407 protein-coding genes, 5 tRNA genes, 3 rRNA genes and 4 pseudogenes (2 of these 419 running past the window's edge) are annotated in these 461,373 nt (G+C 37.0%); 188 read left to right on the top strand and 231 right to left on the bottom strand.

Going from position 1 to position 461,373, the window contains the following annotated elements:
- The 4 genes in view from AAHH40_RS02360 to AAHH40_RS02345 are tightly spaced (at most 46 nt apart) and all read left to right on the top strand, a layout consistent with a single transcriptional unit that may run on beyond the window.
- Positions 1-269: the final stretch of a S24 family peptidase gene (locus AAHH40_RS02360; protein WP_342220525.1), read on the top strand. 394 nt of this gene lie to the left of the window's left edge; 269 of the gene's 663 nt are visible here — the last part of the coding sequence; the start codon falls outside the window, past its left edge; the stop codon is at positions 267-269.
- A gap of 17 nt (positions 270-286) precedes the next feature.
- A complete protein-coding gene (locus tag AAHH40_RS02355) occupies positions 287-589 on the top strand; it encodes a hypothetical protein (protein ID WP_342220524.1) in 303 nt (100 codons plus the stop codon).
- The gene (locus AAHH40_RS02350) at positions 567-1,304 is read left to right on the top strand and encodes a VUT family protein (RefSeq protein WP_342220523.1); all 738 of its coding nucleotides are present in this window, start codon (positions 567-569) and stop codon (positions 1,302-1,304) included. Before AAHH40_RS02355 ends, AAHH40_RS02350 begins: the two co-directional genes overlap by 23 nt.
- Positions 1,305-1,350: 46 nt before the next feature.
- Positions 1,351-2,100, top strand: a complete 750-nt coding sequence (locus AAHH40_RS02345; protein WP_342220522.1) for a queuosine precursor transporter — start codon at positions 1,351-1,353, stop codon at positions 2,098-2,100.
- Here the strand turns inward: AAHH40_RS02345 and AAHH40_RS02340 are convergent.
- The 5 genes from AAHH40_RS02340 to AAHH40_RS02325 all read right to left on the bottom strand — a co-directional run bounded on the left by AAHH40_RS02340 (position 2,097) and on the right by AAHH40_RS02325 (position 7,362).
- Entirely contained in the window at positions 2,097-3,107 is a 1,011-nt protein-coding gene (locus AAHH40_RS02340; RefSeq protein ID WP_342220521.1) for an FAD-dependent oxidoreductase, read from the bottom strand. The genes AAHH40_RS02345 and AAHH40_RS02340 overlap by 4 nt on opposite strands.
- Positions 3,108-3,288: 181 nt before the next feature.
- Positions 3,289-4,836, bottom strand: coding sequence for an ATP-binding protein (locus AAHH40_RS02335; protein ID WP_342220520.1), 1,548 nt, complete (start codon positions 4,834-4,836; stop codon positions 3,289-3,291).
- A gap of 25 nt (positions 4,837-4,861) precedes the next feature.
- Positions 4,862-6,163: an FAD-dependent oxidoreductase gene (locus AAHH40_RS02330; RefSeq protein WP_342220519.1), complete on the bottom strand. Its 1,302-nt coding sequence runs from the start codon at positions 6,161-6,163 to the stop codon at positions 4,862-4,864.
- Between the two features lie 396 nt (positions 6,164-6,559).
- Positions 6,560-6,802 carry a PAS domain S-box protein gene (locus AAHH40_RS07660; protein WP_425287968.1) on the bottom strand — a complete coding sequence of 81 codons (243 nt, stop codon included), beginning with the start codon at positions 6,800-6,802 and terminating at the stop codon, positions 6,560-6,562.
- The gene (locus tag AAHH40_RS02325) at positions 6,691-7,362 is read right to left on the bottom strand and encodes a helix-turn-helix transcriptional regulator (protein ID WP_342220518.1); all 672 of its coding nucleotides are present in this window, start codon (positions 7,360-7,362) and stop codon (positions 6,691-6,693) included. Before AAHH40_RS02325 ends, AAHH40_RS07660 begins: the two co-directional genes overlap by 112 nt.
- 211 nt (positions 7,363-7,573) lie before the next feature.
- Between AAHH40_RS02325 and AAHH40_RS02320 the strand changes: the two genes are divergently transcribed.
- Together AAHH40_RS02320 and AAHH40_RS02315 are read left to right on the top strand one after the other, a co-directional pair.
- On the top strand, positions 7,574-8,557 hold the full coding sequence (locus tag AAHH40_RS02320; RefSeq protein ID WP_342220517.1) for a hypothetical protein: 984 nt from the start codon (positions 7,574-7,576) through the stop codon (positions 8,555-8,557).
- A gap of 110 nt (positions 8,558-8,667) precedes the next feature.
- Positions 8,668-8,904, top strand: a complete 237-nt coding sequence (locus AAHH40_RS02315) for a hypothetical protein (RefSeq protein ID WP_342220516.1) — start codon at positions 8,668-8,670, stop codon at positions 8,902-8,904.
- 159 nt (positions 8,905-9,063) lie between these two features.
- Here the strand turns inward: AAHH40_RS02315 and AAHH40_RS02310 are convergent, their stop codons facing one another.
- Genes AAHH40_RS02310 through AAHH40_RS02300 form a run of 3 tightly spaced genes read right to left on the bottom strand, consistent with a single transcriptional unit; the run spans position 9,064 to position 11,971 of the window.
- Positions 9,064-9,504, bottom strand: a complete 441-nt coding sequence (locus AAHH40_RS02310) for a cytochrome c-type biogenesis protein (RefSeq protein WP_342220515.1) — start codon at positions 9,502-9,504, stop codon at positions 9,064-9,066.
- 8 nt (positions 9,505-9,512) lie between these two features.
- Complete coding sequence (locus AAHH40_RS02305) at positions 9,513-10,052, bottom strand: DsbE family thiol:disulfide interchange protein (RefSeq protein WP_342220514.1); 540 nt, start codon at positions 10,050-10,052, stop codon at positions 9,513-9,515.
- A 5-nt stretch (positions 10,053-10,057) separates the two neighbouring features.
- Positions 10,058-11,971, bottom strand: a complete 1,914-nt coding sequence (locus AAHH40_RS02300) for a heme lyase CcmF/NrfE family subunit (protein ID WP_342220513.1) — start codon at positions 11,969-11,971, stop codon at positions 10,058-10,060.
- 171 nt (positions 11,972-12,142) lie between these two features.
- Between AAHH40_RS02300 and udk the strand changes: the two genes are divergently transcribed.
- The 4 genes from udk (at position 12,143) to lolD (ending at position 15,657) form a co-directional block, all read left to right on the top strand.
- Positions 12,143-12,808 (top strand): uridine kinase, encoded by a 666-nt coding sequence (gene udk, locus AAHH40_RS02295; RefSeq protein ID WP_342220512.1) that lies wholly within the window; start codon positions 12,143-12,145, stop codon positions 12,806-12,808.
- A complete protein-coding gene (locus AAHH40_RS02290; protein WP_342220511.1) occupies positions 12,792-13,601 on the top strand; it encodes an enoyl-ACP reductase in 810 nt (269 codons plus the stop codon). Before udk ends, AAHH40_RS02290 begins: the two co-directional genes overlap by 17 nt.
- 111 nt (positions 13,602-13,712) lie before the next feature.
- Entirely contained in the window at positions 13,713-14,966 is a 1,254-nt protein-coding gene (locus tag AAHH40_RS02285; protein WP_342220510.1) for a lipoprotein-releasing ABC transporter permease subunit, read from the top strand.
- A complete protein-coding gene (gene lolD / locus AAHH40_RS02280) occupies positions 14,959-15,657 on the top strand; it encodes a lipoprotein-releasing ABC transporter ATP-binding protein LolD (protein ID WP_342220509.1) in 699 nt (232 codons plus the stop codon). Before AAHH40_RS02285 ends, lolD begins: the two co-directional genes overlap by 8 nt.
- 31 nt (positions 15,658-15,688) lie before the next feature.
- On the opposite strand, the gene AAHH40_RS02275 is transcribed toward lolD, so the two are convergent.
- Positions 15,689-16,189, bottom strand: a complete 501-nt coding sequence (locus AAHH40_RS02275; protein ID WP_342220508.1) for a response regulator — start codon at positions 16,187-16,189, stop codon at positions 15,689-15,691.
- Between the two features lie 842 nt (positions 16,190-17,031).
- On the opposite strand from AAHH40_RS02275, the gene AAHH40_RS02270 reads away from it, so the two are divergent.
- Entirely contained in the window at positions 17,032-17,760 is a 729-nt protein-coding gene (locus AAHH40_RS02270; RefSeq protein WP_342220507.1) for a hypothetical protein, read from the top strand.
- Here the strand turns inward: AAHH40_RS02270 and ftsB are convergent.
- The 3 genes from ftsB to kdsA are packed head-to-tail and all read right to left on the bottom strand — an operon-like array spanning position 17,757 to position 20,213.
- Positions 17,757-18,059: a cell division protein FtsB gene (ftsB, locus tag AAHH40_RS02265; protein WP_342220506.1), complete on the bottom strand. Its 303-nt coding sequence runs from the start codon at positions 18,057-18,059 to the stop codon at positions 17,757-17,759. The genes AAHH40_RS02270 and ftsB overlap by 4 nt on opposite strands.
- A 4-nt stretch (positions 18,060-18,063) precedes the next feature.
- Positions 18,064-19,371, bottom strand: coding sequence for a phosphopyruvate hydratase (eno, locus tag AAHH40_RS02260; protein WP_342220505.1), 1,308 nt, complete (start codon positions 19,369-19,371; stop codon positions 18,064-18,066).
- An 8-nt stretch (positions 19,372-19,379) separates the two neighbouring features.
- The gene (gene kdsA / locus AAHH40_RS02255; RefSeq protein ID WP_342220504.1) at positions 19,380-20,213 is read right to left on the bottom strand and encodes a 3-deoxy-8-phosphooctulonate synthase; all 834 of its coding nucleotides are present in this window, start codon (positions 20,211-20,213) and stop codon (positions 19,380-19,382) included.
- Between the two features lie 197 nt (positions 20,214-20,410).
- Here kdsA and AAHH40_RS02250 point away from each other — a divergent pair, with 197 nt between their 5' ends.
- Positions 20,411-21,451 (top strand): hypothetical protein, encoded by a 1,041-nt coding sequence (locus AAHH40_RS02250; protein ID WP_342220503.1) that lies wholly within the window; start codon positions 20,411-20,413, stop codon positions 21,449-21,451.
- On the opposite strand, the gene AAHH40_RS02245 is transcribed toward AAHH40_RS02250, so the two are convergent.
- The 3 genes from AAHH40_RS02245 to ccmA all read right to left on the bottom strand — a co-directional run bounded on the left by AAHH40_RS02245 (position 21,438) and on the right by ccmA (position 23,664).
- Positions 21,438-22,178: a heme ABC transporter permease gene (locus AAHH40_RS02245; protein WP_342220502.1), complete on the bottom strand. Its 741-nt coding sequence runs from the start codon at positions 22,176-22,178 to the stop codon at positions 21,438-21,440. The two genes, AAHH40_RS02250 and AAHH40_RS02245, sit on opposite strands and share 14 nt — an antisense overlap.
- Positions 22,179-22,337: 159 nt before the next feature.
- Entirely contained in the window at positions 22,338-23,027 is a 690-nt protein-coding gene (locus AAHH40_RS02240; protein WP_342220501.1) for a heme exporter protein CcmB, read from the bottom strand.
- On the bottom strand, positions 23,017-23,664 hold the full coding sequence (gene ccmA / locus AAHH40_RS02235) for a cytochrome c biogenesis heme-transporting ATPase CcmA (protein WP_342220500.1): 648 nt from the start codon (positions 23,662-23,664) through the stop codon (positions 23,017-23,019). Before ccmA ends, AAHH40_RS02240 begins: the two co-directional genes overlap by 11 nt.
- Positions 23,665-23,823: 159 nt before the next feature.
- Here ccmA and sohB point away from each other — a divergent pair, with 159 nt between their 5' ends.
- The 8 genes from sohB to rlmH all read left to right on the top strand — a co-directional run bounded on the left by sohB (position 23,824) and on the right by rlmH (position 32,148).
- Positions 23,824-24,831: a protease SohB gene (gene sohB / locus AAHH40_RS02230; protein ID WP_342220499.1), complete on the top strand. Its 1,008-nt coding sequence runs from the start codon at positions 23,824-23,826 to the stop codon at positions 24,829-24,831.
- Positions 24,832-25,058: 227 nt separating this feature from the next.
- Positions 25,059-26,573 carry an apolipoprotein N-acyltransferase gene (gene lnt / locus AAHH40_RS02225; RefSeq protein WP_342220498.1) on the top strand — a complete coding sequence of 505 codons (1,515 nt, stop codon included), beginning with the start codon at positions 25,059-25,061 and terminating at the stop codon, positions 26,571-26,573.
- An 81-nt stretch (positions 26,574-26,654) separates the two neighbouring features.
- Complete coding sequence (leuS, locus tag AAHH40_RS02220) at positions 26,655-29,156, top strand: leucine--tRNA ligase (protein WP_342220497.1); 2,502 nt, start codon at positions 26,655-26,657, stop codon at positions 29,154-29,156.
- 25 nt (positions 29,157-29,181) lie between these two features.
- On the top strand, positions 29,182-29,691 hold the full coding sequence (gene lptE, locus AAHH40_RS02215; RefSeq protein ID WP_342220496.1) for an LPS assembly lipoprotein LptE: 510 nt from the start codon (positions 29,182-29,184) through the stop codon (positions 29,689-29,691).
- 5 nt (positions 29,692-29,696) lie between these two features.
- On the top strand, positions 29,697-30,716 hold the full coding sequence (holA, locus tag AAHH40_RS02210) for a DNA polymerase III subunit delta (protein ID WP_342220495.1): 1,020 nt from the start codon (positions 29,697-29,699) through the stop codon (positions 30,714-30,716).
- The gene (gene nadD / locus AAHH40_RS02205) at positions 30,713-31,339 is read left to right on the top strand and encodes a nicotinate-nucleotide adenylyltransferase (protein WP_342220494.1); all 627 of its coding nucleotides are present in this window, start codon (positions 30,713-30,715) and stop codon (positions 31,337-31,339) included. The genes holA and nadD overlap by 4 nt, the downstream gene beginning before the upstream one ends.
- Entirely contained in the window at positions 31,336-31,671 is a 336-nt protein-coding gene (gene rsfS, locus AAHH40_RS02200) for a ribosome silencing factor (protein ID WP_342220493.1), read from the top strand. The genes nadD and rsfS overlap by 4 nt, the downstream gene beginning before the upstream one ends.
- Before the next feature lie 6 nt (positions 31,672-31,677).
- Positions 31,678-32,148: a 23S rRNA (pseudouridine(1915)-N(3))-methyltransferase RlmH gene (rlmH, locus tag AAHH40_RS02195; protein WP_342220492.1), complete on the top strand. Its 471-nt coding sequence runs from the start codon at positions 31,678-31,680 to the stop codon at positions 32,146-32,148.
- Here the strand turns inward: rlmH and AAHH40_RS02190 are convergent.
- The 5 genes from AAHH40_RS02190 to glyA all read right to left on the bottom strand — a co-directional run bounded on the left by AAHH40_RS02190 (position 32,145) and on the right by glyA (position 35,974).
- Positions 32,145-32,627, bottom strand: a complete 483-nt coding sequence (locus tag AAHH40_RS02190; protein ID WP_342220491.1) for a phosphatidylglycerophosphatase A — start codon at positions 32,625-32,627, stop codon at positions 32,145-32,147. The genes rlmH and AAHH40_RS02190 overlap by 4 nt on opposite strands.
- A gap of 78 nt (positions 32,628-32,705) precedes the next feature.
- A complete protein-coding gene (gene thiL / locus AAHH40_RS02185) occupies positions 32,706-33,677 on the bottom strand; it encodes a thiamine-phosphate kinase (RefSeq protein WP_342220490.1) in 972 nt (323 codons plus the stop codon).
- Between the two features lie 31 nt (positions 33,678-33,708).
- Complete coding sequence (gene nusB / locus AAHH40_RS02180; protein WP_342220489.1) at positions 33,709-34,152, bottom strand: transcription antitermination factor NusB; 444 nt, start codon at positions 34,150-34,152, stop codon at positions 33,709-33,711.
- Entirely contained in the window at positions 34,127-34,627 is a 501-nt protein-coding gene (gene nrdR / locus AAHH40_RS02175; RefSeq protein WP_342220784.1) for a transcriptional regulator NrdR, read from the bottom strand. Before nrdR ends, nusB begins: the two co-directional genes overlap by 26 nt.
- A 75-nt stretch (positions 34,628-34,702) precedes the next feature.
- Positions 34,703-35,974, bottom strand: coding sequence for a serine hydroxymethyltransferase (glyA, locus tag AAHH40_RS02170; protein ID WP_342220488.1), 1,272 nt, complete (start codon positions 35,972-35,974; stop codon positions 34,703-34,705).
- 158 nt (positions 35,975-36,132) lie between these two features.
- Here glyA and AAHH40_RS02165 point away from each other — a divergent pair, with 158 nt between their 5' ends.
- The 6 genes and pseudogenes from AAHH40_RS02165 to miaA all read left to right on the top strand — a co-directional run bounded on the left by AAHH40_RS02165 (position 36,133) and on the right by miaA (position 44,421).
- The gene (locus AAHH40_RS02165; RefSeq protein WP_342220487.1) at positions 36,133-38,103 is read left to right on the top strand and encodes a hypothetical protein; all 1,971 of its coding nucleotides are present in this window, start codon (positions 36,133-36,135) and stop codon (positions 38,101-38,103) included.
- Between the two features lie 114 nt (positions 38,104-38,217).
- Positions 38,218-39,898: pseudogene (gene ettA, locus AAHH40_RS02160) on the top strand (energy-dependent translational throttle protein EttA).
- 47 nt (positions 39,899-39,945) lie between these two features.
- Positions 39,946-40,410 (top strand): tRNA (adenosine(37)-N6)-threonylcarbamoyltransferase complex ATPase subunit type 1 TsaE, encoded by a 465-nt coding sequence (tsaE, locus tag AAHH40_RS02155; protein ID WP_342220486.1) that lies wholly within the window; start codon positions 39,946-39,948, stop codon positions 40,408-40,410.
- A 103-nt stretch (positions 40,411-40,513) separates the two neighbouring features.
- The gene (locus tag AAHH40_RS02150) at positions 40,514-41,572 is read left to right on the top strand and encodes a bifunctional glycosyltransferase family 2/GtrA family protein (protein WP_342220485.1); all 1,059 of its coding nucleotides are present in this window, start codon (positions 40,514-40,516) and stop codon (positions 41,570-41,572) included.
- 91 nt (positions 41,573-41,663) lie between these two features.
- A complete protein-coding gene (mutL, locus tag AAHH40_RS02145) occupies positions 41,664-43,502 on the top strand; it encodes a DNA mismatch repair endonuclease MutL (RefSeq protein ID WP_342220484.1) in 1,839 nt (612 codons plus the stop codon).
- Positions 43,503-43,518: 16 nt separating this feature from the next.
- Entirely contained in the window at positions 43,519-44,421 is a 903-nt protein-coding gene (gene miaA / locus AAHH40_RS02140; RefSeq protein WP_425287971.1) for a tRNA (adenosine(37)-N6)-dimethylallyltransferase MiaA, read from the top strand.
- Positions 44,422-44,576: 155 nt separating this feature from the next.
- Here miaA and AAHH40_RS02135 read toward each other — a convergent pair whose 3' ends face one another.
- The 3 genes from AAHH40_RS02135 to AAHH40_RS02125 are packed head-to-tail and all read right to left on the bottom strand — an operon-like array spanning position 44,577 to position 47,272.
- Complete coding sequence (locus AAHH40_RS02135) at positions 44,577-45,830, bottom strand: MFS transporter (protein ID WP_342220482.1); 1,254 nt, start codon at positions 45,828-45,830, stop codon at positions 44,577-44,579.
- A 14-nt stretch (positions 45,831-45,844) separates the two neighbouring features.
- Entirely contained in the window at positions 45,845-46,417 is a 573-nt protein-coding gene (locus AAHH40_RS02130; protein WP_342220481.1) for a non-canonical purine NTP pyrophosphatase, read from the bottom strand.
- Between the two features lie 9 nt (positions 46,418-46,426).
- The gene (locus AAHH40_RS02125) at positions 46,427-47,272 is read right to left on the bottom strand and encodes a 2-oxoadipate dioxygenase/decarboxylase family protein (RefSeq protein WP_342220480.1); all 846 of its coding nucleotides are present in this window, start codon (positions 47,270-47,272) and stop codon (positions 46,427-46,429) included.
- Between the two features lie 181 nt (positions 47,273-47,453).
- Here AAHH40_RS02125 and AAHH40_RS02120 point away from each other — a divergent pair, with 181 nt between their 5' ends.
- The 4 genes from AAHH40_RS02120 (at position 47,454) to AAHH40_RS02105 (ending at position 51,403) form a co-directional block, all read left to right on the top strand.
- The gene (locus AAHH40_RS02120; protein ID WP_342220479.1) at positions 47,454-49,133 is read left to right on the top strand and encodes an AsmA family protein; all 1,680 of its coding nucleotides are present in this window, start codon (positions 47,454-47,456) and stop codon (positions 49,131-49,133) included.
- Positions 49,134-49,214: 81 nt separating this feature from the next.
- On the top strand, positions 49,215-50,243 hold the full coding sequence (mutY, locus tag AAHH40_RS02115; protein WP_342220783.1) for an A/G-specific adenine glycosylase: 1,029 nt from the start codon (positions 49,215-49,217) through the stop codon (positions 50,241-50,243).
- Between the two features lie 12 nt (positions 50,244-50,255).
- Entirely contained in the window at positions 50,256-50,519 is a 264-nt protein-coding gene (locus tag AAHH40_RS02110) for an oxidative damage protection protein (protein ID WP_342220478.1), read from the top strand.
- Positions 50,520-50,575: 56 nt separating this feature from the next.
- Positions 50,576-51,403 (top strand): purine-nucleoside phosphorylase, encoded by an 828-nt coding sequence (locus AAHH40_RS02105; RefSeq protein WP_342220477.1) that lies wholly within the window; start codon positions 50,576-50,578, stop codon positions 51,401-51,403.
- Positions 51,404-51,591: 188 nt separating this feature from the next.
- Here the strand turns inward: AAHH40_RS02105 and AAHH40_RS02100 are convergent, their stop codons facing one another.
- The 3 genes from AAHH40_RS02100 to AAHH40_RS02090 are packed head-to-tail and all read right to left on the bottom strand — an operon-like array spanning position 51,592 to position 53,811.
- Complete coding sequence (locus AAHH40_RS02100; RefSeq protein WP_342220476.1) at positions 51,592-52,341, bottom strand: SDR family oxidoreductase; 750 nt, start codon at positions 52,339-52,341, stop codon at positions 51,592-51,594.
- A complete protein-coding gene (locus AAHH40_RS02095) occupies positions 52,341-53,156 on the bottom strand; it encodes a ScpA family protein (RefSeq protein ID WP_342220475.1) in 816 nt (271 codons plus the stop codon). Before AAHH40_RS02095 ends, AAHH40_RS02100 begins: the two co-directional genes overlap by 1 nt.
- A 16-nt stretch (positions 53,157-53,172) precedes the next feature.
- Entirely contained in the window at positions 53,173-53,811 is a 639-nt protein-coding gene (locus AAHH40_RS02090) for a site-2 protease family protein (RefSeq protein ID WP_342220474.1), read from the bottom strand.
- 265 nt (positions 53,812-54,076) lie between these two features.
- On the opposite strand from AAHH40_RS02090, the gene AAHH40_RS02085 reads away from it, so the two are divergent.
- The 3 genes from AAHH40_RS02085 (at position 54,077) to clpA (ending at position 60,066) form a co-directional block, all read left to right on the top strand.
- Positions 54,077-56,038, top strand: a complete 1,962-nt coding sequence (locus AAHH40_RS02085; RefSeq protein WP_342220473.1) for a hypothetical protein — start codon at positions 54,077-54,079, stop codon at positions 56,036-56,038.
- A 112-nt stretch (positions 56,039-56,150) separates the two neighbouring features.
- On the top strand, positions 56,151-57,443 hold the full coding sequence (gene icd / locus AAHH40_RS02080) for an NADP-dependent isocitrate dehydrogenase (protein ID WP_342220472.1): 1,293 nt from the start codon (positions 56,151-56,153) through the stop codon (positions 57,441-57,443).
- A gap of 310 nt (positions 57,444-57,753) precedes the next feature.
- On the top strand, positions 57,754-60,066 hold the full coding sequence (gene clpA, locus AAHH40_RS02075) for an ATP-dependent Clp protease ATP-binding subunit ClpA (protein ID WP_342220471.1): 2,313 nt from the start codon (positions 57,754-57,756) through the stop codon (positions 60,064-60,066).
- On the opposite strand, the gene infA is transcribed toward clpA, so the two are convergent.
- The gene (infA, locus tag AAHH40_RS02070; protein ID WP_342147058.1) at positions 60,063-60,326 is read right to left on the bottom strand and encodes a translation initiation factor IF-1; all 264 of its coding nucleotides are present in this window, start codon (positions 60,324-60,326) and stop codon (positions 60,063-60,065) included. The genes clpA and infA overlap by 4 nt on opposite strands.
- A gap of 136 nt (positions 60,327-60,462) precedes the next feature.
- Here infA and AAHH40_RS02065 point away from each other — a divergent pair, with 136 nt between their 5' ends.
- Both AAHH40_RS02065 and AAHH40_RS02060 read left to right on the top strand, forming a co-directional pair.
- Positions 60,463-60,957 (top strand): CinA family protein, encoded by a 495-nt coding sequence (locus tag AAHH40_RS02065; protein WP_342220470.1) that lies wholly within the window; start codon positions 60,463-60,465, stop codon positions 60,955-60,957.
- A gap of 56 nt (positions 60,958-61,013) precedes the next feature.
- The gene (locus AAHH40_RS02060) at positions 61,014-61,946 is read left to right on the top strand and encodes a hypothetical protein (protein ID WP_342220469.1); all 933 of its coding nucleotides are present in this window, start codon (positions 61,014-61,016) and stop codon (positions 61,944-61,946) included.
- On the opposite strand, the gene AAHH40_RS02055 is transcribed toward AAHH40_RS02060, so the two are convergent.
- Positions 61,927-62,691, bottom strand: coding sequence for an exodeoxyribonuclease III (locus AAHH40_RS02055; protein ID WP_342220468.1), 765 nt, complete (start codon positions 62,689-62,691; stop codon positions 61,927-61,929). The two genes, AAHH40_RS02060 and AAHH40_RS02055, sit on opposite strands and share 20 nt — an antisense overlap.
- 14 nt (positions 62,692-62,705) lie before the next feature.
- Complete coding sequence (locus AAHH40_RS02050; protein WP_342220467.1) at positions 62,706-64,097, bottom strand: phosphomannomutase/phosphoglucomutase; 1,392 nt, start codon at positions 64,095-64,097, stop codon at positions 62,706-62,708.
- A gap of 257 nt (positions 64,098-64,354) precedes the next feature.
- Between AAHH40_RS02050 and AAHH40_RS02045 the strand changes: the two genes are divergently transcribed.
- Together AAHH40_RS02045 and AAHH40_RS02040 are read left to right on the top strand one after the other, a co-directional pair.
- On the top strand, positions 64,355-67,201 hold the full coding sequence (locus AAHH40_RS02045; RefSeq protein ID WP_342220466.1) for a ribonucleoside-diphosphate reductase subunit alpha: 2,847 nt from the start codon (positions 64,355-64,357) through the stop codon (positions 67,199-67,201).
- Positions 67,202-67,246: 45 nt separating this feature from the next.
- Complete coding sequence (locus tag AAHH40_RS02040) at positions 67,247-68,329, top strand: ribonucleotide-diphosphate reductase subunit beta (protein WP_342220465.1); 1,083 nt, start codon at positions 67,247-67,249, stop codon at positions 68,327-68,329.
- Between the two features lie 92 nt (positions 68,330-68,421).
- Here AAHH40_RS02040 and AAHH40_RS02035 read toward each other — a convergent pair whose 3' ends face one another.
- The 4 genes from AAHH40_RS02035 to AAHH40_RS02020 all read right to left on the bottom strand — a co-directional run bounded on the left by AAHH40_RS02035 (position 68,422) and on the right by AAHH40_RS02020 (position 71,507).
- Positions 68,422-68,964 carry a hypothetical protein gene (locus AAHH40_RS02035; RefSeq protein ID WP_342220464.1) on the bottom strand — a complete coding sequence of 181 codons (543 nt, stop codon included), beginning with the start codon at positions 68,962-68,964 and terminating at the stop codon, positions 68,422-68,424.
- A 90-nt stretch (positions 68,965-69,054) separates the two neighbouring features.
- Entirely contained in the window at positions 69,055-69,882 is an 828-nt protein-coding gene (locus tag AAHH40_RS02030) for a metal ABC transporter permease (protein ID WP_342220463.1), read from the bottom strand.
- Complete coding sequence (locus AAHH40_RS02025) at positions 69,839-70,651, bottom strand: metal ABC transporter ATP-binding protein (protein ID WP_342220462.1); 813 nt, start codon at positions 70,649-70,651, stop codon at positions 69,839-69,841. Before AAHH40_RS02025 ends, AAHH40_RS02030 begins: the two co-directional genes overlap by 44 nt.
- A complete protein-coding gene (locus AAHH40_RS02020; RefSeq protein ID WP_342220461.1) occupies positions 70,632-71,507 on the bottom strand; it encodes a metal ABC transporter solute-binding protein, Zn/Mn family in 876 nt (291 codons plus the stop codon). The genes AAHH40_RS02025 and AAHH40_RS02020 overlap by 20 nt, the downstream gene beginning before the upstream one ends.
- A 142-nt stretch (positions 71,508-71,649) precedes the next feature.
- Here AAHH40_RS02020 and AAHH40_RS02015 point away from each other — a divergent pair, with 142 nt between their 5' ends.
- From AAHH40_RS02015 to gcvPB, 6 genes are all read left to right on the top strand, one after another.
- Positions 71,650-72,510: a ParA family protein gene (locus AAHH40_RS02015; protein ID WP_342220460.1), complete on the top strand. Its 861-nt coding sequence runs from the start codon at positions 71,650-71,652 to the stop codon at positions 72,508-72,510.
- Entirely contained in the window at positions 72,507-73,373 is an 867-nt protein-coding gene (locus AAHH40_RS02010; protein WP_425287967.1) for a ParB/RepB/Spo0J family partition protein, read from the top strand. The genes AAHH40_RS02015 and AAHH40_RS02010 overlap by 4 nt, the downstream gene beginning before the upstream one ends.
- Positions 73,374-73,485: 112 nt before the next feature.
- Entirely contained in the window at positions 73,486-74,574 is a 1,089-nt protein-coding gene (gene gcvT / locus AAHH40_RS02005) for a glycine cleavage system aminomethyltransferase GcvT (protein ID WP_342220459.1), read from the top strand.
- Positions 74,575-74,601: 27 nt separating this feature from the next.
- A complete protein-coding gene (gene gcvH / locus AAHH40_RS02000) occupies positions 74,602-74,994 on the top strand; it encodes a glycine cleavage system protein GcvH (RefSeq protein WP_342220458.1) in 393 nt (130 codons plus the stop codon).
- Position 74,995: 1 nt separating this feature from the next.
- Complete coding sequence (gcvPA, locus tag AAHH40_RS01995) at positions 74,996-76,363, top strand: aminomethyl-transferring glycine dehydrogenase subunit GcvPA (RefSeq protein ID WP_342220457.1); 1,368 nt, start codon at positions 74,996-74,998, stop codon at positions 76,361-76,363.
- A gap of 8 nt (positions 76,364-76,371) precedes the next feature.
- Complete coding sequence (gcvPB, locus tag AAHH40_RS01990) at positions 76,372-77,823, top strand: aminomethyl-transferring glycine dehydrogenase subunit GcvPB (protein ID WP_342220456.1); 1,452 nt, start codon at positions 76,372-76,374, stop codon at positions 77,821-77,823.
- Between the two features lie 189 nt (positions 77,824-78,012).
- Here gcvPB and folP read toward each other — a convergent pair whose 3' ends face one another.
- Entirely contained in the window at positions 78,013-79,356 is a 1,344-nt protein-coding gene (gene folP / locus AAHH40_RS01985) for a dihydropteroate synthase (protein WP_342220455.1), read from the bottom strand.
- Between the two features lie 106 nt (positions 79,357-79,462).
- On the opposite strand from folP, the gene rpoD reads away from it, so the two are divergent.
- Complete coding sequence (rpoD, locus tag AAHH40_RS01980; RefSeq protein ID WP_342220454.1) at positions 79,463-81,397, top strand: RNA polymerase sigma factor RpoD; 1,935 nt, start codon at positions 79,463-79,465, stop codon at positions 81,395-81,397.
- Positions 81,398-81,459: 62 nt separating this feature from the next.
- On the opposite strand, the gene AAHH40_RS01975 is transcribed toward rpoD, so the two are convergent.
- From AAHH40_RS01975 to AAHH40_RS01915, 13 genes are all read right to left on the bottom strand, one after another.
- Entirely contained in the window at positions 81,460-82,380 is a 921-nt protein-coding gene (locus AAHH40_RS01975; RefSeq protein WP_342220453.1) for a hypothetical protein, read from the bottom strand.
- A 212-nt stretch (positions 82,381-82,592) separates the two neighbouring features.
- A complete protein-coding gene (locus tag AAHH40_RS01970; RefSeq protein WP_342220452.1) occupies positions 82,593-83,819 on the bottom strand; it encodes a hypothetical protein in 1,227 nt (408 codons plus the stop codon).
- 363 nt (positions 83,820-84,182) lie between these two features.
- Positions 84,183-85,547 carry an AMP-binding protein gene (locus AAHH40_RS01965; RefSeq protein ID WP_342220451.1) on the bottom strand — a complete coding sequence of 455 codons (1,365 nt, stop codon included), beginning with the start codon at positions 85,545-85,547 and terminating at the stop codon, positions 84,183-84,185.
- Entirely contained in the window at positions 85,534-86,076 is a 543-nt protein-coding gene (locus tag AAHH40_RS01960; protein ID WP_342220450.1) for a hypothetical protein, read from the bottom strand. Before AAHH40_RS01960 ends, AAHH40_RS01965 begins: the two co-directional genes overlap by 14 nt.
- Complete coding sequence (locus tag AAHH40_RS01955) at positions 86,077-87,174, bottom strand: beta-ketoacyl synthase N-terminal-like domain-containing protein (protein ID WP_342220449.1); 1,098 nt, start codon at positions 87,172-87,174, stop codon at positions 86,077-86,079.
- The gene (locus AAHH40_RS01950; RefSeq protein WP_342220448.1) at positions 87,168-87,653 is read right to left on the bottom strand and encodes a hypothetical protein; all 486 of its coding nucleotides are present in this window, start codon (positions 87,651-87,653) and stop codon (positions 87,168-87,170) included. The genes AAHH40_RS01955 and AAHH40_RS01950 overlap by 7 nt, the downstream gene beginning before the upstream one ends.
- On the bottom strand, positions 87,637-88,047 hold the full coding sequence (locus AAHH40_RS01945) for an acyl-CoA thioesterase (protein ID WP_342220447.1): 411 nt from the start codon (positions 88,045-88,047) through the stop codon (positions 87,637-87,639). Before AAHH40_RS01945 ends, AAHH40_RS01950 begins: the two co-directional genes overlap by 17 nt.
- Positions 88,034-89,440, bottom strand: coding sequence for an aminotransferase class III-fold pyridoxal phosphate-dependent enzyme (locus tag AAHH40_RS01940; RefSeq protein ID WP_342220446.1), 1,407 nt, complete (start codon positions 89,438-89,440; stop codon positions 88,034-88,036). The genes AAHH40_RS01945 and AAHH40_RS01940 overlap by 14 nt, the downstream gene beginning before the upstream one ends.
- Positions 89,437-89,709 carry an acyl carrier protein gene (locus AAHH40_RS01935; RefSeq protein WP_342220445.1) on the bottom strand — a complete coding sequence of 91 codons (273 nt, stop codon included), beginning with the start codon at positions 89,707-89,709 and terminating at the stop codon, positions 89,437-89,439. Before AAHH40_RS01935 ends, AAHH40_RS01940 begins: the two co-directional genes overlap by 4 nt.
- A gap of 334 nt (positions 89,710-90,043) precedes the next feature.
- Positions 90,044-91,303 (bottom strand): ATP-grasp domain-containing protein, encoded by a 1,260-nt coding sequence (locus AAHH40_RS01930; RefSeq protein ID WP_342220444.1) that lies wholly within the window; start codon positions 91,301-91,303, stop codon positions 90,044-90,046.
- 133 nt (positions 91,304-91,436) lie between these two features.
- A complete protein-coding gene (locus tag AAHH40_RS01925) occupies positions 91,437-92,702 on the bottom strand; it encodes a Y-family DNA polymerase (RefSeq protein WP_342220443.1) in 1,266 nt (421 codons plus the stop codon).
- Positions 92,703-92,704: 2 nt separating this feature from the next.
- Positions 92,705-93,127, bottom strand: coding sequence for a translesion error-prone DNA polymerase V autoproteolytic subunit (locus AAHH40_RS01920; protein WP_342220442.1), 423 nt, complete (start codon positions 93,125-93,127; stop codon positions 92,705-92,707).
- Positions 93,128-93,311: 184 nt separating this feature from the next.
- Positions 93,312-93,788: a hypothetical protein gene (locus AAHH40_RS01915; RefSeq protein WP_342220441.1), complete on the bottom strand. Its 477-nt coding sequence runs from the start codon at positions 93,786-93,788 to the stop codon at positions 93,312-93,314.
- A gap of 156 nt (positions 93,789-93,944) precedes the next feature.
- On the opposite strand from AAHH40_RS01915, the gene AAHH40_RS01910 reads away from it, so the two are divergent.
- From AAHH40_RS01910 to AAHH40_RS01885, 6 genes are all read left to right on the top strand, one after another.
- Positions 93,945-94,868 carry an MBL fold metallo-hydrolase gene (locus AAHH40_RS01910; RefSeq protein ID WP_342220440.1) on the top strand — a complete coding sequence of 308 codons (924 nt, stop codon included), beginning with the start codon at positions 93,945-93,947 and terminating at the stop codon, positions 94,866-94,868.
- Positions 94,869-94,952: 84 nt separating this feature from the next.
- A complete protein-coding gene (gstA, locus tag AAHH40_RS01905; RefSeq protein ID WP_342220439.1) occupies positions 94,953-95,558 on the top strand; it encodes a glutathione transferase GstA in 606 nt (201 codons plus the stop codon).
- A gap of 293 nt (positions 95,559-95,851) precedes the next feature.
- On the top strand, positions 95,852-97,282 hold the full coding sequence (locus tag AAHH40_RS01900) for a hypothetical protein (RefSeq protein WP_342220438.1): 1,431 nt from the start codon (positions 95,852-95,854) through the stop codon (positions 97,280-97,282).
- Positions 97,283-97,749: 467 nt separating this feature from the next.
- Positions 97,750-98,079 (top strand): type II toxin-antitoxin system RelE/ParE family toxin, encoded by a 330-nt coding sequence (locus AAHH40_RS01895; RefSeq protein WP_342220437.1) that lies wholly within the window; start codon positions 97,750-97,752, stop codon positions 98,077-98,079.
- 3 nt (positions 98,080-98,082) lie between these two features.
- Complete coding sequence (locus AAHH40_RS01890; protein WP_342220436.1) at positions 98,083-98,400, top strand: addiction module antidote protein; 318 nt, start codon at positions 98,083-98,085, stop codon at positions 98,398-98,400.
- 114 nt (positions 98,401-98,514) lie between these two features.
- Positions 98,515-99,138 (top strand): NUDIX hydrolase, encoded by a 624-nt coding sequence (locus tag AAHH40_RS01885; protein ID WP_342220435.1) that lies wholly within the window; start codon positions 98,515-98,517, stop codon positions 99,136-99,138.
- Between the two features lie 155 nt (positions 99,139-99,293).
- Here the strand turns inward: AAHH40_RS01885 and nudC are convergent, their stop codons facing one another.
- Complete coding sequence (gene nudC, locus AAHH40_RS01880) at positions 99,294-100,064, bottom strand: NAD(+) diphosphatase (protein WP_342220434.1); 771 nt, start codon at positions 100,062-100,064, stop codon at positions 99,294-99,296.
- A 72-nt stretch (positions 100,065-100,136) separates the two neighbouring features.
- Here nudC and AAHH40_RS01875 point away from each other — a divergent pair, with 72 nt between their 5' ends.
- A complete protein-coding gene (locus AAHH40_RS01875) occupies positions 100,137-101,681 on the top strand; it encodes an MFS transporter (RefSeq protein ID WP_342220433.1) in 1,545 nt (514 codons plus the stop codon).
- A 5-nt stretch (positions 101,682-101,686) separates the two neighbouring features.
- Here AAHH40_RS01875 and AAHH40_RS01870 read toward each other — a convergent pair whose 3' ends face one another.
- Together AAHH40_RS01870 and AAHH40_RS01865 are read right to left on the bottom strand one after the other, a co-directional pair.
- Positions 101,687-103,114, bottom strand: a complete 1,428-nt coding sequence (locus AAHH40_RS01870) for a DHA2 family efflux MFS transporter permease subunit (RefSeq protein ID WP_342220432.1) — start codon at positions 103,112-103,114, stop codon at positions 101,687-101,689.
- Positions 103,115-104,164 carry a hypothetical protein gene (locus tag AAHH40_RS01865; RefSeq protein ID WP_342220431.1) on the bottom strand — a complete coding sequence of 350 codons (1,050 nt, stop codon included), beginning with the start codon at positions 104,162-104,164 and terminating at the stop codon, positions 103,115-103,117.
- 190 nt (positions 104,165-104,354) lie between these two features.
- Here AAHH40_RS01865 and AAHH40_RS01860 point away from each other — a divergent pair, with 190 nt between their 5' ends.
- Complete coding sequence (locus AAHH40_RS01860) at positions 104,355-105,266, top strand: aminoglycoside phosphotransferase family protein (protein WP_342220430.1); 912 nt, start codon at positions 104,355-104,357, stop codon at positions 105,264-105,266.
- Positions 105,267-105,322: 56 nt separating this feature from the next.
- The gene (locus AAHH40_RS01855) at positions 105,323-105,886 is read left to right on the top strand and encodes a GNAT family N-acetyltransferase (protein ID WP_342220429.1); all 564 of its coding nucleotides are present in this window, start codon (positions 105,323-105,325) and stop codon (positions 105,884-105,886) included.
- 28 nt (positions 105,887-105,914) lie between these two features.
- On the opposite strand, the gene AAHH40_RS01850 is transcribed toward AAHH40_RS01855, so the two are convergent.
- Positions 105,915-107,285, bottom strand: coding sequence for an amino acid permease (locus AAHH40_RS01850; RefSeq protein WP_342220428.1), 1,371 nt, complete (start codon positions 107,283-107,285; stop codon positions 105,915-105,917).
- A gap of 76 nt (positions 107,286-107,361) precedes the next feature.
- Between AAHH40_RS01850 and AAHH40_RS01845 the strand changes: the two genes are divergently transcribed.
- Positions 107,362-107,943 carry a GrpB family protein gene (locus AAHH40_RS01845; RefSeq protein WP_342220427.1) on the top strand — a complete coding sequence of 194 codons (582 nt, stop codon included), beginning with the start codon at positions 107,362-107,364 and terminating at the stop codon, positions 107,941-107,943.
- A 169-nt stretch (positions 107,944-108,112) separates the two neighbouring features.
- On the opposite strand, the gene AAHH40_RS01840 is transcribed toward AAHH40_RS01845, so the two are convergent.
- From AAHH40_RS01840 to AAHH40_RS01785, 12 genes are all read right to left on the bottom strand, one after another.
- Positions 108,113-109,534: a hypothetical protein gene (locus tag AAHH40_RS01840; RefSeq protein ID WP_342220426.1), complete on the bottom strand. Its 1,422-nt coding sequence runs from the start codon at positions 109,532-109,534 to the stop codon at positions 108,113-108,115.
- A gap of 21 nt (positions 109,535-109,555) precedes the next feature.
- Positions 109,556-111,151, bottom strand: a complete 1,596-nt coding sequence (locus tag AAHH40_RS01835) for a hypothetical protein (RefSeq protein WP_342220425.1) — start codon at positions 111,149-111,151, stop codon at positions 109,556-109,558.
- 218 nt (positions 111,152-111,369) lie between these two features.
- Complete coding sequence (locus AAHH40_RS01830; RefSeq protein ID WP_342220424.1) at positions 111,370-112,230, bottom strand: hypothetical protein; 861 nt, start codon at positions 112,228-112,230, stop codon at positions 111,370-111,372.
- Complete coding sequence (locus AAHH40_RS01825) at positions 112,220-112,765, bottom strand: DUF4304 domain-containing protein (RefSeq protein WP_342220423.1); 546 nt, start codon at positions 112,763-112,765, stop codon at positions 112,220-112,222. The genes AAHH40_RS01830 and AAHH40_RS01825 overlap by 11 nt, the downstream gene beginning before the upstream one ends.
- 12 nt (positions 112,766-112,777) lie before the next feature.
- Positions 112,778-116,800: a J domain-containing protein gene (locus AAHH40_RS01820; RefSeq protein WP_342220422.1), complete on the bottom strand. Its 4,023-nt coding sequence runs from the start codon at positions 116,798-116,800 to the stop codon at positions 112,778-112,780.
- A gap of 13 nt (positions 116,801-116,813) precedes the next feature.
- On the bottom strand, positions 116,814-119,108 hold the full coding sequence (locus AAHH40_RS01815; protein WP_342220421.1) for a tetratricopeptide repeat protein: 2,295 nt from the start codon (positions 119,106-119,108) through the stop codon (positions 116,814-116,816).
- Positions 119,109-119,445: 337 nt separating this feature from the next.
- Positions 119,446-122,529, bottom strand: coding sequence for a hypothetical protein (locus AAHH40_RS01810; protein ID WP_342220420.1), 3,084 nt, complete (start codon positions 122,527-122,529; stop codon positions 119,446-119,448).
- A gap of 235 nt (positions 122,530-122,764) precedes the next feature.
- Positions 122,765-123,670 (bottom strand): GTP-binding protein, encoded by a 906-nt coding sequence (locus AAHH40_RS01805; RefSeq protein WP_342220419.1) that lies wholly within the window; start codon positions 123,668-123,670, stop codon positions 122,765-122,767.
- 46 nt (positions 123,671-123,716) lie between these two features.
- Positions 123,717-126,110: a hypothetical protein gene (locus AAHH40_RS01800; protein ID WP_342220418.1), complete on the bottom strand. Its 2,394-nt coding sequence runs from the start codon at positions 126,108-126,110 to the stop codon at positions 123,717-123,719.
- Positions 126,100-128,799, bottom strand: a complete 2,700-nt coding sequence (locus AAHH40_RS01795; protein ID WP_342220417.1) for a hypothetical protein — start codon at positions 128,797-128,799, stop codon at positions 126,100-126,102. Before AAHH40_RS01795 ends, AAHH40_RS01800 begins: the two co-directional genes overlap by 11 nt.
- Before the next feature lie 132 nt (positions 128,800-128,931).
- Positions 128,932-129,768 carry a PhzF family phenazine biosynthesis isomerase gene (locus AAHH40_RS01790; protein ID WP_342220416.1) on the bottom strand — a complete coding sequence of 279 codons (837 nt, stop codon included), beginning with the start codon at positions 129,766-129,768 and terminating at the stop codon, positions 128,932-128,934.
- Between the two features lie 177 nt (positions 129,769-129,945).
- Positions 129,946-130,638, bottom strand: a complete 693-nt coding sequence (locus tag AAHH40_RS01785) for a hypothetical protein (protein ID WP_342220415.1) — start codon at positions 130,636-130,638, stop codon at positions 129,946-129,948.
- Between the two features lie 262 nt (positions 130,639-130,900).
- On the opposite strand from AAHH40_RS01785, the gene AAHH40_RS01780 reads away from it, so the two are divergent.
- Positions 130,901-131,551, top strand: coding sequence for a helix-turn-helix transcriptional regulator (locus AAHH40_RS01780; protein ID WP_342220414.1), 651 nt, complete (start codon positions 130,901-130,903; stop codon positions 131,549-131,551).
- Positions 131,552-131,600: 49 nt separating this feature from the next.
- Complete coding sequence (locus AAHH40_RS01775; protein WP_342220413.1) at positions 131,601-132,344, top strand: Dabb family protein; 744 nt, start codon at positions 131,601-131,603, stop codon at positions 132,342-132,344.
- A gap of 165 nt (positions 132,345-132,509) precedes the next feature.
- Here AAHH40_RS01775 and AAHH40_RS01770 read toward each other — a convergent pair whose 3' ends face one another.
- Positions 132,510-133,025, bottom strand: coding sequence for a PAS domain-containing protein (locus tag AAHH40_RS01770; protein WP_342220781.1), 516 nt, complete (start codon positions 133,023-133,025; stop codon positions 132,510-132,512).
- Between the two features lie 63 nt (positions 133,026-133,088).
- A complete protein-coding gene (locus tag AAHH40_RS01765) occupies positions 133,089-133,451 on the bottom strand; it encodes a helix-turn-helix transcriptional regulator (protein ID WP_342220412.1) in 363 nt (120 codons plus the stop codon).
- Positions 133,452-133,676: 225 nt separating this feature from the next.
- Here AAHH40_RS01765 and AAHH40_RS01760 point away from each other — a divergent pair, with 225 nt between their 5' ends.
- Positions 133,677-134,441, top strand: coding sequence for a hypothetical protein (locus AAHH40_RS01760; protein ID WP_342220411.1), 765 nt, complete (start codon positions 133,677-133,679; stop codon positions 134,439-134,441).
- A 207-nt stretch (positions 134,442-134,648) separates the two neighbouring features.
- Here the strand turns inward: AAHH40_RS01760 and AAHH40_RS01755 are convergent, their stop codons facing one another.
- From AAHH40_RS01755 to AAHH40_RS01745, 3 genes are all read right to left on the bottom strand, one after another.
- Positions 134,649-134,822, bottom strand: coding sequence for an ATP-binding protein (locus tag AAHH40_RS01755; RefSeq protein ID WP_342220410.1), 174 nt, complete (start codon positions 134,820-134,822; stop codon positions 134,649-134,651).
- A gap of 82 nt (positions 134,823-134,904) precedes the next feature.
- Positions 134,905-135,306 (bottom strand): response regulator, encoded by a 402-nt coding sequence (locus tag AAHH40_RS01750; protein WP_342220409.1) that lies wholly within the window; start codon positions 135,304-135,306, stop codon positions 134,905-134,907.
- 148 nt (positions 135,307-135,454) lie between these two features.
- A complete protein-coding gene (locus AAHH40_RS01745; RefSeq protein WP_342220408.1) occupies positions 135,455-136,102 on the bottom strand; it encodes a hypothetical protein in 648 nt (215 codons plus the stop codon).
- A gap of 297 nt (positions 136,103-136,399) precedes the next feature.
- Between AAHH40_RS01745 and AAHH40_RS01740 the strand changes: the two genes are divergently transcribed.
- The 4 genes from AAHH40_RS01740 to AAHH40_RS01725 all read left to right on the top strand — a co-directional run bounded on the left by AAHH40_RS01740 (position 136,400) and on the right by AAHH40_RS01725 (position 140,080).
- Positions 136,400-136,768: a helix-turn-helix transcriptional regulator gene (locus AAHH40_RS01740; protein ID WP_342220407.1), complete on the top strand. Its 369-nt coding sequence runs from the start codon at positions 136,400-136,402 to the stop codon at positions 136,766-136,768.
- 273 nt (positions 136,769-137,041) lie between these two features.
- Positions 137,042-137,800, top strand: coding sequence for an iron-containing redox enzyme family protein (locus AAHH40_RS01735; RefSeq protein ID WP_342220406.1), 759 nt, complete (start codon positions 137,042-137,044; stop codon positions 137,798-137,800).
- Positions 137,754-139,067, top strand: a complete 1,314-nt coding sequence (locus AAHH40_RS01730; protein ID WP_342220405.1) for a HAMP domain-containing sensor histidine kinase — start codon at positions 137,754-137,756, stop codon at positions 139,065-139,067. Before AAHH40_RS01735 ends, AAHH40_RS01730 begins: the two co-directional genes overlap by 47 nt.
- Before the next feature lie 17 nt (positions 139,068-139,084).
- Positions 139,085-140,080: a hypothetical protein gene (locus AAHH40_RS01725; RefSeq protein ID WP_342220404.1), complete on the top strand. Its 996-nt coding sequence runs from the start codon at positions 139,085-139,087 to the stop codon at positions 140,078-140,080.
- A 37-nt stretch (positions 140,081-140,117) separates the two neighbouring features.
- Here AAHH40_RS01725 and AAHH40_RS01720 read toward each other — a convergent pair whose 3' ends face one another.
- Positions 140,118-142,142, bottom strand: a complete 2,025-nt coding sequence (locus AAHH40_RS01720) for an ATP-binding protein (protein ID WP_342220403.1) — start codon at positions 142,140-142,142, stop codon at positions 140,118-140,120.
- Between the two features lie 279 nt (positions 142,143-142,421).
- Here AAHH40_RS01720 and AAHH40_RS01715 point away from each other — a divergent pair, with 279 nt between their 5' ends.
- Entirely contained in the window at positions 142,422-143,840 is a 1,419-nt protein-coding gene (locus AAHH40_RS01715) for an FAD-dependent oxidoreductase (protein ID WP_342220402.1), read from the top strand.
- Positions 143,841-144,097: 257 nt separating this feature from the next.
- Here AAHH40_RS01715 and AAHH40_RS01710 read toward each other — a convergent pair whose 3' ends face one another.
- The 3 genes from AAHH40_RS01710 to AAHH40_RS01700 all read right to left on the bottom strand — a co-directional run bounded on the left by AAHH40_RS01710 (position 144,098) and on the right by AAHH40_RS01700 (position 145,937).
- Positions 144,098-144,970, bottom strand: a complete 873-nt coding sequence (locus AAHH40_RS01710) for a hypothetical protein (RefSeq protein WP_342220401.1) — start codon at positions 144,968-144,970, stop codon at positions 144,098-144,100.
- A 2-nt stretch (positions 144,971-144,972) separates the two neighbouring features.
- Positions 144,973-145,533, bottom strand: coding sequence for a response regulator (locus AAHH40_RS01705; protein ID WP_342220400.1), 561 nt, complete (start codon positions 145,531-145,533; stop codon positions 144,973-144,975).
- Between the two features lie 327 nt (positions 145,534-145,860).
- Positions 145,861-145,937: transfer RNA gene (locus AAHH40_RS01700), tRNA-Ile, on the bottom strand.
- Positions 145,938-146,354: 417 nt separating this feature from the next.
- Here AAHH40_RS01700 and AAHH40_RS01695 point away from each other — a divergent pair.
- Positions 146,355-146,981, top strand: coding sequence for a M15 family metallopeptidase (locus AAHH40_RS01695; RefSeq protein WP_342220399.1), 627 nt, complete (start codon positions 146,355-146,357; stop codon positions 146,979-146,981).
- 20 nt (positions 146,982-147,001) lie between these two features.
- On the opposite strand, the gene AAHH40_RS01690 is transcribed toward AAHH40_RS01695, so the two are convergent.
- Genes AAHH40_RS01690 through acs form a run of 3 tightly spaced genes read right to left on the bottom strand, consistent with a single transcriptional unit; the run spans position 147,002 to position 150,458 of the window.
- Positions 147,002-147,658, bottom strand: coding sequence for a histidine phosphatase family protein (locus AAHH40_RS01690; RefSeq protein ID WP_342220398.1), 657 nt, complete (start codon positions 147,656-147,658; stop codon positions 147,002-147,004).
- A gap of 18 nt (positions 147,659-147,676) precedes the next feature.
- Positions 147,677-148,468, bottom strand: a complete 792-nt coding sequence (gene kdsB, locus AAHH40_RS01685; RefSeq protein WP_342220397.1) for a 3-deoxy-manno-octulosonate cytidylyltransferase — start codon at positions 148,466-148,468, stop codon at positions 147,677-147,679.
- Positions 148,458-150,458 carry an acetate--CoA ligase gene (acs, locus tag AAHH40_RS01680; RefSeq protein ID WP_342220396.1) on the bottom strand — a complete coding sequence of 667 codons (2,001 nt, stop codon included), beginning with the start codon at positions 150,456-150,458 and terminating at the stop codon, positions 148,458-148,460. Before acs ends, kdsB begins: the two co-directional genes overlap by 11 nt.
- A 132-nt stretch (positions 150,459-150,590) precedes the next feature.
- Here acs and AAHH40_RS01675 point away from each other — a divergent pair, with 132 nt between their 5' ends.
- Entirely contained in the window at positions 150,591-150,758 is a 168-nt protein-coding gene (locus tag AAHH40_RS01675) for a DUF1328 family protein (RefSeq protein WP_342220395.1), read from the top strand.
- A 42-nt stretch (positions 150,759-150,800) separates the two neighbouring features.
- Here AAHH40_RS01675 and tgt read toward each other — a convergent pair whose 3' ends face one another.
- Together tgt and AAHH40_RS01665 are read right to left on the bottom strand one after the other, a co-directional pair.
- Entirely contained in the window at positions 150,801-151,952 is a 1,152-nt protein-coding gene (gene tgt, locus AAHH40_RS01670; RefSeq protein ID WP_342220394.1) for a tRNA guanosine(34) transglycosylase Tgt, read from the bottom strand.
- Positions 151,953-151,968: 16 nt separating this feature from the next.
- Positions 151,969-152,694: an RNA methyltransferase gene (locus AAHH40_RS01665; RefSeq protein ID WP_342220393.1), complete on the bottom strand. Its 726-nt coding sequence runs from the start codon at positions 152,692-152,694 to the stop codon at positions 151,969-151,971.
- Positions 152,695-152,860: 166 nt separating this feature from the next.
- On the opposite strand from AAHH40_RS01665, the gene AAHH40_RS01660 reads away from it, so the two are divergent.
- Positions 152,861-153,670, top strand: coding sequence for an inositol monophosphatase family protein (locus AAHH40_RS01660; RefSeq protein WP_342220392.1), 810 nt, complete (start codon positions 152,861-152,863; stop codon positions 153,668-153,670).
- Between the two features lie 16 nt (positions 153,671-153,686).
- On the opposite strand, the gene secF is transcribed toward AAHH40_RS01660, so the two are convergent.
- From secF to AAHH40_RS01615, 9 genes are all read right to left on the bottom strand, one after another.
- On the bottom strand, positions 153,687-154,601 hold the full coding sequence (secF, locus tag AAHH40_RS01655) for a protein translocase subunit SecF (RefSeq protein ID WP_342220391.1): 915 nt from the start codon (positions 154,599-154,601) through the stop codon (positions 153,687-153,689).
- 18 nt (positions 154,602-154,619) lie between these two features.
- Positions 154,620-156,482 carry a protein translocase subunit SecD gene (gene secD / locus AAHH40_RS01650; RefSeq protein WP_342220390.1) on the bottom strand — a complete coding sequence of 621 codons (1,863 nt, stop codon included), beginning with the start codon at positions 156,480-156,482 and terminating at the stop codon, positions 154,620-154,622.
- Between the two features lie 7 nt (positions 156,483-156,489).
- Positions 156,490-156,825, bottom strand: a complete 336-nt coding sequence (gene yajC / locus AAHH40_RS01645; protein ID WP_342220389.1) for a preprotein translocase subunit YajC — start codon at positions 156,823-156,825, stop codon at positions 156,490-156,492.
- A gap of 89 nt (positions 156,826-156,914) precedes the next feature.
- The gene (queA, locus tag AAHH40_RS01640) at positions 156,915-157,952 is read right to left on the bottom strand and encodes a tRNA preQ1(34) S-adenosylmethionine ribosyltransferase-isomerase QueA (RefSeq protein ID WP_342220388.1); all 1,038 of its coding nucleotides are present in this window, start codon (positions 157,950-157,952) and stop codon (positions 156,915-156,917) included.
- 80 nt (positions 157,953-158,032) lie between these two features.
- Positions 158,033-158,148 (bottom strand): 5S ribosomal RNA (rrf, locus tag AAHH40_RS01635).
- Positions 158,149-158,372: 224 nt separating this feature from the next.
- Positions 158,373-161,493: ribosomal RNA gene (locus tag AAHH40_RS01630) — 23S ribosomal RNA — on the bottom strand.
- Between the two features lie 312 nt (positions 161,494-161,805).
- Positions 161,806-161,881: transfer RNA gene (locus AAHH40_RS01625), tRNA-Ala, on the bottom strand.
- 18 nt (positions 161,882-161,899) lie between these two features.
- A tRNA-Ile gene (locus tag AAHH40_RS01620) sits at positions 161,900-161,976 on the bottom strand.
- Between the two features lie 345 nt (positions 161,977-162,321).
- Positions 162,322-163,882, bottom strand: a 16S ribosomal RNA gene (locus AAHH40_RS01615).
- The 16S, 23S and 5S rRNA genes sit together here with 2 tRNA genes alongside, the layout of an rRNA operon.
- Before the next feature lie 507 nt (positions 163,883-164,389).
- Between AAHH40_RS01615 and nagZ the strand changes: the two genes are divergently transcribed.
- The 4 genes from nagZ to rho all read left to right on the top strand — a co-directional run bounded on the left by nagZ (position 164,390) and on the right by rho (position 168,036).
- The gene (gene nagZ / locus AAHH40_RS01610; RefSeq protein ID WP_342220387.1) at positions 164,390-165,415 is read left to right on the top strand and encodes a beta-N-acetylhexosaminidase; all 1,026 of its coding nucleotides are present in this window, start codon (positions 164,390-164,392) and stop codon (positions 165,413-165,415) included.
- Between the two features lie 9 nt (positions 165,416-165,424).
- Positions 165,425-165,991, top strand: coding sequence for a hypoxanthine-guanine phosphoribosyltransferase (locus tag AAHH40_RS01605; protein ID WP_342220386.1), 567 nt, complete (start codon positions 165,425-165,427; stop codon positions 165,989-165,991).
- 162 nt (positions 165,992-166,153) lie between these two features.
- Positions 166,154-166,489, top strand: a complete 336-nt coding sequence (gene trxA, locus AAHH40_RS01600) for a thioredoxin TrxA (protein ID WP_342220385.1) — start codon at positions 166,154-166,156, stop codon at positions 166,487-166,489.
- Between the two features lie 290 nt (positions 166,490-166,779).
- On the top strand, positions 166,780-168,036 hold the full coding sequence (gene rho / locus AAHH40_RS01595; RefSeq protein ID WP_342220384.1) for a transcription termination factor Rho: 1,257 nt from the start codon (positions 166,780-166,782) through the stop codon (positions 168,034-168,036).
- A 171-nt stretch (positions 168,037-168,207) separates the two neighbouring features.
- Here rho and AAHH40_RS01590 read toward each other — a convergent pair whose 3' ends face one another.
- The 4 genes from AAHH40_RS01590 to AAHH40_RS01580 form a co-directional block, all read right to left on the bottom strand.
- Positions 168,208-169,140, bottom strand: a complete 933-nt coding sequence (locus tag AAHH40_RS01590; RefSeq protein ID WP_342220383.1) for a LysR substrate-binding domain-containing protein — start codon at positions 169,138-169,140, stop codon at positions 168,208-168,210.
- Positions 169,141-169,345: 205 nt separating this feature from the next.
- Positions 169,346-169,930 (bottom strand): disulfide bond formation protein B, encoded by a 585-nt coding sequence (locus tag AAHH40_RS01585; protein ID WP_342220382.1) that lies wholly within the window; start codon positions 169,928-169,930, stop codon positions 169,346-169,348.
- Between the two features lie 11 nt (positions 169,931-169,941).
- Positions 169,942-170,094 (bottom strand): DUF5993 family protein, encoded by a 153-nt coding sequence (locus AAHH40_RS07655; RefSeq protein ID WP_425287966.1) that lies wholly within the window; start codon positions 170,092-170,094, stop codon positions 169,942-169,944.
- Between the two features lie 224 nt (positions 170,095-170,318).
- Entirely contained in the window at positions 170,319-171,248 is a 930-nt protein-coding gene (locus AAHH40_RS01580; RefSeq protein WP_342220381.1) for an L-threonylcarbamoyladenylate synthase, read from the bottom strand.
- Between the two features lie 185 nt (positions 171,249-171,433).
- Here AAHH40_RS01580 and AAHH40_RS01575 point away from each other — a divergent pair, with 185 nt between their 5' ends.
- From AAHH40_RS01575 to AAHH40_RS01535, 9 genes and pseudogenes are all read left to right on the top strand, one after another.
- On the top strand, positions 171,434-172,981 hold the full coding sequence (locus AAHH40_RS01575; protein WP_342220380.1) for a c-type cytochrome: 1,548 nt from the start codon (positions 171,434-171,436) through the stop codon (positions 172,979-172,981).
- Positions 172,982-173,141: 160 nt separating this feature from the next.
- Positions 173,142-173,825, top strand: a pseudogene (coxB, locus tag AAHH40_RS01570) (cytochrome c oxidase subunit II); the annotation flags it as partial.
- Positions 173,826-173,838: 13 nt separating this feature from the next.
- Positions 173,839-175,422: a cytochrome c oxidase subunit I gene (gene ctaD / locus AAHH40_RS01565; RefSeq protein ID WP_342220379.1), complete on the top strand. Its 1,584-nt coding sequence runs from the start codon at positions 173,839-173,841 to the stop codon at positions 175,420-175,422.
- A gap of 44 nt (positions 175,423-175,466) precedes the next feature.
- Positions 175,467-176,051: a cytochrome c oxidase assembly protein gene (locus AAHH40_RS01560; RefSeq protein ID WP_342220378.1), complete on the top strand. Its 585-nt coding sequence runs from the start codon at positions 175,467-175,469 to the stop codon at positions 176,049-176,051.
- Positions 176,048-177,382, top strand: coding sequence for an N-acetylmuramoyl-L-alanine amidase (locus AAHH40_RS01555; RefSeq protein WP_342220377.1), 1,335 nt, complete (start codon positions 176,048-176,050; stop codon positions 177,380-177,382). The genes AAHH40_RS01560 and AAHH40_RS01555 overlap by 4 nt, the downstream gene beginning before the upstream one ends.
- Before the next feature lie 49 nt (positions 177,383-177,431).
- Positions 177,432-178,298, top strand: a complete 867-nt coding sequence (locus AAHH40_RS01550; RefSeq protein WP_342220376.1) for a cytochrome c oxidase subunit 3 — start codon at positions 177,432-177,434, stop codon at positions 178,296-178,298.
- Between the two features lie 4 nt (positions 178,299-178,302).
- Complete coding sequence (locus tag AAHH40_RS01545) at positions 178,303-179,025, top strand: SURF1 family protein (RefSeq protein ID WP_342220375.1); 723 nt, start codon at positions 178,303-178,305, stop codon at positions 179,023-179,025.
- 80 nt (positions 179,026-179,105) lie between these two features.
- Complete coding sequence (locus AAHH40_RS01540; RefSeq protein WP_342220374.1) at positions 179,106-179,609, top strand: hypothetical protein; 504 nt, start codon at positions 179,106-179,108, stop codon at positions 179,607-179,609.
- Positions 179,610-179,615: 6 nt separating this feature from the next.
- Complete coding sequence (locus tag AAHH40_RS01535; RefSeq protein ID WP_342220373.1) at positions 179,616-180,623, top strand: COX15/CtaA family protein; 1,008 nt, start codon at positions 179,616-179,618, stop codon at positions 180,621-180,623.
- A 24-nt stretch (positions 180,624-180,647) separates the two neighbouring features.
- On the opposite strand, the gene AAHH40_RS01530 is transcribed toward AAHH40_RS01535, so the two are convergent.
- From AAHH40_RS01530 to AAHH40_RS01515, 4 genes are all read right to left on the bottom strand, one after another.
- A complete protein-coding gene (locus AAHH40_RS01530; RefSeq protein WP_342220372.1) occupies positions 180,648-181,127 on the bottom strand; it encodes a hypothetical protein in 480 nt (159 codons plus the stop codon).
- A 40-nt stretch (positions 181,128-181,167) separates the two neighbouring features.
- Positions 181,168-182,520, bottom strand: a complete 1,353-nt coding sequence (locus tag AAHH40_RS01525) for a hypothetical protein (RefSeq protein ID WP_342220371.1) — start codon at positions 182,518-182,520, stop codon at positions 181,168-181,170.
- A gap of 65 nt (positions 182,521-182,585) precedes the next feature.
- Complete coding sequence (locus tag AAHH40_RS01520; RefSeq protein WP_342220370.1) at positions 182,586-183,845, bottom strand: hypothetical protein; 1,260 nt, start codon at positions 183,843-183,845, stop codon at positions 182,586-182,588.
- A 61-nt stretch (positions 183,846-183,906) separates the two neighbouring features.
- Complete coding sequence (locus AAHH40_RS01515) at positions 183,907-184,944, bottom strand: hypothetical protein (RefSeq protein WP_342220369.1); 1,038 nt, start codon at positions 184,942-184,944, stop codon at positions 183,907-183,909.
- A 314-nt stretch (positions 184,945-185,258) separates the two neighbouring features.
- Between AAHH40_RS01515 and cyoE the strand changes: the two genes are divergently transcribed.
- From cyoE to murB, 7 genes are all read left to right on the top strand, one after another.
- Positions 185,259-186,155 carry a heme o synthase gene (gene cyoE / locus AAHH40_RS01510; RefSeq protein ID WP_342220368.1) on the top strand — a complete coding sequence of 299 codons (897 nt, stop codon included), beginning with the start codon at positions 185,259-185,261 and terminating at the stop codon, positions 186,153-186,155.
- A complete protein-coding gene (locus AAHH40_RS01505) occupies positions 186,155-186,796 on the top strand; it encodes an SCO family protein (protein ID WP_342220367.1) in 642 nt (213 codons plus the stop codon). Before cyoE ends, AAHH40_RS01505 begins: the two co-directional genes overlap by 1 nt.
- A gap of 111 nt (positions 186,797-186,907) precedes the next feature.
- The gene (gene mnmA, locus AAHH40_RS01500; protein ID WP_342220366.1) at positions 186,908-187,993 is read left to right on the top strand and encodes a tRNA 2-thiouridine(34) synthase MnmA; all 1,086 of its coding nucleotides are present in this window, start codon (positions 186,908-186,910) and stop codon (positions 187,991-187,993) included.
- On the top strand, positions 187,980-189,335 hold the full coding sequence (murD, locus tag AAHH40_RS01495; RefSeq protein ID WP_342220365.1) for a UDP-N-acetylmuramoyl-L-alanine--D-glutamate ligase: 1,356 nt from the start codon (positions 187,980-187,982) through the stop codon (positions 189,333-189,335). Before mnmA ends, murD begins: the two co-directional genes overlap by 14 nt.
- A 1-nt stretch (position 189,336) precedes the next feature.
- Positions 189,337-190,485 carry a putative lipid II flippase FtsW gene (ftsW, locus tag AAHH40_RS01490; RefSeq protein WP_342220364.1) on the top strand — a complete coding sequence of 383 codons (1,149 nt, stop codon included), beginning with the start codon at positions 189,337-189,339 and terminating at the stop codon, positions 190,483-190,485.
- A 128-nt stretch (positions 190,486-190,613) separates the two neighbouring features.
- A complete protein-coding gene (gene murC, locus AAHH40_RS01485) occupies positions 190,614-192,029 on the top strand; it encodes a UDP-N-acetylmuramate--L-alanine ligase (RefSeq protein WP_342220363.1) in 1,416 nt (471 codons plus the stop codon).
- A 3-nt stretch (positions 192,030-192,032) separates the two neighbouring features.
- Positions 192,033-192,911, top strand: coding sequence for a UDP-N-acetylmuramate dehydrogenase (murB, locus tag AAHH40_RS01480; protein ID WP_342220362.1), 879 nt, complete (start codon positions 192,033-192,035; stop codon positions 192,909-192,911).
- 3 nt (positions 192,912-192,914) lie between these two features.
- Here murB and AAHH40_RS01475 read toward each other — a convergent pair whose 3' ends face one another.
- Together AAHH40_RS01475 and rph are read right to left on the bottom strand one after the other, a co-directional pair.
- Positions 192,915-194,480 (bottom strand): APC family permease, encoded by a 1,566-nt coding sequence (locus AAHH40_RS01475; protein ID WP_342220361.1) that lies wholly within the window; start codon positions 194,478-194,480, stop codon positions 192,915-192,917.
- Positions 194,481-194,629: 149 nt separating this feature from the next.
- Complete coding sequence (gene rph / locus AAHH40_RS01470) at positions 194,630-195,349, bottom strand: ribonuclease PH (RefSeq protein ID WP_342220360.1); 720 nt, start codon at positions 195,347-195,349, stop codon at positions 194,630-194,632.
- 96 nt (positions 195,350-195,445) lie between these two features.
- Here rph and AAHH40_RS01465 point away from each other — a divergent pair, with 96 nt between their 5' ends.
- The 3 genes from AAHH40_RS01465 to AAHH40_RS01455 all read left to right on the top strand — a co-directional run bounded on the left by AAHH40_RS01465 (position 195,446) and on the right by AAHH40_RS01455 (position 197,562).
- Entirely contained in the window at positions 195,446-196,312 is an 867-nt protein-coding gene (locus tag AAHH40_RS01465) for a YicC/YloC family endoribonuclease (protein ID WP_342220359.1), read from the top strand.
- 3 nt (positions 196,313-196,315) lie between these two features.
- A complete protein-coding gene (gene gmk, locus AAHH40_RS01460; RefSeq protein WP_342220358.1) occupies positions 196,316-196,933 on the top strand; it encodes a guanylate kinase in 618 nt (205 codons plus the stop codon).
- 65 nt (positions 196,934-196,998) lie between these two features.
- Entirely contained in the window at positions 196,999-197,562 is a 564-nt protein-coding gene (locus AAHH40_RS01455; protein WP_342220357.1) for a phospholipase D family protein, read from the top strand.
- A 29-nt stretch (positions 197,563-197,591) separates the two neighbouring features.
- Here AAHH40_RS01455 and AAHH40_RS01450 read toward each other — a convergent pair whose 3' ends face one another.
- The 4 genes from AAHH40_RS01450 to AAHH40_RS01435 form a co-directional block, all read right to left on the bottom strand.
- Positions 197,592-198,986, bottom strand: a complete 1,395-nt coding sequence (locus tag AAHH40_RS01450) for an LbtU family siderophore porin (RefSeq protein WP_342220356.1) — start codon at positions 198,984-198,986, stop codon at positions 197,592-197,594.
- A gap of 73 nt (positions 198,987-199,059) precedes the next feature.
- Positions 199,060-202,143 carry an efflux RND transporter permease subunit gene (locus tag AAHH40_RS01445; RefSeq protein ID WP_342220355.1) on the bottom strand — a complete coding sequence of 1,028 codons (3,084 nt, stop codon included), beginning with the start codon at positions 202,141-202,143 and terminating at the stop codon, positions 199,060-199,062.
- Between the two features lie 43 nt (positions 202,144-202,186).
- Positions 202,187-203,338: an efflux RND transporter periplasmic adaptor subunit gene (locus AAHH40_RS01440; protein ID WP_342220354.1), complete on the bottom strand. Its 1,152-nt coding sequence runs from the start codon at positions 203,336-203,338 to the stop codon at positions 202,187-202,189.
- Between the two features lie 12 nt (positions 203,339-203,350).
- Positions 203,351-204,862, bottom strand: coding sequence for an efflux transporter outer membrane subunit (locus tag AAHH40_RS01435; protein WP_342220353.1), 1,512 nt, complete (start codon positions 204,860-204,862; stop codon positions 203,351-203,353).
- A 219-nt stretch (positions 204,863-205,081) separates the two neighbouring features.
- Here AAHH40_RS01435 and AAHH40_RS01430 point away from each other — a divergent pair, with 219 nt between their 5' ends.
- Positions 205,082-205,984: a DMT family transporter gene (locus tag AAHH40_RS01430; protein ID WP_342220352.1), complete on the top strand. Its 903-nt coding sequence runs from the start codon at positions 205,082-205,084 to the stop codon at positions 205,982-205,984.
- 26 nt (positions 205,985-206,010) lie between these two features.
- On the opposite strand, the gene pepN is transcribed toward AAHH40_RS01430, so the two are convergent.
- Both pepN and AAHH40_RS01420 read right to left on the bottom strand, forming a co-directional pair.
- Complete coding sequence (pepN, locus tag AAHH40_RS01425) at positions 206,011-208,650, bottom strand: aminopeptidase N (protein WP_342220351.1); 2,640 nt, start codon at positions 208,648-208,650, stop codon at positions 206,011-206,013.
- Between the two features lie 11 nt (positions 208,651-208,661).
- A complete protein-coding gene (locus AAHH40_RS01420; RefSeq protein ID WP_342220350.1) occupies positions 208,662-209,540 on the bottom strand; it encodes a DMT family transporter in 879 nt (292 codons plus the stop codon).
- A gap of 91 nt (positions 209,541-209,631) precedes the next feature.
- Here AAHH40_RS01420 and dapB point away from each other — a divergent pair, with 91 nt between their 5' ends.
- From dapB to AAHH40_RS01390, 6 genes are all read left to right on the top strand, one after another.
- On the top strand, positions 209,632-210,324 hold the full coding sequence (gene dapB / locus AAHH40_RS01415) for a 4-hydroxy-tetrahydrodipicolinate reductase (RefSeq protein WP_425287987.1): 693 nt from the start codon (positions 209,632-209,634) through the stop codon (positions 210,322-210,324).
- A gap of 34 nt (positions 210,325-210,358) precedes the next feature.
- Entirely contained in the window at positions 210,359-210,997 is a 639-nt protein-coding gene (rsmG, locus tag AAHH40_RS01410) for a 16S rRNA (guanine(527)-N(7))-methyltransferase RsmG (protein ID WP_342220348.1), read from the top strand.
- 121 nt (positions 210,998-211,118) lie between these two features.
- A complete protein-coding gene (locus AAHH40_RS01405; protein ID WP_342220347.1) occupies positions 211,119-212,417 on the top strand; it encodes a hypothetical protein in 1,299 nt (432 codons plus the stop codon).
- A gap of 467 nt (positions 212,418-212,884) precedes the next feature.
- Positions 212,885-213,082, top strand: coding sequence for a hypothetical protein (locus AAHH40_RS01400; protein ID WP_342220346.1), 198 nt, complete (start codon positions 212,885-212,887; stop codon positions 213,080-213,082).
- A gap of 326 nt (positions 213,083-213,408) precedes the next feature.
- On the top strand, positions 213,409-221,568 hold the full coding sequence (locus AAHH40_RS01395) for an ankyrin repeat domain-containing protein (protein ID WP_342220345.1): 8,160 nt from the start codon (positions 213,409-213,411) through the stop codon (positions 221,566-221,568).
- A 1,293-nt stretch (positions 221,569-222,861) separates the two neighbouring features.
- Positions 222,862-222,938: transfer RNA gene (locus AAHH40_RS01390), tRNA-Arg, on the top strand.
- Positions 222,939-222,959: 21 nt separating this feature from the next.
- Here the strand turns inward: AAHH40_RS01390 and AAHH40_RS01385 are convergent.
- The 3 genes from AAHH40_RS01385 to AAHH40_RS01375 all read right to left on the bottom strand — a co-directional run bounded on the left by AAHH40_RS01385 (position 222,960) and on the right by AAHH40_RS01375 (position 227,597).
- Positions 222,960-223,703 (bottom strand): oxidative stress defense protein, encoded by a 744-nt coding sequence (locus tag AAHH40_RS01385; RefSeq protein ID WP_342220344.1) that lies wholly within the window; start codon positions 223,701-223,703, stop codon positions 222,960-222,962.
- Positions 223,704-223,809: 106 nt separating this feature from the next.
- Positions 223,810-224,931 (bottom strand): hypothetical protein, encoded by a 1,122-nt coding sequence (locus AAHH40_RS01380; protein ID WP_342220343.1) that lies wholly within the window; start codon positions 224,929-224,931, stop codon positions 223,810-223,812.
- 272 nt (positions 224,932-225,203) lie between these two features.
- Positions 225,204-227,597 (bottom strand): hypothetical protein, encoded by a 2,394-nt coding sequence (locus AAHH40_RS01375; RefSeq protein ID WP_342220342.1) that lies wholly within the window; start codon positions 227,595-227,597, stop codon positions 225,204-225,206.
- A 124-nt stretch (positions 227,598-227,721) separates the two neighbouring features.
- On the opposite strand from AAHH40_RS01375, the gene AAHH40_RS01370 reads away from it, so the two are divergent.
- Entirely contained in the window at positions 227,722-228,138 is a 417-nt protein-coding gene (locus tag AAHH40_RS01370) for a hypothetical protein (RefSeq protein ID WP_342220341.1), read from the top strand.
- Positions 228,139-228,142: 4 nt separating this feature from the next.
- On the opposite strand, the gene AAHH40_RS01365 is transcribed toward AAHH40_RS01370, so the two are convergent.
- Both AAHH40_RS01365 and phrB read right to left on the bottom strand, forming a co-directional pair.
- Positions 228,143-228,487 (bottom strand): hypothetical protein, encoded by a 345-nt coding sequence (locus tag AAHH40_RS01365; RefSeq protein ID WP_342220340.1) that lies wholly within the window; start codon positions 228,485-228,487, stop codon positions 228,143-228,145.
- Positions 228,488-228,551: 64 nt separating this feature from the next.
- Positions 228,552-229,967, bottom strand: coding sequence for a deoxyribodipyrimidine photo-lyase (phrB, locus tag AAHH40_RS01360; protein WP_342220339.1), 1,416 nt, complete (start codon positions 229,965-229,967; stop codon positions 228,552-228,554).
- 141 nt (positions 229,968-230,108) lie between these two features.
- On the opposite strand from phrB, the gene AAHH40_RS01355 reads away from it, so the two are divergent.
- Both AAHH40_RS01355 and AAHH40_RS01350 read left to right on the top strand, forming a co-directional pair.
- On the top strand, positions 230,109-231,077 hold the full coding sequence (locus AAHH40_RS01355) for a hypothetical protein (RefSeq protein ID WP_342220338.1): 969 nt from the start codon (positions 230,109-230,111) through the stop codon (positions 231,075-231,077).
- Positions 231,078-231,196: 119 nt separating this feature from the next.
- Positions 231,197-231,862 carry an HAD family hydrolase gene (locus AAHH40_RS01350; RefSeq protein ID WP_342220337.1) on the top strand — a complete coding sequence of 222 codons (666 nt, stop codon included), beginning with the start codon at positions 231,197-231,199 and terminating at the stop codon, positions 231,860-231,862.
- Between the two features lies 1 nt (position 231,863).
- Here AAHH40_RS01350 and AAHH40_RS01345 read toward each other — a convergent pair whose 3' ends face one another.
- Entirely contained in the window at positions 231,864-232,529 is a 666-nt protein-coding gene (locus tag AAHH40_RS01345) for a riboflavin synthase subunit alpha (RefSeq protein WP_342220336.1), read from the bottom strand.
- A gap of 6 nt (positions 232,530-232,535) precedes the next feature.
- Positions 232,536-233,804, bottom strand: coding sequence for a lipid IV(A) 3-deoxy-D-manno-octulosonic acid transferase (waaA, locus tag AAHH40_RS01340; protein WP_342220335.1), 1,269 nt, complete (start codon positions 233,802-233,804; stop codon positions 232,536-232,538).
- Positions 233,805-233,940: 136 nt separating this feature from the next.
- Between waaA and djlA the strand changes: the two genes are divergently transcribed.
- From djlA to AAHH40_RS01315, 5 genes are read left to right on the top strand one after another with little or no spacing between them, the layout of a single operon-like run.
- Complete coding sequence (gene djlA, locus AAHH40_RS01335; protein WP_342220334.1) at positions 233,941-234,765, top strand: co-chaperone DjlA; 825 nt, start codon at positions 233,941-233,943, stop codon at positions 234,763-234,765.
- Entirely contained in the window at positions 234,762-235,430 is a 669-nt protein-coding gene (rpe, locus tag AAHH40_RS01330; RefSeq protein ID WP_342220333.1) for a ribulose-phosphate 3-epimerase, read from the top strand. The genes djlA and rpe overlap by 4 nt, the downstream gene beginning before the upstream one ends.
- An 11-nt stretch (positions 235,431-235,441) precedes the next feature.
- Positions 235,442-235,834: a hypothetical protein gene (locus tag AAHH40_RS01325; protein WP_342220332.1), complete on the top strand. Its 393-nt coding sequence runs from the start codon at positions 235,442-235,444 to the stop codon at positions 235,832-235,834.
- Between the two features lie 41 nt (positions 235,835-235,875).
- A complete protein-coding gene (locus AAHH40_RS01320) occupies positions 235,876-238,446 on the top strand; it encodes an LPS-assembly protein LptD (protein WP_342220331.1) in 2,571 nt (856 codons plus the stop codon).
- A gap of 12 nt (positions 238,447-238,458) precedes the next feature.
- The gene (locus AAHH40_RS01315; protein WP_342220330.1) at positions 238,459-239,754 is read left to right on the top strand and encodes a peptidylprolyl isomerase; all 1,296 of its coding nucleotides are present in this window, start codon (positions 238,459-238,461) and stop codon (positions 239,752-239,754) included.
- Positions 239,755-239,871: 117 nt separating this feature from the next.
- Here the strand turns inward: AAHH40_RS01315 and AAHH40_RS01310 are convergent, their stop codons facing one another.
- From AAHH40_RS01310 to mnmG, 7 genes are all read right to left on the bottom strand, one after another.
- Positions 239,872-240,366, bottom strand: coding sequence for a hypothetical protein (locus AAHH40_RS01310; protein ID WP_342220329.1), 495 nt, complete (start codon positions 240,364-240,366; stop codon positions 239,872-239,874).
- A gap of 114 nt (positions 240,367-240,480) precedes the next feature.
- Positions 240,481-240,969, bottom strand: coding sequence for a hypothetical protein (locus tag AAHH40_RS01305; RefSeq protein ID WP_342220328.1), 489 nt, complete (start codon positions 240,967-240,969; stop codon positions 240,481-240,483).
- A gap of 124 nt (positions 240,970-241,093) precedes the next feature.
- On the bottom strand, positions 241,094-241,570 hold the full coding sequence (locus AAHH40_RS01300) for a hypothetical protein (protein ID WP_342220327.1): 477 nt from the start codon (positions 241,568-241,570) through the stop codon (positions 241,094-241,096).
- Between the two features lie 94 nt (positions 241,571-241,664).
- Positions 241,665-242,156, bottom strand: coding sequence for a hypothetical protein (locus AAHH40_RS01295; RefSeq protein ID WP_342220326.1), 492 nt, complete (start codon positions 242,154-242,156; stop codon positions 241,665-241,667).
- Positions 242,157-242,374: 218 nt separating this feature from the next.
- Positions 242,375-243,433, bottom strand: a complete 1,059-nt coding sequence (locus AAHH40_RS01290) for a hypothetical protein (protein ID WP_342220325.1) — start codon at positions 243,431-243,433, stop codon at positions 242,375-242,377.
- Between the two features lie 237 nt (positions 243,434-243,670).
- Complete coding sequence (mfd, locus tag AAHH40_RS01285) at positions 243,671-247,126, bottom strand: transcription-repair coupling factor (RefSeq protein ID WP_342220324.1); 3,456 nt, start codon at positions 247,124-247,126, stop codon at positions 243,671-243,673.
- Between the two features lie 15 nt (positions 247,127-247,141).
- Positions 247,142-249,007 (bottom strand): tRNA uridine-5-carboxymethylaminomethyl(34) synthesis enzyme MnmG, encoded by a 1,866-nt coding sequence (gene mnmG, locus AAHH40_RS01280; protein ID WP_342220323.1) that lies wholly within the window; start codon positions 249,005-249,007, stop codon positions 247,142-247,144.
- Between the two features lie 92 nt (positions 249,008-249,099).
- Here mnmG and AAHH40_RS01275 point away from each other — a divergent pair, with 92 nt between their 5' ends.
- Together AAHH40_RS01275 and AAHH40_RS01270 are read left to right on the top strand one after the other, a co-directional pair.
- Entirely contained in the window at positions 249,100-249,855 is a 756-nt protein-coding gene (locus tag AAHH40_RS01275; protein WP_342220322.1) for an FKBP-type peptidyl-prolyl cis-trans isomerase, read from the top strand.
- A gap of 177 nt (positions 249,856-250,032) precedes the next feature.
- The gene (locus AAHH40_RS01270; RefSeq protein ID WP_342220321.1) at positions 250,033-250,242 is read left to right on the top strand and encodes a CsbD family protein; all 210 of its coding nucleotides are present in this window, start codon (positions 250,033-250,035) and stop codon (positions 250,240-250,242) included.
- A 148-nt stretch (positions 250,243-250,390) separates the two neighbouring features.
- Here AAHH40_RS01270 and rsmA read toward each other — a convergent pair whose 3' ends face one another.
- From rsmA to AAHH40_RS01205, 13 genes are all read right to left on the bottom strand, one after another.
- On the bottom strand, positions 250,391-251,146 hold the full coding sequence (gene rsmA, locus AAHH40_RS01265; protein ID WP_342220320.1) for a 16S rRNA (adenine(1518)-N(6)/adenine(1519)-N(6))-dimethyltransferase RsmA: 756 nt from the start codon (positions 251,144-251,146) through the stop codon (positions 250,391-250,393).
- A gap of 69 nt (positions 251,147-251,215) precedes the next feature.
- Positions 251,216-252,382 carry a dihydrolipoamide acetyltransferase family protein gene (locus tag AAHH40_RS01260; protein ID WP_342220319.1) on the bottom strand — a complete coding sequence of 389 codons (1,167 nt, stop codon included), beginning with the start codon at positions 252,380-252,382 and terminating at the stop codon, positions 251,216-251,218.
- Positions 252,379-253,362, bottom strand: coding sequence for an alpha-ketoacid dehydrogenase subunit beta (locus AAHH40_RS01255; RefSeq protein ID WP_342220318.1), 984 nt, complete (start codon positions 253,360-253,362; stop codon positions 252,379-252,381). The genes AAHH40_RS01260 and AAHH40_RS01255 overlap by 4 nt, the downstream gene beginning before the upstream one ends.
- Positions 253,355-254,446 (bottom strand): pyruvate dehydrogenase (acetyl-transferring) E1 component subunit alpha, encoded by a 1,092-nt coding sequence (pdhA, locus tag AAHH40_RS01250; protein ID WP_342220317.1) that lies wholly within the window; start codon positions 254,444-254,446, stop codon positions 253,355-253,357. Before pdhA ends, AAHH40_RS01255 begins: the two co-directional genes overlap by 8 nt.
- A gap of 44 nt (positions 254,447-254,490) precedes the next feature.
- Positions 254,491-255,534: an amino acid dehydrogenase gene (locus AAHH40_RS01245; RefSeq protein WP_342220316.1), complete on the bottom strand. Its 1,044-nt coding sequence runs from the start codon at positions 255,532-255,534 to the stop codon at positions 254,491-254,493.
- Positions 255,535-255,786: 252 nt separating this feature from the next.
- Positions 255,787-256,062, bottom strand: a complete 276-nt coding sequence (gene trpR / locus AAHH40_RS01240; protein ID WP_342220315.1) for a trp operon repressor — start codon at positions 256,060-256,062, stop codon at positions 255,787-255,789.
- A gap of 57 nt (positions 256,063-256,119) precedes the next feature.
- A complete protein-coding gene (trpA, locus tag AAHH40_RS01235) occupies positions 256,120-256,902 on the bottom strand; it encodes a tryptophan synthase subunit alpha (protein WP_342220314.1) in 783 nt (260 codons plus the stop codon).
- A 1-nt stretch (position 256,903) separates the two neighbouring features.
- On the bottom strand, positions 256,904-258,100 hold the full coding sequence (gene trpB, locus AAHH40_RS01230) for a tryptophan synthase subunit beta (RefSeq protein ID WP_342220313.1): 1,197 nt from the start codon (positions 258,098-258,100) through the stop codon (positions 256,904-256,906).
- Complete coding sequence (locus AAHH40_RS01225) at positions 258,090-258,725, bottom strand: phosphoribosylanthranilate isomerase (RefSeq protein WP_342220312.1); 636 nt, start codon at positions 258,723-258,725, stop codon at positions 258,090-258,092. The genes trpB and AAHH40_RS01225 overlap by 11 nt, the downstream gene beginning before the upstream one ends.
- Positions 258,718-259,521, bottom strand: coding sequence for an indole-3-glycerol phosphate synthase TrpC (gene trpC, locus AAHH40_RS01220; protein ID WP_342220311.1), 804 nt, complete (start codon positions 259,519-259,521; stop codon positions 258,718-258,720). The genes AAHH40_RS01225 and trpC overlap by 8 nt, the downstream gene beginning before the upstream one ends.
- Positions 259,514-260,521, bottom strand: coding sequence for an anthranilate phosphoribosyltransferase (gene trpD, locus AAHH40_RS01215; protein WP_342220310.1), 1,008 nt, complete (start codon positions 260,519-260,521; stop codon positions 259,514-259,516). Before trpD ends, trpC begins: the two co-directional genes overlap by 8 nt.
- Entirely contained in the window at positions 260,511-261,122 is a 612-nt protein-coding gene (locus AAHH40_RS01210; protein ID WP_342220309.1) for an aminodeoxychorismate/anthranilate synthase component II, read from the bottom strand. The genes trpD and AAHH40_RS01210 overlap by 11 nt, the downstream gene beginning before the upstream one ends.
- Before the next feature lies 1 nt (position 261,123).
- Positions 261,124-262,557 carry an anthranilate synthase component I family protein gene (locus AAHH40_RS01205; RefSeq protein ID WP_342220308.1) on the bottom strand — a complete coding sequence of 478 codons (1,434 nt, stop codon included), beginning with the start codon at positions 262,555-262,557 and terminating at the stop codon, positions 261,124-261,126.
- Between the two features lie 76 nt (positions 262,558-262,633).
- Here AAHH40_RS01205 and aroA point away from each other — a divergent pair, with 76 nt between their 5' ends.
- From aroA to aroC, 6 genes are read left to right on the top strand one after another with little or no spacing between them, the layout of a single operon-like run.
- The gene (gene aroA, locus AAHH40_RS01200) at positions 262,634-264,481 is read left to right on the top strand and encodes a 3-phosphoshikimate 1-carboxyvinyltransferase (protein ID WP_342220307.1); all 1,848 of its coding nucleotides are present in this window, start codon (positions 262,634-262,636) and stop codon (positions 264,479-264,481) included.
- Positions 264,474-264,911 carry a type II 3-dehydroquinate dehydratase gene (locus tag AAHH40_RS01195; RefSeq protein WP_342220306.1) on the top strand — a complete coding sequence of 146 codons (438 nt, stop codon included), beginning with the start codon at positions 264,474-264,476 and terminating at the stop codon, positions 264,909-264,911. Before aroA ends, AAHH40_RS01195 begins: the two co-directional genes overlap by 8 nt.
- Complete coding sequence (gene aroE / locus AAHH40_RS01190; RefSeq protein WP_342220305.1) at positions 264,908-265,741, top strand: shikimate dehydrogenase; 834 nt, start codon at positions 264,908-264,910, stop codon at positions 265,739-265,741. The genes AAHH40_RS01195 and aroE overlap by 4 nt, the downstream gene beginning before the upstream one ends.
- Positions 265,738-266,784 carry a 3-deoxy-7-phosphoheptulonate synthase gene (locus tag AAHH40_RS01185; protein WP_342220304.1) on the top strand — a complete coding sequence of 349 codons (1,047 nt, stop codon included), beginning with the start codon at positions 265,738-265,740 and terminating at the stop codon, positions 266,782-266,784. The genes aroE and AAHH40_RS01185 overlap by 4 nt, the downstream gene beginning before the upstream one ends.
- Positions 266,778-267,887 (top strand): 3-dehydroquinate synthase, encoded by a 1,110-nt coding sequence (aroB, locus tag AAHH40_RS01180; RefSeq protein WP_342220303.1) that lies wholly within the window; start codon positions 266,778-266,780, stop codon positions 267,885-267,887. The genes AAHH40_RS01185 and aroB overlap by 7 nt, the downstream gene beginning before the upstream one ends.
- Before the next feature lies 1 nt (position 267,888).
- Positions 267,889-268,977, top strand: coding sequence for a chorismate synthase (aroC, locus tag AAHH40_RS01175; RefSeq protein ID WP_342220302.1), 1,089 nt, complete (start codon positions 267,889-267,891; stop codon positions 268,975-268,977).
- 2 nt (positions 268,978-268,979) lie between these two features.
- On the opposite strand, the gene AAHH40_RS01170 is transcribed toward aroC, so the two are convergent.
- The 7 genes from AAHH40_RS01170 to AAHH40_RS01140 all read right to left on the bottom strand — a co-directional run bounded on the left by AAHH40_RS01170 (position 268,980) and on the right by AAHH40_RS01140 (position 278,393).
- Complete coding sequence (locus AAHH40_RS01170; protein WP_342220301.1) at positions 268,980-270,188, bottom strand: multifunctional CCA addition/repair protein; 1,209 nt, start codon at positions 270,186-270,188, stop codon at positions 268,980-268,982.
- Positions 270,189-270,481: 293 nt separating this feature from the next.
- Complete coding sequence (locus AAHH40_RS01165) at positions 270,482-271,234, bottom strand: hypothetical protein (RefSeq protein ID WP_342220300.1); 753 nt, start codon at positions 271,232-271,234, stop codon at positions 270,482-270,484.
- On the bottom strand, positions 271,209-272,078 hold the full coding sequence (locus AAHH40_RS01160) for an SPFH domain-containing protein (RefSeq protein WP_342220299.1): 870 nt from the start codon (positions 272,076-272,078) through the stop codon (positions 271,209-271,211). Before AAHH40_RS01160 ends, AAHH40_RS01165 begins: the two co-directional genes overlap by 26 nt.
- A 360-nt stretch (positions 272,079-272,438) precedes the next feature.
- Positions 272,439-274,682: a hypothetical protein gene (locus AAHH40_RS01155; RefSeq protein WP_342220298.1), complete on the bottom strand. Its 2,244-nt coding sequence runs from the start codon at positions 274,680-274,682 to the stop codon at positions 272,439-272,441.
- Positions 274,683-274,763: 81 nt separating this feature from the next.
- Positions 274,764-276,680, bottom strand: a complete 1,917-nt coding sequence (locus AAHH40_RS01150) for a glycoside hydrolase (protein WP_342220297.1) — start codon at positions 276,678-276,680, stop codon at positions 274,764-274,766.
- Positions 276,681-276,808: 128 nt separating this feature from the next.
- Positions 276,809-277,987: an FAD-dependent monooxygenase gene (locus AAHH40_RS01145; protein WP_342220827.1), complete on the bottom strand. Its 1,179-nt coding sequence runs from the start codon at positions 277,985-277,987 to the stop codon at positions 276,809-276,811.
- Positions 277,988-278,021: 34 nt separating this feature from the next.
- Positions 278,022-278,393: an FAD-dependent monooxygenase gene (locus AAHH40_RS01140; RefSeq protein ID WP_342220296.1), complete on the bottom strand. Its 372-nt coding sequence runs from the start codon at positions 278,391-278,393 to the stop codon at positions 278,022-278,024.
- A gap of 91 nt (positions 278,394-278,484) precedes the next feature.
- Here AAHH40_RS01140 and asd point away from each other — a divergent pair, with 91 nt between their 5' ends.
- The 3 genes from asd to gloB all read left to right on the top strand — a co-directional run bounded on the left by asd (position 278,485) and on the right by gloB (position 280,747).
- Positions 278,485-279,321: an archaetidylserine decarboxylase gene (asd, locus tag AAHH40_RS01135; RefSeq protein ID WP_342220295.1), complete on the top strand. Its 837-nt coding sequence runs from the start codon at positions 278,485-278,487 to the stop codon at positions 279,319-279,321.
- Positions 279,322-279,381: 60 nt separating this feature from the next.
- Positions 279,382-279,867 (top strand): acyl-CoA thioesterase, encoded by a 486-nt coding sequence (locus AAHH40_RS01130; RefSeq protein WP_342220294.1) that lies wholly within the window; start codon positions 279,382-279,384, stop codon positions 279,865-279,867.
- Between the two features lie 106 nt (positions 279,868-279,973).
- Positions 279,974-280,747 carry a hydroxyacylglutathione hydrolase gene (gloB, locus tag AAHH40_RS01125; RefSeq protein ID WP_342220293.1) on the top strand — a complete coding sequence of 258 codons (774 nt, stop codon included), beginning with the start codon at positions 279,974-279,976 and terminating at the stop codon, positions 280,745-280,747.
- Between the two features lie 106 nt (positions 280,748-280,853).
- On the opposite strand, the gene AAHH40_RS01120 is transcribed toward gloB, so the two are convergent.
- Entirely contained in the window at positions 280,854-281,333 is a 480-nt protein-coding gene (locus AAHH40_RS01120) for a PH domain-containing protein (RefSeq protein WP_342220292.1), read from the bottom strand.
- Positions 281,334-281,423: 90 nt separating this feature from the next.
- Here AAHH40_RS01120 and AAHH40_RS01115 point away from each other — a divergent pair, with 90 nt between their 5' ends.
- From AAHH40_RS01115 to pssA, 3 genes are all read left to right on the top strand, one after another.
- Positions 281,424-281,789: a dihydroneopterin aldolase gene (locus AAHH40_RS01115; protein WP_342220291.1), complete on the top strand. Its 366-nt coding sequence runs from the start codon at positions 281,424-281,426 to the stop codon at positions 281,787-281,789.
- A gap of 186 nt (positions 281,790-281,975) precedes the next feature.
- A complete protein-coding gene (gene mutS / locus AAHH40_RS01110; protein ID WP_342220290.1) occupies positions 281,976-284,567 on the top strand; it encodes a DNA mismatch repair protein MutS in 2,592 nt (863 codons plus the stop codon).
- Complete coding sequence (pssA, locus tag AAHH40_RS01105; protein ID WP_342220289.1) at positions 284,564-285,394, top strand: CDP-diacylglycerol--serine O-phosphatidyltransferase; 831 nt, start codon at positions 284,564-284,566, stop codon at positions 285,392-285,394. The genes mutS and pssA overlap by 4 nt, the downstream gene beginning before the upstream one ends.
- A gap of 39 nt (positions 285,395-285,433) precedes the next feature.
- On the opposite strand, the gene AAHH40_RS01100 is transcribed toward pssA, so the two are convergent.
- The 10 genes from AAHH40_RS01100 to AAHH40_RS01055 form a co-directional block, all read right to left on the bottom strand.
- Complete coding sequence (locus AAHH40_RS01100; protein ID WP_342220288.1) at positions 285,434-286,477, bottom strand: hypothetical protein; 1,044 nt, start codon at positions 286,475-286,477, stop codon at positions 285,434-285,436.
- 214 nt (positions 286,478-286,691) lie between these two features.
- Positions 286,692-288,206 (bottom strand): L-serine ammonia-lyase, encoded by a 1,515-nt coding sequence (locus AAHH40_RS01095; RefSeq protein WP_342220287.1) that lies wholly within the window; start codon positions 288,204-288,206, stop codon positions 286,692-286,694.
- A 72-nt stretch (positions 288,207-288,278) separates the two neighbouring features.
- Positions 288,279-290,393, bottom strand: a complete 2,115-nt coding sequence (locus AAHH40_RS01090) for a primosomal protein N' (RefSeq protein ID WP_342220286.1) — start codon at positions 290,391-290,393, stop codon at positions 288,279-288,281.
- A gap of 135 nt (positions 290,394-290,528) precedes the next feature.
- Positions 290,529-291,509, bottom strand: coding sequence for a lipopolysaccharide heptosyltransferase I (gene waaC / locus AAHH40_RS01085; protein ID WP_342220285.1), 981 nt, complete (start codon positions 291,507-291,509; stop codon positions 290,529-290,531).
- Positions 291,510-291,591: 82 nt separating this feature from the next.
- Positions 291,592-292,944 (bottom strand): hypothetical protein, encoded by a 1,353-nt coding sequence (locus AAHH40_RS01080; RefSeq protein WP_342220284.1) that lies wholly within the window; start codon positions 292,942-292,944, stop codon positions 291,592-291,594.
- 33 nt (positions 292,945-292,977) lie between these two features.
- Positions 292,978-293,421 carry a lytic transglycosylase domain-containing protein gene (locus tag AAHH40_RS01075; RefSeq protein WP_342220283.1) on the bottom strand — a complete coding sequence of 148 codons (444 nt, stop codon included), beginning with the start codon at positions 293,419-293,421 and terminating at the stop codon, positions 292,978-292,980.
- A gap of 12 nt (positions 293,422-293,433) precedes the next feature.
- Complete coding sequence (locus AAHH40_RS01070) at positions 293,434-294,870, bottom strand: amino acid permease (RefSeq protein ID WP_342220282.1); 1,437 nt, start codon at positions 294,868-294,870, stop codon at positions 293,434-293,436.
- Positions 294,870-295,349, bottom strand: coding sequence for a signal peptidase II (gene lspA / locus AAHH40_RS01065; protein WP_425287986.1), 480 nt, complete (start codon positions 295,347-295,349; stop codon positions 294,870-294,872). Before lspA ends, AAHH40_RS01070 begins: the two co-directional genes overlap by 1 nt.
- A 146-nt stretch (positions 295,350-295,495) precedes the next feature.
- Positions 295,496-298,339: an isoleucine--tRNA ligase gene (gene ileS, locus AAHH40_RS01060; RefSeq protein WP_342220280.1), complete on the bottom strand. Its 2,844-nt coding sequence runs from the start codon at positions 298,337-298,339 to the stop codon at positions 295,496-295,498.
- A gap of 157 nt (positions 298,340-298,496) precedes the next feature.
- Positions 298,497-298,946: a pilin gene (locus AAHH40_RS01055; RefSeq protein ID WP_342220279.1), complete on the bottom strand. Its 450-nt coding sequence runs from the start codon at positions 298,944-298,946 to the stop codon at positions 298,497-298,499.
- A gap of 217 nt (positions 298,947-299,163) precedes the next feature.
- On the opposite strand from AAHH40_RS01055, the gene AAHH40_RS01050 reads away from it, so the two are divergent.
- From AAHH40_RS01050 to AAHH40_RS01040, 3 genes are all read left to right on the top strand, one after another.
- Positions 299,164-301,122 carry an ankyrin repeat domain-containing protein gene (locus tag AAHH40_RS01050; protein WP_342220278.1) on the top strand — a complete coding sequence of 653 codons (1,959 nt, stop codon included), beginning with the start codon at positions 299,164-299,166 and terminating at the stop codon, positions 301,120-301,122.
- 505 nt (positions 301,123-301,627) lie between these two features.
- Complete coding sequence (locus tag AAHH40_RS01045) at positions 301,628-303,670, top strand: hypothetical protein (RefSeq protein WP_342220277.1); 2,043 nt, start codon at positions 301,628-301,630, stop codon at positions 303,668-303,670.
- A gap of 27 nt (positions 303,671-303,697) precedes the next feature.
- Complete coding sequence (locus tag AAHH40_RS01040; protein WP_342220276.1) at positions 303,698-305,107, top strand: hypothetical protein; 1,410 nt, start codon at positions 303,698-303,700, stop codon at positions 305,105-305,107.
- An 18-nt stretch (positions 305,108-305,125) separates the two neighbouring features.
- Here AAHH40_RS01040 and AAHH40_RS01035 read toward each other — a convergent pair whose 3' ends face one another.
- The 4 genes from AAHH40_RS01035 to AAHH40_RS01020 all read right to left on the bottom strand — a co-directional run bounded on the left by AAHH40_RS01035 (position 305,126) and on the right by AAHH40_RS01020 (position 306,903).
- Entirely contained in the window at positions 305,126-305,314 is a 189-nt protein-coding gene (locus AAHH40_RS01035) for a hypothetical protein (RefSeq protein ID WP_342220275.1), read from the bottom strand.
- 12 nt (positions 305,315-305,326) lie between these two features.
- Complete coding sequence (locus AAHH40_RS01030; RefSeq protein WP_143549481.1) at positions 305,327-305,539, bottom strand: hypothetical protein; 213 nt, start codon at positions 305,537-305,539, stop codon at positions 305,327-305,329.
- A 69-nt stretch (positions 305,540-305,608) separates the two neighbouring features.
- The gene (locus tag AAHH40_RS01025) at positions 305,609-306,601 is read right to left on the bottom strand and encodes an Rpn family recombination-promoting nuclease/putative transposase (RefSeq protein WP_342220274.1); all 993 of its coding nucleotides are present in this window, start codon (positions 306,599-306,601) and stop codon (positions 305,609-305,611) included.
- A 128-nt stretch (positions 306,602-306,729) separates the two neighbouring features.
- The gene (locus AAHH40_RS01020; protein ID WP_342220273.1) at positions 306,730-306,903 is read right to left on the bottom strand and encodes a hypothetical protein; all 174 of its coding nucleotides are present in this window, start codon (positions 306,901-306,903) and stop codon (positions 306,730-306,732) included.
- A 191-nt stretch (positions 306,904-307,094) separates the two neighbouring features.
- Here AAHH40_RS01020 and AAHH40_RS01015 point away from each other — a divergent pair, with 191 nt between their 5' ends.
- The 9 genes from AAHH40_RS01015 (at position 307,095) to AAHH40_RS00975 (ending at position 312,956) form a co-directional block, all read left to right on the top strand.
- Entirely contained in the window at positions 307,095-307,439 is a 345-nt protein-coding gene (locus AAHH40_RS01015) for a hypothetical protein (protein WP_342220272.1), read from the top strand.
- Entirely contained in the window at positions 307,432-307,767 is a 336-nt protein-coding gene (locus AAHH40_RS01010; protein WP_342220271.1) for a hypothetical protein, read from the top strand. Before AAHH40_RS01015 ends, AAHH40_RS01010 begins: the two co-directional genes overlap by 8 nt.
- Positions 307,760-307,915: a hypothetical protein gene (locus AAHH40_RS01005; protein ID WP_342220270.1), complete on the top strand. Its 156-nt coding sequence runs from the start codon at positions 307,760-307,762 to the stop codon at positions 307,913-307,915. Before AAHH40_RS01010 ends, AAHH40_RS01005 begins: the two co-directional genes overlap by 8 nt.
- 666 nt (positions 307,916-308,581) lie before the next feature.
- On the top strand, positions 308,582-309,019 hold the full coding sequence (locus tag AAHH40_RS01000; RefSeq protein ID WP_342220269.1) for a hypothetical protein: 438 nt from the start codon (positions 308,582-308,584) through the stop codon (positions 309,017-309,019).
- A 24-nt stretch (positions 309,020-309,043) separates the two neighbouring features.
- A complete protein-coding gene (locus AAHH40_RS00995; RefSeq protein WP_342220268.1) occupies positions 309,044-309,508 on the top strand; it encodes a hypothetical protein in 465 nt (154 codons plus the stop codon).
- On the top strand, positions 309,498-310,235 hold the full coding sequence (locus AAHH40_RS00990; protein WP_342220267.1) for a hypothetical protein: 738 nt from the start codon (positions 309,498-309,500) through the stop codon (positions 310,233-310,235). The genes AAHH40_RS00995 and AAHH40_RS00990 overlap by 11 nt, the downstream gene beginning before the upstream one ends.
- Positions 310,236-310,269: 34 nt before the next feature.
- Positions 310,270-311,214 (top strand): hypothetical protein, encoded by a 945-nt coding sequence (locus AAHH40_RS00985; RefSeq protein WP_342220266.1) that lies wholly within the window; start codon positions 310,270-310,272, stop codon positions 311,212-311,214.
- Complete coding sequence (locus AAHH40_RS00980) at positions 311,211-312,248, top strand: HAMP domain-containing sensor histidine kinase (RefSeq protein ID WP_342220265.1); 1,038 nt, start codon at positions 311,211-311,213, stop codon at positions 312,246-312,248. Before AAHH40_RS00985 ends, AAHH40_RS00980 begins: the two co-directional genes overlap by 4 nt.
- Positions 312,249-312,413: 165 nt before the next feature.
- Positions 312,414-312,956: a winged helix DNA-binding protein gene (locus tag AAHH40_RS00975; protein WP_342220264.1), complete on the top strand. Its 543-nt coding sequence runs from the start codon at positions 312,414-312,416 to the stop codon at positions 312,954-312,956.
- An 86-nt stretch (positions 312,957-313,042) separates the two neighbouring features.
- On the opposite strand, the gene AAHH40_RS00970 is transcribed toward AAHH40_RS00975, so the two are convergent.
- Together AAHH40_RS00970 and AAHH40_RS00965 are read right to left on the bottom strand one after the other, a co-directional pair.
- The gene (locus tag AAHH40_RS00970; RefSeq protein WP_342220263.1) at positions 313,043-313,576 is read right to left on the bottom strand and encodes a GNAT family N-acetyltransferase; all 534 of its coding nucleotides are present in this window, start codon (positions 313,574-313,576) and stop codon (positions 313,043-313,045) included.
- A gap of 20 nt (positions 313,577-313,596) precedes the next feature.
- Complete coding sequence (locus tag AAHH40_RS00965) at positions 313,597-314,241, bottom strand: response regulator (protein ID WP_342220262.1); 645 nt, start codon at positions 314,239-314,241, stop codon at positions 313,597-313,599.
- Positions 314,242-314,459: 218 nt separating this feature from the next.
- On the opposite strand from AAHH40_RS00965, the gene AAHH40_RS00960 reads away from it, so the two are divergent.
- Together AAHH40_RS00960 and AAHH40_RS00955 are read left to right on the top strand one after the other, a co-directional pair.
- Positions 314,460-315,656, top strand: a complete 1,197-nt coding sequence (locus AAHH40_RS00960) for a styrene monooxygenase/indole monooxygenase family protein (RefSeq protein ID WP_342220261.1) — start codon at positions 314,460-314,462, stop codon at positions 315,654-315,656.
- A gap of 27 nt (positions 315,657-315,683) precedes the next feature.
- Complete coding sequence (locus AAHH40_RS00955) at positions 315,684-316,328, top strand: hypothetical protein (protein WP_342220260.1); 645 nt, start codon at positions 315,684-315,686, stop codon at positions 316,326-316,328.
- Here the strand turns inward: AAHH40_RS00955 and AAHH40_RS00950 are convergent.
- From AAHH40_RS00950 to AAHH40_RS00855, 21 genes and pseudogenes are all read right to left on the bottom strand, one after another.
- Positions 316,325-316,678: a hypothetical protein gene (locus tag AAHH40_RS00950; protein ID WP_342220259.1), complete on the bottom strand. Its 354-nt coding sequence runs from the start codon at positions 316,676-316,678 to the stop codon at positions 316,325-316,327. The genes AAHH40_RS00955 and AAHH40_RS00950 overlap by 4 nt on opposite strands.
- Before the next feature lies 1 nt (position 316,679).
- Positions 316,680-317,201 carry a winged helix DNA-binding protein gene (locus AAHH40_RS00945; RefSeq protein ID WP_342220258.1) on the bottom strand — a complete coding sequence of 174 codons (522 nt, stop codon included), beginning with the start codon at positions 317,199-317,201 and terminating at the stop codon, positions 316,680-316,682.
- Between the two features lie 124 nt (positions 317,202-317,325).
- Positions 317,326-317,475, bottom strand: coding sequence for a hypothetical protein (locus tag AAHH40_RS00940; protein ID WP_342220257.1), 150 nt, complete (start codon positions 317,473-317,475; stop codon positions 317,326-317,328).
- Positions 317,476-317,486: 11 nt separating this feature from the next.
- Positions 317,487-319,811 carry a hypothetical protein gene (locus AAHH40_RS00935; protein ID WP_342220256.1) on the bottom strand — a complete coding sequence of 775 codons (2,325 nt, stop codon included), beginning with the start codon at positions 319,809-319,811 and terminating at the stop codon, positions 317,487-317,489.
- A 13-nt stretch (positions 319,812-319,824) separates the two neighbouring features.
- Complete coding sequence (locus AAHH40_RS00930) at positions 319,825-321,192, bottom strand: hypothetical protein (protein WP_342220255.1); 1,368 nt, start codon at positions 321,190-321,192, stop codon at positions 319,825-319,827.
- Positions 321,189-322,352, bottom strand: a complete 1,164-nt coding sequence (locus AAHH40_RS00925) for a hypothetical protein (protein WP_342220254.1) — start codon at positions 322,350-322,352, stop codon at positions 321,189-321,191. The genes AAHH40_RS00930 and AAHH40_RS00925 overlap by 4 nt, the downstream gene beginning before the upstream one ends.
- 8 nt (positions 322,353-322,360) lie before the next feature.
- Positions 322,361-322,939, bottom strand: a complete 579-nt coding sequence (locus AAHH40_RS00920; RefSeq protein WP_342220253.1) for a hypothetical protein — start codon at positions 322,937-322,939, stop codon at positions 322,361-322,363.
- A 6-nt stretch (positions 322,940-322,945) separates the two neighbouring features.
- Positions 322,946-323,209, bottom strand: coding sequence for a hypothetical protein (locus AAHH40_RS00915; RefSeq protein WP_342220252.1), 264 nt, complete (start codon positions 323,207-323,209; stop codon positions 322,946-322,948).
- Positions 323,206-324,597, bottom strand: a complete 1,392-nt coding sequence (locus tag AAHH40_RS00910; protein WP_342220251.1) for a hypothetical protein — start codon at positions 324,595-324,597, stop codon at positions 323,206-323,208. The genes AAHH40_RS00915 and AAHH40_RS00910 overlap by 4 nt, the downstream gene beginning before the upstream one ends.
- Positions 324,594-325,256 carry a hypothetical protein gene (locus tag AAHH40_RS00905; RefSeq protein ID WP_342220250.1) on the bottom strand — a complete coding sequence of 221 codons (663 nt, stop codon included), beginning with the start codon at positions 325,254-325,256 and terminating at the stop codon, positions 324,594-324,596. The genes AAHH40_RS00910 and AAHH40_RS00905 overlap by 4 nt, the downstream gene beginning before the upstream one ends.
- 13 nt (positions 325,257-325,269) lie before the next feature.
- A complete protein-coding gene (locus tag AAHH40_RS00900) occupies positions 325,270-326,511 on the bottom strand; it encodes a hypothetical protein (RefSeq protein ID WP_342220249.1) in 1,242 nt (413 codons plus the stop codon).
- 73 nt (positions 326,512-326,584) lie between these two features.
- Complete coding sequence (locus tag AAHH40_RS00895; protein ID WP_342220248.1) at positions 326,585-327,262, bottom strand: hypothetical protein; 678 nt, start codon at positions 327,260-327,262, stop codon at positions 326,585-326,587.
- A gap of 201 nt (positions 327,263-327,463) precedes the next feature.
- Positions 327,464-327,790 carry a hypothetical protein gene (locus AAHH40_RS00890; protein WP_342220247.1) on the bottom strand — a complete coding sequence of 109 codons (327 nt, stop codon included), beginning with the start codon at positions 327,788-327,790 and terminating at the stop codon, positions 327,464-327,466.
- A 48-nt stretch (positions 327,791-327,838) separates the two neighbouring features.
- Positions 327,839-328,678 carry a hypothetical protein gene (locus AAHH40_RS00885; protein ID WP_342220246.1) on the bottom strand — a complete coding sequence of 280 codons (840 nt, stop codon included), beginning with the start codon at positions 328,676-328,678 and terminating at the stop codon, positions 327,839-327,841.
- A gap of 296 nt (positions 328,679-328,974) precedes the next feature.
- Positions 328,975-331,011 (bottom strand): hypothetical protein, encoded by a 2,037-nt coding sequence (locus AAHH40_RS00880; RefSeq protein WP_342220245.1) that lies wholly within the window; start codon positions 331,009-331,011, stop codon positions 328,975-328,977.
- The gene (locus tag AAHH40_RS00875; RefSeq protein ID WP_342220244.1) at positions 331,008-332,546 is read right to left on the bottom strand and encodes a hypothetical protein; all 1,539 of its coding nucleotides are present in this window, start codon (positions 332,544-332,546) and stop codon (positions 331,008-331,010) included. The genes AAHH40_RS00880 and AAHH40_RS00875 overlap by 4 nt, the downstream gene beginning before the upstream one ends.
- Positions 332,530-332,964: a terminase small subunit gene (locus AAHH40_RS00870; RefSeq protein WP_342220243.1), complete on the bottom strand. Its 435-nt coding sequence runs from the start codon at positions 332,962-332,964 to the stop codon at positions 332,530-332,532. Before AAHH40_RS00870 ends, AAHH40_RS00875 begins: the two co-directional genes overlap by 17 nt.
- A 269-nt stretch (positions 332,965-333,233) precedes the next feature.
- Positions 333,234-333,305 (bottom strand): annotated as a pseudogene (locus AAHH40_RS07650) (hypothetical protein); the annotation flags it as partial.
- Between the two features lie 154 nt (positions 333,306-333,459).
- On the bottom strand, positions 333,460-333,873 hold the full coding sequence (locus tag AAHH40_RS00865) for a hypothetical protein (protein WP_342220242.1): 414 nt from the start codon (positions 333,871-333,873) through the stop codon (positions 333,460-333,462).
- 82 nt (positions 333,874-333,955) lie between these two features.
- The gene (locus AAHH40_RS00860) at positions 333,956-335,308 is read right to left on the bottom strand and encodes an AAA family ATPase (protein WP_342220241.1); all 1,353 of its coding nucleotides are present in this window, start codon (positions 335,306-335,308) and stop codon (positions 333,956-333,958) included.
- Positions 335,309-335,336: 28 nt separating this feature from the next.
- Positions 335,337-336,212 (bottom strand): hypothetical protein, encoded by an 876-nt coding sequence (locus tag AAHH40_RS00855; RefSeq protein WP_342220240.1) that lies wholly within the window; start codon positions 336,210-336,212, stop codon positions 335,337-335,339.
- 116 nt (positions 336,213-336,328) lie between these two features.
- On the opposite strand from AAHH40_RS00855, the gene AAHH40_RS00850 reads away from it, so the two are divergent.
- The 3 genes from AAHH40_RS00850 to AAHH40_RS00840 all read left to right on the top strand — a co-directional run bounded on the left by AAHH40_RS00850 (position 336,329) and on the right by AAHH40_RS00840 (position 337,686).
- Positions 336,329-336,634, top strand: a complete 306-nt coding sequence (locus AAHH40_RS00850) for a helix-turn-helix domain-containing protein (protein WP_342220239.1) — start codon at positions 336,329-336,331, stop codon at positions 336,632-336,634.
- Positions 336,541-337,542, top strand: a complete 1,002-nt coding sequence (locus tag AAHH40_RS00845) for a site-specific integrase (protein ID WP_342220238.1) — start codon at positions 336,541-336,543, stop codon at positions 337,540-337,542. The genes AAHH40_RS00850 and AAHH40_RS00845 overlap by 94 nt, the downstream gene beginning before the upstream one ends.
- A gap of 68 nt (positions 337,543-337,610) precedes the next feature.
- A tRNA-Thr gene (locus AAHH40_RS00840) sits at positions 337,611-337,686 on the top strand.
- Positions 337,687-337,700: 14 nt separating this feature from the next.
- On the opposite strand, the gene AAHH40_RS00835 is transcribed toward AAHH40_RS00840, so the two are convergent.
- Positions 337,701-338,822, bottom strand: a complete 1,122-nt coding sequence (locus AAHH40_RS00835) for a site-specific integrase (protein ID WP_342220237.1) — start codon at positions 338,820-338,822, stop codon at positions 337,701-337,703.
- A 337-nt stretch (positions 338,823-339,159) separates the two neighbouring features.
- On the opposite strand from AAHH40_RS00835, the gene AAHH40_RS00830 reads away from it, so the two are divergent.
- From AAHH40_RS00830 to AAHH40_RS00805, 6 genes are all read left to right on the top strand, one after another.
- Positions 339,160-340,017 carry a hypothetical protein gene (locus AAHH40_RS00830; RefSeq protein ID WP_342220236.1) on the top strand — a complete coding sequence of 286 codons (858 nt, stop codon included), beginning with the start codon at positions 339,160-339,162 and terminating at the stop codon, positions 340,015-340,017.
- Positions 340,018-340,021: 4 nt separating this feature from the next.
- The gene (locus tag AAHH40_RS00825) at positions 340,022-340,951 is read left to right on the top strand and encodes a hypothetical protein (RefSeq protein ID WP_342220235.1); all 930 of its coding nucleotides are present in this window, start codon (positions 340,022-340,024) and stop codon (positions 340,949-340,951) included.
- Positions 340,952-340,971: 20 nt separating this feature from the next.
- Entirely contained in the window at positions 340,972-341,640 is a 669-nt protein-coding gene (locus AAHH40_RS00820) for a DUF6475 domain-containing protein (RefSeq protein WP_342220234.1), read from the top strand.
- A 9-nt stretch (positions 341,641-341,649) separates the two neighbouring features.
- On the top strand, positions 341,650-342,498 hold the full coding sequence (locus AAHH40_RS00815; protein WP_342220233.1) for a site-specific DNA-methyltransferase: 849 nt from the start codon (positions 341,650-341,652) through the stop codon (positions 342,496-342,498).
- A gap of 426 nt (positions 342,499-342,924) precedes the next feature.
- Positions 342,925-343,320, top strand: coding sequence for a LuxR C-terminal-related transcriptional regulator (locus tag AAHH40_RS00810; RefSeq protein ID WP_342220232.1), 396 nt, complete (start codon positions 342,925-342,927; stop codon positions 343,318-343,320).
- 195 nt (positions 343,321-343,515) lie between these two features.
- Positions 343,516-343,911 (top strand): response regulator, encoded by a 396-nt coding sequence (locus AAHH40_RS00805; protein WP_342220231.1) that lies wholly within the window; start codon positions 343,516-343,518, stop codon positions 343,909-343,911.
- A gap of 63 nt (positions 343,912-343,974) precedes the next feature.
- Here the strand turns inward: AAHH40_RS00805 and virB11 are convergent, their stop codons facing one another.
- From virB11 to AAHH40_RS00745, 12 genes are all read right to left on the bottom strand, one after another.
- Positions 343,975-344,946, bottom strand: a complete 972-nt coding sequence (gene virB11 / locus AAHH40_RS00800) for a P-type DNA transfer ATPase VirB11 (protein WP_342220230.1) — start codon at positions 344,944-344,946, stop codon at positions 343,975-343,977.
- 15 nt (positions 344,947-344,961) lie between these two features.
- The gene (locus AAHH40_RS00795) at positions 344,962-346,023 is read right to left on the bottom strand and encodes a TrbI/VirB10 family protein (protein WP_342220229.1); all 1,062 of its coding nucleotides are present in this window, start codon (positions 346,021-346,023) and stop codon (positions 344,962-344,964) included.
- A gap of 14 nt (positions 346,024-346,037) precedes the next feature.
- Positions 346,038-346,766, bottom strand: coding sequence for a TrbG/VirB9 family P-type conjugative transfer protein (locus AAHH40_RS00790; protein WP_342220228.1), 729 nt, complete (start codon positions 346,764-346,766; stop codon positions 346,038-346,040).
- Positions 346,759-347,451, bottom strand: coding sequence for a type IV secretion system protein (locus AAHH40_RS00785; RefSeq protein ID WP_342220227.1), 693 nt, complete (start codon positions 347,449-347,451; stop codon positions 346,759-346,761). The genes AAHH40_RS00790 and AAHH40_RS00785 overlap by 8 nt, the downstream gene beginning before the upstream one ends.
- Positions 347,448-348,446, bottom strand: coding sequence for a type IV secretion system protein (locus AAHH40_RS00780; RefSeq protein ID WP_342220226.1), 999 nt, complete (start codon positions 348,444-348,446; stop codon positions 347,448-347,450). The genes AAHH40_RS00785 and AAHH40_RS00780 overlap by 4 nt, the downstream gene beginning before the upstream one ends.
- 10 nt (positions 348,447-348,456) lie before the next feature.
- Complete coding sequence (locus AAHH40_RS00775; protein ID WP_342220225.1) at positions 348,457-348,798, bottom strand: hypothetical protein; 342 nt, start codon at positions 348,796-348,798, stop codon at positions 348,457-348,459.
- Between the two features lie 186 nt (positions 348,799-348,984).
- Positions 348,985-349,680: a type IV secretion system protein gene (locus AAHH40_RS00770; RefSeq protein WP_342220224.1), complete on the bottom strand. Its 696-nt coding sequence runs from the start codon at positions 349,678-349,680 to the stop codon at positions 348,985-348,987.
- On the bottom strand, positions 349,674-352,100 hold the full coding sequence (locus tag AAHH40_RS00765) for a VirB4 family type IV secretion/conjugal transfer ATPase (RefSeq protein WP_342220223.1): 2,427 nt from the start codon (positions 352,098-352,100) through the stop codon (positions 349,674-349,676). The genes AAHH40_RS00770 and AAHH40_RS00765 overlap by 7 nt, the downstream gene beginning before the upstream one ends.
- 5 nt (positions 352,101-352,105) lie before the next feature.
- Entirely contained in the window at positions 352,106-352,402 is a 297-nt protein-coding gene (locus AAHH40_RS00760; protein WP_342220222.1) for a type IV secretion system protein VirB3, read from the bottom strand.
- Positions 352,403-352,448: 46 nt separating this feature from the next.
- On the bottom strand, positions 352,449-352,775 hold the full coding sequence (locus AAHH40_RS00755; protein ID WP_342220221.1) for a TrbC/VirB2 family protein: 327 nt from the start codon (positions 352,773-352,775) through the stop codon (positions 352,449-352,451).
- A gap of 66 nt (positions 352,776-352,841) precedes the next feature.
- A complete protein-coding gene (locus AAHH40_RS00750) occupies positions 352,842-354,545 on the bottom strand; it encodes a type IV secretory system conjugative DNA transfer family protein (protein ID WP_342220220.1) in 1,704 nt (567 codons plus the stop codon).
- The gene (locus AAHH40_RS00745; protein ID WP_342220219.1) at positions 354,529-355,173 is read right to left on the bottom strand and encodes a hypothetical protein; all 645 of its coding nucleotides are present in this window, start codon (positions 355,171-355,173) and stop codon (positions 354,529-354,531) included. Before AAHH40_RS00745 ends, AAHH40_RS00750 begins: the two co-directional genes overlap by 17 nt.
- A gap of 578 nt (positions 355,174-355,751) precedes the next feature.
- On the opposite strand from AAHH40_RS00745, the gene AAHH40_RS00740 reads away from it, so the two are divergent.
- Positions 355,752-356,273 (top strand): hypothetical protein, encoded by a 522-nt coding sequence (locus tag AAHH40_RS00740; RefSeq protein WP_342220218.1) that lies wholly within the window; start codon positions 355,752-355,754, stop codon positions 356,271-356,273.
- Between the two features lie 400 nt (positions 356,274-356,673).
- A complete protein-coding gene (locus AAHH40_RS00735; RefSeq protein ID WP_342220217.1) occupies positions 356,674-357,768 on the top strand; it encodes an ankyrin repeat domain-containing protein in 1,095 nt (364 codons plus the stop codon).
- Between the two features lie 88 nt (positions 357,769-357,856).
- Here the strand turns inward: AAHH40_RS00735 and AAHH40_RS00730 are convergent, their stop codons facing one another.
- The 6 genes from AAHH40_RS00730 to AAHH40_RS00705 form a co-directional block, all read right to left on the bottom strand.
- Positions 357,857-359,284 carry a hypothetical protein gene (locus tag AAHH40_RS00730; RefSeq protein ID WP_342220216.1) on the bottom strand — a complete coding sequence of 476 codons (1,428 nt, stop codon included), beginning with the start codon at positions 359,282-359,284 and terminating at the stop codon, positions 357,857-357,859.
- Positions 359,285-359,306: 22 nt separating this feature from the next.
- Positions 359,307-360,899 carry a hypothetical protein gene (locus tag AAHH40_RS00725; RefSeq protein WP_342220215.1) on the bottom strand — a complete coding sequence of 531 codons (1,593 nt, stop codon included), beginning with the start codon at positions 360,897-360,899 and terminating at the stop codon, positions 359,307-359,309.
- 136 nt (positions 360,900-361,035) lie between these two features.
- On the bottom strand, positions 361,036-364,119 hold the full coding sequence (locus tag AAHH40_RS00720; protein ID WP_342220214.1) for a hypothetical protein: 3,084 nt from the start codon (positions 364,117-364,119) through the stop codon (positions 361,036-361,038).
- 212 nt (positions 364,120-364,331) lie between these two features.
- Positions 364,332-365,948 (bottom strand): hypothetical protein, encoded by a 1,617-nt coding sequence (locus tag AAHH40_RS00715; protein WP_342220213.1) that lies wholly within the window; start codon positions 365,946-365,948, stop codon positions 364,332-364,334.
- Between the two features lie 30 nt (positions 365,949-365,978).
- Entirely contained in the window at positions 365,979-368,060 is a 2,082-nt protein-coding gene (locus AAHH40_RS00710; protein ID WP_342220212.1) for a hypothetical protein, read from the bottom strand.
- A 102-nt stretch (positions 368,061-368,162) separates the two neighbouring features.
- Entirely contained in the window at positions 368,163-368,984 is an 822-nt protein-coding gene (locus AAHH40_RS00705) for a PhzF family phenazine biosynthesis protein (protein ID WP_342220211.1), read from the bottom strand.
- A gap of 14 nt (positions 368,985-368,998) precedes the next feature.
- Between AAHH40_RS00705 and AAHH40_RS00700 the strand changes: the two genes are divergently transcribed.
- Positions 368,999-369,559 carry a phospholipase D family protein gene (locus tag AAHH40_RS00700; protein ID WP_342220210.1) on the top strand — a complete coding sequence of 187 codons (561 nt, stop codon included), beginning with the start codon at positions 368,999-369,001 and terminating at the stop codon, positions 369,557-369,559.
- Between the two features lie 49 nt (positions 369,560-369,608).
- Here AAHH40_RS00700 and AAHH40_RS00695 read toward each other — a convergent pair whose 3' ends face one another.
- The gene (locus AAHH40_RS00695; protein ID WP_342220209.1) at positions 369,609-370,028 is read right to left on the bottom strand and encodes a response regulator; all 420 of its coding nucleotides are present in this window, start codon (positions 370,026-370,028) and stop codon (positions 369,609-369,611) included.
- A 148-nt stretch (positions 370,029-370,176) separates the two neighbouring features.
- Positions 370,177-370,890: a hypothetical protein gene (locus AAHH40_RS00690; protein WP_342220208.1), complete on the bottom strand. Its 714-nt coding sequence runs from the start codon at positions 370,888-370,890 to the stop codon at positions 370,177-370,179.
- Positions 370,891-371,115: 225 nt separating this feature from the next.
- Between AAHH40_RS00690 and AAHH40_RS00685 the strand changes: the two genes are divergently transcribed.
- The 4 genes from AAHH40_RS00685 (at position 371,116) to AAHH40_RS00670 (ending at position 374,788) form a co-directional block, all read left to right on the top strand.
- Positions 371,116-371,484 carry a LuxR C-terminal-related transcriptional regulator gene (locus tag AAHH40_RS00685; RefSeq protein ID WP_342220207.1) on the top strand — a complete coding sequence of 123 codons (369 nt, stop codon included), beginning with the start codon at positions 371,116-371,118 and terminating at the stop codon, positions 371,482-371,484.
- 265 nt (positions 371,485-371,749) lie between these two features.
- The gene (locus AAHH40_RS00680) at positions 371,750-372,508 is read left to right on the top strand and encodes an iron-containing redox enzyme family protein (RefSeq protein WP_342220206.1); all 759 of its coding nucleotides are present in this window, start codon (positions 371,750-371,752) and stop codon (positions 372,506-372,508) included.
- Complete coding sequence (locus AAHH40_RS00675) at positions 372,462-373,775, top strand: HAMP domain-containing sensor histidine kinase (RefSeq protein ID WP_342220205.1); 1,314 nt, start codon at positions 372,462-372,464, stop codon at positions 373,773-373,775. Before AAHH40_RS00680 ends, AAHH40_RS00675 begins: the two co-directional genes overlap by 47 nt.
- Before the next feature lie 17 nt (positions 373,776-373,792).
- Complete coding sequence (locus AAHH40_RS00670; protein WP_342220204.1) at positions 373,793-374,788, top strand: hypothetical protein; 996 nt, start codon at positions 373,793-373,795, stop codon at positions 374,786-374,788.
- A 37-nt stretch (positions 374,789-374,825) separates the two neighbouring features.
- Here AAHH40_RS00670 and AAHH40_RS00665 read toward each other — a convergent pair whose 3' ends face one another.
- Complete coding sequence (locus AAHH40_RS00665) at positions 374,826-376,850, bottom strand: ATP-binding protein (protein ID WP_342220203.1); 2,025 nt, start codon at positions 376,848-376,850, stop codon at positions 374,826-374,828.
- 279 nt (positions 376,851-377,129) lie between these two features.
- Between AAHH40_RS00665 and AAHH40_RS00660 the strand changes: the two genes are divergently transcribed.
- Positions 377,130-378,548: an FAD-dependent oxidoreductase gene (locus AAHH40_RS00660; protein WP_342220202.1), complete on the top strand. Its 1,419-nt coding sequence runs from the start codon at positions 377,130-377,132 to the stop codon at positions 378,546-378,548.
- 228 nt (positions 378,549-378,776) lie between these two features.
- Here the strand turns inward: AAHH40_RS00660 and AAHH40_RS00655 are convergent, their stop codons facing one another.
- Positions 378,777-379,385, bottom strand: a complete 609-nt coding sequence (locus tag AAHH40_RS00655) for a response regulator (RefSeq protein ID WP_342220201.1) — start codon at positions 379,383-379,385, stop codon at positions 378,777-378,779.
- Between the two features lie 221 nt (positions 379,386-379,606).
- Here AAHH40_RS00655 and AAHH40_RS00650 point away from each other — a divergent pair, with 221 nt between their 5' ends.
- Positions 379,607-380,062, top strand: coding sequence for a helix-turn-helix transcriptional regulator (locus tag AAHH40_RS00650; RefSeq protein ID WP_342220200.1), 456 nt, complete (start codon positions 379,607-379,609; stop codon positions 380,060-380,062).
- On the opposite strand, the gene AAHH40_RS00645 is transcribed toward AAHH40_RS00650, so the two are convergent.
- From AAHH40_RS00645 to AAHH40_RS00630, 4 genes are all read right to left on the bottom strand, one after another.
- Positions 380,050-380,451: a helix-turn-helix transcriptional regulator gene (locus AAHH40_RS00645; RefSeq protein WP_342220199.1), complete on the bottom strand. Its 402-nt coding sequence runs from the start codon at positions 380,449-380,451 to the stop codon at positions 380,050-380,052. The two genes, AAHH40_RS00650 and AAHH40_RS00645, sit on opposite strands and share 13 nt — an antisense overlap.
- 83 nt (positions 380,452-380,534) lie before the next feature.
- Positions 380,535-380,702 (bottom strand): hypothetical protein, encoded by a 168-nt coding sequence (locus AAHH40_RS00640; protein WP_342220198.1) that lies wholly within the window; start codon positions 380,700-380,702, stop codon positions 380,535-380,537.
- Between the two features lie 35 nt (positions 380,703-380,737).
- On the bottom strand, positions 380,738-381,094 hold the full coding sequence (locus AAHH40_RS00635; protein WP_342220197.1) for a hypothetical protein: 357 nt from the start codon (positions 381,092-381,094) through the stop codon (positions 380,738-380,740).
- A complete protein-coding gene (locus AAHH40_RS00630; protein WP_342220196.1) occupies positions 381,087-381,428 on the bottom strand; it encodes a hypothetical protein in 342 nt (113 codons plus the stop codon). The genes AAHH40_RS00635 and AAHH40_RS00630 overlap by 8 nt, the downstream gene beginning before the upstream one ends.
- Before the next feature lie 188 nt (positions 381,429-381,616).
- Between AAHH40_RS00630 and AAHH40_RS00625 the strand changes: the two genes are divergently transcribed.
- Together AAHH40_RS00625 and AAHH40_RS00620 are read left to right on the top strand one after the other, a co-directional pair.
- Entirely contained in the window at positions 381,617-381,787 is a 171-nt protein-coding gene (locus AAHH40_RS00625) for a plasmid partition protein ParG (protein WP_342220195.1), read from the top strand.
- Positions 381,788-381,915: 128 nt separating this feature from the next.
- Positions 381,916-382,875, top strand: a complete 960-nt coding sequence (locus AAHH40_RS00620; protein ID WP_342220194.1) for an Rpn family recombination-promoting nuclease/putative transposase — start codon at positions 381,916-381,918, stop codon at positions 382,873-382,875.
- A gap of 706 nt (positions 382,876-383,581) precedes the next feature.
- On the opposite strand, the pseudogene AAHH40_RS00615 reads toward AAHH40_RS00620, so the two are convergent.
- The 7 genes and pseudogenes from AAHH40_RS00615 to AAHH40_RS00585 form a co-directional block, all read right to left on the bottom strand.
- Positions 383,582-383,881: pseudogene (locus AAHH40_RS00615) on the bottom strand (transposase); the annotation flags it as partial.
- Positions 383,882-383,947: 66 nt separating this feature from the next.
- Complete coding sequence (locus AAHH40_RS00610; protein ID WP_342220193.1) at positions 383,948-387,358, bottom strand: U-box domain-containing protein; 3,411 nt, start codon at positions 387,356-387,358, stop codon at positions 383,948-383,950.
- Between the two features lie 424 nt (positions 387,359-387,782).
- On the bottom strand, positions 387,783-388,259 hold the full coding sequence (locus AAHH40_RS00605; RefSeq protein ID WP_342220192.1) for a DUF2269 domain-containing protein: 477 nt from the start codon (positions 388,257-388,259) through the stop codon (positions 387,783-387,785).
- Positions 388,259-389,545, bottom strand: a complete 1,287-nt coding sequence (locus AAHH40_RS00600; protein ID WP_342220191.1) for an NAD(P)H-binding protein — start codon at positions 389,543-389,545, stop codon at positions 388,259-388,261. The genes AAHH40_RS00605 and AAHH40_RS00600 overlap by 1 nt, the downstream gene beginning before the upstream one ends.
- 465 nt (positions 389,546-390,010) lie before the next feature.
- The gene (locus AAHH40_RS00595; protein WP_342220190.1) at positions 390,011-390,928 is read right to left on the bottom strand and encodes a hypothetical protein; all 918 of its coding nucleotides are present in this window, start codon (positions 390,926-390,928) and stop codon (positions 390,011-390,013) included.
- 140 nt (positions 390,929-391,068) lie between these two features.
- On the bottom strand, positions 391,069-391,842 hold the full coding sequence (locus tag AAHH40_RS00590) for an outer membrane protein (RefSeq protein WP_342220189.1): 774 nt from the start codon (positions 391,840-391,842) through the stop codon (positions 391,069-391,071).
- 83 nt (positions 391,843-391,925) lie between these two features.
- Complete coding sequence (locus AAHH40_RS00585) at positions 391,926-393,323, bottom strand: hypothetical protein (protein WP_342220188.1); 1,398 nt, start codon at positions 393,321-393,323, stop codon at positions 391,926-391,928.
- 253 nt (positions 393,324-393,576) lie between these two features.
- Between AAHH40_RS00585 and AAHH40_RS00580 the strand changes: the two genes are divergently transcribed.
- The gene (locus tag AAHH40_RS00580) at positions 393,577-394,212 is read left to right on the top strand and encodes a glycoside hydrolase family 25 protein (protein WP_342220187.1); all 636 of its coding nucleotides are present in this window, start codon (positions 393,577-393,579) and stop codon (positions 394,210-394,212) included.
- Positions 394,213-394,252: 40 nt separating this feature from the next.
- Here the strand turns inward: AAHH40_RS00580 and AAHH40_RS00575 are convergent, their stop codons facing one another.
- The 4 genes from AAHH40_RS00575 to AAHH40_RS00560 all read right to left on the bottom strand — a co-directional run bounded on the left by AAHH40_RS00575 (position 394,253) and on the right by AAHH40_RS00560 (position 397,130).
- Positions 394,253-395,134, bottom strand: coding sequence for a bifunctional methionine sulfoxide reductase B/A protein (locus AAHH40_RS00575; RefSeq protein ID WP_342220186.1), 882 nt, complete (start codon positions 395,132-395,134; stop codon positions 394,253-394,255).
- 148 nt (positions 395,135-395,282) lie between these two features.
- Positions 395,283-395,831 (bottom strand): peroxiredoxin, encoded by a 549-nt coding sequence (locus AAHH40_RS00570; protein ID WP_342220826.1) that lies wholly within the window; start codon positions 395,829-395,831, stop codon positions 395,283-395,285.
- Between the two features lie 169 nt (positions 395,832-396,000).
- The gene (locus AAHH40_RS00565; protein WP_342220185.1) at positions 396,001-396,873 is read right to left on the bottom strand and encodes a polyprenyl synthetase family protein; all 873 of its coding nucleotides are present in this window, start codon (positions 396,871-396,873) and stop codon (positions 396,001-396,003) included.
- A complete protein-coding gene (locus AAHH40_RS00560; RefSeq protein ID WP_342220184.1) occupies positions 396,873-397,130 on the bottom strand; it encodes an exodeoxyribonuclease VII small subunit in 258 nt (85 codons plus the stop codon). Before AAHH40_RS00560 ends, AAHH40_RS00565 begins: the two co-directional genes overlap by 1 nt.
- Positions 397,131-397,432: 302 nt before the next feature.
- Here AAHH40_RS00560 and AAHH40_RS00555 point away from each other — a divergent pair, with 302 nt between their 5' ends.
- Positions 397,433-398,812 (top strand): pitrilysin family protein, encoded by a 1,380-nt coding sequence (locus tag AAHH40_RS00555; protein ID WP_342220183.1) that lies wholly within the window; start codon positions 397,433-397,435, stop codon positions 398,810-398,812.
- Positions 398,802-400,124, top strand: coding sequence for a pitrilysin family protein (locus AAHH40_RS00550; protein WP_342220182.1), 1,323 nt, complete (start codon positions 398,802-398,804; stop codon positions 400,122-400,124). Before AAHH40_RS00555 ends, AAHH40_RS00550 begins: the two co-directional genes overlap by 11 nt.
- Here the strand turns inward: AAHH40_RS00550 and AAHH40_RS00545 are convergent, their stop codons facing one another.
- Together AAHH40_RS00545 and hemL are read right to left on the bottom strand one after the other, a co-directional pair.
- Positions 400,125-403,937: a hypothetical protein gene (locus tag AAHH40_RS00545; protein WP_342220181.1), complete on the bottom strand. Its 3,813-nt coding sequence runs from the start codon at positions 403,935-403,937 to the stop codon at positions 400,125-400,127.
- A 167-nt stretch (positions 403,938-404,104) separates the two neighbouring features.
- A complete protein-coding gene (gene hemL, locus AAHH40_RS00540) occupies positions 404,105-405,409 on the bottom strand; it encodes a glutamate-1-semialdehyde 2,1-aminomutase (RefSeq protein ID WP_342220180.1) in 1,305 nt (434 codons plus the stop codon).
- A gap of 338 nt (positions 405,410-405,747) precedes the next feature.
- Here hemL and mrdA point away from each other — a divergent pair, with 338 nt between their 5' ends.
- Entirely contained in the window at positions 405,748-407,847 is a 2,100-nt protein-coding gene (gene mrdA / locus AAHH40_RS00535; RefSeq protein ID WP_342220179.1) for a penicillin-binding protein 2, read from the top strand.
- A gap of 126 nt (positions 407,848-407,973) precedes the next feature.
- The gene (gene rpsT, locus AAHH40_RS00530; protein WP_342220178.1) at positions 407,974-408,252 is read left to right on the top strand and encodes a 30S ribosomal protein S20; all 279 of its coding nucleotides are present in this window, start codon (positions 407,974-407,976) and stop codon (positions 408,250-408,252) included.
- Positions 408,253-408,257: 5 nt separating this feature from the next.
- On the opposite strand, the gene AAHH40_RS00525 is transcribed toward rpsT, so the two are convergent.
- From AAHH40_RS00525 to coq7, 3 genes are all read right to left on the bottom strand, one after another.
- Positions 408,258-409,118, bottom strand: coding sequence for a Rossmann-like and DUF2520 domain-containing protein (locus tag AAHH40_RS00525; protein WP_342220177.1), 861 nt, complete (start codon positions 409,116-409,118; stop codon positions 408,258-408,260).
- On the bottom strand, positions 409,102-410,163 hold the full coding sequence (locus AAHH40_RS00520) for a mechanosensitive ion channel family protein (protein WP_342220176.1): 1,062 nt from the start codon (positions 410,161-410,163) through the stop codon (positions 409,102-409,104). The genes AAHH40_RS00525 and AAHH40_RS00520 overlap by 17 nt, the downstream gene beginning before the upstream one ends.
- Positions 410,164-410,227: 64 nt before the next feature.
- Positions 410,228-410,869 (bottom strand): 2-polyprenyl-3-methyl-6-methoxy-1,4-benzoquinone monooxygenase, encoded by a 642-nt coding sequence (gene coq7, locus AAHH40_RS00515; protein ID WP_342220175.1) that lies wholly within the window; start codon positions 410,867-410,869, stop codon positions 410,228-410,230.
- A gap of 93 nt (positions 410,870-410,962) precedes the next feature.
- On the opposite strand from coq7, the gene AAHH40_RS00510 reads away from it, so the two are divergent.
- Positions 410,963-412,315 (top strand): Do family serine endopeptidase, encoded by a 1,353-nt coding sequence (locus AAHH40_RS00510; protein WP_342220174.1) that lies wholly within the window; start codon positions 410,963-410,965, stop codon positions 412,313-412,315.
- Between the two features lie 322 nt (positions 412,316-412,637).
- Here AAHH40_RS00510 and tilS read toward each other — a convergent pair whose 3' ends face one another.
- The 4 genes from tilS to AAHH40_RS00490 all read right to left on the bottom strand — a co-directional run bounded on the left by tilS (position 412,638) and on the right by AAHH40_RS00490 (position 416,130).
- On the bottom strand, positions 412,638-413,963 hold the full coding sequence (gene tilS / locus AAHH40_RS00505) for a tRNA lysidine(34) synthetase TilS (RefSeq protein WP_342220173.1): 1,326 nt from the start codon (positions 413,961-413,963) through the stop codon (positions 412,638-412,640).
- 42 nt (positions 413,964-414,005) lie between these two features.
- On the bottom strand, positions 414,006-414,953 hold the full coding sequence (locus AAHH40_RS00500; protein WP_342220172.1) for an acetyl-CoA carboxylase carboxyltransferase subunit alpha: 948 nt from the start codon (positions 414,951-414,953) through the stop codon (positions 414,006-414,008).
- Between the two features lie 2 nt (positions 414,954-414,955).
- Positions 414,956-415,252, bottom strand: a complete 297-nt coding sequence (locus AAHH40_RS00495) for a PA3496 family putative envelope integrity protein (RefSeq protein WP_342220171.1) — start codon at positions 415,250-415,252, stop codon at positions 414,956-414,958.
- Between the two features lie 413 nt (positions 415,253-415,665).
- On the bottom strand, positions 415,666-416,130 hold the full coding sequence (locus tag AAHH40_RS00490; protein WP_342220170.1) for an Hsp20/alpha crystallin family protein: 465 nt from the start codon (positions 416,128-416,130) through the stop codon (positions 415,666-415,668).
- 187 nt (positions 416,131-416,317) lie between these two features.
- On the opposite strand from AAHH40_RS00490, the gene AAHH40_RS00485 reads away from it, so the two are divergent.
- From AAHH40_RS00485 to AAHH40_RS00450, 8 genes are all read left to right on the top strand, one after another.
- Positions 416,318-416,638 (top strand): (2Fe-2S) ferredoxin domain-containing protein, encoded by a 321-nt coding sequence (locus AAHH40_RS00485; protein ID WP_342220169.1) that lies wholly within the window; start codon positions 416,318-416,320, stop codon positions 416,636-416,638.
- Positions 416,628-417,536, top strand: coding sequence for an LpxL/LpxP family Kdo(2)-lipid IV(A) lauroyl/palmitoleoyl acyltransferase (gene lpxL / locus AAHH40_RS00480; protein ID WP_342220168.1), 909 nt, complete (start codon positions 416,628-416,630; stop codon positions 417,534-417,536). Before AAHH40_RS00485 ends, lpxL begins: the two co-directional genes overlap by 11 nt.
- Before the next feature lie 5 nt (positions 417,537-417,541).
- Positions 417,542-418,744, top strand: a complete 1,203-nt coding sequence (locus tag AAHH40_RS00475; protein ID WP_342220825.1) for an amino acid permease — start codon at positions 417,542-417,544, stop codon at positions 418,742-418,744.
- A gap of 9 nt (positions 418,745-418,753) precedes the next feature.
- Positions 418,754-419,941: an amino acid permease gene (locus tag AAHH40_RS00470; protein ID WP_342220167.1), complete on the top strand. Its 1,188-nt coding sequence runs from the start codon at positions 418,754-418,756 to the stop codon at positions 419,939-419,941.
- Between the two features lie 98 nt (positions 419,942-420,039).
- A complete protein-coding gene (gene tkt, locus AAHH40_RS00465) occupies positions 420,040-422,049 on the top strand; it encodes a transketolase (protein ID WP_342220166.1) in 2,010 nt (669 codons plus the stop codon).
- Positions 422,046-423,059 (top strand): type I glyceraldehyde-3-phosphate dehydrogenase, encoded by a 1,014-nt coding sequence (gene gap, locus AAHH40_RS00460; protein WP_342220165.1) that lies wholly within the window; start codon positions 422,046-422,048, stop codon positions 423,057-423,059. The genes tkt and gap overlap by 4 nt, the downstream gene beginning before the upstream one ends.
- A 184-nt stretch (positions 423,060-423,243) precedes the next feature.
- Positions 423,244-423,489 carry a DNA-directed RNA polymerase subunit omega gene (rpoZ, locus tag AAHH40_RS00455; RefSeq protein WP_342220164.1) on the top strand — a complete coding sequence of 82 codons (246 nt, stop codon included), beginning with the start codon at positions 423,244-423,246 and terminating at the stop codon, positions 423,487-423,489.
- A gap of 18 nt (positions 423,490-423,507) precedes the next feature.
- Entirely contained in the window at positions 423,508-425,625 is a 2,118-nt protein-coding gene (locus AAHH40_RS00450; RefSeq protein ID WP_342220163.1) for a bifunctional (p)ppGpp synthetase/guanosine-3',5'-bis(diphosphate) 3'-pyrophosphohydrolase, read from the top strand.
- Here the strand turns inward: AAHH40_RS00450 and panC are convergent.
- The 8 genes from panC to grxD all read right to left on the bottom strand — a co-directional run bounded on the left by panC (position 425,620) and on the right by grxD (position 435,380).
- On the bottom strand, positions 425,620-426,375 hold the full coding sequence (gene panC / locus AAHH40_RS00445) for a pantoate--beta-alanine ligase (protein ID WP_342220162.1): 756 nt from the start codon (positions 426,373-426,375) through the stop codon (positions 425,620-425,622). The two genes, AAHH40_RS00450 and panC, sit on opposite strands and share 6 nt — an antisense overlap.
- Positions 426,356-427,141, bottom strand: a complete 786-nt coding sequence (panB, locus tag AAHH40_RS00440; protein ID WP_342220161.1) for a 3-methyl-2-oxobutanoate hydroxymethyltransferase — start codon at positions 427,139-427,141, stop codon at positions 426,356-426,358. The genes panC and panB overlap by 20 nt, the downstream gene beginning before the upstream one ends.
- A 307-nt stretch (positions 427,142-427,448) precedes the next feature.
- Entirely contained in the window at positions 427,449-428,666 is a 1,218-nt protein-coding gene (gene coaBC / locus AAHH40_RS00435) for a bifunctional phosphopantothenoylcysteine decarboxylase/phosphopantothenate--cysteine ligase CoaBC (protein ID WP_342220160.1), read from the bottom strand.
- Positions 428,667-428,731: 65 nt separating this feature from the next.
- The gene (locus AAHH40_RS00430) at positions 428,732-430,243 is read right to left on the bottom strand and encodes an LbtU family siderophore porin (protein ID WP_342220159.1); all 1,512 of its coding nucleotides are present in this window, start codon (positions 430,241-430,243) and stop codon (positions 428,732-428,734) included.
- A gap of 144 nt (positions 430,244-430,387) precedes the next feature.
- Positions 430,388-431,116 carry a TerC family protein gene (locus tag AAHH40_RS00425; protein ID WP_342220158.1) on the bottom strand — a complete coding sequence of 243 codons (729 nt, stop codon included), beginning with the start codon at positions 431,114-431,116 and terminating at the stop codon, positions 430,388-430,390.
- A 214-nt stretch (positions 431,117-431,330) separates the two neighbouring features.
- Positions 431,331-432,764 (bottom strand): LbtU family siderophore porin, encoded by a 1,434-nt coding sequence (locus AAHH40_RS00420; RefSeq protein WP_342220157.1) that lies wholly within the window; start codon positions 432,762-432,764, stop codon positions 431,331-431,333.
- Positions 432,765-433,039: 275 nt separating this feature from the next.
- Positions 433,040-434,464: an LbtU family siderophore porin gene (locus tag AAHH40_RS00415; protein ID WP_342220156.1), complete on the bottom strand. Its 1,425-nt coding sequence runs from the start codon at positions 434,462-434,464 to the stop codon at positions 433,040-433,042.
- Between the two features lie 607 nt (positions 434,465-435,071).
- On the bottom strand, positions 435,072-435,380 hold the full coding sequence (grxD, locus tag AAHH40_RS00410) for a Grx4 family monothiol glutaredoxin (protein WP_342220824.1): 309 nt from the start codon (positions 435,378-435,380) through the stop codon (positions 435,072-435,074).
- A gap of 225 nt (positions 435,381-435,605) precedes the next feature.
- Here grxD and AAHH40_RS00405 point away from each other — a divergent pair, with 225 nt between their 5' ends.
- The 12 genes from AAHH40_RS00405 to AAHH40_RS00350 all read left to right on the top strand — a co-directional run bounded on the left by AAHH40_RS00405 (position 435,606) and on the right by AAHH40_RS00350 (position 446,607).
- Positions 435,606-436,190 (top strand): superoxide dismutase, encoded by a 585-nt coding sequence (locus AAHH40_RS00405; protein WP_342220155.1) that lies wholly within the window; start codon positions 435,606-435,608, stop codon positions 436,188-436,190.
- Between the two features lie 22 nt (positions 436,191-436,212).
- On the top strand, positions 436,213-437,409 hold the full coding sequence (locus tag AAHH40_RS00400; protein ID WP_425287985.1) for an aspartate aminotransferase family protein: 1,197 nt from the start codon (positions 436,213-436,215) through the stop codon (positions 437,407-437,409).
- Positions 437,410-437,538: 129 nt separating this feature from the next.
- Positions 437,539-438,699, top strand: a complete 1,161-nt coding sequence (locus AAHH40_RS00395; protein ID WP_342220823.1) for a PLP-dependent aspartate aminotransferase family protein — start codon at positions 437,539-437,541, stop codon at positions 438,697-438,699.
- Between the two features lie 89 nt (positions 438,700-438,788).
- Positions 438,789-439,070: a hypothetical protein gene (locus AAHH40_RS00390; protein ID WP_342220153.1), complete on the top strand. Its 282-nt coding sequence runs from the start codon at positions 438,789-438,791 to the stop codon at positions 439,068-439,070.
- Positions 439,071-439,081: 11 nt separating this feature from the next.
- A complete protein-coding gene (locus AAHH40_RS00385) occupies positions 439,082-440,122 on the top strand; it encodes a tRNA (5-methylaminomethyl-2-thiouridylate)-methyltransferase (RefSeq protein ID WP_342220152.1) in 1,041 nt (346 codons plus the stop codon).
- 80 nt (positions 440,123-440,202) lie between these two features.
- Positions 440,203-440,430, top strand: a complete 228-nt coding sequence (locus AAHH40_RS00380) for a sulfurtransferase TusA family protein (protein WP_342220151.1) — start codon at positions 440,203-440,205, stop codon at positions 440,428-440,430.
- On the top strand, positions 440,431-441,555 hold the full coding sequence (locus tag AAHH40_RS00375; RefSeq protein WP_342220150.1) for a cation diffusion facilitator family transporter: 1,125 nt from the start codon (positions 440,431-440,433) through the stop codon (positions 441,553-441,555). It abuts the gene before it with no gap.
- The gene (gene xth / locus AAHH40_RS00370) at positions 441,552-442,337 is read left to right on the top strand and encodes an exodeoxyribonuclease III (RefSeq protein ID WP_342220149.1); all 786 of its coding nucleotides are present in this window, start codon (positions 441,552-441,554) and stop codon (positions 442,335-442,337) included. Before AAHH40_RS00375 ends, xth begins: the two co-directional genes overlap by 4 nt.
- Positions 442,338-442,346: 9 nt before the next feature.
- Entirely contained in the window at positions 442,347-442,667 is a 321-nt protein-coding gene (gene hspQ / locus AAHH40_RS00365; protein ID WP_342220148.1) for a heat shock protein HspQ, read from the top strand.
- 37 nt (positions 442,668-442,704) lie between these two features.
- Positions 442,705-443,193 (top strand): SixA phosphatase family protein, encoded by a 489-nt coding sequence (locus AAHH40_RS00360; protein WP_342220147.1) that lies wholly within the window; start codon positions 442,705-442,707, stop codon positions 443,191-443,193.
- Positions 443,190-445,028 (top strand): tetratricopeptide repeat protein, encoded by a 1,839-nt coding sequence (locus AAHH40_RS00355; protein ID WP_342220146.1) that lies wholly within the window; start codon positions 443,190-443,192, stop codon positions 445,026-445,028. Before AAHH40_RS00360 ends, AAHH40_RS00355 begins: the two co-directional genes overlap by 4 nt.
- Before the next feature lie 49 nt (positions 445,029-445,077).
- Positions 445,078-446,607 (top strand): PhoPQ-activated protein PqaA family protein, encoded by a 1,530-nt coding sequence (locus AAHH40_RS00350; protein WP_342220145.1) that lies wholly within the window; start codon positions 445,078-445,080, stop codon positions 446,605-446,607.
- 2 nt (positions 446,608-446,609) lie between these two features.
- Here AAHH40_RS00350 and AAHH40_RS00345 read toward each other — a convergent pair whose 3' ends face one another.
- Positions 446,610-447,239 (bottom strand): c-type cytochrome, encoded by a 630-nt coding sequence (locus tag AAHH40_RS00345; RefSeq protein ID WP_342220144.1) that lies wholly within the window; start codon positions 447,237-447,239, stop codon positions 446,610-446,612.
- A 146-nt stretch (positions 447,240-447,385) separates the two neighbouring features.
- Here AAHH40_RS00345 and yihA point away from each other — a divergent pair, with 146 nt between their 5' ends.
- The 11 genes from yihA to AAHH40_RS00290 all read left to right on the top strand — a co-directional run bounded on the left by yihA (position 447,386) and on the right by AAHH40_RS00290 (position 459,154).
- Positions 447,386-447,988 carry a ribosome biogenesis GTP-binding protein YihA/YsxC gene (yihA, locus tag AAHH40_RS00340; protein WP_342220143.1) on the top strand — a complete coding sequence of 201 codons (603 nt, stop codon included), beginning with the start codon at positions 447,386-447,388 and terminating at the stop codon, positions 447,986-447,988.
- Positions 447,989-448,105: 117 nt separating this feature from the next.
- Positions 448,106-450,097 (top strand): OPT family oligopeptide transporter, encoded by a 1,992-nt coding sequence (locus AAHH40_RS00335; protein ID WP_342220142.1) that lies wholly within the window; start codon positions 448,106-448,108, stop codon positions 450,095-450,097.
- Positions 450,098-450,424: 327 nt separating this feature from the next.
- Positions 450,425-452,161 (top strand): ABC transporter permease, encoded by a 1,737-nt coding sequence (locus AAHH40_RS00330; protein ID WP_342220141.1) that lies wholly within the window; start codon positions 450,425-450,427, stop codon positions 452,159-452,161.
- Between the two features lie 11 nt (positions 452,162-452,172).
- A complete protein-coding gene (locus tag AAHH40_RS00325) occupies positions 452,173-453,486 on the top strand; it encodes a nitrate/sulfonate/bicarbonate ABC transporter ATP-binding protein (protein WP_342220140.1) in 1,314 nt (437 codons plus the stop codon).
- A 56-nt stretch (positions 453,487-453,542) separates the two neighbouring features.
- On the top strand, positions 453,543-454,511 hold the full coding sequence (locus AAHH40_RS00320) for a KpsF/GutQ family sugar-phosphate isomerase (RefSeq protein ID WP_342220139.1): 969 nt from the start codon (positions 453,543-453,545) through the stop codon (positions 454,509-454,511).
- 40 nt (positions 454,512-454,551) lie between these two features.
- The gene (gene lptC, locus AAHH40_RS00315) at positions 454,552-455,121 is read left to right on the top strand and encodes an LPS export ABC transporter periplasmic protein LptC (RefSeq protein ID WP_342220138.1); all 570 of its coding nucleotides are present in this window, start codon (positions 454,552-454,554) and stop codon (positions 455,119-455,121) included.
- Positions 455,122-455,150: 29 nt separating this feature from the next.
- On the top strand, positions 455,151-455,678 hold the full coding sequence (gene lptA / locus AAHH40_RS00310) for a lipopolysaccharide transport periplasmic protein LptA (RefSeq protein WP_342220137.1): 528 nt from the start codon (positions 455,151-455,153) through the stop codon (positions 455,676-455,678).
- A complete protein-coding gene (gene lptB / locus AAHH40_RS00305) occupies positions 455,675-456,400 on the top strand; it encodes an LPS export ABC transporter ATP-binding protein (RefSeq protein WP_342220136.1) in 726 nt (241 codons plus the stop codon). Before lptA ends, lptB begins: the two co-directional genes overlap by 4 nt.
- Before the next feature lie 222 nt (positions 456,401-456,622).
- Positions 456,623-456,958 carry a ribosome hibernation-promoting factor, HPF/YfiA family gene (gene hpf / locus AAHH40_RS00300; protein WP_342220135.1) on the top strand — a complete coding sequence of 112 codons (336 nt, stop codon included), beginning with the start codon at positions 456,623-456,625 and terminating at the stop codon, positions 456,956-456,958.
- A 20-nt stretch (positions 456,959-456,978) separates the two neighbouring features.
- A complete protein-coding gene (gene purB / locus AAHH40_RS00295; RefSeq protein ID WP_342220134.1) occupies positions 456,979-458,346 on the top strand; it encodes an adenylosuccinate lyase in 1,368 nt (455 codons plus the stop codon).
- A 61-nt stretch (positions 458,347-458,407) separates the two neighbouring features.
- Positions 458,408-459,154, top strand: coding sequence for a YiiX/YebB-like N1pC/P60 family cysteine hydrolase (locus AAHH40_RS00290; protein ID WP_342220133.1), 747 nt, complete (start codon positions 458,408-458,410; stop codon positions 459,152-459,154).
- Positions 459,155-459,202: 48 nt separating this feature from the next.
- Here AAHH40_RS00290 and clpB read toward each other — a convergent pair whose 3' ends face one another.
- Positions 459,203-461,373 carry the 3' portion of an ATP-dependent chaperone ClpB gene (gene clpB, locus AAHH40_RS00285; protein WP_342220132.1) on the bottom strand. Its footprint extends 433 nt past the window's final position, so 2,171 of the gene's 2,604 nt are visible here — the last part of the coding sequence; its start codon lies off the right edge, out of view — the gene reads right to left on this strand; it ends in the stop codon at positions 459,203-459,205.

The following is a 461,373-nucleotide window of genomic DNA, read 5'->3' as shown; positions in this document are numbered from 1 at the left end:
ACTTAATTGCGCTGTTATCCGAAGAAGAAATTAAACCTATCTTTAAAAAAGGATCCATTTTTATCATTGATCCGAATGCAGCGCTAGAAAACGAGAGCTTAATTGCCGTTAAAATAGAAAATAATCGTCAAATTTTGATTAGAAAAATTAATCTTGAGACCAATACAACATTGCTAATGGCTTATGATAATAGCACCCCTCCACTGATTTTAAACCCACAATTACATTCTATCCTTGGAGTGGTAGTACAAGTCAACGCTAAAACTTAACAGCCACATGGAGGTCTATGCTATTAAAAATGTTAGCAAAAAAACTCGATAGTTTATTTTGTCTTTATCTTGGTATAAATAGAGAAAAAATTAGACCGCATAGTCTATGCATGAAAAATAATTATCTCATTGTTACCTGTGCCCTTCCTTTTAAACGACATATCTTTAAAGAAACATGGAATGACTTTAATGCCGGTGATTTAAAAAAATCCCACCCAAAAATTAATGAAAAAGTGGGTTTAGCCGTTGGGAAAACCATTGCTAAGGGTTTAGTTATCACTTTCGAGGAAGTTAAGATTGATCAGCCAAAAACCGAATAATAATTTTTATCTTAATTTAGATGCTAAATGCTTATGGTATTTAACACTAACCTATGCCATGTTGAGCCTACTTAGCAGTTGGTTTGTTATATGCAGCATTTCTTTCCAACATATAACGGTTAATGCAGGAATACTTATTTGCCCTATTACTTTTCTATTATCTAACTTCATTGCCGAGGTTTATGGCTATAAAAACGCCAGACGCGCGGTATGGTGTGGATTTTTTTTCAATATGCTGTCAATTTTTTATGCGCTATTTATAATCAATTTACCTAGTCCCAGTTATGCCGTCCATAACCTAACGTTTAATTCGATCCTAACGACGTATTTAAAAAGCTCGTTTATCTTTATGCTAAGTTATTATGTTGCCGAACCATTTAATATATTTTTCCTTGCAAAATTAAAACTGAGATTGAATGGATATTATATAAAATTTCGACTGGCTATTTCGGTTTTATTTTCGATGGTTATCAGTGGAACAATTTTTAATCTTATTAACTATAATGAAGCTTTTATTGATCTAAAATTCATTTCAACTGCTTTTATTAGCGTGCTCACTTTGCTTATTAGCTTACCGTTCATCATTTTTTTAATTGAAAAAGTAAAAAAAATAGAAACAATAGACATATATGACCAAAACACACAGTTTAATTTTTTTAAATTTGAAGTAAATTACATTCCTGGAAATAATGGATTTAACAACTTAAGCCTTTAGATAGCTAGCATGTAATTAAAAAATAAATTTGAAGGAAAGCTAAGGTATGAGCTTAGAAGCGGCAAAGATCGATGGTGTGCAACCCAGCAGTATTAGACAAAAATATTTATGGCTATTCATCTTTGCCTATACGTTGATTTTTTTCGCTTCTAATTGGTTTGACCCAAGACAAATACATATCTTTGGACTCAATACGGGAGCTGGCTCGATAGTATTTCCTTTAACCTATCTCATTTCTGATATTATTACCGAAGTCTATGGATATAAGCATGCAAGAATGGCGGTATGGACAGCCCTATTATTTTTTTTAATCTTCATCCTCTATGGCCAACTAGTTATCGCTTTACTTGCTCCTGATTCTATCTCACGAGTCGCTATAACCACTTTTTTATATACCAACAATCGTATCATTTTAGCGGCGATATTAAGTTATTTAATCACCGAAAGCATTAATTCTTATATAGTGGCCAAACTAAAAATCAGCTTAAAAGGTAAGTATATGGGCCTACGATTTATAGGATCTACTTTAACGGCTTATACGTTTAATGAATTGATCTATGCGCCTATCGCCTTTTATGACTTGATTCCAAACATTAAACATTTCATACACCATATGTTAGCCTCATGGGCATTTATGGTCTCTATCGAGCTCTTGCTGTTACCCTTTTCAATACGTCTCGCTAAACATTTAAAAGTAATTGAAAATTTAGATATCTACGATACGCAAACTAATTTTAATCCGTTTAGTCTTAATACGGACTATCAGAATAGACATAACAAATCGAAGAAAGATTAAATTTTTGGTCTAGCTTGTTGAGTCTTAGCATTTACAAACTCATTACAATGCTCCAAAACTTTATGAGCACTTCCCCAAGAGGCGCTATAGCCGCTGCCACCGTGTCCATAGCAATGCACTATCATGGATTCACCGACTCTTTGTTCCTCGACGCGCACTTCATTACGGCCGCAACGGATCCCTACTTTTGAGTGAGTGTTAACATCTTTTATGATCGGAAAAAAAGTTGAGATTTTGCTAATAATATCTTGTTTATCGCTCGCTCTAATTTTTCTGTCCGTATCATTAATTTGATACGTTGTTCCAAGCACACAGTCTCCATCGCCCTTGGTTGCAGGACGAAAAACAACATAAGCATTTAAAGCTTCCACATTAAGCGAATAATCGTTTTTTATATCTCGGATTACACATATTTCAGTTTGACCACGTACGGGATAGACAGAATCATCTAGCGTTAACTGCTTAGCTTCCCAGCCCGGGCTATTGATAACAATAGGATAAGACTTAACCAGATCATTTAATGAAATTATTTCTTGTTCTATTAATTTACCGCCTAAACCCTTAAAGTGTTCTAACATATGTGGACGGTAAAAAATAGGATTGATGAGCGGTATTTTGACCAACACACTAAACGGAAAACCATCTATCTTTAATTGCGCAGCGGTATCTTCAGACAATTCAACCAATTTTCTTACTGATTCCTTTGCCCAAACACTATTTTTAAAATCACTTTCTGTTTTGAAATAAAGAAGCTCTGAAATCTTATCAACACCTGGGGTTTTATATTTTATTAACTCATCAAATTTTTCCAAACTTTTTAAACAATATTTTTGTAATAAAGCCTTATCATTATTTGGTGCAAACCAGGTTGCTACCGCTGCATCTGAATTAGTAGCTAAGGGATCATCTTTAGTAAAAACAGTCACATCAAATCCATTTTCTAAAAGAACAATCGCATTGGTCATTCCAATAATACCAGCACCAACCACAGCAACTTTATGTGTCAAACAATATACTCCTAATAACAATGTAAATATTTTTTTAATTTCGATTTACAAACGAAAAATAATTATGTTTGTAATTTATTAAGGAAGTATAACAAAAAAATAAATTTTTTAATTAATTTTTTAAAAAATATGTTTTTTAAAGCTTATAAAATAAGTCGATGAAAAAATACGACGATTTAATTTATTGTAAAAATTTTTGGATAATTTTGATATCCTTTTCAGTAAAAGGCTTAAGTAGAACCTGATCAAAACCTGCTGCTTTACAATGGTGCTCAACTTTATCCTCGGCATGGGCAGTCAAGGCAAAAATTGGTAACCGAGACTTATTGTTTAACTGCTCCCATTCGCGATATTGTTTTGTGACTTCTATCCCATCTGATCCCGGCAAACCTATATCTAATATTCCCCAATTAAACGCTTGCGTTTTTAAAGCCTGTAATGCTTCTTTGCCCGTTGATGCCGTTATAACTTGGCAACCTAAGCTTGTTAACATTTTTTTAACGACATATAAAACTAAAGTATTATCTTCAGCAACCAGAACTGCGCCCTTTAATTTGTCCGCAATACCTTGAAACTCAAACGTCGGTTCTGAAGTTGTAGGAGATTTAGCATTGGAATCTAGTTCAGCTAAACTAAAGTTAAACTCTAGACTAAAACAACTACCCTTTCCTTCTTCACTAGAAACGTTTATTTTACCACCTAATAATTCGGTAGCTTTTTTGACTAAGTATAAACCAAGACCATAACCAGTATATTCAGCAAGATACGAGGGATGAACACGATAAAAACGATCAAATACTTTTTCAAGTTTATCTTTACTAATACCAATACCGGTATCCATCACCGATATTTTTATTGCGGCTTTATCTTCTGTTAGGGTTAATAAATTGATTGTTAAACTTATAGCTCCTTGTTTTGTAAACTTTAAGGCATTTGATAAAAGATTAAGTATAATTCTTTTAAGTTTAATGCGGTCGCTAATAACCAGGGGCAAATGATTATCGAGTTTTATAAGAAAATCCAACCTCTTAGCTACTATAGCGGGCTGCATCAGCGCTTGTAGTTCCTCTACGAATTGCAGTAAATTAATATTTTCTTTTTTTATGTTTTCAATTTGATGCTCAGCAGTAGTTACCTCTATCACAGAATTAAGTAATTCTAAAAGCTGATTTCCAGCATTATGTATCCATTCACCATATTTTTGTTCCTGAGCACTGGTTGCTTCATTGATTTGTAAACTTGAAAGACCAATTATTCCTGCCAAAGGCGTACGGAGATCATGGCTCATATTCATGATAAATTCAGTTTTAGCTTGATTGGCAGCTTCAGCTTTTTCTTTAGCCCGCTTCAATGGCGTAATATCATTATAAACACCCAAAACTCCAATTATCTCCATGTCTTTACTAAAAAGAGGGACTTTACTTGTTAAGATAGTTAGCTTCCTACCATCAGGAAAATTTTGTTCTTCTTCAATATTCAATTTTGGAACACCCGACACAATAACTTCTTTATCATCTTTTCGATAATGTTCACTCAAATCTCTCGTTGCGAGATCATCATCTGTTTTACCTAAAATTTCTTCTATAGAATTAAAACCAAGCGCTAAAGCAAAATTGATATTGCATCCTAAATAAACACCGTTTCTATCTTTCCAAAAGACAGAAACGGGTAAAAGATCCACCAACTGCAAAATTAAATTATTATTTAACCAATTTTTTTCACTTTTCATAAAAATACCTTTTAAGCGATGTTTATTATTTTTTGCAAATAGAATTTTGTGCTATTTCAGATAAGGATAAAACTTCATTTGAAGCCTTATTTCTAAAAAAAGAAACCCTCGAAATAGAAGTTTGCTGGAAGGATGATTTTTTAGCACGATCAAATATTCCATCTTTAATATAAGAATAATTTTCTTCCGCGAGAATATTTTCTGAATTTATAAAAGAAAGCACTTCTCGAGATACTTGAAAAACGTTAGATATTTTTCCTGGAATAAAATAAATAACCCCTCCTGCTTTGAAGGTAATCGCGCCACGAAAATCTTCTGGCGTTTGAACTTTAGCTAAAACTACACCCATATAGGTGAGATAAGTAAATTCTTTCTCAAAATCTGGATAAAATCTCTTTATTTCATTTTCACATTTATTTTTTAATGAGCCCTCCATAGAAGCAGCCATTTGTGAAAATATATTTTCTGCATCTTTTAAAGTATGACATTTTTCAGAAAGCGTGATAGATGCATGTGTCAACATGTATTTTGAGACGGAACTATTTTTATCAATACGATCATCATAGGGCATTAATGAGGGAAATTTTCCATCCATTACGATAAAAGAAAACGGTTTAACTGATGGCATATTTTGTGTATAAACTAAAGCAAAGCAAGCTTGATAAAAAATATTTAATCCCAAAGGCTCTTTCGGTAGTAATGCTTGAAATCCTGTGGCATTGATAACGTAATCGAATGTAAGCTTTTCTCCATCGATGGTTTTGATAACCAGTTTAGTATCAACGCTTTTTATATTCACAATAGTCGCATTGCAACGTATATGTACTCCGATGTTCTTTAATTTTTTCTTAAAAAAATTGCGCAATTGAGTACCCATAACAAGGCTAGGTTCCTTAATGTCTGCAACATAATGCAGATTAGGATATTTACTAATTGGCAATTCCTTTGCATCTCCAAATTCGCGACAAACTGCTGCAAATTCATCTTTGCCAACCTTTGATGGATTGCCTTCAGCATCAGTAATACCTAATCCATAGATTGAGTGACTATGCTCGTTTATTAACTCGGGATAAGCTGCATAAAATTCTTTATACCCTTCATGACAAAATTCTCTTGTAACTGAAGAGCGAGGATAGTGCGTACCCACATGGAGTCTATTACCAAAAGTCCCAGAAACTCCATCAACTATCTCAGAATTTTTTTCAAAAATTGTAACGCAAAATTCTGGTTTTTCTGTTTTTATTGATTTAGCAACTTCACATCCGTACCATCCGCCGCCGATGATAGCAACTTCTAATTTAGTGAGAGGGTAATTTTCTATTTTCATGGGTATCTCTCTTTCTATAAAGAACATAGAATTAGAAAAGATAGCTTAGCAAGCTTAGAATATTTGTCTATTAAGATAATATTTTTTATGGACAAATCTTTATTAAAATTAACATTTTTATACATTTTTTTTCCTATGTTCTTATTATTTTTAAATATTTCAAAAAAGTCATGTTATCGATTGCGCTACTCATATACTCCTTAATTTGATTTCTTACAATAACATATTTAATGGCACTTTCTTGGCTAACCTCCGATACTAACTAAACGCTAATATAAATTTAAGTACGCGCCCATAAACTTGATTTTTTTTCTATAATATTGTTGTCCTAATTATGGTTCCTTCGTAAAAAAATTACGCTTTGATCTATATACGGTTTACATGTTTTATCCAAGTTTAAATTTCCTTACAATTTTTTCTATCAGTAATATCTATTGAAATTCCAACAATACTGGTCACTTTATTGTTGCGATCTAAAACAGGCATACGACTTGTTAAAAAATTGATCCGGTTACCATCCCGATTTGTTATAGCGGGCTCTTCAATATTAAGTTTTGCTTGCCCTGAATGTAAAACCTCCAAACTATCTCTCTTAAAAGAATAAACCGCCTCTTGGCTCCAGTTACAAATTTCTCCCATTTCTGCAAAGAATAACCTTTAAATTCATCAACTGATTTAAAACCAAACATATTGAGTACATTGTCATTGCATTCTGGCCCAAAACCTTGTTCATCTAACCAGTAAACATTCCCTGGGATTCTAGGTATAATGTTTTCAGCAAAAATTTGATTGGTTTGAATCCCAGATAAGCTCGAATATATAGTATCTATACAATCATTAATCTTATATTGGAGACTGGAATAAGTAGCAGCGGCTGTAATATTTGCAACTTCTAGTTTTTTAATTATATTCGCTCGATGATATTTAATCGTACGTTGAGATAAACATAATAGGCTGGCCATCTCTTTAATTTCTTTTCCTTGACTTGCTAAAAAAAGACATTTCTTTTCTTGTGGAGTTAAGCGTCGATCCAGTGTAGGTAGATTTCTTTCATAGAGTATAGCCTCCATTTGTTCGATACGTTTATTTGTTGGTAAGCTATCTAAATATTCTAGAAAAGTTTGCGCTAAATCTCTTTTAAAATGCTTTTCTTGTTCATGCAATTTATTTAGAACAGAAACAGTTTTTATATTATTCATGATAATTGAATATTAATCATTCAAAAAAATATTATATACTGAAAAATAAAAAATATAATATAAATTAATTTTATTGTATTGTTATAAAAATTTTTAGTTGACCGTTTATTTAAATTTCCTTAGACTATTTATCAGACAGTATGATATCTTTTTAGATATTCATCAAGTTAAAATCTTTTGCGGTTCATTATAAAAAAAAGGAAGAATAGCAATGTATGCAAATAAACAACGAGCCAATCAAGACTCCGCTTGGAAAGATATTTTAGATGCTTACTTTAAAGAGTTTATGGAGTTTTTCTATCCTGAAATCGCACAGAAAATCAATTGGATATTACCCTATGAAACTTTAGATAATGAACTACAGTCTATTACAACGGACGCAATGTTAGGTAAAACTTTTGTTGATAAGTTAGTTAAGGTTAAATCTTTAGATGGAAGAGAAGAAGTTGTCTTAATTCATATTGAAGTGCAAGCTCAAAAAGAAAAAGAATTTTCTAAACGACTATTTCAATATTACTGTAAACTTTTTACCAAGTATGATCAATCCATCTTAACTTTAGCTGTTTTGACGGATAGTAACCAAAGTTGGCGTCCTTATAATTATCAGAGGGATGTTTTTGGGTTTTCGGTACTAACTTTCAATTTCAAAACCCATAAGCTACTTGACTATCGTGACAAGAAACGAGAGTTAGAGATTTCAAGTAACCCTTTTGCAATAGTTGTTTTAGTTCACCTTATTTTCTTAGAGACTAAAAAAGACCCTAAAGCTCGATTTCTTATGAAGCTGCACTTGACTCGATTATTATATGATAGGGGTTGCGGCCGAGATTATGTAATAAATTTGCTCAAGGTGATAGACTGGGCGTTAGTGATACCCAAGGATTTAGAGTTAGAATTTAAAGAGAAACTTCATGCATTTGAAGAGGAGAAAAATATGAGTTATGTGACAAGTTTTGAACGTTTAAGCCGAGAAGAGGGTCTACAGCAAGGTCTACAGCAAGGTCTACAGCAAGGTCTACAGCAAGGTCTACAGCAAGGCCGTCAAGAAGGCGTTGTGCTAGGTCTAGAGCAAGGCCGTAAAAAAGAACGGTATGAAGTGGCGAAAACCCTTTTAGCCGGAGGTTATTCTTTAGATACAGTAAAACAAGTAGCCAAATTACTTGATTTGGATTTAACTGAATTAGAGAAAGCTTAACTTACCTCCAAGGAAAGTTGGGTGTTAATCATTAAAAAAAGAACATTCGGCTAATACCACTAAGAATTCTAGGCTACTCAATCCTAGCTGAAACCTTACCCGAGGACATTATGAACCAAATACAAAAATTAAAAGATGAAGCTTACCAAGATGCTTACCAAAAAGCCTACAAAGAAGCTTACCAAGAAGGGTTTGCGAAAGGTCAACATATTGCAGCTTTAGAGGTTGCCACAAATCTGTTTTCTATGAGAACTGATCCTTGTTTTATTAAACATACTATACGTTTTCTTATACGAGAAGTGACGGGACTTTCTAATCAAGAGATACTTGAACTTGAAAATTCCTAGCAGCTGACCTTTTTATTAAAGTTCTATGCTTACTATTGTCATCTTCTCTTATCCCTTATAGGTGCCTAATTAAATTTTTAAAATATGATTTTTTTCTAAAAAAATTATGCAAAAATAAAAAATAAAAGTTAAGCTGTCTAAAAGGACAGTAAAATTAAATTAATTACTAGAAGGCGGAATGCCAATTTTGTTTATTTTAAATAATAGTATGCACAGAATAACTAATAATAAAATAAATGGGCTTAGCCATAGGCAGTAGGTTAAAGATGAAAAATTGGGCTTAAATGAAATAAAATCACCGTAACGACTCACTAAGTAATTTCTTATCTGGCCTGTCGATTCTCCATGTTTGATACGCCGATATATCACTAAGCGTAAATCTTTGGCGAGTAGCGCATTCGAATCGGCTAAATTTTGATTTTGACAAACCAGACAGCGCATTTCATGAATGATTGTTTCAAATTGATTTTTTTTCGGCGTGGAATTAAAGACATACATTTCACTTGACTCAGAAAACGCTAACGAGGAAAACAACATGACCAAGCAAAAAATCCAGCTTAAACCAAACCGCGCTAAAAGTTTTCTACTATGTAATAGCATGCTTAATCCTAATAAGTATGATCGGGATTTCTATTGGATACCTTGATTAATCTCGCCATTTGTTGAGTCCAAACGCTTGCAGTGAGTGGACCGACGTGCTTATAACGTATGAAGCCCTGCGGATCGATTAAATAACTTTCCGGCACGCCATAAACACCGAGATCGATAGCCAACATACCGTCTGGATCAAAGATAATTTTTTGGAAGGGATTGCCTTGCTGTCTGAGCCATCGTCGTGCGCGCTGCAAATCATCACGGTAATTTAAGCCATAAATTGCAATGCCATGATTTTCTCGTAAATGTAATAAAAAAGACTGTTCTTCGGTACAGGTTAAACACCAGCTTGACCATACTACCAGCAGCGTCCAACGCTTTAAAAAAATTTTTTTTCTTAAAATTGTCGATTTTTTTAGCAAATCATTCGCTGAAAATTTTGGAATAGGTTGATTGATTAATGGTGATGGCAGTAGATTAGGATCCTTTGCTAACCCTTGCCATAAAAAAAAGACCATGATCAACAAAACAATAAGCGGAAGAATATAACGCATCGATATCAAGGTTTAAATTTTTTATAGCGTCTGGAAACTATGGCCCATACACCGCCGAGCATCATGCAGAGTCCACCCATCCAAATCCAACGCACAAAAGGCTTGTAATAAAAACGCAAGGCCCAGGTCTGTTTGCCAACCGGCTCAGCTAACGACACATATAAATCCCGCCAAAGTCCAACGGCTATCGCAGGTTTGCTGATCATGACATCGGTTATGGGATAATATCGTAATTGTGGACGTAGAAATTGATTGTGTTGATGGTTCACTTGAATATTGGCTACCGCACCCGTGTAGTTGGGTCCTTGTAGGGCATACACTTGTTGCAATTTAAAAGAATAGCCCGCTAAGGATACATTATCTCCGATACTCATTCGCACATTACGCTCAAGACTATAATAGCTGCTTAAAATTATGCCCATGCCTAGAATAGCGACGCCTAAATGTGCGATTAACATCGCGCCTTGTGTTTTAAGAATATTTTTTAAACTTAATTTTTTTTTGAACGATGTGACCAACAACTGCAAAGTATTTAATAGGATCCATAACGTCAAACCTAAACCTATTAGCACTTGCCATTGCATGTCTTTACTAAACAGAATAATTAAAATAAAGCTGAGACTGAACGAACTTAACAGAATACTGACTATTTTTTTTAAAACGTCGGCGCGTACGTTCTGTTTCCAGGGAATTAAATAGGATAGACCCATGAAAAATAATAATAAAATAGCAAATGGCGCAAACACAATATTAAAATAGGGTGCGCCTACGGATAGTTTACCCAAACCTAATACTTCAATGATTAAGGGATACAATGTTCCGAGTAATACGGTAAATATCACTACACTTAATAAAATATTATTCACAATTAACAGTGCGGTGCGCGAGAGTAAGCTAATCTGAGCGATGGGTTGTTTAACAGTGTGGATCTTGAAGGCATAAATGCACAATGCCGTTCCTATCAATACCACTAATAAACCTAACATGAAAACACCGCGCCAAGGATCAACGGCAAAGGCATGCACTGAAATTAAAATACCGGAACGTACTATAAAAGTGCCGATTAAACTTAACGCAAATGTTAATATGGCGAGTAATATCACCCAGGTTTTGAACAGTTCTTCTTTCTCTACCACCAATAAGGAATGAATTAATGCGGTGCCGGCTAACCAAGGTAATAGCGAGGCGTTTTCTACGGGATCCCAAAACCACCACCCTCCCCAACCCAATACGCGATATGCCCACCAACTGCCGGATACAATTCCCCAGGTCAAAAAACACCAGGCGGCTAATGTCCAAGGTCGCATCCGGTTTGCCCATTGCTTATCGAATCGACCGCTTAATAATGCAGCGATGGCAAACGCAAAACTGACCGAAAAACCTACATACCCCATATAGAGTAAAGGTGGATGAAATATTAAGCCGGGATCTTGTAATAAAGGATTCAGATCGCGCCCATCCATCAATCTTTGTGTTGCTAAACTAAATGGATTCGAAAGTGTTAGTAAAAATAATAAAAAACCAGCGCTGATGAATCCCAATACCGCCACTATCCGCGCTAGGTTGGCACGTTCCAAGAACGGATTGAGTACGATAACGGCGACTGTCCATAGATTTAAAATAAAAACCCATAATAGTACCGAACCTTCGTGTCCACCCCATAAAGCACACATTCGATAAAACCAAGGCAAATGAGTATTAGAATTCTGCGTCACATACACAAAAGAAAAATCATTCACTAAAAAAGCATACGCTAAACTTAGTATAGCCAACGCAATCAACGTAAATTGCGACCAACTTATTGGTTTAAACCATTTAAGCCAATTCGGATGTTGGTAATGTAGCCCTACTAAAGGAATACTGCATTGCATGATGGCGAGAAAAAAAGCGCCTAATAATAGCGCGTAAGAAAATGTCACAGAAAAAGTCCTTGATATTAATTTTTCTTAGTTATATTTTTACATATAATCGTTGCTTAATATAATAAAAATATTAAATAAGCATGTATCGATTCTCAATATTCTTTATGCCATTTACCTTTTTATAAAAAACTGCTAACTTACGGGCATTTATTCCATACTAAGGTTTGTATGACTCAGCGCTGTATCATCATCGGTATCGCCGGGGCCTCTGCTTCGGGCAAGAGTTTATTGGCCAATACCATCGTAAAAGAGCTAGGCTCGGAACAAGTCGCTGTCATTTCTGAAGACTCTTATTATAAAGACAATAGTAACATCCCCTTTGAGAATCGTTTAGAAACCAATTATGACCACCCGGATGCGTTTGATCATGATCTGCTCATCAGTCATCTTAAACAATTGCAGGCTGGTAAATCCGTAGAAATTCCGATTTATAATCACACGTTACATATTCGTGAACAACAAACCCGACGGCTGGGTCCACATACGATCATTGTCTTAGAAGGTATTTTGCTGTTTGCGGAAATTAGCTTAAGGGAATTGATGGATATCCGTATCTATATGGATACTCCATTAGACGTTTGTTTAACTCGTCGCATCAAACGCGATGTCATAGAACGTGGTAGAGAAATTGAAGCCGTGTTAACGCAATACCAACAAACTGTTCGCCCGATGTATTCCCAATTCATAGAGCCTTCGAAACATTATGCTGATATTATTGTCCCACGTGGCGGCGAAAACCGTATTGCTATCGAACTCATCAAAGCAAAAATTCGAGAATTATTAAATAATTTTAGTAACAGAAGCAAAGAGGAAAATCATGGGTCTGCTAGATAATAAACGTGCATTAATTGTTGGTTTAGCCAGCGATCGATCGATTGCTTACGGAATTGCTGAGGCCATGCATCGTGAAGGAGCAAAGCTAGCCTTTGCCTATCAAGGTGAAAAATTAAAAGAGCGTGTCACTAAAATGGCTAATCGGGATTTCAATTCGGACATCGTCATTCCTTGCGATGTCAGTCGCGATGAAGATATTACTGAGCTGTTTAAACAACTCAATGTCACTTGGGATGGATTAGATATATTGGTTCATTCAGTTGCTTTTGCGCCTGCCGACCAATTACAAGGTGACTATCTCGACAATGTGAATCGGGAAGGCTTTAGAATTGCACATGACATCAGTAGTTACAGTTTAGCGGCGTTAGCGAAAGCAGCCCTTCCGATGATGAAAGATCAAACCAACGGCGGAGCAATTCTGACTCTCACTTATCTTGGTTCAGAAAAGGCTTTGCAAAACTATAATATCATGGGCCTGGCTAAGGCGAGTTTAGAAGCCAATGTTCGTTATCTAGCGAATAGCCTAGGTCCAAAACATATCCGCGTTAATGCGATCTCCGCAGGCCCCATTCGCACACTCGCTGCATCAGGCATTTCTGGTTTTCGCAAGATTCTGGCTTACAATGCCGCCGTTACACCGTTACGCCAAAATACAACCACAGAACAAGTCGGAAATACCGCGGCTTTCCTCTGTTCTGATATGGCTTCCGGTATTACCGGTGAAATAGTCCATGTCGATGGTGGATTTCATGCCATCGTTGCTATGGGTGAACCTACCGAAACAAAGATATAGCGAGAAGAGTTTAATTCAACCCCTTTATGATTAAACATACCCCGCATTAAACATTCGCATTCTTTGCAGTGAGTGGTATATTACCTCCCTAACAACATTGAGGGGTTCTTAGTGTTCCGTCCTATCGCTCTATATATAGGTTTGCGTTATACCCGCGCAAAAAAACGCAATCATTTTATTTCGTTCATTTCGTTAACATCGATGATAGGTATCGCTCTCGGTGTGATGGTGTTGATTACGGTATTATCGGTGATGAATGGCTTTGATGACGCAATACGCGATCGTATCTTTAATATGGCAACTCAAGTCGCTATCACGGCGACAAATGGACATCCACTGACGCAAATTGCTCCGCTAACACAAAAAGTATCACAACAGGCTAACGTTATCGCCAGCGCCCCGTATGCGGCCGGACAAGGCATGTTAGTTGATCAAGGACAACCGCATCCGATTATGATCACCGGCGTACTGCCAGAATTAGAAAAAAATGTCTCTGAAATACCACATAAAATAGTGGAAGGTAATTTCAACTTAGCGCCTGGTCAGTATAATATTGTGCTGGGCGAAGAATTAGCCTTAGGTTTGGGAATTCAAATCGGTGATAAAGTCAATGTCATCACACCTAGTGTCAGCTTAACCCCTGTCGGTATTATTCCTCGCTTTAAAACTTTTACTGTCAGTGGAATTTTTCGTGTTGGACGAAGTTTCGGATTTGAAAGTAGCATGGCATACATCGCTCTTAAAGATGCACAAACGCTGTTTCAATTAGGTCAAGGCGTAAGTGGTTTACGTTTAAAGTTGAATGATTTATATGCCGCACCCAGTGTTTCGAGTGCGCTTAATAAAGCATTACCTCCCACTTATACTGTAACCGATTGGACCAGTACCTTTGGTAGTTTGATGTATGCTATTTCTCTAGAAAAAAGAATGATGTTTTTTATTTTATTATTATTAATTGCGATCTCGGCATTTAATTTAGTTTCATCGTTAATGATGGTGGTGACCGATAAACAATCGGATATTGCAATTTTGCGTACTTTGGGTGCGACTCCAGGTACGATTTTAAGTATTTTTATGGTTCAAGGTTGCGTGATTGGTTTTAGCGGGACTTTATTGGGCTTAATCGGTGGCATTGCATTGGCCTCTCAAGTTAGCAACATCTTAAGCTTTATCGAACATGCCTTTCATGTGCAAATTTTTGCTTCTAATGTTTACTTTTTCGTAGATAAATTACCTTCCAAGATTGAGACAACTGACGTTATCCATATCTGTTTAGCTGCTTTGGGTATGAGTTTATTAGCCACCATCTATCCGGCATTAAAAGCCGCACGCACACTTCCTGCGGAGGCTTTACGTTATGAATAGATCATCTAAACAGGATGCCGCTGTGCTGAGTTGTACTCGTTTGAGTAAAACCTTTCACGATGGCTCACTGTATGTAGAAGTACTCAAACCTATCAATTTTTCTGTGCAAGCTCGCGAACGTATTGCTATCGTTGGTCCTTCAGGTGCAGGAAAAAGTACCTTACTGCATTTATTAGGTGGATTGGATCGTCCTAGTTCAGGTGAAGTTTTTCTGGCCGGGCAAAATTTAGCGGAGTTGACCGAAAATCATCGTAGTCATCTACGTAATCGTTATCTCGGTTTTATTTATCAATTTCACCATCTATTACCCGAATTTAGCGTGTTAGAAAATACATGTATTCCATTATTATTGTCGGGTGTTAAGCCTGCATTGGCCGAGAAAAAAGCACTTACTTTATTAAAAAAAGTCGGTCTGTTACATCGGCAACATCATAAGCTGGGTGAGTTATCAGGTGGAGAACGTCAACGCACTGCCATCGTCAGAGCATTGGTCAACAATCCACTTTGTATATTAGCGGATGAACCCACTGGTAATCTGGATAGTCACACCGCAGAGCAAGTTTATCAAACTTTACTCGAACTCAACGAAGAATTTAATACCAGCTTAGTTATTGTCACGCATGATCAGGGTCTCGCAAGTCGATTAGATCGAATTTTACATATAGAAGATGGCCAGTTAATTGCTGCTTGAAAAAAACAATTTCTTGCTAGTCTTTTTATTCTTAAAATTTTATAACTCCACAGTTTTGTAAAATTTTTTTGAAATCCTTTTCTTGCATGGGCTTTACATATACTTCATCAACATCTAAAGCTAGATAATTTTTTTTACAAGATTCGTCAAGCCAACTACTTGCTAAGATGATGGGTACTTTTTGATTAACATTACCTTCGTCACTACGAATTAAGTTAATAAATACGTCAATACTACAATCCGGCAAGTGGACATCTAACAAAATAGCTTGGTAAGCTAAGGTCAATTTCTCTAGCGCACTGCGTGCAGAATTAACACAGTCTACCCTGCAACCAAATTTTTGAAGTTGATTGACATTGATTTTTTGACAAATCTTGTCATCGTCTATCGATAAAATTCTAGCCAAAGAATCAGTTCCGTGCTTGATGGATAAGCTTAATTCTTCTAAAGGTTTTTTTAATACTGGATGAAAACTATTTCCAAAATCTTTAATTCTTTCAACTAGGTTATTTCGTAATTTTAAAATTGACATTATTCTTCTCCATAAATTAGCAATCGTTTATTTCCCGTCAGATGCGTCACACTCTTCGCTCGGGGTGGGTGATCGACTCGTCATTGCAAACGAGTAGCGCCCCAATCCAGGAATTTAAATTGGACTCTATGTATTAATCCTTTTTAGCCTTTAACAATTTTAAGTAAGATCAGCATAGAAAAATCACTATAGTCTGATCTGCATACCCTATTTTAAATAAAAACATCTCTTACTATCCACTCTATCGAGGATATTCGTTATAATGGATATACTTAACGAGATGTTTCCTTTATTAAGGCTTAGGTTGTGTCTATAAAATAATGATAGATATCCTCTTCGCACTTGAATTTTTGGCTGTGTTGTCGCTCAACTCGCAATCCTCGTGTATCTTAATACACTCCGGTTGTTTCGTTTTCGCGTCGCCTTGCCAAAAAACCCAATTGCTGTGAGTATAGTGTCAAATGTCATGAAAACTCAGCTTAAATTTAAGCAAATAAACATCAACTATTAATTGGCTCATCATTTTAACCCAAGGATTTTTTTATAGACATCATTAAAAATTTTTCCACACTATTTTGGTTAAGCACGTCTGGAAAAAATTATTTATGCTAAGCAAATATACTAAAACAGTTAATTTGCAGAATAAATAATATCAAGCCAGTCAGCTAAGCCATTTTTAGTTACTTTTTTAACTCTATTTTTTAAATTATTAAATGCAGCCAAGAATTTACATAGACAAAGTACCTTCAATAAAAAATGTAACGATCAAGTTATTCAGTCTCTTATCAAGACTGAATATTATCTGAATAGATATTTTATGTCAAATTTAGTAAAGGAAGATAATGAAAAAGCATCTTAAGTCCAAAAAAGAAAAAAACGCCACGCCATCCATAGATATTCAAGAACGCGCCAATCGACTAAGATTTTTGCGTAGAATGTCGCATCTTTCGATGAAAGAGTTTGCGCAACATTGTAATCTAGGCTTGACCACGGTTAATTATTGGGAGCAAGGATACAGCAGTGTCACTGAACGCGGTGCTCAAAAAGTCTGCAAAGCTATGCGTGAAGAAGGCATCGAGTGTTCAGTGATCTGGTTAATGACAGGATATGGTGAGCCGCCGAAGGTAATCGATTCAAGTAAACTTTCCAAATTAAATTACAAAAATCTTGCATCAATAACCAGACCCTCTATTAATGAAAAGCAATCCGATTACCCGATGGAAACTACTGAAATTAAAGAGGAATTAGCACTTTTTAGAAAAAATTATCCTGAGCATCTGATTTACCTGATTGATAATGAAAGTATGAAACCACTTTACGGTCCAGGTGATCTCGTCGCCGGAAAAAAATTAACGGATAAAAATATGGAATTGGCTCACGGCGCAGATTGTATCGTTGAAGTTGAAGGCAGAGAGTTGTTGATTAGGCGCGTAAAAATCGGTCATGTTGCTAATTGTTATGATCTATATGTTATTAATTCGGATGCTTCCTTAGAATTTCCGCCTTTGCGCAATATCAAAGTATTATCCTTAGCGCCGATTATTCGCATCTGGAAACCGGTTAAATTTTAATGGGCGTTTGCTGAGTTTTTCTTTTCTGGCTTTTCCACTAGCATATAAAATAACTCGTTAGGTTTTACCATATTCAGATCATGACGTGCATGTGCTTCTAATGCGACTTTACCTGATTTAAGATCCCTAATTTCAGCCACCATCGCCGTATTACGCTGGCTCAGTTGAGAGTTTTCCTTTGTTTGCTGAGCAATTTGTTTTTTAAGTTGATGTACTCGCCATACACCATCTTGAACAAACCATAGTTTATATTGCAAACTTAAAAAAAGTACTGTCAAAATAGCTATGAGAAGTTTCATCGATTTAAGCATTTAAAAAACGTGAAAAAGCATGTTTACCGGCATAAATCACCTGATCTTTCTTTGCAAGCTCTGCCTCAATCCGTAATAACCGATTATATTTAGCAGTTCGATCGGTACGACACACAGAACCCGTTTTTATCTGCCCTACACCTGTCCCGACGGCTAAATCAGCTATGCTAGTATCTTCTGTTTCACCCGAACGATGAGATATAACCGCTGCATAATGGGCTTGTTTTGCCAATGTGATCACCTCTAAGGTTTCACTGACAGTACCAATCTGATTCAATTTAATAAGAATAGCATTCGCTAATTTTTTAGCTATTCCCTGCTTGAATAAGATGGGATTCGTCACAAATAAATCATCTCCGACCAGTTGAATTTTTTTACCTAGTCGGTGTGTGAGTTGTATCCAGCCTTGTTCATCGGACTCGGCCATACCATCTTCTATGCTAATAATAGGATATTGTTGCACTAAATGCTCTAAATAAGTAATCCATTGTTCGACATCTAATTTCTTATTTTCCAAACAATATTTACCTTGTTGATAAAATTCATTACTGGCTGCATCTAATCCTAAATAGATATCCTTACCGGGCTGATATCCCGCTTGTTCGATAGCTACTAAAATACTTTCTATCGCAGTTTGATGTGTCTGAAAATTAGGTGCGAAACCTCCTTCATCACCCACATTGGTATTGAAACCTTGTTTTTTTAGATAGGATTTTAAACAATGAAAAATCTCCACACCCCAACGTAAGGCTTCACTAAAAGTAGGCGCGCCCAACGGTAAGATCATAAATTCTTGTATAGCTAATGGATTATCTGCATGGACACCACCATTAATAATATTCATCTGTGGTACTGGCATCAGATATTTTTTATCCCGCTGGCCCATAAGCTCAGCAATATGTACATACAGCGCTTGTCCCCGCGCTAAAGCAGCGGCCTTCAATAAACTTAACGAAACTCCCAAAATAGCATTAGCGCCTAGTTTTTCCTTATTATCAGTTCCATCAAGTTTTTTCATTAAATGATCTAATGCTTTTTGATCGTCAATCTCTTTTCCAATTAAATTTTTCCGGATCGGTCCTAAAATATTTTGGATCGCTAATAAAACACCTTTACCTTGATAACGATCCGGCCTATTCGTATCTCTTAATTCTAAAGCTTCTTTTGAACCTGTCGATGCACCAGAAGGGACACTGGCGTCTGCCTTTAACCCTGAATCCAAGGTGACTTCGACAGCAATAGTAGGATTAGCACGCGAATCTAAAATTTCATACGCATTAATCTCAGCAATTTTTGGCATACGTTTACCTATAGCGTTGTTTCTATTAATCTGGTTTTTTTTACGGTTATATCTAGTTCTTGTAAGGTGGCTAACAGTTCAGCTATTTTTGCTAATGGCCAAGAATTGGGGCCATCGCTTAAGGCTTGCTCTGGGTTGGGGTGCGTCTCCATAAAAAGACCAGAAATACCAACCGCCACCGCAGCACGCGCTAATACAGGTATAAATTCACGCTGTCCTCCTGATGATCCACCCTGACCGCCTGGTAATTGTACAGAATGTGTCGCATCAAATACCACTGGACACTGTGTTGCACGCATGATGGCCAAGGAACGCATATCCGAGACAAGATTATTGTATCCGAAAGTCACTCCACGCTCACAAACCATAATTTGATTATTCCCAGCTTGGCGCGCTTTCTCGACGACGTATTGCATATCCCATGGAGAAAGAAACTGACCTTTTTTAATATTAACCGGTAACCCTTGCTGAGCAACTTTTTGAATAAAATTAGTCTGTCGGCATAAAAATGCCGGTGTTTGTAAAACATCGACGACGCTCGCTACCTCATTTAAAGGAGTATCTTCATGAACATCGGTGACTATCGCAACACCCAATGCCTTTTTTACTTTGGCTAAAATAGCTAAGCCTGCTTCTAAACCCAAACCACGAAAACTGTTAGCTGAAGAGCGATTTGCTTTATCAAAGGATGATTTATAAATAAAGGGAATGTTCAGTTTATCGGTCATTTCTTTCAGGCGTCCAGCCGTTTCCATCGCCAGTTGTTCGCTCTCCACGACACAAGGCCCTGCCATAACAAATAAAGGTTTATCAATACCGACTTCAAAATTTAACAATTTCATAATAATTAAGAGCAAAATTAAAGGGTCATAGTTTACTCTTAAACTTAATCAAGTCCTACCCCCCCTTTAGTAACGCTCAGATCCTTTAAAAACGGTCGAATAGTAAAATTTAAAAAAATGAATTTTCTAAAAAAAATATTTTCAAAAAAATTAAATTTGATGTTAATATAGGAAAAATAATAATAAGGCGAAACAAGATGTTTTTTAAAATTAATAGATTTTTTTCTCATTTTAAAAAAAAGAAAATAAGTCTATGGAAAAAAATTCCAAAAGAAAAAAGACAAAAAGTTAATTCGCTTTCGTATACTACGCTTAATAATCAAGAAAGTTCTAAAAGCACTCAGATTATAGAACAACCTAATAAACGCTTAGTTCCCTATCCATCGGAAACTTCTAACTATCACATTGAAAATCTTTTTAAGATAATTTATATTAATTTAATCTACCTTAATATAATTTATCTTCATCATGAAACAAATAAAGTTGATTTTTGTTTACAAGCTATCCAAAGAAATCCAATTTTAGCGCATGCATTTCAGCTTAGCTACAACGAGTTCCGGGCAAAATTTTATAACTTACTGGTTATTAGTGCAGACCAAGGTGAAAACTTTTCTCTTGCTTTAAGCAGACAGGCTGAATTTTTTTCTATATTAACCCATCTTTGCGAATTACTTCCTCCGCCGTTCTCAGCATTAGGAGGGGTTATACGACTTGGAATAAATGAAATAAACAAAAAAAGTAAAACCCATGAATCTAAAAACGCATTAAAATATTGCATCACCGATGAAAATTTTACCAAAATAGTCAGTCTTTTATTTAGCAGTATTCTTGTAAAAAATCTAACCGATAAAGAAGATTTAGACCTTTCTGTCAAAAAGAATTTTTCAATTTTTTGGGAAATTTTAAAAGAACAAGCAGAACAATTCATAAAAAAAGATAATTTCCCTCAGAATATAGAACAAATTTGGGCTTATTGTTTTTGTCTGTTCGAATCAAAACTAAACGCTTCAAATACATTACCCTCTACGCAAATAAAATCAATTGCAAATACTCATCAATTGTGCGGGACAAAATTTTTTGATGCTAAAAAATTGCCGTCTTTACCGATGCTACCACTGTCTACTATAAATAACATAAGTAAATTTTGGGAAAATAAAACTCATCATGGGATAGATACTATTCTGGCTTTACGAGAAATACACCCAAGAATTTTACCTGGGTTAGTCACAAGTGATTAGCTTCATTTAGCTTAATATATTGCTCTAATATTTCGCAACGGATGTGTAATAACAAAACAATAAGATAAAAACTTATAAAAGCCACCATCATTGATAATAAAGGATAAAGCATAGAAGGTTCGATTAATGAAGGACTCAAGAAATGAATAGTAGAACCTTGATGTAGAGTATTCCACCAATAGACTGAATAGTGAATAATGGGAATATTTGCTAAACCCAACATAAGCAATATCGATGTTGCTTGCGCTGCCATATGACGCTCAGGAATAGCAGAACGTAAAGCAATAACACCTAGATATAAAAATAATAAGATAAGCTCCGAAGTTAAACGTGCATCCCAAACCCACCAGGCTCCCCACATCGGTTTAGCCCAGACACTTCCGGTTAATAATGCTAGGAAAGTAAACCATGAACCTAAAAAAATACTACCTGAAACGATCAATTCTGCTAATTTAATACGAAAAATTAAACCGATGACAGAAAAAAATGCCATAATAAAATAAATAAGTAACGATAAAAAAGCACTAGGCACATGAACATAGATAATGCGAAAAGCATCTCCTTGTTGATAATCTGCAGGGGCTAAATATAAGCCCCCTACCGCACCATAAATTCCAAATACGAATAAAGATAAAGCAAAGATGGGGACTAAATAGTTCGATAATATATAAAAGTGATGTACCGATATATATCGGTAGATTTTATTTCTTTTTCTTACTCTAGTCATTTTATTATTCCCTTAAAAATTCAAGTAGGAAGAGTATATACTCACAGCAATGGGATTTTTGGCAAGGCGCCGTGTAAATGAGCAACCGGAGTGTATTCAACATACATGAGGATTGCGAATTGAACGGCAACACAGACAAAAATTCTAGTGCGAAGAGTATTATGCAAAAGCGATACCTAAACGCAAAATTTTACTTATAACCAACGGCGATAAACTCATACTTAGGATCATTATTACGCCTAACCAAGCTAATGGTCCATTGTCAGGTAATCCCATGCTTGCCAGAGTAACCGCACTGCTCGCAAAAATTAATACCGGAATATAAAAAGGAATTATTATTAATACTATTAATAAACCACTATGACGAAGACCTAAGGTCAAGGCCCGAGCTATACCACCCAGAAATATTAAGCTTGGCGTACCGAGGAGGATACTGAGATATAAGGTTTTTAAAGCCATGACAGGAATAAACAAGCTTAGACTCAAAATCGGCGTCACGAGAAATAAAGACACACTAATAACCAAACAAAAAACTATTAATTTAACAAATAACACTAAAGCAAGAGCATTTGGCAGTAAAATAAGCTGCTCCAAATCACCCTCCTTCCAATCATTTCGAAACAGTTGATCTAACATTAATAATACTAAAAATAAGACTATCACCCAAAAAATTCCAGGGGATATTTTTTCTAATAAAATAGGATCGGCGCTTATGCTTAAAGGAAATAAAATAACGGCTAAAATTAAAAATAATAACGGATAAATCAATTCTTGATAATAACGAAAAACGGCTAATAATTCGCAACGTAAGTTGATTGCTAGTTTTAAAAAAGAATTATTATCTAACATGGTTAGCGTCTAAAAAAATTGTTTTTATTTCCGCAGGTGATGAGTAAGCCATTTGATGACTAGCAAAAACAATGACTCCCCCTCTAGCACTTTGTTTTTCCATTATAGATGATAGAAACGCAATACCTTCCTTATCTAAAGCAGTAAAAGGCTCATCCAGGATCCAACAATCTGCTTTGATCAATAACAATTTCGCTAAATTCAAACGTCGTTGTTGTCCCACTGAAAGTTGCGTTAATAAAGTGTTTGCATAATTTTTTAGATTTAATTGTTCTAATATCTGGCGAATATCCTGAAGTGCTTTTTGTTTGGATTGCTTATCGATTAAATTACGTCTGGCCAAACATAAATACAGATTCTCAATCGGAGTCAGAGCTGATTTCATACCTAAGCGGTGGTTAACATAGAGTAAATTTTCGGTAAAATTTACTCTGTTTTTCTCAATTGAGATTCCATTCCACATAACAGATCCTGTTAAAGGAATGCGTAATCCAGTTAATATCTGCAACAACGTCGTTTTACCTGAACCATTCGCACCGACTATATGCAATATCTGTCCTGGCAAAAGTCTAAATGTGAGTTGTTTAAACAGAATTCTGCCATTACGTGCATAGGAAAGTTTTTCCACTTTTAACACTATTCAATCCTTGATAAATAACGATTTTCAGTCGCATTTTTATTCGCAGTTTCATTTTTTCATACCCGCTGTTTGGGTATTTTAATCTGCTCTGTTGTATACTGCGCTAAGCGTACGCTATATTATTCCTTTTCCAGATTACTTAAAAGGCCAAATACCATGTCATTTCTTCTTCAATACGTTGTATTTCTAGCGAAGCTATTTACATTGGTACTCGCTATTTTAATAGTCACCGCCGGCGTTTTTTCTGTTGCTCGCAAAGCAAAAGAACAAAACAAGAATAAACTTTGCGTTAAAAAACTTAATAAAAAATATCAAGAATTTGCTGAAACCTTAAACTCGGAAATTCTTAATAAAAAACAACTCAGAAAGTATGCTAAAGAACAAAAAATTAAATTAAAAAAGACAGCTAAATTAGTAAAAAAACGGGTATTTGTTTTAAATTTTCAAGGTGACATCAAGGCTACAGCGGTTAATAGTCTACGCGAAGAAATTACTGCGCTCCTCCAAGTAGCTACACCACAAGATGAAGTGGTATTACGATTAGAAAGTGGCGGAGGAATGGTTGCTCCTTATGGCTTAGCGGCTTCACAGTTACAACGTTTAAAAGATAAACGCATCCCTTTGACAGTGACCATAGATAAAATAGCCGCAAGTGGTGGATATTTAATGGCCTGCGTGGGAGATAAAATCTTAGCAGCGCCGTTTGCGATTATTGGCTCAATCGGTGTTGTGGCACAACTTCCTAACTTTCATCGTTTTTTGAAAAAAAGAGATATTGATTTCGAATTGTTAACCGCCGGAGAATATAAACGTACACTCACCATTTTTGGAGAAAACACACCTAAAGCACGCGAAAAAACCCTACAAGACTTAGAAGAAATCCATCATCTTTTTAAAGCCTTTATTCAGGCTAATCGTAAGCAAGTTGATATGACTGAGGTGGCTACTGGCGCTCATTGGCTGGCAAAAGATGCCCTTGCACTTAATCTAGTCGATGAACTCATCACCAGCGATGATTATTTAAGTCTGTTGGCAGGTAGTGATAAAGCAGAAATTTATGAATGCCAGTATCTGACTAAAAAATCGGTGACAGAGAAATTAAGCAGTAATGTACAATCAGCCCTTAGTAAATTAATGTGGTTTAAAACTAGCGCTCGATCCTGAAGACTAAGCTTTCGCTGCAGCAGCTAGTCTGTAAAAGATGTATCATTGAAATCGAGTTTCTTGACAGACCTCTTGCATATCCCAGTGATAGGCTTAAGTTCGAGACAAACGATAGTCGAGGACCGGAGTTTACATGAGTAAATGAGGACCGTAGACTAGCGTTTAACGATGAAATTAAGTCTAGCACGCCGGTTATGCAACTGGTCTACTCTTTTCTATGCAATTTTATGACCTATTATAAAGAAATCTGCGCGCTCATTGCCGGTGGCTTGCTAGCCTTTGCCTTTGCCCCGATGGGTATTTATCCTTTAGCTATTTTCTCTCCCGCTTTATTGTTATTACTCTGGTTAAATAGCTCTGCCAAACATGCGTTGGTTTTAGGATTACTTTTTGGTATTGGTTTTTATGGTATTGGCGTCTCATGGGTATTTATTAGTATTCATGAATTTGGCCATACTTCACTTTTTTTAGCCTCGTTAATTACCTGCCTATTTATTTTTATATTATCTTTATTTACAGGCATCCAAGGTTTTCTATTAAACCGTTTTTTTCCTACTAACACATTCATCAAGTTTTATTTAATCTTTCCTAGCTCTTGGGCATTAACGGAATGGGTTAGGAGCTGGATATTGACCGGTTTTCCTTGGGTATTATTAGGAACGAGCCAAGTAAACACTCCCCTCAGCGGCTTTGCTCCGATTTTTGGAATCTATGGACTGGCATTTTTAATTGCTTTGACAGCGAGTTTGTTGCTCACTTTATTTTGTCCTTTTTTAAATAAACGTTTTGATTGTCAGTTCGATCTAAAAAAATTTCATTATTACCGTCCCTTATTTGCACTGATAGGTTTATGGGCCATTGGTTATGCCTTAAGTTTTATCCCTTGGACACATATCCAAGGAAAACCTATTCAAATCAGTCTGATACAGGCTAATATTCCCCAAGAAATAAAATGGGAACCTGAATATCAAAAAGCATCATTAATACACTATCAACAATTAACACAATCGCATTGGAATAGTCGACTCATCATTTGGCCCGAAGCCGCCATTCCTCTGTTACAAAATCAAGCCAAACCTTTTTTAAAGCAGCTTGACCAGCAAGCCAAACTGCATAAAACCACGCTAATTACCGGGATTCCTATCCAAAAAGGCTTTAAATACTACAATAGCATGTTAGCGTTGGGCCTGGATCAGGCTACTTACTATAAACAACGATTGGTTATCTTTGGTGAATATCTCCCTTGGTGGATCATCTGGGCTCATGGCTTATTAAATTTATTAGATATCCCCATGTCTAGTTTTTCACCGGGACCCAATCATCAACCCACATTCAACGTAGCCAACGTTGATTTAGGCACATTTATTTGTTACGAAATTGCCTATTCCAACTTAGTGCGGCAATCACTGAAAGATCATGCTCAGATATTACTCACCATTAACGATGATGCTTGGTTCGGTCACTCTTTTGCCTTAGCTCAACATCTACAAATTGCTCAGTTTCAAGCCTTAGCCACCGGGCGCTATTTAGCTTTTTTAAGCAATACTGGGCTAACGGCTATCGTGACACCAAAGGGAAAAATTATAGCGGAACTTCCTGCCTTCGAGATCGGTGTATTAACCAGTTCGATTTATAAAAGTGTCGGTTTAACCCCCTGGGTGTATCTAGGCGATGGTCCCATTATTATCTTTTTAGTAGGATTATGTATCTTATGTTACGCTTATCGAAAAGGTTATACTTAGCCGTTTTATACTTCAGTAAACTGAGGCTCACAGACTTAAGCCTTATCCAAACGGCTATCATAAAACAAGGTATCTAGCCACATGCAAGAACAATATCAACCATTAGCACTTGAAGCTGCCATCCAAAAATTTTGGGAAGAACATCAATGTTTCAAGGTCACTGAGGATCTCAATAAAGAAAAATTTTATTGCCTCTCTATGTTTCCCTACCCCAGCGGTCATTTACATGTAGGTCATGTTCGTAATTATGTATTGGGTGATGTCATTGCCCGTTATCAGCGCATGTTAGGTAAAAATGTGCTGCATCCCATCGGTTGGGATGCTTTTGGCTTACCCGCTGAAAATGCCGCCATCGAAAAAGGAATACCTCCCGCAAAATGGACTTATGCCAACATTGAACATATGCGTAAACAATTTAAACAACTCGGCTTAAGTTTTGATTGGAGCCGAGAAATTACTACGTGTAAACCCGATTATTATCGATGGGAGCAATGGCTTTTTATTCAATTACTTAAGAATGGTCTAGTCTATAAAAAAAGCGCCGTAGTAAATTGGGACCCTATCGATAAAACCGTATTGGCGAATGAACAAGTTATTGATGGCCGTGGTTGGCGCTCCGGCGCACTCGTAGAGCGTAAAGAAATTCCGCAATGGTTTTTAAAAATCACCGATTATGCCGATGAGTTATTAAATGATCTGGATACTCTAGAAGCATGGCCTGATGAAGTCAAAACCATGCAACGCAATTGGATAGGTCGATCACAAGGCTTAACTATTCAATTTAAAGTCAATCATCCTGAATTAGACGCAATTGAAGTTTTTACTACACGTCCCGACACCTTATTTGGCGCTACTTTTATCGCGGTTTCACCTCAGCATCCGATTGCACACTATATCGCTGAACATGATCCGAAATTGCAAGCTATCATTGCCACTTATCAACAAATTCCCACATCCGAAGAAGCAACTGCACATTTAGAAAAGAAAGGTTTTATCACTCAACTCACTGCCTGTAATCCGCTGACCAAGGAAAATTTGCCGATATGGATTGCCAATTTTGTCAAAACTGACTATGGCTCGGGAGCGATTATGGGAGTGCCTGCTCACGATGAGCGCGATTTTGAATTCGCAAAGAAATATGATCTGCCAATACGCCCGGTCATACTATCCACTCCGTCACACGATTATCAGTCAGATCCGCTTATTTCGCATACCGGAACATTAATGAATTCGGGTCCTTATACAGGATTAAGTGTTGAATTAGCCTCTGTAACGATTGCAAAACAATTAATAAAAGAAAAAATAGCCGTACATACCACCAATTACCGACTTCGTGATTGGGGTGTTTCACGTCAACGTTATTGGGGAACACCTATTCCTATTATTTATTGTCCTAGTTGTGGTGTAGTTCCTGTTCCAGAAGAAGATTTACCTGTCGTACTTCCGGAAATCATAGAATTTAAGGGCGTTGGTTCCCCTTTAAAAAATATGCCTGAATTTTATCAAACCCACTGTCCTACTTGTAAACAACCGGCCACCAGAGAAACCGATACTTTAGATACATTCGTCGAATCTTCGTGGTATTACGCACGTTTTGCCTGCCCGACACAGAACAGAGCCATGTTAGATGACAGAGCAAAATACTGGACGCCCGTTGATCATTATATTGGCGGTATTGAGCATGCGGTATTACATTTACTCTATGCACGTTTTTTTCATAAAGTATTACGCGATTTAGATTTACTGAATTCTAATGAACCTTTTACACGTTTGCTGACACAGGGCATGGTGCTTAAAGACGGTGCAAAAATGTCTAAATCTAAGGGAAATACAGTCGATCCTGCCAAACTGATGTCACAATATGGAGCGGATACTTTACGATTATTTATTTTATTCGCTGCCCCTCCTGAGCAATCCTTAGAATGGTCCGATACAGGCGTTGAAGGTGCTTATCGATTTTTAAAACGTTTATGGACTTTAGCGTATAGCAATCCTTGGATAATAGAATTCAATGAAACGCATAAACATAGCCTCACACAGCCCATCGATTGGACAAAAATTCCTAATGAATATCGTAGTTTACGTCGACAAATCCATGAGATTTTACAACTTGCTCGCAATGATTATGAACGCCAACAATTTAATACCGTTATTGCCAGTTGCATGAAACTTTTGAATACACTGCAAACAGCCAGCCATTTATTACATTCTACTGATGATGATGATGCAGTGCTCACGCTCAAACATATAATCTGGCAAGGTTTGAGCATCCTATTGCGCTTGCTGGCCCCTATCGTTCCCCATATAGCCCATGCTTTATGGAAAGAACTCAAATTTTCCGGTTTAATTAGCAAAGCACATTGGCCAAAAGTAGCGGCTGATGCCTTAACCGTTGAAAAAATTGATTGGGTGATACAAGTAAATGGTAAATTACGTGCACAATTGTCACTCGATATACACTATAATGATGAAACACTGAAAGCGATTATTCTTAATGACCCCCAAATCAAACGCTATACTCAAAATCAAACGATTAAAAAAATTATTATAGTCCCAAAAAAATTAGTTAATATTGTTATATAAAATGACAACTCGTTGGTATCCACTATTGTTTAGTCTCTTTTTTAGCTTCATGCTAACTGCTTGTGGTTTTCAATTAAGAGGTCATTGTGAGTTTTCCTTACCTTTTCATACACTTTCTTTGGAATCTGATCAGCCCTATGGCAGTTTCACCAAAGAATTACAAAAAGCGTTAGCGGCGGCGGGAGTTCAAACTGCACTCGCGACTCCAGCATCACCCCGATTAAAAATTCTTGCACAAAACTTTACTCGCACGGCAACCAGTTTAGGAAATGCCGGACAAACAACCACCTATTTACTCGTTTATAGTATTTTATTTCAGGTAATAGATTGTAAAGGTCATGTTTTATTAGCCCCACAACAAATACTAGCCACACGAACCTTTTCGATTACGTCCAATCAACTTGCCGGTGATCTGAATACGGAAAATGATTTACAAGAAAATATGCAACAGGATGTTATCCAACAACTCCTAATTCGCTTAGGTTCCACAGAGTTACGCCAGCAACTTCGCTGCAGTACTTGCCCTCAGCAGTAATCATTATGCAATGTCGATATGAACAATTACACCAGCAATTAAATAAACCTGTTTTAGCACCGGTTTATTTTATCTCCGGTGAAGAAATAGTATTAATTCAAACGGCCTGCAATGCCATACGCCTAGCGGCAAAAAAAGCGGGATTTATCGATCGACAAGTATTTTATGCCGACACACATTTTAATGCTTCCTCGCTGATTGGCTGTATGAATAACTATGGATTATTTGCAGACAAACAACTACTAGAATTACATCTATCACAAGGTTACTCTGAAACCATCACACAAACGTTGACACTCTATACTAAAAACCCACCACCCAATAAACTTTTACTCATAATAGCTGGGAAGTTGGATCGTCGCTTACAGCAAACTACTTGGTTTAAAAGTATTGATAAGGTAGGTGTAGTCATTCCTATATGGCCTCTGCAGGCCGCACAATTATTTAGATGGGTAACAGAACGTTTTCACACCATGGGTCTAAAAGTAGAAAAAGCAGCTATTGAATGCCTTATTTTTGCCACCGAAGGAAATTTATTAGCGACTGCGCAAACGATAGAGAAACTCAATTTATATTTTAACGAAAAAGATCATGTCATTACAACTGGCATGTTGACACAAGCACTTAGCGACAGCGCCCGATTCGATCCGTTCAAACTAACCGATGCTGCATTAGAAGGAAGCTCCGAACGTTGTTTGCGCATCTTAGCGCATCTAAAAGAAGACGGTGTAGAACCTTTATTAATTTTATGGGCACTGAGCCGCGAATGTCGATTATTGGCCTCTTTTGCCTACAAACTTAAGCAGGGCCAAAATTTAATAACGCTTTTTAAAGAACAGCAGGTATGGGAAAAACGTCAACTATTATTTCAACAGGCCTTAACCCGTCATACGCTCACGCATTGGTATCGATTACTAAGTCTTGCCAGCCGGATTGACCAACTTATAAAAGGCATAGGTACAGGTCAAGTTTGGAATGCTTTACAAACACTTAGCCTCGAAATTGCAGAGCCCAGCAACACATGATAGGTATATTTGGGGGCAGCTTCGATCCCATCCATTATGGGCATTTACACGTTGCATTAACTCTATATCAACAGCTCCGTTTGAATGAGGTCCGTTTCATTCCTTGTAAGAATCCTGTTAATAACAAAAAAATAGTGGCTAGTGAACAACAGCGACTCACCATGCTGCAACTTGCTTTGCAGCCGTATTCGTATTTTTCAATTGACCAACGAGAATTACACCGCGGCACTCCTTCCTATATGATAGAAACCTTAGCATCTCTACGTATTGAATTGGGTAATACGCCTTTAGGACTTATTTTGGGATATGATAACTTAGCAACATTAGATCGCTGGCATCAATGGGCATCCCTAATTGATTACGCACATTTATTAATTGTGCCTAGACCCGATCATGCTGAATCTTATCCTAAGGAAGTCCACGCTTTTGTTGAACGATATCAAACCCAGAATCTTTTGTTATTATCACAACAACCCGCTGGATTATTATTCATGACTGATGTACAAGCTTTACCCATTTCGGCTACTTACATACGCAACACTATTGCGAGTGGTAATTACCCTGTTGGTTTATTACCTCCTGCCGTCCTTGATTACATTTTGGAACAAAAGTTATATTTATGACACAACCTACTTTAAATAAAGATCTGCAAACTGACCTAGTCAATTTATTAGAAGATCACAAAGCAAAAAATATTACTGTCCTGGATGTCAGTAAAATCACCGACATTACCGATCTGATGATCATTTGCACGGGAAATTCCAATCGGCATGTTAAAACCCTGGCACAATATCTAATCACAACTGCCAAGGCCAAAGGCATGACCATCTATGGTATAGAAGGTGAGAAGGAAGGTGAATGGATATTAATTGATTTAGTCGATGCTATTATCCATATCATGCTACCTCAAGAACGTGAATTTTATAATCTTGAAAAGTTATGGAGTCAGCCCTAAGTAAAAATGATCATTCATTTAATTGCTGTAGGAAGCCGCTGCGCGTCATGGGCGGAAGCGGGTTTTCTAGATTATCAGAAACGTTTGCCGGCGGAATGTAAACTTAATTTAATTACTATACCGCTCAGTAAACGTAACAAAAATTCTCAAATCTCTAAGCACATTGCCGAAGAAGAAAAAAAAATATTAGCCGCTATTCCAAAGCGCTCCCGTGTCATTGCTTTGGATGTCGAAGGACAAATGTGGAATACACAGCAACTTGCGCAATCTTTACGACAATGGCAGCTAGAAAGACAAGACGTCAGTTTACTAATTGGCGGGCCCGATGGTTTAGGTGACACTTGTATAAACCAAGCTGAGCGTGTTTGGTCTCTTTCGGCATTAACGCTCCCCCATGCGTTGGTTCGAATTGTCGTGGCAGAACAATTGTATCGTGCTTGGAGTCTATTAAGTGGACATCCCTATCATCGAGATTAGAATAAATGAAAATGATATATCAGCTGTAAAACTATCCACGCATACACACCCGCCATTAAATCATCTACCATGACACCTAATCCACCTGGCATTTTTCGATCTATCCATGCGATAGGCCAAGGTTTCACAATATCAAACAAACGAAATAAAACAAAACCAATCGCTATCCATAACCATCCTCTCGGAGCAGCAAACATAGTCAAACCGAATCCACATATTTCATCCCAAACTATTCCTGAATAATCATGCACGCCTATTCCTCGCTCCGTCACATCACAAATCCAGATACCTATTAGTGTGGCAAATAACAAAACCAGTCCGTAATTTACTAAAGAAAAAGACTGTATGAAATAATACAAGGGGATAGCAACTAATGTTCCACATGTGCCCGGCGCAAAGGGTGATAATCCTGCACCAAAACCAAAAGCAATTAAGTAGATAGGATGACTAAATACTTTACGTACTAAATCTTTTTGCATAGTTTCTCTCATATTCAATAAAGAAAAAATTATATACTGATTAGAAGCCACGGCGAACAGATAACAGCCCGCCAATCATTAGATAAAATGTTGAAATCCGGTTCTATCAATATTAAAAGTTGATCCATTTTTACCAAGCAATACTGATCCGGGTTCTTTTTTAATCGTTCCTATACAGGTATATGGCGTATTCAATGCGGCTAAATGTTGTTGCAATGCTCTTTCCTGCGATTCTGGCACAGTAAAACATAACTCGTAATCATCTCCTGAACTTAAAGCTAATTGCCATGCCCTTTCAGGAGGTAAAGTTCGCAGACTATCTGAAAGAGGAAGTTTTTCTAGTTGCAGTATCGCACCCACTTGATTGGAGGATAAGATATGACCCAAATCGGCCGCTAATCCATCTGAAACATCAATAGCACTGCTTGCAATTTTCCTTAGCGCTAAACCTATCTCGACGCGAGGTTCTGGTCGATTTAAACGCTGCATGACTGCAAGAGTTTGAGAGGATGTTAATCCTAAGCTATCCTCTCTATTTATTGTTTCTAGCGCCAAGCCCGCGTCACCCAAGGTTCCGGTGACATAAATGCGATCACCTGCGCGTGCTCCGATACGACATAAGGCTTTTCCCGGCGGAACAAACCCCAAGGCTTGAACAGTAATAGTTAGCGGCCCTTGCGTCATATCTCCCCCTACTAGTTGCAATTGGAAACGTTGCATTAAGGGGAAAAAACCCTCGCTAAATTTTCTAAGCCAGATTTCATTGGCATTAGGAAGCGTAAGTGCCAATAATATCCATGCCGGATCAGCACCCATTGCGGCGAGATCACTTAAACTAACTGCTAACGCTTTATATCCAATATCAGCGGGTGATGTATTTTCAGGAAAATGCCGACCTGATACTAATGTGTCAGTAGTCACTACCAGTTGTTGGCCAAGTGGCACTCGTAATAAAGCGGCGTCATCGCCTATACCTAAAATAACATCTTTACGATTGCTAGGTTCTTGATTAAAAAAATGTTGAATCAAATCAAATTCATTAACCGGCATTATTAATTAATAAGATTAGAAAATATATCCATTATTTACATTCCATAGGGCGATTTTTTTTTGCTAGTAAATGTAAAATACCATTAACGTATTTATAACTATCGGTAGCACCAAACATTTTGGCTAATTCGATAGATTCATTTAAAACCACTTTATAAGGAACTTCCATACATTGAAGCAATTCAAAAGCACCCAATCTCAAAATTGCCAGTTCTACCAAATCTAATTCTTTCAGTGGACGATCTAAGCATTCCTGTAAATGATTATCTAATGATGCATGATCCTGCAAGACTCCTTGAACTAACAAAAGAAAATAAGCGGTATCTACGCTCACCATTTCTTCTTGATCCAAAAATTTAGCTTGAATAACAGAAAATTTTTCCTGCGTTAAATGCCATTGATAAATGGCTTGCATAGCAAAACGACGTGCGCGTTGTTTTGACTTAAAATTATTTTTTTTCGATTTCAGTGTCATGAGATTGTTTTTTATTAGCAGAAATATCTTGTTTTAATTGCTCAATTGCTAGATTAAAGGCTTGTATATCCTGAAAGCTGCGGTACACCGAAGCAAATCTTACATAAGCGACTGGATCTAAATCGCACAGCTCTTCCATGACCCACTCACCAATTTGTCGCGAAGAAATTTCACGTTCCCCTAATGAGCGCAATTTTTTCATTAAGCGTAAAATGACCGCCTCCACTTGTTCGCTGGAAATAGGTCTTTTTTCCAGAGCTTTAAGCATGCCCGCTCTTAATTTTTCTTGATCAAATGCACTACGTGTATTATCACGTTTGACCACGCGCGGCAATCCCAGCTCAGCCGATTCAAAGCTGCTAAAACGTTCATTACATTGTAAACATTCACGTCGGCGCCTGACCTGCTGGCCATCGCTACTCAAACGTGAATCGATCACCTTAGTATCTGCTTCATTACAAAATGGACAAAACATCATTGTTTCTCTAGAAAAACATTTCTGAGCTCCGAGGGTATCTTAACGCAGAAAAATGGCGGTTTTTGGCCGTCATCATTCAGCCCTCGGAGGGGAGTATACTGGAAATTGATCACATAGTGCCACGACTTGTTTTCTGATCTTTTCTATCGTCGCAGGATTTTTTAGATCTTCGAGAATATCACACACCCAATTAGCCACGTCTTTAGCCTCTTTTTCTTTTAAACCTCGCGTGGTAATGGCAGGTGTACCTATCCGTAAACCACTGGTTACAAATGGTGAGCGCGGATCATTAGGCAGCATATTTTTATTTAAGGTGATATAAGCTTTTTCTAATACCTCTTCAGCATCTTTACCGGTGATTTTTTTAGCTATCATATCGATTAAGAAAAGGTGATTATCGGTTCCTCCTGAGACGATTTTATGGCCTCTTTGCAGCATCACCTCAACCATAGCTTTTGCATTAGCTATTACTTGTTGCTGATAGAGTTTAAAACTAGGATCTAAGGCCTCTTTAAAAGCAACAGCTTTACCGGCAATAACATGCATCAACGGTCCGCCTTGCTGCCCTGGAAATACGGCTGAATTTAATTTCTTTTCGATCTCAGGATTTGAGCGCGCTAAAATTAAGCCACCTCGAGGGCCACGTAAAGTTTTATGTGTGGTACTAGTCACCACATCGGCAAACGGAATCGGTGAAGGATACAAACCCGCTGCCACTAATCCAGCCACATGTGCCATATCCACCAAAAAATAGGCACCCACTTCATCGGCAATATCTCTAAAACGTTGCCAATCCACTACTCGCGAGTAAGCTGAAAACCCAGCAATAATTAATTTTGGTTTATGCTGCTTTGCCAATCGTTCTACTTCATCATAATCAATCAATTGCGTTTCAGGCGTTACACCATAAGCATAAGCTTGATACATCTTTCCTGAAAAACTAACTTTTGCTCCATGCGTTAAATGTCCACCATGGGCTAAACTCATGCCTAACAACGTATCACCGGGTTCAATCAAAGCCATATACGACGCCGCATTCGCTTGCGAACCAGAATGCGTTTGTACATTCGCATAATCGGCTTGAAATAATTCCTTTGCCCTATCGATAGCTAACTGTTCGACGATGTCAACATATTCACAGCCACCATAATAACGTTTACCCGGATAACCTTCGGCATATTTATTGGTTAATACGGAAGCCTGTGCTTGCATTACCAGTGGACTGGTATAGTTTTCTGAGGCGATTAATTCTAAATGGTCTTCCTGACGCTGGGCTTCTTTACTCATCGCAGACCATAAATCGGGATCAAAATCGCTAATAGTTTCTCGCAAAGAATAAGACATGATCAACCCTTCATTATTTTAAAACAAAAAATTTAATATCTAAAAAAATTCTGCTTATCTTACTTGCTTTTTAATCGCTAATCAAAAGCTAGTTTTTTTGACTTCGCACATGCTAGTATTGGGAAAAATCTAACAATATTAAGTTGAGCGGATAAAAAATGTCAAAAATAGAATTGCGTAATCGATTAAATTCGGTTAATAGCTCCTTTAATAAGTTATTAAAACTAAAGATTAATTCACCTGAATATGCAAGAATTGGGGTTGAATATGAGAACATAGTAGAATTAGCATTAGCAAATAACCCTCTCCACTCTAGTAATCAAATAAAACTCATTGAACTCGCAGCTCGTTTAGGGGTCATCCAATGTAAAATGAATTCCATGGAATTATCACCTACTAATGAATCGTCCATTCAGGACAATGATGCTCAACTTGAACTATTAAAAAATGAACTTGTTCAACTTAATAAAAAAAACACAGTCTTCCAAAAAGAATTTTCTTCGCGGAAAAGTAATACTTTTACGTCACAATTAAAGAAAGCTATAAATAGCTTTGAAAAAGATAAACGAAATATACAAGCTGCTTATTCCTATAACTTTGCCTGTCATATCTTAGAGGCAACAACCTCACCTCAGTTAGTAAAAAAATCTATTAATTACTTAGAAATATCATCTGATCTTTATGCAAAAAATGATATGCAAAAAGCAAAAAACGAGACCGCTATTAAAATAGCTAAGACTAAAGAAGCATTAATGCAGTTACAGTTAAAGTGCTCTAACGTTAGCTTGGAAAGAATAAAACCAAAAAATCAAGCGGTACAAATTCCGAGCGTAACCCTCCCAAGCCATAACCACCCAAAAACTGAGCATTTTTCTGTTACTATAGCAAATACGTCAGATCAATCTACCTCTACTTCACCATTGATTGCACCAATGGAAAAGGAAGTACACACTCCAATAATTCCCATTGAAAGTACATTAACAAGCACAGCAAAAAATACATCATACGAACAGGTCGTTATGAAACAATCAGCAATCCCCGAAAATATGAATAAAATTTTGGATACGCCATCGAATAAATTTGCCAAAACATCTAATAAACGTAGACGGCCGCCATTGACCAATTCATCAGGGTCCAGAATGGATTCTTTAATCTTGTTTACAAAATCCAATACCGAGTTATTAAACTTAGAAACAAGAATATTTAACGAAATAACAGCAAGCTTAGAAAGGGCAGAATTCCTATCTGATAATTATTTTTATCTGCAATTAATACACAATGTGACACGATGTATACAACCTCGTTCCAATCCTGATCAATTGGCTCAGCTACGACTAGCCGAAATAGTTTTATATTTTTCCAAATCATCTGAAATTTTAGAAAATAAACAACGGATATTAAACAATGAACATAGCATTAATTCTGTTTATAAAGATTATTTTCCCCTAGAGAAACGACTGAAACCAGAGACACTTAGAGAGAAATTTCAGGCCGAGGATGGACTTAAATCGCTATTTTTAGCAGAAATAAAAACCTATTATAACAATCAAAAAAAATCTGAACCAAATAACAAATCACTAAAAAAATTTCTTACCGAAATACAAGCTGTCATAGAAAACTCTATTAAATTGGCTCACACTGAAGTTTCCCATATTGAAGCAGCAATAACTGAAGGCACGATAGAAATTATTTCTAACCATATAAGCAATTTACCTATTGAGTCAGCGCATCACTGTCTTACAAATATATTACAAATACTTAAAAAATTTTATATGTCATCCGATCAGCAAGATTGGTTAGAAGAAAAAGGGATTCCTATTAAACCAGAAAACTCTCAATATATTGATTTTTTAAGTAAATTATTGGAATTAGTGCCTGCTCCAACATTAAAGGGAGAACGACTAAGAGAGGATCCTCCTTTAATTTTCTTTAAGCCTGCAAATAATATGCTTACTAAAGAAATATTCTTAGATAGGCTAAAAAATCATTTGCTCATGCTCAAAAGAGATTATGTAACCTCCAATAACAAATATTCTGCTATTTGCGATCGCTTAACTCAATTAATAACCACCCAAATTGATCAATCTGTGCTAGATCAGCAACCTATATGGAAGCCTTATCTACCCTAATATATCTATCTAAAAATAGCCGAATTTAGTACGATTAGAGCCATAAAAAATCTGGCTAGTTCAGGCTAATATTGTTAGTATTCTTCTTTTCTAATAATCAATTAAATGTCAGTTATGTCACAACAATATATCTATACCATGCAAGCAGTGAGCAAAATCGTTGCGCCTAAGCGAGAAATCCTAAAAGATATTTGGCTATCTTTTTATCCTGGCGCGAAAATTGGGGTCTTAGGGCTGAATGGTGCGGGCAAATCGACCCTACTGCGCATTTTGGCTGGTGTGGATAAGGATTTTGTGGGTGAAGCACGGGCATTACCAGGAATCAAAATTGGTTATTTACCCCAAGAACCACAATTAGACCCGCTTAAGGATGTGCGTGGAAATGTCGAAGAGGCCATTGCAGATACTAAAAAACTGTTGGACCGATTTAACGAAATTAGCATGAAATTTGCTGAGCCGATGAGCGAAACAGCAATGAATCAGCTATTTGAAGAACAAGGTGAATTACAAACTCAGATAGATGCACAAGGCGGATGGGAGTTAGATCGCAAGCTGAGCATTGCAGCGGATGCGCTCTGTTTACCTCCCTGGGAATGCCCAAGTGACTCAACTCTCAGGCGGTGAACGCCGACGTGTTGCTTTGTGTCGGCTTTTACTATCTAACCCGGATATGTTGCTACTAGACGAACCCACTAACCATCTAGATGCACAAAGTGTGGCATGGTTAGAGCGTTTTTTACATGATTATCCAGGCACCGTTATTGCTGTCACGCATGATCGTTATTTTTTAGACAATGTAGCCGGTTGGATTTTGGAACTCGATCGCGGCCATGGCATCCCCTATGAAGGAAATTATTCCTCTTGGTTAGAGCAAAAACAAAAGCGTCTCGCTCAAGAAGGCAGACAGCAAGCGGCGCATGAAAAAAGCTTAAAGGCTGAATTAGAATGGGTACGAACCAACCCGAAAGGCCGGCAAGCCAAAAGCAAAGCCCGTCTCGCACGTTTTGAAGAGCTTAGTTCGCAAGAGTTTCAAAAACGCGCAGAAACCCAAGAACTCTATATCCCACCTGGGATACGTTTAGGAGATTCAGTATTGGAATTTGATCATCTCACTAAAGGCTTCAACGGACGCGTATTAATCGATGATTTTAGCTTTACCGTACCAAAAGGAGCCATAGTTGGGATTATTGGGCCGAATGGTGCCGGAAAATCCACTTTATTTAAACTCATCATGCAACAAGAACAGCCCGATAGCGGCCATATCCATCAAGGGGCTTCCGTACAGCTCGCTTATATCGATCAAAGTCGCGATTCACTGAACCCTGATCATAGCGTATGGCAAGAAATCTCTGAAGGGCTGGATATTATGACGATTAATCAATTTCAAATGCCTTCTCGTTCCTATGTAGGACGCTTTAACTTTAAAGGTTCTGACCAACAGAAATTAGTAAAAAATCTATCTGGGGGCGAGCGTAATCGAGTCCATCTAGCCAAGTTATTGCGTGCCGGAGGCAACGTTTTACTTCTTGACGAGCCAACCAATGATTTGGATGTAGAAACTTTACGTGCCTTAGAAGAAGCATTGTTAAGTTTTCCCGGTTGTGCTTTGGTGATTTCTCATGATCGTTGGTTTTTAGATAGAATAGCGACACATATCTTAGCTTTTCAAGACAATAATCAAATAGAATGTTTTACCGGTAATTTTTCTGACTATGAAGCCGATCGTTTAAGCCGCCTAGGTGCTCAGGAGACTCAGTCAGAAAAAAGAATGAAATTTAAAAAATTAACGCATTAACGGATGCTGCTTATTTTTCATATTTCATCGAATGCTTAGTGTGATTTATGTCTTGCATTTTGATTAAAACAGAAAAAGAAACCATACAATTAGCCAAGGAATTTGCCGCATGCTGTCCTAAAAATAAACGCATAATCATCTTTTTAAATGGTGAATTAGGCGCAGGTAAAACATTCTTTGTACGTGCTCTAGTAAAAAGTTTAGGCTATCCAGGCTTAGTCAAAAGCCCTACCTACACGCTAATGGAAACTTATGAGCTAGCTGGCTACTGTATTTACCATCTCGATCTCTATCGTTTGCAATCCGCGAACGAAATACTCGACATGGGACTTTGTGATGAATTTGAGCATGCTGCCATTTGGTTAATAGAATGGCCTGAACGTGCTTTAAATTTTTTACCGAAACCGGATATTGTTTGTCATATCGATTTAATTAGCACGAACCGACAATTTCAATTCTTTGCCAAAACTCCTCAAGGTGAACAAGCCTTAGCCTTATTTAACCGAATATAAAGAGTCATTGACTTTAGATCTAATCTTTGCAACCGTTTGTTAAAAGTGATCTTATAAAGGACTAGTCTCCTTTATCCGTTTTACTTATACTCAAGCTATGCTAATGGACTGCTCTTATCCAACTATTCTTATTCCAGCTTACCAGCCTAATGATAATCTGGTAGCGCTGATAAAATCCTTACGTGAAAGCCAATCTAAACAACGGATTATTGTTGTAGATGATGGCTCTGACCTAGATAAACAAAACATTTTTTCAAAAATTCAAACCTTTAATATCGAACTTCTCCGTCATGCAAAAAATAAAGGCAAAGGTCAAGCGCTTAAAACTGGATTTCAACATTGGTTAGACACTAGTCATTCTAAGGAATTAGGCATCGTCACCGCGGATGCTGACGGTCAACATCTTCCTCAAGATATTCTGCATCTCTCCACCGTTTTTATGCAAAAACCCTCGGATCTGTATTTAGGAAAACGCACATTTAATAAAACACCCATACCTTGGCGTAGTCGATTCGGTAATAAATTGACCAAGTACATTTTACGTCTGTTTAGTAAAACAATTTTAGAAGATACACAAACCGGTTTACGCGTCATTCCCCGGGAGCTATTATTACCCTTATTGAATTCGAATGCGCGTGGCTATGAATTTGAGTTGGAAATGTTATTGATTGCCGAAGATCATCAAGTCAATATTCAGGAAGTTCCCATAAAAACAGTGTATTTGGATGATAATCGTTCGTCCCATTTTAATCCTTTGATTGACTCAATCAAAATTTATTTTGTATTTATCCGCTTCGCGGCTATTTCTTTAATTTCGGCCGCTATTGATTTTTCCTTATTTTTCTTAACTTACTGGCTTAAAAAAAATATATTTCTAGCAGTATTATTAGGGCGCATTTTATCTGCCACTTTTAATTTCAAGTTGAATCAACATCTCGCATTCAAAAGTAAAAATCACTGGTTACCCGCAGCACTGAAATATACTGCCTTAGCTAGTTTTTTAGGACTTATTGCCTACAGTTTAATCACATTAATCCATGATTTTGGAATCAACGTATATAGCAGCAAAATTATTGCGGAAATTGCCTTGTTTATACTTTCATTTACCATACAACGGTTTTTTATTTTTAATAAAGTTCCGTCATTGGAAATCAAGTCTTAACCATCCCAACGATCCCAAGGATAAAACCCGATCATTCTGCTAACGCTAAAAATTTGTTAGAATCATCGTCTTTTATTATTAAAATTTTATTATGTCAGGCCGTATCCACCGTTTAACATCGCATTTGGCCAATCAGATTGCAGCCGGAGAAGTCATTGAACGGCCTGCCTCCATAGTCAAAGAGTTGGTCGAAAATAGTTTGGATGCGAGGTGTCAGCAAATCGATATTGATATCGATAAAGGGGGCATGCAACGTATCCGTGTCCGCGATAATGGTCATGGCATACATAAAGATGATTTAATTTTAGCTTTAGATCGACATGCAACCAGCAAGATTCACACACTCAATGACTTAGAACGAATCAACACATTAGGATTTCGCGGCGAAGCCTTAGCCAGCATCAGTTCTATCGCTCGTCTTAACCTAAGCTCTTCAACAGAAACTACGCAACAAGGTTGGAAAATCACTTGCGATTATTACCAGGAACATCCGCTAACACCTGTCCCTATTGCTCATGCACGAGGAACGACAGTAGAAATTCATGATCTTTTCTTTAATACACCTGCTAGGCGTAAATTTTTAAAGTCAGAACAAACCGAATTCGCGCATATAGAAACCTTGATAAAACGTTTGAGCCTCAGTCATTTTGGTATAGGCTTTAGTTTACATCATAATAAACGACCCATTTACCAACTGCATCCTGCTTACGACGAAGCGTCAAAAGAGGAACGTATTGCCACATTATGTAGTCGCGCGTTTGTTGAAAATGCTATCTATATTGATATGCAAGGCATCGATCTGCGTTTATGGGGTTGGATTTCATTACCCACTTTTTCACGCAGCCAAAGCGATCACCAGTATTTTTATGTTAATCGACGCATGGTGAAGGATAAGTTAATCAATCACGCCGTTAAACAAGCTTATCAAGACGTTCTTTATAATGGCCGTCATCCAGCTTTTACGCTATTTATCGAGCTAGATCCGCAATCGGTCGATGTGAATGCTCATCCGGCGAAATATGAAGTTCGCTTTCGCGAGAGTCGCTTGGTCTACGATTTTGTCAAACAAAGTCTACAAAAAGCTTTGGCCAATACTTGTCCTCAGCCACAAACAGTTGAATCAATAGTCCCGGCAACTGAATTAAATGAGAATATTTCTCAGCCATCTGCTGATATTGCTAACCCTCGACAAAGTAGTTTTCCTTTACAGGTTGCAGTAGATCCACCCTCTTATAATACTGAAACTCATCATGAATATATTTCATCCCCAGAACAGAAAGAATTATTGACTGAAAAATCACCTACTATTCTAGTAGCGACAACGCCAATAGGAAATTTGCTCGCCGATCCACCTTTAGGTTTTGCCTTAGCACAACTGCATGGTATTTATATTTTGGCACAAAATACGCAGGGCTTAATTTTGGTGGATATTCATGCCGCACACGAACGTATCCTTTATGAACGTTTAAAACAGGACGTAGAAAATGCCGGCATAAAAACTCAAATTTTATTAATTCCTATTTGTTTAACACTCTCTCAATCGCAGATATTGTTATTAGAGGAATATGCTAGCCTATTTACACAATTCGGCTTTAAATTTGAAAATCTTGGTCCTGAAACCATCGTTGTCCGCCAAATTCCAGAACTTTTAACACAGCACAATATTGAACAATTAGTGCAGGATGTTTTAAGTGATTTAAATCAACATACTAGCAGCCAACATATCGCGGAAAAAATAAATGAATTACTTTCTAGCATAGCTTGCCATAGTGCCATACGTGCGCATCGCAACATGACATTGATTGAAATGAATCAACTACTCCGCGATATGGAACAGACTTCACGTAGTAATCAATGCAACCATGGTCGACCCACCTGGAAACAGTTGTCTTTACCCGATATTGACCGGTTGTTTCTACGTGGACGTTAAACCTGTTGTTTGTCTGATGGGTCCCACCGCCTCAGGAAAAACCGATCTAGCCATTGATTTGCTTTCCTATCTAGACTTTGAAATCATTAGTGTCGATTCAGCCATGATTTATCGCGGCATGGATATTGGCACAGCCAAACCTTCTTCGCTTATTTTAAAACAAGCTCCGCATCGATTGGTTGACACACATGATCCCAGCGAAGTTTATTCCGCCGCTGAATTTAGGGCAGATGCTATCAGTGCAATTGAAGAAATTATTAGTAAAGGACGTATTCCTTTACTGGTCGGTGGAACGATGCTTTACTTTCACGTCTTACAACAAGGCATTGCCAGTTTACCAGCGGCTAATCCTCTGATTCGCGAGCAACTAAAAAAAGATCTAAACGATTTGGGGTTAAATAAACTTCATGAACGTTTATCTGCTATTGACCCGATTGCCGCACAGCGCATTCATCCTAATGATCCGCAACGAATCTTACGCGCTTTAGAAGTTGCTCAGATTTCAGGTAAAACATTAACGGAATTACAGCTCACGCCTACTCTTTCGCCGTTACCGTATTTATTTATTAATATTGCATTGCTTCCTGATGATAGAAATCGGTTACATAAAGCTATCGCCACGCGTTTTCAAACGATGTTAGATTTTGGTTTTATAGAAGAAGTCGAAAAATTATTTAAACGTGGCGATCTAAACGCTAATTTACCCGCACTCCGTACGGTAGGCTACCGACAAATTTGGAATTATTTACTCAATAATATTTCCTATCCTGAGATGCAAGAGCTTGCCATTATTGCAACGCGTCAGCTCGCCAAACGTCAATTAACTTGGTTACGTTCTTGGCCAGAATTAAAACTATTGGCTAGTAAAGATAAAGAAAATGTAAAAAAAATAATGGAACTAGTTAAAATACACTTATAGGATAGGAATTTCGTGAATAGAGCTTAGCAGAAGATTTATTGCAAGCACGTAAAATATTACTCGTCATTACGAGCACCGTAGGTGCGTGGCAATCCATGGATGGCCGCGCTCATTTCATTCGCTCGCCATGACAATGAGTTTTTTCAGACTATTTATTACTGTAGAATTTTTTTAATTTTTATCAACATACCCACCGCCACAACAGCGCCCATAGCAAGGTACAGACCGGGTATGGCAACATTGGAAGTTTTTGTTATTAAATAAATAGCTAGCAATGGAGCTGTACCACCAAAAATGGAATAAGCGAGATTATAACTGAGCGAACCCAAAGTATAACGTACTGCAACCGGTATCAAATCCAGCGTCAGCGCCATCAACGGCCCTTGAAAGCTAGCGGCTAGAAGTGTCAAAACTATTTGCGCAATAATAACGGCAAAAAAAGAACCCTGCGCAATCATCACATAAAGCGGATAGCTAAAACATGTCAATCCACTTGCCCCTATTAACATTAAAGGTTTTCGTCCAACTTTATCAGAAAGCCAGCCGAAAAAAATATCTAGCATGATAAGTAAAATCAATATCATCGTATTCAACGCGTGCGCATGAACTCTCGAATGACCTAAAATATCAGTGAAATAAACCGGCATAAAAATAAAAACGAGATACGTTATCAACGCAGACAATAAATAAAGTCCCATTAATTGACCGATTAATAGTTTATGCGCTACAAAGATAGTTTTTAGAGGAAATTTTTCTATTAAACATTGCGCATATAAATGCTGAAATTCTGGGGTTTCCGCAGTTCGCGTGCGTATATAATAAGCAATTAAACCGCTTATAGCGGCTAAGAAAAAAGGCAAACGCCAGGCAAAACTATAAAGTGCAGGCCCTCGAAAACTAATGAATAAAAGAAAGACGATGAGGGATCCAAATAACAACCCAATCACGGAGCTCGCCCAAATTAACGATGAATAAAAACCTGTTTTATTGGATGGTATCGATTCAACGATAAAGCAAGCGGAACCAAACGCTTCGCCGCCTACAGCAATACCTTGCAGTAATCGAAAAAAAAGTAACAAAAATGCAGCACTTATTCCGATCGCAGCATAATCTGGAAGCAAGCCTATGCCACAAGTGGCTATTGCCATTAGTAAAACGCTGAGACTTAAGGCTTTTTTTCTACCTTGCGTATCACCTATGTAACCAAACAGTGCTGCGCCGAAAGGACGTGCTAAATAGCCCATAGCAAAAACACTATAACTCAGCAACAAACCCACGCTGGGTGAGCTACGAAAAAAAATCTGTGCAAAGATGCCTGCTAAATAGGCATAAAGACTAAAATCATACCATTCTAAAATAGTCCCTATACAAGCCGAAAAAATAAGCTTCTGTTGATCCCTGGTCAGCATTTTTTCCTTATGAGCTATTGAGTTTTATACCAATCAATAAATTTCTGCAACGCTTGTTGACGAAAAGAAAAGTGAAAAAAATCATCCGTATAACGCAATTGTGCCAAGGTTTTATCAGAACCATTGGGTTTAAAGATGGCTGTAAATGGTAATTTGGGATGAGAAGATAAATCTTCAGGCATAATGATTGTGCCGTGACAAACGCCTTCAAATAATTGTGTTTGCAGTCCGTCAGTATAAGCTAACTGTAAAATAAAAGAGGCACGATTGTCTTCCTCTACCAATTTAAATAAGCCCTTAAAGCCTAATCCTTGAAATACAAATTTTGATAATGTACCGGGAAATTGATTATAAGCAGCAAAAAATAAGCCTCCATCATCAAGTAATAAAGGTTGTTTGACCACGTTAAATGCTTTTTTTACTTTATCTGACACTACTATTTTTTGATCTAAACTCTGAATTTCATCAATTTCGATAGCATATTGTTCAACCTGGAAAGAGACAGCAGCCTTATCAAAAAAATCTCGGACTTCTTCGAATTTACCTGCATTATTAGTGACATAATAAATTTTTTTGTTCAATTTCATTTCCAACAGTTATTTTAAATATAGCGATTCAACCACACGATCAGCATTATCTGCAACAAATCCGGTAAAGTAATCATGCCATCGACTGTTTGCTCCTGCTTTTTTGGGATAACGCCATACAAATTCGATAAACCGATCCGATAAAGTTATGACACCATCGGCGAGTTTTATAGATTTAATAGCAGGTTGTGTAGAGCTTTGTTCTATACCTTTATGAATATTACCTTTTATCAAACCGCCTTTTTGATTCAAAGAAATATTTAAAGAACTTAAAAATTGATTAAATATTTTTAGCTCACTAAAACTTTTAGCTAAATGAATCCCCCAAGCAAAATGATTAACTTGACGACCCATGACTAATACCCAAGCTAACAATTCATTTTGATTTTTTACTATTTCATATTCTTGCACGGTAGGTAATGGCCAATCTCTGGATTGAAGATAATTCAAAATGCATCTCGACAGTTCCCTCGCCGCCTGCTCATCTTGTTGTAAAGTACGCTGGTGCAGATATTTTAATTGATCACTATCCAAAGCTGGTGCTAAGCCAGCATAATGATCAATGATTTTTCGCACTTGGGGCGCTAACTCCTCGCGCCGAAAATCTGCAACTACTATTTGCGGTGATGCATCAACGGCTAAGGTCTCAGGAGTTATATCTTCAGATAACCATCTAAAATTATTTTGTTTTTCGGCCAAATAATCCTGTCCGCGAATCTTATAGCCGAGATAAGAGAATAAACAAGAAAGAGTATCCATGCCGGTATAAGGTCCCGGCAAATCAATGATTGCAAAATGATCTAGAAATAATTCTTGCTGAAAATGCTTCTGGATATGATTTTGAATCGTAGACACCTCCATTAAATGAGAGCTGTAATTCTCCCATAACTGACTGAAAACAGAGTTTTTTAGCGTGATTTAACATAGACAACCCTCTTAACCCACTCGCAAATTTAATCTCAAATACTATATACTATTGTCGAACCTGCTTGCGCGATAGTCCGATTAGAAGATTTTTATGAGGAAATAAACCCCGATGTCTAAGATATTTCGTATTCTTATCACTTTTATCGGTGCCGTCATATTATTAGGCCTGGTTTCTTTAATTGGTTTAGTGGTGTTCGTCAATCCTAACGATCTTAAGCCACAGATTAGTCAAGCCGTCACCAAATTTACCGGGCGTCAGCTGCAATTAGGTGGAGACATTCAGTGGTCTATTTTCCCTTGGTTAGGATTACAATTAAATGATGCCAAACTGACTAATAGTCCTGGCTTTGGTAATAATCCTTTTGCACAAATTAAAAAGCTGGACATTCAAGTTCGTTTACTTCCTTTGTTACATAAGCAATTGGAAATTGGTAAGTTACAAGTAAATGGACTCACACTTTATTTGGTAAAAAATGCTAAAGGCCAGGTCAATTGGGAAGGTCCACTGACCTCTTCGCAAAAAACTTCCGGTAATTCAGAAAATAACCGTTTGGATAGTTTAAAACCGGTAGGATTTTTCGTAACAGGTTTAGGCATTCGAGACGGCCATATTATTTATGCTGACCAACAAAAAAATAAACAGGTTGAAATAACTGGACTACAACTTAAAAGCGCTAATCTTGCGATTAATAAAAGCTCACCTTTTGATATTCAGTTTAACTTAAATTCTAACCTACCTAATATTAATGCCGCAGTTAAGTTACGATCAGATATCTTGCTCAGTACCGACAGAAGCCATCTGGAATTCAATCATCTTAATTTAAATACTTTTTTAAAAGGACCTAATTATCCTAAAGGCGAACTTCCTCTTTCCTTAAAAGGTCATATTAATCTCGATTTAAATAAACAGGATATTATTGTTGATGAACTTATTGCCAGCATTAATCAAATTAAATTGACCGGGCAGATCACAGGACAACATATTTTAAACAATCCTAGCTTTAACGGGAGCCTGAACAGCCCGCAAATTAAAACGGGTAAATTAACTTTTCAGCAAATACGCCTCCGTTTTCAATTTTCAAATAATTTGCTTACGCTTAATCCTATCAATGCCCAATTTTATCAAGGCAATTATCAAGGCAAGGCCACTGTCAATCTTAATCCAAAAGTACCGCTCATCACCGCTCAAAATCAATTTAATCAAATTAATACCGCCTTATTATTTCAAGATCTCATTAATAAAAGTCAAATACAATTGGCCGGTCTAGCGACATTGAATCTCAATGTATCAACAGCTGGCGATGCCGCTGATGGTCTTATAAGAAATTTAAACGGGCAAGGTCGCTTTAATTTAGATCAAGGTGCTCTAAAAGGAATTAATTTATCCTATTGGATAGCATTAGGAAAAGCGCTACTTAAACACGAAGTCACACCTAAGAACACAGGTCCGGATACACCGTTCGATAAATTTAATGGTAGTTTTAATATTAATCAGGGTATCGTCACTAACAATGATTTAATCATCAGCAGCGGTCGTCTGCGTGTCAACGGTAAGGGATTGGTGAATCTACCACTACAGCAAATCAATTATGAATTACAAGCACAACCGATCTTAGCCGATGGCAGCCCTGAAGGAATTGCCATACCGATTCGAATCTCAGGTCCCTTAGAACATATTTCTATCAGTCCAATTCTGGATCAACTGAGTGTGGATATCATCAAAGAAAAACTCAGAGGAAAATTAGGTGATACATTGAAAAAATTAGATTTGAACAAACTATTTCACTAATTGCTACATTAAAGACTTCGAATTAGCAATTTTTATAAAAAACGACCAGTGACACTAACCACTAAACAATTCCAACAAAAAATGTTAGCCTGGTTTACCCGATCTGGTCGCAAACATCTACCCTGGCAGCAAAAAAAATCACCCTATCCTATTTGGCTTTCGGAAATCATGCTGCAACAGACACAAGTCGCAACAGTGGTTCCCTATTTTCAACGTTTTACTCAACGGTTTCCGACGCTTTCCTCACTCGCTCAAGCCGATATCGATGAGGTGATCATGCTTTGGTCGGGCTTAGGTTATTATGCTCGAGCACGTAATTTACATCGCTGTGCATTAACCATTGAAAAAGAATATTCAGGAAAATTTCCACAAGATTTATCGTTATTACAAAATTTGCCCGGCATCGGCCGATCGACAGCGGGCGCTATACTTGCCTTAGCATTCGGTCAGCCTGCTGCCATACTCGATGGGAATGTGAAACGTGTATTAGCCAGATTTCATGCCATCTCGGGCTGGTCTGGTTCAAACAAAGTAAGTAAACAATTGTGGGATTTAGCCGAGCATTATACGCCAAAAAATAAACACATCGCTCAATATACACAAGCGATGATGGATCTAGGCGCGCTCGTTTGCACACGCACGCAACCTAAATGTACCGAATGTCCGTTACAAAGTCATTGCAAAGCCTATGCTGAAAATAGCATTGCAAATTATCCTTCACCCAAACCGCGTAAAACCATTCCTTGCCGTGCAATCAAGATGCTGATCTTAGTCAATGCGCATCAAGAAATTTTGCTAGAGAAACGGCCGCCGACCGGAATTTGGGGAGGATTATGGAGTTTGCCAGAATGTTCTATAACGGAAAATATGAAAAATTTTTGTAAAAAACAATATCATTGTGAAATAGAAAACCCTAAAAAAAAATATCCTCTTTTAAAGCATACGTTTAGTCATTTCCAGCTGGAAATTAGGCCCGTTGTCATACCTGTTAAACACTGGTGTCCGCCACTGATGGAATCTGGCCGCATAGTCTGGTATAACAAGCAACAATTAGCATCAAAAGGTCTTGCGGCACCCGTCAAAAAATTATTAAGTCATATCATACTATGAGCTGAGACAACTATGAGTCGAAGTATTTATTGCATTAAGTTACACACTCAAGCAGAAGGGCTTGATTATCTCCCTTATCCTGGAGAATTAGGCCAACGCATCTATCAATCCATTAGTAAACCTGCTTGGCAACAATGGGTAAATCATCAAACTATGCTCATTAATGAATATCGCTTAAGCACATTCGAACCTCAAGCACGTGAATTTTTAAAAAAAGAAATGGAAAAATTTTTATTTGGTTCTGACGAAGTAGCGAGTGCACCTCCTCTAGCGTAGCGTGATCCTCATTAAAATCATATAAAAGACGATTTTATTTCACTAAAAGGTGATTCATGACAGCCCATTTTTCTCCCCAACAGCTTGCTCAATCTATTTTAAAACGTCACCCTGGCTTCCAACCTAAGCTTGGAATTATTTTAGGCTCTGGCTTAGCCGATATTGCCAATAAAATGACTGACAGCATCGCAATTCCCTACACTGAGCTCCCTGGTTTTCCGAAGAGCAGCGTATCGGGACATCCTGGTCAAATGATGCTCGGCTATTTCAACAAAATACCTATCGTATGCTGCCAAGGACGCGTTCATCCTTACGAAGGAATGCAAGGTAAAGACTTTAAAATATTTATCCGTACCTTAAAATGTTTGGGCTGCCATACTTTGTTAATGACGAATGCAGTGGGATCCTTAAATAAAAATGTGGAATTAGGCCAATTGGTTTTAATTTCAGATCATATCAATTTTCAACCGATAAATCCTCTTGCCGGACCTAATGATGAAGAATTTGGTCCACGTTTCTTCCCCATGGATGATGCTTATGATCCAGGTATCCGACATATCATTCAGCAAACGGCAAAAAAGTTGTCTATCCCTTTAAACGAAGGGGTGTATGTTAGTGTTTTAGGTCCTAATTTTGAAACCCCTGCAGAAATACGTGCTTTTAGACAGTTAGGCGCGGATGTAGTAGGAATGTCCACCGTTCCCGAGGTGATTGTTGCTAGACATTGTGGTTTAAAAGTAGCGGTCATTTCTGTAGTAACGAATCTAGCGGCTGGACTTAGTGATGAACCGATTACGCATGAAGGAACCGTACATTTTGCCGCGAAAGCAAGCGAAAATCTAGGCCGATTACTCGAATCCGCGATCGTACAGATCCCCCATTAATGTAATTAGCCCGTCATGGCGAGGCCGAAACGTTAGTGAGGAGCCGTGGGCCATCCAGGGATTGCCGCGCACCTACGGCGCTCGCAATGACGATTAATATTTTGTCTGCTCGCAATGACGAAAAATACTTATCTACCGGCTGAAACAAAAATTAGCTTTTTTTAATGGCTTTAGTTCATGCATAATATCTATTGAATAGTATAACCGCCATCGATATTGACCAATGCACCCGTCATGAAAGAAGCGGCATCACTACATAAAAAGCTGACCAGCTGAGCCACTTCCTCAGGTTTTCCAACACGCTTCAGCGGTAATTTTTCAGCAACCTGCGCTTGAATAGAAGAAAGCGTTAAACCCGTTTTTTGCTGAAATTGTTCTAAAACAGCTTGATACATCGGTGTATCAATAGTCCCGGGACATACACAATTAACGCGTATTCCATATTGGGCATAATCTAATGCAGTACTTTTAGCTAATTGTGCAATAGCCGCTTTACTAGCACCATAAATCGCGCATTGTTCTTTGGCGATAAACGCTTGATCCGAAGCCATCAAAACGATCGATCCGAATCCTTGTTGCTTCATGCTCGGCAATATCTGCTGCAAACAATAAATCGTACCCAACAAATTAGTTGCAAAGACTTTTTGCATAGCTTCATTGGAACTTTCTTCGATATTAGCAAATAAGTGTATGCCTGCATTACAAAAAAGAAAATCAATCATCGGATTTTTCTGAAGAATGGTATGCATAGCTGACTTAACCTCGTCCGCATTTGAAACATCACACTTTAAGTAATGAATCGACTCCGATAGGACATCTGCCAGTTTTTTTTTATCGAGTACGTAAACGGTTGCTCCTGCACCACTAAATAACGCGGCAGTTGCTGCGCCAATTCCTGATGATCCACCGGTTATTATAATTGTTTTATTTTGAAACATTAGATTCCTCGCACTTCAATCTCTCCAAAAGCGTCGGCTTGCGAAAGTTCAATTAAGGATTGGCGCCATAATTCTAACAAAGCCATAAAAGTCACTACGACACCCATACGACCTTCATCGAGTTTAAACAGCTCAGTAAATTTTAACTGAGATTGCGTGGTTATTTTATGCAAAATTTGCGACATACGATCCTTAATCGACAACGGTTCTTCGGCAATGGCATGATGCGTTCTTAAAGCAGCCCTAGATAAAACCGCTTGAAAAGCTTCCACTAACTCCTCTAAAGCCAAAGGCGGAAGTTGTCTGGGATTTTCTGCCGAAACAGACGGCATACCGGCTTCCGCCATCGCTAAAAAAACATCGCGTCCTAAACGCGGCAATTGCTCTAAAGTCTGCGCGGCTTGCTTAGTCCTTTCATACTCTTGTAAACGGCGGATTAATTCAGCCCGAGGATCGGTCTCATCATTAGTTTGCGCCTCGACGGGCTTAGGCAAAAGCAGGCGTGATTTAATTTCAGTGAGTATGGCCGCCATGACCAGATATTCGGCGGCTAATTCAATTTCCAATACCTGCATCAACTCAATATATTGCATATATTGGCGCGTTATTTCTGCAACCGGAATATCCAAAATATCAAAATTTTGCTTTTTTATCAGATAGAGCAGCAGATCTAAAGGTCCTGTAAAGGCTTCTAGCAGTACTTCTAAGGCCTGAGGAGGAATATACAGATCACTAGGCATTTGGGCCAAGGGTTGACCACGTATAGTGGCAATAGGCGTATCGGCTGGTGTCGTAACAATTAGGTTTTCAGTCATAGCGCCAGTGTAATGGTTATAAGCCAAAAAATCTAAAAAAAACCGATAATAGCCCCTGCAACAGCGGACCTAAAATTCTGGCCAGAACACCACTGGCTAATAACAACACTAAAATAAAAAACCCATACACCTCTAATTTATTAAACTGATAAGCCATCGCCGGCGACAAAAAACTAGCCACCACGCGACTCCCATCAAGGGGCGGAATCGGAATTAGGTTTAATAGCATTAGTACTAAATTAATCATGACTCCAGTCTCGGCCATATAAATAATCGGGGCGTTACTGAACCCCATCGCTATTTTTGCGATCCCCACCCACAAAAAAGCCATCGCGAGGTTCGCCATGGGACCTGCGGCTGCGACTAAAGCCATATCACGTCTAGGATTTTTAAGGTTTTGCCAAGTAACCGGTACCGGCTTTGCCCAGCCAAAAATAAAACCGCCTAGGAAAAAAAGGATAGCGGGTACAATAATGGTGCCAATAGGGTCAATATGCTTCAATGGGTTCAAGGTTAGGCGACCCAATAATTTAGCCGTTGGATCGCCGCATTTTGAGGCGACCCAGCCATGTGCCGTTTCATGGACGGTAATAGCAAATAATAAAGGTATCACCCAGAGTATTATTTTTTGGCCTAAGGAAAAATCACCTATCATCTTTTAACTCAATAATTAATTAAAATTAAAGTATATACTCTTGCAAGCTAATTAAGCGAATGGGTTTTTTGTGATTTTAGCGAAAATATATGTCTTTTACTGGGCTTTAGCCTGCTTAATCACTAAAAAATCAGTCATTTTTAAAAAATAACCATTTAATTCTACTAAAAATCTATGTTTAATGAGATTTATTAAATATTATTTAATAAATAGTTAAGTTTACTCAGTTACTATTTAAGTAATTAACAGTAAAAAACTTAATCTTATGCCACCAAAAATAAACCGCGCTAAAATAGAGTTACATCTCTTCACCTTACTAGAAAAAGCTAATCGTGAATTTTCAACTGCATGGAAAAACTGCCAGAATCCCAATAAAGAACAGGAAAGCTTTCAAAATTGTGCGCAGAGTTATGAAAAAATTATAGAATTAATTGAACATAATCGAGAAAAGAATAATATTAGCGATTTACTCCAGTCTTACTATTTAGAAGCTTGTCTCGGTAAAATTCAATCTCACTTGAATGATTTACCTCAAAATCCCTCCAATGAAGATGTTGTATTAAGCAATGATAAAAAGATTAAAAAACTTACAAAATCTTTAACTCGTTTAAATTCCCAGGTTAAAGCTTTAAACCTTCATGGTAAAAAAAATATTGCTCATGCTTTACGCAAAGACTATCGCGATCTATTCAATAAAATAAACGAATATTTTCTTTCTTGGGAGACAACTAGTAGTAGGCATAAAGCAACCTATTATTACAATTTTTCCGAAAAATTGTTTAAAGAATCAAAAAATTTATCTTCGATTACTAATTATTATGACTACAAACATAAAAAAAACCTGCTTTCCACAAGTATAATGTGTTTGGGGATTTCCCGAGATTTTTACAAAAAACTTAATCAACAACAAGATACGAACTTAACGACGCAGCGCATAAATTATATCCAACTTAAATTAGATAAATTTTTTAAAGAATTTAAGCCCTTAAAAGAGTCTTTTGCAAAGCAAAAATCTTCCGACACAAAGCGAAAATCTTCTGATCCTTCTGAAGCGCCTAATAGTAAAAAAAGCAAAGTTACTCCAATAATTGAAGAAAGTATTGGCAACCTATCCAAAAAATCTACAGAAATTGCCGAACCTGAAGCACCCAGTAATAAAAAATCATATATCTCACCTAGCCAAATAAATGTAACGACTAGCATTTTATTACAATCTGAAGAAGAAATGGTTCAGCAAAAAGAAGATCAATTTAAAAAAATGCTCACTCAAATACCTGCGAATGATTCTTTTAGATTTTATGGCGGGTTATTTTTTAGCCTAAGTCAGAAGCTGCAAATTTGTTCTAAAGAAAGTTCAAACCATACTTTATTAACTACACTTTCCTGGTTAACCTTGGCAAAGGAATTAATCGGCTTAACTTCAAATAAAAATGCTGCTGATAATACTGACATCCAAAAAATAGCGACGAAAATAACTTCTTTATCGACTGCTAACCAGAAAAATCTAAAAACCATTAGCTCGCAGAAACGAGCTGAAGCCTACCCCACTTACACTGATCTGCAAGATAGAGACTTACAAAATTTGTTTATCGAAGAAGTCACTGATTACTATTATGGTCTTGAGGCTTTTAACCTTAAATCTGTCGCGATGAATTTTTTAGATTCGATACCAAACCTTATTAAGGAGAAAAGCTTTGCAAGGCTAATTGAAGATACAATAAATAATGTTGGTAAGCCGACTGAAAATCTATTTTATGCCAACCTTTTGCGTGAACTTGTTAAGTTTCATACTTGTGATGAAAATGAGCATTGGCGAAACAATACTTTTTCACCAGAAAAAAAGGATCAACTTAACAATGAATATCTGAGAATATTAACTATTTCCGAAGGTTTTGCGAAAGGATTAAGCAGTGAGAATCAAGCTCTACAAAATAAAATTAAAATGCTTGTCAACCATATCCAGAAAAAGTGTAACACTGAACAAAAATCAAAGGCAGTAGCTCCAAAATTCCCATCCACCGCTTTCTTTCGAAATCCACAACAAAGTAAACCGCTTTCAATCGAATTATTAAATACTACACTCCAAGAACATATCCAATGCCTAATTAAATGTCGAGCACCTTCCATACATTCGGAAGTTATTTATAACGATTTATTGCAATTTATACAGACTCATTGCAAAAACGAGCAAGCAAGCAGCAGTTATTCTAGAATATGCCAGCCATAAAAATGTACTTTTAGAATTCGATTAAATTCCCCTTATAAACTCGCTCAAGTGAATAAAATCCTGTAAAATTGGATCGAAATTTTTCAATCCCAAAAAAAAGCGGAGAGCGCGCATGTCTTACCAGCATATTCAGATTCCAAGTGCCGGCGAAAAAATATCGGTTAATCCAGATTGTTCGCTAAATGTGCCGAATCACCCGATCATCCCTTTTATTGAAGGAGATGGTATCGGTGTTGATATCACGCCTGCGATGCGACTCGTCGTAGATGCAGCCATCCGCAAGTCTTATGGCGAAAAACGTCAAATTGCTTGGATGGAAATCTATGCTGGAGAAAAATCCACACAGGTTTACGGTTCTGATGTTTGGTTACCCGAAGAAACACTCGCTGCAGTGCGTGATTATGTGGTTTCGATCAAGGGGCCGCTCACCACGCCAGTAGGTGGAGGTATTCGTTCGTTAAATGTGGCGCTGCGCCAACAACTAGATTTATATGTTTGCCTACGCCCGGTCCGTTATTTTAAAGGCGTGCCTAGCCCAGTTCGTGAACCGGAAAAAACTAACATGGTCATCTTTCGGGAAAACTCTGAAGATATTTATGCCGGAATCGAATGGGAAGCCGACAGTAAAGAAGCCAAAAAATTGATCGCTTTCTTACAACATGACATGGGTGTTAAAAAAATTCGTTTCCCTGAACACTGCGGCATCGGTATTAAACCTGTATCAAAAGAAGGCACGCAACGTTTAGTCAAACGCGCGATTCAATACGCCATAGACCAAGATCTGCCTTCGGTAACTTTAGTGCATAAAGGCAATATCATGAAATTCACCGAAGGTGCTTTTAAAGATTGGGGTTATGCAGTAGCTAAAGAGCAATTTGGTGCAGAGTTGCTTGATGGAGGGCCATGGATGCGCTTAAAAAATCCGAAAACAGCTAAAGAAATCATTATTAATGATTTCATTGCCGATGCCTTTTTGCAACAAATTCTACTACGTCCCGCCGAATATAGCGTAATTGCGACATTAAATTTGAATGGCGATTATATTTCAGATGCTTTAGCCGCACAGGTCGGCGGCATCGGCATTGCCCCAGGCGCAAATCTGAGTGACAACGTGGCTATGTTTGAAGCAACACATGGTACAGCGCCTAAGTATGCTGGACAAAATAAAGTCAATCCTGGATCGTTAATCCTATCCGCGGAAATGATGTTACGGCATTTGGGTTGGAATGAAGCGGCTGATCACATCATAACCGGTATGGAAGGTGCCATACTAGCCAAAACCGTGACTTATGACTTTGCTCGTTTAATGAGCGATGCTAAAGAAGTCAGTTGCTCTGAATTTGCTCAATCTATCGTCGATCATATGTGCAATAAACAAACACTTACCTCAGCTACTGCATCCTAAAAATTATCATTTTATAATCCTTTGATAAGTTAAGAGGAAAATTTCAATTTTCCTCTTAAAATCGTCCATCTGAGTGTTCTTCCGCACTACAAAAGCGCTAGCAAAGTATCTAAAAAATACGCTCTTCCCTTCCCATGTATTTAGAAGGCTTAAAATTACGCAAACTCGCAAATCCTTAAATTTCGACTAGGCTTAAAAATAAAGGGAAATAATTTTTTCAACATGGACTACCCAGCTTGCACAACAACAGTGAAACTCGCCTTTATGCGAGAAGTCACGGACTTTATACGATTCGAAAAGGAGGGCTACCATGTTTAGCAAAGAGCTTGAAGTTAGTTTAAATTCGATATTTAAACAAGCCCGTGAAAAACGTTATGAATATTTAACGGTTGAACATCTATTGTTAGCACTTTTAGATGAACCTTCTGCCGTTTCCGCTTTGAAAGCATGCGGAGCGAATTTAAATCGACTTAAGAACGAGATTAGTAATTTTATTGCAGCAACCACACCTTTGTTTCCTTCTGCTGATCCTAATCTTGATATACAACCTACATTAGGTTTTCAACGGGTTTTGCAACGCGCTATTTTTCAAGTACAGTCCAGCGGAAAAACCCAAGTACATGGCGTTAATATTTTAGCTGCTATTTTCGGTGAACAAGATAGCCAAGCCATTTATTTTTTGCGTCGAGAAAATGTCACGCGCTCAGATGTATCGAATTACATATCTCAAGGGCTACCTAAATTGCAAGATAATTTGGAGCCTAAATTAAATCAGTTTGTGACTGAAGAAGAAGTCACTATAGAAGGTCCTGGAAATAGTCCATTAGAACTTTATGCGATTAATTTAAATAGCAAAGCGCGTCTTGGAAAAATTGATCCTTTAATTGGCCGAGAAGAAGAATTAGCGCGCGTGATTCAAATTCTTTGTCGCCGTCGTAAAAATAATCCTTTATTGGTCGGTGAAGCCGGCGTCGGTAAAACGGCGATTGTCGAAGGACTCGCTAAAGCAATTATTGAAAAAAGAGTTCCCTCTGTTCTCGCTAACAGCACCATATATTCTTTAGACCTCGGTAGTTTATTAGCCGGAACCAAATATCGAGGGGATTTTGAAAAAAGATTTAAGGCTTTATTAGCACAACTCAAACAAGAACCTCAATCAGTACTCTTTATTGATGAGATTCATGTTGTCATTGGTGCGGGTGCTGCTTCAGGCGGCGTGATGGACGCCTCTAATTTAATTAAGCCTTTACTCACAACCGGCGAATTAAAATGCATCGGTGCTACCACTTACCAAGAGTATCGTAGCATTTTTGAAAAAGACCGTGCTTTAGCCAGACGTTTCCAAAAAATCGATGTCCCTGAGCCTAATTTAGAAGAAACCATTGCAATTTTACGCGGATTACGCGATAGACTGGAAGAACATCATCACGTCAAATATCGCATGACCGCCTTACGTGCTAGCGTAGAACTTGCCGCGCGTTATTTACCGGATCGTTTCTTACCCGATAAAGCGATTGATATCGTTGACGAAGCCGGCGCTTATCAAGCCTTACGACCTAGTCATAAAAGAAAGCACATCATCGGTATCCATGAAATCGAAGCGATAGTCGCTAAGATGGTACGCATACCCACGCGCAATGTTTCTGCTTCAGATAAGAGTCGTTTACGTCACTTAGAAACAAAACTAAAAGCACGTGTATTCGGCCAAGATATAGCCATCGAAAATCTCTGTGCTGCGATGAAATTAACGCGTTCTGGTTTAAGAGAAACCAATAAAACCATAGGATCTTTTCTTTTCGCAGGACCAACGGGCGTGGGTAAAACGGAGGTTACACGTCAACTCGCAGAACTCATGGGCATCGAATTACTACGTTTTGATATGTCTGAATATATGGAAAGACATAGTGTGTCTCGCCTAATAGGGGCTCCTCCAGGGTATATTGGTTATGATCAAGGTGGCTTATTAACCGAAGCCGTGACTAAACATCCGCACGCTGTTTTATTGTTGGATGAAATTGAAAAAGCTCATCCCGACATCTTTAATCTTTTATTGCAAGTGATGGATAACGGTAACTTAACCGATACCAATGGTCGAAAAACTGACTTTAGTCATATTATTTTAGTAATGACCAGTAATGCGGGAGCAGAGCAGTTTAGCCGTCAAGAGATAGGTTTTACACCTAGCTTGAATCATGCTGAAAATTCAGAGGCTATCAAACGCGTATTTTCTCCTGAATTTCGCAATCGCCTGGATGCGACTATCTACTTTAATTATTTAAATGCTAACATCGTCTCTCAAGTAGTTGATAAGTACTTACTCGAGTTAGAAGCACAACTCGAAAAGAAACATGTTAGCATGCAAGTTGAGAAGCCCGCCCGTGTCTGGTTAGCTAAACATGGTTATGATAGAAGCATGGGAGCACGTCCCATGATGCGTCTCATACAAGAACGAATTAAAAAACCGATTGCTGACGAATTACTCTTTGGACGTTTAGTCCATGGCGGCCATTTAACATTAACGTGTAATAACGGCGAATTACAATTAATTATTTCTGAAAAAAGGGGAATTATTATCCCCCCTGAAGAACAAAATAAAAATCTCTCTCAAGCACCTATCAGCTAACCAGCAGCAGCAGGAGGCGGCTTAGACTTATCTGGCTCGGAGCCTTTGCCGCGAAATATGATACGACCCTTGCTCAGATCATAGGGTGTCATTTCAACTTTTACCTTATCGCCAGTAAGGACTCGGATATAACTTTTTCGCATACGTCCAGAAATATGGGCATTAATAACATGCCCATTTTCTAATTCCACCTTAAATAAGGTATTGGGTAAAGTCTCAATGACTGTACCTTCCATCACTATCTGATCTTCTTTGGCCATAATTTACCTAAGCTTAACTCTCGCGTGCATTAATTACCGCTATGTTGCCGTAAAAGCCATAGGTTTACAATAACATTTTTTTACACCAGCCGTTATACTCTTAAATAGGAAGCCATTATAGGAAGCTAAGCAACTAATGAGTCACCCATTATCCCAAGTGCATTACGATGCTAAAAAGTTAGGCGATAAACTCAAACAACAGGAGTTGCAACTAGTAACCGCTGAATCTTGTACAGGAGGACAATTAGCACAAACGATTACCAGCATCCCAGGTGCTTCAATGTGGTTTGAACGTGGATTCATTACTTACTCTAATTTGTCTAAACAACAGATGCTAGGGATAGACGAATCACTCTTAAAGCAATATGGACCTGTGAGCGAAGAAGTCGTACTCGCGATGGCTATGGGTGCCTTAAACAAAAGTCCTGCCAGCGTCAGCATAGCCATTACCGGCATCGCAGGGCCTGACGGTGGTACAGAACAATTGCCGGTAGGTACGATATGGACAGCTTGGGTGAGTAAAAATGCTTTCAGTAAAACTGAATGCCAGCATTATACCGATGATCGATTAATTATTCGTTATGCCGCAGTAGAATTTGCATTGCAAACATTGTTAAATTTAATAAAATAAAATATTATTCCAGCCCTAAGGATACAGAAACTATAATAAATTCTATTGGGTTTGCCATGTTGAGTCTTACGGATAACGACTATAAAAAAGAGCTTTATTGCGCTATCGATTATAAATTTTATTGGCTAATATCGCCCGTTGCCGATGGAAATTGCGGACTTTATGCCTTTGCTTGCGGCTTAATTGATGCGATTACTCGAGATCAACTAACTTTAGATAAACATTTATTCGAAGATTTTAGGAAAAAAGTATTAAAAAATCTAGTTTCCTGCCCTCTCAAAAAACTGTTAAAAAATCCTTCGTTCAATTTTAGTCAATTTAAAGTTTTTCTGCATCAACACCCTTCACGTCAAGGACTTATTAGCTTGACTGCATTACTTTCCAATTCCTTACGTAAAATCGGATATGAGGGTTATCTTGAGCTTTTAAGTCAAGAAACTCAATTAACTGATCTAGAAACGGAAGATAAAAAATTAAATCAAGACGGAAATTACGTAGGATTTGAAATTCTTATTGCTTTAGCCAATTATTTTAAAGTAGAAATAAACTTAATCGCCTATAATCCAAATCTTAAGAGTTATTATTGGGCACAAACTCCATTAGACAAATCTAAGTCCTTATTTACATTGCTCAACATTAGCTCTCATTGGCATTATTTATTACCCAAAGATCAAACCAATGGTTTAGCTTTTTTGCCAGAAGAAATAGATCCTCCGCAACCTTCTAAACCTTTATTGGAAAATGCAAACAAGCAACTGAAAAAAAATATCGCGAGATTACCTACTATCGTAAAAATGCTTACTCAAGAGCTAATAAAAACTTTTCACCTCAATGAAAACTTTAATAGCGACCAAGAAAAATTAATCAACGTCGATGAAAACTTATACTTAAAAAGCAAATCTTCATCCTGTATGCCTTGGTTTTTTGGCCGTCCAACACCTGAAATTCCAGACATTCTTTCAACCACCTCTAAAGTTTATAATCGATAGTTAAGGGGGCATGATCCGAAAAACGTTGATCTTTATAGATCGCAACCGATTTAATTTTATCCTTTAACCCAGGAGTAATTATTTGATAATCAATCCTCCATCCAACATTATTATCCCAAGCGCGACCCCGATTTGACCACCAGGTATATTGTTCCGGTTGTTGATCCACCTCTCGGAAAGCATCCACATAGCCGATAGGCCCTAATACCTGATCAAACCAAGCACGTTCTTCCGGTAAAAAACCAGAATTTTTTTGATTGTTACGCCAATTTTTTAAATCGATGGGTTTACGTGCAATATTCCAATCTCCACAAATAATAAAATCGTGTTTTTGCTGGCGTTGTTTTTTCAGAATAGCTAAATAATGATCTAAAAATTGAAATTTGAGCTGTTGGCGTAATTCACCACTACTACCGGATGGCATATACAACGAAGCAACACTCAATCCAGGAAAATTGAGTTGCAGATAACGACCCTCTCTATCTACGCATTCCCAACCTAACCCGGCAGTAATTGAATCCGGCTTAATACGGCTATAGATTGCCACGCCACTATAACCTTTTTTTTCAGCATCAAAAAAATACGCCTGATAGTCTTCAAGATAATGTGACGCATCCAATTGATCCTCTTGTGCTTTGGTTTCCTGCAAGCAAACAATATCTGCATTTTGTAGTTTCAACCATACAAAAAAGCCTTTGCGCGCGGCAGAGCGAATGCCATTCACATTTAAAGTAATAATACGCATATACTCTCAGTAATTTAGAAAGGTAATTTGAGATCGGGATCCATCGCCAACAAGGCATTCCCAAAGAGAGTTTGGATACGCTTTAAGGCAGGTAAATTATCTGCTTCAAAGCGCAGAATTAAATAAGGGCTGGTATTCGATGCGCGCACTAAACCCCAACCATCATTAAACTCGGCCCGGACACCATCTATTTTACTCAATTTCGCATCCGGAAAATCTACATGTGCTTGAAAGGCCTGAATAAATGCAAATTTTTTATCTTCAGCGATAGGTAATTTTAACTCAGGTGTATTAATGCTGTTCGGCAATTCAGCAAATAAATCACTCACATTTTTTTTACTTTTAGCGACAATTTCTAATAAACGAGCGGCGGTATATAAGCCATCATCAAAACCATACCAACGTTCTTTAAAAAAGATGTGGCCACTCATCTCGCCCGCCAATAATGCACCGGTTTCTTCTAATTTGGATTTCATAATCGAATGTCCTGTTTTCCACATTAAAGATTGACCGCCATTTTCTGCAATGAGCTTTGCCAAATGAGCCGTTGATTTGATGTCATAAATAATGAGCGCGCCTGAATTGCGTGATAAGACGTCCATCGCATACAACATTAATTGTCTATCAGGCCAAATAATTTCACCCCGATTGGTGACCACTCCCAGTCTATCGCCATCACCATCTAAGGCCAGTCCAATATCTGCCTTATGTTGTTTCACACTGGCAATTAAATCCTTTAAATTCTCTGGCACGCTGGGATCAGGGTGATGATTGGGGAAATGGCCATCCACATCACAAAATAACTCAATCACTTCACAACCTAAACGACGCAATAATTCGGGAGCAACTACACCGGCTACACCATTTCCACAATCCAGCACGACACGTAAAGGTCGCGCTAAAGAAATATCTTGAGTAATACGATTGAGATAAGCTTCGGTAACCGATATTTGCTGGAAACTACCTTTTCCTGAATTAAAACCACCGGCTTGGATGCGCAAATAAAGTTCCTCGATAGTGCCTTCGGATAAACTTTTTCCAGCTAAAACAATTTTTAGGCCATTATAATTCGACGGATTATGACTCGCCGTTAACATCACCCCTGAACGATAATCTAAATAACGGGTTGCGAAATAAAGCACTGGACTAGGCACTTGTCCAATATCTATCACGTCGCAGCCACTTTCACGCAATCCCTGCTGTAAGGCCTGCATCAAAACAGGTCCTGACAAGCGTCCGTCACGCGCAGTGATAATGGTTTTTTCGCCTTGCTCTTGGGCGGCACTAGCTATCGCTTTCCCCAATGTATAGACGAGCTCGGGCGTTATCGTCTCACCTACGATGCCTCGAATATCGTAGGCACGAAAAATACTTTTTGAAACCTCTGCAAAAGAAATTTGTTGCATATCACCTCTGTTACCTACAAAATCGACCAAATACGTCCATCACACAAAAAATTTAAGCACCGATGCATAAGACCAACTCCGACGGTCTGCCACATGAAAAACAAGTCATGCCGTTAACATGTTTTACCCAACTTATTCACAGCTTACTAAAGTCTTCTTCACTTCATATAGTGGTTGCATAGTATAGAAACCACATGATATTGTGTTATATCATTTCCATAGACATAATTCCTCACAACCTTTTTTAAGGAGCATCCATGAGCGGACTTTCATCCGAACTAATGACTTCTTCTCTTCTGCTTAACAGCGCCGAGATTCTACTACCTGAAGCGGAAGCAGAACAAGAGAATAAACCCATCTGCACATTACAAGTTATAAAACGTAATGGAAAACTTGTTAATTACGATCCAAGTAAAATTAGGATTGCCATTACTAAAGCTTTTCTCGCTGTAGAAGGTGGGCAAGCGGCATTGTCTACGCGTATTCATGAACGGGTATCGCAACTCACACAGCAAGTCACCAACATCATACAACAACGCCACCCCAACGGTGGAACATTGCCTATTGAAGCCATACAAGATCAAGTTGAGTTAGCTTTAATGCGTGTAGAAGCTCACCAAGTTGCGCGCACCTATGTGCTTTATCGTGAAGAACGACGAAAAATGCGTGCAGAAACGAAATCACAATCTGAGATTCAATTACAAATAACCTTAGCCGATGGTAGTCAACGTCCACTCGATCTCATACAACTGAGCCTGTTGATCACGGAGACCTGTAAAGATTTAGGCGAAGTAAAACACGAACTCATTTTACAAGAAACCTTACGTAATCTATATGACGGCATGCCTGTCGCAGAAATTGATAAAGCACTCATTATCAGTGCACGCTCTCTGGTTGAACAGGATCCTAATTATACTTACGCAACTGCGCGTTTCTTATTACGCACCTTATATACAGAAGCATTAAACTTTCTTGAATTGCCTACGACGACGCATACCAGTGATCATGGCGTATACCATCACTACTTCCAACACTATATCAAACGCGGTGTCGACTTAGAATTATTGGATCCACAATTACAAAGCTTTGATTTAGAAAAATTAAGTAAGGCCTTACTACCTGAACGCGATCAGAAATTTACTTATCTAAGTTTACAAACTTTATATGATCGCTACTTTTTACACGCCGATGATATCCGATTTGAATTGCCCCAAGCTTTCTTTATGCGTGTTGCCATGGGACTTGCACAACAAGAACCTAACAAAGAAGAACGAGCGATTGAGTTTTATCTTCTACTTTCATCTTTTGACTATATGGCATCCACGCCTACTCTATTTAACTCCGGAACTCTGCGGCCACAACTTTCAAGTTGTTTCTTAACCACGGTAGCGGATGATCTCGATCAAATTTATAGCGCCATAAAAGATAATGCCTTACTTTCAAAATTTGCCGGTGGCTTAGGCAATGATTGGACTTCAGTTCGAGCGATGGGTGCACGAATTAAAGGCACCAATGGAAAGTCACTGGGCGTCGTACCTTTTTTAAACGTAGCCAACGCTTCTGCTGTAGCCGTCAATCAAGGTGGTAAACGTAAAGGCGCTGTCTGCGCGTACTTAGAAACATGGCATTTAGATATCGAAGAATTTTTAGAATTACGAAAAAATACCGGTGACGACCGGCGTCGCACGCATGATATGAATACCGCAAATTGGGTACCTGATCTATTCATGAAACGACTCATGCAAGGAAAAAACTGGACTTTATTCTCACCCGATGAAACACCTGATTTACATGATGCGTTTGGTTTAGAATTTGAAGAAAAATATCAAGCCTATGAAGCCAAAGCTGCGCGCGGTGAAATTAAAAATTTCAAGACTATTCCAGCAGCCAATCTGTGGCGAAAAATGCTAAGTTTATTATTTGAAACTGGGCATCCTTGGATCACATTTAAGGATCCTTGCAATTTACGTTCGCCGCAACAACATGTGGGAACCATTCATAGCTCCAATTTATGCACTGAAATTACACTCAATACTTCCATTGATGAAATAGCCGTCTGTAATTTGGGAAGTATTAACTTGCCTCAGCATCTGACAGAATCAGGAGAAATCGATCAAGCGAAATTGCGTCGCACTATCCGCACTGCCATTCGCATGTTAGATAATGTCATTGATATTAATTATTACACCGTGCCGCAAGCACGCCGTTCGAACTTAAAGCATCGTCCTATTGGTTTAGGTCTGATGGGCTTCCAAGACGCTTTATATCAATTACGACTACCTTATGCTTCAGAAGCCGCAATCACCTTTGCCGATCATTCTATGGAGTCGATTAGTTATTACGCCATAGAAGCTTCCAGTGATTTAGCCAAAGAACGAGGTTCGTATGAAAGCTTTAACGGATCTTTATGGAGCCAAGGAATTTTACCCTTAGATTCCATTGCACTGTTACAAAAAACCCGTGGTGAATTCTTAAACCAAGATCAAACTGCTCATTTAGATTGGGACACATTACGAAAAAAAGTAATGAAAGAAGGTATGCGTAACTCGAATTGTATGGCCATTGCACCAACAGCTACTATTTCCAATATCTGTGGTGTTTCGCAATCAATTGAGCCGACCTATCAAAATCTTTTTGTAAAATCCAATATGTCCGGTGAATTCACCGTGATCAATCCCTATTTAGTCAAAGATTTAAAATTACTCGGATTATGGGATGCCGTGATGCTGAATGATCTTAAATATTATGACGGTAGTTTACAAAAAATTGAACGTGTTCCTGATAGTTTAAAACAGCTCTATGCGACTGCTTTTGAAGTTCCCACACATTGGCTGGTTGAAGCTGGATCGCGCCGTCAAAAATGGATAGATCAAAGTCAATCGTTAAATCTTTACATGGCGCAAGCTTCTGGTAAAAAATTAGACGAACTTTATAAACGAATTTGGCTGAAAGGATTAAAAACAAGTTACTATTTACGGACGATGGGCGCTACACATACTGAAAAGGCAACCTTAGAAAAAAGTCACTTAAATTCAGTACAAATGGATAGCGCAACCGGCCCTGCTTGCTCGATAATTGACCCAGGTTGCGAATCATGTCAATAGACTACTGGTTTCATAAACAAAGTTACTCCTATAGAGGATAAAACGATGAATACGACTGAACATGCCACCGGTGGTTTTACCGGTCTAGAAACACTCGAAATAGGTGCGGCACGCGTACAAGTAGATGACAAGAAGATCATCAACTGTCGCGCCGATCTCAATCAACTAGTCCCATTTAAATATAAATGGGCCTGGGAAAAATACTTAGCTGCCTGTGCTAATCATTGGATGCCACAAGAAGTAAACATGTCGGCAGACATTGCGCTATGGCGTGATCCAAAAGGATTAAGCGAAGATGAACGTTTAATCATAGAGCGCAGCTTGGGTTTCTTCTCAACTGCCGATTCCCTGGTTGCAAATAATCTGGTTTTAGCCGTCTATCGCCATATTACCAATCCAGAATGTCGACAATACTTACTAAGACAAGCCTTCGAAGAGGCTCTGCATACACATGCCTATCAATATGTCATAGAAAGTTTAGGTATGGATGAAGCACGCCTTTTTAATATGTATCGCGAATTACCTACGGTAGCTAAAAAAACAGAATGGGCGCTTCCTTTTACGCAAAGTTTAGCCGATCCGAATTTTCGTACCGGCACACCCGAAAATGATCAACGTCTATTGCGTGACTTAATTGCTTTTTATGTGGTATTCGAAGGCATATTTTTCTATGTTGGTTTTTCACAGATCCTAAGCATGGGTCGACAAAATAAAATGGCTGGAACCGCCGAACAATTTCAATATATCTTACGTGACGAATCGATGCATTTAAATTTTGGTATCGATGTGATCAATCAAATTAAATTAGAAAATCCACATTTATGGACATCGGAATTCAAACGCTATGTGATTGATCTCGTCAAAGAAGGCGTCGATCTAGAATATCAATATGCTTTAGATACCATGCCGCGCGGCATCCTTGGGTTAAATGCTGACATGATGTGGAATTATCTGCGCTTCATCGGCAATCGACGTCTTGCACAAATTGGCTTACCCGAACAATATCCTGGCGTTAGCAACCCTTTACCATGGATGAGTGAAATCATTGATCTCAAAAAAGAAAAGAATTTCTTTGAAACTCGCGTAACCGAGTATCAAACCGGCGGCAGTTTAAATTGGGATGATTGATAGCAGGAAAGTCCACAAAAAAATCCCACGCCTTAGCGTGGGATGTAGCTGGTCCGTTAAATTAATTTCCGAACAAAAACAAACTTTGCAAGTTACTTAAATCCTAGAACACTAACGCTAGTTAAATTATTAATATCAGTATTCTCTTCGTTTGCCCTAGCAGGTTGAAAAAAGCAAACATTACTTTTTTTACTTCCATCTAATTTTTCAGGACTAGAAGAGTTTTCCATCGTTTCTTCTGAAACTCGCTCTAATTCCTGCAGTTCAGCTTTTAATTCTCCGATCAATTGCTTTTTATCTAAACATATTTTTTTCTGTTTATTCAGCTCGTTCGGAAAATGACCTATTCCCTTTGTAGGGAGCATTTCTAAAAAAAAGCACAAAGCGATGAAAATGGGTACTGATACTATCGAATCAGCCACCAAAAAAGTAAAAACAAAATCCCAAGCAGCGGTCGCAGGCACTATAAAAAATGACAGGAGTAAAAGCTCTCGTATTAATTTGCCATCGTTAATATTCTGCTTCTCATCAAAAAAAACTATATTTTCCAGTAAACATTTTTGCTCGTTTTTTATTTTTTTTTCGATATTTTTTTTCTGCTCGATAACTTTGTTAGCTTTTTTACAATCTTCCAAACACTCTCTGTTATTTCAGGAAATCGATCAAGATCCATGTTTTGCATTGATTTCATAATCACACTCATAAAAAAAGGAAACGGATCACAATTAAAAATGTTTTGGCTTTGCTATACAACTCAAAAAATAGTTGCTTGCTGCTAAAGCACTAATCCAAAACGGAATAGGCCAATCCGTGACAAATGCTAAAATGATACCTACCCAGACGATTAAGACGCCAAACAATACCGTTAAAAACAAGCCGCTTAAAATATGATGCGTCCAATTTAAAGCCGCTGCGGAAGGTCCTATCAATAAAGTAAACACTAATAATACACCCACCACTTGACTCGCTTCAGTGACAGCAACGGCCACGATGATCATAAATAAAATAGAGATGAGTGATAAAGAAACTCCTTTCGCTTCGGCTAATTCAGGTTCTAAGCTAGCAAATAATAAAGGTCTTGCAATGACACTTAAGCCTAGCAAACTGAGAACAGAATAAATCAACATCATTTTTATCAAATGCGCGGAAACTCCTAAGAGGTTACCAAATAGTATCGTCATCGCTTGCGCGGCATAACTGGTATAAAAATGTAAAAATAAAACACCTAATCCTAGCGCCAATGCCAAAACGATGCCGATAGCCACATCGCTTTTACTAATTCGATGACCTAAGCTACCCATGCCGATGGCCGCTAATATCGTCAAGATCAACTGTCCTGTTACTGGCATTAAGCCCACTAATCCGGCACCAGTCGCTCCAGCAAAACCAATATGCCCTAAAGCATGACCAGCAAAAGCCAATTTACGAATAACCATAAAATATCCGACGCAACCCGCCAGTATCGCTGCAATCGTACCCGCTAGCAGTGCGTTACGTAGAAAATGATATTCAAACAGAGAAATGATCGAGGTCGGGTCGACAATGGTTGACATGATGATGGAATCCTAATTCTTTATTTATGACAAAAAGTTGCTGTTCATGCTGAATAACCTGTATATCCAAGCCATAAAGTTCACTTAATTTTTTGCTATTGATAATTTCATTGACTGAACCAATCACCGCTTTACCTTTCGCCAAATAGAGTACTCTATCGACACTGGTTAATAGCGGATTAATATCATGCGAAGTAAACAATATCGTAATACCATATTGCAAACGGATCTCATCAATTAAACTGACCAATGTGGCTTGATAATAAGGATCTAGATTCATTAACGGTTCATCTAACAATAAAATCTTCGGTTTATTCAATAAGGCTTGAGCCAATAATAAACGTTGACGTTCCCCACCTGACAAAAGACTATAAGGTCGATTGACAATCTTTTCGGCTTTGACCAACTGAATAACACGTTGCAATTCTTCGGTTTGTTGTGCATTTAAAACCGGTAACCCCCATTGATATCCATTTAAATTTGCGCCCAACCAAGCGTATGCACTCAAACTATTACCGATATTCTGGCGCAATTGTGGCATATAACCAATAAAAGCGGCACCTTTGTGTACAGCTTGTCCGAATAATGCAATGCTACCTTTGGTTGGAGCGATTAAACCTAATATGGATCGCAATAAAGTACTTTTTCCGGCGCCGTTAGCACCTAAAATGGCAATAAATTCACCGGCCTTGATGTTTGCAGTGAAATCTTGAAAAATATAGCGCTGCCCATAGGCAAGACTAAGTTGTTTAAATTCGATGGCGTTCATCTAATGCCTGCTCCACTCGTTTTAATTGATCCCGCATCCACTGATAATAAGTAGTATGCACAGGTTGAGTTTCCATCACTCCTACGATAGGAATCCCTAACAACTTAGCCTGTTGTAATAAATGCAACACTAAAGGACTACTCACTTGGCTATTGTAAAATACTAATTTGACTCGATGCTGTTGTAACTGACGTTGAAACTCTTGTACTTGTCTAGGACTAGGATCGACTCCATTCATCATACTGAGTTGAAACGGAATTCCTTGCATACGAAATCCTAAAGCCTGTGCCATGTATCCGAACACAGGTTCTGTCGCAATAACCGAACTGCCCTGATACTGAACCTTAATTTGTTTTATCAATCGCCATAAATTTTGTTGTTGCGCAATAAACTGCTGGTAGTGAACTTGATATTCTTTTTGATGCAATGGATCATGCTTGACCAAATAGTCACGCAATGCCTTAGCATAAACGGGCATAGTATCAGGATCATACCAAATATGCGGATTAACCCCTTCTTTTTTATGTACTAAATCAGCGACGCAAATAACGGTTCTTACTGAGCCTGAGCCCACATTCAATAAATTCTGCATCCAAGGATCATAGCCTAAGCCATTATAAATAATCAGATCTCCTCGCTCCAGAACCTTAGCGACACTAGGGGTTAAATTAAATAAATGCGGATCTTGATCGGGTTGATTAAGAATGCTGGTGACTTGGACAAAATCTCCACCGATTTGTTTTGCAACAGAACCATAAAAATTCTCGGCAGCGATAATGTGGATAGGCTTTGCTATACTAGGCGTTGTAAAGCTGATTGCCAATAGTAAGGCTAAGGCTAGTAAAAATTTCAACATGAAAAACCCTTTTTTTATACTCACAGCAATGGGATTTTTGGCAAGTGCCGCGAAGAGAGTTGCGAATTAATCGGCAACACAGACAAAAATTCAAGTTTGAAGAGTATACTATATCAAACCTGTCAAGCTATTATGGGACACTATGGGTAAAATTATCGCTATCGTAAATCAAAAAGGGGGCGTGGGGAAAACCACCACCTGTATTAATCTTGCTGCATCGATGGCTTTGTTAGAACAAAAAACACTGTTAATTGATCTCGACCCACAAGCCAATGCAACCACAGGTAGTCTTTTACAAAAAGACCTTGAGCCTCATATTGCCCAAGTACTTTTAGATGAAGTTCCAATAGAACAGAGTCTAGTGGTTACGCCAGCAAATTATACATTGATTCCTGGCTCAGGAAATTTAACCCAGACTGAAATCCAATTATTAAAAATCGAACAACGTGAATACACACTGAAAAAAAAGCTAAGCATATTAGCCGACGCTTATGATTATATTTTGCTCGATTGCCCTCCGTCATTGAATATACTAACTGTTAATGCTTTAGTGGCCGCTCATTTCGTCATCATCCCTGTTCAATGTGAATATTTTGCTTTAGAAGGCTTAAGTAACCTAATGAACACCTTACAAAGTTTACGTGCCACGGTTAATCCCCATTTACAGATCCATGGCATACTTCGTACATTATTTGATGGTCGAAATAGTCTAGCCAAACAAGTTTCAGATGAATTACTTACGCATTTTAAAGATAAAATGTATAGCACACTGATACCACGCAATATTCGACTCGCTGAAGCACCTAGTCATGGACAACCTGCTTTATTGTATGACCCGCAATCAAATGGGAGTCAAGCGTATTTAAGTTTAGCTAAGGAAGTATTAACACGGGATGGATGCGCTATCCCTTCAGTAGGATCTCCTACAGAGATACCCTCAAACGTTTTTTTAAAAAAGCGTTCCAACTTTGAAAAAACTCCATCTGTTGAACAGGTATTATGATGAAAAAATCACGTTTAGGTCGCAATCTTGACATGTTATTAAGTGGTCAACCCTTTGAAGATTTAGTGCAAACAGTCAAACCACACAAAGAAGAATTACGCCATTTACCGATTGAGTGGTTACAAGCCGGTCGTTATCAACCTAGAAGAGAATTTGCTCAAGAAGCATTAGAAGATTTAGCTAATTCAATTCGCACACAAGGCATCATCAACCCTATCGTCGTACGTCTTATTGGTGGAAATTGTTATGAGATTATTGCCGGCGAACGTCGTTGGCGCGCGGCTCAACTTGCTAACCTGAATGAAGTACCGGTATTAATCAAAGTAATCTCCGACGAAACGGCACTTGCCATCTCTCTGATTGAAAATATTCAGCGTCAAGATCTGAATCCATTGGAAGAAGCAGAAGGTATACAACGACTTATTACCGAATTCAAATTAACCCATCAAGAAATTGCCAAAACCTTAGGTCGCTCGCGAACCACCATTACTAATTTACTACGTTTGTTAGGTTTAGCCCCACAAATAAAACTTTTATTGCAGCAAGGTCAAATTGAAATGGGTCACGCCAGAGCTTTGTTAGGTCTTTCAGGTAACCTACAAATTCAAGCGGCTGAAAAAATTGTAAAAAATAAATTATCTGTTCGCGAAGCAGAACGCTTAGTACAAAACGCTTCCTTTATTAAGCCAGATGCAAACACTCCATTAAAAGTTGATACTGATGTACAACAACTTGAACGTAAACTATCCGAAACCTTAGGTGCCAAAGTCTATTTTAAGCAAACGACGAAAGGAAAAGGCCAGCTCATCATCCACTATAATAGTTTAGAAGAATTAGATGGCATTTTGTCGCATTTGAATTAATTTTTCCCAGCAACTTATCCAAGATTAACGCAAAATCTTCAAATATGAAGAGTAGTAATTTATCGCCCACAAGTTATAATTAGGTATTGAAAACTTATCAAGTGGCAGCGTAATGGAAAATAAAACAGTTCTGCATGGACAACATAAAAAAAATGGGGCAATACTCGTCAATTTTGCAGGCTGGCAAATGCCTCTGCATTATGGCTCGCAAATACAAGAGCATCACGTAGTCAGGCAAGACAGCGGTTTATTTGATGTTTCGCATATGTTAGCTGTAGATATTGCTGGGGAAAATGCGATTCATTACCTCAGTTTTTTATTGGCAAATAATCCACAGCGTCTCATCCCAGGAAAAGCTTTATATACCTGCATGCTAAATAATGCAGGTGGCATTTTGGATGATTTAATCGTTTATCAGCTTTCGCAACAACTTTATCGCGTAGTCATCAATGCAGGAAATCGCCTATCCGATCTAGACTGGATGAAAAACCAAGCCCAGCATTATTCCTCTCTCTCTATAGTCGAGCGTACCGATCTTGCGATTATCGCTATCCAAGGCCCTCATGCCATTTCAAAAGCAAGTAAAGCATTTAGCGCAAGTCAGCAATCCCTGATTAAAGATTTAAAACCTTTTTACTGTGTTCAGCAAGATAATTGGTGTATCGCCAGAACCGGTTATACCGGTGAAGATGGATTAGAAGTGATCTTACCCATACAAGAAGCTGAAGATTTCTGGCAGCGTTTAATTGCATGTGGTAACAAACCTTGTGGATTAGGTGCACGAGATACCTTGCGTCTAGAAGCCGGATTGAATTTGCATGGTTCTGATATGGATGTCACTACAACTCCTTTAGAATCCAATCTAGCATGGACAATTGCCTGGGATCCTATCGATCGAGATTTTATAGGACGACTAGCGTTAGTCAAACAGCAAGAAAATTTAACACGTAAATTAGTGGGTTTAGTACTAGAAGAAAAAGGTCGTATCTTACGTAACCATCAAAAGATTATTACTTCTGAAGGAGAAGGTGAAATTACCAGTGGCAGTTATTCTCCCACTTTAGGCAATTCTATCGCTTTTGCTAGAATACCTTACTCACATAACGAAGATTATTGTGATGTCATCATGGGCAGCAAACAATATCAAGCACGCATCATTAAACCTCCCTTTATACGAAAAGGAAAGAAAACTTTCATTTAAAATTGAATTTATTAAAGAGTAATTACCATGAAAAAACTACCCGAATTCCTAAAATATACGACTACGCATGAGTGGCTTCGACTCGAAGATAATAATATTGTTTGCGTTGGAATTACCGCACACGCCCAAGAATTGTTAGGCGATATTGTCTATGTTGAATTACCTGCCATTAAAAAGATTTTAAAGCAAAGCGAAGAAGCCTGTGTTTTAGAATCTGTAAAAGCTGCAGCGGATGTTTATGCACCTCTGTCAGGCATAGTCACTGAAATTAATACCTTACTGAGTGAGTCACCTGAACTCATCAACGCTGACTCGTACGGAGAGGGATGGTTATTTCGACTTCAATTTTCCGATGCAAATGAATTAGAAAATTTATTGGATTTTGCCACTTACGAGCAACAAATTTTGGTTGAGGCCTGACATGCCATTTATTCCTCATACCGATGTCGAAGTACAAGAGATGTTGGCTACATTAGGTGTACATAAGATCGACGATCTATTTGATGAAATTCCATTACATTTAAAAACCGCAGAATTAAATCATATTCCTGCAGGTTTAAATGAAATAGAAATGACACGTATAACAGAACAACGTGGCCAAGAAAATAAAAAAGGGCTTTGTTTTATTGGTGCCGGTGCATACGAGCATCATATCCCTGCTGCAGTTTGGGATATTACTAGCCGTGGCGAATTTATGACGGCTTATACGCCTTATCAAGCGGAAGCAAGTCAAGGAACGTTACAACTGATCTACGAATATCAAACCATGATGGCAAGTCTGACTGGCATGGACTACTCCAATGCTTCGCTTTACGATGGTGCCTCTGCTTTGGCAGAAGCAGTTTTGATGGCTGTTAGAGCCAATAAAAAAACGCAATCAGCGAAAATTCTAATCCCACGCAGCTTACATCCTCATTATCGACAAACCTTACAAGCTATTGTTACTCAACAAGCGATTGAACTCATAGAACTGGCTTATTGTCCAGAACAAGGTAAGACATTGCTGTCCACGCTTGAAAACTGGAAACAACAAGATATTTGCGCTTTAGTCATCCCACAACCTAATTTTTTTGGTTCTTTGGAAGAAGTTGATCAATTAACTGATTGGGCGCATGCGCAACAAGCTTTTGTTATTGCAGTCACCAATCCGATTAGTTTGGCTTTACTTAAAGAACCTGGAAGTTGGGGCAAGCAAGGCGCTGATATCGTCTGCGGGGAAGGACAAGCACTCGGTGTACCACTGGCAGGTGGTGGCCCTTATTTTGGTTTTATGTGTTGTAAAAAAGAATGGCTACGACAAATGCCAGGCCGCATTGTCGGTCGTACAGTAGATAAAAACGGAAAGCCGGGATTTACGTTAACCTTACAAGCTCGCGAACAACACATACGCCGTGCGAAAGCCACTTCAAATATATGCACTAATCAGGGTTTATTAGTTACCGCAGCAACGATTTATATGAGTCTATTAGGGCCCATGGGTTTACAGCAAGTTGCTTCGACGTCCCATCACCTTACTCAACTACTTGCCGATCGATTAACCCAAATACCTGATGTTGAATTAATTTTCAGTAGCCCATTTTTTCACGAGTTTGTTATTCGTTTACCTAAACCGGTTCCTGGGTTATTACACGATTTAGCAACCGTTGGAATACACGGAGGCTATGATCTATCAACATCCTATCCTGAATTAGGCCATGCTTTATTAATTTGTGTTACCGAAACCAAAAACTTAATTGATTTAAACTTTTATCAACAAGAATTATCGAAATTACTTCGACCATTACCGTAAAAATTTTTATGCTTATTTTTGAATTGAGTCAACCAGGTCGTACTGCAAAAGCGCAAATTCCTTCCAATTTACAATGTAATAAATTTTCTTCACTAACTGAAAATTTATTACGTAAAACAAAAATTTCTCTGCCGGAAGTTTCTGAATTACAAGTGGTACGACATTTTACTCGTCTGTCACAAAAAAACTTCTCCATCGATACAAATTTCTATCCATTAGGATCCTGTACCATGAAGTACAATCCACGTGGTGTACATCGTTTGGCATCATTGCCTGCCTTTCTTAATCAACACCCTTTATTAGCCGAAGAAAGTTGTCAAGGCACTTTACATTGCTTGTATGAATTTCAAGAGATTTTAAAAGATATAACCGGTATGTCCGGTGTTTCGCTGACACCCATGGCGGGTGCGCAAGGTGAATTTGCCGGTGTTGCCATGATCAAGGCCTACCATACTTCACGTAATGATCACACTAGAAACGAATTTCTGATTCCTGATGCCGCACATGGTACCAATCCTGCTTCTGCGGTCATGTGTGGTTATAAAGTCCGTGAAATTCCAACCAATCTTGAAGGTGATTTAGATTTAGCTGCATTGCAGGCTGCGGTTGGACCGCATACTGCGGGAATTATGTTAACTAACCCTTCGACTTTAGGAATATTTGAAAGACAAATTGAGCAGATTGCTAACATCATTCATCAAGCAGGCGGATTACTTTATTATGATGGAGCTAACCTGAATGCGATATTAGGAAAAGTTCGGCCTGGCGATATGGGCTTTGATGTCATGCATCTCAACTTACATAAAACCTTTGCCACTCCTCACGGTGGTGGTGGTCCGGGTGCCGGACCTGTTGCTGTTGGAGAACGTCTCCTACCCTTTCTACCTATTCCAATGGTCACTTATGAAAATAATCACTATCGTTGGCTCAACTTAAACGATCGGCCACAAAGCATTGGTCGCTTATCCACGTTTATGGGTAATACTGGTATTCTTTTACGCGCCTATATCTATGCCCGTTTATTAGGTCGCGATGGTCTAAAACGCGTGTCAGAATTTGCCACGCTCAATGCCAATTATTTACTTAAACGACTACAACTGATTGGATATATTCCCGCTTTTCCCCAACGTCGCGCCAGTCATGAGTTTATTTTGACATTAAAAACTTTAGCTAAACAATTTAATGTCACCGCGATGGACGTGGGTAAACGTTTACTTGATTTTGGTTTTCATGCCCCAACGACCTATTTTCCTCTACTCGTTCCAGAATGTTTATTGATAGAACCTAGCGAAACAGAGTCAAAACAAGAATTAGATCAATTTATAATGGCTATGGAAAAGATCCTTGCTGAAGCAAAAGAAAATCCAACTTTTTTAAAAAATGCACCGCATCATTTAAGTCATCAACGTTTAGATGATGTAAAAGCAGTACGAGAATTAGATCTGACCTGGGAAAGTTAATCATCATTATCTATAGAAATCTCTCGCATTGCGAGCGCGGAGCGCGCGACAATCTAGGAAACTACCGACTGGATGGCCACGCTCATTACATTCGCTCGCCATGACGGTAATTTTCTATATTATTTTTTATTATTGTTTAATTCAAGAAATTTTTGGATCTTTCTCGTAGCAATTGCTTTATTTCTCTGCTTATGCAGTGACTAACTCTTCTGCAGAAATAAGTTGTCTTGCCATGGCAATTGCCTCAGCATTTAAACCGACATTATGCACACGCAAGTAATCTACGCCCTGTGCTGCCAACTGATAGGACACCATCGCAGTCTCAAAATCTCGGTCTGGAAAAGGTTTTTCTGTTATCAAATTTAGAAAAGATTTTCGTGAATGCCCTACCAATAAAGGACAATTTAAACGACGAAATTGTTTGATATTTTTTAACAAAAAAATGGATTGTTGGGATGTTTTGCCAAAACCGATGCCAACATCGAAGATAAGTTGGCTAGCATCAACACCGACATCGAGCAATTCATCGAAACGTTGTTCAGTCCAATTCAATATTTGTTCAAAGATATTAGGATACGCAGCTAATACAACATTTTTCTGCGCTGGAACGCCAAGATTGTGCATCACCACACATTTCACCGAGCTACCTGCCGCTAACGCGCGCATGTTCGGATCGACAAACCCACTCACATCATTAATCCAGTCTATATCCAACTGCATGGCTTTTTCTGCAACGCTATGATGCCGTGTATCAATACTCAACTTGGGTTTAAACGCCCATTGTTTGCACTGCTCTTTTAATGCTATTAAAACGGGCTCTAATAATGCCCACTCGGTTTCTGGTAAAACAGGCGTAGCACCTGGACGCGTCGATTCGGCTCCTATATCCAAAACTTCAGCTCCTTCACGTACTAATTTTTCCGCTTGAGCCAATGCATTGGGTACAGTTATAAATTTACCGCCATCAGAAAACGAATCGGGCGTTATATTTAATATCCCAACTAAAGCACTTCCTTCTAAACGATGTGGGAGTTGTTTAGTTCCACAGGGCGCTAGCTCGCCGGTATAACGTGAACCCCAACGCTGTAATATGTCCGCAAATTCCGCGGTTGGATGCTGCCAATCTGGCCATAAATCTAGCAATGGCCATAAAGCAAAAGGCCTAGATAATAGTTCAGCATGGGGTATTTTTAGACCTATTTGATCAATCACGCAATTATCCCAGGCCAAAATATCAATATCGATAACTCGTGGCGCCCAACGCTGGCTTTCTTCCCTACCTAGCTGTCGTTCTATTTGTTTAATAAGCTTTAGTACCTCTAATGGAGACAGCTCTGTCTCACAAACAACCGCTAGATTTAAAAAAGGCTTATTCCACGCCACTGGCGCATAGGCAGGGAGTAGTGCTGATGAGCTATAAAGAGGAGAAATTTGTAAAGGTGCAATCTTCTGTGATTTTTGTAATAATTGCAGGCCTAAGCGTAGGTTATTTAAACTATCGCCTAAGTTTGTACCTAAACTGAGTATTAGCATATTTTTTGCCTTAAAGGGCTTGCCTTTTCGACGTTAAAGGTTTATAGGTTTATCTTAATTAGGTATATAATAAAATTATTACTTTCCCAAGAGGTCATGCGCAGCTATGGATTTCGAACAACAACAATCCCGTTTACGAGAGCTTATTGCACACGGTAAAAAGCAAGGATTTGTCACTTACGCTGAAATCAATGACCATCTGTTGGAAGATATTATCTCTGAAGCCGAGCAAGAGCAACTGCAGCTTGATGAAATTATCTTGATGCTGAATGATATCGGCATACCTGTTTATGAAGTTCCGCCCGACATGGAGACTTTACTCTCTTCGAGTATAGCCAGCAGCTCATCGGAAGAAGAAAGCAGCTCAGAAAATACTAATATGCTTGGCAATATCGCGGCCGAATTAGGACGGACAACGGATCCAGTGCGTATGTATATGCGTGAAATGGGCACCGTTGAATTACTCACGCGCGAAGGCGAAATTAAACTTGCCAAACGTATTGAAGAAGGTTTGCAAGCAATACTCACTGCACTCACTCAATATCCAGAAAATGTTTTCGATATACTGAGTGATTTCGTCCGTTATGAGCAACAAGAAATCCGCTTAAATGACATTATTAGTGGATTCCTCGACTTAGAAGAACTATCCATACCACTCGAATTACCACCCGGAAAAAATATCGCTCCTGAAACTGAAGCAGACGACGAAGGTTTTAGTGAAATTAAAAGTATTGATGATAAAGATACCGATGACGATAGCGATGAAATCAAAGCTAAAACCGGTGCAACAGATGATGATGAAGGATTTGGTGAACTGGAAGGCGGACCCGACCCAGAACTAGCACATACTCGTTTTGCCGAATTAAAAACGCTCTACGAAGCCTATATTGCTACGCAAAAAAAACACGGTCGCCACGATAAAAAAGCCTTAAAACAAGCCGCCTTATTAGCCGATGCGTTTACTAAATTTAAATTAATCCCACGTCAGCTTGATAAATTGACGCGCAAAATGCGTGATCTATTAGAAAAAGTTCGCATTCAAGAACGTGTCATCATGCGTTTATGTATTAATGAAGCTAAAATGCCACGCCAACTTTTCATTAGTACTTTTCCCAAAAACGAGACCAATGAAAATTTCCTCAAAAAACATATCAATGCTAAAAAAAGTTATTCACAAGCTTTAAAATCTTTGCACATCCCTGTCACCTCCGCGCAAAATAAGTTGCGTGAGTTAGAAAAGACCATAGGCATGACCATAGCTGAAATCAAAGAAATCAATCGCCAAATGTCAGCAGGAGAAGCTAAGGCTCGACGTGCAAAAAAAGAAATGGTCGAAGCCAATTTACGACTCGTTATTTCTATCGCCAAAAAATATACCAACCGTGGCTTGCAATTTCTTGATTTAATTCAAGAAGGTAATATAGGTTTAATGAAAGCCGTGGATAAATTTGAATATCGCCGCGGCTATAAATTTTCAACCTATGCCACTTGGTGGATACGGCAAGCCATCACCCGCTCTATTGCCGATCAAGCACGGACTATCCGTATTCCGGTGCATATGATCGAAACCATTAATAAGCTGAATCGTATTTCGCGCCAAATATTACAAGCAACAGGGAAAGAACCATCCCCGGAAGATCTCAGTAAAAAAATGGGCTTACCTGAAGATAAAATCCGTAAAATTCTTAAGATTGCTAAAGAACCCATTTCCATGGAAACACCCATTGGTGATGAAGATGGTGATTCCCATTTAGGTGATTTTATAGAAGACGCAACCGCCCTATCGCCTATCGATGCCGCTACCATCGAAGGTCTACGAGAAACCGCACAGCGAGTTCTTGCATCGCTCACACCGCGCGAAGCAAAAGTATTACGCATGCGCTTTGGTATCGACATGAATACCGATCACACGTTGGAAGAGGTAGGCAAACAATTTGACGTAACACGTGAACGTATTCGACAAATTGAAGCTAAGGCATTACGTAAACTACGCCATCCTACGCGTTCAGAACCCTTACGTAGTTTCCTCGATCAAGAATAGTAAATTAAAAAAGAGAAAGAGGTATAGATAATGTGTCCATACCTCTTTTTTCTTTTATAAACTCAAGGTTTAGCGACAGAGGATAAAAATGGTGTTTTTTGCTCAACTTGATCTGTAAGTTCAGGAGCTTTACTTGAGAAAAAACTTCCAACATATTTACCGGCTGTAACAAAATCTTTGGCAACATTACCAAATATTGCTCCCACCGGTGTATTTCTCGCTATTTGGAAAAGAGCCCAACCACCGATTAGCATATCTGAGTTACTAATGGAATTCACTGCGTTATGCGTTACAGCGGATCCGTTAATAAGCATAGGTCCGGTATCTGTAGCATTAACTTGCAAGGGAAGTTGTACCGGTTGATTAACTGCATTAATAGAACGACTAGATCTAACCTCTATTTCTGGACTGCCACCGACTTCAACTAAGGATATATTCCTCTGTCTAGCTCCTTCTCTTATTCTATTTAGAACTCCATTCGGTAATTCAACGGACGTATCATTGGCATAAAGTGCATAATTAAGTAAGCGTAAATTGCTAGCCCAAGGAACTACCCTATCTCCAACCCTTGCTGAATTTTCTAGTATTTCTTTTTTTATATTGTCTACATTATTGTCATTTAATGCTTTGCATAAATTAGGGCCTATTAAATTAGGATTGGAATAACACAAAATAACTAAACTAAGTAATTGATTCGGTTGAAATTCTCGATTTTCTAATTGATCATAACCACGCTGTCTAAATTTACGTGTTACGCTTTTGGTTCTACCCAACATTTCAGACGAATTCATGTTATTTATCGACGGTATCGCATTATATTGGCTCAATACTTCTAACCAATTCGTTGCTTGATTATTTTCTAGTTTTTCAATTAATTGATTAGCACTTAAATTAGTTAAATTCTTATTATCTATTGATTTAATAACTGTTTTAAGTTTATTTGCTTCATTGGTTGGCAAAGAACGCCATAATGTTTCAGGCATAAAATCACTCCTCTTTAATTTTTAATCTATTGTTTAAACAAAGTAACATGCATGATATTCATTTACAAACAAGAATAAAAAAAATTAATTAAAAAAATAATAAAAATAATTAATTTTAATATGATAAATTTACTCTAGAATATTAGGGCTGTAGACATTTCACGTAGGTAACAAAAAATAAGGGCATGCCAAAGCTACATGTCCAAAACTCATTAGTGAGCATACGCCGGGCTATTGCAAACTCGTTCGTCAACAGACAACTCAATAGAAGAAGAGTCTCTTACACGTCTACGCGGATTTTGAAAAAAGGGAGTTGCAGAAAGTTCAGGGAGTTTTTGCGGCTCTAATAATTTATTTAATGCCTCAATTTGACGATCCAACGTATTAAACTGTAATTGTCGACTCTCAGAATCGTTTATCCAATCGCTTAACCGACCTATTTGTTCGTTTAAAGACTTCTCTCGACGATGAAGATATGTATTCACATTCCCAGAGAACGTGAAAGTTATTGTGCCAGCAGCAGTGATAAGACCTATAAGCCCTAGAAGTAGCGCTAACATTATTCTCATCGTATCCAGCTGTGCTCCTAAACCCTCTGCTCGAGGCAAAGTAGAAATCCTATTCTCCGCGGCCGATAGGTAATAGTTAAACGGAACCGCCATCACTGGTAACATGAGTAAAATCATTCCCATATGCACAAGTACCGGTCCTCTACCAGAAGTAAGCATTGAAAATGTATCCCTTTTTTTTATTAATTTTTCTTTTTCCTGAACAACAGCCGCCTCCGTAGGTAATTCATCAGCTGACACAACTAATCCATCTAACTCATCCAAGATTTCTTTTTTCGCAACCTTCAGATAATCAATCCGTGCTTTTTGTGTATCAGTATTTGCGTACTGATACATGAGTTGTATTAACTGGTCTGCTGCTTTATTCGGTGTTAATTGGCTGGCAAAACACGGTTGGTGAGCTAGGGGATCCTCTAGTATACGTTTTAAATACGTAAGCTCATAAGTGTGCCCATGGGGTGTCAGCATAGGAAAGATATAGGGTGCATGTGAAATATTGCATGTTAACGCATCTTCCATTTTAGACAAATTCTCAACAGAGAGGTCTTTCCCTATTATTTCTAACGCCTGAGCAATGGCTCTATTAATCCTTAATTGATCCAATAAATCTAAATCGTTCTTATGATAAGCTTGTCTGATTTCAGATACGGTGAGCGAGGTAGAATCATTATTGATTGTGGTCTTTTCAAAGAACAACTTATGTTTTTGCGCCGTTTCTTCAGATAGTGCTGCAATATCTAACAAGAAATAAGTGTCTTTCTGTTTATCTATTAAGAACAGCGTAGCGAACCGAGGAGACTGGGGATTAGGTAATCTTTCTTGTAGACAATTTAGCTCCTCAACCTTAAGAAAGGACAAAGGTTTGAGCATTGTATCGATATTTTTTGTAGGCATAGCAGGCACTCGTTTTTTAACTGTATTATTATAATTAGCTCGATCTCAAACTTAATTATACATCCAAACAAACTGTAACTAAGAAAACACTTATGCGCGGCTTGATCTTACACTTTTCTAATACCTTTTGACAAACATAACGAATAAATTTGAGACTTTCATATTTGATTTAAAAATGTTAAACCCTTGAGTAAAAAAACATTTCAATATGACTGAATCACTTTAATGAGCGTGTTGAAAAATTGAATTGAATAGATAAAAAATTGTAAAGAAAAAACACTAAAAAATTAGGATCTAAAGATGTCAACACCCCTAATTGATTTAAAAAAAGTTAAAAAATTATTTATGTAAAAACAATTCTTCTGAATCGACCGATTCAATATGTATATTCAAAGGTTGCTCATAGCGATAGAGATATTGTTTTAAATAAGTCGAAAGCTGTGCGTGCGCGTATTGCTCATAATTCATAACCACATACAGTTCATAACCCAAAATATTATTATTTTCTTGAATTAATTTCGTGTTTACATTAATAACATTTGGAAAAGCTAAAACAACTTGTTTAACTGCAGCTAAATTTACTTTTTCACCATGAATAATAAAAAAATTAGCGCATCTGCCTTGAAAAAATAAATAACCATCATCATCGATCTGAAAGCAATCACCGGTTTGCAACCAACGTCCCGATGCTAAGTGATGAAAAGTTGGTTTTTCTGACGATCCAAGTCGCTGCTTAAGACAAGTGTCTGTTTTTAAATACAACTCAAAGCCCTCGGCTTTAAGTTGTAAATGGGTTTCTATCTGCGGAAGTACACGTCCCACTGAAGCAAACTTTGTAGATGATTCGGAATGCGCCGCTAACGTCGCGACACGTGGGCCTGCTTCTGTTAAACCATAGGTAACATAACATTCTTGATGAGGATTTAATCGAAGAAACTGGATAATTTCATCTTTAGTAAAACAATCTCCCCCTATGGTTACCGCTCTTAAAGAACTCGGTAAAGTATAGTTTGCTTTAAGTAATCGACGTGCTAACAAAGGTGTGATACTGATGACCGTAATCTGTTTTTCCTGCAGGATCTTAATAAAAAAGCTTTCATTAAATGGAGGGCCTGTAATCAACAATCTAGCGCCAACCGTTAATGCTGCTAATGCTTGTGCGACAAATGCATAGGAATAATACAGCGGTAAATTAACTAAAACAGTATCTCTAACAGTCAACTGAATCGCATCGACATGCTTCTTAGCATTACGCCAGAGTGATTCAACATCAAACACACACCCGCTAGTAAATCCAGAAGTGCCCGACGTGGTTAATATTATTTCTCCTGGATTTAAATGGGCTTTTTCTTGTTGCGAACATAAATAAAAAGCCTGACCACCGATATCAAAACGTTCCTGATAAGGTACAGCCGCGATTTGTAAGGCACCTTGTATAAAACCATGGAAACCAAACCTTATTTGTAAATCTAATAGGCGTAACTGCGGCAATCCCGGAGCTGCTAAAATAGGAACAAAACCCGCATCTAATATCGCTAAAACATGATAAAGTAAGTCCACTGAGTTAGCTAAAGAAACTAATATACCAGCTCCTTTAGGTATTATTTTTAGAGTAAACCAAAAATTATTAATTTCCTGTCGATGATTGGATTTTTGATGCGTGATGTTTTCTAAGTTACTAACATTCCGATCAGAAACTTTCATTATCGCTATTCCTATTCACATCGCTGAATGCATTTTCAATCCTTTCATCCTCAACAAAAATATGTTCGACTTCAGCATGACTTTCATAATCCTGTTTAATCACAAAAATTGTTTTTAAGTCTTGGCTAAGCCAATGCTGAATAATCACTTCTATGGTTGGTAAAACAGTTTGCACTGGCATACACAAATTGAGTGTGGGACCATGAAAATGAAAAGTGGCACAAATCATGGAAATGCTAGCTGCAGCATTCGCTGCAGTAAAATGAAACGGAGAAACACGCCTGCTGGTTAACAAACTTTTTAACACCTGCTCCGAGGCTTGTTTGGGATAGCTTTTACCGCAAAGAATAACAGCGACATCATCGCCATTAAATCTTTGATCCCTCAATTGCAGCAACTCATAGACACCCAATAAACTAGGCCAAATGACTGGATCAATATAACGAATATGTTGAATTAATGACGCGGGAAAATCTTCTCGAGTTGCTCGTTCTATAATAATCTTTCTTATTCGATAGGATTGCTGCATTCAAGCGGCCTTAATGATTATGCTAGTATCAAAGCCACCAAAACCTAGCGTTAAACTCATGCCATAACGCGCATTAATGCTGGTTTTTTGCTTCAATACCGGAGTAAAAAAATCTTTGATGGGATTATCTAAGCCCGTAATCGGTGGAACTTGTTGGCGTCGCAATGACTCGATCAGTGCAATTAATTCGATACTCCCGGTAGCGCCTAAACTATGTCCGAATGCACCTTTAGTCGCGAAAATAATCGGCTGATGTTGAAATACATGGCGATAAGCCTCTAATTCAATTTGATCATTCAGTCTTGTGCCAGAACCATGCGCATTAATAATTCCAATATCATCGGGTGAAATACCACTTTCACGACAGGCACGTTGCATGGCGTAGATCGCTCCTATCGCTTTAGCATCCGGTGCAGTGAGTCCGGCACCATCATTGGCGCTGCCGCCGCCACAATAATAGGCATAAATATTTCGCTGCTTAATATTTGCTTTTGCCAACACTAAAAAACCGGCGCCCTCTCCTAGCACTGTACCTGTACGAGCCTCATCAAAAGGTTTTAGATCTCCTGATGATAAAGTGCCTAATGCGGTGTGCGCTAAACGTTTTGCATCGGTTAAAATATCAACGCCACCACAAATACACAGATCATATTCACCCGCGGCAATCAGCATGCCCGCTAAATAGACGACATCCGAGCCGGAAGAACAAGCGGTAGAAAGTGTGATGACTTGTTTGATGTCAAATACTTCTGCCAGTTGTTGTCCCCAAGCATCTAAGTCAGCTTCTGCTACGCTTGGATCATCCAGACGCGCACCAAAACTAGTTCCCACAATTAGTGCAACGTGCTTATAAAGGCTTAGATCAATAGATTGTATGCTGGCAGCTAACGTTTTTTTCGCTAATTGAAAAAAACGTTCACTCAGCGATCGATTTAGATCCTGGATACTTGCCGCTAAATTATTTTTTAACGATACCGCTGTAGCGCATTCAGTGATTCCAGTTCGGCCAGCACAGAGCGCTTCCCAAACGTCATTAATATCATTACCTAATGCAGTTGACCAAGCTCGCCCAATAATAGGTATCGGCTCAGCTACCATGCAACCTCCGTAAATTGCGTCACAGCAACACGTTTAATATTTGCTTTCATTGCGGCAACTCGTTTTCCATGCACTAATGCTTCGCCGTTAAAGAAAATAATATCCTGATAGAGCTTTTCAACCGATAAATGTATGTTAACTTGATCACCCGGCACGATAGGCGCAAAAAAACGTCCATTAATCGCGCCTACTACGGTTACTTCATCCTCTTGTAATAATCGCGTACTCAACTGAAATAACAATATTCCAGCCTGACTAAAACTTTGTAGTAAATGCGTACCTGGAAATATTGCGCGTTCTGGAAAATGCCCAGCCATACAATCCATATTCCCGGAAATTGCGAGTATTGCCGTTAAATAAACACCTGGATTATAGTCAATGACACGATCTAAATAGATCATAGGATGTTTATGGCGCAGCCATTTTTTTATTTCACTAAAACCTAATCCTTTTTTTTGCTGTTCAAGCAGGACAGACATCCACTTCTCCCAATATTTTTAATATGAATTCAGGAATCCGCGCTGGTTTATTATTTTTATCCACATAACAAAATGTCATTTGGGCTTTATTGCGCTGCAATTCGGCATTACCCGCATATACTATGAAACCTAACTCAAACGTAACCTGTCGCATTTTTACTAACAACATATCTATTCGTAGCACTTCAGCAAATACAGACGGGGCTATAAAGTTCATTTGCAACTGCGCCACACGTAAACTATGAATAAGATTTTCATCCATCAATTGATGACTATGTTTACGAATAAAATTAAGAAAAATAGTTTCAAAAAAGATAGCATAACGAGAAAAATGAACCACACCTGATGCATCGGTATCGATATGTTCTATACATCGTGTATCAGTGTAAAGCATGCATTTCCCCTTTTTCGCTTTTTTTATTTTTTTGCATTAACAATCGAAATGCAACACTTGCCTTGATTAATCGCTCAAGCATTTCAGTTAACTGTGCGTCATCCATAATCAAAGCCGGCGCAATACGCATAGTCGGGAAAATATAACGTAGTCCATGCGATCTTTTTCCAGCACCGGCCATAAATTCTAGATAAATACCATGATGTATCATGTTTTCTCTGAACAATAATAATTTTTGTGCTGCATATTCGGTTAATTCCACACCAAATAAATGCGCTACACCCCGACATTCCTTGTAAATATCTGGAAAAGCTTCCACTAGTTGAATTTGCAATGTCTGTTGCAGTAATTGACCATGCGTTTTTGAATGTTGAATTAATTTTTGATCGTTAATGACTTGTAAACCCGCGCTCATCACAGCGCAAGAAAAATCACGCAAATCATTGGTAGCCACAGCACCACACGCCCGAACGTTTAATGATTTCTTAGCAATCACTAACGAAATCGGCATTAATCCCATACCTAAACTTTTACCGATGATAGTGATATCCGTACTAATAGGCCCCATTTCATCAACCATCGCAAAAAATTGACCGGTCTTAGCAAACGTCAGCACTTCATCAGCGATTAATAAAGCCTGATAATGTTGGCATAAATCAGCTAATCGCCGTAAATAATGTGCTGGGGGAACTAAAATCCCCGCATCGCCTTGAATCGGTTCAACCACAACACCCGCTAAGTCTTTACCAAATTCTTTAAAAAAACCTTCTAACAATGCCGGATCGCCAAAAGGTAAAAACTTCACTTCTATGCCAAAAGATCCTTGCGACTCTAAACTAGGAAAACCATGCGTATAATAACGCCGGTTTAACAATGGAATAATCCCCGCTGTCCAACCATGCCAAGCACCTTCAAAAGCCAGTATGATTTTTTTGTTTATTTTCTGCGGGTGTTTGGTTTGTCGTCTTTTATCCAGCAAACTTTCCAGTAACAATCTCAGCGCAAGCTCTATCCCTTCTGATCCAGAATTACGGCCGCTGACATGATATTCACCATACGGAAAATGATCAGTCCATAATCCATGCATTCCAAATTGCTGTTGCAAAAATTCTGCACGTTCTAGGCTTAACAATTCATCGGTAACCGCACTGCATTGTGATAACTTAGCTTGTAAATGCTGCCAAAAATGCGGATTATTCGCACCCAGACAAGCGCTCGCATAACCGCCACTAATATCCATCACCTCAAACTGTTGATGTGGATTTTTTAAGTGTACAAATGTTTTATAAATACCTTGGGCTTTAATACAGCCATAAGGTAAACGATGCCCGCCATAATGATCCATATGTAAAGCATTCGCTGCATTGAGCCGTTCTAGCATAATCGACATCATGACACTGTGCTAGTTTGTTCGACTTGCAATTTAACAATGAGAGAAACCAGATTTTTTAGATTGTTAAAATAATCCGGTACAAAATATTCATCCGCTATATCAATGTTAAAAAGCGATTCACATTGATAACGTAATTCAGCAAATGATAAGGAATCTAAACCTAATACCGATTGAAAACTATCCTCGTCATTAATCTTATCGACGGGCACATTGACCATCAATTCTTTGACCAGCACTTCCTTAATGACATGACTTATAGCATGAGACATTTTATCTTTCCTTAGATGCAATGTGAAAATTATAGGAGTTTCGCGAATAAAACCCAGAAACTCAACCTTTTCAGATAATGACTCACTCGTCATTGCGAGCGCGTAAAATATCAATCGTCATTGCGAGCACCGTAGGTGCGCGGCAATCCATGGATGGCCACGCTCATTACATTCGCTCGCCATGACAGTGATCTTTTTACATTATTCGCCTGTAATTTAATTTGCGAAACTTCTACATTTCCATGTTGTTTAAATATTTTCCATTAGAAAAATTTGGCCTAGGAGTATAATTGATAACATTACGCTTGACTAGAAGAATTTAAACCCACTTTTACTAAAGGCTAGCCACATTAACACGATAATTTTTAGCAATCTCCGCGCAATCCTTTTTTACTTGCGCAGAAGTTTCTGCTTTAACAAAAAATCGCCCCGCATACAGAAACGCACCCGCTGCTTGATTTAAACCTTGTCCGGGTCGCACCGTATCCGCCGAGACAATGCTGTCAGGCAATTGATCTAAACCTGTCACCTCTGTAACCTTACAAGGTCCTGCTTTCGGTACAGGAAAATACATCCAAGCCGAAGAAAAATTGCAATCTGACACATTAATAGGATTTTCTATTTCTGAAGGTTCTTGCATATCCGCTAATATGCTTTCTTTAATCAGATCCACGCCATACATTTGCTTCATCAATGGCGCCACCCCCGCACCACCATAACGATTCGCTATTTCCAGAAACACCCACTCATTATTCGGTAAAAGAAAAGCTTCGCAATTAAATGTCCCATTTTCCAAACCGACTTTTTCTAAGATAGCGCTAGTGAATTGACTCGCTGTACGGCTTAGTTGCACATCATCGGTAGTAATTGTAGCGATGGGTTTACGTTGATGGATGTACTCAAAACAAGTCGTCGTGTATTTTGATAAACTAAAAAACATCAATTTTTTATCGCGCACAATACCATCAAAAAGACATAACTGACCTTCAATAAACTCTTCAAGCTGATACCGATCCTGTAATCCATGCTCAGCAATATGTTGGAATAAGTCAGATTCATCATCAAAAATAAATATTCCTTCACTGGCGGCCTGCGCTCTTGGCTTTAATACCATTTTTCCTGGTACATGCCGCGTGAATTCTTTAATTTCTGCCCAGCTAGTTTGACTGTTAACGGCTCTAAATAACGGATAACGTATGCCCGAGTCCATTAAGCTTTGTTTCATTTTAACCTTATCGCGACATAACGTCGCTGTGGCCACCGACGTACCAGGAACAGAAAATTTTTCTCGACATAATGCAGCAGGCAACGTGGAGTGTTCATATAAAGCAATAAACGCCTTCGCTGGGCCGTGTTGCGCGATTAATTCTTCCGCGCACTTTTCAATTTCTGGCATAGCATCGGTATAGGCTTCTTCTAAATTATTGGAATGCGGAACCTTGAGCACACCAATACCGGCTAATTTAGCACGCATCGATTCATCAAGTTGATCGACGATGAACTCATGTACAATAATACTGACCTTATTTTTTTTCCAATCAACCGAGTCAATAATATCGGCGCGAAATCCAACAAAAATAATATGTGGTTTCATATTCTTATTCCTTTAAGAGAGATACTTCAGCCTTAGCTGACGACGATTAAAAAGTATAATTTATATTTTAAGCATTGACTAGATCTTTAAAAAAATAAAAAATAAATTAAGCGCAGAAAACCAGCGTTGCGCGTTATGCCATGACGTTAACAATTTCTTGCCAATGTGTGGTGTAACGTGGCGAACGATGTCCAGCACGCATCGTCCAAGAGGCTTGTGCACCACCTTCCGCAGCAAAAAAAAGTGTGTGCGAACCGAAGATCTGATTTGTCTCATCCAATATTTTCATTAATGTAACTGAGCGCTGTGAGATCGGTTGAATAAATAGATCATTGGTTTGTTGGTGACTCGGTATAATGTCCATTAATAAAATTCCGGCTTTTTTATAATTAAATCCGGTTTTATACAATTGTTTTAAAACCTGCTGTGCCGCGGTAATTAATACACGCGTATCATTCGTTGCCGTCACTAAAGAGCATGTTAAACCCTTCATATATTGTCGATCGCTGGCTTTATGTTTATTAGTAGTAATAAACACATAAATGGCTTGCGTTTTACAGTCTTGTTCCCTTAATTTATACGCGGCACGCGCGGTATAGCGACTCAGTGCACTGCTTAAATCGTGCAGCTCGGTCACAGGTCTGCCAAAAGAACGCGAGCACATAATCTGTTTTTTTGGCGCTACACTTTCTAAACTCAGACAAGAAATCCCATTTAATTCGAGAATAATACGTTCAACTACCACACTAAAACGTCGACGCATGATTTTCGGATTAGCTTGTTGTAAATCAAAAGCGGTTTTTATCGAATAATGCTGGAGTTTTTCAGTCAGTTTACGTCCAATTCCCCAAACTTCTTCTATAGGCAGCGTCTTTAATAACGAATCGCGTAATGGCGCGCTACGTAAATCACAAACACCCACTTTAATAACCCGCTTGGCATAAAAATTCGCTACTTTAGCTAAAGTTTTGCTAGGTGCCAAACCGATTGAAATCGGAATACCGGTCCACTGCTTTACTTTTTGGCGGATATCCATTAAATAAGCCGTTAAATCATAGTATGAAAAATGATCCAGCTTAAAAAAAGCCTCGTCAATTGAATACACTTCCATATCCGGACACAAGCGCCGTAATGAATTCATAACACGTTGTGACATATCGCCATAAAGCGCGTAATTTGAAGAAAAACATTTAATTTGCCCGCGTCGTATCAGATCGCGATACTTAAAAACCGGCGCGCCCATGGGAATACCTAATGCTTTGGCTTCATTAGAGCGAGAAATAATACAACCATCATTGTTCGATAAAATAATAATAGCTTGCTTTTCTAAGGCCGGATTAAACACACGTTCGCAAGAAACATAAAAATTATTACAATCCGCCAACGCAAAGTAAGACAACCTTACACCGCGTGAATAACATTGGTAACAATTCCCCAGATACTGACATTATTCTCTTCATTTACTGCTATCGCCGGAAAATCTGGATTTTCCGCTATCAAAACAAACTGTTGATTCTTTAATTTTTTAAGTCGTTTTACGGTTAACTGTCCATCGACTACCGCGATCACCACTTTATTATCACGCGGCTCCAAGCTACGGTCGACAATTAATAGATCACCGTCGTGAATACCGGCATTAATCATTGATTCGCCTTTAACCCGCACGTAGTAAGTGGCTGCAGGGTGATGAATAAGATACTCATTCAGATCGAGATGCCCCTCTAAAAAATCATCTGCCGGCGAAGGAAATCCCGCATGCACTGCCGATGATAGGTAGGGGATAAGATAAGTATGCGAAATAATACATCGATAAGCACTGGACATAGTTTTTTAAAGTGAAAGAAAAGTTGCGATGGATAGCTAAGCCATCCAGTGCTAAGGAATATCCATCGTCGTCAAGATGATTCTCTCACAGGAAATCTCCATATATCAAATTTATATGTATAAACGTTATATGTTATTTATTTATAAAATAAAGAACCAATTAAATTATCCAATATAAATATAATTATCTATTTTTTTTACCACTTGTTTGCTGCTCATGATCATTTGCAGGAGAAGCGGCATTAGCAGTGTCCGCATTGGAAGAACCCGCAGAAGGCTGAAAAAATGCAGCTGGGTTTTCCTGGACCTGAGCAGCTACGTTTTGTTGCGCAGGCGCAACAGGATCTTGAGGTCTGTTTTGTTCTTCAATGCGCACGACGGGTGCAACATGCCTGCCCATATTGAGTGCTCTAAAAAATAAGGCGGCTGAAACCATTAAAAGCGACATGGATATACACGTGTCAATGATAAACCACGGATTTCTTGTTATCCTGCTCCCGATAAATTCGCGATCGCGTTCCTTATTGTACATGGGCGATGTCATGATTCCAGCTAACTCATTCCTTAATTGAGGCTCAACATGTAAACAATTATTTACATAATATTTTCTCAACAAGGCACACAAAAATGATAGTAAATATAATGCATTTCGTTCGTTCATAGACACTCTCCTTTGTTATTAGATTAACTATTATACGCTAATTTTTTGTATCATTTTATATACTCGAGTATTTTTTATAGTAAAAAAATGGAACTTGGACTTTTTTTGTAATCCTTTGTAGACTGAAGCTATTCAGAAAATAGAGGGGTTGGTTCTATGAATTTGAAAATACTGAGTACTTTTTTTTCGCTTTTAATCCTATATTCCACATTAAGCTTTGCTGAACCAAGCAAACTAACGCTTGAAGTCTATAACCCAGGAAGCGCTTCTTTATTTCCAGTTTCTTCGACATTGATTTTAGGCAATAAAGAAGCCATCCTGGTTGACGCCCAGTTCCAAAAAAATGATGCCGAAAAACTAGTCGCATTAATAAAAAAATCGGGGAGAAAACTTAGCACGATCTATATCAGCCATAGTGATCCTGATTATTATTTTGGCTTAGAAACTTTAGCAGAAAATTTTCCTGACGCTAAAATTTTATCCACTCCACAAACCGCCTATTTAATTAATGCCAGCAAGAATGACAAACTAGCCGTATGGGCAAGCAAACTAAAAGAAAAACCAAAAAAACTAATAACCCCTGAACCTATCCAAGAAAATTATCTAGCACTTGAAGGCAATAAAATTTATATACAAGGATTAAAATACGATCCTGATCATACTTACCTTTGGATTCCATCGATAAAAACCATACTCGGTGGCGTGTTAGTATCTAACGGCATGCATGTTTGGTTAGCCGATAATCAAAGTGCACAATCGAGACAAGCCTGGATCAATAAACTCGAGGAGATGCAAAAATTATCACCTAAAAGCGTCATACCCGGTCATTTTTTAACGAAGAATCAACATCCTAATTTTTCACCGACATCGCTCAAGTTTACTCGAGACTATATCCAACATTTTAATCAATTTTTGCAGCAATCTCCGCATAGTAGTAAACCTATCATTGCATCGATGAATAAACTGTATCCCGGTCTTGCCGGTAAAGACAGTTTGGAGTTAAGCGCTAAAGTTTTGACCGGCGAAATGCCATGGAAAACCTTGAGTTCTCCCCCAACAATTATTAAGTTACAGCAATAAAAAAGAGATACTGGGTTTATTGATTGAGTACTTTGTCAATTTTTTTGTCAAGGCTATCTAATTCGTTATTTAAAGGAGCTAAAAATGAAGCTATTCTATAGTCCCGGCGCTTGTTCGCTATCCCCCCACATCGTGTTACGTGAAACAGGACAAGATTTTACGTTAGAAAAAGTCGATTTAGCGAAAAAGAAGACTGAATCCGGAAAAGATTATCTGACCATCAATCCGAAAGGACAAGTGCCTGCACTCTTATTGGACGATGGTAATTTGCTAACCGAAGGTGTAGCTATCGTATTATATCTAGCAGACAAAGCACCGAACTCCAATCTGATTGAACCTGTCGGTAACTTGTCACGCTATCAAACCATTACATGGCTTGCCTATATCACTTCCGAACTGCATAAAAGCTTCAGTCCGCTGTTCCACCCAAAAACGCCAGAGGAATATAAGACAATTCTACGAGAAAAACTGGAAGCACAATTCAAATATTTAGATGAAGCTCTAAAACAAGACGAATACCTACAAGGAAATCATTTCACGATCGCCGATGCTTATCTGTTCACTATTTTGCGTTGGGGATTTGTTATGAAGTTCGATATGAATAAATATAAACACTTAATGGCTTATTTCGAGCGCATTGCAAAACGCCCAGCTGTACAGGCCGCGCTGGCTGCAGAAGGTTTAAAATAATAACATCTCGTTTTAACTTAAAAGGAAAGCATATGGAATCAGGTGCCACAAGTGGATATCTTGACAAGATAATTTTTAGATATGAGAATCAAAAGAATATTATTCGTTCTCACGGACAGAGCTTTAAAACACTTAGGTATTACTCAATTCGCTTCAACAAGCTTCGTCTTTGTCAGAAGTTTCGGAAGGCCCGTAAAGCTTTGCGGATGATAAAAACGCTATGCACATTTATTCGAAGCTCATACGAGCAAAGCAGTGACGAATATGAATAAGAAGATATTTGGAGTAAGTTAATGCAATTAGAACTAAACTATACTTGGATTCAAGAGCTTTTAGAAAAAATTAGAATTAAAGTTTCAGTTTCTAATTTAGACAATTACCAAGAGTTGTTATTTCTAGAGTTTAAACACTACATCCACGATGCTTTACACAACAAGCTTGAATCTAAAGAAGGAAAAGAGCCGAAATGGAATTTGGATGAATTTTTAACTTTATGTGTAATTTTTCATATAGAAGAAGTATTATCTAAGCTAAAAATTCAAGAAATTAATGAAATTCAAGAAATTAATGAAGAAAAATATCACATAAGAAAATATAGAAATACTTATATATTGAATTTAAAGCCATCTGAAAATTTAAATAAATATAAAAATTGGCTACCAAATTTTAAAGATTTAAAAATAGAAGGAGTTGAATCTTATTATGAAGCAAACCAGAGACTTCTTAAATCACTCTTAAAGCAGAAGTCTATTAACCATTCTTTAACACCTTTTCAATGGATAGCTCTAGTTAGAAATGCTTTTTTTTGCGACTCAACAAAGAAATACATAATGGCAGAGAAATCCTTAAATGTTTCCTCAAAAATAAAAAGGCTTATTTTTTACCATCACTATAAACTTGATGCTCGAAAAGCAACCCGCGGTATTTTTCCTGTAGAGATATACTCTTTAAAAGAAGCCTTAAATTTCTTAAGATATAGCCAAAATAATCTATTAGCAAAATGCTTTACGAATAATATAGGTTTTTATTGCAAAACAAGTTCATTTGAAATAAAAAAAGATTCTAACGGTTCTTTTTCTTCACTTGATGATACTGAGCCCTCCTATATATATTTTTTTGAAGGCCTAGAACGACTGCATAAAAAAGAACCTATACGCAATTATTTTGAGGCCTCCATTTTCCCCCTTCGTGGTGATTCTCCAACTAAAATACTGTGTAAGTCAGAAATTATTCATGCTAAGCTTGGAAGTTCTTCTCTAGTTGTTCCGGTACAGCTTTCTTTAGCAGATATATGCCAGGGAATTACAGAAAAGAGTTTTATATTAAAACCAGGACAACAAATAACTCCTGATGATGTCTACTTTCTTAAATCAGATATCGAAGAATTAAAAGGTAAATCCTTTGCTAAGGATGATCAAGAGCAACTTATCAACCCAACACATCAGGATATTGAAATAGGTAGAAAAACACGTGAGAAAAACAAAAAATTTGCTCAAGTTGCAAGCAAACGAAAAAAAGAAAAAGCTAACCAAAGGTGGAAAGAATCACTAGATTGTGCTCTAAGCATCGCCAGAGATGACCCTAATCATTATTTTGCAACTGATTTAGCTAGATCGGTAGCAAAAAGAAAATCGATACCCGGAAAACTGGATACGCTCAGAAAAAAAATACTAAAAGATAAAGATATTGTAAAATATTTAAGACAAATGAAAGAAGTTGCTTAGTTTTTTTTTAATTCAAAATATTACAAATTGAGCATAATATATACGTATTAGACTTTTAGTTTTTCATTTAATTGTGCATATCATAATCTAAATGTATCTACCATAGCCTGATTTTTTAACATTGCTGGCACTATCACGAGGATAAGGCCAACTTTTTTAAATACCAACCTATTATTTCAGAGAGATTTTTAGCCCGTAAAATAAATATCTTTCCAATTTTAACTAGGATTGGTAAAAAATTGTCGGCATTACCTCACATTTATGCCAGAAAAAAGCGAGGTTATTTTGCTATAAAGTACCTAGCAATTTCGCTCACTGTTTCATTTTTGAGGCATTAATTATCAATGACTATCAAACGAGTAGACTGGAATATGATATATCTAAACTACATTTTTTATAATTGAAGCCACACTCATGTTCTGTTTTCGTAACTATTGCCAATAAGTCTCTTTAAGGATACAATAACAATGCAAATAGCTTTAAAAAAACAAATAGAAGTTTATGTTGAAAGCAATGGTCAAAGCCCGTTTATAAATTGGTTAGAAACCCTCGATCCACCCGTTAAGTTCCGTGTAAAAGAACGGTTAGATCGTGTTGCTTTAGGTAATTTGGGTGATTATAAACAAATTAATAAAGATATTTTCGAGCTAAGGTTAACATTCGGAGCTGGGTATAGAATATATTTTTATATGGAAGATAGTAAAATTATCCTTCTTCTATCAGGTGGTAATAAATCGACGCAAAAAAAAGATATAAATAAAGCGATGAGTTACTTAAATGATTACTTAACTGAGTAGCGTATGAAAAAAAAGATTGATTACCAAGAATATTTAATTGAGTCTCTCAAGAAGCCTGAAGAAGCCGCCGGTTATTTAAATGCTGCTTTGAGCGAAGGTGACATCAAAGTTTTTTTGTTAGCCTTGTCTAATGTTGTCAAGGCGCAAGGTGGCGTTAACACATTAGCAAATAAAGCGCACAAAAGCCGAACTAGCTTATATAAAACACTTTCTCCTAAAGGCAATCCTTACTTTAAAAATACTAGTGAAATTCTTTCCGCTATGGGAATGCATATTGTTATTGAACCTAAAAACATTTCCCATAATCATTTTTCAAAATAGAGAGATTAAAAGTCACGCACTAAACCATAATTAATTGAAAAAACAACATTATTAATGGTGGCGATCGTTACAATCGAAAGATTTTTTTATATAACCATAATAAGGATAATAACCATGAATCAGGAATATGACTGGTTACGGATAGCGGAACAGATTAAATCGATTTCACAGAACGGCTTAACATTTTGCAATAACCCTTATGATAAGGAACGATATCAGCAACTTCAAAACATTGCTGCAGACATCATAAGCAATCATTCAAATTTCTCACAAGAAAAAATTCTTGATATTTTTTCAAATGACCAAGGGTACCTAACTCCTAAACTGGATGTTAGAGCTGCAATTTTTAATAACGATAAAATTTTATTAGTTCGAGAAATTGCAGATGGATTATGGACACTGCCTGGGGGATGGGTTGATGTTAATGAATCTCCTGGTGAAGCTATTATAAGAGAAACGCTTGAGGAAACCGGTTATATAGTTAAAGTTTCAAAGTTAGCCGCCTTATGGGATAAACATAAACATGGTCATCCACCACAAATTCCTCATGCATACAAAGCGATGTTTATTTGCAATATCGTCGGAGGAATGGCTAAAACAAATCATGAAACAAGTGATATTGATTGGTATAGAATAGATTCCCTTCCCGATCTTTCCTTACATAGGGTAATACCAAACCAAATTTTGAGGTTGTATGAGCATTTTTTAAATCCTGATATTCACACAGATTTTGACTAAATAATTATCAGTAAAGTTAAATATTAGTATTAAAAAAATAAATATGGATTTTAATAGAAAAATCAAATAGTTATTTACAACTCAAGTCACTTGAGTTGAATCACAATTGTAAATTTTACCTACATTTTTTGATTAATTATTTATCAATAAAAATATCAGTATGCATTAATAAAACTATCAATTAATTTCGTTGCAATACTTACGGAAGTCTGCGGTCTACCGGGTAGATTATCATATTTGTACCAGCCCGCTTCTTCAATTTCATCAGGATTGATAGTAATATCTCCACTACAATAATCTGCCGTGAATGCTATCATTAACGAATCAGGAAAAGGCCATTGTTGTGACCCAAAATAGTTTAAGTTTTTAATTTTTATCCCAACCTCTTCTTTTACCTCCCGATGTACAGCTTCCTCGATACTTTCTCCTACATCAACAAATCCTGCAATCAAACCATAAACACCAGGTAAAAAATGTGGGCTTCTTGCCATAAGCAAATGATCTGCTTTTTTAATTAACACAATGATAGATGGGGATATACGTGGGAAGAAACTCAAGTGACAAAACATACATGAACGTTCAAATCCCGGACCTTTATGTACAATGCGGCCGCCACAACAGCTACAGAATTGGTGGTTTTTATCCCAACGAATGACGGAGTAAGCCTTAACTGCTATGCGATAAACACTATCATTTAATAATGATAATGCAGGACGTAACAATAAGCCCTTAAAGGCTTCTGGAATAACTATTCCTTGATCAATTTCGGCGCAGAAATAATCGAAGTTATTCAGCGCACCTAATTCAAAGCGCCTTAAAAAATGAGAAGCTAACGGTTTGATTTCTTCATCAAAAGGTAATTCATTATTTTTCCTCAACAAAAGTAATTCTTCGTTTTGGATAATAAACCCAATAGAATTTTTCATTATTTATTTTACCCCCTAAAGACGAGAATTTTAATTTCTACTTTAATTAACTATTTTATAGGTATTTACTCAATGAATGAAACCATAACACTTTCAAACCTTTCAAAATCAAATTTAAGGAAAAAATGGTTAATACTGTTCGGTACCGGGATGGCTGGAGTCACTATAGGGCTTGACTTAACGATAGTAAATTCATCGCTGCCAAATATTCAGCATAAGCTGAATGCTAGCTTAAACCAATTACAATGGATTATGGCAGGATTCGGCCTATGTTTCTGCGCATTCATAGTAGTGTTAGGCCGTTTTGGCGATATCTATGGAAGAAAGAAATTTTTAATTTTTAGTCTTATTCTTTTTAGCTTGGCATCTTTTGGCGCAGGCTCCGCTTCATCTGCAAATATATTAATTATAATGCGTATGCTACAGGGCTTATTTGGTGCGGCAATACTGCCTTGCGGAACTGCTTTAACAGCAAGTGCGTTCTCAAAAGAAGAGCAAGGTCGAGCCTTAGGTATTTATGGTAGCTTGGTTGGTATAGGAATTGGAATCGGCCCACTTTTAGGAGGAATTATTGATAGTACTTTAAATTGGCGCTGGATTTTTTATATTAATATTCCAATTATTTTCATAAGCTTATTGATTTGCATCCCTATACTCAGTGAATCAAAGCTTATAAAAAAATTTAAAGTTGATTGGAAAGGGGGTGTATTGCTAGCCTTAGTCTTAGGCTTACTGGTTTTTATTCTTAGTGAAGGCGAATTTTACGGATGGGTATCATGGATAATTATTAGTGCATTTACAATTGGTATAACAAGTTTTTTATTATTATATCGTCGCGAAAGGAAAGCTAACTTGCCAATTATACCATTGTACCTATTCCGCAATGCTGGTTTCCTATTAGCAACCTTAATTTATGTGGGATCGGTCGCATTCCATTGGCCAGTATTATTTCTAATGCCCATTTATCTCCACGATGTGGTGGGTTATGATCCCAAAATAGCAAGTCTAGTTTTGTCCAGTATGACATTAATGACAATTATTTCACCCATATTAGCCGGCTATTTTTACGATAAAAAAAGTAAATCTCTGGCTGTACATGTCATATTTGCGTTAAACATCATCAGCTTACTCATGTTTTTTGGTTTTAATAAAAATGGTCCGATATGGATTATACTTCCTTCTTTTATATTATTTGGATTAGCATGGGGTATTGGCAATGGAATTGCTACTCCAATTGCTCTATCCCAATTATCAAACTCTGAAGATGCAGGTGTAATTTCAGGTGCTATTACTACTATTCTAAATATATTTGCTGTTTTTTCATTGACAATCACATTAGCAGTTTTTCAAATTAGTAATAAATATTTTTTTATAAAAAAAGCCGGGAAGCTAATGAATATAAATACAGTAAAGTTACTTGATATTCACTCCCTGTCCGCAATAAGCAAGCAAATTAATAACTTATTTCCTATTCACGTTGTGAACAAGCTTATTTCGATTTATAAAGAATCGTTTTTACTTGGTATGAATAGTGCCTACTTCTTAATACTTATCGCAACACTAACTTGTTGGATAATTGCAGGCAAGTTGCTTAAATCGCTTTTCAATACATGGTAAATAACTTAATGCTTGTTACCCAGCCAAACTTTATTAGAACTTTCTCTACTTCTACTATTAAGTTTGGAACAAAATGTCATTCCAATAAGGGCGACGATAAAAATTAAAGTAAATGCATAATAAAATGGTGAAGAACCAACTTTGAGTGTAGTTTGATTTAAATGCAAATTATGTAAGTTAAACCCATATCCAATAAATAATGATGACAATGCTACACCTAAACTAATTGAAACTTGCCGTCCTACATTAAATAACGCGCTCACACGACTGACATCCTCTTTTTGAAACCCTATTACACTTATAGTTTGGATGGGAGTCCCACACAATCCACTAAAAATACCCCTTACAAAAAGCAGAATGCACCCAAATAAAGCCAAATCAACTGAATTTATGAGTAAAATGCAAATAGTGCACACCGCCACGCCCAAGCAGCCAATAGTAATGGGTAATTGCGGGCCATATGAGTTAAATAGTCTTACTGAATAACGGCTAGTACACATAGCCCCTAATGCTTGCATTTCCATAATGACACCGCTCATAAGAGCGGACATACCTATACCAATCTGAAAATACATTCCTATTAGAAAAATTGACCCAAAATGACAAATTTGAAAGGCTAATTGTATTAAATTTGCTTGCGCAAACAATTCGTTTTTAAAATATTTTATATCAAAAAGAGGATTTTTTATATTTTTCTCATACCGTAAAAAAGTATAAATAATGACTACTGATAGAAAAAATATTAATATGTTATTAAAATTAACCCCATATTTACCAAAGGAAGAAATAGAATAGAGTAATAAAGTCAGCGCGCATGAAGATAAAATAAAACCAATCCAATCTAAGCTATTAGGATTTACAATTTTTTGTTCTTTCAAAACATAAAAAGACATTATGACCGCAATAAAGCATATAGGAACAACAAAAATAAAAACCCATTGCCAATTTACAAAATGCACTATAGCTCCACCGAGAGCGGGCCCTAAAGCAGGAGCGATTAGTGTTGGTAAAAAAATAAAACTAGTAATGCTCGCATACTCTGAGTGATCAAAACCCCGATAAACCATGGTCATTCCTACGGGAATGATAATTCCTCCTCCAATTCCTTGAAAAAATCTAAACGCTATCATTGCATAAATATTTGGGGCATAGGCACACAATAATGAAGAGAGCGCAAACAAAATAGTAGCCAGTATAAAAACCTTTTTAATTCCAAATCTATCTCCCAACCAAGCACTTATAGGGATACTGATAGGTAGTGCTATTAAAAAACTATTGGTGATCCATTCAGTTTGAGTGATAGGTATATGAAAATATTCTGCCAAACTTGGCAAAATAATATTCACTATAGTGAGATCAAGTCTATCAAGGAATAAAACACAAGAATAAATTGCTGCAACAATATAACGATACTGAATTTTATTGATTAACATTTATTTATCTTTAAAAAATTTTTTTATAATTTTGCAATTATTACCATCTATTTTCGACTCTACTTCTTCTTGAACTGAAAAAAAACCCTTTGGCAAAGGAAACTTAGCAAATGGATTATGTATTAATAAAAAATCGTTTCTTGCTTCTCCCTTCCTACCTTCCCAATTAAAAAGCTGATAATTTTCAACATCAGGAAAAAAAGTACAGTCAGAATGTGATATTATTATTGCACTAATATAATTAAATTGTTTATTAAAAAAGTAATCGGTTTTTATTGTCGCGGCATTACTAGACTTAGTAAAACAGGATTGATAAATATAATGAGGCTCTTGCATACCTAGGCGGTTGTTTTTATCAGCGATAATTGAAACTTGAGGTATTTCTGAAATCGGGAATATACAACTCAATGCTGCCATTGCACAATCTACTGGACGCTCACTTAGAACAAATTTAGCCATTGAAATACATAAGATTAATCCACCCAGTCCATTTTGGCTAATATGTTTCTTATAACCTGAATTAAACTTTGTAATGCCTTTTAGCTTTATTGCTGAAGAAAGACTTTCTTTATAAGAAGCATTACTATCACTAAGTTTTTCTGAAACACTAATTTTAAAATTTAGACCATTAATATTTTTTATATTATAAAGTGGTTTTTTTGAGGGATTAACACATATATTTTCTACATAAAAAGGATTGTCATCAATTTTAAAGCAAAAATCAGTTTTACTTCCCTTCCCTGTTTGGACTATTAACTTGATCCCTTTGCTGTTATAGCGGTGTAAATATTTAAGTATAATCAGCTCCCAAATCCGGCTATAAAATGCTTCTGGAAATTCAGTAGAAAAGTTTTTATCCAGATAAACAGCGTTTTCGTCATATATCATTTGCCAATATTTTTTTGCTTCAAAAGCATAATTGACATTCTCATTTCTAAAATCCATGTATGTTTTTTTATCAAAACATTTAAAACAATATGGACTAATATGTTTTATAGTTGCATCAAGGCAATTATGACATTGTGTATTAACTGATAATTTTTTTTTCAAATAAATCTTTATTTTTATCTAACATAACTCTCTTCTAGATCAAGAAATTTACTAAAAATTTCAATTATATAGAAAAATGTCATCATAGTTAATACAAGCAATAAAGGTTCTAAACGAACAATATGGCACAATAAATAAAGAAAATATGATTGATGTTACTCTATTGAATTAATCTACAAGAAGTCCCTTCATGAGTCCAATTTATAAAATGAACTTACCAAAAGAACTGATTAAAAATCTCATCAATATTCACGGTGTACAAGGTAAAAAATGGTTAGATGCTTTACCCTCTTTTTTATCTTCTTATGAGAAAAAATGGCAATTTATATTAGAAGATTTTTTTAATAATGCCAGCTTTAATGTTGGTGCAGCGGTTACTTTAACTAATGGAAGCCCAGCTGTTTTAAAATGCAGCATTCCAAGTAAAGAATTTACTAATGAAATAGCCGCATTGCAGCATTTTAATGGGATAGGCGCCGTAAAAATACTTCGCTCAGATCATCATACCGGCATTATGTTATTGGAAAAGTTAACGCCTGGAACGTTCTTAGAAGAATCCTCTAATGAAATGCAAAATACGATCATTAGTGTGGATTTGATGAACAAGCTATATAAAACAATTCAAGCAGAAGAAATTTCTTTATTTCCTAGTTTAGCGAATTGGTTTCAAGGATTTGATCGTCTTTATCAGTACTTCCAAGGTGAAACAGGTCCTTTCCCCAAGGGGCTGATTGACCGAGCCCAAGCTATAAGCAAAGAATTATTAGCCTCTATGGGCCCGCTAGTCTTACTGCACGGAGATTTGCATTACGCTAATATATTATTGTCAGATAAACACGGTTGGTTAAGCATTGATCCTAAGGGCGTAATAGGCGAACGAGAATATGAAATTCCTTTTCCTCGTATTTCCGAAGCTGGAAACGTTAATAAAATTTCCATTAAACACCGACTCGACCAATTTATTGAAGTTTCTGGATTTGATAGGCAAAGAATCTTGGGTTGGGCTTTTTCTAAAGCAGCACTAGCCGCGTGGTGGTCATTTGAAGATAATGGAGAAGTTTGGCAACCCTTTCTCGATTGTGCAGAAATATTAAAAATTTGAAGAATAGACTTTATTTGTAATCTTACTCTGCTGAGTTAGACCCAATTAAAAAAGTTATGATTATCTTAAAAACAAAGCGTTTAATACTTAGAACTTGGAACGAACAAGATCTTGATCCCATGTCAGCAATTAATCAAGATCCTTTAGTCTGTGAATTTCTCCCTCAAGTTGGAAATCGAGCAGCGACAAAAACTTTAATTCAACTTTTTATTAATCATTATGAAAAATATGGTTTTACAGCGTACGCTGTGGAATTAAAATCAAATAGTAAATTTATTGGTTTTGTAGGGTTGTTGATTCCTTCATTTGAGGCGCATTTCACGCCTGCGGTTGAAATTGCCTGGCGATTAGATTCTCAACTCTGGGGGAAGGGTTATGCTACCGAGGCAGCAAAAGCCGTAGTCGATTTTGCTTTTACTACACTGAAGTTAGAAGAAGTTGTTTCATTTACCGCAGAAAATAATATACGATCGCGTCGGGTAATGGAAAAGATCGATATGCATCATTATCCCCATGACGATTTTGATCACCCAAAGCTACCAACAGACAGCCCTCTTTGTCGACATGTTTTATATCGACTAACCCCGATAGAAAATAAGCAGCAAGAAAATGACATATGATTTTAAAAATATTTTTTCACTGCTAACCTTAAAACTCCTCTATAACACTAAATTCAGTAGAGTTTATTGTTAAATTTACTGAATTTTTAGTTTTAGCATCTAGTTTTTTTACTGATTTAGACCACGTATAAAGTAAAGGACTAGCCGTTAGTAAGAGCATTAAATAATAAACAATTTCTTGGCCTGCGCTAAATATTGCCCATATCGTGTAGAGCGCACCCAAGGGAGCAATGGTTATATATAAACTACTGTTTTTAACCATTATTTTTGAGCGTTTTATGGTAATAATAGTAGCTAGGGCAGTGTATAAATAAGGTACAGCGGATAATATGGATGCTAACAAAATAGTAAAATTGAATTGATTAATAAGTCCTTTATTCGCAGTCATTAGTAATAATACAGAAATTAATGTTGACGTAAATATTTGACCCCAATGGTTACTATTAAAACGATTGATCTTGCCAAAAATAGCTGGGAATTGTCCTCTATCAGCGGCTGCTTTAGTAATTTGTCCCTGTAACAAAATCCATCCATTCAATGTTCCAAAGCAAGCAATGATGGCTCCAATGGCGACCAAGGACTTACCTAAAGGACCAAAGAGAATTTGTGCAGCATCAGCAAAAGGTGAGGTTGAATATTGTAATGTACTGGCTTTAATCATACCCATAATAGCAATTGAGCAAGATATATAAATGAAGATTGTTAGCAGTACGCCAACGATAGTTGCCAAAGGGATATTTCTTTTTGGATTTTCTACTTCACCAGCAGGGACTGTAGCTGACTCTAAACCGATAAATGCCCATAATGTTAATAGTGCCCCGCTTGAAATAACTGAGAAATTTGAGTGCTCGGTTAGATTTTTATAGTCTGTGAGATAAGAAGGATGGAAATAAAACCAGCCAAATAACCCAACAATTAATAGAGGCACTAGCTTTAAAATGGTAGTGATTAACTGTAAAACGCCAGCTTTGTGTGCGCCCAATAGGTTAAAGAAAGTAAGCCCCCATACTAAGGCAATAGCAGTAGTACAGCTATACAAAGAGGATTGCAGTATAGGAAAAAACACTTGAAGATAACCGACAAAGGCCACAGCAATAGCCGCATTGCCAATCCACAATGCTAACCAATAATTAAATGCAGTTTGGAACCCAATAAATTCCCCGAAAGCAGCGTATGCATAAGCAAAGGGCCCACCACTGTATGGTACTAAAATACTCATTTTAGCAAATAATAACGCCAAAATAAGTGCCCCAAATCCGGTTACTGCCCAAGACCATAAACTGATACTGCCTAATGCAGCCAGGCTAGAAGGTAATAAAAATACGCCTGAGCCAATCATATTGCCACAAACTAGGGCAATTAGCATAAATAAACCAAGCTTTTTGGGTTTGGATTTCATTGTATTTACCTTGTTGGTTTTAAATTTATCTTTGATTAGAATAGTACTAAACACAGAATTAAATAATAAGCGAAATATGATTGATCCTAACGAAAAAATTAAACTCGTCGAACTAACAAAATATAATCCCGAATGGGCAAATATATTTTCTGTTGCTGCAAATGAAATTAAATCAATTCTAAAAGAAAACTGTATCCAAATTCATCATATAGGTAGCACAGCCATACCCAATATTTATGCTAAGCCAATCGTTGATGTACTTCCTATTGTCAAAAACATTAGTTCAGTAGATTCATTAAATCATGAATTTGAAAAGCTAGGCTATGTTTGTATGGGAGAATACGGAATATCTGGACGTCGTTTTTATTGGAAATCTAAAACTAAAAGAACACTTAATATTCATTTATTTGAGGAAGGTGCGCCTGAACTCAAGCGCAATTTATTATTCAAAAACTTCATGCTTGAGCACGATGATTACGCCCAAGCCTATTCACTGGTAAAACAATCATTAGCACAAATATTTCCTCAAGATATTGAAAATTATGTTAGTGGAAAAAGCTCCTTCGTCCAGATGATCAATTATAAAACTGGATCGGCAAGATTTATGGACACCTACTTCTTTTGCTATCTCCGTTTGATTATGACCAGATTTCCATAAACCATAAATTTGACACCGCTTTCTGAAATCAAGTTGTTTATACTTCATCTAGCAACCTTTTTATTTTAATTAACAACTAAATTTTATATTAATTTAATTGTCTATTATTTGTACAAAAGTTGCACCTATTACTTGAATTCAGGAATCATTTCATTCTTAATCAAAGCAATTAAAATACGGGTGTGTAACGTTGTAAACGTCTGAAGCGCTGCTCATCCTTTTGTTGTATGTTATTTTCTTCCAGTATGAAGTCATTAGGTGGATTGTGAATCAGTTTTGAGCGGACTTGTGATTGAATACATTTATCCACGTTAGCTTTTGTCTCTTCTCGCTCTATACGAGTTTGCGCAAAATTAGTTTCTATTCCTTGTTCCAACTCGGGCATATTTCGATTAATTTCTTGCTCCATTTTTTGAACTTTTTGCCTTGTTGTCCGTTTTGGCAAATAATCCCATAATAACTGTAATTTTTTTTCCATCATCTCCTGAGATTCTTCAGCTAATTGTTGAAATTGTTGCAATAGTTCTGTCTGTATCTTTCCTAGCCTTTCATTTCCAAATGACTTATCGGGATGAAATAACACAATACTTTTTTTTAGCAAATGAACCAGCTCAGTTTGTAGAATTCTTGTCTGTCGAATCGCGTCTTTACAGCTCAATTTTCTCTTTCTCACCGCAACAATCAGCTTTACACCATTATTTAAATGCATATCGACTAATGTCTTTAATTTAGAGAAGCAAGATTCCAGTAAGTTTTTAATATTAAGAAATTGCTCAGGTGATTGCCCTTCCAATAGTGACTGTATCACCTGTTGTTTCATCCTCACCCAGTCTTTTATCGAGTGTATGGAATAGCTAATTTCTTTTCCGGCGAAAACATCAACCAATGTGCCACTGTTAATGGTTTCGTCATTATCCCTAGCTGGATTAAAAATATTTTCATGCCAAGTATACAAATAAGAAAATAAAATCATTCTAAGTCTTTCAGATTCCTTTTCTAATTGACTGTGTAGGCTATCTTTGTCTACTTCAGTGGATAATTGACTTAATTTTTTCTTCACCAACTTTGAGAAAAGCTGCCAATGTTTTCTAGCAAAAACACTTCGCAAATGACCTAAATTATTTTTTATCGTTAAGTTTCCAGCACGTTTTTCTATATAATTTTCAAACTGAATTCGACTTTTACGTAACCTATCCATAACTTCTTTTCCTACGTATTGTTCAAATACCAAGTCTATGGGTTCGCCATATCGATCTTTTTTACAAACTTTACGAAAAGACAAGCAACGGTGATAGTAAGACCATAGCTTGATCTTGCTATGAATGGAGGTAAATAAACTTAAGAGCCAACGTTTCCAGAAAGGCTGTTGCCAGTAGTCGATAATCTCTGCTTGTAACTCATTTGGAGATAAACCAAATAGTCGTATATTCTTCAGGCTACTTTTATCTCGCTGCCATAAAGGATTATCAACAGTGAGCGGCTGATCCACGCTAATAAAATCCACCCATCTTGGACCCCACCACCAAGATATTCTTTCAAAAGGTTTTTTAGCTAATCCATTTCCTATGTCTGCCAATAACCTATTTAGCATTCCCTGCAATCCTCCATTTTTTCAACGCCTAGGATAAAATCTCGTACTAGGACCTGGTTCATTTAATTGTGATTCTTCAGAGTCTGTATTCGCTGCCCCTTGTTCTGTCACTCTATCCTTTTCATCAAGAGGATTGGCTTGTTGCGCTACCAATTCTTTAATAGAATTCATAGCTTTCATTAATAAATCTATATGATCTGGTAAGCCATGATGTAGTTTTGATCCATGATCCCAACCCAAGTCTGCCTTCTTTGAAATAGCCATTATTTCATTCAGCATACTTTGTGCATTGGATATCGACTCGATAGTAACCCTTCCTTCTGCATCATGAAACAAAATAAGACACTTAAATAATCGCCAATAGATGTCTATAAACTCCTGATCTCTTTGTTTAGAAGGGCGCGATAATAGCGCCACTGTTTTAAGTAGATTAAGCAGCATCTCATAACCATCTAATAGGCCCCAGGCTCTTTGTCTTAAAATTTCAGCATAGGCTATAAGAGAACTTTCCATATTCTTCATTAGCTCTCTTGAGTCTGGATAATCCTGTAAGCTCTGCTTTATCTTATTTCCAAAGGTCTCATGATAAATAATATGATTGAGGATTATTAGTTTAAAATCTCTGTTTTTTTCAAAGATCTGAATTAAAAAGGGTTTTTCGTTACCTGGCTGTTCCAATAAATTAGCTCCTGCTTCTATCAAACATCCCACCGTAAAGGTGTCATTTCGTGCCAATGCATTTTCTAATAACCAATGACCTACCGTTCTTGTCCCCTCTTCTACTAATTGATTTAAATCATATTTAGCTAAAGGCCAACGTCCTTCGAAATATTGTTCTTGATCGAGATACAATAATTTTCTGGCATACTTTTTAACGATTGCACGTGATTCACGATCACTAGGCTCTTTTAATAGCACCTTTCTAATCCAATAGTTTTTATCTAATAACTGATTTAAAGCCAGAAATCCTCTCACAGTGATCTCCGTATTACCTAAATTCAAAACGTAAATTTGAGCGTACTGTAATGCAGCACAAAGATGTAAGAAATCCTCTTCTTGCTCTTCATGAGGTAACAATTCTAAAGTTAAACTATCAAACCTGGGTGGGTTGGTTAAAAATCTCATCCATGCCCATCGATGAAATTCGGCATTCGTTATAATCAAAGCATTCGTTATAGTTACCTTCGCTGGCTTATCTTCTTCCAACACTGCAAATCGTGCCAGAAATGCAAGTATAAAATACGAACTGAGTGGATAATAATTTTCATCTTGTACAATACTCACATTATCTAACGCAATAACACTCCATTTAGGTGAAAAGCTAAAGATTTCGTCCATGAATATGCGAACGGGCTTTATATCTGAAGAAAAGTTTTGAACCCCTAGGTCAAAAGCAACATTATCTAAATAAAATTTATAATCCAGTTTAGAGGAAGACCTAGATGGCTTATTTAAATTTAAATATTGGATAAAATAGGATAGCAACTCTATCGTTACTATTTCATTGGTTAATGTAAAATGACCTGTTTCTATAAAGCTGTCCAAAACGGTATCAAAGGACGAGTTTGGTCTATCTTGATGATTATAATGTGTGGTCTTAGTGGTAGCCTTGGGCATAGAACACTCCTTTTATTGTAGTTGTTTCCAATTTTTTTCTTATTTTTACAAGGATAATTTATATTTAAATTATTTAATAAATCGATCTTAAAAAATTAATAATTTTTTAAGAAAATAGGCTTCGCCCTGAATCTGTAGGTTATCTATTGTTACAGAAATATAGATTTTGCTGGGACTATCTACGCAGATAAAGTTTATCGGATTTAACTTACAGCGTTTTAGTATTCTGCAATTAATATCGATTCTGAATTGCAATCCCGGTGATTATTCCAAAATTCAAACCCTTTAGTATGATTATGAGCACCTGTTTTAAAATTATTTAAAAATCCACTTTTATCAGCATCCGAAGAATTTCTAGGTAGATAAATTTCAATTCGACCAATGACTAAACTTGTTGCATTATAGTCTCGAGCATACGGAATTATTATTGAGATTGATCCATCTTGCAAAGAATCTCTCCTTTCAAATGCTTGAATAAAAAGAGATTCACTCCGTTTATTATCTCGAGTTAAAAACCCATCATAGCCCAACAGCGCATAATCGACGTTAGATAGGAATATTGCCTCATAATGATCTTTAGCTTTTGCTGCGGCATCCTCGTAGAATGCACTTTCAAAACGTTCAAACCAGGCTTCATCCCCTTTTTGCACACAAAAAAAAGGGCCAACATATTCGGCTTCTTCTAACGACCAAATCATATGTACACCATAAAACCCAACAAACTCAGCAAAATTAGGAATAGTATATATCGCATCTTTATGGGTATTAACAGACATCAGAGTACGAATATAGCGTACTGTGCTACCGTCTGAGCACTCTTGTTCTAATTTCCCGTCTTCAGTAATTCGAAAATTTATTCGTTCTTCCCGTGGGGAAGATGGCTGATCGGTTATTAACACATTATTCTCAATACGGTAGGTAAGATATGCCTTTTGATCTTTCTCCTTGCCTAGGATAGTATATATAAGGTACCCATCTGCAGTGAAATGAAGCTTTACATTTCCAAATTGTTGAATTGATTTAACATCGCCTGAATCATGGATCCAGGTGCCTAACAAGAGTTCATTATTAGTTTTCATTATTTTTTTGGTCTATTAGTTTAGAAAGTCTATTTTTATAATCTGCTGAAAAAGGAACGCTTTGCCTATATAAAAGGCCGGTTCCCGGTAATTGATTCAGTACCCATAAATCTAACAAGTGATTATTGATAATACATTTATCAATTTCAGGTATAACCTTCTGTAAAAGACATTCTTGAATTTCCTTCTCTAAAAATTCCATTGAAGTTGCGTCATCAAGGACCCACCATTTATCATCATCGTAGGGTAATAAATAACCAATACGTTGTCCCCATTGAGAATCCCAGACAGCTGGCCTTGGCTTAATACGCGCAGGATCTAAGAGTTCAGCCACTGCTTCTGAATAAACACCGAGATTAATAGTAAATTTTATTCCAAACTCGTTACTACTACTTGTGCTTTTTTGAAAGCCAACAATGCCCCAGTTATCTTTATACTTTTTATAAAAAATGCCTGCCTTGCGAGAATATCCATGTTCTTTGAGAGTATGATGAATATTTTTAAGTAATTGCTTATATGCATCGACTAGGTTCATTTTTTTAGCCTTCTATGGATAGGGATAACGGACTGTATTTACCCGGTAATTACTTTCACGTAACAACCATGCATCTTTTGCCTGTTGGGCTGAATTAGGAGGCGGATTTCCCGATTTTACTTCGATACCGCCTAAACATACCCCGCTTCGCCAAACCTCTATATCTATACGTCGGGGACCTAAATCAGTAGGTTTGGTAACCTCAGTTCTCACGCTCAAACCATGTTGACGCAAACCATGAGCCAACATGTCTCTAAATGCATCCCCAACAAGCTTATTATGCCATAATTGACGTGCAGCAAATGTCGTTTGTCTAGAAAGGATAGCTTCAGTATTAGGATTAATAAATCTACCAATTCCTGAGACACGTACCCCCCCATAAATGGCTCGTGTATGGCCACTATCTACTTCATGTCGAATACTCGCAGGTACCCACAAACAGCTTTCTTTAAGATCTATATTAGATTTATTGGAACCAAATTTCAGTTCAACAAAAGAGTTTTCTAGCTTTTGCCCCTCCGTAATTTTTTCTTTTAAATGTTCCTTATGTTGTTCTAGGGCTTTTTTAGTTTCTTCCTCAACAATTGCATCAACATTGGATAGTGTATTATTGAGAGCACTATCTAAACTTTCTAGCGTATGTTCTGGATAAACTTCTTTGATTTTTTTTGCAACTTGCTGCCCATCATATTCGACGAGTACCTTAATTAACGGTTTATCATCTCCATCTAAAAATTTATTAAGTAATTGAGTTGGCTGCCAACTCGATAGTCTCGATAGTTCTGTTTTAAACAATTCTTTTAGCTGATTCAGACAAGCATCCCGCTTATCCGTGCTTAACTGTTTTATAAAAGTTGGAATTTCTAGATTTATTTTCGTCCATATTTCTTTTGAAACAGATTCATTCCATTTGCGTTGACCTTGTTTAGCAATAAAATCACAGCGCGTACTATCATGAATTTTTTGGCAAGCCTCTTTGATTTCTGGTGAATTAGCAGTAAAAGTTAATGAACCGATTTTTTGCTTTAATTCATTGAGTAATGTCTTTCGTTTTTGTTGAAGTTTCTCTTTGGAAAGCTTTTGTCGCCATTCATTAAAATTATCAATAATATTTTTTCTAACAAGAATTTTTAACTGTTGTTCCGTCTCTTTCCAATAACGATGCTCTTCTTTTCCCCAGAGTATTTTTTCCTTCAAGTAATTTCGATTGCTCTGCATGTTTTTTTCGTTCGTTTCACGCTGACTCGCCATGATATTGACTAAAACGGTAGCCTTGCTTAATTCACGTAAACGACCGAACTCAGGGAAATATATTGCAAACTCGTTATAATGGGCCGTAAATTCCTGAGCGAAAATAAATTCTGGAGAGAAACGATGCTGCATTCCAGTTTTTGATGCGGCCTTACGCGTAATACGATAAATCTGATGCAAGGATTCAGAATCATCAATTAGAACCTTTTCTTGTTCACCACGCTTACGTTTACTTATACGTACTAAATGATGTTTGTCTGCTTCCAAAACACAACGTTGCTCTACTTTTTGATCTTCCCAAAAAATGACTTCTGACGTCTCTTGAATGACAAGTAGTGCTGGATCAGCAATCACTCTTTTTCCAGTTTGCAATTCCCGTAATTGTTTAGGCGTTAAAACATAACAATCCCACCCTTCCCCCTCACCTTCTTTATCAACTAAATTACCATCTACATCTCTGACCATCCTATGATGCTTAACGATCATTTTTATATCGCCAAAAGCAAATAACACATTACCGTTGGTATTGAGTTCTTTATCATCTATCGCATAGGGAACTGCTTCCGATTCAATCCAAAAACGATGCACGGCTTCTTTATGATTACTCGCGTGAAAATCATCAATAATTTTTTTTAAGTAGGCAGGTAGCTTCTTAGTAATCTCATCTAGCGGTCTAAAATCATAAGGGTCTCGACGTTGTACTTCTTGACCTACCGTTAAAAACTTTAATACATAGTCGGTAAGCAACATCGTATGCAATAATTGCGAATGGTATAAAGTAGAAGGTGCAAAACGCATTTCATTAAAGGGATGATAAGGCATATCGGGATCTACTGGATCCAAACTGAAAAATGCAGAAGTCATCTGATTTTGAAAAAGTTCATCTAAATCGTATAGTGTTAACAGCCGATTAAAATCGGGCTCTTTGGCCTCACAATAATCCAGAATGAATCCGAGCTTCCCGGTTTTATAATTGATTTCAAGTCCGTGTACCGTACGATAGGTAGGAATGTTTGCTTTTTTACTAAGCGCCAGTGTTTGATGAGATTGAGTCCAGCCGTCTTCATCTAAGACCTCTTTCATGGCCCATGGTGCATTAAGATTATAATTAAGATCTAAGTTTTCCCATTTTTTGCTTTCTAGCAGCTCCTGCATTAACCGTGAACGAAATGCTTTTTCCACCTCGGGTTGATACTGCTTTTGATACCAATTTTTCAAACAAGCTTCATAGGCTTGATAAAATACCCGAACATAGGTGTGATCTATTTTTATTTCACTTCCCTCTTCTTTTGCTTTGTCAGCCATATCAATAAGAGCATGCAACAACTGACGCATTAGCAAAATGGTTTGATCTTCTTGTGATACAAACTCAATATTCGATTGCAGTGGTTGGAAAAAAGGGAACATATCGGCAACCAATAAACTGTGATGCTGAAATGCAGTAATAATTTCTTCTAATTCTGAATCTATATATTGACACGACAACAAAAACTTCAATCCTTGCACTTGAATATACAGTTCAACATCGGGTGTCGCCCGGCGTCCAATTTGCATAGCTAACAGATAAAGCTGTGTTGCTATTTTTTCATCAGCCATTTGCAAAACTAGATTGGTTTCTTGTAATGACGCTTTTTGAAAACTTATCGCCGCTTGCATTACCGTATTTACAATGATCATCTGTCCAGATAAACCAATTAAAGCAGGCATCCAATCTAATAAATGAAAAGCCTTGTTTCGATAGAATGCTGCCCGTTCGGTGTAAGTAACATAGGGGGACTTATGTAGATCTTTTTCTAGTTTGGATAATAAACGCGTATACTGGAGAAGCTTAGCCAACTGTTCGTTTGACTTACCTGTAGCTCTATTTTCGGATAGTTTTAATTTAAATCGTTCGATTAATTTTTCAGCGGCAGATTGACCATCGAGCATCTTCAAACGATCGGTATCTAGAGCAGACTCATCCTTAAGCCAGTAGAGGTGTAATGCTTGAGAAAACAAATTTCGAAAGTATTTACTTTGAAACAAAGGAGCAAAATAAACCATTGTTTGTTCTGCAGTTAATGCAGCATAATCAGTGATTTTTTGCAAGGAAAATAAAAGGGTATGATCGGGATCTGTCTCATTAACTGCTAGAGACAAAATTTCATAGATCCCATTAAACAAGCCTAAATCTTGAGAGTAATAAGAAGGATTGATTTCCATATTTATTATTTTACGAGCAAACTCTCCTTCCAATTCCTTAAGTGTATTTCCACTATAGTCCCCTTGTAAGAATTTAAGAAATAATTCTATGGCCTTTTCCGGAGTTAGAAATTTGATATTTAATTTAGTCTCTAAACATGATTCATTTTTTATAAATGAAAATATACTGCTATAAAAAAAACTTTCTTTATTACTGCTAGAATAGAGTTTAGAATGAAAAGGTTTGAAATAATCTACTGGGGAACCCTTACCAAGAGGGTTTTGTTGGTATTTATTAACTAACTCTGCATGATCTTTTCTAAAGTTCGCTGAAAATGAGATACCTGCGGTGGGTAAATGGCCACTGAGTAGTGAGGAGAATTCCTCATCATTTGAAACATTATAGATTTCCCATTCATTATCAAATTGTCGTCGTTGTACAGGATCAATCAAGGTTTGATAAGCCGTTGTTAACAACGCCATTTTTTCAGCATCGCCTCCTTTATCAGGATGCGCCAACAAAGCTTTATTTCGGTAGGCTTTTTTGATGATGGGTATCGGCGCGGCTTTATCAACCCCTAAAACTTGATATAAATTTTGCATATTTTTATAAACCTCAATTTCTAATACTTTGAAAAATGCTAGATGTGCTAGGTATTGAGCTTGCTAGAGTGCCGTAAATATCATCAATATCCATGGGTTCAGCCCTAAAAATGCTATGCTTTATCAATGAAAATCGATTTGATTCGGGCTGGGCTAGCTTGATGATTTCTTGAAATGAAAATTCAACACCAATAGAGTCCAACATCTTTGTCAGTGCTTTATCTAATTCCAATTTCGGATCCAGATTCTTACCTTCAATCGCTTGCTGATACCAATGCAATGCCTTTAATTGATTATTAAAAGGGGGATTACGAAACACATTTCCTAGTTTTAATTGCATCTCAGGATCTATTTCTGCTCCAAGTTGATTGAGTGTAATTTCTGCTTCCACACATCCCCATTGGGCTGCCTTAATAAAATATTCGCATGCTCTATTTGGATCCTTAATTAAACCTTCCGTTTCACTAGGCAGTTGGCATAATTGACCCATATGGAAAGCAAGTTCCTTATTTCCGACTTCACACCCTTTTTCATAAAAAAATAAAGCTAACTCTTTACTTTTCTCGATACCTTCTTTGCCATGTTCATACGTCTCAGCAATAAGTAAGTAATATTTATTTGTAAATGGTTGGTTTTTTAAAAATTCGATGGCGGGCGCATATTGTTGTTCAGCTGATTTCAAACCCCAATGGATAGCATTATCGAATTTTTTTTGCTGATAATAGGTATGGGCTAGAATGTATTGAACTTTCACCTCTCCAGACTTTGCTATAGATTCCAAATGTTCTTGAGATAGTTCATGATGATTGAGCATAGCTTTTGCATAATAACCATATGCTATATGCAAATGTTCTTTAATCTGAGTATTTTGTTCATATAACTTCGCTAGTTCAAAAGCACAATCTGCTTCTGAATGACCTAACTGATGGGCTTTAAGAAAATATTCACGGGCTTTTTTGAACTGAATGCGAACATCAGAATCACTATAAAGCTGACCTAAACGAAAAGCTGCCTCTTTACTCCCTTCCGCAAACGATTTTTTATAAAAAAATATCGCTAAGTCCGAATTTTTTAGCAAATTTTGGTTGCCATTTTCATAACTTTCTGCAATAAAGAAATAATGATCTTTGCTAAAAGATTTGTTTTTCAAAAAATCTATTGCAGGTTCATAAGATTGCCCCGTTAGCAGAAGAAAATAAATAATAGATTTATCTAAAAATTTAAGATCATAATAGGTACAAGCCAAAGTATATTGGGCTTCAATATCACCAGAACCTGCTAAAGTTTCTAGGTGTTTTTTTGCTCCATTATGGTAACCATGCATAGCCAATCCAAAATAGTAATATCTTGGCTTCGGATCTTCTAAAGTTAAATTATTTACTGTATTAAACTTTGCTAGTTCAAAAGCACAATCTGGATTTTTATCGGCAAGTTGCTGCATGTGTTTTAAAGCAGTTTTATCACCTTTATTGGCAAGAACTTGATAACATTTAAAGGCAGGTTGATTTTTTTTAAAATTTAGTTGATATATCTCAGCAAGTTTGTAGCTTAATAAATTGTCATCTAAAATTTTTACAATTCTATCTAAACCTGATAATGCTTCTGAGCCTAATTCACAATCCTGGTTCGCTGCTAGTAAGTAATAATCAAAAGCTTTTCGAAGATCTTTATTAACAGGCTCTTCTCCAAGTTCGTAAAACCGCCCCAATCGATATGCCGCTTCCCTATTATGTAGTTCATACGCTTTCTCATAATAACTTAAGGCAGCAGTTATAACTTTTTTATTGCCAATTTCACCTTCTTCATACATTTGCGCTAAATGTAAAGCTGCCTTAGATTCATACTCACTCATCTCTACCAAATCATTTAACGCATGAGCCGAATAACCTACTGCTGCTTTCCTATACCAACTTAACTCTTTTGTTATATCCTTTTTAAAAACAAGTTGGCCACGATTTGTTAATCGGTCATTTTTAAAAACTTTCCCAGCAAAATACATTGCTGGAACATAATTTTCTTTAGCCGCAGTCTCATAAGCAGTTAATGCCCTTTCCCATTCATGGATATATTCGTATTTCATACCTAGAAAATAAAAAGACTCTCCTTTATTACCTTCTTCATTAGCTAAAAGACTTAAATGATGTAATGCAGAAGATTTTTGTGTTTTAAGAGCGCGAACATAATACATTCTAGCTAATTTAAGATCTATTTCAGTATTTACTCCATAATGAAAGCAATTACCTAAACTAATATTCGAGCGATAGCCTAAAAGATTCAAATAAGTTTCAGTGGAAAATATTTTTGGCATTTTTATACCTTTTTTGTTATTTATTTTTAAAACTGTATAATTTTAATTAAATTTTCAAAATCTCTCCTATTAATAAAATTCTATTGTCTATAATAAAAAGTTAGTTAATAGCGATTGCTCAAGTTTCAGTAAGGAAAATAAAATATAGAAAGATATTAATTTAGAATTGAAGAATAAAAATCTTACATTTAAAGGATATAACGCTATCATTCCTTTTCCTTGTTATTTTTTTAACACTTATATTGAGTAAAAGTATAATTTATATTTTAGATATTTCATAGATGGAGCTTAAAAAATTAATTATTTTATTTTAAATCTAAAATACGCTAAATTTGTTCTATCTAGTTAAAAACCGTGCATTAGAAATATTTTCTTGGATAGGATCATTATAATTAACAACTTCATTTTGTTTATATGTAGAAAATAACCCATTTTGGTGTAACAAATAACTACAGTATCGATAGTAGCCTTTAGAGTTTTGTATTTTTTCTTGAAACACACTTAAAACTTTGTCGCTTAAAACAGTATATTGCCCTGCTTGAACTAAAGCTTTCAAATCCTTATTTTCTTTATCTTGATAAAAATCAGAAAATTCATTGAATAATTTGATTTTTACCGACTCTTTGATTTTAACCCAAATCACTCCAACTCCTTGTTGTTTGATTTGCTGCATCAAATGAGTAAATTTTATAAATTCCTCTGTATTAATGGGGCTTGCTAATGACGATAAATACTCCAAAGCGGCTTCCTTAACAATAATACGAAGCTTAAGTGCGGCTGTTTTATTTGTCATAAAACGAATTTCACAATCCGGATGGACACCTTGTAATTTTTCAATCAACTTATTGAAAGTACCTGAAGGGCAAATAGGATCATCTTCCCCTCCTAGATATTCTCCCTTTTCAGATAAATTACCGCCACATTGCATCTCATAAAGTCCTTCAATCAGTTGTTTTTCAGCATCTTGTAAAATTCCAGATCGATTTTTCTCATCCAACACAGCTAAATAAGTTGCGGCTAATAGCTGCCTCAAACTCACTCCTGAAGTTTTATCAGTAAATATATAATCCTTAGCCGTGATTCTTACGATACAACGCTTAGCGGCTCTATTTTTTTCAGAATTTTCGGACAAACCTTGAATAAAATTATTTAATCTCCCTATCGTATGATCTAAATTAGAATCTTGGAGTTGAGAGCCGTAATGTGACCATAATTGCGTGGCAGATTCAGAGGCAGACTGATGGACGCTCGTTGTATGAGTGCTTTGTTTATCATTTATAGAGGATAAATTATTAACATTAGCATCTTGATTTTCCTGGCGAAATCTTTGAAATACTCCAGTTAAAAGATCTAAGCTTAGATGTAAAAATAATGTTCCCACTATTTCGTCCATCAATATATTGCCGTATTCAACCAATAGTGAAAAGCTTGTCTGATTCTCTATCTCAGCAGCTTGAAAATCTTCTAAACTAGTTGCAACATCATTTGACTCCGAATGTAACCAAATTGTCTCAAATTTTTCTTGGTTAAGCACCTGTATGTCCCCCACATCTATATTTAGTTCTACGATTAAAGTTTGGGTCACAGCAAGATTCAGAAGCAACTTAACTATGTTTGGTTTTGGAGGAGATAAAATAACTTCAAAATTTTGTTGCGTGAGCAGCCCTACGCCTTCGATAAATATAATAGACACTCCAATATACATGGGCTCTGGATATGCAAGAACAGCTTCTAAGTTTTGCTGATTGAGGATTCCTACTACTTGCATAAGACCCAGCATCACGCAAACTGCTTTCGGCTCTGGGTGGGAGAGAACACTTGCCAAATTTTCTTGGGTGAGTATCTCCGCTTTTTGAAGGGAATTAAGAGATAGTATAATATAGTTTGGGTTTTTGCGTTGTCTAATATGTTCAAAGTTTTCTTGAGTAAGCATCCCTGCTTCTTGAATAAACTTCAGTATCATTCCGATACTTCTGATATTTTCATCTTGGCATGATAGAACATGTTCAAAATTTTCTTGGGTGAGAATTCCGGTTTTATAGAGAGAACTAAGCGACAGCCCAATATCTGATGGATTTTGACTCGACAGAATACTTTCGAAATTTTGCTGAGTCAGTAACGCCGCTTCTTGAATTAATTTCTGAATGCGGTTGACTGCTTCTAACTCTGGGTGTGATACAACACCTTCAAAATTTTCTTGAGTGAGCATCCCTGCTTCTTGGAGAAAATTAAGTGATTCTTTAATATATATTGGTTTTTCGTGCAATCGGACCCCTTCAAAACTTTCTTGGGTGAGGATCCCTGATTTTTGGAGAAAACTAAATGATACTGCAATATACACTGGCTCTTTGTGCGACAAAACATGTTCAAGGTTTTCTTGAGTGAGTATCTCTGCTTTTTGGAGAAAATTAAGGGCGTATGTAATAATCATTAACTCTTGTTGCGACAAAATAAAAATATGTTCAACATTTTTTTGAATCAGTATCCCCGCTAGATGGAAAAGCTGAAACGCCCATTCAATATCTGATAGCTCTTTGCATAGCAAAACACTTTCGAAGTTGTCTTGAGTGAGAATCCCTGTTTCTTGGATAAGTTTCAAAATGCGACTGATACTTTTTAGATCAGGGTGTGATCGAACATGTTCAAAATTCTTGTGCGTAAGCATTTCCACTTTATGAAGAGAACTAAGCAACTGTTCAATATCAGTTACATCTTGGCACAGAACACTTTCAAAGTTTTGTTGAGTAAGTATCCCGGCTTTTTGAAGAAGACTAAGCACTGCTTTAATACACATTGGTTCTTTGTGCAATCTGAGGCTTTCAAAGTTTTCTTGGGTAAGCATCCCTGTTTCTCGGAGATAACTAAGGGAGAATGCAATAGATATTGGCTCTCGGTGGCATAAAACATGTTCAAAATTTTCTTGCGTAGGAATCCCTGCTTCTTGAAGATATCCAAGAGATAATGCGATAGGCGTTATTTCTTGTTCCGATAGAACGCGTTCGAAATTTTCCTTAGTAAGGATCCCTGCTCCTTGGAGATAATCAAGGGATAATTTAATAGGCCCTAATTCTTGGTGCGACAAAGCCTGTTCGAAGCTTTCTTGAGTGAATATTCCCGCTTCTTGAAGAGTATTAAGCATTAGATTAACTATTTCTAGTTCTAGATGCGATAGAACAATTTTTAAGTTTTGTTGATTAATAATCCCTATTTTATGCAATAATATTAATGTTTCACTAAGTGCCATCGGCTTTGGATGCAATTGGAGTGCTTGAATATTCTCTTCGGTGAATATCTCTTTATCATTAAAAATCCATGCAATCTCTCTCAAGCCTGGATGTGATGGTTCAAGCTTGCGGTTTCCTTCCGTCAATAGTTCCTTCGTTTCCGGCAGATTATTTTCTAAATCAACTGAATCTTGCATAAGTTACTCCTTTTGTTGTAGTTGTTTCCAATTCTTTTCTTATTTTTACAAGGATAATTTATATTTAAATTATTTAATAGATCGATCTTAAAAAATTAATTATTTTTTAATAAAAATAAGCTTCGCCCTGAATCTGTATTTTATATATTGTTACTGAGATATATTTTGCTAGGACTATCTACGATAATAAAGTTTATCGGATTTTCAAGCAAAAAGTTAGAATACCTAACAATAATTAATGATTAGTTGGTCTAATCGATTCTAAATTATCCGTTGAATGCTTTAAGTAGACATCTAATTTATTCACTAATTCATTACTAGTAACACGGTGCTCTAAAAATGATGGATCAAGCAAATTAAAAAACCAGTTAAAAATAGACCAATGCCTATGTTGACCGACAATTCCCTTTTTTTCTCCAATGATTGCTTTAATTTTAGGAATCTTCTCTATAGATAAGCACCTTACATTAGTCTGGCTTCGATGCTGACCCATTCCTCCATCACGGCATGCTTTAGCAATTGCCTCAAGAGCCGTTGATTTATTTTTAGATAATTGAGAATGTTTTTTACTTAATGTTTTGCTGTGTCTCTCAATAGCAGATATCAATGATTCTTCTTCCATTTTTTTTATAGGTGAAAATTGACTAAAGTTGAACAATGTATCTTTTACCTCAGTAATACCTTTATTTTCTTTCGCAGAGCAAACAATAGTTGGAACATTAAAAGTGTCAAATTCCTTGAGATAATCTTGAGAAAGCTTAGAATCTTTATCATCGCTTTTAGTAAAAACGATCATTTGAAAACAATCAGAAATAGGAAGTATCGATGAAATTTCCTCCTTAAACTCCAAAAATATTCTTTTATTTTCCTCTGTGTTTTTAGTAGAGTCTAGTGCGTAAATAATGATTGATGCAGATTTATAATATAATTTTGATAGGGTTGTAAATTTTTCATCGCCTGAAAATTCCCATAAATAAAGTCTTATTGACTCTTTTTGAAGGAGAGCTAAATCATTAAATATCGTAGGCTCATAATTATAACTAAAGCCCAGACCGATTAAACGTCTTACTAAAGACGATTTACCTACCCTCAATTTACCTACCAAAATAATTTTACATTTATTATCGCTATGATTGGGCATGTTCAGTTATCTCCTAATGAATTTGTAATTTAACATCAGTTATTTTCTAGTAGAAGTGAGCCTTTGTTAAAACAGGATTAGGATCGGCAACCTCAGTTGGTGTTTTTTGGGATGGAGCTGAATCAGAAAATAGCGTCATTCCTGACTTTGTTATGTTGGCGGGAACTGGTTGAGTAGATCGTGCTTGTTCCGCTAATAAAGCTTCTAAACGCGCTACTTTCTCCAATGCGGCTTCTGTTTCTCTATCTATTTCTTCTCTTTCTATGCGCATTTTCTCTCTCTCTCGGCGTGCCTCTTTTTCACTTTTACGAGCCCTGGCTATCTCAGCATCGACTTCTTTGACTTTATTAACATAGTCACAGTTTTCCTGGGTATGCTCTCGTTGTAACTCCTCAGGTGGTAAAGAAAGCGCATTGATAATCCATTGCATACTCCTGAGATGAGAATGCATGCCATCGAATACGACTTGTTTCAGTTCCCATAATAAAGAATCGGCTGCTCTTTCCGCTTCATCGCTTTGTAATTCCTCAGAGTCTAATTCTCTGAATTTTTGTAAATCGTTTTTAACAGACTGAATCTGCGGAATGTAACATTGTGCCAAATTATTTAAGAGCGCGTTATCCCTACTCGCTTTAGATTTATGGTCTAAATGAAATATCAATAATAATTTTTTAATGATCGTGGCAATCTCAGCATGATGATGATGCACAAATTCTGCAAGATTCTCTGTATGTGCTGATAGCGCTTCTTGTAATGCAGACCAATGTTGTTGGAGGGGTGGGAAGAAATATAAACCAGCCCCTAAGTATTCAATCGCACGGTACAAAATATAGGCGAGATTAGGAATAGTGTCTTCCCATCGTGTGGATCGTGTTGATGGGGGTTCTTGTTTCTTATGATGTAACCAACGTCCTGGTTTTGATAAAATAGCAGTCAAATCTGTGTGGGAAACATTGATATCAATTTTTTTAAACCAAACACTTAGGATCATTTGTGTGATCAAATTTAGGTCCGCACAGAAATCTTTATAAGTAGCTTGAACAAAACGATACAGATTTCTTTTATCAAAATTTGAAATTTCATCTTCCTGAAAATCCCTCTCTTCGGTGTTTACATAAGCCTTGATAGTAGCCATTAGACGAGGTTCTTGTCGAGCAACCAACCAATGTAGTAAGGATGCCCTATTAGAATAACAATTATAAATAAACCATCCCCTAATAAATAAATCAGTGCCTAGTTTATTTAAGGCAATATCTAATAAGGGCTCCCAATGCTGAACTGGTGTGACTTGCTTTCGATTGAACTTGGCACTTCGATATGACATCAGAGGATTTTCACGTAAAATCCCTCTATTAAACGTAGATGGGCATTCAAAAGTACTCATAAAGCTCTCAAATAATGCTAGCGCAGTTGAATGATATTCCAGTGCATGCCTTTCTTCTTCATTACACCATTGATTGATAAGTTGCTCATGCAATGAAAAATATAACCAACAACGTTCTCGTATCACATTAAGTGACCTTAATTTTTTTTTCCTAATCGTCTTTTCAGTTGACTTTCGCAATTGCCGACTAATAGCCAGTAGCGATGAAGATGAAGTTTGTGCAGCGCTAGGTGTTGTTATATGCCATAATTTCAGTTTGTTAAAACACCACAATATCCAGTGCTTCAAGCGTTCCATCCATGAAGGCGATAAATCCAATGTACTCGTGAGTTTTATAAGTTGTGTTAATTGATCCAATAACAAACTTGGTAAGTGTTCCGTTTCTGTTCGGGGTAAAGCAGATAATTGAGTGGTATAAGCATGTAACATACAAATCACACGAATATAGGATTCATATTCACTCTCTTCTTCATCGCAAGGTGGATGGTCTTGAGCCGTATTACGCAAGCGATCCAATAATTGCTGAAAATGGACGATCAATGTATGTTGATAGATCTTAAATAAAGCACGGTCTACCATCTTGTTTATAGGTTGCTTTTCATATTTTTCACCGAAAGCTTCTTCGACTAATAGACTCAATCGATTTAAGTAAATCTTTTTAGGTGTAATAGTCATCACCTGGAAAACCTGCTCTACCCATCGGTTTGCTTGGATTAGAGAGGGATGGTATTTCACAGCAATCTCTATATAGACATGCATCATCAGTAACTGCCGCAATAGGACAGTTACCCAATCATTCTGGCTGTTCTCGTCAGTTGAGGTTGGCTGATTCATCATGCTGTTGAATTGATCAGTGAATTGTTGATACTCCCATTCAACGGCCCATGCATCAGCCTCTCCCACTCCTTTCTGCAAGGATTTGACCCAATCGGATGTCCAAACAACTTGGCCTTTAGTCACAGACATCGACAAACAATCGGTTATCCAGAGGGGTGGATTGAACTGCATCATCTGGTTTGTCGAGTCTGTAACTGGAATATCCGTGTTAGGAGCCATAATAAACCTTTGTTGCGACAGGGTTAGGACCTACTTCCTCTGTTGGCATCGTTTGGGATGAAGATGGCTTGGAAAATAGTGTTACCCGTGATGTTGAGAGGTTTACGGAAGTTGATAAAGTTTGTAATTCTTGTTCCGTTAAAGTTTCCAAGCGAGCTATTTTCTCTAATACTACTTCTTTTTCTTTACGTTTATTTTCTGTCTCTTTATGTTCATTTTCTTTTTCTTTATGTTCTTCATGTTCTCGAACTTGTGCAGTTTCCTTTCTTTTATCTTCTGTAACAACCGCCTGCTCTTTTGATTGTTGCTCAATCACTCGATCCGAGGAAGTTTCAGGAAGATGCTCGCTTATCTGGTGTCTGATGGATGAAAGAGGACCCTCAATCATCTTTTTTATTATAGAATAGAGAACGCTGTGTTCGACCTTTCTTTCTTCCTGACATCTTTTCTCATAATTTTTATCAAAATCCTTTAAAGCTCGTCCCATATCCTTTGCATCCTTCGCAGAAAATACAACACATAAATCACCGACAAATATTTCTACGCTCTTCAGTCGCTCTTTCCCTGTTTCCGGAGTCGATTTAAAGAAATTTTTAATTAAACATTCGAGTTGTTTTTTGATTGATAATTCTTTTTGATACTCTGGATGTGCTCTTACTAGGGCCAACACATAGTAATTTTTCAATTCCTGAAAAACAGCCTCGGTTTTTTCCATCGTTTCCGGTTTCAAACCACTCAATGCTTTACTCTGAGCAGTGATAGCGAGTTGCTTGTTGTCTTTTAAAATAGCTTGTACTGAAAGATTATTTTTAACCGCCTGTGATAAAATTAAATGGTCAGTAGACGAAAATAAGTCAGAAAATAGAGCTACCCTATTGACTTGGCACTCATCACGGGCGTAAAGCCAAGCCTTTGTTTTTGTATCACCTGGTTTTTCTGGCAAAAAATGATGCACGAGTTGGTTGGATCGGGAAAAGGACTGAGAATTGTCTTTCCAGAGACAAACTCCGTTCGGATCGACGCCTCTATAAATTACGTGTGATAAATCATCGAGGGTTGGCACTTGCAGTTTTTGTTCTTCTTCATTTATCCTTTTGGCCTGATAGAGATAAGGAAATAAGCTATTGGTAAAAGAAGAGATAGTAATAGTTCGGGTCTCGGCCTGCTTGATACGTTCCACGCCCGCATCATGTTCTTCACTTTTTTGTGTTTCGAAAGCTTTTTCTTTTTCTTTGCAAGCGCGAGCTTGCTCATTTGAATAAGAAAATTTATTGTTCATTAACTCAAGTTGTAACCGTTTAAGATCTACAATAAGCGCTGTAGCGAGTTTCCGCATCATTGCAGAGACGATGGTGGGTCTTTGTAATAGGCTATCTTCTTTTAGGCAATCTTCTTGAAGAATTTTCGTATTAAATGATTTTGGCAATTGGATCAGCGTATCATTTCTTTCCCAGATACTACCCCAAAAACTGTTCTGATGTTTTTTAATAAGTTCATCTAAATCTTGTTCAGGAAATAAGCTACTGAGTTTGGCATGTGCTGATTCTAAATTGCACTCGCTGAAAAGACACGGTGAAACTAAAATTTCTGTGAACAACTCGACCGGATTCTGCTCTCTTTTTTTCGTTTTAAGCCATGCTAGCAGTCCATCCATATCCTGGTTCGGCAATGGCTGTCTTCCCTCCAGTGTTATGAGAAATCGAATGAGCTGTTTGCATTTTATAATTTGCCAATTGCGTAAACTGCAGGCCATTTCATAAGCTAGCTCATCAACTTCCATTTGTTTCACCAAGTGATTAGAAACAGATTTACGTAAGAAAATTTGAGCGATCAGTAATTTTTCATCCTCGCAGCTTTCTTCAACGTTCATCCCATGTAGAAAAATACGTTGTCCGACTTCTATCTGTTCAGCTTCAGTTAGCAAGGGCAGCCAATTTGGATTGTTCTCCAATGGATTGCTCCGTTCTATTTTGAGTAAATCCAAATACTGTTTGATATCTTGCTGAAATTTTTCAAAGGGGTGAACTGAACTTGAGATTATTGCAGGTAACAATGTATGACCCGAATTGAAGCCTTGCTGAAACTGATTAGCAATCAGTTGTTCTGTCTTCTCCAGTAAATCAACGTTCTCCCTAATTCTTTTTAAATATTTATTGAACCGTTCAATAATTTTCGTTTCAGATAATAAATCGGCAATATACAACTTTTCACGAGATAGTGGCGGAGCAATTAAATCTAAAAATCCGTCTAATTTATCTAAAAAGAATTTAAAGTTAGTCTCGAGCGTTAATAATTGGAGTTGACACTGATGATTGTCATTCTTTTGCAAAGCTTTAACAAGTTCTATTAAAGTTGTATTGATCGCTAAAAAATATTTTTGTGCTTTCTCTAATTTCTTAATACTTTTCTGCAGCGTAATCAGATAATCTTCCGCTTGACTTTTAATCTCCTTCCTCGTGCCGGCGTCCTGGTAGTCGTAGAGAGTTATTGCTTCTCGTTTTAATTGTCGAGCTGGATTTTTTTGATCTAGCCATCTTTGATACTTCTGCTCTAGAGCGAGTATAAAAGAACTCCCCTTTTTATAACTGGCATGACCCGTTAGATGACCCACATGTAGCAAATGCAGAATTTCAAGTATCTCCTTTCCGGTTTTAACCACCGCAACCGCTGTTACCGTCTCAATAACCATCGCTATCTCCTTTTATTGAATTTATTTTTATGTCACTTTTTGAGTATAGAGGATCAATAAATTATTTCCTAGATCATTTTTCTTAAATTTTTTTAAAAAAATTTTAAATAATTTTAAAAATAAATTTTATTTTTATTGATTGAAATACGCTTCGCCTTTAATACTAATTTTTTCTGGATCGATAGAAACATCAATCCGACTCGGGCTAGTTAAGTTAGCGCCCTGCTCTATCGTAAAATTATTCTTTTCCTTATCATTTTTTAAATTCAACATAAACGCTAAAGCGGCAGCCGCAACGCCGGTTGCAATGTCCTCTTGATTGCTGAACAATGGGTTAAAGTTACGACCGACATAGTCAGAATGAGGTTGTTCGGTATCATTTGAATATACGTAAACTCCATTGACAGAGTATTTTTTGCACCATTGACTGATTAAATCTAAGTTAGGCTCCATATTAAATAGAATATTTCTATCGATAACAGGCGCTAATAGCTTAGGGCTCCCTATAGAGGCTACAGCGCAGGGTAAATGGGCGTTTATAGACGTTTTATCTATAGCTAGCAGTTTACTGATAATATCTAGATCTATGTTGTCATCTATTATTTTTCCATTATTTACCATAGACATTGAGATTAAATTATCATTACACGCTATATCAAGATCGGTTTTTGTTTGATAAGGTTTAATATTAAAAGATTTTCCATAATCTGATTTAAAAAGATAATATGCTGCGCCTAAAGCACCATGGCAACACAAAGGAAGCTCCCCTTTGGTAGCAAAAAATCGAAGCAAGTATTGGTTTTTATCTGGAATGATAAAAACTGTCTCGGGAAGATTGAAATGTGTAGCCATTGCTTGCATTTCATCTTTGCTAAGATGCGCAGCATTATCTACAATGGCACAGGGATTTCCCCAACATTTGCACCGCCATATACAAGCTGAACATTTCGCTCTGCTAAAGCCTTTCATAACGCCAACGTTGCTTGTAAAAATTTAGGGTTTTGAGGAATGGTTGCCCCAAGAAAAACACATACTCTTTTCATAATAGTTTCTGGTTCATTTTTTATAAATTTCGTTCCTTAAATTTTATAAAAATTGAGAATATATATCTATTTTATTATTTTCCAAAAATAATTTAATTAAATTTTATCTACTAGGAAGAAATTGATTAAGATGACAGCTATCAGATTTCTTACTGTTTAACCTACTAAGCGAACAATTATGTCCTCTATATTTTTTAAAACAGTTTATCTTAGCGTATCGAAAATCTTTTTTAGTAAGCCTTAACGGTAAATTTTTAACTTTACTATGCTTAATTGCTTTTTTGAGCTTTTTTTCATACTTTAAATTAATTCGATATATATTTAAAATTTTGCATAATAGCCATCCTATAATACTTCCAATGCTAGCGGCTAGAAAAATAATTCCTACTACACCTGCTAACAACCCCAATATACTACCCAAAACCATAACTAGCGATAAGTTAAGGCTCCCAATAAAAATTGCCATTAGTTTTGTCAAATATAATCCATTTATAAATCCATATACCCAACCTATATAAAAACCAATTTTAGAAAAATAAAAAGCATCTGATACAGGCTTATGATATTTGAGATAAAGACTTAATGCTTTGTATAATTTTAACTCATAAGGATTTATTTCTAGCTTTTCTAAAGCTGCATAAACAAAAAAAATATTGACCTCTTTAGGCAATTTTTCTTTATTTATTGTAACTCTCACACCTATATCTGATACAACTTTAACCGTAAGTCCAGGCACATATAAAAGGGGAAGTATGTGTTTAATAGTAAATAAATAGTAATTTGTATTCTTCTCCATGATTAAATTTTGTCCTCCATTTACCTATACTTTAAGCAGTTTTAAAAATTAAATAGATTCTGAGTGATCTTTTTAATAAAGAAATCCCTATAAATGTAGGGGATGTAAATCTTTAATCTTTATCTATTTGAGATTAATTGTTTTTCAATTTTTTAAATTGTAATTTTTTAAATTTATTTACCCCCTATCTTTGTAGGGGAGAATTGATATTTTATTCATATAATGATATTTATTATTTCAAGTTTCTAATAAAAATAATGTTATGTTAGAAAAAGTATTAACGGATTTATCGCTTTATATTTTTGCAAAAGATAATAATTTAAAATATCTTTTTTGTAATGAAAATCTGGCTGAAGCGGCAGGTTTAGATTCCCCCAGCCAGATAATAGGAAAAACTGATTATGATATTTTTTGGAAAAAACATGCTGACTTTTATCGTAGAGGAGATGCTAAAGCCATAACAGGAGAAACTAGAGTTAATATACCTGAAATTCAAACTCAACCTAAGGGAATAGCTAATATTTTAGTCACTAAAACACAACTTATGGATAACAATGAGAATTGTGTAGGAGTTATTGGTTCTTATGTTGACATAACAGGTTATTTACTTACCAAAAAAGAAGGGAATTTTGACCTAGAAAAACAGCGTTTTTATTTAGGAGAACCATTTTGTAATGAGTATCTAACACGACGTGAACTAGAAGTTTTTAGATGTATCCTTTATGGCTACACATTAAAGAAAATTGCTTCTCTTTTAAAAATTTCATTATTAACTGCTCGTTGGTATGTGCATAATTTAAAAATAAAATTACAATGTCATTCCAAAGCAGAAATTATGTCAGTCGCCATTAAACACGGACTGACCTGTGTATTAGAAGAATACAAAGTATGGAAAAACTTAACCGTCGATTAACTATCCCTCAAAACTGAAAATTATTTACCTTAAATAAATCGGAGAAAATATGAATTATCATTTTATTAAACTTTTTTCATTAAAAGAATGCTCAAAATCTGTTATTACCCAGTTTGATGATTTTTTAAAATCTAAAGAAATAGATAAGGTCACTTATCTAATTGAACATGGTCCTTACCAAAGTGCTGAAGGACGAAATAAAGGTTATAATTACATCTTGAAGATCACTGTGGATGGCAACCCCGCTAAATTCAAATCAGATACAGAGAAGGAATATCTCGAATTTTTAGAGAAATTAAAACCTTCATTCAACCAAGAAAAACAAGTTTTTTCAACAGAGTATGAACCCTCTACTCAGCTTACTAATCAATTAGTTCGGCCTCAATCTCCGATAAACCATGTAGTCTTCTTACCATTTAAAGAAACCTCCAAAACCGTAGAAATTAATAAGTCATTTGAATTGTTAACGAATCTGTTTAATGAGCTCCCTGGCATATCCTCTTTTACTTATGGAAAATGTCATGATTCTTCCAATAAAAATTATGTTTTCGAAATGAATTTTTCAGATGAATCAAAACGTGATAATTACTTAACGGATAAACAACATGTAGAAGTTGCCCATCGTATTATTCCTTTATTGGAAAATGGAGCAGAATCAATAATAGCCTTTGATTATCAAATTTTGATGCCCCCGAAGAAATTATCTACTTTATCTAATAGCTCATTTTTTACTCTTAACCCAGAAGATAATATAGTTCAGAACAATCCAGCACCAAAACCTGCGCTGAATTAATATATTAATCATTTATTAGCCAAAAAGTAAGCCAATTGTTTTAATAGTTGGCTTATTTCAAAAAAATCACATAAATACATAGAAGATGGAGGAATAGAAAACAGTAGTCTATTCTTTATAATAAGTAACTTAAGAACCATTTTAGTTTTAGGAAGGGTAAACGCTTCACTTTACCATTAAATTTATTAATTCTAAAAGCTTTCCGCTTGCGTCATGGATTAATTGTGATAGGGCTTGTTGGCTTGATCTATTTATTTGAGGTTGAATATTCAAAAAGTCCAACGGGTTTTTTAAATCATGAGCTATTTGCATTAAAGAATCATGTTTATCAATATAAGATAGTTTCCTATCTGTAATATCTAAAGAAGTACCAATAATGCCAATTATTTTTTTATTTTCAATATCATAAAGTGGAATTTTTCGGGATAAAAATATTTTTTCTATCCCTTCATGATTATTTCCAGTTTCTTCAATGCAATACTCCTTTTGTGTTTTCATGACTTGCATATCAATTTGTCGGATCGCCTCGGCTTGCTCCTCAGAAAAAAAATCAAAATCCGTTTTTCCAATAAGATCTTTTTCTGATTTATAACCCAAGAAAATAGCTTGAGCATTATTAGCTCCCTTATAAATACCGACTACATCTTTCCAATAAACGTGTCCTGGTAATTTAGAAACTATGTTTCTCCAATAAGCTTGTAAAGATCCTGTTTGTAAAAATTCCTTATCTTCTGTTACATAAGCTTAATTTTTTGAAACAACAGCAGCCATCAAATTAGGCACTTCAAGTTTTTTAACAATATTTGCCCTATGATATTTAACGGTGCGTTGAGATAAACCTAATATGCTTGCCATCTCTTTTATTTCTTTTCCTTTACTTGCCAAGAGAAGACATTTTTGCTCCTGTGAAGTTAAACGTCGATCAAGAGTAGGCAGATTTTTATGGTTTGTTTCATAAAGTACCGATTCAATTTGTTCAATACGCTTATTGATCGGTAATGAATTCAAATATTCAAGAAAAGTTTTAGCTAATTCTTTTTTAAGCTTACTTTCTTGTTCATGCAATTTATTTAGGACAGGAAAAGTCCTTATATTATTTTTAGCCATAATAATTAATGAAAAATAATATTATATTCAACATCGTTTAATGTAGTAAATATATAAAGAAAAAAATATGCACTTTATCTAATAGTTGATGTTTTACTTTTAAACCAAAAGATAATATATTGGAAAATTGTCCGGCACAAAAACTTGCGCAGGGTAACATTATAATCATTGACTGAAATGCACACCGAGAACTGAGCAGTAATTAAAAGAAGAAAGGTCCCTTTTATGCAGGAAGAAAGTGTTTGGAAATTTATTCGTCATTTTGGAAGCATTACCAAAGCAGCAAATATAATTGGCATTAGTCGAGCGACTATTTATAATTATCTTGAAGGACGTCCAATTCCTCTCGATATTGCTTTACGTATCGAAGCTAAAAGCAGGAAAAGAATTATTTATAAAGAGCTTATTTCTTGGAAAGTTAAATACAATTTGGAGTTAGAAACTTTTCCTGGTTCTTTAACTGAAATACCGCTAACTAAAATTATTATGCCTGTAATTGTGCCGCGCTTTTCTGATCACAAATATCTATCTAAGGAAAAGCAGCGGGCAATTTGTGTTGACGAAAACTATCAACTTATTTATGGACTTAAAGCCATCGAAATTACTAAAAAACAAGGTAAAAAATCAATAGTTGCATGGCGAATATCTCACGCTGATTTAATCCAAAGAAAATTTGAAATTTTTCATCTAACCAATACGTTTGATTTATTGGAGCGAACAGCTATAGGGATAAGCTTAGAAAAATTTATTGGGAATAGAAAAGGACAGCGAACAGATTTAAAAAAAACTATGGAGAATTCTCCTCACTTTTATCTAGAAAGAGGCATAAGAACAAGAGACTTCGTTACCGAACTTCTTGATCTAAATAGTAGTTATATCTACATACAGCTTAAAAAAATAATTCTACATGGTAGTGATGAAATAATTGAGAAAGTCAGAAACAAAAAGATAAGCGTATCTGCCGCGGCATCTCAAGTTGTATGTTTATAAATTAATAGGTACACAATTACCGGCCATTTTCAACTAACAAGAAAACTGGTTAGTTTGCTGGTAACTAGTAACAAGTGCGTTTGGTATTCTACCAGATGAACGCAACTGCCTTAGGAAGCTGATACTTTATCTGCAACAAATTCTATAAACTTCGGTTTAATAAGTTATGCAATAATTAAAGTTTCTAGATTAGTTAGCTTATTTTTTTTAAGTTCCGAAACTGTCCATGAGTAATGGTTCTTGAAAGGGTATTAAACAGGTAAAGCTTGAGCCTTGTTTAGATTGACTTTCCAAGTAGATCTCGGCTTGCAAATCGTCGAGAAATTGTTTGATAATGGGTAAACCTAACCCAACTCCTGAATAAATACCTTGACTTCTCATGAGAGTTATTACTTATTTTATATAAAATTTGCATCACAATTTTGTTTTATTGAAAAAAAATTAGACCTTTTAAAAAATATTTTTACCTGTCTAAGCTACGAGTATTTGGGTAAATAATTTCTTCTAAATTCTCCTTATATATGGGTTTCACAAGTACGGTATTTGCTCCAAAATGCAAACATCTCTGTTGATTTTTTTTATCCGCATGAGCAGATGTAACAATAATTAATGCATCTGAATTACGCGTACATTTTCGAACAGCATCAATAACTACTTCGCCAGGAAGATCAGGTAGTCCTAAATCTAAAACTACAAGATTAAATACTTTATCTTGCAATCGACAAATTCCATCTTTCGCGTTTCCAACAATATCAATTGTATAGCCTAATTGAGATAGCATAGTGCCAATTACCTTTTGCTGTATTGGATCATCTTCAACGAATAAAGCTTGATGATTTAATATTAGTTGTTTTTTAAACGACATATAAATTTCCTCGAAATAAAATTCTGGAAATATTATGTATAATGCATTAAAAAAAAACACTCCCTGAATAAAAGGATTAAAAATACAAATATAAGTTACTATTAATTAGTATCTATACTAAAAAAATGTAAAATTTATAGTTAAAACTTCATGATTTTAAATGATATAATTCATTCTTAACTTGCCTTCTAATCCAAATAATAGGAGCTACATTAAGTATTTTAACGCTATTCTTATTTTCTGTTTTGCATAATTTGTTAGTTTTCAAAACAAATAGTTCTTTTTTATCTGAAGGATATATTTTTCGAACTAAAATGGTATTTTCAATAGTTTGAATAATACAGGTCTTACGAAATAAAGTTTCTATATTATTTAAATCACATTTAATTCCCGCTACATAATCACCGCGATTATAATAAGGCTGCATTAGGGCATCTTCAATGATGGTATGGATAGCATTAGGGTGATGAATATAGAATAAGTTGATTTCTTTCTTTATTTTTTCATTCTCAGATTCTACGGATGGTTTTTTAGAAAGATTTTTTTCATGATTTAAATGCTGATATGAATACATCAAAGTGGGAGTTTCTCCAATTCCATGTAACAACCATTCAATTGTGCAATTAAGAATACCTTCCTCTTGAAATATCTCTTGTAATGCATATGCCCCTTTCATACTTAGCCCTCCATATCTGGCATATTCCCAATTAAGCAAAGTCCCTTCACCAATGATCGCATGACGTTGGCAGAATTTTTTACGATTTAATCTCAATAAGGTTTCACGAAGATAACGCACTCTTTCTCCGCGGGCCTCCTTATAATTATTGGAGTCCAATTTAGAAATATTATCAGTTGATTTTTTAGTCACAGTGAATAACTCATAAGAAATTACCTACACAAAATATGGCTTATATCTGATATATTTTATGCAAAATTTGCATAACAATTATGTTTCGGATTGCATACTAAATTATGCAATTTCTATTTGCAAAGGATAAATACTTTGCTATAGGAAACATCCCTAATTTAATGGATAGAACTAAATATATTTTATATCACTTATTCTATCAAAATAATTCAAAAGGAATAGCAAATGACAAAAATCCCATCAAGAAAAAACACTGATTTTGTTATAAAAAAATTGTTGGTAAAGTTAGGCAATAAGAACCCTAATTATAAACAACTAAAACTTGCTGAATCTCTACTTTTAAAAACCAACATAACCAAAGAATTAACCTTTAACCCTAAATTAACCAGTCGGGAGCTCTGCTGTTTGCTTTTAGCGTCCTTAGGTAAAAGAGTAAAAGAAACAGCAAATCTATTAGAAGTAATGCCTTCAACAGTTGAAACATGGCATAAAAACATAAAATACAAACTAGAAAGTGAAACAATGGCACAGGCGGTCTATAAGGGAATAACTCACGGCTATCTCCGAGAATATTCAGGCCAGGATTTTCTTTAAGCTAAAAGATAGAAATATCCAGTTGAGTTATCCGAAAACTGAGAGTTAAAACTCTATATATTTAGGCTTGAATTTTATCTAACCATATAGGGTTATCTTTATGTTAACAACCATTAAATTCATGGTAACATGTCCACAAAAATCAGGATGGGAAATAAATTTATTTTATTTTATTTTATAATATTCCCAAATTAATCACATTTATATTGAAATACATTCAATTGTGCTTATGAATATTTAATCCTGGTTATTAATATCTAATTAGGATTAACCATGAGCACTATAATAAAGAATAAAGCTGAATCTTCCGGTATTGATCAAAATGTCTTAGCAATCACTGATTTACAAAATTTTCTCGTTAATTGGGATGAGGATTACCAAAGAAAAATATCAAACATAGATATATTTAATTATTCTTTAACTAAGCATTGGAGCAAAGAACAATGTCAATTTTTTATAAAAGTTTTATATCATATACGTGGTCACTTCGATAGTTTCTTATGGTATATGGGAAATTTTGCACCAGATTACAAATCCAAACAAATGATCTTAAAAAATGTTCATGATGAGTTTGGTATGAATGGCTTATCTCATGAACAATTATATTTTCAATTTGCTCAAAGTTTTGATGTTGATTTAACTTACGAGTTATTAGAAGAAACTACCTACTTACATTTTGCAAAAGAATATATTAGAAACCAATTGCTTTGGCTTAGAAAAAACGATTGGGACCATAGGCTAGCTGCATTTGCTGCCATAGAACGACTAGATAATGTTGATTATTTAAATTTGCGCAACATTGCAGAAAGCATAGGCGCTACCGGAAAAGCGTTAACTTTTTTTAATGTGCACATAAAAGCAGATCATTTTGAAGGAATATTAATAGCAGCGTTTCAGGAACTTTGGCAAAAAAAACCACTTGTAGCACAAGAAGTATTTAATTTTATCAGTGACTTTCAAACTTCAATGTGGAAGAGCTTATCGGATGCGATTTTTAATTATAACAATAAAGAAACTAGGCTACCTAGCTAAAAAAATTAATGGACATATTAGTGTAAAAGTAGAAGATTTTGGTGCCCAATATGTGATTTTTGGTATATTTGGCCTTCTCAATTACCCTCTCTATTATATTATATGGAAATTTTTTTCCTCCCAATCCTATGAAAGCTTATCTTTACGCATAGTTGCAACTTTACTTTGCTTATTTTTAGTATTAAACAAATATTGGCCAAAAAAGCTGCAGCCATGGTTACCTACTTATTGGTATATAACATTATTGTTTTGCCTGCCTTTCTTTTTTTGTTTCATGCTATTGAAGAATCATGCCATTGATGTCTGGCTTATGAGCACCACTATCGTATTAGTATTACTTATGCTGCTGGTAGATTGGCTTAGCTTTATAATTTTGCTTACCTTAGGAGTTTTTCTTGCCTGGTTAAGCTATCACTTTACTTCAGCCATTCCTTTTAAAAATGATAACTTTGTTGGCTTAATGTCTCAATACTTGGGTTCCTTAGCTGTTGTATTGCTTTTTGCTCGTAATAAAGAAAAATCAGGTAAAGAACGGTTAAATGCTATGTCTTCGGTAGCAACAAGCATTGCTCATGAATTGCGTACTCCATTAGCTACGCTTAATATAGGCGCAAAAAATATTAAAAAATATTTTCCTTATTTTTCCCATGCCTATCTAATGGCTTCAGATGCCAATCTACCCGTAGAAACTATTAAAAAGAGTACGTTTAAACTCATAGAAAAAACTTCTTCGGATATGGAATTAGAGACTGAAGCTGCAGCTCTATTTATTGACATGCTACTTATGAATGTAAGCCCTCAATTCAGTATGGACTCATGCAAAACTTTTTCAATAGCCAAATGTGTCACCGAAACTCTATCTCGATATCCCTTTTCAGAAGAAGAAAGAGCATTGATTCATTGGTCAGAAAATCATGATTTTATAGTTAAGGGAGAGTATTTGTTAATTACACATGTATTATTCAATTTATTAAGAAATGCCTTATTTCATATTGCTAAAGCTAATAAGGGCGAAGTTTATATCTGGTTAGAGTCAAATAACGAAAACAAGCTTTGCTTCAAAGATACAGGAACGGGTATAGTTAAAGAGTTTATTGGACGTATATTTGACCGTTTTTATACTAAAACTCCTCATGGAACGGGTATTGGCCTTACCTTTTGCCGAGCTGCTATGGAATCCTTAGGAGGAGAAATACTGTGTGAATCTATTGAAAATGAATACACTTTATTTACACTGAAATTCCCTAAAATTAATTCTAAATTTTAATTTTTATAATAATTACTATGAAAAAAAATAGATTAAACATTTGCTATTATCCTACAAGTCTTATATTGGTAGATGACAATAAAAAGTTCCTTCAATCGCTCCGGTTAGGATTAAGCGATTATTCATGTTATTTTTATGAAAATCCTAAGAAAGCTTTAGATTTTCTAAATAATTCATACCAATATGAGCCTTTTATTAATCGAAGTTTATTATCTGAAGAAGATAGCTTTATTGAACAACCCGTCGCTGGCTTAAACATCAAAAAAATTCACCATGAAATCTATAATTCAAATCGTTATGAGGAAATCTCTGTTTTACTTGCCGATTATTCCATGCCTTACATGAATGGGACTGAATTTTGTAAAGAAATTAAATCTAAATATTTACAAAAAATTATGTTAACAGGCGAAGCAAGTAATGAATTAGCCATAGTCGCTTTTAATGAAGGCATCATTAACAAATTTATTTTAAAATCTTCCATAGGATTTTTAAATGTCATCATGGATAATATTCAAGAACTACAAGAAAATTATTTTATCGCATTAACAGACATTTCATTGAGTAAAATTAATAAAAATAATGTGTTGTCTATCATTGAAGATCCTGTATTTATCGAATTATTCAATAAACTTTGTAGAAAACATCAGATTGTCGAATACTATCTCTTAGATGAACAAGGTAGCTACCTTTTACTTGATAAAAATAAAAAAATGAAATGGCTTATTGTAAAAAAAGAGTCTGAATTGCAGAGCCTAATCAATTTTGCTGCTTTTGAAGAAGCCCCAGAACCTATTTTGAACGCTTTGCAAAACAGGGAAAAATTACCTTATTTTCATACTGAAGTTGAGCTTGCTGAACCACCTTCTGAATGGGAAAAATATTTATACCCGGCAGTAAAGCTACATGGCAAGGAATTATATTATTATTCTTTTATTGATAATTTAACCCCATTGAATACGGAAATGGAAAAAATCCTATCTTACAGTAAGTTTTTAGATAATCTTGTTATTTAAAGTAATTCTTTTGGAAGATTCATTCCTTTATTACTAATCAGGTGCCTATAACCTTTCTAGCTACTTCTTTAGTTGCTTCTGCGATTTGAAGTAACTGCTGGTAAAACACTTCAGCTTCTTCAAGCGACTCTGCTTTCAATGCAGTTATCATTTCTATGCAAATTTGCTCTAAGCGACTTGCAGAGCAATAACTTGCTCCACCTTTCCATTTATGGGCCAACACTTGTATACCCTGCCAATCATTGTCCTGATGGTATTGTTCTAGATTAGGTATTTCTTTTGTCAGACTATTTACTAGCAAGGCCAACATCTCATGAAGCTTTTCGTCACTACCCAGAAATTCTAATGCCTTCTCTTTGTCTAAAAGAGACAATGATTGTAATTGATTGGTGGATTTAGTCTGATGTTCTTTAAAAATAGAGGCTTGTGAAAGCGATAGAAACGCATTTAGGATTCCAGAAGCTTTCTCTGGTGTTAATGGTTTGATATAGATCGCATTCATCCCTTTTTCTAAACAACGTCGTTTATTTTCCTCATCTATATGTGCTGTTAATCCAACAATGGGAATCGATGAATTATTATTCCATTGTTTTGAACGAATAAGACGCGTTATATCACAACCATCTGCATCTGACAGGCCAATATCCATCAATATAAGACCATAATGATTTTTCTCTATGAGAGTCAATGCGGTTTTCCCATCCGGTGCAATATCAATTTGGCAATTAAAATTTGACAGAATACCCTGCGCGATTTTTGCCGCGATGAGATTATCTTCTACCACTAACACACGACTTTCTGTCGTCACAAGAGAATCTTGTAACGCAGGTATCATGGACACTTTTTTATCGATTAAGTAAGTATCACTTTCGAACGATTGTATTTCCTTTATCGCATTCCCATCTTTTGTTGATAATGACTCTTGTAAAGGAATTAAACAAATAAAAGTTGCACCTTTTCCTACATCACTCTCAATATGAATTTCACCGCCCAAGTCATCGATAAATTGTTTAACCACTGAAAGGCCTAAGCCTGTTCCTGGATAAATTCCTCGATAAGCAGGAACTAGACGTGTAAAGCGTGTATAGACTTCGGTTTGTTTATCACGAGGAATACCCATACCTGTATCTCTAACGCGGAGCTCAATAATTAATTGCCCCGTATGCGTTTTGTTTTTTATTAAACGTGCGCTGACTTTAATCTCGCCTTTATCAGTATACTTTATTGCATTCGTCACCAACTCTAGAACAATGCGTTGAAATCGTAGAGGATCACCCAACAAATAAGCTGGAATGCTTTTATCATAATCCAAATATAAATTGATGTGCTTTATGTCGGCTTGCGGCTTGTTTAAGCGTACGATCTGTTCCAACTCTTTATGCAAGTCAAACCTTTGCTTCAAGATCGGAATTTCACCTGTTGCGACCTTAATACTTTCTAATATTTTATTCAGAAATTCCAATAAAGCGTCACTGGATTGAGCTAGGTCTGTAGCATATTCAGCTACTTTTTTTGGATTGTTTGATTCCATTTGAATCAAATGCGCACAGCCCACAATTCCCGATAAGGGTGTCCGGATGTCATGGCGCATGTTTTCGAGAAACTCTGTTTTTGCTTGATTGGCTACTTCTGCTTTATCTTTAGCTAATTTTAAAGCTTCTTCTGATTTTTTTCTTTCAGTAATGTCACTATAAACACCTATAACACCGATAACTTCATTATTTTTATTAAACACGGGTACTTTATTAGTTAATAGATAACCTTTTCTACCATCAGGAAAGGTTTGCTCCTCTTCGATATTAAGCTTAGGAATGCGAGACTCCATTACTTCTTTATCATCCTTACGATAGATATCACTATCTTTTTTCCTTACAGGAAGATCATAATCGGTTTTTCCTATCACCGCTTCCGAAGAAGATAGGCCAAGACCACGCGCAAAAAGATCGTTACAGCCTAGATACTTTCCTTCCCTATCCTTCCAAAAAACATGGACAGGCAATTGTTTTAATAATTCAAGAACAAATGCACTATCAAACCCATCTTTTTTTTGGTTAAAATTCATAAAAAACTTCCAAGAAAACCAAATCAATCCGCGCAGAAAATATACATTAAAGATAAGGCTATGGCTAGTACTTATCATCTTACTGGATGATCAGGTGTTTAAGCTTTATGCAAAGTATTATTGAATTTATATAACCAATATACCTAGAAAAGGTAATGCTTATTCTTTCATTTTTATTTTATTTCATCAATTGGTTTATACTAATAAGGTGTTGCAGAGTTATATCTAATAACCCCATATGAATAATGCTAACCATTTTATAAAAAATAAATATTTAAGATGAATAATATAAAAAAAAACAAAATTGCCATTATAGGATCAGGGTGGTACGGAGTACATATTGCTTTAGTTTTAAAAAGCAAATGCCCGACATGCAAAATAACGCTGCTCGAAAAAAATCCTGACATATTTAGTGAAATTTCAGGAAAGTTTGGCATCAGAATACACAGTGGCCTTCACTATCCTCGATCCGAGGAAACAAGAATAGCTTGTCGCAAAGGCTTTCATCAGTTTTTCAATTATTATCCTGAATTGATCACACCGCATATGTATTCAGTTTATGGTGTGGGAATTATAGATGCAAATGGAGATCCATCTAAAATAGATAAGGAAAAATTTACCTCTATCTGTAAAGAGCTTGAAATTTATAGCGAGATCCTACCAGCTGACTGGGGATACGATAATTTAAGTTTTGCAGTTAATGTTGAAGAGCCAAGTCTAATATTAGGTGAACCTTTACGTAATTTTTTTAGTGCCGCTTTAACCAATGCGGGAGTAAAATTGTTATGCAATTTTCATGTTACAAGAGTTGAAAAACGTCTTAACAATCAGCTTGTTGTGAGAGGTAAGCAGGGCGAAATGCGTAAGAAGAAATCTTTCATTTTTAATCATGTTATTAACACAACAAGCTATCAAGCATTGATACCTGATCCTAAAGGATTGCCTTTAAAAATGGAAATTGTCTATCAACCTTGTCTAGCGCTAATATACGAACATACTGAAAAACCTCTTCCCAAGTTACCTTTTTCATTTATCGTAATGGATGGATGGTTCCCCTGTTTAATGCCTTATGATGATCGTATAAATAAAAATCAAGTTTTTTCAAAATATATAATGACCCATGGAAAATGGACAATTATGGGCTCTTATAAAACGGCTAAGGAAGCTAAAAATTGTCTTTCTTCTGTTACCGATAAGTTTATTGCTCAGCAAGTTGTACCCAATTGCGAAAAAGAAATGGAAAGATTTTGGCCGACATTCAAACAAAAGTTTACCTATACAACATGGATCGGGGCTGTTTTGGCTAAGATTAAAACGGAACGAGAGTTTCGCAGTGCCGTTACTTTTAAAAATAGAGAAAATGGGATGATTTACGTCATTCCAGGGAAAGTAAGTAATATCTTTGATGCCGGAAACGAAGTATTGTCACTCGTCGGGCTAAATCAAAAAAAGGTAATTAGGGAAGGTAATTATTGTTATGTAGAAGGCGGGACACTTTTTACGGCGAAACATGAAATTGCTGAAAAACCAAAAAATATTTTACAAAATACTTGTGAATTGCAGCCTTATGGAAAAATCGAGAGTGCTCCTGTTAAAAAATCCAAATCACTTTGCTTCTGGAAATCATCCGCGCAAAAGCATCATATTTCTAGACCAATAGCATCTCCGAATGTGAAGTTGAGAGGGAATAATAGCTAGAAAATGAAGTAAAAGTAATAAATAACTCCTCGAATAAAGTATCAAAGAAACTAAAAAAAAGATATTTTATCAAAGCTATTGATTACCTCCTATATCTAGATTAACAACGGAAGTAATACCTGAACTCATAGTAAAATACAGTAGCCCTATACTTCCGATACCAGCCCAGAGATAAAGACCAACTTTAGAAAACAAAGCTATCTAGACAGGATCTTTTCTGTGTTGAAGATAAGCATTCAATTTTTTAGTTAATTCGTTTAGCATACTTTTAATACTGTATTTTCACAGGTGTCACACAACAATTGCGTTAGATCATTGATGGGTTTAGCGGACGGTTTTTTGAAAAAATTAGAACATGGGGGTCTAGGAAATAGTAAATTCTGAATCGACCCAAGGAATTGGTACAATAAAAGCTTTATATTTTTCCATAATGATCCTTTTTCTTCTTCCCCATCAGATATTAGACCTAACTTAAATATCTCTTTTTGATAGTTTGAAAGGGCCACTTGGATCTGCTGTATAAGCTCTTCTCCTGCTTCTTTTTTGATTTGCTGATATTGCAAGGAAGTTCTAGAAGTAATTGGAGTTATTCCAGCTTCGCTACAAAAAACAAAATATCCATCTAAATAGTTTTGCAAATCATCAATAAGCTTTTCAGATTTATCTCTAAAAATACTAGGCGGCTCTAACCATAGGCAAATATGGAGTGCATTTATAACTGCTTGTAAACTATCGCGATCTTCTTCAGAAAGCATAAGCAAATATTTGATTCCGCTTGTGTCTTCCAAAATATGTTGGGTTATTTCTTCCACTAAGGGAGTTCTTGGCCATTCTCTCCAATAGTAACGCTCAAATAGCTTAAAATAGGTAGGGTTATAGTCTTTCCCTTTCAGAAGCTCACGGATAGCTTCGCGATAATCTTTCTTGCGCAGCCCTGGAGTATAAGCAGATAGATAATCACATAATTGGCGATAATGTAATACGGCTAACCTAGATGCTAAAGACGTAAATATGAGCTCTATTGGTTTTTCTGGCTCATCCATGTCCGTAACGGTAATACTAGGTGGTTTTAATGAATAAGCCGTATTAAATGCGTGAATAAATTTATTGATTAATATGCTTTTTATCATACTTATTTTTCACTCTTATTATGGAAGTTCGACCAGTACTGATATTCGACTACTAGCTGACGTAAATAGTTAATATTTTTTATTAATTCGATTGGGCAATTTTCCAGGAATTTTTTTTTAAATGCCTTAAATTTATAAAAAAAGTTTCTTTTATATCGCGGCGTTAAAAAACATTGTTGAATCGTATTTTCTAATAATTTATATGAACACCATTTAACTAAAGCGGCATCAGCACCCCAAGCCAAATACTGTTCCTCGTGATTTTTATTAACAAAGGCACTCCATACTATTAATGGTGTACCTGCATTCGATTCACTGTCACGCACACACTCAATAACCTCCCAACCCGATGCCCCTTTTAAGCGTATATCGGCTATTATCAAATCGTAGGGGGTACCCTGTATGAATTGAATAGCTTTGATACCATCATCGATCAAATCAACTTGATAGCTCAGTTTACATAGATAATTAATCATGATTTTCTGACAAAGAAAATCATCTTCCATCAACAAGACACGCTTAATGATATTAATCGCTAGTTTTTGTTCTTCCTTCCGTTCCATTTTGGCTCCTTGTTGTCCCCTTATTAATTTAAAATAATTTATAAAGCATTTAAATTTTTTTGTAACTGTCCAAAAGTACAGTATGATTAAGGCATGGTGATAACTGATTCTCAGAAGCCAGTGCGGGTGATCTCATCGGGTTATTTAGCAGTATCGGTTTTCTGGAACAAAATGAGGTGGCCATTAATCAACTGAGCCTATATCGAAATAACATTGATCGAGACAGTAAGAGGAATGGATCCAACCTATGTTTTTGTTTTTAAGAATAAACCGATAACTCGTATGTTAAATTCAGGCTGGGAAAGTAGTGTAAGTGTTTGATTATACTGGTGGGCCCACTAGGACTTGAACCTAGGACCAACGGATTATGAGTCCGCTGCTCTAACCAACTGAGCTATGGGCCCTTCGAAGGGAGGTAGATTGTAATCAATCTCGAGAAACTTAGCAATTTTATCTATTTTTCCCTTATTTTTCATTGACTTATTGGCTAACCTCGATCTTCAATACACTTCATTTTGTAAATAACATTAAGTACTTAAACTATCTTAACCTGATCCCATATTCAGGATGACTAATCATTCTTCACGGTTCTTTACTTGCTATTCAGGAATAAGGAATACTAAACCTTCAGGTATTTTTAATTTCCCATTCCCATTTTAATTAACTACCACCATGCTCGAAAATTTAATTGATGATTTTTTAGCTGAAATAAATTTCCTATTGTAAAATAAATATAGATCTTCTTATTATTCATTATTTTTATGTGTAAAATAATCTTCACAAAGTGTTTTATATTCCTTTATTTGATGATTTTTATCGTTATGGATGTTTTTGCAGAAGAAAAACCGGATAATTTTGTTTATGTAACTGAAATTATTCCTAACATTAAACAAGATATGCGTTATTTTGGTAGTAATAATTTTGTTGGTCGCCCAATTACCGGTTATAAGAAACCTGTCTGTATTTTAAGCAGTGCCGCTGCTCATGCCTTATTGAAAGTACAAACAGAACTGAATAAACAAAATTTGGGCCTATTGGTATACGATTGTTATCGACCACAGATGGCCGTTGATGATTTTATCCTATGGAGCCAAAATAGTGATGAAAAGACGAAAAGTTTGTTTTATCCACATTTTGATAAAAAAGAGCTGTTTAAACGCGGTTACATTGCACGTCGTTCAGGCCACACCCGAGGCAGCACAGTTGATCTAACTATTGTTGATCTTGCAAGCAATCAAGTTCTTGATATGGGCACGCCTTTCGATTATCTAGATCCATTGTCACATCCGGACAATCGGGATATTACTCCTGAACAATTTAAAAACCGAATGTTGTTACGATCATTAATGATCAAGCATGGCTTTATGCCAATAAGAACCGAATGGTGGCATTTTACTTTAAAAAATGAACCTTATAAAAATACTTATTTTAATTTTTTTGTAGAATAAATTAATTGATATAGCCTGCTTTAGCTTTCATTTTTATATTGCAAAAGATACTCTGGTTTTTTATTCCAAAATTTCATTTGCCATTTTCTATTTTCATGCGTTAATAAACAAATATTACCCGTTGCTACTTTAAATTCTTTATTTTGTACCTGTTGTTCAAATAGATCGGGAATCAGTTTTAGAAAATAACGTAGCCGACCATTACTGGTAATCACCAAAAGAGTATCTGCGGGATCATATTGAGCCACTAACTCTTTGCTAAACTCTTTAACTTCTTTAACCATATGTGCAGGGGATCCTGACCAGGCAGCAATTTTTGGCCAAATACTTAAATTTTCCCAAGCAGACAAATCGTCACCTTCTCCTATTTCTTGAATTTGTGTATTGCTAAGACCCGCCCAATTTCCATAATCGATCTCGTTTAAACGGGAATCCACAATAGGTTTTACAGAGGAATGTAACTGTTCTAACACAATAGCTGCGTAATCACGTGTTCTTTTTAAAGGACCACAATAAACAGCTTTAGGATGACTATCGGCTTTTTGCAAAGCTTGTGCCAGACATTTAGCTTGTAAGATACCTGAATCTACGAGAGGTAAATCTTGTGCCGCACCTACCCATACCACCGGATCGCTCGTAGAAAACGTATTACCATGTCGAGATAAAATAACTTTCATATTTATATCATTTATTGATTATAGGGGAACTAATTCGCCTTCTGTGTCTATTAACTTTTCAACGCGAAGAACATCTTCTGGGCTATCTATAGAAGCATGCGTGTGTCCTTTATAATCCACGATAACCACACGTATCGGTTTGCCATTTTCTAGTACTCGCAATTGTTCTAAGCCTTCCAATTTTTCTAAAGGAGTCGAGGGTAACGACACATAGGTTTTTAATGCTGAGTATCGATAAGCATATAGTCCAATATGTCGATAGAGCAGCGGCGATTTTATCTGATCATCTCTTAAATAGGGAATCATACTTTTAGAAAAATACATAGCATTTAAATCTTTATCACAAACGACCATGGTTCCACCAACTTCACCTTTTGATTTAAGCTTTTCCATTACAGAATATTGCTCTCTATTAATGAGCGTAGCCGGTGTAGTTATTTCTAACTGCGCATTAGCGATCATGGCATCGATTAAATCCTGAATAATCCAGGGCGGCGTTAACACCGCGTCTCCCTGTAAGTTCAAAATAATATCCGGTTTATTTTCTAATAAAGAAAGCGCGGCAAAACTACGTTCTGTGCCATTGCTATGTTCTCCCGTCATCAATACTTTAGCGCCAAAACCTAAAGCGTGAGTTTGAATATCGGCATGATCGGTTGCTATATAGACTTCATCAACATGCTTAATAGTCTTAGCAATAGACCAAACTCGATAGATTAAACTATGGCCTTTAACCAACTTTAATGGCTTTCCTGGAAAACGACCTGAATTATATCGCGCGGGAATAACTATAATATTTTTACTCTGCATAATGATTACTTGATTCTCCGTTTTGTTTTTCTTGTATTTGCTGTTCTTGTATTTGTTTAAGCACTGAGAAATCTTCTAATGTCGAGGTATCCTGTTCAATTTGACGGTTCACAGCAATATCTTGTAATAAGCGGCGCATAATTTTCCCAGAACGCGTTTTTGGTAAAGCCACTGTAAAAATTAAGCGTTTAGGCAGTGCTAGAGCGCCAATAGTGCTGCGAACTTGATTCATAATATTTGTTTTTAATATTGGCGATGGTTGTTCGGCATCATTGAGTACAACGAAAGCAACGATAGCCTGCCCGGTTGTTTTATCCGGAATAGGTACCACCGCAGATTCAGCAACTGCTGGATAACTATCTAAAGCGGCCTCAATTTCGGCTGATCCTAAACGATGTCCAGATACTTTAATGACGTCATCAGTACGTCCCATAATCCAAATATAATTTTGTTCATCATAATGAGCACTATCGCCAGAGAAATAAGCATGCGGAACTTTACTCCAATATTGTTCCTTATATCGTTTTGGATCATTCCAAATACCGCGTAACATACTCGGCCAGGGTCGACGAATGACCAACGCGCCTCCTTTGCCTTGCTCGACTCGAAGTCCGGTCGCGGGATCCACAATGTCCACTTCCACACCGGGTAAGGGTTTGGCAACGGAACCGGGTTTAGTCGGCGTTGCTCCAGGGAGTGGTGCAATCATTATGGATCCGGTCTCGGTTTGCCACCAGGTATCAACAATGGGACAGCGTTTGTTACCAATTTTTTCAAAATACCAAACCCAAGCTTCTGGATTTAATGGCTCACCGACACTGCCTAACAATCTTAAGCTGGATAAATCTTTTTTATCTATCCATTCATTACCCCATTTCATAAATGAACGTATCGCTGTCGGAGCCGTATAAAAAATGCTGACTCGGTAGGCTTCGATCAACTGCCAAAAACGATCCGGTTTAGGCCAGTCAGGCGCTCCTTCATAGATAAGTACGGTTGCCGCATTCAATAATGGTCCATAAACTACATAAGTGTGGCCGGTGATCCAACCCACATCGGCCGTACACCAGTAAACATCCTCTGGTTTTAAATCAAACACTATCTTGGAAGTATAATAAGCGCCTACCATATAGCCGCCAGTGGAATGAAAAATCCCTTTCGGTACACCAGTAGAACCCGAAGTATAAAGAATAAAAAGCGTATCTTCACTATCCATAGGCTCAGCAGGACAGTTTTCGTTAACTCCCGCTATCACGTCATGCCACCAAACATCACGATCGGCTTTTAAAGGAATTTCAGCATGCGTGCGTTGATAAATAATCACCTTTTCTACTAACGGGCAACTGAGTAAGGCTTCATCCATCACTTGTTTAAGTGGGATGATCTTACCGCGTCGATAGCCACCATCCGCAGTAATCACAAATTTAGATTTTGAATCTTGAATACGTGTGTCTAAAGCCTGTACCGAGTAACCACCAAATACGACATTATGTATGCACCCTAAGCGCGCAGAAGCTAAAACGGCAATGATGAGCTCAGGTATTAAAGGCATATACAGTGTGATGCAATCGCCTTTTTTTACGCCTAATTTTTTTAACCCGTTAGAAAATTGGCAAACCGCTTCATGTAATTCTTTATAAGTAAATTGACGTGCTTCTTCTGGTTCGCCCTGCCAGATCAACGCGGTTTTTTCTGCATATTGTTCCAGATGTCGATCCAGGCAATTATAAGACAGATTGGTTTTACCTGCTTCAAACCATTTTGCATACGGTTCCTGCCAAGTTAATACCTTTTTCCAAGCTTGCATCCAATGTAATTCGCCGGCGATGTTAGCCCAAAATTGTTCGGGTTGTTGCATAGAATAACGATAAATCTCGTCATATTGGGCCATAGATTTTATCGTCGCTTGATCGGAAAACTTTTTTGACGGAGGATAAACCTTGATTTCGTTTAAGACAGAATCTATTGTTTGCGATTCGTTTCTAGACATATTTTATACTCCTGTTGTCAAAACGACCAAAATATGACGACACTTTTCTAAGAATGACTATCGCCACTTGCGACTACTGGATTCATCAACTAACCTTAAAGCTTAAGCCAATTTAAATAGAGGAGAAGTATTATGTTAGCGTGGGCATTTATCTTTCTAGCTATTGCTATCATTGCCGCCATTATTGGATTTACCGGTGTTTTTGCCGTAGCGGCAGGCGTTGCAAAAATCATCTTTTTTATATTCATCATATTAGCCATCATTGCATTTGTAACGATGTTATTTCGAAGACATCGATAAAAAAATATCGCTGGCATTTTGCTAAAATAAAACTATTGTCACTTATTCATCAGAGATTAAACATCGAATTTGTTCACAAACATCGTGCATGATGTGTATGTTATGTATGCATGCCAGCTGATTATAAAGAGACGATCCTTGTTTAAATAAAAAATGTAAATAGGCGCGAGTAAAATGCCGACAAGTATAGCATAAACACCCTGCTAAAATAGGGTTTTCATCTTTCGCGTAAATGGATTTTTTAATCAATATTCTTGATTGATTTTTTTCACTGATAAATTCTAGCCAATTCCCTTTTTTGATAATATTTCCGTGATAAAGCGCACCATGTCGTGCATTGCGCGTCGGTGCGACACAATCAAATAAATCAATTCCCTTAGCGGCCACATCAATAAGATCTTGCGGATTCAGCCCTACACCCATGGTATAACGAACTTTATCGTCGGGTAACAAAGGCCGAACCCAATCGATGACTTCAGCGGTTTTTTGCATATCAAAACCAATCACTTCTCCACCGATGGCAATACCATCCAGTTGCGCTGCTAAAATAAATTGCGCACTCAATTCGCGAAGATCCCTAAAGCTTCCACCTTGAATTATTCCAAATAAAGCTTGTTGATGACCATAAACTGAATCTGAAGCGAGATAGGCTTCTTTGGATGCTAATAACCAACGATGCGTGCGATCCATCGCCGCTAATGCAGCATCTCTACCACCTTTTTCAGGTGTACATTCATCAAACGCCATGATGATATCCGCGCCAATAATTCTTTGCGCCTCGATAGAGCTTTTGGGTGTCAAATGGATCACTTTCCCAGTAATAGGATGTTTAAAATGTGCCCCATCCGCATCAATACGACAAATTTTGGCGTTTTTAGACAAGCTAAATACTTGGAAACCGCCGCTGTCGGTTAACATAGGTCCATCCCAAGCCATTAAACGATGCATTCCTCCGCTGGCTAAAATAACCTCCATGCCAGGGTTGAGTAACATATGGTAAGTATTACCACCTAAGATAATTTGCGAACCTGCATCTATCAGATCATGAGGTGTCATATGATTAACAAATGCTCGTGTTCCCACGGGCATAAAAGCAGGCGTTAACACATCTCCATGCGCTGTAGTTATTTTGGTGACTCGAGCATTACAATTTTTGCTCGATTTGATGAGTTGGCAGTGAAATTTATTATTCATGAAAAATAGACAAGATTTATGACTTGGAAGTTAATTTTTTTTCAATAGTGCTTAATATTCCTCGCAAAATTTTCACTTCGGTTTCATCTAATTCGGATCGGCTAAATAAGCGCCGTAATCTATCCATAATTTGTTGGCTACGCAGCGGCTTTAAAAATTCAATTTTATTCAGTATGCCCTGTAAATGTTGATAAAAATATTCCTGTTGTTGGACATCTGCGAGCAGGATAGCTTTTTCTTCAATCTTGTTTTCCTGCTGCAAAAAAGCCATGCGTAATTCATAACAGACAATTTGCACGGCAGCCGCTAAGTTTAGGGAACTATAATCAGGATTCGCTGGGATATTAATTTGAAAATGACATTGTTGTAACTCTTTATTGGTCAGACCGCATCGTTCACGCCCAAAAACTATGGCTACTTTCTGTTTGGATTTAATCGCTATTTTCTCGGCTGCCGCTCGGGCAGTTAGAGAAACCCAATTGAGTTCGCGAATACGCGTACTGGTACCAAATACTAAATGACAATCCTGGAGTGCTACCGCTAAATCATCCACGACTGTTGCTTCAGCCAACACGTCAATCGCATTACTCGCTCGTACCGATGCATTCACATGTGGAAAGGACTTAGGTTCAACCAGATAAAGCTGTTTTAGACCCATGGTTTTCATCGCACGGGCGGTAGCTCCAATATTGCCAGGATCGGTGGTATTAACGAGAACGATCCGAGTTTGAGAAAGTGGCATGGTTTTACCTATAAACCTTTCGACGCAGGTTTTTTATAATTTCTATCCTTTATTCGTTGCATATGAAGATGAGCTGCATCTAAAGATATTTTAGAGGCATAAGCTATGGTATCATTCTTACACTTTTAAAAATATAGTATTAGTTTTCACTCTATCATCAATATCCATGCACCCTTTCTTAAATATCGCCGATCGCGCTGCCCGTCTGGCAGGAAAAACTATTTTAGATGGTTTAAACCGCTTAGACCGACTGCGTATGCAACAAAAACAGGACAATCGCGGTGTTGTCACTGAAATTGATCTAAAAGCGGAAAAAATCATTATCGCTACTATCCAAGATGCCTACCCCAGTCACGGAATACTTGCTGAAGAAAGCGAACCCATTAACGGTGATAAATACACTTGGATTATTGATCCGCTCGATGGAACCTGTAATTATGTGCATGATTTTCCACATTTTGCCGTTTCGATTGCTATTAAAGATAATGAGAAAAATCGAATTGAACATGCCTTGATCTATGACCCATTACGCCAAGAAACCTTTACCGCAACACGAGGACAAGGTGCTTATTTAGATAATACACAACGCTACACACGTCGTTTACGTGTCAGTGCACGTTCCAGTATTCCAGAATCCTTAATAGGAATCTCGATTCCTAGCCGTGGCTTTAACACACTGACTGCATCTATTGATAAAGAGGCCTTACGCGCCATGATGTCACAAGCCAGTGGTATACGCAGAACGGGATCGGCGGCGTTAGATTTAGCCTATGTTGCCGCTGGGCGTTTAGATGCTGCTTTAGAGCTTGAGCTCGCTCCCTGGGATATGGCTGCGGGTGTTTTGCTGGTTCAAGAAGCCGGTGGAATAGCCTGTGATATAAAAGGCGGTGAAAATTATTTCACAACCGGCCATATTATGGTAGCAAATCCTAAACTCTGTCCTTTATTGCTTCAGGCAATTAGTCAAAAAAGCTAGTCATAGTTGCATTGAGTTAAGGTCTATCATCGACACTTTTTACTGGAGGTAAAAAATTACGTCGGTCGAGACCTAATGCCACTGCGATAGTTCCTGCCACATAAATCGACGAATAAGTTCCTACCACGATTCCTATTACCAATGCTAAAGCAAAACTATGTATCATCGTTCCACCAAAAATACACAGCGAAAGCACAACGAGTAACGTCGTTGCCGATGTCATGATAGTCCGCGACAAGGTTTGGTTAATAGATAGATTGACCACTTCGACTGCAGTGCCCTTACGTAGCTTACGAAAGTTTTCTCGAATTCGATCAAAGATAACAATCGTATCGTTCAATGAGTAACCAATCACCGCTAAAATAGCCGCTAATGCCGTCAAATTGAATTCAATACCAAATAAAGAAAAAATACCTAAAATAACGATAGGATCATGAATCAATGCTATAGCTGCTCCGACTGCAAAACGATACTCAAAACGCAGCGCGATATAAATCATGATACCTAATAATGCGATAAAAACAGCGAGCGCACCTTGCGTAGCTAGCTCTCGCCCTACTTGAGGACCTATATATTCGATTTGTTTTAATTGAGCACCTGGTAAAGCTTTTATAATTTGTGCACTTAAATCATGTTGCGTAGTCTGTTGATGAGATGCCAAACTTATCAATACATCACGTGAAGTTCCGTAACTTTGCACTAGGATATCTTTAAATCCAGATGCCATTAATTGTTTCCTTAACAAAGGTATATCTGCAGTGTGATTAAAAGAGACTTGTAATTGGCTACCACCGGTAAAATCTAAACCCCAACGTAAACCTTTAGTGATTAAGGATGCCGCAGAAATAATAATTAATAGTAAAGATAAACCCACCGCCCAGCGACGTAAGCCTAAAAAATTTATATGGGTTTGTTTTTTAAAAAATTCCACAGCTTTTACTCTTTAAAACTAAATACCAATCGGCAAACGTTTTAGAGGACGTCCCCCATAACATGCATTGATCAAGGCTCTAGTTATCATGATCCCGGTTAACATTGAGGTGAGTAACCCTATGGTTAAAGTTACTGCAAATCCTTTGATCGAGCCTGTACCAACACCAAATAATATTAATGCCACAATTAAGGTTGTCACGTTGGCATCAATAATAGTAATTAATGCACGATCATAACCTGCATGAATACTCGATTGTGGTGACACACCATTGCGTAATTCTTCACGAATACGTTCAAATATTAAGACATTAGCATCAACTGCCATACCAACGGTTAGCACGATCCCCGCCATACCGGGTAAGGTTAACGTCATACCCAATAGGGATAATAAGGCAACTAATAAAACCAAATTAAGCGCTAAGGCTATATCTGCAATGACACCAAATACTCCATAATAAATAGCCATAAACACAACAGCTAAAATAAATCCTACCACAATAGAGATAATTCCTTTGTGGATGTTCTCTGCACCTAATTGTGGGCCTATGGTGCGTTGTTCAACCACGTAAATGGGTGCCGGTAATGCACCCGCACGTAATAATAGGGATAAGTTTAAGGCTTCTTGTGGATTCGTTAATCCTGTTACTTGAAAATTAGGTGGAAGTGCGGTCTGAATTCTAGCAATACTAATAATTCGTTCCACTTTACGCGGAATATGAGTCATTTTTCCATTCACCACTTTTACACTGCTTTTAGTTTCCACATACACAATAGCCAGCGGCTTACCCACGTTTTCACCCGTCACCTGATGAAAATAACTTTCTCCGCCTCCTCCCAAGCTAATACTTACCGCGGATCGTCCCGATTCATCAAAGCTAGTTGAAGCATCGGTAATTGAATTGCCTGTTAAAATAACTTGCTTGTTCAATAATACCGGTTGATTTTCATATTGATATAATTGTGAACCTGCAGGTGCTGCATTATTTGTTTGCGCGAGCTGCGGATCATGGTGCGTATCCACTAAACGAAATTCTATGGTCGCTGTCCCACCTAAAATTTGCTGAGCCCTTGCAATATCCTGAACACCAGGTAAATCGACTAAAATTCTATTGCTCCCTTGTTGTTGAACGATCGGTTCAGCAACTCCCAACTCGTTAATTCGATTTCGTAACGTATTAATAGTTTGGTCGATAGCCAGTTGCCGTAAACTATTGAGTCCTTGATTTGACCAAACGACGACAAGCTGTTTGGGATTGTCAGTTGCCTCGGCAAAATCAAATGCCGGAAATTGTTGTTGCAATAAACTTTTGGCTTTAGTTAAGCTGCTTATATCTCTGAATAAAATAGATAATTGCTTTTCTTTGGGTGTTAATTCCAAATAACGAATACGCGCTTGTTGAAGATTTTCACTAATATTTTTTGCTAAGCCTTGCATGCGTTGCGCAATAAGATTATTAATATCGACTTCTAAAGCAAAATGTACACCACCGCGTAGATCCAGTCCAAGCTTCATCGGGGATGCGCCGATAGCCTGCATCCAGCGCGGTGTCGATGACAATAAATTAACCGCTACGGTATAATCATCACCCAATGCAGAGGATAAAATATCTTTGGCTTTAAGCTGGGTGTCGGTGTTATTGAATCGCAGTAAAAGCGTTTGCTGATTAAGCTCTTCACTAACCGGAGAAATCTGTACTGCTTTAATCAATGCATTGACTTTAGCTTGTAAATCTTCGAGATTCACATGCATTATCGCGGTAGCAGGAGAAATTTGTACCGCAGGCTGCTCTGGAAAAAGATTAGGTGCTGCATAAATAAAGCCAAGTATCAACAACACCAGTAATAAACTATTTTTCCAGAGAGGATATTTATTGAGCATAAATGATTTAAGACTTTATAGTCCCTTTAGGTAATACACTAGAAACAGCCGCTTTTTGTATATTAATTTCCACGTTTTCTGCAACTTTTAGGCTAATTAAATCATCATTGAGTCGAGTAATCTTACCCACTATTCCGCCGGTAGTCGTCACTTCATCGCCTATCGCCAAGCTAGCCATTAATTGGCGATGCTCCTTCGCGCGTTTCGCTTGTGGCCGCCATAATAACAAGTAAAAAATAACGACAAAGCCCAATAAAATTAAAATTTGAGAATATCCATTCGCTTGAGGGGCTACAGAAGTAGCGGATGATTGCGCCAACACATCAGTGATAAAAAAACTCATACTTTTCTCCTGAGGGAATCATGATATTAAGCCAAGCAATTTACCTGGTTCGTTGCCTATTCGCAAATTTTGTGCGTTGAAAATTCTCTTTAACTAATCCACATGGCATCGCCATAGCTAAAAAATCGATATCCACCCTGAATGGCTAGACGATAAGCATGCATAACCTTCTCATAGCCAGCAAAAGCACACACTAACATCAGTAAAGTGGATTGTGGCAAATGGAAATTGGTAATTAAGGCGTCGATACAGCGGAACTCAAAACCTGGATAAATAAAAAGACGTGTGTCTCCGGCAAATGGTTCTATTTGACCATGTAAAGCCGCGGTCTCTAAACTCCTGACCGTTGTTGTTCCTACTGCTATAACGCGCTTATTATTTTGTTTAGCTAAGCTTATTTGTTCACAAACTGCTTCCGATACGGTCACATGCTCATTATGCATATGATGATCTTCAAGACGGGCACTGCGAATAGGCTGAAAAGTTCCAGCGCCGACGTGTAACGTAATATAAGCAATATTCACTCCCTTAGCTTTTAGTTGCGCTAACAAGTCTTCATCAAAATGTAAACCGGCTGTTGGTGCGGCAATTGCACCCGGTGTGGATGCAAATACAGTTTGATAGCGCTCCCAATCAAATAACTCATCCGCTCTTTGTATATACGGGGGTAATGGGATATGGCCTATTTTATTTAATAGCTCTAAAACAGAAGGCACTTCCACCAGAAAAATCAATTCAAATATATTTTCCACTCTAGTGGATATTGCCAAGCTCACACCATTTTCTAATATTAGTTTCGTTCCTAGCTTCAGTGGCTTACTTGATTTTAATTGCGCTAAAAGTCGTTTTTTATCTAAAATTCGCTCAATCAAGATTTCCACCTTGCCACCCGTCGTTTTGTTTGCGAACAAGCGCGCAGGGATAACTTGCGTATTATTTAAAACTAGCAAATCACCTGGATGTATAACATTTAATATGTCTATAAATTTTTTATGTTCAAGATCGCCCTTGCTTTTATTCAAACAAAGTAAACGACTATCGGTCCGCTGCGTCGATGGATAGTGCGCTATTAGTTTTTCAGGAAGTTCATAAGAGAAATCTTCTAGTTTATATTGAGTTTGTAACATAAAGTACAAATAAAAAAATAAAAGACGCCGATTATAAAGAAAAAACCCGCGGAAAGCGGGTTTTTTGGTGCTATACAGTAGCCTGGCGATGCCCTACTTTCCCATGGGGGAACCCCAAAGTATCATTGGCGCAGAGTAGTTTCACGTCTGAGTTCGGAATGGGATCAGGTGGGACCTACTCGCTAAGGTCGCCAGGCATTCTTTTAATTTCCGTCATGGCGAGCTCACGTTAGTGAGCGTGGCCATCTAGTTGGATTGCCGCGCACCTTCGGTGCTCGCAATGACGAGGGTTTCTATACCCTCGCAATGACGAAAATAATTCTTAAATAATGCTTATTAAAACAAAAAATCTGTAAAAAGTGTTGGATATGCTGATTCAGTGTATCCAGTGTATTCACTAAGAATAACCAGTTGGATTCTCAAATCAAGCCTCACGGTCAATTAGTATGGGTTAGCTCAATACATTGCTGCACTTACACACCCCACCTATCTACGTCGTCGTCTTCAACGGACCTTTAGGAGGAATAAATCCTCGGGAGATCTTATCTTGAGGGAGGCTTCCCGCTTAGATGCTTTCAGCGGTTATCCTGTCGGTACGTAGCTACCCGGCTATGCTTCTGGCGAAACAACCGGACCACCAGCGGTACCTCCACGCCGGTCCTCTCGTACTAGGCGTAGCTCCTCTCAAATCTCCAGCGCCCACGGCAGATAGGGACCGAACTGTCTCACGACGTTCTGAACCCAGCTCGCGTACCACTTTAAATGGCGAACAGCCATACCCTTGGGACCTGCTTCAGCCCCAGGATGTGATGAGCCGACATCGAGGTGCCAAACACCGCCGTCGATATGAACTCTTGGGCGGTATCAGCCTGTTATCCCCGGCGTACCTTTTATTCGTTAAGCGATGGCCCTTCCATTCGGAACCACCGGATCACTATGACCTGCTTTCGCACCTGCTCGACGTGTTTGTCTCGCAGTCAAGCACCCTTGTGCCATTACACGCAATGCGCGATGTCCGACCGCGCTGAGGGTACCTTCGTGCTCCTCCGTTACTCTTTAGGAGGAGACCGCCCCAGTCAAACTACCCACCATACACTGTCCCCAAGCCCGTTCAGGGCCCTAGGTTAGAACTTCAACTTTAACAGGGTGGTATTTCACTTCTCGGCTCCACGAATTCTAGCGAACTCGCTTCAACGCCTCCCACCTATTCTACACAGTTAAATTCAAAGTCCAGTGTAAAGCTGTAGTAAAGGTGCACGGGGTCTTTCCGTCTTGCCGCGGGTACGCTGCATCTTCACAGCGATTTCAATTTCACTGAGCCTTGGGTGGAGACAGTGTGGCTGTCGTTACGCCATTCGTGCAGGTCGGAACTTACCCGACAAGGAATTTCGCTACCTTAGGACCGTTATAGTTACGGCCGCCGTTTACCGGGGCTTCGATCCGCAGCTTCACCTGCGCTGACATGACTTTTGATCTTTCTCTTCGAATTATTCTTCTCTCTAATTCAATTTCAAAAGCCATCTCAGCGCAAGTTAACCACTTCAATTAACCTTCCGGCACCGGGCAGGCGTCACACCCTATACTTCCTCTTTCGAGTTCGCAGAGTGCTGTGTTTTTGGTAAACAGTCGCAACCACCTGATTATTTCAACCTCCCTCAGCTTTTGGGGTAAACCCAATCACCAAAAAAGGTGCACCTTCTCCCGAAGTTACGGTGCCAATTTGCCTAGTTCCTTCACCCAAGTTATCTCATCGCCTTAGTATTCTCTACCTGTCCACCTGTGTCGGTTTGCGGTACGGTTCCTATAGACCTGAAGTTTAGAGAGTTTTCCTGGAAGCAGGGCATCAATTACTTCATCGTTAACCGAGGTTAACAACTCGTCATCACGCCTCGAGATTAATGAACCTCCGGATTTTCCTAGAGATTCTCTCTACACGCTTAAACCGGAACTACCAGTCTCCGGCTAATCTAGCCTTCTTCGTCCTCCCATCACAGTCTATAAAAGTACAGGAATTTTAACCTGTTTCCCATCGACTACGCGTTTCCGCCTCGCCTTAGGGGCCGACTCACCCTGCGTCGATTACCGTTGCGCAGGAATCCTGGGACTTTCGGCGTGCGGGGTTTTCACCCGCATTATCGTTACTCATGTCAGCATTCGCACTTCGGATACCTCCAGCAACCTTTACAGGTCACCTTCAACGGCTTACCGAACGCTCCTCTACCACATCATCGATTCGTAAATCAATGACATTCACTGCTTCAGTATTAGGTTTGAGCCCCGTTCATTCTTCCGCGCAGACCGATTCGACCAGTGAGCTATTACGCTTTCTTTAAAGGATGGCTGCTTCTAAGCCAACCTCCTGGCTGTTTAAACCTTTCCACTACGTTTCACACTTAACCTAACTTTTGGGACTTTAGCAGGTGATCTGGGTTGTTTCCCTTTTCACGACGGACGTTAGCACCCGCCGTGTGTCTCCCGTGCATCACGAACTAGGTATTCGAAGTTTGCATCGGCTCAGTAAGTCGGGATGACCCCCTTACCGAAACAGTGCTCTACCCCCTAGTCGTTAACACGAGGCGCTACCTCAATAGCTTTCGAGGAGAACCAGCTATCTCCGAGCTTGTTTAGCCTTTCACTCCTAGCCACACCTCATCCCCATCTTTTGCAACAGATGTGGGTTCGGGCCTCCACTTAGTGTTACCCAAGCTTCACCCTGGACATGGCTAGCTCGCTCGGTTTCGGGTCGACTCCTAGCGACTCAACGCCCTATTCAGACTCGGTTTCCCTTCGCCTACCCTATTCGGTTAAGCTTGCCACTAAAAGTCACTCGCTGACCCATTATACAAAAGGTACGCAGTCACTCCGCACTTTAATTACTCTGTGTACTATCTAAGACAATAATCTTCAATCTTATTTTTTATTATTACCCTAATAGTCTTCTTTATTTTTCAGTTTCATATCTCTATTAACTGGTCTACAAAGTAATTTAAGTGCGGAGCTCCTACTGCTTGTACGCAGACGGTTTCAGGTTCTATTTCACTCCCCTCACCGGGGTTCTTTTCGCCTTTCCCTCACGGTACTGGTTCACTATCGGTCAGTCGAGAGTATTTAGCCTTGGAGGATGGTCCCCCCATCTTCAAACAGGATTTCTCGTGTCCCGCCCTACTTGTTTTCACGCTTAGTCTCATTAACAGATTTTCGCCGACGGGGCTTTCACCCTCTATGGCAGGCCTTTCCAGACCTTTTGGCTAACCTATTAACTAGCTCGTGAAGGCTCTTCCACGTTCGCTCGCCGCTACTTGCAGAATCTCATTTGATTTCTTTTCCTCGAGGTACTTAGATGTTTCAGTTCCCTCGGTTCGCTTTGTTAACCTATGTATTCAGTTAACAATGACCTATATAAAATAGATCGGGTTTCCCCATTCAGATATCTCCGGATCAAAGCTTGTTTGCCAACTCCCCGAAGCTTTTCGCAGGCTTCCACGTCTTTCTTCGCCTTCGACTGCCAAGGCATTCACCTTCTGCGCTTCTTTACTTGATTTGAGAACCCAACTCGTTACTCTTAAAAGCTTGCAAGCTTTGACTCGTTGGATCCCTCTCTTTCTGGTTCTTTTCGCTGAATGCAACATACCCTGAAATTGTTTTACAACAACTTCATTATTTCATTCTTGGAAGATCATAAAAAAATTTTACTTCTTTTATATCTTCGCGCCTTCTTACAGATTTCTGTTTTGTTAATGAACTTCTCTATAGCCGCCAAAGACGACTACGATCTCCTTTTACCTTCCTGGCTTCTTATTATTTTTTCCTTCTCTTCCTTATATTCTCTAAATTCTTTCTGGGCCTGTATTCTTGGTGGAGCCAGTCGGGATCGAACCGACGACCCTCGGCTTGCAAAGCCGATGCTCTCCCAGCTGAGCTATGGCCCCTCGTTCTAGTTCTTAAGCTGGTGGGTCTGGGTGGACTTGAACCACCGACCCCACGCTTATCAAGCGTGTGCTCTAACCAACTGAGCTACAGACCCTTAATTTTGCACGAAGCTCGCCTTTTACTTGATTTCTTCGTTGGTTCGTCTTTTCCGATGCTCATGTACTTTCCAGTACATTCCGCTTCTCAAAGCCAAACCGCCTCGAACTCAAATAAAATTCTTCGCTTCTCTAATTCTGTTATGTTTTTTTCTCTACATTCAAGAATCGATAGTTTTGTTTTAGTTCAAGGCAGATTGGTTTTTACAAGCGGAGTGTACACGCTAGTACATGAGCATTGTAAAAACCAATCTAACGCAGAAATCAAACAAAACTATCGATTCCCCTGTTTGAGTAAGCAATGTGTGTGGGCGCTGGGCGTAGGGTTTATTATCTTATTTTCATAAGGAGGTGATCCAGCCGCAGGTTCCCCTACGGCTACCTTGTTACGACTTCACCCCAGTCATGAATCTTACCGTGGTCGGCGATCCCCTCTTGCGAGGTTAATCTACCGCCTTCTGGTAGAACCCACTCCCATGGTGTGACGGGCGGTGTGTACAAGGCCCGAGAACGTATTCACCGCGACTTGCTGATTCGCGATTACTAGCGATTCCAACTTCATGGAGTCGAGTTGCAGACTCCAATCCGGACTACGAGACGTTTTAAAGGATTGGCTCCCCCTCGCGGGTTGGCTTCCCTCTGTACGCCCCATTGTAGCACGTGTGTAGCCCTACCCATAAAGGCCATGATGACTTGACGTCGTCCCCACCTTCCTCCGGTTTATCACCGGCAGTCTCCCTTAAGTTCCCAGCATAACCTGTTGGCAATAAAGGATAAGGGTTGCGCTCGTTACGGGACTTAACCCAACATCTCACGACACGAGCTGACGACAGCCATGCAGCACCTGTCTCTTGGTTCCTTTCGGCACAAAGGCATCTCTGCCTTCTTCCAAGGATGTCAAGGGTAGGTAAGGTTCTTCGGGTTGCATCGAATTAAACCACATGCTCCACCGCTTGTGCGGGCCCCCGTCAATTCCTTTGAGTTTTAACCTTGCGGCCGTACTCCCCAGGCGGAGAACTTAACGCGTTAGCTTCGCTACGTCATGCAGAGATTGCTCCCTACACATCACAGCCAGTTCTCATCGTTTACTGCGTGGACTACCAGGGTATCTAATCCTGTTTGCTCCCCACGCCTTCGCGCCTCAGTGTCAGTTAAGATCCAGGTTGTCGCCTTCGCCACTGATGTTCTTTCCGATATCTACGCATTTCACCGCTACACCGGAAATTCCACAACCCTCTATCTCACTCAAGTCGACCCGTTTTCGACGCAATTCCCAGGTTAAGCCCGGGGATTTCACATCAAACCTAGTCAACCACCTACACGCCCTTTACGCCCAGTCATTCTGATTAACGCTTGCACCCTCTGTATTACCGCGGCTGCTGGCACAGAGTTAGCCGGTGCTTATTCTGCGGGTACCGTCATAGCAATGAGTTATTCGCTCACTACCTTTCTTCCCCACCTAAAGTGCTTTACAACCCGAAGGCCTTCTTCACACACGCGGTATCGCTGGATCAGGGTTTCCCCCATTGTCCAAGATTCCCCACTGCTGCCTCCCGTAGGAGTCTGGGCCGTGTCTCAGTCCCAGTGTGGCTGGTCATCCTCTCAGACCAGCTACGGATCGTCGCCTTGGTAGGCCTTTACCCCACCAACTAGCTAATCCGACGTAGGCTCACCCCAGAGCGCAAGGCCTTTCGGTCCCCTGCTTTTGATCTCTCGATATCATGTGGTATTAGCCCGAGTTTCCTCGGGTTATCCCACGCTCCAGGACAGATTCCTACGCGTTACTCACCCGTCCGCCACTCGCCACCCATAAAGACCGAAATCTTTACTGTGCTGCCGTTCGACTTGCATGTGTTAGGCATACCGCCAGCGTTCAATCTGAGCCAGGATCAAACTCTTCACTTTTTTGTTTAATCCCGTCTCACTCAAATTATGATCTCTCACAATCTCAGCGCTCGGTTTGCTAATACTTATAACTATCAAAATTTCTTCTAATAGCCCTCATATCGGCTCTTGCCAAGCGCCCACACACTTTGCTTACTGCATCTACTTTGTTAATGAACTTCTTTAAGATTTTTCTTAGTCGTTGTTTAGCTTTTAGCCTAAACCCTTCTAAGCTTTTATCCTTTCCCTCAAGCCGAAAACTCAAGAGCTCGCGAATTCTACATCATACATTTTTTCTGTCAAGCGGAATGTTAGTTAAAAATATTTCGCTGGCACACTTTTTCGTTTCAATCGTTTGTTTTCCTAGACTGGCATGGCCATTGGCACTATAAAAACCGAAAACTCTCGTATTTTAGGTAAAAATAGTTCATTAATTACTAATATAATCGGTGCTATAATTAATTCATTCTTACTTAAAAATGAGTATGTTTTTTTATTCCTATTTGCAAAATTTATTAAGCGAACTTTATGGGACCTATTATATTGGATTTAGCAGGCTTAGAACTAAGCTCTGAAGAACGTGAACTAATAAAACATCCTCAATTGGGTGGAATTATTTTTTTTCAACGTAATTTTGAATCGACTTCTCAACTCACAAACTTAATTTCTCAAATTCATCTACACAGTAAGCAACGACTTTTACTGACGGTTGATCAAGAAGGAGGAAGAGTTCAACGTTTTCAAGAAGGATTTACACGGCTACCCGCCTTAGGATTAATTGGCGCTCGTTACGATCAAAACGCTGACGAAGCTATTCAGCTCGCAGAAACCCACGGTTGGTTGTTAGCAAGTGAATTACTGGCAGTGGGCGTTGATCTTAGTTTTGCACCCGTTTTAGATTTAAATAATAATTTAAATCAAGTCATAGGTTTACGCGCATTACATAGTGACCCTACTATCGTGACTAAATTAGGACGAGCCGTTATCGCTGGAATGCACCATGCAGGCATGTGTTCCGTAGGTAAACATTTTCCTGGACATGGCTCTGTCAGTGCTGATACCCACACACACTTCACCGTAGATGACAGAGATTATCAAACTATTGAAGCTCAGGACTTGATTCCTTTTGCTCAATTAAGTCCCTATTTAGATGGCATAATGGCTTCACATATAGTCTACAGCCAGGTTGATCCGTTACCCTGCGGTTTTTCACCCTGTTGGTTGCAATCTATTTTACGTAAGCAATTGAACTTTACGGGTGCAATCTTCACAGATGATTTATCAATGAAAGCCGTACAACATATGGGAACTATCTCAGAACGTATACGACTTGCTTTGCAAGCAGGGTGCGATGGATTATTAGTTTGTAATTGCCGAAAAGATGCTATTTTAGCGCTGGAAAATTTAGAGCGCTCTCCAGAATTAATTAAACTTAGTAATTCCCAGTACTTGCAAAAATTATTTCCTCGTCGCACACTAACGCTCCCCGCCCTACAGCAAACCAACGCTTGGCGTAGTGCGGTCAATCTATTAAAACCTCTATTCGAACATTAGGATGCATTCATGTTAATTCCAAGTCACATACAAGAAGTCGAAAGAAAAGCGACTCGTCTTTTTACTAAAGAAGAAATCGAAAAAGGTTTGGATAACATGGCTAAGGCGATTAGCGATAAATTAAGTGAAAGTAACCCAGTAGTCTTATGTGTTATGATTGGGGGTCTTATCCCTGCGGGGAATTTACTCCCACGCCTGGATTTTCCTTTAGAACTCGACTATGTTCATGCTACTCGCTATTCACATGAAACCGTTGGGCAAGCGGAAATACTCTGGATTGCTAAACCGCGCGTGTCTCTCAAAGGTCGTAATATATTGATTATAGAAGACATTCTAGATGGTGGCTTGACATTAGCAGCCATCGTTGATTATTGTCATGAGCAGGGGGCACACGCGGTATATACCGCGGTCTTACTCGATAAGCAAAAAGCTGAACGTTTACCGGGAGGCACAACCTCCGCAGATTTTACGGCTATTACCATGGATCATGGTTTTGTTTTTGGGTATGGGATGGACTATAACGGATACTTACGGAATGCTCCGGGTATTTACGTTGTAGCTCCTGAGCATGAATAATATACTTTTGGAACTTGAACTTTTGTCTATTGCTGCTCAACTCGCAATTCTCAGCATCTTGTATGAACTAAGGTTGCTTTTTTTCGCGACGTCTTGCCAAAAATCCAATTGCTGAGAGTATAACTTGTCAAATACTTTTTTTTGAGGTCAAATAGGTTCACCATGAATAACTCATCCATTATTACTCTTAACGATGCTTCCTTTGAAAAAGAAGTATTACAAGCTGGTTCGCCACCTGTACTCGTTGATTTTTGGGCAGAATGGTGTGGCCCCTGCAAAATGATAGCCCCTATTTTAGAGGAACTTGCCCCAAAGTATCTTGGAAAAATAAAAATTGGTAAATTAAATGTTGACGAGAACGCCTCTACCCCGGCAAAATATGGCGTACGTGGAATTCCTACATTAATCCTCTTTAAAGATGGAAAGGCACTAGAAACCAAAGTCGGCGCCTTATCGAAATCACAGTTAGAAGCATTTTTAGATAAACATCTTGCTTAAAGACCAATGCATTCTATCCAATGCAATTATTTTTCTAAGTAGGTAAGCTTTAAGATAAATACTACTAGCACTAATGCTGCTTTTGGGATTTCAGGTGACTTTTTTCGCATCATTTACTTTAACCTATGCGTAGGAGCACTATTTGTATCTCTACTCGGACATAACATTATAAAATGAATTTACTTAACACTCTCTAAATTCTTGATACTCATTCTTTATACTAATATTCCAATTAAATATTTAATATTCACTCAATTTTTTACACTTCCTTTTATGAAAGAAACAATACTATGAATTTAACAGAACTCAAGAAAAACTCCCCAGCCGAATTGGTTGCCATTGCTGACGAATTAAAAATAGACGGCCTAGGGCGTCTGCACAAAAAAGATATGATCTTTTCTATCCTCAAAGCATTAGCAAAAAGAGGAGAAGATATTTCTGGAGACGGTGTATTAGAAATATTACCTGATGGCTTTGGCTTTCTACGTTCTGCAGAAGGATCTTATCTTGCCGGACCTGATGACATTTATGTCTCCCCTAGTCAAATTCGGCGCTTTAATCTCCATACTGGTGACACTGTTTCAGGAAAAATTCGCCCACCCAAAGAATCTGAACGCTATTTTGCTTTACTCAAAGTAAGCGAAATTAATTTTGATGCTCCTGAAAATGCTAAAAATCGAGTTCTATTTGAAAACTTAACCCCTTTATTTCCCGACGAACGAGTCACGCTGGAGCGTGGAAACGGGAGTACAGAAGATATCACCGCTAGAATTATTGATCTAGTTGCCCCAACCGGAAAAGGACAACGAGGTTTAATTGTATCTCCTCCGAAAGCCGGTAAAACAATGATGATGCAAAATATTGCGCAATCAATTTCGCACAATTGTCCAGAGTGTTATTTGATCGTTTTATTAATTGACGAGCGTCCTGAAGAAGTAACCGATATGCGGCGTTCTGTTCGTGGTGAAGTCATCGCAAGTACCTTTGATGAGCCTGCAACACGGCATGTACAAGTGGCAGAAATTGTTATCGAAAAAGCGAAGCGATTGGTCGAACACAAAAAAGATGTCGTTATTTTATTAGATTCTATCACCCGTTTAGCACGCGCTTATAATACCGTTATTCCTTCCTCTGGAAAGGTATTAACCGGTGGTGTAGATGCGAATGCACTACAACGACCGAAACGTTTTTTTGGAGCTGCACGTAATATTGAAGAAGGTGGTAGTTTAACCATCATCGCAACCGCACTAGTTGATACCGGTTCAAAAATGGATGATGTTATCTATGAAGAGTTTAAAGGAACCGGAAATATGGAAATTCATCTTGATCGAAGAATAGCTGAAAAACGTATTTATCCTGCTATCCATTTAAATCGATCCGGTACCCGACGTGAAGAATTACTGGCTAAACCTGATGTATTGCAAAAAATGTGGATATTACGGAAAATTTTACAGTCCATGGATGAAGTAACTGCCATGGAATTCTTGATTGAACGCTTAAAAAACACCAAAACCAATGATGAATTTTTTGATTCAATGAAGAAATAATCTTTTATTCAAATATAAACCTAGATTTACACCCATTGCACTTCAAGAGAAAAAAGTCACCGTCATGGCGAGCGAATGTAATGAGCGTGGCCATCCACAGTTTCGTATTTCGTAGAACTAGATTGCCGCGCGCTTCGCGCTCGCAATGACGAGCCAATTATTTGAACATTTTCAAGTGCGAAGAATATTAGCTGATTTAAGTTGTTTTTCTAAATCAGCTATAACACCAGGAAGCGTATTTTCAATGAGTGTCGCTAATTTTTTGCAACAAGGCTCCAAAGCACTATCTTTACGCCATAAAATCCCAATTTTTCGTTCTGGTATAGGAGTAGCAAAAGGTTTATTGACTATCAAAGGATGATCTTCTAAAGCTAATAAAGGAAGCAAAGTAATTCCCGCGCCACTCGCCACCATATTTCGCAAAGTTTCTAAACTCGTCGCACGATAATTCGTCTTTTCTTTAAGATTACTTTTTTTACTACAAACCTCTAATGCCTGTTCTCTCAGGCAATGCCCTTCTTCTAATAGCAGGAGATTATCGTGATTTAAATCTTTTAAATGCAATTCTTTAGTAGTATGTAATGAATGCGAGATAGGCATAACCAGAAAAAAAGGTTCTTTAAATAAAGTTTGTACACTCATCCCTTTATGCTGAACCGGTAATGCTACTATAACGGCATCTAAGTTCCCTTGATTCAATTGCGTTAAAAGGGTCTCCGTTTTATCTTCATATAAATATAACACTAGTTTTGGTAATTGCTGCTTGATGGCAGGTAAAATATGCGGGAGTAGATAAGGTCCCAAACTAGGAATCAGTCCTAAACGTAATTCAGCAGAGAATGGATCTCTAGCTAATTTGGCCAATCTCTCGAGTTCGTTCATCGCGCTCAATACATGCTTTGCTTGCTCAACAATACTCAAACCTGATGCAGTAATTAAAACTCTTTTTTGTCCGCGCTCGAACAATTGCACACCTAAAGCTTGCTCTAATTTTTTTAATTGTATACTTAAGGTCGGTTGACTCACCGAACACGCTTTGGCGGCCTTTCCAAAATGGCGATATTCAGCTAAAGCTAATAAATATTTAAGATCTTTCAGATTCATAATACCTCAAGAGTAAACAAGCTAGAGGGTGTTTACAATTGTGCTAGGCTGAGATAAAAAGCGCTGTTTTTTGAGTATCGTAACGGAGCATACACGTAGTATGTGAGTAACGAAACACAAAAAAACAGCGCTTTTTGGCCAGCAGTGCAATTGTAAACACCCTCTAATTTTTTATCGCTTTTTTAGCATTGTTAAGGACAGAAAATTAAGTATGATTAGAGTGAGATGCAACTAATTGAATCTCATATTTGACCGGATTTTCTGGACAAGCGTTTATTCCGCATTCTAAATAAGTAGAAATTCCATTAAGAATGGCTAAAATAAAAACTAAAGCAAAGGCAATATGGGCCAATACTTGCATTCCTTTGGTTTTGGATGGTTCGTTATATACGTATTGTGGAAAGATACTAAAAATAATAGATATATAAATGATAACACCCACACATAAAAGAAACAGCCAGGTATATAGGTGTAAACCAAGTAAAGGCAGACCATAACCAGGATCACCTGGGATTACATGAAGAAAAATTTGGCGAATACAAATAGCTGCTGTCAATATTGCCGATAAGAGAGATAAAGTATAATGGGCCGGACGGATCTTAAATTGCACATTTAGCAAAAATCCAAATGCTATTGCTAATACGCCAAGCCGTTGTAGCAGACATAAGGGGCAAGGTAACTCGTGATAACGTATCTGTAAAACAAAAGCCACTAACAACAAAAAAGCCAAGCCTAAAGCATCGATAGCGTTAAGGGCTTTAATAATGTTGGTTACTTTAGAGGGCTGCACAATAATCACCTTTAAAATTGCAGTGATAACTGGTTGCTTATATGATGAATAAACACAAACGTTGTTAATAATAAAAAGACGATAAATAAGCCTATAGCAAGCCTACGCTGTTCGCACCAGGCCAAGAGCACACAAAGACTATAGAAAAAGAATAGTGCTAGCATAACTGTCTACTATATAAGTGCTTCTAATCTAGCCTAGTTTTTAAAAAAAATCTATGCTGACTTGAACTACCTAGATAATTTACTCGAATGGTGAGCGCGTAAAAATTAAACGTCATTGCGTGCATCTTAGGTGTGTGGCAACCCATGGATAGTCCCGCTCATTACATTCGCTTGCCATGGGATGATTTGCTGACATCAAATAGTTTTATTTATGAATCTGTTCTTTAGGCAGAATGCTTATTTAATATCGATTGTATCCCTGTCCATGCCTTGAGCTTTGGCACAGACTCCACCAAAATTTCATCACTACTCTGGTGCTGAGCCTCATGCAAGAATTTATAGAGCACCTGGGCATATTGGCTAACATCATTAGGCATACAAATCCAAGTTAAGTTTTTATATTTTTTCTTTATTGGACTCAATCCAAACACCGTTAATGTTTTATGCTGATTTAAATAATCGTCGATGATGTACTCTAATTCTTGTTTAGAAACTTGCTTTAACAATGGCTTTTTAGATAAGCGATGAGATAATGTGGATTCCTCAATTTCGTAAGGAGTGATGGATTTAAGTTGCTCTAAAGAAATAGCACCTAATCTAAGTATTCGCGGAATATCAAAAGTGACATCAATAATCGTCGATTCAATACCAATGGAACAAGGTCCGCCATCAATAATAAGTTCGAGCTTATTATCAAACTCCTCTCGCACATGCTCGATTTGCGTAGGACTAAGATGAGCAGAGCGATTCGCAGAAGGCGCTGCCAATCCACTGCCAAAAGAATTTAAGATAGCTTGTGCAATAGGATGATCCGGCATTCGTAACCCTATTTTATCTTGACCGCCGGTTAAGGCAGTCAACACTGATTTTTCTTTATGTAAAATAAGCGTCAAGGGACCCGGCCAAAAATGTTGAGCTAATTTTTCAGCTATTGCAGGAATGTCGCGAGCCCATCTATCTAATGCATGCTCTTTGCCTAATAAAACACTTAAAGGTTGATTTAAAGGACGTTGTTTTAACGCAAAAATTTGCTGAATGGCCGCAAAATTTCTTGCATCTCCCGCCAAGGCATAGACCGTTTCAGTAGGAAAAACAATCAGTTTTCCCTCTTTTAAAAACTTAATAGCTTTAGAAAGTTCATCTGTAGTAATCATTTAATCATGCTCAATCATTAAGAGGCGTCTTCTAACACCCAATCAGTAGGAAAAAATTATCCGTCATACCGTTAAATAGATTATAATGTTTTACCTTAATTTGGACAAATTGCTTAAAATCAGCAGCAAAGCGCAACGCATTTAAGTTTTTAAACATCTAAAAAGATTGGATTCGTAAAGGATTTATGAATAAAGTATTCTTTGGATATATCTATAAATTTTTAAAAAATTTCTCTTTTATCTTTTTTATATGGATATCATGCTCATTTTTATCAAACTTAGCATTTGCCAGCTCAAATATTGATAAAACAAAAAAAAATCCAGAACTCAATATCCCCTACCCAGCTATTAATTATCCTAAAGACGCTGCATTACGCAAACTGATTAAGCGTGGTGAATATTTAAGTAAAGCCGGGGATTGTATCGCTTGTCATACTGATACCAAACATCAAGGTAAACCCTTTGCTGGGGGCCTGGGAATTTACACGCCTTTTGGGAGCATTTACTCTCCCAATATAACGCCAGATAAAACCACAGGGATAGGATCATGGAGTGATAAAGATTTTATCCGCGCCATGCATGAAGGGATCGCTCCAAATGGAAGCTATTATTTCCCTGTATTTCCTTTTTCTAGCTTCACAAAGATCAATAACAATGATTTATTAGCTATCAAAGCTTATCTCTTTAGTTTAACTCCCATTAAAAAAGCTAAGCTAGCCAATGAAATGATGTGGCCATTTAATTGGCGTTTTTTGCAATTAGGATGGCGAATTTTATTTTTTCGTTCAGGAGATTATGTAATAGATCACCAAGAAACAGAAGCATGGAATCGGGGTGCTTATTTGGTCCAAGGTTTAGGTCACTGCGGCATGTGCCATACTCCTCTGAATTTGTTAGGTGCAGAAAAAAAGAGAAACTATCTAACGGGGGGTTTTATCCAAGGTTATTACGCACCTAACATTAGTGCAAGTGGGTTAAAAGACGCCAGCATCAATAATATCCGCGCGGTGTTTATGCAAAACAAAATGTTAAGAAACTCCGGCATCGTCGCGGGGCCCATGGCAGAGGTTAATAGTAACAGTCTTAAGTATTTATCCACTGACGATTTAAATGCGATGGCCATTTATTTAAAAACTGTAAAAAGTAAAATGCCTTATTCAGCTTTCAGCGGACCTATTGCGCCAAAAACCGGTCACAAAGTTTATGAATCTTATTGCGCAGTTTGTCATGCCAGCGGAGCCGCAGGCGCCCCTAAGTTGGGTGATAGCGCTGAATGGAAAAAACGTCTGAAACAAGGAAAAAATATCGTATATGAAAGGGCTATTCACGGTTTTAACTCGATGCCACCTAAAGGTACTTGCACCGGCTGCTCAGATGATGCAGTAAAAGCTGCAGTTGATTATCTCATTCTGAATGATCAAGGTGGAACTACTGCAGTCATACCTTTACAAGAAATCCCGCTCAGTATAGAAATAGGAAAACAAATTTATCAACAACATTGTGCCGTCTGTCATGATAATGGGAAATTAGGCGCGCCGATATTAGGAGATAAGACCCGTTGGAAACCCATCATAGCAAAAAATATAGATGTATTATTTGCCCATACCATTTATGGGTATAAAAAAATGCCTGCAAAAGGTGATTGTAAAAATTGTAGTAATTCTGAATTGGAAGCGAGTGTTAAATATATGGTTGAAGAGAGCAAAATCACCGGAAATTATTCGCTATGGTAAAGTTTTAGGCTAAGCATTTTTAAATTAATTGTATTTTTTTATTAGAGTAATAAAAAAGGATAACGTTGACATGGATCATGTTAAAAGATTTTTTTTAGTTTTTATTAGTCTTAAATTTCTAGTTACTCCCGGATTGGTTTTCGCAGCATGGCAAACCAATATGCCGGTAGGCGTAACGCCTATCAGCCATGCCATTTATCATTTGCATATGTTGGTATTTTGGATCTGCGTAGGAATTGCTATCATAGTCTTTAGCATCATGATTTATTCATTAATTCGGCATAGAAAATCACGCGGCGTCAATGCCGCTCAATTTCATGAACATTTTGCTTTAGAAATTGCTTGGGCTATCGTGCCGTTTATTATCTTAATCGTCATTGCAATTCCTGCCACTAAAACCTTGATCAAAATGAATGACAATAGTGATCCTGAACTAACGATAAAAGTTACTGGATATCAATGGCGTTGGCGCTACGCCTATTTAGATCAAGGAATCGATTTTTTTAGCAATCTCTCTACGCCTGCCGAAGAATTACAAAATCAAGCGAAAAAAAATCAATGGTATTTATTAGAAGTTGATCATCCACTCGTCGTACCAATTCATAAAAAAATTAGATTTTTATTTACTTCGAATGACGTCATACATTCATGGTGGGTACCAACGTTAGGCATTAAACGCGATACTATTCCAGGATTTATTAATGAAGCCTGGGCAAAAATAGAATCTGAGGGTACTTATCGTGGCCAATGCGCTGAATTGTGCGGAACGAATCACGCCTTTATGCCTATCGTTGTAAAAGCGGTTAGCGCAACAGAATTTAATCTATGGACCAAACAACAATCAGGAGAACTTCTTCATGGAACACATACTTGATCTGGAACATGCGGCTCCTCGAAGTTTTTTAGCATTCATTAAGCGTTGGTTGTTCACAACCAATCATAAAGAAATTGGGACATTGTATCTTCTTTTTAGCTTACTCATGTTTTTTATCGGCGGAATTTTTGCTTTATTGATCCGTGCAGAGTTATTTCAACCGGGTGCGCGTTTACTTAATCCAGAATTTTTTAATCAAATGACGACATTACACGGATTAGTGATGTTATTTCTTGCCATCATGCCGGCCTTTTCTGGTTTTGCGAACTGGATGATCCCATTAATGGTGGGCGCGCCTGATATGGCCATGCCGCGTATGAATAATTGGGCATTTTGGATCTTACCCGTTGCTGCTATTTTACTTTTCAGTACTCTATTTATGGATGGTTCAGCACCAAATTTTGGTTGGACTATGTATGCCCCCTTATCAACTACCTACGGACCCGCCAGCACCGATTATTTAATTCTTGCGATTCATTTAATGGGACTTTCTTCGCTAATGGGAGCTATTAATATTATTGTTACGATATTGAATCTTCGTACTCCCGGTATGACTATGATGAAAATGCCGATATTTTGTTGGAGTTGGTTTGTGACGGCCTTTTTACTTATCGGTGTTATGCCCGTTTTAGCGGCTGCGGTGACCATGATGCTCATGGATAGACATTTTGCCACGAGTTTTTTTAGTGCCGCTGGCGGAGGTGATCCGTTACTCTATCAACATCTATTTTGGTTTTTCGGTCATCCTGAAGTTTATATTATTATTCTTCCCGCTTTTGGTATTATCTCGCAAATTATTCCCACGTTTAGCCGTAAAAAGCTTTTCGGTTATCGGTTTATGGTGTATGCATTGCTGGCTATTGCATTCCTATCTTTTATTGTTTGGGTACATCATATGTTTGTAACCGGTGTACCTTTAGCCGCTGAGTTATTTTTTATGTACACCACTATGCTGATTGCTGTTCCCACCGGAGTAAAAGTTTTTAACTGGGTAACCACCATGTATCGCGGCGCAATAAGCTTTGAAACGCCGATGTTATTTGCTTTGGCATTTGTTATTTTATTTACCATCGGTGGTTTTTCGGGTGTCATGTTATCCATGGTGCCCGCTGATTTTCAATATCAAGATACCTATTTTGTGGTTGCACACTTTCATTACGTTTTAGTGCCAGGTGCTTTATTTGGTGCTATTGCGGGGGCTTATTATTGGTTACCTAAAATGACTGGTGTTATGTACAACGAACGTTTAGGTCAATGTCATTTCTGGTTATCTGTCATCGGCGTCAATCTGACATTTTTCCCGATGCACTTTTTAGGTCTTGCGGGAATGCCAAGGCGAGTAGCCGATTATTCATTACAATTTGCAAATTTTAACGCGATTGCCAGTATAGGTGCTTTTATTTTTGGTTTTGCACAATTATTTTTCCTGTATATTATTATTCAAGCTATGCGCGGAAAAGGAAAAAAAGCGACTTCTCAAGTTTGGGAAGGAGCTGAAGGTTTAGAATGGACATTAAGTTCGCCTCCTCCTCTACATAGTTTTACCACACCGCCCAAATTTGAGTAATATACTCTTCGCATTTGAATTTTTGGCTGTGAGTATACAAAAGCATGACAGTTAGAATAGGGAAATTATCAAATAAAAAAATTTTAATTTTGCTCTGTTTTACAACGATAAGTATGTTTGGTTTTGGCTTTGCCATGATTCCGCTTTATAACGTACTTTGTAAAAATTTAGGCATTAATGGAAAAACTGATATAAATGCCTATGAAACTTCGAATGAAGTTGATTTGACACGTAGTATTCGTGTGGAATTTATGACCAATAACAACAACTATCTTCCCTGGGATTTTTACCCCAGGCTTCGGCATATACAATTACATCCCGGGGAAAATATTTTGATTTACTTTGCGGCTAAAAATAACTCGCATCGCCCCATGACGGTACAAGCCATCCCCAGCGTTTCTCCAGGATTAGCCGCACGTTTTTTAAAAAAAACCGAATGCTTTTGCTTTACTCAACAAACATTTAACCCAGGCCAACAACGAGACATGCCGGTTTTATTTCATATTGATCAGCATTTACCCAAAAATATTAATACGATTACTTTAGCTTATACCTTATTTGATACAAGTGGTTTAAAACATGCAAAAATAACACCACAAACTTTAGGACATATTCCAGCTAACCTATGAATTATTTTAACCTGGCAAAATTCAAATTTTTATTAATCTTTTTCTTTACATTACAAGCGTTCAATCCCGCTTTTTCCTCATCGTTAACCCATCAAGTGGGAAAAAATCGGCTGACTATTACGTTAGATCCAGCTGATCGTTGTAATTATAATCAACGTATAAAATCGATAGCTCTACATTACACGGTTTTAGGCGAAAATGATTCCCGAACTGTACTCAAACAGGGTGGCGTGAGCTCGCATTTTTTAATCCCCAAAGAAGCTAAATCCAAAGGCACTGATCTCTGGCAGTTAGTTGCAATAAAAGATCGTGCCTGGCATGCCGGGAAAAGTTATTGGCAAACACGAACTAATCTCGATGATACATCGGTAGGTATAGAAATTGTTAACTATGGTTATGGACTAGTCCAAGATTCTGGTAAAACCTTATGGCCTTATCAAGTTGAAAACCAGATTAAACAAATGCTTATTCAAGAAATAAAAAAAGATAAGAACTTTTATCATTTATTAGTAAATAACAATCTACTCAACGCATTTCTTCAAGATATGATGCGCGATTTAGTGCCTCCTCGCAATTGTTTAACTTATAAAAAATATATATTGCAAAGTTACATAAAAAAATATAGAGCAATAACCAATAATTTACGAGAAAAAAATGATCCATTTTTGAATATTAAACTCAACGATCTTTATGGCTTGGAACAGCAAGGTAAATTAGTTTGGGACGATTTCACGTCCCATCAACGCACCGCACTAGCAAGCTTACTTAAAAAATTAACTAAAGAACTAGAAGTAAAAGATAAAAATAATAACATTTGTGTACAAATTAAACCGACTGCCATCGTCGGTCATTCAGATATTGCTCCCAACCGAAAGTCCGATCCAGGTCCGCGATTTCCATGGAAATATTTAGCTGAGCAAGGTATAGGCGCCTGGCCTGACGAACAAGCTGTTAATTCTATTCTAAAGAAACTATCAAAAAATAAAAAAATCAACATCACTTGGTTGCAAGATAATTTACGCCTATATGGTTACGACATCCAAACCACCAAAATTTTAGACCAACAAAGTAAAGATGTCATTCGTGCCTTCCAATGGCATTTTGAGCCAGATAACGCTTCCGGAATTCCTAGTTTAAAAACAGTCGCTCTATTGGAAGCATTAATAAAAAAATACCCTCCAGAAGAAAACCAACAGATTATTCATCCTCGCCAGAATGATTTCTCTATCAAACTGAAAAGAGCCTTTAATGATGGATGGAAAGATCTTAAAACATATTTTTTAAATAAAGATCAACGAGATATCGAAAAAAAAGTCAGTTTACTTTTCTAACCCTTATGGAAGAAATTCAACATAAAATCGCATTAAAGGATAAACGCTGATGAAAAACAAAGACTCTTCATATTATGTGCCCGAGCAAAGTGTTTGGCCTATTATTGGTGCACTAGCACTGCTGTTTTTAGCATTCGGTTCACTTAACATAGAAAAACTCTGGGGGCTAATTGCATTTATAGTCGGCATAACTGGATTAGTGTTTATGCTGACCGGCTGGCTATGGAACGTAACACAAGAAAGTGATGCTGGATTATACAATCGACAAATGGATAAAACCTTTCGTTGGGGCATGTGTTGGTTTTTAATTTCTGAACTATTTTTATTTGGTTTATTAATCGGTTCCATTATTCACGTACGATTTTCCATTACACCATGGCTAGCAGGTCAAAGTGGCGATGCATCACAGTTAACCCATTATTTACTATGGCCAGATTTTGCTAAACATTGGCCCTTAATAAAACCTCCTGGTTCTACAGTTGCAGCCAGCATACCCAGTTTAGCTTCTATGCGTCAAATTCCACTTATTAATTTAATTATTTTACTGTCAAGTGCTTTACTTTTGACAGATTCACTCTATCACTTAAAAAAAATGCGCTATAAATTATGTCGTATTACCTTAAATATAGCCATATTTTTAGCGTGTATTTTTTTAATCTCACAAACCCTTTATTTTTTTCATCTTATTCATGCCCACATCATTGCTAAAAGTGGTGTTTATGGTAGTTTTTTAATCGCCTTTTTAGGATTACATTTAATAAATATCGTCGCTGCATTGTTATTTTTATGCATTTTATGTATTCGCATCTATAAAAATAAATTATTAGAAAATAACATGTTTTCATTTGATGCCGCCGTTTGGTGGTGGGATTTCCTTGCCGCAGTTTGGGCATTAGGATTTTTTTGGATCTTTTAAAGCAATGAAAAAAAATAGTGTTTATATAAAATTCAACAACTATTGTTTTGCGCCTACTTTGTTTCCCAGCTTGGTGGTAATATTTTTATTCCCTTTACTCGTTTATTTAGGCTTTTGGCAGATCCAACGTGGAGATATTAAAAATCATATTCAAAAAATATTTCATCAACGATCTTTATCAACTCCAATCGATTTAAATCAAGATAACCACATTGATTTAAAAAAAAATTATTTTCCAGCCGTTATGCGCGGCCATTTTGATAATCAACACACTTTCTTATTAGAGAACAAAATATATTTACATCAAGTCGGCTATGAAATATTAAGCCCTTTTATTTTAAATGATAGGCAAAAAACCATATTAGTGAATAGAGGATGGATACCACAAGGCATAGATAGAAAAAAAATCCCAAAAATACAGTCTTTTGATAAAGAAATAAATATAAATGGTTTAATAGTATTCCCTAACAAAACCTTTAGCTTCAATCAAGCAATGGAAAATGAATGGCCAAAAAGGATATTATCTATCAATCCAGATTTTTTAAAAAAAAATAAATTTCAGCCCTTTATACTTATTATTAATTCCAAACAAGATTATGGTTTTATACCATTTTGGAAACCTATATCTTTGCAAGCCAGCCGTCATTATGCCTACGCTTTTCAATGGTTTGCTTTAAGTTTAACCTTATTAATTGCCTTTTTTAGTACGCATATCCGTCGCTTATGAAAAACAAACCGCGCACAAATTATCTGATTATATTTTTTTTATTATTAATCGTTTTTTTAACCCCTTTAATAGTAGCTGTCATGCTTTATAATAAAAATCCACACTGGTTACATCACAATACCGTCAATAAAGGCACTCTCATCTCTTCTAGCTTAAATCTTCAGCAAGTAAAATTAATTTCTCATCGAGGGACGTCTCGCTCACTTAATGGTTCCTGGTTTTTATTTTATTTGGCAAAATCGGATTGTCACAAATTATGTCATAAAAATTTGCATACTATACGACAAATTACATTAGCGCTTGGCAAGAATCGTTATCGCGTAAAGTATGGCTTAATCCTAGCCATTGAAAAATCATTAACCTCTCAGGCATTTATTAATAAGGATTTGGATTTATTATACTTTACAACCTCAAAACTGGAATTAAAAAACTTTTTTTCGACGTTAAAAATTAAAAATCCAACCGAAGGCTATTACCTAGCTGATCCGTTTGGAAAAATTATTTTATATTATCCTAGCAAGACCTCTGGAGAGGATATATATCAAGATTTAACACGTTTATTGACAATTTCAACAACAGGATAAAAAAACATGTTATCGGAAAACAAATCTGCATTTTACTTTTTATGCATAGCATTTTTACTGGCCTTAATGGTTATATTACTCGGCGCATACACACGACTGAAAGATGCAGGTTTAGGTTGCCCCGATTGGCCGGGTTGTTACGGAAGATTAACTTTACCTAAGCAACCAAGCACATTGCATAATGCACCTTACATAGGCCAAACTCTAAACCCAACAAAGGCATGGCCGGAAATGCTTCATCGTTATGCGGCAGCTACATTAGCAATGTTAAGCTTTGGCGCAATAGTTTTAATTATTTACAAACATAAACTTTCTCAACAGCCGGTTTGGATTGCAACAATTTTATTGTTTTTATTATTTTTTCAAGGCTTACTAGGCAAATGGACTGTCACATTACGTTTGCACCCTTTGATTGTCATGTCGCATTTACTTGGGGGATTGGCATTATTGAGCCTGCTATGGATATTAATATTACGGTTAAGCCGACTCTCCATCAGGCAAACTTCTATATCAGAACAGAAATTAAAAAGATGGGCAGCATTCGGGTTACTATTAGTCATACTACAAATTAGTCTAGGTGGTTGGACCAGCGCTAATTACGCTGCGTTTGTTTGTCCCGATTTCCCGCTATGCCAGGGACAATGGTGGCCTGCTATGAATTTCACTGAAGGTTTTCACCTTTGGTTAAATACTAATATCAATTACGAAGGTGGCATCTTATCGCATGTTGCACGCACCGCTATACAAATGAGTCATCGGATAATGGCGGTAATTACTAGTATCTACCTAGGTTTACTGGTTTATAAACTATTTAATGTGACGAAAAGAAATTTTTTACGTGGCCTAGCTGTATTGTTAGTATGTTTATTAGGTTTGCAAATTAGTCTGGGTGCCTTAAATGTATTATGGATGTTACCCTTGCCTATCGCTATGGCACATAATGCAGTAGCTGCATTGTTATTGTTAACTATCATCACATTAAATATCAGCTTATCTAAAAATAATACTAAATAAAAAGAAGAAAAATACTTTTTTCTTTTACTTCATCTTAAAACTATTTGCATGGATAGACATTTTCAATTCGGATTCAAACTCTTGATTAACGATATCTTCCTGGTCTCTAGTGAAAAATTTACTAAATAGTTTTAAAATATTTTTCGATTTGATTTGCTTTTTCTCTTGTTTAAAATCTTCTCTTGGAAGCTGAGAAAGGCAGAACACTTTCATAAATTCGTCTTCACCTTTATCTAGTGCTTGATTAAGTTCCTGCAATAAGCTTAATCTTTGATCATACTTAACAGGTGATACCTGTGAAGGAAGCGTTGAGGCTGTAGAAACAGAAGTACTGGTTTTAAAAGATTGAAAACTCCATTCTGTTGAATAAGTTCCTGCGATTTCACTTGGGATTTTATTTAAGCTACTAAAAGATCGCTTACCACCTATTTCTTTATAAGATCCTTTGAGATCATAAGATACATTCGCATTCATTGCTTTAAGTAAATCATAACTTTTTTTCATACTAGACCCTTATTTTTATTTTAAAGTTTGTTAATAATAGTTAACCAGGCACTGAGTTTCTCAACGGATTATTCTCTAACGTAAAAAATATATTCTCTAACAACAATGTGCCCTCCGTTTTGTTATGGCATTTAAAAAATTGACCTATTTTTTGGATGACAAGTAAATCTCTGTGGGTTTCAAGAATTTTTTTACCCTTATTGCTTTCAAAAAAATCAGAAAAGCTTTTGTAAGTATCATACTGTAATTTTTCTAATAAGCTTTCCGTAATTGATAATTTTACATTCTGAATTTCATTATTACGAAAAAAAAACTTTTGAGATAAATGTTTTTGATACGCTACAAGTAAATCATTTATCCTATTTTTGGCGTCTGCATTCCAATCATCTGGTTTGGCTTGTATATGAGCAACCGGACTAGGAGTTGATTGTACAGGAGCTATTATTTCTTCTTCATCTTGCCGACTAGTGGTTAAATCTATGCTCTGTACGCATTCTTCTAGATCCGAATAAATACCACCAACGAGATCCTTATCAGTTTCCTCTGAAACCACGTCAAATAAATCATTGAACCCAACCTGAGTAGATTCAGATGATAAAGAAATATCACTAATATTGCCCCCATTTAGTACAATAGCTTCACTAGAATCATAACTTTCGGTTTCAGACTCGATTAATTCATGATTAGAATCATCTTCTAAACAAGTATGTTGTTGCAAAATGGAAATATTTTGCCTTGGGAGAGTATCGGATGGCCTGGTATCTTCTAAAAACAATATACCTTCTACTTTTCGTATAAAATAAGGATCAACAAATAAACCTACAATATTCACCCCTGAATGAGATATCTCTATATTCTCAAAAATATTTTTGGTAATTTTTGTAACTTCCATTTGATACTCATTATTTATCTCCATAATATCTTCTTTAGATATTGCTAGTTTTTTTAATTTTAAATTTTTCCCTTGGTGCAAACTAATAATTTTAGAAAAGAAAGGTTTTAAAATATCCGTTAATGCTTTCAACGCTTTTAAAGCTATAATTGGTTTAGTTTTTTTCTTCTTGTAAAACAAGAAAAATGGTAATGGTATATCTTCATTAGGAGATTGAAATTCCTTTTTGACTTTGTATTGCTCAGTTTTTTTTACACGAAATTTTACAGAACCTAACTCAATCTGATTTATATTCTTAGATTCAGTAGTCAAAACTCCTAAACATAAAACTTTCATGTTTTTTAAGTGATTTTTAAGTGTCCCAGTATCCGTTACATCGCAACCATTTTTACTATATCGATTAATATTTAAACAATAGCCTTGGCTATTCCGATTACGTTTTTTATTTCCATCAGGATAAAGGGCAAAACTTAATATTGTGTCAAGATTAAATATCCGCATCTTGTTATTAATCTCATTAAATAAAAAGGGACAGTTTAAAAGTCCCTTTTCAACTTAGCAAGTTCTTAGCTACTGGGTGATAGTCTGCTCATGTTTTTCTGTAAATCTGTTAACTGGCCTTCAAGCTTGTTAACTAACAACTCACTTGTCACCTTTCCTCCACCCCACAGAGCGGCAAAGCAACGTAGCAAAGATATGCCTCGATATTCAGATAAAATAGCTTTAGCTCCACTGATAGTTTGCTTTAATTCCAGAATATTATCATTCATCTTTTGATTCGAAGCATCATCTTCGATTTCAACCCTTAATAGTAAATCAATTTTTCCTTTAATAATTTCGATCGCTTGATATTTATCCTTAGCACATTTAGTACTAGAATGAGATAATTTTTCAGAATGTTCAATCAAGGTCTTCCTGGAATTTTTTACAAGAGAAATTAGCTCCATCTGCTGGTTTTGAAGTTCGCTGCGATTAAGCTGATCTAGCTGCCTTAATTTTTGATCAAAATCCTGAAAACCATAAGATAAAGTATCAAGTGAGTTTAATCTGGGATCAAATTCGGCAAATTCTTTACTTAGACTTTCAATTTGATGTTCTACCTCTGCTTTCGAGATATTAATATCTTCTGATTTAATTAACGTTTTATTTAACTCCTGATATTTTTCTATGTTTGATTTAAAAATTTTTTGCAATTTTTCAAATTCTTTATATGAAATTTCCAATTGTTTTATAAATTCGGTTGAAAAATGTAATTGATTGAACAGAAACGAAATCTTTTCTTTTTTGTCTTTAATTTCATTTTCCGATTGCGTTATTAACTCTAAGTGGCCAACTAGGTATGCCTGATATTTGGTATTGATAAATTTACTTAAGGTAAATTGTTTTATTTTTTCTAACAATTTATCAATTTTATTAAAAAATAACGAATCAATTGTCGCAATACACTTTGCAATTTCATTTTCATCTTGTGATTCATTGTTTATTAATTGTTGTAATTTGTTTTTTTGTATAGATAAGGAACTATTTATAGTTTGAATTTCACTTTGTTCAAAATAAATATCGACAAGAGGCATGAAGAAATTGACTTGATCAAGTTTTTCTTTTATTGAATAATTCAATTTAATAAAGTTATTAATTTTATTTTTGCATGTAATAATATTTTCAATTTGAATGTTTTCTTTATCATTTAACAAAAATTGAGCTTCTTGTTGTAGCTTATCTATACCGGAAAATTCTTGAAAAAAATCTAATTGGTTTTTTAATACAGTTAATTCTTCTAGTGATTCACTAATTTTAACTTCAAGCAATTGATTTATTGGATACATACTATCCCCTTATTATTTTTATTAAGGGCAGCGAAGTCTGCCCTTATTTTCTTAATTTTAATTAAACAGTAGGTCTTAACGCAGTAAGATCTTTAGATAAAGAACCTACTTGTTCTCGCAATTGTTCGACATATTCAATACTTTTAACTTTTCCACCACCCCAAAGTGTTGCAAAACATTTAAATGCCGAAAAACCTCGGTAGCGGGATAAAGTTTCAAGATTCTGTTTGTCATTAATAATTACGTTTAGTTTGGAAATATTTTGTTTTAATCCCAGTATTTGTTCGCTTGAGGATTCACTGCCTATTTCATTGGTACTATTTCTTATCTGTGCGGCCAGTTCTGTAATATTTAATAATATTTTTGATTTTCCATTACCATTAAAATAACTACCTTTAATATTGAGACCATGTCTTTCGATATTTGCTAAGTTATTATTATGTTCTTTCTCAGTAAAAAAGGAGTGGATTTTTTGTGCGCCTTCAATTAAATAAGCTCGTGCTGAAGTTTCTAATGAATCCTGACTATGAATGGAATGCTGTGAGCAAAATTGGTCAGGAGAGATTGCTGGCCTCGATATTTTAGGTGAATTTTCCTTTGGCAAATCATGAAAAGATGGTATTTTTCTTAAGGGAGTTTTTTCGGATACACTTTCATACCTTACTGAGTTTGGACGGAGCAATGTAGGGGTAGATGATGGAGAATTTAAAATAGCCTCTATTAGTAGCTTATCTTCGTTTTCAATTGGAGTAACAGCGTCAAAACCATAAGTCGAATCGTCTTCTAAATATTTAAGAAAGCTTTTGGTAGATTCTTTTTCTATACCATTATTTTCTATTAAAAAATCTGCTAGTTTTGTCTTCAAGTATTTTTGGAAATCCTTACTATTAGATGTCTCTATTTTAAAAAATAAAAAATCTTTTGTGGATTGTTCATAGTTGAGACCGTCTACTTCCTCTATAGTAATATTTTGGTTTTTGATAATTTTTTTTAATTTATAATTGTGTTCTTTTATTACTATAAATTTGTAATTTTGATTTTCAGAGTTATCTTTAGAACTTATTAGATCTTTTAGGGTGAATGAATAAATAGGACGCATATTGAACCTCTTTTTTTATTATTTTTAGTTTTATTAAATAAAAATATTTTCTATTTCATTTAATTTTTAATCGGAAACAATTTATCACTAATAAAATAATTTTGTCTAGTTATTTTTTTATTTATTTAAAATACAAAATTTTAAAATTTATTTAAATTTTAAAATAATTTTTTATCTTCAAGATATTGTTATGGCTTTATAAAATAGAAATAATTAATAATTTAATTTTTTTATTAAACTCTACCTTTAATGGAATTATTCTCGTATAATTTTTTTCGCTTCATGAGGGATAGTTAAAAACTATAAGGAACATCATGCTAAAGAATTTTGCCGTGTGCTTGGCTAATAGAACTCTAATCTATTTAGAATTAGGGAAATGGCGCGTCACTAGTTTAATGTTAATCACCGTTTGGGTGGGTATGTCGCTCGCTTCTTCAACACCGATTTCTTGGCGATTAAGTTTGTTTACATTATTAGGTATCGGTTTGATAGCTAGTTCTGCTGGAGCACTGAATCATTTATTAGAACATCATTTGGACACTCTAATGGCGCGTACCGAACGACGCCCCTTACCGCAGGGAAAAATTTCAACGAGGCATGTTCTAATATTTTCGTTAACCGCTAGTCTATTAGGGTTAGTCGTGGTGAGCCTATCGAGTAATTTATTAACTTGTTTTTTAAGCTTTTTCAGCCTAATCGCTTATGCATTTATTTATACTTTATATTTAAAAAGACACACCCCACAAAACATAGTCATCGGTGGCTTGGCGGGTGCAACACCGCCTCTATTAGGCTGGACTGCTGTCACAGGAAACATTGACCCGGGTGGCTTGATCCTGGTTTTAATTATTTTTATTTGGACTCCACCGCACTTCTGGTCATTAGCGATTGCTAGACATACTGACTATGCCAAAAGCAATCTCCCTATGTTGCCAGTGACGCATGGTATCGCTTATACCAAGCAACAAATTTTTCTTTATACGTTACTTTTAAGTGGAATTAGTTTGTTACCTTTCAGCTTAGGTATGAGTGGTTTCTTTTATTTAGCTGCCGCTTTATTGCTGAATATGGGATTTATAGTTGCTGCAGCTGATTTATTAAAGCAAACTAAAGCCGCAATGGCGATAAAAACCTTTCATTATTCGAATTTTTATTTACTTATGCTGTTTGCTTGTTTGTTCATGGACCATTCTTTAATGAGGAATATTTAATGACCTGCCCTGTCTCTAATAAACGATTTTTAGCCTTTATCATTTTTGCCATACTCGCTTTAGGCTTAGGTATAGGTGTCAATCTATGGCACTCGACAAAAACTCGCATCGTAACGCCACCCATTGCTGGCACTAGCATCGATCAACCACAATCAATACCCGAGTTTCATTTGGTTAATGGCCTAGGCAAACCATTTACTAATCATAATTTAGAAGGTCATTTCAGCTTACTGTTCTTCGGCTTTACTCATTGTCAAAGCATTTGCCCACTAACGATGGCTATGTTGACGCAGCTTTATACGGAATTAAAAACCGAAAAAATTCCCCTCCCGCAAGTTATCTTTATTACACTCGATCCTAGACGAGACACACCAAAAGTAGTCGGATCTTATGTTAAAGCGTTTAATCCTAATTTTATCGGCCTTACAGGGCCGCTAGCTGGAATACAACAATTGAGCAAACAGATGGGAGTCGTCTATATACAAGCTCAGCAAAGCAAACCTTCGGAAAATAACTACCAGATTGACCATAGCGGGACTCTATACTTGATCAATCCAGAGGGTAAGTTAACCGCCATTTTTTCACCTCCGCATGATGAGGCAGGCATAAAACAGGACTATAAGAACTTAGTTAGCCAATAATTATTTCTTCGATAGTTTACTAAACAACTAGAAAACTGGCCTGTATGAAGGTAAATTATGCTAGCTTCTCCACTATAATAAGCTTGTGCGTCCAGATGTAGAAAAAAATCAATGAAAAAACAACGTGTTATGGTCGGCCTATCGGGGGGTGTAGATTCCTCAGTGACTGCTTTATTGCTTAAAGAGCAAGGTTACCAAGTCGAAGGGCTGTTTATGAAAAACTGGGAAGAAGATGATACTGAAGATTATTGCTCAGCCAGTACCGACATTGCCGATGCCCAAGCTGTCTGTGATAAATTAGGGATTCCATTGCATACCATTAATTTTGCTGCTGAATATTGGAATCGCGTATTTACGCATTTTTTAGCAGAATATCAATTAGGCCGCACGCCCAACCCGGATATCCTCTGTAATAGAGAAATTAAATTTAAAACGTTTCTTGATTATGCTCTACAATATGGCGCTGATTTTATTGCTACCGGCCATTATGCAGGAAAATCCTATGTAAATAACTCGTATCAATTGCTCAAATGTGCCGATCAAAATAAAGACCAAACCTATTTCTTATATACTTTAGGCCAAGAACCTTTAGCCAAAACCTTATTTCCATTGACCAAGCTAACCAAACCCGAAGTACGGAAAATCGCTAAATCAGCAGGTTTTCTTAATGCGACTAAAAAAGATAGTACCGGTATCTGCTTTATTGGCGAACGCAAATTTAAACAGTTTTTACAAACTTACTTACCCGCGCAACCTGGCAACATAGAAACATTAGCAGGCGAAATACTTGGACAACATGATGGCCTAATGTTTTACACCATAGGTCAACGGCAAGGATTGCGTATTGGTGGTCGAAAAGAAAAATCCGCATCGCCTTGGTATGTTGCCGATAAGCAGCTTACGCGAAATACATTAATAGTGGTACAAGGGCACAATCATCCTAAGCTCTTTGCTCCCGCGCTAGTTTGCACGCAGCTGCATTGGATCAATGACCGCCCTCCCATAAAGCCATTATATTGCACAGCGAAAACGCGTTTCCGACAACTGGAGACCCCTTGCCTACTCAAACCTTCTAGCGATAATAAATACCAAGTGGAATTTGAAATACCACAGCGCGCGATCACACCAGGTCAATCGGTGGTTTTTTATCAGCAACAAACCTGCCTGGGAGGCGGAGTTATTGATGCCACACTCTAATCCTATGCATAAACGTTTGATTGTTGGCTTAGGTGAAACTGGACTTTCCTGCGCACGCTATTTTACTCGATTAAAATTGCCTTTCACATGCTTGGATAGTCGTTTAAATCCACCAAAATTATCAGAATTTCAAAAAGAATTTCCGCACGCTACCTCCCACTTAGGATCTTTTGATCCGAACCATTTCCAAGATTGTAAAGAATTAATTGTCAGTCCCGGCGTCGATCTAAACGGAGAGAACATCAGTACGGCGATAAAACAATATAAACTTAAACCTATAGGCGACATTGAATTATTTGCCCAGCATGCTCATGCACCTATCATTGCGATTACTGGTAGTAATGCCAAAGGGACAGTTACCAGCTTAGTAGGTGATATGATAAGGCAAGCAAAACTAAAGGTTGCAGTGGGAGGAAATATCGGTAAACCGGCATTAGATTTACTTGCACAACCAACACCGGATTTTTATGTATTAGAAATTTCAAGTTTCCAATTAGAAACTACTTACCATTTACGTCCTAAATTAGCCTGCATACTTAACATCAGTCCAGATCATTTAGATCGGCATAAAACTTTAGCCGCTTATATACAAGCTAAACAAAGGATTTACCAGGAGTGTGAGATCGCCTTATGGAATCGAGAAGATTTAAATACTTATCCTAACTTTAAAGCAAAAAAAATAATCAGTTTCGGTTTAGAGCCCCTAAAACCCGATACAAAAGAATTTGGCTTGCAAGTCGTCAACCAAAAAAACTATCTTGCGAAAGGTAATGAAGTTTTACTCCCTATTGAAAAAATGCCTATAAAAGGCCGGCACAATTGGGCCAATGCCTTAGCTGCTTTAACGATAGGGCATGCGATTGGATTACCAACAACAGCAATGTTAACTGCACTTTGTCAATTTAAAGGTTTACCTCATCGCTGCCAATGGATTAAAGAACATGCAGGCGTAACTTGGTATAACGACTCTAAAGCAACCAATGTTGGCGCAACACTTGCTGCATTAAATGGATTAGGCCCAGCTATTTCAGGTAAAATCATTTTAATTGCTGGCGGCTTAGCAAAAGGCGCGGATTTTTCATTACTACACGATCCAGTAAAACGTTATGTTAAAAAGATGATTTTAATCGGCCGAGATGCTCGCTTATTAAAAAATACTTTAGCCGATAGTACGGCCATCGATATGACCAATGATTTGGCTCAGGCGGTAAATTTAGCCCATCAAACCGCAACACAAGGAGATATTGTACTTCTTTCGCCAGCCTGTGCCAGTATGGATATGTTTAAAAATTATGAAGAGCGTGGTGATATTTTTAGCGATTTAGCTCGAGGAATCCATTGATATGCCTAAATCGGATGTTTCATCCATCGTTTTGTATGATCGTTGGTTACTTATCGTTATTGCTACTTTACTTGCTTTTGGCCTTTTGATGGTCGCTTCCACCTCTATTGTGATTTCTGAACATCAATATGGTCAACCTTTCCATTTTTTTTTCCATCAGCTTTTTTACTTAGTCTTAGGCATTGCAGCAGGAATTATTGTTGTACAAATAAAAACTTCCTACTGGCAACAAGTCAGTCTTGCATTGTTAGTATTGAGTATTGGTTTACTTTTTTTAGTTTTATTGCCAGGTATTGGCAGACAAGTTAACGGAAGTATGCGTTGGTTAGGTTTTGGTCCTTTTGGATTACAAGTTTCTGAATTCGTCAAATTAACGATGATTGTTTATCTGGCAGGTTATCTATTACGCCAAGAAAAACAGGTACAAAATCAAATTCGCGGTTTTCTTAAGCCGTTAATGGTTCTGGCTGTCATTACTTTTTTACTATTACGCGAACCCGATTTTGGAGCGGCTACAGTAATATTAGTGACTAGTTTAGGGATGTTATTTTTAGCCGGTGTACGAATTTGGCAATTTATTATTCTGTTAACCGGTGTATCGATTATTTTAGGCGTATTAGCGATTAGTTCACCCTATCGTTTAGCGCGTCTAACAACTTTTCTTAACCCTTGGGCTAACCAATTTGATTCGGGTTATCAATTAACCCAATCATTAATTGCTTTTGGTCGTGGTGGCTGGGTTGGTGTCGGACTGGGTGAAAGTATACAAAAGTTATTTTATCTCCCTGAAGCGCACACAGACTTTTTGTTTGCAGTGCTTACCGAAGAACTAGGCTTAATCGGCGGGTTATTTATGATCCTATTATTTTCACTACTAGTCTGGCGGGCATTAACTATAGGCTATTGTTGTTTTAATATTGGCCAGCGTTTCTCGGCTTATCTTGCTTATGGTATTGGCTTAAACATTGCCTTACAGGTCATGATTAATATTGGGGTCAATACCGGCGTATTACCAACCAAAGGTTTAACATTACCACTCATGAGCTATGGAGGAAGCAGCTTACTCATGACCTGCATTATGCTGGCATTATTGTTGCGTATTGACTATGAATATCGCCTAATCCAATTTGGCTTTAAAGTCGATCAATAGCAAGTTTCTCAACTGCTTCCTATAATGAAAACTGCTATATAACATCACTATCCACTCATCAAAAGTTGAAGGTACTAGCCAACTAATGCCACAATACGCCTCCTTACATACACTATAGGTTTTTAGTCATGAAAATCCCTTTTGTTGATCATCAAATGGGACGTATTCGACACCTCCATTTCGTCGGAATTGGTGGTGCTGGCATGGGTGGTATTGCTGAAATTTTATTAAATGAAGGCTATATTATTTCCGGCTCTGATCTTCAAGAAAATGCCATGACGCGACATCTGCGAAAATTAGGCACAGAGATCCAACTTGGTCACCACGAAAAACATATCCGTAATGCCGATGTGATTGTTTATTCTAGTGCAGTGTCCCCCGACAATGTTGAAATCGTGGCCGCACGTAACGCACTCATACCTGTTGTTCCAAGGGCCTTGATGCTCGCTGAATTAATGCGCTTTCGTTATAGTATTGCCGTCGCAGGAACACACGGAAAAACCACCACAACGAGTTTAGTCGCTAGCTTATTAGGAGAGGGCGGACTGGATCCAACGTTTGTTATTGGCGGTAAATTGAATAGCACCAGTACGCATGCGCGTCTAGGCGCCGGCCGCTATTTGGTCGCTGAAGCGGATGAAAGTGATGCTTCTTTCCTCTATTTAAAACCCATGATTGCTATTGTGACTAATATCGATATGGATCATATGGGAACTTATGATGGTAATTTTCAGCAACTAAAGAAAAGCTTTTTGGAATTTTTATGGCATTTACCTTTCTATGGTTTAGCCATTATGTGCTGTGATGATCCTTTTGTCCGATCAATCTTACCTGATATTATGCGCCCCATTATCACTTATGGATTTAGTGAGGATGCGGATATTCGCATCCTCACTTTTCAGCAAAAAGGCATTAAAAATTACTTTACCGTTACTCGACCGAAGAAAGAACCATTAGATATAACTTTAAATCTCCCCGGTGAACATAATGCGTTAAATTCACTCGCCGCTATTGCCGTTGCATCCGAACTTGGGATTAAAGATGATGTGATATGCGGGGCTTTATCGCATTTCAGTGGTGTCGATCGACGTTTTCAAATATTAGGGAAACTGAAATGTAAACAGGGACATGCTTTGTTGATTGACGATTATGGTCATCATCCACGTGAAATTGCAGCCACTTTAAAAGCCATTCGTAGTGCATGGCCTAACCGACGTTTAGTGATGACCTATCAACCTCATCGTTACACACGAACACGCGATCTCTTTGCAGATTTTGTAGAAATCTTATCTGAAGTCGATCGTTTACTACTATTAAATGTTTACTCCGCTGGAGAAACACCCATACCTGGCGCAGATAGTGCAGCCTTATTAAAATCGATACGTTTAAATACTCAAGCTAGTCCTATTCATATCGAAGATAAAGAAAACCTCTCCGAAACCTTACATGAGGTTTTACAAGACGGTGATGTACTGTTATTACAAGGTGCAGGAGATATTGGCAGTATTGCACAGAGTCTAGCGCTCTCAATTGAAAGCGAATAATTTATGCAAAATTTACATGGTCAACTTTTAGAAAATGCGACATTAGCGGAATATTCTTCATGGCAAGTCGGTGGCAGGGCAGATCGCCTATATAAACCTGCCGATATGAATGATTTAATTGGCTTTATTAAGCAGTTACCCCAACAAGAACCCTTGATTTTTTTAGGTTTAGGCAGCAATACACTGATACGCGATGGCGGCATCAAAGGAACAGTAGTAATCACACAGGAAACACTTAACAAAATAAAAAGTATCGACGATGTGACACTTTATGCAGAAGCAGGTGTTGCTTCGCCAGCCTTCGCTCGATTTTCGGCAAGAAAAAATTTAATCGGTGCTGAATTTTTAGCGGGTATTCCCGGTACCATTGGTGGTGCTTTAGTCATGAATGCCGGATGTGCTGGTAGCGAAACCTGGAATATAGTTAAATCAGTCCTTACCGTAAATCGACAAGGCGAAAAAAAAATTCGTTATCCTAGTGAATATAAAATTGCTTATCGTAGCGTCAGTGTATTTCCTGATGAATTTTATTTGGCTGCAGAGTTTCAATTAAAAACCGGCAACAAAGAAAAAGCCTTAACCAAAATCCGTGATTTACTTAAATATCGTGCTGACACTCAGCCTACTAATGAGCCGAATTGCGGTTCGGTGTTTCGCAATCCCCCTGGTGATTATGCCGCACGTTTGATCGAAGCGTGTGGGCTTAAGGGTTTAACCATAGGGAATGCGACGGTATCCATCAAGCATGCTAATTTTATTATTAATAACGGCCATGCTAGCGCTACTGACATCGAAGCCTTAATTGAAAAAATTGCTGATTGTGTATTCCACGAATTTCACATTCGCTTAGTACCTGAAGTGCGTATTATCGGCGAAGCTTAACTTTTATAAATCTTGTAATTGTTTATTCATCAATGCAAACGATTCTTCTTCGGCTTGATCTCTGACTAAGCAATATTGTGATAGATAAAGCATCAATACACTAAAAGGAAATATTACTAACATACCAAATGGAAATTTTAAACGCGCTATACCACCAAAAGGACCCAAATAAGAAAGTAACAATAAGATGGATAAATAAGAAAAAAACCAATATAAACTAAAATTATTGCTCCAAAATCGACGTTTTTGATAACAAAGATAGATAATAAAACCGACTAAAATAGCGGCATAAAGCTTCCATATCACTGAAAAACCACACCAATAAAGCATTAAATTAGCCACATAAAATGCAATATGACAAATAATTAAACTCGCCGATAACCTGAAGGGACGATGTTGCCCCGGTTGCATTTTGCGTAATGCTAATAAACAAATAGGGCCTATGCCATACGAAAGTATGCTCGCTGAAGATAAAAAAGCCACCATTTTTTGCCAACCCGGAAACGGCAAAAAAGCACAAATTCCCACTAAAAAATTAGCATAAAGTGTGACATACGGGATTTGATAGCGATTGAGTTTTAAAAAAAATGGCGGTAAATGTTTATTCAATGCCATGCCATAGAGAATTCGCGACGTAGCAGCGGTATAAACTAATGTTGTGCCTAAAGGAGAAAATGCTGCATCAAACAGCAATAATACCGCCACTACACTAAGACCCAACAACAAACTTAAACCGACCAAAGGTCCACTATCACCGGGGAAACTAAGGTGCTGCCAGCCTTGTTGCAGATAAGTTTTGGGGACCGCCATTAAAAAACTAAGTTGCAACATAAAATATAAAACGAAACCCACTAATACGGCACCTAAAATGGCAATAGGAATACTTTTTTGTGGGTTTTTTACTTCACCTGCTAGCATCAAACCATTTTGAAAGCCGGTAAACGCAAAGGCTATACCCCCTGCGGATAAAGCCGAAAATATGTTTATCCAACTGGTTTTATTAGTTAAATCAAGTGTGATGTTTTGTAGTGTCGGTGAAACATGTATAAGCGCAACAATGGCAATCGATGGTAAAAGAAATTTCACTATGCTAGCGTATTTGTTACATTCCGCTAAGAATTTAATGCCATAACTATTCAGAACCACGATAAAAAACATGATCACTACTGCGGCCAGATAACCTGTGTGTGATAATTTAAAATAAGTGGCTTCTTTAATTAACAATACGGGGAAAAAATGACTGCTATATTGCAAAATAGCTTGGATTTCTATCGGTGTCATCACCACATATGCGAGCCAAGTGATCCAGGAAAATAAAAATCCCACTTCTCTGCCGTGCGTATAGGTAGGATAATTCGATAAACCGCCAGAAATCGGCAGCATAGTCCCCAATTCGCATAACGGTAGGGCTATGAATAACATAAAAAATGCTGCGATGATCCAGCTGATGAGCGCATTCGGCCCCGCCATCTGCGCACCTATAAAGGGCGTAAATAGCCACGCAGAGCCTATCATGCCCCCCGCTGCAGCAATTAATATATTAGTCGTGGAAATATCACGCTTTAGCAATTTTTTAAATCCTTTTACAATTAATTAGACTCAAGGAATTTCTAAACGCAAATTGCTACTAGTGTAGCACTATACTCACAGCAATTGGATTTTTGTCAAGGCACCGCGGTAACACAGACAATGTCAAGTGTTAAGAGTATATTAAAAAATTAAACTTTCCCTATCTCAACTCGTTGTTTTTCAAACAACTGATTTATTCCTTTCTCTGCTACAGTTAACATTTGTTCCAGTTGCTGTTTAGAAAAAGCATTTTTTTCTGCAGTGGCTTGTACTTCCAATATGCCGCCCTGTTCGGTCATCACCACATTCATATCCGTTTCAGCTTGAGAATCTTCTGCATAATCTAAGTCCAAGAGCACTTGCCCTTGATAGATGCCTACCGATACAGCAGCAACCAAAAATCGCCAGGGATCTTGTGTCAATTCCCCCTTTTGCTTCATTACGCTTAAGGCATCACTCAATGCCACACTCGCACCGGTAATAGCTGCGGTTCGAGTTCCACCATCGGCTTGAATCACGTCGCAGTCTAAAAAAATTGTATTTTCACCTAATTGTTTCAGATCCACGCTCACACGTAAAACACGTCCAATTAAGCGTTGAATTTCTAAACTTCGACCGGTTTGCTTGCCTCTAGTCGCCTCTCGTTCGGAACGAGTATGTGTTGCTCGAGGTAACATACCATATTCTGCAGTAATCCAACCTTGACCTGAACCCTTTAAAAATTTTGGTACCCCGGGTACTACGCTTGCTGTGCAAAGCACTTTGGTATTGCCAAACGCTATTAGTACCGAACCTTCCGCATATTGCGTATAAGAACGAGTCATGTTGATTACGCGAAGCTCATCATTAACACGTTTTGTCGCACGCATGGTTACTTTCCTTTTATAAAACTAGATTTTATTTGCAGAGTGATTAAAATAGGGCCTGTAAAAACATGCATTATACTTTTTAACTTGAAAATTACCATGACCAATAGCATGACGGCTTTTGCCAGAAAAGAAAAACAAGCCGAATCGGGTCAGGCCGCATGGGAAATTCGTAGTGTCAACCATCGATATTTAGAAATCGTTCTTTCCTTACCTGATACCTTCAGCCATTTAGAACCCTTGATCCGAAAACAACTGCAAGCACGCTTGCAGCGCGGCAGAGTAGAAGCCAAGTTACGTTATAAGTCCTATCTCAATAAAGCGATGCCGATTGAGATCGATGAAGAGTTAACCCTCTCGCTTATCGGCGCTTATAAGAAAATTGGCCATCTTGCACATACCAACACACCCTTAAATCCAGGAGAACTATTGCGTTGGCCACAATTACTCAAATTTCCCGAATTAAGTATTGAAGTGATACAACCTGAATTAATGACTTTATTTTCTGAGACTTTAGAAGATTTTTGTCAGGTACGTAGTATTGAAGGTAAAGCCATTTTTGAATTATTAAATCTGCGCTTAACAAAACTTGCCGATCTGCTTCAGCATATTCAAATTCAATTACCGCACATTTTACATCTGCAACGCGAAAAAGTTCTAGCTCGATTACATGAAATTAAAACCAGCTTAGATCCTAACCGTTTAGAGCAGGAAATGTTATTATTTGCTCAGAAGACGGATGTAGCAGAAGAGCTGGATCGTTTACAGATCCATCTACATGAATTTAAGAATTTATTGGCAAAAAACCAAGCTCAAGGCAAGCAACTTGATTTTTTATTACAAGAATTGAATCGTGAAGCAAACACTTTGGCTTCTAAATCATTAAATGCCGAACTGACCTTATCAGCCGTTAACGTCAAGGTTTTGATAGAAGAAATGCGCGAACAAGTGCAAAATATCGAGTAAATTATGAACATACCCGGAACACTTTATATTATATCAGCACCTTCAGGTGGTGGAAAAACCAGTCTCGTTAACGCACTGTTAGAGTCGGTAGCTAACTTAGAAGTTTCTATTTCCTATACAACACGGCCACCGCGTCCGGGTGAAAAGGAAGGTATAGATTACCATTTTATTGACCAAACAGAATTTAAACAACTTATTCAAAAAAAATCTTTGTTAGAACATGCTATCGTTTTTGATCATTATTATGGTACTTCACTCGATTGGGTGACAAAAAAAATTGAAGCCGGTATCGATATCATACTTGAAATTGACTGGCAAGGGGCACAGCAAATTAGAGAAAAAATGCCCGAATCGATAGGAATTTTTATTATCCCTCCTTCCTGGGAGGTATTAGAAAAAAGACTGCATCTTAGAGCACAGGATAAAAAAGACATCATAAAAAAACGCATGGCCGACGCAAAAGCTGAATTAACCCATTATGATGAATATGATTATTTAATCGTAAATGAAAACTTCTCTAATGCACTCGCCGATTTAAACGCTATCTTAAGGGTAAGACGTCTACGTTGCAGTATACAAAAAAAAGAACTTGCACCTTTGTTAGAAACCTTATTAAGTTGACTTAATTAATTTTACTTATCTAGCAACGATAAACTTTAAACAACAATATTAAATAAAAGATACTTATGTTAAAAAAATTATTATTTGGTTTTCTCCTTTTCGGTATTTGTCCTATCTCCATGAGTTTGGCGATTAGCAAATCCAATGGTTGCCCAACTATTCAAGTTTGTTTTACGCCCGGTCAAAATTGTACTGAAGAAATTACCGATGTCATCGATGCCGCAAAAAAATCCATTTTTGTGCAAGCGTATAGCTTTACGTCTGCGCCCATCGCTGCTCATTTAGTTGCAGCAAAAAAACGCGGCGTAATGGTCAATGTAATACTGGATAAAAGTCAAAAAACACAAAGATATAGTGCTTCACGTTTTTTGGTCAACCAACATATTCCCTGCTGGATAGATTATAAACCCGCTATTGCGCACAATAAAATCATGATTATTGATGAAAAAGAAGTGATTACGGGATCATTTAATTTTACTAAGGCGGCGCAAAACAAAAATGCAGAAAATTTGTTAATTATTCACGATACGCAATTAGCTAATATCTATATGAAAAATTGGCAACGACGTAGAGCAGTCTCTCGCTATCTTAATCCACAAACTGAACCTCAACAACATAGATTTTTTTAAATTTAATTAGCTTTAAAAAATTTATTCAGCTAAGCGAATTTAATACTTGCGCGTATCTGACCGACTGTGGATTTATTGCCTGTAGCGCCATTATTCAGCACGACACCATTTATACCCACCAGTTGATCTTCGCCAAAGTTGTAATCTTTGTTTTGGAATATCGCGACTCCAACATCAAACCACTGACTTATATTCATCAGATAATCCACGTAAATACGCCTACTCGGTAAAATTCCTGCTAAATGTTTGGTTGCTTGATAACCTATCGCCAGCCTAGTTTGTTTGGCGATGGCTGGAAAAGTTAAACCTAATTCTAAACCCCATAACTTTGGTTTTTGAAAGGTAAGCGCAGATAATAAACCTGGCGTCAGCGGAGCAGGAAAAGCTAAAAATGTTGGTTTTCTAAAACTTCGAGTCGTTGCTAGATAATGACCATTAAAATCGAAAGGCCCCCATTGGAATTCAGCATTTATATTATAAGCCGGTGCTTTTTGATTCGGCAAACCAGGAACATTGTTAACCGCAAACTCTATATTGGTATTGGTATAATACGAGGATAAAAAATTAGTATCAGTAATACTACCTATATATCCACCATCAACATTAAAGCTACTTATACAATCACTATAGGTATAGCCTAAATTAACTCCGCCATTTTGAATGCGGCGCGTCGAGCCGCCATCCGCCAGCCTAGGGCGACCTGCAAACGTATAAATAGAGCCATAGAGCCCGCTAGGCATGGTAAAGCCAAGTTGTGCGGTGGTTGCATTTATTTCACTCAGCAATTGCGTTGGGTTTTCGCTCGTTACGAAACTGTAGGGATCATACTGACCAAAGGGTACATATTCTTTACCGACACGTAAATAGACTGGCGAAACATTAAAATGTTGTAGCGTTGCATAAGCAGTATCAAGATTAGTTCTGCTTATCGGTCGATAGAGTAAGAAAGAATTGGGTATTTCATAAACACCTTGTGCACCTGCCACACCCGATAAAGAAGTGTAAACCAATGACATATTTGCCTTCATCCAATTATTAACTCGAGTATCTATAAACAAATTGGCATTATTCAGTATGAGATCACTGGCTCTACCGCTGGTAGCGAGACGAAAAGGTACTGCTTGTGGGGGAAGATTCTCAAATGGGTAATTAAAAAAAGGATTGGTAACCGCAAAGACCGGGGGTGTATTAGTTATATAAGCATCGGTATTCATCCAACCACTCACATTAATTCGACAGACCCAACCACAAGGCTGGTCAAAACCTCCGGGTTGGTTTCTACTCAATAACCAATCCGCCTCATTGACTTGAGCGCGCAGAATTTCTTGTTCATAGGCTTTGTCGATGTCATAGATTCCTGCAGCCAAGGCATGACAACTGGCCCCTAAAGCTAACAAGGAGAAAATAACTACCTTGAGTCTCATACCTATATCCCTATAAAAGATTCACATTTGCTAAAGCTTAACAACTCTTAGTAAATATCTCAAATAAATAGACTTATCCATTCAATACCGGATCACCCGGCATATCACTTGCCGTGTGTGCTTGATGATCCTGAGCCAACAGTAAATACATGGCCGGCACGACAAATAAAGTAAATAAGGTACCAATAGAAATACCAGAAGCAATCACTAAACCGATATTAAAACGGCTAATAGCACCGGCTCCAGATGCGAAAATTAACGGAATAACGCCTAAAACCATCGAAGCAGTAGTCATTAAGATAGGTCGAAGCCGAATACCGGCAGCCATTTGTATAGCTTCACGTTTTTTATTTCCTTCTTGTTGTAAATCATTAGCAAATTGCACAATCAAAATTCCATGTTTGCTAATTAAGCCTATTAACGTCACCAAACCCACTTCAGTATATATATTTAAACTCGCTCCACCGACACCTAAGCTTATAAAAATAAGTGCACCACAAATTGACATAGACACGCTGATTAAAATAATTAATGGATCACGAAAACTTTCGAATTGCGCCGACAAACAAAGGAAAATAATAATTAATGCTAAGAAAAAAGTTAAAATCAAGGCGCTACTTTCCTGCTGGTATTGACGCGATTGAGCTGCGTAATCCATATTATAGTTTTCTGGAAATATTTTTTTAGCTATATTTTGCAAGCCTTGCAATGCATCGCCCATAGTCACACCAGGGAAAGGAACGGCTGAAATAGTGGCTGAATTTAGCTGCTGAAAATGGTTAATCGATTCTGGTACCACAATAGTTTTTAATTGTGCTATCGTTGATAAAGGAATCATCGAACCATTGGGGATTTTTAAATAATAATTAAGTAATTGATCGGCATTCAAACGATAACCTCGTATCACTTGCGGGATAACTTGATAAGAACGACCATCAAAATTAAAATAATTAATATAATTTTCACTCATCGCAGAGGTTAATAAATCTCCCACATCGGCCATCGTTAAACCGAGTTGTGATGCTTTATCGCGATCAAGTTGTATGGCTCCTTGAGGTTTATCTAATTTAAGATCAGTATCTAAATAAACAAATAAGCCACTCTTACGCGCTTCATCTAATAACGCTTGGGAAACATCATTTAATTTAACATAATCATCCGTAGTGGTAATGACAAACTGTACGGGTAATCCGCTTCCTCCACCCGGTAAAGAAGGTTTTTGAAATGCAGCTACGCGGGCTCCTGCTATGCCATCAAATAAATGTTGTATCTGCGGTTGTAATTGATTGGTGGTGCGCTTGCGTTCATTCCATGATTTAAAGACCATCCCACCAATACTAGTATTAAGTCCATTAACACCATCTAATTGAAAAACATGATCGGTTTCAGGATAAGTTTCAAAAATTTTGAACACCTGATTGGAATATAATTGCGTTTGCTGCAAAGTCGCATTAGGCGCCGCCGTTAATAAACTGATAATAAGCCCTTGGTCTTCTTGAGGTGCTAATTCATTCTTAGAAGTTACATATAAAAAATAAATACTACTTAAAATAATTAATGCAAATACAATGGTTACGGATACATTATTCAGTGAACCATGCAAAAGTCGCTCATAGAATTCACGTAATTTATCAAATTTAGCGTCAATAAAACCCACAAAACCTTTATGTTGATCCTTAACACTGGGTTTTAAAGAGAGTGAGCACATCATGGGAGAAAGCGTTAAGGCAATAATGGCAGAAATCCCAACCGCGCCCGCTAATGTAAAGGCAAATTCAGTAAACAGAGCACCAGTTAATCCTCCCATAAAACCTATCGGTACATAAACTGCAATTAAAACTACCGAGATTGAAATAATGGGAATAGCCAACTCTCTAGCACCTCTGATAGCGGCTTCAAAAGGTGACTGACCCAATTCTATATGTCGATAAATATTTTCTACAATAATAATTGCGTCGTCGACGACTAGACCTATAGCTAATACTAAGGCTAACAAGGTGAGTAAATTTATCGTATAGCCCAGTAAAAGCATAATAAAAAATGCCCCTATTAAGGATAAAGGCATAGCAATAACGGGAATAATCACCGAACGTATAGAGCCTAAAAATAAAAAAATAACCAACGTAACGATTACTAAAGCTTCTATCAAACTGGCCATCACTTCATGAATAGAACTATTTATATAGCGACTTTCATCATAAACAATTTTTCCATTTAGTCCTTGTGGTAACTGTGCTGTGATAGCAGGCATCGCTTTTCTTATATTTTTTATAACAGAAAGCACGTTAGCGGTCGGTGCCACTTTAATGCCGATATAAACGGCCGGTTTATTATCAAACTTTACGGAAGTGTTATAACTTTGTGAACCTAAAGTCACTTTGGCGACATCTTTTAAACGTATAATCGCGCCACTTTGTGCTTTGACAATTAAGTTTTGAAATTGTTCTACGTTGTTTAAACCCGTGTTTACAGTTAAATCAACAGTGACCATATCGCCCTTAGTACGCCCAACAGCAGCAATAAAATCATTATTAGCTAGTGCATTCGCCACATCATCGGCACCTAAACCATAAGAAGCTAATTTAGCGGGATCTAACCAAGCACGAAGTGAAAATGAATGTTGGCCGACAATTTCAGCTTGCTGAACACCACTTACAGCTTGTAATTTCGGCTGTACCACTCGGGTCAGATAATCAGTAATTTGATTGCTCGCTAACTTAGGACTATAAAAACCAATATACATCGAGTCTATGGTTTCACCGATAGCAATACTTAATGTCGGTTGTTGAGATTGCTTAGGTAATTGATTAAGAATGGCATTTACTTTGGTATTAATTTCGGTTAATGCTTTATTCGGATCATAATTCAGTAACAAATTAGCTTGTATCGAGCTGCTGCCTTGTGTACTACTTGATGTTAAATAATCAATTCCTTGCGCCTGGGCAATAGAATTTTCTAGAGGGGTGGTGATAAATCCTGCAATCAAAGCAGGATCGGCGCCGGTATATACCGTAGAAACGGTTATTACAGCATTTTCAGTATAAGGATACTGTCGAACCTGTAGCAAAGTTAACGAACGAATTCCTAGCACCAAGATTAATAAACTAATCACGGTCGCTAACACAGGCCGCTGAATGAAAATATCCGTAAAGCGCATAAAAATCGCTATCCCTAAACTAATCCGTTAGTTTATTCATCATTTACTCATCAATAGCTACCGGTGCAGGATTATTATTCGGTACTACTGAATTATTAATCACCACATGACTGCCATTTTTTAGTTTGAGCTGTCCGCTAGTAACAACCATTTCACCTGCTTTTAAACCCTCTAAAATTGCAATTTGATCACCGCGTTTTTCACCGGTGGTTACGAAGGTTTGTAGTACGCTCAATTGTGGTTTTCCATTTTTAGCTTTTCCTTTTTGTTGCACTATATAAGCTATCTCACCATAAGGGTTAAAACTAATCGCGGTCTGTGGCAAAGTTAAAAATTGCTTGACTGGGCTAGTAAGTACTTCGGCTGAAACAAACATACCAGGATATAGTTCAGACTGTGGATTAGCGATGGTCGCTTCAATTTGCACATTACGCGTATTAACATCCACAATTGGGTTGATAGTGGTCACTTTCCCAGTAAAAATTTTATCTGGATAGGTATCTGTTTTTATGTTAACTATAGATCCTATCTGTAATTGCGCTAACTTTTGCTGCGGAATAAAAAAATCAGCATACAATGGATCTAAAGCTTGCAAAGTGATGACTTGATCGCCTGGGTTAAGATATTGTCCAACATTTACGGTCGAAACACCTAAACGACCACTAAAGGGGGCCTTTAAAGTTTTTTTGGCGACTATAGCCGCTTGTTGCGCCACTTGTGCTTGCAGATTTTTTAAATTCTGCTCATCGGTATCAAGCACGGCTTTACTAATCGCTTTAACAGCAAATTGCGCACTATCACGATGATAGTTAATTTCGGCTAATTTCTCCTGCGCTTCTAGGGAATGCAGTAAAGCCACATCTGAATCAGCATTGAGTTGTACTAATACATCCCCTTCTTTAACTTCCGAGCCAGGTTTTAAATAAACCGTGCGCACTAATCCGGCTAATTCCGTGGTGACATAGACTCCGTTTACCGCACGCATACTGCCATAAGTCAAAATCTTGGGTTGCCACCACGAATATTCAACACGCATAGCCGAAACGGTGACAACAGGTGCAGTATTTTTTTGCATCGCATGTCGAATAAAAAGATGGTGGATAGCTTGATAACCAAATACCAGAATAAAAAGCACACCAACACTGATCAACATGATGATCATTGGCCTAGTAAAATGCTTTTTTAATTTATGCACGTTTGTGATCCTCTACTGACAATTCGAGTTCCACCATCCACCCCCTAAAGCTTGAAATAAGGCTGCAGTATCCGCGTATCGACTGGCTTCTGCTTGTACTAAACTAATGCGTGTTTGCTGATATTGTCGTTGTGCATCCAATAAAGAAAGATAACTGACACCGCCTAAAGAAAATTGTTGTTTCACCAAATATAAATTTGTATACGCCGCTGATTCGGCCTGTTTTTGTGCGCGCATTTCTCGAGCATCCGCTTCTATTGCTCTTAACGTATCCGCTACATTTTGAAAAGCTTTCAGTACGACTTCTCGATACTGGGCAGCAGCAGCATCGTAAGCAGCAATAGCCGCACGACGTTCAGCAATTAAAGCACCACCTCGAAATAGGGGTTGAAGTAATCCCCCACCAATATTCCATAAGTTACTTTGCGAGCTAAATACTTGACTTCCGACTGAATTAGATTTACCCCAAGAACCATTCAACGCAAATTGTGGGTATAAGTTAGCCGTAGCAACGCCTATTTGAGCATTAGCCGCCTCCCATAACGCTTCAGCGGCACGCACATCGGGCCTTTGTCGAACCAATGCAGAAGGCACACTCAATGGAAGTTCTGTCGGTAAGTGCAATTCATCCAAATCCAAAGACGGAATAATATGACATTCACTAGGGAAAGCGCCCACTAAAATAGCCAGCAAATGACGTGTTTGCGCCCAACTTTTTTCTAAAGGCGGTAAAGTTGCTCGCGTTTGCGCCAACTGCGTTTGTTGCGCGACCACCTCAATTTGCGAAACACCGCCGAGATCAAATTGTTTTTTTATAATCGCCAATTGTGCGGCTTGTTCCCGTATCAATTGTTTTGTCACACAAATTTGTCGATGCAACGAAGCAATGGTAATAGCTGTAGTCACAATATTGGATGTTAAACTCAGGTATGCCGCGCGAAGTTCAAAATATTGATATTCAACTTGGGATTGTAAACCTTGTATTTGCCTGCGTATTCCTCCAAAAAAATCAAGTACATAAGAAGCATTTAATGAGGCATTAAATAGATTAAATATTGCGGAAGGAATCCCACTTGAGGTTGTGGTTATCGAATTATTTGTAGCATTGCCCGAAAAAAATCCAGTGTTAGAACCACGCTGCGCTGTCAATTGAGCTGAGATATTTGGATACAAACCATTTCCTATGCCCGCACTTAAATTTTCCTGTGCTTCGCGTAAGGTAGCTTGTGCCGCTCTTAAATTAGGGCTGTTAGTAATACCTTGGCAAATGAGTTTATTTATTTTAGGTGAATGAAATAAACGCCACCACTCCGCGGAAATAGTTTTGGCTTGAATAAATTGCTGCGACGCTCCTCCATGCCCTGGCGCGCTGCCCGTTCTACAAGGCCACGGAGGTTTTGTGTAATGATTTACCTTCGGAGGTTCAGGTGATACAAAATCGGGCCCCACCAGGCAAGCACTTAGACTACCCAACATCATGGCAATCATGGCAAATTGATAACAGCTCCTATAAAAAGCCCACATTACATCTGTCCATTTTTACTCTGTTATATACGTATTTTTTTTAGTGTACTTTCATATCATAGACGATATTTTTAGAACTTAGTGAAAAACTGCGCTGATATAAAACTTATCGGTACGCTCAAGACAAACTATGCTTTAATTAAACAGTTGGAAACCTAATCTCTCCTGTTGATAACTTTAAAAAATAAGCACAAGGTTTCTTTTATTGGAGCTTAATTTATGGTCAAGCATTTAAAAAGGATTGGTTCAGCGAAAAAACGTAAACTTGCCCTATTATATTTAGTGATAGGTGCTATAGCGATAGGTTTTGCTCCTATTTTTGTCCGATTAAGCGAAGTAGGTCCAATTGCGACAGGATTTTGGCGAGTGGCTATCGCCTTTCCTATTTTAACCTTACTTTCCATAGGACAAGGCTATACTCGTCCCGATGATAGGCAGGCGCCGATTTTAAGAGATTATCTTTGGTTATTATTTTCAGGTGTTTTATTTGGCGGCGATCTAGCCACATGGCATCTTTCTATTCAATATACGACTATCGCTAATTCGACTTTAATTGCTAACTTTTCACCCATCATTATCGCTTTATGGGGATGGATTGTTTTACGTAAGCCACCACAAAAAAAATTAGTGATTGGTTTATTATTAGCCATTTTAGGTATAGCCGTCTTAATTCATCCTACCCTTCACATGGACAAAAATATCCGTATGGGTGATGGATTGGCCTTCATCACCGCTTTTTTCTATGCCGGTTATTTATTAGTACTGAATCGAGCGCGTAAAAAATTTACTGCTTTTTCAAGTATGGCGATATCAACTTTTGCCAGCATGCTCACTCTGCTTATCATCACCTGCCTGTCCAGCGAGCTGGCTATACCGCAAACGGAAATGGCTTGGATCATTTTATTTGCTCTAGCTTTGTTTGCGCATATTTTAGGACAAGGACTGATCGCTTATGCCTTACCCTATTTACCCGTTACCTTCTCGTCAACCGCCTTGCTTATCCAACCGATGGTGGCTGCGATGGCAGGTTGGTACTTTTTTTCAGAATATTTAGGCCTCAGTCAACTGATCGGTATGTTGATCGCCTTAGTGGGTATCTTTTTGGCTAAACAGACCATTTGACCATACAAAATTCAAGTGCAAAGAGTTTATAACAAACTTTTACTCACCATTTCATACACATCTGAAGAAAGTCCTGGTATTTTAATGAGCTTTTCTAATTGTTCACGCATCAAGGCTTGACGATTGGCATCAAAACGCTTCCATTGCGTGAAAGGTTTTACTAAACGCGCCGCTATTTGAGGATTGATCGGGTCAAGACGCTGTATTTGTTCACTTAAAAATACATAACCTGCACCTGAACGATCGTGAAATTGACTACGATTTTCTGAACAAAAAACACCAATCAAGGATCGAATTTTATTTGGATTCTTCCAATCAAAAGCTGGGTGCTTCAGTAATTTTTTAACCTGATGCAAGGTATCCGGCAGTGGAGCACGCGCTTGTATCGCCAACCATTTACAAACCACTAAAGAATTAGCTGAATTTTTTTCATAAAACTCTTTTAAAAAACGATCTCTTTGCGACAAATTATGATTAACTATTTCACTCAATGCCACCATTCGATCCGTTAAGTTATCGGCTTTTTTGTAATGATCCACACAGAGATGATGCACGTTGGGGTCTTGCAATAACATGAGATAGGTTAAACTTAGGTTAGCTAAACGTCGATTCGTCACCGACTTCTTATCAAAAACATAAGGTTTTAAATCATGGCAGACTTGATAACAATGTAAAAAGTTATTTTCTAATTTTTTAGCAGATTGAAAACGCAACCATTCTCTTTCTTCATGAATCCCATCGATATCAATAATAGGCATTTGTTCCGCAAAAGCAGCTTCACTAGGTAAACTTAATAATTCTGCCAATAGATCCTTACTATCCTGCTTATCATCAGCAAATAGAATTTTATATCCCTTAATCAATTGATTAACTGCTGAGTCTTCGCTTGATGCTGAGGATTGAATTCGGCGCAACACAATTCGACTTGCCAATTCCTGTGCAGCATCCCATCGATTAAAACCATCGGTATCTGACTGCATTAAAAATGCAAGATCTTCGTCAGAATATTTAACTTTAAGTTTTACTGGTGCAGAAAAATTTCTTAATAAAGAAGGAATCGGTTTAGCTTGGACATTAACAAATTGAAAAACATGTTCGGACTCTCTCAGCTTCAATGTGCACTCTATCCCCATAGGTTTATCATCACCGACTAATTGTAAATCAATAGCTTGGCCTTCTGGATTTAATAACGCCATCACTAAAGGAATATAAAAAGGTTTTTTAGTCGGTTGTCCCGGTGTAGCAGGACAATGTTGTTTAAGTATCAAATCAAAGGTTTTTTCTTCGGGTGAATAATGGTAATCAACCTGTAATTCCGGTGTTCCCGATTGTTTATACCAGCGACGAAATTGTTTTAGATCGTAACCGCTCCCTTTCTCAATCGATTTAACAAAATCTTCGATGGTGACGGCTTGTCCATCATGATCGATAAAATAATCATCCATGCCTTTACGAAATAACCTTTGACCCACTAAGACCTTCATCATGCGAATGATTTCAGCGCCTTTTTCATACACCGTCATGGTATAAAAATTATTAATCTCAATATAAGAATCAGGTTGCACGGGATGAGCTAAAGGACCTGCATCTTCTGCAAACTGCATAGCTCTTAATTGTCTTACCGTGTTGATCCGTTCAGTAGCAGGATTACCAATAGATTCGCTGAATTCCTGTTCACGGAAAACAGTCAATCCTTCTTTAAGACTTAATTGAAACCAGTCGCGACAAGTAATGCGATCACCGGTCCAATTATGAAAATATTCATGCCCTACTACTTTGGTAATATAACTATAATCTGCGTCGGTTGCCGAATTCGGATCCGCCAAAATGGTCTGTGCATTGAAAATATTAAGCCCTTTATTTTCCATCGCTCCCATATTGAAATCATCGATGACCGCAATCATGAAGATGTCTAAATCATATTCACGACCATAAGCTTGTTCATCCCAACGCATGGCTTTTTTTAAAGAATCCATTGCATGAAGACATTTATCTTTTTCACCTTTTTCAGAAAAAATCTGTAAGCTTATTTTGCGTTGTGATTGAGTTACAAATTCATCTTGAATATATTCTAAATCACCTGCAACCAAGGCAAATAAATAACTGGGCTTTTTGAATGGATCTTCCCAAGTAATAGAATGTTGATTGCTCGCTAAATCCTGCTCGGCGATTTTATTACCATTTGATAATAAAATCGGGTATTTTGATTTATCAGCAATAATAGTGGTGGTGTAACGCGCTAACACATCGGGCCTATCTAAAAAATAAGTGATGCGACGAAAACCTTCTGCCTCACACTGAGTGCAAAAAATTCCTCGAGAAACATACAATCCACTTAATGCGGTATTTTCTTTAGGCTTAATTCTATTTTCAATCTCAAGACTAAACTTGTCAGGTACTTGAAAAATAGTTAATTCATGATCCTTAAGTTGATATTCTTTCGCTGGTAAAAGCTGTCCGTCAAGTTTAATAAAAATTAATTCGCAATTCTCACCCTGCAAAACCAGTGATTTATTTTTATTTTCTGTTACCGAGTCACGAATAAGCGTCAAACGAGAATTAACCTGCGTCAAATCCTCATCTAACTTAAACGTTAATTCAACCGTATTTATCAAAAAACTAGGTGGGATGTAATCTTTTAAAAAGGTAGTTTTTAATTCAGTCATTTTATTACCTATTATTTGATGAGAGGATCAGATTCTTTTTTCAAGCTCACTGCCGCTGGAAGAATTAAGCTTATCAACAATAATGAGCCACCAACCAGTGTGGTTTTTGCCAACATTTCATGGTTAATCAATACGCCAAATAAACTAGCAAATACCGGTTCCAAGGCAAATATCAACGCGGCTTTCGGAGCACTGGTAAATTTTTGATATTTATTTTGTAAATAATACGCCAAACTGGTTGCAAATACAGCACAAAAGATAATGCCAATTAAAGCTTGCGGCTGCAAAGCGGCACTAAAAGAATGACCTTTAGTAAATAAAAATACAAAAGGAATGGTAAACAAAAGTTGGTAAAAAGCTAATAATTGGTAATCGCCGATCAATTGATTAATACGTTGTAGATAAGTAATTTGTAAGGAAAAACAGATAGCCCCTAAAAAAATCCATAAATCGCCATGCCCGAGATAAAGATGTTTTACATCCATTAAAACATAAAGCCCTAGAAATCCTATGCCCGAACACAACAAATCCAAGCGACTTGGTTTTTCTAGTTTAAACAAAGGCGCTAGAAAAGGAACTAAAATAACACTAGCGCCTGTAATAAATGCCGCACGTGCAGAATGCACGGTTTCTAAACCTATGGTTTGACTAAGATAAGCCCCTGCATTGAGAACTCCAATGATCAAACTGCCACGCAAAATAGATCGGGTGGTGTTGTGGAACAAAATCCAGACACTAGGTAACAAAACCAGCGCAGCTAAAGCAAAACGTAAACTCACAAATACAAACGGATCGACCTCAGTCAAAGCATTTCGAGTCAACGGAAAAGTAATCCCCCACATCAAGGTGGCTAAAATAAGATAAAGATTTGCTTTACTAGATAATTTCATAAAATATAGAGTATAGTCACTCCCATCCCTTGCAACAACAGGAGAATTTATCGTGTCAATTCGCGTTCTCGTTAATGGTGCTGCTGGCCGCATGGGGCAAATCACTGCTAAAACGATTAAGCAGGATCCAACATTCGATTTAGTAGCAGAAACTCACAGTAGCGACGAACTAAAAAAATCACTCTTGTCCAGCAAAGCCGATATTGCCATTGATTTTACCAATGCAGCCGTGGTCTTTGAAAATACCAAAAACATCATACTAGCAGATGCTCATCCTGTTATTGGTACTAGTGGTTTACTTCCAGAGCAAATAAAAGAATTGCAAAGCCTTTGCGCTGGGAAAAACTTAGGCGGAATTATTGCACCCAATTTTTGTATAGGCGTTTTGTTAATGATGCGTTTTGCTGAACAAGCCGCACATTATTTTTCCGAATGTGAAATTATTGAAACACATCATGAAAATAAACTGGATGCACCTTCTGCAACCGCCATAAAAACAGCCGAATTGATTAGCGCCGGTAGAAAAACATTCCCTAGCACCAAGAAAATTCACGAAACCTTAACCGGTTCACGTGGCGCGCTTAAGAATCAGATCCCAATACATGCATTACGTCTGCCAGGATTTCTTGCCAAACAAGATGTGCTATTTGGTCATATCGGTGGGAATCTCATTATCTCCCATGAAACCATAGATCGTAATGCCTATATGCCAGGCGTATTACTAGCTTGCAAAAAAGTAATATCGTTAAAAAAATTAGTTTACGGTTTAGAAAATTTTTTATAAAAAATTACCTAAGCCTGTTCTACGGAAAATCTACATGGTCGACTTCAAACTGTTACATACCGAGCTTTTAAATCAATTAAGCCAGAATCATTTCAGTATTAATGAAATAACCAGTAAAAAATTAGTCGAGTACGTATTGCTATTACATAAATGGAATCAAATACATAATTTAACCAGCATTCGCGATCCTTTACAGATGCTTAGCAAACATATTATCGATAGCCTTGCTATTAGTCCGTATTTGCAAGGACCAAATATATTGGATGTCGGTACCGGTGCCGGTTTACCCGGCCTTCCTTTGGCGCTGACGCATCCTCAATATCGTTTTTCATTATTAGATAGTAACGGAAAAAAAACTCGCTTCTTAACACATGTCATACAGACATTAATGATTACCAACATAGATATCATTTCTTTGCGCGTCGAAAAATATCATCCTGAAAATTGTTTTAATAGCGTAGTCAGTCGCGCCTTTAGCCAGCTCAATGAATTTTTACATAAAACTAAACATTTATGCTGCGAAAATGGAATTTTTTTAGCGATGAAAGGGCAATATCCTGCAGAAGAAATCGCTGCGCTGGATGCAGATTTCAAACTGATTGACACCAAAGCCTTGAAAATTTCAGGTCTTGATGAAAAAAGACATCTATTAATCGTTGGTTCAAATAATTAATAAATAAAAATTTCTTTGCTACGCTTCAATTAATTTCTTGTTAGTTAAGAAAAGATTAATTATTCTAGCTTACAATTATTAATCCCATAAAGTTAATTACTCCCTCGCCAAGGATAATAAAATGCAAAACTTTGATGATGAAACTATGCCTTTAGTTCCTACACAACGTTCTCCTGGTTTTTTTCAAGCGCTAATAAATCCCTTAAAAAAATATTTAACCCCTAAATCATTAGCCATAGCTGTAACATCAGGAGTTAGTACTATTACCTATTACGATCCATCTATTAAAGCAGGAGCTTCTGTTGCAGAATGGCTAAAATATCCTGCCGCCATCTTAGGTGGAATAGGGACCAATTTTACTTTTAACTTACAAAGCTATAATGAATTGCTACAACAATGTCCTGCGCTGCTTAAAATGCCTTTTCAACTTTCACTGGCGATCTTTTTTTCTATCGCGTGTGTAGCGCCTAATTTGTTTATGAATATAGTTGATGAAGAAGGAAATTATATTGACGGAACCAATATGACATTACAAGTAGTATCCGCCTTGCTTAACATTGGCGTCAATATTGTTGGATCCATGGAATTGATTAATAGTATTTCTTCTCTATTAAAAAATAAAACCGATAAGCAGAAAGAAAAACTTATCGAGGAAATTAATCTTGTAATTGAACAGTTTGCTCAATCAAATTCTCAATCCGACCCAAATGAACCGCTAAATGAAGAATTACAAAGAGACTTAATCTCTCAATTTAAAACCAATAATGATTTAAGTTTATGTCAAAAAATAAATTATTATTCTCTTAATGCGAGCATAGGCTTATTCAGTATTCCGCAATTTACAGCATATTTATTAATAAGCTATTTAGGTATGCGCGACTTATCCGAAAAAAAATTTGGGACTACTAGTTCTATCAGTATATTTCTAGGTTTAATAGCTGCCATTGGCAATGGTATACCTGGCGCAGGTTTTTCTATTAAAGGTGTGAATTCCATCAGTAAAAAACTCATGTCTTTAGAAAAACCCTCTTTGTTGGCAGTGCTTTTTGTACTACCCGCTTTATTCTCCGGTTTTACCACACATAAGGCCATGGCGGATAGTTTAAAAGAATTGGGATATTCTGGAAATACTGCAGAAGCATTAAAGTGGATAGCTAATCTTGGAGCAGCGTTAATTTATAATTTACCGCAAATGCTCGCTTTAGCAAATAACTTGAATACCCCAGCAGTTAGCATTCAACTTCATGACTTAAAAGAAAATCTTGAAGATCAAGTTAAAAATTTAGACTCATCTAATATACAAAATTTTAAAACTGTATTACCCAATATAGTGAGTAGTTTTTTTACCGATTATGCTTCTCCTGAAACTATGCATTTGCAGAATTATGACCATCCAAATGTTGGAATCAATAATGTATAAAAATCTAGGTAATGAAGGATGCATAGAAATTCCTACATATTTAGAAAGGTGTTAGCGAGGAGCTAGCTGAATAAGTTACAACCTGTTAGAATCCTGCCTCTTTAAGTCTAAGCGCCCGTAGCTCCTGGATAGAGTACCAGGCTTCGAACCTGGTATTTAGTTTGAAAATCATTAACAATCAACGTCTTGCGATATTTTGGTTTACGCTACAATTGACCTAGATTGACTGTAATAATGTTACTGTGAACGTCGCTTTGTTACAAATTCCCTATACACATTTTTTTATAAAGTTTTTCCCAAAATCGTTAGATCTCTAATGGGATAAAATTTAACTCCCTGTTTGATAATCTAATTTATTTTAAATTTCATATAAAATATATAATTTTTGATCTAGTCAATTTAAAAATATAGATTGGACTAAAAAAGCTACGAAAAAATAGGAAACAACTACAATAAAAGAAGTCATTATGCCATTTGCTGAATCTTTTAGACACCTTGTTGATACCGGATGTTTTGAACTTACTGATTCAGAATTAACTTTCGCTCAACTTGATCAAATAAATAACTATGTCCATGAAAACCCTACCAACCTCAGGAATAGTTTAAGCACGGGTAAACTATCTTCCGCTTGTCAACGTTTCTTAGCTACGAGTGAAAAAGTCTAGAGTTGATGGAAATTGGAAAAGCAGTTTTTGAGCTTTGAACAACTCTATAATGATCAGTATATCCAAGGTTTCATTATTCGATGCAGCGGCAGAATTTATTAAATAACGGTCCATCAGTTCCTATTGTTTTAATAAGGTTATGGCGAAAGTTTTTCTTAATGTCATGTGTCATCTAAGAAATTTGTCTGTTGGTTAGTTTTTTATTTATTTGTTAATAATTTTATTAGGTACCAATATCTTTTTTAATAAAATCACTATACAGAATCAAAAATTATCGTTATATTTCGCGCCCGCCTAATTTCAATACACAGAGAAAAATAAAAAAAATGCCTTACATTGAAAAACCTGTAGCAATTAATAATGAGATGCTATCTAGAGTGCGCCGATACGATCCTAAGGACACTAATATTGCAAAGTTATTCACTGCTATTCGTGAACATAAAACAGGAAATCCCCCAAAAGATAAGATAAATAAAATTCAAAACTTACTTAGTCAACCCATCCAAAATATTAATAGTATGGATGCAAATGATCACGATAATACGCTACTGCATGTTGCTGCCAGTAAAGCACATGAAGATATTATTATGCTTCTCATTAATCAGGCTGGTATAGATAAGTCTATTAAGAATAGGCAAGATAAAACAGCCTTTGACTTAGCAAGTGATTTAGATGTTAGTACCTATTCTAATAAGCAAAGCATCATGGCTAAGTTAAATCCAGGTCCACTAGTACACGCAGGACCCTCAGGTGTTAGTGCTAACCTTACTCCACAGCTAGGAGATGAAGTGAATTATCCCTCATCTGGACTTAAGAATAGTTTGCATGGCAACATTTATCAGTTAAAGCTATTAATGCTTTTTCTTAAACGTGGGTTAAGTGAAAACTATGACTTTCGCTTATCGACAGAATGGGATGCGGCTGAAAAATTTGATGATTTGGTATTTAAATACAATGATCAAAACCAAGTAAAATACCGTTTTCTACAAGCTAAACATAAGCAAGATCAAAGCAAAAAAATAAAAATAGGAGACTTACTCACCGCTGATAAGAATGGTGAGTTCAATTTGGAAAAGTATTTTATTTCTTACTTAAAAATCAAAAATAATCCCGATTTCAACGGTAATCTAGAAGACTTTACTATCTGTACTAACATCAATTTTGATTTAAGTAATACAATAGTAGGCCAACCCATTCAGCTTAATGAAGTGAGCGCTGGAAAAAATAAAGGGAAAAAGATTTCAGTTGAAGCAATGACAGGAAATGATGTCTTTTTTAAGGATGGCGGTACGAGGTATAAATTACTCGCTAACAATGATTTGATAGCACACTTAAAACAAGGTAGTGAAGTACAAAAAGAAGTACAAGAACTAAATAAAAATAAAAATAAAATAAACGTAAACACAGACATAGACACAGAGATAAATCAGTTTCTTGAAAAATTAATATTTGCAGTCGATCAGCCCAATGAGGTTGAGCTGGGAAAAATTATTAGTCAAGAGATGGGTGAGGAATTTAACTTGATTGATGCCAATCTTGTTACAGATAAATTTCTCAGAGACATGCTAGATTGGTTTAAGGAAAAAGAAGGTAAATTTCTTTCACCTGCAGATGGTGAGGAATTTTTTGCAGATACAAAAGGAAAAGTGACTAAATTAGTCATGCTTGGGCCAACTTCAGCGTATAGCAAAAAACTAACAGAGCTGGGTGTTAGCTTTAATGATGACCAATTAACAGAGGTTAAAAACTTTTTAAATCCAGGTTCAAGTATCAATTCAAAGCAGATCTTAAACCTTGAAGCGCCAAAAAATACTAGATTAAGCGCTATTAAAGTAAATCAAATTTTACTAGGTTCGTCTGTGTATAAAGAAAAAAGAGATAGTTATATTTTTGTACCTTTAAGCAAGCTGTTACGACTAAGAGATGAAGTATTGGACGCTTTTAGGGCACAAGGTACAGGGGATTTACTCGTCATTGAATGCAAAAATGGGCCAGGTAGTAATATACACGCTTTATATTCAGAGCTAAAGACTATTGTAAATAACAATCCCAAGAAAAAAATTATCTTAATTACTAAAAATGGTGATGGTGGTTTAGCTAGCTCATTCAAAAATGATGCGCAACTACGAACTAAATATCAAGAAAACAGAGATAACATAGGAGGCCTGTCTGATCTGACGCCTACTGCGCAAGCTATAATTTTAGGTAAAACAGTGAGTTTCCAAGGAAAAGAGACACCTTTAGGTTATTTGATAAGCGACCCTCAAAAAAATCTAATAAATGAAGAAGTACTGTCTAAGTTAGTTAATGGTGATGAGGTAAGCATAGGTAAGGAAGTTCCTAAATTAACTGACATAGATAAAGTATGTTATGTAGGGCGTACATTTGATCATGAATTAAAAAAAATTGATCCAAAATCTTCTAATCAAGTTACTAGAGATAAAAAAACCTTAACACGTATTGAAGATAGAATAGCAATTATAGCGGCTAAGCCTGGCATGGGGAAATCTGTAGTACTTACTCGTTTGGCAGAGCAAGAAAAGCAAGAAAGTCCATTTTCTTGGGTTATTAAAATTAACTTAATTGAACATGTACAAGCGTTCAGTGAAGAAAATTTTGATAACCTCAACAGAGTAAAAGCAATCGATTTCTTATCAAAGCTAATGAGTTTAAAAAATACCTTGGAGAAGGAGCTGTTTAAAAACAACTTAAGTCGACCAGATAAAGTGGCATTATTTTTTGATGGGTTTGATGAAATGAGCCCCACCTGTAAAAAGCATGTCATTACGTTACTTACTGTACTAAAAGAAACGCAAGCAAAAAAACTATGGGTGACTACTCGCACGCATGCGCGTACGACATTAGAAGAAGCATTGAAAGGAGCTTCATATACATTAAATCCATTATCTGAAGCGGGTCAAAAAGAGTTCTTAAAAAAGTTCTTTAGCACTCATTTAGTAGAGGAAATAAATGAGGAGCGTTTAACGTTCTGTACTGAAAAATTTCTTGATTTTTTTACTAGCAAGATAAGTTCAGATAAAAAGTTTACTGCGATACCACTACAACTAAAAATGGCGGCTGAGCATTTTCAAAATAAATTTAACACGTTTTATAATAACCCTAATGCAAATGAGTTTTCATTAGGTACAGATTTTAATTTAGTTGATTTTTACAAAGAGTTTATCAGAGATAAGTTTAACAAATTCTCTGCTAAACAAACACATATGGATGCCAGTGATAAGCTGACATATGATGAATTTTTAGAACAACGTCAACTATTGGCTTTGTACGTAGTATTTGAAGTAGTCAGCAAACAAAGTATAGATGCAGAATGGGAGATCAATCAATTACTTCCTGGAAAAATGGAAAAAATAGAAATTTTAATCAGCGAGATGAAAGAAGGTAAAGGATATGCTGGTGTTGTTGATCGTATTGTTGATGGAAAACCTAACTTTGTTCACTTGACATTTGCTGAATATCTTGCTGCTCAGAAGCTTGTGGATATATTTAAAGAACAACAACAACAAATAGAACAAGAAAGAATAGCCATAGCTCATTCTGAGAATTTACTTGAGGATACACTTGTTGAAGGGTTAGAAGTACGGCTAGCGACTACTATACGTAGTGCTTTCGATATTTTTTATGAGGAGCGTGCTGGAGAAGGAGTTCAACGGTTTATCGATGGAATCGTAACGAAAGACCTTCGTTTACATACAGCTATTCTAAACCGCAATTACGAGCGTATAGAAACGCTATCAAAAATTATAGGCGATAGAAATAGTCCTGACCTTTTTGGTAGAAAACCTATACATTTAGCTGCTATGAAGGGTGATTACGCTGCCTGTGACAAATTGTTACAGTTTACCGACGTAGCTAGCCATATCAACACGGAAGATACATTATTTAAATGGACTCCTATACGGTATATCGATGGGCATAAAAGTACCCCTGCTAAATTTAAATTAGTTAACTTGTTTTTATCCCGCGGGGCAAATCTTGATGACATGGTTCATCTTAACTGGATAATGGAGCAACCATTAATTAATATAGAATTGGAAAGTTCTGTCGAAAGTAATGTGGAATTGGAAGATTCTGTCGAGAGGAAATCAAGCGAAGTTTTTTCAGAAACCTTAGGGCAGAGATATATAAAACATATTATGGAAGGAGGCAATCTATATTTGCTTAAAGCATTGCTGAAAAAGCATCCTCACCTTAAACAATTTACTACTGTTGAACGAGAAACTCTTTTACACCTGGCTACTAGTGCCCGTGATAGTAGCTTGGAGATAGTTAAATACCTTATAGATGAACAAAAGCTTAAGGTTAACGTTGCAGCAAGTGATGGTGCTACTCCTTTGCACAACGCGGTTGAAGAAGGTCACTTAGACATCGTAAAGTATCTCCTAGATAAAGGGGCTGATGTTAATGCTAGAGAGGGCGCGGATCATTGGACTGCTCTGCATTTGGCCGTTAAAGGAGGACATATTGAAGTAGTAAACATATTATTAGAATGTAAAGACATTGATCTTAATCTTAAGGATAAGGATGGTAAAACAGCATTGGACTTGGCTGTGGGTGATGAAGCGATTGAAAAATTATTGAATGAACGCAAACAAAATAATCTGAAAAGACCTTCTAGCGCATTGGATGATGAGAGTACGGCTAATAAAAAAAACTGTCTGTCAAGCCGGCGGAAAAGGGAAGCTGAAGCTTGTTTATTTTCCTGGGACGACATTGACAAAATCAATTTAGAAAAAGAAAAACCGCGTGATATCAATAAAATTGATCTTGATAGTGCAGGTTTCCTTGAGCTGCTTAAAGATTCAGGCGCAGCAAAGCGAACCCAGCTCTTGCAATTGGCTGGGTCGAGTAAAGTTTCTGGAGACAGCGAACCCGCAGTACAAAGACTGGGTCATCATATTAATCGCATAAGGCCACATGTTGATCTGGCTGCACGTATTGTTTCCATCCCGATGCGGGCGCAGATGGCCACCGATACATTGAAGGCCTTAATAAAAGACGATGGTAAAACAATTGCTATCAATCTTGGGTGGTTTATGGGAGGCGGCCATGCTTTTGGGAAGTTATCCGCCAGCTTGGCTAGTAAAGGAGAGAGTTTGGCAGCCGCTGGAAATAAATTACTAGGTAAATCATTACAAATAGGTACACCCTTTTTGCGTCGGGGAACATCCATATTAATTGCGATTGATTTTGCAAATCAAGTAAAGGCGTTGCAACAGGGTGATGAGGAGGCGCTGGGGGGAGTGATTAGCAATGGTGTTAATTTAGGCATTGATTTATTGGAAGCTGGGATAGAAGTGGGAGAGATTGCGGGAATGTTTTCCGGAATTTCGGCTATCACGGGACCCGCCGGCGAAGTGGTGGGTGCTCTCGTTATGTTGGGGGTACAAATATATGATGCGGTTCGTTCAGTCGCTCGCCTGGATCATTTGATCCATTTGTCGGGTTGGGAGAAGTTTAAAGAGGGATGGCGTGCTTTTCTAGGGATAGCACCCGAAGCCTATATTAAAAAAATGGCCGATTTAATCGAACATTACAAGCAATTTTTGGTAGAGAAACTGGAATTTCTAAAAAGTCACCCGGCGATTAAATATTACATTTTTTCAGCCCTTGAAGAAATAGCTGAGAAGTGTCGTGTTGTTATTGGAGAGCGAAGGTGTCCTTCAGATGGAGGTGGTCTCGTGTTCGCAGGGAAGTGCAGCAATGAAAAAACGGTATGCGAGCCTGTTTTTTCCGAGGTCAACAATAGTTTTGTATCCCTTCGGGAAAAGCAACATGGCTTTAAATTAAGCAGAGTAAAGCCAGCTAGTCCAGCAGGAAGCACTTTTATCTGCTTACCTACCGGAGATTCTGAAGCTATTCCTGTAGAGGGGGCTTATAAATGTAATGCGGCGATAGGTATTATGAATAATGGCGCTACGGGAGATGCTGCTCTTATTGATCTAGGTCAACATCATGATTATGCTGCGGGTTTTTTAAACAAAACTAATTATTTTCTAGTTTCTGATGGCTATAAAAACCTTAAAGGAGGAAACCAAGACGATATTTTTATTGTTCAAGCGCAGGAGATATCCGGTGATCTTCATGCTAACGGAGGAATAGATACTCTAATATTGTCAGGGTTTCAGCCGGCACAAGATCAAATAGAAGTTAACTTACCTATGGGTTATTTGCGATATAATGGGAATAAAAAATTCTCTTTTACCGGTATAGAAAGAGTTTTTGGAAGCTCTGAAAAGGCTTACAGTGTTACTGCAGGCTGCCGTACCCAAGTACTTGACACCCAAGGTGGACCGACCGTTGAGAACCCTGATAAGATCCTAATCCCTGATGACCACTGCCATCATGAGATGAAAGTGTTACTAACTGGGAACCTTGTCTTAACGAATGAAGCAAGTACAGGAAACTTCAACTACGATATTGAATCCGGCGTGGGAGAAATTTCAGTTGCTTTACCCGTGCTTGCAGGGTCGAGTACACACAAGTTTACATTCAACGCGACCGTTGCAGACGTATCGGCAATATTGACGCAGCGTTCGATAGATGATCCACTCAGGCAGAATATTGAATTTCAATTAGATAATTTTAAACTGAAAGTAAGCGTTATTTCATCGAACAACACCTTATTTTATTTTAAAGATGGTGTTGAACTTAAGCTAGGTGACAAGAATCTCTATCTTTTTCTTAATACCGATCAAAGCCTATCAACTATTATCGATCACTATGCCGTAATAGCTGGTCGTCTTGATATGACGTGTATTATACAAGGTCCGCGGAATGAGGTTGCCGTTATAGGACATAGTAAACACGAGGTGATGCACAATGATCCGCGCTCGCACAAGACCCATCTTCATGGTAATGGCGGTGAAAGTCTTTTTGTGATTGACTCGGGACTCCCACAACTTCCTATAACTCCTTTAGGCGAAGTGGTCCTTTATCACCATCAAGGCGATAGTCATGTTGATAGCTTAGATCTTCGAGCGCTAACCGCTCAAATTCGAACTGAGTTTAATGCAACCGCTGAGATTCTTTTCGTGCCGCCCAATGCATCAAATAGATTAGGAAACGATATACTCCTTCTGCTTACCGTCAAATCAAGACGAGCCAAAGCAGTACATGAGATTATGACTGTTCGCGTGAAGGATGCGTTGATTGATGAGTGGTATAGAGATTTGCATGTTATTTTGAATGTCGCTCCACTTAAAGTGTTTGGACCGCTCTCAAATCTACGTTTGGTACCGGTCCCTTTAGAGTTTAAGGAAAGTCATGAAATTATTAACGTAGGGATCAGAGACGTAGAGGAAAATACAGTCATTATTATTCCTAGAAACTATGAATCCTATGAGTTATTCAGGGATGGAAATAACTTAAGATTGACCAATACGCTCAGTAACTACTCAACAATAGTCGAACCGCTGACTATTTTACTTGAAAATTTTTATAATGAACCTAAGTTAGAAACTTTATCGATTGAATTTTTAAATAAAAGGATAGTTATTAAGGAAGAATTAGCGAAAATTAACGTAGCGACTTGGGATGAAGCACAAATCGCTCATGAAGAAGAGTTATATGCCATGGCTTTTCAGTCGTTGAGCAATCATACAGATTTCGATAGGCACCCAAGAAATCATCCAACAGATTTTCTAACGAGAGCGCGCCGTTCTATCCAGTTATCTGAGTTAGCAGTAACACCGATTGTCAGCAGCGCTGTTAGAAGTTCAGGTATATTGCAGGCACTTATAGGCCATATGACTCATTTTTTTGCCGATAAAAAGCAAAAAGCATTGCTGTCCAGCGGATCTAGTGCGCGAGTACTTCATAGAACTAAAAATACCTGTGATAAAGATAAAGGGCTAAAGTCAAAACAGTGTTTTAAAACAACGGCACTCAGTACAAAGCGAATCATTCCCCCTTCCAAGTGGAGACAACCTCTCATGGAATTGGGTACAGGGGCTATTGCAGGTAGTGTGGGTGAAATCTTCGATAAACTCGTTGAGTCCTATCCAAATCGATTGATTAGTTTTACCGTGCTTAGAACTTTTCTGGATGCGATGATTATGAGTTCTCGCTACTTCTTATCAAGTTCTGTGAATGAATTAGAGCTTGAAGACACGCTTTCTCCCTTTCTGGTAGTTTTTCTATCCAACCTATTTATAACTGCTAGTTTACAGAGTCTGTTAATAGGATTAGAAGCCAGTGGTAGACCCTTATGTAAACAAGTAAAAAGGGGTATCCAAACTCTTTATAATTTTTTCTTTCTACAAGCTATGTTTAATTTTTTCACCGGTGATGAGAATGGAGAAAATAAATTAACAATGTTGTTGAATTGGACTTGTTATGCAGGTGCCAATATAGGGGCACGTAAAGCCACGCGAATGATCATGAATACTCATTTTTTCAATGGTTCTGCCAAAAAAGAAGAGGGTGACTCTATACCAATCATGGGCTATTCAAGCTCAAAATAATATTGGAGTGAATATAACAAATCTTTAGTGAAACGTGGAAGCCATATTTTATGATTTGATGAAGAATCTGTAGCTGAATGGCATGCCACTAAATGTGTATTATTATGAAGGTGAACAGCAAATACTATGATGATGAGCAACGACCGCTTCATCAATTGCTGGAATGGGTTATTTACACTGAGTGTTCACGATGGGTAATAATACACAACTAAATCCATAGGTAAACGCGGCAAGCCAAAAAAGTATTCGGAGATGGCTATCTTATGCCTATTAACTATGGAAGAAAAAAAATGGTTATCCTCGTCGAAGCATTGCTGAACCAAGAGAAGCTCCAAACACAGTACGTGGATAGTTACAAAACTCAGGGAGTTAATAAATATACTAAGTAGCAGGCTTCTTTTGGAAACTTCGAGTAACATAGATGAATTGTTGCCGCCAAGAATGAAACTAGTTTTTATTAAAAACTTTAAAAGCTATTTTGATAGCTATGCTAAGTCATATTTGGAAGATCAAAGCGCTTTTCGTCACATCAAAATCCACTATCGACTCAACCTAAAATGTTCTAATTTAATCCATTCTTAGTGGAAATGAGCTTATCCATTGACTTCTCCACATTCATTTTCAATTTTGTGTTAATCTCTTTTTAATATAAAAAAAGGATTATTTTTATGATAGATAAATAAGAAATAGATAGAACAATTACAAACTCGCAAGTACCTGACTGTAGTCTTCTAGATGAACCTGAAGCATTAAATTACACCTTGCACAATGCCGTGAAAGCACAAAACAGTGATTTGGTAGCGCAGCTACTTGAAAAAAATGCGGATGCAATCCTGCTACGGGTGCTATTTTTTCTAAAGCAATTTCGGGTTCAATCAATTGTTTTAAAAAATTACCACATAGAAGCACCGTAACTGGGCTCGGAAAACTTCGCCTGTTGTTGGTACTGTTCTTTAAAATCTGGGTTAACACGAGAAGAGCTTAATAACATTAATCGCCCCTTTATGTGCATAGGCCACTAAGCTATCGGTGAACGGTTGCGAATAAACGACTGTTCCTGGCTTGATCCACCGCGATGATCAAACCATCCGCTGTATTCGTAATTCAGCTACAACAATTGGGAGATGGTCTTCTTTTGAAATGGTCCTGCGCTATGCGCATTTAAATAGTAACCATCTTAAGAAAGCAGCGGGAGAGTTGTTACAAATTCCCTATATCACTACCAAATTGCTTAAGCAGGAGGCTAGCTGGATGAAGGATAAACTGTTAGAATGCCGAGCTCTTTGGGAACACGCGCCCGTAGCTCAGCTGGATAGAGTACCAGGCTTCGAACCTGGGTGTCGGGGGTTCGAGTCCCTCCGGGCGCACCAGTAAAATCCCTATTATTTCTTTTATTTGACTGCGCTGATGTCATTTTGCAATTCAAATACTACATCAACCTGATCCTTAAAATGGATAGTTTGTTGTTGGTAAGTTTTATCTGCGTTATTTGCTATCGCGTTTTCCGTTCGTAAAAACATAACAGGTCCTGGCATAGATTGGTCATTATCTCCCTGATAATGAATACTATAAGCAGGTCCCAGTTTAAGCTTAAAACCCTCAGCCAATGAATTTGCTTGTAAAATAGCAGTCTGAATGGCTTTTTTACGCACTTGTTCACGGTAGTTATTTGAGTTTGCTACGCCTAATTTTATAGCGCGAATCTCATTCAATCCCATCTTCAACGCGCCATCCAATAATTCATTAAGTTTAGCTAGCTGACGTACTGTTATTTGCAACTGACGTACGGCACGATAGCCTTTCAGCTTCGTTTCTCCTGCCTTTTGATAATCATATTCCGGTTGTGTACTTAAATTAGCCGCATTAATATCTTTCTGCTCAATACCGTTTTTACGTAGAAAATCAAAATATTGTGACACTCGTTTATCAACCTGTTTTTTAGCTGCAACGACATCTTTAGCTGAGTAGCTCACTTCAATCGTGATAGTGGCAATATCTGGCGTTACATCAATGCTGGCGTTGCCTGTAGTGCTGAGATGTGGGCCTGCTGGCATTTCGTCAGCATTAATGGGTAGCATTAAACCGAATGAGGTTAATCCTATGATTACGGCTAAAGTCAATGTTCTCAACTTCACGTTGCCTCCGATCTCAAATATAGATAGTACTATTTTTCTAGGAAAAAACCATGCTTGTTTTGATTTAAGAATGCCGTTTTTTCACTTATTAAGCAACTCAGCTAGTTTAGATAGATAGTCGAGGGTAAAGAAGGATATCATTTGAACGACAACTAATCGGTTGGGGCTTAAAAAAGCTGTGGCTATTGTTTTTTATCGTCTTGGCAGCCTCGACAACTTCAGGTTGGTTACGATACAACGCACTACACAAAAATGCCGCGAAAGATACTGCAGCTACGGCAATTCCGCAAGTAGCCGCACTTAAGCCAAGCGCAATTACAGTCACCGACACGATGGCAACAGCGGTCATAAATACGGCGCATAAACCCCATGACCATCGAGCACGTTCGTGTATCTCCAATTGTTGTTGTTGATGCTGACGAAAATTTAATAATTTCAGTAACTCTTTACACTCCTGTGATTGAGGTGTAAGCCCATTTAGAAAAGCTATTTCTTTTCCCTGATTTTTTGCTTCTTGATAATCATTGGCTACTTTACCGACCATTGTCTGTATTGCTGTTGATTCCACATTTTCAATTATTTTATTTAAATAGTTTATTCTGGCAGCGTGTAATTTTACCTCACGATGTTCTAGGGCCCAAGAGAAAAACATAGCCGCTGCGAAAGCAAAACTGGACACACCCGCTGCAATAGCTGAAAGACCCAATGATGCATGGATCCCTATATAGACTATATCGGGGTTTAATAGCAGACTTGCAATGGTACCCGCTAGCATCTGGATGCCAGATACTATATTGATGCCTTGAGACCATGCATCATGGTTTTCTCCTTCTTTGGCAGCAAGTATAAATGTCCCGAGCGTATCTACCAGATTCCAAGCAGCACCTATAATGGCGATAGGTAGAGACATGTGTTTTAGTAGAGAGAGTACAGCTATTACACCATTGAATAAGGTGTAAAACCAATTCATCACTGATTCAGCAATAGTAGCTGCTGTCACATCAGAAGACACCGCAGCATCAATAGCTGCTGCAGCATCAATGACCATTTCAGAATAAATAGCCGCTATATCTTGGATAGTCGGATTGGATTTAAGAAACTCTAAATAGGCTTTTTCAAAGTAAAGATTATCTGAACTATGCAGGAATGGACGAACTTTAATCTCTGAATTTTTCCTAAAATACTTTTCAAAAAAAGAATCATCTCTCAATTTATTGAAGTCCCTCATTATGGCCCCTTTCATAGAACTCTTTTTATTTTTAATAGCCTTCAGTTAGAGGCTATAAAGCAACCTGGATATTTTCTGATATATCCTCTTTCCAATATCCACTATATAGGCATTAGCTTAAGGCATTATTAATGCAGATTTAGTGTATTTTGCCTGTCTCGCATAGGGACAGAAAATAGAGGAAAGATAGCTGTCGAATCAGCTTTCTTAATACTACCAGCGAAGCTTAGTACAGTCCTAGAAAGCTGAGGTTTTTAGCCCCGAAATTTATTTCATATACTCATTCTTCGGTGACTAATATTTGAGCTAAGGTTTTTTTCTTTGCCTGTATTACTTTGTGATTCGTATGTGAAAAACCTTAGATCCGCAACACTTTGGCTTCTCCTTACCTCATTGCGGTTATAGGGAATAGGTATTCGCCCTTTCTCCTTATCAAAGACGGTATTTTGAATTTGTTGTTCTCGTACTTGCGCTTCTTTACTTAGCAGGATCTTAGGGAAATTTTGTTTTAGCAAGTCATTTTCATTTATTCGGCTATCTATTTTAGAAATAGCATCCAGCAACTTTTCTAATTTCTCGCTGATCTCTTTTTCGTTGATTTCAGGATCATTTTTTTTATTTTTATTTAATGTTCTTCCAAGGTTCTTGCAAGCTTTCCTTTTATGCTCAAGATAACTTCGAAATTGTGTCAAATTAGCTGAAGCATTATTATAGTTATCTTTATATTCATCTTTTCTAAAGTTAATAGGCAAATTCCATATCTTATAAAATTCATTATCTTTTAGTTGAAGCTTTAAGAGATTGATAATATCAAAAATGATCAATATACATTCACAGTAATCATTAGTGACCGTTAGATTATCTAGAATTAGCGTTGAATCTTGCTTGATCTGCCTATTAAGTATGTGATCTGCATGCGAAAAATTCTTTTGGCCATGTCTATTAAACATTTTCGTTATTAACGGTACATATTGCTCTTTATAAATCTGCATCTTATTGCTGATTCTATTTAAAAAAATATCCAGCAAATTAATATATAATAATAAAAGAGTATGTAACTCATCCTCTCGAATCTCATTTTTTAAAGAAAATGAACACGTTTCTAGTTCCTTTAATAAGGCTTTGTCTAATAATTTTTCTATGGACGTTAACCCCATATATTCAGCAATTTCTTTGGTAAGAATTTGTTCTTTACTATTAAATAGGTTTTCTTGTTCTCGATATTTTTCATTAGGAATAGTTGAAAATTTCTTAGTTAGCTCATTTTGAAATTGATCTATAAAAGAATGCGGCACAAGTTTTGCAGCTTGATTTTTTTTAATCGCTAAAGCTTCCTCTTCTTGTTTGGCCTGTTTTAATTTTCTTTCTGCAAACTGTTGAGCGGCTTGGATTGTTTGTTTACTGGGCTGTTGTATAGATTGTGTTGATAATACTTTGCGGGTGTCGATTTCAATCTTTTCTTGTTCTGCAAGCTTTATCGCTTCTCGTGCTGATTGTGCATAAGCTTGACGATTGGCACGGTCACAGGCCTGCCATTTATTCCTCATTAATAAGATCTTCTTGCATATTAGTGCAATGGGTTCTTTTGGATTTTCAAGCAGAATTTTTTCAATTTCTTCTTCCAATAAATTAGGATTTTTGTCCGGGTCATAGATTCCTAACTTGTAAATATACATTAAAAAAATATTGTCAATTAAAGACAGATGTTTATTATAACATTCAAATATGAACATTCTGTTTAGGGTAGTAGTCGCTAAAGCAAAATCTAATGTTCTATCCATGAAAACGATAAATTCCCGTCTGAGTGACATTTGCAAAGAATTTTGTTTCTGAAACTCCAAAAAACTAGTTTTTATATCGTTTAATATCTTATCAGGATAATATTTGATTAAAATATCTGCCATTCGCAAGGGACAGGGTAATATAGAAATTATTTCATCATCTGTTAATAAGTATGCATTAAACATAAAATTTATTAGATCTTCGGCCGATAAAACTTCCGTTAAAACTGATAAGGCATCTATGAATAAATTAAAATTTTTAGATTTTGAATGGCTAACCCACAATAACATCGAACACAAATAAGAAATCTGCATTTGTTTGAATGAGTTAGACTTTGGCTTTTCAAATAAAATACCATTTAAATTTTTAAAAAAAATAATCCGCATTTTTTCCAACGAATAAAACAACCCCTCTAAATCAAAGTAATCGCGAATTGTAATAGGATAATAGGGAAGCAGTCGATTCATTATTGCAAAAATTTTCCTGCAAGTTAAATCGTAGTTTTTTTTATCATCTAAGTTAGAAATAAGGGATTGTAGCTTACTTAATAAAACCACAGATATCAAATCTTGCTGGTCAATTTTTACTAAAGCTTGAACTTCAGAGTCATATTGACAAGATAAGTCAAAAAGTTTTTTTAAATATTTTGCACTTAATTTATCACCAAATGCTGCAGTATCTATTGCATCCTTACATTCATAACCTGAACTTGATTTATATGATTCAAAAAAATCTTTTAAAATAGAAATCTGAATACGAGTTTTTTCTTTTATTTTTTTATCATCGAAAAATAAATTAAAATTAGAGTCTGCAGTATCTATTTCAAATTGATCCACCGAGCTATTATCGAGTGGTTGTCGTTTTTGATATTTATTCTTAGGCATAGCATATCTCAAGCGATAAATGTAAGGTAAAAAATAATTACATTTTTAGATATGTTAATTGATTTACACAATATTTAAAATAGAATAAGCTACTTAAAATATTTTTTTGGTAAAATGGATAAATATGTATAGTGGGGATATAAAATACAAGCTCAAGCAACAACGGGTACATTTAGTTTCTATAAGGAATTTACTAATCAAACAGTTCGAGTTAAAAGTTAAAATTATAGGGTTTGTAAGACATTCAGAAGAGCAACTGAATCAGATCTTACAACAAGAAAATCTACCCCCTGATAAAATTAATTATTTAAGAGAGAAACTAGCGGATGATCAACATTTGTATGCTGCTTGCAAGACGCTTATTCACGAACTTCGAGCCGACATTACAGCAACAAAAAAAGAAATCGAAAAATCAAAGCTTAAACTTCATCATATATTCTTCCCTCAAAAAACCTGTGGTTTTTTTAAACAAAAAAATGATGATGGCCAATCTTCAAGTTTCTCTCACCAGTCCGATCATATAACCATTTTACAAGGCTAACTTTTTAAGGGAGCGTAGTGGCTGCAGCTGAACCATTGTAATCAAAATTCATGGTGCACGAATACCGAGAAGGGTCGCCCATGGGCACATTTACTCCATTATGTGAAATAGGGGCTGTTACATATTGGCAGACTACATTGATACCTTGTAAATATTGTTTACTCATTCCGGCATCCGCATGTACCTTCGGCCCGGTCAGATAGGTAAATAATTTTTTGGCTTCTATTCCTTGAATTGCAACATTCATTACGTTAGATTGGGCTAAGCTATTAGTACTTACCATATACATCGATAATGAAATGAGAAAAGCCACATGCTTAATCAATTTACCATTCCTTTTTGCTTGCATAGATAGCCCCTATCAATAAGAAAATTTTAAGGTAGTCGACAATTTCTAAGTTTTCCAGTCTTTTTTAAAGTACTTTAAACGCTTTAATCGTAGCAATGCGTGAGGCTTTAAAATCTATGATCGGCCTAGCGTAACCGCTTTGTAAAGCAAGCGTCGGCGCCCGATGATGTGGATCATGAATAGTACGAGCATCAAATGCACCGAGTTCCGGACAATATTGGCGAATGAAATCGCCTTGCGGGTCGAAACGCTCGCTTTGACGAATAGGATTAAAAATTCGAAAATAAGGTGTCGCATCTGTCCCAGTCGATGCGCTCCATTGCCAACCTCCATTATTTGCAGCTAAATCACCATCGATTAAATGCCGAATAAAAAAATCCTCGCCTAGGCGCCAGTCGAAAAACAAATTTTTAGTTAAAAACATCGCGACTATCATACGTAAGCGATTGTGCATCCAACCGAGTTGCTTTAATTGACGCATGCCGGCATCAACAATAGGATATCCGGTATTTCCTTGTTGCCATGCTAATAATTGTTTTGCGTTATATCGCCATTTTAATTTGTCCGTTTCTAATCGGTAGGGTTGATGTTTTGATAGTCGTGGTATTGCATCTAACAAATGTTTGTAAAAATCACGCCAGATTAATTCATTAATCCATGTCGTCGCTCCTTTGTTACCTCCATCATACTCACCTTTATTGGCCATTAAAGCGGCCAGTAAGCATTGACGGGGTGAAATCATGCCGGTCGATAAATAAGGTGATAATAAACTTGTCCCGGATAAGGCTGGAAAATCGCGCGTTTTATAATAATCAAATAAATCATTTTTAATAAATTTTTTTAATCGACGTTGTGCCTCATTTTCGCCGGATGGCCAGATAATCGTTGAGGAAAAACCGGATAAGTGAAGCGGAATTTTACTCGATCGAATTTCTAACCCATCTTGTCGTTTCGGGAGTGAGTAATGCGGAATTATATTTTGATTATTTAATAAAAATTGTAGATACGCTCGTTTATAAGCGGTAAAGACACTAAAAGTTTTACCTTGTTTAGTTTGCACTATACCCGGCGGTAATATCACTTGATCATCATAGGTGTTACATTTGATACCAAATTGATTTAAATAATCACACACTGCTTGATCACGTTGTTTTTCATCCACTTCATATTGTTTATTAAAAAAAAGAGCGTCAAGCTTATATTTTTTTGTGCATTGATATAATTCTTGAGCAATATCCGCAGTTTTCTTAACCTGTTTAATTAATAAAGGAATACCCCTAGTTTCTAGATTCTGACTTAATACTAACAATCCAGAGAGTAAAAATTGGACGCGACAAACCGCCATGTGATGCTTTTTCCAGAAACTGGTATCTATAATATAGACTCCTATAATTCCGTCTGTACATTGTTTGGCAGCATGATACAGCGCCGTATTATCATGTAATCTTAGATCTTCACGAAACCAAACCAGGCCTTTCATGGCTTTCCCTTTTAATTAAAATTAAAAATAATCTGACTATTATAGATTATGATTTTAAATCTCCTTATTTGAAATATACATCTTTTAAAATTATGCTATATTATACAGAATAATAAACAATGATACTTTCATGAAAGCACTATGCCTAACTCTCATTTAAAATTAGAATTTTTTCCTAAACACTACGAAATTTTTGATGGTCAGTCGCTTGTTATTTGTGATATCAAAAGCAGCGAAGATAAAAAGTTTCATATTCAACTTCGCTTTATTCAAAAAAAATCTCACAAGATAAACTTTAGTCAGTTAGAGTCTGATTTAAGAAATTGTATTGTTAAAATACGAGCTAATAATTCACTATATTTTAACGATGAAAATAAAATTAATTTTTTAAATACTTTTAAAAAAATAGGTCTTGATCTAAAATTAACTGAAATTATTCAAAATAAATCTCGTTTTAAAATTGACAACCAATCTAAATTAATTAAGGAACTCGATAAAAACTTAATCGCTTTATTCTGTATCGATTCATCTGCGAACTTTAATTTTGGCTATGAAATCCCTGAAAATTTTTCAGAAAACAGCGCGCCATTATGCTGTGTACAAATCTTCTCTGGCAAACAATTATCAAAAAAAATATATCTTTTTCCTAGTAGTGCGCAATCTTTAACAAATACAGTTTCTACATTAAAAAATAATCCTTCTATTAATTTACAAGATTTAGAAATTCCTTATGTAGAATATATTCCTTCTCGTTCCAAATCAGAACAGCAATATGATAGAGAGATTCAGGTTCGTATAAATCTACAAACGATTATTGCTGAAATTATTACTCATCTTGAAAAGCCGAAATGTTTTCGAAAAAATGGCGCAGAAAAAACTAGTATATTTAAAAATCTGGCTAAATCTATTGCTAACGGTGAAGCATTAGGCAATATTTCCTCCAAATTAAATGAGCATGATACCTGGAAGCTTCTCGCTCAACATAGAGATCCCTGGGGCTTTCTTTCATTCTTTAAAAGTAAAACCCATTCCTTAATGGCATGGAAAGCGTTGAAAGATGAAATCTCTAATTTTGCTAGCTCATCACACCTGCAAGCGCTGTCTAATTAATTCATAAGATAATCAAGTTTTTTTATCTATAGCTTAATTTTCTTTACCAATTAAACTTATGAAGCTACACTTTTATTAATCGGCTTGTTGATTTTTACGCATTTCCACATAAGTAGCACATGATGAACAATTATAAATTACTTATCCTAGATTTTGATGGCACACTTTGCGCCACACACGATGCCATATTATTTTGCATCAAGCGAACTTATGAAATTTTGCATATGACCATGCCAAACCATGATTTCATCGATGAAACCATACGTGCAGGTCTAGGCATGGAAAAATCCTTAAATATTCTTAGCCCTGATCTTACACATCAGCAAATTCATCATTTATTAAACACCTACGAAGCAATTTATTTAGCTGAGGGTGAAGATAAAAGCGCGCCATTCCCTAAAGCCGCCGAAATATTAGCGCAACTTCATGCTGCGGGTTTCATACTCACGGTTGTCAGTAACAAAGCCGTCGCAGCAGTGGAGACCGCCCTAGAACGCTTCGGATTAAAACAATATATAGACATGGTCATCGGCGATACTAAAACACTGAGAAAAAAACCCGATCCAATGGCTTATACTGATTTCATAAAACCAAAATATAACGATATAAACCCGAAACAAATCTTAATGGTAGGGGATACACCGGCCGATTTATTATTTGCACAAAATATTGGTGCTGACTCTTGTTGGGCAGAATATGGGTATGGTGACGAAAAGGCTTGTCTGGCTGTTCACCCCACTTATACGATTAAGCACTTAGCGGATATTTTGGCTATTTTATTTTAATTTACTTGCTTGGTACGATTTGCTGTAGCTTTTTTTCTATGGCTGTTAATCGGCCATCAATATTAGCAAAGTAATTCTGCACGGTTTCCACCAGCACCATAGTTTTCATATCAGGTTCGATATTAACTTTATCACCGATATTTTTGTTGGAAAAATTGGTTTTGCGTAATGTTTCTGGAATCAAGTGCACTTCAAAACTAAATTGTTTTTTATCCGTCAAGCCTACGGTTAAACTGGAACCATCCACCGCGATATAACCTTTTGGTTTGATAAAAGCAAAACACGCCGGAGAAGTTTGAATAGATAAACACAAATTCTCACCATTGATTTTTTTATCGGTAACTATCCCTGTCTCAAATATATGGCCACTCAGTTCATGCCCTCCTATTTCATCGCCAAAGCCTACACTCCTTTCCACACTGACCTTTCTACCAATAAATAGTTCATTTAAAGTGGTTTTGGCTAAAGTTTCTTGCATCGCATCAAAACTGACTTCATATCCATGTATCGAAACTACTGTTTGACACACCCCGTCAATAGAAACACTTGAACCTATTTTTAAATCTTTTGCCAATTCTTCAGTTAAAACGACACTATAATGGTACAGTCCCGGCCGTTTAACGAGTGATTTTACAATAAATAAACCTTGCGTAATTCCAGAGTACATAGGAAATTAAGTTACCAATAAATTTTCAATCAATTGCATTTGCTTTAACACAGAACCTTTATTCTCTGCCACAAACTTTTTAGCCTCATGAGCCTTTTGTTGGCGTCGTGCAGGATCAGATAACAAACCAATAACTTGTTCGGCTAACTCTGTGGCGTTATTTACCTGAATTTCCACATTTCGCTGTTTAAGCTGTTCAGTAATGGTTGCAAAATTAAACGTATAAGGACCGGTTAATATGGGTAAACCAATGGCAGCGGGCTCTAGAGGATTTTGTCCGCCCTTTTCCACTAAGCTTCCCCCCACAAAAGCCAGATCAGCAGCCGCATAAAATATAAGCAATTCTCCCATGGTATCGCCGATAAAAACATCGACATCACTTATTTCAGCGTCATTATGCTCACTACGCTTGATAATCTTATAAGCCTGCCTGCTATAAAGTTGCTCAAGTTGAGGAACGCGATCCACATGTCGTGGAATAGAAACTAATAACAAATCTGGGAAAGAACGGCGTACCTGTGTAAAAGCTTGGAGGATAAGCTCCTCCTCGCCAGGATGCGTGCTGGCAGCAATCCACACTAGCCGATTTTCTCCCCAGATTTTCCGCCATCGCTGAGCCTGTTCAGATAGTTGCAGGGGAAGCGTCAAATCAAATTTAAGACTCCCCGTCACCTGGATTTTTTCAGCTGGAAAACCTAAAGCGATAAAACGATCGGCGTCCGCTTGAAACTGTGCAGCAATGACATCGATGCTTTTTAACATTTTTCGTATGACGGGTAAAATACGTCGATAGGCTTTAGCGGAGCGCTCAGATAAACGAGCATTGACAAGGACTACTGGCACTTGATACAACTGACACATTGCTAAAATATTGGGCCAAAGCTCTGTTTCTAATAAAATTAATAATTTTGGTTGTAACGCATTAAAGAATTTTTTTAAAACTAAAGGTAAATCATAAGGAAAATAAAGCTGGGTTACACTATTGCCCAATTCAACGCGGATACGTTCAGCGCCTGTTATCGTTTCATTGGTTACAGTAATGGGCGTGCCCGGGTAACGTTGCTGTAAAAGCTTGATCAATGGTATCGCTGTCATGGATTCGCCGACTGAAACGGCATGTATCCAAATGCCACCGGGTGAGAACGGGCGTAAGCCGAGTCCTAGACGCTCATGCCAAAATTGCAAACCATTAGGGGTTTTACGATTTTTTAGCCATAAACGCAATAAAATAAACGGCAACAATAAATAAAAAATTATTGTATATAAGAATCGCATGACTTAATAAAATTATAATTAGATATTCTAAGGGTCAGCTTATCGCTTATTCAACTTTAAGACAAGATAATATCCTGTTAGTCTTATACCCCTTGGTAGAGTGCCGTATTGCAATTTTTATGGGTTAGGTTTAAGCATGAATAGTTGGGGCAAACTCGTTGGCGGGTTTTTTGGGTTTCTTCTTGCGGGGCCATTCGGGCTTATATTAGGTGTCATTATTGGACACCTTTTTGATCGTGGCCTTACGCAAAACCAGGGCTGGACCTTTTCCTCGGTCAACCCAAGCACCGCACAACAAGTTTTTTTTGATAGCACATTTTTAGTGATGGGACATATTGCAAAGCTAGATGGAAGGGTTTCTGAGGCAGAAATTCAAGCTGCCAGAGCCATCATGAGCCGCTTAGGTCTTACCGAAACCATGCGCCAAAAAGCTATCGACCTTTTTAATCTGGGCAAACAAGCCTCGTTTAATTTAGAAGAAACCCTAAAAAAACTGGTGCTAGCCTGTCATCGTAATAAGGTATTACTTAAGCTTTTTGTCGAAATACAAATGCAAACTGCCTTAGCCGAGGGCCATCTCACAGCGGATAAGCAAAGAGTATTACAGAAAATCTGTCAATATTTAGGTTTTGCGCCACTCAATTTCACCTTTTTTGAGCATCTTTTTAATTTTGAGCAAGCCTTCCGCCAGCAATCTTCCGGGCAGAGACAACAAGGATACTACCAATCTTCGCGCTCACCTCACCAGCTGAATCTAAGAGATGCCTATGCTATCTTAGGTATCTCTGAACAAGCATCGCCGGCCGAAATAAAAAAAGCCTACCGAAAACAAATGAGTCAACATCATCCTGATAAATTATTGGCTAAGGGTTTACCTGAAGAAATGATAAAAATAGCGACTGAAAAAACTCAAAATATTAAGGCTGCCTACGATCGTATTTGTGCTGCTAAGGGGATATGATGCGTGACTTAATTATTTCCGCCTCAATTTTATCCGCCGATATGGGCTGCTTAGCTAAGGAATCGGCTGCGGTTTTACAAGCAGGTGCCGATAGTTTGCATATCGATGTTATGGATAATCACTTTGTACCCAATTTAACCTTCGGTCCATTAGTCTGTCGTGCTTTACGCAAACATCTACCTAAGACTTTTCTTGATGTGCATTTAATGGTAAACCCAGTCGATCGTTTAATTAATGGCTTTGCTGAAGCCGGTGCGGATCAAATCAGCTTTCATCCGGAAGCCAGCACCGATGTCGTTAAAAATTTAAAACAAATTCGTCATTTAGGCTGTAAAGCAGGCTTAGCTATCAATCCACAAACACCATTAAATTGCTTAGATAATCTATGGGAATATTTAGATTCACTATTGATGATGTCGGTTCATCCGGGCTTTGCTGAGCAACATTTTATTCCTGAAGTTTTAAATAAAATTTCAGCTGCCAAACAGTTACTCTCAACTCAGAAATCTACTATTCGTTTAGGTGTGGATGGGGGAGTTAAAAAAAATAATATTGCTGAAATCGCCAAAGCCGGGGCAGATACTTTTATTTTAGGCTCAGGTATTTTTAATACTGAAGATTACTCCGTCACTTTATCCGAATTACGATCAGAATTAAATTTATAAGGAAAAATAATATGCGTCTCTTTTTAACCTCTTGTGTGCTCCTTTTTTTGTTAAGCGCTTGTGCTAGTACAGCAAACTATCAAAAGCAAATAGATAAATGGCAGGGAAAAAATATTCAAACCCTTATATCCAAATGGGGTGAACCTGATGCAGGGATCCAACTGCCCAATGGCCATAAAATCTATCAGTACACTCAAAAAACGATGTATTCTATACCTGATCCCAAACGCGCTCCTTTACGTACCAATAATGGCAATCTTTTCTCTAGTTATGATGAGCCTTGGAATACACACCAAACCATCATTCGTTCTTGTCGAACTTCATTTGAGACAACCGCCGACGGCCGTATTACCCATATAAGCTTTAAAGGTAATAATTGTGTATCGAGCAATTTTCTCCCTTAATAATCTGAGCTAAGACTGCACCAGGGAGCTAAAAAAAATTAATGAACAATAGAAAAAAAAGGAATCCAACTCCTCAAAAAAAAGATTCCATAAGCATACACTGGCTAATTTATTTTATTTTTTTGGGTTTTGCCTCACCTGGTTTGACAGCAGAACCGACTATGGCTCAACAGCTAGGTTGGATACCGAGTAAATTAGGTATTTGCAAAGGAGAGTATTTAGATCCTTTACAAGCCTATGCGAGAACCTCTTTAAGTAAAGTCAATCAAGCTTTTACGCATATTGATGCCGCGCAATCCCATTTTTCATTTGAAGGAACTTCTACTTTAAGTGGTAATGTCGTTATTACGCAACCAGGCCGTTTATTGTATGCCGATCAAGTTTATTTTTATCGTGATCCAAAAACAGGGAAAATTACTAATATGGATCTACTCGGTGAAATTAAGCTACATGAGCCTAATCTTTTAATCAAAGCAAAAAAGGCGCACTTAAATCTAAATAATCAAAGCGGTTATCTCACTGATATTATTTATCGTATCTTATTAAGAAATACCACGATATTAATGGGCAGCAACGAAGGCATGCCGATTAATGCTTGGGGATCGGCAAGTGCCGTGGAACAAACCGCTCCTGGTTTAATTATTTTACATAATAGTACTTATTCAACCTGTGCACCCATTAATCCGACTTGGAAACTTTCTGCTAAAAAAATAATATTAAATCGTGATACCGGCCGCGGCAAAGCCTACAATACTTGGTTAGATTTTCGTGGTACACCTATTTTATATAGTCCCTATCTTGCCTTTCCTATTGACGATAGACGTGAGTCTGGCTTTTTATTCCCAAATTTTGGAACTTCTTCGCAATCAGGAATAGGCATTGGATTTCCTTATTATTGGAATATGGCGACCAATTATGACTTTTTATTTACACCCACTGTTTTAAGCAAGCGTGGAGTACAATTGGGGGGTCAATTTCGTTATCTAACCCACCAAAGTCGCGGGCAGATCATTGCTAATTATCTTCCCTATGACCGAGCTGCGGCGCGGCTTGCGGATCAGATTCCTTTCCTTTATCCCAATACTAACCCATTGATTTATCCAAGCACCGCCAGAAAATCATTTACTTGGCAAGAACAACGGCTTTGGGCCCCACGTTGGACAAGTACAGTAAACTTTAATTGGGTCGGTGATGATTATTATCTAGAGGATTTTAACCAGCCTCCTAGTATCGCCATTAATCAGCTTGCACAACAAGCGCAATTAAACTATACCGGTGATATTTGGAATTTTACGACGAGTATCTATCGTTATCAAACGTTACATCCTTTAAATCAATCGCCTGTTAACAATCCTTATAATAGTTTACCTGAGATCGACTTAAATAGTACTACGCAAAATTTTCATGGGTTTAATGTTCAAATAAATAATCAATTGACTTATTTTCAACGTTTAAATAATCCCGGCGAGTTAGTTAAACCGCCGCAAGCACTCCGTCTTAATGTTTTTCCTTCGATCAGCTATCCCATGCGTAGTCAAGCCGCTTACCTTGTTCCTCGAGTTCAATTGAGTCTGACACACTATAATATAATGAATCAAGTAACGGGTTATAAAAGTGAAATCCAACGCACAACCCCTTTATTTAGTGTGGATAGTGGTTTGTATTTTGATCGTCAAACCCATTGGGGCGAACATTCCTATCTACAAACCTTAGAACCTCGTCTTTTTTATCTGAATGTTCCTTATCGTAATCAAAGTAATATCCCTATTTTTGATAGTGCACTTATGCCATTTAGTTATGACAGTCTTTTCATGACCAACCGTTTCAGTGGATATGATCGTATCGGTGATGCGAATCAAATTAGTTACGCATTAACTACTCGATTATTGGATCAATACACAGGTGAAGAAAAACTAAGAGCGAGTATCGGTCAAATCTATTATTTTGAAGATCGACGTGTCTTCTTATGTGGTCCATTAGAAAGACAACTAAGCGTACCTGGAACGTTGTGTGCTAATCCATTTACAGTCGTAGGAGCCACTTCGCCGACTGAAAAATTCTCTCCAATTGCAGGTCAAATCAATTACAATATCAATCCGCTATGGAGCACGACCGCCAACATTGCTTGGGATCCAACCAGTCACGACATTATTAATGCTGCCGCCAACGTACAATATCATCCTCACCCTAATCAGTTATTTAATATTAACTATGGGCGTATCCGTTTTGGCGATCTGTTTGTCACTACTCCACCTACACCACCGAATAGCCATCAGAATGATTTTAATCGACTAGGCTTTTCGTTCGCAACGCCACTTAAGCGTCAGTGGAGCACAGTGGGCGGTTGGAACTATAATTTTAGTCATAAATACTCGCAAAGCTTTTTCTATGGATTACAATATGATAGTTGTTGCTGGGCATTTCGGATTGTCGCCGGCCGCACTTTTTTTGCCTTAAATCAAAACAGTAGCCCAATATTTAGTAATGTAGTTTATTTCCAATTTCAACTCAAAGGCTTGAGTACCGTAGGTATCAGTGATATAACCAACTTTTTAACTAATAATATCCCTGGCTATACTGACAATTTTCAGTCTAGTGCAACCCACTTTTAGTAATGAGCGATTATGGACTTTCTTAAAAAAATTTTTCCATTTATTATTTTACTCAGCTGCTTAGTATCTGCTAAACCCTTATATGCCATCGAAACTTTGGATCGTATTGTCGCTGTGGTTAACAACCATGTCATCACGCAACAGCAGCTAAGTGAACAAATTGAAATGACACGACAACAATGGCTATCTGAAAATAAACCTATCCCAGATTCTGCAAACTTTCGCAAGCAAGTACTCAATCAGATGATAGACAATGAATTACAATTGCAATTAGCCGCTAGTTCAGGATTAAAAATTAATGAAGCTGCGTTAGATAAAACTATTATGGATATTGCGCGACGCAATGGTTTTACACTGGAACAATTAAAAGGAAAATTGCAACAAGAAAATATACCCTATGCCAAATATCGACAGCAAATTCGTCAACAACTTATCATTAATCGTCTGCAACAAGATGAAGTCGCTGCAAAGATTAACGTAACGGATCAAGAAACCAAGGATATGCTAGCACATATGCCAAAATCAGCTCCGCAAAAAACAGCTTATCATGTTGAAGATTTGCTGATTCCTTTTCCCAATAAGCCGTCGGCCGCTGATATTTCTCGTATAAAAGAAACCGCTTTATCCTTACTACAACAAACAAAACATGGAGTTTCCTTTCAAGAGTTGATTGGGAAAGCTAAGCAATTTAATCCGCCATTAAGCGGTGGTGATTTAGGTTGGCGCGCGCTTAACGATCTACCGGATATCTTTCAAGCCTCTGTGCAAAAACTTAAGCCAGGTGAGGTAACAGGACCCATTCAAGCCGACAACGGTTTTCACCTTATTCGCCTATTAGAAATGCATGGCGATAATTCAACCGCTCATTATGTGACATCCACACATACTCGACATATTTTAATTAAAACCTCTCCCTTACTTAATAATACGCAAGCAGAAAGACGCCTTAATGAAATTCGCGCGGACATTTTGCGCGGCGGAGATTTTGCTACACTCGCTAAAAAATATTCTCAAGATCCTGGATCTGCCTATAAAGGGGGTGATCTAGGTTGGACTTTACCGGGTCTATTCGATCCTACTTTTGAAGCACAAATCAAAAAATTGACCATTAATCAGATTAGTTTACCTTTCCAAACTCAGTTTGGCTGGCACATCGTGCAAGTTTTAGGTCGGGCGCAAAAATTACAAACGATGCAGAATGTTTCGCGAGAACAAGCTGCACAGTTAGTTTATCAACGTAAATTTCAACAAGCATTAAAAAATTGGTTACGTCAAATACGTAACCAGTCTTATGTAAAAATTTTGTAAATCAATACCGAACAATCTCTTGTTAAGCCATGCGTTTTTATTGTCATTAAGGACAGGCCTCTCGCTCTTTAAAACTTAAAAGGTAAGTGCTAATGAGAGCTTTTCAGCTATGAAAATTCAACGCGGCTTGAGATAAAATTGGCAGTTATCTAAATTTTCTTTAACCATTCCATCATCTCCGCAAACATAGAAACCGGTATCACGAAGTGCTCGCCAATTGCTATTGATCTCGTTTTCAATCGTTGCAGCATTAACACGTCTTGCGCCTTTTTTTGTCATAGGCAAAACAAGATATTTATTGTTTTTCTGTTTATAAATACACGTAAATGAAGCTGGTAGTTCTTGGGTTTGTGGATGGTAGTATGCCCCTGCAAATTTATCTACCCTGCTCTCTCCCGCATAAAATTTTTCAATTTTATTACTATGGCCTCTATAACGCAAAAAAAAGACTTTGTCAGCATCGGCATTCCTTTCAGCAAGCGGAAATCTCATTATGCCATTTTCGGCAATTTTTGTATTAATAGTTAAGGCATTAGGACAAGTATATCCCGAAACCGCTTGCATAATAGTCGTAAATAACAGGCTCAAGGTTGAATAATTGAATATTTTCATACGATTTAAAATCCTTTTTAAAGTTTATCAGCGCAAATTTCAACGAAAATTAAAAAATTGGTTACGTCAAATACGTAACCAATCTTGTGTGAAAAATTCAACCCTGAATAAAACTTAGTTATTTTTCATTGTGAATTTACATTCTTCAAGTATTTGTTCTTCTGGCATTTTGTTATAACCACAATCCTTTAAACCACCGCGAAAAAAATCGCTCCAAACACTACTATTCAGTTTAGCGACATCTATATTATCAACAGTGTTTGGTAACGCAGCCAAACTAAAACGTATCCCTCTTCTGTCTACATAGTCGCAATTAGCGGACGCATTTATCCCGCCCTGTTTCGTTTGAAAGTACACAGTATTAAGTTTCTTTACATTAGTTCTATTATAATGTTGAACCCTTTGGTTATTATTATTTCGATACTCAAAACCTTCACCTGCTATTCCATCAACAGGAAATACCATAGTTTGTCCCGCTTTTATTTTTTCATTAATCTGTTGAGTACTTGGACAAGAAAACTGGTTTAAGTTCGTACCAGTAAAAATTGATTGAACTGCCGCGAAAAATTGTAAGGCGGGAGTAAAAATATTTGTAAAAATCATGGTAACCTCTTTTTTTAAAATTATAGCTGTGAAAATTTAACATAAATAGGACGATTAGTTTATACATTGTTGAATATTTTTGAAATTTAATTACCTGACCATTATACAGTCAGGTAATTACGTATTAACGCGAAATTTTGAGACTAAATTGACACATATCTATACTTTCTTTAGGTTGATTATCGTCACCGCAAGAATAAATACCATCACGATAAAATCGACTCCAATTTTCATCGTTCGTAATCGATGAAGAATTCACTCCATCAACCCTTTTCTTTGCAGCCGCCAAAGAAAAAAACATTGATTGACCATCTTTATAAATACACGTTAATGATGAGTTTATATTTTCTAATGGTTCTTGATAATATATGGCTCCAATTTCTGTTGCTCTAGCGGTTCCATTATAAAATTTTTTAATTCGATTATTAAAATCTTTGTAACGCCAAAATGGACGTTCCCCTTCTACAAGTGGGAAACGCATGGGTTCTTTAGCATCTATTTTTTTATTAATCTCCGTAATATTAGGACAAGTATATCCTGATACCGCTTGTAAAATAGTCGTAAATAATAAATACCAAGTAGAATAATTCAATATTTTCATAAATTTTCCTTTTAATAATTTTAATAATTGATAATATTTTTTATAATAACAATCCTGCTTAATTAGTATGTTTTTAGGTTCACCTCCTTATATTTCAACGGGACTTAAGATAAAACTGGCACTTTTTTAGATCTTTTTTGACATCCGTTTCCTCTCCGCAAACATAGAGACCATCACTGTGAAATATTTTCCAGTGCTTACAATTAGCTTCTATCGCTGAAGTATTGACTCGCGAGGTTCCTTTATCTCCCATTAATAAAGAAAAAAACTTTTTGTTTTTATCTTTATAAAAGCAAGTTAAGAATGGACTTATAAAAGGGGTGGGTTTTTGATACCATATAGAAACAATTTCTGCTGCATGACTGTCTCCGTTATAAAATTTTTTAATTTGATTAGTATGGTCTCTGTAAAGCCAAGCATAACCTCGACGTGTTGGGATAACACACTGCGCTAATGGGAATCGCATGGTTTTATTTGCATCTATTCTTGAGTTAATCGTGGCTATATTAGGACAGGTATATCCGGCTACAGCTTGCAAAATAGTGGTAAAAAACAAACTCCATGTAGAATAATTAAATAAATTCATGGGCAATCTCCTTTTAAATATTAATATCCTTATTGATCTGTTTTTATAACAATTATTTTTTATAAAAAATAATTTTCGATTCTGATAATAATATAAAATGTTAGATAATTGCTAATTATAATATGAGAAGGTGATGATTTATTAGAAAATAATTAAAATTAGAAATCTAACTTATTTTTATAAATAAATGTTTAAATTAAAATAAAGATCTAATTAGATTAGATTCCTCTAATTGGCTTTGGCTGTTCAAATTTATTATTATTTTCTGATTCAAATTTTTTAGTAAAAAAATGGGGGCGCTGATAGTTTGCTTCAGCTACCTCTTTAGTTAAAGGCGGTTGTGTGGCATTAATAATCGATTCTTTGCGGCTAGCTAGTTCGGTTGGTTGCGTTTCATTTTTTAAGGATTGATTACCACTAGGGCCTGGTTGCTGCTTAGGAGAAGCAAAGACAACTTCTGACTCTCTAGCAATTGATTCTGTAGAGTTAATCCCTAATTTAGAATTAACCGTTGTTAGTTGTTCTTCTATTTTTTCCGCTTGTATTTGAATTTGAGTTAATTGAATTTTAGTTATCCAAGTAAAACGCGGTGACTGATCTTTTGAATAGGTCCCAAGATAAATACTATGCCAAATGTCCTGATTTTTAGGACTGAGATCGGTATAAAATTTCTTTAAACTATTTGATAAATTTTTGTAAAAACTATATGTAACCTCATCTCGATGACGTGATGGGGTGTTATATTTGTTTTCAACTAGCTTAGATATATTAACTATTTTTTCTAAGGAATTTAAATTATTGTTGGCCAATAGCTTTCTTAATTTTTGAATGCCGTCAGGGGCGCGGGTAAAAATATGTTTGGCTTTGCCATTCCAAGCCTCGTTTTCCACACAAACTTTTAATTGTGATAAAATTTCTTTTAAGCAAATATCATATTCTTGGTAAGCAGGATGGAATTTTATTAAAAAAATGTTAAGTTTATTTAAACTCTCATCACTATAAGACAACCCGTTAATCTTGCTAGTAGCTCCAGCATATTTTACTACTTTTAATGTCTCAAATGCCTCAGATAAAAATGTATCTGGTTTTTTGTCGCAATAATGTAAAACAAAACTTTCTGCCAAATGAGAAAATACTTCAAAGTCTTTTTCGCTAGGAAGCCAACCTTCTATGCTATCGTTTCTACAATGTACCTGACTTAAGTGTTCCGTTAACCACGCATCTTTCAATTCTTGCAAATTTATTTCTTTTAAAAATTTAAAAAAAATATCTAACAACTGAACAATCATTATCCGTTTCTCATCTTCCGTTAAAAAAATTGTATTTTTTGTCGACATCTCATCTAACATAGAAAATCTCTTTTTTTATTGTTTGGTTTATTTAGCGTGACGCACGCCCTATTAAATTATTTAAAATGCGCGTACTATGCCCGCTAAATATAAAATTTAATTTTAGACTTGATCTTATATTACCTATCAAGACTTAAATGAAACTTAAATACAGAAATTACTTGTTTATTTTTGGATTAATTTATGCATTAAAACATAAATAGTTGTTATCCGTGACTCAACTGTTGGCTGTTCGGCGATGAAACGTAAACGCGAGGGGCCATCCAATTTGTATTGGGATGGATTTTTCTGAATTAACTGGATGATATCTGCAAGACAAACATTTGGATTTTGATTAAATTCAATGCGACCTCCCTGAGGTCCGGAGACAATTTTTTTAATACCAATTTTTTGCGCAAGTAATTTCAATTCGCTTAATTGAAATAGATTTTTCAGTGCTTGCGGCAATAAACCAAAGCGATCGATCATTTCGACTTGTAATTGTTCTAATTCTTGAGCATCTTTTGCATGAGCAATGCGTTTATAGAGTACTAAACGGGTATGCACATCCGGTAAATAATTTTCTGGAATTAATGCTGAAATTTGCAAATCAATTTCTACCGCATGAATAACTAGTTTGAGCGCCGGCTCTTTACCTGATTTTAGTGCAGCTACGGTTTGTTCGAGTAATTCCATATACAATGAAAAACCTATGGATTGCATATTGCCACTTTGCTGTTCGCCTAAAACTTCACCCGCACCTCGAATTTCTAAATCATGCATGGCCAAGGTAAAGCCTGCACCAAGATCTTCTAAAGAAGTAAAGGCTTCTAAACGCTTCATAGCATCCGCTGTCATAATTTCTTTAGGCGGTGTCATTAAATAGGCATAGGCTTGATGGTGAGAGCGTCCTACACGGCCACGTAATTGGTGGAGTTGGGCTAAACCGAACTTATCCGCTCGATCAATGATAATGGTATTAGCTGACGGGACGTCAATTCCGGTTTCGATGATGGTCGTGCATACTAGTACATTAAAACGTTGATGATAAAAATCTGCCATCACACGTTCGAGTTGAGTTTCACGTAATTGACCGTGTGCTACCTGAATACGTGCTTCTGGCACTAATGCCTCTAATTCTCTGGCTGTTTTTTCAATACTATCGACTTGGTTATGTAAAAAATAAACTTGGCCTCCACGAAGTAATTCCCGCAAAATGGCTTCACGAATTACACTGGTATTACGCATTTGTACAAAGGTTTTAATCGACAAACGTCGCGCAGGTGGCGTGGCAATAATCGATAACTCACGCAAACCGGATAAGGCCATATTTAAGGTACGCGGTATTGGCGTCGCGGTTAAACTTAAAATATCTACTTCAGCCCGTAAAGCTTTTAAACGCTCTTTTTGTTGTACGCCAAAGCGATGCTCTTCATCAATAATCAATAAACCGAGCCGAGGAAATTGTAATTCTTTGCTTAATAGTTTGTGTGTTCCTATCAAAATATCGATTTTCCCCATTTGCAAGCGTTCTAGAATTTTTTTCTGTAATGCAACACTTCGGAAACGTGAAATCATTTCAATCTGCACTGGCCATTCAGCAAAACGATCACTAAAATTTTGATAATGTTGTTGGGCCAATAATGTCGTTGGAACCAGTATGGCGACTTGTTTATTGGATTGCACAGCTAAAAATGCAGCGCGCATCGCAACTTCTGTTTTGCCAAAACCGACATCGCCACAAATTAATCTATCCATGGTGCGTTCTGAGGTCATATCCTGGATAACCTGTTGGATAGCTTGTTCTTGATCCTGTGTTTCTGTAAAAGGAAATTGTGCCGTAAATGCTTGATAATCATGCTCAGGCAGATGAAAAGCATAACCCTTATGCGCTGCGCGATGGGCATAAATATCGAGTAATTCCGCAGCAACATCACGCATTTGCTCAGCAGCTTTACGTTTCGCTTTTTCCCATTGATCAGAGCCCAATTGATGTAAAGGGGCATGCTCACTATCATTGCCACTATAACGACTAATTAAATTAAGTGAAGATACTGGAACATATAATTTTGCTTTTGCAGCATATTCGACTACCAAAAATTCATTTTCTTGATCATCTATTTTTAAATGTTGTAACCCTCGATAACGCCCTACACCATGATCGATATGAACAACCGGATTACCTTCGGTTAACTCCGCTAAATTTCGAATAATTGTACGCGCATCTAAACCTTTAGTTTTAGTTTGACGTTTTTGAATAATCTGATTACCAAATAATTGTGCTTCGGTAATTAATGCCAAAGGTGGCTTTTCTAGATAGAAGCCTTCTTCTAATGGCGCAACAGTGATATGAATACGTTCAGAAGCATGCAGAAATTCTTGCCAAGTCTCACAACGATGAACGTCTATAGAAAATTTATTGAGTAAATCCAACAACACTTCCCTACGACCTGCACTTTCCACACAAAATAAAACACGAGCCTTAGGATCGTTTAGGAATTCATTTAGAAACGTATTTAAATGCTCTAAAGGCTGTTCAAGCTTATGATCAACCGTTAAATTAGGAAAGCTCTTGACGAGCGTATGATAAGTATCAGCAGACTGCGTAGGCGCTTGCTGCAACAAAATCCTTGGAAATTCCTTTAATCGAGTAAATAATGCATCGACTTCCACATAAAGTTGTTGGGGGGCTAAAACGGGCCGCTCTATATCATGCCTAAGCTGTTCGTAGCGCTCATTAATTTCCTTCCAAAAATTTTCTGCTGCTAGCTGAGCATTATTAATTTGTAAAATTAAAGCTTTTTTTGGCAAATAATCAATCAATAATTGTGTTTGCGGAAAAAATAACGGTAGATAATACTCTATTCCAGCGGGTGCGCGCCCTTCGCTCACCGCTTCATACAATGGACAATTTAAGGGGTTTCCGACAAAATTTTCGCGCCATTGTTGGCGAAAAAAATTGATTGCGGATTCTGACAGAGGAAATTCACGTGCGGGAAGCAAATTTATTTTTTCTATTTTCTCTATTGAGCGTTGTGTATCGGGATCGAAATGGCGAATACTATCCACTTCATCATCCGCAAAATCAACCCGAAAAGGTAAATCACTACCCATCGGGAAAATATCTAAAATGGACCCGCGCACAGCAAATTCACCTCGTGTCAAAACTTGCGATACGCAGTGATAACCACCTAATTGTAAATTTTTTCGCAGTTCCTCGATAGATCTTTTTTCGCCACAAGTAATACTCAAGCTTGTCGCTCTTATATAACTAAGTGGAGCAATACGTTGCATTAAGGTGGTAATAGGTACCAATAATAATGCCCGCTTGATGTCATGTAATTGAGCTAAAGTCGAAAGTCGTTGCGAAATAATATCTTGATGAGGAGAGAAATGATCATAAGGCAATGTTTCCCAGTCAGGAAAATTCATAACTGTTAACTGCGGCGAAAAAAACTTTACTGCGGCTTCTAGCCGATTTGCCATTAGGTTATCGGGTGTAATTACTAAAATTGCACCTTCGTAGCTATCGGTTATCTGATTTAACGCTAAGGCAAGACTATCTTGCTGTAGATTACTTAAACGTAAACGCTGATTTGGTTCAGTGGGAATGGAAAAATTTAAAAATTCAGAAATAGACATAAAGTTTAGTTTATTTTACTTTTTTATGTAGACCAACAACAAAGAAATTGCCGCAGGAGTAATACCAGGAATACGTGATGCTTGTCCCAAATTTAATGGTTTGTGTTGAATTAATTTTTCTCTCACTTCATTCGACAGTCCTTTAACTAAGTTATAATCTAAATTAAGTGGTAAATTAATATTTTCATAACGTGCTTGTCGTTGAATCTCCACTAATTGTCGATCAATATAACCTTGGTATTTAGCTTGAATTTCTATTTGCTCTGCAATAGCCGAATCGACAATTCCTGGACCCAGGCCTTCTACTTTCATTAAATCAGAGTAACTTAATTCTGGTCGTGTTAATAATTCAGAAACACGATAATCTCGCGTTAAAGCTTGTCCTAAATGCGATTCTAGGGCCTTACTTACAGTCGTGTTGGGTTTAATCGAAAGTTGTTTTAAGCGTTGTTGTTCTTGTTCTAATATATAGCGCTTATCATTGACGCTTCGCCAACGAGCTTCATTGATGAGTCCTAATCGATGAGCGGACTCACTCAAACGTAGATCAGCATTATCTTCACGCAACAGCAAACGATATTCAGCTCGACTGGTAAACATCCGATAAGGCTCGAGCGTACCTTGTGTAATCAAATCATCAATTAGTACACCGATATAAGCTTCATCGCGACGTGGACACCACGCTGATTTTTCTTGCGCTTTTAAAGCAGCATTTAAACCAGCAATAAGTCCTTGTGCTGCAGCTTCTTCATATCCGGTTGTTCCATTGATCTGACCTGCACAAAATAAATTTTCTATTATTCTAGATTCCAAAGACTGGAAAAGATCGCGCGGATCAAAAAAATCATATTCGATTGCATAACCGGGACGTGTAATGTGCGCCTGCTCTAACCCCTTAATACTGAGTATTAAATCGCACTGAACATCAAAGGGCAGGCTTGTCGAAATACCATTGGGATAAACTTCATGCGTATTAAGTCCTTCAGGTTCAAGAAAAATCTGATGGGATAATTTATCCGCAAAACGCACCACTTTATCTTCGATAGAAGGACAATAACGTGGGCCTACACCGTCTATTACGCCACTGTAAATAGGCGAACGGTCTAAACCCGAACGAATAATCGCATGAGTTTTTTCATTAGTGTGAGTGATAAAACAGCTTATTTGCGCAGGATGTTGCTCTATCTTTCCTAGATACGAAAATACCGGCAAGGGACTATCACTCGGTTGTTCTAATAGAATGGAATAATTAATCGTGCGACCATCTAAACGCGGTGGTGTACCTGTTTTTAAACGCTTAATGCGCAAAGGCAACTGACGTAATTTTTCTGCTAAGGAATTGGCTGCCGGATCACCTGCACGACCTCCTTGCGCTTGTTGTAAACCTATATGAATTTTACCCGCTAAAAAAGTACCTGCGGTCAATACCACCGCTTTTGCATAGAAGTGTAATCCCATTTGTGTTACCACGCCTACGATGCGATTAGACTCAAGGATTACATCATCGACACTTTGTTGAAAAATAAATAAATTAGCTTGATTTTCTAAGGCAGAACGAATCGCTTGTTTGTATAAATTACGATCCATTTGTGCCCTTGTGGCTCGCACCGCAGGACCTTTGCTGGCATTCAGTGTACGCCATTGTATTCCTGCCAGATCCGCTGCATGGGCCATAATGCCACCTAACGCATCAACCTCTTTTACTAAATGACTTTTTCCTATGCCACCTATGGACGGGTTGCAAGATAATTGGCCCAGGGTTTCAATATTATGGGTTAATAATAAAGTAGACGCGCCTAAACGCGCCGCTGCCAAAGCCGCTTCAGTGCCGGCATGACCTCCACCGACAATAATGACATCATATTCTGTAGAAAATGGCATAATTTTTAAATTTTTGTTAATTAACTATAGTTTTCTAACGAAAGTTAGGGCAATATATCGGTTTTTAATACCGTCTCTCAAGAGGAAATCCAATGACAAGATTACCTGTATTGACTGCCCTGGCTAGCTTACTCATCAGTTCAAACGTCCTGGCTGCACAGAGTACCCCTCCAGTTACGGTTAATCAACTCAAAACCACAGCTACTTTTCCAAAAATAGTTAGTAAATCCCCTGTACTAAAGACCACAAAAGGTCAAATAAGTTATAGTATCGGCGCCGATTTGGCTGAAAATTTTAAAGAACAAGGCATTGATGTCGATCCGATTGCTTTAGAAAAAGGATTGGCCGATGGCTCTCACGGAAAAACATTATTAACCCAAGCGCAAATGGCGGATATTTTGAAAAACTTTCAACAAGAATTGATTAACAAGAAACAAGCAGAATTTAAAGATATTAGTCTTAAAAATAAAGAACTAGGCGATTCTTTTTTAGCGGTTAATAAAACAAAACCAGGTGTTATAACCACTAAAAGTGGCATTCAATATAAAATAATTAATGCCGGCAGCGGCGAGAATCCAACAGATGCTTCCATGGTTAAAGTTGAATATACCGGAAGTTATATTAATGGTACTGTTTTTGAGAAATCAAAAGAACCTGTAACCTTTCCCTTAAATAATGTGATTCCTGGTTGGATAGAAGTTTTAAAGATCATGAAACCAGGCGCAACCTATCAAGTCGTTATTCCTCCACAACTTGCTTATGGTGAGCATGGTGTTGATAAAGCGATTGGACCTAATCAAACACTCGTATTTACTATTCATCTTATTGAAGTGAAGAAAAACGCATAAATTTGTTTAATCCATCATATTGAAGACTTTTTACTCATAGTATATGAGTGTCTCTATGGTGGATTAAAATAAAATGATCCCTTTCGTTAACTTGAATGTCCTTGAACTTAAGCTATACTGGATGAGATAAAAATTAATGGAAATATTTTTTTAATATGCTTATTCAAGGAGGCAAACATGAATCCAGAAGAGCTAAAAGGAAAATGGCACCAAATTAAAGGTAAACTTCGCGAGCAATGGGGGAAGTTAACCGATGATGATTGGGAACAATTGCATGGCGATAAAGAAAAGTTAGTTGGAAAAATTCAAGAACGATATGGTATTAGCAAAGAACAAGCGCAAAAAGATCTGCATGAATTTTTTAATAAACACAAAGACCATCATTAAGAACTTGATGCTGAAAAAACAGCTAGTTCTGTAATCAAAAGCATTTTTCGTCATTGCGAGCACCCTAGGTGCGTGGCAATCCAGTGAAACGCTTAATTTTTTCTGGATGGCCACGGCCTCACTAAAGTTTCGGCCTCGCCATGACGGACTATTTTTCATTTTCCTCCTTATAGAACTCATTTCTTTTAGCAACAAAATTTGCTAATTTTACATAATCACTAACATCCAGTTGTTCTGGTCGTAATGTCGGATTGATTTTTAACTCTGCAAATTCTTGTTCTTGTAACCAGTTAGCTAAATTATTACGTAGCATTTTACGTCGATGATTAAATGCATTTTTTACTATTTCAGCAAATAGCAAGGGCTCATTGGCTTTATAAGGTAATACTTTATGGGGAATAAGCCGAATCACCGCCGAATCTACCTTTGGGGGTGGTTGGAAAGCGCCTGATTTCACATTAAATAGTTTTTCTACCTGACAATAATACTGAATCATCACGCTTAAACGACCATAACTAGCTTGTCCCGGGTGTGCGTTTATCCTATCCACTACTTCCTTCTGCAGCATAAAGTGCATATCTTGAATAATGCTGGCTTGTTCAAGACAATGGAACAATAAAGGGGTCGAAATATTGTAAGGAAGATTTCCCACTAGACGCCAAACTTGCTCAGTCTTGCTCAAGGTATGAAAATCAACTTTTAATACGTCACCTTGATAAACAATTAATTCTCCAAGCGCTGCACATTTTTCTTCTAGTAAGGGAATGAGGTCTTTATCTAGTTCTATTACGGTTAAACTTTTAAGATGTGGCAACAGTCGTTCGGTTAGCGCACCCAAACCCGGACCGATCTCAAGCATATGATCGGTTTTTTTTAGGTGCGATCGCTGATATGATTTTGTCAATAACAAAACCTTCGTGCAGGAAATGTTGACCGAAGCGCTTACGTGCGGGTAGTGGTAGCATTATTTATATCACACTGCTTCTAAATCAATAATTAGAGCCGATAAAAACCGCGCCGCCTCACCACCAGTAATTACACGATGATCCACGGTTAAAGATAAAGGCAATTGTTTATGTACACTTATTTTTCCTGCTTCGGCAACAACTTTTTCATTAATCCGTCCAACGGCTAAAATCGCAACCATAGGTGGAATAACAATAGGTGTTGCATAACGACCTGCAAAAACACCTACATTGGATAATACAAAAGTTGCTCCTAGTAAATCATCAGGTGAAATACTACGATTTTTTACTTCGAGTTTAAATTTATCGAGTGTTTTTCTTAAATTGACTGCGCTCTCTTGCGCAACATTTTTTAAAACTGGAACGAATAAGCCCTCGGATGCATCCATAGCGATACCTAGATCAATCCGACTATGCTGACATACGGCTAACTGTGATTCATCAAACCAAGCATTGAGTCGTGGCTCACGCTGACAAGCGGCCATAACCGCACGAATCAGACGTAAAGTAATGTCTGTTTTTTCTGGCCAAGCATGGATATCTGCATCGTCGACCAACGTTATAGGCACGATAGATTGTTGCGCTTGTTTCATTGTGCTTGCCATTACACGACGAACGCCGCGTAATGGTTCATAACCTGGTGGAGGTGAAGATAAGGTATTGGATTTAGATATTTTTTCTTTGCTGGATTTTTGCTTTAACATTTTTTCGACGTCGGCTACCAGAATTTGTCCATCAGGACCCGTTCCCTCACAATCGTTTATATTAATTTGGAATTTTTTTGCTAATGCTCGAATAGCCGGCGTTGCTTTAATCCCATTCTGATGTGGCATTGATGTTTGCTTAGGTTGTATCCCTAAAGGAGATTCTTCAAGAATAGCATCACCTAATTGCAAATTTCCAACCACTGTTGCTTGGTCAATGTCTTTTTTAGTTGAATTTTCCCCTTCAATATCTATTAAAGCATTTCCTGTTTTAATGATATCACCTGCTTTACCAAAAAGTTTAGTTACTCTACCGCTAAAAGGCGCAGGAATATCTACTAATGCTTTTGCAGTTTCCATCGCAACCATAGGCTGATCAACTTTAATAACGTCATTTAGCTGGACGTACCATTCTCGAATTTCAGCATCTGGTAAGCCTTCACCTAGATCAGGTAAGTTAAACGTCGTCATGTAAACTCCAATGTTTGCTCAATCACATTGTAAATTCTGGTGACACTGGGTAAATATTGTTTTTCTAATTGCGCATAGGGAACCGTTACGTCATAACCGGTAACTCGCTGTAGGGGTGCCTGTAAAAAAAGAAATGCTTTTTCACTCAATTGAGCTGCAATTTCTGCACCAACACCACAAAAACGGGCTGCTTCATGGATAATGATGCAGCGCCCAGTTTTTTCTACGGAGGTTAAAAGCGTATTAATATCTAAAGGCTTTATCGTAGCAACGTCAATAACTTCAGCATATAAACCTTTTTCTTGTGATAACTTATCTGCAGCTAATAAAGTTTCCTGCAACATCGAACCCCAGCTAATCAAAGTAATATCGTTCCCTTCTCTTAAAATAAAACTTTTATCTAAGGGTAAAGCTTCGCCGGTATCGGCTACTTTTTGTTTGTTTAAACGATACAGCCGTGTGGGTTCCAAAAAAATAACCGGATCAGGATTACGGATCGAGGCCAGCAATAAACCATAAGCGCGTGCCGGTGATGAAGGAATCACCACACGTAAACCTGGAATATGCGCGAAAAGGGCTTCGGTACTTTCAGAATGGTGCTCAGGTGCATGGATCCCCGCACCATACGGCATACGAAAAACTAAAGGGCAATGTAAACGTCCTCGAGTACGATTACGAAAGCGCGCCGCATGATTGATAATTTGATCTAATGCCGGGTAACTAAATCCCATAAATTGAAATTCAGCGACCGGTTTTAAGCCTTGTGTTGCCATACCAATCGTAAGGCCGGCAATCATAGACTCGGCTAAGGGTGTATCCAAAACACGATCGGCACCAAATTTTTTGAATAATTCAGTGGTTGCTCGGAATACACCGCCGTTAATACCAATATCTTCGCCTAATAAAACAACTTCTTTATCAATTGCCATTTCGTAGGCCAATGCTTGTGTAATCGCTTCTATCAATGTTATTTCAGACATTGACAAGATCCTTGCTTAATATAAACAATGCTTCAGCTTCAATACGTTGCTCGATTAAATCATGCGGCAATTCTGCAAAATGATAATCAAATATATCAGTCACCGCAGGTTTAACTAAAGAAAGATATTCAGTTACAGCGACTTCGATTTTTTTTTCACATTCCTTTTTAAAACTTTCCTCTTCAACATCCGACCAGCTTTTCTGATTAATTAAATAATTTTTTAAACGCCTTAAAGGTTCTTCTTGCCATGCTTGCTGTAATTCTTCTTCACGACGATAACGGCTCGCATCATCGGCAGTAGTATGGTCACATAATCGATAGCTTAAAGCTTCAATGAGACTCGGACCATGTCCATCACGTGCTTTAGCAATTGCCTTATCCATCACAAATTTCGTGGCAATAACATCATTTCCATCCACCTGTTCACCATGAATTCCAGCAGCAATAGATTTTTGCGCTAAAGTTTGAGCATGAGATTGGTGTTTACGCGGCACAGAAATTGCCCATTGATTATTATCAATGACAAATACAATAGGTAATTTCCAAACACCCGCGATATTTAAGGCTTCATAGAAATCACCTTCAGAAGTGGCGCCATCTCCGCAGGTTGCTACAACCACTCTTGCTTGTTTGCGAAGTTTAAAAGCGGTCGCAACACCTGCGGCATGCAAAAGCTGAGTGGCTATCGGCACGCAGATAGGAAAATCTAAAGGACATTCACTAAAATGATTGCCCCATTCATTCCCTTTCCAATAACTAAGAATCTCACTCATTTTTACACCACGCATCAGTTGCGCAGCATAATCACGGTAAAAAGGACATAAGACATCTTCTCTTTGCATGCTCGCACCTATGCCAACGGAAATGGCTTCTTGTCCGAGTGTCGAAGCATAGGTATTGAGCATACCTGTTCTTTGCAAGGCCACCGCTTTGTAATCGAAAAGACGCGTGCACATCATTTGCTGATATAGTTTTAATAATTCGTGAACATTTTGCGTAAATGCTGGCAAATCTTGTTGAATTTCGCCCTTAGGATCCAGAAAACGAGTATACTCGATAGAGAATCTCGCAACCTCGCTCATATTTAACCTCTTTTAAAAAGTACTAGCCGATCGAAATATTTTTTTTAAATACTATTTAATCGTGACTCAGCCAAGCTATCAGCCACCATACTGGGGGGTTTATTTTCCTCATGCGCACACTTAAATATTTCTAAGAGTGTACTATAAATTGTTTGAATGTGTTGCACCACATGTTCCCGATTCAAGCGATTTTGATATTCCGCATAAGCGTATATCAAACCCCCCGCATTAATAACATAATCCGGTGCATATAAAATCTCTTTTTGATGTAGTACCTCTGCATGTCGTGGTTCAGCTAATTGATTATTAGCTGAACCTGCTACAATCACTGCGTTGAGTTGAGAAATAGATTCATCATTCAGAATCGCCCCTAAAGCACAAGGCGAAAAAACATCACATTCAACTGCATAAATCTCCTCAGGTTTCACAATTTTGGCCTGTAAATCTTTTGCATAACGTTGCATCAGTTCACTATTATTATCGCAAACTGTTAAACGAGCACCTTTTTTTTGCAATGCATTGGCTAAAGCAAAGCCCACATGTCCCATACCTTGAATGGCAACACGCACGCCTTCTAAATGATCAAGCTGAAGTTTAAATTTAACCGCTGCTTCAATTCCACATAACACACTTAGCGCGGTATAAGGTGCAGGATTCCCTTTATGCTTAGAAGTAGTTACGACATAGGGCGTTTCGAGTGCAATGCTATCCATATCTTCAATCACCACGCCACTATCCATCGCAATAATATAACGTCCCTTTAACTCATTCACAAAACGACCCAATGCGCGAAAATAAGCACTACGATCTTCCAATTCTTTAGGGCGCATTAACACAGTTTTACCTCCACCCAAAGGTAAATTGGCTAATGCTGCTTTGTAACTCATCCCCTGAGCTAATCGTAAGGCATCATGAATAGCAAAATCTATGGATGTATACTCGATAAAACGACAGCCGCCTAAGGCAGGACCTAAGCGTGTGCTATGTATCGCTACAATGGCACAAAGTTGATTAATCTGATCTATCTTAAAAAAAATTTCGCCAAAACCGAGTTTTTTTGCATAGCTTAGCAGCTCATCACTTAACATAAATAAACGTTGGTCCTTAAAATAACAACCTATTCTTTAAGTAATACTCATCGCATTTGTATGGAGGAGGACTTAGTCTATATACAAAGGATACCTCATCAATGCAAACGCGCGCAGGTGAGTGACATTCTAAGAGACTCTGCTATCGCTTGCAATGATTTCAATTCGCAGAAAAAGACGAACTGAACTCCTATGTTAAATAGATCATTTTTTCTGGATGCTACGGGCTCATTAATTTTTGCAAGATGGGAATTATATATTTTCTTTGAAAAACTCAATAAGTTTGGGTGATGTCCGTTTAAGCTCATTCGATCCACGTGTTATTTTAGCAATACTTACCTGCAGATCTTTAGCCATGTCTCTCTGCGTCTTTTCCTGTTTAAGTAATTCTTTTATAATTAAATAGCGTAAGGCTATGCTCTCTTTTTCTTCTTGGGTTAAAATAAAATCGAATAAAGAAGATAATACCTTTTCATTATCGGTCTTTAAGCACAATTTAATAAAATCGCGCCAACCTGCTTGATTCATATAATGTGCCTGTAAAAATCGATTAATATTCTATTATTGCAAAAGCAACCCTGTATATCAATTATGTACTGGCTTCGGATATAGATTTTGTGCAAGTTTCGTTAAAGTCGACGGACTCGCCCCTTCTTCCAATGCCTTAACAAATAACGATCCTACAACAACCCCATCAGCATACTGTAACACACGGTATACTGCTTCTTGATTTGAAATACCAAACCCAACAATAACAGGTAAATCTACCATTGATTTGAGCGTATTTATTTTTTCTCGAAAATTCTTGGGCAATTCATTGCGCAAACCTGTAGTGCCTTTCTGACAGGCATAATATAAAAATCCCTGCGCATAGGTATTGATTATCTTAATGCGTGTCAATGGGGTACTTGGTGCAATAACATAAATAAGCGCTATGTCATTTTTATTACATTGTTGATGAATAAAATCTGATGCTTCCAAGGGACAATCAACCAGTAAAAGACCATCAATACCTGCATTTTTTGCTGCGGGTAAAAAATCAGATGGTAGAGCAGATAATATCGGATTAAGATAACTGAATAAAATGATTGGAATATCACTCTGTTGGCGGATCTGTTTTGTTATCCATAAAACATCTGCTAAGCAAGTTCCTTTTGCCAATGATCGTTGCGATGCACGCTGAATGATAAGTCCATCAGCAATAGGGTCGGAAAAAGGTACGCCAATTTCTAGCATATTTACGCCGCCCTTAATTAGAGCAAGCGCTGCATCGAGTGTAGATTGCACGCCACCATCGCCCGCAGTTAAATAGGCCGTGTATGCCTTACCGTTTTGAAATAATTGTTGTATTCGCGATAGGGTTTTCATCTTAAATCACACACTTATCCATTAATTGTGGTAAATCTTTATCGCCACGACCAGATAAATTCACTAGCACAATCTGGTCTTTAGCAAGCATAGGAGCAATTTTAATTAAATGCGCTAAAGCATGCGCGGATTCTAACGCGCAAATAATACCTTCTGTTCTAGCTAATAATTTTAATGCATATATTGCTTCATCATCATTGGCTGCCACATATTCGACACGACGACGTTTAAAAAGTTCAGCATGTTGCGGAGCAACCGCAGGATAATCTAAACCGGCTGAAATCGAACTCGTCGGTGCAATTTGTCCATGCCGATCTTGCAATATAAAAGTGTAACAACCATGTAAAACACCCGGACTCGCAGTATAAAATCGTGCGGCATGCTCTCCAAGTTGCTTACCATGTCCTCCGGCTTCTACACCTATCATGCGTACCTCTTCATCGGAGAAAAATCCTGAAAATAGCCCAATTGCATTCGAACCCCCACCCACGCAGGCAATAACTATATTAGGATTGCTGCCAATTTGTTGCTGACATTGTTGATGGCTTTCACTCCCAATAACTGCTTGAAATTCTGCAACCATAGCAGGATAAGGATGTGGTCCTAATGCTGAGCCTAAACAATAATGCGTATCGCTAAACGATGAGGACCAATCGCGCAAAGCTTCATTCACTGCCTCTTTTAAAGTCGCTGAGCCTTGTTCGACCGCAACAATTGTCGCACCCATCAATTGCATGCGTGACACATTGCTTGACTGACGTTGCATATCTTTACTGCCCATATAAATCACGCACTTCAACTCAAGTCGCGCACAAGCTGCTGCCGTCGCTACACCATGTTGACCCGCTCCAGTTTCGGCAATGACACGCGTTTTACCCATCCTTTTGGCTAATAAACATTGGCCCAAGGCATTATTCAATTTGTGTGCCCCCGTATGTAATAAATCTTCTCGTTTTAAAAAGATTCTCGGTCCATTAATTTTTGCAGCAAAAGCAGGAATTTCTGTTAATGGCGTAGGTCTTCCGGCATAATTTTTTAAAAGAAAATTTAATTCCTGTTTAAAAATAAGATCTTTTTTAGCGTTATCCCAAGCAAAGATAAGTTCTTCGATAGGTTGCATTAATAATTCCGGAAGATATATTCCACCAAACTCCCCGTAACGACCTCTATTCTCAACTAAGAAATCTTTAGCTAACATGAAACTTGCCTCTTACGGATTGAATAAATTGCTTAATGAGAAAAATATCTTTCTTTCCTTTACTTAATTCAACACCACTCGATACATCGACGCCATTAGGTTGCATATCATTAATCGCTGCTGCCACATTAAATGCGGTCAGTCCACCTGCTAATAACCAACGAAAAGGTAAATGATAGTGAAAAGCTTGCTTAATTTTATTTCCCTGCCCAGGTTGACTATGATCAATCAAGATTAAATCCCGATCCGCATCAAGGAAACGCAAGCCTTCATCGGTTTGTAACTCACCTTGATTTGAAACCGTTTGCACATAGATCCGTTGGTATTCCCCAGGTAATAATTGATGGGATGCACGCGATGCGACGCCATGTAACTGAACGATATTTATATTAGTGAGTTCGCAGATGCATTGCATTTCAATCGCGGTATGATGAACAAATACGGCTACAGGCAATGCACCTGATGCTCTCACTGCTTGAGAAATACGTATAGCTTGTTCTATTCCAACATAACGCGGTGATAAGGGGTGAAAAATAATTCCAATCAAGTTAGCACCCGCTATAACCGCCAGTGATGCCATTTCGGCACTACGAATTCCACAAATTTTTATCAAGTAATTAGTCATAAGAACATTCCCTAATAAACTTTTCAGGATCATCCGATTTGACTAATGATTCACCAATTAATACGGCATTATAACCAGCCTGATAATATTCTCTTGCCAAAGCAGGATGCGTAATACCCGACTCTGCAACTTTAATAATATTATCCGGTATTGCAGAGACCATATGTAATGCATGCTGCGTATCAACAGTGAATGTCTTGAGATTACGATTATTAACTCCGATGATCTCTGCGCCACAATCTAAAGCGATCGCGAGCTCATTCTGATCATGAATTTCAACGAGTACATCGAGATTAATCGAACGAGCAAACTCCAGTAAGATTTTAGTTTTTTTTCCAAGAACAGCGATAATACACAACACTGCACTTGCTCCGGCAACGGCAGCTTCTGCAATTTGTATCTTATCGATAATAAAATCCTTACGAATAATTGGAATGCTTCGATCAGCTATTGCCTTTGACACTTGGATCAGATCAGTGATATCGCCAGCAAAAAATTTCTTATCCGTTAAAATTGATAATGCGCTAGCACCACCCGAAATATAACATTCTGCTAAGCTAATGGGATCTTGAATAGCGGCCAACTCACCTTTACTAGGTGATTTACGTTTAATTTCTGCAATCACAGAAAGAGCGGGAGCATTTAACACCGCTTTAAAGCTCTGTGGACGTTTCGGCACTAACTCGCCGCGCAGTACTTGTGTGATGGCATGATTATTATTGCTCGCCAATCGCTGGCGCAAATCGGCTACTTCACGCTGTTTTTCCATTAGAATCGCTGTAAGTCTGTTAGTCATGAGAAAATTCAATCCAGGCATTTAATAATCTTAAGGCTTTGCCGCTATATAAATTATCACTTGCGTGTAATAAAGCTTCCGAGATTGATGGATATAATCCATAAATGTAGAGAGCAACGGCTGTATTTAAAATAAGTGTATTTGCAATAGCTCCACGTTTTCCCTTAAAAGTATCTAACAACAGACGTGCATTAATTTCTGCCTCTCCGCCACGCAAATCGGTAATCGTGCAACGTTGCAAGCCAAACTGTAATGGATCAATCATATATTCATGTTTTTCTTGCTTGCTGACTTCAATAATTTTTGTAGGACCTACACAACTGATTTCATCTAAGCCCATGCTATGCACCACCACTGACCGATCGCTACCTGTTTGTAATAATACATCTGCCATAATTGGGAGTAATGCTTCATCAAGCACACCTAAAACAATATGGGCTGCGTTAGCAGGATTTAATAAAGGGCCTAAAATATTAAACGTGGTAGGGACATTTAATGTTTTTCGAAAAAGTCGCAGTGCTTGGGTCATGGGATGAAAATTCGGCGAGTAACAGAAACCAATGCCAATTTGAGCTATACTTTTGCTCACTTGATCGGGAGTTAATTGAATATTCACACCTAAGGCTTCGAGCACATCTGCGGAACCTGTTAATGACGATATCGAACGATTGCCATGTTTAGCGACTTTAATCCCACAACTTGCAGCAAGAATCGCGCTGCCTGTAGAAATATTTATGGTATTCGATGCATCGCCACCTGTTCCGACTATATCTAGCACGGCATGCTTGGTCGGCACCACTACCATTCTGTTGCGCAGAACTTTCACAATAGCTGATAATTCATCAGCGGTTTCATTTTTGGCTCGTAATAACACTAAAAAAGCTGCAATTTGTAATGGATTAATAGTCGGGCATAAGATCTCATCCACTACTTGTTGACAAACATGGCTTTGCAAATCTTCACCACGCATCAATTTTTCTATGCTGGATCTAAGCAACATCCGTTACACCTGTTTTTGAGTTTTTATTGCAGATGGCAAGAAATTCCCGTAATAAAAGTGGTCCTTCTGGTGTCAAAATAGATTCGGGGTGGAACTGGACACCATAAATAGGTAATTGATGATGTCGCACACCCATAATGACTTGCCGCTCATTTTCAGCGTCAATGATCAATGTAGAAGGTAAAGTTGCGCGCTCACTAATCAATGAATGATAACGACCTGCTTTAAATGGCTGAGTAAGCTTTTGATATAGGCCCGTTTGCTTATGAAAAATAATGTCATCTTTACCATGCACTATTTTTTCCGACTGAATAACACGTCCGCCTAAAGCAATGGTTATAGCTTGATGGCCCAAGCAAACACCTAACAATGGTGCTGAAAGTTCACCCGCTACTAAAGCATGAATTAAAGCAACGCAAATCCCTGCTGTTTCAGGTCGCCCAGGACCCGGAGATAAAATAATTCCCGCCGGTGACATTCGTTTAATATCATTGATAGTAATTTTATCGTTGCGAATAACGCAGACGTCGCTATAAAAAGATGCCACAGCTTGATAAAGGTTATAAGTAAAACTATCGTAGTTATCTATAATTAATAACATCTTATTCTCCCGCATGTGCTTGGCTAATGGCATCCAACATAGCGGATGCTTTTTGATAGGTTTCTTGTGCTTCGTCAGCAGGATTCGAATCATAGACAATACCCGCTCCCGTTCGAATGGTCGCTACCCCTTCTTGGAGTATGGCCATTCGAATAGCGATACAACTATCTAAATTCCCTAAAGAATCAAGACGACAGATAGCTCCACCATATAATCCTCGACTGGTAGTCTCTAATTCATTAATAATTTGCATGGCACGAATTTTTGGGGCACCACTAAGCGTTCCGGCTGGAAAAACAGCAGTAAAGGCATCTAAAGCATCGTACTTTTCTTGCAGTTCACCCATGACAGTCGATGTAATATGACTGACGTGAGAATAATGTTTTACTTGAAAAAAATCTTTTAACTGCACGCTACCAGGAACACTTACCGCACCGACATCATTCCTGGCTAAATCAACCAGCATCATATGCTCCGCTCGTTCCTTAGGATCATTTAGTAAGTCCTCTTCGATCGACTTATCACTTAGCTCTTTCTTACGTTTACGTGTACCTGCAATAGGATTCACGGTAATTTTTTTGTTATATACACTGACCAAGCGCTCAGGCGAGGCTCCGATAATGACATTTGCACCACTTGTAAAATAAAACATAAACGGAGCAGGACTAACTCGGCGTAATGTTGTATAGATATCTAAAGGAGAAATAAAATAGTTACATTTATAGCATCTCGAGATAACAATCTGAAAAGCATCGCCTCGGATAATAAAATTCTTAGCTTTTTCTACTTTAAGCATAAAATCCGCATCGGATATATCAACTTCGACCGAATCAGTTATTTGTCGTGTAGCCGGCACCTTTATTTCATAAACCGCTGTGCTTAAAAGTTCTATAATAGTGACTATTTTCTGTTGCGCCTGATAATAGGCTTGCTCTGGATCTGCCCCTACTGCAACCAAGTAACTAATTAACAGGGTTTGCTTTTCATGATTGAAACTAAGATTCAGAGCATAAAAATTAAATTCGATTAATGGCAATTTAGTATGAACGACTGGATGAATAGGTATTGCTTCAAAATAACGCACCGCATCATAGGTAATAAAGCCTATTGCGCTAGTAATTAAATCGGCTACTTCGGGTCGCGTCGCAAAACGTAGCTGTGACTGTAAATCCCGCAGCTCTGCCCATGGATGATTATCATCGACGTCATTTCTAGTCAGGCTTGCAATAGGTTCAAAACATATAAAAGAGTAACGAACGGCGTCTCTTTGATGGAGATCCTCAAACATGGCCCCTTCTGCTGCATAGGCTTTTTTCAACCGACAATAAATCTGGATGGGAGTTAGCTGATCAGCAGGAATCTCTTTGAAAACTGCTACTCGCTTGGCATCGTTGGCATACTGCTGAAATTCATCTAAGGGTAAAGCTTGCATCATTCGTAAAGTCTCGTTATGATATACTCTTGTAATGATACAGCGTTACAAGAGTATAGTCAATAATGAGTAGCGAAAAATGACTCTTATCGTAAATCCAAGCATAGCTTTAAGTGGGAGCGTCCTCTCACCCAGCTCGAAATCACACACTATCCGCGGCATGTTATTTGCATTACTTGCCAAAGGAGAATCAACTTTGCTTAATCCATTGAGCTCTGATGACACACGCGCGACTATCGAAGTATGTAAAGCGTTAGGAGCCAACATTCACCTAACCGCCCATAAGCTCAGCATACAAAGTGAAGGGCTAGCTTTCAGCTCTGCCGCCGCAGAAATCCACACCGGAAATTCAGGTATAACGACTCGATTTATCCTGCCATTATTAGGATTACGTAAAAATTATATCAACCCTATCCTCCTTAACTGCGACCAACAAATGCGGGCCAGACCCATTAAACCATTGGTCGATGCATTAAATCAGCTAGGTATGCATATCCAGTATCTTGAGTCAGCGGGGCATTTGCCGCTTTTAGTGAGCGGTACATTAAAAGGAGGGGTTACTGAGATAGCAGGCATTAGTTCTCAATATTTATCCGCTTTATTGATGGGGCTGCCGTGTGCTGAAAATAATAGTGTCGTCTCGGTAAAAGATTTACACGAACGTCCGTATGTTGATATGACACTCGAATGGTTGCAAGAACTAGGGATCAATTATACGCACCAGCGTGTTGCTAATATCGACACTTTTCACATCCATGGAAAGCAAGCATATAAGCCCATTCGTGCCTATATCAATGGTGATTTTTCCTCGGCATCTTATCTGATTGCTGCCGCAACGCTCATTCCAGGAGAAGTGCAAATACTAGGATTAAACAATAATGATGGACAAGGAGATAAACGATTAATAAGTATTTTACAAGAGATGGGCGCAGAGATAGAGATCAATCAAAATAATATAAAAATCAAAGGTGGCAAACCGTTAAGAGGGATGCGTATTGATGCCAATGATATCCCCGATCTATTACCGACTCTGGCCGTCATTGCCACAAAAGCAATTGGTAAAACTGAACTTTACAATGTCATCCAAGCACGTATTAAAGAAACCGATCGCATTCATTCCATGACATCAGGGTTGAGACAAATGGGTGCCAAAATAGAGGAAAATCCAGACGGAATCATCGTGCACCAAAGCAATCTAAAAGGTAGCTTGGTAAAAGGATTTGGTGATCACCGTACGGTAATGGCACTTACAGTTGCTGGAATGATCGCACGCGGAACAACATTGATAACAGACGCAATAGCCATTAACAAAACCTATCCAGATTTTGTTCCCTCCATGCAAAAAATAGGAGCAAACATAAGTCTGAAAAATACCGGTATTAATAATCCGATCATTCTAATCGGATTTAAACATGTAGGTAAAACAACGATAGGTAGACATTTAGCAAAAGCACTTAATAAAAGCTTTATTGATCTCGATCGAGAAGTTGAGATTTTACATAAAAAAATTTATCTCGAAACTTTTTCTTGTCGCGAAATTATGCAGTCACACGGCGAACACTATTATCGCCAATTAGAGTCAGAAGCATTACAACTAGCACTTAAATTACCAGCCTGTGTGATTTCTTTAGGCGGGGGAACGACTATAAGTCAGTTTAATCAAGACCTGCTAAAACCGCATCGTTTACTGCATGTGGTAGCACCACGTGGCATCGTGTTTGAGCGCATTATGATCGAAGGTCGTCCTAGTTTTTTTGATCCAAGTGAAGATTCTTATGAATCATTTAATCGTTTATGGGATGAACGCAGTGAAACTTACCAAAAATTGGCAGCTTTTACTATCAATAACAACCATTCTATTGATCATGCTGTCAACGAGGCACTTGTTCATCTCCAAATAAACTCGGAGCAAAACCACTATGTCTAAGTTATTACTATTACATGGAGTAAATTTGAATCTTTTAGGTGAACGCGATGCAATGCATTATGGCAATTTAACCCTCAAAGAGATTAGCGCTATCACTACCCAAGAAGCAAAAAAACATGGATTTAAAATCGTTTCCTATCAATCAAATCATGAAGGTAATTTAGTTAATAAATTGCAAGCGGAGAGCAAAAATTGCTTGGGCATCATTATTAATCCAGGGGCATTCACACATTATAGCTATGGTTTACATGACGCTCTAATTGATACTGGTTTACCAGTTGTGGAAGTACATTTATCTGATACGCAGCATCGCGAAGCATGGAGAAAACAATCCGTCATTGCACCGGCTTGTATAAAAATCATAAAAGGTAAGAAAGAACAAGGTTATCGAGAAGCGGTGAATACCTTAATGGAATATTTAAAATCATGAAAATAAACAGCAAAACACAATTAAATATGGTGATTGGTTATCCACTAGAACATTCGCAAAGTCCTATGTTACATACGTTTAGCTATCAATTACTCGGGATCAATGCAATTTTCTTAGCACAGCCGCGCTCGCTGCCGCTTAAATCATTAATAACGGTAATAAAAACGCTAGAAATTCCACTCACAGCAGTAACTTCACCTTTTAAAGAAAAAATTATTAACTATCTCGATCATTGCAGTGATGAAGTCAACGAATTACAAGCGACCAATACTATTATTCAACGTGATGGGAAATTGTATGGATACAACACAGATATTGATGGGATCAATTTTGCCTTACGCCATATCGCCGTCAGCAATAAAAAAGTTCTGATAATTGGTGCAGGTGGTGCGGCGCGAGGGGTGGCCTATTTTCTCAAAAAAAACCAAGCCCAACTTTTTTGGATAAATAGAACATCAAAAAAAGCAACGGTTTTAGCAAAAAAATTTGGTGGAAAGGTTGTTACCAGTAATGAACTAGATGGTCTGTCGATCGATATCATCATCAACACGACACCCCTTGGATTCTACCGAAATGTAGATACGTCACAGCTACCAGTATATATATTTAATCCAAAGCAAGTTGTGTTTGATATGGTCTACAACCCGTTAATGACTCCACTGTTAAAACAAGCAAAAAAACAAGGCGCAAACATTATTTCTGGTTTAGATATGTTTATAGGTCAAGGATTAAAACAAATCGAATTGCTAACCGGCCAATATCTTACGCCGACGATTATAAAAAAACTTAGAAAAATATTAATACAAGACCAAACAGCGACTTTTTTATGAATTATCTACAACTTAAAGAATTACCTCGCGTAGAAGAGATTATTCAATTATATCCTTTATCTGCCGAAGGACACCAAAAAATTATGCTCGACAGGCGAGAAATAAAGGATATTTTAGCAGGTCGAGATCGTCGCTTATTAATGATTATCGGCCCCTGTTCAGCATGGCCCAAGGATGCGGTGCTGGAATACGCAGAACGTTTATTAAAAGTGAATGCGCGCGTCAAGCAATCATTAAAAATTGTTATGCGTGTATATATTCAAAAACCCCGCACCACCAAAGGTTGGACCGGCCCGCTTAATCAACCTGATCCCTATGCTGAACCTAATATTGAAGCAGGCATGCATTATGTTCGCGAAATGATGGTCAAGATTGTGGAGCTCGGATTACCTATCGCTGATGAATGTTTATTTACGCATAATTCCCGTGGATTTTTAGAGTTGGTTTCATGGTTTGCGATTGGTGCCAGAAGTAGTGAAGATCATGAACATCGAATTTTTGCATCTGCTGCAGATTGTCCTGTGGGCATGAAAAATCCAACACATGGTGCTATCGATGTGAGTATCAACAGCGTCGTCGCTGCACAGCATTCACATATCGCTGCTATGCATGGCTATGAAATACGAACACCTGGGAATCCCTACGCCCATTTGGTTTTGCGTGGTTGCAATAAAATGCCAAATTATTCGCGCGCACATCTTGAATCTATAAAGCAACATATGCTGGCGCAGCAAATAAAAAACCCAGCGGTGGTTATTGATGTTAGCCATGATAATAGCTTGGTTAATGGAAAAAAAGATCATCGAGCACAACTTACTGCTATTTCTGAGATTATGCAGTACTTAAAAATGTTTCCGGAATTACGCCGTTTAATGAAAGGCTTCATGCTAGAGAGTTATTTAAAGGAAGGAAATCAAAAGCTTGAAGCTTGTAATTCTACTTCTATCGACTTAAATGGCTTATCGATTACCGATCCTTGTTTAAATTGGGAACAAACCGAAAATCTATTACTTACCTTAGCCCAAGAAGTACAATCATGTTAAATAAAATTTCTATGCCCATGCCTATCGAACAAAGCATAAACTGCCCTGTTATTATTGGGGCTAATTTATATGATTTTTCTGCTTGGTTACCAAGATTAGCATTCCAACAAATAGTTATTATCACTGACCATACTGTGAAAAAACTTTATGGCTTAGAATTACAAAAATGTTTGCAGCAAGCAGGCTACAAAAGTTTATTATTTTCGTTCCCAGCAGGTGAAAAATTTAAAACCTATAAAACTAAACAAAGGTTAGAAAATAACATGCAGTTACATGGTTGTAATCGGGATACGTTAATTATTGCCCTAGGTGGTGGTGTTGTAGGAGATCTGACCGGATTCATTGCAGCAACCTATTTACGTGGCGTCCCTTACATCCAAATTCCAACTACTTTGTTGGCTACAGTGGATAGTAGTATCGGCGGAAAAACGGGTATTAATACGCTATATGGTAAAAATTTAATAGGAGTTATTTATCAACCTTTATGTGTTGTTATCGATGTTATGTTATTAAAAACTTTATCCAAAAAAAATATGATTAATGGCTTAATAGAAGCCATTAAAATGTTTTTAACTTATGATGCAAAAGGCCTTTATTACACGGAATCAAATCTTAAGTATCTTATCCAAGGAAGTGCCCTATATTTGAATGAAATTGTCACCAAAGCAGTTAAAATTAAAGCCGCTGTTGTAGGTCGAGATGAAAAAGAACAAGGGGAGCGTAGCGTTCTCAATTTTGGCCATACCATCGGCCATGCCTTAGAAAAGATATCAAATTACACTTTATTACATGGATATGCGGTGGCTTATGGCATATTAGTCGAGGCAAATATTTCTTATTTATTAGGTTTATTAGATAGCAAAGCTTTATTAATAATAAAAAATCTGTTCGCACAATTAGGTATTTATGGAAAAGATCTACAAAAATATAAGCCAGCAGAAATCCTGCAGGCAACAAAAATCGATAAAAAAATTCGATTAGGGAAAGTACATTACGCACTATTAAATGACATTGGCAGTATCTATATTAATAATGGTAACTATGTTCATCCTGTTACAGATAAAATCGTCAACCTAGCAATAAAAAAAACAATTGAGGAATAATATGGCCGGCAATTCTTTTGGCAAATTATTTAAAATAACTAGCTGTGGCGAATCGCATGGGGGAGCTGTGGGCGTGATAGTCGATGGCTGTCCTCCAGGGTTGGAAATTTCAGAGCATGACATTCAATTAGAGTTAGATCGACGCAAACCGGGACAGAGTCATATTACTAGCCCCAGAAATGAACGTGACACCATTCATTTATTATCCGGTGTATTTGAAGGAAAAACCACTGGCACACCGATATTACTGCTAGCCTATAATGCCGATATGCGACCGGAAGATTATGAAGCATTAAAAAATGTATATAGACCGTCTCACGCTGATTTTACTTATATGATGAAATATGGGCGACGTGATTTTCGTGGCAGTGGCCGTGCCAGTGCTAGAGAAACATTGGCTAGAGTCGCTGCGGGAGCTATTGCAAAAAAATTCTTAAACCAAAAATTAAATATTGAAATTATTAGCTACGTAGAGCAAGTCGGTCATTTATCTACGCAAATCGATCATCAAACGATAACTCCAACCCAAATTGAAGCCAATATGATTCGTTGTCCAGACCCGATTTTAGCTGCACAAATGATTCAATTAGTAGAAAGTGTAAAAAATGAGGGTGATTCCATCGGGGGTGTCATCAAATGTGTGATACGTCACGTTCCTCCAGGGCTAGGTGAACCTGTGTTTGATAAATTATCCGCTGATTTAGGCAAAGCAATGCTGAGCATAAACGCCGTAAAAGGATTTGAAATTGGATCAGGATTCAGAGGAGCTGGCATGTGCGGTAGTGAACATAATGATCAAATGATCATTAAAAATGGCAAACCGTCATTTACCTCTAATCATGCTGGCGGCACCTTAGGTGGTATTTCTACCGGTGAAGATATTTATTTTCGTGTTGCATTCAAACCGACTTCGAGCATTAGCAAACCACAACAAACACTTAACTTACAAAACGAGATGCTGGAGTTAGTTACCGAAGGCAGACATGATCCTTGTGTTCTACCCCGAGCTGTCCCTATTGTTGACGCAATGGCAGCCTTAGTCATTATGGATCATTATTTACGCTCTCAAAAGTATACGCTTCGCACTTGAATTTAACGCTCGATAGAGCTTTTTTGTAGAAACTCATATATCGCTTTAATCCGATATTCAATGAGTTTTTTCCCTAACGCTGCGCCAGTAATACCCGATTTTTTTATCTTATTGGCAGATACTTTTTTAGCCGCAGTAAAAGCCGCTAACACTCTATCTTTTTGCAAATAAATGATTTTGCCTAGTCCAGAATAAGCTTGAAAGTCTGCTTCACAAACCAATAAAAACTGATCTAAGCGTGAAGACTGCCTAAATGCATCGGTTTTTTCTAGTAACATATACAAAGATTGAGCATCTAGATCTAATGCGCGGTGACAAAGTAGATGATAAGCCGCCGCTGTGGCGGCAAGTAAAGCATAGGCACGAGGTATACGATAGCGCTGACATAAGGCTTGTATCTTATGAATTCCCGCTTCGGTTTCTTCTTTTGCAACACCCTTACCTAAATCACAAAGTATTGCTGCGAAACGTACTTGTGGATCATCCGTTAATGCCACCGCTTTTTCCAAAACAGCTAAATAGCTATGTTGCCCTATAGAACGTGGATCCGCTATACGTTCATATTGTACATATAATTCTTGCAATTCTGGAAATAACACTGCTAATGCGCCACACTCATACAAAGTTTTAATAAAAGCTTGAGGCGCAGGCTCAGTGAGCGCTCTGGAAAATTCTTGCCAAACTCGTTCTGAAACCAACGCCTGCACTTCGCCGATAGATACCATAGCTTTCATTAGCTCCATGGTTTCTTTAGCCACTCGAAAACCTAATGGCGAAAACCTCGCCATAAAACGTGCTACGCGTAAAATACGTACCGGATCTTCGCTAAAGGCAGGAGAGACATGTCGTAATAGCTTATTATCAATATCTTTCTGGCCTTGAAAAGGATCGATAATATGACCACTGTTATTTTGCGCCATGGCATTAATAGTCAAATCTCTACGTTGTAAATCGTCCTCGAGCGTCACATCAGGCGCTGCATAGCAGGAAAAACCTTTATAACCAGGCCCAATTTTGCGTTCTGTACGCGCTAATGCATATTCTTCGTGAGTTTTAGGATGAAGAAAGACTGGAAAATCCTTGCCAATCAAGCGAAATCCTTGCTTTAACATTTCCTCAGGACTTGCGCCCACGACGACATAATCACGTTCCTTTATCGGATAACCCAATAATTGATCACGCACTGCCCCACCAACTAAATAAATTTCCAAAACAACTTCCTTCAATATTTAACTTCTTGCCCATAAAGCATAAAGAAAGTTATAAACTAAACTATCAACTTTGCCAAATTTATTGATTTATGAGTTCGTTAATGAATTTGTTCCTTCTAAAGTCGGCAATAAACTAGCTTGATTATTAACAAGCGGCGAATTTTTTCCATATGTGTTTTTTCAAAAGCCTCGCAATTTTCCTTAGTTACTGAATGTGCCCTTCACAAAAATTCGCACTTACTTATGAACCTGCCTTACTAATTACACAATTTTATTTGTAGACTCGAATATATTTACCGTGCAAAAACCTTTTGATGCTCTGTGTTTTCCGGCAAAAGACTAACCGAATTCAATGGAGGGTTATCACTATTCCCACTAAAAATCCCACAGTTTACAAGATCTCCTATTATGCCTTGCGTCATTTTACCTGGTAAATAAATTACCTTTTGTACACCGTTTAATTGTTCATTATTTACCAGTATCAAAGCAGCTTGCTGCGCTGTAGGATTACCTTCCACAGCCTTACCCCCTACTGCTAAAGCCTTCCATTTACCTACTAAAGTTTGATTTTGTGCTTTTCCTGTTACTTCAATAGCTTCTGCTTCGGCATTTGCTTTGATCTTAATAGCTTCTGCTTCGGCATTTGCTTGCATTGTAATAGCCGTTGCTTGTGCTTCAATAAGTCGGCTACTTGCCTTTTGTTTCGCATCAGCCTCTTGAATTTGATTGCCGGCTTCCATATTAGCTAATTTAGCTTGCGTTTCAGCAAACAGGAGAGACTGTGAAGCAATAGTTTTAGCTAATTCCTGATCCTGTATGCTTAACGATTCAATTCTAATATTAAAGATATCTATTCCTAAATCATGGATCCCATGACGCTGTAATTCCCGAATAAAGGCATCATGCATTTTTGAATAAAAAGAATAGGGGGGCGGGGATAACTCTGAATTATTTAAATCTTGCTGAGTACTGGAACTAGAACTGGCATTATAGGCAGGCGTAGAACTTTGGCCAATTTCTTTAAAGGTAGAATATAGCTGTATCATGGAGGTACTTATCTAAAAGGTTAGGATCAATTTTCTTACATACTTTTTCAGTATTAGTAATTCGATAAAATACATCAGCTTTGATTTTCAGGGGGACATAATCACTGCTCTCATAGATAGCTTCTGGTAATTCCATAATACTATCTTGAGTCGATATAATTTTTATTAGTTTAGAAGGCGGGACGATAAAATGAACCCCTGGCTTTTTCATCACTAGGCGTCCTTCCTCATCATAAATAACCCCTTCTGTTCCTGTCCTAATTGAGACCAACTTACCAGGATCCAGTTCATTGATTTCCCTTTCCAAATCTAAAAATTTAATAAATTTGGTCGTGGCAAGGGGGATCATATGGAACCCTGGCGTCAAGAATAAATGCTTTCCCGTCTTAGTATCCTGAGCATAACCTAACTGACCTTCTTGAACCCGAACCAATTTCATTGCACCATGTTGAATGTAAGGCTCGTCTATTCTTCTTTTACCAACAAATTCAGTGGTGGGCGCGAGCATTACATGCCATCCTGGTGGTAGCATTTCAGCTTTTCCAGAACATAACACTAAACCTATCTCTCCTTCATTAACTAGGTGCATTCTAAAAATAGATATAGGTAAAGTTAATAAAGCGATTAGGAAACGTAAACATCGTTCTGCAAACGAATAGGTTGTAAAGTGAAGTTCATCACTGTTACAACTTTTAACAACATAGTCCTTAATCGCATTATAGAGTTGATTGCCTACTGGATTAACGGAGAACAAACCCTGTAATTTTTCGTAGATATCTTGCTCCAAAAAATTCAAGTTTTTTAATGAATCAACAAATTCTTGAATAGGCTCTCCTGTTTCCAAAGAAAACCATTCTGCATTTTCAGTAATTAGAATAGAAGGAGACTCTTGTAAAATAGAAAGCTTCTCCTCCAGAGCATTGGGATTCTGATTGGGATTCTTTAGAAAAGAATCTTATTATTAATCTGGTCGTTGTCTGACAATAAAAATGATTTATCTGCCCCAACAGTAATTGTATATCCCATAGAAAATCCCTCATTCAGCAAACTAATAATGTTCTAATTAAAAAGTATAATGCGAATTTAGAGATAAGGGCAATAAAAATGTTTCCGTCGCAGAAATTCTGAATTCACATTAATTAAGCTTAACATAAGACTAGTATCATAAAAGAATATTTAAAATTAATTTTTAATATTTTAAACTTCAAGTTCTATAAATATTTAGTATCGAACTTGATATTCTATTTTTTTGATTTGGATTTATTTCTTGATGGTTCTCTTTAAAAAAAGAAAAATTATCCGATCTTTTAGAAAAAATATTTTTATTTGGCAAAGACAAATTTGACTGCATTACAGAATCAGCATGCAAACTAACCATTGGATCAGATATATATTTAAGTTCCAAACTTAAAAGGCTTGCTAAAAATAGTAGGTTTTTATTAGTTTGTTCTAAAACTTCTAACCTACTATCTAGATTTTTTGCCATTTCGAACCGATTTCGTTGTCTACTGTGCAAGTGATAGGTAATGAGATTAGCAATGCCATTTATAATAATTAAGGGAATGAATATTAGCAAAATAGGTAAAGTCAGCGTCTTAACAAGCGCATGGATTCCTAGATTACTCTTCCATACAATTTGTTGAGTTAAGTTATATCCATAAAAACTACCTCCCGAAAATGCAAAGAGTCGATTTAAAAATTTTTTTAAATTTTTAAAAAAAAGGCCCGAGTCACCTAATACTTTGTCTTGTTCTGAGAAGTTATAAACATTTTTTTTAAGCATATAGCTATTAAATAAATTATAAAATTTATTATTTAAACCATCAAGTCCATTTTTCTTGAAAAAAGTTTTAAACTCGAGCTCTAAAAAACAAATATTATCCTGTAAATATTCAAATTTTTTCCATTTTTCTATTTGAATAATTTGTTGCTTACCATATTGATCTTTAAAACAATAACCACATTTTTCGTTAAGCTGATTTAAAATAGTTCGTTGATAGAAGTCTTCTCTAGCGCGAAATTCACATAGATGGTCTATCAAAAAAAAAGTAGCGGCAATTAAAATTAAAACTCCCACTACTAAAGGAGAAGCGATGATAGTCGCCAAACTAATCGCACCGAAAAGCATTAAAACACTATAAATAGCCCAAGTTAACAAATAAGTATAAAGTACAATGCTGGTCAAATTAATCGTTAATGAGGCTATAAATTGTGTTTTAGGATAGACCTCTGTTAAATAATGATACAATTTGGATTCTTGAATACTTAAATTAGGGAGATAAATGGGATCAAAATTTTTCTGAATACTTAAAATTGAATTTAAAAATTCATTTAAATTTAGATTTTTTTTGGTTAAATCATAAACTATTTCATGAATTAACTTAAATTCATTTTTGTTTTTTTCCTCATTAAATACCTCTATCTTTACCAATTCAAGAATCTGTTCCGCTTCATCTGTAGAAATTTGTGGAAAGATTATCGAATCTCTTTTAACCAAATAAAAAAGTCGAAAGATCAGATAACTAGCTAAGGATATACCTAAGACTAAAAAAATAATTGGATAGTTATACAAAGATAAAGAAAAAAATAGTAGTAAAAAACTAATCCAACTTAACAAATTGGCGTGGCTACTCAGTCCATACCAAATCAATGAAAAAAATTGCATTGGTTTATTTTTAATTACAAATTTATTTATTTTCTCCCAAATCGACGTAATCGAATAAATTCTAACCGCTTCTGTCTCTTTTAAAAAATAAACGTATAGTTCTTTAACTATTTTAGCTTGTTTCTTTTTAATTTTTTTTATTTCTTGCTGAATAGAAACATAATCTACTTCTAGAGCAATAAGCTGATTAAATTGGTTAATGGCAGCTTCGTTATCCAAGCTAGTTATCGCTGAAGAGATATCGGAATCTGTTAATGTTTCTTCTTTATATGTTTTTAACAGGGCGAGTTTTGCTAGCTGCGAAAGACGCTTTCTTTCTAATTGAATGTCTTTTTCAGCTAAAGCTTTACTAGAAACTTTCTTTTTAATTTCTTCATCAATTAGTATTGATAATATATTTTCAAATTCGAAATAGTTTTTTCTATGCAGAACTACACAACTCTCATCTCTATCGTCAATAACCCAAGGATTGGTTTTATCTCTGGAGTAAAATAATAACCGTTCATTATACTTTCTTATTAAATAGAATCTTTTATATACTGGATCTTTTTCACTCTCACTCAGGAGCTCATCAGAATTTTTAAAGTCATGAATAGAAAATAAATAATTCCAACTATTACTTTTACATTTTCGATAATCTGCAGAAAAATTTTTGGAGAAATTCAAAAACCAAGGAAAGGCGGTGGTATCATTTAATTGATCCACTGCGGTCATCTTGCCCATAAAGCTAGGAAACTTCTTTATTTCATTCAAAATTGAAATAAATTTTTCACGATAAGCCACTCAGTATTTTTTTATTATTTTTAGTAAACTGAAGTGGCTTAGATTAAATTAAATAAATAAAAAGATCTAGTATAAAAAACTTTAATTTTTTGGACAAAATAAAGATTTACTACCATCTTCTTTCCATTCTGCTTGGATACAATGCGGCCCTATATCTTCATAGTATTTATCAGAAAAATTGGCCGTCAAGATAAGCCGATTTCCGAATTGCGTTTGTTGCACTAAACGATCATCGGTTAGCCAATCAAACGTAGTTAGCGGCTCTATACCGGTCATTTGATGGAGTGGCGAGAAAAAATTATAGTAATCAACAAAGTATTTTTTATTTTTTTGTAAGGTTTTTTGGTCTAACACCCAAATTGGAGGAACGTTATAAAGATTTTGTAACAATGCTTTAGTTTTTCTAATCGCGGGAATCTTCAATTCATTTAATTCCCAGCGATCGGTAGTAATTACTGAGTCATGAAATACAGCTTCATACAGGGGTAATCTATAACGTGGATTGTAGGAGGAACGAATAAACTCATCCGGTGCATTATAGGGTTTAAATAAAACTTTTGGCGCTTCATCAGGCCACCACCCACCAAATTGTTTTTTATTTTTTAAAGACGGCCAAAAAGCTTCTGGAAATACCAAGAAAGCACCATTATTATAGGCGATAGTCGGATTCGCCCAAGACAATCCAGTTTCAGAACCTAGGACTATTTTTTTAGTGCTGCTAATATAGCGCATACGTTTTAATAAATTATTTAAATCTTGCTCACGTGTCATAGGATGTTGTTTTGAATAATCGTCGGACGGTGGACCTGAAGCATCGCAATCTAAAAAAAGACTATTATCCCCCTTAAACATCACCGCATTGAGCTGATTAGCTATATTTTTTTCCTTCGGTTCTCTTAATCGTAAGGCCTCAGAGCTTAAATAACAGCCCCGTTTATGAAATCCCAGCAAAATAGCTCCATCGGCGTTTCGAATACAAGCCTCAGGCCATAAATGATTAGTCCAAATTGAAGTAATACTATCGGAGGTTTTTGGATTTTGTGCATTCGCAAAACTATCGTAAGGAGCCACTAAATAGCCCCTACTTTCTGCGGTACGCACATAGTCCTGATTGACATTATCCTCTTCACTAAAGCTCGTACCATACCCATAACCTATCCAAGCATGTTTAATTCCAAGTCGATTTAATTCATCCAACATAGCCAAATTCCTACCATCACCGTAGACCCAGATATGAAAAGCGCCTAATAATTTATTCACATTGGCATTTTCTAGAATTTTTTGTTTGAGTGAAACAAATTTATTTTCGTTGATAAGTAAATTGCGATAGTCCAGCGCGGGGCTTATTGGAGTGTCGCCAGTCAGATGTACTAATAAAGTATATTCAGGGAAATGCGATCTTTTTAAAAAATGATGTTCATTCATCACATAAAGTTGGGTTTGTTTTTCACGGACTTGTGCATCGGTATCAACATCATGGTCGTTCCAAATATAACTAACATAATTTTCATCTGAATATTCTATTGCCCAGAAAGGAATGCTTAAGGACAAATTTGGGTATTTATTGAACTCTTTACGCCAGAATGTATCATGATTAGGAATATATAAACCTTCCCCATCTGGAAGAACCAAAGCTTTAGCTTGTGGGGTTAATCCTGCTAGAGGCCACTGAAAAGTTTGTTCTTTATTGGTTTTAAAAGAAAATTTTAGACCTTGTTCATCTACAACTACTTTAACTTGCATTTTAAGATGCGGGTAAGTCCATTGAGCGGTTTTATTATCGATTTTTAGATCTTTTACTTCATCAAAAGCGAGTGATGCTTGTGTCAAACTAATCGCTGCAGCATCATCACTGGGAGCAACCGAAATAGCCAAGGTTGCTGGGTCAATAGTAAATTCGCCGGTTCTGGCTTTTAAGGTAAAGTTTTCTTTAGCGAATACTAGTGAGGTGGTCAATAATAAACCCAGAAAAACAGGCCAGAATTTTTTAAACATCATTTAAAATTCCAAATAGCAAGATTAAATGCGCTAATTGTATAGCGAAACGACTATACGGTCAAAATATTTACAGCCGTGTAAGCTTTCGATCAGGAAGAGATAGTGGATTAAAAATCTCCATTTGATTTTTATTTAAATAAATTCTTTAGATATTCCTCTAAAAATAAATAATTATCTGAATTAATGCGAAATCCGACATAACCATCGGGCCTGATGACATAAATTGCAGATGCAACCACTCCATATCGTTTAAAAAGTAGCTCGTTAGCTGGAGATAAAACGAAAACATGAACCTGCATCCAGTCTTGATAATTTTTTATAAAAGCATTTATTTTTTCTATGTGCTTATCGATTTGTTCCTCTTTAGTCTCAAAACAAAGTATATTAAAAGGTTTGTGGCTTACTAATTTAAATAGGGTCGATGAATTGGCGGATGCATTGGGCGCGCGATATCCCGGACATGGCCCCCCTTTAAATACTTGGTGAGATTTTTCTATGACCTCATAGTTAAACGGATTTTTAGCATAGTGAATATTCAACTGCGACATAAACCAGAATAAACGCTTTTCTAAATTTTTCTTTGAAAAAAGAAACGAAATAACAAAAGGTAGTAACCAATTTCGTAGTTTGGAAATAAAAAACCCATTTGCAGTGAGTAAAGAAAAAAACTGATCCGTCGTTTTTAATAAAATTTTTCCCACTGGATGCCTTTCTGTCTCATAAGTATCTAATAATTTAATGTTAGTACCCTTTTTCAATACTAAAGCTAGTTTCCAAGCAAGATTAGTGACATCTTGTATTCCGGTATTCATACCCTGACCTCCTACCGGACTATGAATATGTGCTGCATCCCCTGCGAGAAAAGCACGGTGTTGATAATATTTCGTTACCCCACGATGATGTAATCGAAATTGAGATATCCAAATTGGGTTAACTAATTTTACAGAAACTTGGGTCAGCAAACTGGCCAAATGCTCTAATTCTATTAAGTTCGGGGTAGTTAGTTTTTCTTCAGTATGAGCTGCGCGTTTTGCTAACATAATGCGGCTAATTTGCCTAGTAAGCGGAATATGCACGAAGACCCCATCTTTTCCTAGGAAAAAAAGAAATTTGTTTTGCGAATAGGGCCATTCAATATTTGCATCAACTAAATTAAAAATTTGTGGGTAAGCATTTCCTTCAAATGTAAAATGAAGCGTATGACGTGTGCTACTATGTGCACCATCGCAACCAATGATGTAGGCGCAATTAATTTTTTCAGTGCTTCCGACCATATTGTCTTTAATAGTTGCCTGCACACATTTAATGTCTTGCGTAAAAGTAATTAATTCTTTTTGGCGCTCAATATAAATACCTTTTTTTTTCTAAGAACTCAATCAGGATACGTTCGGTTTCTGTTTGCGGAAGAAAATAGACGGAAGGAAAGGGGGTGTCTTGATGCTTGAAATGCTTAAACTTTATTTCTATTTGTTTCTTCCCGTTAATAAAAAAAGCAAAATCCACATTCGAACGCGCTAATTTAAGAAACTCATCAACAACACCTAAGTTTTGGAATATTTCCATCGATTTAGCTTGAATAGCGAATGCTCGCGATTCATGCACTCGATCCCGTTGCTTATCCAAAATTCTAAATTTTACGTCATAACGCAATAGCTGACAGGCCATCATCAGCCCCGTGGGGCCTGCTCCAACAATCAATACTTCGGTATTCATAAAAAAACTATAGTCCAGGCTTTCATGAAATAAAATGACCGCGCTATAATGGTCAAATATTTTGCTTGCTAAAATTTTTAAGGAGAATTAATTGCATACCCGTTATCAATCGTTACTACCCCAACATAGCCTATCCCGCTTTGCGGGATGGATAGCTAACTGTAAACAAACTTGGATTAAAAACAGACTAATCCATGGATTTATACGGCATTATAATGTCGATATGACGATAGCGAAGGAAGAAAATCCCGAACATTATATTAATTTTAATGATTTTTTTACGCGATTATTGAAACCCGAAAAGCGTCCGATTTCCAGTAATGCTACGGATATCGTATCGCCTGTAGATGGCACTATTAGTCAAATTGGCGATATTAATGAAAATCAGCTGATTCAAGCCAAAAAAATAAATTATAACTTACAAGCCTTATTAGGCGGCTCTACAAAACTGGCCGCAGAATTTCAAGGAGGGCAATTTGCAACACTTTATCTAGCTCCTCCAGATTACCATCGCGTACATATTCCATATAGCGGTGAACTGAAAGAAATGATTTATGTTCCGGGACGTTTATTTTCAGTAGATGCTCAAACTACTACTGAACTTCCCAATTTATTTGTTCGTAATGAGCGGGTTATAACCTTATTTTCCACGCCTATAGGTCCAATGGCGGTTATTTTAGTCGGCGCTATGCTTGTTGGCAGTATCAATACTCCATGGGAAGGAATTATCGCTCCTGCTTCCAAACGACATATTTATCATTGGCATTATCTAGACAACAAAATTTCATTACTTAAAGGACAAGAAGTTGGGCAATTTCAATTGGGCTCCACAGTTATTATTTTATTCGCGCCCAACCGTATGAAATGGTTAAATCATTTATCGGGGAAAAAAGTGAAATTTGGTGAAAATATTGGTCAGACAATATAAGATGTATCTACATTAATGGCTATAATATTTTTTCGATGACAAAAAAAGTTGAGGTCGCCCATGACTATGCCACAAGAAAAAACTGTTTCAGCATCGGCTGTGCATGATCATACTTATAAAATATTTCCTAATGACTTGAACTCAACAGAAACCGTTTTTGGTGGCTTAGTGATGTCCACACTCGATAGAGTCGCTTCTGTAGTTGCTGAGAGACATAGCCAAAGGCCTTGTGTAACTGTTTCTGTGGATGCTATGCATTTTTTGCAACCTGCAACTCGAGGAGATATTTTAATTTTTCAAGCTGCTATTAACCGTAGCTGGACCAGCTCAATGGAAATCGGCGTACGCGTTCTTGCTGAAGATTATCGTACCGGCACACGGCGTCACATAGTATCTGCGTATTTTACTTTTGTAGGTACAGATGAGCATGGCCGCCCAGCACACGTTCCTAAAGTTATTCCTGAAACGAAAGATGAAATGAGACGTTATGAAGAAGCGGGCAAGCGACGTGAACGACGACATCAAGCATCAAGGAAAAAGGACTGACGAATAATAAATACTAAATCAATAATTTAAATCCTCTTGAACCTACCTTTCGGTTAACTGTTCTAGGATGACAATTAACAAAAATAAAAGAATTTTTGGAGAGATTATGACGATACAAATATTACCTATTTTGGCTTTTAAGGATAATTATATTTGGTGTCTTATCAATGAGGAAACAAAACATTGCATCATTGTCGATCCAGGTGAAGCTAAACCCGTACTTACGCAATTAAAGCAGTTAAACCTTAAACTTGATGCACTTTTCATCACGCACCATCATTGGGATCATACCAATGGCATTCGTTCTATTTTAAAGCTACATGAGGTTCCTGTATTTGGACCTGCAAGAGAAAAAATAGCCGGAGTAAACCACCCAGTCGATGAAGACGATAAAATTGAATTACCTAATTGGCCTGCTTTTGAAGTACTTGCTATTCCTGGCCACACCTTAGGACATATTGCTTATTACGGGAACCATCTTTTATTCTGCGGCGATACCTTATTTACCGCGGGTTGCGGTCGATTATTTGAAGGTACGGCCGAGCAAATGTTGAATTCTTTGAATAAACTGGCTCAGCTCCCGGATGAGACCCAGATTTATTGCGGCCATGAATATACGCTAGCTAACCTACACTTCGCTCAAGCAGTGGAACCCAATAATACTTATATCAAGGAACGCTTAGAAAGAACTAGAGAATTACGTCAAAAAAATGTAGCTAGTGTACCCAGCCTCCTATCTGAAGAACGTCTGAGTAATCCTTTTTTACGTTGTGATAATTCAGAAATAAAGATGCGCACAGAAAAAAGAACCGGAAAAAAACTTGCAACTCCGGTTGAAATATTCGCTTATCTTCGCCAATGGAAAAATAATTTTAAATAAGTTAACTCACAGCAATTGGATTTTTGGCAAGACGCTGCGATAATGAAGTAACCTTCATTTCTTCAAGATACATGAGAATTGCGATCCCCGCGATACACAGGCAATGTCAAGTGCAAAGAGTATATTTAGCTTTTTTTTGTCGCTCAATTTCTTCTAACACCTTATATCGAAATCTAAATGGGTAATGTACAGCGGAAAATAACTCATTGGTCCCACTAACCCCACGAATACGAACTGACCCATAATCGAAAATACGGCCCATAATACTTTGGCTAATTTCCACCCCTTCAATCCGATCCAAGGAATTTTCAAAAACATAGCGACTGATAAAGCCTGATTTCATGATGACCCGTTTATCGGTTATGCCAAACTCAGAAGAGTAGTAAACGATGAGCCCAGATAGGAGAGCCGCTAAACCTAATAAAGAAAAAAGACTGAGGATAAATACAGAATGGCGAGCCCCCATTATCAAAAAAGCGGCAATTAAAGCCAAGCCAATTAGCGATTTAAAAACAACAATCCAATGAGGATGACTGCGATATATAACTTTTTCATCCGGCAAGAGCGTTTTATCGATATAGCTCATAAGGACCTCTTATTATTTTACTTAATACTTATATGAGTAGAACGGAGCTATAGTAGCCAAACTTATGCTATTTTGCTATGCTTTTCGCCCATGAATTCTCAATTAATACTAGAAAAACTTAATTTACACGTTAAACTAGGCCATACAATCGAAGAACGGCTCTTACCGCAAAGGGTTATTTTACAAATAAAGCTGGGTTTTGATCGTTTGCCTGATGCCTGTACCAACGATAATTTAATAAATACCATCTGCTATGCGGATCTGGCGGATGATTTACAGCAATTCTGCAATGATCGATCTTTTAAGCTTATCGAAGCCTTAGCATATCAACTCTATCAATTTCTTAAAGTTAAACTATCTGAAAAAATAAATGCTAAAATTAATATTTTTTTGTGTATCACCAAAAATCCTCAATTAGCTTCACTAGAACAAGCTAGCTTTTCAATCAGCGACTAATCCTACTTTCTTCATCAACGGTATAATTAACTTTATATTTTGGTTAAACTATTAAATTAATAAAAAGAAATTTCTCTCAAAATATAAATTTCAAGCTTTCAAAAGCTTTTTACGAATAATTAATCATTGAAAAGTTAGGATTAATGAACTCCTCCAATAAGAAGCAAAAGTTTTGCAAGAGGTCTTATGAAAAGTAGCATCGATTTAGCTCAACACACGCCAATGATTCGTCAATATCTGCAATTAAAAGCTCAGCATAAAGATAAATTATTATTTTATCGCATGGGAGATTTTTACGAATTATTTTATGAAGATGCCATCAAAGCCGCAAAATTATTAAACATTACGTTAACTAAGAGAGGGCAATCCGCGAGTCAAGACATTCCCATGGCAGGTGTACCTTTTCATAGCGTCGAAACCTACTTGGCCAAATTGGTAAAACTTGGCGAATCGATTGCTATTTGCGAACAAATAGGTGATCCGAATCTATCCAAAGGTCCTATGGAAAGACAGGTTACACGTATTATTACACCAGGAACACTGAGCGATGAAGCATTATTAGAAGATAATCAAAGTTTGCTACTTGCGCTATATAATCACAATGAAGAATTTGGGCTTTCTTATTTTGATATGGGAAGCGGCCAAATTCACATTCTACAGATTACCGGTGAAGAAGCGCTTGCCAGCGAATTAGCACGACTCAACCCCTCCGAACTCTTAATCAGTGAAGAGCATAAAACCGAACAACTATTAAAACCTTATAAAACTATCCGTCGCCGCCCGCCCTGGGAATTTGATTTAACTACTGCAACTCATTTATTAACCCAACAATTTCAAGTGCGCGATCTAAGTGGTTTTGGCTGCCAGGATTTGCCTTTGGCACTACAAGCCACTGGTTGCTTATTAAATTATGTCAAAGACACGCAACGTGCTCAATTAAAACATATTCAGCCAATACGTATAGAAAGACGTGAAGAAAGTATTGTATTGGATGCTACCACCCGACGTAATTTAGAGTTAACGATCAATTTACAGGGCGAGAAAAGTAATACGTTGATGTCCATTCTAGACAAAACGGCAACGCCTATGGGAGGTCGTTTACTTAATCGATGGCTGCATCGCCCTTTACGTAAGATATTTGGCGTAGAAGCGCGACAAGGCGCCATTAAAGATTTATTAGCAACACTATCCTATATCAGCTTACACTCGTTGTTAAAATCACTCGGTGATCTTGAACGTATTATTACACGGGTTGGATTAAAATCCGCGAGACCGCGCGATTTAAGCCAATTACGTCTGGGCTTAGCCATTTTGCCAGACATTCATAACAAACTTGCTCCTTGCTTAAAAGCTCAAAACTCTGAAAAAAAATCAGAATTGCTTATAGCATTAAGTCAACATATTAAAACATTTCCTCAGTTATTTCATTTATTGCAGCAAGCTATTGTTGAAAATCCTCCTGCGGTTACTCGCGAAGGCGGAATGATCGCTAAAGGATATCATGCTGAACTTGATGAGCTACAAAACCTAAGTGCTCATGCCGGACAATATCTGATTGACTTAGAAAAACGTGAACGAGAGCTTTCAGGCATCAACACGCTGAAAGTGGGCTTTAATCGCGTACATGGTTATCACATCGAAATAAGTCGTGGGCAAGCCAAACATGTGCCCGCACATTATATTCGTCGGCAAACACTCACTAATGCAGAACGTTTTATTACACCTGAGTTAAAGGAATTTGAGGATAAAGCCTTAAGCGCCCATTCTAAAGCGTTAAGTTTGGAAAAAAAACTTTACGATGAATTACTCGATAAACTAGCCATTTACTTAACCGATTTACAAGAAACCATCAATGCCGTAGCCGAGTTAGATGTGTTGACCTGTTTTGCAGAACGAGCAATTACTCTCAATTTAACTTGTCCTTTATTAAGTAAAAATCCAGGCATCCATATCGAAGAAGGTCGACACTTAGTTATCGAACAAACCTTAGATACCCCTTTTGTAGCCAATAATTGTCATTTGACTCCTGATCAACGCTTATTAATCATCACGGGTCCAAACATGGGTGGAAAATCAACCTATATGCGACAAACGGCCTTAATTTGTCTATTAGCAATGATAGGTTGTTTTGTTCCTGCAAAAAGCGCTACGATAGGCCCCATTGATCGTATTTTCACCCGAATCGGAGCTGCTGATGATCTTGCTAGCGGTCGTTCAACCTTTATGGTAGAAATGACAGAAACCGCCGCTATTTTACATAATGCAACTGAGCAAAGCTTAATTATTATGGATGAAATTGGACGCGGTACCAGTACTTTTGATGGACTCGCTTTAGCTTTTTCTTGTGCTGAATATTTAGCAAAGCATGTTAAAGCTTATACCTTATTTGCTACTCATTATTTTGAGTTGACTGGTTTGACTAAAGAAAACACAGTCATAAGCAACTACCATGTCGATGCAAGAGAACACGGTGATAGCATTGTATTTTTATATACCGTCAAGGAAGGGCCAGCAAATCAAAGTTATGGTTTACAAGTAGCGCAGTTAGCAGGCGTTCCTAAACCTGTTATCCAGCGCGCCAGAGAAAAACTTATGGAGCTTGAGGATCACTCTCATACAAAATCCAATAAAATAAACCCATCTACCACTCCACAGAAACTCTCTGTTAACCCTGCTATTATGGCATTATTAGAACAGGTGGATCCGGATCAATTAGCCCCAAAAGAAGCGCTTGAGATCATTTATCGACTAAAATCCTTGCAAGGAATTCCAGTATGAACAATTTAAATGACGCAAAACTTTTCCAGCCCATTGAAGAAAAATTGGCTACTTCTGAGGATAAAGCGAGTAACCATGGTGATCATGAAGAGGGCGAAAGATTAGCTTACCGTCGGCGTGGAATTTATTTACTACCCAATTTATTTACCATCGCCGGTTTATTCGCAGGTTTTTATGCCATTGTCACGGCCATGGAAGGTTATTTTAATTATGCGGCCGTTGCTATTTTTGTTGCCATGATTATGGATTTTTTTGACGGTCGTGTTGCACGCCTAACCAATACACAAAGCGCTTTTGGTGCTGAATTAGATAGTTTATCAGATATGGTTTCTTTTGGCGTCGCACCCGCGCTGGTTATTTATAGTTGGTCTTTAGAAGGCCTAGGTAAATTAGGTTGGTTAGCCGCATTTATATTTGCAGCGGCTGGGGCATTACGTTTAGCACGTTTCAATACACAGGTATCGGTAGCCGATAAACGGTATTTTCAAGGATTACCTATTCCTGCCGCAGCGGGTGTGTTAGCCAGTATGGTGTGGCTATGTGTTGACTCAGAAATCTTGGGTAATGGTGTTAGCATGATGACCGCTGTATTAGCGATCATCATTGCTATCTTGATGGTCAGTAATGTCCGTTATTACTCCTTTAAAGAAATTGACCTTAAAGGACGTGTACCTTTTGTCGCTATTTTATTGGTTGTGTTAGCTTTTGTAGGCATTTCATTGGATCCACCCAAAATATTATTTTTGATCTTTTTCTGCTATGCCCTTTCCGGTCCCATTTTAACCTTGCGTGCTCTTTATAAAGCGCGATCCTTAAGAAGGAAATAGCCCAAAAAATCATAGTAAAAAAGGAAATATTTTATGATACTATCTACCTAATCTTCTAATCGGCATAGAATTAATTTCAGCGTCATTTTCTTTTATAAAGAGATCTTTAAAAGCCTTTTGATATTTCTCACTTAATTTCTCAACCCTGTTTTTTATGGTTCGTTTTTCCTCGGTGTCAGCAAGAAAATCAAACGTTGCTAATGCTTTCCTCCATTCATTCATTTCAGTACCAGGAAAAATTTTAAATATGATTTTAATATCATTCTCTGGATAATTTGAAAATCTTGTTGTTTGTAAATCTTTTTTCCAAATAAAGTTTTCACCTTTATCAAGCCAGGGACAAACAACCAAACAATCTTCATTAGGCCAATTTCCTAACGCAATAGCATTTATCTCTTCATATTCTTTACTTAGAAATCTAATATAATGGATAGGACAGGCTAAGGTTTCACTCATACGTATTGCTTCAAACAGAGCAAATTCAGCCATCAGCTCACAAGCCCCTGTGCCATGCAAGGTAGCTGCTTTTAAATCAAAAAAAGTACGTTTATAATAAATTTTCCGCTCATTACCTATATCTGGGACTCCAAAGAGCCGTAAATTATCGTATGTCTGAGCATCCTCAATTGAAAAGAGATTTTTATTATGCTCATTACGATATTGCTCTAAGTAAGAGTTAGCCCAGATCAACTTTAAATCCTTTAAATCGTCAAGCCAATTATCTTCCCAATCTACTTTCTTTTCATTTTCAAATTGTTTCTTTAATGTAGAATAATCATAAAAAAAGCTTAAGAATCCGAGACCCAACAAAATATTTTTTTCTTCAATATATTCTTGACGTATATCGTTTATTTTTGACCGAGACCGAAAAGGGATTCTTTTCAATTTACTTTCAAAAAAGTTATCCTTCTCGATTAAAGGATCAATTTTTTCAAGAATAAACCTAGCCTGAATACTACTATGCGGAGTAGAACCTTTATTACTAGCCCCGAAGTAAAAAGCTTTCTGTGTATTAGCTAAAATAGTCTTGGCCAAGCTTTCAAAAGGATTTTGATTTTGGTTTTTATTTTTTTTCTTCGGCATAATGATTGTTCTCTTAAACTAAGACAATCTTTATGCTATCTGCTTTTTATTAAACAATAATTAAATCGAAAGAATAATTTTTAATTATTTTTCGTCATTGCGAGCGCGTAGCGCGCGGCAATCCAATGAAAAACTTAATTTTTTCTGGATGGCCACAGCCTCACTGACGTTTCGGCCTCGCCATGACAGGCTTTTTTAAATAGAAAAAGAATAGCTAACATTCCGTGATATTAACAGCGAGTGTCTTTGCCAAACCACCTAAAGAGGTTTCTTTGTAAATAGCCATCATATCTTTTCCAGTGGCAAACATGGTTTCGATGACTTTATCTAAGGATACTTTTTTATTTTTCCCATCCTCCATTAACGCTAAATAAGCCAATTTAATCGCCTTTTCCGCACCGACACCATTGCGTTCGATACAGGGAATTTGAACTAAGCCCGCTACTGGATCGCAAGTTAATCCCAAATGATGTTCCATCGCCATTTCCGCGGCATTTTCTATTTGTTCTAACGTGCCGCCTAAAACTGCCGTCAATGCTCCTGCGGCCATAGAGCAAGCCACACCGACTTCACCCTGACAACCCACTTCTGCACCGGATATCGATGCATTCATTTTATAAAGTAAAGCGATAGCACCTGCAGTTAATAAAAAATTAGTGATCGATTGTTCACTGACATCTTCATAAAAACGGCGATAATAAGTTAATACCGCCGGAATAATACCTGCCGCCCCATTAGTTGGCGCCGTCACCACACGACCTCCAGCAGCATTTTCCTCATTAACTGCCATCGCGTAAATGGTTGGCCACAATAATGCCCCTGGAAACGCCGCTAATTTCGAAGTGGTTTTATCATTCATTTTTCTGAAAAGTTCCGGTGCCCGACGTTTGACATTAAGCTCGCCGGGTAATATTCCCTGAGCATGACAACCGCTATCCACGCAGGTTTGCATGGTATCGGCTATTTTCAATAAATCAGTGCGTACATCTCTATCGGGTGCTAATTGTTGTTCATTAGCCAACATTAGCTCCGAAATCGTTAAGTTATTTTTTTTACAGGCATTAAACAACTCACTGGCTGTAGAGAAGGGATAAGATACTGGAACAGCATCTTTATATTGCTGGCCAAACTCTTGTTCAGTGACAATAAAACCACCACCGATAGAGTAATAAATTTGACTACTTAATAGAACACCTTGGGTATTAAAGGCACTAAAACGCATACCATTGGTATGCAATGGTAGCAATGCTTTTTGTAGAAATAATAGGTCTGTTTTCTCAGAAAATGAGATAAATTTTTTCCCTGCCAGCTGAATTTTACCACTTTCAATAATTGACTTGGCGCGCGGAACAACCTCATCGGGAATGACTGTTTCAGGAAGTTGTCCTTCAAGGCCATTTAAAATTGCAACATCCGTGCCATGACCGCGGCCAGTTAGCGCTAGCGAACCAAACAGCTCAACCTGTAAACGGCTAATTTCATTAAATAATTCAAAATCAAGCGCCAGATTTTCCACAAAAGCGCAGGCTGCTTTCATAGGGCCTACGGTATGCGAGCTCGATGGGCCTATACCAATTGAGAACAAATCAAACACACTAATATACGCTTCGCCTTTCAAGCTGTGGTGTTGTTGCACATCGGTACTCACGTGCTCATGTATTCCGTATACATTGCGCTCGTTCGTCCTCGTGCGCCTAACCACAGCTTGAAATTCTTTGGGTATAGTCATAAACAGATTACTTTTTAGGTCATTATTGTCGGTATTCTAGACCTTTCCTCCTTGCAAAAGAAGTATTATTAATCAAAAAAGCTCGATGGGATCGACATCCAGCGACCAACGAACCCGACGGCTACTGGCAAGAAGACTAATGGGTTTAATAATTTGCTCTAATAAACCCTGTAAAGCATTACGCCGTTTTGCCTGCAACAGTAGTTGGCAACGATAATAGCCTGCCCGACGAGGGTGTAAGGAAGGAACTGGCCCTAGTAGGCTGACTTCTTTCCCAACTAATTCAGCCTGATTTTTTACCTCATTTAAAAAATCAAATGGATAAACTGAGTTTATGGATTCGGCATGCATTAGTGCCAAATAACTATAAGGAGGTAATAAAGAGGCTCGTCTTTCGTGTAATAGTATTTCGCTAAAACTAAGATAACCTTGTTCTAACAAATGATTTAACAAAGGATGCTCTGGATGATAGGTTTGTATCCATACCTCTCCAGATTTATCGGCCCGTCCTGATCGGCCTGCTACTTGTGTTAATAATTGGCCGGTACGTTCCAAGGCACGAAAATCTGCATTAAACAAACCACTATCTGCTTCTAAAATACCCACTAAGGTAACATTTGGAAAATGATGCCCTTTCGCCAACATTTGTGTTCCAATCAAAATCTGACTTTCACCTTCATGTATATTTTTCAATAACTTATCTAAGCTTCCTTTACGTTGCGTATTATCCCGATCAATTCGAACAATTCCGATGTCAGGAAAATATTTTTGCAGGGTTTGCTCCAGACGTTGTGTACCTTGACCTAAAGCAAGCAATTGTTGACCTTGGCATGCAGGACAGCAGGTATCTAAGGGACGCCGATAGCCACAATAATGACATTGTAAGTGAGCCGGCTTTTTATGAAAATTCATTTTTTGTTCGCAACGCGAACAATCGGCTGTCCAACCGCAGTCATGACAAATGGTAACCGGTGAAAAGCCACGTCGATTTAAAAATAAAAGTACTTGGCCTTGCTTTTGCAAATGTTTTTCCATGGTTTGTAACAATGCTGGAGAAAAACCTTGATCAAGTTTTTGGTGACGTAAATCAATAAAATGAAATGTAGGCTGGACGGCCGATCCTGCTCTATCAGGTAAATGCAATATTTGATAACGATTTTGGTTGGCATTAAAAATGCTTTCTAAAGATGCTGTCGCTGAACCCAACACTACCGGTATATGTTCTAAACGGCCGCGAACTAAGGCTAAATCTCGCGCGTGATAGCGCAAACCTGTTTGCTGTTTAAAAGAACTATCATGTTCTTCATCGATGATGATAACGCCCGGATCTAATAAAGGCGTAAATAAAGCTGAGCGGGTACCTATGATAATAGATGCTTTACCTGATTTAGCGAGTAACCAATTTTCTAAGCGCTGCTTATCGGTTAATTTAGAATGAAACAATACCAAAGGAACTGAAAAACGATTGCGAAATCGCGCTAACATTTGTGGTGTTAAACCGATTTCTGGAACTAATACCAATGCTTGTTTGCCGCGCTCAAGTACGGCTTGTATCACCTCCAAATAAACTTCTGTTTTTCCACTTCCTGTCACGCCATTTAAAAGAAAAGCCTGAAACTTATCTAAGGAATTAACAATAGTCTTAATAGCCTGTTGCTGATGCGTATTTAATCGAATTTGTTTCAGTAAATTTAAATTATTCGCAGTAGCAACAATGGGCTCATCCCCTTTGTTAATTTTTTCAGTCAGTTTCTTAATGGGATTTTTAAGCTTTTTAGTCTCTTTTCCCGTACGCAATGCATGCGGCATGGCATTAGCAAATACTTCTCCGATAGGACAATGATAGTAACGACTTGTCCATTCTAATAACTCTTGGATAGAATCTGGTAAAAGCGGGACCTCATCAAGAATTGCAAGTGCTTGTTTGAGCTGAGATTTTGGCCAAATTGATTCTTCACTAATTTCCATTAAAAAACCAATTTTTTCCTTATTACCGAAAGGAACCAATACACGTAACCCTTTTTTTAATTGCGTTAATGGAAAGTCAGTTGGAGCCAAATACTCAAAATATTGATGTAGAGGGGCTGGAATAGCAATTTTTAGTATACTCTTCGCACTTGCATTTTTGTCTGTGTTGCGGCTCAACTCGCAATCCTCATGTATGTTAATACATTCCGGTTGCTTCATTTTCGCCGCGCCTTGCCAAAAATCCCATTGCTGTGAGTATATATTAACATTTAGATGCGCCGATAAAATTAAAAATTGCTCTGTTTGTCAAAAAATATAACATTTAGAGAACAAAAATTATGTAGTCTAAATTAATTAAAGTGTCAAAATGCGCCGCAAATTGTCGGTTATTTTTTTTAAGACCATGGTATTATTATCTTGCTTGCTGTTACCCGCTGCCATTTTGATATGGCATTGTGAAGGACCTATGGTTCCTATCAATGAAGCGTTAGTAGGACCATATAGAACCATCGTAGGAATCTCCAAAGCTGCAGACAGATGACTTAATCCTGTATCTACTGCAACAACGGCTTTAGCATTCGCTAAAACTGCTGCCAATTCGTTGAGACTCAAATAAGGTAACACATGTGCTAGAGGATTTTTATTAGCCAACTGATTAGCATTTTTTCTTTCATTTTCATTTCCCCAAGGAATAAAAACGCTCACTCCCTGACGAGTCATTTCTTCTATGAGTAAAGCCCAGGAATGATTGGGCCAATGTTTACTTGAACAACTGGTATTGGGTATAAAGACCAGATAATCATTTGGTAATTCTATTTTAGTTTGGCTTAATTTTCCTTTATTAATGCCATAATCGGGCAGCGTTTCTAGTAGAGGATAGTTTAAGGCTTTAGCAAATAATTGGCGCAAACGATCAATGGCATGTTGCTGCCAGGGCACAGAAAAGGTTTGCTGGTACGCCAGATAGGCCAAACTTTCTCGAACCGAATGCTTATCCATACCAAAGCGACAACCTCGACTTAGGCGCGCAGTAATCGCGCTTTTGATGGAGCCTTGCGCATCTAAAACAATATCGTATTCCTGGGCGCGTAATTGTTTATAAAATTGTTTTACTTCTCCATTTTTGGCTGATTGCCAAGGATTTTTTCGCCAACGCCGTAGTGCGATGGGAATGATTTGTTTAACTTGTTTATGCCATTTAGGAATTTCTGTAAAGGCCTCTTCCACTACCCAATCAAATTGAATATTCGAAACAGCCTGAGTCGCATCACTAACTGCAGGTAATGTATGAATAATATCGCCCATTGAGGACATTTTTATGATTAAAACGCGCATAAACTCACTCTCGCTAATGGGACGACCGCCCCAGCATCTCGAATGCCTTAATATAAACTATCCCACGCAACTAAACCTTAATTTAAGCTACTAAATTTGATAAGGACTTGGAACCAGATAAAGTATGGTTTAAAAACAGTTCATTATCAGTATCTACTTCCTGTTTTGGGTTATAAAGAGAAAAAAAAGTCGGACTACTTTGTGTGCGCTTTAATTGAAATCTAATTTCATTATCATTGATATCTCGATTTTTAGCTGGGCAGCTAGATAGGTGTAACGCAAATAATGAGGATCTTCTTTTTAAAGTTAAACAACTTTCTTTAATACGTCTAGACTCGTCTTCTATTTGTGAAAGCTCTTTTTGGCAAAAGTCTGCATTTAGAGTAGTGGAAACACGTTTAACTCCATCAATAAGACGACCCAATCTTGAAAAAAGTGCTGCTAATACATTATTAGAAATAATAATGGTAGCGAAAATAGTAGCAGCAATGGCTATGGGCGGGGCAACTAAACTTCCTGCTAAGCATAAACCTGTGGTGATACCTAAAGCCAACAAACAACCGAAACTAATACCTAAAAAAGCAGTCTTATATTCATAATAACGCGATTGTATACGTTCTTTAATGGATTCAGCTTCGGTACCGCATGTATACTTTAAAAAGCAATAGGCTTTGGCAAAATAATCAAAACAAGACGTTGTTAGACTCGTCAAACTTAATACGAAAGGTAATGCAAAAAGAAATTTATGTAACAACAAAAGATCAATGAATGGTTTACTAATGCCTATTACTGCAACAAAAGGCATAGTTCCAGTCAGCATTAATACGTTAAATAAACTTAAGGCAATGATTAAACCTAAAACTACTCCTATAAAAATCGCCAACTTTTCCTGTTTTAAGCGCGTTCCATCAAACGAGCTTGCCAAACGATTAAATAACCCGCCCAAAGCACAGGCATAACCTAAAATAAACAAAATATACGCGAAATAGGAAAACGTTTCCCAAAAAGGAATAACCGCATGCAAGCAAAGACAAAAAGTTCCTAAACTAACCCCTAACAGCATACCAATAGGAGTAAATAATTTTTCAGCATAGCCTATTTGCCGATTTATTATGACTTCTCGACTGAGAAAGTTTCTAATCCTTGTCTTCTCACCGGCGTAGGGACGCGCAGTAAACAGATTCCATAATCGACCTAAATAGGCGCCATCGGCTACGAAGCTTCCATACTCGGCTGGAACGGTTAATAAATTTAAAAACCATTCCGATTCAAATAGGCCCGGCGCAATAACAAGTAGCGGAAGTAACAAGCCCAAACCTAATATTGAAATAAGGCCAATCGCTAGACGTTCATTATCTAAGTTGATTATCTTTTTTTTGGTCTTTTCGACGATTCGACTACTTAGTAAAAAGCAGAGATAAAAAAACCTTTGCATATCGACTCAAATCCAAGAAATCCAATATAAATCTTAAGCCATAGGTAATGCCGAGGATTCATTCGGATGGGATAAATAATTAGCTAATAAGTGATACACTTCAGAAACTTTGATTTGATAATTATGATTTAATTGATAAGAATGTGAATGATAACTGCCCACGCCTCGCCAAGGGCTTGAAGTATCATTTGCAATCTGTTGGCTTAATATCCAAGTCCCTACTTTGACATTGATACAAGGATCATATTGCAACTGATGTTGAGTATAACCATAGAGGCGAATTTTCGATAACCAAATTGAATTAATTTGCATAGGGCCATAATCGAAAGTCCCATTTCGATTAGGGGAAGCAGAACCTTTTTTGCCATTTTCTACCGCTAAAACGGAAAGAATTAAAGTAGCTGGAACATGGTAAGCTATCGCCGCTTGATTAATACACTCGATAGGCACGCCATGGATTTCTAATGCGCTTATCATAAGCAACCTCGTCTATCTTTTAGCAAGATTATTATTCTCAGTCTTTAAAGCTAAACCACATCCGGCGCAGATAATAGGTGGCAAGCAAAATAACAAAAGCCCCCCTAACAAAATCATATCAAATTTTAATAGATTACTCACTTCGATACCACTAGGAGGGATAAATCCGAGTACAAATGTAATCAAACAGCCTACTAAACCCGCCCCGCTGACTATCCAAATCCCCCAATTGCCCCCTGGAATATGATAGGCACGACTTCTGCTGGCTTCTTTATATCGCAATCGTAACGCGGTTAAAAACAAAAAGATATAAAATAACACTGCCAATTGGGCCGTCATAACGCTTAATAACCAATAGGTCTCATTTACACTAGGGATCAGTATAAAAAGACTCGTTAATAAGGAAACTAGAACGCCTTGAACTAGCAATAAGCTTACAGGGGCACCAAATCGATTTACCTTAAGTAACCAGTGCAAGCCCGCTATTTGGCTCTCGAATGTGGCAATCAGTAAGCCTCGCGTAGGACCTATTACCCAAGTTGAAATACTACACAAACTTCCAATAATAATTAAAGAAATAACGATCGGTATAAAAAAAGACAAATGATAACTATTAAAAAAAGCAACATAAGCCTCTGTTAAACCAGACAATATACTAAGCTGACTGGCTGGAACAATAAGCGCTATAGCTAGAGAGCCTAGTATCAAGCTTATCAATATTAAACTTGCCGACCAAAATAAAGCTCGTGGAAAATCTTTCTGCGGATTATGGACATCGCCTGCGTGTACAGCAGACATTTCTAAGCCCATCAAACCAAAAATAATAGTCGTTAAGAAAGCCAAGTTATTAAAATTATTCAGACTAGGGAAAAACGAATATGAGGAAAAATGTATCGCTAGCGGACGTGCGCTTTTAATCCAAATGATAGCTAACACAATCATAAAAAGCATAGGAATTAAAGTGCCTACCAAAGCACCGATACTACTCAGCCAGCTCGAAACACGTAGGCCTAAGCAACTTAACGCCGTAACCAGCCACCAGATAATTAATATCGTACTTAGAAGATATATTTTATGTTGTACCAATTGTGGATTAATTAAATACGCAAATGCCGCTATTACAAAAGACAATATGGTTGGATACCAAACCACGTTGTATATCCATTGTAACCAAATCGCAAACCAACCCCACCGCACGCCAAACGCAGTACGGATCCATATATATGCACCGCCTGTGCTCGGCCAAGCAGTGGCTAATTCCGCAGTGACTAAAGCCGTCGGAATGAAAAACAGCACCGCGGCAAGTAAATAAAAAAATATTAAGGCATAACCAAATTGAGCAGCGATAGGTAATGAACGCAAACTATCAACAGCAATCACATTCATCATGGCTAAACTAAATACACCGAGTGGTTTTTTAATAATTCTATTTTTAGTAGCCCCTATCATTATTTTTTACCGGATTTATAGCTAGCAATGATCCAGATAACGGCACCTATAGAAATGGCTGTGTCAGCCAAATTAAAGGTGGCAAAATGCCAATAACCAATACAAAAATCAATAAAATCTATGACGTAACCTAAGCTTAGCCGATCATACAAATTGCCTATGGCTCCACCCAATATTAATGCGATCGCACAAGCTACCCAATTGCTAAGACCTCCTCGATAGAGCAAGCGCACTAGGAAAATACTAACCACACCACTAATTGCTGAAAAAAACCATCGTTGCCAACCATCCGCTTGGCCTAAAAAACTAAATGCAGCGCCAAAATTGTGTGTCAAAATAAAGTTTAAGCAAGGAAATACCGGAATGATGCTCGTTTGATCTAACCAATGTACCATCCATAATTTGCTCATATAATCGAGCGCAATAATAAAAACGCTTAACCAAAGCCAGGCCAATTGAGAAACTTTTCTTGCTTGCATAATACTCTTCGCACTAGAATTTTTGTCTGTGTTGCCGCTCAACTCGCAATCCTCATGTATGATAATACACTCCGGTTGCTTCATTCTCGCAGCGCCTTGCCAAAAACCCCATTGCTGTGAGTATAAATTGGAAAAAATTTGGGGTTTTAAGCATAGATTCGTTGCTCGCCTTTGCCATCGGGAAGATTCTCGACACAGCGTAGACAAATCTCTGGATATTCAGGATTTTCTCCTACGTCTGCACGCCGGTGCCAGCAACGAGCACATTTTGCTTTTTTCCCTACCGTAGAAATGACATTTATTCCCAACGTTTCGGCATTGATGGTAAACGATGTAGCCTCTTTCGGTGGCTCGCTAGTCAACAATCTTGCATCAGAAGTTATCAATACAAATCTAAGCTCATCATTTAAGGCAGAAAGTATTTTATACAGCTGAGAATCTTCTTTAGCAAAAAGTTCAACTTCGGCTTCTAGTGAAGAACCTAATTCACCGCTGATACGTGCTTTTTCAATAACTTTGTTAACTTCATTACGAATTTGTACAAGCTCATTCCAGTAAGTTTGTCGATCAGTTTGCTGGTAAATTGTTTGTAATGGATCTTCTGCAAATGAAAAAGCTAGGGAGTACCATTCATTTAAAAATACGCTTTCTTCACGTTTTCCTGGAAGATAGTGCCAAATTTCTTCTGCCGTAAAACTTAAAATGGGTGCTAACCAACGCACCATGCCTTCCGCAATATAAAAAAGTGCAGTCTGCGCAGAACGTCGCGCGACACTATTTTTTTGTAAAGTATATTGACGATCTTTGATAATATCTAAATAAAATCCACCTAAATCACTAATACAAAAATGTTGTAATTTCTGATAAATGCTATGAAATTGAAAATTCTCATAAGCATCGATGATCTCACGCTGTAATAACTTCGCTCGTTCTAAAATCCAAATGTCTAAAGACAACATATCGCTCGTTGGCACAGCATCCGATGGATCAAAATCATGTAAATTGGCTAATAAAAATCGAATAGTGTTACGGATTCGTCGATAAGCTTCCGCGGTACGCTTTAAAATTTCATCCGAAACAGCTATTTCTTTACGGTAATCTGTTGAAGAAATCCATAAACGTAAAATATCCGCTCCTAAACTTTGTATAACTTTTTCTGGAGCAATCACATTCCCTAAAGATTTAGACATTTTGTGGCCTTTTTCATCCACAGTAAACCCATGCGTCAAAACAGATTTGTAAGGTGTTTTAGCATTCATTGCCACCGAAGTTAATAAAGACGATTGAAACCAGCCTCGATGTTGATCAGAACCTTCTAAATAAAGATCAGCAGGCCAAGCCAAAGCAGGATTTTTCATTAAAACCGCATAATGGCTTACGCCAGAATCAAACCATACATCCAGGCAATCGGTTAATTTTTCATATTCTTGCGCTTCATTACCTAATATTTCTTCTGGATTTAAATCATACCAGGCATCTATCCCGATCTTTTCAACACGGTTTGCAATCTGCTCTAACAAGCTAAGGCTATTCGGATGCAAATCACGGGATAAACGATGTACAAATAAAGGAATAGGAACACCCCAACTCCGTTGCCTAGAAATACACCAATCAGGCCGATTGCTAATCATGGACTCAATACGCGCTTCTCCCCATTGCGGAATCCACGTTACTTCCTTGATAGCTGCTAAACTATCTTCTTTTAGGCCTTGCTGCTCCATGCTAATGAACCACTGTGGGGTCGCGCGAAAGATTAAAGGTGTTTTATGGCGCCAACAATGCGGATAACTATGCTTAATATTTTCTTCTTTCAATAAATTTTTTGATTCTCTTAACTGAGCGATCACTAAAGGATTAACTTTAAATACATGTTCACCTTCAAATAGCGCTGTACCAGGTAAGAAACAACCCTTGCCGTCAACTGGATTAATTAATGGCAGTCCATACTGTTGTGCAATACTATAATCTTCTATACCGTGCGCGGGCGCAGTATGCACCGCTCCGGTACCGGCCTCTATAGTGACATGCTCACCTAAAATAACAGGTATTTGTCGATGATAAAAAGGATGTTGTAGTATAACTCCCTCAAAAACCTTTCCTGTCGCACTACCCAAATGTTTATAATCCGCTACTTGATAACGCTGCATACAGCTTGCTAATAAAGACTCAGCAATTAATAAACGTTCAGTCTCAGTTTGCACCAATACATATTCAAAATCTGGATTTAAAGCAACTGCTTCATTAGCAGGGAGCGTCCAAGGGGTTGTGGTCCATATGGGGATTACTATAGGTCCATGCCCAGCTTCGTTTGGAATTCGGCTTAAAAAATCAGCGTCGTCAATGACTCTAAACCGTACATCAATTGCGGGTGAAATTTTGTCAGCATATTCAACTTCTGCCTCTGCCAAAGCAGAGCCACAATTGACACACCAATGCACGGGTTTAAATCCTTGTTGCAGGTGTCCACGACTGATAATTTGACCTAATGCGCGAATAATATTGGCTTCAAAATGAAAATCCATAGTCAGATAAGGATGTTCCCAATCACCGATCACGCCTAAACGTTTAAATTCCTCACACTGGATGGATATTTGTTGCCCGGCATATTCACGACAAGCCTGCCGAAAAGCTTTAGCTGTTAATTTACTACCAACCTGGCCAACTTTTTTCTCAACGTTTAGCTCGATGGGTAATCCATGACAATCCCACCCGGGAACAAAGGGGGCATCAAAGCCACTCATCGTCTTTGTTTTTACAACAATGTCTTTTAAAATTTTATTAACCGCATGACCAATATGAATATGGCCATTAGCATAAGGAGGACCATCATGCAGAATATATTTGGCCTTACCATGATTTTTTTCGCGTAATTTTTTATAAAGCGATAAAGAATTCCATTGCTTTAAAATAGCAGGCTCTGCCTGCGGCAAATTGGCCTTCATGGGAAATTTAGTGTATGGAAGGTTTAAAGTATTTTTATAGTCAGTCATGTTATCTAACCTCAATGGAGGCGCTGTTTAGTCTTAAATTTGAATAGGCTTAGAATAACATGCTTGAAGAACCTACAATATAGTCAAAATCGAAAAGAAACTAAACTCTAGGACTGAGTAGCCTACTCTGTTAACGTTAAGTCAGATAGAGCTCTAATTACTCTGCCTTACAAAGCCCGGGCTGTATACAAGTTCCACTGACATCCCAGCGTAATTGACCATCTGTTTGGTAAATAGGGGTTAAAATATAGGTAAAGTGGTCAATTTTATTAATACGAATTCTTTGTGATGTCGCAATAATCTGTGCGTTTTTACCTACCTCAACAGTTGCTACATAGCCTTTAGTTTGACTTTCGGCTTTAAAATTATCTGGAATTCCATTTTGACCTGGTGTACCGCAAGCGACTAAATTATCATGCTCATGCATGCAGGTAGTAACCGCCAATTTAAATGGTGCAGTCGCTTGAATAACCTCAGCAAATTTAGCGCGATTACTATAATTTTGATAGCTAGGTATGGCTATTGCCGCCAAAATACCAATAATCGCGATAACGATCATAAGTTCCAATAAAGTAAGACCGCTTTGCTTTCCTTTTGTCGAATACATAAACCACACCCTTATAAAATTGATAACATAGTTTAACAAGCCGCACTTGTTTAGACCAGTACCAACTTATAAGAAGGTTATGTTATTGGGAGTAAGTTAATAAATCTGCCCAAAAATAAAAACCTAAAATCTTTAGTGATCCTTTTAAATCAGAAAAAAGAACGGGAGTGTTCCTCTACTTGAGACAGAACAGCTTAATCAAACTTCGGAGTATGTTGTGGGTTCCATTATTGAAAGTATGAAAAGAATAGGTCTTGATGTAAACAAAGAAGGCGTGTGTCAAGGCATTGCTATGATGGCTATTCAGGCTTACCTACTAGGCCCTAAGGAGTTTCAACATTATTCAGAACGATTTGAAAACTTAATACAGTCGGAGCCAGTGCAGCCTATTAGGTACGAAAGTCACGATGCGCCAGATTGGGATACTCAAGCTTTTTTACAAGGAATTGCATTGTATCAGACACCTGAATGCTATCCAGCGTTCCTCCCATCTAACAAACCGTTCCTTTTACAATCGAATGTGGAAGAAATAGCAGTCGTAATCCAAAGTAATTTAACTCAGAAACGGGGAGGGATCCGTGCAATATACTCCTTTACCGGTTTATATAACTCTGATAAAGAAATAAATAAATATTTGCAAAGCTACCAGCAAGCGGTAACAGTAGCGCAGATAGACGGAGAAGAATCACACTGCGCATTGTTGTTGAGATGTTACAATCACGCAATTATGTTGGCCTATGATGTTCATTCTGGTTGGTACTTGCAGAGCCATGATAATAGATATGTGCTTAATGGAGAAGCCCTGAAGTCAGTCGTCAAACAGATAAGAGAATCGTATCGTATTTCTTTTCCTGACGGTGTACTTATTCTCTCAACTACAGTTTACTCTCTTGGTGAAGCTTTCTCAGTGGCTAATAAGGTTTGTGACTTATGGCGCGATAATGCTGATTGGAAACAAATGCATGATGTTACAGTAGAAAAGGTAAAAATAATTGGCTATGGTGGTTGGATTTATATAGCAGCAAAAACCGGCGATCTAGAAATGATAAAAACATTGCTTGATAAAGGAGCCGATGTCAATGCCACAACGGAGGATGGTGTTACCCCTCTTTATGAAGCAGCACAAAATGGTCATCTAGAAGTGGTGCAGATATTGTTTGAAAAAGGAGCTGATGTCAATGCTGCGAGGGATGATGGCGCTACCCCTCTTCATTTAGCAGTACAAAAAGGCGATCTAGACATGTTGAAGACATTGCTTGCTAAAGGAGCCGATGTCAATGCTGCGAGGAAGGATGGTGCTACCCCTCTTCATCTAGGAACAAAAAATAATCATCTGAAAGTGGTAAAGGTATTGATCGATAACGGAGCCGATATAAATGCCGCAACCGAGAACGGTGCTACCTCTCTTCATGTTCTAGCAGAAGAAAAGGGCGATCTAAAAATGCTAAAGGCATTGCTTGATAAAGGAGCCGATGTCAATGTCGCCAGGAAAGATGGTGCTACTCCTCTTCACCTGGAAACAAACAATAGTCATCTAGAAGCGGTAGAGGTATTGATCGATAATGGAGCCAATGTCAATGTCGTGACGAAGGATGGTGTTACCCCCCTTCTTATAGCTGCACAAAAAGGCAATCTAGACGTGATAAAGATATTGCTAAAAAAAGGGGCCGATGTCTTGATGTCGAATAACGCAAAGACTGAAGTGTTGCATCAAATGGCCATTACTCAAGGACTAGGCAAAAAATTTCTCGCTTTAAACAAAAAACTATCTGCCAAAAAACTATCTACGGGAGGTAGAGTACCTAATTTTTCTCCTCTAGATGCCGCTTTGTTTTGTTGTCATCCTGAAACTGCAATGGTGTTAATTAACGCAGGGGCGCAAACAAATCAAGGGCATACACCGCACTTTTACGAATGGCTGCTATATGCAAGCCAGGGGGCGTCAGAGTCTTATAAGCAGCTGAAAGAATTTTTTGAACCCCTAATTAAATTAAGCAGTACGCCGACGGCGAGATCCAGTGTGTATCGAACGTCCGAAGACGAATCGGATCCTGATATTAGTCACACGATGCGAACAAATTTTTTCGAGGTCGCTACGAAAAACTTAAAAGGGAACCAAAGGCTTCCCATCCCGAATGAGCAAAGTCCATTTTTTAAAAAAACTTTTTATGGCTAAATAAATTTGTTTAAACGCCGCTTTATCTGTGGAAAAAATCTGCTAATTTTTTTATAAATTTTCTCAATGCCATATTCAGCGACAATGTGTAGTTGGTACAAAATTGGTACACGCAGCATGAATAGCTTAAAGATGAAATTGCTAATAATGCTCAAATTGACTACAATTCGTGGCTCTTTCAACCGCATTGCCAACGTAGCTCAGTCGGTAGAGCAACTGATTCGTAATCCGTTATTTAACGAAAATAAACATTAATAATCAAACACTTGCGATACTTTGCAAACTTAATAACCTATTGAAAACTACGGTGTTTTATACCTGCTAAATCTCAGCCTGGTACAATTCTGGTACATAGATTTTTTTTAAAATTTTACAAACAAATTAATAAAATAAAATAAATATATACAAAATATATAATTTTGGATCTAGTCAATTTAAATAATATAGATTAGACTAAAAAAGCTACGAAAATAATAGGGAACAACTACAATAAAAGGAGTCAATTATGCCCTTCCCCGATGCATTAAGAAATTTTTCTAGAGATGGTTCTTTTGTACTAACCGATTCTCAAATCTTCCTCGAAAATATCCGTCCTCTTGAGAAACGTATCAACCATCTCAAAGAAGACAGACCAGAAATTACTTTTTATCAAATTCTTTTAAGCAACGTTCAACTTATTTCTGGCCCTTTACCTCAAGCAGAAATGCCTGAGCATATTTTAAGCGGTGCTGCTGTTGAGCATACTCCTCGTCTTTGGAGAGATCGTTTTGCAGATGTGGCTATCACACAAATGGCCTCTGTCAATGGATTTAATTCCCCTTGGCAGTTTAGGAGTTCAGCAGAAAATCTGAAAGCACAATTAACGGCATTAAAAGAAGCTTTGCTTGCTTTATTATCCCAGCCCGATACATGGCATTCAATCAAGTTAGACCGTGTCTTTTTTTATGAAGATCAACTGATTAATCATTCAGTTACTCAAAGTTTCTATAATGACTTATTAATCTCACTCGCAAAAAATGATTCCCTGAAAGAGTTAAGTATAAAACCGTTCTCACTTACTAAATATCGAACAAGCTTAGTTAATTTTTTGACTCAAAATACTGAGTTAGAAGCTTTGCATCTACAGATTAGCGAAGCCAATAGACAAGATTGGCTAGAATTAAGTCAGATTTTAGCAGTGCACCTTAAACTTAAATCGCTGAATTTAGACAATAGTCTCCTCGACGCTAACGCTTACTCTGCCTTAGCAAACTTATTAGATGAGAATTATCGAATAAAAATTACTTTGCCGCAACCAACTGATAAGAGCTTACTAAAAGCTTATGAGCCCTTAAACCAACGTTTATCAAAAACAGGTTTAGTACGATTCAAGGAGAATCATTTAACGCAAGATAAGTTGCTGCAAGTGGCCATTACGGCTTTAGAATCTCTTCAAAAACTTAAATCAAGTCCAATTGATCAAATCAAAAAACAAGTTCTATTAGAAAAGCAATTTGACTTTTTGTTAACGAATCGAGGTCATCTTGCTATTACGGACGGCCAAAAAGAATCTTGGATAGAAAATACAAATGTTTTACCTCGTATTTACCGGGATCATAAAAAACATCTTAAGAAGGAATCTTCTCTAGTCCAACTAAACCTTGATGCACTCGTCGCTGATAGAAGGAAAACGATTGGGTATGTTTTATTAGAAAAAGCCTTAGAAACTGAAAATCGAGAGGCGATGGAAATTTTGTTACGCGCTAAAGCCAATTTGTTCGAATCAGATCGCTATGAGCGAGAGCCCTTTTTAGTCAAAGTACTTCAGAGTAAAGGAGATATAAAAGAACCCGTTGTTGAATATATCCGTCGAGATCAACGATTGATGAGGACTGCCTCAGAATATTTAGCGGGTTATCCAGATTTAATCCAAATATTTAAAGAATTAAAAACGCATTTAGATGAATATAGTTCTCATCTGGTAAAAAAAGATGATCGAAGTTTTTTGGTGTCTCTCGCAAATGAAGCTTTACGCTTTGGCAGAAAGCTATCAGGTCTTCAAAATCCATCCGATCAAAGAGGGAAGGAATGCGCACAGATCTATCTTGAACTGAAGGAAAGTCTTAAAGTTATTAATACCTCTCCTGACGAGGTTACCTATGGTGCTCTTCGTGAAGTTCAGATCATCATGCAAAGAATAAAAGCAGACTCTATGGAAGCGTTAAGGGGCTTTTGGAATACTTCTTATTTACATGAAAATGTAATCGCGATTGTTAATCGATTCGATGAAGGACTAGAGGCGAGTAAAAAAGATATTAATGATAAAAAAGATGAGAAGATAAATCAACTTCATGACAGTCTTGGAAGGGAACGAGTCGAAGCTCAAGAAATACAAGCTAAGTTGGAAACAGAAAATGCTGAGCTAAGAGCAAAACAGTCTGAGATGGAAGCAACGCTTAACAATCTATTGAAACAAAGGGCTTCAAACTCTGGTGGAACTTCAAGAACATCAACCTCACAAAATCAAGAAAGACCAGGAACCAGCACAGGCCTTTTTGCTAGGCGCTGAATTTTAGGGGGTTAATTGAAGGAGAAAATGTCAACTATGTTATTACAAACGATTGGACAGCGACTCTCTCATAAACCCTTTGAATGGATGTTCTGGTGGTGGGGTCTAAGATGGGGAGCTTTTATAAGCATTCATCCCAAACTAACCGAAGAGACCCCCTTATGGAGTCGAGATGATAGTAGCTTAAAGAATATACGACTCTTTAAGCTACCTCCTGATGAACTACAAGTTGAGATCACTCGTTACTGGGAAAAACCATTTTGGCGTCGGTGGTTATCGCGTTTATTTACTCCCATTAAGAGCAAGATTGTAGTTTGGTCTTATTATCAGCAGTGTCTTTCATTCAGAGATGTGCGTAAACACTATCCCGACGTTGAACAACGGTTAATAGTTTATGAACCAGAGCAAAAACTAGTGAATCTGTTAGTCGCTGCATTAAACCGAGAAAATCTAGCGCTGGAGCAGCGATTAGAAAAATATTCCGGTAATCAAAAATGGATACAAAAAAACTTTAGTTCATTATTAATTCAGCACGAAAATAAAAGACAGCATTCTTTTTTAAAATTAATGAAAAAACATTTAAAAGGATTACCGCCAGAATGTAATCAAGATTTAGTAAGAAGAAAGTTAGAAAAAGAATATCAGGAGCTTGAAAAAATGCTCAGAGCTTATTTAAAGGGCTGGTGTCAACCTTATGGTAATCAAGAGTCCATACAGCCAATTGAAGAAAACTCAAATAGGGATCTTGTTTATTTGGGTCCTGCACTAATGGCTGAAGGAACGATAAATCCTTCCTTCGAAAGCGATCTAAATTGTTCGAGGAGTCCCATTAATGAATGGGTTAGTTTAAAACGACAAACGATTGTAAAGATGTTACAAGAAGAATCCCCAAATTATGAGGCTATGCAATTACTCTTAGAGCAAAGCTTACAGAGTTTACGTTTATTGATTGAACCCCAATTACAAAGCTACCAAACATTAGTTAATGACGTGAGATGGAAAAGAGTCAACTCTAAGGAGGCAGTACAATGGTCGGAAGTTTTGCATACTCGGTTAATCGGTTTTTTCCGACAAAGTGCTTTGTTATTCCATCCGGATCAATCCTTTGGAGATGAACATTTAAAGCTTATAAAAACTGAATTATTTAAGAAATTCCAACAATTTTTCGATAATACCTTGGAAGATCTCAGTCAAGGGTTGCAGACACTGAAAAAGTGTATACCCAAATGGGAATTAGATTTGGACAGAATTCGAAAAGAATCGGAGGAATTTCTAGCACGGTTTGAACAAAGGAATGCTAAGATACAAAAAGAGCAGGCAGAGTTAAAAGCAAGGCTTACCTGGATGGAAGAACAGCTTAAGCAACTAAATCAACAATTGGATCCGAATGCTCAAGAGAATCCAGAAGCGAGCATAAGTTTTTCACCTAGACCGTAACCCACCCTAGCTAAAAAGTTAAGCTTTCTCGAGTTCAGTTAAATCCAAATTAGGTAATTTTGTTACTTTTTTTACTACGTCTACAGGAAACCCTTCTGATAAAAGGTTTTTTGCCATTTCATACCGCTCTTCTTCACGGCCTTGCTGTAGCCATGCCTGATGATTTTTTTCGACCTCTTCACGGACAGCACTTAGTACATAACTCATAATCTGTAAGGTTTAGTGTGCCTCAACTAAATCCATGACTTCTTTTTCAGGTAAGCCGGTTAGTTTTTGAACAGCGCCGGGTGATCTGCCTTCAGCTAGAAGCTGTTTGGCAATAGCTGCAATAGCAATAGCCTTGCGGTGCTCGCCTTCTTCAAGACCTTTTTTCAGACCCTGTTCTAGGCCCTTTTGTAGGCCCTTTTGTTCTAATTGTTGCGCTGCGTTCATAACATCCTCACGGTAATCTTCTATAGTTAAAAGGATTTCAATGACCTTTTCGACGTTGGCCGCTAGAGGTTAGGCTTTCTCTAATTCAATTAAGTTGATTATTTCATTTTCAGATAAATTGGTAAGATCTTGAATGTATTGAATTGATCTACCTTGAGCTATAAGCTTTTTAGCTATAGTAGTAGCTTTAAGGTATTCACCTTCTTCACGACCTTCTTCACGACCTTCTTCACGACCTTCTTCAAGACCTTTTTTTAGACCTTGTTCTAGGCCTTGTTGGAGCCATGCTTGATGATTTTTCTCGACCTCTTCACGGACGGCACTTAGTACATAACTCATACCTTTTTCCCCTTTTAACTGTTCTATCTCGTTATTATACTGAATTTTTAGGTCAGGAGGCAAAACAAGGCCCCAATCAATTACCTTGAATAGATTAAGTATATAATCTTTTTTATATCCTTTTTTCAATAAAAGTCGAGTGATTTTAGACTTCATCTCATAGCGACTTTGGGGGTTTCCTTTAGTCTCTATAGCTGCCAATTGCACCAAAACTACGATCCCAAAAGGATTGATTGTTTCTTCTAATTCTTTTTTACTAGTTTGATAATCAAGTAGTTTGTTAGTTTGAAAATTAAAACTAAGTATAGGAAGGTCTAGAACTTGTTTTTGATAACTTTTAGGATGCCAATTATTATTCCCGTCTGTGAGGATTGCAAGGGTTAAAATAGAATGACCACGTTTTTCAAAAAGTCGATAATAATACTGGAATAAACGTAAAGAGAATTCATCCTCTTTTTTTCCTTGAATTTCGACATGTATTAATATGACTTCTTCTTGTCCTTGTAATGTTTTCACCTTAAATAATTTATCAACAAAGCGCTTACCAATCATAGCGTCAGTTGTGATAGTCTGAAGTTCTTTATCAAGTGTTTCATATTCAGCTATCCAATCAATTTTCTGTGCGATTTCTGGATAGAAAAACTCCATAAACTCTTTAAAATAAGCATCTAAAATATCTTTCCAAGCTGAGTCGTGATTTGCTCGCTGTTTCTTTTCAGACATTGTTATTCTTCCTTATCGTAATTACCGGACGTATGATTTTAACTATTCTATATCTAAAAAGATATTAAGTTATCTGATCAATTAATGAATTGAATCAAACTATAAATTGTTAATCTATAAGATTGATATTAAGATTTTTTACTTTTCTTCTCTACATAATCTTCTATCAATTTAATAACAGCATCTTTCATATTAATTCCATCTAGCGCTGATTTAGCTTTAAGTTTTTGACGCAATTGGACAGGTAATACAATTGAAAGTCTAACCATTTCACTAGCAGAGTTAGAAATATTTTTTGACATGAAATATTTTTCCAAAATTTAAATGTTCAATATGAATCTATTGACACAATGAATTTAAAGCTATAATATCATATTATACACATTTAATTTAGAGAGGAGAGTAAAAGATTTTATTTAATGCATAAATATTGAGCGTTCCTAAGGGTTGCAGCCCCTAGGACATTTAACACAACCAACGTATGGAGTTGATTATGACCGCACCTATTAGAATAGATCATTTCGCTCGCGTAGAGCAATCTTTGACTGAACTTAACGTTAGCGCTTGTCAGATGGGCGAGCAAGTTCAATCCCTCGAGCAGCAATTTGTTTCACAGCTCAGCAAATTAGTTTTAGAACTTGATAAAGAAATAACCCAGCCTAGAAAGTATGTTCCACTGTCTGATCGAGAAGAATTTTATCAATGGAATGAAAAACATCTCAAAGAATTTTATCGCACCTTATTCAAATTATTCTTAGAAACTCGACAGTACGAAAGTCTTATCCTTAATTACCATTTGATCACCGAATCAATTAAAGAGGAGGTGGCACATGCCTAAACTTATCAGTCTATATCCTGATATAAAAAAGTATGCCAGTGATTATCTAAGTCAAATCAATTATTTAGTTAAAGACTTATATAAATTGAAAGACAACCTCACTGAAGCTTTGTTTTATATCGAAACCGAAGCTTGCCATTGCCGTAGCCTGTTAGATAAAGGCGACACTCCTTTAGCTATGTTTAAAGGTGCGCTTAAAGAATTACCACCCAGATATAATAATAAATTTTCCTTCTTAGAAGAGTTCAGCTTTTATTTACCTAATCATATAAAACTCTTAAATGAGAGCTACAAAGCATATTCTGATGCGGAGGTGCTACATGGCTAATCTACCTAATTTAGTACCACATAAAGTACTTGGCAAAACCATTTATTCTGGTAATGCTAAGCCTTATATGCAAAATAAAATACCCATTTGGGATGATTTTGATTCCCTGATCGAGCATGCCGTACGCAATCAAAACGCTACAATTTAAACTGATATTTGCATTGGTTGGCTGATAACATAAACCGTTAACGGATCAAGAAGTATCCGAAAGACAAACCAACGTATGACAACTTTTAACTTAACTAACGAGGATAAACAATATGAAAACTTATATTAAGACCTTCACATCAGACAGCGAATTTAGATTAATTCAAAGGCTAGACCGACTAGAAAGTAGTCTTTATAAGGTCAAACAATCCCTTTTCAAGTTTGGTATTGGTTTGGCTTTTATTTTGGTTGTTTCAGAAGGGCTACTTTACGGATTATTTCATGCATAAAGACAAATAAAAAAACAATTTAACAAAGCAAGAATTACTAATAAGTCTTTAACCCTGTTAAGGGGGCACCGATAGAGTGCGGAAACACTCTACCGATGCCTGACCACTTACTCTCAACAACCTAAACTAGTAGGAGTCGAGCATCATGGCTACGCCCAGCTTATATCGATTGCGTGTTCTACGCAAATTACCCCCCATTTACAATGGGATCATATATACCAACCCATTATATACCAACTTAGAAGCGTTTGATTTTCCCTTTAAGCTAGAAAGAAATTTACGTGAAAAAAAGATGTACTTAAAAGTATGCCTTCGCGATTCCGAAGTAAAAATATTACTTCAGAAAAGCTCACCACTGTCAACAAAAGGGGTTGACCATGGCTATTGAAAGAAAATCTCTAACAAAAGTTCGGCATGATTTTAAATCGACTGAAGAAAAATACTTTACCATCGCAGCGCATTTTAATTTACTCAATAATGAGGTTAAAAACCCAACAGAAGAAGACATATTAGAATGTAAAAAATATCTTAATCATACTTATTTAGGATTATACATTCTTTTAGAAAATCCATTAACTAATCGGCAAATAGATATTCTTTATAGAGCATCATGTGGTGAAGAAGTAAGTGAAACGGCCACCCATCTTAATATTTCTGTAAATAGAGTTTTAGAAATACGCAAAGAGGTATTTAGAAGACTCAATTCAAATAACGCTAACCAAGCCCTTTATAGAGCAACGTGCGCTGGATATCTTCCTGCATATAGTAAAGAAACATTTAAGCTAAAAAAACCAATAACCGCAAAGTCTCTATAAAAATAAATAAATCTTGAGGTCATCATGGAAAAAAATAAAAAAATCTTAAATAAATTTAAAAAAAATTTACCTGGAAAAGCATTAGTATTTTCTCCTCATAAAGCATTTAGGAAAAGATTCATTCGTTTTGTATATAGGCGCTATAAATTTCCAGTCTATGCTCTAAAAGATAAGTCTTTACTCAAAAACGAATTAAATTCTGTACCTTATCTTACAATTTTTCTAGATGTTGATTCAATTTTTTTTGAATTAGATGAAATATTAAATAAAATTCACGCTAAATTCAGTAAAAATAAAGAAACTTTAATTTACCTTATCACTTCTAGTAAAGAAAATTCCTCTAAGCTTAGAAAAATTAATATGCGCAAAAGAATTATTCTTTTGATGGAAGGAGGAAAAGAAATTGAATATTCCATAGGAGGACAGAAAATGCCTCCGCTAGAAACTCCTATAAATTCATCTCCAGAGGAATGTAACAATGCCTGTTAAGCCACTAAATAATGAAAAGACAGAAGCGGTAAAAAAATCTTTGGGAGTTCTTTTAAATCAATTAAAAGAACAAAGAAGAATTGCAACCGACTTACAGCCTTATATGTTTAACGGTGATGGATTAGGACCGTATGCAAATATTGGTAATTTAGAAGCACTCAAAAAAGGCATTATTGCATTAATAAATTTAAATTATGATTTTGAATCGGTTGAGGATTTTGATTCAGTCAAGAAGCTAAAAGAAATCGAGCTATTTTTCTTAAAAAATGAGGGATTAAAGGAATTTAAATTTCCAGACTATAACTCTCAGATTAATCCAACGCTACTAACGTACGCCGACATCGAAATCCAATTGGATGTTTTATTTGAAAAATCTGAAGATTTACTTCGTCGTAACTGTAATTTAGCTGCTTGGGAAGCAAAATATCTTATTTCGGATTTTAGAAATTTAAATCGTTGGTATTTTGAGGAGAAAAAAATTACCCCTGATGAATATCAATCTAGAGCATTACAAATCATAGACGAAACTCGACCTGTATTAGAGCAGCATCGAGGATTTAAAGAAATATTAATAAACTTAATTATCCTTATAGCAACCCTAGGAACAGCCTTTATTGTCAATAAAGTTGTTAATGGTCACTTCCTCTTTTTCCAAAAAACCGATAGTGCCAAACAGCTTGATGTGATTAGCCAAACACTAGCCGCAGCGAATCAGTTATCCACATAACGCTTAATTTACATAATAATAAAAGGAGCTATTTATGCCAGGAGCACGTTTTAAAGATTCGATACAGATTAAGGGTAAGGAATCAGCAATTTTGATGACAGTCATCAGTTTGGATAGCGCTCTGCAAAAAGGGGCTCAATGGACTGATTTTTTAGAATTAGTTGATCGATGCTTTATAGAAAAGTCCATATCTAAACTGATAATTGTTACCACCGGACATCTTCAACGGCATTATTTTTCTTTAGGATTAGAAAACCCGCTAGAAGAAAAGGAAATTGAAGAGAAAGCAATCGCGATGGATCAACAATGGTTAGAAAAACAGAATGTTAGTTTAGCGAAATTAAAAATTCCTCTGGAAATCATCAGTTGGAAAGATTTATTAAATCTGCCAACGACGATTAATACGAGTTCATTTGAACAGTTTTCTCAATTAATCAAATCTGATTATGAAAAAAAACGGGAATTCAAGCATTTAATCGATAAACATGCAGACGGATATGTCACAAGAAAGATCTTACAATATTGTAAAGGAAAAAAGCATTTTGATCGAAATCAGTTTCATCAAGTCGCGATTCATTATGTTCTTGAAGAATGCGCTGCATTACAACAGATTTTTAGTTGTGGCGCGGATTTTTTGGCCTACCCTCATGGCAAAACTCCTCCTGCTAATTACGTTTGGAATACTTATTTCAAAGATGAATCCTTACGTTATGTGCGCTATGAAACAAAAAGTTTGGAGCTAAAACCAGTTCCTGCTAATGCCCATAGCGATTTCTTTAGAACCAAAAAAGAAGATTTACCGACTAATTGTGCTTCTAATTATGTCAATTGGGCCGTAAAGCAAGAGCGTTGGAGTTTGCCTCAGCAATATCAATTTATTCGAGGTGTTGAGCAGTTAGTCGCTTTGGTGAATGCCCAGAATATACAGCAGGAAACTGCGCAAAGAATAAGCAAAATAACACACAGGAGAAGTGTATGATGATACTAGAGACTATTAAAGATATTGCTGACGCAATCGATAAAATTTTCCCTGTCAACTTTTTTGTTGTGACTCAATCAGGCAAAATCCGCTGGGCTAATGAGCGCATGTTGAAATGCAGCGGGGTTTCTGAGCTCAAAGAGATTAAAGGAAAGGATGCTCGAATTTTTGGTGAGGAGGAATGGGCGCATAGTCACAGTGTCATGATATCCAACAAAAGTGCAATCTTTTTAGAAAACGCTCAAAATAAAGACTTTCTTACGATAAAGATCCCATGTGCACAAGGGGGTTTTCGTGGACTTGCAGGATTATCCATTGATATTACAGTATTGAAACAAGCAGAACAGGCGAAAAAAGATTTTTTAATGAACATGGCTCATGATTTAAGAACACCATTTTCCGGTATATATGCATTTGCTGAAATGCTATATGAAGAAGCACAAGATAAAAAAGTCAAGAGGTACCTCAGTTATGTTGTAGCAAGCGCAAAACAATGGATGGCTGTAGTTAATAATATTTTCGAAATAATGAATTCAGAAACCTTATCTTATGGCGATAGTTATTTTGATATTAAGGAACTTATATTAGAAATCCAAGAGCTTTATATAGCAGCAGCTCGAACTAAAGGCTTAACACTAAACGTTCTGTGTGAACGCCATCTTATCTATTCACAGCGTTTACGTTTAAAGCAAATATTAATTAATCTTGTCAGTAATGCCATAAAATTTACTAAGCAAGGAAATGTAAGCATCTCTGCCATAGTTATAGATAAATTATTGACCTTTCAAGTCATTGATACAGGAATGGGAATCCCTGAAGATAAATATGAATATATATTTGAGAAATTTACAAAACTTAAAGCTTCCTATCAAGATAGTTTATTTAGAGGAACTGGTTTGGGTCTGTATATAGCCAAACAATATATCGAAAAATTAAAAGGGGAAATACAATTGTCTAGCCAAATGGGACGGGGCTCCACATTTCAAGTGGAGATTCCTTTGGACGGGGAAAAACTAACGCGCCATGCATGTTAAAATACATGCATCATAAAAAATTATTATTCATTAAGTCGAATTTATTAAGCAAATTACTAATAAAGTACTTGTAATTTGCATGATGATTTTCTATATTACATAAATTAGCTGATTTTATTTACTATAAACTATTTAGATTGGTGCTAGTTAATCTGTAGTAATTTTATGAAGACATTAATAGATAAGACTTGGCATTTAGCCAAAAATGAAGAAGAAGCAAAATTAACTGATTTTGAATTTCAGCTTTGGCGCGTTTTTTATGGATTTACACGTTGGCAGGAAGGCTGTGAAAGAGTTGCTAATCAAACCGATCTAACTGGAAGTGAGTTATCTCTTCTACACATCATTCGAATGAAAGGTAGATCTAAAACAATCAACGAATTAACGCGTTTATTGAATCGAAACGACACCTTCAATGTGAGTTACAGTATCCAAAAATTGATTAAAAATGGTTTAATCCGAAAGATTTTGAGCGATAAAAAAAACAAAAAAGCTTATTCTTATGAAATTACTGAAGAAGGTATTAAAAACACCGATGCTTACACTGCACTTAGACAAAGCCTTTTAATTGAACTTCTTAAGAAGAAAAAAGAATTAAATCTAGAGAAATTTACAGATGTGTTGTCAGAACTTATCGCTATTTATGAAGAAGCCGATCGGACAGTGCTAACTTACATGGGAGATAAATCAGAAGTACGCAAAAAATAAAGTATTCCGTTTTTTATGCCAAAAGAAACACAAGAAATCAATAGAACTACTATGTGGAAATATTTTTTTGATTAGCCTTTTTTCTTTTAGGTTGCATTAAGATCAAATTCATAACATATTTCATTAAATTCAAATCCATATATCTGATTGACTCTTTCTGTTTGGCCAAGATACCCCTTCATTAATTTATAAAGAACTAAATCTTTTTTGTTTTCCTTAGCAATACAAAAGTAAATTTTTGAAAATCCTAATTTAGCTGCTTTTTTAAACGCAGCTTCAAAAAGTAATTTTTGTAAATTACTAAATTGATATTTATAAACAACATATATAAATTGAATTTCGGGATGATTATTTAAGGCCGTATCAAGGGTGAAAAATCCTAATAAAAAATTTTTTTGTTCAGCCACAAAACTAACTTTATTTTTTTTACCTAACCAATCTTTCCACTTATGTACAAAAAAAGAACGATTTATTTTTTCAAAAATTGCGTTGTCTACAAATCCATTTAATGTTGACTTCCATACAGTATGATGTAGCTTAGCAATATTCATTGTATCTAGAAGAGTTGCTTTCCGTATGTGAATTGTTTCTTCGTTTAAGCTAAATGCAATATTCAGCATAATTTTTTTTATTTTATAGTTTAAATAGAAGCAGTATTTTTTTCATTCGTATAATAAGCAATTAAGCTTTGTAAATTATCCTGTGAAATAGGTTTGGTGACGACATCGTTAATACCCGCATTCACACAATCTTGATACATTTTTTTATGACTATAAGCCGTTAACGCAATGATAGGTACATTTTGACCATGTTGCTCTTGGCGTCGAATTTCAGTCGCCGCATCAATACCGCTCATGCCTGGCAAGCCGATATCCATCAATATCACATCATAAGTAGTGGTATTAATTTTGTATAATGCTTTTTCAGCATTGCAGACTAATTCAACTTCGTAGCCCAAATTTTCTAGCATTCTTTTATGCACAATTTGTATAATCGGAGTATCTTCTACTAATAATACTTTGAAGGTATGGGCATTAGTGGATATAGTTTTTAGTTCGTCAGGAGCGCCTTGATCAAAAATAACCTCTTCGATTAAGCCAGGTAATCTATCAACAAAATTTAGTAAATCTTGAACATATTTTTTTAAATCTTGTAAGTAAAGCTTTTGATTGGAAATTAGCACTTCCTTATCCAGCAGCAGAACTGTACCAAGAATTGTGGTTAATGATGTACGTAGTTCGTGATTTAGCTGGTTGAAAGCATTAGGTAATAAAAGCATTTTCATTATAATAATCTCCATTATTTTTGTAATTAATTATTAAATTACTTAGTAATCTGCTAGTAATTTACTAACATATTACAATAAATTTCACTTTCAAAATAAGGACTTTTTCTTAATTTTATGTAGTAAATTAGCTATACTTTACTAGTAAATTATTAGAATACTGAAAATTTTGTTAGACTGTAGTAAATAAAAAGAACTTATTATTTAGACAAATTTTAATGCGAAATATTTCAGTTATCGGCGCAGGACAGGCAGGACTTCAGTTAGGAATAGGACTTCTGAAATCTGGATATAATGTATCAATCTACGCTCGCCAAACAGGTGAAGAAGTATTAAATGGAAACATTCTATCAAGTCCTAGTATGTTTCATTCTGCTTTGCAATGTGAGCGTAAGCTAGGGCTTAATTTCTGGGATAAAATCTGCCCCGAAAATAAAACCGTAACCTATACCTTATCTAAAGCAACTAAACCAGAAATTACACTCTACTGGCAAGGGAGAACATCTCAATCCTACCAAGCTATTGATCAGCGACTTAAATTTTCCCATTGGATGGAAGAATTTGTTCGATTAGGTGGAAAACTTATTATTGAAAAAATCGGAGCTAAGGACTTGAATCGCATTGCTCAAACACAAGATTTGACAATAGTTTCTAGTGGTAAAGGTGAAATTAGCCAATTATTTCCAATAGACGAAACACGATCAATCTTCAATAAAGCTCAGCGGGTTCTTTGTTGTTTATACGTCAAAGATGTAAAACCTAGGGCGGCTAGCCAAGGGGTTAGGGCTAATGTTATTCCTGGAGTTGGTGAATACTTCATTACTCCGGGCTTAACTATAACGGGTCCTTGTGAAATGATGTTATTTGAGGGATTACCAGGAGGCCCTTTTGATTGTTGGAAAGATATTTTAAATTCCAAACAACGCTTAGCTAAAGCATGCGAATTGTTGAAAGAGTTTGTTCCCTGGGAAGCAGAATTGTGTCACAAAGTGAGTTTGACTGATGAACGTGCTACTCTTCAAGGGAGCTATACCCCAGTCGTTAAAAAACCAACATTCCGTTTATCATGTGGAAAGCCTGTATTAGGTCTAGGGGACTCTATTGTATTAAATGATCCCATTGGTGGCCAGGGAGCTAATAATGCTTGCCAATCGGCTACTTTCTTTCTTAATAAAATTAAAGAACATGAAAATCGATTGTTTAATGAAGAATGGATGCAAGAGACATTTGAAGCCTACTGGAAACAATCCGCTCAATGGGCTACAAAATGGACTAATTTAATGTTGAAACCTCCTAAGTCATTCGTATCCTTACTCAGAGCAGCCAGTCATCAACCTAACATTGCAAATTGGTTAGCAAATGGGTTTGATACGCCAAAAAAAATCTTGACTGAAATGAATCTAAATCAAAAATAAAAAAAATAAAGGGTAAAAATAAAAACTATGATAACTAAAACTACTTCATCCACTTTAGATAATTTATTAGAAAAAAATAAATTTTTTGTCAATGAATATAGCAATAATCGATTAATGAAACTTATTAAAAGCGATGATATGAAAGAAAAAAATATGAGAAAACGCTTGCTAGATTGTATCCAAGTTTTCTCAGATTATTTTCAAAAAGTAGTGATGTTGCGTTATGTTTTTTGTGATAATGCTAAGTTCTTGTCAGTTGCTCAATTACATTTAACTGAAGAGTACGGGCATAATATTTCCTTAAAACAGGATCGAGAATATAGACCCTCTGTTTGGGATCCTATATTGGAATCAACAAGCAGTTGGTTTGCTTGGAAAATGTTTACTTTAGATGAAGAAGAAAAAACAGTTTTAGTGCATCTGGTGCTAGAAGCTAGCGCTCAACTTTTTTTCACGCGGGCTCATCAAGTAATGGATCAATATCAAGAAACTGAATATTTCAAGATTCATCGTAATGCAGATGAGCAACATGAACAAATGGGGATTGATCTTTTAAAAGAACTAACGGTTGAAAAATATCAGCGACTACAAACAATACTGTACCAAGGATGGGCCATTCTTAATACTGCGTGTAACCAAATCGCTTTACTAACACAACAGGAATCTTATTAAGAAAATAGCAGTTTACCTGTTTCAGAGAGGTAAGTTAGCCATTCAAAATGCTTCTCTATTCCTTTTTCTAGCTCTTTACGCGGTGAATAATCAATGGGATTTCCTCTGCCTAGAAGCAACCAAGTTATAGAAATATTAAGTGCGATACAATATTGGCAAATATAGTTTGTCCCAATTTTATGCCGGCCTATTTCATGCGCATTATAGGTGCCTAATTTAAAATTAAATTGCCTTACAAAGGCTAATCGAGAACGATATCCACGTGCGATACGAGCTATTTGTAGTCGGGCTGCTATTTCGTAGGTTTTTTTCTGCATCGATAAAAAATATTTATCTTTGGTCTGGATCATGTTATTTGCCATAGTAAGTTAGCACTGTCCGATCGGCTTCTTCATAAATAGCAATAAGTTCTGACAACACATCTGTAAATTTCTCTAGATTTAATTCTTTTTTCTTCTTAAGAAGCTCAATTAAAATACTTTGTCTAAGCGCAGTATAGGCATCGGTGTTTTTAATACCTTCTTCAGTAATTTCATAGGAAAAAGCCTTCTTGTTATTTTTATCATCCAATATCTTTCGGATTAAACCATTTTTAATCAATTTTTGGATACTGTAACTCACATTGAAGGTGTCGTTTCGATTCAATAAACGCGTTAATTCGTTGATTGTTTTAGATCTACCTTTCATTCGAATGATGTGTAGAAGAGATAACTCACTTCCAGTTAGATCGGTTTGATTAGCAACTCTTTCACAGCCTTCCTGCCAACGTGTAAATCCATAAAAAACGCGCCAAAGCTGAAATTCAAAATCAGTTAATTTAGCTTCTTCTTCATTCTTAGCTAAATGCCAAGTCCTATCTACTAGTGTATTCATAAAATTATTACAGATTAATTGGCGCTAATTTAAACAGATTGTTTAAAAAATCAGCTAACTACTGTAATATAGAAAATCATCATGTAAATTACAAGTACTTTATTCGTAAATTGTTTTGTATATTCTAAGAAGAAGTATTCGATTGCTCGGCTTTAAAATGGGAGTCATGCCAAGAAACAGGCACGTTGACTTGTAACGGTGCCCTCCAGGCACAGCTGGCTATCCAGGCGATTAGGCTTACGAAGAGTAAAAGTAGTAATATTTTTTTAATCATAAAAAGTTCATTTAATATTTAATAACAAAATTTACAGTAGAATTAAAAGGTCTTGATTCGTTGCCGCCTTGATGATCAACGTAAGCACTGCTTGGATATGTGCCGTGGTAACATTTCTGTGTCATTATTTCTTTACCTCTCAGAGTATCTTCAAAACCTGTTGTATAAGAATGGTTATGAGTCAGTATTTCATCTAATTCTAATGAGCCAATATTATTTTTAATTAATCCTTGCCCATACGTAAAAAATCGATCACCAGTATCTATTTTTGCCTCTTTATCCCATCCTCTTAAGAAGGTGCCCCGTAAATCTGGCACGGCAAAATAATCTTGGTTAATCGCTATGATCGTCTTTGCGTTGACTTGTTCTGCGGTATCGGCTTCTTGAATATCAACAACGATACCTATTCCTCCAGGTTTTGGATCAGAGGCTTGATCATTTTTCCGGTACCAGACATAGAAGGTTTCAGGCGTACTGGTTGCAAAAGTCCAATAACTACCAGAATTAATTTGATGTGCTGCATTGACTTGAATCTGTGTGATTTGATGACCACTCAATGTTTCAGCTAAGTAAATAGCCGCTTCATCGATGGTTTGTGTGGATGAAAGTGCAAGCTTAATACCGATTAATGAGGGAGGCTGTGGATCCGCTCCTTGGCCATCGACGGTAAACCAAACATAATAAGTCACATTGGTTGTGGAAAATTGTAGCCATTTACCGGCTAAGTTTTTTACATCGGTGCATTCGATCTGAAATAAATGTTTTGTGGCAGGTGAGTTTCTTAACTCGGTGAGGATAAATCCACTGGTTTTTGCATCTGGAGGCGGGGTTGATCCAATAATATTTCCTTGGCAAATGATTTTCTTAGGATCCTTTCCAATAAAAGCTTGAAGATAATAACTATTTCCGGTAACAACCGTTGTTATCGTAAAACCCGAGGTGCCGACTGTAGAAACAATAGCTGAGCCAGGCTGATTGGTGGTTAGACGTATTCTATTTTTTTGTGAATCGAGTACCGCCGTTACAAAGTTTGTCCCGGTTCCATAACGATAATAACTGAGTTGTTCATCCCATAGCTTTTTAGCTAATCTTGAATAAGGAATTTCATCCTTAGAAAAATCGGATCTTAAGTAACGAGAACCATCGCAGAGTAATTCTCCTGGATTCGGATCTGGATAAGTAGCGGAGTAAATCTTACCGATATCCCCATCATAAAAAACGAAGCCATTCTGGGTGTAAACAATGGGTAGGTATTGATCTAAACCATCGGCATTAGGAATCGGCAAACCTCCCGCTACACTGCGGCTAATAACATCAGACTGGGTCATTTGTGGATAATTTTGGATTGATTTATTGCCTGATGTTAAACAAAAATCGGTTAACGACACATCAAAAACACTGTTGATAGGAAAGCGTAATGCGATGGCAACCTCATCATCATCGTTTAGACCTAAGGTTTTATTGGTGTTTTCACCAAAGATAAAGGGAATAGTTAACATAGAGTAAGAAGCACTGATAGTTACTGTATTAATAATCTTTTCTTCAACGGGACTGCCGCCTTGCCCAAAATTTTTAATCGTTAACAAAGTGATCTTAAGATCATTTCCTGTATTCGTTTGGCCGGCAAAAGAAAAAGTATAGAACTCAGTGTTAGATGCAAAACAATTAACATTCCTGAAATTTATTCTGAGGTCTTTAACTAGATCGCCAGGATTAGGCAGTTGATTTTCAATACGAATCGCATAGCGCGGATAACCGCTGGGATTGCTAATCGAGGAACCAAAACGTTCAAAGAAAACCAGATCTCGCGCTGTTGAAGATTCTGTACGATTGAACGTCCAGCCTCCAGGGGCGAGTGTCGTCTTAGCTTGCGCAATTTCACCAGCAACTTTTTTGTTTTGAACATGAATGTTGTTATGAATTAAGAATTGACCATTGGGAATAAAGTTATTGCTATCTTCTTCAGCTTTATTGTGATTACTGAATAGTGGAGGCCAACCTTCTCGAGTGAATTGTAATTTCCCGCTTTCACTTTCAACGGTCACATAATACAACTCAATATTACCTTCCTCGTCATACGGAAAGTAAAAAGGTAAAACATTATTTCCATTGGTATCTTGTATCGTACCCACAGCACTTAAACGTAATGGATTGGGTAATGGGATGTAACGATAGTTCGGTGGAGAACCGCTTAACGTATAAATGGTTTTTAATACCGTCCGCTGATTATCTTTGTAAAAAGTAATTTTACCGTTAGCCAAAGGCAGCCCTGAACTTTTATCGATATAAAACTGCTCTAAAGCAGATGCCATAATGTAACGTGAATCGAGATCCATAGAATTATCCTGGTTATTTTTTATTTGTTAATTGATGCGCGATTAAACTTTGAGTGAGTAGGTGATAAGGAGCATTTAATTTTTTTAATTGGTCAGTCACATAGGGATTTGCTGCTAAATCAAGAAGTTTGGGTAATACATACTGATGTGCTGCACCTCCACCGACTAATCCACCGAGTGCGCCTAAACCACCTGGGTAACTCACCTCTCCTAACCCTGCGCCAGTTACCATTGATGCAAGTTGACTGGTCATTTTTCCGCGATTTATTTTGCTATTTAAATGTTCTAGGGCCTGTTGTAAATAATGTTGAGACGGAAATGCTTCCTTCTCAGTTAAGGCTGTCAATGCATGGCTTAGTTTTTTAGGTGTCGATGTCTTAACATTACCCGCAGCAATTTTTGAAATAAAAGGTTCTGCGTGATAAGGAATAACCGTGTTTTTGTAAAAATTGGACGCATCTTGATATTGATTTAATACACCACTAGTTTTTTGCTGTAAAAAATTTGCTATGTCGTTTTGTAACGCTGAACGTGCTTGCATTAGATCGGCAATGGCATTATGGGTGTGAATATCGAGACGTTTCCTGCTCGATAACTGGCTACTCTTAGAGCCTAATTGGCTTAGAAGCTGATGTGCCTTTTCTAAAGTGGGGGTATTGAGAAAGTCTTGATGCAAGTCTTTTAATTTAGCATCATAAGCCGCCAAATTATCCTTCTTATTCCATTCAGAATAGTGATTTAAGCTTTGCTGAGCATATATTTTTTCCTGTCCGAAATGATCTAAAACAGCAGCATAGTATTTTTTGGCTTCTGCTTTACTGTTTTCATAAGCGCCTTTAATAGATGCTGTTAATTTATTGGTAAAATGTTGAGGATTAATAAATTCTGCTGTGTGATGAATGCCTTTTAGGGCTAAAGGAATTGATTCACCTGCGCCTGCTAATAAAGCGCCGTTTTCAGCCCCTTGCAGTCTATCGTTAGGATCTTCTAAAGCACCACCTAGTGCTGTTCCAGATAATCTTCTCGCTATTCCTGCGGAACTTTCACCGCTTAAGGCATGAGCTAATCGGCCAATGAGAGGTAAGCCCTCACCCGCAGCGCGCGCGGTATTTAATATTTCACCACCACCTAAAAAACTTAATAGATTTCCTGCCACATCACCTAATTGACCTGACAGCCCTTGTGCTTCCGGCGCAGAAGGAATAGGACTATAAGGTAAATTCGCTAAACTATTTTGTATACCGCCTCCTGCACCGGCTAAGAAACGAAAAATAGGATTGCCGGTCAGTTGAGATAAAGTGGATGACTTCTTATTTTCTAAAGTAGGTATGTCCGACTCATTTAATTGTTTTAAAATTTCTGGATCCGTGACTACTTTCATGACTCCACCCACTGTCCTTGGATTTTATGATAGGTTTTGCCATTGATACTTTTAGTAGCTTCTGGGATGGCACTAAAATCTTTAACACGATTCATAGGTGTTAAGGGAGACATAGAAGATTGCACGGATCGTGCCACAAGATTTAAGGTTTTTCCTAATGCATTCAATTGAATGATGAATTGCTGCGGATTGGATGTTAAGGCGTTCGCTGTTTTACCGAGCATATTTTCTAATAATTGACGTTGGGTATCGGTAGCACCCATTTGATCTAGCGTTTTTATTCGACTTTCTAATAAGGGCAAGGTCTGATATTTAAACGCTAAATAATCTTCATAAGCTTTGGGATTGGTTTGCGAGAGTGCAGTTGACGCCGCTTTACCTTTTCCTATTGCCCCCGCATAAACAGCGGCATTTTGTGCTTGGGATTGAAAGCTTTTGTCATTAAAAATGCTTTCTACTTGCAGTGCACCTTCATATTGACGTCGGGTTGCAGTGGTTGTTAATGCGTTATTCGCCGAAATTTGATTGGCTAATTGGGTTTGTTGCACATGATCCGATGTTGGAGAATTAAAATGTGCTTGTTGATTTAATGCAGAACCCAATGTGTCCAACTCTCTGTTAGATGAAGTTTGTTCGGGACTTGATTCAAGCTGTGGAAAATATTTGTTTAAAACTTCAGGCGTAACAAAATTAGTTCTGGTTTGATTGCCTAAATCGGCGATCATTTGATTGTATTGTGATTGGTTCTGCGCAACCCAGAGCTGACGGGCCGCCGGTGACATCGCTTGTAATGCACGCGCCATTTGATAAGCCCCTCCAAAACGAGATCCTACCTGTGCGGCTTGTTGGGCTTTTATCAATGCATCTAACGGGGCTAATTGTGTTGCTTGTTTGGTTTTTTCTGTTTGAGCTTGCACATAAGGTATTTGTGCTTGTTTATAGGCCATCGACGTTTGCAAATTTTCAGGGGCAAATTGCAATTGAATGTGCGCCAAAGCATTGGCCAGTTGTTGTTTTTGTAGATGTTCTTGTTCATTGTTCTTTAAAAAATGATTTTGAATAAATTGTTGTACTAAATTTCCCCCAGAGGCTAACCCCGCTCCTAAGGGATTGGCTTGTTGCGGCGATAAGATGGGAAATTGTTGGACGGGTATGGCCATGTTTATTCCTATAAAAATCCACCCGCCAATCCCAATAACATGCCGAGCAATTGTTGATTGGATTGGTTTTGATTGTTTGCATTGGAATAAGCTAAGTTACCTTGCGACATCAATGCATTAGATAAGTTTTCACCTAAGCTATGAGAGGCATTAGCACCATTGTTATAAATACCTTGTTCGTTATTTAAACCTTGGCCATACAACCCAAGCACGTGACTTAAATACTGATTAAAGTCTTGATGCGCTAATCCGTTCACGGTTCCTGCTATTTGCTGTTGTTGCATGGGACTACCTAGCATTCCTTTTGCAGCCGAAGCACGATTCGATGCTTGTTGTGCTTGATTAACTTGGAACTGATAACCAGGAGATTGCTGATAACCTTGACTTAAGTGATTTAATAAACCACCGGGATCATTGAGTAGTTGATCGGTATGTTGCTGTAATGAAGGATAAACCGCATTGCCTCTATCCGCATAAGGTTTTAAATATTGCTTTAAAATATCCGGTATTTGATTGTAGTAATCCATTGCTTGATGACCGGCATTATTTACGCCAAACAAATCACCGATACCACTTAAAAAACTCATGCGAACTTAATCCAGTTGAAATACCTTAAAGGTGCCATTCACATTTCCCTTAAATTGTTGTGTATCAGAATCATAAATAAGCGTTCCTGTATGATTGGGTTTATTTAATTGGGTAATAATATTTGTTGTTTGCTGAGGTATTCGCAAACCTTGATCAGACAGCTGTTTTTGTAAAATTCCGTTCAGTTCTTGGAGCCACAAACTCCAGGCGGCTGTCCATTGGCCATTATCATCAATTGGTTTTTCATGCGGTAAATTAGGGATCTTCATGTAGTCAGACTCAAACATCCATTGCCAACGACAAAACGATCGAAGCTCCAGAATCGAAGTTGTAAGGTTAAATGGTTAGCCCGACCTAATTGCCACCAGATCAAACGATTCTGTCGATGGGCTAAAGGATTTAAAGTTTTAGAAATATTGGCACTGAAACTGACGCCTCCATCTTTGGATAAGGATAAATCAACGCGTTGTAAAGATGCGCTATGGCCTTGCTCGATGGGAATAACTAATTTTTGTGTGATAAAAAAATTTGTATCCGGTGATCTAATTGGTGCCGTTATTCGAATACGAGGGATTTCTTTTTCATCACCGTCGGTATAACGGGAATTCAATTCATAAATATGGCCATCCATAAAGCTAATGAAATAATAACTGTTATGGTAAAACACAGCGCGTTTAGCACTATGCGCGCCCAATTGATGATTGGTTAATGTAAAAAAATGTCGTGTAGCAAAATCATACGCATAGGTAAGCTCGTCGTCAGGAAAACTAATCACATACAGTAAATGCCCATCTTGCTTAAACAAAAAACCATAAGCATTATTTGGTTTCTTTAGCTGGGATAACTTAAAATTAATACCTTCGGTAGAGATTTGCTTTGCTGATCCACCATCGCTGAGCATCAAGACAGGACCTGATTTTTCATTAGCAGCAAGCCACACAATGAATTCATCACTGCTTGCAATCGTCGCAGGATTTAAGCAGCCATAATCGATGTTGAAGCTTGAGGCACGTTGATACGGGAATAAATTCATTCCAATATCAGTCCAACATTCGGTGACACTCGATCCCATTACAAAAAGACTGTTACCTCGTCCAGGTAAGGGAATAACCGCTAAGGGATTATCCGCTTTGGTTTGAAACTCGCCTACATGAGATGCGTCTGCAGGCCATACTAAACTGTTCTCTTCACCACATAAGCGCCATTCGGCTTGCTCACGGTCACAAGAAAGAAATCGACCATTGTGGTAACTGACGTAACTCGGAATAAAATCTAAAACTGCTTTTTTAAACGTCGATTCACGATAATTAAAAATAAAAATATCTTTATGATCGCAAAGGGCAATTTCTTCTTTTTCATTTTCGGCAATGAGCACATCGCCTTCGAAAGTTTCTAAGCTCCCAATGCGTTGTGCATGCAAAGTCGATCCGATGATATAAACGCCGTTATCAATGACTGCAATCAAATTGCCAAAACGTACACTGTTAAATAATCCGCGACCTGATCCTTTTTCTGAAATGGCTAAAACTTTCTTATAACCTGCAAATGGTACTAAAAAATCATCACTCACTATCATATTAAACGTTTCTTCTCGCGAGATAATCGGATAACGACCAAAACCATTGCCACCTACGATAGCAACAGGCAGCTGTTTCATATTGATCTTCCTAAATTGAACAGGGGGATTTTTTCCATACTGAGATCCAGCGGTGATAGATCACGTAATTTGTTTTCTATTTCTTTTAATTTTCCTTTAGCTGAAAAGGGATGGTTATAGAAGTCACAAAGCGTATCGGCTAAACCATAACGGAGATAGAGAAGGTAGTCGCGATCATAAAACATACTTAAATCATCGTTATAACTCACTTCTGTTAAACCAAATTTTCCAACCAGTTTAAGTGGATATGCTTTATCGGGTGTGGGGCTTAAAAACAGTAAGCTACCCCCTTTAGTTTTTTCTAAATGATAAAACCGTGGCCGTAAAAACGAGGGATAATCGTGCGTAAAATATTCTTTTCTTCCTAATAAAGGTAACGTTTGTAAAGCATAACTGCGTGGCTCTTCTTCCTGCAGCGTTAATGCATCTATGTTAAGCAAATGTTTAACAAACAGTTCTTCCGAATTGGGGATACAGAGCAGATGCTCAACATGCGTATAAGGAATCATGCGAGCATTAGCATTTTGCAAGGCGAGAAAATCATTCAGATGCTCAAGACCATCTTTTAATTGATCACCACTGACTGTTTCTGCTTGGGCCGCGACGATACCGGATAAAGTCCAGGCTTTGGTAATTAATTCAGTGACCGTGTAAGGCATATATTCACATTTGTTAGATAATAGGAAACAAAATACGCATGCAATAATCTGGAACCATTAACGTTCCCCAAAGAGCACCATAATGAAAGCCAAAAACATCAGATCCCGCTACTGTTCCATAAGTAACTCGTATCGCTACCCCCGTATCAGGATCGTATTTACTGACAGAATCATTCGGATGTTCAGCCGGTAATTTAGGCATAGAGATATAAAAAGCATCACCCCCAATTAATAATCCCGCCCTATGACTGGGTGCGGTTTGTATCTTCATCCCTTTAACGATATTGGTAGTAATATTCCAATCGGAGTCAGTTTGATCAAAACAGAGTGCCGGTTCTATATTGATAGTAAGTGCATTTTTTTCAGGAACCGTAGCATCGCTTGTTACACGACATTGCACAGGACAACTGGATGGCGCATGGCCCACATTTGTTAAAAATCTTACATTAGGAACACCCGGAATATCTTGAAACTGAATTAAATCATTTTTCTTAAATGCTATGCTTCCAGGTTCCATACTCCCAGAAAGTTGCAATTGGGTAATTTTTTTTCCGGTGGGATCATTCGTACTCTCAATAGTTAGCACAACGCCCTTTTGCCCCACATCGCCCGCTTCATGAATAGGTAACATGTTAGTGCGATAAAATTTAGTATAGTTATATTCGCCAATTTCATAGCGCCGTGCTAATTTATCGTTACGAATAGGCGCGAACTGATTCAGCATTCCACTGCGTGCTTTTAGCAAATACAAATCACTGACATAACAATTTAGTGAGGGAGAAGGTATTCCCACTTCGCGATACATAATGAGCATTTTTTCAAGATCTTCGAGTCCATTAAATGTCGTTTTGCCGTCTCCAAAAAAACGATAAGTAAAATCTGGAATACGTGAAGCAATATTTTTCTCTACGTGGGCGGATAATTCGGCTATGGCTGATTTGCCGATTCTTTCACGGTTATTATTAAAATGATAAATCATTTCTTCCGCGCTCATGGCATAGTCAACTGTTCTTTTTTGGTCTGTAATCAATTTAACATAACGTTGTTTTAAAGGTTGTATTGTTGAAACGAGAGAAGGCGTTGAAATAAATCGGTAAGGTTGCTCTAATTTAATCTCACTTCCTAAATTCCCAATCGTATTTTCAAAATCAATAAATTTTGTATTGGACGTTTGAACAAAACAATTTCTATTTTGAAAAAAAGCAAGCGCATCTTCTTGTAGTGTCGCTACACTTTCTAACACATTGATACTCATAGCAAAACCCTAATAGTTCTATTAAATAAAAACTAATGGGCACTCGAAATGACGGTTAAATTAAGAAAAACTGCTAAAAAATAAAGTTTGGTTCTTCTTTTAATTCACGTAAGGATAAGCGCCCAGTAGTTGCTTTTGTTATAGAAGGCGTAAGTTGAGAGAGTGGTGGCTGTGCTGACGGTATTTGTTTGGCGGATTGATTTTGTTTAATTGAATCGGATAAACGCTGTATTTCTAAAGCGCCCATTTTAGGGTTCAATTGCGCTACTTGTTTTAATATCACCGCTTTACTAGGGTTTCTCCCTAGTTCATACATAATATCCGCGGTATTATCGAAATTATTAGCTAATTGCACGACTTCAGGAAATTTGTGTACTTCGAGATTCGCTAATGTTTCTTCAAAATCAGGATATTTATCTTTAGCCGCACTTAATTTACCTAAAAACTGCTGCGCTATCTGCTGCGCTTGCCATTCATTGGCTTGTTGAGCCGTATGGTTTGCAATCATACTTTGTACATCTTCTGTCGTTAATGGTGCAAACGTTGGGGTAAAAGCAGGTATATTTGCCTGTTGTTGAGCTAATTCTTCTTTAGCCGCTTTTTTACCTTGCTCATACGCATGATGTTTTGCTTGTTTAACGACATTATCAACAACTGATTGCGGTATGGTTTTTTCAACAGGGACTACAGATTCAATCCCAATGTTTGTTTCAGTATTGGGTAAATTTTCCATCGTTACATTTTCACTCATTCTTTATTTCCTCCGACATTTTCCCCGTCACGGTTAAGCCTTAAATATCGTCTAAGTCCCGACTATTTCATCCGGATAGTTCCGTAAATCCTCCACAATGCAGGAGTCTCAATAAATACTATTTATAGATTTATAGGGTTATTATCTAAATACTGTATGTAAATAGCGAGTCCATTATATGGGGTTGGTTTTTTCAATATTCTAAAAGGGTAAGAAAATAGAAGAATAGTGATCTGTTTCTTCAAAAGGCACGGATGAGAAATATTGTTTAAATTGATCGTTTCCAATAAAATTTATTTTGTGTTTTATTTTTGAAACTTCAGTTGAAGTTAGTGAATTTTTTGCGTGTTCAAAAACAATTTTAAACATACTCAGATTTTGATTTATCAAACCACAGATATCAGGAACTGTAATCAACTCTTTGCTTAATAATTTAGTTTCAATTAAAAGAATAAGAAAATTGTTTAAGTCATACCAAATTGCGACATAGGACCAAAAATTCTGAGGGATAAAGAAACTCGCTGACACTTACATACTGGACGTGCCTTGTACTAAAGTTACGCTTATAACTTGAATTCAGGTTTTAAAACGTAGGCAATGTTGTCGTTTTTCAATCTTGTTTGTAGGATACCCTGATATTAATTTCAGCTTTTTACTTTCATTATCCTCAGCTATTATAACCGTAACTGCTATTTCATTATATTCACCTTTATATCTACCTTTATATCCACCTCTTACTTCCCACGACGGTCCAAGCGCACGCCTATAACGGGCTTCTGAACTCCCAACTCCCTTATCTTCTGTCGCTGCCGGAGTTAGAGCTGGAGTTATTATTGAATTTTCATCCTTAATAATATCTGAAATTATTTCTCCTATTTCTGAAGGCCCCCATTCTAGGGGGAAAAAATTATGCATGGTTTTTTCTTCGTTAATAATTTTGTTAATTCTTTTCTCTAGTTGACTAATTTCGTTTTCAACATTATCTTTTACCTTTTTTTCAAATTTTTCTTCGGCTTCTTGAAGTGCTAATTTAAAATTATCTTCTATTTTTTCCTTATCTAGAGTATTAGAAGCTGACTCTGTACAGTCTTCTGATTTGTGTTCTTGATCTAATTTCTTAAGCTGTCTTTCATAATTAGCCTTTAAGTTCTCTTTTAACTTTTCATAACCCGGTCTTGCTTTTTTACAGTGCTTTTTATAAAGCTCTTCACGTTTTTTCTCTAAGTTTCTTTCGTTTACCTCCATATGACCTCCTCCATTTAGATCTCCATAGCAAATATGGTCTAATCCCTTTTTATCTTTTCCATCTGGAGAAAGAGTAAACTCTCTAAGGAGTTCCTCAGAAATCGAACTTGCATTAGTAGAAACTTTGGAAAAAAAAGTTTGTGTATTAATTTCTTTTTTAGGATTTAGCATAATATTTCTTCTTTCACTATTATATTGACCTTAATTGTATCTAAAATAGATTAAAAAATTCTTAATGGCATAATGACATTGATCACCAGCCCAGGGCAAACGCATTAAAATTTGTAAAACATAATCGTCCTTATTGTCTCAAAAGACCTGTCTGACTAAGGCATGTGGAGAATATATATGAACATATTCAGCTATCATAGTTTTATATAATTTATAGCTTCATCTAACTTTAAAATTAGCACATTTTATCAGGCACTTATTCCATTTTTTTGATTTTTGTCCCTGTGCTGAGTTAGCTATTTGCTTGATCTATTCTTAACGGTAGCTTTCATCGCCCACTCAATCTCCTTAGCTAAACGTTCAGTTTGAGCTTTTTCGAGCTGAACAAGATTTTGATTATGAGCCATTTGCATATCAGCCATGAGTTTCATGCGATCGGTAGCGATGGATTCTTTGCTTAAGCCCAATTCCATGGTTTTATGTGCATGCTGTAGTTGATTGCGTTGTAATTCCGCTGCTAGCTTGGTTTTTTCCACATTGAGTTTTTCTTGTAGAGGATTGGGTTGGTTCATTTGTTGCTGTTGCTGGGCTTTTATTTGCTGAACGAAGGTTTCAGTTTGCGATTTAAGTTGATCAATTCCTCGTATTTCTAAGTTATCCAATAAAATGGGTAATCCTTCGGTATTGATAAATTGCGCAAACAAAGGGGAGGCTTGCATCAAGGCAATAATTTGCTGTAAGGCTCTGGATTTTTGGATAGCAAAATTAACACCAGCACTTACACAAACTTCTAACTGCTCCGATCGGTATTTGAGATCAATTCCTCCTTGTTGATTAATAAGTGCGTAATTACGTTTACCATCAGGTAAAGTTACCGGTAAAGTTCTAGGAGTTATATAGTATCTCGGAATAAGGTCCACAATGATTTGTGCTACTTGATTTAACGATTGTAAGAAACTCACCACATACGGCATGGCAGCCGCATTGGATTGAGTAGCGCCTTCTACAATCGCAACCCCACTTAACTGGTTGTTGTTAATGCCCAGGGATGCATCATAGGATCCTAAAATGGACTGCATCGTGCTATCGGCACTAGTAAAGGTCTGAATGATTTCAGGTGGCGCACTCACACGTCCCACTTCTTGCGGTGGTGGTAAGGGAATCGTGCCCTGGCTTCCTTCTAAAAAGGCGTTATACACTAAGACACTGGCTTTTTGCGGATTAGTATAGGCTTCTAAATATTTTTCAGGTATCGATTCAGCAGCGACTTTCCATTTATGCATGACCATGTTTTCAAGTTCATTGGCTAAACACTGGCCGGCAAAGTTTTTTAATTTTTGATTACTGAGTGCATGATAGACATAAGGACGCGTCACTTGTTTGGCGTGTCCATTGTTGCTCAAACGTATCGAGTTTCCATCGACGTAAACGATCGGTAAGAATTGATAACTCGTCTCTTCATGACTTAATACGGTGGATTCGATCAAGCGATAACGATGGATTGTTTCTAGAGAAGTGGTTCGTTCTTCTACGATATGAGGGATCTGATCCAGTCTGCCTGTTTCCTGCCAGTATTGAGCAAGCTTTTGATACTCTTCTGCAAATAAAGTATGACCATTACTTAAACGAACCAATTTCTTAGATTTTTTCTTTTTAACGTAATAATCACACAACAGTAAAATATCTTCTTGTTGGTTTTGATAGGACCAATTAAAGCCTTCTAATTTAGAGAATTTTAAGGTAGATAAATCAATATCAGGATACTCTGCCTGAAATTCTTCTTTAGTTTTTGGAATCAACTCAAAACAATAACGACCATCACCTTTGTGCGGTAAAACGGCTAAGGGATCAAAACCAACTAACGTAGGATCATAGACTCTGCCGATTTTAATGACTTGATCAAAGCTTTTTTCGTGTTGATAGTCGGTCCATACCTTCATGGCACTAAAGCCACCACTTAAGATATCGGTATAAACTTCATAGGAACAACCATTGTGATTAGCCTCATCAAAGATCGATCGCAAGTGACCTTCTAGAATTAAAGGTAAGTTCGGGTCTAATCCACTGTGATCTAATAAACGTACGGCAATAGAGGGCTCTTGTTTAGAAAATTCACCTCTTAATCGAGAAATAAAAGCTTCTAAGCTATTAAATTCTAAGATGGGCTTTTTTGTTTCTTTTAAAGCGGCTCGATCGGCCTCGGATAAAGAAGATTGAAAAACAAATTGGCGAAAATAATTAAAGCGTTTTACATTATCTTGAAAGTATTCATGACTCCTTTCAATATTCTTTTTAATACGGGTTAATTGATCCTGGTGTACTTGAGCTATCATAGACGATCCTCTCTTAATCGATTAACCTGCTGAAAATGCCCTGCTAGCTTTGAGATAACGCGATTAACTTCATGACGATGCTGGTTTTGAAAAAAAATAGATTGCTCGATTAACCCTAGCTTGATGCCGTCGTATAGAGTGTCGGCAATATCATCAAAACGATGCGTATTGTTAGCGGTAATTTTCTTACAGTGAGTGATACAGAGCTCAGTATGTTTACCTTGGAGCGGTAAAGAAACTCTTTGGCTAGCAATAATCGGCTGTATCTCAAGAAAGCGTGTGATTTTACTGCCCGACTGGATGCTGCGTTGTATTTCTCGTATCTCAATACCACGCCAGCTTTTTAAAAGTGAAAGCAACATTACACCGGTGGATTTCTTTTCAATCGCAATAACACTCGGCTTTACTTGATGGCGACTTGCTAGCATATAAAAATGACGTAGTTCTGATTCCAGATCTTTAGGTTCAATATGCAATTCAACGCAATCGATCCAATGCAGTCCTAATGTATCCGTCTCTGCTGTTTCGTTCTTTATTTTATATATACCCCAGAAACTAAATACCGTGGCATCATTATAAGTTTTATCGGTCTCTGCGGTATCAATCGTTAAAAAGGTTGCTAAAAACGCAGGCTCTTCATCTAATAAATAAAACCATTCGGGCTTAAATATTCCACCACCGGCAGGTTGCGGATCCTGCTGATATTGCGCAGCAAACTCATAAGGCCGTTCTTCTTGGAGCTTTAATAATTGCTTTTCATTGTGCATCAAAGGATTTAAGGCATTTCCTGCTGAATCTAAAGCAGGTAAAACCAATGTTTCCCAGGATTGAGTTTTAATCAAATGACTGGGTAAGTCGGCTTCATGTAAACGTTGGCCAATAAAAATAATCGGTGTTTTACCGGGTGAATTCACACGGCTTTGTAAGGTGTTGTAATACCAATCAATCACCCCTTCACGCATCACGTCACTCGTGACTTCATCTGGCTTATGGATATCATCAATAATAATCGCACCGGAGAAACGATCGACATTCTGTAACCCTGCGCCTCGTCCTGTAATCGTTCCACCACTACCCGCTGCAAACACACAGCCACCTTGTGTAGTTTCGAAATTGTCTTTAGCGCTAGAGGTTTCGGATAAATTAACCTTAAATAATTTCTTATACTGCGGCAATGCCATAATCTGACGAATGGTCTGTGTTTGTTTTTTTGCTAAAGAATGTGAATAAGAAACATAAAGAAATTGTGCGTCGGGATATCGCGATAGGCTCCATGCTACAAAATGGATGAGTAATTCGGTCTTGCCATAGCGCGGGGGAATATTAATTAACAGAAGGGGTATTTCACTGCGTAACGTCTGCGTCAAAGCTCGACAGAGTGTCATCACATGGGGTTCGCGGCAAGTGGGCTGAGAAACGCTAAATTCACGCCCCGTACGTAATTGATAAAATACTTGGGTAAATAATAATAACGATCCCCAAAGTTTAGCTTTGGTTAATAAGGCGCTTGGAGCATTCTCAATATTCTTTACCATGTTTCTTAATGAGATCTTCGAGTTGTTGCAAATCAGGATCAGCTTTTATATTAAAATTGACATGCCTTTCTGCTGAGTAATGACCTTGCATCTTATTCATTTCGCTAATCGCTTGGATGGCACTATTCACTTTATTTGGACTTAAGTCTTTACTATCTATGAAAACTTCAACAATTTGCTTTAACTTATCTAGTTTCCATTCATAGCTCACCGTCATTTGACTCTCTAAATCAGATTGTAAGGTTTTTAAATAGTCTTGTATTTTGGGATTTGTTTTTAATCGCGATCCTATCGTTTTAGCGATATGGTATGAATAACCCGCAGAAATAGCCGATTGAGTCGCGTTATGGGGAGGAAGGGTGTAATTTTGACAAAACTTAGTTTGCCTAATCGTTAGACCATTCGGTAATTTGCTCATCTTAGGATTATCTTTCTCCGTCTTTAAACTTTTAATTATCCTACGGTTTTTTTTGATTTGCGAATGGCTTATATGGGAGTAGATTTTTTGATGCTTTGATTGAAGAATTGTTGCCATTGAGCATAGGGATCATTCCCTGCAAAATAATGGATAACCTGCTTAAACATTTTACATCTCTCTTTATTAATTGATCCTATGTATAGAGGTACTTCGAGGGTAGTATATCGTGCTTGGCATTTACTACAATAACGCCTTCTTCTAGTTAAATGACCTTTCTTCAGTTCAATCGAATTAATAGCTTTGGTTTTAAAGTAATTACAGTTCGGATTAAGACATTTCATTTAATATTCCTCGTTACATTCAGAAGCTTAGCGAGCCTGCTATTTTCATCTTTTACTAATTGCTTTTCCTGTTCCTTCCTTCGTAGTCTCATTCGGTAGCCTATGACTCGTTGTAGTAATTTTTTTATGAACATAATCTTTATCTCCTTTTTTATTAATTCCAGACCAAATTATTACTTACTAAGCACCATTGGCAGCAAAAGGTGTTATCAGGACAACTAGGCCAAGTTTGTATTTCGCCACACTGACGACAATTAACCGTTTTAGTGTAAATAGGTGAAGATATTGTGGGGTCTAATCCTTTTAGCATGAGATAGGTCTCGACCATGGCTTTTAGCATTGCTGGATTATCTTTCACTTCATCCCAATCATCAGCCGCTAGAGTTTTTAATTGCTCAATCTCTAAGCCAAAATAAGGTTGCTCAGGTCGCAACTTTTTGGGTGGTTTTTTTGGGGTTAAAGTCGCATTATTTATCCACAGCTTTGCAGAAAAAGTATCAGACGAGTTGCGCTCTAAAGCCTTATAAGCTAAAGCTTTAACCGATATCAGTTGCATTTCTTGTTTCATGTTATTCTCCAAAATGAGAAGGAAATTGCGAGTTGCATTCCTTAAGAGGTGCAACCCGCAATTTTTGCCTGATCTCATCGCGTTAAGCATGAGCAATACATCCCTGTTCTTTTGCTTTTTTAAAATAGCGACAAGCTTTTGATTTGCTAATACCCAACTCAAGGACAATTTCGTGTTGTCTAAATCCTTGCTTAGCGAGTTCAACCACTTTCTCGAAAGTCGATTTCTCTAACGTTTTTAGCTCCCAAACTTGTTGATTATGTTCAGTATGTAGTTTGACCAATAAAGGTTGTGCGGAATCACCACAAAACGAACGTGCCTTTTCAAAATGAACTTCAAAACACGCACCATCACTGGGGTCATAATCACTTGGGTGTTTTAAAACGATGACAGTGTCTAATACATCTTCACGTTTACTCGTTCCTCGCGCATTACCATTTTTTGATGCATGATGGACAAATAGAACAGAGCGACCCTCCGAGCGCATGCGTAATGCCCAGGCTTGCACTAAAATCCAACCCTCTGCTTCATTTTCCTTTCCACTACGACACAGTGTAGAAATGTTATCAACGACTATGAGTTCGACATCTTTTAGAAAGGGTTCAAGCGCGTGTTGTCCTTCTAGTGTAGATAAATCGGGCATACCACGATTTTGAATGTCAGGGGTTAGGATAGTAAAAGATGCTTTGGCTTCTTCGGTATGAGACATTACAATAGAGGCCAGTCTCTCTTGCATCGTTGCCGCAGGCATTTCTCCATCAAGATATATTACGGAACGTGGTTTATCCGCTTGCCAACCTAAAAATGAACCACCACTTGCTACCGCATAAGCAATGTTTAAAGCAACGTGTGTTTTTCCAACGCCTCGCTTAGCATAAAGCATGGCTAATCCTTGCTTTGGTAACCACGGGGATAAAATAAGTTCACGTTGTGCAATATTAAGCGTTAGAAAGTCTATTAATGTGATTAATTGCAATTTACTATCAGGAGATAGATGGTCACTTAACTGATTAATTTTATTTTCTAACCAAACTAAGGTTTCCTTGGTATTTTGATGAGTCGCATAATGATTTAATAGTTGGCCTATTTCTATTAACTGACGACGATTCGAATGCTCCTTTATAATATCAACATAAGCCGCGATATTAGATATGCCAGGTGTTTTTTTGATGAGTTCAAGTACATACATATCACCCTTTATTTCTTTTAATTCGGGCATTTCTTTCGCTTCTTCACTTAACGTCAATGCATCGACACGTTCTCCTTTCCTTATTTTCCTTGAAATTCGATCAAATAAAATTTGATGTTCAAATTGATGGAAGTCTTTTGCTAGTAAATGATCACTAATGCTCGACCAAGTCACATTATCGAGTAATAAGCCACCTAATACCGCTTGTTCTGCTTGTAAGGAATAAGGAAGTTGGAAAGTATTCATGATATGTGATCCTTTATTTTTAGTTAGGTTATTTATTAAATTGGGATAAGAAATCGAATGATTTGGTTAAATTATTTTTTTTATTCTTATTGTCATCGTAATTAGCTATTTGTTTTCTCTTTTTTAAAACTCGGATACTTTGCTTGTTATATAAACATTCAACAATTTCACCTGCTTTAGAAATTGATATTTTTTTATTTCGTACTTGAGCAATTAGTATAGGGCCGCCTAGTCGTAATATTTTCTTAAGCTGCCTATAAACATAATCACTACCAAAACCAAGTACGTCAGCAACCAAACTTCTAGTTGTAATTCCTTGAACTTTTGGATTGTTATCCAGAAGTTCATCGAGATCAGTTCGCTTTCCTTGGCGTTTGCCAATAAATTTTTCTAAAGCAATCCCAATAGCGACTCGTTCAAATAAATCAAATGTTTTAATTAAATGATGAACTTCATATTTTCTATTTCGTAAATCTTCTAAAGATAGGCGCCATGTAAGCATTGCTCTCTTTTTTCTTTTTTTCGCAGCGTCAATAGCTTCTAAACCATAGATAAGATTAGAATTAGCATCAACGCAAATTGCTCGATAATTAGATAAAAGTAGATTTTTTAGATCAGGAAAACTCGGTATATTTTCAGGAAAAATAATTTTTTTTAGGGGGAATTCAACAAGGGAACAAGGAAAAACATTAAGATCTAAATGATATTTTTCTTTCCAATTAATAAGATCTCTAAACTTAAATTTTTTTCCGCTTTTAGCTTCGATACGGAAGGCAATACGTGGAGGAATCGGTCTTCCTTCAAGATAACCATAAATACTACCCCGACTAATTTTAAGTTTTAGGGACATATTGGTAATGCTTCCAAAAAACTGGATGACTTTTCTAATTATTATTTCTTGCATAAAACTCCTTGTTTATTTTCTTATTGTGCGTTTATTTTAAACAAAAAAAACGCCAACCGGTTGGCGTTTTTGTGAAGTAAAATTTGACTAATAAAAAACAAAAAGGAAGCTCTTAAATGAAAACTTTCAAACTTGAAGAAGCTGCCGAATTTCTGAAGATGAACCCTGAAGGACTTAGAAGATTGGCGGCGAGTAAAAAGATTCCCGCGGGTAAGCCAGGTAAGTGTTGGTGCTTTATGGAAGAAGACCTTGTTAATTATCTTCGTTCGCTTTACGATCAGCCCTGCAAAGTATCGCAGGGTGTCTCTAACAATAGGAGAGAAAAAATATGGCGCTCTGTAAAAGAAACAATGTCTGGTGGATCAGATTTTCTCACAATGGAAAAAGAATACAACGATCTACTGGGTCTTCAAACAAACTAGCGGCACAGGAATTGCATGATCGCTTAAAAGCTGATCTGTGGCGCCAAAGTAAGTTAAGAGAAAAAACAGACCGATTATGGCAGGAAGCGGTACTAAGATGGTTAAAAGAATCAACTTATAAGCGTAGCCTAAAGGATGATAAACGTCAGCTTAAATGGGTAAATCCTTATCTTAATAACAAAAAACTCAGTGAAATTGATAGCGATATGATTGAAGAAATAGCGAAAAAAAAGGAAGCAAATAATGTCACTCCTGCTACTGTAAACCGGCTGTTAGCTTTAATTAGATCTATTTTAAGAAAAGCCGAACTAAAATGGAAATGGATTGAGAAAGCTCCTTCTGTAGAAATACGCCATGAAGGAGAAAAGCGTGAACGTTGGTTAACTCAGGAAGAAATGCAACGGCTACTTAAAGAGTTACCTCTGCATTTAGCTGATTTGGTATCTTTTTCCCTAGCGACTGGTTTAAGGCAAGCAAATGTTTTAGGGTTACGTTGGAAAGATGTTAGCTTAGAAAAACGCCATGCTATGATTCACGCAAGCCAATCTAAAAATAAAACATCTATTCCTGTACCTTTAAATTTTGATGCTGTTTCAGTTATACGCAAGCAATTAGGAAAGCACCTAGAATTTGTTTTTACTTATAAGGGAAAACCTATACGACAGTGTAATACGGCTGCTTGGAGAAAAGCATTAAAGCGAGCAAGGATAGAAAATTTTCGCTGGCATGATTTACGTCATACCTGGGCATCTTGGCATATTCAAAACGGAACATCGTTACAAGAGCTGCAATTGCTAGGAGGGTGGTCCTCTTTTGATATAGTCCTTCGCTATGCACATTTAAATAGCGATCATCTCAAAGAGGCAGCCGAGCGTGTAGCTGGTACAAAATTGGTACACGCAGCATGAATAGCTTAAAGATGAAATTGCTAATAATGCTCAAATTGACTACAATTCGTGGCTCTTTCAACCGCATTGCCAACGTAGCTCAGTCGGTAGAGCAACTGATTCGTAATCAGTAGGTCGGACGTTCGATTCGTCTCGTTGGCACCAATTAAATCAAACACTTACACTATTTTCAATTGTTCCCTTAAATTCCCTTGCGGGAGTTTTGCGGGAGCTGCGTTACTTTGTTCACGCTTTAGAACAACAAGCTGACTAACAGTATCGCAAGCCTTATTCGCAGCACGGATCAGATTAGCTAATTCAGCGGCTGAATAATGAGTAGTAATTCGCCCACTCTTATGCCCTAGCAAATCTTGTCGATCCTCAAAACTTACCTCTGCAGCACGTAAACGTCGTCCAAAAGTATGTTTCAAATCATGTACTCTCACATGAGATAAATCTGCACGTACGCGTGCTTTCTTCCATGCTGAATTTAACATCCTTGTTACAGGTTTATCTCGAAAAGTAAAAACATACTCTGGATTAATTCCTCGTACTTCTTCAATAACCCGATTTGCTACTTTATTTAGTACTACTAAACGTTCTTCGCGGTTTTTAACTTGACTTTCAGGAATAAGAAACACCGATCCTTCAGGTATTTTAATTTCCCAATTCCATTTTAAACGGCAAATTTCCTGATCTCGACATCCAGTATTAACCGCAAATATAGCCATTCTTCGCAAATGGGTCGGAAGTTCTTTAAACAATCTTATCTGTTCCTCTGTTGATAGCGGATAAGGCTTACGTTTATCTATTTCTGATTCTAACTTTACCTTTGGAGCCACTGGTAACCAACTTAACCCAAATTCATCTTTCCATTCTTGGGCCGATAAATTCAAAATACGCCGCACCACTTGTAAAGAATAATTAATAGTTCGCATTTTCACTTTTTCTTTTTTACGAATACGAATATATTCTTGCAGAGTAGTCATATGGATAGATTCCAAAGGTAAATTACCAATAAAATGATCAAGATGCTTTAGCCATCTTGCATCTTCTTTAATACTTGTCTTATGCTGATTTTCCTCTAGATATTTAGTAGCGGCATCCCGAAAAGTTCGTTTCGGTCTAACACCATAAACCCTAGCCTGTCTTATTTCTTCGGTACGCTTGGCAAGGTACAGTTCGGCTTCTTCGAGAGAATTTGATCCAGTACTTTCGCAAATGCGTTGTCCGAGTATTTTTTTGTCGATGTGCCAGATCCCCTTACGGTTGAGCAAGCCCGACGTTCTTTTTCGCCCCATAGTGTTTTACTCCTCTTATCAACGGGGCGCCCATTACATTCTTTATAATGCTCAACCCACTCATCTAAATCAAGTCGATCAAAAGCAATTCCTCTTTTACCTATTGGAATAATTGATAGCGATGGTTTTACTTCTTTATTAAATCTATTTTTGTCCATTCCTAAATAATTCGGTGCGTCACGTAAACGTATGAGTCTTGGCTGCATATTCTTATCCTTATTTTTGAACTATCCACTAATCAGATTACTAGAATTATTTGCAAAGAATATTTCAAGAATCTTGTATAGACTTATTTTGTTCATTCATATTCATAAAAAAATAAATGGAGTGGATAAGTATGGAAAACAGCCCTTTTGAGATATTTATTCGAGAATGTGGAACGGTAGAAAAGGCGGCCAAAATTTTGGGCACATCACATCAAAATTTATGTTCTATGCGAAATGGCCATACCTGGGCAAAATTTAAGTTTGCGAAAAAAATTGAAAAATACCTATGGGAAAAACTGAAATATAAAATAGATCCTTTAGATTTGATTTCACCATTGGATCGGATGGAACTAAAGTCGTTATCTCTACCCTTTATGCATCATCCTATTAAACTCATTAATGTTCCGATAATTCATGTGAAATGTAATTTTTCAGTTCCTAGTTTTACCGACCGAGAGCAACGTCCTTTAAACCAGTTTAGACCAGTTATCATCGATGAAAATCAACAACTCATAGCCAACCCAAGCACTTATTTGGTTTATCAGCAACAGAACAAAAAAATGGTTCCTGCTTGGCACTTTTCTTTATCTGATCTGCTAACAAAAAAATATGAGTTGGCTGTATTAGTGCAAACTTTTTTAATCTGCGAGCGAGCTGCTATCGGCATTGCTGCAAAAAAATGCTTAGGAAACCGACAAGGTCCTCGTTTTCACAAAACGTTTCGTCGAAATTTCGACGAAATAACAGGAAGAACAGATGAATTGATAGCCGCTAAGCTTGGATTTGGTTGTAAAGATAGTTATCGCCATGCTGAAAAAATTCAATTATTTGGTACTACTGAACTTATTCAATCTGTTAACGAAGGAACGCTAAAAATTTCCGCAGCCGCCCAACTAACCCGCTTTAATCACAAACAACAACGAGAAATATTAGCCCTGAATAAAAAGGAAATCCTTAACTATGTTTATACATTAAAAAGAGGGAGATAGTGCGATGAGAGAATATGGTTCTGTACAAACACAATTCTGGTCTGATATAGCATTACAAAATTTATCCACTCACGCCAAATTATTGGCTGTTTATCTACTGACTGGACCACATACTAACATGTTGGGTTGTTTTCGATTACCCACAGGGTATGTAGCAGAGGATTTAAAATGGAATGAAGAAACAGTTTACAACGCATTTGCAGAACTCGATCAAATTAGATTTTTAATCAGAGATCCAGAATCAAACTGGATTTTAATCATTAACTTCCTAGATTGGAACCCCATTGAAAATCCCAATCAAGGAAAAAGCATAGTTAAGCTTTTTAAACGAGTTCCACATCAATCAACGGTTTCCAAAGCCATAATTAAAATCTTATTAGATCAAACAAAATACTTAGATGAAGGGTTTAAAAACCATTTGGCAACTCTATCGCAACCCTTTCAAAACCAGGAACAGAATCAGGAACAGGAACAGGAACAGGAGAAGGATCAGGAACAGGAGAAGGATGTTGTTGGTAAGCCGTCGTTTATCGACGGCTTACCCAGCAGCAATTCAAAAATTCCCTTATCAATTAATAAAAAGAGCATTCACGACGAAGAAGCCATCGGTATTCCACTTCAAAATAACGATGTGTTTATTACGGGAAAAATGGATATTCACACCTGGAAAAAAACCTATCCAAACATTGATGTTTTGCAAGAGTTACGTCAAATACAAGCTTGGAATGAAGCTAATCCAAGTGCACGCAAAACACGCTCACAGATCCTTCGTCACATCAATGCATGGCTTGCTAAAGAGCAACGTGACTCTCTACAACGACAGCAGGCCCCTCCCGATCATGACGTAACTCGTTTAGCAACACGAGGACTGAGTCCTACCCTAGCCCACAACCTCGTCGTTGGAGAACAATGGTTGAATCACTCAAAAAATTAAACAACAAAATAGGAGATTTTATGTTAACAGATGATAAAAAACCCTTTCTAGAATGGCTGACATTATTGGCGGAATCTTTTAACCGCAAAGTTTCAAGTTTATTACTAGAAACCTACTGGCAATGTCTTAAAGCTTATCCGTTTCCCCAAGTAAAACAAGCGATACTGAATACTTTACAAAATCCCGATCGCCAGAAATGGGGCATGCCAACTCCTGCTGATTTAATTGTTTTAATTCAAGGTGATAGTCATAGTCATGCGCTTAACGCATGGAGCCAAGTAGTAACGGCTATTCGCACAGTAGGTCGCTATGACAGTGTAGTTTTTGACAACCCGATTATACACTGTGTCATTCGAGACATGGGCGGTTGGGTTTACTTATGCCAGCAACCGGAAAAAGAATTACCCTTTTTACGCCATGAATTTGAAAAACGCTATCGTGATTACCAACGTAAACCACTCACTAGCTATCCACGATCACTCAAAGGCAGCTTGGAATATGATAATCAAGTCCAAGGTTCACATAATCCACCCGATCCTATTTTAATAGGTGATGTTAAACGCGCATTGATTGTATATGCCAACGGCACTAAACAATTATCTATTCTCCCATTAACACTTTCACAAGCGACTCAGCAGTTTTCGCAATTGCAGATTGATACGGATACGTCTGAAGAAGAAGAAAATTGAAGGATCTTTATGCAAAACAACTTAGTTAATGAGTCTTTATTTCAAAACAATTATAAAATTCTGCATGGCGATTGTGAGAAAGAATTGCGCGCTTTTCCTAATCAAGTTGATTTGATTGTTACATCTCCACCGTATGCGGATGCACGGAAACAACATTACAACAGCATTCCTCCTGGCGATTATGCCGATTGGTTCATATCTTTTCATAGCACGTTTTGGCAAGCTCTAAAACCAACGGGAAGTTTAGTGCTGAATATGAAAGATAAAATTGTTAACGGTGTCCGTCAGCATTATGTATGGAATACGATAGAAAAACTCATTGGCTTAGGTTGGTATTGCATAGACGACTATATCTGGCATAAAAAAACCAGTATGCCAGGATATTGGCCAACTCGCTTACGGGATGCCTGGGAATATGTGTTTCATCTCGCCAAAGTAAAAACACCTTATATTAATCAGGATGCGATTAAAATCCCGATTGCCTTATCCACTCAACAACGGTTGATGAATTTCGAGAATCTAAAATCTCCCTTCGTTCGTTCTAGTACAGGTAGTGGCTTTCAGCGTGACTTAGCCAATTGGCGTAACAAAAAACAAGTACTACCAACAAACGTTTTGCATCTGAGCCCTGAAAATCGCAATCAAGGTCATCCAGCTGTTTTTCCGGTTGCATTACCTCAGTTTTTTATCCAATTACTCTCAAAACCAAATGATCTGATTGTTGATCCATTTTCTGGCAGCGGCACTACAGGTTTAGCAGCACTTTCTTTACATCGACGCTGTTTGCTGATCGATAACCAGCTCGTCTACTGTCAGGTTGCTGAACAAAGAATAAATAAACTAATTAATTTCAATTAAAAAGATTCAAAAAACTTTTTTATTTCAAATGTTTAATAAATTTAGTTAAACCTCTTGCAGATCACCTATTGGGACCGCTAAGATTTGGATTGCCTGTTATAAAAAATCTGGTGCAGGAATAACTTCCCGCACCAAACCGCACTGCACAAGGTACTGGTAATACCTTGCCGTGCTAGCCACTTATCTCAACAACCTAAAATTACTAGGAGTCGAGCATCATGACTTTTTATAGAATAAATCATCGGGCCCCCTTAGGGCAATTTACTTTTATTAATCAAAGGTTCATTACTTTTTTATTTCGTCATCAAAAACTTCTATTTGAGGCTATCTTAGCGCGACTTCGACAAACATAGCACCTGATAAATCTTAAAAAATATTTCTTTTTTCAAATTTAATTAGGGCCTATTTTGCGCCTTGGAGGTCATTATGTCTCAAAAGAAAGTGATTAAATCCGCTATAGGGGATTCCGATCTAACTCAGGGTTCATCCATTAATGAGCCCACTGATCTAATAACGCGTATTTTAATAAAACTGGGTAATCACAAACCATCACTCAAACAACGTCAACTCATCAAAACTTTATTATTTAATCTCAGTTTAAGAACTACATTGATCGTTGATTCACAGTTAAGCCCTCGAGAAAAAGAGTGCCTCTCATTAGCCGCTTTAGGATACACCGTAAGAGAAAGCGCTGAATTACTCGATATTAAGCACAATACAGTTGAAGACTATCATAAAAGCATTAAGAAAAAACTGAAATGTAAAACAATTGCTAGAGCAGTTATGGAGGGTATTCGCTATGGATGGATCAAAAAACCTTAAAAATTTACAACAAAAAACCCTCGGAATTCCGGGGGTACTTATAACCAAAGAAATAAAAAAATCCTATTATTTCTGGCTTAAAAATTCGTTTTCAACTTTAAAAAATCAGAATTACCTCCCCGGAATTCCGGGAATTGCGCAGAATATCAATAATAGTCACACTATAAAAAAATAACACTTTTCAGGAGAAATTTTATGAATCATGACTTTGCAAACTCTTCCCTTACCCCTCGTATCTTGGTTGTTGAAGACGACCCCATTATTCGAACCATCCATCAACAAGTTCTTGCAAGCTTGGGCTGTCAGGTTGATTGTGTTAGCCGAGGACAAGCTGCAATCCGTCAGCTTTATTACGATATGGTCTTGCTTGATATGGGCTTACCGGACATTCCTGGGGGAAATGTCATAAAAGCAGCGCGCACGAGAGAAATACAACGAAAACCGCTTCCTTTCATCGTAGTAACCGCCCATGACAAAGAAAACGAAGCAACTTATTTAGCACTCGGCGCCGATCGTGTTTTTCGAAAACCATTAGCAAGAGGACAATTACACTCTCTTTTAGTAGAGTATGGCTTACTGAAAAATAAATAATAACTTTATTTAATAAATTGAAATAGCAGAAACTTTAGTAAAATTATGGATTGGACACCTAGCCTAACCACTATCAAAATAAATCTCTGCTATCTCTACAAATCGTTTCGAGTTAGCACTACGTTTTAACTGGATAATGATTGGAATGATAGATTGAATATAAGTCCGTAATTTTTCTTCACTCGAATTTGAACCTGCTTGTTGCATCATGAATACGAGCTGATCAAAACAACCTGCCGGTGTGTCAGCATGCACCGTACTGATGCTTCCTGGATGACCACTGTTTGCTGCTCTCAGAAATGACCATGCTTCAGCACCGCGCAATTCAGACAGCAGTATTCTATCGGGCCTTAAGCGTAAACATGCCTTGAATAATTTCGCTGCGGTCATATTTTTATCGTCTTCATTAAAAAGTAAATGTACTTTGTTTGCCTGCGCTACCTTAACCTCTCGCGTATCTTCTACCGTGATCAAACGGTCCGTATCTGGAATAAGTTTTAAACACGCATTGAGAAAGGTTGTCTTACCGGTACCCGTCCCACCACTAATGATCATGTTTTTTTTAGCACTTATTGCTAACTTCAGAAATTCAGCAATATTTTTTTGCGCGTGTAACTCTTTTAAAGAAGTTGCTGTTTCTTTAGTCGCATCTTTGTTTACGACAGCAAACTCATCAAAAACCCCTGTTTTTTGATAATCCTCTAGACTCATTTCATGACGTGAATGGCAACGAATAGAATAAATCGCATTATTTTTTTCACAAGCAGGTGGCATAATACATTGTATGCGTTCGCCCGTCGGTAAATAGCCTGAAACTAAAGGGTGCGGAAATGTTTTATGGTTAAATTCTGCAATCAGGTTAGCTAATGCTTCAAGAAAGCTAAATTCTAAGATCTGTATTTCATGGCAAGTAAAATTTCCATTTTTTTCAACAAATACTAAACCGGGTTGATTAATGCAAACTTCCGTTACACCTGCTGTTTGTAAGAAAGGTTTTAAGGGTTCTATGTGTTTTTCTAACGCTTTTATGGACATTTTTTCTGTATAATTTTAGAAGACATTGACTTTACCTTTTGCTTCTTGATGAACCGATCGAAAATCTAAGTCATGTGCTACAAACACTTGGATGGGAGACCCTTGATTTACCCATAAGGTCGGTGGAATCGTCGTTTGTTGTTGCAATGTTTGCTGTGCGGTTTGATTCAAACTATTCGCTATAGCCATACGATAGGCTTGGGTTGCATTATAGGATGCGTTATTAGCAACACCGACATTAGATGTACCCGCACCCAAAATCGAAAGAAGTGTAGCCGTTCCAAATCGTTGCCAAAAATGTCGATCAATAACATCGGCAGCCGTTCCCGCCATACCTAATGAATCGACACCCGACGAATCTAAATTCAGACTCAAACCACCCGGCGTTATTAAACGTGTCCAAACAATAAAAATTCGCGATTGCCCTTCCGACATGCCACTTTTGTATTGTCCGATCAAACGACTACCTGGCGATATAAGCACTTGCGAGCCATCTTCTGCATAAACCGGCTGATCGATGATTGCCCGCAAGGAACCCGGTAAATCAGAATTAATCGCTGTTTCTAAAATAGCATGCATGATCTGGCCCTGAGCGATCAACTGATTTAAAGGACCTAATGAATTTGCCTGAATCCGTTTATTGATGTTCGATCCACTAAGCTGCTGTAAAAATTGACTGTTGGGATCAGTAGAGAGCGTTTTAGATTTTACGGGTGTCGTGGAATTACTGGATTGATTACCGCTTTGTTCAAGCAACATCATGGGCGCAGATAAACGCAGTTGTAATTCTTTTTGTTTAGCTTGTAATAAAGCCAATTGTTGTTCTGATAGTTGTTTAATTTCAGATTGTCCTTTTAATGGGGATGATTTTGATGACTTTCCCTCGTTGTTGGGTAGTGTATAAGATTCTTCGACTGCGAATTTGGTTTTAGTTTCAGTTTTTTTAGAATGAAACAGAAAATGTATTCCTAATAAAAGTAATAAACTTAGCAACAGGATAAGAAGAGCCGGCTTTTTACGGCTTGGTTCAGTAATCTCGGGCAATCCTTCAGGTGGGGAAGTTGTTTGTTTTACCATGACGTTACCACCATTTATTTTATGTTCTGCCAATCACCGATGGCGGCATCGTTATACACACTCGTCACATAACGCCCGCTTCGTAAAGTAAATTGGGGTGCTGTCGTATTGACAACGACATAGTTTCCTTTCATGTGATAATTGACTAAAGTTTCTTGCCGATTCTTATCCACAATAAAAATGGCGGGTAAGCTATTGTCGAAGCGGAAATAAGTAAACTGACCGTTACAATCAAATGCTTCTCGTGGTGCTAATCGTTTGTCGCCGGTAAAACTATATTTCCAGTTAATTTTGGTCGGATCACAAACGCCAAGGGCATTGGTTTGTCCACTTCGATCGTAGCCTGCACTCGGATAGATAAACTGTAATTTATATGTCGGTGAAGTTTTTGTATCATTCGAATCTAATTGAAAATTATAGCTATTAACATTGGTCAGTACGGTCATATTAGTCTTTGATGCAGCCATAGGTTTGATAAACAGATTATTTTTAACCGATACCGCTTGCCAAGCTAAGCTATCGCCGATAGATATATTTTGTACTTCCTCGTCCCCGGCAAACACCACTTGTGTCTGATAACCATAATGTCCGTGGATAATAACCACGTTATTCGGATCATAGTTGACTGTTTTAACATGTTGATCCGCTGTAACCTGCCTAGGAAGCAAAGCCGCTTGCGCCATGCTATGTCCCATGGTAATGATAAGCATGCTCAATAAAAGAAAAGTAATTCGTTCACTCATGACGGTTCTCCTCATTTAAATTAACCGGTGTCACTTGGTAATACGTCACGGTAAATCCGAGTGGATTTCTATCTAGTTGAACTTGGGTTGCTTTAACTGATTGATAGTGCCATTTCACGATGACTTCTTGATTCGCCACTTGTTGTGTATTAGATGCTTTATCACTCAATCGTTTTTCGAAGCGAATAGCCGCCGTATTGTCATTCAAGCGTGAAACCGATAACACTCGTACTGTGACCGCTTTATTTTTTCCATATTTGCGATACGGGGAAGTCAATACATTACTATCCACTTCAGCATCGTATTGTTTTCGGATCATGACATCCGATTGAGCCCACGCTAATTGGTAAGGAATTTCTAAATTATCGCTATCATAGCTTTCTCGATTGATGACATAGTGTATAAGAAAATAACGTGTCATCTGCCAATTAGCCGTTAGCTGCGTAGGTTCTAATTTACCCAGCTTAGTTATTTCACCCGTCGCGTTATTAAACGCATACAGGTAAGGTACTTTTTGTTTGAGTGGGATCAAACAAGTCAGCATGATTAATGTAAACAATAAACAAAGCAATAATCCTATATTTCCAATCAACGAATAACGTAACCAAATGGCTTTGCTATGATAAACATCATAACGCCAATCAGCAGCTTTTTGGTAAAATGCTTCACTTGTATTCGTTTTCATTTTTTTCCTTGCTCTACGGCTGCATTGACGGTTGATTTTTTTTGACTTGCCGCTTTGTTAGCCATTACGTTCCCTATGGCTTTAATTCCTTTTCCAGCCAAACGCCCTGCAGCATTCATGCCAGTTGCTCTAAGAGTAGAACTCACCATACTGCCTACTTGACCTAAAGCGGCCAGCGTAAGCCCGCCACTTAAACTGCTTGCGATCGGTAAACTTTGTTTTAACAAAAAAGCGGTCACTAAAGATAAGCCGCCAAACAATCCCATGGTAAAAAAATCGGGATTTCCTTGTGCCGCTTGGCTATTTAGGTCAGGTAAAACCAGCTCCATCACCGACAGCATGAGAGATAAAATACTGGCTGTTACGATAGGGATTAATGCGAAATTAAATAATTTTCTCAGCCAGCTGCCAAACCAACCACGCGTTGACTCCCAAAGAATAAAAGGTAGAAAAATTGGACCGAGTGCTAACGCAATGGCCATCGCGAGCTTTGCGTAGATTAAAAGTCCTAGCGCCGTCAAACAACATACAAAAGTAAAAACAAATATGAAAATACTACAGAAAAAAAGTCTAATTCCTCCATTAAATAATTTTTTGGAGGCATCCATCCCTGTGCTATAAACTTGATTAAGTGCTTGCGCAATTGATTGATCAGAAGTCAATGGGTTGGATGCATTAACCATCACTTGGGCGATATCACCTGGTTCATTCGTAAAAAGGTTATAAACAAAGAGATAATATAAAGACCAATTGGTAATCAATCCATAAACTATGCATAAAACAATTAAATGTCGGCTAATAGTGCTGAAATCAGCACTCAAGGTATGCATGGTAAAACGATAGCCTAGCAACAGAATATAAAGTGTACACAACAGCAAGAGTGTACTGTTGTATTGTACTGCTAACTGCAGATAGACCGTTTGGACATAGTGGCCAATCACACCGTCTACCGCGGTTAATGTATCCGTAATAAAACTCTGAGCAGAGAGCATCATTTTATTTGATCTATAAGAGAGAAAATGCTTTTATTTTTTTCCAGAAATCAGGATCTCTAAAATCTTTTAACGTCGTACTAACAGGAATAAAATGCTTATTCATTAAGCTACGGTAATATTTTTTTGTCCAACCTTCACATTTATTTTTTAAGGGTAAATTTTGTTTAGGATCGATGAAATAGTGAGCGCATTCATTAATAGGCTGGCCATCTCCTCTTAAAAAGAAATCTTCATCCAACGCTCGAATTATTTTCTCATCCACTAAAGGATTTTTATGACTACATGCTGCTAAAAAAGAAAAACTGGCTATTAAAATACTGAATAAAACAAATCGTTTGTAAAGTAATGGCATAGATAGCTCCTTTTACCATGAATTAATTTTTGTTTTTGTGCCACAAAAAGTAGCATTTGCATCACAAGGTGCTTGTAATGGTGTATTCGCACAACTGGTTAAACATAAAACTAAAAATACTAATAATACGCTTAATAAATGCCTAGATAAATTTTCCATTGTTTGCTTTCCTATTGTTTTACATGTTTATTTATAGTTTGCATTAAGAAAATGGGCATTCTGTACCGCATCATTCACTTCTGCTTGTGCATCAATCGCGTGTTGCTGATTGATTAGCGCTAATTGGCGCAACATTTCTAGCTGAATTAAATTATTTTCTAGTGTAAGGCGACTTTCTAAATCAACTGATTGTTTTAAGGTAGCCGTTGTGCCAATTTGTTGACGTAATTGATTGGCATAGTTAATCTGATCTTGAATTTTATCGTAGCTCAATTGACTCGCCGCTCTAGCGGCTAAAGCCGTTTTAGCTTTTAAGGCATAATATTTTTGGTCCATTTTATTTGGGTTCACACTGTTATAGAGTTCGGTCGCTACAGGAAATTCTTCAACTAATGCACGCAGCGTTCGTCCTAATTGGCTATTATTTCCGCCGTTTCCCGCCATACTTAAAACAGAACCCCAACGATCCGTATTTTCACCCCAAGATTGATGATCGGTAAATTGCGAATGTCCCCATGCTGATTGACCCGATACGGCATCTTGTATCTGGTGAGTTAATCCTTGTATCGTATTTTGAATACTCGAAATCTGTAATTGATAGCCTTGAATTTGTGCCGCAATATTGACTAAATCGCTAATAGGATCGGCATAACTAGGAAAAGATAAAATCATGAATAAACTAAGCGCTACAGTTTTGTAAGTACAGTGAATTGGGTTTAGCATCTGCTTTTCTCCATTTTTCTGCGTTGCTGAAAAATAGGTAGCCAAATCTTTGGATCATCCCCTACTTCAGCATGAATAGTATCCAATAAGCTTACCGTTTCTTGCCGTCCAGAAATGATGGCAATCTCATCGTCTAATTCTTTGAGATTAGCTCTTAGCACAACCGATTCCTTGCCACGACCGTAATTCAATAAAAAATAATGACTGTCATCCGGTAAGGTTTTTATTAACTCAAATTCGCGTTCTGTTAAACCGAAACCTTCGATATAGGTTTTTCGATCGGCCATAGGATTAGGAAAAAAGATCTTACAGGCTGCTGCTTCATTAATCGGTGCTTGAATGGCTGAAACAGACGTATCCTGTGCCGCTTGCGTGGCTAAACCAAAAAAATTATTTTTCTTGCGCGGTGTACGCGATAAATCATTGATAATGTTTTTGAAATAATCATCCTGTAGCGCTAACCAACCTTCATCGAGAAAGATCATGCCGCGTTGACCTTCGAGTTGCTGACTGAAGCGATGCAGTAGGTACATTAACGTGGGTGTTTTACACACTTCATCTTTTAAAAGATGGCTTAAATCAAGACCGATTACATCCGTGTCATACTGTTGCTGTTCAAAACAATCGCTGACATTATCAAAAACCCAAGCCTGTTCACGATGACTGTGCCAACATTCAAATCGTGCACGCAGTGAACCCGGACTATTTTTACCAAAAAATGGCGCGATATGACAAAACTGTCTTTCTGTTGGGTTTAAGCGATACATCCCTGCGATAGCATCTTCGATGATTTTTATTTCCTGTTCATCGAGAGGCTTATGTTGAGATTTTAGAAGTTGCTTAAAAAGATTAAGTAAGAAAGTACGGTTTTCTGATGTATCATTCAGTTGACAAGGATTAAAACCGGTAGATTTCCCTGGTTTTAAAATTTCATAAACACCGCCCAACGCTCTGACTAAGATTTCCAAACCGCGATCTTTATCAAAGATGACGCGTTTCCCACCAAACTTCATACTTTGTGTGATAAGGAACCCAACTAACACGGTTTTACCACTGCCGGTGGCACCCACAATAATGAAATTTCCAACATCTTTAGTATGAAAATTAAAATAAAAAGGACTGCCAGAAAGTGTTTCTAAGACAGTTACGGCATTCCCCCAAAAATTACCCTGCATTTGACCTACTGGGTCACTGTGCAAGCTAGCAAAGGCCGCCATATTTTTTGTTGAGATTTCCGCTGCTCGAACAATGTAAGCAAAATTACCGGGTAATTGCGCCCAGAAAGCACATTCGCAACCGATATCTTCGCGAATACACACGATATCTCGATCAGAAAATAAAGCAATGATTTCGCCCACGCGGTGATTCAATTGTTCCTGACTGTTGGCATAACACAGCAAACTAAAATGATGTTGGCCATAACCCGCATCACCACTTGCTGCCTCTTCAAACGCTTCATCGATCTGCTCTGTTTGTCGATTGGATTCTTCTTTTGTTTGCTGCATATCTTGCTGTTGATCGCGTAAACGAGTTTTAGCCAAATAACGATCATAAAATCGAAATGATTGTGTGATGGTATATTCCATGCGTAGCGAATTTAAGCTATCTAATAAACCCTGATAGGTCATCGCTGGATACATCTTGATAGACAGTGCTGCAGCAAATTGTTTACTGTGATCGCCTGCACGGCATTCAATGGTTCCTGAACGATGATTAAAAAATAGGCGTTTCCTTGCTATATAAATCGACGCATCTTGCGCCGCTAGCGGTACAGCCTGTCGATCGTAATTAATCAACTGATCCACAAAAGCTAATGGTTGCGAAAAATAAAGCTCATCCTTTTGATAAACCGTTAATAATTGCGGTTGATAGTCAGACAAGACTTGCAACACTTTTTGTGTGGTTGCTTCAAGCGCTTGATAGGTTTTAGCCAATTGCTGTTGTTGTGCCTCTTTATCGAGCTGACGGCTTAATTTGCTAATCCAATTAAATCCTTGATTGATAACACCCGCTGCCGGTTTAGTAACGATTGCTAAATAAATCGCATTCTGAAACAGTGAATTCCTTTTGATTCGCTCTCTATATTTTTCATTCAACTGCTGAGCAAAACCTGGTTTAAATTCTCCATCTGGATACTCGGTAGTTTGGCGACGCAGGGTCCAGAAATAAACCGCGTATTCAGAGGAAAAACTTTTTAATAAACTATTGCGACGATTTTTATAGGCGTCTAAGTCCGCTTCACTTTGCGTGAGTTCATTAATCCCAGCCAGTTGAATAATTTGAATGAGCTTGCCACTTTTATCGATCAAGGTATCGTTATTGTAATGCCCTAAGATATTAATATGGCGTGAAGCATTGACTTCATTTCTTAGTAAGCGGCTTGGTAGAGGATTTTTTTGTTTTATCTTTTTAGCAAACATATACTTCACCCCGGCTGATAACTATTTGTTCCACCCCAAAAACCACTGTTCAAAACAGGTGGCGTTTGTGTGAAAAATTTCAACCATAAGCAAAAAAACTGCAGATCTTTCGTTGCAAGCCGAAATAAAACCAGATGAAATAGCCCAAATAGAGGAATACCCATTAAAGTATGAAAATCAATACAAATCAGAATATTGATGCCTAGATTCGCAAAGAAAAAACGTATCGGAATTCCCATGAACAACGGTGGACGTGTTAAAGCCAGTGCGAGCGGATCGACTTCGAGTTGGTAATCTTGCATATTAATTCCCTCTAAACTTATTATTTTTCTTTAAATACTTTACTATTTACGAAAAAAGACTACGTATGGCTAAGGCAATAGCGGGTGCGCCAAACAAAAAAGAAATACCTAACAAAGTATAAAAAAAGTATTTCCATTCCACATAATGACCGGCACACAACAATCCCACCCCCATAATAGCGAGCGTTGCAATAGATAAACCCGTAGCGCCCAACAAAGCATCAATGAAATAGTGAAGACCTTGATTAACTGGGGTATCTCCACCACCCGCCCAGCACAATTGAGAAGAAAGAAAAAGAAAAGTAATAAAATTAGTGAATTGAAATATTTTTTTATGGCTTCCATATTGCATATTTTTATTCGAATAAAACATAATTATTATGCTTTTATTTTAACTTATTTTATTCAAAAAAGCACTATAAAATAGCTATTTTTTATATTATTTTGTAAAAATAATTTTTACTTTTTCTTGCTGAAATTTATTTACTTTACTGATGTAAAAAGCTTCTCCTGGCTGTAACGATTGCTTAATTTCATCAGGATGAATAATAAATGATTTATTACGTTTTACACTGCCCATTCCCGTTGATGCATCCTCGCTTATCTGTGCCGTAATATTGAACCCATCTTGCGTCCCTACCCAACTCGCGACAGTTTCCGCGCTTTCATGATCATTCAGTCGATGACAGATCAATGTGTTGACACAATTTAATAGTTGGTTTTCAAAGTTGATATCCACTCTTTTCAAATCTGCTAAACCTTGTGTGCCAAAAATTGCATGAACACCTTTACCACGCCCCATATTCACTAAATTCAATACTTGTTCTCCTGCGAATACGGAGAATTCATCAAAAACAGTAAAAATACATTGCTTAGAATCTAAACGATCAATCACAGCTTTGATATCATTGATAATTAATTTACCTAGAACCTTAGCAAAACTCGGGAAACGTAACGCTGGTAAAGCAAAATAGACCACACTACCTGATTCGATTATCTCTGCTAAATTAAATGTATTATTTGTCTTTTCAAAAAATGCACCTAGCTCAGAATGTACTAACAAGTTTAAGTGGGCTTGTAATCCCGTAATATCTTTAGCATCATAACGCTGTAAGCGCTGTACACGCGCCTTTAATGAGTCGTCAGTCAACGCACGTGCTTTGAGGGCCAATTCTTCATAGTCTAAACACCGCACAGTCGTTTTTAAGTCGAAACTTTCTTTCAATGTTAGCAGCACTTCGAAGGTGGTTTGTAAATAATCCTCGGCTATTGAACGATAATAATCATTTTCCCAATGATCTTTTAAACTAATGAGTTTGTCTTTGAGTTCCGTATAGCCGCCATGTGCTAAAGGATCATAATGGTGATATTCCGCACAGTTAAATCCATAAAAATTACGTTGATACTGCTGGGATCTCTTTTGCAGCCAGACTATATTTTCCTCCGTGGGTTTACCATCAATAATAATCAACGGATAGGCTTGCTGTAGCGCACGTTGATAAAAACGTCGTAGCGTAACCGTTTTACCACCACCTGTCGTACCTAACACCAATACCATTTGATTGACTGCTTGATCGGGAATAATGACCGCTTGATGAGTAGTAGAAATTCCTAATAAGGTTCCATCACTGTGCTGATTAAATCGCTTATTCCAACGCTGAAATTGAGTTTTCCAATGGCTGGGGGAAGAGAATTCCCTACCACGTTGAATCGCTTTTAATTCCCATTCATGTGTTGAATTAGGAATCCATTCTATCATGCCTAATAAACCGGCGAACAATAACGGAAATCCCAGCCAATAATAAAATGTTTGCTGATAGATAAATAGTAATGCCGCTTTTAAACCTTGATTAAATAAAGTTTTCCAAAAAACAAAATGACTAACAAAACCAAGATGAATAATTTCAAAAAAAGAGAGTGTTAACGGTGCTTGCAGCTCGATCAATACAGCACTAAAAATAGCTAGTAGGCTACCTATCAAAAAAATCTGCCAAGCAGGATAGCTTAAACCTCGAATAAGAAGCAGAAATAGGACTAAGCCTAAGAGTCCCACATACCATTGCCACACCAAGCAAATTCCAATCAATAGGCACTGCATGGCTTCTCGTGGGCGGTGTAGAAAATTATCACCCTGCATTGACATGCAAATCTGTTGGCTGTTTTTCTAAAAACTCACTCAGCGAATAAATCTTAATAAATGACATGCCCTTTGCAGCATCTTGCAATCGTGGCAACATACTCTGCCTGCAAAAATACCAAACCTCCTGCAATGAGAACTGAGCCGCATAGGTTTTTAAAATAGCTTCTAGGCGTTGCTTACTCTTGCAAGAAAGTTCTACTTCGATTGCAACTTGTTTACCATCGGGAAAAACTAATATTCCATCCGGTAGATGCCCCTGCTGGCCGACCCCCAATTTATACTTATCATGTTTTAATTTCCGTTCACTGATCCATGTTGTATCAGGATAAAAAATCCTTAGTTTTAAATAGAGATTCAATAAAGCAAGATCATGGTGGTAATTGGCCAACGGCACTCGATGTAAGGGAGGTAACGAAGTAAAACGTGAACCTGTTTGAGTTAAGCGAAATAGGCCATGACGACGATAAAAAATCCGTTCATGTTGCAATAGATTATGATGTATTAATTTATTAACTATTTGGTAGTTACGCGGTTTCCGTAAAGCAAAGCGTTCGTTGAGCTGGGGTATTTCACAGAAACCAAATTCATTAATGAATTGTAAAATGGCTACATCGCGCGATGTTAACTTCACAAAGTGATCATCCTGATTATTTTTCTCTTAAAAAAGTGGACCCCATTTTGAGAAAAGAATCAAGTGATTTAGAAACAAAAAAATTTAATCTAAGTCAGGAGTTATCCACACCAGTTGGATTCCTCAAAAAATCCAACGATTGTGGGTAACTTCTCTCCTTCCTCTAGTTCTATTATTATTTTTTTTTCACTTTTCATTTTTAATTTCTCTACGCTTTCCCGCCCAATAGCCATGACCTCAGTTTTACAAGACTCGAAGAGACGATGGAAAAGTGAGGTCATGGCTAGCTTTCACAGCGTGAAATGGGCGGGGATCCCTGTTAAATCAAGCAAAAAGGCATTTAGAGTCTACTCTAATCAAGTTATAGAACTCAGTATAGATATCTAGGTTAATAAGAATTATTATTATATTTTTATTTTTAATACAGGCTCTAACGAACAATATGGCATAATAAAAAAAGGGAACAAAATTGATGTTACTTATTGAACTAACATACAAGAAGCCAATCGAGGAGGTAAATAATTTTTTAGATAAACATCGATATTTTTTAAATATATATTATGAAAATGGAATTTTTTATGAAATTTAAAACACTCATAGCTTTAATATTGATACCTCTGTTATACATAAACTACGCACTTGCAGTAAGTAACACTGTAGAGGATGAAAACTTTAAATATTCAAACGAAAAAAAAACAGCGTCAGCCCAAAAGGAAGTTTTTAACACAATAATAAAGTATCAAAATGCACTAAATAGCGCAGATACAAAAGAAATTCTATCTCTATTTAGTGAAGAAAGTTATTCACAGTGGAATGATAAGTTAACTGCGGATACTACAGAAAAAAGAAAAGAGCAATATGACTCTCTTTTCAAAAAAGAAAAGTTCAAAACTAACTTTGCATTTGACACTATATGGATTAACGGGGATACGGCGGTAGTCAGAACACACCACCATAAAGGTACTGTAGTAACAGACGTCGTAAATAATAAAAAACTTCTCGATTTTAATAGAGAAGTTTTCGTGTTAAAAAAAGAAAGTGGAAGATGGAGTATATTCCTATATACATTCAACACAAATCCATTACAAGGCGTTTCATAGAATGATTTATTCGTAGTGAAAAAACGAAATAGTTCTTATTTTTAAGGCTAAAACTAACTTCCGTTTTTCTTATCTTGATACAAAAAATATACTTACGAATTTTTATGTAGGTAGATTGGTTATGGGTTTAACAAAGCTGGATTACGAGGATCAAGCACTAGCTTTGTACCAGGGAATTATTCAGAATATGATAATACTCAGTGATTCCCAGTTGATTTAAAAAATTATCTTCATGACAGATAATTGAAGAAAATAATCAATTAGAAAGATTGCGTCATGAATTATCTGAAGAGTGTATTAATAAAATGACGCAATAACTCGCTGGATAAGAATATTGTCTAAATTGCATATGTTATTTCTTAATGGTTATAGATAGAATAACTATTTTAGGGAGTAAATTATGTTAAAGCATAACTTGCAAAGTGAAGAGCTATCACTACGTAACCACGCCGCAAGAGGTGAGTTTGAAGAAGTTCAAGAAATTTTAGATAGAAATAATGGAAGTTCAAAGTTTAATATAAATAGTCAAAGTTCTAACGGAAATACAGCGTTGCATTGGGCCTGTTTTAGGGCAATGGAAATATACAAAGGTAATTCAGAAGCCTATAGTAAAACTATTCAGTTGTTAATCAAATATGGCGCTGATTTTCTTGTTGAGAATAAAGAAGCAAAAAAACCGTGTGATTTTTTTAGAAACGACGATGAGTATTTAAATCCTTTTAATTTGGGTGTAAACTTAAAAAGTTATTGCTATTTTAATTTAACACATTCTCTATTAGAAATAGAATGTAAAAAAATTACTTCACAGTCGGAACATGAAGGTGAATCAGCGATAGCATCCTCTTTTTATTCAATTATAGATGGATTAAAACTGATTGAGTTTTTTCCAAAAAAAGAACACGAAGATACTTTTACAATTCTTAGTCTGGCTTGCGGTATCTCTACGGAGATCCTACCTTTAATCATATATTTTCAACATAAAAATATGAAAGTCAACTATATTGGTATAGATAATAACAGCGCTATAATTGAAGATAACAAAGCGAGATATACCGCTTATAAAAATGTACGTTTCATCTGCGCGGATGCCTCTAACCCCAATAAAATGAGCGAAATTATACCTTCTCATTCCATTGATTTTGGGATAATGCGTAATGGAGATTTCACTGAAGGCAACGGTAGACAACCTATATTTTTCCAAATAGTAAATCAGATATTTCCAAACTTGATCAAACCTAAATATCCTCTATTAATGACATTTCAAACAGAATATGAATTGAATATATGCAGTAAAAAAACTCAACTCAATGATAATTTTAGAAAATTTAGAGGCGGTAATTTTTTTGATAATAATAAAAGATGTGTTTTTCCTACTCAGCGTGGCGGTGAGACTATCCTGACTTATCCTGATAGCTATAGTTTTATTTTAAATTTAGATAAAGAGCTTACTCAGCAAAATAAATTAAGTCAAAACATGCAAAAGTTACACGTGTAGTGAAAAAATTACTTTTGTCGAAATCTCATTAAAATGCTTATTTTCAGAACCTACAAGATTTCGATTATTCCATTTTCAATCAAAGCAATTAAAATACAGGTGTGTAACGTTGTAAACGTCTGAAGCGCTGCTCATCCTTTTGTTGTATGTTATTTTCTTCCAGTATGAAGTCATTAGGTGGATTGTGAATCAGTTTTGAGCGGACTTGTGAGTGAATGCATATATCCACGTTAGCTTTAGTCTCTTCTCGCTCTATACGAGTTTGCGTAAAATTAGTTTCTGTTCCTTGTTCCAACTCGGGCATATTTCCATTAACCTCTTGCTCCATTTTTTGAACTTTTTGCCTTGTTGTCCGTTTTGGCAAATAATCCCATAATAACTGTAATTTTTTTTCTATTATCTCTTGCGATTCTTCAGCTAACTCTTGAAATTGTTGCAATAGTTCTGTCTGTATCTTTCCTAGCTCTTCATTTCCAAATGACTTATCGGGATGAAATAACACAATACTTTTTTTTAACAAATGAATCAGCTCAGTTTGTAGAATTCTTGTCTGCCGAATCGCGTCTTTACAGCTCAATTTCCTCTTTCTCACCGCAACAATCAGCTTTACACCATTATTTAAATGCATATCGACTAATGTCTTTAATTTAGAGAGGCAAGATTCCAGTAAGTTTTTAATATTAAGAAATTGCTCAGGTGATTGCCCTTCCAATAGTGACTGTATCACCTGTTGTTTCATCCTCACCCAGTCTTTTATCGAGTGTATGGAATAGCTAATTTCTTTTCCGGCGAAAACATCAACCAATGTGCCACTGTTAATGGTTTCGTCATTATCCCTAGCTGGATTAAAAATATTTTCATGCCAAGTATACAAATAAGAAAATAAAATCATTCTAAGTCTTTCAGATTCCTTTTCTAATTGACTGTGTAGGCTATCTTTGTCTACTTCAGTGGATAATTGACTTAATTTTTTCTTCACCAACTTTGAGAAAAGCTGCCAATGTTTTCTAGCAAAAACACTTCGCAAATGACCTAAATTATTTTTTATCGTTAAGTTTCCAGCACGTTTTTCAAAGTAATTTTCAAACTGTATTCGATTTTTATTTAATCGATGTAGCATCTCTATGCCCAGATATTGTTCAAATACCAAGTCTATAGGTTCGTTCGTACCATATCGATCTTTTTTACAAACTTTATGTAAAGACAAGCAGCGGTGATAGTAAGACCATAGCTTGATCTTACTATGAATAGATGTAAATAAACCTAAGAGCCAGCGTTTCCAGAAAGGCTGTTGCCAGTAGGCGATAATCTCTGCTTGTAGCTCATCTGGAGATAAGCCAAATAGTCGTATATTCTTCAGGCTACTTTTATCTCGCTGCCATAAAGGATTATCAACAGTGAGCGGCTGATCCACGCTAATAAAATCTACCCATCTTGGCCCCCACCACCAAGATATTCTTTCAAAAGGTTTTTTAGCTAATCCATTTCCTATGTCTGCCAATAACCTATTTAGCATTCCCTGCTATCCTCCATTTTTTTCAACGCCTAGGATAAAATCTCGTACTAGGACCTGGTTCATTTAACTGTGATTCCTCAGAATCTGTATTCGCTGCCCTTTGTGCTGTCACTCTACCCTTTTCATCAAGAGGATTGGCTTGTTGCGCTACCAATTCTTTAATAGTATTCATAGCTTTCATTAATAAATCTATATGATCTGGTAAGCCATGATGTAGTTTTGATCCATGATCCCAACCCAAGTCTGCCTTCTTTGAAATAGCTATTATTTCATTCAGCATACTTTGTGCATTGGATATCGACTCGACAGTAACCTTTCCCTCTGCATCATGAAACAAAATAAGACACTTAAATAATCGCCAATAAATGTCTATAAACTCCTGATCTCTTTGTTTAGAAGGGCGCGATAATAGCGCCACTGTTTTAAGTAGATTAAGCAGCATCTCATAACCATCTAAATGACCCCAGGCTCTTTGTCTTAAAATTCCAGCATAGTCTATAAGAGAACTTTCCATATTTTTCATTAGCTCTCTGGAGTCTGGATAATCCTGTAAGTTCTGCTTTATCTTATTTCCAAAGGTCTCATGATAAATAATATGATTGAGGATTATTAGTTTAAAATCTCTGCTTTTTTCAAAGATCTGAATTAAAAAGGGTTTTTCGCCACCTGGCTGTTCCAATAAATTAGCTCCTGCTTCTATCAAACATTCCACCGTAAAGGTGTCATTTCGTGCCAATGCATTTTCTAATAACCAATGACCTACCGTTCTTGTCCCCTCTTCTACTAGTTGATTTAAATCATATTTAGCTAAAGGCCAACGCCCTTCGAAATATTGTTCTTGATCGAGATACAATAATTTTCGGGCATACTTTTTAACGATAGCACGTGATTCACGATCAGTAGGCTCTCTTAATAGCACCTTTTTAATCCAATAGTTCTTATCTAATAACTGATTTAATGCCCGAAATCCTCTCGCAGTGATCTCAGTATTACCTAAATTCAAAACGTAAATTTCAGCGTACTGTAATGCATCACAAAGATGTAAGAAATCCTCTTCTTGCTCTTCATTGGGTAACAATTCTAAAGTCAAGCTATCAAACCTAGGTGGCTTAGTTAAAAACCTCATCCATGCCCATCGATGAAATTCGGCATTCGTTATAATCAAAGCATTCGTTATAGTTAGCTTCGCTGGATTATCTTCCAACACTCCAAATCGTGCCAGAAATTCAAGTATAAAATACGCACTGAGTGGATAATAATTTTCATCTTGTAAAATACTCACATTATCTAACGCAATAACACTCCATTTAGGTGAAAAGCTAAAGATTTTATCCATGAATATGCGAACGGGCTTTATGTCTGAAGAAAAGTTTTGAACCCCTAGGTCAAAAGCAACATTATCTAAATAAAATTTATAATCCAGTTTAGAGGAAGGCCTAGCTGGTTTATTTAAATTTAAATATTGAATAAAATAGGATAGCAACTCTATCGTTACTATTTCATTAGTTAATGTAAAATGACCTGTTTCTAGAAAGCTGTCCAAAACGGTATCAAAGGACGAGTTTGGTTTATCTTGATGATCATAATGTTTGGTCTTAGTGGTAGCCCTGAGCATAAATCACTCCTTTTATTGTAGTTGTTTCCAATTCTTTTCTTATTTTTACAAGGATAATTTATATTTTAGATATTTCATAGGTGGGTCGTAAAAAATTAATTATTTTATTTTAAATCTAAAATATTCTAAATTTGTTCTATCTAGCTAAAAACCATGCATTAGAAATATTTTCTTGGATAGGATCATTATAATTAACAACTTCATTTTGTTTATATGTAGAAAATAACCCATTTTGGTGTAACAAATAACTACAGTATCGATAGTAGCCTTTAGAGTTTTGTATTTTTTCTTGAAACACACTTAAAACTTTGTCGCTTAAAACAGTATATTGCCCTGCTTGAACTAAAGCTTTCAAATCCTTATTTTCTTTATTTTGATAAAAATCAGAAAATTCATTGAATAATTTGATTTTTACCGACTCTTTGATTTTAACCCAAATCACTCCAACTCCTTGTTGTTTGATTTGCTGCATCAAATGAGTAAATTTTATAAATTCCTCTGTATTAATGGGGCTTGCTAATGACGATAAATACTCCAAAGCGGCTTCCTTAACAATAATACGAAGCTTAAGTGCGGCTGTTTTATTTGTCATAAAACGAATTTCACAATCCGGATGGACACCTTGTAATTTTTCAATCAACTTATTGAAAGTACCTGAAGGGCAAATAGGATCATCTTCCCCTCCTAGATATTCTCCCTTTTCAGATAAATTACCGCCACATTGCATCTCATAAAGTCCTTCAATCAGTTGTTTTTCAGCATCTTGTAAAATTCCAGATCGATTTTTCTCATCCAACACAGCTAAATAAGTTGCGGCTAATAGCTGCCTCAAACTCACTCCTGAAGTTTTATCAGTAAATATATAATCCTTAGCCGTGATTCTTACGATACAACGCTTAGCGGCTCTATTTTTTTCAGAATTTTCGGACAAACCTTGAATAAAATTATTTAATCTCCCTATCGTATGATCTAAATTAGAATCTTGGAGTTGAGAGCCGTAATGTGACCATAATTGCGTGGCAGATTCAGAGGCAGACTGATGGACGCTCGTTGTATGAGTGCTTTGTTTATCATTTATAGAGGATAAATTATTAACATTAGCATCTTGATTTTCCTGGCGAAATCTTTGAAATACTCCAGTTAAAAGATCTAAGCTTAGATGTAAAAATAATGTTCCCACTATTTCGTCCATCAATATATTGCCGTATTCAACCAATAGTGAAAAGCTTGTCTGATTCTCTATCTCAGCAGCTTGAAAATCTTCTAAACTAGTTGCAACATCATTTGACTCCGAATGTAACCAAATTGTCTCAAATTTTCCTTGGTTAAGCACCTGTATGTCCCCCACATCTATATTTAGTTCTAGGATTAAAGTTTGGGTCACAGCAAGAGTCAGAAGCAACTTAACTATGTTTGGTTTTGGAGGAGATAAAATAACTTCAAAATTTTGTTGCGTGAGTAGCCCTACGCCTTCGATAAATATAATAGACACTCCAATATACATGGGCTCTGGATATGCAAGAACAGCTTCTAAGTTTTGCTGATTGAGGATTCCTACTACTTGCATAAGACCCAGCATCACGCAAACTGCTTTCGGCTCTGGGTGGGAGAGAACACTTGCCAAATTTTCTTGGGTGAGTATCTCCGCTTTTTGAAGGGAATTAAGAGATAGTATAATATAGTTTGGGTTTTTGCGTTGTCTAATATATTCAAAGTTTTCTTGAGTAAGCATCCCTGCTTCTTGAATAAACTTCAGTATCATTCCGATACTTCTGATATTTTCATCTTGGCATGATAGAACATGTTCAAAATTTTCTTGGGTGAGAATTCCGGTTTTATAGAGAGAACTAAGCGACAGCCCAATATCTGATGGGTTTTGACTCGACAGAATACTTTCGAAATTTTGCTGAGTCAGTAACCCCGCTTCTTGAATTAATTTCTGAATGCGGTTGACTGCTTCTAACTCTGGGTGTGATACAACACCTTCAAAATTTTCTTGAGTGAGCATCCCTGCTTCTTGGAGAAAATTAAGTGATTCTTTAATATATATTGGTTTTTCGTGCAATCGGACCCCTTCAAAACTTTCTTGGGTGAGGATCCCTGATTTTTGGAGAAAACTAAATGATACTGCAATATACACTGGCTCTTTGTGCGACAAAACATGTTCAAGGTTTTCTTGAGTGAGTATCTCTGCTTTTTGGAGAAAATTAAGGGCGTATGTAATAATCATTAACTCTTGTTGCGACAAAATAAAAATATGTTCAACATTTTTTTGAATCAGTATCCCCGCTAGATGGAAAAGCTGAAACGCCCATTCAATATCTGATAGCTCTTTGCATAGCAAAACACTTTCGAAGTTGTCTTGAGTGAGAATCCCTGTTTCTTGGATAAGTTTCAAAATGCGACTGATACTTTTTAGATCAGGGTGTGATCGAACATGTTCAAAATTCTTGTGCGTAAGCATTTCCACTTTATGAAGAGAACTAAGCAACTGTTCAATATCAGTTACATCTTGGCACAGAACACTTTCAAAGTTTTGTTGAGTAAGTATCCCGGCTTTTTGAAGAAGACTAAGCACTGCTTTAATACACATTGGTTCTTTATGCAATCTGAGGCTTTCAAAGTTTTCTTGGGTAAGCATCCCTGTTTCTCGGAGATAACTAAGGGAGAATGCAATAGATATTGGCTCTCGGTGGCATAAAACATGTTCAAAATTTTCTTGCGTAGGAATCCCTGCTTCTTGAAGATATACAAGAGATAATGCAATAGGCGTTATTTCTTGTTCCGATAGAACGCGTTCGAAATTTTCCTTAGTAAGGATCCCTGCTCCTTGGAGATAATCAAGGGATAATTTAATAGGCCCTAATTCTTGGTGCGACAAAGCCTGTTCGAAGCTTTCTTGAGTGAATATTCCCGCTTCTTGAAGAGTATTAAGCATTAGATTAACTATTTCTAGTTCTAGATGCGATAGAACAATTTTTAAGTTTTGTTGATTAATAATCCCTATTTTATGCAATAATATTAATGTTTCACTAAGTGCCATCGGCTTTGGATGCAATCGGAGTGCTTGAATAAACTCCTCAGTAAATATCTCTTTATCATTAAAAATCCATGCAATCTCTCTTAAGCCCGGATGTGTCGGTTCCAGCTTGAAGTTGCCTTCAGTCAATATTTCCTTTGTTTCCGACAGATCACTTTCTAAATCAACTGAATCTTGCATAAGTTACTCCTTTTGTTGTAGTTGTTTCCAATTCTTTTCTTATCTTTACAAGGATAATTTATATTTAAATTATTTGATAGATCGATCTTAAAAAATTAATTATTTTTTAAGAAAAATAAGCTTCGTCCTGAATCTGTATTTTATCTATTGTTACAGAAATATAGATTTTGCTAGGACTATCTACGATAATAAAGTTTATCGGATTTAAAGTCCTAAAATGACGGGCGGTTTATCGGTTTTTCCGTTGAATCTGATAAGGATATTGCCTCTTCATTTACGTGATTATCATCAGAATTCTTGCCTTTTTCTATTCCTTGCTCAAGTTTAGCTTTTAGATGAGTGCGTATCTTAGCTTCGATTTCTTCTAATTTTGAGTTTGTTTCCAGCTTGTCTTGTTCCAAGTCAGCCCGTATCTCCGCTTTATCTTGCTCCCATTGGTCATATAGCTTCTCTCGAAATCTTTCAATTTCTTCCGTACGTTTTTTATCAAGCTCTTTGAATGATTGTTCCAATTCATTTATGGATTGTCCTAATTCTTGGATACGTCGCGCGAGATCAGACCAATCTCGGAGTGCCTGCTGTCTTTGAAGCTCTTGCTGAGAATGATGATAAAGTTCTTCGATCTGCAGATGATAATTTTTTAAGCTATCCAAGTAATATCGGCTTCGTTCTAAGTAAGATTGACTATATCGAGTTATCATCTCCCACATCTCTTGAGAATGCGTTAAATTCCTCATATGATCCGGGTGAAATAGCAGCATTCCTCCTTGTAATAACGGTTTTAATCGACGTTGTAAGTCATCCAAATATTTTATGAAATCGTCATAAGCTTCATGCCTACCTTGAATGTTTGACATCTTGGTTTCGCAGCATCCCAAATGCAGCTCAGTAATCGTTTTAATATCGTTCAGACTTGTTTGTAGTAGCTCTTCCACTTTCTGTAGAGAACCATCTTTGAGCAGTAACTTTAAATGCTCTCTTTGAGCTTGTATCCATTTTTTAGCCCCATCCAACGAACCAAGTCCAGCTTGAGTTACTATTCTATGGGCAGGTGTAAATGAAGAAGAAATTGTTTGAGGCCTCGTATAGTTAGCTACCCTACGTTCTTGGTTCTTATTTATCGCTCTATCATTAACAACATCTATTCCTACCTCAGAACGACGGCTAGAAAAGGCATTAAAATGCCATAGTTGATAATAATGAAACATAAGCATCTCGACTTCCTGATATTCTTTTTCTGCTTCTTGCTTTAGGGCTAATCGTTCTTCTCCTTTCTCTATCTGTTTTAAATGTTTATTTAACTTCGTAAAAAATGTTTTCTTCAAACGTTGCATATAACGTTTTACTTCTTCTGAAAAGTGTTTTTCTATCCATTTTGGATTACGACATCGTTTTTCTAAGTAAGTTTCAAACTTTACATTGGATTGATGCAATACCAAGGTCAAGCCTTCTAATATAGGCCTTCCCTCACTCGCAATAACTAAGCTTTGTTCAGATCTCAGCTTATCCTGACTTATCTCTTGATAAGCTAAGCAACGTTGGTAGTAATTCCATACGTCGATCTTTTTGTTCATACCAAAAGAAGCAAACCAACGTCGCCAACGAGGCTTTTTCCAATAACGATCTATTTTTCGGCCCAACTCTTCTGGACTTAAATCAAATAAACGTAACAGTCGAAGCTCATCTTTAGTGCGTTTCCACAAGGGGTAATACTTTGTTAATGGAGGTTGGATAGTCATATGGACTATCCAACGTCTCGACCACCAACGACGAATAAAAGGCTTATTGGAGAGATACTCATCCATTTGATTAAATAAGTGACTCAACATATCCTCCTAAGCATCACCCACCTCCTTTAACTAAGGTTTAAACCAGCGGCAGCTAGCATTACTACTGTCCTGCGTCTGAGTATCCGATGTTGATGTCTGTTGCTGTGATGCAAGCAGATCCATTATTTTATTCATTCTTTCAGCCATCTCGGATTTGTTTTGTTCAAACTCAGCTCGTATTTCTGCTCTGTCTTTTTCTCCTTTAGCTTCATATTTAGCTGTTAAATCAATCAAATCTTGAGCATGTTTTACATCCGTCTCTCTTTTGTCTTGTTTCATCACTTCTATGGTTCCTTGCAAGCTTTGCACCTTTTTTTCCAGTTTGCTTTTTTCTTCTTCTAATTTAAACTGTTTTTGATAAACTTCAGTAAAACCTAACAGTTGATCAAGCTCAGTACATAAGGCTTGATTAAATTTAAAATCTCTAAAGTGTTGCCTTTTGGCTCTTTCTGCTTCGCCATGTAAGCAACGAATAACCTGTGTAAATTCTGTCAACGCAGTATCACTAACCGGATAGTCTGTTGTTCCAGCCTGTGCCGCTTGGACAATAAGACGGAAGTCTTTTTCCCAATTTTCTTTTTTTGCATCAAGCCCGATGCCACGAAATATTTTTAGTAGAAACGGTAATTGATCCAAGTCCAATAATTTCATTAAGAAATCATCTAATTTTTGTTTTATTGACCCAAGCTTATTACTAATTTCCTTATGTGACGTATAAAAACGCCATATCAAAGGTACAAAAAACTTTAAATCCTTTTTGACATGGCTTAATATCACTTTTTTACAAACATTGTCTTTGCTAGAAAAAAGCCTTTCGACCAAACTGGGTTCCCCAGGTAATCGTTCTAATAAGTCCGCTCCCGCCGATAAAAGCAGTTCAACATTTTTTGGATTTTTTAATTGAAAAGCTTTTTCTAATAAATGCGCGCCTAGCGTTCGATTGTCTAAACGTTGACTCATGTCTAGCTCGATAGGCCAACTCTGCTGAAGGTAGTCTGGATATTTTTGAAGATCTTTCGGTAATCTGTTGATCAAATTTTCAGGTAATTTTTCGCTGGAGAGACGAGTAATGACTATTTTGTTATTGAAATTTAACAAAAGCTTAAGAGGAGGAGACTTAAGTTGCAAACCTAATTCAGCTAACTGATATAAATTATGGGCTGTCAATTGTTTTTCCTGAAAACGCTCTAAACTAGATTTTTCTGATCGTTCCTCCAGATGTTGTATTAATTTTCTATGTAATCGATTCAGATCTTCCAAGACCGGTGCGGATTTTAAAAGAATTTGATCTAGGCTATAGTTATTTTTTAACAACTCAAATAACTTCAAATAATCCTCTTCATTAAGTGTAGCATCACCTAAATCTAGTTGCCTTAAAGTACAATGATTAGCCAATGCTTCACATAGACGATTTAAAAGAACATTGGGGGCATTAAACGACGGCAAAAAGTTCTGTTCTTTCTGAATATCTTCTAATCTCAAGATTTCTAAATTAGATGTTTTCTTTAAAAGATCGACTAATGCGTCTTTATTAAATAAATCAACCCTTTTTAAACTTAACTCCTTAATTTGATCGACATAGGGAGAGAGTGTTTCATATAAATTAAATATAAATTGAAAATTCAATGGCTTACTCTCTTCTTTCCCTGAAATAGTAATACCTTCTAGCTTAATAATTTCCCACTTTGCCACGTCAAACAAATTTAATAATGTTTTTTCAATTGCTTCTACTGCATGTTTATAGTCTATTTTTTGAAAATGTTCTGCTCTTTCCAAATAATTCAGAATACGCAATGTTTTATCTTCAGAATTAAATTCAGGTCTCCCCTTAAGCGATGCAGGTAACTCTTGTTCGGCAAGTTCGCCCGATAAAACCGTATCTTCAGAACCCTTTGGCTCTATTAACTCTTCTATATGAAAAGGAACAAATTCAACATTATTTAAATGAATTTCATAAAAAGGGACGGTTCGACCTACTGGGATAGGGTATTTTGTAAGGTGAGAGTGTAAAGCTTGTAATTGTTTTAATGATAATGATGAATCTGAAATCTCAAATCGACCTGTATTAAAAAAAATGTTAAATGCAGAATTAAATAAATCGATAGGGGGCATATTAACTCCTGTTATTGTAGTTTTTTCTATTATTTTCGTATCCTTTAAAAGTATAATTTAAATTAAATATATTTAATAGATCAATTTTAAAAATTAATTTTTTTAAGAAAAATAAGCTTCGCCGTAAATTTGTATTTTATCAGTAGTTACGAAAACATAGATTTTACTAGGCCTACCTAAGTTAGCGCCCTGCTCTATTATAAAATTATTCTTTTTATTATCATTTTTTAAATTTAATATAAAAGCTAAAGCGGCAGCCGCAACACCGGTCGCAATATCCTCTTGATGGCTGAACAATGGGTTAAAATTACGCCCAACATAGTCAGCGTGAGGTTGTTCGGTATCATTTGAATATACATAAACCCCATTGACAGAGTATTTTTTGCACCATTGACTGATAAGTTCTAAATTAGGTGCCATATTAAATAAAATATTTCTATCGATAACAGGCATTAATAGCTTAGGGCTTCCTATAGATACTATAGCGCAGGATGAATGGGCGTTTATAGATGCTTTATCGATAACTAACAGTTTACTGATAATGTCTAGATCTATATTGTCATCTACAATTTTTCCATTATTTACGATAGACATTGAGATTAAATTATCATTACAGGCTATATCAAGATCGAGTTTTGTTTGATAAGATTTAATATTAAAAGATTTTCCGGAATCTGATTTAAAAAGATAATACGCTGCACCTAAAGCACCGTGGCAACAAAGAGGAAGCTCTCCTTTAGTAGCAAAAAATCGAAGCAAGTATTGATTTTTATCTGGAATGATAAAAACTGTTTCGGGAAGGTTGAAATCTGTAGCCATTGCTTGCATTTCATCTGTGCTAAGATGCGCAGCATTATCTACGATGGCACAGGGATTTCCGCCCTGATTATTTATTGAAAATACGTTAACAATTTTAACCTTCATAGAAAAATACCGTTATGCTAAAACGAGTTCTTTTAATTTGTATATTAAGTTCCTTGACGCTAATCCAGGGATGTGCCGGATCATCACACACCAATCTGATTAGCTTACCGACAAAATCTGTTTCTTGCCCTGTTATTCATTCATGCTTTACACCGGGCCAAGATTGTACCCACCAAATTACCGATCATATTGCAAAAGCTGAACATTCTATTCTTGTTCAAGCCTATCACTTCACCTCTAAGGCTATCGCCGACGCATTAATAGAAGCGAAAAATCGAGGCGTTAAAGTTAAAGTTCTATTAGATAAAAGCCAACGTAAACAAAAATATAGTTTGTTACATTACATCGCTGATACTGGAATTCCTGTCTGGATCGATTCCAAGCCTGCAATAGCTCACAATAAAGTAATGATTATTGATGAAAAAGAAGTCATTACTGGTTCTTTTAACTTTACGGATGCAGCGCAAAAACGAAATGCCGAGAATTTAGTATTCATCACCGATCCTAAGCTTGCAAAGGATTTTATAGAGAATTGGGAGAATAGAGAACATCAGTCTATTCCTTATTCTAAATAACATAAGTATGAGTAAAGGTTAGCTGATTTGGCCTGTTATTCCAGCTTAATTAAAAAGTAAATTCTGTATGTTTATTTCTATTTTGTAAGCTAGGATAAATAACTTTTTCTAAATTCTCCTTATATATAGGTTTCACAAGTACGGTATTCGCTCCAAAATGCAAACATCTCTGTTGATTTTTTTTATCCGCATGAGCAGATGTAACAATAATTAATGCATCTGAATTACGTGTGCATTTTCGAACAGCATCAATAACTACTTCGCCAGGAAGATCAGGTAGCCCTAAATCTAAAACTACAAGATTAAATATTTTATCTTGCAATCGACAAATTCCATCTTTCGCGTTTCCAACAATATCAATTGTATAGCCTAATTGAGATAACATAGTACCAATTACTTTCTGTTGTATTGGATCATCTTCAACAAGTAAAGCTTGATGATTTAATATTAGTTGTTTTTTTAACGACATATAAATTTCCTCGAAATAAAATTCTGGAAATATTATGTACAATGCATTAAAAAAAAACACTCCCTGAATAAAAGGATTAAAAATAATAATATGAGCTACTATTAATTAGTATCTATACTAAAAAATTGTAAAATTCATAGTTAAAACTTCATGATTTTAAATGATATAATTCATTCTTAACTTGCCTTCTAATCCAAATAATAGGAGCAACATTAAGTATTTTAACGCTATTCTTATTTTCTGTTTTCGATTTGCTAGCTTTCAAAACAAATAGTTCTTTTTTATCTGAAGGATATATTTTTCGAACTAAAATAGTATTTTCAATAGTCTGAATAATACAGGTCTTACGAAATAAAGTTTCTATATTGTTTAAATCATATTTAATTCCCGCAACATAATCACCGCGATTATAATAAGGCTGCATTAGATCATCTTCAATGATCGTATGGATAGCATTAGGATGATGAATATAAAATAAATTGATTTCTTTCTTTATTCTCTCATCCTCAGATTCTATAGATGGTTTTTTAGAAAGATCTTTTTCATGATTTAAATGCTGATATGAATACATCAAAGTGGGAGTTTCTCCAATTCCATGTAACAACCATTCAATTGTGCAATTAAGAATACCTTCCTCTTGAAATATCTCTTGTAGAGCATATGCCCCTTTCATACTCAGTCCTCCATATCTGGCATATTCCCAATTAAGCAAAGTTCCTTCACCAATGATCGGGTGACGTAAGCAGAATTTTTTGCGCTTTAATCCCAATAAGGTTTCCCGAAGATAACGAACTCTTTCTCCGCGAGCCTCCTTATAGTTGTTAGAGTCTAATTTAGAAGTATCAGTGGATTTTTTAGTCACAGTGAATAACTCATAAGAAATTACCTACACAAAATATGGCTTATATCTGATATATTTTATGCAAAATTTGCATAACAATTATGTTTCAGATTGCATACTAAATTATGCAATTTCTATTTGCAAAGGATAAATACTTTGCTATAGAAAACATCCCTAATTTAATGGATAGAACTAAACGTATTTTATATCACTTATTCTATCAAAATAATTCAAAAGGAATAGCAAATGACAAAAATCCCATCAAGAAAAAACACTGATTTTGTTATAAAAAAATTGTTAGTAAAGCTAGGCAATAAGAACCCTAATTATAAACAACTAAAACTTGCTGAATCTTTATTTTTAAAAACCAGCATAACTAAAGAATTAACCTTTAATTCTCAACTAACCAGTCGGGAGCTCTGCTGTTTGCTTTTAGCTTCTTTAGGGAAAAGAGTAAAAGAAACAGCAAATCTATTAGAAGTAATGCCCTCAACAGTTGAAACATGGCATAAAAACATTAAGTACAAACTAGAAAGTGAAACAATGGCACAGGCGGTCTATAAGGGAATAACTCACGGCTATCTCCGAGAATATTCAGGCCAGGACTTTCCTTAAGATAAAGGATATAAATATCCATTAAACTATTCAAAAAAACTGAGAGCAAAACTTTATATATTTAGGTTTTAATTTTGTCTGATATAGGATCATCTTTATATTAACAACCACTAAATTCATGGTAACATATCCACAAAAATCAGGATGGGAAATAAATTTATTTTATTTTATAATATTCCCAAATTAATCACATTTTTATTGAAAAACATTCAATTGTGCTTATGAGTATTTAATCCTGGTTATTAATATCTAATTAGGATTAACCATGAGCACTATAATAAAGAATAAAGCTGAATCTTCATGTATTGACCAAAATATCTTAGCAATCTCTGATTTACAAAATTTTCTAGTTAATTGGGATGAGGATTATCAAGCAAAACTATCAAACATAGATATATTTAATTATTCTTTAACTAAGCATTGGAGCAAAGAACAATGTCAATTTTTTGTAAAAGTTTTATATCATATACGTGGTCACTTCGATAGTTTCTTATGGTATATGGGAAATTTTGCACCAGATTATAAAACCAAACAAATGATCTTAAAAAATGTTCATGATGAGTTTGGTATGAATGGCTTATCTCATGAACAATTATATTTTCAATTTGCTCAAAGTTTTGATGTTGATTTAACTTACGAGTTATTAGAAGAAACTGCCTACTTGCATTTTGCAAGAGAATATATTAGGAACCAATTACTTTGGCTCAGAAGGAACGATTGGGACCATAGGCTAGCTGCATTTGCTGCCATAGAGCGACTAGATAATGTTGATTATCTAAATTTGCGCAACATTGCAGAAAGCATAGGCGCTACCGGAAAAGCGTTAACTTTTTTTAATGTGCATATAAAAGCGGATCATTTTGAAGGAATATTAATAGCAGCGTTTCAGGAACTTTGGCAAAAAAAACCACTTGTAGCACAAGAAGTGTTTAATTTTATCAGTGACTTTCAAACTTCCATGTGGAAGAACTTATCGGATGCGATTTTTAATTATAACAATAAAGAAACTAGGTTACCTAGCTAGAAAACTTAATGGATATATTAGTGTAAAAGTAGAAGATTTTGGTGCGCAATATGTGATTTTTGGTATATTTGGTCTTCTCAATTACCCTCTTTATTATATTATATGGAAATTTTTTTCCTCCCAATCCTATGAAAGCTTACCTTTACGGATAGTTGCAACTTTACTTTGCTTATTTTTAGTATTAAACAAATATTGGCCAAAAAAGCTGCAGCCATGGTTACCTACTTATTGGTATATAACATTATTGTTTTGCCTGCCTTTCTTTTTTTGTTTCATGCTATTGAAGAATCATGCCATTGATGTCTGGCTTATGAGCACCACTATCGTATTAGTATTACTTATGCTGCTGGTAGATTGGCTTAGCTTTATAATTTTGCTTACCTTAGGGGTTTTTCTTGCTTGGTTAAGCTATCATTTTACTTCAGCTATTCCTTTTAAAAATGATAATTTTGTTGGTTTAATGTCTCAATACTTGGGTTCCTTGGCTGTTGTATTGCTTTTTGCACGGAATAAAGAAAAATCAGGTAAAGAACGGTTAAATGCTATGTCTTCGGTAGCAACAAGCATTGCTCATGAATTACGTACTCCATTAGCCACACTTAATATAGGTGCAAAAAATATTAAAAAATATTTTCCTTATTTTTCCCAAGCCTATCTAATGGCCTCACAAGCCAAACTACCCGTAGAAACTATTAAAATGAGCACATTTAAGCTCATAGAAAAAACTTCTTCGGATATGGAATTAGAGACTGAAGCTGCGGCTCTATTTATTGACATGCTACTTATGAATGTAAGTCCTCAATTCAGTGTGGACTCATGCAAAACTTTTTCAATAGACAAATGTGTCACCGAAACTCTATCTCGATATCCCTTTTCGGAAGAAGAAAGAGAATTGATTCATTGGTCAGAAAATCGTGATTTTATAGTTAAAGGAGAATACTTGCTAATTACGCATATATTATTTAATTTATTACGAAATGCCTTATTTCATATTGCTAAAGCTAATAAAGGCCAAGTTTATATCTGGTTAGAGTCAAATAAAGAAAACACGCTTTGCTTCAAAGATACAGGAACGGGTATAGTTAAAGAGTTTATTGGACGTATATTTGACCGTTTTTATACTAAAACTCCTCATGGAACGGGTATTGGCCTTACATTTTGCAGGGCTGCTATGGAATCCTTAGGAGGAGAAATACTGTGTGAATCTATTGAAAATGAATACACTCTATTTACATTGAAATTCCCTAAAATTAATTCTAAACTTTAATTTCTATAATAATTACTATGAAAAAAAATAGATTAAATATTTGTTATTACCCTACAAGTCTTATATTGGTAGATGACAATAAAAAGTTTCTTCAATCGCTCCGGTTAGGATTAAGCGATTATTCATGTTATTTTTATGAAAATCCAAAAAACGCTTTAGATTTTCTAAATAATTCATACCAATATGAACCTTTTATTAATCGAAGTTTGTTATCTGAAGAAGATAGCTTTTTTGAACAACCGGTCGCCGGCTTAAACATCAAAAAAATTCACCATGAAATCTATAATTCAAATCGTTATGAGGAAATCTCTGTTTTACTCGCCGATTATTCCATGCCTTATATGAATGGGGCTGAATTTTGTAAAGAAATTAAATCTAAATATTTACGAAAAGTTATGTTAACTGGTGAAGCAAGTAATGAATTAGCCATAGTCGCTTTTAATGAAGGCATCATTAACAAATTTATTTTAAAATCTTCCATAGGATTTTTAAATGTCATCATGGATAATATTCAAGAACTACAAGAAAATTATTTTATCGCATTAACAGACATTTCATTGAGTAAAATTAATAAAAATAATGTGTTGTCTATCATTGAAGATCCTGTATTTATCGAATTATTCAATAAACTTTGTAGAAAACATCAGATTGTCGAATACTATCTCTTAGATGAACAAGGTAGCTACCTTTTACTTGATAAAAATAAAAAAATGAAATGGCTTATTGTAAAAAAAGAGTCTGAATTGCAGAGCCTAATCAACTTTGCTGCTTTTGAAGAAGCCCCAGAACCTGTTTTGAACGCTTTGCAAAACAGGGAAAAATTACCTTATTTTCATACTGAAGTTGAGCTTGCTGAACCACCTTCCGAATGGGAAAAATATTTATACCCGGCAGTAAAGCTACATGGCAAGGAATTATATTATTATTCTTTTATTGATGATTTAACCCCATTGAATATGGAAATGGAAAAAATCCTATCGTACAGTAAGTTTTTAGATAATCTTGTTATTTAAAGTAATCCTTTTGGAAGATGCATCCCTTTATTACTAGTCAGGTGCCTATAACCTTTCTGGCTACTTCTTTAGTTGCTTCTGCGATTTGAAGTAACTGCTGATAAAGTTCTTCAGCTTCTTCAGGCGCCTCTACTTTCAATGCAGTTATCATTTCTATGCATATTTGTTCTAAGCGATTTGCAGAGCAATAACTTGCTCCACCTTTCCATTTATGTGCTAACAATCGTATACCCTCCCAATCATTGTCCTGATGGTATTGTTTTAGATTAGGTATTTCTATTGTCAGACTACTTACTAGCAACGCCAACATTTCATGAAGCTTTTCTTCACTACCCAGGAATTCTAATGCCTTCTCTTTGTCTAAAAGAGACAAAGATTGCAATTGATTGGAGGATTTAGCCTGATGCTCTTTAAAAATAGAGGGTTGTGAAAGCGATAGAAACGCATTTAGGATTCCAGAAGCTTTCTCTGGTGTTAATGGTTTGATATAGATCGCATTCATCCCTTTTTCTAAACAACGTCGTTTATTTTCCTCATCTATATGTGCTGTTAATCCAACAATGGGAATCGATGAATTATTATTCCATTGTTTTGAACGAATAAGACGCGTTATATCACAACCATCTGCATCTGACAGGCCAATATCCATCAATATAAGGCTATAATGATTTTTCTCTATGAGAGTCAATGCGGTTTTCCCATCCGGTGCAATATCAATTTGGCAATTAAGATTTAAAAGAATACCCTGCGCGATTTTTGCCGCGATGGAATTGTCTTCCACCACTAACACATGCTCTCCGGTCGTCACAACATTCTCTTGTAACGCAGGTATCATGGCCACTTTTTTGTCGATTAAGTAAGTATCACTTTCAAACGATTGTATTTCTCCTATCGCATTCCCATCTTTTGTTGATAATGACTCTTCTAAAGGAATTAAACAAATAAAAGTTGCTCCTTTTCCTACATCACTCTCAATATGAATTTCACCACCTAAGTCTTCGATAAATTGTTTAACCACTGAAAGACCTAAGCCTGTTCCTGGATAAATTCCTCGATAGGCAGGAACTAGACGCGTAAAGCGCGTATAGACTTCGGTTTGTTTATCGCGAGGAATACCCATACCTGTATCTCTAACGCAAAGCTCAATAATTAATTGTCCTGTATGCGTTTTGTTTTTTATTAAACGTGCACTGACTTTAATCTCGCCTTTATCAGTATACTTTAACGCATTCGTCACCAACTCTAGAACAATGCGTTGAAATCGTAGAGAATCACCCAACAAATAAGCTGGAATGCTTTTATCATAATCCAAATATAAATTGATGTGCTTTATGTCGGCTTGCGGCTTGTTTAATCGTACGATCTGTTCCAACTCTTTATGCAAGTCAAACCTTTGCTTCAAGATCGGAATTTCACCTGTTGCTACCTTAATGCTTTCTAATATTTTATTCATAAATTCCAATAAAGCATCACTAGATTGAGCTAGGTCTGTAGCATATTCAGCTACTTTTTTTGGATTGTTTGATTCCATTTGAATCAAATGCGCACAGCCCACAATTCCCGATAAGGGTGTCCGGATGTCATGGCGCATGTTTTCGAGAAACTCTGTTTTTGCTTGATTGGCTACTTCGGCTTTTTCTTTAGCTAATTTTAAAGCTTCTTCTGATTTTTTTCTTTCAGTAATGTCACTATAAACACCTATAACACCGATAACTTCATTATTTTTATTAAAAACGGGTACTTTATTAGTTAATAGATAACCTTTTCTACCATCAGGAAAGGTTTGCTCCTCTTCGATATTAAGCTTAGGAATGCGAGACTCCATTACTTCTTTATCATCCTTACGATAGATATCACTATCTTTTTTCCTTACAGGAAGATCATAATCGGTTTTTCCTATCACCGCTTCCGAAGAAGATAGGCCAAGACCATGCGCAAAAAGATCGTTACATCCTAAATACTTTCCTTCATTATCCTTCCAAAAAACATGGACAGGCAATTGTTTTAATAATTCAAGAACAAACGCACTATCAAACCCATCTTTTTTTTGGTTAAAATTCATAAAAAACTTCCAAGAAAACCAAATCAATCCGCGCAGAAAATATACATTAAAGATAAGGCTATGGCTAGTACTTAGTCATCTTACTGGATGATCAGGTGTTTAAGCTTTATGCAAAGTATTATTGAATTTATATAACCAATATACCTAGAAAAGGTAATGCTTATTCTTTCATTTTTATTTTATTTCATCAATTGGTTTATACTAATAGGTGTTGCAGAGTTATATCTAATAACCCCATATAAATAATGCTAACCATTTTATAAAAAATAAATATTTAAAATGAATAATATAAAAAAAAACAAAATTGCCATTATAGGATCAGGGTGGTACGGAGTACATATTGCTTTGGTTTTAAAAAGCAAATGCCCGACATGCAAAATAACGCTGTTCGAAAAAAATCCTGACATATTTAGTGAAATTTCAGGAAAGTTTGGCATCAGAATACACAGTGGCCTTCACTATCCTCGATCCGAGGAAACAAGAATAGCTTGTCGCAAAGGCTTTCATCAGTTTTTCAATTATTATCCTGAATTGATCACACCGCATATGTATTCAGTTTATGGTGTGGGAATTATAGATGCAAATGGAGATCCATCTAAAATAGATAAGGAAAAATTTGCCTCTATCTGTAAAGAGCTTGAAATTTATAGCGAGATCCTACCAGCTGACTGGGGATACGATAATTTAAGTTTTGCAGTTAATGTTGAAGAGCCAAGTCTAATATTAGGTGAACCTTTACGTAATTTTTTTAGTGCCGCCTTAACCAATGCGGGAGTAGAATTGTTGTGCAATTTTCATGTTACAAGAGTTGAAAAACGTCTTAACAATCAGCTTGTTGTGAGAGGTAAGCAGGGCGAAATGCGTAAGAAGAAATCTTTCATTTTTAATCATGTTATTAACACAACAAGCTATCAAGCATTGATACCTGATCCTAAAGGATTGCCTTTAAAAATGGAAATTGTCTATCAACCTTGTCTAGCGCTAATATACGAACATACTGAAAAACCTCTTCCCAAGTTCCCTTTTTCATTTATCGTAATGGATGGATGGTTCCCATGTTTAATGCCTTATGATGATCGTATAAATAAAAATCAAGTTTTTTCAAAATATATAATGACTCATGGAAAATGGACAATTATGGGTTCTTATAAAACTGCTAAGGAAGCTAAAAATTGTCTTTCTTCTGTTAACGATGAATTTATTTCTCAGCAGGTTGTGCCCAATTGCGAAAAAGAGATGGAAAGATTTTGGCCGACATTCAAACAAAAATTCACCTATACAACATGGATCGGGGCTGTTTTAGCTAAGATTAAGACGGAACGAGAGTTTCGCAGTGCCGTTACTTTTAAAAATAGAGAAAATGGGATGATTTACGTCATTCCAGGTAAAGTAAGTAATATCTTTGATGCCGGAAACGAAGTATTGTCACTCGTTGGGCTAAATCAAAAAAAAGTAATTAAGGAAGGTAATTATTGTTATGTTGAAGGCGGGACACTTTTTACAGCGAAACATGAAATTACTGAAAAACCAAAAAATATTTTACAAAATACTTGTGAGTTGCAGCCTTATGGAAAAATCGAGAGTGAGCCGGTTAAAAAAGCCAAATCACTTCGTTTCTGGAAATCATCCGTGCACAAACATCCTATTTCTAGACCAATAGCACCTAAAAATATGAAGTTGGGAGGAAATAATAGCTAAAAAACGAAATAAATAATGTCGCATCTTATACTCATTAATTTTTCTTGATTTTTCTTTATACCTATTAATTTTCAATTTATAGCTTTAAAAGGAAAGCAATTCATTAGTAGCATATGATCATATATAATGCTTTGCTATAAATATCTTTTATATATTTCCTGCTCTACAAGTGTACGTAAAAAATGATAAATTTAATGACATTTAGCTCTTTTTACGCTAAAAATAATATTATACTTCACTAACTTCTTCTTGCTTCTCATAAAATCTCAGCCATACATGGTATTCTTCAATTATTTTTAGCGCTTCACGAAAAAAAGCCATAAGTTTTTCAACATAATCAATGGCAGCTAATTCACATTTTTTTCCATCTAATTCACGCCATCTTTCTCCTAACGAAATTAATTGAAAATTAAATCTCCTTTCATACGTCGAAATTAAAAAGCAATCCTGAATTGCGTTTTCTAGGTCCTCAGCTAAACAAGCTTTCTCCAAAACGGCATCTGCGCCCAGATTGCGATATTTCTCGACATCATTATTTATATGTGCGCTCCATACTATTAAAGGAGTTGCTAAATTAAGTTGATATTGACGAGCAGCTTCAATGACGTCTGTACCGGGTCTATCCGGCAAACCAATATCAACTATAATCAAGTCATAGGTTTTACTCTGAATTTTTTCTATAGCTGAATTTGCATTGGTAACACTATCAACCCTGTATCCTAAATTTGATAAAAAAAAATTCATAATTTTTTGATTAATTGCATCGTCCTCTACAAGCAAAGCCAATTTAATCACGCTTACTTCTTCTTTTTTTCTCGCCCAAATTTTTATTCCCATAAAAATTCCTTTCTAGTTATTAAAAAAAGGATTATGGATAATTAATTTATAAAAATATCTACCCCCTAAGGTAAGGGTTTTTAATAAAAAAAATTTTACTTTATAAGTATTTAACTTATATAGGATGAATTTTATTTTTAAAATAATCTTAAAAACATCACCCTAAAGGGGTAGAGCATTCAACAATTTTTTTATGCATTATGAACATAATATTTTTTAATATGTTCATTAAAATGTATAAATTAGATGATGTAGATCAATATGTAGATTATCTACTTAAGCCGAAAAAGAAATGCTACCAAGAATTAGCCAAAGATTATTTGGCCTATTTTGGAAATCAAAAACCAACTAATAATCAAATGGTTGTTGCTAAAAACTTGATCATCGATTTATTAACTCGCCAAACCTTAACCTTTGATGAAAAATTATCTACACAAGAAATGAAATGCCTTTATCTGGCTTTTAAGGGTAAAACCGTGGCCCATACGTCCCAAATATTTTCACTTAATCCAGATACAGTAAAATACTACAGAAAGCAGGGGATGAAAAAACTTAATTGCCATAATATGATCCAGGCTGCCTTCATCTGTGGGTCAGGAAACTTTCATGCTCATTTGTATGAAAATTTAATTGATATACATATCAATCTATATCATAAAAAAGATCATTCGAAATAATATCGCTTCTTTATTAACTCATACCTTAAAGCTTTTGCAATCGCCTCCTTAGTATTTTTACAAACCATTTTTTTTAAAATATTACGTATATGTATCTTGACGGTTTGTGCTGAAATATTCATTAATAAAGCTATTTCATTGGTATTTTTTCCATGTATAAGATTTAATAAGCATTCTTTTTCCCGCTCCGTCAATTTGTTATTAAATTTAACCGTGCGCTTTAACCAATGTGAATCAATTAAGGATTGCATCATATCAAGCTGCTCGATGCTGGGTCGCCTATTTCCAAAATAATTTAAGTAATTTTTAGCGGCTGCCCTTTGATAATTACTCTCGTCTTCATTTAATTTGCTCTCAAATAAAAAACTCTTTAAGCTGCGTTTAACCATTGTCGGTGCTCCGATGATGTGCCAGACAGCGATGGAGTGTTTGCGTACTCTTATCGCTGTCCCCTTAACAGGGTCTAGCGGGTTTAATGTAATAATTTATGAAAAACTGCTCCTAATCCTGTAAAAATTAAAGCCAAACAAATTCCCCCTAGAATCAATGAATTCTTCACTTTATAGAGTCCTATTTCTATTTCATTCAATTTCTTGATCAGTTGAATTTCACTGTCTCGGTTTGGTGAAGTTAAGTTCATATTTTCATTCCTCAGGTTAATTTTAGGATTAAGGTTCATAAGTCTCGGCGAGCTACCTTCTCTACTTCTTTTAAGGCAAGCAAGTAGGTTTTATAATGCCTATGTAAGATTTTTTTACGTTTAAGTAAGTCAATGATAATCCCTTCTAAAAAGAAAAATTTTTCAGAATAACTGGATGGTAATTCTTTAAGCGAATCTTTAAGTGTAACCAAATAAGTATCGCCTTTGTTTAACAAGCAGCGGCCATGACAAGCTTTCGTTTCTATACTAAATAAAATTTCGGTGAGTTTATTTTTCAGATCGTATAAATCTCGAACTAAATCATCTATTTGGAATAGATAATCACTGGCATATTTTTTTATATCAGGATATTGACTGATTAGTTTAGACATGAGCCACCTCCTCTTTAATTGATTCGGTGGTGCCATGGTATTTATGAATAAGGCTTTCGTACTGTCGAGTTTCTAAGAATAATTTGAATAAGGTGCGATAAAAGTCTTTGAGATGTTTTTTATTCCATTGATAAAATTCTTCTCGATCTGACAGTGGAACATACTTTCTAGGCTGGGTTATTTCTTTATCAAGCTCTAAAACTAATTTGCTGAGCTGGGAAACAAATTGCTGCTCGAGGGATTGAACTTGCTCGCCCATTTTGCAAGCTCTTAAGTTAAGGTTATTCAAAGATTGCTCTACGCGAGCGAAATGATCTACTATGACGTTAGCCATGATTTACTCTCCAGTAGTAGGTTGTGGTTAGCTAGTAGCTGGGACTCAGAATCTCAGTTACTAGCGCTTTCTTTCAATACAATAAATACTTTATTACAAAATTATAAAATTGTAAATATATGTTTTTAGAATTTTATATTAAATTTTGTTATAATTTTGCCATAATTAATATTTGGACAGAAATGTAGATGAAAACAGTTGACCAAAAAAATCGTAAATTGGCTAGAGTAGCTTGTGAATTACCCGAGGAAATGGCTAATGCTTTTAAGGCCAAAGTTGCTTCTGAGGGCTTAAAAATTCGTGATGTTATGGTTACACTAATTTCTGAATATTTAAAAAAGGGAAATAAAAAATCCTGATATCTATTTTATAGATTAACAATTTATGGATTGATTCAACTAATTAATTGAATAGATAATTTATTATCTTTTTAGATGTTGAAAAGTTAAAATCATACGTCCGGTAATTACGATAAGGAAGAATAACAATGTCTGAAAAGAAACAACGAGCAAACCACGACTCAGCTTGGAAAGATATTTTAGATGCTTATTTTAAAGAGTTTATGGAGTTTTTCTATCCAGAAATCGCACAGAAAATTGATTGGATAGCTGAATATGAAACACTTGATAAGGAACTTCAGACTATCACAACTGATGCTACAGTTGGTAAGCGCTTTGTTGATAAATTATTTAAGGTCAAAACATTACAAGGACAAGAAGAAGTCATATTAATACATGTCGAAATTCAAGGAAAAAAAGAGGATGAATTCTCTTTACGTTTATTCCAGTATTATTACCGACTTTTTGAAAAACGTGGTCATGCTATTTTAACCCTTGCAATCCTCACAGACGGGAATAATAATTGGCATCCTAAAAGTTATCAAAAACAAGTTCTAGACCTTCCTATACTTAGTTTTAATTTTCAAACTAACAAACTACTTGATTATCAAACTAGTAAAAAAGAGTTAGAAGAAACAATCAATCCTTTTGGGATCGTAGTTTTGGTCCAATTGGCAGCTATAGAGACTAAAGGAAACCCCCAAAGTCGCTATGAGATGAAGTCTAAAATCACTCGACTTTTATTGAAAAAAGGATATAAAAAAGATTATATACTTAATCTATTCAAGGTAATTGATTGGGGTCTTGTTTTGCCTCCTGACCTAAAAATTCAGTATAATAACGAGATAGAACAGTTAAAAGGGGAAAAAGGTATGAGTTATGTACTAAGTGCTGTCCGTGAAGAGGTCGAGAAAAATCATCAAGCATGGCTACAACAAGGCCTAGAACAAGGTCTAAAAAAAGGTCTTGAAGAAGGCGAGCACCGCAAAGCTATTGCTATTGCAGCTATTGCCAAACAGCTTCTAGCTGAAGGCAGATCTCCAGGAGCTGTTCAAAAATTAACCGGCTTGCCTGAAAAAGAAGTCATGGATTTAGTTGAGGCACACTAAACCTTATAGATTATGAGCTACATAACTAGTTGAAAAATTAGCCATAGAGGAAGGCCTAAAACAGGGCCGAAGAGAAGAAGATTTTGTTATTGCTAAAAAAATGTTAGCTAAAAGGCTTAACCCTGAACTTATCAAGGAAATAACAAACCTATCGGATCAAGACTTACTCGTTTTAGAGGATTAATAATTCTCTTTAACCGTTAATTATTAACCCATCTTCTTCTCAATATTCAACAGTTGGATATTATGACTTTAGCCCTAGTTAAAACAAGAATGTTCTTAGAACAGGACTTAAAAAAAGGTCTTGAAGAGGTGGGTACCGTAGGCTATTGCTCTAGAAGATTTACCTTCTGAGAAAATTAAAAGTATTACTGGCTGTTCTATAAAAGACCTTTACCCTTCTATCAAATATCATTAATCCTCCTATAACTGCAGAAACCCATGCGGGACTTTTGCGGGATAGAACTATTCTCTTATGTGCATTTATATGACAATTGTAATGGGCGCCATATATTAAAACATTCTTTTTTCAAAGACTTACAATCTAAGCGCTTAATTCGTAATCAGTAGGTCGGACGTTCGATTCGTCTCGTTGGCACCAATTAAATCAAGGAGTTATCTCCTAACTCTCTCAAATAAAATTTTTATGTGTCGAATATGTGTCGAAGTTTGGGGTCTTTGGGTCTTTCCCATTTAAGGGGGCAAATTAAACACATAGAACTTTAACTCTTAAGCGGTAGTTTTCAAAATTTTTAAATCCATAAGCGCGACGTTGAATCAATTTCATTTTACGATGAAACCCTTCTGTTATTCCATTACTTTTACTAAATCGCCACATTCGCACGACTTCATCACGCCAGTGGTACAGTGTTTTTCCTAGCGTCATTAAAGAATGAAAAGGACTTTGTTTAAGTTCCTTTATCATTTTTAAAAATAAGGGGATAATTCGTTGGCAGCGTTTAGCTGTCATGGTTTTCTTCATCAATACTCGACTAAGTCTGACCTTTGGCTGGGTTGGTGGCTGCAGGTGAAGTCGCCGAGCCACCTTATCCTCATCTAAAAAGCATTCCTATCAGGGCTGCATGGCATGACTTTCACCAAGCGGCATGCCCGCGGTATCTATAGTATTTACTTTACGCTCAATAGGCGTGTCAAAACGAAAAATTCCTATCAGATTTCCCATCAATAAAGATGTATTTTTAGCAGAGACTGTAAGACCCGTAGCTAGCAAGCCACCTTTGAAAAGGCCATTCCTATGTCTAGGAATCGGATTTTCCCAATATCGACTAAAAATATTTGAGTAATGGGTGGGTATTTTTATGCCAATTTTGCGTAAGTTTTCAATAAGTTCCCTGCTAGGCTGTCTTTCTTTAAACGCAATATCTAAATAATTGCTTTCGTTAATTTGGTTTAAATTGGTTAACGGCAGACTATCTGATGTCAATAGTTCATTGGTTGGAATATCACAATCTTGTAAGATTTTAAAATAGTTCTTATCTTTTTCACCCACCTTTAAAAATTCAAAAAAAGGTATTTTCATATCTTCCGAGTCAATAAATGTCTTTTGCAATACCTTACTGGTAAAACGAAATAGCGAAACGAAAGAAACAGCCATGAGGCCAGGATTAGCCTTGACTAAACAATACCAGGTTTCAACACCAGGCTTTTTAAAGAATGCAGCATACTCTGGACCTGCGTGGTGATTATATCCTAGCTCTTTTAATGCAAACGCCAGTAATCCTAAGGCTGAAGGATGCTCGGCGAAGGCTAGGCCTGCTTCTTGAAGATTTCCTGACATTATTTTGCTGTAGCTACATTCCCAGTTAGCCGTTGCTTTTAACACGCGTGTTGCGGGATAACCCAATGAAAGCGATACAGCAGCAATGACACCGGGATTGGATGTGATTAAACTACACCAAGTACCAGCGCTTGGATTTTTAAGAAAGCCTGCATATTCTGGATAAGCATGGTCATTATATCCGAGTTCTTTCAATGTAAGTGTTAGCAACCCTAAAGCTGAAGGATGCTCGGCAAAGGCTAGGCCTGCTTCTTGAAGATCTCCTGACATTATTTTGCTGTAGTTGCACTCCCAGTTAGCCGTCGTTTTCAACACTAGCTTTAAGGCATAAGCTGCGCCACAACCCAACACTATCGAAAGGGCAGCAATGAGACCAGGATTATCTTTGATTAAATTACACCAAGTTTCAGCACTTGGTTTTTTAAGGAATGCGGCATATTTTGGGCCCGCGTGGTGATTATATCCGAGTTCTTTTAATACGAGCGTCAGCAAACCTAAAGCTGAGGGGTGTTCGGCAAAAGCTTTTCCTGTTTCTTGAAGATTTCCAGACATTATGCTGCCGTAGCTACATTCCCAATTAACAGCCAACTTCAATATTCGTGTCGCAGAATAACCTAAGGAAACTAATAAAGCGCCAATGATACCTGGATTGGCTGTGATTAAACCACACCAAGTTCCAGCACTAGGTTTTTCAAAGAATGCAGCATATTTTGGACCTGCGTGTTGGTTATATCCGAGTTCTTTCAATGCAAGCGTCAGCAATCCTAAAACTGAGGGATGTTCGGCAAAAGCTTTTCCTGTTTCTTGAAGATTTCCAGACATTATGCTGCCGTAGCTACATTCCCAATTAACCGTCGTTTTCAACAATCGAGTTGCAGAACAACCTAATGAAACTGATAAAGCGCTAATGACACCAGGATTAGCCGTGATTAAATCACACCAAGTTCCAGCACATGGGTTTTTAAGAAAGGCTGCATATTCTGGATAAGCATGGTTATTATATCCGAGTTCTTTCAATGCAAGTGTTAGCACTCCTAACAATGACGGGTGTTCAGCAAATGTTTTTCCTGCTTCTACAATATTTCCAGACATTATTTTATCGTAGCTACATTCCCAGTTAACCGTCGCTTTCAACAGTCGCGTTGCGGGATAACCTAGCGAAACTGATAAAGCTGCAATGATGCCAGGATTGGCTGTGACTAAAAAACACCAAGTTCCAGCACTTGGGTTTTTAAGAAAGGCTGCATATTCTGGATAAACATGGCCATTATATCCGAGTTCTTTCAATGCAAATGTCAGCAATCCTAACAATGAAGGGTGTTCGGCGAAGGCTAGGCCTGCTTCTTGAAGATTTCCTGACATTATTTTTCCGTAGCTACATTCCCAGTTAGCCGTCGCTTTCAATATTTTTTTTGCGCTATAACCTACGCTATAACCCAAAGAAACTGATAAAGCACCAACGACACCGGGATTTGTTTTGATTAAATCAAGCCAGGTGTTAGCTGATGGACGTTTAAAAAATGTTTTATATTCCGGATAAGCACGATGATTGATTACTGCTATTGAAATACTATGTTCTAATAAAATAGCAATCATGGCGAAAACTAATCCAGATTCTACAATTTGTTTAGTATTTTCAAGCGAAGGGTTGTCTACAAAATTAACATAAGCCCCGATTCTTTCAGGACAAAAAATAGCCAGTTTTAATGCGTCAGACATGGCATAGCAAGTCCAACGCGTTGCGTTTAAAGAAACTGTTTTTAGATAACTTCCAGTAAACACAGTTGCATATTTATCGAGCAATGCTTGACGTCGATTGTCTGTTTGAGCCCACCAGATATTTCCAGCACTTTCTGATAGGTAATAGGATATTAATTTTTTAATTTTAACTTCGTCTGCATCCTTAAGGTTGTTTTCAAGTTCTTGAATTAACTCATGATCATAGCTTTCATGCTTATAAATAAGCAGATTCTTTACTTCTAAAATCTTGAGTTGGGTTTCTACGTCTAAATCCGTGTTAAATAAGATTTTTTTTTCAAAGACTTCAATTTTACTTTTACAAAAAGTTCCATCAAAGCACCATTTAGAATCTTGTTCAATCATGTCCAGTTCTTCGTACCAAGCTAATATCTCATTTCTGTCTTGTTCTGGCTGAGCGAATACCTCTCTGTGGTACTTAACCAGTAGATCCGTAGCAATACCTTGAGTTGTTCGCTTAAAAGGTATGGTAGGGTCTCCCTTTAATAATTTAGTGCTGATAGTTTCGTATTGACGCCAAGTTTCTTCAGTGCCTCCCATTATTACAAAGATGTTTTGATCAATATCACCTTTCTCCCAATGATCTATTTCCTTTTTAAGAACAGTGTTACGTGTTAACTGTTCTTGCGTAAGCGGTTTCCGAGTTAAAGGGTTGGTCTTGCTTATTTGTAACCACTGCGTAATATTTTTAAAATCAAACGTGAAGCCATCTTTGGTGATGACTGGATCTTCCATCACTCCGTGTGAAATGGGGCACAGAAATTGGTGGCCTTCAGGCAATTCATCGCGTTCTACGCTTTCATTGATTGTTTTCTTGATAAACGACCTAAGTTCCACCTCAACTAGGCATTTTGCAAATAAGCGATGATCTTTTTGAAGATTGGGTTGAGTAGTTACAGATTGATAATTTTTTGTTGCATTAGGCATTTTTTATTTTCCTTAGACGAGCAATTTTTTTAAAGTTGTTTTTCAGGTAATCCTTGACATTTTTAAAGCCAAAAACTTATTAAATAATTTACATGAGCTTAGGATAAAAGAGAAGAGATTAAAAAACTCAAGAGAATTGTCCGCCGCTATTAAGCGTCAGCAATTTAATGGTTCCTTCATAAATAGCTCATATTAGTTTAAGACTTAGCGATAGGCATTATTATTTTCCTTAAGACAGATTTTAGAATATGCAATAATTAATTAAAAAATTAAAGCGTAATGTATATATAATTTTTAATTTTGTATAGTGTTATTTTTTTATACAGAAATAACATAATTTATAAATTAACTTTTTATTCGTATTAAATAAGAAAAATTTAAAAAAGAAAGTTCACAGAAGTCTGTATCAACTGGCCATTTAAGCTTATAAAAACCAATGCTCTGGTTTGTTGGCCATTAAATAAAAAACACCTATTAAAGCGATAAAAGCGGGAATACCTAATATCCACCATATCCTAAAATAATGTTGATATTCTTTGGGTAGAGGGGTTTGATTTATTGATGCGGCTAAGGCTAAATCACGACAACGCATTTGCAGCCAAACTACAGGAGCCCAGCAAACAACCGCAATAATGTAACCTAATATAGATCCTAGTATCCAGAAACTGGTTAACGAATATCCTTTTAAATAAATCAAAATATATCCAGTAGACGCTTGCATTACACCTGATGTTGCAGTAAAAAGCCAATCTGCAACCACTACTGCTGAGGTTGCCTTGGCAATAAGTGTTATATTTTTCTGTTGGTTAACATAAAACATATAAAAAGCTGTTCCTAAACCGGTACCGAATAGCACCGATGCGCTGATGATATGTAATATTTTAATCCATGCGTATAACATTATCGTTCACTATTTAAAGCCATCATAATCAGTATGGCTACCAACAAAGGAATGTTTTTTGCGATCGGCGCAAAAGGATGTAACCAATAGCTCGGGAGAGAAAAAGAAATTATCGTGGTATAAAATAAAATTAGAACACATTGGAGAAACCCCATGACTATTAAGCGGTAATTAAATAGCGTAGCTAAACCTAGTAAGAGATCTATTGTACTTAACCCATATAAAGCAAAAGGCTGGAATGAAAGTGGAATTTTTGCTTGTGTCAATATTCCAAACGATAGTGACGCTGAAACAGGCAACGCACTTATAACCCCTGAAAATATCCAAATAAACGCAATACTAATACGTAACAAAGGTCTTAGAAAATATAATCTGGCATGCCAACGATCCTGTACGCTGCTTACCATGCCATTGAGACCACGACTAAAACTTCGTGGCTTGAAGCCTATACTATTTTCTAAATTTTTTATCTCCATGTCATCCGCTATATTATCAACAGCCATCATTTTAATACCCGTTTCACTGATGGGAGAGTTAGGTATCCAATTTCCAATTTTAGCTCCTAACTGTGTAAGCCTATCCGGTATAGCGATTGGCCACGCTTTTCTAAAACCCAACCATGCACGCAATTTAATGAGTATGTTTTTTACAGAAAGTTTTTCACTTCCTACCGCATAAAGTATTTGCGTACCAGGAAGATCTAATACTTTCTCAACTATAAGCGTCAAATCATCTATATGGATAGGTTGTTGCAGTTGTTCTGCACCGCCTGGCATCGGAAGAATAAAGGGTAGACCGGCAAGTCCACGAAATAATGAAGAACCACCATAAGAACCTTTACCATACACAAAACCTGGCCGAATAATGGTTGAGTCAATGTCTAAGGTTTGCAAATATTTATCGATAGCTAATTTACTTGTTGCATAGGGTACATCCACTTTATCAATCCCTAACGCCGAAATTTGAATAATTTTCTTTACTCCTTGCTTAGCACAGGCTTCAAATAACGCTTTGGGTGCTTCATAATGGATATTCCATATGGTCTTTTCTTTAGCTGTTTGGAATACGCCGACACAATTAATGACTATATCAATACCCTTTAAGTGTGGTAACCAATATTCAGGAGTAATTGCGGTAGTAAAATCAGCTTTGAATGCATGGACATGAGGAATATTTTCTAAAAGTCTATTGTGTACGCAAGCAATAATATCGTGACCACCTGCGGCCAGCCGAGCAATGATTTCCCGCGCTATAAAACCATTAGCGCCTGTTATTAAAATACGCATGTTTTATTTCCTAAATAGAAATTCTATCCAGGTGCTTTTCATTACCGCATCATGGATTAAATTAATAAAAATTAATATCATAGCAATATTCAAATAATAAAAAGCTTTTAAAGAATAAGAGGCTATAACTATTCTAGATAAGTAAACTTTTTTAATAAATATATTGAATATCCAAAATATTATAATTAAATCAAAAGCATGATAAGCAACGAAGATCCACGGTACTTCTAAAGTAAAATTTCCCGCAAAAATGAGTGGTATCGAGCTTGCCATTAGAATAAAAATGCACAGTAAGATTATGGCATCCCCAAAATAGCTTGCTCTTATGGAATAATCGATTAGGGATCGATCCTTCCTATTAATGCTTCGAGTAATATAAAAAAAGCCAGCCGTTGTTATCCCAAAAAACGATACGCCACTAATGATATGAAAAAATTTAATAATTGAAAGCATCTTAAATTTCAGTTAATTAGAAGGTAAGCTCATTACTTGTCTTATTGACTTACGCTTCAGTAAGGTTTGAGGATATACATCTTGTGGACAGGTAGCATAGGGTAAATTTAAATAACTTGTCGCGACAAATGAAATTTTTTTGTTTACTTCATCGACATTTATATTGCTGTAGACAGTGTTCGGTTCTTCTGCAAGAATTCTCTTTTTGGTGGGATATAAAAGATTACGATAATAAATGATCGCATCATTAGTAGGCCCAGGTTTACCACACACTGCGGTTTTTCCACCCTCATCAATATAGATTACCTTACTAAAATGATCATAAAATACTGCTTTTCGTGTAGCAATGGCTCTCAAGATATAACTGTTAATCGCCGTATTCTTACTAGATATTCTAATTGGCATCAACGCATAACCATAATCAGTGGAGCCACCCCCAGCACCCGGGCTACCCATCCAAGCATCAAGTATAATTGCTTTATTATCCCCTCTAATCGCATAAGGAACATAGAGTGCGCCCGAGTTTCCATCTTGCGATTCTGGTTGAATTACACCAAGATAAACTGATGAGTTTCGTTGCGGATCATAGACAAAAAGGTAAGCTTTATACCCACCCGCATCGAATTGATCCCCCCATATTCCGTTTTTGATCAACTCAACAATAGATTTGTTGTTATAGGATGGAAGATAATCTTTTATTGGAACAAATGGACCGAAATAAACACGTAGTACCTTTTTTGCATTCAGAAAAGGTAGTGAGAAAATATGTGCATGATTTTTTGGCAATAACGGTGACGCGTCATTATTACCTTGATCAAATTTATTGGGGAAAAAATAAGTGGAATAGTGATCCAACTTATGTGCTAAAATAATAGGCGAAATAAAGCACATTAATAATATATACAAACAATTTTTTTTTATTTTTTTCATAAATAACCCTTAGATCTCATATCCGGCCACTGGTCTCTTTCGTGATTGCACGCAGTCACTTCCACCACAATTTTACGGCATGATGCTTTTTCCCTCCAGTCTTCGCTCTAACGAGACAACTCGTTTGCAGCATATCAAAATTACCAAAATAAATAGCGTGCACTAAGAAAAACACTGCTCGCATGCAGATTAGCGTTTTTTAATGTGCCAATAGGTGTGAAGGTACTATTTGTAAATACATTATCTACTTTATTCTTTCCAAGATTATCATAGAAATAACCTAACGATAACCAAAAATCATCTTTGACCTGATAATCTATACCCGCACCCACATTGTAACTAAAATCACCCGTTAGATTGGTCGAGCCTCCCAGCTGGTTAGTAAAAGTTGAAGAGTTTACAAACAGCTGAGTGATCCTATTAAACGAAGCGCCCAAACCTAACGCAACATAGGGCATAAATCTTTGCCATTTATAGATATCTGCTTTGGTCATAAGCAGCCAGCTTTCCTGTTGCAATCGATAATTATAACTGGTTGGAGCTGGGTCTACACTAGGCGTCTGCGAAACTCCGAAAACATTTATTGGCGAAGTATAGCGATGCTGCAAGCCCATATTAATACTAGGAAACCATGGATTGTCGCGCGCCCATCGATACCCTATCCCAACAAAGAAAAAGGGTGTGCTGTAAGAATTGCCTGTTTTTAAGCTCCCTAACACACTCCCATTCGGAGCAAGCAAAAAGCTATTGCTACTTGCATAATCGTAGGCCTTACCGACACCTAAATCAAAATATAATCGGTGAGGATGATAACAATGAGATTTAGAATATGCATTGGGTGCTGCGTAAAGTGCACTCGCGACTAAACAAAGTACTACGCTCAACCCCATTCTAATTATCTTAGAAAAATTCATTCAGCCTCCCTGGCAGTCTACCGCTGAAGTTTCAATATAGCTTAAAGCGCTATAAATATGAATTTATTTAGATAAGAGAAACATTATGAGCCGAAGCGCCTAGTGTGAGACGAAGAGGGATAATTAGGTTGTTGGCTGGAGCTAGCTGATGAAAAGAAAGTTTGATGACTACCACTTGGATTGTCCATTTTATTTGTTGTTGCAGCGAAATCGTTTTTAAATTTTTTAAATTTGATGCGAATTTTATCTTTTAGAACATCCGATTCAGTTTCTTCTACCAAAAAAGATTTGCCCATGGTTTTAAATGAGTTTATAGAAGATATATAACAAGAGCGTATATCGTCTTCAGCTTGTTTGCTCCCCATATACAGATGGAAACTTTCAACTTCTTGCACAGCCTGTATGAGTTGTTGCTGCCTTTCAATAAGAATTTTGATTATTTTACTGGCTAATTGGCTGGATTCTTCAGAATCATCCGGAACATAACATTGTGAAAATTTCTCTATCAAACTCTCAGGTAGCAATATGATACGCAGAATCGTTTGATTAACTTCCAACCTAAAACTATCTAATTCTGTGATTTCAGATGCATTCTTTTGCATGAGATCTAATTTTTGCTGCAAATTTTCGGGAGTTCGTTTGACCAGGAAGAATCTTAATAAATTATATACAGGAAACCCAACTTTAACTTTACCGATACAATCGGCAATTAAATTTATTTTATCCCTTACTTCTTCATCGAATACTTTCGTATTGCGAGGATTAGTTTTAATCGATTGATCAAACTGCTGTTGAGAAACTTGCGGATATTGATCATCTAACATAGGGGCAGAATCAATGATTATTTTCAAGATCGCTTCATTACATCCCTCGGTCACAAAGCTCAGCCATTGGTAAGCATGAAAATTAGCGATATTGGGTAACAATTTGATATCTTCTGCGGTAATCATTCCCTGTGGGTCAGGTTCTATTTTATGCATATCGTTAAGAGAACAGTCCCAATCAATTTTTACTACCTGTCCAGAATCATTGACACCAATATTACCGCGCTGTTTTACATCGATATCGTCTAGCCATAAAGCAAGCACCAAAACGCCACCGAGTCCGGTAATTTCCTTACTCTGAATGGCCTTATAATAATTCTTATTTTCACAGAAATATAATTCGTTAAACTCAGGTATTTCCTTAGAAAGGACAAAATAAGCAGTGTTATTCTCTACATTTTTTTCCATTAATCGAGTTTTTGGCTGCGAGCTGCCTAGTACTAAACGAGCAATTTCCCCCGCTATGGTTTCGATAAACCCTGTTTTGATTTGCTCTTCCTTTGGAATCGATCGTTGCAATCGAGTCGCTAGAGATTTAACAGCCCAAGAACTTTCATTTTTGTCTTTTATGTAGAAGTTTACCGGATGTGAAACAGTAGTTTCTCCAGGAGGGCAATAGCCTACGAAACTAAAATTATCTTTATTTTTTAATGGCATTTTTTTATTATTAGTATTAAGAATTTAATTCTAATATATATTAAAAATTGCTTCCTGTTAATGCAAAAATTAATCTTCTCTTTAAGATAAAACAAAATCACAGCAACAGATATATGCTAAATGGTCATTGTCTATTTCTTACCTTCTTGATACAAATAATTAAACATTAAAATTATTTTCTTTTTGGATATTAGCTAATCAAATTCTATTTAAAAAATTTTTATCGAAACTTCAAACAATAAAAAGAGACTATATGAAAAATCAACAACAAAATATTTTGTGCGAAAAAGGAATTGACATCTCACACTGGCAAGGGGAAATTGACTGGGAAAAAGTTGCGACAGAAGAAATTAAACATGTGTTTATCAAAATGTCAGAAGGCGGAACTTACACCGATCCAAACTTCGTTACTAATTGGAATGCTGCAAAAAATCCAGGGCTTAAAGTCAATGCCTACCATTATTTTAGAGTTTTAAATAGCATTCCAGAAGAGCAAGTTGCAAATATTAAAAGGAATCTACTATCAGTTGGATTTGATCCGGCAATGAATGGTCTAGCTATTGATGTGGAGGCAGGGGGCAACGAATCCGCTAGTAGGGATATAATGGCCGATCATTTACACATGCTTTTAGGCCTACTCAACTGCGATCTTTTAGATGTTAAGCCAATGATTTATTGTTCACCTGCCTATTGGAATAGTGGCGTAAACTGGGAAAAATATGATTTTAGTGTCTATCCACTTTGGATTGCCCAGTGGAATGTAGATGAACCACACCTCCCCAAAAGCTGGGAACAATCAGGAAAGAACTGGTCTTGCTGGCAATATAGTTCAAAGGGAAAAGTAAACGGTATTAAAGGCGATGTTGATTTAGATTGGGTTAGAAACTAAATTAAAAAAACGGCAAGATTTAAATTAAGTCGGGTAGCATTTAAAATCTTTTAACATAAAAATGGCAGTAAGGTTGTTTCCGGTTTTTTTCATAATAATTTTGATGATAATCTTCTGCCTTCCAGAATGTTGTAGCCGGTGTAACTTTGGTAACCACTTGAAAACCTTTATTTTTTAAAATACTAATCAGTTTTAAGGTGATTTCTTTTTGTTCTGGAGTGGTATAAAAAATCTCAGACCGATATTGCTCGCCTTTATCGGGCCCTTGTCGGTTTAACTGCTCTGGATCATGGATTTCGAAAAACTGTTTAGCTAAAGTTTCATAGCTTACTTTGCTAGGATCAAAAATAATTTCAACTGCTTCGGCATGACCGGTAGGCTGGGTACAGACTTCTTCATAGGTGGGATTAGATGTATTACCACCAATGTATCCAGAAATTACTGAAATAACCCCGGGTAATTGTTTCATTAAATATTCTACACCCCAAAAACACCCTCCCGCAAAAATAGCAGTTTCAGTCTGAAGATTAGTTTTGCTTGAAGTTTTTTGCAAATCTTTTGCAGCTTCATTTTTAGGGGTAAATTCTAGAGATATTGAATTAACACAATGACGAATATTCTTAGGCGTCAAACCATCGCCTAGAAATATATGGCCCAGATGCGCTCCACATTTCGCGCAGGTAATTTCGGTACGATGGCCATCTGGATCAGGTACTCGTTTAATTGCACCTGATATTTCATCGTCAAAACTGGGCCAGCCACTTCCAGAATCAAATTTAGCCGAAGAATGATATAACAGTGCCCCGCATTGTTTACAAGTGTAATCGCCTTTTTCATTATATCGGTAATATTTTCCAGAGCAGGCAGGCTCAGTACCTTTTAATAAAATAATTTTCTCTTCCTCAGGCGTCAGTTTTTTCATAATGGTTAAAGAAATCCAAATAAAACATTTGTAAATTATAGGCCAATCCCGATGATTTCACTATGCTTATTCAATCTCTAATTTTTAAACAAGCATAAAAAAACCCGCTAACGGAGCGGGTTTTATATTGAACTAATTTTACTGCAATTTAAGCAACTTCTTCAAGGTTAATAGTTTGTTGACCTTTTTGCCAATTACACGGACAGAGTCCTCCGTCTTGTAAAGCATCCAATATACGTAATACTTCTTCAGGATTACGACCGACACTCAAATCTGTCACCATAATAAAGCGAATAACGCCTTCTGGATCGATAATAAATGTTGCTCGTTGTGCAACACCGGCATCTTTATCTAATATCCCTAAATTATTACATAATTCATGTTTAATATCACTCAACATAGGGAATGAAAGATCGCGTAAATCATCGTTATATTGTCGCCAAGCACGATGCACAAATTCACTATCTGTACTGCCGCCTAATAATACAGCGTTACTTTCTTTAAATTTAGCATTGAGATCATTAAATGCCACAATTTCAGTAGGACATACAAATGTAAAATCTTTAGGCCAAAAAAACAGTACTAACCACTTGCCGGGATAAGAAGCGTGTGTAATCTCAGTAAAAGCCTTGCTGATATCAATATCAACGGTGGCTGTGAGCTTAAATTCAGGTAATTTATCCCCTACTTTTAGCATTGACATATCGTTATTTTCCTCTCATTTTTAATAAGAACGCCGGCAATTGGTTTTCGCAGGCATTAGTTTGATAGCTTCTAGGATTAGGCCAGGCAAGCAATAAATCCATATTTACTGCATACATCTGGCTATTGAAACTACAGGGTCGATTATAACAGCCCCATCTCTATTAAAGAAATGATTTTTCTCTATCTAATTGATAGTTTTTTTCAATGGGTTCATTTGTAAACAGATCCGTTATTAATTGAAGAAGAGGCTGATTTTTTGCTGGGGAAAGCATCAAAACAGAGGCCAAATCAGTTAAAATTTGATCTTTAAGGCCTTTTAGATGGTTTTCTCTCTCGATAGAATCCTGCCAAAAATTGATATTTTCATTATCGCAGGCGTCATCTTGAATTTGGTAAGCCAGGCCTAGGTTATTCCCCACATTCTTTAGGGTGAAAAGCTTATCGGCAGACAAATCAGCAACTATGGCGGGTAACTGAAAAGCTGCTACAAATAACGCTCCTGTTTTTAAAGAATGGATGTTTTCAGCACTCGATTTATCTGAACAATCTGAACCAAAAAAGTCCATAGCTTGCCCTGCCACCATACCCCATGGCCCTGCTGCTTTTGCCAATACGCTGAGCATTTTTACGATTTTAATAGGCGGTAAGGGCGTTTTAAGAAGAACATCAAAAGCCAAGGCTTGTAAAGCATCACCTGCCAATAAAGCCATAGCCTCGCCAAACTGTTTATGACAACTAGGCTTCCCGCGTCGCCAATCATCATTGTCCATACTAGGCAGATCATCATGTATCAATGAATAAGCGTGAATTAATTCAATCGCACAAGCTGCATGATCTAAATCATGCGAAGGTAGTCCCAAAGCTATTCCTAAAGCATAAATAAATAAAGGTCTTAAACGTTTCCCGCCATTTAAAACCGCATAACACATTGCATCATAGAGTGGTTTTGATAGCGGAGAAGGATTTGACAAACAACCCGTTAATAACTGATTAACGCGTTCTTGATAGCTTACAAAATCAGTTTCAATATTCACTAGACTAATTCTTCATTGACTTCAAAAGGTAGCAGTTCATTTTTCTGGTTGGTACCAGTGTTCATTAAAATTTGCACCTTTTGTTCAGCGTTTTTTAAAGTCAATTGACAATCCTTCAATAAACTCACGGCTCGACTAAATTGCTCGAGAGAATCTTCTAATGTTGAATTACCTCGTTCCATTTGTTCAACAATTTTTTCGAGTTCTTGCAAACCTTTTTCGAATTGAAAAACCGTATTTTTTTTTGTCTTTGGCATGAAATGACCCCATTTTTACCTATGCTTGGATAGCTGAAATTAAGCTACAGACTTGTTAAACCGCAAAATAATTTTAATGATTATGAAAGCCTCATAAAGTGATGTCAAATAATGACAAGAATTGTTACCATACTCATGGTATTACAAAATAGGAAACAGGGGCGCTTTTCAGTGCTTTCATCTCGCGATGGGGACTTTCAGAAGCTAAAACCATTCACCCTCTTGATGGGTAAACCCCAATTTTAGCTTGGATAGGCATGAAAATCGGAGCACGAACAATAAGTTCTCTAGGAAACTAATCGATGTTTTTTAAAAAAATTTTTGTTTATTTTGGTTTAATATTCTTATCTCCGTTATGTTGGGCAGGCGATGTCCACGAATATCATTTAAAAAATGGATTAACTTTACTAGTTAAAGAAGATCATCGAGCTCCGGTAGTCATTTCAGAGATCTGGTACAAAGTCGGCAGTAGCTATGAACCTAATGGAATAACAGGCATTTCGCACGCTTTAGAGCATATGATGTTTCGCGGAACCAAAAAATTTGGCCCGGGAGTGCTTGAAAAAATTGTCTCTGAAAATGGAGGAGAACAAAATGCATTTACGGATTCAGATTTTACTGCCTATTATCAAAAATTTTCTGCAGATAAATTAGCGGTTAGTTTTGAATTAGAAGCCGATAGAATGCGAAATTTATTGCTACGTCCACAGGATTTTCTTAAGGAAATTCAAGTGGTAATGGAAGAAAGGCGCATGCGCGTCGACGATAATCCCCAAGAAATTTTGTTAGAACGCCTTAATGCTGCAGCTTTTGTTGCAAGCCCTTATCATCATCCCGTCATCGGCTGGAAAAATGATCTACAAAATATGCATGTTGAAGATTTACGTGAATGGTATGAAACCTGGTATGCACCCAATAATGCGATACTCGTCGTTGTCGGTGATGTAAGGCCCAATTTTGTTTATCAATTAGCACAAACTTATTTTTCCAATTTGAAACCCATTACTCTCCCAAAAATAAAACCAGAAAAAGACTTACCAACATTAGGGGAAAAACGTCTCATTATACATACGCCTGCTCAGTTGCCTTGGCTGGTTATGGCTTATCCCGTACCGGTTATTAAACAAGGCGTCAATAGTCAGGATCCGTATGTTTTAGATCTTATTGCAACATTATTATCAGGAGGTAATAGTGCTCGTTTTGCGAAAAATCTTATCAGAAACCAACAAATAGCTGCTGATGCTAATGCATTTTACAATCCTATAAGTCGCTTAGATAGCTTGTTTTTGTTGCAAGCCACACCAACACCTGGACACACATTATCGGAACTTGAATCAAGCTTATTGAAGCAAATCAAGCAATTACAAATCTTTAGTGTCAATACTGAAGAATTGGCACGCGCAAAAGCACAAATAGCTGCCGATAAAATATACCGCGAAGATTCTATAACTGCACAAGCGTATGAACTTGGAAGTTTAGCTGCGATTAACTTGCCCTGGCAAATACAACGAGACTATCTAAAACATATTAATGCTATCACGCCACGTCAAATACAAACTGTAGCCAATAAATATTTGCTTGCTTCTCATTTGATTATTGCTTACTTAATCCCCTTACCCATGAATTCAACTGATCCAAACTCTAATACTTTATCAGTTATAGGATCTAAACATGCACATTAAATCTTTCTTTTATTTTTTGGCTTTCTTATCACTATTTATTACTGATACTACGCAAGCAGAAACTTCACACGCTATTCTAAAAATTGAACATTGGTCTACAAAAAATGGTGTACCGGTTTATTTTGTTGCTAAAAACGAAATACCCATTATAGATATCGGCGTATTGTTTCATGCTGGTTCTGCTCAAGATAATAATTCCCCTGGAATTGCTCAATTTACCGCACAAATGCTAGATCAAGGCACGCAAAATTTGAATGTAGATCAAATTGCCAATCGTTTTGAAGCCGTCGGAGCTCATTATAGTGCTGGCGTTAATCAAGATATGACCGTCTTAAATCTACGTTCACTTAGTGCTCCACAATTCTTCAATCCAGCATTGAGCACCTTTTCTATTTTACTTAAGGATGCCAAATTCCCCGAACCAGCTATTAATCGAATAAAAAAACAAATGTTAATCGCCCTACAACAAGAAGCACAAACACCTAGTGCGATTGCTATTAAAACCTTCTATCAAACTTTATATGGGCTTCACCCTTATGCCTCATCTATATTAGGAAATAAAATAAGCATTGAGCAACTATCCCAAGAAAAATTATTAAATTTTTATCATCGCAACTATGTTGCAAAAAATGCCATGATAGCAATCGTAGGAAATGTAACGCAAGCTAAAGCAATGAGCATTGCCGAACAGCTCTCAAGCATATTGGCGCAAGGGAAAGCTTCGTTACCCATGAATGCGCCCTCATTGCCACACTTAAAAAATCACATCATAAAAGTTTCCTATCCTTCCAAACAAACGACTATTTTTCTGGGTCAAATCGGTATTGCTGTAAAAGACCCTGACTATTTTCCGCTGGTTGTAGGTAACCAAATTTTAGGTGGCGGAATACTTACTTCAAAACTTTTTAATGAGGTTAGAAATAAACGTGGTTTATGCTATGGAATAAACAGTGGATTCAAACCATTGCAAGTCGCTGGCCCTTTCGTAATCGCATTGCAAACGCGTCGAGATCAAGCTGCTAAAGCACTTTCTCTGACTCAACAAACTTTAAAAAATTTTCTGGCCAAAGGCCCATCTACACAAGAATTGCAAGGAGCCAAACAAGCCCTTATTGGCAGTTTTCCATCTTCTATTTCAAGTAATGAAGGGATTTTGGCCGCTACGGAGAAAATTGGTTTTTATCAATTGCCTCTAGATTATTTAGATACCTATCAACAAAAAATTAACTCCGTCAACTTGGAACAAATTCGACACGCCTTCCAAAGGATTAAACCAGAAAAAATGATTGTGGTCATGCTCGGAAAACAATAACTACATCGAATAAAATATTGGATTGTGTGGCTGAACCATATCAACAGGATAAACAGCGGGCATAGGCGAAGGCAGATAATAAAATGTCGTAGGCGCTGTGTAAATATTATATTCCGGCGATGGTATAGGGAAAACACAATTTGTATTATTGGTAGTCTCAATAGGAGGCAAATAATTTTCTGGATTTTTTAAACTATCTGCATCCGAGGGATCAATACGACTTAAATAAAACTTAACGATTTCAGGGCTTGCTAGCAAAGATAATTTCTCTTTGATTTTCTGCTTAGTTTCAAATTCTTGCTCTATTGCTAGTTTTAATTGATTTACTCGATCTAATTGCTTGCTGAAATCAGATAATACATTCTCTTCATTATCCATTCCATTGAGGGATCCTAGCATCAGAATTTGTTTAATAAAGCTCCGATTCAAATTATTTAATTCGTTTTCTTCACTAATTAAATCATCACGAAACTTATTATATTTATCAGTAGCTCCTAAGTAAAAAGTTAATAAATTTTTAAACTCCGCCCTGTTGTCGGCCAAAGGACTGGGCAAACGAGGGGATTCTTGAACTACAGGATTATCCTCATTTTGTAATATCAGTGTCCTACAGAGTAGGATCCGATGAAAAACTTCATCGAACCATTTTTGATATTGGGACAAATAGCTAATCATTACTTTAGTTTGATTTGAGCTTTTAAAATAAGGGGTTATTTGGTTTTCTTTCATTCTTAGTTCATCATTTTTAACAGCACATTCCTCCTGATAAAAAGATAGACATGTTAAAAATGCCTTTGCGCTACTATCCAAAACTGATTTCGAACAAGTTTCAATAATATGAAAAAGTTCATATAGCTTAGTATGTTTTTCATTTTTCCAGACTTCAAAATCAACATTCCACCTTTCATAATCTTCTAGAAGGTTTTTGCTAGCTAAGTTAGAATTATTAGATAGATTTTCTTCTGTAAATTCAGTGAGTAGACTTTCTTCTGCCGATTTTTTTTCAACATCTAATTGTCCTTGGATACTTATCGAATCTACAAGATCTAGTTGCCTATTTTCATTAACAACACATTTGGGTGTTAAGATGGATGCAATTTTTTTTATTGGTGCATCTGTCACGTTTTCAGAAGTTGCAGCTTTAATTACTTCAATTAACTGACCGTGAGCTACATCAACTTTTTTATCCTCATCACAAAATTTTTTATCTTTAATGAAGGGAATATCTTGCCTTAAATCATTAAATTTTTTATTAGGAATATTTTTAAAAAGATTAATTTTTTCATTTAACAGCTCATATGTTTTTTGATAGTCATCCGCTTCTACAATGACGGCATATAATTTAATTACTCTAACATCTGTATCGCATTTAATCAGCCTAATTATTTTTTCTAACCCATTGGATTGTTCTTTTAAACGTATGTAATCATTAGATAATTTTCCATTTATTTGACGCTTCACTTTTTTAGTCAGCGAGTTTTTGGCAAAGAATTGAGATTGAATATGGTTTTTTATAACAGAAGTCGAGAGTAAGCCTAGAATTTTTTTAGCTTCATTATTGTAGTTATGATATTTATTTATTACTGAATTCACTTGACCAATCAGAAGTTCGATTGATGAAGAGGAGTTATTGAGCAATTCTCGTAATTGAGTTAACTTCTTTTTTTGATCTTTCCTAACAATTGAAGTATTTTTTATTACAAGTTCCTCTACTAGCTCTAATAGCTTTGGTAAACTTAAATTCGATAAATCTCGAGATTCATTTGGATTTTTCCAACCATTTAAACTCGATAAGAGCTTCTGTATTGATAAAGAGATCTGGCCTATAGCAGAAGAAATTTTCTGACGAAATTGATTTATATCTTGCGTATTTTCTTTTATATGTTTTAAAGTCTCAGATAAATTTTCTGACAAACAACTTAGTGACTCATAAAAATACTCTATAGCTTTATTGCATTCTATTGCCGTATTTTTCTTTGATTGGGTTTCATTAGTTTTAATTAGCGTTATAGATTTAGGTTTATTAATAAACTTATGTTTTTCTACTTTTTGATACTCCAATTCACAAATTTTTTGTTTTTTTTCTAAACCTTTTAAGGAATCTATCAACAGATTTTTCTCAGGCATTGGAACTAGACTAGACTCTAATTTCGGCTTAAGCGAATCTTCTAAAGATTTTGTATCAGATAAGATACGCCTGATATCTTGGAAAGTATCTAAATTTAATTTAATTTCTTCGAGAATATTTTTTTTGTGGAGACTATATTCAACTTTATTTTTAAAAGTTTTTTCAAAAAATTTATTTATCTCTTCATTTTTTCTTTTTTCTAATACTTCCAAATCTTTTAATTTAAAATTGGCAAATATACTTAATGTAACTAATTCGGTATAAAGTAATTGTCTGTTAAACCCTTTTAAACTGGCATTAAAATCCGTATAAAGTAAAGTAAAAATATAATAGAAACTAAATTCTATTAGATCTTCAAGCTCTAGACTATCTAAAACAGAGATATCATCTTTAGGATAAGATTCCGTCAACTTATTAATAAATAAATTTACCCTTGTATTTAATGGTGTATAAAATTCGTCTCTGCAGATGGCATGAAATAAATAATTCAAAGCTTCTTTGTTAGTTTCTATAAATTCTGGTTGTCCCATTTTATTTAAGCTAAAATCATTACCAGTTTTTACATTGAATAATTCCAAAAATTTCGGAAGATGCGTTTCATTAACAATAATTGCTAACATGCGTCGCATTTTTGTTAAATTCATATATTTGTTATTAATTAAATTATTAGTTTTTTTATGAATAACTTGAATTTCGTTTTCTATTATATTATAAAAAACTAACGCTTGATTGACATGTGCTTCTTTTTCTTCCGGTTCACTCCCAAGAAAATCGTTATATTTTTTATCTATTTTACCTAAAGCTTCTTGTAAATAATTTAATCCGACTATAAGTGTGTCCTTAGCATTGGCTTTATAATTGACTATATTTAATTCTAAGTTAACTGCTTTTTTCAAATGCTCAAAATTAGTCTGAACAAGCTTTAATTTAAGAAAATCTAGCAAAAGCTCATAGTAAAAAAAACAACGTAACGCTACCAATTCAGAATTGGCGCTTGGCAAGGGAACATGGGCAGGGATATGTTGAGATAAGAATAATTTGAGAGTAGTTAAATTAAAATTGGCATTAAAATAAGCACATTCATACAATACAGCCTTGAGAATTAAAAGTGAATTCGCATAGGGATCACTTGAATGTTGAATGTTGTCAAAGAAATTTTTCGCATATTCCTTGAAGTAACATTGATACATTTCGAAAGGTAAGACAAACAATACTTTAGAAAAACAATCTCCCTCGACAAACTCATTGTATAAATTTTCTTCCTCATTTTTCAAATTACTGATTAATTTTGAAGAAATATTTTTATCCGTTTGTTCAAAATTTCCTTTCTCAATCGCCAAAGTATAAAATCTTTTGAGAAAAATAAAAAATAAAGTAAAATCTTTAGTCGAGCCTTGAATAAGTTCTAATTTCTTAATTAAACTGATTAATTCTAATTTTTGCTCTTCAAAACCTTCTTTTTCCTTTTTTAATTTATAAATTTGCTCTTGATTTTCTTGATTATTCAGTTTAGTCAATAGTGCGTTACTCAAAGCAATTTTTTTTTCAAAAAGCGCTAATTCAGTTATATTGTCAAGTAATTCTTGAGATAAAGAATAGATAACAGGGGCGGTTGAATTATTAAATACTTTGGCCATACCTTCAACTTCCGCATTTGTTATATCATTAACCACATCCATTAGCATTTTTTATTTTCCGTTAAATTATTTTAAATTTCTAAACTCAATATCCGACGTTTTAAATCAAATATAGAGATCTATTTAATTATCTAAATTACACTAAGAAAAGAAAAAAATAAAAGAAAATTTTAACAAAATAATAATTTAAGTTAATTTATTAGAAAATGGGTTAACTAAGCTGGCACTAAATGCTGTTCTTTTAGTTTATAGAATACTTTTTCTGCCGCGGCTAAAGTAAAGTCTATTTCCTGCTCTCCGTGTACACTGGATATAAAACCTGATTCAAAAGCGGAGGGTGAAAAATAAATACCATCTGCTAACATTCTGTGAAAGAATTCTTTGAAAAGTAATTGATTAGCTGATTTTACTTGTTGATAATTATAAACTTCTGTCTCTTCAATGAAAAGAAATCCAAATAATCCTCCAATATGATGGGCTTGCAAACAAATATTGGCGTCTTTAGCCAGTTCTAATAATCCAGATATTAGTTTTTCATTGATAAAATTTAATTCCGAATGGAATCCCGGTTGGCTGATTATCTCTAAAGTAGCAAGGCCTGCTGCTACTGTGACTGGATTACCTGACAAAGTCCCTGCTTGATACACATTTCCTTGTGGGGCTAAGCAATCCATAATCTCAGCTCGGCCACCCAAGGCGCCGACCGGTAGACCTCCGCCAATAATTTTGCCTAGTGTGGTTAAATCAGGTTTCACCTGGTAGATTTCTTGTGCACCACCTAAAGCCACTCTAAAGCCTGATATCACCTCATCAAAAATTAGTATGCTTCCATAATAATCACATAACTCACGCAACCCTTCTAAAAAACCTGATAATGGCAAAATACAATTCATATTCGCTGCGATAGGCTCTACGATAACAGCAGCAATTTCCTTGCCATAATGCATAAACATCTGTGTGACCTGCTCGAGATTATTAAAGTCCACACTCAAGGTTTGCTCTGCCACTACTCTGGGAACTCCTGCACTATCGGGTATGCCAAAACTGGCTAATCCGGAACCCGCTTTTATCAACAATGCGTCAACATGACCATGATAACAGCCATTAAATTTTAGGATTTTATCGCGGCCGGTAAAGCCTCGAGCAAGGCGGATTGCGGTCATAGTCGCTTCAGTGCCTGAATTCATTAAACGCACTTTTGCTAGATTGGGCATTAAATTGGAAATTTTTTCTGCTAAGTCAATCTCTGCAGAGGTGGGGGCACCAAAACTTAAGCCTCGTTTAGCCGCTTCCTCTACAGCCAACACAATTTTTTCAGGAGCATGTCCAAGAATTAATGCACCCCAGGAACCTACAAAATCGATATAGGATTTACCTTGAACATCAAATAAGTAAGCCCCTTTCCCATGCGAAAAGAATATCGGATCTCCACCCACGGCATTAAATGAGCGCACCGGAGAATTAACCCCCCCTGGGATGAACTGCTTAGCTTTACAAAATAACTCATGTGAAGAAATCATATTTAACTTAGACCTGTCTTAAACCTTTAGTTTTTTATATACTCAGAAAAATTAAAATGTTTGATAAAATACGTCGTTTATACCAGATGGTAATCTATCGATTGTAAACGATAAGCAAAAGCAAAAATGTCGTCATATTGCTTACATTTGTCTTAAATGTAAATATATACTCTTCGCAATTGAATTTTTGGCAAGGCGCCCTGAGAATAAAGCAACCAGAATGTGTTCAAGATACATGAGGATTGCGAATTGAGCGGTAACAGACAAAAATTCAATTGCGAAGAGTATAACAAGGACTATGCTGTTACTCAGCATTAACTAAGGGCACGATCAACTTTATGCTCAAGCCAATTAATACATTTAAGAACACCCATCAAGAGCATAAATTATTTAAGCGTAGAGCTATCGCCATCCTTATTGGTATCTCTGCTCTAAGTATCTTGTTATTAGGCCGACTAATTTATTTACAAGTCTTTCAGCATAAGCTGTATACTACCTTGGCCCGTCAAAACCAGCTTGGCCTAGTCTCCATAGAGCCAAATCGCGGCTTAATTTACGATAGGAATGGCGTATTACTGGCAGAAAACAAACCTATTTTCAATCTTGTTATAACGCCTGATTTAGTAAAAAATATTGATGCTACTATTCAACAATTAAGCTCCTTCATCAGAATAGACGCTGAAGATTTAAAACAATTTAACCGTCAACGACGCTTACATCATCGCTTTGAGCCTGTCCCCTTACGTTTAAAATTGAATGAGGAAGAAGTCGCTAGATTCTCTCTAGAAAGATTCCGCTTTCCTGGCGTTGCGATACAAGCGCAAATGATACGTTATTACCCTCAAGGCGGTTCTTTTGCGGCGATAGTAGGCTATATGGGAAGAATTAATGAAAAAGAATTACAAAGCGTAGATCCGGTCAATTATAGTGCGAGTAATTTCATCGGCAAAACCGGCGTAGAGAAATATTATGAAGCGCAGCTACATGGTACAGTCGGTTATCAGCAGGTAGAAACGAATGTGCATGGTCAAATCGTACGCATATTAAAACAAACTAGGCCTATCGCAGGAAGAAGTATTACTTTAACTATCGATAGTAATTTACAAAAATTAGCACAACAAGCTTTAGGCAGTCAAAAAGGGGCTATCGTAGCCTTGGATCCTCGTAGTGGTGAAGTTTTAGCCTTGGTAAGTAATCCTACTTTCGACCCCAATCTTTTCGTGAGTGGGATTCGGCAGCATGATTATGAAATCTTGCAAAATGAACCCGGAAACCCTCTCTATAACCGCGCCCTACGTGGTGCTTATCACCCTGGTTCCACCATCAAACCTTTCATCAGCACGGGAGCCCTTTTAGAAAATGTGGTTACACCCACCTTTACCATTCATGACACCGGAGAATTCCAAATTAACGGGAAAGGAAGGATTTATCATAATTTTCGTCGTCATGCTTATGGTGATGTAAATTTACTCAAGGCGCTGACTGTTTCTTCTGATATTTATTTTTATAATCTGAGTTTACGTATGGGAATAAACAGGATTTACACCAGCTTACAGCGATTTGGCTTTGGAAGCCCAACAGATATCGATCTTCCTGACGAAAGTAGTGGAGTTTTACCTAATCCTCAATGGAAAGAAAAATCCTATGGCGCCCCCTGGTATGGTGGAGATACGTTAAATGCCGGCATAGGCCAAGGTTTTCTATTAGTAACGCCCATACAACTTGCATTCGCAGTCAGCGCCCTCGCTGAATGGGGAGACCGTTGGAAGCCTCATGTCGTATTAAGCTGGCGCAAGGGGGATGGAACAGTAAGTTTTACTAAACCACAACAGTTAGAACCGGTTAATTTACCTCAAGATATTTTGAGTTTTATCCGTACAGCTATGCAACATGTCGTTAATGCCCCAGGAGGAACCGCCGAACGCTTTTTTCCAGGTGTTCCCTATACCTTAGCAGGCAAAACAGGGACTGCTCAAGTATATAGTTTAAAAAATGATGAACGTTATGATACCAAGACAGTCGCTGCCAAACTGCGTGATAATTCATTATTTATTGCTTTTGCTCCCGTTGAAAAACCTTCAATTGCCCTTGCTATCGTTATCCAGAATAGCGTTACTCCAGCAACTCAAATTGCTCGCAAGCTTTTAGATTATTACTTAATACCCCCTTCTCCCATACCCACTATTACTTCTCAGCCTCTTCCAGTGATTGTTCCTGAAAAAAAACCGGATAATCAGTTAGGTGAATCTACAAATCCATCGAATTCTTCCCAGCCTGCTGATACTTCAATGTCATCTAAAGTCAATAAAACCGCGGCCGAAGCTGATGAAGACGATGAAGATAGCAATGAAATAGAAGATGAAACTTCTCCTGCTAAGCCTGATAAAAATCAAGATATATTGGAAGCAGATGATAGTGATAACTCAGTAGAAGAATAAGTAATATGAGCGCCTCTCTCGATTGACAAATAGCCTCTATAAGGGCATGATTGGCGCCTATTTACCCGGCTTACATTAATTCTATTAGTAGTAAGTTCGTTTGTTGTTAATTCAGGAGGTTGTCCATTGGCCAATACAAAACAAGCAAAAAAACGTGTGCGACAAGCAGAAAAACACCGCCAACATAATACTAGCTATCGTTCCATGATGCGAACCTATATTAAACGTGTTGTTGTCGCTATCGAGGGTGGGAAAGCAACTGAAGCTGATGAAGCCTACAAAGTAGCCTTACCTATTATTGATCGTATGGCTGATAAAGGTTTCATCCATAAAAACAAAGCAGCTAGACATAAAAGTCGCCTATTAGTCAGAATTCGCAAATTGACAACTTCTGCTGCTGCCTAAAATCCTCACTCACCTGTAAAAAGCTGCGTTAATGATTTTTTTAGGCTTTCGTCGTGCCTAGTCAAAGCTAATGTAGCTTTTCCCATACTTTTATAAAAATACTCTAACTCGGGAAAAGGATGCAGCGCAGATAGATGTTTTTTTAAAGTATTTACATCTGCTCGTTGCAGAGGCCCCGTCAGTGCTTCTTCAGGATGCAGTCTTTGTGCTTTATCTAAGGCTTGAGACATAAGCGCTAGCGTAAGATTTTCAGCTAATTTATCGTTTAGGCCGGCTTTGGAATAACAATCCCTAGCCATAGCTGATAAGGTAACTAGATAGTTAGAAGCCAGCACACTAGCGCTATGATAAAGTGGCTTATCCTTTTTCTCGATTAAAAATATCTGTCCATATATCGCATTAAATAGTGGTAACAACCGATCTAATGCTTCTTGATTACCTTCAAATGCACAATAGGTTCCTGCAAAGTTTTTTACATCCATTACTGGTTCAGAAAAACTAAAGACTGGATGTAAGCTAGCGGTATAACAACCCAAACTCGTTACAGCGCTTAAACATTCAGAGGATAACAAACCACTGCAATGGAAAATCACGTTTCCTGGTCTTAATATGCCTTGTAGACTTATTTGTTGGGCTATTAACTCAATACTGTCATCAGGCGTTGCTATTAAATAAATATCCGCGGATCTAAGTTGCTTAAGTGTCTTACAAGCGCTACCTTGCCCTAGAAAAACAACAGCATTTTCACTACTAGCGATACTTAAATTAATAATATCTTGGATACAGACAAGTTCGGTACTAAGGAACAAAGCCGCTAAAGTTTTTCCTAAACGCCCACAGCCTATAACACTAAGTTTTAATTTCATCTTGAGCTTGAGAACTAACTGATTCGGCAGCTTCTTTGGTTAAATAAATATTATGGCTAGGAAAAGACCATTCAGCGCCATTACGCTTAATACAGGCTAATAATTCCAAAAACAATGCTTGTTGCAATTTTAAAAAATCCGCACTATTAACAATATTGGTATAAGCTATCACCACTAAATTAAGAGAAGTATTACCCAACTCTCTAAGATTTACGGTTATGGGTCTATCCTTATCAATAGCCATATTGTCTTTTAATATCGACTGCATTTCCTCCAAAATAGCAGGAACCTTCATTAAGTCTTGGTAACGTAAACTAATTTGACAATAGAATCGTCTATATTTCATTCTTGAAGGATTTTCTACGACTAAATTTGAAAATAAAGCGTTTGGAATATACACAGGACGGCAATCCGGAGTTCGAATTCTGCAAACCCGCCAACCTATTTCTTCTACGGTACCTTCCACTTTAAGTGCTGGCAAATTGATTTGATCACCTATTACAAAAGGCCTATCTAAAAAAAGCATGCAGCTACCAAACAAGTTGGACAATAGATCTTTAGCGGCAAAACCTATGATGATACCGCCCATCCCACCAAAAGCTAAAACTCCGGCAATGCTAAACCCAAAAATTTGAAATATAGATAAAGCCGTAATAATAATAATCGTTAATTTTGCAATCTGACTCAACCCATGAACTAGAGTTTTATCAATCGTTTTATTTTTAGAGGCTTTGAGAAAGGCTGCTTTATAAAAAGAAACAAACCGCCACAAAAACCAAGCGAGTAGCGCTGTAAAAGCTAAATTTCGAATTAAGTGAAATTGATCTGTGCTAATCCCCTTCCAAGCCATACAAAGTGATTCGAGGGCATAAAGTATGCCCATAACAGCAATCAATACCAATAATGGCCTATAAATGGACTCAAGTACTACAAGGCTCAAAATATGTGGCTTATGATTTAAATGTCGTTGGTATTTTTGATAGCAAATCGGGAATAAAAAACAAAGTATAGCCGTTAGTAAAAGGATAATTAAGGCTTTCAACATGCAAAATTGCAATAAAGTTATAGATATTGTTTGCAAAAAATTCATCTTTTACCCGATATTAACATCAAATTCGATAAGCGACTAAAGACATAAATTTAGCCAAGCCTTGCATACTCCATTGAATTACCACTGGCAATGGAACAGCTCCGGCATCTTCAGCTGTGAGAGCATGTTCCATTTCCTCCTTACGCATTTGTTCCACAATAGCGCGACTTTTTCTATCTTGTAAAGGCAATCTCTCTAAATGCTTATGCAAATGCCTTTCTACTTGATGTTCAGTTTCAGCTAAAAAGCCCAAGCTCACCTTATCGCCCCATAAACCGGCGGTCAAACCTATTAACAAGGCACTTGCATACCAGAAGGGATTTAAATAACTAGCATGGGTATCTAGCTCATGAATACGCTGTTGGCACCAATTGAGATGGTCGGTCTCTTCTGCAGCGGCTTTTTTTAATTTTTGTTTAATTTCCTTGGAACGGGCAGTAAGCGCTTGGCCAGTATAGAGCGCTTGAGCACAAACTTCGCCGACATGATTTATTCGCATCAAACTGCCTGAAAGTTGGCGGTCCTTTTTACTTAAAACGCTAGCTTGATTTGTTAAATTTGCAGCCGGATTAGGCCGAGCAGAAGCAGAAAGCGACTGCATGGACGATAAAGCTTCGTCGAAGTGCAAAATTAACTGGTCCCAAGAAGAATAATAGCGCATTAAATAACCTTTAGCGTGTATAATACTCAATAATTGCAACAAAACCAAAAAATACGCTAAGCTTAGCGGCTATTAATTTGATATCGCAAATCTATGAAGAAAATATTATACCAATTATTACTCAGCTCCTTACTTATAATCGGCTTTTGTCCGTTAAGTTATGCAGGCTGGCCCTTTAGTCTAGCCCACCAAATGAACAAAGATAGCATCTCTTCGATGCTACAACCCATACTGCCAGCCGTAGTGAATGTTTCTGTTCAAGGTGATATTCCGCTTAATCAATTACCTCCCCCTGTCCCAGGACGCCCTTATCCGCGTCATTTTGAAAGTATGGGTTCAGGTGTCATTGTAGACGCTAAAACTGGGTATATTTTAACTAACGCGCATGTTATTCACGAAGCTAAAACCATCACCGTTACCTTAAGTGATGGACGCGTTTTCAAAGCGACGCTGAAAGGTTCAGATCCCGCTTCTGATATCGCCTTACTTACCATCACCCCCGATCATTTAACCGCTATTCCTCTGGGTAATTCAGATAATTTAAAGGTAGGCGATTTTGTTGCCGCTATCGGCAATCCTTTCGGTCTGAATCAAACAGTCACTTCAGGTATAGTCAGTGCATTACAACGCACAGGATTGGGAATAGAGGGATATGAGAATTTTATTCAGACTGATGCCCCTATTAACCCAGGTAATTCCGGTGGTGCGTTAATTAATTTACAAGGCCAATTAATGGGCATCAATACAGCCATATTAGCTCCAGGCACGAATGCAGGAAATATAGGTATTGGTTTTGCTATACCCATCAATATGGCGAACGGCGTGATGAAACAGTTAGCAGAACATGGTTCGGTAAAACGCGGCTTAATGGGCGTGCTAGTACAAGACCTAACACCTGCATTAGCGACCGCTCTGCATATCCCCCCTGATACCAACGGAGCATTAGTCTCTCAAGTACCTAACTACTCGCCAGCCGAAACTGCAGGCATTCAAACCGGCGATATTATCCAATCGATTAATGGCACACCCATCCATAATGGCGGACAGGTAAAAAATATCGTCGGCATGTTAAGAGTCGGCGATAAAATTACAATTAGGTTATTGCGCAAAGGGAAAACGATCAATACCGTAATAAACCTGACTGATCCTAAAGATTATAAAAAAGTAGCTGAACGTGATAATCCGTTTCTCTATGGATTAGTATTACGTGACTTCAATCAAACTATTACAGGCCAAGGCCATTTGATTGGCGTCGAAGTCGTCGATACAGATGAAGACAGCATGGCCTGGCATGCGGGTATCCGCCCTGGAGATGTCATAACATCTGCTAATCAAATAGCGGTAACTAATGTTGCTCAACTACAAGCTATCGCTAAACAAAGTAAACAAGAACTTTTAGTTAACGTATTATCACGTGGTGGCATTAGATTTGTGGTAATTAAATAAAACCCTTTTAATTCAAATTGATCTCACTAATTAATTGATTAGTGAGATACTCACAGCAATTGAGTTTTTGATAAGGCGCCACGAAAATGAGCTACCGGAGTGTATTATCATACATGAGGATTGCGAATTGAGTGGCAACACAGTCAAAAATTTAATTGCGAAGAGTATGGATTATTTGTTTGATATCGTTAGCAATTCGTTGATCATTAGACCTTTTGCATAACCCAGTGATGGGCTTGAGTTCGAGGCGAACGATAGTCGAGGACCGTAGACTAGTGTTTAACGATGAAATCGAGTCTAGCACGCAGGTTTTGCAAGTGGTCTATTCTGAATTGGAAAATTTCGGAATCCATTCAATAACGAAACCCAACTCATTTTGCTTTGCTGCAAAACGAGGATCTATATCATATCCAACTACGGCAATTAACTCCTTTTGATAGTAAATTAAAGGTAGCTTATTGCGCTGCCATGGAGGGACGCCCCATTCTTGAAATAATTTTTTTAGTGGATGGGAACCTTGACGATTGCTCGCATAAAATCGTTCTCCACCTTGACGAAAGGTCACATCGACTTGCCTTTCCTTCAATAATAGCCCTGCGCCTAAAACCTGCTTTGACGTCAGTTGGTCTAATGTTGGTAATGTAACTGTCTGACCCAACTTCCATGCAGTAAATCCAATTTTAAAAAGTTTTTCATTTTCTACTAAATTAAGCGCATATACACAATCACGATAACGACGTAACTGAATATCTCCCCAGTTAACTCGGGGAGATGCATCCATTCTACTTTTTAACAAAATATCAATTTGTTGTAGTTGCTTTTGACTAGGTAAAGAAAAATGTAACTGCTTTAACCAATAGCGTAATACATTATTTCGACGCTTAGTACTTAACTTCAGCAAGCTAGATATAATCAATATATTAGCTACGGAACCCCGAACGATATTCAAATCCTGGTGGGCTATCTCATCAAGCAGGGAATGTGCTTCTGCTAAATTTATAGCAGCTCTTGCGATGGTTTTATCTGCTTGAGGCCAACGTTGCTGAATAAGTGGCAGTATCTGATGGCGAATAAAATTACGATTAAAACGTAAATCCTTATTGCTATCATCTTCTACCCACGTTAGTTCATGCGCTTGAGCATATTCATAAAGCTCTGTGCGCGTAAAATCTAGCAAAGGTCGTATTAGATACGCTTTTGAAAATACCTGACAAAAGGGCATGCTTGCTAAGCCTTTAAGACCTGCTCCACGTAATAACTGTAACAACAAAGTTTCAGCTTGGTCATTCCGGTGATGAGCCGTTAATAAAAAATCCCCGGCGGATATTCTTTTGGCCATCGCGCCATAACGCGCTGATCGGGCGTATGCCTCTGGGCTCTCACCAGATTTAGGATGGGCATCTACTGGGACAACTTCGCAATAAATGCCTAGTTTTTCACAAGTCTGTTGACAAATATTGGCCCATTTTATTGAGTCAGCATGCCAGCCATGATTGACATGGATAACTCGCAAACGTTTTACAGGTACTACACGACTTAACGCATAGAGTAGAACTTGCGAATCCAAGCCACCGCTATAGGCTACCCAAAATCCAGCAGATGTAGGGTATTGTTTTAATAAAAACTGGAGTTTTTCGTGTGTAAACATAAGCTAACAATACAAAAACTGAGAGCTAGGATGATCTAGAAATTAAGTACCCATAGCTAAAATCTTGCTGTAACGCAATTCAAGTAATTTTTCCATAGAAAAATATTGGATCTGCGCTAACTGTTTAATAAGTTCAACCTTTAGTTGATTAGCCATTTCATCAAAATCAGTATGCGCACCACCTAAAGGCTCTGGAATCACTACATCTATCAGCTTGAGTTTATATAAACTACCAGCATTCATAGCCATCGCTTCGGCTGCTTCAGGGGCTTTTTCAGCACTTTTCCAGAGAATAGTAGCACACCCCTCAGGTGAAATAACTGAATAAATACTATATTGCAACATCAAAATTCGATCAGCTACACCTATAGCTAAAGCCCCACCTGAGCCACCTTCTCCAATTATCGTAGAAATAATAGGCGTCTTCAGCTGAGACATTACTTGTAAATTTTGAGCAATCGCACCACTTTGGTTGCGTTCTTCTGCATCAATACCAGGATAAGCACCAGGTGTATCAATAAAAGTCAAAATGGGCAATTTAAACCGTTCGGCCAATTCCATTAGCCGGATAGCTTTACGATAACCTTCTGGCTTGGGCATTCCAAAATTATGTTGGACTTTTTCATTAGTGGTACGGCCCTTCTGTTGCCCAATAATAACCACTGGCTGATCCGCTAAATTAGCAATACCGCCGATAATGGAAGGATCATCTGAAAACTCTCTATCCCCATGTAGCTCATCAAAATCAGAAAAAATTCTACTAATGTAATCCGAAAAATAGGGTCTTTGTGGATGACGGGCCAATTGTACTATTTGCCAAGCATTTAATGATTGAAAAATAGATTCGGTTAATTCTATTTTCTTTTGCTCTAAGCGTTTAATCTCTTCGTTTACATTAAGGTCAGCATCATTGCCTAGCTTACGTAGCTCTTCTATTTTTGCCCCAAGCTCTGCAATAGGCTGTTCAAAATCCAAAAACTTAAAGTGCATAGCTACTCACTTTTTGTTGCATCTGAAATTTCTGATATGAGCTCATTTTCAAACTCATAGTCGAATTCCTCGCGTAATCGTCGTTGCTCTAAATAATCTTCAATAGCTCGGCGCTTTTCAAGTGAAAATCGGACGGGCGAGACTTTTGTTTTCTTATTCAATGCATCTAAGGCCAATTCTTCAGGCCATGTATCTAATTCTTCATCTTCAATGTCTAAGATGTCAGGTGGTAATTCGGTATCACTACTTCCATCGCCATCATCTTCTTCTAATAAAGCCTCTGTTTCTTTATACTCCATAGATCCTACCTATTAAATAAAGCAGCCTATTTTAGCGCTTACTTTAGTGGGTATAATACCCATTTGGCAAGTATACTCTTCGCACTTGAATTTTTGTCTATGTTGCCGCTCAACCCGCAATCCTCATGTATCTTGAATACACTGCGATTGCTTCATTCTCGCGACGCCTTGTCAAAAATCCCATTGCTGTGAGTATAGAACCTCCTTCCTGCTATGAATAAACTTTTACCTCTAATCAAAAACATTCGTGAGTGTCGACTCTGTGCCTATCACTTACCTTTTAGACGCTAGACCTGTCACAAGCTCATAAGTCATTACGTATAGCATGCACTAGAACACTAAGTACACTCCCCTAAAAGATTATAAGCTTATACACGAATTCTTAACCCAATTAATAGTTGTGGATTAAAAAATTAATCTTTTTTATCTTCAACCCTTATTTTTTTGGCCGCCGCTTTGTCCCTTTTGGGAATGATGATTCTAAGTACACCATTCTTTCCTTCTGCTGTTATCTTATCGGCGTCTGCTGTATCCGGCAAAGCAAAGCGACGGTAGAAACTTCCTTTTAATCGCTCAATTCGTGTGTATCCTTCGCTTTCTTCGGTACGAGTCTCTGCTCTATCACCTTTAATCGTCAATATCCCATTTTCCATAGAAATTTCAATCTCTTTTGGATCAACGCCAGGAATATCTGCCAAGAGTACAAAACGAGTAGACTCTTCTTTGATATCTACTGCAGGCGCCCAATGGCTAGTTTCGACCATCGAGGTGTCTTCAACGAGTTGGTGACCAGGATCAAACAGTTGATCCCACTCTTGCGATAGGCGGTGTAATTGGTGTAATAAAGAGGGGGTTCTGTATCGTATGATATTTGACATAAACTATTTCCTCCTTGTTTAAGTCATTAGTTTAACTCAAAAAGACACAGTTGATCATTTAAATGATTTACTCAGCTTTTAGCTTGAAATCCAGATTCTTCAAGGGCTATAAACTCGCAGCTCAATAGAGATACTTATTTATTTCTGGTAAAGTAAAAACTTTCTTATTTTGCTATAAAACAAAATTATGTCCTATTATCAACAACATATCTTTTTATGCACTAATCTACGGGAAAATAATAAGGATTGTTGCGCTAAACGCGGCGCCAACCCCTTATTCGATTATTTAAAAACGAAAATAAAACTCCTGATGGAAAACCAACAGCAAAGAATTCGGGTAAGCCATTCCGGGTGCCTAGGAAGGTGTAGCTTGGGACCATTATTGGTGATTTATCCCGAAGACACTTGGTATCACTATGAAACACAACATGATATTGACGAAATTATTGAACAACATTTAATTAAAAAACAAATAGTACATCGATTATTATTACCTAATGCAAAATAAATTTTTTGAACTGATACATCCTCGTTATTGGCCTACTTGGTTAGGATTAGGAATTTTATATCTCACTACAAAGCTTCCTTATCAATTACAGCTACAATTGGGTAAAAATTTGGGGCGCATTTCCTATTATTTATTGAAAAGATTTCGACGAATCGCGGAAATTAATCTGAAACTTTGCTTTCCCGAATTATCCAATAAACAGCGAAAAAGCTTAGTTAGAAAACAATTTCAATCTTTAGGAATGGGACTCATCGAATCGGCTATGGCCTGGTGGATGCCGGATCATAGACTAGATTCGCTCGTTCATGTAAAAGGGTTAGAACACTTGCAAGAAGCCATAACCAGAAAAAAAGGTGTACTTATTTTAAGTGGTCATTTTACATCGTTGGATATCTGTGGTCGTCTGTTTTCTAGCATTTTTCCAATGCATGTTGTTTACCGGGAACAAAAAAACCAAGTCATCGATAAGTTATTAAAACAACATCGTCATTTTAAATGGATGCAACCTATACATCGACACGCTATTCGCCAAATTATTAAAACTTTGAAACAAAACAAAGCTATTTGGTATGCAGCCGATCAAGATTATGGTCCTACACACAGCATTTTTCCTCCATTTTTTGGCATTCCTACTGCTACCATCTCAACACCTAGTCGCTATGCCAGTCGAACAGGAGCACAAGTTGTTACCTTATTTTATCATCGCCTTGCTAGAGGAAAAGGTTATCAAATTACTATCGGACCTATTTTAGAAAATTTTGCCCAGGGTGATGATTACCAAGATACACTACGTTTTAATCAATTGTTAGAGCAAGCTGTTCGCGCTCACCCAGACCAATATCTTTGGATACATCGACGTTTTAAGACACGTCCTCATGGGGACCTTTATCTCTATTAAAAAGAATCATGCATAATAAACTTATCGGCGGCATATTACTTATCATTGGCACCAGCATTGGGGGAGGCATGTTAGCCCTGCCTATTGCTACTGCACAATTAGGCTTTGTCTATGCGCTAATTTTTTTAATACTGTGCTGGGCTATAATGACCGCTGCTGCGTTACTTATATTAGAAGTTAATCTTTGGCATAGCATAAACAGTAATTTAATTAGCATGGCTAAAACAACTCTAGGTAGATTTGGCCAGATCATCGCGTGGCTCAGCTATCTTTTACTCTTATATGCTTTATTAGCCGCTTATATTGCGGGCGGTAGTGATTTTTTACAACATCTTCTACTAACCTTTCACTTGCACTTATCCACAAAAATTTCCGCGGTATTATTTGCAGGATTATTAAGTTTAATCGTTTATAAAGGGTTAGGCTCAGTTGATTATGTTAACAGGGGATTAATGCTTAGCAAACTATTAACCTTTATTTTATTGGTGATTTTTATTTTTCCTTTTATTTCTATTCATTACTTATTCAGTTTGGGAAATGCTTATCAGCTTAGTGTTGTTTTAGGTAGTACGACGGTTATCATGACTTCATTTGGTTTCGCGGTAATAGTCCCAAGCTTACGTAGTTACTTTAGCAATGATTTGATTATACTACGTAGAGCCATCCTAATTGGCAGCTTAATTCCCTTATTCTGCTATATGTTGTGGGAATTAACTATTATGGGTGCCATACCCGCACATGGAAATTCGGGTTTAATATTCATGTATCATTCAGGACATTCCACCAGCGATTTAATGTCCGCCTTGAATCATTTACTTGATAATAGATTAATTAATTTTTTTGCAAAAATATTTACATCCATATGTTTCGCTACTTCTTTTTTAGGGGTGGCTTTAAGCTTATTTGATTTTTTTAGTGATGGATTGCAAATTGAAAAAAAAGGTTCAAAAAAGTTAGCTCTTTATGTACTTACTTTTTTTCCTCCCTTATTCATTGCCAATCATTATCCCCACGCTTTCATCATGGCTTTATCTTATGCAGGAGTGCTTTGTGCCATTTTATTAATACTTCTTCCGGCCATGATGGCCTGGAGTGGAAGATATATTAAAAAATGTGCTTTAGGGTATCAAGTTGCAGGAGGAAAGTCTTTATTACTTAGCTTAATGATAGTTGCATTACTTATTATTATTTTAAGCCTTATTCACTAAAAAAATCCTATGAATATAAAACAATTTGGCGGTATTTTATTAATTACTGGTAATGCTATAGGCGGCGGGATGTTAGCTTTACCTCTTGCAACGGCTCAAGCAGGTTTTTTAAACTCATCGCTTTTTTTGATTGCTTGTTGGGGGATTATGCTAGCCGGTGGTTTGTTGATCTTAGAAGTAAACCTTTGGTTCCCGCCTAATAGCCATTTAATTTCCATGGCGCGTGCGACTTTGGGAATTCCGGGCGAGATTATTGCTTGGTTATGTTATTTGTTATTGCTTTATGCTTTGCTAGCAGCGTATATCGCGGGAGGTTCAGATTTTTTACAAGGCATCTTGCAAAAAGTAGATTTACATTTTTCAGCACTTGTTACAGCCATTTTATTCGTATTTATCCTGGGACCTATTGTTTATAAAGGCATGCATTCGGTAGATTTAATGAATCGAATTTTGATGGGGGGGAAATTACTTATTTTTTGCCTCTTAATATTATTTCTATTTCCTTTTATATCAACTAAGCAACTAGCGCAGGGTAATATACATTACTTACCCAACAGTCTAACTATTATCATTACATCGTTTGGTTTTGCCGCCATTATTCCTAGTTTACGCAGTTATTTCCATAGTAATGTTAAACAATTACGCCAAGTCATTATACTGGGTAGCTTAATCCCTCTTATTTGTTATATTTTCTGGAATGGAGCTATTATGGGAGTTATCCCTATCAATAAACTTTTGACGATTGCCCAATCCAGTCAATCTACCAGTCATTTAACTAATACATTAAGCCATTTATTAAATAAAAATAGTATTACTTTATTTGCTTGGATTTTTACATCTATTTGTTTAGCAACTTCCTTTTTAGGCGTAGGGATTAGCCTCTCTGATTTCTTACTTGATGGTTTGGCGTTAAATCAAACAGAAAAAAATAAATTTATCGTATATTTACTTACCTTTTTACCTCCTTTAATCCTTGTTTTATTTTACCCCGCCTCATTTATGCTGGCATTGAATTATGCGGGTATATGGTGCGCCACCTTATTGGCTTTTCTTCCCGCATTAATGGCTTGGTCTGGACGTTATAATCAACAAATCGATGCACCTTATCGCGTAATGGGTGGAAAAGGTTTATTAAGTTTGCTGATCCTGTCCTCCTCTATTATTATTGCGCATGCGATTGTGGTTGATGTTTTTTAATCTTACTCTTCGCAGTTGAATTTTTGTCTGTATTCCCGCTCAAATTTAATTGTTAAATTTGAAATATTCCTGATTATGGGGTTAATAGGAAAATCTTAATGTCTTACCAAAAAAAATATGCAGATGCCATTCGATTCCTAAGCATAGATGCCGTGGAGAAAGCCAATTCGGGTCATCCTGGCATGCCCATGGGAATGGCCGACATTGCAACTGTCTTATGGAGGGAATTTTTAAGCCATAACCCCAATAATCCCCAATGGAGTAATCGTGATCGCTTTATTTTATCGAATGGCCATGGATCGATGCTGCATTATGCATTACTTCATTTAACCGGTTATGATCTTTCATTAGATGAAATTAAAAAATTTCGTCAATTACACTCCAAAACTCCTGGGCATCCTGAAGTAGGTTTAACTCCGGGAATAGAAACAACAACGGGGCCTCTCGGTCAAGGATTCGCGAATGCAGTCGGTATGGCCTTAGCAGAAAAAAATTTGGCTGCGTATTTTAATCGACCTTCTCATCCCATTATCGATCATTTTACTTATGTATTTCTAGGTGATGGTTGTTTAATGGAAGGCATTTCTCATGAAGCTGCTTCTTTGGCAGGATGTTTAGGTTTAGGTAAATTAATTGCCTTCTGGGATGACAATAATATTTCTATTGATGGCAATGTTTCAGGCTGGTTTAAAGATAATACACCTGAACGTTTTAAAGCTTATCATTGGCATGTTATTCCTGAAATTGATGGCCACGATCCCCAACAAATTAAACTGTCTATCGAAAAAGCTCAGGAAGTTACCGATAAACCCAGTTTACTTTGTTGTAAAACCAAAATTGCATTTGGCGCACCCAACTTAGTCGACAGCCACCAGGCACATGGAGCAGCGCTAGGTGAAAAAGAAGTAGCTGCCACCAGACTTGCATTACATTGGAATTATCCACCTTTCGAAATACCAGAAGATATTTATCAAGCTTGGGATGCTCGTTCTAAAGGAAACATTTTAGAAAAAGCTTGGGAAGAAAAATGGACTGCCTATCAAACCGCATTTCCCGAACTCGCCGAAGAGTATCAACGCAGAATTAATAGAAAATTACCTTTAAATTGGGAAGAAAAAACTAAAAAAATTATCGAAGCTGTTTTTAAAAATCCTTCGGAAAAAATAGCAACGCGTAAAGCTTCCCAAAATGCATTAAATGTTTTTGCGCCTCTTTTACCTGAATTATTAGGTGGATCTGCAGACCTGACAGAATCTAATTCTACCTTTTGGAAAGGATCCCAAGTTTTAACTAAAGAAAATCCAGCCGGTAATTATATTCACTATGGTGTGCGTGAATTCGGTATGTCCGCTATGATGAACGGCTTAGCCTTGCATGGAGGATTCATTCCCTATGGAGGAACCTTTTTAGTTTTTAGTGATTATGCGCGTAATGCGGTTCGTTTATCTGCATTAATGAAGCAACGCGTTATTTTTATTTATACACACGACTCTATTGGTTTAGGAGAAGACGGTCCGACGCATCAACCTATAGAGCAAATTAATAGCTTACGACTTATTCCTAACCTTTCTGCCTGGCGGCCTTGCGATACGCTAGAAACAGCAGTTGCCTGGCAGCAAGCGATACAACATTCAGGACCGACTTGTTTATTGCTCACGCGACAAGCTATACCTCCACAAACACATAACCAAGAAACTTTACAAGCTATCCATCGAGGTGCTTATATACTTCTCGATAGCCCATCAACACCTGAAGCCATTATTATTGCGACAGGTTCCGAAGTAAATTTAGCTATAAGTGCTGCACAAACTTTAAATCAGCAGGGCAGACAAATCAGAGTGGTATCCATGCCTTCGGCTGATCGTTTTGAACAACAAGATTCAACCTATAAAGCTAAAGTTTTGCCTGATTCAATTAAGTTGCGCATGGCTATAGAAGCTGGAACTAAAGATTTTTGGTGCCGATATGTAGGCAATAAAGGCAAAGTAATCGGACTTAGCCAATTTGGTGAATCTGCATCTGGGGCGGATGTCTTTAAAAATTTTGGATTTACTACAGAAAATGTTATTAAAACACTAAACCAACTATTAGCCGGAGAATTATTATGACAACCCGTATCGCTATCAATGGTTATGGCCGTATAGGCCGAAATATACTAAGAGCTTTTTTTGAAAATCCTGAGCAACATGCTATAGAAATTGTTGCGATAAATGACTTAGGTAACATTGATATTAATGCCCATCTAACCCGCTATGACACGACTCACGGGAAATTTATAGGAACTATAACCATTGATAAGGATTGTTTAATTATCAATGATCAACGGATAAAAATCTTTTCGGAACGCGATCCAGAAAACTTACCTTGGAAAAAATTAGATATTGATGTAGTTCATGAATGTACCGGTCTTTTTACTTCGCCAGAGAAGGCTGGAAAACATATCAAAGCGGGAGCAAAAAAAGTCATTATTTCTGCTCCCGCTGGTAATGGGGTAGACGCAACGATTGTTTACGGTGTTAATCATCATACCTTAAAAAGTAGCGATACCATTATTTCTAATGCTTCTTGCACTACCAATTGTCTAGCGCCTCTAGCTAAAGCCTTGCATGAAAATTTAGGGATTATTCATGGTTTAATGACCACCATTCATGCTTATACCAACGATCAAGTGCTCATCGACACTTATCACCCCGATATGTACCGCGCGCGCTCAGCAACTCATTCCATGATTCCTGCTAAAACAGGAGCCGCTTCTGCACTCGGTTTAGTATTACCTGAACTAGCTGGAAAACTCGATGGTTTAGCTATACGTGTGCCTACGATAAACGTTTCTTTAGTAGATTTAAGTTTTCAGGCTAAACGCGAAACAACCGCTCAAGAGGTGAACGAAATCTTAAAAAAAGCCTCTGAAACTAGCACACTTAAAGGTCTACTTAATTATAGTGAGGAACCTCTCGTTTCCATCGATTATAATCATAATCCGGCTTCTTCTACCGTAGATGCGCCTCAAACTCGTGTTATAGGCGATTTTGTTAAGGTTCTTGCCTGGTATGACAATGAATGGGGATTTTCTAACCGAATGCTGGATGTTACCGTCGCATTGATGAATGCGGCTTAATTTATCGGTAAAAAGTCACTTTAAGCCTTAATTGACCTTGAATAAAAGGCAGCAAGATCGACTATGACGCTTAAACCCAAAAAATTAGCGGAAAAGCTATACTTTTATCGGAAATATAGTATAGATATAGCCAAATAATGTTATAGTATTAGGTTCAATTTCGCTCAATTAATAGAGAATTTATATGGCACGCGTTACCGTTGAAGATTGTTTAAAGAAAGTCAAAAATCATTTTGAGTTAGTCATTATAGCCTCAAAAAGAGCCCGCCAAATTGCTAAAGGCGGCATGGCCATGGTTGATCCCGAAAACGATAAACCTACAGTGATAGCTCTAAGAGAAATCGCTGACGGTAAACTCAATGAAGCCGGGGAAAAATCAGGACATGAAGCTGCTGGCGGTATAAGTGGGTCACAGTCTACGGGCTTGTAAAAAACCGGGGGCGCTTGCATGCACATGTTTAGTGACCTCAAACAAGAAATACAAACCTATCTATCCCCTGAGCAAGTAAAGCAAGTCTATAATGCTTATCAATTCGCTGCTAGGGCTCATTCTGGTCAAAAACGCCATAGTGGCGATCCTTACATTAGCCATCCTATCGCGGTTGCTAAAATTCTCGCGCAAATGCGTATGGATGTTCAAACGCTAATCGTCGCAATTTTACATGACGTTATTGAAGACACTCCCATCGAAAAAACTGTTTTAACTACGACATTTGGCGGCGAAATAGCAGAACTAGTCGATGGGATGAGTAAACTGACACAAATCCAATTTCAAAGTCGTGCGGAAGCTCAAGCAGAAAATTTTCGTAAAATGCTGCTAGCTATGGCAAAAGATATTCGTATCATTATCATAAAATTAGCTGATCGCTTGCATAACATGCGCACCTTATCTGCAGTACCTGCAGAGAAACGCTATCGTATTGCCAAAGAAACATTGGATATTTACGCCCCAATTGCACAGCGGTTAGGTATGCACATGGTACGTATAGAATTGGAAGATCTTTGTTTTTTAAACCTTTATCCATGGCGATATCGTATTTTACAAGAAACCGTACAAAAAACTCGACGTAAACATAAAGCAAGTATCCATAAAATAGAATCCGCTTTGAAAGAGTGCTTGGACAAAAATCATTTACCTTTTCATACTATATGGCATAAAAAAAAGCATCTGTATCAAATCTATAAAAAAATGCGGGAAAATCATTTAGCCTTCAATGAAATCATTGATATCCCCATTTTTTGCATTATTGTAGATAATATTGATAGTTGCTATCGCGTACTAGGGGCTGTTCACAATCTTTATAAACCTCTGCCCGATCATTTCCACGATTATATCGCGCTACCTAAAGCGAATGGCTATCAGGCATTACATACCACTTTATTTGGTCCTGCCGGTACGTCAATTCACATACAAATCCGTACAACTACAATGGATAATGGCGCTGATCATGGTATCGTAAGTTACTGGTTGGAAGAAAAAACTAAGGCCAACGAACTCCGTCCACATTTGAGAGCACGAGAATGGCTCAAGCGCTTACTTGATATTCAACAAACGACACCTAGTTCCTTAGAATTTATGGAGACGGTTAAAATCGATCTCTTTCCTACGGATATATATATCTTTACTCCTAAAGGCGACATCATTGAGCTTCCCCATAAAGCAACTTTGATTGACTTCGCTTATGCGATTCACTCGGATATTGGAAATCACTGTATTGCAGCTAAAATAGATAAACATTTAGTTCCACTCAGCACACACTTACAGAGTGGTCAAACAGTAGAAATCATTACCGATCCGAAAACTTTTCCTGATTCCCGCTGGTTAGAGTTTGTAGCGACTGGCCGTGCTCGAAGTCATATTAGACAATTTTTTAAAAATAAACAGCACAATGAAGCCGTACAATTAGGCCAACGCCTGCTAGATAACAATTTAACTTCTTTAGGACAAGACAGTACCCAAATCAACGCTAAGAATCTGAATAAAACATTACAAAAGTTTCAATACGATTCCCTAGAAGATTTGCTTGAAGCTATTGGGCTGGGTTATATGCATCCTGCTTTAGTCGCTTATTCGTTATGTAGTTTAAAACCTAATTTTAAAAATCAAATTAATTCATTACCCCTGTTCCTTAAAAATGCAGATAATGGTTTAATTAAATTTGCCGAATGTTGCCGGCCTATTCCAGGCGATGAAATTATAGGTTTACTCAATGCTGGACATGGTCTTACTGTGCATTTACAACGCTGTAAGTACGCAGCGCGACTTGTTAAAAAAAATCCTGAGCGAGCCATTTCCATACAATGGGAAAAACAAACTAATGGATTTTTTAAAACGGATATTTATATTGAAACTATCAATCAACACGGCGTATTAGCATTATTAACCTATAATATTGCCAAAGCCGATGCTAATATTGAAAATATTAAAGTTGAAAGTCGCGATAGAAAACATAGTATTATTCATTTTACTTTATCCGTCCTCAACCGCAAGCACCTAGCCAAAGTGATCCGATTTTTACGCACCATTCAATATACAATAAAAATTACGCGTCATCTTTCTTTATAGGCAATCAATTAATCTTACATCTCCCACGTGAATAGCTGCCAAACGTCTCCCCCAATGATCCGCAACGTAATCGACCTTAAAACCTAAATTGTTTAATTGTTTCATCGCCTCTTCTGAGTTTGGAGCTAGCTTTAAAATAGACGAGAAATGACTCGCCTGCGCGCGCTGCTCTAAGCTCAAACGGCTATTTCTTGAGCTCAAAGCTAATCCATCTGCTGCACGAATAGTCGGACACCCAACGATCTCTGTTTCTAAAAAAAGCGCTAGCGCCATTTTTTTGATGAGTAATAATTGTTGATAGTCTTTTTCGCCATAATATGCATTCGTTGGCCTTACAATATTCAGATATTTTAATACCACCGTTAACATTCCAATAAAATGTCCAGGACGAAACTCTGCTTCTAATTTTTTGCTTAAATCACTGGTATCGTGAATCTGAATGTGATAATTATCAGAATAAATAGTGTCTGAGTCTAACAATAATAAATAATCAACTTTCTGCTTATTTAGTAAGGCTGTATCTTCTTCTAAACTACGCGGATAATGGTTAAAATCCTCTATTTTATTAAATTGCTTAGCATTTATAAAAATGGCTACTATTGTCAAATCATTCTCTGCTTGGGAACGAGTGCAAAGACTTAAATGTCCTGCATGCAAATGACCCATCGTATGTACAAATCCTATTTTTTTATTATTATTTTTTTTCCTTATGTTTTGCCAATCGCTAAGCTTAATAACTATGTTCATCACTGGGAAATTCTTTATGTTTAACGCAATGACTATAGTGTTCAACCGCTTTTAGAATCAGTTGATTACCATCAAGAAATTGATTAACAAATTTTGGTTTGAAATCCAGATTGAGTCCTAATAAATCCTGCATGACTAAAACCTGTCCGTCGGTATCAACACCAGCCCCTATACCAATCGTTGGAGTTTTTAACGAGCCTGTTATTTTTCTTGCCAGTTGTGATGGGACACACTCAAGTACTATAGCAAAGCAACCTGCTTGTTCTAAGGCTAACGCGTCTTGTTGAAGCCGTTCTGCCTGAGCAACCGTTTTTCCTTGGACTTTATATCCACCTAGGGCATGGACAAATTGTGGAGTTAAACCTATATGACCCATGACAGGAATACCCGATTCAACTAAATGGGCTATTAATGAGAGATTACCTGCTGCGCCCTCTAATTTAATAGCTTGCGCACCTGCTTGCATTAGCTTTTGAACTGCAATAACACTTCGTCTTAATGGTTGACGATAACTTAGAAAAGGAAGATCAGTAATAATAAACTTAGCAGGAGCTCCTCGACGTACCGCAGCAGTATGAAGTTCCATCATAGGCAGCGTAGCCATAACCGTATCTTTAAAGCCATGCATGGTCATGGCAAGACTATCGCCAATTAATAAAGCATCTAAAGAAGATTCATTAAAGATTCTTGCGGTACTATAATCATAGCAAGTTAAGATTACGATTTTTTCTTTAGTTATTTTTTTTTCAGCAAATTCTAAAACGCTCATACGCCATTTACCAGTAAAGAATGGTAATAACGAAGAACAATTGGTACCTGTCGCATGATCAAGTCCTCATGTGTTTACTCTTCGCACTTGAATTTTTGTCTGCATTACCGCTCAATTCGCAATCCTCATGTATATTAATACATTCCGGTTGCTTCATTCTCGCGGCGCCTTGCCAAAAATCCAATTGCTGTGAGTATATTCTTGAAGCAAAATTTTTGTCTCCTTCACAAAGGATGGGAGCGTGCTTAGTTTAAAGAGCAAATGTCCAATTATCAAGCGTTCTGCTATTATTCCAGTTTCATTCTATCTAAAGAGGGGTGTTAGCATTTTTTTTTGCGGATAGCATACGATTCGCCACCATTTGTAGTAATTGCCGGGCTATTGATTGCTTACTTGCACATGCTAGGTGTATGGGCACGTCAGAAGATAATACGGTTACCTCATTTTTATCACTATCAAAACCTATATCCGTCTGACTCACATCATTAACTACCATTAGATCTATATTTTTACTTCTTCGCTTTTCTTCGGCAAATTTTAAAGTATATTCAGTTTCGGCAGCAAATCCTATCAGTAAAGGCCTAGCTTCTAAATGCATTTGACTAACGGTAGCCAAAATATCAACAGTAGGTTTTAGTTGTAACGTTAATGGCGCACTTGATTTTTTAATTTTTTGTAATGCTGGATTTACAATCTGATAATCCGCAACAGCAGCAGTACTTATAAAAATCGCTTGCTGGCTAATTTCTTTCTCAACAACTGCCAACATTTCCGCAGCTGTTTTCACCGCTATAAATTTCAATTTTTTTGGAGGTGTTAATGCAACAGGTCCACTAATGAGTGTAACTTCAGCCCCCGCTTCGATGGCAGCCTGGGCTAAAGCAAATCCCATTTTACCCGAACTACGATTTGATAAATAGCGCACTGGATCGATGCATTCTTGCGTCGGACCTGCGGTAATTAAAATTCTTTGGTTTTGTAAATAAGGCTTAATAAACACCTTTGATAAGGCATCCACTATTTCTTGAGGTTCCAGCATGCGTCCTAAACCAAACTCTCCACAGGCTTGACTTCCTTCTCCAGGCCCTATAAATAAGCAATTTCTCTCTTTTAGTTTACACACATTATCTTGTGTTGCTTGGTTAGACCACATCGATTGATTCATTGCAGGCGCAATAATTAAACGTGTGTTGGATGCTAAACACAAGGTACTCAATAAATCATCTGCAAAACCGTGAGCTAATTTAGCAATTACATGTGCTGTAGCAGGGGCTATCAAAATACATTCTGGCCATCGTGCAAGATCAATATGACTCATTGCGGCTTCGGCTTCAACATCTACAAGTTCTTCATATACTTTATGCTGTGAAACAGCTTGTAGTGTCAAAGGGGTTACAAAGGCCTTGCCACAGGAAGTTAAAACAACCCTGACGTCATGATGTTGTTCTTTAAGTTTTCTGATAAGTTCCGGGGTTTTATAAGCAGCAATGCTGCCTGTAATACCCAATAAGATACGTTTACTCATTGGTTTAGAATAACAAAAAGAGACATCAAAGTAATGTCCCTTTTTATAAATTTTTTTGATTTATCTTAGAAATATAAACCTACTTGTAAAGTAATCGTATTACCGCTTTTCCCTGTTCCATTAATTGGATTAAGCCCTAGACCCGATTGGCCTAAAGCGACATCGGTGGCGCTATAGTCAATATCGTGACGAAACTCTAAACTTTCAATGGTATCTTTCCAAATAGATGTACTAACAGTTGCAATATAACGTTTCTTAGGAATAAGTAAGCCTAAGGCATCTTTGGATTGGTCATATCCAATAATGACTGCACTAGGTTTTTCTAAAACATTAAATTTATATGCAGCTTCTGCATGAAAAGCTGAAGGCTTGGCACCTTGATTATCAAATGATAATACTGAAGAGGAGAATGAACGACTAGCCGTCACATATTCACCGGTAATACTAAAAGCTTCAATACTCAAAGTTCCGCGTGCATCTAATCCAGGCACAGGATTAAGAACTTCAGTGTTATTGTTAGTCGCAAAACCTTCGAAATTATTAGGCCCATTATTACCATTATGTTGCAGGCCTAGCGAATCTGCTATGCTGCGAATATAACTTCCTGCTACATCAATATTCCATTTTGGCTTAGTGAAAATATACTCAGCATTAGCACCATAATTCCGCAGACCATTATTATCTATGCTAGTACGGCTTGGCCCTCTAAAAACAAAAGCTGACAAATTTAAATCATTTTCATCATTAAATTGTTTTGAAAATCCCAACTCCAGGGCTCTAGCCTTGGTTCTGCCCAAAGTCTTAGTAAATGGATCACTAATCATTGAAGATGAATACTGACCAAAGGGCACATAAAATTGACCCATAGTCGCATACAAAGGAAACTTTGCTAAATTTCCTATCGTTAAAAATCCTCGTTCTAAAAGAACACGAGAATTATCAATTCGTCTAGGCGACATATCCGTAGGCGGTGTATTGTCATAAACAAACGCGATGAGTCCTGTGACCCACTGATTGACTAAAATTTCAGTATCTAATTCAATACCCGTCAAATCAATATCGGTAGCAGAGTTATTTTGGAAATTGCCAAAATGACTGGTATGAAAAATTTGAGATTCTATTTTTCCGCTAAGATTAACGACTGGTGTATTTGAAAAAGGATGGCCGTTTTTTATTAAGTAATTGTAGATCTCTTTTCGTTGTTGTAGTAAATAAAGATCCTCATTCACATAAGGTTGGTTAACCACTAAATCAGAAGCATTAAACTCGGAGTTTATGCCAATAAAAGGCGAGCTAATAACAGGCGTGCCTATAATAAAAAAAGGATGTTCCGAAGTAACTATACTTTCTCCGCGATCATTCGTTGGATTAGAAATATCGGTTTGTTTAGATTGCCTACGTAAAGTTGCTACTTGGTTTTGTACATGCTGTAATTCAGATTCCAGGACTTGGGTTCTTTGTGCCAGTCTTCGGATTTCTTTATCATTTGCCTCATCAGCAAAAGCTACATTCCCCTGTAGACTCAACCAGCACACAACAGTCATAAGTGCAGTTAATTTATATTTGTTACTTAGCATGAGGAGCACCTTATTATTGAAATAAGTGATTAGCACCCCTATTTATCAAAAAAAAGTGATGAATGCAAGCATATTTTTCTTTGAAACCTATTTAAACCATCACTTTTACATTAATGTCGATCGATCTTTTTAAGATATAAGCTATTAATTCGAATTTTTCTTCTGCCGCCATCGACTGGCGAGAATATTTAGCCATTCTACAAATACCGAGAATGCAATTGCAAAATACAGATAAGCTCTAGGAACATGCAACCCAAAGCCATCCGCTATTAATACTAAGCCTATTAATAATAAAAAACTTAAACCGAGAATCTTTAAATTCGGATAGATATTAATAAAATAACTTAAAGGTCCACTGGCCCAAATCATCAAGGCGATCGCGATGATAATAGCTAAAGCCATAATTATAAATTCCTGAGCCATTCCTACCGCGGTGATCACACTATCTAATGAAAAAATAATATCTAAAAACATAATCTGAATGATAACCATCGAGAAGCGTGAGTATCGATGCAGATTACTCTTTTCGTCGGTGGCAATAGTTACATTAAAATGAAGTTCACTCGTGCCTTTTGCAAGTAAAAATAACCCGCCTAGAATTAGTACAACATCCCTGCCTGAAAATACATGGCCCACCAAATTAAAAAGGGGTTGTGTAAACTTAGTCATCCACGCAAGCGTTGCCAGTAAAAGTAAACGCGTCAAACAGGCGAGTAATAAACCAAATTGGCGGGCTGAACGTTGTTGAGCTTGAGCAAGCCTATTGGTTACTATAGAAATAAAAACTAAATTATCAATTCCTAAAATAATCTCTAATGCTGTTAAGGTAAGTAAACTAATCCAAGCTTCGGGTGAAAAAAATAATTCAAACATAACAAACCCTGACCTTAATTTTTCTCTAAGAATGGTAAAATTACGAAACGATTCTGCTGATATTTAAGCTTTAGCAATCTATACGTAAAAATATTTTTCAAATATTAGCAGTTTTTAGACCTCCGGATAAACTATTAAATAATTATATTTTCTCTAAACAAAAAAGCCCGCTTGCGCGGGCTCAATGTTTTATTTGACTTAATGGCGTAATGATTTAAGCAAATTTAATGCTAGCACGTAATTGGCCCACAGTTGATTTATTACCTGTTGCACCAGCATGTATTAATCTAGCAGGTACCGGTGGCGTGATGTTAGGAGGAGAGGGAGGAGTAATAATAGCACCCTCGCCAATGTTGTAATCTCTGTCTTGGAATACGGCTATACCCACATCAAACCATTTGGCTAAGTTAACCATATAGTCCGCATAGATACGGCGTTGTGGCAAGAAGGTCGCTAAATGCGTGGTTTTCTGATAGCCAATCGCTACTCGCGATTGATGCGCCATCACTGGGAAAGTGAATCCAGCTTCTAAGCCCCAAACGTGAGGTTTACCTAATTGAGATTGAGCGGCAGGAATAGCTACTGGAAAGCCCGGTGAAGTACTGCCACTTAAAAAGAATGGATTCGCCAAACCGCGGGTTGTTGAAATATAGTGTCCATTTGCATCAAAGGGTCCAAAGGTCACATCTGCATTCACATTCCAAGCCGGTACTTTTGTATTCGGTAAACCTGGAACTGTTGTTCCTTCAACAAGCTGGTTCAGATAATAAGAAGATAAGAAGTTTGAATCTGCTATATTCGCAATATAACCTGCGTTTAAATTCCACTTACTATTAAACATTCCCCAACCCCAGCCTAAATCTGCACCACCGTTTTGAATACGGCGCGTAGAACCACCATCTGAGATCTTAGGATTTCCCGCAAAGGTATACAACGAACCATAGAAACCGTTCGGTATGATAAATCCTAATTGTGCAGCAGTTGAAGTAATCTCAGTGAATAATTGCGTTGGGTTTTCAGCCGTGACAAATCCATACGGATCATAGGCACCAAATGGGATGTATTCTTTACCCACTCTAAAATAGATAGGCGAAGCTTGGAAATTACCTATGGTGGCGTAGGCGGTGTCTATTGCTGTTCGATTCAATGGATGGTACACAAAGAATGAATTAGCAATGTTGTAAGGTCCTGTCGAGCCTGGAATGCCTGACAAGGAGCTATATACCACAGACATATTCGCTGTCACCCAGTTATTCACGCGAGCATCTACGAATAAGTTCGCATTATTCAGCAATAAATCACTGGCTCGACCGGATGTTGGAATAGTTAATACATTAGGTGGTACCGCAGCTGGATTTACAGCTGCTAATGGATTAAAAGCGGGATTAAATTCCCAGAAAACCGGTGGCTTATTGGCTAAATAAGCGTCGGTATTGATCCAACCACTGACATTGATGCGACAAGTCCAACCGCAAGGTTGATCAAATCCACCGGGTTGATTTCGGTCAAGGATCATATCGAGTTTATTGACTTGATCGCGCATCACATCCATTTGAAAGGATGGATCTATCATGTACGGCTGCATCGCCAGTACGGGCCCACTAAGCCCTAATGTTACGAGTGAAGCAACAATCGCTTTGAGTTTCATCCTAAACCATCTCCTTGTAGAATTAGTTAACCCCATCTATCGCTTTTTCTTACCAAACCTAAAAAGAATAATCAGTTAAACAAGTTAAAAGATTTTTCCTAGATTCATTTTCTATCTATGAAAACCTCATAGATAAAATAAGATCAAATCGAGTTTATCTTAGCAGTACTTTATAACTATCTCAATAAGATAAATTTATTTTTATTCGGTTATCATAAAAAAAGCCCGCTGACGCGGGCTTAGTACTTTATTTAAATTTATGTCGTAGCGATAATTTAAGCAAATTTAATGCTAGCACGTAATTGACCAACGGTTGATTTATTACCGGTCGCACCTGGGTGTACTGTTCTAGCAGGTATCGGTACTGTGCCAGGAATTGCAGGAACGACAATAGCCCCTTCACCAATGTTGTAATCTCTGTCTTGGAATACGGCTATACCCACATCAAACCATTTGGCTAAGTTAACCATATAGTCCGCATAGATACGGCGTTGTGGCAAGAAGGTCGCTAAATGCGTGGTTTTCTGATAGCCAATCGCTACTCGCGATTGATGCGCCATCACTGGGAAAGTGAATCCAGCTTCTAAGCCCCAAACGTGAGGTTTACCTAATTGAGCCGGCGGATTTGTTAACACAGGAAACCCTGGAGAAGAATTACCGCTTAAAAAGAAAGGATTCGCTAAACTACGTGTTGTTGAAATATAGTGCCCATTCGCATCAAACGGTCCAAAAGTAACGTCTGCATTCACATTCCAAGCCGGTACTTTTGTATTCGGTAAACCTGGAACTACCGTACCTTCAACCAGTTGATTAAGATAATAGGAAGATAAGAAATTGGAATCCGCTATATTCCCAATATAACCTGCGTTTACATTGAATTTACTATTTAACCAACTAAATCCCCATCCTAAATCTGCACCACCATTTTGAATACGGCGCGTAGAGCCCCCATCTGAGATCTTAGGATTACCCGCAAACGTATACAACGAACCATAGAAACCGTTCGGGACAATAAATCCTAATTGTGCTGCAGTTGAAGTAATCTCAGTGAATAATTGCGTTGGGTTTTCAGCCGTGACAAATCCATACGGATCATAGGCACCAAATGGGATGTATTCTTTACCCACTCTAAAATAGATAGGCGAAGCTTGGAAATTACCTATGGTGGCGTAGGCGGTGTCTATTGCTGTTCGATTCAATGGATGGTACACAAAGAATGAATTAGCAATGTTGTAAGGTCCTGTCGAGCCTGGAATGCCTGACAAGGAGCTATATACCACAGACATATTCGCTGTCACCCAGTTATTCACGCGAGCATCTACGAATAAGTTCGCATTATTCAGCAGTAAATCACTGGCACGACCCGATGTTGGAATAGTTAATACATTAGGCGGTACCGCAGCTGGATTTACCGCTAGCAATGGATTAAATGTGGGATTAAACTCCCAGAAAACTGGTGGCTTATTGGCTAAATAAGCATCGGTATTGATCCAACCACTGACATTGATGCGACAAGTCCAACCGCAAGGTTGATCAAATCCACCGGGTTGATTTCGGTCAAGGATCATATCGAGTTTATTGACTTGATCGCGCATCACATCCATTTGATAGGATGTATCTACCATATACGGCTGCATCGCCAGTACAGGCCCGCTAAGCCCAAGTGTTACGAGTGAAGCAACAATCGCTTTGAGTTTCATACTCATCCATCTCCTTAATAGGTTGTTAACTCAACATTAGATTGTTTGAAAGCTATATTTTTTGCTCTCTCATTGGCAAACTAGTTTGTCAACTCAAACAAAAAAATTAGTTTTACAAAAATCTATTACTTCTTTAATTTCATGCCCGCAACACACCGATAAAAGTTGGAATATGCTACGTTCATAAAAATAATTCAAAAAACAATTTACTTATATTTATCCCTTGTTATTTCCTACCAAGGCTGTTTAATTTCCATTCCTGCTTTATACAAGCGATATCGGCGAAAATTAAACAACCCTGGTCTTGGCACCGCTGTAAATTTACAATTTACAGTTTCGCAAACTCTAAACGGAGACTTGCTTAGCGGTTTACCAGAACCGTTTTACAGACATTATATTTGTTTTTTTAAATTTCAGCGATTTGGAAGGCACAAGACTTTGTTATTAGTGCTGAAAATAGCTTCTCTTGAAAGACTCGATAGCTATTGCATTTTATACCTAACACCATGACTTATGTCAATGGTTTCATTATAAAATACGCCTTACTACCTTAGCCTATAAAGAAAACGTACCAATTAAAGGAAAATAGATGCTAAATCAATTTAAATCAAGTTTCTGATAATTTTTTTTGTAGCTCGCCAGTTTTGTAAAGCTGTTCGACTATATCGCATCCACCCATTAACTCACCTTTATAATAAAGTTGTGGAAAAGTTGGCCAATTAGAATACTTTGGCAGATCACGACGTATATCATTCTTTTCAAGCACGTTAACATGTGCAAATTTTACACGGCATGCTTTCAGTATTTGCACTACCCGAGCCGAAAAACCGCAACAGGGCTCTTCCGGCGTTCCTTTCATATAGAGAATTACAGGATATTCAGCAATTTGTTGCTTGATTGTTTCTAGTGTATTCATCTCAGTAATAGACATTTATTTTCCTCGCTTATTAATATACTCATTGCACTTCATGATGCGAGCGAGCATCTTGAAGTGGCCTTCACCTCGCGATGGAGATTCTCATGCAAAACTAAAATCAAACAAAACTTACCGTAAGCCATATTTAAATGCTTGCCTTATCATTATCTGGATTTTAAACTGGTGCAAGCAATTTTAGCAAATCGACAAAAATAGGATACTTCCATGAAACATGAATTACCCCCATTGCCCTATGCCTTAGATGCCCTGGACCCCGTTATTTCAAAGGAAACTTTAGAATATCATCATGGGAAACACCATAAAGCTTACGTCGACAAACTTAATGAATTAATCCCTGGCACGGAGTTTGAATCTTTATCTCTTGAAAATATCATTAAAAAAGCCCCTGAAGGCCCTATTTTTAATAATGCCGCTCAAGTCTGGAATCATACCTTTTATTGGCATTGTATGACGCCAGAAGCATCAAAAAAAAAATTAAAAGGGCCTTTAGAAGAAGCTATTAACCTATCCTTTGGATCTGTCGACAAATTTAAGGAGGCTTTTATTAAAGCAGCTATTGCTCAATTTGGTTCAGGATGGGCCTGGTTAATAAAAGATGCTCAAGGCTTGAAGATAGTAACCACGCGTAATGCTGAAACCCCGATGCGTGATGGAAAATCATGCTTATTTACCTGTGATGTATGGGAGCATGCTTACTATATCGATTACCGTAATGCTCGTCCAAAATATCTGGAAAAATTTTGGGAAGTAGTGAATTGGGGCTTTATTACCGAAAATTTTGAAAAATAACAAGAAAATAGAAAAAATGACTATGACATCTGCCTTGATGCCCATTTACCCAAATCGACTACCTGTTGCTTTTGAGAAAGGTTCAGGAGTTTGGCTTACCGATACCCAAGGAGAAAAATATTTAGATGCTTTAGCGGGTATCGCCGTATGCGGCTTAGGCCACGCTCATCCAGCCATCACTGAAACGATCTGCAATCAAGCAGCAAAATTAATTCATACTTCTAATACTTATCATATTCCTGAACAAGAGATACTAGCCTCAGCTTTGGCACGTGTATCAGGAATGGATCAAGTTTTTTTTTCCAATTCAGGTGCAGAATCTAACGAAGCGGCTATCAAAATGACGCGACTTTATGCGCGCAAAAAAGGCATCGAACAACCCATCATTATCGCCATGAAAAATGCCTTTCATGGTAGAACCATGGCAACTCTGAGTTTATCTGGTAGTGAACGTTTACAAATCGGTTTTGAACCTTTATTAGAACGTTTTATTCATATCCCATTTAATGATGTTGCTATATTAGAAAATACTATAAAACAACATAATAAAAATATAGTTGCCATTATGTTAGAGCCCATTCAAGGAGATGGGGGGATTAAAGTAGCAACGCCTGGTTTTTTACAAAGTATTCGAAAATATTGTGATCAATATGATTGGCTTATGATACTCGATGAAATACAAACGGGACTTTGTCGTACCGGACCTTGGTTTGCCTATCAGGCCTATAATATTTTACCGGATATAATCACTATTGCCAAAACCTTAGGCAACGGTTTTCCTATTGGGGCCTATTGTTCTCGTGGCAAAGCAAATAATATTTTCCCGGCCGGCAAACATGGCTCTACCTTTGCTGGTAGTGCGTTAGCCTGTGCTGTCGCAATCACTGTTATTAATACTTTAGAAAAAGAAAATTTGTCTGCACATGTAAAAAAAATTGGGGCTTATTTGATAGAAAAATTACAAAGTGTTTTTGCAAAACATCCACATGTCGTTGCTATAAAAGGACAAGGACTTATGATAGGCATTGAACTCGATGCTGAATGTCGGAGTATCCCAAAAATTGGCTTAAAACATCGTTTACTTTTTAATGTTGTTTCCAATAACACCATCCGAATTCTGCCTGCTTTAATTCTACAAGAAGTTGAAGCGGATGAAATTTGTCAACGTTTGGTTAAAACCATAGATGAATTTTATAATTCATCATCCCCCACCATATGAAGAATATATACTCACAGCAATTGGATTTTTGGCAAGGCGCCGCGAGAATGAAGCAACCGGAATGTATTCATGATACATGAGGATTGCGAGTTGAGCGGCAACACAGCCAAAAATTCAAGTGCGAAGAGTATGGAAAAAAAATTAGATTTTGCTACGCGTTGTATACATGCAGGACAAATCCCTGATCCGAGTACGGGTGCTTTAATAACGCCTATTTACGCAACATCAACTTACGCTCAAAAAAGTCCAGGTGTGCACCAAGGCTTTGAATATTCCAGAACCCAAAATCCTACGCGATTTGCTTACGAACGTTGTATTGCCGATTTAGAGAATGGTCGCGCTGGGTTTGCTTTTGCCTCTGGAATGGCAGCTATTAATACACTACTTGAACTCTTAAACCCTGGCGATCATATTATAGGCATGGACGATTTGTATGGCGGCACTGTACGCTTATTTAATCAGATTAAACAACGATCCTCGGATTTAAGTTTTTCATATGTAGATATGACCGATTTAAATAATTTAAGCAAACAGATTAAACCTGAAACTAAATTATTATGGATGGAATCTCCTACTAACCCCTTATTAAAATTAGTTGACATAGAACAAGCAGTTAAAATTGCTCGCCAGCATAACTTAATCACTGTACTTGATAATACGTTTGCTACACCTTGGATCCAACAACCCTTAACACTAGGCTGCGATCTCGTTGTCCATTCAGCCACTAAATATTTGAATGGACATTCCGATATGGTTGGAGGCATCGTAGTTGTAGGTGAGAATGCTAAATTAATTGAGAAAATAACCTATTTACAAAATGCTATGGGAGCCATACAAGGTCCTTTTGACAGTTTTCTTGCCTCGCGAGGTTTGCGTACTTTAGCTTTACGGATGCAAAGACATTGTGAAAACGCGTTAAAAATTGCTCAGTTTTTGGAACAACATAATAAGGTTGAAAAAGTTTTTTATCCTGGCCTAGTCAGTCATCCTCAATATGAATTAGCTAAAAAACAAATGCAACATGGCTTCGGGGGTATTGTAAGTTTTGTATTAAAAGGTGGCTTAGAAGAAACACGTCGTTTTCTTGAACATTGTTGTTTATTTACGCTGGCAGAAAGCTTAGGTTGCGTAGAGAGTCTAGTTGATCATCCTGCCATTATGACGCATGCGGCTTTACCAATAGAGACTCGTGAGCGTCTTGGAATTACTGATAGTTTGCTGCGTTTATCAGTAGGGATAGAAGACATTCAAGATCTTGTTGATGACCTTAAGCAAGCCTTAGCATACTAAAAAATATTTCAAATAGTTTTTTTGTGAGTCATGAAAATATCATTTAGAATCAGTTGTAGTTAAAACTAAAATCATTTTTAGGTGTATTAATGAATAAAAGTAAATTTTTATTACTTTTTTTTTCATTATTTTTGTCGGCTTGTCACTCAAGTTTAGATCAGGATAGTTTAATCTGCTCTGATAATTGGCCATTTACTTTTAAAGTTACGCCAGGAAAAGCTAAAACTCCTGCGAGTATAATGCCAACAGGATTTGGTCCCATCAGAGGGCCCTCCATACCATCAGATACAGAAAATTCGTTTAGCAAAGATTTAAACAAATGTCGAAATAACTTGCTGAATCAACAAATACATTTTGAATTTAATTTTTGAATGGTTCGATTATGAAAAAAGCAGTTGCTCTTATTTCTGGCGGCTTAGATTCTATGCTTGCCGTCCGTGTTATCCAAGAACAAGGGATTTATGTTGAAGGCATTAATTTTTATACTGGATTCTGTATTGAAGGTCATACACAAGCCATACGTAATTCTCAACATGCAAAACCCAAACGTAATAATGCTTTATGGGCAGCTGAACAATTAGGAATTAAATTACATATCATTGATATTATTCAAGAATATAAACAAATAGTCTTGAATCCCAAACACGGTTATGGCGCCCATCTCAATCCTTGTCTCGACTGTAAAATTTTTATGGTTAGTAAAGCCAAGCAATGGATAGAGCAACATCAATTTGATTTCATTATTACCGGCGAAGTCATTGGCCAGCGGCCAAAATCCCAACTTAAAAAAAATATGCCTATAGTGGCACATGAATCTAAAGCTGACGATATCTTATTACGGCCATTGTGTGCCAAGCTTTTGGCACCGACTTTAGTGGAACGTGAAGGGTGGGTGGATCGGGAGAAACTTCATGGATTTTCAGGTCGCACTCGTGGCCCACAATTTGAATTAGCTAAAAAATTTGATTTTCAAGAATATGCGCAGCCGGCCGGAGGCTGTTGTTTTTTAACTAATGGGCATTACACACAAAAACTCAAAGATCTTTGGGAACACCGTGGGAAAAAAGACTATGAATTTGACGATATCATCTTGCTCAAAGTAGGCCGGCACATTCGGCCCCACCCCGATTTTAAACTCATTATTGGCAGGGATGAAGGTGAAAATCATTTTCTGGAAGCCTATCAATATCAATATACCTCAATAAAGCCAATTAGCCATTTAGGTCCTTTAAGCTTAATTGATGGCAAAATTAGCGCTGAATACATCCATTATGCCGCGCAAATCGCCGCGCGCTTTACCGACGCTAAATCCAATGATATGGTGACTTTAGAAATTAACTCATTGAGTGGTTCAGTGCAAACAGTGAAGGTTAACCCTTTGACTACGGATCAAATCCCTAAAGAATGGTATATTTCTGGCTAATCAGTCGTTTGAATAAAGTATTATATTTGAAGCAAGTCTAATTCATATAAATTAACTAGACTCCTAAAAAAGCTAACATTATGACTCATCAATTAGATGCTCGACGTCTGCTCTGTCCTTTACCTGTGATTAAGGTACAAGAGTGCGTAAAAACTTTAAAACCGGGCGATATCTTAGAGATTGTATGTACTGATAAAGGGAGTCTCTCTGATATTTCAGCTTGGTGTCGGATTCATGGTCATTATTTACTATCAAGTAGTACACAATGTCGAGAAATTTTTATGACGATACAAATAGGTAGCAGTTAAATGAATACTTCTCGCTATCAACAAACACGCTTTATCGCTTTATGGGGTGGGTTAAAAAACATTCTATTAGCAGGACTAAAAATAGTCTTTGGTGTTATTGGTCATTCTCATGGCTTACTAGCGGATGGGGTTCATTCTCTATCTGATTTAATTGTTGATAGCGTCGTTATTATTGCCGCAAAATTTGGCAATAAAGCGGCAGACGAAGATCATCCTTACGGACATGGCCGTATCGAAACAGCTGCTACAGTTTTATTAGCATTAATTTTAGCTATTGCGGCTTTTGCTATTATTATTAATGCTTTTATTACTATCACTGCTGTTCATGTCAATACCCTTCCTGCTCAAATTGTTTTATGGATTGCTCTTAGCTCAGTTGTGCTCAATGAACTACTTTATTTCTGGACCAAGCATATAGCAAATCGCATTAAATCTAGGCTTTTAATGACTAATGCCTGGCATCATCGTAGTGATTCGGCTTCTTCTATAGCCGTTGCTTTAGGAGTGATAGGAGCCTGGCTTGGTTTCCCTAAATTGGATGCGGTTGCGGCTATTATCGTAGGGTTAATGATTTTAAAAATAGCTTGGGATTTTGGCTGGCACAGTATTCGTGAGTTAGTTGATACCGCTCTCAGCATGGAAGAAACTGAAAAAATTAAATTATTTATAAAAGAAATCCCCGGCGTAAAGGCTATTCATCAACTCCGTACGCGCTCAATTGCAGGATCCATCTTTTGCGATGTTCACGTTTTAGTTGATCCATCCATTAGTGTTTCAGAAGGGCATTATATTGGCCAAGAAGTCGATAAACGTTTAATTGCATCATTTCCAGATATTACTGATGTTACTGTTCATATTGATACCGAAGATGATGAATTAATTAACCCATCTTATGATTTACCTGACCGGGGTACATTACAAAAGATTTTGGAGAAACATTGGCATGGTTTGCTCCCAGAAACAGCCATTAAAACCGCCGCCTTTCATTATTTGGACGGCAAAATTACCATTGACTTGAAATTACCTATTATATTCAGCAATCAAAGTGATTTAGAAACTAAGTTAAATAAAATTATAGAAACAGAAAACTTTATCGCCGATATAAAAATTTTTTATTATAAATGAGCAAACTATTTAAAATTGCGACTTGGAATGTTAACTCTTTACGCGTACGTTTAGAGCATGTTTTAGCTTGGCTAAGCTCACATCAGCCCCATCTCCTTGCAGTGCAAGAAACAAAAGTTGAAAATCAACATTTTCCTGAAGAGCCATTCAAGGCAGCGGGTTACCATGTCTTATACAATGGCCAAAAGACCTATAATGGTGTCGCCTTCATTAGTCGTATTCCCATGCAAAATGAAGTGACTTTCTTACCTGATTTTGATGACACTCAACGTCGTATATTAGTTGTTAATGTAGGATCCTTGCGTATCGTCAATATTTATGTGCCTAATGGCTCAAATTTAGATTCTGAAAAATTTATTTATAAATTACGCTGGCTAAAGCAACTAAAAATCTATTTACAACAAGAATTAAACCAGCATCCACATTTAATCGTACTAGGAGATTTTAATATCGCCCCTGAAGATAAAGATGTCCATGATCCACAAATTTGGCAAGATAAAGTATTGGTTAGCCCCGAGGAACGCCAAGCTTTAAAAGAAATATTGGCCTTAGGATTAAAAGATAGTTTTCGATTATTTAATAACGAATCTGGTCATTACACATGGTGGGATTATCGAGCCGGAGCTTTTCGGCGGAATCATGGTTTACGTATTGATCACATATTAACTAGCGATGCCTTAGTTTCCCAATGTATTGCTTGTGAAATTGATAAAGAAATACGACTGTGGGAAAAACCATCGGATCATGTCCCTGTCATAGCAACTTATCAAAATATCAGCTAGGATTTATTTATGGTGGAGCCTATAAAAGCACGTTTCGGAATCGGAGAAATTGTCCAGCATAGTTTGTTTGGTTATCGCGGTGTCATTGTTGACGCCGATGCTGGTTTTCAAGGAGATGATGCTTGGTATAACAAAAACGCCCCTGGAAACCCTCCTAAAAACCAACCTTGGTATCATATTTTAGTTCATGGTTCTGTTCATCATGCTTATGCAGCCGAAATGAATCTAACTAAGGATGATACACTGGATCCTGTTGAGCATCCTGAATTAGATTACTTTTTTGATAGCTTTAAAAATGGCACTTATCATCGTCGTCGTTATAACAATTGAAATGAACGCTATCGCTACCTAATAAAAATCAGAATCTATGAAAAATTTGACGCTAATTCGACATGCCGAAACACATCCGCAACAAATTTTTGAAAGTGATATTGATCGCACTCTTACTCAAAGAGGTCTACATCAAATTGAGAATATCGCAAAGCAACTAAAAGAAAAAAAATACTTGCCAGATTATTTAGTCTGTAGTTCCGCTAAACGTGCCTTACAAACAGCCCAATTTCTTTGTGAAAAGCTAGAAATAAACCCAAAACTCATTCATCTTAACCCAGTATTTTACTCAGGTGATACCGAAGATATTTTAAAATCATTTTCTTCGCTGAATTTATCTGATCACACTTGCATAATAGCTCATAACCCCACCTTGAGTAATTTGGCCCACAGACTCTGTCCCACTACCAAATCTATCATTTTGCCTACCGCAGGTGTAATTTCGCTAGGTTTTAGTATCAAAACGTGGGATGATTTATTGATTAAGCAAGGAAAGCTGCTCTTTTATATTGAGCCTCAGGTATGAATGATACTCGCTTTTCAAACAATAAGACGATTTCTATGCTCGATGACCAGCACGACGAGCAAAGTACTCTGCTAAACCCGGTCAAAACCTCGGTAACCAACCGTGAAACTGGAGCATTACCCCAAGCTGAAAATCTGTCCATTGAGGCTTTTTTTCAGCAAGCTTTAAATGCCCATCAGGCCGGTGATATAAAATACGCAAAAGATGTCTATGAATATATATTAAGCATACAACCCGAGCATGTAGAAGCTATCCATGCTTTAGGGTTGCTAGCCATTGAACTACAACAATGGGACACTGGAATTGCTTGGATACAAAAAGCTTTATCCATTCAACCAAATTCAGCGCGTTTTCATCTGCATTTAGCAAACATCTTTAAAAAAATTAATCAATACGAACTCGCATTAACTCATTATCAAGCAGCTTTGCGTTTAAATCCAAACTATGCTGAAGTTCATAATAATTTAGCGGGTTTATTTTATAAACAAAATCAATTAAATCTATCCCGTCAACATTACGTGCAAGCTATCGATCTAAAACCAGACTACCTGGATGCACATTTTAATTTAGGTTTAGTATTTTTAGCTCAACAAGAAAAAAATGCTGCGGTAACGCAATTCAAAAATGTATTAAGTTTGCATCCAAATTCTATTCAAGGACACTGGCAACTTGCTAATATTTATTGGCAGGATCAGGATCTAGAAAAAGTTCACTATCATTATCAAAAAATTCTAGATCTCGATCCTAATTCAGCAGAATTATTAAATAATTTTGCTGCCTTAATGTTAAAAAAAGAACAGCTAGACTTGGCTATCGATTATTTTAAACGCGCACTTGTTATTGATCCAAAGCACAAAACCGCGAGAAATAATCTTGCGGCTATTTTACTACAGAACAATCAATTGAAAGAGGCCATATGGCATTATTCTTTATATCTAAATTTAGAACCTTTAGATACAGAAGCGCTTTTTAACCGTGCACATAGCTTAATGTTGACGGGTAATTTAAATGAAGCCAATCATGATCTAAAAAAAATTTTGACTATTGATGATAAACATATAGATGCTCATTGTAACCTTGCTGCCATTTATCTAAAACTAAATAACAGTATTGCCGCTTTAACTCATTATCAAATCATTTTAAATTTAAACAATAAACATGCCATTGCCAACTATATGGTCTGTGCACTCACCCAACAAGCTATACCTGACAGTGCACCGCTAGAATATATTAAAAATTTATTTGACAACTATGCCTTTCAATTTGATACACATCTGCAAAATATTTTACTCTATAAAACACCTGAATTACTTCGCGAACAGTTAGATCCCTTTTTGGAAAATAAAAAATATAATCTGCTTGATCTGGGTTGTGGCACTGGTCTTAGTGGTCAATGTTTTAGTGATATTACAAAAAAAATAATCGGAATGGATATTTCACGTAATATGCTTAATAAAGCAAAAGAAAAAACCTGTTATGATATATTAATAGAAAAGGATATTTTGAATGGCATTACTGAATTAGCAGAAAATTTTGATCTTATCCTTTGTATCGATACATTAGTATATTTTGGTAATCTTAGTGAGTTTTTTGAAAAAATAATACATTGTTTGCAGGCAAATGGGTTATTAGCCTTCTCCATTGAACTGGCCAATGAACCTATTTCTTCTTATATTTTGCAAACTAACGGGCGTTACCAACATGCTGAAACTTATATAAAAGAATTAGCTGAAAAAAAACAATTGAAACTCTTGAAATATGCAGAGGTTATAGGACGTCAACAAAACAACGAGGCAATTCAAACAGGTTTATTTATTTTACAAAAAATATTATGAGAATGTAAACGCCTTTAAATCAAAGAATTTTGAATATCTAAAATAATTTATGAAAATATCTGCAAAAAAACCAATTTGGCTAATTTGTTCTTTTTTATTGCTCTATCCTGCGATAAAAACTTATTCATTCCCTTTAGATTTAAAAAATTGTGAAAATTCTAATTATCTATTACAACATCCTCATCAAGTACTACTTTGCGCTGCAAAGGTATTACCCACACTCTCTTCGCAATTAAGTTATCTAGGCGAAGAAAAAACAACTCAATATACCCAATATAAATATAGCTTTGCATCCATCATTTGGCCGAAAATTTTTCAGACTAATACTCCGGATGTTATTAAACCCAATGTCTGGAAACATGAAATAGATATCTTTGTTCCCAAAGAAAATCCTAAGGTTGATACGGCTGCTCTTTATATTACGGGTGGATATAGCAATTCTAAAATAATAAGAGATAATTCTCCTGATAAAATTATCAGCCAATTAATTCAGCATAATATTGTCATTGTACTTAAAGATAATCCTAATCAATACTTAACTATCAATAATAAACCATTAAAAGAAGATGAGATTATTGCTTTTACATGGAATCGTTTCATTCACAATCCAAAATTATCTTATTATCCTTTACATATTCCTATGGCAATTGCTGCACAGCAAGCCATGACGTTAGCACAAAATATACTACAGCAGCATCATATATGCATAAATCATTTTGTGGTCATAGGCGCTTCAAAACGAGGCTGGGCCACATGGATGACTGCCTTACTTGATCACAGGGTCATTGCCATGATTCCAATTGTGGTTGATGTATTAAATTTAAAAAAACAAATTCCACATATTTATAATGTTTATGCACAACATTGGCCAATAGCATTAAACGATTATAATGTTCAACATATCCCCGAATATGCCAACCCTAATAATATTTTTTATTCGAATTATTTAAAATTATTGCAATTAGAAGATCCTTTTTCTTATTTTACTGTCGCACCTTATCAAAAAAAGTTAGCTGAAATGTCTAAATATATTGTTAATGCAAGCGGAGATGATTTCTTTCCTCCCGACAGCTCCCAATATTACTACGCCGCATTATCAGAAAAGAAATTGTTATTTTATTTACCGAATTCTGGTCATTATATAGAATATTCACCTTCAGTCTCACAATTAGCTTCTACACTGTCTGCTTTTTATAAAAGAATTATTTCGCATCAAGCTTTGCCGGTAATTACCTGGAATAGAACTGAAGATGGATTAAAAATTGATTATTCAGAAAAACCATCCAAAATAATATTGTGGTCCGCAGAAAACCCTATTACTCGAGATTTTCGGTATTCTTGTGCAATTCATTATCAACCTACTGACATAATGGTAAATGGGCGAGTTTCAAAACTTAAGATTCAAACTTCTAAACAAGGTTGGAGCGCATCGTATGTGGAGTTAGATTTTCCCGATGGTTTAAGAGTAAGCACACCTATTTTTATATCTCCTAATACTTACCCCAAAAAAAATCAAATTATGCCGCCACAAGGAATGTGTCTGTTGATAAACCCTGAGCATAAAAATGTTACTAAATAATTTTAAGAATATAAACCTGAAATATAATTAGATACGGCAACAATTTCTGCATCATTCATTTTTTTGCTAATTATTGGCATCATCTGATACTTATCATTATTGCGTTTGCCGTCACGAAATGCTTTTAATTGTGTAACAATATATTGAGCATGTTGTCCACTTAAACGAGGAAATCCGGCCGGTGGATTCCCTAGGCCCGCAGGGCCATGACAAGCTAAACAAGCGGGTATTTCTTTATCTGCATCTCCACCACGATAAATCCTCTGTCCTAAAGGAAGTAAATGGGGATGAGCGGTATCAGTAGCCCCTAACAAATTTGCATAATAGTTTGCTATTTTTATTTTTTCTTTTTTCGACAATGCAGCAATTAAGGAATTCATTATTGGACTATCACGTCCATGATTCACATTTGGTTGAAAATCTTGCATTTGCTTCATTAAATAATTAACGTTCTGACCCGCCAATTTTGGCCAATTTTCATTGGCTGTGGAGTTTCCCTTGATACCATGACATAGCTCACATCCGGCGATAATGTCATTGAAAGCTTTTTCAACTATTTTGGCATTACTCGGCGTAACCCCTAATAAAAAAAAGAATACAAAGAAAAATGTAAAATTTTTGTAACCTAACATCGAGAACCTTTTTATGGTGCTTTTGGAAAAAATGTGATGTTGCTAAACATTAATATTTAGTTTATAGTTTTGCCAGGCTTTGATAAACTATAAAAATAATATAAAGGCCAGGGAATTTTTCTTTTTTAATTAAGCGGAAGATAACCTTGAGTTCCCATGTCTTTCCACTTACCGTCTTCTTAAAAAGCGCAGCTCAACTAGATCAACTGCCCGCAGATCAAGGCGCAGAAGTTGCATTTATTGGTCGTTCCAATTCTGGAAAATCTACAGCGATTAACTCAATTACTGGAAAAAAGGGTTTAGCCAAAACTAGTAAAACTCCAGGCCGCACCCAATTATTAAATTTTTTTCAAATCAATGAACACCTACGTTTAGTCGATCTTCCTGGTTATGGCTTTGCCAATGTCCCTAATGATAAAAAGGCAGATTGGGAGAAAACAATTGCCACTTATCTAAAAATCAGGAAATCTTTAAAAGGGCTAGTTATCACTATGGATATCCGCCACCCACTTAAGGACCGGGATCAAGCCATGCTAACGTGGGCCTCTCATTATCAAATACCGACATATATCCTTCTGACTAAAGCGGATAAATTGACACGAAATCAAGCTGCAAATGCCTTGAAATTAACGACCCAGCAATTGGCAATTCTTGATAAACCCTGTGAAATACAAATCTTTTCAGCAACTAAATCGATAGGTCTAGCAAACGCTCGGGGCAGGATATTAAATTGGTTATACTCAGAATGAACACAGAATTTTTTTCTAACAATTTTCCGAAAACTTCCCATTTTCTTACATCAATTTTTTGACCTATACGAGACAATGTGATAAATAAAATGATTACTAAAAAAAATTTCGGATTTCATGTCGTCACAACCCTCTGAAATAAGCTTTCGTGCCATCCTGTTGGCTATTCTGCTCGCTGTCATTTTAGCTGCTGCAAATGCCTATTTAGGCTTGAAGGTTGGCTTAACTATTTCTGCATCTATACCTGCAGCTATTCTTTCTATGGGTATCCTACGTTTTTTTAAAAACTCCTCCATACTTGAAAGTAATATTGTCCAAACTGGAGCATCTGCGGGTGAAGCACTGGTCGCAGGAACCGCATTTATCCTCCCTGCCTTAATAATTCTTCACTACTGGCAACATTTTGATTATTGGCAAACGGTAATAATTTCACTAACAGGTGGAATTTTAGGAATCTTATTTTCTATCCCATTACGACGAGTTTTATTAGCCGATCCTACATTACGCTTTCCAGAAGGCACCGCCATAGGTCAAGTTTTGAAAATCAGTCAAGAGGGAAAAGGAAATCTTAAAGAGCTAGTCCAAGGCGGAATTTTAGGTGCTTTTGTGGCACTTTTTCAATCGGGTTTCCAAATCATCGCAGATAATTTTCCGTTATGGTTTAAAGCTGATAATAAATTTATTTTTGGATTTACGTTTGGCTTTGAACCTGCATTATTGGCAGCTGGATATATAGTTGGTATTGGTGTAGCACTGAGTACATTACTGGGCGTGGCAATCGGATGGATAATTGGAATTCCTATTTTTAGTTATTTACATCCTCTGGCAATAGCGACTAGTCAATCTGCTAGCAGTTTAGCCACTAGCATTTGGCAGTCCAGCATACGTCCAATTGGCGTAGGCACTATGTTAGTAGGTGGTTTATGGACGATGATACTGCTCATTAAACCTATCATTAAGGGCGTTCACTCATCCTTTATGTCGTTAAGAACCATTAAAGAAAGCGGTTTCACATCCTTGCCTAAACATGAACGTGATATACCCATCAACTATACTTTAGCTTTATTGGGTATTTTAATATTACCATTAGGGTATATTTTATTCAGCTTTATAAATCATCCTGCCTTAGGATTAACCAGCACTATCCAAATAATCACCTTAGTTATCGGGGTTGTTTTTATTTTAATCACTGGCTTCTTTTTTTCTTCGCTCTGTGGTTACTTTGCAGGGCTTATAGGAAGTAGCCAAAGTCCCATTTCAGGTGTTTCTCTTTCGGTACTATTGTTCGCATCTCTTACATTACTTGCCATTTTTAGTTGGGCGCCTGGCTTTACTCACGATACTAAGCATTTACTTGAAGGGGAAGGCTTAGCAATCATTATAGGGACGCTGGTCAGTAGTAGCTGTGCCATTACTAATGATACTATTCAAGACCTAAAAGCAGGACAAATTGTCGGCGCAACTCCTTGGAAACAACAAGTTATATTAATTTTAGGGGTAGTAGTTTCTGCTTTAATTTTGGCACCCACATTAGAATTATTATTTAATGCTTATGGAATTGGCGGTATTTCTCCTCCCGGACGCCATATGGATCCTGCCCAAATGTTATCCGCACCTCAAGCTACGCTTATGGCAAGCTTAGTTGCTGGCGCATTCAAACATAACCTACCCTGGAATTTAATTAGCATTGGTTTTGTTGTTGCTATTTTTTGTATTATCATTGATCGAATATTGCAAAAACGCGGTATGCGGTTGCCTGTATTGGCGGTCGGTATCGGTATCTATCTTCCTTTGGATACTTCATCTGGATTAATTTTAGGTGGGCTCGCTTCCTATTTCGTTGAAAGAACATTGATTAAACGACACCCTATACAAACCGAAAAATCAGCCGACAATGTCGCTAGACAACGCGGCCTCACTTTAGCCTGTGGTTTAGTAGCGGGGGCTTGTTTAATGGGTGTGGTATTAGCGATCCCCTTTACTTTGGCAGAATCTACCGACGTATTACGTCTTATGCCTAAACATTTTACCTTGCTAGCCAGCCTATTTGGAGTGTTATCAACACTAAGCATTTTGGGATGGATCTACCGTTCAGTCTGTAAAAAATAAATCTATACTCACAGCAATTGGTTTTTTGACAAGGCGCCGCGAGAATGAAGCAACCGGAATGTATTTTTAAGATACATGAGGATTGCGCGTTGAGCGGCAACACAGACAAAAATTCAATTGCGAAGAGTATATTAAATTTACCTATTGACAAAAGAAAAAAATCTTACTAGGCTCCCGCTAAATTTCAGGGGGTAAATATATGCCCCCCCTAGTTAGACTTATTCGCATGTGGATTTTTGAGCAACAACACAGTCAAAAATTCAAGTACGAAGAATAAAGCTAGTGGGGGCAAATATCTACCTCCCCAAACTAAATGGGGGTAGGTCCATGTCAACATTCTACAATCGATTTTCTTTTAGAAATTCTTTTAAAATCCTTCCGAATGGCTGGGATTTAGTTGCTTTTATTATTGTGCTAGGGATGCTTGCTGCATTTGTTTGGGCGGGCAAGCAAATGACTGCTCCTTATCAAGTCGGACAAACCTTAGCTTTATCCTTAGATCCTCATCAGTTACCTAAATATGCTTTGTTTACCGTATTACGCTTATTTACGGCCATGGCGTTCTCCTTATTATTCACCTTTACTGTGGGAACCTTAGCGGCTAAAAATAAACGTGCTGCAAGTATTATTATCCCTTGTATTGACATCTTACAGTCTGTACCTGTGATTGGTTTGTTATCTATTACCATAGTAGGATTTATCGCTTTATTTCATGGAAGTCGGTTAGGTCCTGAAGCCGCAGCAATTTTTGCAGTTTTTACTGCTCAAGTATGGAATATCACACTCAGTTTCTATCAAAGTCTACGCTCGGTACCTACTGAATTGAAAGAAGCTGCTGATATGTTCCACTTATCTGCCTGGCAACGTTTTTGGCGCCTTGACGTTCCTTTTAGCATGCCTGGACTACTATGGAATATGATGATGTCTATGTCGGGCAGCTGGATTTTCTTAATCGCATCGGAAAGTATTTCGGTCAATAATCAAACGATCGTATTGCCTGGTGTCGGTTCCTATCTCGGGCTTGCTATCAGCCAGGCCAGCATTTCGGGTGTGATTTACACTATCCTTACTATGCTTATTGTCATTTTACTTTATGATCAACTCCTTTTCAGACCTTTATTAAACTGGTCAAAAAAATTTACCTTTGAACAAGTTGGTCAAGAATATGTTTCTCGTTCCTGGGTTACTGTGCTATTACAACAAACCTATATTTTAAAATATTTAGGTCGTTTTTTTGGAAAATTAGGCGATGCCATCATCAATATTTCTTTTTCAAAGAAAACAAAAAATGAAGTTATAACCAAAAAATTTAGCTCTAATAAATCGATCGAAATTATTTGGTATAGCGGTATTACACTAATGGTGGCTACATCACTTTGGCTATTATTACACTTTATTTTAAAGCATCTTTCATTACATGAAATAATTCACGTACTATTTTTAGGTTGTGTAACCGCATTAAGAATCATCACCATTATTTTAATATCCAGTATCATTTGGATACCTATTGGAGTTTTCATAGGACTAAATCGTCGTATTGCAGAGTGGGTGCAACCTATTGCACAATTTTTAGCGGCATTTCCAGCAAACGTATTATTCCCTGTTGCGGTTATTCTATTTTTAAGATACCACTTAAATATTGAGATATGGTCTACGCCATTATTACTACTAGGCACTCAATGGTACATTTTATTTAATATTATCGCTGGCACAGCCGCCCTACCGGAAGATTTAAAAGAAGCGACCAGCAACTTTGGTGTTAAAGGTTGGCAATGGTGGCGTCGTTTGGTTTTACCCGGAATTTTTCCTCATTGGATTACAGGCACCATCACCGCGATTGGGGGAGGTTGGAATATGACTATTTTAACGGAAGTAATCAGTTGGGGCTCTACTACACTCACGGCAACTGGATTAGGCGCTTATATTGCAAAATCAACTGATGCTGGTGATTTTCCAAGAGTGGCACTCGGAATGGCAATGATGAGTGTGTTTGTTTTAGTTATGAATCATTTAGTTTGGCGTCCATTATACAATTTAGCTCAATCACGTTATCGATTGGATTAAGGGGGAATATCATGAATAAGAAACCCATTTTTACTGTAAAAGATATCAGCAAATCCTTTAAAAAAGCTGAACAACAAGAATTATTAGTCCTTGATAAGGTTAATTTTCAACTTTATGAAGATGAGATAGTAGCGTTATTAGGCAAATCGGGTTCGGGGAAATCTACGCTATTGCGTATCATTACTGGTCTTTCTGACCCTAGCAGCGGCACAGTCACTTATCGTGACCATATAGTTAATGGACCTGTACAAGGCATGGCGATGGTTTTTCAAAACTTTGCGCTCTTACCTTGGTTAACCGTATTAGAAAATGTTGAATTAGGTCTCGAAGCATTACGTGTGCCTCGAGATGAACGTCGAACGCGATCTTTAAAAGCTATCGATATTATCGGCCTTGATGGATTCGAATCTGCTTATCCAAAGGAATTATCCGGTGGTATGCGTCAACGTGTAGGTTTTGCACGCGCATTAGTTATTAATCCCGATGTGTTATTAATGGATGAACCCTTCTCAGCCTTAGATGTGCTGACTGCTGATAATCTTAAAAGCGATCTGCTTGATTTATGGGAAGCTAAACAAACGGGGACTCGCGGAATCTTATTTGTAACGCACAACATTGAAGAAGCTGTTTTGCTCGCTAATCGTGTCATTGTATTTGATAGTGATCCAGGCACTATCCGAGCAGAATTAACCATTGATTTACCTTATCCACGAACTGAGCAAAATCCCGAATTTCGAAAATATGTCGATCAAATATATTCATTAATTACCCGTCAAATGGATGAGCGTAAGAAATTGTTGCTCAAAGAACAGCTACCTCGCATCACGGATATAGGTTATCGTCTTCCCGATGCTGACATTTCCGAATTAACGGGTTTACTTGAAACTTTAGATCAATCCGAATACCAAGGTCATGTGAGTTTACCTGAACTTACTGAGTCACTACATTTAGATGTCGATGATTTATTCCCATTAACCGAAGTATTGGATATTTTAGGTTTTGCTCACGTCAACAATGGAGAATTAATTCTAACTGAAGCTGGAAAATTATTTGCAAATGCCGATATCTTAGAGCGAAAAAAAATCTTTGCTGCTCATTTATTACGTTATGTACCTTTAGCAAAGCATATACGACAGGTTCTAGAAGAAAGACGTACAACCGGTCAACGTGCCTCTAGAGAACGTTTTTTGAATGAATTAGAAGATTATTTAAGCGAAAAAGAAGCTGAACGTGTTCTGCGTACCGTGATTGATTGGGGTCGTTACGCAGAGTTATTTGCCTATGCTAATAATACAGGCATGCTAAGTTTAGAAAATCCAAATTAGCATCAAAAATTAAATGGTAATTTAATTCCTTCTAATTTTCTCTATGGTAAAAATTTATGCATAAAAAATTTTCCGAGTCAGCTCGAAAAGTCATTGAGACAGAAGGAAAAGCCATTTTGAGTTTATTAAAACAAATTGACTCAAGTTTTGAACGGGCATGTGAATTACTTTTAAATTGCCAAGGCCATATTGTAGTCATCGGTATTGGTAAATCAGGCCATATAGGTAATAAAATCGCGGCTACTTTAGCCAGCACAGGGAGCCCCGCCTTTTTTATTCATGCCGCTGAAGCAAATCACGGTGATCTGGGCATGATAAACTCCAAAGATGTGGTTCTTGCCATCTCTCATTCTGGGGAAACGGATGAGCTCATTAGTATTCTTCCTACACTCAAACTACTCAATATCCCTTTTATACTCATGACCGGAAATCCTCTCTCTACTTTAGCGCAACAAGCGACCGTTACCATCCCTATAGCCATAGAGCAAGAAGCCTGCCCTTTAGGCTTAGCTCCGACATGCAGCAGCACAGCAGCATTAGTCATGGGTGATGCCATCGCTATATCTCTGCTCAACATGCGTGGTTTTAGCAGTGATGACTTTGCTAAGGTTCACCCAAAAGGGCAATTGGGTCGGCGTTTATTATTAAAAGTGTCTGATATTATGCACACTGGAGCAGCTATTCCCAGCGTAAAATCTGGCACCTCTTTAGTGCAATCTTTATTTGAAGTTTCACAGAAAAGACTGGGTATGACCGTAATTACTGACAAAAACCAACGTCTCTTAGGAATTTTTACTGATGGTGATCTTAGGCGAGCCATAGATCAAGGATTAAACCTTCAAACCACACTGGTCGATCAAGTAATGACGACTAATTGTAAAACAATAAATAAAGAGAAGCTGGCTGCCGAAGCATTACGAATAATGGAAGATAATAAAATAACTACTTTAATTATTGTAGACAAAGAAAAAAAACCTCTCGGCGTTGTGCATATTCATGATATCCTGAGTCAGAGAATCACCTGACATTTACTTATATCTGCTTGTTTAAGCTACATCCAATAGTATGTTTTCTAAAACACTATTCATTAATCTTATTCTTATTTCGCTTATTTTATTAGGTACGTGGTACACATGGTTACAGCTGACGAGGCCTGCAAACTCTACTATTACAGGAAACCATCCTGATGCCTATGCAACTAAGGTCATAGTCTATCATATTGATAAATCAGGTAATCTTTATGATCAGTTAAACACACCTTTATCAGTTCATTATCCCTCAGATGATAGTATTTCACTTACCACACCTATTTTTACTTTATTTTTGAAAAAAAAAGAATCATGGCAACTTTCATCACGTTATGGCAAACTGAAAGAGGGTAAAGATCTTCTACAGCTTTGGGATAATGTCAAACTTGAACAAAAACAAGGACCAACCAATAAAACTATCTCGACCCTGACGACGTCCACTTTAGATATTCATCTTAAAGAAAAAACAGCTGAAACCTCCGCACCTGTCGTAATAACTCAGATAAATCAAGAGATACATGCTGTAGGACTACATGCTAATTTTAATACAAAAACGATTCGACTTTTATCTCAAGTAAAGGGCCAACTCAAACCTGCAAAAATGTAATGAGGTTTAAGATGTGGATTCAAGATCACTTGAAAAAAAAACCATTTAAAATAAATAAAGACTATTTATTATGCCTAGTCCTATTAATACTGAATACGCCTAGTATCTCTGTTTATGCTCATCCAAAAGATATGGGACAAACTATCTATTTTGAATCTGATACTTTGTCATATAATAATGAGACAAAATTAGGCATCTATCAGGGGCATATTAAGTTGACTCAAGGATCAGGAGTTCTCACAGCAGACTATGCCACCAGTTATGCCGATCAAAATGGTCAAGTCACCAAAATAATCGCTACCGGTAATCCAGCACATTATCGCGCACTTATATTTCCCAATCGACCTAAGTTAATTGCTACTGGAAATACGATCTATTATTATCCACAAAAAGATTGGTTAGAAGCTGTGGGTAATGCCGAGATTGTGCAAGGACAAAATCATGTCAAAGGCCCCCAAATTAACTATGATTTTAAAAAGAAAACCGTCGGTTCCCCTATCTCAAAAGAAGGGCATACTCAAATACTAATAGCTCCATTGCAACCTGTACACTCATGAGTAAATTACATGCTATCAATTTGGCCAAACGTTACCATTCTCGCGTTGTTGTCAAAAATGTTTCCTTAGAACTAGAAACCGGAGAAGTAGTGGGTTTGTTAGGCCCTAATGGAGCTGGAAAAACCACGAGCTTTTATTTGATTGTGGGTCTAATTGAAAGTGCACAAGGTAAAATTTTATTAGATAATCATAATATTACGCATTTGGCTATGCACGCCAGGGCTAAGGCAGGTATCGGTTATTTACCTCAAGAACCTTCAATATTTCGTAAATTATCTGTTGCCGATAATATCCTCGCTATACTCCAATTACGTAAAGATCTGTCAAAAGAACAACGTAAACAACATCTCGAAAATCTACTTCATGAATTCCACATTACACACATCCGCGATACGTTGGGAATTAGTTTATCGGGTGGTGAACGTCGTCGCGTGGAGATTGCTCGCGCTTTGGCTATGGAGCCAAAATTCATGCTATTAGATGAACCTTTTGCAGGAATCGATCCAATTTCTGTGGTCGATATTAAGCGCATGATTATTCATCTTAGTCGGCGTGGTATAGGCGTTTTGATTACCGATCATAATGTTCGGGAAACCCTTACCATTTGTAAACGTGCTTATATAGTGAGCGAGGGGGAAACCATCTATGTGGGGACTCCAAAAGAAGTATTGAATAATCAACGTGTCAGGGAAGTCTATTTAGGCCATGAATTTGATCTTTAATTGTAAAGGTGTGAGTAAATAAAGTGAAAAATGATTAAATTTTGCGCAAGCCGCCTTATAAAACAAATTTAAACTATACCTTTGTCTAAAAAACCCCCATCAGGTTTAAAAAAATAGTCTAATAAAGTCGTTTGACTCTACTTTACTGCGTAACCTAAGGTATAATCACTATGCATTTCAGAATAATATCAAAGACTATAGATTATAAAGATAGAGGGTCTAATGCAAATTACTATTACAGATGATGGCATTAAAGTTACTGAAGCCTTAAAACAATATATACTCGATAAATTCAAACGACTGGAACGTATAACTCATAAAACTACAGCCATACATGTCACATTAAGCCTTGAAAACTTAGATCAAGTCGTTAAAGCCCTAGTTCATACACATGGTACTGAATTTTACGCAAGTGCCGAAAACGAAAGTCTATATCCTGCTATTGATGACTTAGTTGATAGAATAGAACAGCAAATCAATAAACATAAACAAAAAATCAAAGAAAAACGACATGATCGATCAGAAAAATATGGTCCAGAGGAATCCGAAGAGCTGTAAATAAACTTATCGAGGCCCATGTGCAACTCAACCCTTTAACCGCGATTTCTCCTATTGATGGTCGTTACTCAGATAAAACCGATAGTTTACGTCCTTTATGTAGCGAATATGGTTTATTCTATTTTAGAGTATTCATTGAAATACGCTGGTTACAAACCCTTGCTGACCATTCGGGCATCAAGGAGATTTCTGCATTTTCTTCAGCAACCCAGCAACAATTGAATCATATTATTGAAGATTTTAATTTGGAAGATGCTGAAAGAATTAAAACGCTAGAAAAGACAACTCGACACGACATTAAAGCAGTTGAGTATTTTTTGAAAGAAAAACTAGCTAAAAATCCGCAGTTAGTATCGATCCGAGAATTTATACATTTCGGTTGCACCTCTGATGACATTAATAACTTGGCTTACGCTTTAATGCTTAAAGAAGTACGCGCTCAACATTTACTCCCTGCTATTCAAAAACTCATTACTTATTTAAAAAAATACTCACATCAATATGCTACGCATGCGATGCTTGGTCGTACGCACGGTCAACCCGCTATACCCACCACTATGGGTAAAGAATTTGCTAATTTTACTCAACGCTTAATAGAACAGGAAAAATTATTTGCTGCAGTAAAAATAGTCGGTAAGTTTAATGGTGCTATTGGTAATTACAATGCTCATCGCTTTGCGTACCCCGATATTAATTGGCCCGAAATTAGCGAGAAATTTGTAACCAGTCTAGGTTTAGATTGGAATGCTTATACTACACAGATTGAACCTCATGACTATATTGCAGAATATTGTGACAGTTTAAAACGAATTAATACTATATTAATTAACTTGACTGCCGATTGCTGGGGTTATATTTCTTTGGGTTATTTCAAACAAAAAACTAAGCTAGGTGAAGTGGGTTCATCTACCATGCCTCATAAAATCAATCCTATCGACTTTGAAAATGCTGAGGGAAATTTTAGCTTAGCCAATAGCCTATACCAACATTTTTCAAAGACCTTACCTATCTCGCGTTGGCAACGTGATTTAAGAGATTCAACACTACTACGTAATCTTGGAACAGCATTTGCAACTAATTTAGTTGCCCACAAAAGTTTATATTCTGGCTTAGAAAAAATTTCTATCGATGATACTAGGTTATTGGAAGATCTCAATCACCATTGGGAAATATTGGCCGAAGCTATACAAACAATTTTAAGACGATATGGGGCTGAAATGCCTTACGAACAATTAAAGGCCTTAACACAAGGTAAAAAACTTAATCAAAAAACTCTTCATCAATTTATTAACGACCTAAAAATACCCGACGATATTAAACAAAGCTTACTCGAATTATCGCCTACTAGTTATTTAGGCTATGCAATCGAATTGGCACAAGCTATCTAAAATTTTAAACACCCAAATGGTTCTACGCGTCCCAGGCAAGAATTAAAATCCAGGATAATTTATGCAGATGGATTTAACCAATAAACTATTTAACTTTTTTTTTAGATGGCTTAATAAAGAAGTAGAAGCTCCTCAACCAATTCCATTAAGTGATTTTAATAAACTTCGCCAAGAACTACGACCCTGTGATGTTTTGTTAATAGAAGGTCGCAACCGTATCAGTCAAATGATTAAAGTAATTACGCGCAGCTCCTGGTCACATGCCGCGCTGTATATTGGTCGCTTGTATGACATTGAAGATAAGGAGATGCAAAAAAGAATTACCGAATTTTACTCTGGCGATCCCAGCGAACAATTAGTATTTGAAAGCTTATTAGGAAAAGGAGCTTTAATCTCACCATTAAAAAAATATGAAAAAGAACATATCCGCATTTGTCGTCCAAGAAATATTTCTTATCAAGATGGACAAAAAATTATTGGCTACGCTTTAAAAAAGTTAGGCATAGAATATGATTTTAGATTAATTTTTGACTTAGGACGTTTTTTAATGCCTTGGCCACTTTTACCGCGTAGATGGCACTCTACACTATTTAATTACAAGCCGGGGATAAGAACTAAAGAAAGTTGTTCTTCACTATTGGCGGAAGCCTTTCAATCGGTCAATTTTCCGATATTACCATTATTAAAAGGTGATGGGGAAAGTCTTAAATTTTATAAAATTAACCCTAGACTTTACTCGCCGCGCGACTTTGACTATTCTCCCTATTTTGATATTATCAAATACCCTATGAATGTTCTTCCCAATTGATTTTTTTCTGTATTGCTCCCTGAGTCCTCATATATCTTAAAAAATTATTTACTTCTTAGTTTTAGTTTTTGTTTTTTTTGCCGTTAATTTTATTTCCCCATCGATATAGTCTACAAAAATTTTGTCTCCAGGTAAGAATTTTTCTTCAATCATATCTTTTGCAATCGGATTCTCCAATTCTTGTTGAATGGTACGTTTTAAAGGTCGCGCCCCATAAACAGAATCATAGCCCATTTTGGCAATGTGATTAACCGCAGCTGCACTGACTTCTAATTGTAAATCACGTTCATTCAGACGTTCGCGCAGTCTCTCTAATTGGATTGAAGTTATAGAGTGAATCTGTTTTTCAGTTAAAGCATGAAAAACAACTACCTCATCAACACGATTAATAAATTCAGGTCGAAAATGCTGTGCAATGATATCCATTAGCGTACTTTTTAATGCTGAGTAATCTTTTTTAGAGGTCAACTCTTGAATAATTTGTGAACCTAAATTTGACGTCATCACTATAACGGTATTACGAAAATCTACTGTGCGTCCCTGGCCATCAGTTAAACGACCATCCTCTAATACTTGCAATAAAATATTAAATACATCCCCATGCGCTTTTTCAATTTCATCCAGAAGGACTACGGAATAAGGTTTTCGACGAACTGCTTCGGTAAGATAGCCCCCTTCTTCATAACCTACATATCCTGGAGGAGCACCAATGAGACGCGCAACAGAATGTTTTTCCATAAATTCAGACATATCTAAACGCACCATCGCATCGTCAGAATCAAATAAAAATCCTGCTAAAGCTTTGCAAACTTCTGTTTTACCGACGCCGGTAGGTCCTGAAAAAATAAATGATCCAATCGGACGCTTAGGATCCGATAAACCGGCTCGGGATCGTCGAATAGCATTCGCTACAACAGAAATTGCTTCATCTTGACCCACTACACGTTGATGTAGCGCATCTTCCATATGTAATAATTTTTCTCGCTCCCCTTCTAGCATTTTAGAGACGGGTATTCCCGTCCATTGCGAAACAATTTCCGCAATTTCTTTCTCGCTAACCTTATTGCGTACTAATTGAGGCTCTTTGTTTTCCATTTTCTGAGCAGCCAATAATTTTTTCTCCAAAGCGGGAATATGGCCATATTGTAATTCTGACATTCGATTTAAATCGCCCGAACGCCGCGCTTTTTCTAATTCAAATTGTGCCTTTTCAAGCTCACTTTTGATTTTTTGCTCGCCTTGCAAGGTAGCTTTTTCAGCTTTCCAAACCTCGTTAAGATCGGCATATTTTTTTGAAAGCTCAGTAATCTCATTTTCTAAATTTTCCAATCTAATCTTAGAGGATTCATCAGTTTCCTTTTTTAATGCTTCTCGCTCCATTTTTAACTGAATTAATCGTCTATCTAAGCGATCCAGTTTTTCTGGCTTGGAATCGATTTCGATTCTAATTCGACTAGCGGCCTCATCGATGAGATCAATGGCTTTATCGGGCAAATTCCTATCCGAAATATAGCGATGTGATAAAGTGGCTGCAGCAAGAATAGCTGAATCCATAATTTCTACGCCATGGTGAATCTCATAACGTTGTTTTAAACCACGTAAGATGGCTATAGTATCTTCAACAGTAGGCTCATCTACTAGAATTTTTTGAAAACGACGTTCTAATGCGGCATCTTTTTCAATATAATTTCTATATTCATTTAAGGTAGTTGCCCCGATACAATGTAATTGACCTCTCGCTAAAGCGGGTTTTAACATATTTCCTGCATCCATAGCCCCTTCTGCTTTCCCAGCACCAACCATGGTATGCAACTCATCTATAAATAGAATTATTTGTCCCTCTTGCTTTGCAAGCTCATTCAAAACTGCTTTTAATCGTTCTTCAAATTCTCCTCGATATTTAGCTCCAGCAATTAATGAGCCCATATCTAAAGCCAGCAAGCGTTTGTTTCTTAATCCTTCTGGAACTTCGTGATTAACAATACGTTGTGCGAGTCCTTCCACTACAGCGGTTTTACCCACACCAGGCTCACCAATAAGAACTGGATTATTTTTAGTTCGTCTTTGTAGCACTTGAATAGTTCTACGTATCACATCATCACGGCCGATAACTGGATCAAGTTTTCCTTGCGATGCCTGAGCCGTTAGATCAATTGTGTATTTTTCCAAGGCCCCACGACGGCCTTCTGCTTCAGGATCATTCACTGCCTCTCCGCCTC

The sequence above is a fragment of the Rickettsiella endosymbiont of Miltochrista miniata genome, from assembly GCF_964031245.1.
Lineage (GTDB): Bacteria > Pseudomonadota > Gammaproteobacteria > Diplorickettsiales > Diplorickettsiaceae > Aquirickettsiella.
The sequence above is the reverse complement of the archived record's forward strand: the minus strand, read 5'-3'. Positions and strand labels throughout refer to the sequence as shown.

Excerpts from the sequence above, each read along its gene's own strand:
- AAHH40_RS02355 (WP_342220524.1), top strand. The coding sequence starts at position 287 with ATGCTATTAAAAATGTTAGCAAAAAAACTCGATAGTTTATTTTGTCTT.
- AAHH40_RS02345 (WP_342220522.1), top strand. The coding sequence starts at position 1,351 with ATGAGCTTAGAAGCGGCAAAGATCGATGGTGTGCAACCCAGCAGTATT.
- AAHH40_RS02335 (WP_342220520.1), bottom strand. The coding sequence starts at position 4,836 with ATGAAAAGTGAAAAAAATTGGTTAAATAATAATTTAATTTTGCAGTTG.
- AAHH40_RS02330 (WP_342220519.1), bottom strand. The coding sequence starts at position 6,163 with ATGAAAATAGAAAATTACCCTCTCACTAAATTAGAAGTTGCTATCATC.
- AAHH40_RS07660 (WP_425287968.1), bottom strand. The coding sequence starts at position 6,802 with ATGGGAGAAATTTGTAACTGGAGCCAAGAGGCGGTTTATTCTTTTAAG.
- AAHH40_RS02325 (WP_342220518.1), bottom strand. The coding sequence starts at position 7,362 with ATGAATAATATAAAAACTGTTTCTGTTCTAAATAAATTGCATGAACAA.
- AAHH40_RS02320 (WP_342220517.1), top strand. The coding sequence starts at position 7,574 with ATGTATGCAAATAAACAACGAGCCAATCAAGACTCCGCTTGGAAAGAT.
- AAHH40_RS02315 (WP_342220516.1), top strand. The coding sequence starts at position 8,668 with ATGAACCAAATACAAAAATTAAAAGATGAAGCTTACCAAGATGCTTAC.
- AAHH40_RS02310 (WP_342220515.1), bottom strand. The coding sequence starts at position 9,504 with ATGCTATTACATAGTAGAAAACTTTTAGCGCGGTTTGGTTTAAGCTGG.
- AAHH40_RS02305 (WP_342220514.1), bottom strand. The coding sequence starts at position 10,052 with ATGCGTTATATTCTTCCGCTTATTGTTTTGTTGATCATGGTCTTTTTT.
- udk (WP_342220512.1), top strand. The coding sequence starts at position 12,143 with ATGACTCAGCGCTGTATCATCATCGGTATCGCCGGGGCCTCTGCTTCG.
- AAHH40_RS02290 (WP_342220511.1), top strand. The coding sequence starts at position 12,792 with ATGGGTCTGCTAGATAATAAACGTGCATTAATTGTTGGTTTAGCCAGC.
- lolD (WP_342220509.1), top strand. The coding sequence starts at position 14,959 with ATGAATAGATCATCTAAACAGGATGCCGCTGTGCTGAGTTGTACTCGT.
- AAHH40_RS02275 (WP_342220508.1), bottom strand. The coding sequence starts at position 16,189 with ATGTCAATTTTAAAATTACGAAATAACCTAGTTGAAAGAATTAAAGAT.
- AAHH40_RS02270 (WP_342220507.1), top strand. The coding sequence starts at position 17,032 with ATGAAAAAGCATCTTAAGTCCAAAAAAGAAAAAAACGCCACGCCATCC.
- ftsB (WP_342220506.1), bottom strand. The coding sequence starts at position 18,059 with ATGAAACTTCTCATAGCTATTTTGACAGTACTTTTTTTAAGTTTGCAA.
- eno (WP_342220505.1), bottom strand. The coding sequence starts at position 19,371 with ATGCCAAAAATTGCTGAGATTAATGCGTATGAAATTTTAGATTCGCGT.
- kdsA (WP_342220504.1), bottom strand. The coding sequence starts at position 20,213 with ATGAAATTGTTAAATTTTGAAGTCGGTATTGATAAACCTTTATTTGTT.
- AAHH40_RS02250 (WP_342220503.1), top strand. The coding sequence starts at position 20,411 with ATGTTTTTTAAAATTAATAGATTTTTTTCTCATTTTAAAAAAAAGAAA.
- AAHH40_RS02245 (WP_342220502.1), bottom strand. The coding sequence starts at position 22,178 with ATGACTAGAGTAAGAAAAAGAAATAAAATCTACCGATATATATCGGTA.
- AAHH40_RS02240 (WP_342220501.1), bottom strand. The coding sequence starts at position 23,027 with ATGTTAGATAATAATTCTTTTTTAAAACTAGCAATCAACTTACGTTGC.
- sohB (WP_342220499.1), top strand. The coding sequence starts at position 23,824 with ATGTCATTTCTTCTTCAATACGTTGTATTTCTAGCGAAGCTATTTACA.
- lnt (WP_342220498.1), top strand. The coding sequence starts at position 25,059 with ATGACCTATTATAAAGAAATCTGCGCGCTCATTGCCGGTGGCTTGCTA.
- leuS (WP_342220497.1), top strand. The coding sequence starts at position 26,655 with ATGCAAGAACAATATCAACCATTAGCACTTGAAGCTGCCATCCAAAAA.
- holA (WP_342220495.1), top strand. The coding sequence starts at position 29,697 with ATGCAATGTCGATATGAACAATTACACCAGCAATTAAATAAACCTGTT.
- nadD (WP_342220494.1), top strand. The coding sequence starts at position 30,713 with ATGATAGGTATATTTGGGGGCAGCTTCGATCCCATCCATTATGGGCAT.
- rsfS (WP_342220493.1), top strand. The coding sequence starts at position 31,336 with ATGACACAACCTACTTTAAATAAAGATCTGCAAACTGACCTAGTCAAT.
- rlmH (WP_342220492.1), top strand. The coding sequence starts at position 31,678 with ATGATCATTCATTTAATTGCTGTAGGAAGCCGCTGCGCGTCATGGGCG.
- AAHH40_RS02190 (WP_342220491.1), bottom strand. The coding sequence starts at position 32,627 with ATGCAAAAAGATTTAGTACGTAAAGTATTTAGTCATCCTATCTACTTA.
- thiL (WP_342220490.1), bottom strand. The coding sequence starts at position 33,677 with ATGCCGGTTAATGAATTTGATTTGATTCAACATTTTTTTAATCAAGAA.
- nusB (WP_342220489.1), bottom strand. The coding sequence starts at position 34,152 with ATGACACTGAAATCGAAAAAAAATAATTTTAAGTCAAAACAACGCGCA.
- nrdR (WP_342220784.1), bottom strand. The coding sequence starts at position 34,627 with ATGTTTTGTCCATTTTGTAATGAAGCAGATACTAAGGTGATCGATTCA.
- glyA (WP_342220488.1), bottom strand. The coding sequence starts at position 35,974 with ATGTCTTATTCTTTGCGAGAAACTATTAGCGATTTTGATCCCGATTTA.
- AAHH40_RS02165 (WP_342220487.1), top strand. The coding sequence starts at position 36,133 with ATGTCAAAAATAGAATTGCGTAATCGATTAAATTCGGTTAATAGCTCC.
- tsaE (WP_342220486.1), top strand. The coding sequence starts at position 39,946 with ATGTCTTGCATTTTGATTAAAACAGAAAAAGAAACCATACAATTAGCC.
- AAHH40_RS02150 (WP_342220485.1), top strand. The coding sequence starts at position 40,514 with ATGGACTGCTCTTATCCAACTATTCTTATTCCAGCTTACCAGCCTAAT.
- mutL (WP_342220484.1), top strand. The coding sequence starts at position 41,664 with ATGTCAGGCCGTATCCACCGTTTAACATCGCATTTGGCCAATCAGATT.
- miaA (WP_425287971.1), top strand. The coding sequence starts at position 43,519 with ATGGGTCCCACCGCCTCAGGAAAAACCGATCTAGCCATTGATTTGCTT.
- AAHH40_RS02135 (WP_342220482.1), bottom strand. The coding sequence starts at position 45,830 with ATGCTGACCAGGGATCAACAGAAGCTTATTTTTTCGGCTTGTATAGGG.
- AAHH40_RS02130 (WP_342220481.1), bottom strand. The coding sequence starts at position 46,417 with ATGAAATTGAACAAAAAAATTTATTATGTCACTAATAATGCAGGTAAA.
- AAHH40_RS02120 (WP_342220479.1), top strand. The coding sequence starts at position 47,454 with ATGTCTAAGATATTTCGTATTCTTATCACTTTTATCGGTGCCGTCATA.
- mutY (WP_342220783.1), top strand. The coding sequence starts at position 49,215 with ATGTTAGCCTGGTTTACCCGATCTGGTCGCAAACATCTACCCTGGCAG.
- AAHH40_RS02110 (WP_342220478.1), top strand. The coding sequence starts at position 50,256 with ATGAGTCGAAGTATTTATTGCATTAAGTTACACACTCAAGCAGAAGGG.
- AAHH40_RS02105 (WP_342220477.1), top strand. The coding sequence starts at position 50,576 with ATGACAGCCCATTTTTCTCCCCAACAGCTTGCTCAATCTATTTTAAAA.
- AAHH40_RS02100 (WP_342220476.1), bottom strand. The coding sequence starts at position 52,341 with ATGTTTCAAAATAAAACAATTATAATAACCGGTGGATCATCAGGAATT.
- AAHH40_RS02095 (WP_342220475.1), bottom strand. The coding sequence starts at position 53,156 with ATGACTGAAAACCTAATTGTTACGACACCAGCCGATACGCCTATTGCC.
- AAHH40_RS02090 (WP_342220474.1), bottom strand. The coding sequence starts at position 53,811 with ATGATAGGTGATTTTTCCTTAGGCCAAAAAATAATACTCTGGGTGATA.
- AAHH40_RS02085 (WP_342220473.1), top strand. The coding sequence starts at position 54,077 with ATGCCACCAAAAATAAACCGCGCTAAAATAGAGTTACATCTCTTCACC.
- icd (WP_342220472.1), top strand. The coding sequence starts at position 56,151 with ATGTCTTACCAGCATATTCAGATTCCAAGTGCCGGCGAAAAAATATCG.
- clpA (WP_342220471.1), top strand. The coding sequence starts at position 57,754 with ATGTTTAGCAAAGAGCTTGAAGTTAGTTTAAATTCGATATTTAAACAA.
- infA (WP_342147058.1), bottom strand. The coding sequence starts at position 60,326 with ATGGCCAAAGAAGATCAGATAGTGATGGAAGGTACAGTCATTGAGACT.
- AAHH40_RS02065 (WP_342220470.1), top strand. The coding sequence starts at position 60,463 with ATGAGTCACCCATTATCCCAAGTGCATTACGATGCTAAAAAGTTAGGC.
- AAHH40_RS02060 (WP_342220469.1), top strand. The coding sequence starts at position 61,014 with ATGTTGAGTCTTACGGATAACGACTATAAAAAAGAGCTTTATTGCGCT.
- AAHH40_RS02055 (WP_342220468.1), bottom strand. The coding sequence starts at position 62,691 with ATGCGTATTATTACTTTAAATGTGAATGGCATTCGCTCTGCCGCGCGC.
- AAHH40_RS02050 (WP_342220467.1), bottom strand. The coding sequence starts at position 64,097 with ATGCAACAAATTTCTTTTGCAGAGGTTTCAAAAAGTATTTTTCGTGCC.
- AAHH40_RS02045 (WP_342220466.1), top strand. The coding sequence starts at position 64,355 with ATGAGCGGACTTTCATCCGAACTAATGACTTCTTCTCTTCTGCTTAAC.
- AAHH40_RS02040 (WP_342220465.1), top strand. The coding sequence starts at position 67,247 with ATGAATACGACTGAACATGCCACCGGTGGTTTTACCGGTCTAGAAACA.
- AAHH40_RS02030 (WP_342220463.1), bottom strand. The coding sequence starts at position 69,882 with ATGTCAACCATTGTCGACCCGACCTCGATCATTTCTCTGTTTGAATAT.
- AAHH40_RS02025 (WP_342220462.1), bottom strand. The coding sequence starts at position 70,651 with ATGAACGCCATCGAATTTAAACAACTTAGTCTTGCCTATGGGCAGCGC.
- AAHH40_RS02020 (WP_342220461.1), bottom strand. The coding sequence starts at position 71,507 with ATGTTGAAATTTTTACTAGCCTTAGCCTTACTATTGGCAATCAGCTTT.
- AAHH40_RS02015 (WP_342220460.1), top strand. The coding sequence starts at position 71,650 with ATGGGTAAAATTATCGCTATCGTAAATCAAAAAGGGGGCGTGGGGAAA.
- AAHH40_RS02010 (WP_425287967.1), top strand. The coding sequence starts at position 72,507 with ATGATGAAAAAATCACGTTTAGGTCGCAATCTTGACATGTTATTAAGT.
- gcvT (WP_342220459.1), top strand. The coding sequence starts at position 73,486 with ATGGAAAATAAAACAGTTCTGCATGGACAACATAAAAAAAATGGGGCA.
- gcvH (WP_342220458.1), top strand. The coding sequence starts at position 74,602 with ATGAAAAAACTACCCGAATTCCTAAAATATACGACTACGCATGAGTGG.
- gcvPA (WP_342220457.1), top strand. The coding sequence starts at position 74,996 with ATGCCATTTATTCCTCATACCGATGTCGAAGTACAAGAGATGTTGGCT.
- gcvPB (WP_342220456.1), top strand. The coding sequence starts at position 76,372 with ATGCTTATTTTTGAATTGAGTCAACCAGGTCGTACTGCAAAAGCGCAA.
- folP (WP_342220455.1), bottom strand. The coding sequence starts at position 79,356 with ATGCTAATACTCAGTTTAGGTACAAACTTAGGCGATAGTTTAAATAAC.
- rpoD (WP_342220454.1), top strand. The coding sequence starts at position 79,463 with ATGGATTTCGAACAACAACAATCCCGTTTACGAGAGCTTATTGCACAC.
- AAHH40_RS01975 (WP_342220453.1), bottom strand. The coding sequence starts at position 82,380 with ATGCCTGAAACATTATGGCGTTCTTTGCCAACCAATGAAGCAAATAAA.
- AAHH40_RS01970 (WP_342220452.1), bottom strand. The coding sequence starts at position 83,819 with ATGCTCAAACCTTTGTCCTTTCTTAAGGTTGAGGAGCTAAATTGTCTA.
- AAHH40_RS01965 (WP_342220451.1), bottom strand. The coding sequence starts at position 85,547 with ATGAAAGTTTCTGATCGGAATGTTAGTAACTTAGAAAACATCACGCAT.
- AAHH40_RS01960 (WP_342220450.1), bottom strand. The coding sequence starts at position 86,076 with ATGCAGCAATCCTATCGAATAAGAAAGATTATTATAGAACGAGCAACT.
- AAHH40_RS01955 (WP_342220449.1), bottom strand. The coding sequence starts at position 87,174 with ATGGTAGCTGAGCCGATACCTATTATTGGGCGAGCTTGGTCAACTGCA.
- AAHH40_RS01950 (WP_342220448.1), bottom strand. The coding sequence starts at position 87,653 with ATGTCTGTCCTGCTTGAACAGCAAAAAAAAGGATTAGGTTTTAGTGAA.
- AAHH40_RS01945 (WP_342220447.1), bottom strand. The coding sequence starts at position 88,047 with ATGCTTTACACTGATACACGATGTATAGAACATATCGATACCGATGCA.
- AAHH40_RS01940 (WP_342220446.1), bottom strand. The coding sequence starts at position 89,440 with ATGATGTCGATTATGCTAGAACGGCTCAATGCAGCGAATGCTTTACAT.
- AAHH40_RS01935 (WP_342220445.1), bottom strand. The coding sequence starts at position 89,709 with ATGTCTCATGCTATAAGTCATGTCATTAAGGAAGTGCTGGTCAAAGAA.
- AAHH40_RS01930 (WP_342220444.1), bottom strand. The coding sequence starts at position 91,303 with ATGAAACCACATATTATTTTTGTTGGATTTCGCGCCGATATTATTGAC.
- AAHH40_RS01920 (WP_342220442.1), bottom strand. The coding sequence starts at position 93,127 with ATGTCCAGTGCTTATCGATGTATTATTTCGCATACTTATCTTATCCCC.
- AAHH40_RS01915 (WP_342220441.1), bottom strand. The coding sequence starts at position 93,788 with ATGAACGAACGAAATGCATTATATTTACTATCATTTTTGTGTGCCTTG.
- AAHH40_RS01910 (WP_342220440.1), top strand. The coding sequence starts at position 93,945 with ATGAATTTGAAAATACTGAGTACTTTTTTTTCGCTTTTAATCCTATAT.
- gstA (WP_342220439.1), top strand. The coding sequence starts at position 94,953 with ATGAAGCTATTCTATAGTCCCGGCGCTTGTTCGCTATCCCCCCACATC.
- AAHH40_RS01900 (WP_342220438.1), top strand. The coding sequence starts at position 95,852 with ATGCAATTAGAACTAAACTATACTTGGATTCAAGAGCTTTTAGAAAAA.
- AAHH40_RS01895 (WP_342220437.1), top strand. The coding sequence starts at position 97,750 with ATGCAAATAGCTTTAAAAAAACAAATAGAAGTTTATGTTGAAAGCAAT.
- AAHH40_RS01890 (WP_342220436.1), top strand. The coding sequence starts at position 98,083 with ATGAAAAAAAAGATTGATTACCAAGAATATTTAATTGAGTCTCTCAAG.
- AAHH40_RS01885 (WP_342220435.1), top strand. The coding sequence starts at position 98,515 with ATGAATCAGGAATATGACTGGTTACGGATAGCGGAACAGATTAAATCG.
- nudC (WP_342220434.1), bottom strand. The coding sequence starts at position 100,064 with ATGAAAAATTCTATTGGGTTTATTATCCAAAACGAAGAATTACTTTTG.
- AAHH40_RS01875 (WP_342220433.1), top strand. The coding sequence starts at position 100,137 with ATGAATGAAACCATAACACTTTCAAACCTTTCAAAATCAAATTTAAGG.
- AAHH40_RS01870 (WP_342220432.1), bottom strand. The coding sequence starts at position 103,114 with ATGTTAATCAATAAAATTCAGTATCGTTATATTGTTGCAGCAATTTAT.
- AAHH40_RS01860 (WP_342220430.1), top strand. The coding sequence starts at position 104,355 with ATGAGTCCAATTTATAAAATGAACTTACCAAAAGAACTGATTAAAAAT.
- AAHH40_RS01855 (WP_342220429.1), top strand. The coding sequence starts at position 105,323 with ATGATTATCTTAAAAACAAAGCGTTTAATACTTAGAACTTGGAACGAA.
- AAHH40_RS01850 (WP_342220428.1), bottom strand. The coding sequence starts at position 107,285 with ATGAAATCCAAACCCAAAAAGCTTGGTTTATTTATGCTAATTGCCCTA.
- AAHH40_RS01845 (WP_342220427.1), top strand. The coding sequence starts at position 107,362 with ATGATTGATCCTAACGAAAAAATTAAACTCGTCGAACTAACAAAATAT.
- AAHH40_RS01840 (WP_342220426.1), bottom strand. The coding sequence starts at position 109,534 with ATGCTAAATAGGTTATTGGCAGACATAGGAAATGGATTAGCTAAAAAA.
- AAHH40_RS01835 (WP_342220425.1), bottom strand. The coding sequence starts at position 111,151 with ATGCCCAAGGCTACCACTAAGACCACACATTATAATCATCAAGATAGA.
- AAHH40_RS01830 (WP_342220424.1), bottom strand. The coding sequence starts at position 112,230 with ATGAAAACTAATAATGAACTCTTGTTAGGCACCTGGATCCATGATTCA.
- AAHH40_RS01825 (WP_342220423.1), bottom strand. The coding sequence starts at position 112,765 with ATGAACCTAGTCGATGCATATAAGCAATTACTTAAAAATATTCATCAT.
- AAHH40_RS01820 (WP_342220422.1), bottom strand. The coding sequence starts at position 116,800 with ATGCAAAATTTATATCAAGTTTTAGGGGTTGATAAAGCCGCGCCGATA.
- AAHH40_RS01815 (WP_342220421.1), bottom strand. The coding sequence starts at position 119,108 with ATGCCAAAAATATTTTCCACTGAAACTTATTTGAATCTTTTAGGCTAT.
- AAHH40_RS01810 (WP_342220420.1), bottom strand. The coding sequence starts at position 122,529 with ATGCAAGATTCAGTTGATTTAGAAAATAATCTGCCGGAAACGAAGGAA.
- AAHH40_RS01805 (WP_342220419.1), bottom strand. The coding sequence starts at position 123,670 with ATGCCCAATCATAGCGATAATAAATGTAAAATTATTTTGGTAGGTAAA.
- AAHH40_RS01800 (WP_342220418.1), bottom strand. The coding sequence starts at position 126,110 with ATGGCTCCTAACACGGATATTCCAGTTACAGACTCGACAAACCAGATG.
- AAHH40_RS01795 (WP_342220417.1), bottom strand. The coding sequence starts at position 128,799 with ATGGTTATTGAGACGGTAACAGCGGTTGCGGTGGTTAAAACCGGAAAG.
- AAHH40_RS01790 (WP_342220416.1), bottom strand. The coding sequence starts at position 129,768 with ATGAAAGGCTTTAGCAGAGCGAAATGTTCAGCTTGTATATGGCGGTGC.
- AAHH40_RS01785 (WP_342220415.1), bottom strand. The coding sequence starts at position 130,638 with ATGGAGAAGAATACAAATTACTATTTATTTACTATTAAACACATACTT.
- AAHH40_RS01780 (WP_342220414.1), top strand. The coding sequence starts at position 130,901 with ATGTTAGAAAAAGTATTAACGGATTTATCGCTTTATATTTTTGCAAAA.
- AAHH40_RS01775 (WP_342220413.1), top strand. The coding sequence starts at position 131,601 with ATGAATTATCATTTTATTAAACTTTTTTCATTAAAAGAATGCTCAAAA.
- AAHH40_RS01765 (WP_342220412.1), bottom strand. The coding sequence starts at position 133,451 with ATGGCTAAAAATAATATAAGGACTTTTCCTGTCCTAAATAAATTGCAT.
- AAHH40_RS01760 (WP_342220411.1), top strand. The coding sequence starts at position 133,677 with ATGCAGGAAGAAAGTGTTTGGAAATTTATTCGTCATTTTGGAAGCATT.
- AAHH40_RS01755 (WP_342220410.1), bottom strand. The coding sequence starts at position 134,822 with ATGAGAAGTCAAGGTATTTATTCAGGAGTTGGGTTAGGTTTACCCATT.
- AAHH40_RS01750 (WP_342220409.1), bottom strand. The coding sequence starts at position 135,306 with ATGTCGTTTAAAAAACAACTAATATTAAATCATCAAGCTTTATTCGTT.
- AAHH40_RS01740 (WP_342220407.1), top strand. The coding sequence starts at position 136,400 with ATGACAAAAATCCCATCAAGAAAAAACACTGATTTTGTTATAAAAAAA.
- AAHH40_RS01735 (WP_342220406.1), top strand. The coding sequence starts at position 137,042 with ATGAGCACTATAATAAAGAATAAAGCTGAATCTTCCGGTATTGATCAA.
- AAHH40_RS01730 (WP_342220405.1), top strand. The coding sequence starts at position 137,754 with ATGCGATTTTTAATTATAACAATAAAGAAACTAGGCTACCTAGCTAAA.
- AAHH40_RS01725 (WP_342220404.1), top strand. The coding sequence starts at position 139,085 with ATGAAAAAAAATAGATTAAACATTTGCTATTATCCTACAAGTCTTATA.
- AAHH40_RS01720 (WP_342220403.1), bottom strand. The coding sequence starts at position 142,142 with ATGAATTTTAACCAAAAAAAAGATGGGTTTGATAGTGCATTTGTTCTT.
- AAHH40_RS01715 (WP_342220402.1), top strand. The coding sequence starts at position 142,422 with ATGAATAATATAAAAAAAAACAAAATTGCCATTATAGGATCAGGGTGG.
- AAHH40_RS01710 (WP_342220401.1), bottom strand. The coding sequence starts at position 144,970 with ATGATAAAAAGCATATTAATCAATAAATTTATTCACGCATTTAATACG.
- AAHH40_RS01705 (WP_342220400.1), bottom strand. The coding sequence starts at position 145,533 with ATGGAACGGAAGGAAGAACAAAAACTAGCGATTAATATCATTAAGCGT.
- AAHH40_RS01695 (WP_342220399.1), top strand. The coding sequence starts at position 146,355 with ATGGATGTTTTTGCAGAAGAAAAACCGGATAATTTTGTTTATGTAACT.
- AAHH40_RS01690 (WP_342220398.1), bottom strand. The coding sequence starts at position 147,658 with ATGAAAGTTATTTTATCTCGACATGGTAATACGTTTTCTACGAGCGAT.
- kdsB (WP_342220397.1), bottom strand. The coding sequence starts at position 148,468 with ATGCAGAGTAAAAATATTATAGTTATTCCCGCGCGATATAATTCAGGT.
- acs (WP_342220396.1), bottom strand. The coding sequence starts at position 150,458 with ATGTCTAGAAACGAATCGCAAACAATAGATTCTGTCTTAAACGAAATC.
- AAHH40_RS01675 (WP_342220395.1), top strand. The coding sequence starts at position 150,591 with ATGTTAGCGTGGGCATTTATCTTTCTAGCTATTGCTATCATTGCCGCC.
- tgt (WP_342220394.1), bottom strand. The coding sequence starts at position 151,952 with ATGAATAATAAATTTCACTGCCAACTCATCAAATCGAGCAAAAATTGT.
- AAHH40_RS01665 (WP_342220393.1), bottom strand. The coding sequence starts at position 152,694 with ATGCCACTTTCTCAAACTCGGATCGTTCTCGTTAATACCACCGATCCT.
- AAHH40_RS01660 (WP_342220392.1), top strand. The coding sequence starts at position 152,861 with ATGCACCCTTTCTTAAATATCGCCGATCGCGCTGCCCGTCTGGCAGGA.
- secD (WP_342220390.1), bottom strand. The coding sequence starts at position 156,482 with ATGCTCAATAAATATCCTCTCTGGAAAAATAGTTTATTACTGGTGTTG.
- yajC (WP_342220389.1), bottom strand. The coding sequence starts at position 156,825 with ATGAGTTTTTTTATCACTGATGTGTTGGCGCAATCATCCGCTACTTCT.
- queA (WP_342220388.1), bottom strand. The coding sequence starts at position 157,952 with ATGTTACAAACTCAATATAAACTAGAAGATTTCTCTTATGAACTTCCT.
- nagZ (WP_342220387.1), top strand. The coding sequence starts at position 164,390 with ATGGGACCTATTATATTGGATTTAGCAGGCTTAGAACTAAGCTCTGAA.
- AAHH40_RS01605 (WP_342220386.1), top strand. The coding sequence starts at position 165,425 with ATGTTAATTCCAAGTCACATACAAGAAGTCGAAAGAAAAGCGACTCGT.
- trxA (WP_342220385.1), top strand. The coding sequence starts at position 166,154 with ATGAATAACTCATCCATTATTACTCTTAACGATGCTTCCTTTGAAAAA.
- rho (WP_342220384.1), top strand. The coding sequence starts at position 166,780 with ATGAATTTAACAGAACTCAAGAAAAACTCCCCAGCCGAATTGGTTGCC.
- AAHH40_RS01590 (WP_342220383.1), bottom strand. The coding sequence starts at position 169,140 with ATGAATCTGAAAGATCTTAAATATTTATTAGCTTTAGCTGAATATCGC.
- AAHH40_RS07655 (WP_425287966.1), bottom strand. The coding sequence starts at position 170,094 with ATGCTAGCACTATTCTTTTTCTATAGTCTTTGTGTGCTCTTGGCCTGG.
- AAHH40_RS01580 (WP_342220381.1), bottom strand. The coding sequence starts at position 171,248 with ATGATTACTACAGATGAACTTTCTAAAGCTATTAAGTTTTTAAAAGAG.
- AAHH40_RS01575 (WP_342220380.1), top strand. The coding sequence starts at position 171,434 with ATGAATAAAGTATTCTTTGGATATATCTATAAATTTTTAAAAAATTTC.
- ctaD (WP_342220379.1), top strand. The coding sequence starts at position 173,839 with ATGGAACACATACTTGATCTGGAACATGCGGCTCCTCGAAGTTTTTTA.
- AAHH40_RS01560 (WP_342220378.1), top strand. The coding sequence starts at position 175,467 with ATGACAGTTAGAATAGGGAAATTATCAAATAAAAAAATTTTAATTTTG.
- AAHH40_RS01555 (WP_342220377.1), top strand. The coding sequence starts at position 176,048 with ATGAATTATTTTAACCTGGCAAAATTCAAATTTTTATTAATCTTTTTC.
- AAHH40_RS01550 (WP_342220376.1), top strand. The coding sequence starts at position 177,432 with ATGAAAAACAAAGACTCTTCATATTATGTGCCCGAGCAAAGTGTTTGG.
- AAHH40_RS01545 (WP_342220375.1), top strand. The coding sequence starts at position 178,303 with ATGAAAAAAAATAGTGTTTATATAAAATTCAACAACTATTGTTTTGCG.
- AAHH40_RS01540 (WP_342220374.1), top strand. The coding sequence starts at position 179,106 with ATGCTTTATAATAAAAATCCACACTGGTTACATCACAATACCGTCAAT.
- AAHH40_RS01535 (WP_342220373.1), top strand. The coding sequence starts at position 179,616 with ATGTTATCGGAAAACAAATCTGCATTTTACTTTTTATGCATAGCATTT.
- AAHH40_RS01530 (WP_342220372.1), bottom strand. The coding sequence starts at position 181,127 with ATGAAAAAAAGTTATGATTTACTTAAAGCAATGAATGCGAATGTATCT.
- AAHH40_RS01525 (WP_342220371.1), bottom strand. The coding sequence starts at position 182,520 with ATGCGGATATTTAATCTTGACACAATATTAAGTTTTGCCCTTTATCCT.
- AAHH40_RS01520 (WP_342220370.1), bottom strand. The coding sequence starts at position 183,845 with ATGTATCCAATAAATCAATTGCTTGAAGTTAAAATTAGTGAATCACTA.
- AAHH40_RS01515 (WP_342220369.1), bottom strand. The coding sequence starts at position 184,944 with ATGCGTCCTATTTATTCATTCACCCTAAAAGATCTAATAAGTTCTAAA.
- cyoE (WP_342220368.1), top strand. The coding sequence starts at position 185,259 with ATGCTAAAGAATTTTGCCGTGTGCTTGGCTAATAGAACTCTAATCTAT.
- AAHH40_RS01505 (WP_342220367.1), top strand. The coding sequence starts at position 186,155 with ATGACCTGCCCTGTCTCTAATAAACGATTTTTAGCCTTTATCATTTTT.
- mnmA (WP_342220366.1), top strand. The coding sequence starts at position 186,908 with ATGAAAAAACAACGTGTTATGGTCGGCCTATCGGGGGGTGTAGATTCC.
- murD (WP_342220365.1), top strand. The coding sequence starts at position 187,980 with ATGCCACACTCTAATCCTATGCATAAACGTTTGATTGTTGGCTTAGGT.
- ftsW (WP_342220364.1), top strand. The coding sequence starts at position 189,337 with ATGCCTAAATCGGATGTTTCATCCATCGTTTTGTATGATCGTTGGTTA.
- murC (WP_342220363.1), top strand. The coding sequence starts at position 190,614 with ATGAAAATCCCTTTTGTTGATCATCAAATGGGACGTATTCGACACCTC.
- murB (WP_342220362.1), top strand. The coding sequence starts at position 192,033 with ATGCAAAATTTACATGGTCAACTTTTAGAAAATGCGACATTAGCGGAA.
- rph (WP_342220360.1), bottom strand. The coding sequence starts at position 195,349 with ATGCGTGCGACAAAACGTGTTAATGATGAGCTTCGCGTAATCAACATG.
- AAHH40_RS01465 (WP_342220359.1), top strand. The coding sequence starts at position 195,446 with ATGACCAATAGCATGACGGCTTTTGCCAGAAAAGAAAAACAAGCCGAA.
- gmk (WP_342220358.1), top strand. The coding sequence starts at position 196,316 with ATGAACATACCCGGAACACTTTATATTATATCAGCACCTTCAGGTGGT.
- AAHH40_RS01455 (WP_342220357.1), top strand. The coding sequence starts at position 196,999 with ATGTTAAAAAAATTATTATTTGGTTTTCTCCTTTTCGGTATTTGTCCT.
- AAHH40_RS01450 (WP_342220356.1), bottom strand. The coding sequence starts at position 198,986 with ATGAGACTCAAGGTAGTTATTTTCTCCTTGTTAGCTTTAGGGGCCAGT.
- AAHH40_RS01445 (WP_342220355.1), bottom strand. The coding sequence starts at position 202,143 with ATGCGCTTTACGGATATTTTCATTCAGCGGCCTGTGTTAGCGACCGTG.
- AAHH40_RS01435 (WP_342220353.1), bottom strand. The coding sequence starts at position 204,862 with ATGTGGGCTTTTTATAGGAGCTGTTATCAATTTGCCATGATTGCCATG.
- AAHH40_RS01430 (WP_342220352.1), top strand. The coding sequence starts at position 205,082 with ATGGTCAAGCATTTAAAAAGGATTGGTTCAGCGAAAAAACGTAAACTT.
- pepN (WP_342220351.1), bottom strand. The coding sequence starts at position 208,650 with ATGACTGAATTAAAAACTACCTTTTTAAAAGATTACATCCCACCTAGT.
- AAHH40_RS01420 (WP_342220350.1), bottom strand. The coding sequence starts at position 209,540 with ATGAAATTATCTAGTAAAGCAAATCTTTATCTTATTTTAGCCACCTTG.
- dapB (WP_425287987.1), top strand. The coding sequence starts at position 209,632 with ATGGGGCAAATCACTGCTAAAACGATTAAGCAGGATCCAACATTCGAT.
- rsmG (WP_342220348.1), top strand. The coding sequence starts at position 210,359 with ATGGTCGACTTCAAACTGTTACATACCGAGCTTTTAAATCAATTAAGC.
- AAHH40_RS01405 (WP_342220347.1), top strand. The coding sequence starts at position 211,119 with ATGCAAAACTTTGATGATGAAACTATGCCTTTAGTTCCTACACAACGT.
- AAHH40_RS01400 (WP_342220346.1), top strand. The coding sequence starts at position 212,885 with ATGCCATTTGCTGAATCTTTTAGACACCTTGTTGATACCGGATGTTTT.
- AAHH40_RS01395 (WP_342220345.1), top strand. The coding sequence starts at position 213,409 with ATGCCTTACATTGAAAAACCTGTAGCAATTAATAATGAGATGCTATCT.
- AAHH40_RS01380 (WP_342220343.1), bottom strand. The coding sequence starts at position 224,931 with ATGAGGGACTTCAATAAATTGAGAGATGATTCTTTTTTTGAAAAGTAT.
- AAHH40_RS01375 (WP_342220342.1), bottom strand. The coding sequence starts at position 227,597 with ATGCCTAAGAATAAATATCAAAAACGACAACCACTCGATAATAGCTCG.
- AAHH40_RS01370 (WP_342220341.1), top strand. The coding sequence starts at position 227,722 with ATGTATAGTGGGGATATAAAATACAAGCTCAAGCAACAACGGGTACAT.
- AAHH40_RS01365 (WP_342220340.1), bottom strand. The coding sequence starts at position 228,487 with ATGCAAGCAAAAAGGAATGGTAAATTGATTAAGCATGTGGCTTTTCTC.
- phrB (WP_342220339.1), bottom strand. The coding sequence starts at position 229,967 with ATGAAAGGCCTGGTTTGGTTTCGTGAAGATCTAAGATTACATGATAAT.
- AAHH40_RS01355 (WP_342220338.1), top strand. The coding sequence starts at position 230,109 with ATGCCTAACTCTCATTTAAAATTAGAATTTTTTCCTAAACACTACGAA.
- AAHH40_RS01350 (WP_342220337.1), top strand. The coding sequence starts at position 231,197 with ATGATGAACAATTATAAATTACTTATCCTAGATTTTGATGGCACACTT.
- AAHH40_RS01345 (WP_342220336.1), bottom strand. The coding sequence starts at position 232,529 with ATGTACTCTGGAATTACGCAAGGTTTATTTATTGTAAAATCACTCGTT.
- waaA (WP_342220335.1), bottom strand. The coding sequence starts at position 233,804 with ATGCGATTCTTATATACAATAATTTTTTATTTATTGTTGCCGTTTATT.
- djlA (WP_342220334.1), top strand. The coding sequence starts at position 233,941 with ATGAATAGTTGGGGCAAACTCGTTGGCGGGTTTTTTGGGTTTCTTCTT.
- rpe (WP_342220333.1), top strand. The coding sequence starts at position 234,762 with ATGATGCGTGACTTAATTATTTCCGCCTCAATTTTATCCGCCGATATG.
- AAHH40_RS01325 (WP_342220332.1), top strand. The coding sequence starts at position 235,442 with ATGCGTCTCTTTTTAACCTCTTGTGTGCTCCTTTTTTTGTTAAGCGCT.
- AAHH40_RS01320 (WP_342220331.1), top strand. The coding sequence starts at position 235,876 with ATGAACAATAGAAAAAAAAGGAATCCAACTCCTCAAAAAAAAGATTCC.
- AAHH40_RS01315 (WP_342220330.1), top strand. The coding sequence starts at position 238,459 with ATGGACTTTCTTAAAAAAATTTTTCCATTTATTATTTTACTCAGCTGC.
- AAHH40_RS01310 (WP_342220329.1), bottom strand. The coding sequence starts at position 240,366 with ATGAAAATATTCAATTATTCAACCTTGAGCCTGTTATTTACGACTATT.
- AAHH40_RS01305 (WP_342220328.1), bottom strand. The coding sequence starts at position 240,969 with ATGATTTTTACAAATATTTTTACTCCCGCCTTACAATTTTTCGCGGCA.
- AAHH40_RS01300 (WP_342220327.1), bottom strand. The coding sequence starts at position 241,570 with ATGAAAATATTGAATTATTCTACTTGGTATTTATTATTTACGACTATT.
- AAHH40_RS01295 (WP_342220326.1), bottom strand. The coding sequence starts at position 242,156 with ATGAATTTATTTAATTATTCTACATGGAGTTTGTTTTTTACCACTATT.
- mfd (WP_342220324.1), bottom strand. The coding sequence starts at position 247,126 with ATGTCTATTTCTGAATTTTTAAATTTTTCCATTCCCACTGAACCAAAT.
- mnmG (WP_342220323.1), bottom strand. The coding sequence starts at position 249,007 with ATGCCATTTTCTACAGAATATGATGTCATTATTGTCGGTGGAGGTCAT.
- AAHH40_RS01275 (WP_342220322.1), top strand. The coding sequence starts at position 249,100 with ATGACAAGATTACCTGTATTGACTGCCCTGGCTAGCTTACTCATCAGT.
- AAHH40_RS01270 (WP_342220321.1), top strand. The coding sequence starts at position 250,033 with ATGAATCCAGAAGAGCTAAAAGGAAAATGGCACCAAATTAAAGGTAAA.
- AAHH40_RS01260 (WP_342220319.1), bottom strand. The coding sequence starts at position 252,382 with ATGACGACGTTTAACTTACCTGATCTAGGTGAAGGCTTACCAGATGCT.
- AAHH40_RS01255 (WP_342220318.1), bottom strand. The coding sequence starts at position 253,362 with ATGTCTGAAATAACATTGATAGAAGCGATTACACAAGCATTGGCCTAC.
- pdhA (WP_342220317.1), bottom strand. The coding sequence starts at position 254,446 with ATGAGCGAGGTTGCGAGATTCTCTATCGAGTATACTCGTTTTCTGGAT.
- AAHH40_RS01245 (WP_342220316.1), bottom strand. The coding sequence starts at position 255,534 with ATGTTAAGTGATGAGCTGCTAAGCTATGCAAAAAAACTCGGTTTTGGC.
- trpR (WP_342220315.1), bottom strand. The coding sequence starts at position 256,062 with ATGAATCAAGCAGGTTGGCGCGATTTTATTAAATTGTGCTTAAAGACC.
- trpA (WP_342220314.1), bottom strand. The coding sequence starts at position 256,902 with ATGAAAACCCTATCGCGAATACAACAATTATTTCAAAACGGTAAGGCA.
- trpB (WP_342220313.1), bottom strand. The coding sequence starts at position 258,100 with ATGTTAGCTAAAGATTTCTTAGTTGAGAATAGAGGTCGTTACGGGGAG.
- AAHH40_RS01225 (WP_342220312.1), bottom strand. The coding sequence starts at position 258,725 with ATGACTAATTACTTGATAAAAATTTGTGGAATTCGTAGTGCCGAAATG.
- trpC (WP_342220311.1), bottom strand. The coding sequence starts at position 259,521 with ATGACTAACAGACTTACAGCGATTCTAATGGAAAAACAGCGTGAAGTA.
- trpD (WP_342220310.1), bottom strand. The coding sequence starts at position 260,521 with ATGTTGCTTAGATCCAGCATAGAAAAATTGATGCGTGGTGAAGATTTG.
- AAHH40_RS01210 (WP_342220309.1), bottom strand. The coding sequence starts at position 261,122 with ATGTTATTAATTATAGATAACTACGATAGTTTTACTTATAACCTTTAT.
- AAHH40_RS01205 (WP_342220308.1), bottom strand. The coding sequence starts at position 262,557 with ATGATGCAAGCTTTACCCTTAGATGAATTTCAGCAGTATGCCAACGAT.
- aroA (WP_342220307.1), top strand. The coding sequence starts at position 262,634 with ATGACTCTTATCGTAAATCCAAGCATAGCTTTAAGTGGGAGCGTCCTC.
- AAHH40_RS01195 (WP_342220306.1), top strand. The coding sequence starts at position 264,474 with ATGTCTAAGTTATTACTATTACATGGAGTAAATTTGAATCTTTTAGGT.
- aroE (WP_342220305.1), top strand. The coding sequence starts at position 264,908 with ATGAAAATAAACAGCAAAACACAATTAAATATGGTGATTGGTTATCCA.
- AAHH40_RS01185 (WP_342220304.1), top strand. The coding sequence starts at position 265,738 with ATGAATTATCTACAACTTAAAGAATTACCTCGCGTAGAAGAGATTATT.
- aroB (WP_342220303.1), top strand. The coding sequence starts at position 266,778 with ATGTTAAATAAAATTTCTATGCCCATGCCTATCGAACAAAGCATAAAC.
- aroC (WP_342220302.1), top strand. The coding sequence starts at position 267,889 with ATGGCCGGCAATTCTTTTGGCAAATTATTTAAAATAACTAGCTGTGGC.
- AAHH40_RS01165 (WP_342220300.1), bottom strand. The coding sequence starts at position 271,234 with ATGATACAGCTATATTCTACCTTTAAAGAAATTGGCCAAAGTTCTACG.
- AAHH40_RS01150 (WP_342220297.1), bottom strand. The coding sequence starts at position 276,680 with ATGATGTTTAAAAAATTCTGGCCTGTTTTTCTGGGTTTATTATTGACC.
- AAHH40_RS01140 (WP_342220296.1), bottom strand. The coding sequence starts at position 278,393 with ATGAATACCGAAGTATTGATTGTTGGAGCAGGCCCCACGGGGCTGATG.
- AAHH40_RS01130 (WP_342220294.1), top strand. The coding sequence starts at position 279,382 with ATGACTATGCCACAAGAAAAAACTGTTTCAGCATCGGCTGTGCATGAT.
- gloB (WP_342220293.1), top strand. The coding sequence starts at position 279,974 with ATGACGATACAAATATTACCTATTTTGGCTTTTAAGGATAATTATATT.
- AAHH40_RS01120 (WP_342220292.1), bottom strand. The coding sequence starts at position 281,333 with ATGAGCTATATCGATAAAACGCTCTTGCCGGATGAAAAAGTTATATAT.
- AAHH40_RS01115 (WP_342220291.1), top strand. The coding sequence starts at position 281,424 with ATGAATTCTCAATTAATACTAGAAAAACTTAATTTACACGTTAAACTA.
- mutS (WP_342220290.1), top strand. The coding sequence starts at position 281,976 with ATGAAAAGTAGCATCGATTTAGCTCAACACACGCCAATGATTCGTCAA.
- pssA (WP_342220289.1), top strand. The coding sequence starts at position 284,564 with ATGAACAATTTAAATGACGCAAAACTTTTCCAGCCCATTGAAGAAAAA.
- AAHH40_RS01100 (WP_342220288.1), bottom strand. The coding sequence starts at position 286,477 with ATGCCGAAGAAAAAAAATAAAAACCAAAATCAAAATCCTTTTGAAAGC.
- AAHH40_RS01095 (WP_342220287.1), bottom strand. The coding sequence starts at position 288,206 with ATGACTATACCCAAAGAATTTCAAGCTGTGGTTAGGCGCACGAGGACG.
- AAHH40_RS01090 (WP_342220286.1), bottom strand. The coding sequence starts at position 290,393 with ATGAAGCAACCGGAATGTATTAACATACATGAGGATTGCGAGTTGAGC.
- waaC (WP_342220285.1), bottom strand. The coding sequence starts at position 291,509 with ATGCGCGTTTTAATCATAAAAATGTCCTCAATGGGCGATATTATTCAT.
- AAHH40_RS01080 (WP_342220284.1), bottom strand. The coding sequence starts at position 292,944 with ATGCAAAGGTTTTTTTATCTCTGCTTTTTACTAAGTAGTCGAATCGTC.
- AAHH40_RS01075 (WP_342220283.1), bottom strand. The coding sequence starts at position 293,421 with ATGATAAGCGCATTAGAAATCCATGGCGTGCCTATCGAGTGTATTAAT.
- AAHH40_RS01070 (WP_342220282.1), bottom strand. The coding sequence starts at position 294,870 with ATGATAGGGGCTACTAAAAATAGAATTATTAAAAAACCACTCGGTGTA.
- lspA (WP_425287986.1), bottom strand. The coding sequence starts at position 295,349 with ATGCAAGCAAGAAAAGTTTCTCAATTGGCCTGGCTTTGGTTAAGCGTT.
- ileS (WP_342220280.1), bottom strand. The coding sequence starts at position 298,339 with ATGACTGACTATAAAAATACTTTAAACCTTCCATACACTAAATTTCCC.
- AAHH40_RS01055 (WP_342220279.1), bottom strand. The coding sequence starts at position 298,946 with ATGTATTCGACAAAAGGAAAGCAAAGCGGTCTTACTTTATTGGAACTT.
- AAHH40_RS01045 (WP_342220277.1), top strand. The coding sequence starts at position 301,628 with ATGCCCTTCCCCGATGCATTAAGAAATTTTTCTAGAGATGGTTCTTTT.
- AAHH40_RS01040 (WP_342220276.1), top strand. The coding sequence starts at position 303,698 with ATGTCAACTATGTTATTACAAACGATTGGACAGCGACTCTCTCATAAA.
- AAHH40_RS01035 (WP_342220275.1), bottom strand. The coding sequence starts at position 305,314 with ATGAGTTATGTACTAAGTGCTGTCCGTGAAGAGGTCGAAAAAAATCAT.
- AAHH40_RS01030 (WP_143549481.1), bottom strand. The coding sequence starts at position 305,539 with ATGAACGCAGCGCAACAATTAGAACAAAAGGGCCTACAAAAGGGCCTA.
- AAHH40_RS01025 (WP_342220274.1), bottom strand. The coding sequence starts at position 306,601 with ATGTCTGAAAAGAAACAGCGAGCAAATCACGACTCAGCTTGGAAAGAT.
- AAHH40_RS01020 (WP_342220273.1), bottom strand. The coding sequence starts at position 306,903 with ATGTCAAAAAATATTTCTAACTCTGCTAGTGAAATGGTTAGACTTTCA.
- AAHH40_RS01015 (WP_342220272.1), top strand. The coding sequence starts at position 307,095 with ATGACCGCACCTATTAGAATAGATCATTTCGCTCGCGTAGAGCAATCT.
- AAHH40_RS01010 (WP_342220271.1), top strand. The coding sequence starts at position 307,432 with ATGCCTAAACTTATCAGTCTATATCCTGATATAAAAAAGTATGCCAGT.
- AAHH40_RS01005 (WP_342220270.1), top strand. The coding sequence starts at position 307,760 with ATGGCTAATCTACCTAATTTAGTACCACATAAAGTACTTGGCAAAACC.
- AAHH40_RS01000 (WP_342220269.1), top strand. The coding sequence starts at position 308,582 with ATGGCTATTGAAAGAAAATCTCTAACAAAAGTTCGGCATGATTTTAAA.
- AAHH40_RS00995 (WP_342220268.1), top strand. The coding sequence starts at position 309,044 with ATGGAAAAAAATAAAAAAATCTTAAATAAATTTAAAAAAAATTTACCT.
- AAHH40_RS00990 (WP_342220267.1), top strand. The coding sequence starts at position 309,498 with ATGCCTGTTAAGCCACTAAATAATGAAAAGACAGAAGCGGTAAAAAAA.
- AAHH40_RS00985 (WP_342220266.1), top strand. The coding sequence starts at position 310,270 with ATGCCAGGAGCACGTTTTAAAGATTCGATACAGATTAAGGGTAAGGAA.
- AAHH40_RS00980 (WP_342220265.1), top strand. The coding sequence starts at position 311,211 with ATGATGATACTAGAGACTATTAAAGATATTGCTGACGCAATCGATAAA.
- AAHH40_RS00975 (WP_342220264.1), top strand. The coding sequence starts at position 312,414 with ATGAAGACATTAATAGATAAGACTTGGCATTTAGCCAAAAATGAAGAA.
- AAHH40_RS00970 (WP_342220263.1), bottom strand. The coding sequence starts at position 313,576 with ATGCTGAATATTGCATTTAGCTTAAACGAAGAAACAATTCACATACGG.
- AAHH40_RS00965 (WP_342220262.1), bottom strand. The coding sequence starts at position 314,241 with ATGAAAATGCTTTTATTACCTAATGCTTTCAACCAGCTAAATCACGAA.
- AAHH40_RS00960 (WP_342220261.1), top strand. The coding sequence starts at position 314,460 with ATGCGAAATATTTCAGTTATCGGCGCAGGACAGGCAGGACTTCAGTTA.
- AAHH40_RS00955 (WP_342220260.1), top strand. The coding sequence starts at position 315,684 with ATGATAACTAAAACTACTTCATCCACTTTAGATAATTTATTAGAAAAA.
- AAHH40_RS00950 (WP_342220259.1), bottom strand. The coding sequence starts at position 316,678 with ATGATCCAGACCAAAGATAAATATTTTTTATCGATGCAGAAAAAAACC.
- AAHH40_RS00945 (WP_342220258.1), bottom strand. The coding sequence starts at position 317,201 with ATGAATACACTAGTAGATAGGACTTGGCATTTAGCTAAGAATGAAGAA.
- AAHH40_RS00940 (WP_342220257.1), bottom strand. The coding sequence starts at position 317,475 with ATGATTAAAAAAATATTACTACTTTTACTCTTCGTAAGCCTAATCGCC.
- AAHH40_RS00935 (WP_342220256.1), bottom strand. The coding sequence starts at position 319,811 with ATGGATCTCGATTCACGTTACATTATGGCATCTGCTTTAGAGCAGTTT.
- AAHH40_RS00930 (WP_342220255.1), bottom strand. The coding sequence starts at position 321,192 with ATGAAAGTAGTCACGGATCCAGAAATTTTAAAACAATTAAATGAGTCG.
- AAHH40_RS00925 (WP_342220254.1), bottom strand. The coding sequence starts at position 322,352 with ATGGCCATACCCGTCCAACAATTTCCCATCTTATCGCCGCAACAAGCC.
- AAHH40_RS00920 (WP_342220253.1), bottom strand. The coding sequence starts at position 322,939 with ATGAGTTTTTTAAGTGGTATCGGTGATTTGTTTGGCGTAAATAATGCC.
- AAHH40_RS00915 (WP_342220252.1), bottom strand. The coding sequence starts at position 323,209 with ATGAAGATCCCTAATTTACCGCATGAAAAACCAATTGATGATAATGGC.
- AAHH40_RS00910 (WP_342220251.1), bottom strand. The coding sequence starts at position 324,597 with ATGAAACAGCTGCCTGTTGCTATCGTAGGTGGCAATGGTTTTGGTCGT.
- AAHH40_RS00905 (WP_342220250.1), bottom strand. The coding sequence starts at position 325,256 with ATGCCTTACACGGTCACTGAATTAATTACCAAAGCCTGGACTTTATCC.
- AAHH40_RS00900 (WP_342220249.1), bottom strand. The coding sequence starts at position 326,511 with ATGAGTATCAATGTGTTAGAAAGTGTAGCGACACTACAAGAAGATGCG.
- AAHH40_RS00895 (WP_342220248.1), bottom strand. The coding sequence starts at position 327,262 with ATGAGTGAAAATGTAACGATGGAAAATTTACCCAATACTGAAACAAAC.
- AAHH40_RS00885 (WP_342220246.1), bottom strand. The coding sequence starts at position 328,678 with ATGCTAAATCCTAAAAAAGAAATTAATACACAAACTTTTTTTTCCAAA.
- AAHH40_RS00880 (WP_342220245.1), bottom strand. The coding sequence starts at position 331,011 with ATGATAGCTCAAGTACACCAGGATCAATTAACCCGTATTAAAAAGAAT.
- AAHH40_RS00875 (WP_342220244.1), bottom strand. The coding sequence starts at position 332,546 with ATGGTAAAGAATATTGAGAATGCTCCAAGCGCCTTATTAACCAAAGCT.
- AAHH40_RS00870 (WP_342220243.1), bottom strand. The coding sequence starts at position 332,964 with ATGAGCAAATTACCGAATGGTCTAACGATTAGGCAAACTAAGTTTTGT.
- AAHH40_RS00865 (WP_342220242.1), bottom strand. The coding sequence starts at position 333,873 with ATGAAACAAGAAATGCAACTGATATCGGTTAAAGCTTTAGCTTATAAG.
- AAHH40_RS00860 (WP_342220241.1), bottom strand. The coding sequence starts at position 335,308 with ATGAATACTTTCCAACTTCCTTATTCCTTACAAGCAGAACAAGCGGTA.
- AAHH40_RS00855 (WP_342220240.1), bottom strand. The coding sequence starts at position 336,212 with ATGCAAGAAATAATAATTAGAAAAGTCATCCAGTTTTTTGGAAGCATT.
- AAHH40_RS00850 (WP_342220239.1), top strand. The coding sequence starts at position 336,329 with ATGAAAACTTTCAAACTTGAAGAAGCTGCCGAATTTCTGAAGATGAAC.
- AAHH40_RS00845 (WP_342220238.1), top strand. The coding sequence starts at position 336,541 with ATGGCGCTCTGTAAAAGAAACAATGTCTGGTGGATCAGATTTTCTCAC.
- AAHH40_RS00835 (WP_342220237.1), bottom strand. The coding sequence starts at position 338,822 with ATGGGGCGAAAAAGAACGTCGGGCTTGCTCAACCGTAAGGGGATCTGG.
- AAHH40_RS00830 (WP_342220236.1), top strand. The coding sequence starts at position 339,160 with ATGGAAAACAGCCCTTTTGAGATATTTATTCGAGAATGTGGAACGGTA.
- AAHH40_RS00825 (WP_342220235.1), top strand. The coding sequence starts at position 340,022 with ATGAGAGAATATGGTTCTGTACAAACACAATTCTGGTCTGATATAGCA.
- AAHH40_RS00820 (WP_342220234.1), top strand. The coding sequence starts at position 340,972 with ATGTTAACAGATGATAAAAAACCCTTTCTAGAATGGCTGACATTATTG.
- AAHH40_RS00815 (WP_342220233.1), top strand. The coding sequence starts at position 341,650 with ATGCAAAACAACTTAGTTAATGAGTCTTTATTTCAAAACAATTATAAA.
- AAHH40_RS00810 (WP_342220232.1), top strand. The coding sequence starts at position 342,925 with ATGTCTCAAAAGAAAGTGATTAAATCCGCTATAGGGGATTCCGATCTA.
- AAHH40_RS00805 (WP_342220231.1), top strand. The coding sequence starts at position 343,516 with ATGAATCATGACTTTGCAAACTCTTCCCTTACCCCTCGTATCTTGGTT.
- virB11 (WP_342220230.1), bottom strand. The coding sequence starts at position 344,946 with ATGTCCATAAAAGCGTTAGAAAAACACATAGAACCCTTAAAACCTTTC.
- AAHH40_RS00795 (WP_342220229.1), bottom strand. The coding sequence starts at position 346,023 with ATGGTAAAACAAACAACTTCCCCACCTGAAGGATTGCCCGAGATTACT.
- AAHH40_RS00790 (WP_342220228.1), bottom strand. The coding sequence starts at position 346,766 with ATGAGTGAACGAATTACTTTTCTTTTATTGAGCATGCTTATCATTACC.
- AAHH40_RS00785 (WP_342220227.1), bottom strand. The coding sequence starts at position 347,451 with ATGAAAACGAATACAAGTGAAGCATTTTACCAAAAAGCTGCTGATTGG.
- AAHH40_RS00780 (WP_342220226.1), bottom strand. The coding sequence starts at position 348,446 with ATGATGCTCTCTGCTCAGAGTTTTATTACGGATACATTAACCGCGGTA.
- AAHH40_RS00775 (WP_342220225.1), bottom strand. The coding sequence starts at position 348,798 with ATGCCATTACTTTACAAACGATTTGTTTTATTCAGTATTTTAATAGCC.
- AAHH40_RS00770 (WP_342220224.1), bottom strand. The coding sequence starts at position 349,680 with ATGCTAAACCCAATTCACTGTACTTACAAAACTGTAGCGCTTAGTTTA.
- AAHH40_RS00765 (WP_342220223.1), bottom strand. The coding sequence starts at position 352,100 with ATGTTTGCTAAAAAGATAAAACAAAAAAATCCTCTACCAAGCCGCTTA.
- AAHH40_RS00760 (WP_342220222.1), bottom strand. The coding sequence starts at position 352,402 with ATGCAAGATTACCAACTCGAAGTCGATCCGCTCGCACTGGCTTTAACA.
- AAHH40_RS00755 (WP_342220221.1), bottom strand. The coding sequence starts at position 352,775 with ATGTTTTATTCGAATAAAAATATGCAATATGGAAGCCATAAAAAAATA.
- AAHH40_RS00750 (WP_342220220.1), bottom strand. The coding sequence starts at position 354,545 with ATGTCAATGCAGGGTGATAATTTTCTACACCGCCCACGAGAAGCCATG.
- AAHH40_RS00740 (WP_342220218.1), top strand. The coding sequence starts at position 355,752 with ATGAAATTTAAAACACTCATAGCTTTAATATTGATACCTCTGTTATAC.
- AAHH40_RS00735 (WP_342220217.1), top strand. The coding sequence starts at position 356,674 with ATGTTAAAGCATAACTTGCAAAGTGAAGAGCTATCACTACGTAACCAC.
- AAHH40_RS00730 (WP_342220216.1), bottom strand. The coding sequence starts at position 359,284 with ATGCTAAATAGGTTATTGGCAGACATAGGAAATGGATTAGCTAAAAAA.
- AAHH40_RS00725 (WP_342220215.1), bottom strand. The coding sequence starts at position 360,899 with ATGCTCAGGGCTACCACTAAGACCAAACATTATGATCATCAAGATAAA.
- AAHH40_RS00720 (WP_342220214.1), bottom strand. The coding sequence starts at position 364,119 with ATGCAAGATTCAGTTGATTTAGAAAGTGATCTGTCGGAAACAAAGGAA.
- AAHH40_RS00715 (WP_342220213.1), bottom strand. The coding sequence starts at position 365,948 with ATGTTGAGTCACTTATTTAATCAAATGGATGAGTATCTCTCCAATAAG.
- AAHH40_RS00710 (WP_342220212.1), bottom strand. The coding sequence starts at position 368,060 with ATGCCCCCTATCGATTTATTTAATTCTGCATTTAACATTTTTTTTAAT.
- AAHH40_RS00705 (WP_342220211.1), bottom strand. The coding sequence starts at position 368,984 with ATGAAGGTTAAAATTGTTAACGTATTTTCAATAAATAATCAGGGCGGA.
- AAHH40_RS00700 (WP_342220210.1), top strand. The coding sequence starts at position 368,999 with ATGCTAAAACGAGTTCTTTTAATTTGTATATTAAGTTCCTTGACGCTA.
- AAHH40_RS00695 (WP_342220209.1), bottom strand. The coding sequence starts at position 370,028 with ATGTCGTTAAAAAAACAACTAATATTAAATCATCAAGCTTTACTTGTT.
- AAHH40_RS00685 (WP_342220207.1), top strand. The coding sequence starts at position 371,116 with ATGACAAAAATCCCATCAAGAAAAAACACTGATTTTGTTATAAAAAAA.
- AAHH40_RS00680 (WP_342220206.1), top strand. The coding sequence starts at position 371,750 with ATGAGCACTATAATAAAGAATAAAGCTGAATCTTCATGTATTGACCAA.
- AAHH40_RS00675 (WP_342220205.1), top strand. The coding sequence starts at position 372,462 with ATGCGATTTTTAATTATAACAATAAAGAAACTAGGTTACCTAGCTAGA.
- AAHH40_RS00670 (WP_342220204.1), top strand. The coding sequence starts at position 373,793 with ATGAAAAAAAATAGATTAAATATTTGTTATTACCCTACAAGTCTTATA.
- AAHH40_RS00665 (WP_342220203.1), bottom strand. The coding sequence starts at position 376,850 with ATGAATTTTAACCAAAAAAAAGATGGGTTTGATAGTGCGTTTGTTCTT.
- AAHH40_RS00660 (WP_342220202.1), top strand. The coding sequence starts at position 377,130 with ATGAATAATATAAAAAAAAACAAAATTGCCATTATAGGATCAGGGTGG.
- AAHH40_RS00655 (WP_342220201.1), bottom strand. The coding sequence starts at position 379,385 with ATGGGAATAAAAATTTGGGCGAGAAAAAAAGAAGAAGTAAGCGTGATT.
- AAHH40_RS00650 (WP_342220200.1), top strand. The coding sequence starts at position 379,607 with ATGTTCATTAAAATGTATAAATTAGATGATGTAGATCAATATGTAGAT.
- AAHH40_RS00645 (WP_342220199.1), bottom strand. The coding sequence starts at position 380,451 with ATGGTTAAACGCAGCTTAAAGAGTTTTTTATTTGAGAGCAAATTAAAT.
- AAHH40_RS00640 (WP_342220198.1), bottom strand. The coding sequence starts at position 380,702 with ATGAACTTAACTTCACCAAACCGAGACAGTGAAATTCAACTGATCAAG.
- AAHH40_RS00635 (WP_342220197.1), bottom strand. The coding sequence starts at position 381,094 with ATGTCTAAACTAATCAGTCAATATCCTGATATAAAAAAATATGCCAGT.
- AAHH40_RS00630 (WP_342220196.1), bottom strand. The coding sequence starts at position 381,428 with ATGGCTAACGTCATAGTAGATCATTTCGCTCGCGTAGAGCAATCTTTG.
- AAHH40_RS00625 (WP_342220195.1), top strand. The coding sequence starts at position 381,617 with ATGAAAACAGTTGACCAAAAAAATCGTAAATTGGCTAGAGTAGCTTGT.
- AAHH40_RS00620 (WP_342220194.1), top strand. The coding sequence starts at position 381,916 with ATGTCTGAAAAGAAACAACGAGCAAACCACGACTCAGCTTGGAAAGAT.
- AAHH40_RS00610 (WP_342220193.1), bottom strand. The coding sequence starts at position 387,358 with ATGCCTAATGCAACAAAAAATTATCAATCTGTAACTACTCAACCCAAT.
- AAHH40_RS00605 (WP_342220192.1), bottom strand. The coding sequence starts at position 388,259 with ATGTTATACGCATGGATTAAAATATTACATATCATCAGCGCATCGGTG.
- AAHH40_RS00600 (WP_342220191.1), bottom strand. The coding sequence starts at position 389,545 with ATGCGTATTTTAATAACAGGCGCTAATGGTTTTATAGCGCGGGAAATC.
- AAHH40_RS00595 (WP_342220190.1), bottom strand. The coding sequence starts at position 390,928 with ATGAAAAAAATAAAAAAAAATTGTTTGTATATATTATTAATGTGCTTT.
- AAHH40_RS00590 (WP_342220189.1), bottom strand. The coding sequence starts at position 391,842 with ATGAATTTTTCTAAGATAATTAGAATGGGGTTGAGCGTAGTACTTTGT.
- AAHH40_RS00585 (WP_342220188.1), bottom strand. The coding sequence starts at position 393,323 with ATGCCATTAAAAAATAAAGATAATTTTAGTTTCGTAGGCTATTGCCCT.
- AAHH40_RS00580 (WP_342220187.1), top strand. The coding sequence starts at position 393,577 with ATGAAAAATCAACAACAAAATATTTTGTGCGAAAAAGGAATTGACATC.
- AAHH40_RS00575 (WP_342220186.1), bottom strand. The coding sequence starts at position 395,134 with ATGAAAAAACTGACGCCTGAGGAAGAGAAAATTATTTTATTAAAAGGT.
- AAHH40_RS00570 (WP_342220826.1), bottom strand. The coding sequence starts at position 395,831 with ATGCTAAAAGTAGGGGATAAATTACCTGAATTTAAGCTCACAGCCACC.
- AAHH40_RS00560 (WP_342220184.1), bottom strand. The coding sequence starts at position 397,130 with ATGCCAAAGACAAAAAAAAATACGGTTTTTCAATTCGAAAAAGGTTTG.
- AAHH40_RS00555 (WP_342220183.1), top strand. The coding sequence starts at position 397,433 with ATGTTTTTTAAAAAAATTTTTGTTTATTTTGGTTTAATATTCTTATCT.
- AAHH40_RS00550 (WP_342220182.1), top strand. The coding sequence starts at position 398,802 with ATGCACATTAAATCTTTCTTTTATTTTTTGGCTTTCTTATCACTATTT.
- AAHH40_RS00545 (WP_342220181.1), bottom strand. The coding sequence starts at position 403,937 with ATGCTAATGGATGTGGTTAATGATATAACAAATGCGGAAGTTGAAGGT.
- hemL (WP_342220180.1), bottom strand. The coding sequence starts at position 405,409 with ATGATTTCTTCACATGAGTTATTTTGTAAAGCTAAGCAGTTCATCCCA.
- mrdA (WP_342220179.1), top strand. The coding sequence starts at position 405,748 with ATGCTCAAGCCAATTAATACATTTAAGAACACCCATCAAGAGCATAAA.
- AAHH40_RS00525 (WP_342220177.1), bottom strand. The coding sequence starts at position 409,118 with ATGAAATTAAAACTTAGTGTTATAGGCTGTGGGCGTTTAGGAAAAACT.
- AAHH40_RS00520 (WP_342220176.1), bottom strand. The coding sequence starts at position 410,163 with ATGTTGAAAGCCTTAATTATCCTTTTACTAACGGCTATACTTTGTTTT.
- coq7 (WP_342220175.1), bottom strand. The coding sequence starts at position 410,869 with ATGCGCTATTATTCTTCTTGGGACCAGTTAATTTTGCACTTCGACGAA.
- AAHH40_RS00510 (WP_342220174.1), top strand. The coding sequence starts at position 410,963 with ATGAAGAAAATATTATACCAATTATTACTCAGCTCCTTACTTATAATC.
- tilS (WP_342220173.1), bottom strand. The coding sequence starts at position 413,963 with ATGTTTACACACGAAAAACTCCAGTTTTTATTAAAACAATACCCTACA.
- AAHH40_RS00500 (WP_342220172.1), bottom strand. The coding sequence starts at position 414,953 with ATGCACTTTAAGTTTTTGGATTTTGAACAGCCTATTGCAGAGCTTGGG.
- AAHH40_RS00495 (WP_342220171.1), bottom strand. The coding sequence starts at position 415,252 with ATGGAGTATAAAGAAACAGAGGCTTTATTAGAAGAAGATGATGGCGAT.
- AAHH40_RS00490 (WP_342220170.1), bottom strand. The coding sequence starts at position 416,130 with ATGTCAAATATCATACGATACAGAACCCCCTCTTTATTACACCAATTA.
- AAHH40_RS00485 (WP_342220169.1), top strand. The coding sequence starts at position 416,318 with ATGTCCTATTATCAACAACATATCTTTTTATGCACTAATCTACGGGAA.
- lpxL (WP_342220168.1), top strand. The coding sequence starts at position 416,628 with ATGCAAAATAAATTTTTTGAACTGATACATCCTCGTTATTGGCCTACT.
- AAHH40_RS00470 (WP_342220167.1), top strand. The coding sequence starts at position 418,754 with ATGAATATAAAACAATTTGGCGGTATTTTATTAATTACTGGTAATGCT.
- tkt (WP_342220166.1), top strand. The coding sequence starts at position 420,040 with ATGTCTTACCAAAAAAAATATGCAGATGCCATTCGATTCCTAAGCATA.
- gap (WP_342220165.1), top strand. The coding sequence starts at position 422,046 with ATGACAACCCGTATCGCTATCAATGGTTATGGCCGTATAGGCCGAAAT.
- rpoZ (WP_342220164.1), top strand. The coding sequence starts at position 423,244 with ATGGCACGCGTTACCGTTGAAGATTGTTTAAAGAAAGTCAAAAATCAT.
- AAHH40_RS00450 (WP_342220163.1), top strand. The coding sequence starts at position 423,508 with ATGCACATGTTTAGTGACCTCAAACAAGAAATACAAACCTATCTATCC.
- panB (WP_342220161.1), bottom strand. The coding sequence starts at position 427,141 with ATGAGCGTTTTAGAATTTGCTGAAAAAAAAATAACTAAAGAAAAAATC.
- coaBC (WP_342220160.1), bottom strand. The coding sequence starts at position 428,666 with ATGAGTAAACGTATCTTATTGGGTATTACAGGCAGCATTGCTGCTTAT.
- AAHH40_RS00430 (WP_342220159.1), bottom strand. The coding sequence starts at position 430,243 with ATGCTAAGTAACAAATATAAATTAACTGCACTTATGACTGTTGTGTGC.
- AAHH40_RS00425 (WP_342220158.1), bottom strand. The coding sequence starts at position 431,116 with ATGTTTGAATTATTTTTTTCACCCGAAGCTTGGATTAGTTTACTTACC.
- AAHH40_RS00420 (WP_342220157.1), bottom strand. The coding sequence starts at position 432,764 with ATGAAACTCAAAGCGATTGTTGCTTCACTCGTAACATTAGGGCTTAGT.
- AAHH40_RS00415 (WP_342220156.1), bottom strand. The coding sequence starts at position 434,464 with ATGAAACTCAAAGCGATTGTTGCTTCACTCGTAACACTTGGGCTTAGC.
- grxD (WP_342220824.1), bottom strand. The coding sequence starts at position 435,380 with ATGAATACACTAGAAACAATCAAGCAACAAATTGCTGAATATCCTGTA.
- AAHH40_RS00405 (WP_342220155.1), top strand. The coding sequence starts at position 435,606 with ATGAAACATGAATTACCCCCATTGCCCTATGCCTTAGATGCCCTGGAC.
- AAHH40_RS00400 (WP_425287985.1), top strand. The coding sequence starts at position 436,213 with ATGACATCTGCCTTGATGCCCATTTACCCAAATCGACTACCTGTTGCT.
- AAHH40_RS00395 (WP_342220823.1), top strand. The coding sequence starts at position 437,539 with ATGGAAAAAAAATTAGATTTTGCTACGCGTTGTATACATGCAGGACAA.
- AAHH40_RS00390 (WP_342220153.1), top strand. The coding sequence starts at position 438,789 with ATGAATAAAAGTAAATTTTTATTACTTTTTTTTTCATTATTTTTGTCG.
- AAHH40_RS00385 (WP_342220152.1), top strand. The coding sequence starts at position 439,082 with ATGAAAAAAGCAGTTGCTCTTATTTCTGGCGGCTTAGATTCTATGCTT.
- AAHH40_RS00380 (WP_342220151.1), top strand. The coding sequence starts at position 440,203 with ATGACTCATCAATTAGATGCTCGACGTCTGCTCTGTCCTTTACCTGTG.
- AAHH40_RS00375 (WP_342220150.1), top strand. The coding sequence starts at position 440,431 with ATGAATACTTCTCGCTATCAACAAACACGCTTTATCGCTTTATGGGGT.
- xth (WP_342220149.1), top strand. The coding sequence starts at position 441,552 with ATGAGCAAACTATTTAAAATTGCGACTTGGAATGTTAACTCTTTACGC.
- hspQ (WP_342220148.1), top strand. The coding sequence starts at position 442,347 with ATGGTGGAGCCTATAAAAGCACGTTTCGGAATCGGAGAAATTGTCCAG.
- AAHH40_RS00360 (WP_342220147.1), top strand. The coding sequence starts at position 442,705 with ATGAAAAATTTGACGCTAATTCGACATGCCGAAACACATCCGCAACAA.
- AAHH40_RS00355 (WP_342220146.1), top strand. The coding sequence starts at position 443,190 with ATGAATGATACTCGCTTTTCAAACAATAAGACGATTTCTATGCTCGAT.
- AAHH40_RS00350 (WP_342220145.1), top strand. The coding sequence starts at position 445,078 with ATGAAAATATCTGCAAAAAAACCAATTTGGCTAATTTGTTCTTTTTTA.
- AAHH40_RS00345 (WP_342220144.1), bottom strand. The coding sequence starts at position 447,239 with ATGTTAGGTTACAAAAATTTTACATTTTTCTTTGTATTCTTTTTTTTA.
- AAHH40_RS00335 (WP_342220142.1), top strand. The coding sequence starts at position 448,106 with ATGTCGTCACAACCCTCTGAAATAAGCTTTCGTGCCATCCTGTTGGCT.
- AAHH40_RS00330 (WP_342220141.1), top strand. The coding sequence starts at position 450,425 with ATGTCAACATTCTACAATCGATTTTCTTTTAGAAATTCTTTTAAAATC.
- AAHH40_RS00325 (WP_342220140.1), top strand. The coding sequence starts at position 452,173 with ATGAATAAGAAACCCATTTTTACTGTAAAAGATATCAGCAAATCCTTT.
- AAHH40_RS00320 (WP_342220139.1), top strand. The coding sequence starts at position 453,543 with ATGCATAAAAAATTTTCCGAGTCAGCTCGAAAAGTCATTGAGACAGAA.
- lptC (WP_342220138.1), top strand. The coding sequence starts at position 454,552 with ATGTTTTCTAAAACACTATTCATTAATCTTATTCTTATTTCGCTTATT.
- lptB (WP_342220136.1), top strand. The coding sequence starts at position 455,675 with ATGAGTAAATTACATGCTATCAATTTGGCCAAACGTTACCATTCTCGC.
- hpf (WP_342220135.1), top strand. The coding sequence starts at position 456,623 with ATGCAAATTACTATTACAGATGATGGCATTAAAGTTACTGAAGCCTTA.
- AAHH40_RS00290 (WP_342220133.1), top strand. The coding sequence starts at position 458,408 with ATGCAGATGGATTTAACCAATAAACTATTTAACTTTTTTTTTAGATGG.